The following is a 323995-nucleotide window of genomic DNA, read 5'->3' as shown; positions in this document are numbered from 1 at the left end:
GTCAGATCGCCCCGCCCCATGGCCCCATCAACGACTCCCGCGCGGACCAGTCACATGATCGGCCGGACAAGTCCTAGGGGTTTCCCGTTGAGGACCTGGAGGACTGCGTCGTACGTCTGCGTGACGGTCACCGGTTGTCCTTCCGCGAGGGCGAGTTGAGCAGCAGGCAGGCGTCCCAGGCGCTGAGCGGGTCCTTGTCGTCAGTCACGCTGTGCAGCACGAGCGCGAGGCCGGCGTCGCCTTCCAGGAAGCCGGGGCCCTCGGCCCGCTGCGGCATCGCATGGGTGGCCAGGAGCGTGCGCAGCGATTCGGGGGCAGCGACGAGGTCGGGGTCGGCGGCGTCGCGGGCGGCGTGCCAGAGCGTGTGCACGAAGCCGGCCCAACCGTGGCACAGGCTGGTGTCAGTGATCTGAGCGCGCTGGTTCATGTCGGCTAGGCAGCCGGCCAGGGCGCGCTCCGCTGTAACTCGACGTATCCGGTTGTCGGTGGCGAGGGCGGCGAGTTGGAGCGCACGGGCGATGCCAGGGGTGCCGTAGCACCAGGACGGTCGTAGCGGTGCGGGTTGGCTCGGGCAGCGCGCGGAGACATCGGCCAAGGTGATCCATTGCGGCCACCAGGGGCCGGACGGGGAGGTCTGTTCCCAGTCGTCGAGCCAGGTACAGATCCGTTCGATCGCCGTACGCTGCCCCGGCACCTCAACGCCGGAGAGCAGTGCAAGGGAGAGCAGGGCGAGCGGGCCGGTGATGCCGTGGGCCATACCGAAGTTGCCGTGGCCGTCGGGGTAGGCATCGGTGAGCCGCATGTGCGGGTCGTGCGACGTCCACCAGGCGGGGCGTGGATCGTCCGTGTTGTGCAGGGGCTCGGTCAGTCGCGCCAGGTAGGCGAGTACAGCCTTGAGCTGAGTGCCCTGTGGGTTGCGTGTGAGCCAGTAGGCGCCCAGGCCCGTCAGCCCGTAGACCAGGTCGAACTCGCGCAGTTCGGGTTCGATGCCAGCGCTGATCCGGGCTTGGGCCCGCTGCAGGCGCAGCTTCGTTATGCGGGCGAGGAGCACGTCCATCTCGACCACATACTGCTCGCCGCGCCCGCCGCTGGAATTGAGGACGAATGTCAGGGAGGGCAGCCCGTAGAACAGGCCATCACTGCGGTGCGTGCGGACCTTCTCGGCGGTCGCCGTGGACAGCCACTGCTGGGCGGTCGACCAGTCGGCGAGGCCCTGGTGGGCGCGTTCGATGTGGACGAGGGCCATGCCCGGCAGGCCCTTGGCCAGGGACTGTAGGAGCTTGGAGTTCACCGGAGTGATCGGTCGGGGCGGGGCGCCGAGCGAGTCCGTGATCTTCTGGGCGGCCATGGCGAGCGTGGGCATCATTCTTCCTTTGCTGTGACCGGGCGAGCGGCCCAGAGCTGGGCGGCGGCACGAGCCAGGTGCAGCACTGCGCGTTCGTGGTCCGGTCCGGCGCCGAGCATTCGGACGTAGTGCTTGTGGAGGAGCGAGCGCAGTACCGAGAGCGGGTCGCGCTGACCGGCGAGGTGGTCGTGGTACGAGAGCAGGGCGTGGCGGCGTTGCGCCCAGCGATCCGCGACTTCATCGCCTCCCGGGAGGATCCGCAGCGCCCGGAAGTCGCTTGTCGGATCGGCGAGTTCAAGGACGTGGTCACGAGTCTGCACACCGCTGGCCGAGGGCTGGTGCGGCAACCGCAGAAGCCACGTCATGCCCGCCGCGAGGCTCCCGGTGTAGGCGGAGGCGATGTCGACCAGTGACGCCGCGGCGACCACTTCAGGAGCGGTACTGGTGCGCTCGACGAGCGTGAGTTGGGCGAGCGCGGCTTGGGAGTCTGTAGCGAAGAGGTGCTCGGCGGCGACGAGGGCCAAGCCGTGCCCCCACCGGCCAGTGTCTGGGTGGTACGCCTCCAGCGAGTGGTGCTGAAGCAAGCCGCGCTCGGTCATGTCAGCTGCCCACTGGGCCAGTCGCTTGGCAGCGGCGCCGAAATCCTCGGGCCGTTCCAGCGGCACGTACAGGCCCAGATGCGGGTCGCGTTCGGGCAGGACCAGGTTGCGGTAGCGGTCGAAGAACCAGTGAGGCACTCGCTCGTCGGCATCGAGCAGCCGCGGCAGGTGCCGCGTCAACACTGCGTCGTATCGCTCGGGCCGAAGGTACACATGCGCGTGAAGCCAGCGGGAGGCTCCGGGACGATGCGCGGGCGCCGCCTGTGCCGTGTGGACGCGATGGTCGGTGGGCGGCGTGGCGCGGTGGAATGACATGAGGATGTCGTGTGCACGGCCGCACCAGGCGAGGTCGGATTCGGTCGCGGTCTCGCGCAGCTCGACCTGCCCGGCGCGGTGGAGTGCGGAGTGCAGAAGGGCCTGGTGCAGCGGATCATCCAGATCGAGAGGGAGGCGGTAGTCGCTCTCGCACAGGGCCACCCGGTTGGGGATGCGGACCTTCGCGCGCCACGCTGCGAACTGCCGTTCCCAAGTGCTGCCGGACACATCAGAGGTATTGAGAAGCCAGCGCGCGCAGCTCAGGACGGCGCGCCCCCGGCGCACCTGAGGCAGGTAGGTGAGTCGAGAGGCAGCGCCCCAGTCGAACGCCCCGTAGAAGGCCGTACGCGCAGAGGACACCTCGCTCAGGAAGCGGGCAATCGGGGAGGTGACGTTCCGGGCCTCCAGCGCGTGGAGCACAGCCGGTTCGACCGCTTCGCCCGTGCTGCGCAGGACCAGACTGAGGCGGGCTGGCTCGATGTGGACGGCCAGGTCGTCCACCGTGAGCGTCTCGGCGTCGGCGCGATATTCGTCGAGCGAGATGAGTGACTTGAACACCCGGGCAGTGCGGCCCACGTTGTCGCTGAGGCGGCGCCGCGACGGTGCGCTCACCTGGGCAACTACGGCAGGGGAGCGTTCGGTGGGTGCGTCCAGGTAGGTGCGGGCCATCTCGTCGTGGTCAGGTGCGTCGAGCAGATGCAGAAAGCGTCCGGCCAGGCTCGCGGAGGATGACGGAACCCCTGTGACCACGAGGTCGAAGCGGCCACGGTCCACTGCGGCAGGGGAAGAGGCGTGAAGCCGGAAGCCCAGTTCGATACGGGAGGGCAGCGCCGCCCTGTCGAAATCCTCGGCCGCCAGGCGACTGAGCAGGGCGTCGGTGAGCTGGATCTCGCCGCCGTCTTGAAGGGCGGCGCGCTGCACCAAGTCCAGGATGGTGGCGTCGCGTTTGGTGAACCATGGTGTTCCGGTACGCAGCGGTGAGCCCCGGAAGCCGGCGGGCAGACCGATACCTGCGTCCGACTGGACCAGATCCCTCACGGGAATGACCGCGCCGACGCCATACCGGTCCAGGACGCGATGGTGCCACCGCTTCCAGGCGAGCGTTCCGAACGGTGCGGGGGTGAGTTTCATCAGGGTGTCGGCGGCGTCCTCGGCGCTCTCGGCGACGGCCGGAGGGATGGTCACCTCGGCACCGAGCCGTACGTCGAGCGCCAGGGCGTGTGGCACGTCGACGTTCAGCGCCCGCATGCGGCCGTCGGCAGCAGCCCGTCCCGCGCGGGTGGGGCGTGTGTTGTGCGCGGTCAAGTCGTGCTGGATGCAGCGGAGTTCCTCGACGAGGGCGGCGATGTCGGGGACATGTGTGGCGCCGACCGCGTCGAGTTGGGTGACCAGGTGGCCGAGGGGGTCTGTGGCGGTCATCGGCGGACGCAGGATGGTGAGGAGCGCGCCCTGGGCGATGAGGCCGGCCACGAGGGCGCAGGCCTGCGGCCGCAGGTGCGCCGGACGATGCGCGGTGAGTACGTCGACAAGGTCGGCGAAGACGATGGGCTCGCGAGCGCGTTTCATGGCTGTCGTCACAGCCGAGGTGAGTCGGATCTCGACTTCGTGCGGTACGAACTCCCCTACCGCCACACCGTTGCCGTGCGGGCTGGGGACCACGAGATTGTCGTCGCGGATGAAGGCGGTGTTGCAGGCCGTCACCGGCAGTTGCTCCAACAGCGCGGCATGGGCCTCAAGGAGGATGATGACCGCATGCAGCCAGTCGGCATCGGGGCGGGCGCACACCGAGTCGGTGTCCGACCAGTGAACCGTTGTGCGCTGCGCGACCAGGGTCGGCGCTATGCCGGCGAACAGGCCGTAGGGAGTGGAGCGCTCGCGCCAGCGCAGCAGGTACGCCACGAGCGACAGCAACAGCTTGCGGGCCTGCCGCGGTGCGGGCAGGTGACCGTGGCTGACGCGTTGAAGCTGGCGGGCGAGGTCGGAGCTGGCCATCTCGATGACTTCCCGGGCTCGCCCGCCCTGGTCCCATGCCTGCGCCATCCACGCACACCACGCCTGCACCGGCTCGCCGTCGAGCGGGAGGTCCGGCCATAGGTGCGGGGTGTCGCCTGCCCTATGAGTGGTGGCTCGCAACAGGGCCACCTCATAGTGCCGGTAGTGCCGCGCTCGCGCCGCCATGCCTGCTTCCCTTCGTGCGTTCGCGGTCGCTGAAGAACGCCGCCGGGTAGCGAGGAGACCGATCACCCGCTACCCGGCGGCAATGCGCCCTCACAGGCGCGTCCTGGGGGAATGGCGACCGTCAGGCCGGGTTGCTCACCTCACTGGCGCACGCATTGCCGCACGATGAACCGCAGCCGTCGTCGGTGCTCTTCAACAGCCCGGCCACGGGCGCGCCGGCCTCCACGACCAGACTCACGTCGAGGGCGAATTCATCGACGACACTCGTCGCTGTCTCCTTGGCCATCAGGTTGTGCATCTCGTTGTCTCCTCTCGCTTGGGGGGTGTCTCTGAACCTCAGGTCAGGTCCAGAAGAAGGTGAGGCGGCTGTGCCGCTTGTCGAGCACTGGCTCCCCGGGCGGGAGCTGCTCGTCGGGGGTTTCCTTGGCGAATACGCGGACGTGCAGCGTTCTGTGTTGGTAAGTGCTGTCCCACTCCGTGACTGTGGTGACCAGATTGCCCACCAGGTCCTTGGCATCCGGGCCGTGCCCGATCACGCCGAACTCGACGATGTCGCCGGCGCGGCGTTTGGTCAGGTACGCGAAGGAGCGATCGCGGACTACAGCGGGGGTCGCACGCCGATTGAGGGGGAGGACCATTGTGGTGTCTGCCTGCTCGTCCACGGACAGAATCGCGAATCCGGGCTGTGTCGCGGCGAGCTGCATCTGCAGGGTGCCGAAGGAATCCGTCGGGGCGATCGTCACTCCGGTCCATTCCACGGTCCTCTCGCTCTCCAAGGCGCCGGTCAAGCGGGCGGGATCGGGAACGTCATGCTCGTCGAAGGACAGTCCGATCTCTTCGCCGTGCAGGAGGAAGAGTCGCTTGTCGTGCTGGTCGAGGCCCGTCATGGGCACGAAGCCGCACTCCTCCAGAGACTCACTGACGAGATGCCCGTCTTCCCACTTCAGCGCGATGGAGCGCGTGAAGCCGTTGATCCGCAGCGGGACCACGAGACGTCCCTCGGGCGCGAGTTGGCTCACCAGGCCGGGGGAGACGTCCCAGGCACCAGCAGTGATGACGATGGCGTCCCAGCCCTGTTCAGGCATGTGCTGTCGGGCGCCGAGCGCGCCGTCACCCGTGACGACGTTCACGTTGCCGTAGCCGCCCTGGGTGAGGAATCTGCGAGCCCGGGTGGTGACGAACGGGTCGATGTCGACGGTTGTCACCTCGCCGTCGGGGCCGACGAGTTCCTTCATCAAGGCCGCGTTGTAGCCGCCGGACCCGATCTCCAGAACGCGCATGCCGCTGCCGATGCGGGCCTGCTTGAGCATCACGGCCTGCAGCCATGGGGCGGACACGGAACTGGTCGCCATGCCGTGCTCGTCGCGCTTGGTGACCACGGCGTCTACCGGGTCGTACACCTCGGCGAGGGGGATACCGGGGGCGAACACCTCGCGGGGCACGGCCCGCATCGCGTTCTCGATCTCGTTCGTGAGGACGCCCTGCTCACGCAGGTTCAGCACCATCTTGTCGCGCAGCTCAGCTGCGTTGGGCTCTTCGGTCTCATGCTGTGGCATCTGTAGGGACTTCCTGCCCGGCCGTGCCGGGCGATCGTCTGCGGTTGGGACGGGTTCAGGCGCTCTGATACGTACGCAGGACAACGAGCCAGGCCACGCCGCCGGCCACCACCGGCAACAGCACGATCTGGAACGGACCGAAACCGAGGGTGGACAGGTACTTGACGGGGTGCCGCACGACCCAGCGAAGTCGGGGCAGACGCAGGATCTGCCGCCCGTGGACACGGCGTTGGCGCATCACGACACAGCCCTGGACGGGCGTAACCGGCCGGTACCTATGCGCTCGTCCAGGGCGACGGTGTTCCACGGGCTCGACACCCAGCTCCCTGTCTTGTCCTGCCACGCCGTGAACGCTTCGAGGTCGCTGGGGAAGTGCCAGAGCATGACGTACGTGGGGACGACGATGCCGCGAGCGGTACCGCTCTCCACCATCTCCAGTGCTTTGGTCCGCTCGGGTCGTTGCGTGGCGGGAAGGGCCAAGGGCTGTCCGATGTCGATGAACGTCCCGACTGGCTCCCACTGCATGTCGGACGCGAACCGCCGTACCCCGGTCAGGGCAGCTTCTGTAGCCAGAGCTCTGCTAGGCAGGCAGGCGTAGATCACCACCGGGGATCCTGGTGGAGCCTCCGCCGGCGGGGCTTCGATCACCCGACTAGTCACGGCGTGTCCCTGGCCCTTCGAATACCGGCTGATCGTCATGGATGGGGAAGCAGCACCAGGCGGTTGTTCCGGCGTTGGCAAATCCCCACTCGCCGCCCAAAGAAGCAACCAACGCGGCGACCAAGGGGAGCCCTCGACCGGACTCGGCGAGCAGTGGTGCCTGTCTGGGCGCGGGACTTGCCGAAGGAGACCCGTCGTCGACCTCGATTCGAACCTGACCGGGGCCGGGGCAGTAACTGCGGTACCAAAGTGAAGAGTTGGTGGTGTGGAGCACCGCATTGGTGACGAGCTCGGAGACCACCACCAGGGCGACATCCACCCTGTCTTCCGGCATTCGGCAGAGGTTGCGCAGCCAAGCCCCTCCGATCCGGCGCACGACTCCTACGACCCGCGGGGCGCGCTCGGTGCACATGGCCAGTGGTGATGGGAGCGTCGATACGTCCACGGCGGCGGGCTGGGGACTCACAGCAGCATGAGGGCGATGTTGCCTGGGACCCGCGAGAGTGATCGCGCTCGCGAGGTGCTTCCTGCCGGTGGAGGAGCTCATGTGGGGGTCTCCTGCTCGTCGTATGGCCGCCTGCTGAAGAGAACCGCTGCGAGGAGATGCTGAGGACCTCCGCTCGCTTCTCTCGCTCGGGATCCAGTAGAGCCGCGGTGGGGCTGGGCGCCCACGAATTTTGGAGGGGAGACGGGTCGCCGACACCCGGAAGTTTTGACCCTCCGGCTTCAACGACGATCAGAGCGCGGTTACGTTGAGCAGGTGGCAAACGATGTGCTGAAACGGCGCATGGGTGAACTCGACATGACTCAGGAGGAGTTGGCCGAGAAGCTCAACGACGCCGTCCACTCGCTCACGGGCTCGCACGGTAAGGCGACGGCCCGCACCGTATGGAACCTGCAGAACAGAGTTGAGTGGCCGTACACCAAGATCCGCATGGCATTGGAGATCGTGTTCGGATGCCCGGTCGAAGAACTGGGCTTCACCCCACGGACAGTCAAGTCCGCCGAAACAAAGGACGAAGAGCCCGTGGACCGCCGGAACTTCGGTGCCCTCGCAGCGGGAATTGCTCTCGGGGCTGCTGCTCCGGGTACGCTGCATCGCGTCGGAACGAGTGACGTCATGCGACTGCACCGCAAGTTCGCAGAGATTATCGCCAAGGACCATCGCCAGGGCGGCCGCAAACCCATTGAGCATCAGGCCCTGGGGCTGGCCGGAGAGGCCCTGGGCCTTCTCAATGCCGGTTCCAGCTCCCAACGGGTCAAGAGCCTGATCTACTCGACGGCTGCGTCGTTCACGTCGTCTGCGATGTGGGCGGCCATCGACGGGCGACGTTTCGAGGCCGCGCAGCGCCACTTCGATCGTGCCTCCAGCCTCGCCGGAATGTCTGGTGACCAGGCCATTCAGTTTCGGATCTGGTCCCACGCCGGAACCCTGTACCGACACCTGGCACGCCCTGCCGATGCTCTCGCGGCCAATGACGTCGCGCGCCGCCTGCGCGTCACGCGTGGTGATCCTCTCTTTGCGGCCCTCGGCCACGCCCGGCACGCGGCGATCCACGGAGTCCCCGGCGACACCCGGGCGATCAGACGCTGCATGGACCTCGCTGAAGACGCCTACACGCGATCCAGCGCCTTCGAGCAGGATCGTCCTGTGTGGCTGACCGCCTTCTTTGACCGCGCTGAACTGCATTCTCTGGCCACTGCGGCCTACCTCGCGGCACACGAGTACGAAGATGCGGAAGCCAATGCCCACCAGAGCCTCGCTCTGCTGAGAGCCCCGTTGGCGCGCTCGCGCGCGATCACCACTGCTCGCCTTGCACACGGGCACAGCTGGGGCAGGGCGATCTAGGTCCTGCGGTGCGAACGGCGATGTCCCTGGAAGACGTGGCGACCGTGCACCCGCGCGTTCACGGCATGCTGGACACCTTCGGAAGACAGCTCACCCAAGTTGCCCCGAGCAGCAGCCATGCCCGCCAATGGGCTACGTACGTCAACGAACACCTTGGAGGCCCTCGTGACTGACCTCGTGCACTCGCGTGCCATCGACGACGTGTGGGACATCTTGATCGAGGTCTACGCGGAGGTTCGCGCTGACCAGCTTCACATCCCGCATTACTCCGTTGAGCGCTACGCCGAACGTCTCGCGCGGCACGGCAAGGAGTTCGGATGGGAAGCGGTGGTCGCCTACGAGGACGGCACGCCGGTCGGCTACGGGTATGTCAACAGCCTGGTGCCAGTCGAGGACCGCTGGTGGAAGCGAACGACGCCGGCACCGGAGGAGACGCTCACCGGACTGCCAACCGTCGCAATCAAGGAAATGATGGTGACTCAGCCCTATCGACGCCAGGGCATCGCGCGGAAGATCCATGACGCCCTTCTGTCTGAACGCGAGGAGGTGAACGCCTCGCTGATGGTGTCGCCGGCCAACCAAGACGGTCGCGTTCAGGCTCTCTACGCGTCTTGGGGATACGAGGCCATTGGCAGGTCGCAGTCGACCCCCGACGCGCCACCGCTCACGGTGATGATCCGTCCCGTTGGTGCTCATGAGCAGGTTCGCGCGCAGAGGGCTGCGGTAGACAGCGCAGAGGCAACGGAGTGCTAGGGCGCTTCTGACGGATCAGGCTGGATACGGACGGCCGCAACAGACGGTGCCGGTGAGCGGGGTCTGGTGCGTGCAGCTGCAGGGCGGAGGAGGGCGTCAACGCGAAGGGGGTGCCTCCCGGCCGGGCCTGGCGGAGCCTGGTTCGAGGCTGGGGGAGTTGGCAACCGACGACAACGCCGAGGGGGCCCCTGCTTCTTAAGAGCTTGGGGAAGTGCGTGCCAGGGCCTGCGACTCCAGCAAGATCTGTCAGGAGGGCTCTAGCTCTGCATCGCGGCGAGTTCCCGCACTGTCGCCATGTCGCTGAAGGGCAGCAGCCGTTCGCCGACGGTCTGGTACGGCTCGCTGCCCTTGCCCGCGACCAGGACGATGTCTCCCTTTTCCGCGGCCGACAGCGCGAAGTCGATGGCCCGGCGGCGGTCGGTGACCCGCTCGAACCGAGTCCCGGTCGCCCTGAGTCCGGGTGCGATCTGGTCCAGGATCCGCTCGGGGTCCTCGGTGCGCGGATTGTCGGAGGTGAGGACGCACAGGTCGGAGTGGGTTCCGGCTATCTCCCCCATCCGCGCGCGCTTGGTGACGTCCCGGTCTCCCCCGCAGCCGAAGACGGTGATGACCCGGCCGGGGGCGAAGTCGCGGATGGCGGTGAGCACCTTGTCCAGGGAGTCGGGAGAGTGCGCGTAGTCCACGATCACGGAGGTGCCGCGGGGCGTCTCGAAACGTTCGAAGCGCCCCGGGACCGGCGGCATCCCGTCGAGCGCGGCAGCCAGCCCGTTCAGATCGTGGCCCAGCAGGTGGCAGGCGGCCACCGCGGCCAGCGCGTTGGACACCGAGAAGCGTCCGGGGACGGGGATCGCCACGGGGTACTTGCGTCCGGCGTGGTGGAGCGTGAAGCGCGTGCCGAGCGCGTCCATGCTGAGGTCGGTGGCCCGGAAGTCCGCCTCCGTGTCGAGCGCGTACGTCGTGACAGCGCCGGGCATCATCGCCGGGATCCGGGCTCCCACCGGATCGTCCACGTTGACCACAGCGCGCCGGCACAGCCCCTGGAACAGGCGCAGCTTGGCGTCCCGGTAGTTCTCCATGGTGCCGTGGTCGTCCAGGTGGTCCTGCGTGAGGTTGGTGAAGATGCCGACGTCGAGGAACGCGCGGTCCACCCGGTGGTTCAACAGGCCCATGGACGTGGCCTCCAGGACCACGGTGGTGACCTCGCGGTCGCGCATGCAGGCGAGCAGGTACTGGAAGTCCGGTGACTCCGGGGTGCTCAGCACCGACCTCGGCATCGGGATCAGTTCGTCGCCGATCCGGCTGCCGGCCGTCCCGATGACCCCCACCCGTGCGCCCTCGGCGAGCCGGAGCACGGACTCGACCATGTACGACACCGAGGTCTTCCCGTTGGTGCCGGTGACGGCCACCATGTCCATGTCCCGTCCGGGTTCGCCGTAGTAGCGCGAGGTGACCACCGCGGCCGCCTTACGGGCGTCGGGAACCCGCACCACACACACTCCGGCGGCCGACGCCCGCACGCCCGCCGGGAGTTCGGGCGCCGCCCGGTCGACCAGCACCGCGACCGCGCCGCGCGCCAGGGCGGGGCCGACGAGTTCGGGACCGCCCTCGACGTGGCCCGGCACCGCGATGAACAGGGAGCCGGGCGATACGCGGTGGGCGTCGAAGCACGGGCCCGCGGTGATCCGCGTCTCCGAGTCGCCGAGGAGAACTTCATGGTCGTGCCCGGCCAGCAACTCGCTCAACTTCACAGGGGTCCTCTCGGAGTGCGGCGGGCCCAATGGTCCGGGCCCGCCGCCGAAGGCGACACCGACGGCACGCCGAGGGGTCGCGGGGGTGGTGTTGAGCAGACAGGAACGCGGCCCCGAGGACGGGAACGCGGGAAAGAGGAAGAGGGTGGGTGAGGAGCGGGCCTCGTCGCGCAGGTCAGCCGTGGCCGTGCAGGGCACGGCAGCGAACTCCGGGACCGGCGGCGCACAGCGCGCGAGGTGCCGGTCGAAGGCACTCCCTCACCGCGTATGTGCAACCCATGTTCGGAGTGTACGCCCCACCTGTCCCCTGGGGGTCCGTCCTGGCCCGGCCCCACGTCCGCCGCTCTCCGCCGCTCGCCAGGGTCGTCACCGAAGCCCTCACTCCCGCCGGACTCGGTCACCTCCACGACTCGTACACGCTGCGCGGCATGCCACCGCAGGCACGTACGCGCGCGACCGGCCGTCGCCTGCTTCTCGAAGTCGAGAGCCTGCTCGCGGTGCCGCAAGCACCCTAGGTGTGCCGTTTCTGATGGCTCTTGGACGGTGTCGCGGAGCCGGATGACGACTGCTGCGATGGCCAGGGTGCCGTTGAAGATGTAGTCGCGCTTGTACCAGTCGTACCACTCGACGGCGTTGCCTACGGAGTCGACACATCGCCGTCAGGGGCTGTTCCGCAGCAGCTTCGCGATCTCGTCGTAGCCGTGCCGTTCGGCGTGGGCGAGGGGGGTGACGCCGTCGCGGTCGGCCAGTTCGGGGTCGGCGCCGCCGTCGAGGAGCAGGGAGACGACCTGCTGGTGGTCGCGGCCGCCGTCGCCGAGGATGATCGCCTCCAACAGGGCGGTCCAGCCGAGGTTGTTGACGTGGTCCACGTCGACGTCGGTGCTGCGCAGCACCTCGCGGACGTACGCGGCGTGGCCGTGCTCGCCCGCGGGGATCAGCGACGTACCGCCGTACCGGTTGAGCAGTGCGTAGTCCGGGTCGGCCGGGACGAGGGCGCGGGCCATGGCCACGCTGCCGGTGACGCCGGTCACCAGCCAGGCGCTGTCGTCCTGTTCGTCCTGGGCGTCCGGGTCGGCGCCCGCCGCGACGAGGACCTTCGCCGCCGCCACCTGGTCGGCGAGCGCGGCGAGCAGCAGCGGGGTGCGGCCCTCGTCGTCGCGGACCTCGGTGTCGGCGCCCGCGCGCAGGGCGGCGCGGACCGCGTCGGTGTCGCCCTCGTCCGCGGCGCGCAGCAGCGCGGCGGAGGACTTCGGGGACTCCGGCCGCTCGGCCGTCGCGCTGGACGAACCCTTCGATGGCCGCGTGTCCGACCCGTCGTCGGGCGCCGCGGTGCAGGCCGTCACGAAGGCGAGCGCGCCCACCGCGATCAGGCCGCACAGGCGGGTGTTGAGGCGTCGGGTGTGCATCGCGGTCCTCCGTCGGGTGCAGGTCGGGTGGGCCTGTGTCCCGATCCTGGTCCCCGGCGCGACGGGTCGCCGTCGCCCCGTCGGATACGCGCGGCGGACAAGGGGATGACCCTCGTGTCGTCCGTTCGGTCGATGTGCTGCGGGGCGCGGCGCCGTACTGCGGCTACTCCTGTTTGTAGGCGATCACGGCCGTCGTCACCAGGCAGGGCGACGGCGGCACCATCTCGACGCGCAGGGTGCCCCGCGCCGCGTCGTAGTCGATGCCCTCGGACTCGAACGTGCCCTTGCAGACGCTGCGTTGGGGGATCGCGAAGGCGGTGGCCACGTGACCGGTGACCGGTTGGCCGTCCAGGGGGCGGTCGAGCGTGATGTCGAGGACCTCCTTGGTCGCGGCGTCCGACGAGCAGAGGAGATGGGTGGCGTCGGTGAAGTCGCAGCCCTGGATGTTCGTGACCGGCTTGTCGAGGGATATCCGACCGGCCTGGGGGAGGTTGGCGCCGGGCTCGGGCGCGGCGGCGTTGAGGACCGGCGTGGGGAAGACCTGGAGGCTCTCCCGCGTGCCCCATTCGCCGGACACCAGCCACTGCCCGTCGGGCGACACGGACGCGAACGAGTTGTTGAGCAATTCGCCCTGGTCCAGGGCGTGTTCATAGGTGGTGCGCTTGCCGGCCGCCGTGGTCACCGCGAACATCTTCTTCGTCGCGTTGTCGCCTCCCTGGTACGCGTCGAAGGTGAGGCCGCGCGCCACGTCGGGGTCGCCCACGTGGGTCCAGCCCGCGACGCGCAGGGACAGCGGGACCGAGCCGAGCCCGCGGTACAGGAGCGTCCCGTCGGCACGGGAGGCCACACCTTGGCTGCTGGTCAGCGAGTTCACGTGCGAGGTGCCGGTCTCGGTCCAGGTGGGCGTCGCGTAAGCCGTGCCCGCGCCGAGCGTCAGTGCGCCCAGGGCGGTGGCGAGGGTCAGCGCGGTGCGACTTTTGTGCCGCTTCTCATGCCGGGTCATGGAGATCACACTGCCCCATGTCCGGGGCGCACAGGGGGCGTTCGGGCACGGTGGCGGATTGTCGCCGCGCGCCTGCGGGCAGAGATGTAAAGGGTTGTAAAGGCGTCGTATAGGTGGAGTGGCACAAAGCCCCAGCAATGCCCGGTCATTACCTGGCTGACGTTGTGTCATCACGCTCCGTTGCGGAATGAACTCCTCAGCCGTGTGATGCGTCTTACTCGAAACGAGACCTATGAATTCGCTGGAGATGTGACGTCGGAGAGTCACCATGCGCTTGACTTGGCGAACCTTCAACTAGGAGAGAGCCCATGCGACCGTTCGCACTGAACTATGCCCGTCCCACGCTAGAGGCAGAGGTCAGGGCGCCGTATGTGTACGACGCAACGCAGCAGTTGAACGTGCTGGCCGACGGCGCAGTGGCGGCGCGCGACTACGCAGTGTTGCGGGAGTTCGCGTCCACCACCTCCACCGCAGGCTCGAAAACCCATTTCGACGACTGAACGGCCCTGCGGAAATGACCGTGCTGATCCTGACGAGTGAGCAGGATGTGACGGCCGACATGGCCGTCGTCGAATTAAATGCCAATGGAATACCTGTCCTGCGGCTCGACCCCGCCGAACTGCCGGGCGGCGTCGGCCTGTCGGGCGAGTTCGCGCACGGCGCGTTCCACGGCCATCTCTCCGTCGGTGGCCGGGTTGTCAGTATGGGCGGCCTGCGCTCGATCTGGGTGCGCCGCCCCGGCGTGCCCGCCGCCCACGCGGAAGCCGCGTCGCCCTGGCTCACCGAGGAAGCCTCGCATTCCCTGTACGGAATGCTGAGATGCACCGAGGCGCGCTGGATGAACCACCCCGACTCCGCCCGCCAGGCCCGCCACAAGCCGTGGCAGCTGTGGCTGGCACGCGCCTGCGGACTCCCGGTGCCCGCCACGCTGATCACCACATTCCCGCGTGCCGCCCGTGAGTTCGCCGAGCGCTACCCCGACCTGATCGTGAAGCCGGTCTCCGGCAAGCACCCCGACGACGCCGGGCTCGCCGTGCCGACCACGCGCGTGCGTCCGGGCGAGGACTACCGGGACGTCGCGAACGGGCCGACGCTGCTCCAGCGCCGAGTGCGCAGGGCCGCGGACATCCGCCTGACCTGTGTGGGCGACCAGCTGTTCGCGGCGCGCGCGGCGAGCTCGCGGGACGCCGAGGACGCGCGGCACGGCGACGAGGCGGCCGTGGACGACGTGCGCTTCGACCCCGCCGCGGGCCCCTGGCGCCCGATACCCGTGCCCCGGCGCGTGGCGGACGCGGTGCGGGCCTATCTGACCCGCGCCCAACTGGCGTACGGGGCATTCGACTTCGCCGAGGACGCCGACGGCGTCTGGTGGTTCCTGGAGTGCAACCAGTCCGGCCAGTTCGGCTTCATAGAGATCGAGACGGGGCAGCCCATCGGCCGCGCCGTCGCCCAGTGGCTCGCGGGCGCCCCCTTCGGGCCCATATCCGCGGCCGGTGGGGACGACGAGCGCGCCCTCGGCGCGGAGTGTGGCTGACACGACTCGCCGGTGATCTTTACGTGCGGTGGGCGGCCGGGTAGGAGAGGAGTGGCCGACCTTCCCCAAGCTCTCAACTTCGTTCGAGCAGGGGAGACCCCATTCGCTGCGCCGAGGGAGCCCCACCGTATGACCGACGCCACCGCAGTCACCAGGCAGGGAACCCTGCGCGGCCGCACCGAGGACGGGATCGCCGCCTTCCTCGGAGTGCCGTACGCCGCCGCCCCGTTCGGCCCGCACCGCTTCGCCGCGCCGCAGCCCGCCGAGCCGTGGACCGGGGAGCGCGACGCCACGCGGTACGGGCCGACCGCGCCCAAGGCCCCGTACGCCCCGCCGTTCGACGCGCTCATCCCCGAGACCAGCCAGGACGGGCCCGACTGCCTCAACCTGAACATCTGGACCCCGGAGCCGGGACCCGACGCCCGGCTCCCCGTCATGGTGTGGCTGCACGGCGGCTCCTTCTCCAACGGCTCCGCGAACTCCTCCGGCTACCGCGGCGACGCCTTCGCCCGCGACGGCGTCGTCTTCGTCGGCGTCAACTACCGCCTCGGCGTGGACGGATTCCTGCACCTGCCGGGCGCGCCCGACAACCGGGGCCTGCTCGACATGATCGCCGCGCTGGAGTGGGTGCGCGACAACATCGCGGCGTTCGGCGGGGACCCGGACCGGGTGACCGTGTTCGGCGAGTCGGCGGGCGGGGTGGCGATCGGCCGGCTGCTCGTCGAGCCGCGCGCCCGCGGCCTGTTCCGGCGCGCCATTCTGCAGAGCGGGGCCTGCCACCACTTCGTACGGCCCGACACCGCGCGCCGCATCGGGGAGCGGCTGGCGGAGCGGCTCGGGGTGGCGCACACCGCGGAGGCGTTCGCGGCGGTGCCGCTGCCGGAACTGGTCGCGGCGCAGGGCGCGTTGTCGGACGAGTTCCGGCAGCGGCCCGACCCGGCGGTGTGGGGCGACGCGGCACTGAACGGGATGGTCTTCGAGCCGGTCGCCGACGAGCGCACGCTGCCGGGTCCCGAGCTGGGTGTGGACATCCTCGTCGGCAGCAACCGGGAGGAGAACCGGCTCTACATGGTGCCGACCGGGCGCTTCGGCACCATCAGCGAGGGGCGGGTGAAGCGCGGCGCCGAGGCCTTCGGCGCGGACCTCGCGGGGTACGAGGCGAGCCGTCCGGACGCGAGCCCCGGCGAACTCCTCGACGCCATCGTCACCGACTGGTTCTGGCGGATCCCGGCCGTGCGGCTCGCCGAGTCCGTGCCGGGCTCGCACGTCTACGAGTTCGCCTGGCGGTCCCCGCAGTTCGGCGGGGAGCTCGGCGCCTGCCACGCCCTGGAGCTCGGCTTCGTCTTCGACCGCGTCGACGACCCGGACTACGCGGCGCTCGCGGGCAAGGACGCCCCGGCGGACCTGGCCCGCGCGATGCACGGCGCGTGGGTCGCCTTCGCCACGTCCGGGGACCCGGGCTGGGCCGCGTACGACCCGGCGGGGGAGCGCTCGACCATGGTGTTCGACGCGGGTGCCTGCCGCGTCGAGGCGGACCCGCGGACGGCCGAGCGGGAGCTGTGGGAAGGCGTGCGCTGAGGGCTGGATCCATGCCCGGTACGGCGCGGTAGTGTGCCCCGGTGACGACGCATTCGAACACCCCTGCAGGTTGGTACCAGGACCCCCAGGGGACGCCCCAGACCCTGCGGTGGTGGGACGGCGCCCAGTGGACCGAGCACACGCACGCCGCTCAGGCCCAGGCCCAGGCGCCGGCCGCCGGAGTGCAGCGGCAGGTGCAGCAGCAGGCGGGCGTCCCGGGGGCCGGGCAGGGCGGCGGCACGCTGTTCACCGAGCCGGTCCTCGTGGTGAACCAGAAGGCCAAGCTGATCGAGCTGACGAACGAGTACAGCGTCATGGATCAGCACGGCAACCAGCTGGGCTCCGTCGTCCAGGTCGGCCAGAGCGCCATGAAGAAGGCGCTGCGCTTCGTCGCCAGCGTCGACCAGTTCATGACGCACAGGCTGGAGATCCGGGACGCGTACGGGCAGCCCCACATGGTGCTCACGCGGCCGGCCAAGTTCGTCAAGTCGAAGGTGATCGTGGAGCGCCCGGACGGCACGCCGGTCGGCGAGATCGTCCAGCAGAACGCCATCGGGAAGATCAACTTCGCGATGATCGCGAACGGGCAGCAGGTCGGCGCGATCAAGGCGGAGAACTGGCGGGCCTGGAACTTCGCGATCGTCGACCACGCGGACAACGAGGTCGCGCGCATTACGAAGACGTGGGAGGGGCTCGCCAAGACGATGTTCACGACCGCGGACAACTATGTGCTGCAGGTGCACTATCAGTTGCCGGAGCCGTTGTTGAGCCTTGTCGTGGCGACGGCTCTCACCGTGGATACGGCGTTGAAGCAGGACTCCCGTGGGTTTGGGTGAGCCTCAACGGGGTTGCGGTCACGGGGCTCTGCCCCGGACCCCGCGGGCTCTCGTCCAAGAGCGGGGCTTGATCCGGCTCGACCACCGTCGAATGTGTCAGCAGCACCACTCCGCCCGTCGCCAGGATCGCGCCCACCGCGGCGAGGCTCCAGCCTGCTGCGCCGCCCTGGAGGCGCTCGCCCAGTAGCACCAGGCCGATGACCGACGCCGCCATCGGGTTCGCCAGTGTCACCATCGCGAGGGGTGCGCCGAGGCCGCCCCGGTAGGCCGTTTGTGAGAGCAGGAGGCCGCCTGCCGCGAAGGCCGCGACCAGCAGGGCCACCGCGATCACCCGTACGTCGAGCAGGGGGCCCGTGCGGTCGGTGACCGCCACCGTGACCGTCTGCGTGAGCGCGGACGCGACGCCCGAGGCGACCCCGGAGGCAGTGGCGTGCCGCAGGCCGGGCTTCGCGCCGCGCCGTGAGAGCACGCCGATGAGCGCCGCCGTCACCGCGGCCACGCCGAGCGCCTCGGGCAACGAGAGCGTGTCGTCGGGGGCGGGACCCGACGCCGTCACGAGGAGCGCGCCCAGACCCGCGAGCGTGAGGGCCGTGCCCCGCCACTCGCCGGCCGTGACGTGCCGCCCCGCCACCCGCGCCCCCAGCGGCACCGCCGCGACGAGGGTGAGCGCGCCGAGCGGCTGGACCAGGGTGAGCGGCCCGTACTTGAGCGCGGCGACGTGCAGCAGCGCGGCCGAGGCGTTCAGCCCGACCGACCACCACCAGGTCCTCGTCCCGAGCAGCCGCAGCACGCCCGCCCCCGACCTGGCGGCGAGCCGTTCCTGGGCGACGGCCGCGGCGGCGTAGGCGACGGCGGAGACGAGGGAGAGTGCGACGGCGAGAAGTGTGGCGGTCATCGTGCCGCTCCGGTCGCGAGGGTCGCGGTGGGCTGGGGCGCGTGCGCGGCGGAGGCGGACGTGGAGACCGGCGAGGCGATCACCTCGACCGGTATGTGCGTCGGCGTCGCCGCGGCGAGCACATCGGCGGCCGTGAGCGCGTCGGGCGGCGTACGGAACGCGGCCGGGGCCGGCGTCCACGGCGTCGGCGTGTGCCGGGGCTCCAGGACGTGCGGTGCGGTCGCGGTCGTGGGGGCCGGCACCGGGAACAGGTGGCGCCAGAAGCCGGTCGCGGCGACCGCGCGCGGCAGCCGGATCACCGCGAGCGCGGCGGCAAGCAGCAGCGTCGCCACGATCGTGTCGAGCCAGTAGTGGTTGGCGGTGCCCACGATCACGAGCAGCGTGAACAGCGGGTGCAGCAGCCACAGCCAGCGCCACCGCGAGCGGGTCGCGGCGACCAGGCCGATCGCCACCATCAGGGCCCAGCCGAAGTGCAGCGAGGGCATCGCGGCGAACTGGTTGGCCATGGTGTCCGTGGCGGGCTTCGCGGCGTACACCGAGGGGCCGTAGACCTGCGCGGTGTCGATGAGGTGCGTGGCGGCGAGGAGCCGCGGCGGGGCCAGCGGGAACGCCAGATGCAGGACGAGCGCCGCGGCGGTGAGCGCCGCGAGCACGCGCCGCGTCCACAGGTAGTGGCGCGGGCGGCGCAGGTAGAGGAAGACGAGCAGCGCGATCGTGGCCGGGAAGTGCACGGACGCGTAATAGGTGTTCGCGATGTGCACCAGGGTGTCGCTGCTCAGCAGCACGTCCTGCACCGCGCCCTCGCCGGGCAGGTGCACGGCACGCTCGAAGCTCCACACGTGGTCGGCGTTGTGGAAGGCCTCGGCGGTGTGGCCGTTGGCCAGCTGCCGCCCGAGCTTGTAGACGAGGAAAAGTCCCACGACCAGCAAGCTCTCGCGTATCAGGGGCGGCCGGACGGCGTGCTGCTCCGGTTCCCTCATGTTCCCGTTCATCGATACGCCAGTGTACCGATACGTTGGCGTACCGGTACACTGGCGTATCGATAGGACGGTGTGATCTCATCGACACTGCCGCCGACCGAGGAGTGAGGGCCATGACGACGCGAGAGAAGGCCACCGAGGCCGCACCCACCGCCTCGCGACGCTCGAAGATCAGCCCCGAGCGGGCCCAGGAGTTCTTCGACGTGGTCCTGGATCAGCTGCGGGAGCAGGGGTACGGGGACCTCACGATGGAGGGCGTCGCCGCGCAGGCCTGTTGCAGCAAGTCCACGCTGTACCGGCAGTGGAAGACGAAGCCGCAGCTCGTGGCCGCGGCGCTGCGGGCCGGACGCTGCACGAAGTTCTTCACGGCGGACACGGGTACGCTCGCTGGGGACCTCGTGACCGCCGCGCGCAACGCGGCGTCGCAGGCCAAGCCGGACACCGTGCTCGTGCAGGCCCTCGGGCACGCCGCCCTCCAGGACGACGAGCTGAAGGGCGCCCTGCGCGAGGCGCTGATCGAGCCGGAGCTCGCGTCGATCGACGCGATGGTGAAGCGGGCGGTGGAGCGCGGCGAGATCGCCGAGGACCATCCGGCGCTGCCCTACCTGGCCGCGCAGCTCTTTGGAGTCATGCGCAGCCGACCGATCCTGGAAGGGCGCGACGCCGACGAGGACTATCTGGTCCGCTTCGTCGAGAACGCGCTCATTCCGGGCCTTGGCCTGACCCTGGAGGGTCGGGCCACCTGAAACGGGAGGCCGCCGGTCGCAGGGATGACCGACCGGTGGTCTGCCCGCGCCGCACCGTGGGGACGGGGGCGGCGCGCACCCCCGGCCGGGCGGGTTCCTCCTTGAGCGGAGGGGGACCCGCCCGGCCGCATGTGTGCGGGGACGGTGTTCAGACGTTCTCGCCGGCGTCGCCGTCGCCGGTGACCGAGGCCTTCTTGATGCCCTTGAGGATCTTGTCGATCGCCCCGGCGTCCGGGCCCTTCGCCTTGTCCGCGGCGGTGTGCGGGACGTCGATCCCGGCGCGCAGCACGACGAGCTTGTCGGGGTTGGCGGGCGAGGGGAAGGCGGCCGACTCGACCCACGCGTCGACGCCCGACTTCGTCTCGACGCTCCAGCGGACCCGGTAGCCCTGCTGCCCGGCGACCGTGACCGCCTTCGCGAACAGCTGCTTGTGGCCCGTGATCCCCTGGTAGGTCTTGCCTCCGTAGGACGACTTCGCGTTCTTGGCGATGTCCTCCTTCGCGGCGGCCTTCGCCGTCTTCGCGTCGAGCTTGAGGCGCTTCGCCGACGAGGTGGACGCGCCGCCCTTCACGCAGACGTCGTCCTTCGAGTTGGGGCAGGGGTACGGGCCGACCGTGAGACCGGCGACGCCGGCGCCGTCGGTGCCGGTCCAGTCCTTGATGACCGGGAGCGCGACCCCGTTGCCGACGTCGGTGGCGAATCCCTTGTCGAGCGGCGCCCGCGGGGTGGCCCCCGGCGCGTCCGGGGCCGGGCTCTCGCCCTCGCCGCCGGGGGCATCGGGGTCACCGGGGGTCGTCTCCTTCGGGCTCTGCGACCGGGAGTCCGCCTTGTCGTTCTTGCCCTCACCGCCACCGCCCGACGTGAGCGCGTAGACACCGGTGCCGATCCCCGCGAGCACCACGACCGCGATCCCCGCGGCGATCGCGACCCGGCCCCGGCCGCGCGACTTCGGCGGCAACTGGCCCGGATGGCCCGGATGGTTCGGGTACGCCGGGTTGATCCCGGGTGCGGCCGGATGCTGGGCGAACGGTGCCGGATGCTGCGAAGGCGGCTGCGGCTGCGGCTGCGGCTGCGGCGAAGGGGCGGTGGTGGCGGGGCGGGTCTGGTCGGTCCAGCGTGCGCCGTCCCACCAGCGTTCGGTGCGCGGGCCGTTGGGTATCTGCCCCGGGTCGGGGTACCAGCCTGCGGGAGTCTGCGACGTCATGGACGGAACAGTATGAGGCCCGGCTGAAAAGGGGATGAGAGGGTGCGCCCCGCGGTCGGGATCGTTACCCGGGCGGCCCGCCCTCGTCTCCGCCCTTCGTCTGCCCCCCATCTCCGCCCCCCCATCTCCGACCAAATGTCACCGACTGCCGCGACGCCCCACGAAGTTGAGGTCTCCCGGTCTAGTCTCGTGACCAGTACGTCGATCGCCCCATGTGATCGGCTGCGACCGGACACCGGGACGACACCTGGTACGACAACGGGAGGCTGCGGGATGACCCAGGGACGGCACGCCGAAGCCGCGCCCTCTGGCCCTCACCTGTGGGAGAGAGAGTCCGAACTCGACGTCGCGGCGCGCGCGCTCGACGATCTGTACGGCGACTCCGCGGCCGCGGGCAGCCTCGTCGTCTACAAGGGAGAGGCGGGCATCGGCAAGACCGCCCTGCTCGCCCAGGTGCGTGAGATGGCGGCGGGCCGGGCCACCGTGTGGTCGGCCCGGGGCGGCGAGACCGTCACCTCCGTTCCCTTCAACGTCGTACGCCAGCTCATGCAGCCCGCCCTCGTGGCGCTCTCCGAGGAAGAGGCCCGCGAGTACTTCGGCGACTGGTACGACATCGCGGGCCCCGCCCTCGGTATCGCCGAGCCCACAGGGCGGCAGGCCGACCCGCAGGGCGTGCGCGACGGACTCGTCGCCGCGGCGTCCCGGCTGGCCCGCTTGCACTGGCCGTTGGTGCTGCTCATCGACGACGCGCACTGGGCCGACCTGGAGACCCTGGAGTGGCTCGCCGCGTTCGCCGAGCGCCTCGACGGCCTGCCGGTGTTCGTCGTCGTGGCGCAGCGCGAGGCCGCGGACGGGCGCGCCGCCGCCTGCCTGGACGCGGTGGCCGCCGCCGCCCGCCCCGGCGTCTCCCAGCTGAGCGCCCTCACCCCGGACGCCACCGCGGGCCTGACCCGGGCCACGCTCGGCGGCCACGCCGACGACCCGTTCTGCCGCGAGGTGTGGGCCGTCACGGCCGGAAACCCGTACGAGACCGTCGAGTTGCTCGCCAAGGTGCAGGACAGCGAGCTCCAGCCCGACGAGCGGGCCGCCGTCGAACTGCGGGCGCTCAACCGGTCCGCCCGCGGCCGCGGCCTGGTCACCCGTCTTGAAGGGCTCGGCACCGACGCGACCCGGTTCGCCTGGGCCGCCGCCATCCTCGGCACCCGCATCGAACCGGGCCTCGCCGCCCTGCTCGCCGGCATGAACCCCGAGCAGGCGGGACGCTGCGCCGAGCAGCTGCGCACCGCCCGCATCCTGACCGACACGGGGTCCGCCGGATCGGGGTATGGCGCCACCGACACCCTGGAGTTCGTCCACCCGCTGATCGCGTCCGCCGTGTACGACGCGATCCCGGCGGCCACCCGTACCGCCATGCACGGCCAGGCCGCTTGGGCGGTCACCGCCTCCGGGCACGGCCCCGCCGCGGCCTCCCGGCACCTCCTGGAGGTGCACCCGGACGACGACCCCGAGCTCGTCGAGCAGCTGCGTGCCGCCTCCCGCGAGCACCTCGCCGTCGGTGCCCCCTCGGCGGCCCGGCGCTGCCTGGAGCGCGCCCTCCAGGAACCACCGCTGCCCGAGACCCGGCCCCACGTGCAGTACGAGCTGGGCTGCGCCACGCTGCTCACCTCACCGTCCAACACCGTCGCGCACCTGCGCTCCGCTCTCGACTCGGCCCCCGGGCTCTTCGGCGAGCAGCGCGTCGACGCGGTGTGCCGCCTCGCCCAGGCCCTCGTCCACACCAACCGGCTGGACGACGCGCTCACCGAGATCGACGCCGAGACCGCCCGGTTGGACGAGGGGCCCCACCGGCTGCGCCTGCGGGCCACCCGCCTCTTCTGGGAGTGCATCTACGCCGGCGAGCACGATCCGCAGGCCCGTTCCCGCAGCCTTGCCGAACTCGCCGGCCGGGTCACCGGGCGCGACAACCCCGAGCGCGTGCTGCTGATCCTGCGCGCCTTCGACATGATGAACCGCGGTGAGAACGCCGAGGAGGTCGCGGAGTACTGCGACCGCTCCCTGGTCAACGGACGCCTTGCCCCCGGCCTCGGCTGGACCGACCCCGAGTGGGGCTTCGAGATCCTGATCGCGCTCGGCCTGTCGTACCTCTTCTCCGACCGGCTCGACCGCGCCGAGAGCCTGTTCGCGGAGAGCATGCGGGCCTACGAGACCGCCGGCTGGAGCGGCGGCCACCTCTCCCTCGCGCACGCCTTCGTCGGATACGTCCACCGCAGGCGCGGCCGGCTCAACGACGCGGAGGCGTTCCTGCGCGAGGCGCTGCGCCTGGCCGACCGGGTGGGCCACGGCCTGCCCATGCACTGGTCCGCGGCCGCCATGCTCATCGACACGCTGCTCGCCCGCGGCAAGCCCGACGAAGCGCTCCAGATCGCCGACCGCTACGGATTCGCCGCGCCCTACCCGTCGATGATCCTGCTGCCCGACGCACACTCGGTGCGCGGCCGTCTGCTGCTCGCCGTCGGTCGCACCGAAGAGGGCATCAACGAACTGGAGGCCGGGGGCAAGGTCGCCCTGGCCCGGGGCGGGCACAACACCATCGTCGAGTCGTGGGCCGGCGATCTGGCCCTCGCCCTCGCCGACACCGACCCGCGGCGCGCCGCCGAACTCGTCGCCCAGTCCCGCGTCCAGGCCGAGCGGTTCGGCACGGACACCGCGATCGGTGAGGCGTTGCGGTGCGCTGCCGCGCTGGCCACGGGGCGGGAGCAGCTCACCCTGTACGCGAAGGCGGTCACGTACCTCGAAGCGTCTCCCTGCGCGTACGAACACGCTCGGGCGCGGGTCGAGTACGGGATCGCCGCGCGGTCGCTGTCCGAGCTCAACCGCGGGCTGCAGCTGGCTCGGTCGTGCGGGGCGGACGCGCTGACGGCGCGGGCCCGGGAGGTGCTGGAGACGGGGCGGGGACTGCGCTAGGCCCGACAGGCCCTAGGGGCCCAGGATCCGGTCGAGTTCGGCTTCGAGGCGGTCCTGGACCTCGCGGTCGTACGTCTCCGCGTTCGCGAGCGTCGGTTGCTCGCCGTCGAAGAACCCCGCGGTGGCCTCGCCGCCCAACTCGCCGACGGCCAGGGCCAGTACACCGGCCGCGCCGTCCTCGACGGTGTTCAACGGGCCGACCCCGGCCTCCCGGACCATCGCCGTGTCCATGTACGTCGCCGGGTGGATGACGTTGACGTGGATTCCCGTGCCGGTCAGCTTGCGGGCGAGGGCGAAGGTGTGGGCGGCGAGGGCGAACTTGGCGCGGCAGTACGCCTCGGTGCCGCTGTAGTCGTTGGTGAACTCAAGGTCGTCGAAGTCGAGCGGGGCCTGGCCCAGGGAGCCGCAATTCACCACGCGGGAGGGCGAGTTGGCCTGGAGCGTGGGCAGCAGGGCGCGGGTGAGGGCGACCGGCGCCAGCAGGTCGACGGCGAACCGCAGCTCGTGCCCGTCGGCGCTCAGCTCGCGGCCCGTGCCGGGGGCCCCGGTGCCGACGCCGGCGTTGTTGACGAGGACGTCGAGCTCCGGGTGGGCGGCGGCGACGCGGGCGCCGAGGTCGCGGACCTGCTCCAGGGAGGCGAGGTCGGCGACGAAGCCCTCGGCGCGCCCGCCGGTGGCCCGAAGCTCCTCGACGAGGGCGTCCGTACGTTTCTCGTCCCGGCCGTGCGCGAGCACGACGTGCCCGCCGCGGACGAGCTCGAAGGCGAGGTACCGGCCGAGGCCGGAGGTGGCACCGGTGATCAGGAGTGTGGCCATGCGTCCAGGCTAGGGGGCAGGCGGTGCGGTTGGCGTGGCCCCCCTGGACGTATGCCTGTCGGGGTTACGCCAGGCCCTCCTCGGCGAGCACTCGCTGGGCGACGCCGAACGCGGAGTTGGAGGCGGGTACGCCCACGTACACGGCGCACTGCTGCACCACCGCGCCGATCTCGTCCGGGGTGAGGCCGTTGCGCAGGGCGGCGCTGACGTGCATGCCGAACTCGTCGAGGTGGCCGTGGGCGACGAGCGCGGTCATCGTGATCATGCTGCGCTCGCGGCGGGTGAGCGTCGGGTCGGTCCAGATCTCGCCCCACGCGTAGCGCGAGATGAAGTCCTGGAATCGGGCCGTGAAAGGTGTCTGCCGCGCCTGCGCCCGGTCGACGTGCGCGTCCCCGAGCACCTCGCGGCGCACCTCCATGCCGCGCTTGGCGGCCTGCCCGAGGTGGGTGCGCAGCAGTCCGACGACCGCCGCGGGCCGTTCGGCGGGGGCGAGGTGGGAGGCGCCGGCCAGCTCGACGAGTTCGCTGTCCGGTACGGCGTCGGCGATCTCGCGCAGGTGGGCGGGCGGTGTGGCGGGGTCCTCGCGGCCGGCGACAACGAGGGTGGGCACGGTGATGTCGGGGAGGCGGTCCCTCAGGTCGAACGCGGCGAGGGCGTCGCAGCAGGCGGCGTAGCCCGCGGGGTCGGCGTCCCTGTTGTCCTGCACGAGGCGTTCCACGGTGAACCCGGGAGTGAACCAGCGCGACGGCGCGGTCTCGGCCACGCCCGCCGTGCCCTCCTTGCGGACGAGGGCGGCACGCTCCTCCCAGTTCTTGGCGCCGCCGAAGTGGGCGGAGGAGCAGAGGACGGTGAGGCTGGTGAGGCGTTCCGGGTGGTGCACGGCGAGGTGCAGGCCGACGGCGCCGCCGAGGGAGACGCCGGCGTAGGCGAACCGGTCGATGCCGAGGTCGTCGGCGAGTGTGAGGACGAGGTCGGCGAGGTCTCCGACGGTGGCCCCGGGTTTGATCAGGTCGGCGGGCGATCCGCCGTGACCGGGGAGGTCCCACCGTACGACGCGGTGGGCGCTGGAGAGTTCGGGGGCGACGCCGTCCCACAGGGCGAGGCTCGTCCCGAGGGAGGGCCCGAGGATGAGCGGGGGAGCGGTGGGCGAGCCCTCGGCGTGGTGGTGGAGACGGGGTGCGGTCATGGGTGGGCTCCCGGTGGGTGGGTGGTCGGGGGGCGACTTGGGCTGGCGGGGTGGGGTCGTCGTCGGGTGACGGTTATGCGTGGCTGGGCGCGCAGTTCCCCGCGCCCCTGGGGAGGCGGGTCTGCGGTCGCCGTCGAGGGCAGGTCGTGCGTGGCTGGGCGCGCCCCGCGGCGGAGCCGCTGATGGGCACGGTCCCGCGCCCCTGGGGACGCGGGGTTGGCGTCCCCGTCGGGAGTGGGCGGCTCAGGGGCGCGGGGAACTGCGCGAGCGCAACCGCGGGGTGGCGGGCCATCCGGTTCGGTTCGACCCACCCCACCCGGCCCCAGCCCCCTGCCACGCGCCCGCAGGGATTTCGGGAAGGGGTGGGGTGGGGGACATGTCATTGGCGCGACAGCGCCCGGTCCACCAACACACCCGCCGCGCCCGTGTACCGCGACGGATCGGTCAGCTCGGCCACGTCCACGCCGGTGTCCTTGAGGGCCGGTTCCGCCGCCAGGACATCCGCGAGGGAAACGCCCTCCTCACGGGCCCGCCGCGCGGCGGACGCCAGGAGTTCCTTCGCCGGGCCCCGCCCGAGCACCCCGGCCAGCTCCGCCGAGAGCCGCTCGGAGACGATCGCCCCGCCGGTCGTCGACAGATGCGCGCGCATCACGTCCGCCCGCACCACCAACCCGTCGACCAGCTCGGAGGCATCCCGCGCCGCGCCGCCCACCGCCCGCAACAGCTCTCGCAGCGTGGTCCATTCGGCGTGCCACGCGCCCGCGGGACGTTCGTCCTCCGCGGGCAACGAGGCGTAGAGCGTCGCGGCGAGCGCGGGCGCACGGCGGGCCGCGGCGGCGATGAGCGTGGAGCGGACCGGGTTCGCCTTGTGCGGCATCGCGGAGGAACCGCCGCCCGCGCCCTCGGCCAGCTCGCCGACCTCCGTACGGGAGAGGACGAGCACATCCGCCGCGATCTTGCCGAGCGCACCCGCCGTGAAGGCCAGCGCCCCCGCCAGGTCCGCCACCGGCGTACGCAACACGTGCCACGGCAACTCCGGCTCGGACAGGCCGAGTTCACGCGCGTAGGCCGCCATCAGGGCGACCGGATCCTCCGACCCGTACGCCCCGAACGCGGCCAACGTGCCCGCCGCACCGCCCAGCTGAACCGGCAGCGCCGCGCGCACGCCCCGCAGCCGGTCCCGCGCGTCGAGCACCAGCGAACGCCAGCCGGCCGCCTTGAGGCCGAACGTCGTCGGCACGGCGTGCTGCGTGAGCGTACGGCCGGGCAGTACCGTGTCCCGGTGGTCGGTGGCGATCCGCGCCAACATCCGTTCCGTGTCGGCGAGTTCACCCGCGATCACGTTCAGCGTGCGCGCCGCGACCAGCATCAGCGCCGAGTCCAGGATGTCCTGGCTCGTCGCCCCCCGGTGCACGTACGGACCGTACTGCGAAGACGCTTCCGACACCGCCGCCGTGAGGTCCGCGACCAGCGGGATCACCGGGTTTCCGCCGCCGCGCGCGCGGCGCGCGAGGTCCCGCGCGTCGAAGCGCTCGGCGACGGCCGCCGCGGTGACCGCGTCACCTGCCGCGGCGGGCGCGAGGCCGAGTGCGGACTGCGCCCGTGTGAGGCCCGCCTCCGCGTCCAACAGGGCCTGAAGGAAGGCCTCTTCGGACGTGGTGCGCTCGGTGGGCGCGCCCTCGCTGCCGGGGTCGAACAACGTCACGTGAACTCCAGGAAGACCGTCTCGCCCTCGCCCTGAAGGCGGATGTCGAAACGGTACGTGCCATCAGCCTGCCGCTGTGCGATCAGCGTGTCGCGGCGCTCCGCGTCGACCTGCTGGAGCACGGGGTCCGCGGCGAGCGGCGCGTCATCGGAGGAACCGGCGAAGTAGATCCGCGTGTACAGGTGCACGAGAAGGCCGCGCGCGAACACGCACACGCTCAGGTACGGGGCGCTGTCGCCGCGCGCGCCGGGCCGCAGTGTGCGCACGTACCAGTGGCCGTTGACGTCGGTCTGGATGCGGCCCCAGCCGGTGAACTCCACGCCGTTGCGGCCGAGGTAGCCGCCGGTCGTCGGGTCGCGCCGGATCGAGCCGTCGACCTGCGGCAGATTGCCCTCGGGGTCGGCGCCCCAGATCTCGACGAACGCGTCGGGCAGCGGCTTGCCCGCGCCGTCGTAGATGTAGCCCTGGACCGTGACGGTCTCCGGGTGGCCGACGGGCGCGATGTCGGCGCCGCCGGGGAAGGGGAGCGCGTAGCCGTAGAACGGGCCGACCGTGTGCGAGGGGGTGGGCAGCACCGCGTCCGGGTTGCTGGTGTCGATCTTCGTCATGGTGGTCGCTCAGCGCCCTTCTTCGATCCAGGTGGCGTTCGGGCCGTCGAGCACGATGTCCCACTGGTAGCCCATGGAGAACTCCGGGACCGACTGGTCGTGGTCGTACGTGGCGATCAGGCGCTGGCGCGCGGCGTCGTCCGTCACGGACTGGATGATCGGGTCGTACGGGAACAGCGGGTCGCTCGGGAAGTACATCTGCGTCACGAGCCGCTGCGTGAACGCCGAGCCGAACATCGAGAAGTGGATGTGAGCCGGACGCCAGGCGTTGGTGTGCTGACCCCACGGGTACGGTCCTGGCTGGATCGTCGTGAACCGGTAGTTGCCCTGATCGTCCGTCAGGGTCCGTCCCACACCGGTGAAGTTGGGGTCGAGCGGGGCGTCGTGTTGCTCGCGCTGGTGGGCGTAGCGGCCCGCCGAGTTGGCCTGCCAGACCTCGATGAGCTGGCCGCGGATCGGCCGCCCGGCACGGTCGAGGAGCCGGCCCGCGACGGTGATGCGCTCGCCGATCGGCTCACCGACGTGCTGCTTGGTGAGGTCGTTGTCGAGCTCCGTGATGTCGCGCTCCCCGAAGGCGGGGGAGGCCAGCTCCACCAGCTCCGGGTCCTTGGAGACGTCGATGGTGACCGGCGGCTGCTTGGGGTGGCGCAGGACGGAGGAGCGGTAGGGCGCGTAGTCGCGGCGCGGCTGGTGCTCGACGGGCCCGCCGTCGGCGAGCCGCTTCTCGTACGCGGCGTGCGCGGCGGCCGTCTCCGCGTCGATGTCGTGCTGGGTGAGAGCCATGGGGCGGACCTTCCTAACCTTCTAGCGTTCCAGGACGAGGGCGAGGCCCTGGCCCACGCCGATGCAGAGCGTGGCGACGCCGACGCCGGAGCCCTTGCGGGCGAGCTGGTGGGCGACCGTGCCGGCGAGCCGGGCACCGGACGCGCCGAGCGGGTGGCCGAGTGAGATGGCGCCGCCCTGCGGGTTGAGGACCGCCGGGTCGAACTCGGGCCATTCGGCGACGCAGCCGAGCACCTGCGCGGCGAACGCCTCGTTCAGCTCCAGTGTCGACAGATCGGCAAATCCCTTGCCCGCCTTGGCGAGCGCCCGGTTCGTGGCCTCGACGGGCGCGAGCCCGAAGTAGTGCGGGTCGATCGCGGAGACGCCGGTCGCGGAGATCCGGGCGAGCGGCTCGCGCCCGGTGGCCTTCAGGCCCTCCTCGTCGACGAGGAGCAGCGCGGCGGCGCCGTCGTTCAGCGGCGAGGCGTTGCCCGCCGTGACCGTGCCGCCGTCCTTGCGGAAGGAGGGCTTGAGCTTCGCCATCGCTTCGAGGGTGGTGGTGGCGCGCACGGACTCGTCGGCGTCGACGACGGTCGGGTCGCCCTTGCGCTGCGGGACGGTGACGGACGCGAGCTCGGCGTCGAACAGGCCGTTCTTCTGCGCCGCCGCCGCTTTCTGGTGGCTGGCGAGCGCGAACTCGTCCTGCTGCTCGCGCGTGATGTGGTGCTTGTCGGCGATGAGTTCGGCCGACTCACCCAGCGACACCGTCCACTGCGGCTCCATCCTCGGGTTGACCATGCGCCAGCCCAGTGTGGTGGAGAACAGTTCGGTGCTCGCGGCCGGGAACGGCTTGTCGTTCTTCGGCAGCACGTAGGGCGCGCGGGTCATCGACTCGACGCCACCGGCGACGGCGATGGACGCGTCGCCCACCGCGATGGCGCGGGCCGCCTGGATCACGGCCTCAAGGCCGGAGGCGCACAGCCGGTTCACGGTGACACCCGGCACGGAGGTGGGCAGCCCGGCGAGCAGCCCCGCCATGCGGGCCACGTTGCGGTTCTCCTCGCCCGCGCCGTTGGCGTTGCCGAAGTACACGTCCTCGATCCGGGACGGGTCCAACTGCGGGGTACGGGCGACCAGTTCACGGATCGCGTGTGCGGCGAGGTCGTCCGGGCGGACGGCCGCGAGGGCGCCGTTGTAGCGGCCGATGGGGCTGCGTACGGCATCGACGATGTAGACGTCCTTGACGCGGTTCACTGCACTGCTCACTTGGCTGCCTCCGGGATGCGTACCTTCGCGGCGGTCTTCTCGACGACTTCCTCGGCGGTGACGCCCGGTGCCAACTCGACCAGTTCCAGGCCGTCCTCGGTCACGTCGAGCACGGCGAGGTCGGTGATGATCCGGTCGACGCAGCCCTTGCCGGTGAGCGGCAGCGAGCACTCCTCGACGATCTTCGGGGAGCCGTCCTTCGCGGTGTGCGTCATGGTGACCAGGACGGTACGGGCGCCGTGCACCAGGTCCATGGCGCCGCCGATGCCGGTGATCATCTTGCCGGGCACGGCCCAGTTGGCGAGGTCGCCGTTGGCGGAGACCTGCATGGCGCCGAGCACGGCGACGTCGATGTGGCCGCCGCGGATCATGCCGAAGGAGAGCGCGGAGTCGAAGAACGAGGCGCCCGGCAGGACGGTGACCGTCTCCTTGCCCGCGTTGATCAGGTCGGGGTCGACCGCGTCGTCGGTGGGGTACGGGCCGGTGCCCAGGATCCCGTTCTCGGACTCCAGGATCACCTCCACGTCGCCGCCGAGGTAGTTGGGGATCAGCGTCGGCAGGCCGATGCCGAGGTTCACGTACTGGCCGTCGCGCAGCTCACGCGCGGCGCGGGCGGCCATTTCCTCACGGGTCCAGGACATCAGTTGCTCACCGTCCGCTTCTCGATGCCCTTGTCGGCGGACTGCTCCGGCGTCAGGGCGATGACGCGCTGCACGAAGATGCCCGGCAGGTGCACGGCGTCCGGCTCGATCTCGCCCGGCTCCACCAGCTCCTCCACCTCGGCGATCGTGATCTTTCCGGCCTGCGCGGCGAGGGGATTGAAGTTCCGCGTGGACTTGTTGAAGACCAGGTTGCCGTGCCGGTCGCCCTTGGCGGCCCGCACCAGCGCGAAGTCCGTGCGGATGCCGCGCTCAAGGACGTACTCGACGCCGTCGAACTCCCGCACCTCCTTGGGCGGCGAGGCCTTGGCGACCCCGCCGTTGCCGTCGTAGCGCCAGGGCAGGCCGCCGTCCGCGACCTGGGTGCCGACGCCCGCCGGTGTGTAGAAGGCGGGGATGCCCGCGCCGCCCGAGCGGAGCCGCTCGGCGAGCGTGCCCTGCGGGATCATCTCGACCTCGATCTCGCCGGCCAGGTACTGCCGGGCGAACTCCTTGTTCGCGCCGATGTACGAGCCCGTGACGCGGGCGATCCGCCCGGCGCTCAGCAGGACGGCGAGGCCGGAGTCCATGGCGCCGCAGTTGTTCGACACCACCGACAGGTTCCCTGTGCCCTGCTCGTACAGCGCCTTGATCAACACGTTCGGTACGCCGCTCAAGCCGAACCCGCCGACCGCGAGGGACGAACCGTCCCCCACATCGGCGACGGCCTGTGCGGCCGTGGCGACCACCTTGTCCATCCCTGCCAGCCCCATCTCCGCGAAGTGCTCATGAAGTGCTCAGCGCACTGAGCATTTTCTGGATGGCGCTCACGTTGCCACTGGGTGTGTGAACCGTCAAGAGTCCCGAGGCAAACGCGTGGATGGGCTCGACAAGCGGCCGGGGCGTGCCGGATCCTTGCTCAGTGCACGGCCGTGTTCAGCGGCGCAACGACAGTAGACGGAGGACCGCCATGGCCGCGGTGGATCTGACCACCCATCCCGGGCACCTCGCCCGGCGGCTCCAGCAGGCGCACTATCTGCTGTGGAACACGATGGTCTCCGAGGAGATCACGTCGCCGCAGTTCGCGGTCCTCAACGCGCTGGTGGCCGAGCCGGGTCTGGACCAGCGGACCGTGGGGGAGCGGGTCGGGCTCGACCGCTCCACCATCGCGGAGGTGGTCACCCGGCTGACCCGGCGTGAGCTGGTCGACAAGGTGCGTGACCCGCAGGACGGTCGCCGCTGGTTGTTGCGGCTCACGCCAGGGGGGCTGCGCACGCACAAGAAGCTGGCGGTGCGGACGGCCCGGATGAACCAGATCTTCCTGGCCCCGCTCGACGCCTCCGAGCGGGGGGTGTTCTTCGACCTGATCCAGCGGGTGTGCGACGGGGCGGAGGGCCTTCGGCATCCGGGTGAGGTGGAGGTGGTGGGGGCCTGAGCTTCCTGTTGCGCCCACCCGCGGTTGCGGCCGCGGGGCTCCGCCCCGGACCCCGCGCCTCAATCGCCGGCGGGGCTTGATTGGCTTGGTCTTTCAAGCCCCTGCGGCGATTGAGCAGCGGGGTCCGGGGCAGAGCCCCGTGGCGTAACGCCGGGTGGGCGCTAGCGTTCGGCGAGGATCACCCACACCGGGCCCGGAGCGAACGGAACGCTGAAGGTGGTGCCGTCCGTGGGGGTCGGGCGGCGCCATGTCGCGTCGTGGGCCAGGCCACCCCGGAGGATCACCGCCTCGCCCTCCCCGACCGTCCGCGACAGCGGCGACGCGTTGCCGGACCTGTCGTGGAAGCGGGAGGGCGCCACGTCGACGTACTGGACGACCACCGTCGGGGCGCCGAGCCGCTTGCCGGTCACCGTCGTCGCGGCGCGACCGTCCATGGCCACCAGCCAACGGCCTTGCTCCGCCGACCAGTTGAAGGTGAACCGGGCCGCGGGGAACCGCACCGTGTGCTCCGTCTCGGCCCGCCCACCCTTGGGTGCCCGCTCGGCGAACTCGAACCCGGCCGCCTTCCCCGCGTGCACCCCCGCCGCGGGATCGCCCAGCTTCGCGGGCCGCAGATACAGGTTGTGCGGCGCCGGCCTGTCCGAGCCGCGGAAGAACGCGGCGCCGCCCTTGCCCGGCGGCACCGCCCGCAGCGGCGCCGCGTCGATGGAGGGCCGCAGCGCGCTCTGCGCCCCCGAGTACGCGAGCGTGGGCCGGTCGAACTGGCGCAGCAGCTCAAGATCGGTCTCGCGGGCGCTGCGCACCGGCCCGACCACAGTGGGCAGCCGCGAGCCGAACACCGCCATCAGCCGACTGAGACCGGCCTCGACCTGCTCGACGTACACGAGGTCGGCCTCGTCGAGCCCGGTCTGGGGCCGCGCCGCCCCCACGTTGTCGATCTTCACGGCGAGCAGCGGCGCACGCGCCGACGCCGAACTCCCGCCCCCGGGCAGTCGACTCGCCGTACACGCCGAGGCGAACATCCCGAGAGCCCCGACCACGACCGCACGCCTGCGCATCTCGTCCACGCACTCTGGATACCCACGGGCACGCCCCGCTCACTCCCGTCGCGCGCTCAGCGCAGCACATCCGCCAGGTCGAACTTCACGGGCTCCTCCAGCTGCGCGTACGTACAGCTCTGCGGTGTGCGGTCCGGGCGCCAGCGGCGGAAGCGGGCCGTGTGGCGGAAGCGGGCGCCGTTCTCCATGTGTTCGTAGGCCACCTCGGCCACCAGGTCCGGGCGCAGCGGGATCCAGGAGAGGTCCTTCTTGCCGGTCCAGCGGCTGGTCGCGCCCGGCATCCGCCTGCCCTCGTGCGCCGCCTCTTCGGTCCACGCCGCCCACGGGTGGCCCGCGGCGGAGTCCATGCGCAGCGGCTCCAGCTCGGCGACCAGCTCGGTGCGGCGCTTCATCGTGAACGCCGCGCAGACCCCGACGTGCTGCAAGGCGCCCTCGTCGTCGTACAGGCCGAGGAGGAGGGAGCCGACGACGGGACCGCTCTTGTGGAGGCGGTAGCCGGCGACCACGCAGTCCGCCGTCCGCTCGTGCTTGATCTTGAGCATGGCGCGTTCGTCCTGCCGGTAGCGCAGGGTGAGCGGCTTGGCGACGACGCCGTCGAGGCCCGCGCCCTCGTAACTCTCGAACCAGACCTGGGCGAGCTCCGCGTCGGTGGTGGCCGGGGCCAGGTGCAGCGGGGCCGAGGCGTTCGCGAGGGCCTGTTCCAGGAGGGGTCTGCGGTCGGACAGCGGCAGCTCGACCGTGGACTCGGAGCCGAGCGCCAGGACGTCGAAGGCCACGAAGGAGGCGGGCGTGCGCTCGGCCAGGGTCTTCACCCGCGAGGCCGCCGGGTGGATCCGCTCGGTGAGCGCGTCGAAGTGGAGCCGCCCGTCCCGCGCGATCACGATCTCCCCGTCGAGCACGCAGCGCTCCGGGAGCCGCTCGGCGAGCGCCGCGACCAGCTCGGGAAAGTACCTGGTCAGAGACTTGGTGGTGCGACTCGTGAGCTCGATCTCCGGCCCGTCGCGGAACACGATCGCCCGGAACCCGTCCCACTTCGCCTCGTAGTGCATCCCGGCGGGGATCTTGGCGGCGGACTTGGCGAGCATCGGCTTGACCGGCGGCATCACGGGTAGATCCATGCCCCGATTCTGTCCTCTACGGTGATGTATCGCCCGGTATGCGCGATACGTCCTTTCGGCCTAGCGTGAGCGCATGGGTGGCAAGGGCGCGGCAGTGGAACTGGAAGCGGGCGGCCGGACGGTGCGTCTGTCCAGCCCCGACAAGGTGTTCTTCCCCGACGGCGGGAAGGTGACGTACACCAAGCTCGACCTCGCGAACTACTTCCTCGCGGTCGGCGACGGCATCCTGCGCGCCCTGCGCGACCGCCCCACCACCCTGGAGCGCTACCCCGAGGGGGTGACCGGCGAGTCCTTCTACCAGAAGCGCGCGCCGAAGAACCTGCCCGACTGGATCCCCACCGCCACGATCACCTTCCCCTCGGGGCGGACCGCCGACGAGATGTGTCCCACCGAGGTCGCCGCGGTGATCTGGGCCGCCCAGTACGGCACCCTCACCTTCCACCCCTGGCCGGTGCGCCGCGACGACCCCGACCACCCCGACGAGCTGCGCATCGACCTCGACCCGCAGCCCGGCACCGACTACGCGGACGCGGTGCACGCCGCCCGCGAACTCCGTTCCGTGCTCCACGACTTCGGCGGCCTGCGCGGCTGGCCCAAGACCTCCGGCGGGCGCGGGCTGCACGTCTTCGTGCCCATCGAACCGCGCTGGACGTTCACCGAGGTGCGCCGCGCGGCGATCGCCTGCGGCCGCGAACTGGAGCGGCGGATGCCGGAGTTCGTCACCACGGCGTGGTGGAAGGAGGAGCGGGGCGAGCGCATCTTCGTCGACTACAACCAGACGGCCCGCGACCGCACCATCGCCTCCGCCTACTCGGTGCGCGCCCGCCCGCACGCCCCCGTCTCCGCCCCGCTCTCCTGGGACGAGGTGGGCGACGCGCTGCCCCGCGACTTCGACATCGTCACCATGCCGAAGCGGTACGCCGAACTGGGCGACGTACACGCCGACATGGACAAGGAGAGGTTCTCCCTCGACGCCCTCCTGGAGCTGGCCGACCGCGACGAGAAGGACCGCGGCCTCGGCGACCTGCCGTACCCGCCCGAGTATCCGAAGATGCCGGGCGAGCCCAAGCGGGTGCAGCCGAGCCGGGCCAGACACGAGGACTGACCCGGCTGGGCTCACCGACCTACAAGGAGACTCAGAGCTCCTTCACGCGGATGTCCCGGTACGAGATGACGTCCGTCGTGCTGTGCACCTGGAGTCCGACGTACCCCTCGGAGTAGCGCCGGCCGTCCGTGCCCGGGTCGTCGCCCCGCGGGGGTTCGAAGACCTGGCCGCCGGTGTTGTCGAACTCGTTGATCAGCACACCGTTGCGGTAGATCGAGAAGTGCTGGTCCACCACCTTGATCTCGTAGTCGTTCCACGTGCCCTTCTGGGTGACGCCCGCTCCCGCGAGGCCGACCCGGTCGAAGCCGTAGACCGAACCGGTCTTGTACATGTCCCCATCGGGCTTGTCGAGCACCTGGATCTCGTGCCCGTACTTGATGGCGACCCACTCCGGGTTCGGCTCCTCCGGGTTGTCGTGCACCCAGGGGAAGCGCACGAACACACCGCCGTTGGCGTTGCCCGTGCCCGGCGCGTCGTCACGCCACTGCAACTTCAGCGAGTAGTCCCCGTACTTGCGCTGCGGGAACCACAGCATGCCCATGCCGTCCACGGACGTGCTGCTGGTGATCGAGCCGTCGGCATTGAGCGCGAACTTGCCGCCGCCGACCTGCTCCCACTTCGAGAACTGCTCCTGCGTGCCGTCCAGGATCTTCTTGTAGCCGTCGGTCTGGCCCGGCGTGCCGATCGGGGACTGCCGCGCCGCCTTGTTGATCGTGTTGTACTCGCGCTGGTCGACGACGCCTTCCTTGAGGAGCTTGTCGGTGATCGTCTTCACGTGCTTCACGAACAGCGCGTGCGACGTCCACTCCTTCTCGTCCTCGATCAACTCGCCGATCCTGCACCGGTTGTTGGTGACCCGGTTCGGGATGCCGGTGTCCGTCGTGCCGACGAAGACGGTGGAACGCTCGTCCAGCTCCGGGCAGTTGGGCGCGGGAACGCCGCCGCCCGAGGCCACCGCGAACACGAACGTCTGCGCCGCGGCGGCGTTGCCCGCCTTGTCGCTCGCCCGGTACGCCACGGAGTGGGCGCCCACCCGGTCCACCACCACGGGGGCGGTGTACGCGAGATAGGGCCCGCCGTCGAGTGAGTACTCGACCTTGTCGACGCCCGACATGTCATCGGTCGCCGTCACCGTCAGCTTCGCGTTGTTGATGTACGCGCCGTCGGAGTTCTTGTCCCCTCCGACCGCCAGCGACACCGTCGGAGGCGTCGTGTCCTGGACGGGCGGCGCCACGACCTTGAAGTCGACGGACTTCTCGGCAGCGGCGTTGCCCGCCTTGTCCGCGGCCCGGTAGCGCACCGTGTAGGTGCCCGGGTCGTGGAACATCACCGGGGCGGTGTACGGCTGCCAGGCGCCGTCCGAACCGACCGCGTACTCGATGGTGTTGACCCCGGAGCCGGTGTCCGACGCGGAGACCGTCACCGTGGCCATGCCGACGTACGCACCGTCGTCGTCCTTGTCACCGGTCACCGTCGCCGAGGTCTCCGGCGGCGTCTTGTCGTCCGTCGGCGGAGCGACCACCGTGAAGTCGAGCGACTTCTCGGCGGCGGCGTTGCCCGCCTTGTCGGTCGCCTTGTACTTCACGGTGTGCGCGCCGACCTGGTCGACGACCACCGGCGCCGTGTACGGCGTGTACGCGCCGCCGTCCAGGGCGTACTCGATGTTGTCGACGCCCGAACCCGCGTCGGTCGCGCTGACCGAGACGGACGCGGACCCGACGAACGCGCCGTCGGCGTTGGTCTGCCCCTCGGCCTTCGCCGAGGTCTCCGGCGCGGTCGTGTCATCACCGCCACCACCGTCCGTCACCACCAGGACCCCCGTCATGCTGGTGTGGCCGGGGATCGTGCAGTGGTAGCGGTACTTGCCGGGGGAGAGGGTGACCTCGGCCGTGTGCTTGCCGCCCATGTCGTCGTTCGGATTGGCCAGGATGTTCAGCGGCACGTCGTTGTTGTACTCGGGGTCCGACACGTCGAACGTCAACGTGTGCGGCATCCCGGTGGTGTTGCCGGTCGCCGCGCTGTTCTCGAAGACGATCGTCGCCTTGCCGGCGACAGCCGTCTCCGGCGCCGACGTGTACTTCGTGATGTCGTCGCCGGCCGTCCAGGTCAGCACCTGCTCGGCCGCGGCGGGCTCCGTCTGGCTGTACGCCGGCGTGGTGCCGCTCAGGCCGAGGCACATCAGCAGGGCCGCGAGCAGCGCGGTCAGCATTCTCCGTCTACGCATGGGTCAGCCCTTCCTGGCCAGCTGATCGGCCGCCGGAGTCGCCCCGCCACCGGTGTAAGTGACCTTCCACAGCGCCGACTTGGCGTCGGAGGTGAAGAAGCCACGCCCGTAGTCGAGGACGTACAGCGCACCGTCGGGACCGAACTTCCAGTCCATGAGGTTCTTGATGCCGTCGTTGCCGATCGGAATGATCTTCTTCAACGACTCGGAGTGGACCGGGATCGAACCGTCGCCGTGCGTCTTCGGGTCGGTGAGGACCGCGTTGCGCGGCTGGTCGGAGTCGTAGAAGTCACCGACGAACCACTTGCCGTCCCAGTAGCTCGGCCACTTGTCCGCGTTCGGGACCGACGCGTCGTAGCGGTAGACGGGCCCGTCCATCGCGGCCTGACCGCCGCCCTTGAGCCACGGCAGCAGGTACTTGGCCTCCTCCTTCTTGTACGAGGGCACGCCGTTGGCGTCGCGCGGGTAGTCGGGCGCCCCACCCTGCGGCGAGTACCAGATGTTGTTCCCGGTCACCGGCGGCAGGTTGACGAGGCCGTTGTTGTTCGGCGACTCGTTCTTCGGGTGGTCGCAGTCGTACCAGCCCAGCGGCTTGGTCGGGTCCGGCAGATTGCGGTCGCGGTAGGGCTGCTTATTGCCCATGCAGTAGGGCCAGCCGCGGTTGCTCGCCTTGGTGATGACGGCGAACTGGTCGTACTTGGCCGGGCCCCACGTCGTGGACGGCTCGCCCGCGTCGGGGCCGACCCACCCCGCGTACAGGGTGTCCGTTTTCTTGTCGACCGAGATGCGCGCCGGGTTGCGCACGCCCATCACGTAGATCTCGCCGCGCGTCTTGCCGCCGCCCTCGGCGTCCTCCTTGCCGGTGAAGAGGTTGCCCTCCGGCAGGGTGTACGTCCCGTCGGCCTCCGGGTGGATGCGCAGGATCTTGCCGTTCAGGTTGTTCGTGTTGCCCGCGGTGCGGCGTGCGTCGGCGAACGAGACGCCCTTGTAGTTCGGCTGCGGGTTGTTGCCCGAGTAGCCGTCGCTGAACTGCGAGGAGTTGTTGTCACCGGTGGCGATGTACAGGTTCCCCTTGGAGTCCCAGGCCATCCCGCCACCCGCGTGGCAGCAACTGTGCACCTGCACCGGCCACTTGAGCAGTACCTTCTCGCTGCTCAGGTCCAGCTTGTTCGTGGTGAGGTCGAGCGTGAAGCGCGAGACGCGCCGCTCGGCCAACTGCTTGTCGCGGTCGAGCTGCGAGTGCGGCGTGTAGTGCAGATACACGTACCCGTTCCGCTCGAACCCCGGGTCCAGCTCGATTCCGAGCAGCCCCTCCTCGACCTTGACCAGCTCGTCCCCGCCGCCCTTGTTGCCGAAGACGGTCAACTCCCCTGCGAGAGTCACCTTCTTGGCCTTCGGGTCGTAGACGTGGACCTGCCCCTTGCCCTTGCCGACGTCGGGATTGTTCCAGTCGGTGATGACCGGCTGGGACGAGTCCGCGCCGCCGCGGCCGATGTACAGCACCCGGCCGTCGGGCGCGGTGACCAGCCCGTGCGGCTCGCCGATCTGATCGCTCTGACCCGGCTGATTGGCCTGAGTCAGGCGCTCCGCCTTGTAGTTCGCGTTGATGGCGGCCTTGCAGTCGGCGCGCACGAGACGCGTCGTCCACAGCAGCGCCCCGCGCAGATGGTCGCGGAAGTCCACCTCGTCGTACGAGGAGACGGTGCCGCCCATGCCGGTGTAGAAGGACCGGCCGCCGTCGTAGTCACGGCACCAACTCACCGGGTGGTCGGCGCCGTTCGCACCCTCGCCCGGCTTGTACGTGGTCTCGTTGACCCGCGCGACCGTGTGTACGTCGCCGGACGGGTTCTTCGCCCAGTTCAGCCACTGGTCGGCGCGTTTCCACTGCACCGGCAGGTCCTTCGTCGCCGGGTTCTGCCGGTCGCCGACCTCAACTGTCGCGCGCTGTGCGGCAGTCGGTGACGACGCGGCGGGCCGGGCCCCGATCAGACCGGTGAACCAGTCCGAGTACGGCTCGGCGCGGGCCGCGTCATGGACGCCGGCGAATCCGCCGCCCGCCTCCATGTACGCCTCAAGGCCCGCCTCCTGGTCGGGGTCGAGGACGTCGCCCCCGCCGGTCAGGAAGACGACCGAGTTGAAGCGCCCCAGCTTCGTGGCGTTCGTGAACACGGAGGCGTCGTCCGTCGCCGTGATCGTGAACCGCTGGGCCTCGGGCCCGGACCGGCCGATCTTCTCGATCGCCTCGATGCCCGCGTTGACCGTGGGCGACTCGTCGCCGCCGGCCGCGGACCCGTAGAACACCAGGACCCGCACATTCGCGCCGCCGGGTGGCGACTTGACGGACATCGTTGTCGGAGACGGCTCCGGCGCCGGGCGCGCGCTGGCGACCGGGCCGCTCAGCAGCCCGGCGGCCAGGGTTCCCACGGCGACCCCGGCCGCCCAGACGCGTGCACGTCTGCTTCTGTTCGCTCTGAACTCTCGTACGGGTAACGGACTTTGACGCGACAACCGCCGCATGTGTTCACCCATCCCTCGTCGGACACAGCAACAGCGCGGTGGAAGCTAGACCCCTTTTTGTGGTCCGCCAATAGGTATGACCGGGATGACGCAAACTTTGTCCTTAGTGTGGATAAACGAAGATCGTGTGGCTACGGTGCCCCTCGCGATGTGAAAGTCCTTACGAGGATGGGGAGTTGGCCGTGACAGAGCGCGACGAACCTCGCGACGAATCGACGCAGGCGACTGAACGGGACAGGCGCGCGCTGACCCGGCGCATGATGATCGGCGGCGCCGTGGCGGCCACGGCCGGGGTGACATCGTTGTCCATCGGGGCGTCGGCGGGACCGGCCGCAGGCGCGGACACCCCGGCGCGCACCGCGCCCGCGGGCGGCGAGGTCAGACGCCTCACGCTGTACGCCGAGAAGCTGGCGGACGGTCAGCTCGGCTACGGCTTCGAGAAGGGCAAGGCGTCCATCCCCGGCCCGCTCATCGAGCTCAACGAGGGCGACACCGCGCACATCGAGTTCCACAACCTCACGGACGTCGACGCGAGCCTGCACGTGCACGGCATGGACTACGAGATCTCCAGCGACGGCACGCGGATGAACCGCAGCCACGTCGAACCCGGCGGCACCCGCACCTACACCTGGCGCACGCACGCGCCGGGCCGCAGGCAGGACGGCACGTGGCGGGCCGGAACCGCGGGCTACTGGCACTACCACGACCACGTCGTCGGCACCGACCACGGCACGGGCGGCATCAGGAAGGGCCTGTACGGCCCGGTGATCGTGCGCAGAAAGGGCGACATCCTGCCCGACCCGGGGAAGACCTTCACGATCGTCTTCAACGACATGACGATCAACAACAAGGCCGCCCACGAAGCCCCCAACTTCGAGGCCACGGTGGGCGATCGCGTCGAGATCGTCATGATCACGCACGGCGAGTACTACCACACGTTCCACATGCACGGTCACCGCTGGGCGGACAACCGCACCGGCATGCTCGCGGGTCCCGACGACCCGACCCAGGTCCTCGACAACAAGATCTGCGGCCCGGCGGACTCGTTCGGGTTCCAGATCGTCGCGGGGGAGGGTGTCGGGGCCGGGGCGTGGATGTACCACTGCCACGTCCAGAGCCACTCGGACATGGGGATGGCGGGCCTGTTCCTCGTGAAGAAGGCGGACGGGACGATCCCGTCGTACGACCCGCCGCACCACTGAACACCATGCCGAAGCGGTACGCCGAACTCGGCGACGTACGCGCCGACATGGAGAACGTGCCTACAGTGACGCGGCCCGGTGCGTCACACGACCGCCGAGTACCGTCAACTGCACGGGTACGTCAGGGAGTTCGGTCGCCGGAGCGGCGACCGGATCCACGGCGAACGCCGTGAGGTCCGCCCGGAACCCGACCGCGATCCGCCCCGCGGTCCGCTCCTCGCCGGCGGCGTATGCGGCGTTCACGGTCATCGCCCGCAGCGCCTCCGTACCGGTCAGGGCCTGCTCAAGGCCGTGCGGCGGCTGCGTCAGATCGCGGCTCGGACGCCGGTGCCGGGCGCCGGCCAGCACCTCCAGCGGCGGATACGGCGCGATCGGCCAGTCCGAACCCAGCACCACGCTCGCCCCCGCGTCCCACAGATCCCGGCACCGCCAGGCCCGCCCCGCCCGCTCCTCGCCGAGCCGCCGCGACCAGTTGTCGCTGTGATCGGCCCGCGTGAAGTCGCAGCAGTGCGTGGGCTGCATCGACGCGATCACCCCCAGCTCGGCGAACCGCCGCACCGTGTCGTCCGGCACCGTCTCGATGTGCTCGACACGATGCCGTACGTCGCCGGGGGCCCCGGCCCGCGCCTTCGCCACGGAATCGAGCGCGTGCCGCACCGCCGCGTCCCCGATGGCGTGCGTCGCGGTGGGCACACCGGCGCGGTGCAGCGCGGCGATGACCTCGGTGTACGCGGCCGGGTCCGGCCAGAACGCGTGCGTCGACTCGCCGTGGCAGTCGGGGCGCTCCAGCCACGCGGTGCCGTTGTCGATGGTGCCGTCCATGAACAGCTTCACGCCGTCGACGGACCACAACTGGCCGCCCCGCTCCTGCAGTTGAACCAACCGGCTCACAGCATCGGCGTCCGCTCCCGGCTGACACCACGGCGCGACCCGCAGCCGCACGGCAAGCTCCCCGGCCGCGTCCAACTCCTCGTACAGCTCAAGGCTGTCGCCATTGGCGTCCATGGCGTGCCCGCCGGTGAGCCCGCTCGCGGCCATCTCCCGCAGCGTCCGCGCGAGCCGCTCGCGGCGCTCGGCACGGGTGGGCCGCGGCGCGGCCCGCTCGACCAGTTCGCACGCCGCGTCCTCCAGGAGCAGCCCGGTGGGCCGACCCGCCGAGTCGCAGACGATCTCGGCGGCCTGGTCGAAGGTGCGCGGCCCGTCGATCCCGGCGAGTTCGAGGGCACGGGGGCTCGCCAACATCGAGTGCGCGTCGAAGAGTTGGAGCAGCGCGGGAATCCCGTCGAGCACGGGCGCGAGCGCCGCGGCCGCCACGGCCTGCTCCCCGAACACGTTCGGATCGAGCCCCCAGGCGTGCAGCCACGCGCCGTCCGCGAGCGACTCCTTCGCGCGCCCGAGCTCGGCGCGCACGTCATCGAGGCTCACGCACCGCGACAGGTCGACCCCGGCGGTGAGCTCGGCCCCGGACGCGGGATGCGTGTGCCCGTCGACCAGCCCGGGCGTCACGACGGCGCCCTTGAGGTCGATGACGACGGTCCCGGGCCCGGCGAGCGCGCGTATCTCCCGGTCGTCACCGAGCGCGGTGATGACTCCGTCGGTCGAGGCGAGCGCGCTGTGCGCTCCGGCTCCGCCGCCGACCGGGTCGAGGAACCGGGCGTTGAGGAGGATCAGGTCGGGGTGGTGCATGGTACGGATCTCCTTAAGGATGGTTCGGCCGCCCCGGCCGACGTCGGCATACGGTCCGAGGAATCAAGCCCTGCTGTCGACGCAAGGCGCGGACAATAAAGCCTCGCTCTTGGACGAGAGCCCGCGGGGTCCGGGGCGGAGCCCCGAGGGCGGAGGGCGTCGCAGGCCTATGGGCCCAACGCCCCCTCCCGGAGGCCAAGTTCACGCTCGGCGACCCGAAACGCCATCCGGGCCACCCCGGCCGGCAGGCCCTTGGCATCGCCGACCGGATCCGCCCCCAGCCCGTCCAGCACCACCAGAATCTGCATCGCCACGACCTCCGGATCACCGGTCCGGAACTCCCCGCGTTCCACGCCTTCCGCGATGAGCGCCGTGAGCCGCCCCCGCCACGCGTCGCCCTGCCGCGTGACGCGCACCCGTAGCGAGTCCCGATACCGGCTCAAGTGCCGCGCGTTGATCCACAACTGGCTGATGTCGTCCCACGCGGGCCCGGAGGTCCGCGCGAGAAACCCGGCGAGCCGCTCCACGGCCGGCGTGTCCCCACCCCCCTCGGGGAGAAGCGCGTCGAGCTCTCCCGTGGCCGCGCTCCCGAACGCCTCCGCCACCAGCTCCTCCGCCGAGGGGAAGTAGTGGCTCACAAGGCCCGGACGCACGTCCAGATCCTCGCCGATGCGCCGCAGCGTGATGCACTCCAGACCTTCGGAAAGCGCAATCGAAGCGGCCTTCGCAACGATTTCCGCACGTCTGGCGGCCGGAGATTTTCGGATTCGCTTGCGCTCAACGCTTGACGACATGCCGATCACGTTATTGAGTGTGCGACCAATAAGCAAGCAGGTGGGACGAGACCAGCACCCCGGAGGGCCCCATGGCGTCCACGCTTCCCGACCCGTGTCCAGACACGGACGGCACGGGAGAAAGCACCGCAGACGCGCCGCCCGCCGAAGAGCAGGCGGCGGCCACCCGCATCGAGGCCCACGGCATCGACCACATCCCCGACTCCGAACGCCGCGGCAGGGCCCGCGAGTTGTTCTCGGTCTGGGCCGCGGGCGGCATCAACTACCTGAGCCTGGTGGTCGGCGGCGCCCTGATCCTGATGGGCCTGAACCTGTGGCAGGCCCTCGCCGTGCTGGTCGTCGGCAACCTGTTCTGGATCCTCACCGGCTGGCTCTCCGTCTCGGGCCCGGCGGCCGGCGCGCCCAGTGAGGTCATCACCCGCGCCCTCTTCGGCGTCATCGGCAACCGCGTGAACAACGCGATCGTCGGCTGGGTGATCTCCGTCTGCTACTTCGCCCTGAACCTGTCGGCCGCGGCCGTCGCCGCGTTCTCGCTGGTCGCGAAGGTCGGCATCCCGGTGAACACGGGAGTGAAGGCCGCCGTCATCGTGGTCATCGCGGCGCTCACCCTGGTCATCAGCGTCTATGGCCACGCCCTGATCATGAAGCTGTACCTGCCCATCGCGCTCGTTCTCGCCGCGGCCTTCCTCGTCGTGGCCGTCGTGGTCGTCCGGCACGCCGACTTCGGCTACGTACCCGCACACCACCTCACCGGGATCGACCTGTGGGCCACGGTCCTCGCCGGTGTCACCCTCATCGCCTCGGGCCCGCTGTCGTACACCACCAGCGCGGACTTCTCCCGCTATCTGCCGCGGACGACACCGAAGCGCGCGATCGTCGGCTGGACCGCGCTCGGCGGCTTCCTGCCGGGCGTGCTGGTCTCGGCCCTCGGTGTGCTCGCCGCCACGACCGTCGACATGGCCGACCCGCAGGCGGCCCTGGAGAAGATCCTGCCCGGCTGGTTCGCGCCGGTCTTCCTGCTCGCCCTGGTCCTCGGCACCATCGCCATCAACGCCCTGACCGCGTACAGCGCGGGCCTCGCGCTCCAAGCCGTCGGGTTGCGCATCCGCCGCTCCGTCAGCGTCCTGTTCGACGGTACGGCCGCCGTCGCGCTGACCCTGTACGGGCTCCTCGTCTCGAACTTCCTCGACACCGTGAACAACGTGCTGCAGTTGACCGTCATACTGCTGGGTCCGAGCATGGCGATCTACGCGACCGACATCGTGCTGCGTCGTAATCGCTACGACGGTCCCGCCCTCGCCGACGAGTCGCCCGGCAGCCCGTTCTGGTACCGCGGAGGCGTCAACTGGGCGGGCGCGCTCTCCCTGTTGGCGGGTGCCGCACTGTCCGCCCTCTGTGTGGACACGCTCTACTTCACCGGCCCGATCTCCGCCGCCCTCGGTCACGTGGACCTCGCGCTGCCGGTCGGCATGGTGGTGGCATGCGCCTGCTACACCCTGACGATGCGGCGCTCGGTGGCACTGCGGAACGTGACCGCCCCGTGACGCGATCCACCCGCATCCCGCACAACCGGCCCTGGACAGCGCCTACTCCGGAGTAGAGCATCGGTGCCACCTGTACATGGCATTGATCATCGAGGGAGCCGCGTTGAGCAAGGACCGTACGTACGACTACGTCATCGTCGGGGCCGGATCCGCCGGCTGCGTGCTGGCCGGGCGGCTCTCCGAGGATCCCTCCGTCAAGGTCGCCCTCGTGGAGTCGGGGCCGCGCGACCGCAAGACCGAGATAAGGATCCCGGCCGCGTTCCCGAAGCTGTTCAAGACGCCGTACGACTGGAACTACGCGACGACCAAGCAAACCGCCCTGGACGACCGGGAGTTGTACTGGCCGCGCGGCCACACGCTCGGCGGCTCCTCCGCCATCAACGCCATGATGTGGGTGCGCGGCCACCGCGCCGACTACGACGCCTGGGGCGAGGCCGCCGGGTCCCCGTGGTCCTACGACGAGTTCGTGCGCTACTTCCAGCGCGCCGAGCGGTGGCAGGGTGCGGCGCGCGCGGACGGCGAGGACACGGTATACGGCACGGCGGGGCCGCTGCACATCTCGCCGCCGCGCCACCCGAACCCGACCACGGCCGCGTTCCTCGACGCCTGCCGGGCCCAAGGCCTGTGCGAGCTCGACGAGTTGAACCAGGACGACCACTCCGGCTTCGCCCTGACCCCTCTCAACCAGTACAAGGGCCGCCGCTGGAGCGCCGCCGACGGCTACCTCAAGCCCGCCGCGCGCCGCCCCAACCTCGACGTCTACACCGACGCCCGCGTCACCCGCATCGACTTCGACGGCACCCGCGCCGCCGGCGTCGTCGCCTCCGGGGTGTCCGCCGGTGTCCTGCGCGCCACCCGCGAGGTCATCCTCTGCGCGGGCGCCATCAACTCGCCGCAGCTGCTGCAACAGGCGGGCATCGGCGACCCGGAGACCCTCGCGGAGGCGGGCATCGACACCTTCGTCGCGTCGCCCGACGTCGGCCGGCACCTCCAGGACCACTTGATGTACCCGCTGAACGTCCGCGCCGCGAAGCCCGTCACGCTCACCGGCGCCGACTCGCCCGCCAATATCGCCCGGTTCCTGCTCGGCGGACGCGGACCGCTCACCTCGAACGTCGGCGAGGCCGTCGCCTTCCTCGCCACGAGTCCCGAACTCACCGCACCCGACATCGAGTTGGTCTACGCACCGGTGCCGTTCGTGAACCACGGCCTGGAGGCGCCGACCGAGCACGGCCTCACCGTCGGCGTGATCCTGCTCCAGCCCAAGAGCGAGGGCCGGATCACCCCGGGCGGCCCCGACGGGAAGCCGCGGATCGACCCGGACTACCTGGCCCACGAGGAGGACGTGCGCACGCTCGTCGCCGGTGTGCGCCGCGCCGAGGAGTTGCTCGCCCAGAGCGCGCTGGCCGCGCACCACACCGAGCCGATGGGCGGCTACCCCGGTGTCGTCGACGACGAGGCGCTGACCCGCTCCGTCCGCGCGAACGCCGAGACCCTCTACCACCCGGTCGGCACCTGCCGGATGGGCTCCGACGAGGGCTCGGTCACCGACCCCCGCCTCCGCGTGCGCGGCACCGAGGGCCTGCGCGTCGTGGACGCCTCCGTCATGCCGCGCATCACCCGCGGCCACACGCACGCGCCCACGGTCGCCCTCGCGGAACGGGCGGCGGACCTGATCCGCGAGGACGCCACCAAGTAGCGCTGTTCCTGGGGGGAGTTACGAGCCCACGGTCACCGTGAACCGGCGCGGATTGCCGTCGTGCGCCGCGCCGGACACGTCCGGCTGGCCGTCGGCCTGCACGTCGTCGTACGGGAAGGCGTAGCCGATGGGCGAGTTGGCGTGCAGGATGCGCGACCAGTGGTTGGTCGTGGCGTCCTGGTAGTAGTCGGCGGTCGTCGCACCGTTCGGCTGCGAGGCGTGCGTGAGCATGATGCTGCGGTTGAACCCGGCGGCGAGGCGGGACAGGATGCCCTTCTTGTCGTCGGAGTCGCCCGGGTTGTTGGCGAACGGCCCGTGGTTGCAGGTGAAGACGTCCTTCGAGGCGGGCTTGGTGAAGGTGTGGCCGCCGTTGAAGGTGAGGGTGTCGCCGCTGACCCGGCCCGTGAACACGCCGCGCCCACCCTGTAGGTCGATCTTCAGATCGGTCGAGGCGTACTTCTCCCACACCTTGTCGATGTAGGCGCTCCACACGTCGCGGAACGGCATCTCGTCCGGCTTGTCGAAGTACGGCGCCATGAGGTTCTGCGGGGAGATCGCGCGCAGCACCTTGCCGTCGTCGCCCTTGATGACGAGCTTGTCCCAGGGCTGCCCGTCCTTGGCGGCCTGCGCCGCGAGATCCGCGGCGATCTTGTCGACGGCGCCGTCCGGGAGCGGGGCGACGGTGTGCGTGGCGTCACCCTCCAGCTTCAGCCCGATGGGCAGGGCCGTCACCAGGTCGACGTAGCTGATGTTCGCGTACAACTGGTCGGAGTTGAAGGTGAATTCGCAGAACGACCAGGTCTTGCCGTAGTTCGCGTCCTCCTTCGTGGCGAAGGCCGGCTCGACCAGCGAGGGTCCGGGGTTGAGGAAGAAGTCGAGCGTGTCGTCACGGACGAAGTAGACGCGGGCGCCGTACATCTGAGGCAGCGTCACGACCTTCGGTTCCGAGCCCGCGGCGCCGAGCGGGATGGCGCAGTCGACGGGCAGCGGGGTCTGCGGGGCGCTCGGCGATTCTGGGTGGTAGACGCTGCCGTCGGAGCGCAGCAGCACCCAGTTGCCGGTCCCGTCCTCGTGGCCGGTGACGTACGCGCGCACGGTTCCGCTCAACGACGTGTTCTGCAGGGCGAGTTCGCATGTGGCCGGGGCGGCGCCCGCGGTCCATGAGGGAACCGTGAGTGCTGCGGCGGTGGTGGCGATGCCCGCTCCGGCGCCGGCGAGAAATATTCTGCGCGAGATCACGATGGGCACTCCCTGAATGTGGGGGGTGTGTGGGGGAGCCCCACTGTGGCGAGAGGGGACGGAGTCGTCAATACTTCGTGCAGGGAGCGCTCCCACGTTTTGTTTTCGTTCAACCGTTGAAGGCGGAGCGTTCGGTTCCTTTGGTCTGAACCAGCCCAGGTCAGCGTGGTGCGAGGGCGGTTGTCAGTGCCCGGTGCAAGACTCTGCAGTCCGGAAAAGAAACCCTCGACGAGGAGGGCAAGACCCATGATCACTACGGAGTTCGTGGACGGCGCGCCGAACTGGCTGGACCTCAGCACCCCCGACATGGACGGCGCGAGGACCTTTTACGGCGGTCTCTTCGGCTGGACCTTCCAGTCGGCCGGCCCCCAGGCCGGCGGGTACGGAATGTTCCAGATCGAAGGCAGGACGGTGAGCGGCGCCATGACCGTCACCGCCGAGCAGGGCGAGCCCGGCTGGTCCGTGTACTTCCAGAGCGCGGACGCGGATGCCACGGCGAAGGCGGTCGAGCAGGCGGGCGGCACCGCCGCGCTCCAGCCGATGGACGTCTTCGACCTGGGCCGCATGGGCGTCTTCGCCGACCCCGCGGGCGCCTACTTCGGCATCTGGCAGCCGGGGAAGAACAAGGGGCTCGAGTACATCAAGGACGACGGCGGGCTGAACTGGGTGGAGTTGTACGTCCCGGACGTCGCCGCCGCGAGGCGTTTCTACGGCTCGGTCCTCAACTGGGGCGCGTTCGACGTCGAGTTCCCCGGCGGCAGCTACACGACGGTCAACCCGCCGGGCACGGACGAGAACGCGATGTTCGGCGGTATCGTCCCGCTGGCCGCCGACCCGGTGGAGGCCGAGGCGGGCGCGCACTGGCAGCCGTACTTCCACGTCCCGGACGTGGACGCGACGGCGGACCGCACGCAGGAGCTGGGCGGCACGGTGCGCTCCGAGCCGGTCAACATCCCCGGCGTCGGGCGGATCGCGAAGCTGACGGATCCGTACGGCGCGGCGTTCGCGGTGCTCAAGGGGGACCCGGAGCAGCAGTGACCGTTCGGGCATCCGCGGCGTCCGCGGTGCCCGACTGCCGCCCGTTGATGGAGCGTTGATCAAACGTTTTTCGGCGGGCGGCAGACTGGCCGGCATGTACGCGAACACGACCCTTACGCCTGCCGGCCCCACCTGGCAGGACCAGGCCCTGTGCGCCCAGACCGGTGCCGAGTTCTTCTTCCCCGAGCCGGGAAGCTCCGTCCGCGAGGCCAAGACGATCTGCGGCCTGTGCCCGATCCGGCAGAGCTGCCTGGAGTACGCCCTCACCCACGACGAGCGGTTCGGGGTGTGGGGCGGACTCTCGGAGAAGGAGCGACATCGGCTCAGGCGGACCTGACGCGTCCGGCGGCGCTGCGGGTGCCCCGGTCCGGGGCACCCGCGTGAGGTGCGGTCAGGCGCCGGCCGCGCGCGCCGCCATCCGCGCCTTGCGGGCCGCCAGCTTCTCGTCGAACTTCGAGGCCTCGCCGTCGAGACCGTTCATGAAGAGGCCCAGTTCCTCCTGCGCCTGGAGGCCCTCGGGGCCGAGTCCGTCGATCTCCATGACCTTCAGGTAGCGCAGGACGGGCTGGATCACGTCGTCGTGGTGGATGCGCAGGTTGTAGACCTCGCCGATCGCCATCTGCGCGGCGGCCCGCTCGAAGCCCGGGATGCCGTGTCCCGGCATCCGGAAGTTCACGACGACGTCGCGGACGGCCTGCATCGTCAGGTCGGGCGCGATGTCGAACGCGGCCTTGAGCAGGTTGCGGTAGAAGACCATGTGCAGGTTCTCGTCGGTCGCGATGCGCGCGAGCATGCGGTCGCAGACCGGGTCGCCTGACTGGTGGCCGGTGTTGCGGTGCGAGACGCGGGTGGCCAGCTCCTGGAAGGAGACGTAGGCGACCGAGTGCAGCATCGAGTGCCGGTTGTCCGACTCGAAGCCCTCGCTCATGTGCGACATGCGGAACGATTCGAGCTGGTCGGGGTCGACGGCGCGCGAGGCGAGCAGGTAGTCGCGCATCACGATGCCGTGCCGGCCCTCCTCCGCCGTCCAGCGGTGCACCCACGTGCCCCACGCGCCGTCGCGGCCGAACAGCGAGGCGATCTCGTGGTGGTAGCTGGGGAGGTTGTCCTCGGTCAGCAGGTTGACGATGAGGGCGATGCGGCCGACCTCGGTGACCTTGGACTGCTCCTTGGACCAGGCCTCGCCGTCCTCGAAGAACTCGGGGAAGTTGCGGGCGTCGGACCACGGCACGTAGTCGTGCGGCATCCAGTCCTTGGCGACCTTGAGGTGCCGGTTGAGCTCCTGCTCGACGACTTCTTCCAGCGCGTGGAGCAGGCGGGCGTCGGTCCACGTGGTCGACGAGCCGAGGCGGGGGGAGATGACGGTCACGGGGGCTCCTGGGGGACGGAGGTAATGCGAGCGGAGATACCTACGGTGTCGTAGGTTACGTTGCCGTAGGTTAAGCGGCCCATAAAGATCGTGGTTACGTGTGGAGCTCTCGCAGTCGAACTGAGAGGCAGGTCACACACCCCTCCAGCTTTTCGAACTCGGAAATGTCCACCAGGACCGGCTCGTACCCGAGATCGGCGAGCCGCTCCGCTGACTTCGGCGCGCTCTCCGCCATGAGCAGCCGGTCCTCGCCGAGCAGCACCACATGCGCCCCGGACTCCTCGGGCACCGGCAGGAAGCGCGGGAACAGCGAGGCGTGCTCGACCAGCGGTGGATGACCGATGACGGTGCCGTCGGGCAGTGCGGTCACCGCGGTCTTCAGGTGCAGCACCTTGGACAGGGGGACGGCGACCACGCGCGCGCCGAGCGGCTCGAAGACGGCGCGCAACTGCTGCACGCCCGCCGCGTTGGTGCGCCCGCCACGCCCTACGTAGATCGTGTCACCGATCTTCAGTACGTCGCCGCCGTCGAGAGTGCCCGGCTCCCACACCCAGTTGACGGAGCAGCCGAGCCGCGCCACGGCCTCCTCGACCCCCGGCGTCTCCGGGCGCCGCGACTCGGCGCCGGACCGGGTGATCAGTGCCACGTTCCGGAAGACCACCACCGTGTCCTCCACGAACACCGCGTCCGGGCACAGGTCGACCGGCTCCACCAGGAACGTCTCCCAGCCATGTGCCTCCAGCGCGGCCACGTACCCCTTCCACTGCTCCTGCGCCTTCGCGGCGTCGACCGGGGTCCGCTCGATGTGGGTGACGAGCCCGTCCGCGAGGCGCGGGCCGGGGCGGCGGACGAGGGCCTTCTTGCTGGGCACGGCGGGCTCCATGGCGACGGATGGGCGACGGATGGGCGACGGATGAGCGACGGACAAGGGTGACGGTGCCCACATCATGCACAGGGCGACACGTGTCGCGGAATCCCCTGTTACGCGGCCGTCACTTCCCCCTCACCATGCCTGTCCGCGCCCGCGACCGCCCGCCGCAGGTGTTCCGCCGTGAACGAGCCCTCCGCGTCAAGGAGTTGGGCCGGTGTGCCCTCGAAAAGCACCTCGCCGCCGTGCCGGCCGCCCTCGGGGCCCAGATCGATGATCCAGTCCGCCCGCCGGACCACATCGAGGTTGTGCTCGACGACGACCACGGTGTTGCCCGCGTCGACGAGCCGGTCGAGCAGCGCCACGAGCCCGTCGACGTCCGCCATGTGCAGCCCGGTGGTCGGCTCGTCCAGGACGTACGTCGCCGCGGAGCGGTGCAGCTGCGTGGCCAGCTTGATGCGCTGGCGCTCGCCGCCGGACAGGGTGCTCAGCGGCTGCCCGAGCGTGAGATAGGTGAGGCCGACGTCGCGCAGGGCGCGAAGCCGGCGGCGTACGCCCTTGTCGTCGAGGTCCGCGAAGTAGTCGAGGGCCTGCGCGGCCGTCATGTCGAGCACGTCCGCGACATTGCGGCCGCGCACGGTGCGGCCGAGCACCTCGTCCTTGAAGCGCCGCCCGCCGCAGGCCTCGCACACCGTGGTCACCGGGTCCATGAACGCCAGATCGCTGAGGATCACGCCGCGGCCCTCGCAGCGCTCACAGGCGCCGCCCGAGTTGAAGCTGAACAGGCCCGGCTCCGTGCCCGTCTCGCGCGCGAACACCTTCCGTACGGTGTCCATGATCCCGAGGTACGTCGCCGGGGTGGAGCGCCCGGAGATCCCGATGGACGACTGGTCGACGACCACGGCCTCCGGGTGCGCGGCGCACAGCGCCCCCGAGACGAGGGAGCTCTTGCCGGACCCGGCGACCCCGGTGACGGCGGTGAGCACCCCGGTCGGCACCCGCACGGTGACGTCCTTGAGGTTGTGGACCCGGGCGCCCTCCACCGTCACGTGGCCGGTCGCCGCGCGCGGGCGCTCCTTCACCCCGCCCGTGCGGCGCAGGCACCGGCCCGTGAGCGTGTCCGCGCGCCGCAGCGCGCCCGGCGTGCCCTCGAACACCACGCGCCCGCCGTCGGCGCCGCCCGCCGGGCCCATGTCGACGACGTGATCGGCGACGGCGATGACATCGGGGTCGTGCTCGACGACGAGGACGGTGTTCCCCTTGTCGCGCAGCCGCAGCAGCAGATCGGCCAGGCGTCCCACGTCGCGCGGGTGCAGTCCCACGCTCGGCTCGTCGAAGATGTACGTCATCCCGGTCAGGCTGGAGCCCAGGTGCCGCACGGTCTTCAGGCGCTGGCCCTCCCCGCCGGACAGCGTCGACGTCTCCCGGTCCAGGCTGAGATAGCCGAGACCGATCGCCTCGATGCGCTCCAGGGCGGTGACGGCGGCCTCGGCGATCGGTCCGGCCACGGCGCCCTTGATACGGCGCAGCACCGGGATCAGCTCGCCGATCTCCATGCGGGTGCACTCGGCGATGCCCAGGCCCTCGACGCGGGTGGCGAGCGCGGCGGCGTTCAGGCGCGCCCCGTCGCACGCCGGACAGGTGCCCTCGGTCAGATACCGGCCGACCAGGTCGCGCGTGCGTCCGCTCAGCGTCGACAGGTCCCGGTTGAGGTACAGCCGCTCGAAGCGGTCGGCGAGCCCCTCGAAGTCGATGTCGCGGCGGCCGCCGGTGTTCGCGACGTTCACGGTCCCACCGCGCCCGCGCATCAGGAACTCGCGCTCGGCGGCGGTGAAGTCGCGTACCGGCTTGGCCGTGTCGAGGTCGGTGGTGTTCGTGTAGGTCTGCCCCTGCCAGGTCCCCGCGGCGAAGGGCGGGAAGGCGATCGCGCCGCCCGCGAGGGACTTCGACGGGTCGAGGATGCGCTCGTAGTCGGGGCGCACGGTGCGTCCGAGCCCGTCGCACTCCGGGCACATCCCGCTCGGGTCGTTGAACGAGTAGGCGGTCGCGCCACCCGCGCTCGGCGTCCCGTGCCGCGAGAACAGCACGCGGATCACCGAGTACACGTCGGTCATCGTGCCGACCGTGGACCGGGAGTGCCCGCCGATCGGCCTCTGGTCGACGACGATGGCGGGCGTCAGCTCCTCCAGCGCGTCCGCGTGCGGCTTCTCGTGCTTCGGCAGCCGGTTGCGGACGAACCAGGTGTACGTCTCGTTGAGCTGGCGCTGCGACTCCACGGCGATGGTGTCGAAGACGACGGACGACTTGCCCGACCCGGACACCCCGGTGAAGACGGTGAGCCGCTCCTTGGGGATGCGCAGGGTGACGTCCCGGAGGTTGTTCTCGCGGGCGCCGACGATGTGCAGGTACTTCATGTCGCCGACGCTAGGCGGGATACCCGACACGTTGTGTCGGGTATCCCGAGCCGACCTGACCGGCGCCTGCCCCCGGCCTCTGACCTGCCCTTACTCGGCGCCCACGGCGCCCTCCGTGAGCTCGCCGTCGAGGTGGAGCCAGCGGGTGATGCCGATCGACTCCAGGAAGGGAAGATCGTGGCTCGCCACGATCAGCGCGCCCTCGTACGACTCCAGGGCCGACGTCAGCTGGGCCACGCTCGCGAGGTCCAGGTTGTTCGTCGGCTCGTCCAGCATCAGCAGCTGCGGGGCGGGCTCCGCGAGCATCAGCGCGGCGAGCGTCGCCCGGAACCGTTCGCCTCCGGACAGGGTCCCGGCGGGTTGATCCGCCCGCGCCCCCTTGAACAGGAAGCGGGCGAGCCGCGCCCGCACCCGGTTGTTCGTGGCGTCCGGCGCGAACCGGGCCACGTTCTCGGCGACGCTCAAATCGTCGTTCAGGACGTCCAGACGCTGCGGCAGGAAGCGCAGCGGCACATGCGTCTCCACCTCGCCCGCGACCGGCGCCAGCTCGCCGGCGATGGTGCGCAGGAGCGTCGTCTTGCCGGAGCCGTTGCGGCCGAGCAGCGCGATCCGCTCGGGGCCGCGCAGCTCGAACTCGCCCGCCACGCGCGCCCCGAAGGCCGTCGTGATGTTGTGCAGCGACAGCACGGAGCGGCCCGGCGGCACGGCCGTGTACGGCAGGTCGACGCGGATCTCGTCGTCGTCGCGCACCGCCTCCACGGCCTCGTCGAGACGCTCCTTCGCCTCGGCGAGCTTCTCCTCGTGCAGGATGCGGTGCTTGCCCGCGGAGACCTGGGCCGACCGTTTGCGCAGCTTCATCACCGCCCTCGGCTCCCGCTTGGTGTCGTACATCTTCTGGCCGTACCGCTTGCGCCGTGCCAGCTTGACGTGGGCGTCGGTCAGCTCGTTCTTCTGCTTCTTGAGATCGGACTCGGCGACCCGCACCATCCGCTCCGCGGCCTCCTGCTCGGCGGCGAGCACCTCCTCGTACGCGGTGAAGTTCCCGCCGTACCAGGTGACCTCGCCGTCGCGCAGATCGGCGATCTGGTCGACGCGGTCGAGGAGTTCACGGTCGTGGCTGACCACGATCATGACTCCGGACCAGCCCTCCACGGTGGCGTACAGGCGCTGTCTGGCGCGCAGGTCGAGGTTGTTGGTGGGCTCGTCGAGCAGCAGCACGTCGGGGCGGCGAAGGAGGAGTGCGGCGAGCCGCAGCAGCACGGACTCGCCGCCGGAGACCTCGCCGATCGTGCGGTCCAGGTCGATGTGGCCGAGACCGAGCTCGCCGAGCATGGCCCGCGCCCGCTCCTCGACGTCCCAGTCGTCGCCGACCGCGGTGAAGTGCTCCTCCCGTACGTCGCCGCCCTCGATGGCGTGCAGGGCGGCGCGGGTGCCGGCGATGCCGAGGGCCTGGTCGACCCGGAGCGCCGTGTCGAGGGTGACGTTCTGCGGGAGGTAGCCGACCTCGCCCGACACCCGCACGGTGCCGTCGGCCGGGGTCAGCTCACCGGCGATCAGCTTCAGCAGGGTCGACTTGCCCGACCCGTTGAGGCCGATGAGCCCGGTGCGGCCGGGGCCGAAGGCGACCTGGAGGCCGTCGAAGACGCCGGTGCCGTCGGGCCAGGCGAAGTCGAGGGCGGTGCAGGCGACGGAGGCGGGGGCGGCGTGCGAATAGCTCTGGGGATGTGACATGAGGTGGCCTCGCGGTTGCTCGGTGTGAACGGTGGGATGCAACGCGTTCGAGACACCGCGGGGGCACGGAAGGCCTGCTGCGGGAGGACGGCTCGGGGAATACCGAGGTCGCGCACACGGCGGCACGGACACGCGAGGGCGTGTCATGCGCGGTGTCTCAGGACCTCAGTCGAGCAACGTCCTACTCCTATCGACGGCAACAGAACCGTCAACCAAGATAGAAGCACCTGTGGGGGCCGTCAAAGGATTTAACTGGCGCCGGATCTCATCAGGCACCGGATCTAACAGGCGTCGCGCAGCAGCTCCTCCAGGTCGGCGTCCACGTCCACGTGCGACGCCTCCTCGCCGACCGGCACCAGGTCCGTCGTCTCCGCCAGGAAGCGGCGCAGCTCGCCGGTGCGGATGTGCACGATCGCCGTGCCCTCCGTCGCGTGGAACTCCAGGACCGTGCGGTCGTACCCGTACGGCTTCACGCGCACGTCGCCCGCGCCCGCGGGGCTCGACACCCCGCTGGAGAGCAGGTCACGGGCGAAGGTCCAGCTCACGGCGACGCCTTCGAGGGTCGCCGGGGCCGGGAAGGACATGCGCACGGCGAACGGGTCGCGCACGTCGTAACGCAGAGTCGCCGGAATGTGCGCCATGCGCGGCGCGGCGGCGACGAGACGGGCCTCGACGGCTTGCTCGATGACGGACAACGCCTGCTCCCTTGTGACGGCTGGACGGTGGGACCACTGCACGGCCTCATATGAATAGACGGCGGAATGAGGGAATCCGTGCGCTTGAAGCCGGTCGAAATTCGAGTGACCTCTGTCACCGGATCCAACCCTGGTGTGGGTGTGACCGTCGGCACTACCGGGGCGGCGGGTGCGCCGGGTGCGGCGGATATGTCGATTCCGGCACAAACGTGATCGGCGGGCTGCCCGCACCCTTGTGGCCGACGTTGAAGTGTGCATGATCTACCGCTATGGCTATCGCCGAGGAGAGCGCAGCGATCGGGCTGCAGGGGCTGCGCAAGTCGTTCGGCGAGGTGCGTGCCGTCGACGGAATCGAACTCGACGTCGCCGAGGGCGAGTTCTTCTCGCTGCTCGGGCCCTCCGGGTCCGGTAAGACGACCGTCCTGCGGCTCGTCGCCGGCTTCGAGACACCCTCGGGCGGCACGATCCGGCTCGCGGGCGAGGACGTGACCCGGCGCGCACCCTTCGAGCGCGACGTCACCACCGTCTTCCAGGACTACGCCCTGTTCCCGCACATGAACGTCGAGCAGAACGTCGGCTACGGCCTGAAGGTGCGCGGCGTCCCGCGCCGGGAGCAGGCCGAGCGGGTCCGCGCCGCCCTCGCGTCCGTGCGGCTCGAGGACTTCGGCGGTCGCAGGCCGGGACAGCTCTCCGGCGGCCAGCGCCAGCGTGTCGCCCTGGCACGGGCGCTGGTGGTGCGCCCCCGCGTCCTGCTGCTCGACGAGCCCCTCGGCGCCCTCGACCTGAAGCTGCGCGAACAGATGCAGGTCGAGCTGAAGGAGCTGCAACGCGAGGTCGGCATCACCTTCGTCCTCGTCACCCACGACCAGACCGAGGCCCTCGTCCTCAGCGACCGCGTCGCCGTCATGAACGCGGGACGCGTCGAACAGGTCGGCACACCAAGGGAGTTGTACGAGGGCCCGGCCTCCGCCTTCGTCGCGTCCTTCGTCGGCACCTCCAACACGCTCACCGGATCCGCCGCCGAACTGCTCGTGGGGAAACCAGGGACGTTCGGCGTCAGACCCGAGAAGATCCGGCTCCTCGACCCCGGGGCGGAGCACGATCGCGTCGATCACAGCGAGGTGCGCGGCACCGTGGCCGACGCCGTGTACCTGGGGGACAGCACCCGCGTCGTCGTCGACACCGACGCGGGCGTGCGCTTCGTCGTCGTACGCCAGAACACCGGGCCCGACGACGACGCGGCGGACGCGCCCGCGCCGCCCGGCGCCCGCGTCCTGCTGCGTTGGCACCGGCGGCACAACGTCCCTCTGCACCAGCCCAGTTGACTCACCCCGACGACCAGGGAGTGTTCACGTGCGCGCAACCCGGACCCTGATGGCCGCCACCGCGCTCGGTGGGCTGCTGCTCGCCACCGCCTGTGGCTCCTCCGACGACGGCGGTGGCGGTGGCGGTGGCGCCAAGAGCGCGCCCGGCGGGCAGGGCTTCACCCCGCCGAAGATGTCCGCCCCCAAGTCCCTCGGAAAGACCGAGGGCAAGGTCAACCTGATCGCCTGGGCCGGCTACGCGGAGGACGGCTCCAACGACCCCAAGGTCGACTGGGTCCACCCCTTCGAGAAGCGGACCGGCTGTCAGGTCTCCACGAAGGTCGCCGGGACCTCCGACGAGATGGTCAACCTGATGAAGACGGGCCAGTACGACGCCGTCTCCGCGTCCGGCGACGCCTCGCTGCGCCTGATCGCGTCCGGCGACGCCGCACCGGTCAACACCGACCTCGTGCCCAACTACCGGGATGTTTTCCCGGGGTTGAAGATGCAGCCCTGGAACTCGGTCAAGAAGGTCGCGTACGGCATCCCGCACGGCCGCGGCGCCAACCTCCTGATGTACCGCACGGACAAGGTGAAACCCGCGCCCGACTCCTGGAAGGCCGTCTTCGACGACGCCGGGCGGCACAAGGGCCGCGTCACCGCCTACGACTCGCCGATCTACATCGCCGACGCCGCGCTGTACCTGATGAAGACCAAGCCGGACCTCGGCATCAAGGACCCCTACGCGCTCGACCAGAAGCAGTTCGACGCGGCGGTGAGCCTGCTGAAGAAGCAGAACGCCAACGTCGGCGAGTACTGGAGCGACTACCTCAAGGAGGTCTCCGCGTTCAAGAGCGGCGACTCCGTCGTCGGCACCAGCTGGCAGGTCATCCTGAACACCGCGCAGGGCGAGAAGGCCCCCGTGAAGGCGGTCCTCCCCAAGGAGGGCTCCACCGGCTGGTCCGACACCTGGATGGTGTCCGCGAAGGCCGAACACCCCGACTGCGCGTACAAATGGCTCGACTGGATCGTCTCGCCGAAGGTGAACGCCCAGGTCGCCGAGTACTTCGGCGAGGCCCCCGCCAACGCGAAGGCGTGCGAAGAGACCAGCGACCCCAAGCACTGCGCGACCTATCACGCCGACGACGCCGCGTACTGGAAGAAGGTCCACTTCTGGACGACGCCCATCCCGCAGTGCCTCGACGGCCGCACCGACACCAAGTGCGTGCCGTACGCGAAGTGGGTGCAGGCGTGGACGGAGATCAAGGGGTGACGTGTCACTGACCTCGAAGAGGGTCGCCGGGGTGCTGCACCGCAGCCCCCGGCTCCGGCTCTCCCTGCTGCTCGCCGCGCCCCTGACCTGGCTGATCGTTGCCTACCTCGGCTCGCTCGCGGTCCTGTTCCTCTCCGCGCTGTGGACCACGGACCCGTTCACCTCGGACATCGTGCGGACCTGGACACTGGACAACTTCAAGGCCCTGTTCACGACCGCCGTGTACCGCCAAGTGGCCCTGCGCAGCGTGGGAGTCGCGCTGGGGGTGACGGCACTGTGCGTCGTCATCGCGTTCCCGATCGCGTTCTGCACGGCGCGCGTCGCGAAGCCGCGATGGCGCCCGCTCCTGGTCGTCGCGATCCTCACACCGCTGTGGGCGAGCTACCTCGTCAAGGCGTACGCGTGGCGCGTCATGCTCGCCCAAGGGGGCCTGCTCGACTGGCTGTTGAGGCCCTTCGGCCTCGACGCGCCCGGTTACGGACTCGTCGCGACGGTCCTCGTCCTGACCTACCTCTGGCTCCCGTACATGATCCTGCCGATCCACGCCGGCCTCGAACGGGTCCCCGACAGCATGCTCGACGCCTCCGCCGACCTCGGCGCCCGCACCTGGCGGACCTTCCGCACGGTGCTGTTCCCGCTCGTCCTGCCGTCGGTCGCGGCGGGCTCGGTCTTCACGTTCTCGCTCAGCCTCGGCGACTACATCGCGGTCCAAATCGTGGGCGGGAAGACGCAGTTGATAGGCAACCTCGTCTACGCGAACATCACGCTCGACCTGCCGCTGGCGGCGGCGCTCGGCACCGTGCCGGTCGTGGTCATCGTCCTGTACCTGCTGGCGGTGCGCCGCACGGGCGCGCTCAGCAGCCTCTGAAGGGGGCTAGATGCACCTCTCCCGCCCCGCACGCGTCGCGCTCCGCGTCGGCGCCGTCCTCGGCTTCGCCGTCATCTACGTCCCGCTGCTCCTGGTCGTGGTCAACTCCCTCAACCCGGACCGGAGTTCGGGCTGGCCCCCGCCCGGCCTCACCTTCGACTGGTGGCGCGACGCCTGGCACAGCGCGGGTGCGCGGGACGCGCTGTGGACGTCGCTGAAGGCCGGCGTCGGCGCCACGGCGATCGCCCTCGTCCTCGGCACACTCGTCGCGTTCGCGGTCTCCCGCTACCGGTTCTTCGGCCGCGAGGCGATCTCCTTCGCGGTGGTCCTGCCGATCGCGCTGCCCGGCATCGTCACCGGCGTCGCCCTCAACACGGCCTTCCGCACGGTCCTCGAACCGATCGGCATCGGCCTCGGCCTGTTCACGGTGATCGTCGGCCACGCCACGTTCTGCGTCGTGGTCGTCTTCAACAACGTGGCGGCCCGGCTGCGCCGCTTCGCCGGCTCGTACGAGGAGGCGGCGATGGACCTGGGCGCCGACACCTTCCGCACCTTCCGTGACATCACGTTCCCGCTGATGCGCTCGGCGCTGGCGGCGGGCGGCCTCCTCGCGTTCGCGCTGTCCTTCGACGAGATCGTGGTGACGACGTTCACAGCGGGCGCGGGCGTCCAGACGCTCCCGATCTGGATCTTCTCCAACATGGCCAGGCCGCAGCAGGCCCCCGTGGTCAACGTGGTGGCCGTCGTCCTCGTCCTGCTGTCGGTGATCCCCGTGTACGTGGCGCAGCGGCTGTCGTCGGACACGGCGGCGGGGAGCCGGGTGTGACCAGGGCTTGTAAGGTGACCCTAACTTGACGTCGTATAGGGTTCGGGAAAATCGACCGCCCCGGACCCAGGAGTCGGCTTGCCGCACGCCACGGACACGTATGAGTACCAGGAGCTGCGCTCCCCGGAGCAGTTGCGCGAGATCCTCGGCGAGCCGTGGCCCATCGTGATCGAGAAGGTGCACGGGGAACTCACCGAGAAGGACCGGGGGTTGCTGGCCCGCTCGCCGTTCTGTCTGGTCGCCACATCGGACGCGGACGGCAACTGCGACACCTCGCCGCGCGGCGACGCACCCGGCTTCGCGTACGTCGTCGACGACCGCACGATCGCCCTGCCGGACCGCCCCGGCAACCGCCGGGGCGACAGCTTCCACAACATCCTTCAGAACCCGCACGCGGGCCTGCTCTTCCTGATACCCGGCGCCAAGGACGTCCTGCGCGTCAACGGCAGGGCCCGCATCCTCACCGACGCCCCGTTCTTCGCGGACATGGCGGTGAAGGGCGAGCCGCCGAGCCTGGCCCTGCTCCTGGACATCGACGAGATCTACCTCCACTGCCCGCAGTCCCTGAACCGCGCGGGGCTGTGGCGGCCGGAAACGTGGGAGGGCGGTGCCTGAGCGAGGCCCCGCGCCCGCCTAGACTTGCCCCCGTACGAATACCGGGAGTGCGGCGTGGGACGGGAGAAGGCCAGTGGTGGCAGGGGCTGGACGGTTCGAGGATCCGTCGGCTGACGTGCTCGCCGAGGCGGCCGAGGCGTTCGCCCTGCTCGCCTCGCCGGTGCGGCTGCACATGGTGTGGGCCCTCGCCCAGGGCGAGAGCGATGTGAGCGGGCTCGCCGAGCGGGTGGGCGGCGCGCTGCCCGCCGTCAGCCAGCACCTGACCAAGCTGAAGCTCGCGGGCCTCGTACGGTCCCGGCGCGAGGGCCGGCGGCAGGTGTACTACGTCGACGATCCCGAGGTCGTGAGCGTGGTCCACCTTATGATCGGCCAGCTCGCGGAGCGTGCCGAGCAGGCGAAGGCGCCGGTGCGCCGCCTGCGTGGCGCGGGGGCCTGAAGGCCGGCCCGTGGCCGTTCCCGAACCGGCCGAGCGGACCCGTGCGCTCCCGCAGCCGCGTACCGCCCCCGAAGGCCCGACCGCCCTCCAGACGCTGCGCGCCCTGGGCACGGGACCGCGCGGACTGACCACGGACGAGGCCGAACAGCGCCTGGCCCGGCACGGCGGCAACACCCTGCCCACCGCCCGGCAGCCGTCCTGGCCGCTGCGGATGTGGCGCAGCCTGCGCGACCCCTTCACCACCGTGCTGTTCTGCCTCGGACTCGTCTCCGCGCTCGTCGCCTCCTGGGGCACGGCCTGCGTCATCCTCGCCCTGGTGATCGTCAGCAGCGTGCTGCGCACGCACGGCGAGTACCGCGCCGACCGGGCCGGCGCCGGACTGCGCGAACTGGTCGCGGGCACCGCCAGCGTGCAGCGCAGGGAAGGCGCGGGCGACGAACCACGCGTGCGCGAGATCCCGGTCGACGACCTCGTGCCCGGCGACGTCGTGCGCCTCGCGCCCGGCGCCCTGGTGCCCGCCGACGTACGCCTGTTGAAGGCGCGCGGCCTCACCGTGCACCAGGCCGCCCTGACCGGCGAGTCCGCGCCCGTGCCGAAGGAACCGGCCGATCTGCCGGACGGGGACGGCGAGGGGCACCTGGTGTTCCAGGGCAGCAGCGTCGCCTCCGGCAGCGGCACCGCGGTCGTCGTCGCGACCGGCGCCGACACCCGGTTCGCCGCCGTGCACGGCCCGCGCAGCGACCGGCCCGCGAGCGCGTTCGACCGCAGCGTGCACGGCATCTCCTGGGTGCTGATCCGCTTCATGCTGCTGACCCCGCCGCTGGTGCTGATGGCGAACGCCGCGGTGCGCGGGCGGGGACTTGAGACCCTGCCGTTCGCGGTGGCCGTGGCGGTCGGCCTGACCCCCGAGATGCTGCCGGTCATCGTCACCATCTGCCTGGCCCGCGGCGCCTCCCTCCTGGCCCGCTCGCACGGCGTCATCGTGCGCCGCCTCCCCGCCCTGCACGACCTCGGCGCCGTCGACGTGCTGTGCGTCGACAAGACCGGCACCCTCACCCGCGACCAGCCCGCCGTCGACCCCGACCGCACCGACCCCGAGGCCCTGCACTGGGCGGGCGCCTCCGCCTGGTGGACCCTTCAGACCGCCGAACTCACCGACCCCGACCCGCTCGACGAGGCGCTGCTCGCGGCCACAGGACCCGACGACTGGGACGCGTACGACGGGGTCGACGCGCTGCCCTTCGACCCGGTACGCCGCCTGGCCACCGCCGTCGTCAGGGAGCCCGGCACCCTGGGCGTGCACGTCCTCGCGGTGAAGGGCGCCGTCGCGGAGGTCCTGGAGCGCTGCGCCGTCGAGGAGGACGAGCGGGCCGCACTGCACCAGCGGGCCGGACGGCTCGCGGAAGGCGGCGTCCGCCTGCTGGCCGTGGCCACCGCCCGGCGCCCGGCCCGCGCCCGCGGCTACACCCCGGCCGACGAACGCGGCCTGACCTTCCAGGGCTTCGTCGCCTTCCACGACGCCCCGGCCGACACCGCGCACGACGCGGTACGCGCCCTCGGCGAGCGCCGCGTCACCGTCAAGGTGCTCACCGGCGACCACCCGGCCACCGCCACCCGCGTCTGCCGCGACGTGGGCATCGAGCCCGGCGAGGTCGTCGTCGGAGCCGACATCGAGCACCTCGACGACGAGCGGCTCGGGGAATTGGCCGCCCGCACCACCGTGTTCGCCCGCTGCACCCCCGACCACAAGGCCCGCGTCATCACCGCCCTGCGCGGCCGCGGCCACACCGCCGGATTCCTCGGCGACGGCGTCAACGACCTGCCCGCCCTGCGCGCCGCCGACGTCGGCGTCTGCCCCGCCGGAGGCGTCGACGTGGCCCGCGAGAGCGCGCACGTGGTGCTCGCCGACAAGGACCTCACCGCGCTCGAACACGCCGTCGTGGCGGGCCGGCACTCCAGCGCCAACATCGCCTCGTACCTGCACATCACGCTCTCCTCCAACCTCGGCAACGTGATCGCGATGCTCGCGGCCGGCCTGCTGCTGCCGTTCCTGCCGATGCTGCCGCCGCAGGTCCTCGTCCAGAACCTGTGCTTCGACGCGGCCCAACTCGCGCTCGCCTTCGACCGGCCGCGGACGGCCGCGCTGCGCCGCCCCACGGTGCTGCGACCGCGGCCCTTCCTGCGCTTCATCACCGGGTTCGGCGCACTGGGCGCGCTCGCCGACCTCGCGACGTTCGGCGCGCTCGCCCTGTGCCTGCCAGGCTCCCTCGGCCCCGGCGACCAACAGGGCTTCCACGCGGGCTGGTTCACCGAGAACCTGCTGACCCAGGCCCTCGTGATGCTGTTGCTGCGGACGGGCCGGCAGAGCGCCGAGGGCCGCACGCCGGGCCCCGTCCGCTGGGCGGCGACGGGCCTCGCGGCCGTCGGCATCCTGCTGCCGCTGACTCCGCTCGGCCCGTGGCTCGGCGTCTCGGGCCTGCCGCCGCTCTACTATCCGCTGCTCGCGGCGATCCTCGTGGCGTACGCGCTCGCGCTGGCGCTGCTGCGGCGGCGGGGGGACCGGGCGGAGCGTCCGTGAACAGCCGGGCCGCTCACCCGTAGGACAGGTGGGAGCAGATGTCCTGGTCGGCCGAGCGCGCGGTGTCGGCCACGCCGGAGGGCACCGACGTCGGGGTCGGCGTCGGCGAGGCGGCGCTGCCGGGCCGGTAGTCCGCGCCGAGGACCACGCCGATGCCCGGCGCGGTGCCCGCGGTCAGTTCGGCGGCGGGGAAGAGCCGGGCGACGGCCGATGCGTGGGCCTTCTCGCCGGGGCCGTAGGTGATGGTCGTGGTGGAGCGGGCCCGGTCGGCGGCGTTGCCCGTCGTCGGCACGGTGAAGCCGCGTCCGGTGAGCGCCGCGGCGGCGTCGGCGGCGAGGCCGGGGGTGGCGGTGCCGTTGTAGACGGTGACGGAGACGCCCTCGCCGGAGACCTCCTGGGTGGCGCTCGCGCTGGGGGAGGGACCGGCCTTGGCGCCGCCCTTCGTGCCGCTCGCGTCCTTGCCTTCGAGGGTGCGGTCGTCCTTGAGCGCCGCCCACAGGGCGTCGGCGTCCGGGTGCACGACGGCGACGCGATCGCCCTCGTACTTCCAGGGGATGGTGACGAACTTGGTGTTGTGCAGGTCGACGTTCTTCAGTGACATCGCGAACGCGAGCAGCTTGTCCGCGGATCCCAGGCCGGGGTCGACGGTCATCGACTTCGTGGCGGCGTCGGCGAGCGGCAGCAGCTTGGTCGGGGTGAAGCCGTCGCTCTTGATCTTCTTGATGAGGCTGGAGACGAAGGACTGCTGGCGCTGGATGCGGCCGATGTCGGAGCCGTCGCCGATGCCGTGCCGGATGCGGACGTAGTCGAGCGCCCGTTGCCCGGCGACGGTCTGCTCGCCCTTCTTGAAGAGACGTTTTCCCCGCGTGGGCCGGTTCGGGTTGAGGTCGTTCTGGTAGACGTCGTTCGGCAGGCAGACCTTGACGCCGCCGACCACGTCGGTGAGCTGTGAGAAGCCCTTGAAGTCGACGACGACGGTGTGGTCCACGCGCAGTCCCGTGAGGTGCTCGACGGTGTTCTGGGTGCAGGCCGGATTGCCCTCGGCGGTCTGGCCCGTCGTATAGGCCGCGTTGAACATCACGTCGGTGCGCGTACTGCTCCACGTACCGTCGGGGAGCTTGCACGGCGGGATCGTGACCAGGGTGTCGCGAGGGACGGAGACGCCGACGGCGTGCTTGTGGTCGGCGTAGACGTGCAGCAGGAACGCGGTGTCCGAGCGGCCGATGTCGTGTCGGTCGCCGCCGCCGAGATCACTGTTCCCGCCGGTGCGCGCGTCGGTGCCGATCACCAGCACGTTCTCGCCCTTGGAGGTGTCGGCGTCGGGCCGGTTCCTGGACAGGCCGTCCGAGCCGAACGTGTCGATGTTGCCGTTCAGCTTCAGGTACAGCCACCCGGCGCCCGCCGTGATCAGGACGAGCACGGCAAGGCCCGTCACGAGTGTGATCCGCAGTCGGCTGCGCTTACGCCGTCGCCCCATACCCATGCCCTTGCTGTCGGTCCACCCATTGGTTGTACAGTTGCGCAATGTAGCAAGCGCGGCTGTGGGGGTGGCACGTCCACCCCGGCCGCGGTCCGACCACGGCAAGAGGTGAACGCCATGTTCCGCAACGCATTGGAGCCCTGGCACCTGTTGGTCCTGGGCGTCGTGATCATCGTGCTCTTCGGGTCCAAGAAGCTTCCGGACACCGCACGCTCCCTGGGCAAGTCTTTGCGCATCCTCAAGAGCGAGACGAAGGCCATGAAGGAGAGCGACGAGACCGCGGCACCACTTTAAGCATTGCGCAAGTGTTGGAAATGATGTGGAGGTAGCAGCAGTGGGAGTTTCCCTGGGCAAGGGCGGCAATGTCTCGCTCAGCAAGGAGGCGCCGGGCCTGACCGCGGTAACGGTCGGCCTGGGCTGGGACGTACGCACGACGACGGGCACCGATTACGACCTCGACGCGAGCGCCCTGCTGTGCGACGCGGCCGGGAAGGTGCTCTCGGACCGGCACTTCGTCTTCTACAACAACCTCACCAGCCCGGACGGCTCCGTCGAGCACACCGGGGACAACCTCACCGGTGAGGGCGAGGGCGACGACGAGAGCGTCAAGGTGAATCTCGCCGGGGTGCCCGCCGAGGTCGACAAGATCGTCTTCCCGGTGTCGATCCACGACGCCGAGCCGCGCGGTCAGAGCTTCGGCCAGGTGCGCAACGCGTTCATGCGTGTCGTGAACCAGGCGGGTGGCGCCGAGATCGCCCGCTACGACCTCTCCGAGGACGCCTCCACCGAGACCGCCATGGTCTTCGGCGAGCTGTACCGGCACGGGGCGGAGTGGAAGTTCCGCGCCGTGGGCCAGGGGTACGCCTCCGGCCTGGCCGGCATCGCGCAGGACTTCGGCGTCAACGTCTGAGGCACGCGCGTCCCCGGCGCCGCCCGCCCGCCCCCAGGGCCCGGGCGGGCGGCGCCTCAGCCTCGTACGACACCAACCGACCGGCCGACCAGAAAGCACACCGCATGTCCGTGAACCTGGCCAAGGGCCAGCAGATCAGCCTCAGCAAGGACACCGGCGACGCCCTGACCGTCGTACGCATGGGACTCGGCTGGCAGGCCGCGCCCCGCAAGGGCTTCCTCGCCAAGCTGACCGGCACCCGTGAGATCGACCTCGACGCCTCGGCCGTGCTCTTCTCCGGGAAGAGCTACGTCGACGTCGTCTTCTTCCGCCACCTCGTCAGCGAGGACGGCTCGGTGCGGCACAGCGGCGACAACCTCGTGGGCGGCACCGGGCAGGCCGACGACGAGTCCATCGCCGTCGACCTCCCGCGCGTCCCGAGCGAGGTGGACCAGATCGTCTTCACCGTGAACTCGTTCACCGGGCAGACCTTCGCCGAAGTGGGCAGCGCGTACTGCCGCCTCGTCGACGAGACCACGGGCGCCGAACTCGCCCGCTACACGCTGGAGGGCGGCGGTGGACACACCGCGCAGATCATGGCCAAGGTCCAGCGCGACGGCACCGGCTGGAAGCTGAGAGCGATCGGGGAGCCGGCGGCGGGCCGGACCTTCCAGGACCTGATGCCCGCGATCACCCGCCACCTGTGAGCCTGACGGCGGCCCCGGCCGCCCGCACGGAGGTGCGGGCGGCCAAGGGCCGGGACGCGTTCTACGACAACGCCAAGTACCTCGCGATCGTGCTCGTCGCGATGGGGCACGCGTGGGAGCCGCTGCGCGACGACAGCCGCGCGGCGGCCGCGCTCTACACCACGGTCTACGCGTTCCACATGCCGGCGTTCATCGTGATCTCCGGCTACTTCTCGCGCTCCTTCGACGCGAGCCCCGGGCGGCTGAAGCGGCTGATCACGGGCGTGGCCGTGCCGTACGTGGTGTTCGAGATCGCCTACACCTTCTTCAAACGGACGGCGGGCGACGACCCGGGCTACCCGATCAGCCTGCTCGACCCCTGGTACCTGACCTGGTTCCTGATCGCGCTCTTCGTATGGCGGCTGACCACGCCGCTGTGGAAGGTGATCCGGTGGCCGCTGCCCGTGGCGCTCTCCATCGCGGCGCTCGCCTCGGTCTCGCCCAGCATCGGCGACGACCTGGACCTGCAACGCGTCCTGCAGTTCCTGCCGTTCTTCGTGCTCGGCCTGGTCCTGAAGCCGGAACACTTCCAGCTGGTGCGCCGCAAGGAGGCGCGGATCCTCGCGGTGCCGGTGTTCGCGGCGGCCTTGCTGTTCGCGTACTGGGCGGTGCCGCGGATGAACGCGGCCTGGTTCTACCGCCGGGACAGCGCCCAGGAGTTGGGGGCGCCCGGCTGGACCGGTGTGGCCATGACGCTGGCCATGTTCGGGTGCTCGGCGATCCTCGCCGCGTGCTTCCTCGCGTGGGTGCCGGGGCGCAGGCTCTGGTTCACGGTGCTCGGCGCGGGCACGCTCTACGGCTACCTGCTGCACGGCTTCCTCGCCAAGGGCTCCCGCTTCTGGGACTGGTACGAGGTCGACTGGGTGCACACCCCGTGGGGCGAGATCGTGGTGACGCTCATCGCGGCGGCCGTGATCACCGTGCTGTGCACGCCACCGGTCCAGCGGATGTTCCGGTTCGTGATGGAGCCGAAGATGGAGTGGGCGTTCAAGCGGGATCCGGCGGCGCGGGAGGCTCGTTGAGCCTGTTCCGCGCTCGCCGTGCTCAGCGTTCGGCCGCGACCCGGAACGTGATCCCGGCCGCCCGCAGCCGCTCGATGAGGGCGTCGCCCATGGCCTCGACGGTGGTCACCTGCCCCGCGGTGTCCGGGAGTTCGTCGCGGACGAGGCACATCGCGGACTCGGCGAGCATCTTCGCGGTCTCGGCGTAGCCGGGGTCACCGCCGGACACCTCCGTGTAGACGCGGCGCCCGCCGCCCTCGCCCACGAACCGCACCGAGAACCAGCTCTTGGCGCGGCGCGCCTCGTCGGGCCCTTCGCCCGGCTTCAGCCGCCCGCTCAACCACCGGCGCACCGGCGGCACTTGGGCCGCGGCGAACAGCGTGCTCATGCCCACCACGCCCCCCACCGCGAACGGCAGCGTCTTCACGGCGGCGTAGTGCCGGTAGCGGAAGTCGGGGCCGTAGCGCTCGACGGCCCGCGCCGAGCGCTGCACCACCTGCGGGTCGATCGTCGGCAGCGGCAGGGCCCACGCGCCGATCTCCTTGGCGTAGTGCGGGGTGCCGGTCGGCGCGTACGCCGTGCGATCGATCGGGCGGGGCTCGTGGCGGCGCCGGTCCTGCTGGGCCGCGAGCATCTTCCGGGCCCGCGAGAACTGGTTCAGCGCGGAGGCGAACGTGCCGCCGGAGAGCGTCGCGTTCGACCGTACGAAGCCGTCGACGCGCAGCGGCACGCCCTCCGGCAGCTGCTTGACGGTGTAGTACGCGCCCAGGTCGTGCGGGATGGAGTCGAAGCCGCAGGCGTGCACGATGCGGGCGCCGGTGTCGCGCGCGCGGGCGTCGTGGCGCACGTACATGAGGTCCACGAACTCCGGCTCGCCCGTGAGGTCCACGTAGTCGGTGCCCGCGTTCGCGCACGCGGCGACGAGCCCCTCGCCGTACTCCAGGTACGGGCCCACGGTCGTCGCCACCACGCGCGTGTTGACGGCCAGTTCGCGCAGCGACGACCGCTCGGCGATGTCCACGCGCACCAGCGGGAGCACCGCGCACTCCGGGTTGATCTCGGTCAGCCGCTCGCGCAGCCGCTCCAGCTTCGTGGTGTCACGCCCGGCGATCGCCCACCGCAGTCCCGCGGGCGCGTTGGCCGCGAGGTACTCGGCGGTGAGCACCCCCACGAACCCCGTCGCCCCGAACAACACCACGTCGTACGTCCTGCTTGACTCGTTCATGCCACCCCTCACCCGCGTCGTGCGCCGCTGTCGGTGGCCGAGGCTAGCTTGAACGGAGATCGCGACGGAGCCCCGGGGTATATCAAGCCTCGCCTTGCGAACGAGAGCCCGCGGGGTCCGGGGCGGAGCCCCGTGGCGTAGGACCGGCGCGGCGGTCACGGAAAAATGGCTAAGCGCTTGCTCGCCAAGGGCTTGTGTGGACCGGCCCAGCTTCATAGCATCGTTGGTGTTACATCAGTTGTGTCACAAGCTGGGGGCGTGGCGGTATGGCAGAGGCAGGCACGGAAAGCGAAGGCCGGCACGGTGGGCCGCTCGCCGGGGTGCGCGTGGTGGAGCTGGCCGGGATCGGCCCCGGCCCCTTCGCCGCGATGCTCCTCGCCGACCTCGGGGCCGACGTCGTACGCGTCGACCGGCCTGGCGGCCAGGCGCTCGGGGTTCCCCCGGAGTACGACGTCACGAACCGCAACAAACGCTCCGTGATCGTCGACCTGAAGGCGGCGGACGGCGCCGAGCGGGTGCTGCAACTGGCCGCGCGCGCCGACGTGTTGATCGAGGGGTACCGGCCCGGAGTCGCCGAGCGGCTCGGCGTCGGGCCCGAGGCGTGCCACCGGCGGAACGCGAAGCTGGTCTACGGCCGGATGACCGGCTGGGGGCAGGACGGGCCGCTCGCTCAGCGCGCGGGCCACGACATCGGCTACATCGCGCTGACCGGCGCCCTCGGCATGACCGGCGAACCGGACCGGCCGCCGGTGGCCCCCGCGAACCTGCTCGGCGACTACGCGGGCGGCTCGCTCTACCTCGTCGTCGGCATCCTCGCCGCCCTGCACCACGCCCGGGACACCGGCACCGGGCAGGTCGTCGACGCCGCGATCGTCGACGGCACCGCGCATCTCAGCACGATGATCCACGGGATGCTCGCGGCCGGCGGCTGGCAGGACCGGCGCGCCGCCAACCTCCTCGACGGCGGCGCCCCGTTCTACGGCACGTACGAGACCGCCGACGGCAAGCACATGGCGGTCGGCGCCCTTGAGCAGCGGTTCTACGCGGAATTCGCCGAGCTCCTCGGGCTCGGCGAGGCGGCCGACGCCCGGGGCGACCTCGGGCGCTGGGACGAGCTGCGCGCCGCCGTCGCCGCCCGCTTCAAGGAACGTACGCGGGACGAGTGGGCGGCCGTCTTCGAGGGTTCGGACGCCTGCGTGGCGCCCGTGCTCACCCTCGGCGAGGCCCCGCACCACCCGCACCTCGCCGCCCGCGGCACCTTCGTCGAGCACGGCGGCCTCACCCAGCCGGCGCCCGCGCCCCGCTTCTCCGACACCCCCACCAGCGTCCGCTCGGGCCCCGCCCGGCCGGGCGCCGACACCGAAGACGTCGCGCTCGACTGGGACGTACCGGCCCTGAACGAGCCCACCACGAAAGGCAGTTGATCGCGAGCATGGAACGACGCCTGTTCAGCGCCGAGCACGAGGCGTTCCGCGAGACCGTGCGCACCTTCCTCGCCAAGGAGGTGACGCCGCACTACGAGCAGTGGGAGAAGGACGGCGTCGTCTCCCGCGAGGCCTGGCTCGCCGCCGGGCGCCAGGGCCTGCTCGGGCTCGCCGTGCCCGAGGAGTTCGGGGGTGGCGGCACCGCCGACTTCCGCTACCCCGCCGTGCTCGCCGAGGAGTTCACGCGCGCGGGCGCCTCCGGTCTCGCCGTCGGCCTGCACAACGACATCATCGGCCCGTACCTGACCTCGCTGGGCACCGATGAGCAGAAGCGGCGCTGGCTGCCCGGCTTCTGCGAGGGCTCGATCATCAGCGCCATCGCCATGACCGAGCCCGGCGCCGGATCCGACCTCCAGGGCATCCGCACCACCGCCGAGGACAAGGGCGACCACTGGCTGCTCAACGGGTCGAAGACCTTCATCTCCAACGGGATACTCGCCGACCTCGTCATCGTCGTCGCCAAGACGACGCCCGAAGGCGGTGCGCACGGGCTCTCGCTGCTCGTCGTCGAGCGCGGCATGGAGGGCTTCGAGCGCGGCCGCAACCTCGACAAGATCGGCCAGAAGGCCCAGGACACCGCCGAGATGTTCTTCAACGACGTGCGCGTCCCGAAGGAGAACCTGCTCGGCGAGCTCAACGGCGCGTTCGTCCACCTCATGACGAACCTCGCGCAGGAGCGCATGGGCATCGCCGTCGCCGCGATCGCCGCCTCCGAGCACCTCCTGGAGATCACCACCCAGTACGTGAAGGAGCGCGAGGCCTTCGGCCGGCCGCTCTCCACCAAGCAGCACATCCGCTTCGAGATCGCCGAGATGGCCACCGAGTGCGCCGTCACCCGTACGTTCCTGGACCGCTGCATCGAGGATCACTCGGACGGGCGACTCGACGCCGTGCACGCCTCGATGGCGAAGTGGTGGGCGACCGAGCTGCAGAAGCGGGTCGCCGACCGCTGCCTCCAACTGCACGGCGGATACGGGTACATGACCGAGTACCGCGTCGCGAAGGCGTTCACCGACGGGCGCATCCAGACCATCTACGGCGGCACGACCGAGATCATGAAGGAGATCATCGGGCGTTCGCTGCTCTCCTGACCCCTCAGCCCCCTCTGTAGACCCGGACTGTAGACCCGAACCCCCTGTTCCGCTGCTTCGAAAGGCACCTCCCGTGACCACAGACGCGTACGTATACGACGCGATCCGCACCCCGCGCGGCCGCGGCAAGGCCAACGGCTCCCTGCACGGCACCAAGCCGATCGACCTCGTCGTCGGCCTGATCCACGAGATCCGCGCCCGCTTCCCCGACCTCGACCCGGCCGCCATCGACGACATCGTGCTCGGCGTCGTCGGACCGATCGGCGACCAGGGCTCCGACATCGCGCGCATCGCCGCCATCGCGGCAGGGCTCCCCGACACGGTGGCCGGCGTGCAGGAGAACCGCTTCTGTGCCTCGGGCCTTGAGGCCGTCAACCTGGCGGCGATGAAGGTCCGTTCGGGCTGGGAGGACCTCGTCCTCGCCGGTGGCGTCGAGTCGATGTCGCGGGTGCCGATGGGCTCGGACGGCGGCGCCTGGGCGATGGACCCGATGACCTCCTACGAGACCGGGTTCGTGCCGCAGGGCATCGGCGCCGACCTCATCGCCACGATCGAGGGCTTCTCGCGGCGCGACGTCGACGAGTACGCCGCCATGTCGCAGGAGCGGGCGGCCGCCGCCGTGAAGGACGGCCGGTTCACGCGCTCGATCGTGCCGGTCAAGGACCGCAGCGGACTCACCGTGCTCGACCACGACGAGCACCTGCGCCCCGGCACGACGGCCGATTCGCTCGGCAAGCTGAAGCCGTCGTTCAAGGACATCGGCGACCTCGGCGGCTTCGACGCGGTCGCGCTGCAGAAGTACCACTGGGTCGAGAAGATCGACCACGTGCACCACGCGGGCAACTCCTCCGGCATCGTCGACGGCGCCTCGCTCGTCGCCATCGGCTCCCGCGAGGTCGGCGAGCGCTACGACCTCACCCCGCGCGCCCGCGTCGTCTCCGTCGCGGTCTCCGGCTCCGAGCCGACCATCATGCTCACCGGGCCCGCGCCCGCCGCGCGCAAGGCGCTCGCCAAGGCGGGCCTGACCATCGACGACATCGACCTCGTCGAGATCAACGAGGCGTTCGCGGCGGTCGTGCTGCGCTTCGCGAAGGACATGGGCCTGTCCCTGGACAAGGTCAACGTCAACGGCGGCGCGATCGCGCTCGGCCACCCGCTGGGCGCGACCGGCGCGATGATCCTCGGCACCCTCGTCGACGAACTGGAGCGTCAGGACAAGCGGTACGGCCTGGCCACGCTGTGCGTGGGCGGCGGCATGGGCATCGCCACGATCGTGGAGCGCGTCTCCAACTGAGTGGTTCTGCCCCAAACCCCTTCCCCCGTACGAGACTTCACGGAGACCGAACCATGACGCAGAGCACGACCATCCGCTGGGAGCAGGACGACACCGGCGTCGTCACGCTCGTCCTGGACGACCCCAACCAGTCCGCGAACACCATGAACCAGGCGTTCAAGGACTCCATCGCCGCGATCGCCGACCGCGCCGAGGCCGAGCTGGCCGCGAACCCCGACTCGATCCGCGGGTTCGTCTACACCTCCGCCAAGAAGACCTTCTTCGCGGGCGGTGACCTCAAGGACATGATGAAGGCCGGCCCCGAGGACGCGCGGTCCGTCTTCGAGACCGGCATCGGCATCAAGAACTCGCTGCGCCGCATCGAGACCCTCGGCAAGCCCGTCGTCGCGGCCATCAACGGCGCGGCCCTGGGCGGCGGTTACGAGATCGCGCTGGCCAGCCACCACCGCGTCGCCCTCGACGCGCCCGGCTCGAAGATCGGCCTCCCCGAGGTCACGCTCGGCCTGCTCCCCGCGGGCGGCGGCGTCACCCGCACCGTCCGCCTCATGGGCATCGCCGACGCGCTCCTCAAGGTGCTGCTCCAGGGCACCCAGTACGCCCCGAAGCGCGCCCTGGAGAACGGCCTGATCCACGAAGTGGCCGCCACCCGCGAGGAGATGATCGAGAAGGCGCGGGCCTTCATCGACGCCAACCCGGAGTCGCAGCAGCCCTGGGACAAGCCCGGCTACCGCATCCCCGGCGGCACCCCGGCCAGCCCCAAACTCGCCGCGAACCTGCCCGCCTTCCCCGCCAACCTCAAGAAGCAGCTCAACGGCGCCCCGTACCCGGCGCCGCGCAACATCCTCGCGGCCGCCGTCGAGGGCTCCCAGGTCGACTTCGAGAACGCCCTCGCGATCGAGGCCCGCTACTTCACCGAGCTGGTCACCGGGCAGACCGCGAAGAACATGATCCAGGCGTTCTTCTTCGACCTCCAGGCCGTGAACTCGGGCGCCAACCGCCCCAAGGGCATCGAGCCCCGCAAGGTGCAGAAGGTCGCCGTCCTCGGCGCCGGCATGATGGGCGCCGGCATCGCCTACTCCTGCGCCCGCGCCGGCATCGAGGTGGTCCTGAAGGACGTCTCCGCCGAGGCCGCCGCCAAGGGCAAGGCGTACTCCGAGAAGCTGTGCGCCAAGGCCGTCAAGCGCGGCCGTACGACGCAGGCGAAGGCCGACGCGCTGCTCGCCCGCATCACCCCGGCCTCCGACCCGCAGGCCGTGGCCGGCTGTGACGCCGTCATCGAGGCCGTCTTCGAGGACCCGTCGCTCAAGCACAAGGTGTTCCAGGAGATCCAGGACATCGTCAACCCCGACGCCCTGCTCTGCTCCAACACCTCGACGCTGCCCATCACCGCCCTGTCCGAAGGCGTCGAGCGGCAGGCCGACTTCATCGGACTGCACTTCTTCTCGCCCGTCGACAAGATGCCGCTCGTCGAGATCATCAAGGGCGCGCGCACCGGCGACGAGGCCCTCGCCCGCGCCTTCGACCTCGTCCGGCAGATCAACAAGACGCCCATCGTGGTCAACGACTCGCGCGGCTTCTTCACCTCGCGCGTCATCGGTCACTTCATCAACGAGGGCGTCGCCATGGTCGGCGAGGGCGTCGAGCCCGCGTCGGTCGAGCAGGCCGCCGGGCAGGCCGGCTACCCGGCCAAGGTGCTCTCCCTGATGGACGAGCTGACGCTGACGCTGCCCCGCAAGATCCGCGAGGAGACGAAGGCCGCGATCATCGAGGCCGGCGGCACCTGGGAGACGCACCCCGCCGAGGCCGTCATCGACCGCATGGTCGACGAGTTCGGGCGGCCGGGCCGCAGCGGGGGAGCGGGCTTCTACGAGTACGGCGAGGACGGCAGGCGCGCCGGTCTGTGGACCGGGCTGCGTGAGCACTTCACGAAGCCGGGCACCGAGATCCCGTTCGAGGACATGCAGGAACGCATGCTCTTCTCCGAGTCCCTCGACACGGTGCGCCTCATCGAAGAGGGCGTCCTCACGTCCGTCGCCGACGCCAACATCGGCTCCATCTTCGGCATCGGCTTCCCCGGCTGGACCGGCGGCGTGCTCCAGTACATCAACGGCTACGAGGGCGGCCTGCCCGGATTCGTCGCCCGCTCGCGCGAGCTGGCCGGGCGCTACGGCGACCGGTTCCTGCCGCCCGCGCTGCTGGTGGAGAAGGCCGAGAACGGCGAGACCTTCAAGGACTGAGGCCGGTGGCTACGGGAGGCGGTCCGTGGTGCGGAACGCCTCCCGCAGCTCCTCCTTCAGCGAGCGCTGGAACGCGGTCAACAGCGCCTGAATGACCAGCGGTTGCATATGGGCCGACAGTGACTTCACGTCCTGCTCGGCCCGTTGCGACACCTCGGAGCTGAACAGCCGGGCCAGCTCCTGCGCCGCGCCCCGCGAGTGCTCCACCAGCACCTCGCGCGAGGCCAGGATCGCGTCCAACGACAGGGGTACGTCCAGGAGTTGGACGCCGAGCCGCAGCTGGCCGGTGTCGCAGCGGTACGTGTCGTCGCGCTCCCGCGTCAGCACGTCCATCGCCGCGAGCCGCGCCAGGTTCTCCTCGGTCAGCTCCCGGCCCGCGCGCCGGTCGAGCTCGCTCCGGGTCAGCGTCTCGACGGTGTCGGGGGCCCAACTCGCCACCACCGCGCGGTGGATCGCCAGGTCCTGTGCGCTCAGGTCGGCCGGCAGTTGCTCCAGATAGCGCTCGATCGCGGCCAGCGTCATGCCCTGGTGCTGCAGCTCCTCGATCAGCGCGAGCCGCGCGACGTGGTCGGGTCCGTAGTGCCCCACCCGGCGCGGCCCGATCACCGGCGGCGGCAGCAGGCCGCGCGTGCTGTAGAAGCGGATGGTGCGGACCGTGACGCCCGCGCGGGCCGCCAGCTCGTCGACGGTGAGCGTGGGGGCCTGAGTGTCCGTCGTCATCTTCGCCTCTCGCTGCGATCCGGGTGCAACAGTATTGCTGAGACACCGACGTTGTGAAACCCAAAGAGCACGGTCGACGCCCTATACGCCCCCTCCGGTTCCACGTCCAGAGGCGTCCCGTCATGTGAGAAGCGCCGCTATGTGATCTCCGCCACCGCATCGGGGGCGATCTTTGGGGGAAGGTGCACCTCGGTCCGCACGCCGTCAGGGGTGATGCGGGCCGACGCACGTTCCGGACCCCGGCGACCCCCACGTCTCCGGGCACCACAGAGTGGACACCCCCTCGTGAGCAAGGACGCCCTCAACACGGCCACGGACGCATCCCGCACAGATGCCTCCCAGGCGCCCGCCGACGCGGGCGACGCCGGCTACAGCAAGGCCCTCAAGAGCCGCCACATCAACATGATCGCCATCGGTGGAGCGATCGGCACCGGACTCTTCCTCGGTGCCGGCGGGCGGCTGCACGACGCGGGCCCCGCCCTCGTCTTCGCCTATCTGATCTGCGGGATCTTCGCGTACTTCGTGGTGCGCGCCCTTGGTGAAATGGTCGTCTACCGGCCCTCATCCGGTTCCTTCGTGTCGTACGCGCGTGAGTTCCTCGGTGAGAAGGGCGCCTATGTCGCCGGCTGGATGTACTTCCTGAACTGGTCGATGACGGGCATCGCCGACATCACCGCCGTCGCGCTGTACACGCAGTACTGGAGCGCCTTCACGAGCATTCCGCAGTGGGTGCTCGCGCTGGTCGCGCTCGCGGTGGTGCTGTCCGTGAACCTCGTCTCGGTGAAGTACTTCGGCGAGATGGAGTTCTGGTTCTCGATCATCAAGGTGGCCACCCTGGTGGCCTTCCTCTTCGTGGGCATCTTCCTGGTGGCCACGCAGCACCCGATCGACGGCCACACACCGGGCCTGCACATGATCACGGACAACGGCGGCTGGATGCCCAGCGGCACCATGGCCGTGGTCCTCGTGATGCAAGGTGTCGTCTTCGCGTACGCAGCCCTCGAACTGGTCGGTGTCGCGGCGGGCGAGACCGCCGAGCCGCAGAAGGTCGTCCCGCGCGCGGTGAACTCGATCATGTGGCGCGTCGGCCTGTTCTACTGCGGCTCGGTGCTGCTGCTGGCGCTGCTGCTGCCGTCCACCTCGTACACCTCGGGCGAGAGCCCCTTCGTGACGCTGTTCTCGAAGCTGGGCGTCGGCGGCGTCGGCGACATCATGAACATGGTGGTGCTCACCGCGGCCATGTCCTCGCTGAACTCCGGCCTCTACTCCACGGGCCGCATCCTGCGCTCCATGGCCATGTCGGGCTCCGCGCCGAAGTTCACCGCCAGGATGAACAAGAGCCAGGTGCCGTTCGGCGGCATCCTGCTCACCGCGGGCGTCGGTGTGCTGGGCGTCGGCCTGAACTACCTGCTGCCCGCCGAGGCGTTCGAGATCGTCATCGAGGTCTCCTCGATCGGCATCATCGGCACCTGGGTCATGATCATGGTCGCGCACCTGGCGTTCGTCCGCCGGGCCAAGCAGGGCCTGGTCGAGCGCCCGAAGTTCCGCCTGCCGTGGTCGCCGGTCACCGAGATCGTCACCATCGTCTTCCTGCTCTCCGTGCTCGTCCTCATGTGGAACGACGAGGAGACCGGCCGCAAGACGCTCATGCTGATCCCGGTCGTCGGAGTGCTGCTCTTCATCGGCTGGTTCCGGGTGCGGCGCAACGTCGACCGCATCGCCTCGGACGAGCTGACGAAGGTGGCCGACGGCAACTGAGCCCGCCTCCTTCCTTCACGGGGCCCCGACGCACACGATGCGTTGGGGCCCCGAGCCGTGGGGGTAGGACACAGGCATGTCGCTGGTTCCGTGGGACGTACAAGTCAAGATCGGGCAGTTGGCCGCATTCGTCGCGGCCCTGGCGACGGCATTGATCAGCTCCGCCCGTAGGCGCCACCCCCGCGCCGCGCCGGACCCACCGAAGCCGCCCCCGGCCCGGACCCCGCTCCCGGCCCACGTCGTCCCCTGCCGCTCGGCCCCGGCCACGGCCGCCGTCACGGACCTGTGCACCTGCGTCTCGGAACTGGCCTCGGACCTGGCCAAACGCTACGCGGACGACGACCGCCGCCGCCCCGGCCCGGACGCGCATACTTGATCAGAGACCCACAGACCCACAGACCCCCATGGCTCCGGACGCACCACGAGGAGCGGCATCCCCATGAAGCAGCACGACCCGGACCCGCCACCGCCCCCGCCCGGCGGCATCCTCTGGGAGACGGCAGGTGACATCCGCGCCCTGCTCGCGCTGCCCGCCGCGTTCGTGCTCCAGGTCGCGCACCCCGCCGTCGGCGCGGGCGTCGACGAGCACTCGGTGTTCCGCACCGACCCCTGGGGCCGCGGCGAGCGCTCGCTGACCTCGGTCATGCTCTGGGTCTACGGGGGCGAGGCCGCGGCCGAGGAGGGCCGCAGGCTGCGCCGCCTGCACCGCACCATCCAGGGCGCCGACCCGCACGGCCGCCGCTACCACGCCCTCACCCCGGCCCACTACGCCTGGGTGCACGCCACCGGCTTCCCCGTCTCCCGCTACGCGCGCCGCTACTTCGCCACGCCGTTCACGCCCGAGGAGGATGAGCGGTTCTACGCGGAGTGGCTGATGGTCGGCCGCATCCTCGGCATCCACGACCGGGACATGCCGCAGACGGTCGAGGAGTTCTGGCCGTACTACCGCAAGATGCTGGCGCAGGAGATCGAGCGGAACCCGGTGGTGGACGAGCTGACGGCACGCTCCCGCCCCCTCCCGCCCCCACCGGGCCACCACCCGCTCCTCAACTTCCTGTGGCCCCTCCTGCGCCCGGCCCTGACCCGCACGATGAGCTTCCTGTCGATCGGCCTGCTCCCACCAGAGGCGAGAGAGGCGATCGGCCTCCCCTGGACACCAAAGCAGGAACGCCGCCTGCGCCGCTTCGCGGTATTGGTGCGCTGGCTGGCACCGAAACTCCCAGAACGCCTCCGCTACCTCCCACTGGCACACAAGGCGCGAGCATCGAGCCGTTCAAGCCCCGCCGGCGATTGAGGCGCGGGGCCCGGGGCAGAGCCCCGAGACCGCAACCCCGCCGCAGCGAGTCAACGCTCCGAGTGCACCCCATTCGTGGCAGCAATCCGCTTCCACGACTTCGGCTGCACCACGTCGGCCGAAGCCCGCGCAGCAGACGCCCCCGGCTTCGACGGCTCAAACAACCACGTATCGAACAGCCCGCCCAGCCGCTCCCCGGAAACCCCCTCCGCATACCCGATGAAGTCGGAGACACTCGCGTTGCCGTACGCGTGCTGCTGCGGCCACCCCTTCAGGATCGCGAAGAAGTTCTTCTCGCCGACCTTGTTCCGCAGCGCCTGGATCGCCAGCGCCCCCCGGTCGTACACGGCCGCGTCGAACTGGTTCTCAGGACCGGGGTCACCCGGCTTCACCGTCCAGAACGCGTCGTCCGCCGGGTGCTGCGCGTACGTGTAGTCGGCGAGCTCCTGGGCCGTGCCCTCGCCCTCCTTCTCCGACCACAGCCACTGCGCGTACCGGGCGAAGCCCTCGTTGATCCAGATGTCCTTCCAGCCGCGCACGGAGACGCTGTCCCCGTACCACTGGTGCGCCAACTCGTGCACCACGACCGACACGTTGGACCCGTTGGCGAATTGCTTGGGCGAATAGAAGGGCCGCGTCTGCGTCTCCAGCGCGAAGCTGGACGGCACGTTCGGCACATACCCGCCCAGCGCCTCGAACGGATACTTCCCGTATACCGACTCCAGCCACTCGGCGACCTCGGTCGTCCGCTCCACGCTCGCCTTCGCCGCGCCCTCGTTCGCGCCGAGGTCCTTGCTGTACGCGTTGATGACGGGCAGCCCGTCCGCGGTCTTGTCGGTGGTGATGTCGAACTTGCCCACCGCCAAGGTGGACAGATACGTGGCCTGCGGATGGGCCGAGCGCCAGTTGAACCGCGTCCAGCCGAGCTTCGAACTCTGCGACTGCAACGTGCCGTTGGAGATCGCCTGGGTGCCGTCGGGCACCGCGATCGACACGTCGTACGTGGCCTTGTCGAGCGGGTGGTCGTTGGCGGGGAACCACCAGGCCGCCGCCTCCGGCTCGTTGGCCGCGACACCGCCGTCCGGGGTGCGCTGCCATGAGGTGAAGCCCCAGAGCTTCACGTCGGACGGCTTGCCGGCGTACTTCACGACGACCGTGAACGGCGTGCCCTTCGGCAGCCCGGCCGCCGGGGTCACCTCCAGCTCCTGCACGTCGGACCTGGCGAATTTCGCCTTCTTGCCGTTCACCCGGACCTCGCTCGCCGTGAGCCCGAAGTCGAGGTTGAAGCGGGACAGGTCCTGCGTGGAGGAGGCGAGGATGGTCGCCGTGCCCTCCAACTGGTCCGTCTTCGGCTGGTACTTGAGGCGCAGGTCGTAGTGGGAGACGTCGTAGCCGCCGTTCCCGTACGCCGGGTAGTAGGGATCACCGATGCCCGACGCCCCCGGTTGGAAGTCCGCGGCCGATGCCGGGATCGCCAGCAGCAGAGAGGCCGCGAGTGCGCCGGGGGCGATGAGTCTGCGGTACACGGAAACTCCAAGTCGTCGGGGACGTCAGGCCGTTGCCGACCGCGTACGGATCACGTCCGTGGCCGACACAGCGACCCTATTCAGCACCTCGCGCCCCGGTCATGTCCATGGCCGCTTCAGCCACACGATCGTCATCTGGCCGACATGTGCCTTTCGGTCCCATGGACCTGTCCTCCGCGCCTGCGGCCCTCTGTCGCAAGCCAATTGACCGGTGTACCTTCCGCGCCATGCCGATACCTGTCAGACGCAGCCACCACAGACCGCACCGCTTGAGAGCCCTCGCGGTCACGGTCGTCACCGCCCTGCTGTCCGCACTCATCGGGGCAGGCGCCACCGCGTCGGCCGCCCCCGCCAGGCCGACCGAGTCCAAGCCCGTCTACTCCTACGCCGACGCCGTCCGCGAGTCCGTCTGGGTCGACACCCGGCTCGACGGGGACGACAACGGGAAGACCGACCGGGTCGCCGTCGACATCGTCCGCCCGCGCGAACCCGCCGCCCAGGGCCGCAAGGTCCCCGTGATCATGGACGCCAGCCCGTACTACTCCTGCTGCGGGCGCGGCAACGAGAGCCAGAAGAAGACGTACGACGCCAACGGGAACGTCGTACAGATGCCGCTCTTCTACGACAACTACTTCGTGCCCCGCGGCTACGCGTTCGTCGGCGTCGACCTGCTCGGCACCAACCGCTCCGACGGCTGTGCCGACGTCGGCGGGGCCTACGACATCGGCAGCGCGAAGGCCGTCGTCGACTGGCTCAACGGCCGCGCCAAGGGCTACACCACCCGCACAGGCGGCGAACGCGCCAAGGCGGACTGGACCAACGGCCGCACCGGCATGATCGGCAAGAGCTACGACGGCACCGTCGCCAACGGCGTCGCCGCGACCGGCGTCGAGGGCCTGGAGACCATCGTGCCGATCGGCGGAATCTCCTCCTGGTACGACTACTACTTCCAACAGGGCGCCCCGCTCTACGACTCGGGCCCCGAGTGGCTGTCCGACTACGTCGAGAGCCCGGAGGCACGGGCCCGCTGCGCCGCCGTACAGAAACGACTTGTCGACGAAGCGCCGAGAACCGGTGACTGGACCGGGCTCTGGCAGGAGCGCGACTACGTCAAGGACGCCGACCGCGTGAAGGCCAGCGTCTTCGTCGTGCACGGCATGCAGGACCTGAACGTCCGTGCCAAGCACTTCGGCCAGTGGTGGGACGCCCTCGCCAAGAACGGTGTCGACCGCAAGATCTGGCTCGCGCAGACCGGCCACGTCGACCCCTTCGACTTCCGCCGCGGCGCCTGGGTCGACACCCTGCACCGCTGGTTCGACCACGAACTCCTCGGCTACTCCAACGGAATCGACCGCGAGCCGATGGCCGACATCGAGCGCGCCCCCGACCGCTGGACCACCGACAAGGTGTGGCCGCCGCGCACCACCCAGACCGCCGCGCTGCGTCCCGCCAAGGGCGACAAGGCGGGCGTCGGGGCGCTGGGCCTCAAGACCGGCTCAGGCACCGAGACCTTCACCGACGACCCGGCGCTCGGCGAACTCGACTGGGCCGAGAAGATCCAGCAACCGACCGCGGAGAAGGCCGGGTTCCTCAGCCGCCCGCTGACCAAGGACCTGCGCCTGTCCGGCTCCTCCAAGGTGACGGTCACCGCGACCCCGACGACGTCCAGCGCCCACCTGAGCGCCGTCCTCGTCGACCTCGGCCCCGCCACGATCCGCGACTACGCGGGCGCGGGCGAAGGCATCACGACCGGCACCGACCGCAGTTGCTGGGGGCCGAGCACCACCGGCGACAGCTCCTGCTTCCTGACCACGCCGACCGCGACCACCGACGTCAACTCGACGGTGTTCAGCCGCGGATGGGCCGACCTCGGCACCGCCACGAACCCGGAGCACGGCTCCGCGCTCACGCCCGGCAAGCCCTATAGCCTCACGATCGACCTCGCCGCGAGCGACCACGTCGTACCGAAGGGGCACCGGCTCGCCCTGATCGTGGCCGGCACCGACAAGGACCTGATCGACCCCCCGTCCACCAAGCCGACCCTCTCCCTCGACCTGGCCCGCACCGCGGCCCGCGTCCCCGTCGTCGGTGGCGCAGGCGCCTTCGCGGCCGCCACTTCCGGCTCCGCCACCGCCACTCCGCGATCGCCCGCGGCCGACGGTGTCCGCCCGTACCGCCTCGACCGCCCAGTACCGGGAGGCAGCACCCGATGAGAGCACGTCCCCGCACCCTCGCCCTGGCAGCCGCCGTCGCCGCGCTCGCCGCGCCCCTCGTGGTGGCGGCGCCGGCCGGCGCGCACGGCGGAGCCACCCCGCCCCGCACCGGCTTCGAGGAGACCGACGGCGCCCGCTGGACCACCCAGCCAGAGGAGAAGCAGCTCCTCACCACGGTCGACAAGGCCTCCGACCGCGTCTCCGTCTCCCGCATCGGCGAGACGAAACAGGGCCGCCCGCTGAACCTCGTCCGCATCGGACAGCAGCGCACCGCCAACACCGTCCTGCTGATCTGCTCCCAGCACGGCGACGAACCCTCGGGCCGCGAGGCCTGCCTGACGAAGATCCGCGACCTCGCCTACACCAAGGACAAGGCGACCCAGCGCTTCCTGTCCCGTACGACGCTCCTCGTCGTGCCCACCGCCAACCCCGACGGCAACGCCGCCGACACCCGCGGCAACTCCGACGGCATCGACATCAACCGCGACCACATCGCCCTCAAGACCGCCGAGGCGCGGGCGATGGCCGCCGTCATCCGCGACCGGCGGCCCGACGTCATCTACGACCTGCACGAGTACGGGGCCACCCCCAAGTACTACGACAAGGACCTGTTCGACCTCTGGCCGCGCAACCTCAACACCGACCCCGCCGTGCACGACCAGGCCGAGTCGCTCTCCCTCGACCACGTGCGTCCCGCCGCGGGCGACGCCGGGTACTCCACGGGCACGTACGGCATCTGGACCGACCCGGAGACCGGCGAGCCGGTCAAGCAGACCGCGGGGGACGGGCAGGAGCGGATCCTGCGCAACGTCTCCGGCGTCAAGAACTCCGTCGGGCTGCTCATCGAGAGCCGCGTCGACCCCGGTACCCCCGCGGAGGAGGCCGACCCGGCGCTGGTCAACCAGCGGCGCCGCGACTCCCAACTCGCCGCGCTCGGCGGCCTGTTCCGGTACACGTCCGAGAACCGGGGCGCGATCGAGGCCGCCACCACGGCCGCCCGAGCCAAGGGCTTCACGGACCGCGGGCCGATCTACCTCGGTGGCGCCGACAACGACCCCGCGGAAGCCGCGGAGGTCATCAAGGATCCACCGTGCGGCTACCGGCTGAACGCGACGCAATACGCCGAATTCAAAGACGAATTGGCGCTGCACGGCATCACCGTCCAAAAGTCCGGCGGTGGGGCCTTCGTGCCCCTGCGGCAGTCTCAACGAGCCCTGGTCGCACTGCTCCTCGACGCGCGTGCGGCCTACCACCTGACGGAAGGGGAGCCCGACACACGCTGTTGATCGGGTTACGGGAGTGTCAGGTGTGGTAGGTCGTAGTGGGTGACAAGCCCTCAGAAACCAACCAGCGATACTCCCGTCCCCGAGGAGGGAGCGACCGGCGAGCAGAGCCCCGCCACGGACCGGATCGTGTTCGGCGTCACCGCCGTGCTCACTCTGGCCTTCGTGGTCTGGGGCGCCACCGCCACAGACAGCCTGGAGAGCGTCTCCGACACGCTGCTCAACGGCCTGATGCACAACGGCGGTTGGGCGTTCGTACTCGCCGCGACCGGCTTCGTCGTCTTCGCGCTGTGGCTCGCCATGAGCCGCTACGGGAAGATCCCCCTTGGCAAGGAGGGCGAGGAGCCGGAGTTCCGTACGGTCTCCTGGATCGCGATGATGTTCAGCGCGGGCATGGGCATCGGCCTCATGTTCTACGGAGTGAGCGAGCCGCTCGCGCACTTCACGACGCCCCCGCCGGGCACCGACCCGGCCGACTCCGCCGAAGCCATGGAGACCGCCATGGCGACCACCCTGTTCCACTGGACGCTGCACCCGTGGGCGATCTACGCGGTCGTCGGACTCGCCATCGCCTACAGCACGTTCCGGCGCCGCAGGCGGCAGACCATCTCGTCCGTCTTCGTCCCGCTCATCGGCGAGAAGCACGCGTACGGCGCGTGGGGCCGGGTGATCGACATCATCGCGATCTTCGCGACGCTGTTCGGTTCCGCGGCCTCGCTCGGCCTCGGCGCCCTGCAGATCGGGGCGGGGATCGAGGCGGCCGACTGGATGGACAAGGCCAGCACGGGACTGCTCGTCGTGATCATCGCGGTCCTCACCGTCGCGTTCGTCGCCTCCGCCGTCTCCGGTGTGGAGAAGGGCATCCAGTGGCTGTCGAACATCAACATGGTGCTCGCGCTGCTGCTGGCGGTCTTCCTGTTCATCGCGGGCCCGTCGATCCTCCAGCTCGACATGCTGCCGACGTCCCTCGGCGCGTACTTGGACAACTTCCCGCAGATGATCGGCCGTACCGAGGCGTCGAGCGGTAAGGGCGTCGCCGACTGGCTGAGCAGCTGGACGGTCTTCTACTGGGCGTGGTGGATCTCCTGGTCGCCGTTCGTCGGCATGTTCATCGCGCGCATCAGCAAGGGCCGTACGATCCGTCAGTTCGTCGGCGGCGTCATCCTCGTGCCCTCGACCGTCAGCCTGATCTGGTTCGCGGTCTTCGGCACCACGGCGATGAGCCTGAAGGACGACGGGAAGCTGGCCGGGGCGGACACCCCGGAGACCCAGCTCTTCGGCGTGCTGCAGGAGTACCCGATCGCCACGGTCACGGGCCTGCTCGTGATGATCCTCGTCGGCATCTTCTTCGTGTCGGGAGCGGACGCCGCGTCGATCGTGATGGGCACGCTGTCGCAGAAGGGCGCGCTCGAACCCGGCAAGTTCGTCGTCATCTTCTGGGGCGTCGTCACCGGCGCCGTGGCCGCGATCATGCTGATGATCGGCAATGGTTCCGGCGACGCGCTCACAGGACTGCAGAACCTGACGATCCTTGTGGCGGTGCCGTTCGTCATCGTCATGATCGGTATGTGTTGGGCGCTCCTGCGTGACCTGCGTCGCGACCCGCTCATGGTCCGCGGCGAGATGGGCATCGAGGTCGTCGAGCAGGCGGTCGTCGCCGGCCACGAGAAGTACGGCGGCGAGTTCGAGATCCGCATCGGCCCCGGCAGCAGCCTGGAGACCGAGGGCGACCCGATCGGCAAGCACCACGAGGACTGAGACCGTACGTACGGGTGGGGGCGTGGTCCGACACGGACCACGCCCCCACCCGTTTGCCCGCTCGCCCGTTCACCGGGCCCCGGCTATCCGGCCTCGACCAGCTCGGCCGCCTCCTCGGCGCAGCCCCAGGCCACGGTCACCCCGGCGCCGCCGTGCCCGTAGTTGTGCACCAGCACCCGCCCTGCGCCCCTGACCTCGCGCTCGATGCGCACCGCCGGGCGGGCCGGGCGCAGGCCCACGCGGTGGTCGAGGATCCGCGCACCCGCGATCTCGGGGCGCACCGCGGCGCAGCGCTTCACGATCCCCTCGGCGGTGGCCGGGTCCGGCTCCAGGGACCACGCGTCCTCCTCGGCGGTGCCGCCGAGCAGCAGGCGCCCGGGCTGCGGCAGGAAGTACGTCGTCCCGTCGGAGGCGGGGTCGACGGTGGTGAACCACGTGTCGACGCCGGGGTTCTCCACGATCACCAGCTGCCCGCGCACCGGGCGCACGGACTCGTCCGGCACCAGTTCGCGGGCCGCGAGCCCGGTGCAGTTCACGACGGTCGGCGCGGCGTCGAGAGCCTCGTCGAGGGAGGCGACGGTGCGCGCCTCGACGGTGATGTCCGCCTGCGCCAACAGGCCGCGCAGCCACGCCAGATGGGCCGGCATGTCGATCAGCGGGAGACGCGCCGCGAGGCCCTGCGGGGTGTCACGCAGGCCCGCCACCTCCGCGGCCCACGCGCCGAGCCCGTCCAGACGTGAGTCCCCGTGCACGCCGTCGACCAGGCGCACCCCGGTCTCCTCGGGGCGCGCCGCCCACTCCTCGTACCGCCTGAGCGAGCGCAGCGACCACGCGCCCACCTTCGCTATCGGGTCGATCCGGTACGGCCACCACAGCCCGCCCGCGACCGCCGACGTCGTCCGCTCGGCGACGTCCCGCGACCACACGCGCACCGGGCGCCCGCGCCGCGCGAGTTCCAGGGCGGTGGTCATGCCGATGACCCCGCCGCCGACCACGATCACTTCACTGCCGCTGTCACTGATCATCCCTGGACGCTAACGGAAGCCACCGGAATGAGGCATGCAGCGCTCAGGGCGGGCACAGGTGGGGATACTCACCCCATGGCTGCAGAAGACTGCGCGAGCTTCGGCCTGGCACCGGCGATGCGCGCCGGGGGAGTCCTCGCGGACGGCGACTACCAGGTCCACCGGGACTTCGTGGACTTCATCGTCGACGGCCGCCCGCTGCTCTTCCAGCTCTCGGACCTGGACGCCGTGTCCCCGCTCGCGTCCGACATCCCGCCCGCGATCTTCGCGCACCACGTGAAGCGCCTGCTCCTGGAGGCGGAGGCGCCGCTGCCCGGCGGGCGCTGCGTGATCTACGGGTGCCCGGAGTGCGAGGGGATCGAGTGCGGGGCGGTGACGGCGGTCATCGAGCGGGACGGGGAGGGCGACGAGGGCGACGGGGCTTACGTGTGGCGGGACTTCGCCTGGCAGACCGATGAACGGGTCGACCTGGAGCTGAACGGCTACCACGGCATCGGCCCGTTCCGCTTCCGCGCCGGCGAGTACCGGGCCGTGCTCGGCCGGCTGCTGAGCGGCGAGGGCCCGCTCGTGCCGCCGCGCCGCAAGGTGCTGCTGATCGGAGCCCGCGTCGCCGTCCTCGCCCGGCTCGCGGCGGCGCTGCGCACCATCGGCGTCGGCGCGGACATCACGCAGGACGCGTCCGGTGTACCGCCGGAGGAGCTGCGTACGTACGGGGTGGTGGCCTTCGGCCGGGCGGTGGAGGACGGTCAACGGGCGGCGGTACGCGGGGAGTTCGAGCGGGCCGGGGCCGACGTCGCGTACGTGGACGGCCTCGCGCCGATCGTCCCCCTCCTGGTCGCCCAGATCGAGAGCGCGCTGGACCGCGGCCCGCTGGCGCAGCGCCGGCTGACCCGGCTGGTCGCCGCCGACGGCGAGGCGGGCGTGGAGGTCACCTCCACGTGCCGCGTCCGCATCACGGCGTACCGCCTCGACCGCCTCTACCGCGCGCACACGCACGACGTCTTCGACGCGGTCCTGGAGTCCGGCCGCCACCGGATCTCCCTCGACGACAAGGCGACGAGGGGACAGTCCTTCCTGGTGGCACGCACCACGGGGAGCGTGCTGGTGGCACGGATGGAACGGTGACGGTGCCGGAAGGCCCGCCCCTGCCTTGGGCAATCTGCCGCCTTGGGCGGCAGGGTGGGCAAGGCGGCGCCCGGTGCGGCGCAACGAGAACGGCGGGCGCACTCCCCGGTGCAGGCCGAGCCCCCGGTGCGGCGCAACGAGAACGGCGAGCGCCGACCCCGGCACGGCTCAACCACCCGCCGCCGCGCACCGGCACCCCGACTAGGATCACCCCCCTGATGACTGCAACGCTCGTAGCCAAGAACCTCGCCGCGGGACACGGTGACCGCACCCTCTTCGCCGGTCTCGACCTCGTCGTCGCCCCCGGCGACGTGATCGGACTCGTCGGCGCCAACGGAGCCGGAAAGTCCACGCTCCTGCGCCTCCTCGCCGGCCTCACCACCCCCGAGGAGGGCGACGTACGGCTCTCCCCGCCGACCGCCACCGTCGGCCACCTCCCGCAGGAGCCGGACCGCCGCCCCGGCGAGACGATCCGCGAGTTCCTGGCCCGCCGCACCGGCGTGACCGAGGCGCAGCGCACCATGGACGAGGCCACACAGGGCCTCGTCGACGGCGCGCCCGGCGCCGACGACGCGTACGCCACGAGCCTGGAGCGCTGGCTGCACCTGGGCGGCGCCGACCTGGACGAGCGCGCCGAGGACGTCGCGGAACAGCTCGGCCTGGACGTCGGCCTCGACCAGGCTATGACGTCCCTGTCCGGCGGCCAGGCGGCCCGCGCGGGCCTCGCCTCCCTCCTCCTGTCCCGCTACGACGTCTTCCTCCTCGACGAGCCGACCAACGACCTCGACCTGGAGGGGCTGGACCGCCTGGAGGCCTTCGTACGTGGCCTGCGCGCCGGCACCGTCGTCGTCAGCCACGACCGCGAGTTCCTCACCCGTACCGTCACCAAGGTCCTCGAACTCGACCTCGCCCAGCAGGAGATCAACCTCTACGGAGGCGGATACGCCGCCTACCTGGAGGAACGCGAGGTCGCGCGCCGCCACGCGCGCGACGAGTACGAGGAGTTCGCCGACAAGAAGTCGGCCCTGGAGGGCCGCGCCCAAATGCAGCGCACCTGGATGGACAAGGGCGTCAAGAACGCGCGGCGCAAGGCCACCGACAGCGACAAGCTGGGCCGCAAGTTCCGCAGCGAGGCGAGCGAGAAGCAGGCCGCGAAGGCCCGGCAGACGCAGAAGATGATCGAGCGCCTCGACGTCGTGGACGAGCCCCGCAAGGAGTGGGAGCTGCGCATGGAGATCGCGGCCGCACCCCGCTCGGGCGCGGTCGTGGCCTCGCTGCGGGACGCCGAACTACGGCGCGGGGACTTCTCCTTCGGCCCGGTGACGCTCCAGCTCGACTGGGCGGACCGCGTCGCGATCACCGGCGCGAACGGCTCCGGCAAATCCACTCTGCTCGCTACACTGCTCGGCCGCGTCCCCCTGGACTCCGGCCACGCGACGCTGGGCTCTGGGGTGGTCGTCGGCGAAGTGGACCAGGCCCGCGCCCTGTTCCACGGCCCCGAGAAGCTGCTCGAAGCCTTCGGCGCGGCCGTCCCCGCCATGGAACCGGCCGAAGTCCGCACGCTGCTCGCCAAGTTCGGCCTGAAGGCGCACCACGTGCTGCGCCCCGCGGCGACCCTCTCCCCGGGCGAACGCACCCGCGCGGCCCTCGCCCTCCTCCAGGGCCGAGGCGTCAACCTCCTGGTCCTGGACGAGCCGACGAACCACCTCGACCTCCCGGCGATCGAGCAACTGGAGTCGGCCCTGTCGACCTACGAGGGGACCCTGCTGCTCGTCACCCACGACCGCAGGATGCTGGAGGCGGTCCAAACGACGAGGCGCCTCGAAGTGGCCTCAGGCAAGGTGACCGAGGCCTAGCGGCATCGCTTCTAAGCCTTGATCGGTGCGGCCGACCTGGCGGCCTGCTCGATCTTCGCGCGGTGGGCGGCGCGGGCTTCCTCGTCGATCTGCCGCTCGTGTTCGGCGCGCACCCCGGTCCGGCCGTCGAGGCCCTCGCGCAGGATGTCGGCGTGCCCGGTGTGCCGGATGGACTCGCCGAGGACGTGGACCATGATGGCGAACAGGTTCGTGTTGGGACGGGGCTCCGGCCACCACGGCACGTGGCCGGGGGCGTCGAGGGGAAGCTCGTTGATCGTCGCGTCCGCGTGTTCCCACGTGCGCCGGTAGAACCCGACGATCTGATCGCGGGTCTCGTCCGCGGCCGCCCACTGATCGCTGCCGTCGGAGTCCTGCCACCGGGGCAGCGGTTCAGGCGAAGGACGGTCGAAGACCTCGCCGAAGTACCTGGCCTCGACGGTGGCCACGTGCTTGACCAGGCCGAGGAGGTTGGTCCCGGTCGCCGTCAAAGGCCGACGGGCGTCGTATTCGGACAAGCCGTCGAGTTTCCAGAGCAGCGCCTCGCGGTCCCGCCGCAGTCTCCCGTGCAGGTTGTCCTTCGCGAATTCATCGATCATGCGGAGTGAGACTGCCATGGGCCGCTCGTGGCCTCAAGAAACGACCTCGCGGGGAACTGTGCGCCCAGTAACGAACGGGCGCACAGTTCCCCGCGGACAGCCCCGGAGGGCTACGCCAACCCCGCCTTGCGCAGCGCGTCCGCCATCGCCGAGTTCGCCGGCGGAACCGTGGGACGGCCCTTGCCGCCGCCCTTGCCGCCGCCGGATCCACCAGAGCCACCAGAGCCGCCGGATCCGCCAGAGCCGCCGGAACCACCACGGCCGCTGCCCTGCCGAGTCTGCCGCGGCGGCTTGCGGTCGCCGCCCCGGTCCCCGCGGTCGCCACGGTCACTCCGGGCACCGCGCTCGCCCCGTCCGCCGGTCCCGCCGCCGGGGGCCTTCTCGTCGTCGAGGCGCAGCGTCAGCGAGATCCGCTTGCGCGGCACGTCGATGTCGAGGACCTTCACCTTGACGATGTCGCCGGGCTTGACCACATCCCGCGGGTCCTTGACGAACGTCCGGGACAACGCCGAGACGTGCGCGAGCCCGTCCTGGTGCACACCGATGTCGATGAACGCCCCGAAGGCGGCCACATTGGTGACCACGCCCTCCAGGACCATCCCCGGCTCCAGGTCGCCGATCTTCTCGACGCCCTCCTTGAAGGTGGCCGTCTTGAAGGCGGGCCGCGGGTCGCGCCCCGGCTTCTCCAGCTCCTTCAGGATGTCGGTGACGGTCGGCAGACCGAACGTGTCGTCCACGTAGTCGGCCGGCTTGAGCGAGCGCAGCGCCCCCGCGTCACCGACGAGCGAGGCGACCTCGCCGCCCGTCGCCTTCGCCATCCGGCGCACCACCGGGTACGCCTCCGGGTGCACGGACGACGCGTCCAGCGGGTCGTCGCCGCGGATCCGCAGGAAGCCCGCGCACTGCTCGTACGCCTTCGGGCCGAGCCGCGCGACGTCCTTGAGGCCCTTGCGGTTGGTGAACGGGCCGTTGGAGTCGCGGTGCGTCACGATGTTCTCCGCGAGCCCCGCGCCGATGCCGGACACGCGCGCGAGGAGCGGCGCGGAGGCGGTGTTCACGTCCACCCCGACACCGTTCACACAGTCCTCGACGACCGCGTCGAGCGAACGGGAGAGCTTCACCTCGCTCAGGTCGTGCTGGTACTGGCCGACACCGATCGACTTCGGGTCGATCTTCACCAGTTCGGCGAGCGGGTCCTGGAGGCGGCGCGCGATCGACACGGCGCCGCGCAGCGACACGTCCATGTCGGGCAGCTCCTGCGAGGCGAAGGCCGACGCCGAGTACACGGAGGCGCCCGCCTCGCTCACCATCACCTTGGTGAGCTTCAACTCCGGGTGCTTGGTGATGAGTTCACCGGCGAGCTTGTCGGTCTCGCGGGACGCCGTGCCGTTGCCGATCGCGATCAGGTCGACCGCGTGCTCCTTGGAGAGCTTCGCCAGCTTGGCGATCGCCTCGTCCCAGCGGTTGGCCGGGACGTGCGGGTGGATGACGTCGGTGGCGACGACCTTGCCGGTGTCGTCGACGACCGCGACCTTCACGCCCGTACGGAAACCGGGGTCGAGCCCCAGCGTCGCGCGCGTGCCCGCGGGGGCGGCGAGCAGCAGGTCGCGCAGGTTCGACGCGAACACCTTGACCGCCTCGTCCTCGGCGGCCGTGCGCAACCGGGTGCGCAGGTCGAGGCCGAGGTGCACCAGGATGCGCGTGCGCCAGGCCCAACGGACCGTGTCCTGGAGCCACTTGTCGCCCGGACGGCCCTGGTTGGTGACCCCGAAGCGGCCGGCGATGATCGGCTCGTACGACGAGGAGGCCGTCGCGGCCGGGGCGTCGGCGTCCGCGGCCGGCTCCTCCGGCTCCAGGACGAGCTCCAGCACGTCCTCCTTCTCGCCGCGCAGCATCGCCAGGACACGGTGCGAGGGCAGGTCGGTGAAGGGCTCCGCGAAGTCGAAGTAGTCGGCGAACTTGGCGCCCGCCTCCTCCTTGCCGGACTTCACCTTCGCCGCGAGCCGGCCGCGCCCCCACATGCGCTCGCGCAGCTCGCCGATCAGGTCGGCGTCCTCGGAGAAGCGCTCCGTGAGGATCGCGCGGGCCCCGTCGAGCGCGGCCTGCGCGTCGGCGACGCCCTTCTCGGCGTCCACGAACGCGGCCGCGGCGGCCTGCGGCTCCACCGTCGGGTCGCCGAGCAGCCCCTCCGCCAGCGGTTCGAGCCCCGCCTCGCGCGCGATCTGCGCCTTCGTGCGGCGCTTGGGCTTGAAGGGCAGATAGATGTCCTCCAGGCGCGCCTTGGTGTCGGCGGCGCGGATCCGCGCCTCCAACTCCTCGGTCAGCTTGCCCTGCTCGCGCACCGAGTCGAGGACGGCGGTGCGCCGCTCCTCCAGTTCGCGCAGATACCGCAGCCGCTCTTCCAGGGTGCGCAGCTGGGCATCGTCGAGGGACTCCGTCGCCTCCTTGCGGTAGCGGGCGATGAAGGGCACGGTCGAGCCGCCGTCGAGCAGCTCGACCGCGGACTTCACCTGCCGCTCCCGTACGCCTAGTTCCTCGGCAATCCTGCTCTCGATGGATCCGAACCCGGATCCAGCAGTGGTGCCAACTGTGGGTGTCGCCACGATCCCGTACCGCCTATGTCGAATGAGGTTGCGCCGCAATTGTGGCAGGTGGCACCGACACTAGGGGATCAGGGAGGTCAGGCACGATGCGTACGGCCGGACCGGGAGGCGCCGCCGAACAGCCGCGCGAGCACCCGGAACGGCAAGGTCACGACGGTGGCGATGGCGCCGCCGATCTGGCGCAGAATGTCAGCGATTGCGCGGAACATGCAGGTTTCCTCTCTCGTGTGTCCCGACCGCGAACAAGCGGCCGGAACACCCGAGTACCGCGCAACGCGCCGCTCAGACCTCAGGCAGCCTTGCCGATCAGGTCGGCGGGGAAGGCGCCGTTGCCGAGCGCCGCGCCGATGAACTTCGTCGCCAGCTCGGTGAGCCGGGCGACGCCGGTCTCGCCGAGGTGCGCGTAGGGGGCGCGGTCGAGCGCGTCGGTCCGGTGCTCGATCTCGGCGCGCAGCGTCACGCCCTGCTCGGTGAGCGTCAACTCCTCTTCGGCGGTGAGCAGTCCACGCGCGCGAAGCCGCTCGGCGGCCGCGTCGTACTCGGACCTGTCCCAGCCGCGCGTGGCGAGCAGCCACTTCGGGGCCATGCCCTTGCCGGTCGCGACGTGGCTCACGAGGGCCTCGACCGGGTCGAGTTCGGCGCCGAGCAGCGCCGCGATGTGGCCGTCGCCGCGGTGCTCGCGCAGCAGCGTCGCGGCGTGCCAGTACGCCATGTGCGGCGCCTCCGGCACGTCGAGGTCGGCGTGGGCGGCGTACAGGGGGCGGGCGTGCCGGGTGCACGCCTCGGTGGCGCGCAGGGCGAGCTCGGCGGCCTCGGCCATCTCCTGGGAGGCGAGCGCCTCCTCGCCGAGCAGGCGGCGCAGCGTCGAGTCGACGGCACGCGCGCGTGCGGCGAGCACGGCCTCCGGAGAGGCGGCCTCCCACACGGCCGGTACGTGCCGGGCCACCAGCTCGTGCTTGAAGTTGTAGAAGGTGGCGCTCACGGTCCCGGCTCCGACGGCCCCCATGGGCGCGGAGCGCGCCGCGAGGTAGGCGGCGCCGGAGTCGGCCACGCCTATGGCGGCCAGTTCCTTGCCGAGGTCGGGCGAGAAGTAGTGCGTCGAGTGGAACGGGTTGAGCACGTTGTGACAGTGGCGGGCGGCGCGGAGGCGGGGGTCCGAAGTCATGCGGCTACGTTACCGACCGGTCGGTACGGATGGCAGTACCGGGCGTCCGTCGATGGCAGGAAAGGTGGGGAACTCGTCATTGCGGCCATCAGGCGGGCGCCGAAGAATGAGCCGCATGCCGCCGCGTACCGTCCTGGTCCTCCTCTTCGACCACGTGCAGAGCCTCGATGTCACGGGCCCCGTGGAGGTCTTCTCCGGCGCGGGCGACGCCTACCGGGTGCGCACCGCCTCGCCCGACGGCGCCCCGGTCCGCACGTCGAGCGGCCTGACCCTGACGCCGGACCACGCCCTCGCTGACGCGCCCTCGGCGGACACGCTCCTGGTCCCCGGCGGCGAGGGCACGCGCGACCCGGACCCGCGCCTCGTCGCCTGGCTGCGCGAGCGCGCCCCGCACGCCCGCCGCACCGTCTCGGTGTGCACCGGCGCGTTCCTGCTGGCGCGGGCGGGGCTCCTGGACGGCCGCCGGGCCACCACGCACTGGGCGTTCTGCGACACCCTCGCCCGCCAGTACCCCGAGGTGGCCGTGGACCCCGACCCCGTCTACGTACGGGACGGCCGGCTGGCGACATCGGCGGGGGTGACCGCGGGCATCGACCTCGCGCTCGCCCTGGTCGAGGAGGACCACGGCAGGGATGTGGCGCTGCGGATCGCCCGCGCCCTCGTCGTGTTCCTCCGACGCCCGGGGAACCAGGCCCAGTTCAGCACCCAGCTCGCCGCCCAGACGGCCACCAGGCAGCCGCTCGGTGAGGTGCAGCGGTGGATCGCCGAACACCCCGGGGCCGACCTCTGCGTCGAGGCGCTCGCGGCCCGCGCACGGCTCTCCCCGCGCCACTTCGCGCGCGCCTTCCGCACGGAGACGGGCCTGACGCCCGGCCGGTACGTCGAGCGCGTCCGCGTGGAACACGCCCGTCGCCTCTTGGAGGACACGAAGGGCGGCGTCGAGGAGATCTCCCGGTCGAGCGGTTACGGCACCCCGGAGGCGATGCGCCGCGCCTTCCTCAAGACCCTCGGCACTTCACCGGCCGAGTACCGGCGCCGGTTCCACGCACCACTGGGCTGAACACCGCCCAGCCGACACGTCAGAAAGGCATGACATGCAGATCGCCATCGCCCTCTACGAGCGGTTCACCGCCCTCGACGCCATCGGCCCGTACCAGACCCTCGGCGGCATTCCGGACGCCGACGTCGTCTTCGTGGCCGAGCGGACCGGCCCCGTGCGGGACGACACGGGGCGGCTCGCGCTCGTCGCGGACAAGACCTTCGACGAGGTGGGCTCCCCGGACGTGGTCGTCGTGCCAGGCGGACCCGAGCAGAGCGACCAGACGCGGAACGGGCCGCTCCTGGAGTGGCTGCGCGCCGCGGACACCTCCAGCACCTGGACGACGTCCGTGTGCACGGGCTCCCTCGCGCTCGCCGCCGCGGGCCTGCTCAAGGGGCGCGAGGCCACCTCGCACTGGCTCGCCCTGGAGGAACTGGACCGGCTCGGCGCCCGGTCGACAGGGCGGCGCGTGGTCTTCGACGGCAAGTACGTCACCGCGGCCGGCGTCTCGTCCGGCATCGACATGGGCCTCGCCCTCGCGGGCCGGATCGCGGGGGACGAGACCGCCCAGGCCATCCAGCTGATGACCGAGTACGACCCGCAGCCGCCCTACGACGCCGGCTCCCCGGACAAGGCCCCTGCGCACATCGTGGCGATGTTCCGCCCGGCGACCTAGGCCCCCACGGTCCACTCGAAGCGCGGCGCACGCCGCTCCAGGAACGCGGCGATGCCCTCCGCGCTCTCGCCGCCCGCGCCCGCCTGCTCGGCCCAGTGCGCGTCGCGGTCCGTGCGGCCCGTCACGAACTCCTTGGAGGCGGCCTGCGTCAGCTGCGAGCGGGTGGCGAGGGTGCGGGTGAACTCGGCGACCCGCTTGTCCAGTCCGTCCTCGGACAGCACCTCGTCGACGAGCCCGGTGCGCAGCGCCCGCTCGGAACCGATCAACTCGCCCGAGAACAGCAGGTACTTGGCGGTCGCCGGTCCCACGAGCGCGGCGAGGCGGCGCGTGGAGGAGGCCGGGTAGACGATCCCGAGCTTGGCCGGGGTCACCCCGAACAGCGCGCCGTCGGCGGCGAACCGCAGATCGCAGGCCGCCGCCAACTGGCTGCCGCCGCCCACGCAGTACCCGCGCACCACGGCGAGCGTCGGCTTCGGGAAGGCGGCGAGCGCGTCCTCCGCCGCGACCGCGAGCCCCTGCGCCGCCCCCTCGCGAAGAGTCGATATGTCGGCCCCGGCGCAGAACGTGTCCCCGGCCCCGGTGAGCACGAGCACCCGGACCTCCGGATCGGCCGCGAGCCGGTCGAGGAGCGGCGGCAGGGACGCCCACATGGCGTCGGTCATGGCGTTGCGCTTGGCCGGATGGTCGATCACGACAGTGACGACGCCCTCGGCGACGGCGTGCGTGAGCTGCTGCGGGGACACGGAAGACATGGGTCGGATGCTAGCCCGGCCGTCGGCCCGGTCGGCGTGTCGGACAGCTCGTAGAACAAGCTTAAGAAGGCTTAAGTCGGGCATATTCGGGTCGGGAGTGATCAGGTCTCCGACCTGCGCGGCCATCAACGATCAAATGCCGTCGATACTCGCTGACTTCTGGTCAGTACGGCGGCCCGAAGCAGGTGATTCCCAACACTCGAAGCGTGGTGACAATCGAGCGCAAGGGCGGCGACCTGACAATGAGCGACCACGGGTGGGGATCCCATCCACGTCCTCAGGACAGCGGGGGAGCGCCTCCTGACCGTCCCGCGGACGGGCCGCTCCCGTACGAGGGAGTGTGGCGGTTCACGACGCAGGCGGTCGACGCCTCCGTGCCGCAGGCCCGGCGCGCGGTGCGGGAGTTGCTCACCCGGCAGGGCGTGCCCGCCCCGGACGACCTCGTGCACGGGCTGCTCGTGATCGTCTCCGAACTCGTCACGAACGCGGTGAAGCACGCCGCCGTCGTCTCGCCGATGCTCGCCGTGGAGGTCGCCGTGGGGCCCGAGTGGGTGCGGGTGTCCGTGGAGGACGAACACCCCTACAAACCCACGGCACTCGAGGCCACCAGCGGTCAGACCGGCGGCCGCGGCCTGCTGCTCGTCCGCGAGATCACCGCGGAGGCGGGCGGCGTCTGCGACGTCGCCAGCACCGCGAGCGGGGGCAAGGTGATCTGGGCCGCCCTGCCCCTCAAGCCCGAGACGGTTACCAGCCCGCCGACTGGCCTGTCAGCTCTCTGACCGCGGGCCGCGCCGCGTCGAGGACGGTCATGAACCACGCCGAGAACGGGTCCTTGGCATGCCGCTCGGCCAGCTCGTCGGCCGTCACGAAAGCCGTCTCCCCGACCTCCTCCGGGTCGGGGTCGAGCGACGCCTGCACGAGGCCCACGAAGAGGTGGTTGTACTCCTGCTCCACCAGGCCCGACTCCGGGTCCGGGTGGTTGTAGCGCACCGTGCCGGCCTCGGCCATCAGGGACGGCGAGACGCCGAGCTCCTCGAAGGTGCGGCGCGCGGCCGCCGCGAACGGGGCCTCGCCGGGGTACGGGTGGCCGCAGCAGGTGTTCGACCAGACGCCGGGGGAGTGGTACTTGCCGAGCGCCCGCTGCTGGAGCAGCAGCCGGCCCTGCTCGTCGAAGAGGAACACCGAGAACGCTCTGTGCAGCTGCCCGGGCGGCTGGTGCGCCGCGAGCTTCTCCGCCGTGCCGATCGTCCTGCCGTCCTCGTCGACGAGTTCGAGCAAGATCGCTTCCGCGGTGCCGTTCGACGAGCTGTTCGCCGTGGGGGCAGGTGTGATCGGCATACCTATCCTTCGTTTCGGTCCTCGAACCAAGTCTGCCGTACGGGACGGACAACCCCCGTGCTGTCGGTGTCCCGCAAGTCCCGCCAGACCTCGCGGCCGGGCGGAACAACCGTAGGCGCCGATCAGACGCCGAACGCGGCCGGGTAGGTGATCGTGCCCCGCGGGAGCTGTCCGGAATCGTCGCCTTCATCCAGAACGAGAGCCATCATCGCCTCGTCCGGCACGTCGAAACCGGGCCGGATGCCGTACCCCGAGGCGGGCGTGAAACCGAACCTCGGGTAGTACTCCGGATGCCCGAGGACCAGCACAAGTCGCTCCCCACGCGCGCGTGCCGCCTCCAGCACCGCGCGTACGACGGCCGAACCGGCCCCCGTGCGCTGGTACTCCGGCAGCACCGCACAGGGCGCGAGCGCCGCGGCGGGCGCGCCGTCCACCGTGCAGCGGGTGATCAGCGCGTGCGCGACGACGGTGCCGTCCGGGGCCTCGGCCACGTACGACAGTCCCTCCAACCACGCGTCCTTGTCGGCGCGCAGGGCGTCGACGAGGTCGGCCTCGGCCTCCGTGGGGAAGGCGGCGGCGTTGACGGCGTGCACCGCCGCGCGGTCGGCCCCGGTCTCGGGGCGCGTGCGCCACGTGTGCGTCTTGGTGTCGGTCAACCTGAAAACCTTTGAGTGTGCGAGTGGAAGTGTGTGAGTGAAGGGGTGCCGTTCAGTGGCACAGGCGCGCCTCGTGCTCGGCGTGCCCGGTGGGCTCCAGCTGGAACGTGCAGTGCTCCACGTCGAAGTGGTCGCCGAGACAGCCCTGCAGTTCGTGGAGCATCTTCTCGTGGCCGATCGAGCCGAGCATCTCCGTGCTGACGACGACGTGCGCCGAGAGCACCGGCATCCCCGAGGTGATCGTCCAGGCGTGCAGATCGTGCACGTCCTCGACGCCGGACAGCGCCAGTATGTGGGCCCTGACCTCCGCCATGTCGACGCCCTTGGGCGCCGATTCGAGCAGCACGTTCAGCGTCTCGCGCAGCAGCTTCACCGTACGCGGGACGATCATGAGGCCGATGACGAGCGAGGCGATCGGGTCGGCGGGCTGCCAGCCCGTGGTCAGGATGATCGCGGCGGAGATCAGCACCGCGAGGGAACCGAGCGCGTCGGCGGCCACCTCCAGGAAGGCGCCGCGCACGTTCAGGCTCTCCTGCTGCCCCTTCACCAGGAGGGACAGCGAAATCATGTTCGCCACCAGGCCGATCAGGCCGAAGACGATCGTCTGCCCGCCCGCCGTCTCGGCCGGCTCCATGAACCGCTGGATCGCCTCGTACAGGACATAGCCGCCGACGCCGAGCAGCAGCAGGCAGTTGGCGAGCGCGGCGAGGATCTCGGCGCGCGCGTAGCCGAAGGTGCGCTGGTCGCTCGCCGGGCGGTTGGCGAAGTGGATCGCGATCAGGGCCATCGCGAGGCCGAGCGCGTCCGTCGCCATGTGGGCGGCATCCGCGATCAGCGCGAGCGAGTCGGCGACGATGCCGCCGATGATCTCCACCACCATCACGGTGATCGTGATCGACAGCGCGATCCGCAGCCGCCCGCGGTGGGCGGCCGCGGCCGTCCCGGTCGTCGGTCCGTGACCGTGCCCGTGGTCGTGATCGTGCCCGAGGCCCATCGAAATCCCCCTACGTATCGATCCGGCGCGTTGCCCTGGTCGGGGGCGACGATCACAGTGAACTACGGGTAGGGGGTATCCGCAAACATGGCGCTGAACACCGTTGTCATGTGCCCTGACCTGCGTAAACGATGTGCCGCGTGTACGCAGGTCAGGGCACCGCGGAGATCACTTCCCGGTCGCCTCGGGGTGCCGAAGGCACCAGCCGGCCCAGGCCGACCCGACCATCTCGCGCACGTCGCGCCGCGCGCTCCAGCCGAGCTCCTTCTCGGCGAGCGCGGAGGAGCCGACCGCGCGCGGGGCGTCGCCCGGGCGGCGCGGTTCGACGATCGCGGGGGTGCGGTTCCCCGACACCTCCGCGATCACGTCGATCAGCTCACGCACGGAGGCGCCCTGCCCGGTGCCGATGTTGAGCGTCAGATCCCCGCTTGCGTCGGGCCCGGACAGCCGGCGGGCCGCCGCCAGGTGCGCCTCGGCGAGGTCGGCGACGTGAATGTAGTCACGTACGCAGGTGCCGTCCGGGGTCGGGTAGTCGTCGCCGAAGATCCGCGGGGACTCGCCGCGGGTGAGGCGGTCGAAGACCATCGGGATCACGTTGTAGACGCCGATGTCCGCGAGCTCCGGCGCCGCCGCGCCCGCCACGTTGAAGTAGCGCAGGCAGACCGTCGCCATGCCGTGCGCGTGCCCGGCCGCCCGCACCAGCCACTCGCCCGCGAGCTTCGTCTCGCCGTACGGGTTCACGGGCGCGGTGGCCGTGGACTCGGTGATGAGGCCCACATCCGGATTGCCGTAGACGGCCGCCGACGAGGAGAACACGAAGCGGCGCACCCCGGCCGCCGCGACCGTCTCCAGGAGCGCGGCGAGCCCGCCCACGTTGTCCCGGTAGTACAGCTCCGGCTTCTCCACCGACTCGCCGACCTGCTTGTGCGCGGCGAGATGGACGACGCCCGTCACCTCGTGCTCCGCGCACACCCGGGCCACCAACTCGGTGTCCAGCGCCGAGCCGCGCACCAGCGGGATCGCCTCGGGAAGCCGGGAGGGCACCCCCGAGGTCACGTTGTCGAGGACGACGACCCGCTCGCCCGCCTCCGTCATAGCCAGCGCCACATGGGCCCCGATGTATCCGGCTCCGCCGGTGATCAGCCACGTCATGGCGCACCACCCTAAGACCGAACCGGGCTCGCCCCGGTTCGCGCCACCGGCTACCCCCGGTTACGGACCCGGGCCACCCCTGGTTTGTGGCCCGCGTACTTGATCGTCAATGATGAGCGCGCGGTCGGCCCTGCGCGGACCGCATGAGACAGGGGCCAATCGGTCGGTAAACGGGCAGCGAACGCCCGGTTGCGCCATCCGATAGCCTCTGCCGACATGCCGCCCGGCCGCGCATTCGCGCCGGGCGCTCCACCATGCATGAGCCCGGCGCCCTCTCGCGTCGGCACCCAAGGAGTGAGTTCGTCTGTCGACCGCCATCGTCACCGGTCAGCCGGTTCCCGGATCGTCCCTTGAGGGAGATCTGCGGGCGCTCGGCTTCGACGTGCGGCTCGCCCCGGACACCGCGGACGCCGAAGCGGCGCTCGCGGCCGTCCCCGGCGAGCAGCGGGTCGCGGTCGTGGACGCGGGCTTCGTGGGCCATGTCCACGCCCTGCGCCTCGGCCTCACCGACCCGCGTTTTCCCGCGTCGGCGATCCCCGGTGCGCTCACCGCGCAGCCCGCCGCCCGCCAGGCGCTGACCCGCGCGGTCGCGCGGACCGGCGTCGACCCGGACGTCGTGGCGAAGAGCCTGGAGACGGACGGCGTCGACGTGCACCACCCCGAGCTCGGTGAGCTCGTCGCCGCGGTGCCCGCCGACCCGCAGGCCCGCAACGAGGCCCGGCAGGCCCTCGCCGCCGTCGACGACGAGGCGATCCGGCTGCGTACGGCGGTCAAGGCGCGCGACGGCTTCTTCACCACCTACTGCATCAGCCCGTACTCCCGCTACATCGCGCGCTGGTGCGCACGCCGGGGCCTGACCCCGAACCAGGTCACCACCGCGTCGCTGCTCGTCGCGCTGATCGCCGCGGGCTGCGCGGCGACCGGCACCCGCGCCGGGTTCGTCGCGGCGGGCGTCCTGCTGCTCGCCTCCTTCGTCCTGGACTGCACCGACGGGCAGCTCGCCCGCTACTCGCTGCAGTACTCGACGATGGGCGCCTGGCTGGACGCGACGTTCGACCGGGCCAAGGAGTACGCCTACTACGCGGGCCTCGCGCTCGGCGCCGCGAACGCCAGCGGCGACGACGTATGGGCCCTCGCACTCGGCGCGATGGTGCTTCAGACCGGCCGGCACGTGATCGACTTCTCGTTCAACGAGGCGAATCACGACGCCGAGGCGCTGGGTGAATTGGCGGGGGCCAGCCCCACCGCGTCCCTGTCCGGCAAGCTCGACTCCGTCGGCTGGACCGTCTGGGCCCGCCGCATGGTCGTCCTGCCGATCGGTGAACGCTGGGCGCTGATCGCGCTCTTCACCGCGCTGACCACGCCGCGCATCACCTTCTACATGCTGCTCATCGGCTGCGCGCTCGCCGCCTGCTACACGACCGCGGGCCGCGTCCTGCGCTCGCTGACCCGCAGGGCGCGCCGTACCGACCGGGCCGCCGAGGCGCTCGCTGACCTCGCCGACTCCGGCCCGCTCTCCGAGGTGATCGGCAAGACCCTCAAGGCGAAGGCCGCCCTCGTCATCGGCCCTGTGGTCGCCGCCGTCGGAGCCGTCGTGGTCGTCGCCGTGAGCGCGCTCACGGACTTCGGCAGCGTCTGGCCTGTCGTGGCCGCGGCCGTGTACTGCGTCACGTCGGGCCTCGCCGTCGCCCGTCCCCTCAAGGGCGCCCTCGACTGGCTCGTGCCCCCGATCTTCCGGGCCGGTGAGTACCTCACGATCCTGGTCCTCGCCGCCCGCGCGGACGTACAGGGCGCCCTGCCCGCGGCTTTCGGCCTCGTGGCGGCGGTCGCCTACCATCACTACGACACGGTGTACCGCATTCGCGGCAACGCCGGGGCGCCCCCGCACTGGCTGGTGCGGGCGATCGGCGGGCACGAAGGCCGGACACTGGTGGTCACGGTCCTCGCCGCGCTGCTCATCCCCACAGATTTCGCCATCGCGCTCACGGTGCTCGCCGTGGCCGTGGCACTCGTGGTGCTCGCAGAGAGCATCCGCTTCTGGGTCGCCTCCGCTCAGCGCGGAGCACCCGCCGTACACGATGAAGGAGAACCCGCATGATCGGCCTCGTCCTGGCCGCCGGCGCCGGCAGCCGGCTTCGCCCCTACACCGAGACGCTCCCCAAGGCGCTCGTGCCCGTCGTGGGCGAGGGAACCGAGAACGAGCTCTCCGTACTCGACCTCACGCTGAAGAACTTCGCCGAGATCGGCCTCACCGAGGTCGGCATCATCGTCGGCTACCGCAAGGAGGTCGTCTACGAGCGCCAGGCCGCGCTCGAGGCGAAGTACGGTCTCAAGCTCACGCTCATCGAGAACGACGTGGCCGAGAAGTGGAACAACGCCTACTCCCTGTGGTGCGGCCGTGACGCCATGAAGCACACGGTGATCCTCGCCAACGGCGACACGGTGCACCCGGTCTCCGTCGAGAAGACGCTGCTCGCCGCCCGCGGCGACGGCAAGAAGATCATCCTCGCGCTCGACACGGTCAAGGACCTGGGCGACGAGGAGATGAAGGTCGTCGTGGACCCCGACAAGGGCGTCCAGAAGATCACGAAGCTGATGGACCCGTCCGAGGCCACCGGCGAGTACATCGGCGTCACCCTCATCGAGGGCGAGGCCGCCGACGAGCTGGCCGACGCCCTGAAGGCCACGTACGAGCGTGACCCGCAGCTGTACTACGAGGACGGCTACCAGGAGCTCGTGAACCGCGGCTTCAAGGTCGACGTCGCGCCCATCGGCGACGTTCCGTGGGTCGAGATCGACAACCACGACGACCTGGCCAAGGGGCGGGAGATCGCGTGCCAGTACTGACGAGGCTCATTCCCTCGCCGGTCGTCGTCGACATCCGGCCGGGGGCGCTCGACGACCTGGCCAAGGTCCTCGCCGACCAGAGGATCTCGTCGTCCACGGGGCGCCTGGCCATCGCGATCAGCGGTGGTTCGGGCGCCGCCCTGCGGGCCCGACTGGAGCCCTCGCTGCCCCGCGCCGACTGGTTCGAGGTCGGCGGCGGCACCATCGACGACGCGATCAAGCTCGCTGACGACGTCAAGAAGTCGAACCGCTACGACGCCCTGGTCGGCCTCGGCGGCGGCAAGATCATCGACTGCGCCAAGTTCGCGGCGTCGCGCGTCGGCGTGCCGCTGGTCGCCGTCGCGACGAACCTGTCGCACGACGGCCTGTGCTCGCCCGTCGCGACCCTCGACAACGACGCGGGCCGCGGCTCGTACGGTGTGCCGAACCCGATCGGCGTCGTCATCGACCTCGACATCATCCGCGAGGCCCCGGTCCGTTTCGTACGGTCCGGAATCGGTGACGCCCTCTCCAACATCTCCGCGGTCGCGGACTGGGAGCTGGGCGTTCGCGAGCGCGGCGAGGACATCGACGGCCTGGCCGCCGCCATGGCCCGCCAGGCGGGCGAGGCGGTGCTGCGGCACCCCGGCGGCGTCGGCGACGACGACTTCCTGCAGGTGCTCGCCGAGGGCCTGGTCCTCACCGGTATCGCCATGTCGGTCTCGGGTGACTCGCGGCCGGCCTCCGGTGCCTGCCACGAGATCAACCACGCCTTCGACCTCCTCTACCCCAAGCGCGCCGCCAGCCACGGCGAGCAGTGCGGCCTGGGCGCGGCCTTCGCGATGCACCTGCGCGGTGCCCACGACCAGTCCGCGTACATGGCCGAGGTGCTGCGCCGGCACGGCCTGCCCGTGCTGCCGGAGGAGATCGGCTTCACCGTGGACGAGTTCGTGAAGGTCGTCGAGTTCGCGCCGCAGACCCGTCCGGGCCGCTTCACGATCCTCGAACACCTCGACCTCTCCACCGATCAGATCAGGGACGCCTACGCCGACTATGCAAAAGCCATCGGTAGCTGAACTCCGCCCGGTCGTTCACCCCGCCGGGGTGAAGGACCGCAGGAGCGGTGAGCACTGGATGGGCCGGCTCTACATGCGCGAGGTCTCGCTGCGTGTGGACCGCCACCTGGTGAACACCAAGGTCTCGCCCAACCAGCTGACCTACCTGATGACCGTCTGCGGTGTCCTCGCGGCCCCGGCGCTCCTGGTGCCGGGCATCTGGGGCGCGGTCCTCGGCGTCGTCGCCGTGCAGCTGTACCTGCTGCTCGACTGCGTCGACGGCGAGATCGCGCGCTGGCGCAAGCAGTACTCGCTGGCCGGCGTGTGGATGGACCGGGTCGGTGCGTATCTGACCGACGCCGCCGTCCTCGTCGGCTTCGGGCTGCGCGCCGCCGACCTGTTCGGTACGGGACGGATCGACTGGCTGTGGGCCTTCCTCGGCACGCTCGCCGCGCTCGGCGCCATCATGATCAAGGCCGAGACGGACCTGGTCGGCCTGGCCCGTGCGGCCACCGGCAAGGAGCAGGTCAAGGAGTCCGCGTCCGAGATGCGCTCCTCCGGCATGGCCCTGGCCCGCAGGGCCGCGGCGATGCTGAAGTTCCACCGGCTCATCCTGGGCATCGAGGCGACGCTCCTGATCCTGGTCCTGGCGATCGTGGACCAGATCCGGGGCGACCTGTTCTTCTCGCGCCTGGGTGTGGCCGTCCTGGCGGGCATCGCGGTCCTCCAGACCCTGCTCCACCTCGTGTCCATCCTCGCTTCGAGCAGGCTCAAGTGAGCGGCGGGACACAGCGGTCGAAGGTCGGCGCGGTTGTCATCACCATGGGCAACCGGCCGGCCGAGCTGCGCGCCCTCCTCGACTCGGTCGCCAAGCAGGACGGCGACCCGGTCGAGGTGGTCGTGGTCGGCAACGGCTCCCCGGTCCCGGACGTCCCTGAGGGCGTGCGGACCATCGAGCTGCCCGAGAACCTCGGCATCCCCGGCGGACGCAACGTCGGCATCGAGGCCTTCGGCCCGTCCGGCTCCGACGTCGACATCCTGATGTTCCTGGACGACGACGGGCTGCTGCCGCTGACGGACACGGCCGAGAAGTGCCGCGATGCCTTCGCCGCCGACCCGAAGCTCGGCATCGTCAGCTTCCGCATCGCGGACCCGGACACCGGCGAGACCCAGCGCCGGCACGTGCCCAGGCTGCGCGCGTCCGACCCGATGCACTCCTCGCGCGTGACCACGTTCCTCGGCGGCGCCAACGCCGTCCGTACGCGGGTCATCGCCGAGGCCGGGCCGCTGCCCGCCGAGTTCTTCTACGCCCACGAGGAGACCGACCTCGCCTGGCGTGCCCTCGACGCGGGCTGGATGATCGACTACCGCGCCGACATGGTCCTCCACCACCCCACCACGGCCCCGTCCCGGCACGCGGTCTACCACCGCATGGTGGCCCGCAACCGCGTCTGGCTGGCCCGCCGCAACCTGCCCGCACCGCTGGTGCCCGTGTACCTCGGCGTGTGGCTGCTGCTCACCCTGGCCCGCCGGCCCTCGGGCCCGGCGCTGAGGGCCTGGCTCGGCGGTTTCAAGGAGGGCTGGACGACCCCCTGCGGGCCGAGGCGCCCCATGAAGTGGCGTACGGTGTGGCGGCTGACCCGACTGGGCCGACCCCCTGTCATCTGACAAGCTCGTGCCTGACGGCAGGCCGTGCATTTGAAGACGAAAGTTCCTCTTGTGAGTGAGACAACGCATGACGCCGGTGTCGCGGTGAGCGCGCCCCCGTCGCCCGATGACGGGCTCTCCCGGCGCGAGCTCGCCGCCAAGTACGGCTTGACCGTCAGCGGGGCCCGCCCGGGTCTGTTCGAGTACGCACGGCAGCTGTGGGGCCGGCGCCATTTCATCCTCGCCTTCTCGCAGGCGAAGCTGACCGCCCAGTACAGCCAGGCCAAGCTCGGCCAGGTCTGGCAGGTGGCGACGCCGCTGCTGAACGCCCTCGTCTACTACTTGATCTTCGGCCTGATCCTCGGCGCCGACCGGGGCATGTCGCACGACGTCTACATCCCGTTCCTGGTGACGGGCGTGTTCGTCTTCCACTTCACGCAGAACTCGGTGATGTCGGGCGTCCGCGCGATCTCGGGCAACCTGGGCCTCGTGCGTGCGCTGCACTTCCCGCGCGCTTCGCTGCCCATCTCCTTCGCCCTGCAGCAGCTTCAGCAACTGCTGTTCTCGATGATCGTGCTGTTCGTCGTGGCGTGCGGCTTCGGCAGCTACCCGAGCCTGTCGTGGCTGCTGATCGTCCCGGCCCTCGCGATGCAGTTCCTGTTCAACATGGGCCTGGCACTGATCATGGCGCGGGCCGGCTCGAAGACCCCGGACCTCGCGCAGCTGATGCCGTTCGTCATGCGTACGTGGATGTACGCGTCCGGTGTCATGTTCTCCATCCCGATCATGCTGGAGGGCAAGCCGGCGTGGATCGCGGACGTGCTCCAGTGGAACCCGGCGGCGGTCTACATGGACCTGATGCGCTACGCGCTGATCGACGGCTACGGCGGCGAGAACCTGCCGCCGCACGTGTGGGCCCTGGCGCTGGGCTGGGCCGTGGTCGTCGCGGCGCTCGGCTTCGTCTACTTCTGGAAGGCAGAGGAGCGGTACGGCCGTGGCTGATCTCGACAAACCCACCGACGCGCATGTCCCGACGGTCATCGCCGACGAGCTGCACATCGTGTACCGCGTCAACGGCGCCAAGACCGGCAAGGGCAGCGCCACCTCGGCACTGAGCCGGATCATCAAGCGCGGCGACGAGCGCGGCGTGCGCAAGGTGCACGCCGTCAAGGGCGTCTCCTTCACCTCGTACCGCGGCGAGGCCATCGGCCTCATCGGGTCGAACGGCTCCGGCAAGTCGACCCTGCTGCGCGCCATCGCGGGCCTGCTGCCGGCCGAGAAGGGCAAGGTCTACACGAACGGCCAGCCCTCGCTGCTCGGCGTGAACGCGGCCCTGATGAACGACCTGACGGGCGAGCGCAACGTGATTCTCGGCGGTCTCGCCATGGGCATGTCCCGCGAGGAGATCAAGGAGCGCTACGAGCAGATCGTCGACTTCTCCGGCATCAACGAGAAGGGCGACTTCATCACGCTGCCGATGCGGACGTATTCGTCCGGCATGGCCGCGCGCCTGCGCTTCTCCATCGCGGCCGCCAAGGACCACGACGTGCTGATGATCGACGAGGCGCTGGCCACCGGTGACCGCAAGTTCCAGAAGCGCTCCGAGGCCCGCATCCGCGAGCTGCGCAAGGAGGCCGGCACGGTCTTCCTGGTGAGTCACAACAACAAGTCCATCCGCGACACCTGTGAACGCGTTCTCTGGTTGGAGCGCGGGGAACTGCGTATGGACGGTCCGACGGCCGAGGTACTCAAGGAGTACGAGAAGTTCACGGGTAAGTAACCGCCCGACTCTGGACCACGTCATATGAGGCCCTACCGGCTTCCGTCCGGTGGGGCCTCTGATATGCCTGTAGGTACCAAGTAATTGGCGATCACGGTCAAGGGTGGGTCAACTTCCTTGCCCTGAAGGAATCTTGGCGTCAATCGGTGTGTTGTTGTGATGTGCAGAACACCCCGACGCGAGGGCGGGCGTTGTACAACGTAAGCTGTACCGGCCTCAATCGCGGCATGTGGGGCGATAAGGCGCGACATCCCGACCCCTGCGGGGCTGGGCGGCCGCGCGGGCGGCCGGGCGGCGTGTCCGAAATGAGATGCATTGGGTCCGCAGTGTAGAACGGGAGTTGTGACGGCAATGGCTATGGAAACTCTCCAGCTCCGCGGGGCTTTCGCCGTCCTCGGGGAAGTGGGCCGCGCCCGGTGAGCGAGCACGCCCGAGTGCGCGCCGAGAGCCCTGGAGATTCAGCGAGCCCGGTGAGCGCCACCCTCGACAAGGCCGCCGAGGAGAACTTCCCGGTGGCCCCCTTCTTCCTGCCGCGTGCCTGGCGCGACGACCTGATGGCCGTATACGGGTTCGCGCGCCTCGTCGACGACATCGGCGACGGCGACCTCGCCCCCGGCGGCGCGGACGCCCGCTTCCTGGGCGTGTCACCCGATCGGGCGCACGACCGCCTCGCGATGCTGGACGCCTTCGAGGCCGACCTGCGGCAGGTCTTCGACGGCACGCCCCGCCACCCGCTCCTGGCGGCGCTGCAGCCCACCGTCCGCCGCCGCTCGCTGACCCCCGAACCGTTCCTCGGCCTCATCGCCGCGAACCGCCAGGACCAGCTGGTCACGCGCTACGAGACGTACGACGACCTGCTCGCCTACTGCGAGCTGTCCGCCAACCCCGTGGGCCGTCTCGTCCTGGCCATCACCGGCACCGCGACCCCCGAGCGCATCCGCCTCTCGGACGCGGTCTGCACCGGACTCCAGATCGTCGAGCACCTCCAGGACGTGGCCGAGGACCTGGGCCGCGACCGGATCTACCTGCCGGCCCAAGACCTGAAGAAGTTCCACGTCGACGAGACGGATCTCGCCGCGCCGAGCGCGGGCGCATCGGTGCGCGCGCTGGTCGCGTACGAGGCCGAACGCGCCCTGAAGCTGCTGAATGAAGGCACCCCCCTGGTGGGTAGCGTCCACGGCAGGCTGAAGCTGCTGCTGGCAGGGTTCGTCGCAGGGGGGAAAGCGGCGGTCCACGCGATCTCCGCCGTTTCGTACGACGTGCTTCCGGGACCACCCAAACCCACCAAGGCGCGGTTGCTGCGCGAGGTGGGAGCGACTCTGCGAGGAGAGGGGTGAGCAAGACCGTGGAGTCTGACCAGACCATGTCGGCGCCGGTGCTCGCCGCATACAGCTACTGCGAGACCGTCACCGGGCAACAGGCCCGCAACTTCGCCTACGGTATCCGGCTGCTGCCGACCGCGAAGCGGCGCGCCATGTCGGCCCTGTACGCGTTCTCGCGCCGCGTCGACGACATCGGCGACGGCGGCCTGGAGCCCGACATCAAGGCGCACCGGCTCGACGAGACCAGGGCGCTGCTCGGCCGCGTCCAGGACGGCAAGGTCGAGGAGGACGACACCGACCCGGTGGCCGTCGCCCTCGCCGATGCCGCGAGCCGCTTCCCTGTCCCGCTGGACGCGCTCGACGAACTGATCGACGGTGTCCTGATGGACCTGCGCGGCGAGACCTACGAGACCTGGGAGGACCTGAAGGTCTACTGCCGGTGCGTCGCAGGCGCCATCGGGCGGGTCTCGCTGGGCGTGTTCGGCACGGAACCGGGGGCGCGCGGCGTCGAGCGGGCGCCGGAGCTGGCCGACACGCTCGGGCTCGCGCTGCAACTGACCAACATCCTGCGCGACGTGCGCGAGGACGCCGGGGACGGGCGCACCTATCTGCCCGCCGACGACCTCGCGAAGTTCGGCTGCTCCGCCGGGTTCCACGGCTCCGTGCCCCCGGCCGGCTCGGACTTCGCCGGGCTCGTGCACTTCGAAGTGCGCCGCGCCCGTGCCCTGTTCGCCGAGGGCTACCGGCTGCTGCCCATGCTCGACCGGCGCTCCGGCGCCTGCGTCGCCGCCATGGCCGGCATCTACCGCCGGCTGCTCGACCGCATCGAGCGCGACCCCGAGGCCGTGCTGCGCGGCCGGGTCTCGCTGCCCGGCCACGAGAAGGCGTACGTCGCCGTGCGCGGCCTGTCGGGCCTGGACACCCGCACCGTCGTGCGCGGCGCCACCCGCGGCACCATCAGGAGGCGCGCCTGATGGACATCGCGGGCCAGGGTGACAGGGCGAGAACCAAGCGGCGGGCAACCCTCCGCCGCGGCGCCGCGTCCCTGCATGCAACGGTCGGTCGCGTGTTCGCCACACCCGTCGAAACCGGCCCCACGCGGGCCGTACGCACCACCGTAGGCACCACCCAGGGGGAGGGCGCATGAGCGAGGGGACCACGCCGGACGACGTGCCCGAGGCGGACGACGCCGCGGACCGCGTGCGGCCCACCGCGGTGGTCGTCGGCGGTGGGCTCGCGGGGATCACGTCCGCGCTCGCGCTCGCCGACGGCGGCATGGACGTCACCCTCCTCGAAGGGCGCCCCCGGCTCGGCGGCCTGGCGTTCTCCTTCAAGCGCGGCGACCTCACCGTCGACAACGGCCAGCACGTGTACCTGCGCTGCTGCACCGCCTACCGCTGGTTCCTCGACCGCGTCGACGCCACCTCCCTCGCGCCCCTGCAGGAACGACTCGACGTGCCCGTACTCGACGCCGAGAAGAACCGACTCGGCCGGCTGCGGCGCACCGCGCTGCCCGTGCCGCTGCACCTGGCCAAGAGCCTCGCCACGTACCCGCACCTGTCGCTCGCCGAGCGCGCCAACGTCGGCCGCGCCGCGCTCGCCCTCAAGGGCCTCGACCCCGCCGATCCGGCGCTCGACGAACGGGACTTCGGCTCCTGGCTGGCCGAACACGGTCAGACGCAGCGGGCCATCGAGGCGCTGTGGGACCTCGTCGGCGTCGCGACCCTGAACGCCGTGGCGGGCGAGTCCTCGCTTGGCCTGGCCGCCATGGTCTTCAAGACCGGGCTGCTGTCCGAGCCCGGCGCCGCCGACATCGGGTGGGCCAAGGTGCCCCTCGGTGAACTCCACGACACTCTCGCCCGCAAGGCGCTCGACTCCGCGGGCGTACGCACCGAACTCCGTACACGCGTCACCTCCATCTCCCGTACGGACAACGGCCGTTGGGCCGTCGAGGTTCCCGAGGGGCCGGAAGGTTCCGGCCAGCTCCTCGCCGCCGACACCGTCGTGCTCGCCGTCCCGCAGCGCGAGGCGCACGACCTGCTGCCCGCGGGAGCCCTCGACGACGCCGGCCGGCTGCTCGACATCGGCACCGCGCCGATCCTCAACCTGCACGTCGTCTACGGCCGCAAGGTCCTCAAGCAGCCCTTCTTCACCGCGCTCGGCTCGCCCGTCCAGTGGGTCTTCGACCGCACGGACGCCTCCGGCCTGGCCCGTACGCTGCCGGGCGCCCAGTACCTCGCCGTCTCCCAGTCGGCCGCGCAGGACGAGATCGACGCGCCGGTCGCCACCCTGCGCGAGCGGTACCTGCCGGAGCTGGAGCGGCTGCTGCCCGCCGCGCGCGGTGCCACCGTCCACGACTTCTTCGTCACCCGGGAGCGGACGGCGACCTTCGCGCCGACCCCCGGAGTCGGCGCGCTGCGGCCCACGGCCCGCACCAATGCCCCCGGCCTGTACCTGGCCGGCGCGTGGACCGCCACCGGGTGGCCCGCGACCATGGAAGGCGCTGTCCGCAGCGGCACCAGCGCCGCCGACGCGGCGCTCGCCGCGCTCGGCCGCCCCCGCGGCCATCTGTACCGGGAGGCGGCGTGACCAGCGAACTTCGTACGGTGGAAAAGCCGACAACGGCGAATCCGGCTGTATCCACCCGGGGGACAACCCCCGGACCCCCGGCCGGAGAGCAGGTCGGACGGGGTGTCCCGAGCGGCCATGACCCGGTGAATTTGAGCCAACAAGGAGAGACTGTGCCACCTGTGCCCTCGGCCCCTGAGGCTGCCGACGCGGTGGACGTGACCGCGCTTTTGGAGCGCGGCCGAACCCTGGCCACCCCCGTGCTGAAGGCGGCGGTGGACCGCCTGGCATCCCCGATGGACACCGTCGCCGCCTACCACTTCGGCTGGATCGATGCCGCGGGCAACCCGGCCGACGGTGACGGCGGCAAGGCCGTGCGCCCCGCCCTGGCCGTGCTGTCCGCACAGGCCGCGGGCGCCGCCCCGGAGGTCGGCGTGCCGGGCGCCGTCGCGGTCGAGCTCGTCCACAACTTCTCGCTGCTGCACGACGACCTGATGGACGGCGACGAGCAGCGCCGCCACCGCGACACCGTGTGGAAGGTGCACGGTCCCGCCCAGGCGATCCTCGTCGGCGACGCCCTCTTCGCGCTCGCCAACGAGGTCATCCTGGAGCTGGAGACCGTCGACGCGGGCCGCGCCACACGGCGCCTGACCACCGCGACCCGCGCCCTCATCGACGGCCAGGCGCAGGACATCGGCTTCGAGCACCGCGAGCGCGTCAGCGTCGTGGAGTGCCTGGAGATGGAGGGCAACAAGACGGGCGCCCTGCTCGCCTGCGCCTCCTCCATCGGCGCGGTCCTCGGCGGCGCCGACGACGCGACAGCCGACGCCCTGGAGAAGTACGGCTACCACCTGGGCCTCGCCTTCCAGGCCGTCGACGACCTGCTCGGCATCTGGGGCGACCCCGAGTCGACCGGCAAGCAGACCTGGAGCGACCTGCGCCAGCGCAAGAAGTCCCTGCCGGTCGTCGCCGCGCTCGGCGCCGGTGGACCGGCCTCCGAGCAGCTCGGCGAGCTCCTGGCCGCCGACGCCAAGGACGTCGACTTCGACACCTTCACCGAGGCGGACTTCGCCGCCCGCGCCGCCCTCATCGAGGAGGCCGGCGGGCGCGAGTGGACCGCCGAAGAAGCGCGGCGCCAGTACGCCGTCGCCCTCGAAGCCCTGGACTCCGTCCAGATGCCAGCCACGGTGCGCGCCGAGTTCGTGGCGCTCGCCGACTTCGTCGTCGTACGAAAGAGATGATCACTATCGGCCGCATATGACTCGCAGTCGCCGGCCGGTGTCCCGCCAGGGCCCCGGCCGACGGTTACCCAGCATCAGAACCACTGCATGAAGGGATAGCCATGACAGCGACGACCGACGGAAGCTCCGGCGCCACGGCACCGCAGACGACCTCGGCCACCACTGCCCAACTGACCGACACGACCCCCGGGGCGGCCGGGACCGACGCCGCCGCCGGCCGAGCCATACAGCGCGCCACGGACTTCCTGCTCGCGCGGCAGGACGACCGGGGCTGGTGGAAGGGCGACCTCGACACGAACGTGACGATGGACGCCGAAGACCTGCTGCTGCGCCAGTTCCTCGGCATCAGGGACAAGGCCACCACCGACGCGGCCGCGCTGTTCATCCGCGGCGAGCAGCGCGAGGACGGCACCTGGGCCACCTTCTACGGCGGGCCCGGCGAGCTGTCCACCACCATCGAGGCGTACGTCGCGCTGCGCCTGGCCGGTGACTCCCCGGACGACGCGCACATGGCCAAGGCCTCCGCGTGGGTCCGCGAGCGCGGCGGCATCGCCGCCAGTCGCGTGTTCACCCGGATCTGGCTGGCCCTGTTCGGCTGGTGGAAGTGGGACGACCTCCCCGAACTGCCGCCGGAGCTCATCTACTTCCCCAAGTGGATGCCGCTCAACATCTACGACTTCGGCTGCTGGGCCCGGCAGACGATCGTGCCGCTCACCGTGGTCTCCGCGAAGCGCCCGGTGCGCCCCGCGCCGTTCCCGCTGGACGAGCTGCACACGGATGCCCGCGATCCGAACCCCGCCAAGCCCCTTGCCCCGGTGGCGAGTTGGGACGGAGCGTTCCAGCGGCTCGACAAGATCATGCACGGCTACCACAAGGTGGCCCTGAAGCGGCTGCGCAAGGCCGCGGTCAACTCCGCGGCCCGCTGGATCATCGAGCGCCAGGAGAACGACGGCTGCTGGGGCGGCATCCAGCCGCCCGCCGTCTACTCCGTCATCGCGCTCCACCTGCTCGGCTACGACCTCGAACACCCGGTCCTCAAGGCCGGGTTGGCCTCCCTGGACCGGTTCGCCGTGTGGCGCGAGGACGGGGCCCGGATGATCGAGGCCTGCCAGTCGCCGGTGTGGGACACCTGTCTGGCGACGATCGCGCTCGCCGACGCGGGCCTGCCCGCCGACCACCCGGCGCTCGTCAGGGCCGCCGAGTGGATGATCACCGAGCAGATCGACCGGCCGGGCGACTGGTCCGTGCGCAAGCCCCAACTGGAGCCCGGCGGCTGGGCGTTCGAGTTCGACAACGACAACTACCCCGACATCGACGACACCGCCGAGGTCGTGCTCGCGCTGCGCCGGGTGAACCACCCCGACAAGGCGCGCGTCGAGCGGGCCATCGAGCGCGGTGTGCGTTGGAACCTCGGGATGCAGTCGAAGAACGGCGCGTGGGGCGCCTTCGACGTCGACAACACCAGCCCGTTCCCCAACCGGCTGCCGTTCTGCGACTTCGGCGAGGTCATCGACCCACCGTCCGCCGACGTCACCGGGCACGTCGTCGAGATGCTCGCCATTGAGGGCCACACGCGCGACCCGCGCACCCGGCGCGGCATCGAGTGGCTGCTCGCCGAACAGGAGGACAGCGGCGCCTGGTTCGGCCGCTGGGGCGTCAACTACGTCTACGGCACCGGCTCCGTGGTGCCCGCCCTGATCGCGGCCGGCCTGCCCGCCTCGCACCCCGCGATCAGACGGGCCGTCAGCTGGCTGGAGTCCGTCCAGAACGAGGACGGCGGCTGGGGCGAGGACCTGCGCTCGTACCGCTACGAGGACTGGAAGGGGCACGGCGCCTCGACCGCCTCGCAGACCGGCTGGGCGCTGCTCGCGCTGCTCGCGGCGGGGGAGCGGGAGTCGAAGGCCGTCGAGCGCGGCGTCACGTATCTCGCCGACACCCAGACCGAGGACGGGACCTGGGACGAGCCGTACTTCACCGGTACCGGCTTCCCCTGGGACTTCTCGATCAACTACCACCTGTACCGGCAGGTGTTCCCGCTGACCGCGCTCGGCCGGTACGTCCACGGCGAGCCCTTCAGCGACAAGGGCGCCGCCGCCAAGGGGAGCTGATGACCGCATCGCCGACGGGCCGACCGTCGGACACCGCGCCGCTGCTGGTCGCCTGTGCGCTCGGCATCGAGCACCTCGCGCTGCGCAGCGGCAGCCGGGCCGGGGCCACGAGCCCCGTGACCGTGCTGCGTACGGGCATGGGGCCCAAGGCCGCCGAGCAGGCGGTGACCCGCGCCCTCGGTGACGCCGTGCTGCGCGACGCCGCCGTCGTGGCCACCGGGTTCTGCGCCGGGCTCGCGCCCGGCATGCACCCCGGCGACCTGGTCGTGGCCGAGGAGACCCGCGACGCGCACGGCGCCACGCCGTGCGCGGGCACGGATCTCCTGGTCAAGGAGCTGGTCAGGGCCGTGCCCGGCAGGACCGTGCACACCGGGCCGCTGACCGGCTCGGACCACGTGGTGCGCGGGCACGAGCGCGCCGACCTGCTCGCGACCGGCGCGATCGCCGTCGACATGGAGTCGGCCGCGACCCTGCGGGCGGCCGGTGGCGCCGGGAGGCGTCCGGTTGCCGCCGTCCGGGTGGTCGTGGACGCTCCAGAACATGAACTCGTCAGGATCGGCACGGTTCGCGGTGGACTATCGGCGTTCCGTGTCCTTCGTGCCGTCCTTCCCGCCTTTTTTGAATGGCACCGTTCTTTGCTGCTCCCTCGGAGGTGAGCCCAGATGGCCATGCCGCTTCGTCAATCCATCAAGGTTGCGACGTATCTCGCTGAACAGAAGATCCGCCGGCGGGACAAGTTTCCGCTCATCGTCGAATTGGAACCGCTCTTCGCCTGCAATCTGAAGTGCGAGGGCTGCGGAAAGATCCAGCACCCGGCCGGGGTGCTCAAGCAGCGCATGCCGGTCGCCCAGGCCGTCGGCGCCGTCCTCGAATCGGGCGCCCCGATGGTGTCCATCGCGGGCGGCGAGCCGCTGATGCACCCTCAGATCGATGAGATCGTGCGTCAGTTGGTGGCCAAGAAGAAGTACGTCTTCCTGTGCACCAACGCCATGCTGCTGCGCAAGAAGATGGAGAAGTTCACGCCCTCGCCGTACTTCGCCTTCACGGTGCACATCGACGGCATGCGCGAGCGGCACGACGAGTCCGTCGCCAAGGAAGGTGTCTTCGACGAGGCGGTCGAGGCGATCAAGGAGGCCAAGCAGCGCGGCTTCCGGGTCACCACGAACTCGACCTTCTTCAACACGGACACCCCGCAGAACATCATCGAGGTGCTCAACTACCTCAACGACGACCTCCAGGTCGACGAGATGATGATCTCGCCCGCGTACGCCTACGAGAAGGCGCCCGACCAGGACCACTTCCTGGGCGTCACGCAGACCCGTGAGCTCTTCAAGAAGGCGTTCACGGGCGGCAACCGGCGGCGCTGGCGGCTCAACCACTCGCCCCTGTTCCTCGACTTCCTCGAGGGCAAGGTCGACTTCCCGTGCACCGCGTGGGCCATCCCGAACTACTCGCTCTTCGGCTGGCAGAAGCCCTGCTACCTGATGGCCGACGGGTACGTACCCACGTACAAGGAGCTCATCGAGAAGACCGACTGGGACGCCTACGGCCGCGGCAAGGACCCGCGCTGCGACAACTGCATGGCGCACTGCGGCTACGAGCCGACCGCCGTGCTCGCCACGATGGGATCGCTGAAGGAGTCCATTCGCGCCATGTCCGAGACCGTCGCCGGGAACCGTGGGTGAGCGCGTCATGAATGGAGACCCTGTTTCACTGGGCCTCCCCGAGGTGCCGGTCCGACCCATCGCTGAACGGCGGATCAGCCGTCAGATCCAGGTCGGACCGGTGGCCGTGGGAGGCGGGGCACCCGTTTCCGTACAGTCGATGACGACGACGCGGACGTCCGACATCGGGGCGACGCTTCAGCAGATCGCCGAACTGACCGCCTCCGGCTGCCAGATCGTGCGTGTGGCCTGCCCGACGCAGGACGACGCGGACGCGCTCGCGACCATCGCGCGCAAGTCGCAGATCCCCGTGATCGCGGACATCCACTTCCAGCCGAAGTACGTGTTCGCCGCCATCGACGCGGGGTGCGCGGCGGTGCGCGTGAACCCGGGCAACATCAAGCAGTTCGACGACAAGGTGAAGCAGATCGCGCGGGCGGCATCGGACGCCGGCACACCGATCCGTATCGGGGTCAACGCCGGCTCGCTGGACAAGCGGCTGCTCCAGAAGTACGGGAAGGCGACCCCGGAGGCCCTCGTCGAGTCGGCGCTGTGGGAGGCCTCGCTCTTCGAGGAGCACGGCTTCCGGGACATCAAGATCTCGGTGAAGCACAACGACCCGGTGGTCATGGTCAACGCGTACCGGCAGCTCGCCGCCGCGTGCGACTACCCGCTGCACCTGGGTGTCACCGAGGCAGGACCCGCCTTCCAGGGAACCATCAAGTCCGCTGTCGCCTTCGGGGCGTTGCTGTCCGAGGGCATCGGCGACACCATCCGGGTCTCGCTGTCCGCGCCGCCCGCCGAGGAGTGCAAGGTCGGCATCCAGATCCTGGAGTCGCTGGGCCTGCGCCAGCGCCGCCTGGAGATCGTGTCGTGCCCGTCCTGCGGGCGCGCGCAGGTGGACGTCTACAAGCTCGCCGACGAGGTGACCGCCGGGCTCGACGGCATGGAGGTGCCGCTGCGGGTGGCTGTCATGGGGTGCGTGGTCAACGGCCCCGGCGAGGCCCGCGAGGCGGACCTCGGTGTCGCGTCCGGCAACGGCAAGGGCCAGATCTTCGTCAAGGGCGAGGTCATCAAGACGGTGCCCGAGTCGAAGATCGTCGAGACGCTGATCGAAGAGGCGATGAAGATCGCCGAACAGATGGAGAAGGACGGCGTCGTGTCGGGAGCGCCCGACGTCACCGTGAGCTGAGTTCTTAAGTGCTGAGTTCTTAAGTACGGATGGGAAGGGGGCTCGAGCGTGACGATACTGGAATCCATCCGGGGGCCGCGCGACCTGAAGGCACTGAGCGAGGAGGAGGTCGGCGAACTGGCCCATGAGGTCAGGGAGTTCCTGATCCACGCGGTCGCGAGGACGGGGGGTCACCTCGGGCCGAACCTCGGCGTGGTGGAACTGTCCATCGCGCTGCACCGGGTCTTCGAATCGCCGGTCGACCGCCTCGTGTGGGACACCGGTCACCAGAGCTATGTGCACAAGCTCCTGACGGGCCGCCAGGACTTCTCCAAGCTGCGCGGCAAGGGCGGCCTGTCCGGCTACCCCTCGCGCGAGGAGTCCGAGCACGACATCGTGGAGAACTCGCACGCCTCCACGGCGCTCGGCTGGGCCGACGGCCTCGCCAAGGCACGCCAGGTGCAGGGCGAGCGCGGGCACGTCGTCGCCGTGATCGGGGACGGCGCGCTGACCGGCGGCATGGCCTGGGAGGCGCTGAACAACATCGCGGCCGCCAAGGACCGGCCGCTCATCATCGTCGTCAACGACAACGAGCGCTCGTACGCGCCCACCATCGGCGGCCTCGCCAACCATCTGGCGACGCTGCGCACCACGGACTCGTACGAGAAGGTGCTGGCCTGGGGCAAGGACGTGCTGCTGAAGACCCCCGTGGTCGGGCACACGGTCTACGAGTCGCTGCACGGCGCGAAGAAGGGCTTCAAGGACGCGTTCGCGCCGCAGGGCATGTTCGAGGACCTGGGCCTGAAGTACGTGGGTCCCATCGACGGCCACGACGTGGGCGCCGTCGAATCCGCCCTGCGGCGCGCAAAACGCTTCCACGGCCCCGTACTTGTGCACTGCCTGACCGAGAAGGGCCGCGGCTACGAGCCCGCGCTCGCCGACGAGGCCGACCGCTTCCACACCGTCGGCGTGATGGACCCGCTCACCTGCGAGCCGCTCGCGCCGTCCAACGGGCCTTCCTGGACCTCGGTGTTCGGCGACGAGATCGCGGCCATCGGGCGCGAGCGGGAGGACGTCGTCGCGATCACCGCGGCGATGCTGCACCCGGTGGGGCTCACCAAGTTCGCCCAGGAGTTCCCCGAGCGGGTGTGGGACGTCGGGATCGCCGAACAGCACGCCGCCGTGTCGGCCGCCGGACTCGCAACGGGCGGGCTGCACCCGGTGGTTGCCGTGTACGCGACCTTCCTGAACCGGGCCTTCGACCAGCTGTTGATGGACGTCGCACTGCACAAGTGCGGGGTCACCTTCGTGCTCGACCGGGCCGGGGTCACCGGCGCCGACGGCCCCTCCCACAACGGCATGTGGGACATGTCCGTGCTCCAGGTCGTACCGGGTCTGCGGATCGCCGCGCCGCGCGACGCCGACCAACTCCGGGCGCAGCTGCGGGAAGCGGTCGCCGTCGACGAGGCGCCGACCATGCTGCGGTTCCCCAAGGAGTCGGTGGGCGCGCCGATCGCGGCGGTCGACCGGGTCGGCGGCATCGACGTGCTGCACCGGACGCCGGACGCGCGGGTGCTCCTCGTCTCGGTCGGCGTCATGGCGCCGGTGTGCCTACAGGCCGCGGACCTGCTTGAGGAGCGCGGCATCAACTGCACGGTCGTGGACCCGCGGTGGGTCAAACCCGTCGACCCCGACCTCACGCCGCTGGCCGCCGCGCACGAGCTGGTCGCCGTCGTCGAGGACAACAGCAAGGCGGCGGGCGTCGGTTCGGCGGTCGCGCTCGCCCTCGGCGAGGCCGAAGTCGACGTACCCGTACGGAGGTTCGGCATTCCCGAGCAGTTCCTGGAGCACGCCAAACGCGGCGAGGTGCTCGCCGACATCGGTCTGACACCCGTGGAGATCGCGGGCCGGATCGCGACGAGTCTCGGCTTCAAGGCCGCGCGGCCCGGGCACCCCATGCGGCCCGCGCACCCCGGCCCTGTCGAATCCGGCAAGGAGATCAACACATGAGCAAGGAGTTCGACCTCGGCACGCTGCTCGCCGAGCGCGGCGCCGAACGGTACGAGCTGCACACCAAGTACCTCAACCACCAGCTGCCGAAGATGCTCCACACCATCGGCTTCGACAAGGTCTACGAGCGGGCCGAGGGCGCGCACTTCTGGGACGCGGACGGCAACGACTACCTGGACATGCTCGCCGGATTCGGCGTCATGGGCCTCGGCCGGCACCACCCCGTCGTACGCAAGGCGCTGCACGATGTGTTGGATGCCTCGCTCGCGGACCTCACCCGGTTCGACTGCCAGCCGCTGCCGGGGCTGCTCGCCGAGAAGCTGCTCACCCACAGCCCGCACCTGGACCGGGTGTTCTTCGGCAACAGCGGTACGGAGGCGGTGGAGACGGCGCTGAAGTTCGCGCGCTACGCGACCGGCAAGCCGCGGATCCTGTACTGCGCACACGCCTTCCACGGCCTGACGACCGGAGCGCTGTCGGTGAACGGTGAGGACGGCTTCCGCGACGGCTTCGCGCCGCTGCTGCCCGACACCCCGGTCCCGCTCGGCGATCTCGACGCGCTGGCACGGGAGTTGAAGAAGGGCGACGTCGCCGGGCTCATCGTCGAACCGATCCAGGGCAAGGGCGTGTACGAGGCGCCGCCCGGCTATCTGCGGGCCGCGCAGGAGCTGCTGCGGGGGCACAAGGCGCTGCTGATCGCCGACGAGGTGCAGACGGGACTCGGCCGCACCGGCGACTTCTACGCCTACCAGCACGAGGAGGGCGTCGAACCGGACCTGGTGTGCGTCGCGAAGGCGCTGTCGGGCGGATATGTGCCGGTCGGCGCGACGCTCGGCAAGGACTGGATCTTCAAGAAGGTCTACTCGTCCATGGACCGGGTCCTCGTCCACTCGGCGAGCTTCGGCTCCAACGCGCAGGCGATGGCGGCGGGCCTCGCCGTCCTGTCGGTCATGGAGGACGAGGAGACGGTCGCGAACGCGCGGGCGATGGGCGAGCTGCTCACGTCGAAACTCACCGAACTCATCGACCGCTACGAGCTGTTGAGCGACGTACGCGGCCGCGGCCTGATGGTCGGCATCGAGTTCGGCCGCCCCAAGTCCCTCAAGCTGCGCAGCCGTTGGGCGATGCTGCAGGCCGCACGCAAGGGCCTGTTCGCGCAGATGGTCGTGGTGCCGCTGCTCCAGAAGCACCGGATCCTGACGCAGGTCTCCGGTGACCACCTCGAAGTCATCAAACTGATCCCGCCGCTCGTGGTGAACGAAGCCGACGTCGAGCGGTTCGTCGAGGCGTTCACGGCTGTCATGGACGACGCGCACAGTGGCGGCGGACTGATGTGGGACTTCAGCAAGACGCTGATCAAGCAGGCGGTGGCGAACCGCTGAGGGCGCCCTGGCTCAAGTCGGTGGCTTTTGCCTCTGAGGCAAGAAAGTTGCCGGAGGGGCATGGCTCTGGCTGAATCGACAGCATGAGCCCTGCCCTCTCGCCGGACGAGGCGGACGGTGCGGAGGTCCCGGAATCCCCGGAACTTCCCGCCGTCGCGCCCCAGCTCCGCGAACTGCGCCGCCGCGCCGCCCTCACCCTGGAGGCCGCCGCCGGATCCGCCGGCCTGTCCCCGGCGCACCTCTCCCGCCTGGAGACCGGGCAGCGTCAGCCCTCGCTCCCGATGCTGCTCTCACTCGCCCGTATCTACGGTACGACCGTATCCGAACTCCTCGGCGAGACCCCCGCCGACCGGGACGCGGTCGTGCGCGGCGGCACGATGGAGGCCACCGAGGCCGGGGGCTGGACGTACCGGCAGGCCGGTTCGCCCGGGCGCGGCATGCAGGCGTTGCAGGTCCACGCGCCGTACGGGTCCCAGGGCGATGTCGTACGCGTGCACCCGGGGGAGGAGTGGCTGTACGTCCTGTCGGGCCGCCTGCGGCTGCGGCTCGGGGACACGTCCTACCGGCTCGACCCCGGCGACAGCTCCCACTTCGACTCGCTCACCCCGCACCGCATCGCCGCCCTCGACCGGGGCGGCGTCGACTTCCTGTTCGTCCACACCCTGCTGCAGAGCCCGACGGCCGCGCTGTGCCTCGGCCCGTCGGCCGGACCGGTAAAGGAGACCCGCCATGGCTGACACGGCCGACACGACTGGTGCGACCGGTGGGGCCAGTGGGACCGGTGCGACCGGTTCGAGCCCGGCCCCGGCCCGCCGCGACATAGAGGACAAGCTCCCGCGCGGCATCCTGATCCGGGTCCTCGTGTACGTCTTCGCGGGACACGCGCTGGCGGGGTTCATCTATTTGCTCTTCACGTTGGGCGGGAACCAGTGAGGCGGCACCCCCTACTGCAGTAGCACCTCCACTTTGGCTCCCGGGTATGACGCCAGGCGCCCGGTCGTCCTCGCACACTCCTCTCCGTCAGAACGCGGAAGAGTACGAGAGGGCGGGACAGGGCGATGAGGCTACGCAGGGGCAAGCGGCGGACGACGGAGGACAACCGGCCGGAGGAGCCGGCCGGGACGCCGGGTCTCGCGGTGGAACTGCGCGGTGTGCGGCGGCAGTACGGACGCGGGGCCGGCGCGGTGCACGCCCTCGCGGGCGTCGACCTCGCGCTGCCGCGCGGCACGTTCACGGCCGTGATGGGGCCCTCCGGGTCCGGCAAGTCCACCTTCCTGCAGTGCGCCGCCGGGCTCGACCGGCCGTCGGCGGGATCCGTGCGCCTCGGTGGCACGGAGATCACCGGAATGAGCGAGAACAGCCTCACCGAGCTGCGCCGCAGCCGCCTCGGCTTCGTGTTCCAGGCGTTCAACCTGCTGCCGTCGCTGACCGTGGAGCAGAACGTCCTGCTGCCCATGCGTCTGGCCGGGCGCCGCCAGGACCGCCGCCGGGCGGCCGCGATGCTCGCGCAGGTCGGGCTCGCCGACAAGGCGCGGCGCCGGCCCGGCGAGCTCTCCGGTGGCCAGCAGCAGCGTGTGGCCGTCGCCCGCGCCCTGGTCACGAGCCCCGACGTGGTGTTCGCCGACGAGCCCACCGGTGCCCTCGACACCGGCACCGCCGCCGAGGTCCTCGGCCTGCTCCGCAACGCGGTGGACACCCTCGGCGCCACCGTCGTCATGGTCACCCACGACCCGGTCGCGGCCGCCTGGGCCGACCGTGTGCTGTTCCTCGCCGACGGCGCCTTCGCCGACAGCCTGGAGCGCGGTTCGGCGGAGCGGATCGCGGCGCGGATGGCGACGCTCACCGCCCGTACCGCCCACCCGGGCACGATGGCGGGGGCGGTGGCATGAGGAGCCTCGCCCCGAACGGCCTCGCGCGGGCGGCCGTCCGCTTCAAACCTGCCTCGTTCGTGGGCACCTTCGTCGCGCTGCTGATGTCGGCCCTGATCGTCGCGGCCTGCGGCACGCTGCTGGAGACGGGCGTACGCGCCTCGGTTCCGGCGGAGCGGTACGCGAAGGCGCCGGTCGTGGCGGCGGCCGACCAGTCCGCGCGGGTCGTCGCCGACACCATCGACGGCCCCGAGGAAAGCAAGTACCCGCTCCCGGACACCGCGCGCGTGGACGTGGGGCTCGCGGCGAAGGCGGCCCATGCGCCGGGCGCCGAGGCCGCGGTGGCCGACTTCACCTTCCCCGTGCGGCAGGGGAGCGGCGCGCTCACCGGTCACGGCTGGGGCTCGCACGCCTTCACCGGCTCCGCGCTGTCCGCGGGCGCCGCGCCGCGCACGGGCGAGGTAGCACTCGACGCCGCAGCGGCCCGCACCGCGAAGGCCGGCGTCGGCGACACCGTCGTACTCGAAACGGCGGCGGGACAGGCGGAGTTCCGGGTGTCCGGTCTGGCCAGGGCCGGGTCCGGGGACACCGCGACGGCAGGCACAGCGACCGGCGGCGGGGCCACGGCCTGGTTCGCCGACACCGAGGCCCCCGCGCTGTCCGGGCACCCCGGCAAGGCCGACGCCATCGCCGTACTGGCCAAGGACGGCGCCGACACCGGTGCCCTCGCCACCGCCGTCGATAAGGCGCTCACCGGCTCCGGCGCGCAGGTGCTCACCGGCGACGACCGCGGCGAGGTCGAGGACCACGGCCTGGCGTACGCCAAGGAGACGCTCACCGCGCTCGGCGGCTCCTTCGGCGGGATCGCCACTTTGGTGGCCGTGTTCACCGCGGCAGGCACCGTCGCCCTCTCGGTCGGCCAGCGCACGCGCGAGTTCGCGCTGCTGCGTGCCGTCGGCGCCACCCCGCGGCAGATCCGCCGGGCGGTCGCCGCCGAGGCGCTGCTCGTCGCGCCGCTCGCCGGGGTGCTCGGGTGCCTGCCGGGCATCGGGCTTGCGCACTGGTGGTTCGGGCAGCTGAAGGACCGTGGGGCCGTCCCGCAGGCGGTCGAGCTGCACGTCTCGTGGATCCCGCTGGTCGCCGCCGTCGGGACCGGGCTGCTCACGGCGCTCGGCGCCGGCTGGATCGCCGGGCGCAGGCCCGCGAAGATCAAGCCGGGTCAGGCGCTCGCCGAGGCCTCCGTGGAGCGGCTGCGACCGGGTGTCATCCGGACCGTGCTCGGTCTCGCGGCCCTGGGCGGCGGCTCGGCGCTCGCCGGTGTCGCGGCCTCCACGGGCGGTGCCGACGCGGCGAACGCCTCGCTCGGCGTCGTGATGCTCTTCATGCTGGCCGTCGCCCTGCTCGGCCCGCTGGTGGCCCGGCTGTGCGCGGCGCTCTTCGGCCTGCTGCTGCGCGGGGGCGGCGCCTCGGCCTCGCTGGCGGCCGCCAACTCCCGGACGAACTCCCGTCGGTTGGCCTCCGCGATCACGCCGATCGTGCTGGCGATGGCCTTCGCCTCGACGCTGGTCTTCATGCACACGAGCGAGAGCAAGGTCTCCGCGGACCAGCTGCGCGAGGGCATCACGGCGGACCACGTCGTCACCGACCCGGCAGGCCTGCCCGCGGGCGCCGCCGACCGGGCCGCCCGCGCTCCCGGCGTGAGGGCGGCCGTGAGCCTGCTCGACACGCAGGTGCTCGTACCGGTCGACTCCGGTGGCGAGACCTCGTTGCAGGCAACCGCGACCCAGGGCATCTCGGGCTCCGGGGCCGAGCTCGCCAAGGTGCAGGATCTGGATGTGCGCGGCGGCAGCCTGGACCGCGTGGGCGCGGGCCGCATCGCCATCGACAAGACCCTCGCCACGGCGGCGAAGGTGAAGGTGGGCGACAAGCTGCCGCTCCACCTCCCCGACGGCACGAAGGCCCGTCCGGAGGTCGCCGCGGTCTACGGCCGGGGCCTCGGTCTGGCGGCGGTGACCATGGACCGGGCGTCCCTGGCCGGCCACGTCACATCGGGCTTCGACGGCACGCTGCTGGTGCGCGGCGGCGACGCCGAGCCGCTCACCGCACTCGGCAAGGTCACCGACGCCTCGGGCTACGCCGTCGCGCAGAGCGTGGACAGTGAACTGGGCGCCTGGTCCAACTACATGATGGCCGCGGTCCTGGGCGGCTTCGCCGCCGTCGCCGCGGTCAACACCCTGGTGATGACGGTCCTGGACCGACGTCGCGAACTGACCGTGCTCCGCCTGGTCGGCTCCACGCGCCGCCAGGTGCTGCGGATGCTGCGCTGGGAGAGTCTGCTGGTGTCGGCGGCGGGGCTGGCGCTGGGCACGACCATCGCGCTGATCACGCTGACCCCGATGATGCGCGGCATGACGGGGGAGTCCCCGTACATACCCCCGCTGGTGTACGGCACGTTCGCGGCAGGCGCGGTGTGCCTCGGCCTGCTCGCCGTAACCCTCCCTGCCCGCGCGGCACTTCGCGACAGAGAGGGGTGACGTCGGGCCTCGGCCGAGGCGGTGCTGCCGGGCGTCAGGTGCTGCCGGGCCTCGGCCGAGGAAGCGCTCGGGCGGACGCTAGGGCCCTTCTGACGGGTCAGGCTGGACGCGGACGGCGTCAATGGGCGGTGCAGGCGCGTGCCAGACCCCGCGACTCCGGCAAGATCCGTCAGAAGGGCCCTAGTCGAGGAGGCGCTCGCGCAGTCGCTCGCGCGTCGCCGCGGTGACCTTCAGGCCCTCTTCGAGGTAGCGGTCCGTGCTGCCCCAGTGCTCGTCGATGGTCTCGAGGCCCGCGTTGAGGTACTCGATGCGGGCGTCGAAGAGCGGGCTGAGCAGCTCCATGATCTCGGGGGAGTAGGCGTCCTTCGCGGTGGCGGTGCGGCGCACGTTGTAGCGGCGGTGCTTCTCGTTGGACTTGAGGTAGTCCGCCTCGATGGCGTCGCGCTCCACGCCCACCGCGAGCAGCGTCACCGCGATCGACAGACCCGCGCGGTCCTTGCCCGCCGCGCAGTGCATCAGCGCGGGGAGGCTGTCCTCGGCGAGGGAGTGCAGCACGCGGCTGTGCTCGGCGGTGCGCTCCTTGATCATGGTGCGGTAGGAGTCGACGAGCCGGTTCGCCGCGCGGCCCTCGGAGAGGATCTGGCGCAGCTGGTCGATGTTGCCGTCGCGGACCATGGTCCAGAATTCGGCGCCGTCGGCGGGGTCGTTGAGCGGCAGGTTCAGGTTGCGCACGCCAGGCAGTTCGACGTCCGCGCCTTCCAGCTTCTGGTCCGCGGAGTTGCGGAAGTCGAAGACCGTGTGCAGGCCGAGGGAGGAGAGGAAGGTCGAGTCCTCGGCCGTGGCGTGGGCTAGGTGACCGCTGCGGAACAGTACGCCCTGGCGCACGCGCCGGCCGTCCACGGTGGGCAGGCCGCCGACGTCCCGGAAGTTGCGCACTCCGGTCAGCTCGGGCTCGGTGGACGGTGCGTGCTGCGTCACAGGGGCTCCTCCCAATCGGTGCACCGGCGTTGGGTCGCCGGCGGGCGCGCTCCTGACGATACGACATCGGTTCCACAGGCAACCATCTGTCCGATTCGCACCGTTCTGTGTCAACTGTGCATGAATCGGAGGGGCTTGTGGGCGTGTGCGTGACCGGCTTCATGTTCGTGACGCTGCGTGCCGGGCGGCCCGGATTGCCTCCCCAGTAATCCCCGAAAGTATGGCGTTGGTAAAGCGAAGAATGTCGACGCAGGGTTACACAGGGAAGCCTCAGAAACCCAAGGAATTGCCCCCGTAGATGAATTCGGGGTTTGTCGCCGCCATTGCCGTTCGCCTACGGTCACCAATCAATCCGGTCGGAACGCCTAGTCCTGCCGCCGCCCGGATTCCTTTCGACTACCCGTCACGGCAGGAGCGGGGGACCCACACGCAGTACGCCGCGGAGGGATTTCCCGAAGTGGCTAGGGGTGAAGCCGTGCCCGCACCCCGGGCGCGGCCGGGCATCTCCAGCCCGAACCCGACAGCTCACCTCGTAGGCGACGGAGAGGAAAATCAGCATGCCCGCAAAGGGAAAGCACCGTCTTTCGACCTCCCAGCGCATCGCCCGTGTCGCCGCCGTCGCCTCCGCCGGTGGAGCCGCGCTCGCGCTGCCGCTGATGGGCGCCTCCGGCGCGCAGGCCGCGACGTCCGGCGCTACCGCCGACACCACGACGTACACCGTCAAGGCCGGTGACACGCTCTCGAAGATCGCCAAGGCGCAGGACGTCGGCGGCGGCTGGAAGAAGCTGTACGAGGACAACAAGGACGCCGTCGGCTCCAACGCGGACCACCTCAAGATCGGCGTCAAGCTCGCCGTCGGCGGCGCGGCCGACAGCGACTCCGGCTCCGAGGCCGCGGCCGCCACCGCGCAGGCGAGCGCCAAGACGACCGCCTCCGGCGACTACGCGGCGCCGGTCGACGGCGCCAAGGGCACGGACTACGGCAACTCCGGATCCATGTGGTCCAGCGGCAGCCACACCGGTGCCGACTTCTCGATCCCGACCGGCACCTCCGTGAAGTCCATCGCCGAGGGCACCGTCGTCTCGACCGGCTCGGGCGGCGCGTACGGCAACGAGGTCGTCATCGAGCACGCCGACGGCCACTTCTCCCAGTACGGCCACCTGTCCTCGATCGGCGTCGCCCAGGGCGACACCGTGACGGCCGGCCAGGAGATCGCCAAGTCCGGCGCGACCGGCAACGTCACCGGCCCGCACCTGCACTTCGAGGTCCGCACGACCGCCGACTACGGCTCGGATGTCGACCCGATCGCCTACCTGAGCGAGCACGGCGTGAACGCCTGAGACGTGTCGTAGCGGCTCGTCGACCCGCTCCATTCGGCGCCCGGAGGGAATCCCTCCGGGCGCCGAATCGCGTTCCCCCAGTTATTCCCGAGATCGCGAGTGGGGTATCTCACCAGGCGTCAACCCCTACCTACGATGGCGTAGGTCACTTTTCGCGAGCGAAACTACGTGGGTGGCACACGAATCGAGAGCACTCACGGATTCACTCAACGGCGCGATCCGGTCCTACGCGGCCGTGGGAGACAGCTTCACCGAAGGAGTCGGCGACCCCGGCCCCGACGGAAAGTTCGCGGGCTGGGCCGACCGGCTCGCCGTCCTCCTGGACGACCGTGTCCCCGAGGACACCTTCAGGTACGCGAACCTGGCCGTGCGCGGCAAGCTGCTCGACCAGGTCGTCGCGGACCAGGTCCCCAAGGCGGTCGAGCTCGCCCCCGACCTGGTGACCCTGGTCGCCGGCGGCAACGACATCATCCGCCCCGGCACCGACCCGGACGACGTGGCCGAACGCTTCGAGAAGGCCGTCGTCAAGCTCGCCGACGCGGCCGGCACCGTCATGGTGGCCACCGGCTTCGACACCCGGGACGTGGCCGTGCTCAAGCACCTGCGCGGCAAGATCGCCACGTACAACATGCATGTGCGGGCGATCGCCGACCGCCACGGGTGCCTGATGCTCGACCTGTGGTCCCTCAGGTCCATCCAGGACCGCAGGGCCTGGGACGAGGACCGCCTCCACCTCTCGCCCGAGGGGCACACGCGGGTGGCGCTGCGCGCCGGCCAGGCGCTGGGCATCGACGTGCCGGCCGACCCCGAGCAGGCCTGGCCGCTGCTGCCGCCGCGTGGCACGTTCGAGGTGCGGCGCGACGACATCCACTGGGCGCGGGAGTTCCTGGTGCCGTGGATCGGGCGCCGCCTTCGCGGCGAGTCCTCCGGCGACCGGGTGCAGGCGAAGGGCTTCGTGGACCCGCACGCGGTGAAGGCGCACCTGGAGGCGGCGTCCTGACGCGGTGATCCTCGGCGGTACGGCGGCGCTGACGGCCTTCCGTCAGCGCCCCGTTCCGGTCAACTCGGCGCGCTCGAGCCCCAGTTCGCGGGCGAGCGCCTCATCCACCCACTCCTGCATACGGGCCCGCGACACCGCGGCCGGCCTGGCGCGCCCGTCGCTGTACGCCGTCAGCTGCACGGCGAGCCCGTCCAGCAGCGCCGTGAGCCGCAGCGCCGCCCCCATCGGGTCGGGGCAGGTGAACTCGCCCGCCGCCACGCCCTCGGCGATCACCTCCGCGAGCGCCGCCTTCCACTGCCGGTCGAGGTCCCGCGTGACCTCCCGCAGCGCGGGCTCGCGCAGCGCCGCCGCCCAGCCCTCGATCCACAGCCGCCACCCCTTGGCCTGCCCCGTCGGCGCGTACCAGCGCACCGCGGCACGCAGCCGCTTCAGGGCCGTCGTGCGGCGGCCGAGCAGTCCACGCAGATGGGCCAGGTCGCTCTCGGCGGCGTGCGCGAACGCGGCCGCGACGAGCTTCTCCTTCGTCGAGAAGTGGTACAGCACCAGCGCATTGCTCACGCCGAGCGCCGACGCCACGTCGGCGATGCGCACGGCGGCCACCCCGCGCGCCTCGATCTGTTCGATGGCGGCCCCCAGCAGCTCTTCACGCCGCGCGGCCACGCTCAACCGGACTCTGGTCACGCCGCAAGCCTAGTTGTTCCTGTGCGCCGAACCGTTCACGTGCAGGCCTCTTGACGCCTCGCCGTCGCGCGGGTCACAGTCACGTCACGTTCCACTACTGACTGGCCGTTCAGTCAATAAGTCGGCCGGTCGGGGGTAAGCGCGGCTCGAGCAAGCCCCGCAGTTGTTGTCCGTGCTGTCCGTGCCGCTTTCGTGCCGTCCTCCCCAGGAGCAATCGTGACCCAAGCGCCATCCCTCTCGCCGACCCCGCCCGCCGGGGACGAGCCCGACCTCTCCGAAGGCTGGGGCGAGCAGCGCTCACGGCTGCGCAAGGATCTGCGCAGGCTGGACGTACTGTTCTTCCTCATCTGCACGCTCGTCGGCCTGGACACCATCGGTTCCGTCGCCGCACAAGGCCCGCAGGGTCTGACCTGGATGGTCATCCTGGCCGTCGTCTTCTTCCTCCCCTACGGGCTGCTCGTCGCCGAACTCGGCTCGGCCTTCCCCGTGCAGGGCGGCCCGTACGTATGGACGCGCCTCGCCTTCGGCCGGCTCGTCGCGGGCGTCAACCAGCTCCTGTACTGGATCTCCAACCCGGTCTGGGTCGGCGGCAGCCTGTGCATCATCGCGCTGACCACCTGGGAGGAGTTCTTCACGCCGCTGCCGGGCGTGTGGAAGTACGTCGCCGGGTTCGTGTTCATCTGGGGCGGCGCGCTCGCCGTGGTGCAGTCCGTGCGCATCGGCAAGTGGGTGCCCATCGCGGGCGCCGTCGCGCGCGTGGTGCTGCTCGGCTTCTTCCTCGTGTCCGTCGTCGTGTACGCCGCCGAACATGGCGTGCACGCCCTACCCGCGGGCGAGTTCACGCCTACGTATGCAGGCTTCGTGGCGCTCGTCCCGGTGCTCATCTTCAACTACGTAGGCTTCGAACTGCCCAGCTCCGCCGCCGAGGAGATGAAGAACCCGCGCCGCGACATCCCCCTGTCGATCCTGCGCTCCGGCCTCGCCGCCGTGCTCCTCTACGGAGGCCCCATCCTCGGCATCCTGTTCGTCCTGCCCAGCCAGGAGATCGGCAGCCTGGGCGGCTTCATCGACGCCTGCAAGGCGGTCTTCACCGTCTACGGCGGCTCCATCGCGGCCGACGGCACGGTGACGCTGACCGGGCTCGGCTCCGTGTTCGGCGGGCTCGCCGCGGCGGGCCTGATCATCGGCCTGCTCACCTCCGGTGTCACGTGGGCGATGGGCGCCCACCGCGCGCAGGCCGTGGCGTGCGCGGACGGCGCGGGCCCGGCCTGGCTGGGCCGCATCTCCGAGAAGCACGGCACTCCGGTACGGGTCAACATCCTGTCCGCCGTGCTCGGTTCGATCCTGTTCGTCGTCGCCCTCAACCTCACCGGCGGCGACGGCGAGAAGTACTTCGCGGCAGGCCTCGGCCTGACCATCAGCACGACGTTCATCTCCTACGTCATCACGTTCCCGAGCCTCGCGGTGCTCCGCCGCAAGTACCCCGACCAGGAGCGGCCCTACGCCGTGCCGGGCGGCCGGGTGGGCGCCTGGATCGTGACCGCGCTCTCCACCGGCTTCGTCGCGTTCACCGTGGTCGTGCTCGTCTGGCCCGGCTTCGGAGTGGGCTGGTTCGGCACGGCGGGCAACCCGGCGGACTCGCTGCCCGAGTCCTTCGCAGGCCAGCGACTGCCGTACACGCTCAGCCAGGTGCTGCCGCTGCTGCTGTTCGTCGTGATCGGGTTGGTGTTCTACGCCTGTGGGGCGCGGGCGCGGCGGCGGGCGCGCGACGGTGCGGTTGGCGGTCGTTGAACGCCCGATGGGCCCCACGTGAGGTGGGGCCCATCGGGTCTTGGGCCCCGGGCCCCTGCTCAATCGCCGCAGGGGCTTCCGGTGGCCACCACTGCATGTGCGTCCAGGGCGATCGCGCCGCCAGGGTGTACGAGCAGCGGGTTGACCTCCAGGTCGGTCAGTTCCGGGTGGTCCGCCGCGGCTTGCGCCACCGCGCAGACTGCCGTCACTGCCGCCTCCAGGTGGACGGCCGGGGCGCCGCGCCACCCGGTCAACAGTGGCGCGTGCCGCAGCTCAAGGAGCAGGGCACGCGCGCGTGCCGGGGTGAGCGGGGCCAGGGCCAGCGCCGTGTCCGCGTGCAGCTCGGCGGTGACACCCCCGGCGCCGACCATGACGACCGGTCCGAACGCCGCGTCCTTGCGTACACCGACGATGAGTTCGCGCGCGTACGGAGGCGTGGCCATCGCCTCGACCGCGTACCGGGCCGCCCCCGTGGCCTCCCGCATCCGCGCGAACGCGGTCCGCAGCGCGACCTCGTCCGCGATGTGCAGCGCCACGCCACCTGCCTCGGTCTTGTGGGCGAGCCCCATCGCCTTGAGCACCAGGGGATAGCCCGTGCGGTAGGCCGCCTCCACCGCCGCGTCCGCGTCCGTCACGAACTCGGCCGTGGGGAACGCGACTCCGTAGGACGCCAGCAGGTCACGCACCCGCTCGTAGCCGCCGTCCTCGACCTCGTACGCCGCCGGGGGAGCGGTTCGCTCCTGCGGCAGGCGCGGCGCGGCCGAGGTCAGGCGCACGGCGCCCGCGAGCGCCGTCGCCGCCTGCTCGACGCGCTCGTGCACCGGGACACCGCGCTCCCTGAGGACGGCGAGGGCCGGGGTGTCGCGGGCCATCGTGTGCACGAGAAGCGCCCGCCCCGCGGCGCCGGCGGCGTCGGCGAGGGCGTGCGCGATCTCGCACTCGCGCCCGGCCTGGGCGGGGTTCGCGGTCGCGTAGTCGCCGAAGTAGCCGGTGAGCACGACCGTGTCGGCGTCGCCGCTGTGCAGCAAGGTGGCCGCCACGCGCGCGTAGGCGGCCAGATCCCGCTCGCCGGCCCCGGCCAGGTCGACCGGGTTGGCCCGCCCCGCACTCGGCGGCAGATGCGTGCTCAGGGCGTCGATGGTGTCCGGGGAGAGCGCGGGCACGTCGAAGCCGCACGCGGCGAACGAGTCGGCCGCCAGCGCGCCCTGCCCGCCGCTGTCCCCGATCACGGCGATCCGGTGCGGTGGGGGTGGGGCGGCGCTGGGGTGGTCGGGGGGAGGGGCGGAGGGGGTTTCGTGGCGGTGGGGGTGAGGGCGGGAACGTACGAGAGAGGGGGTGGGGGACATCAAGTGGAGGGCGGTGTCCACGAGTTCGCCCGCGGAGTCCAGGAGGAGGGCGCCGGCGTCGCGGCAGACCGCCGCGACCGTGGCGTGCGGGCTGACGAGGGCGCCGGTGTGGGAGGCGGCCGCGCGGCCCGATGCCGCGCTGCGGCCCACCGTGAGGAGCAGGACCGGCTTTCCCGCCGCGTGGGCGGCCGCGAGGACGTCCGCGAGGCGGCGGCCGTCCCGGAAGTCCTCCACGTACGCCGCGATCGCTCTCGTGGGCCCGTGAGCGATCAGGGACTCCAGGGCGTCGGCGGCGTCGATGTCGCGCTGGTTGCCGAGCGAGACGAAGCGCGAGAAGCCCGCGCCCGCGCGTTCCAGGTGCCGGCCGATCTCCAGGGCGAGATTGCCGCTCTGTGAGACGAGTCCGAGGCCGCCGGTCGGGAAGTCGCCCCAGCTGAGCCGGAGTTGGCTCGTCGTGTCGACAATGCCCATGCAGTTGGGGCCCAGCAGGCGGGCGCCCCGTGAGGTGACCAGGTCCGCGAGGGAGTCCTCCTCGGTGGTGCCCGACGTGATCACCGTGAAGCAGCGGGCGCCCGTGTCGAGGCCCTCCTGGACCACCGGGCGCACCTGGTGGGGCGGGACCGCGACCACCACGTGCTCGGGCGGCGCGTCCAGGGCGGACAAGGCGGGGCGGAACGGTTCACCTGCGAGCTGGCCACCCCTGTGGTTGACCAGGTGGACCGCGCGCCGGGCGCGTCCGGTCAGGGCGCCCGCCGCGAGCCAGTAGCCCCACTTCTCCGGGTTGTCGGACGCGCCGACGACCGCGACGGACGCCGGGTCGTACAGCGCGTCCAGGCTTGTCGACGTCGTCACCTGTACCACCCGAACCTCTCCGCGAGGATCGGCAGGCGGTCGGCGACGATGGCGTGCGCCGCGGCCCTCGGGGTCGTACCGTCGCCCTCCGCGCGCGCGAGCATCTGGTCGATCAGGGAGCGCATGGAGCGCCGCGTGTAGGCGAAGGCCTCGTCCGCGTCCGCGCCGATGTCGCCGAACAGGGTCCACCACCACCAGGCGTTCGTCCCGGAGTTGACGACGACGTCCGGCAGGACCGTGATCCCGCGCCCGGTCAGCAGCTCCTCGGCGTCCGCGAGGACCGGCATGTTGGCCGCCTCGACGATCCAGCGGGCCGTGATCCGCTCCTGGTTCGCGGCGTCGATCGCGTACGAGACCGCGGCCGGGACCAGCACGTCCGCGTCCGCCGACAGCCAGGCGTCGCCCGGCAGTTCACGGTCCTCGGGACGCAGCCGCTCACGGTTCACCGTGCCGTAGGCGTCGCGCGCCGCGAGCAGCGCCTCCACGTCGAGTCCCGCGTCGTTGGCGATGGTGCCCTTCAGGTCGGCCACCGCCACGATCGTGAGCCCCGCGCGCGCGAGGAAGCGGGCCGTGGCTCCGCCCATGGTGCCGAGCCCCTGGAGGGACACACGGGTGCCCTCGTAGGAGCGACCGGCGCGGTCCAGCGCGACCAGGACCGCCTCGGCGACGCCGCAGCCGCCCACCAGCTCGTCGAGACCGATGCCGTCGACGTCCACCGCGAACGCGTCCGCCAGTCGCTGACGGGCCGTCTCCTCGTCGTCCAGGAGCGGGTACACGGCCTGGATGGACGACACGAGACCCGCCTCGGTCGCCGCCTTGTCGACCAGGTCCTGCGTGAGCCCCAGGTCCTCACCCGTCGTCCAGAAGGACTCGATGTACGGACGCATCGCCTTCAGGTAGCGCACCAGGATGCCGTACGCCTCCGGGTCCTGCGGGTCGCAGTCGATGCCCCCCTTGGCGCCGCCCAGCGGGATGTAGCGACCCTCCGGGTTGTAGTGCAGCGCCTCCTTCATCGACATCCCGCGCGCGAGGCCCGCGACCTCCTTCAGGGTGCAGCCGGCCCGCATGCGCAGCCCACCGCTGGAGACGCCGCGCACCAGGCGGTCGATCACCAAGTAGCCGTGGCGGCCGGTGACATGGTCGGTCCAGGTGAGCTCGGTGAGAGGGGCCGTGGAGGCCTCCGCGGCAGTCGGGGCCGTCGGGGGCGTAGCGGTGCCGGCGGGCGTGGGGGCGGTGGTCATGCGGACTCCTCGGGGACGACGATCAGGGTGGGGGCGGGAGTGATCAGGGCGGTGCTCAGCAGCTTCGCGAGTTCCTCGGGGGAGTGGGCCGTCGCGCCGTGTCCTCCGTAGGCGCGGGCGAGCGCGGCCAGGTCCACGCGCGCGTGGTCGACCGCGAGCGGTGCGTCGCCGCGGGCGTTCATCTCGTCGCGGATCTCGCCGTAGCCGGAGTTGTCGAACACCACGACGGCGAGGGGCTGTTGGAGCGCGGCGGCCGTGGCCAGCTCCTGGATCGAGAACTGCAGACCGCCGTCGCCGCTGAGCGCCACCACCTGGCGGTCCGGGCAGGCGGCCTTCGCGCCGATCGCCGCGGGCAGGGCGTAGCCGAGCGTGCCGAAGCCGGTGGGGTGCAGATAGCGGGCGCGTCGGCCCAGGGTGAGGTGCGGCAGGGCGCCGTAGTAGCAGCACTGAGCGCTGTCCGAGGTGACGACGGCGTCCGGGGCGAGGGCGCCGCGGATCGCCTCCAGGTAGGGCAGCCAGTGGGCGTCGCGAGGCCGGGACTCGTCGTCGCGGGCCGCCTTCAGGGCGACGGTTTCGGTGTGGGCGGTGGTGGGGTCCGCGGTGACGGTGTGCCCGGCGGCGACTGCGGTTTCGAGGGCGAGGCCGAGGTCGAGGGCGACGGTGAGCGCGTCGAGCGTGGCGGCCGCGTCACCCACCAGGGGGACGTCCGCCGGGAGACCCGCGTACATCTGCGCCGGATCGAGATCCACACGGATCAACTCCCCCTGAAGAGGCAGGGGTTCGGCGGTCCAGATGTCGGACTCCGCCAGCTCCGTGCCGACGGCCAGGACCACGTCACGGCTCGTGAGCCACTCCTGGACCGCCGGACTGTGCAGGGACACGCCGAGGGAGAGCGGATGGTCCTCGTCGACGAGCGCCTTGCCGTTCGCCGTCGTGACCACCGGCGCCGCCAACTGCTCGGCCAGGGCGAGGCATTGGGCCCCCGCTCCGCGGGCTCCGCCACCCAGGACGAGGGCCGGGCGCTCCGCGCGGGCGAGAAGCGCGGCGGCCTCCTCGATGCGTACGGCGTCGGGGACGCGCGGCGCCGCCGGGGGAGCGGTGCGGACCGGGCCCGCGGGCTCCGTCGCCTCCAGGAGGTCGAGCGGGATCTCGATGTGCGCGGGACGCGGCCGCTCCGAGCGGAACAGCGTGAACGCGCGTGCCACCGCCGCACCGATCTCCGCCACCGACGAGACCCGGTGACTGAAGGCGGCCACGTTCCGCAACGCCTCGCTCTGGCTGCGCATTTCGTGCAGCAGGCCCGTCGACTGGCGCGGGTGGCGCAGCGGCATGCCCGGCGAGATCACCAGCAGCGGCACGCTGTCCGAGTACGCCTGGCCGACGGCCGCCGCGATGTTCAGCAGCGCGGGACCCGTGGTGGTGATCGCCACCCCGGGCGTCCCCGTCACGCGCGCGTACGCGTCCGCCGCGTACCCGGCTCCCTGCTCGTGGCGCGGCGCGATGTGTGCGAGGCCGTAGGCCGTCAGGTGGCGGTAGATCTCCAGGTTGTGGGTGCCGGGGATGCCGAAGGCCTGGGTGATGCCGTGGGCGGCCAGGGCGCGGACGAGGGCCTCGCCGCCGGTGAGGTGGGTGGGGTCTGGTGGTGGGGTGGGACTGTGACGCGTACCTACGGCCGATTCGTGGACAGACGTCACAGTGACCTCGCAATGATCAGGCGCATGATGTCGGAGGTGCCCTCTTCGATCTCCTCCAACTTGGCGTCGCGCATCCACTGTTCGACCGGGTACTCGCGCGAGTAGCCCCAGCCGCCCAGCGTCTGCACGGCCGCCCAGGTGCAGTACGCGGCGGTCTCCGACGCGGTGAGCTTGGCCATGGCCGCCTCCGTGGTGGCGTCCAGGCCCGCGTCCAGGCGGCGGGCCGCGCGCCACGTCATCAGGCGCGACTGCTCGATGCGGGTGCGCATGTCGGCGAGGCGGAACGCGACGGCCTGGTGCTCGATGACGGGCTTGCCGAACTGTTCGCGCGTGCGCGCGTAGTCGCGTGCGTACTCGTAGGCGGCGCGGGCGACACCGGTGGCGGCGGCGCCCAGGACGGCTCGTGAGATGTCGAAGGTGCGCATCAGGCCGTTGAAGCCCTGGCCCTCGTCGCCGAGCCGGTTCTCCTCGGGGACGAACGCGTCGGAGAAGAAGATCTCCCGGCAGACGATGGCGCGCTGGCCCATCTTGCGCATCGGCTCACCGAAGGTGACACCTTCGGTGTCCTTGCGCAGAAGGAAGGCGCTCACGCCGCGCGAGCGCTGGGTCGGGTCCGTCTTGGCGAACACGACGTAGCGGTCGGCCTCGCCCGCGTTCGAGATCCATGCCTTCTGGCCGTTGAGGAGGTAGCCGCCTTCGGTGCGGCGGGCTGTGGTGCGGATCGACGCGGCGTCCGAGCCCGCGCCGGGTTCGGTGGTCGCCAGCGACGTCATCGGGGTGTCGGGGCCGGCGAGCGGGGTGAGCCAGGTGCGCTGCTGCTCCTCGGTGCCGAGGGCGAGCACGGGGTCGGCGAAGAAGCCGTTCGAGCAGAGCAGGTTGCCGATGCCCAGGTCGCCGACGCAGAGCTCCTCTTGCACGAGGACCTGCGTGAACACGTCGGTGAAGCCACCTCCGCCGAACTTCTCGGGGAGCATGAAACCGGTGATGCCGACCTTGGCCGCCTTGCGCCACAGGTCCCAGGGTGTCTCGACGTCGGCCTCGTCGACGGCGCGCGCGCGAGGCCGGATCTCCTCGACCGCGAACGTCCGGGCGAGCTCGATGACGGCGTGCTGTTCGGGAGTGAGCGGGACCAGTTCGGTGGGGAGTTCCGACACGGTGCCTCCAGATGGCTTTACTGAATCGTCGGTCAGTATCCGGAGTCGGCGAGAGTGCTGTCAATCGAACTGGTACTGAATGGTCAGTCAGGGTGGGGGTCAGGGTGGCGGGCGGGTGGCACGGATTCGGGAACCCGGGCACACAACGGGCGCTCAGCGCGTTGTCAGTGGTGCCGCACATAATGGGAAACCTGATCGATCAATGGGAGGCGCCGTGTCACGTTCTCTGACTTCCGGCCTGCGCTCGCTCCAGCCCGATGCCTTTGGCGCCGAGCCCACAGGGGCGCGACTGGACCGGATCCGCCGGTCCCCGAACTTCGTGGACGGGTCCTTCCAGAACCCGGAGGGCGCGCGCACCCGGCCCGACGGCTCGATGGTCGAGTTCGCGAAGAACTACTTCCGTAAGGATGAGCGCGCCCGCCGGGCGCCCACGGGCACCGTGCCTGTGCATGCCACGACCCTCGCCGACCTGGCGAAGCCGCCGGTGAGCGGTCTGCGGATCACATGGATGGGGCACTCCAGCGTCCTCGCCGAGATAGACGGGGTGCGGGTGCTGTTCGACCCGGTGTGGGGCGAGCGCTGTTCACCGTTCGCCTTCGTGGGGCCGAAGCGGTTGCACCCGGCGCCGCTGCCGCTCGCCGCGCTGGGGCCGGTCGACGTGGTGGTGATCTCGCACGATCACTACGACCACCTGGACATGCCCACCATCAAGGCGCTCGCCCACACCGACACCGTGTTCGCCGTGCCGCTCGGCGTCGGCGCGCACCTGGAGCACTGGGGCGTGCCCGCGGACCGGCTGCGCGAGCTGGACTGGCACGAGTCGACGAAGGTCGCCGGGGTGACGCTGACCGCCACCCCCGCCCGCCACTTCTGCGGCCGCGGCCTGCGCAACGCGCAGCACACCCTGTGGGCGTCCTGGGTGGCCACCGGGTCCGAGCACAGCGTCTTCCACAGTGGCGACACCGGGTACTTCGGCGGCTTCAAGGACATCGGCGCCGAGCACGGACCGTTCGACGTGACGATGATCCAGATCGGCGCGTATTCCGAGTACTGGCCCGACATCCACATGACCCCGGAGGAGGGCATGCGTGCCCACCTCGACCTGCAGGGCGGGCCGGCGGCCGGGCCGATGCTGCCGATCCACTGGGGCACGTTCAACCTGGCGCCGCACGCCTGGACCGAGCCCGGCGAGGGCACCGTCACCGCGGCCCGCCGCTCCGCCGCGCGCCTCGCGCTGCCGCGCCCCGGCGAGCCCTTCGAGCCGGACGCCGAGGCGCTGCCCACGGAGCAGTGGTGGCGGCCGGTCGCGGCGGTCCCGCAGGGCGGGTGGCCGGTGGCCGGGCCCGCGGCGGGGGCGGGGGCGGAGGGCACGGAGATCGTGGTAGGCGGGTAGGCGGGTAGGCGGGTAGGCGGGTTGGCGGGTTGGCGGGCGTCGGGTAGCCGGTAGTCGTGTAGGCGGTTTGTTGGTTGCTGGTCGCGGGTGGGTGCCTGACGGGTTCGCCGCTGTGGCTGTGGCTGTGGCTGCGGTTTTCGGGGCCGGTCCGCCGTGGCTTACGCCGTGCGCTGGGCTCGCAGGACCGTGTCCCGGTGGTGGTGTGTGCCGGGCGGGGCCGGGGCGGTGCGCTCGCGGGTCTCGTTGACCTGGATCTTCCAGGCGCTGTCGCTGTCGCTGTCGCCGTCGGCGTCGAGGAGTGCGGCGATGTCGTCCGCCCAGTAGTAGTCGGCGGGGTCGAATTCGGCCGTCGCCTCGGTGTGCTCCTTCAGGTCCGCAAGCGCGTGCGTGGCGAAGAGCAGCGTGCCGCCGGGTGCGACCGCGTCGACGAGCCCGCGCAGCGCCGGCAGGCCCGCGCTGCGCAGCAGCGGGAAGTACTGGACGGTCACCAGGTCGAAGGCGCCCGCGGGCGGCGGCGTGACGGCCAGGTCGGCCTGCGCCCAGGAGACCCGGTCCTCCACGTCGGTGCCGGCCGCGGCCGCGCGCCGCAGGGCGACCTCGGAGACGTCGACCGCCATGACCTGCCAGCCGCGCCGGGCCAGCCAGAGCGCGTCGCCGCCCTCGCCGCAGCCGACGTCGAGCGCCTGGCCGGGCGACATTCCGTCGGCCTCGGTGACCAGCACGCCGTTCGCGTTGCCGCTGAAGAGCTGCTCGCGGCTGCGGTACCGCTCGTCCCACTCCCGGGCGGTGTCGGAGTGAGCGGTCTCGGGCTGAGCGGTGTCGGGCTGAGTGGTGTCGGACTGCGGGCCGGCGTGCTGGGCGGTGTTGTGGTTCATGGCGTGCGGTCCTGTCTCTCGTCGGTTCGACGGTGACCCCGTCGACGCCAAGGTCGCGCCACCGGTGCGTACGGGCAAACTTCTTTGCAGAAAGCGCAAAACGTAGGCACGGTGGACGGATGAGCGACGACGTCGACGGGGTGCTGGCAGGGGTCGGGCCGAGGCTGCGCGAGCTGCGCAAGCGTCGGGGCGCCACCCTGACAGCCCTGTCGGAGGCCACCGGAATCCCGATCAGCACCCTGTCCCGCCTGGAATCGGGGCACCGCAAGCCGGGACTCGAACTCCTGCTGCCGCTGGCCAGGGCGCACCAGGTGTCGATCGACGAGCTGGTCGGCGCCCCGGCCGACCTCGACCCGCGCGTGCACCCGCAGCCGATCACGCGCAACGGCGTGACGATCGTGCCGCTGACCCGCAAGCCCGGCGGCCTTCAGGCGTTCAAGCAGATCCTCCCCGCGGGCCTCACCGACGGCCGCGATCCCGAGCCGCGTTCGCACGAGGGATACCACTGGCTGTACGTCCTCAAGGGGCGGCTGCGTCTCCTGCTCGGCGACCAGGACGTCGTCCTCGCGGAGGGCGAGGCCGCCGAGTTCGACACCCACCTCCCGCACTGGTTCGGCAACGCCGACGAGCGCGCCGTGGAATTCCTCAGCATCCTGGGGCCCCAGGGCGAGCGCATGCACATCAAGGCCCGCTTCCGGCCGGACGAGAGCTAGGTACGACCGAAACCGCCCATGAAGCCGCCCCGCCGAACGTGCGTACGGACACATCGCGCCCAGGTATTCGGTCGCAGGTGCGAAGCCTCATACCAGAGCGGGACCTCGGTCGTCGGAGTTTGTCAACTGCCCCTCGCGTATATGCCGTTGGCGACTACCGTGTGTGCTCGCTGTGCGACGCCCGGTCGCGCTGCCTGCTGCCCCTTCAGCTGCCGAGCCACCCCCTGAACTCAAAGGACTCCTGAACCCCGAACCCCGAACTCAGCACTGAGAGCTGAGAACTCAGGAATCAGGAATCAGGAATCAGGACTCCTGCACTCACAGAACCGAGGACGAGGTCGCCGTATGTCCCAGCTCCGCCAGCCGGCCGCCCGCGCAGACCGCCGCGAAGGCGGTCGGCACGGCAGGCCGGCCGGGCGGGCCGCGCCACAGCCGACCGAGACCCACATACGTTCCCAACTCCTGCGCATCGCCATCCTTCCGCCGCTCGCGGTGGCCCTCGGTGCGAGCGCGGCCGTGCTGTTCGTCCTTCAGCACACGGGAGTGCGGCCCAGCGTGACGCTGTGGGCGGTGCTCGGCGGGGCCTGCCTGGTGACGGTCGCGGGCATCGTGATCGCCGCCATCGCCGCGCGGCGCACCGCGGCCGTCGTACGCGACCGGGTGCTCGCGCTGCGGCAGAGCGCCGCGCACCGACAGTCCGAACTGCGCGACCTGGTCGAGCAGTTGCGCAAGGGCGAGGCGCCGCCACCGCGCCGGGCACCCGCCGTCGGCGCGCCCGGAGGCGACGACTTCGACCGGCTCGCCGTCGACCTCGCGCGCGGCCACGACGTCGCGGTGACCGCCGTCGTCCAGGCCACCCAGCTGTCCAGCCAGGCGGGCAGCCGGCAGAAGGTCGAGGTGTTCGTGAACCTCGCCCGGCGCCTGCAGTCGCTCGTACACCGGGAGATCAGCCTTCTCGACGAGCTGGAGAACCAGGTCGAGGACCCCGACCTGCTCAAGGGCCTCTTCCACGTCGACCACATGGCCACGCGCACCCGTCGGCACGCCGAGAACCTCGCCGTTCTCGGCGGCGCCGTCTCGCGCCGCCAGTGGAGCCACCCCGTGTCCATGACCGAGGTGATGCGCTCCGCGATCGCAGAGGTCGAGCAGTACTCGCGGGTCAAACTCGTGCCGCCGATCGACGGCACCCTGCGCGGGCACGCCGTCGCCGACTGCATCCACCTGCTCGCCGAACTCGTCGAGAACGCCACGGTGTTCTCCGCCCCGCACACCCAGGTCCTGCTCCGCGCCAACCAGGTGACCTCCGGACTCGCCATCGAGGTGGAGGACCGCGGCCTCGGCATGCCGGTCACCGAGCAGAACAAGATGAACACGCTGCTCACCGACCCCGACCAGGTCAACGTGGCCAGCCTCCTCGCGGACGGGCGCATCGGCCTGTTCGTGGTCTCGCAGCTCGCGCGGCGGCACGGCATCACGGTGCGGCTGCAGACCAATATCTACGGGGGAGTGCAGGCGGTCCTCGTACTGCCCCAGGAGCTGCTCGGCGGGGACGGCGACACGGACGGCGCGGGTGTACGCATCCCGCACGTGCGCAAGGCCGCCGCGGCCGCGACCGCGAACAGTGTGCTCGGCAGCGAGGCCGCGCCGTCGGCGAACGGCCACCGGGCGGGCCCGCCGCCACAGTCCAGCCCATCCAGCCCGTCCGGCCCGGGCACCAACGGCACGCGGCCCGCACCGGCCAACCCGTCCGCCCCGGCGCCCCCTTCGCCCGTCCCGCTCCACGGAGCCGTCTCCGTGGTGCCCCGGCAGTCGCACACGGCAACTCCTCCTACGGGTACGCCCCTGGGCACACCTCCCGTCGGCGCGCCGACCGACACACCCGTCACGGCAACGCCTCCCACCGGCACCGGCACCGGTGTCGGCACGCCAACGGGCACGCCCGCCAACGGCACACCACCGGCCCCGCCCCGCCCCGGAACCCACGCCGCCCCCCTCCCGCAGCGCATCGCCGGCGACTCCCGCCCCACCCCCGCCGCCGCCCTCCCCGGCATCCGCCCGGGGGCCCGCGAGGCCGCGGCCCATGCCGAGCCCCCGGCCGCCTGGCCCGAGGGAGTCGTGCGCGGCACCATGGGCCGTCCCCAACTGCCGCGCCGCAGGGCCCAGGAGCACATCGCCCCGCAACTGCGCGGCGGCCCCGCGCCGCGTCATGAGGATGCGGCCCCGTCCGTGCACGACCCCGGCCTCATGGCCGCCTTCCAGCGCGGCATCACGCTCGCCGAGTCGGCCGAACCGAGTGCCTCCGGCGACGAGGGGCCGGACGCTCAGCAGCGGAACCCGGGTCCCGCTCAGCAGCGGCACCCGGGTTCCGACGACCGAGGCGGCGCCCCTGCATGACCACCGTGACGCCGCCCCCGTACCCGCCCCCGCCTCCACCCCCGTACCCACCCCCGTACAGGTACGCGACCACGCGCGCGTACCCACCTGAGAGCCCGCACCGCACCCGCACCCGCCGATCCCCCACCTCCCCGCACCACACCCAGCAGTCCACCAAGGAGTCGATCCCCCATGGCGAGCGATGTGCCGACGGGTCATGTGTCCGATCTCGACTGGCTGATGAGCGGCCTCGTCCAGCGCGTTCCCCACACCAACAGCGCCGTGCTGCTGTCCTCCGACGGCCTCGTCAAGTCCGTGCACGGGCTCGACGCCGACAGCGCCGACCACATGGCGGCCCTCGCCTCGGGCCTCCACTCGCTCGGCCGCAGCGCGGGCATCCGGTTCGCCGACGGCGGCGACGTACGGCAGGTGGTGGTGGAGCTCGACTCGGCGCTGCTGTTCGTGTCGACCGCGGGCTCCGGCACCTGCCTGGCGGTCCTCGCCGGGCGCGACGCCGACGCGGCCGTGCTCGGCTATGAGATGGCCATGCTGGTCAAGAGCGTGCGCCCCTACCTGGTGACCGCACCCCGGCAGCCCTCCGCCGAGCCCACGGCGATGAGGAATTGACCGTGGCGGCCCCGCAGGACGGGCCATGGCTGGACGGCGCCGCGGGCCGGCTCGTGCGTCCGTACACGATCAGCAACGGACGCACCCGGCCGAGCACGTCGATGGATCTGCTGACCCATGTGATGGCCACCGGGGCGACCCCGCTCGGTTACCTGGGTCCGGAACACAGTCAGGCGCTCGACCTGTGTGCGCAGCCCACATCGGTCGCGGAGATCGCCGGCCATCTGAAGCTCCCGGCAGGCGTCACCAAGGTGCTCCTCTCCGACCTCGTCGACTGCCAGGCGATCACCACCAAGCCCCCCACGTTCCACGACAACCCCACTGACCGGTCCCTACTGGAGGCAGTGCTCGATGGACTACGACGCCAGCTCTGACCCTTTCCCCACCGCACTGAAGATCTTGGTCGCGGGCGGGTTCGGGGTCGGCAAGACGACCTACGTAGGGGCCGTCAGCGAGATCGCTCCGCTCAGCACGGAAGAGCTGCTCACCACGGTCAGCGCCGATACCGACGACCTCGACGGCATCGAGAACAAGGTCGAGACGACGGTCGCGATGGACTTCGGGCGGATCACCCTGGATCCCGAACATGTGCTCTATCTGTTCGGCACGCCGGGCCAGGAGCGCTTCTGGTTCATGTGGGACGAGCTGTCCGAGGGCGCCCTCGGAGCGGTCATCCTCGCGGACACGCGCCGCCTGGAGGACTGCTTCGCCGCCGTCGACTTCTTCGAGGAACGCGGCATGGGCTTCATCGTGGCGGTCAACGAGTTCGACGGCTCCTACCGCTACGAGGCCGAGGAGGTCCGCGCCGCCATCGACCTGGACCCGGCGGTGCCCGTCGTGCGCTGCGACGCGCGCATTTCGAGCTCCGGCATCCAGACGCTGCTCACCCTCGTACGACACCTGCTGGCGCACGCACCCGCGACCGCCACGGGGTTCGGGGCCCACACGTGACGTATGACGCCACCAGGAGGCTGCTGCTGACCCCGCAGGACCAGGAGGGCGTCGAGCGGGCCCGCCGGTTGCGCAGGCTCGATCTGGGGCAGCGCGCCGAGCCGGTGTTCGACCGCTTCGCGGACCGGCTCGCCGAGGTGACGGGCGCGCCGTACGCCATGGTCAACTTCATTGACGAGAACCGGCAGTTCTTCGCCGGTCTGCACACTCCCGATGGCGACCATCGGGGCGGCGAACTGGGCGCGGTGGCCGCCTCGGCCGCCAAGTCGACGTCTACGGAAGGTGCAGTGGCGCGCTACATGGCGCGCGATCACGGTTATTGCCCGCATGTAGTCGTGCGGCGCAAAGCACTCGTCCTTGAAGACGTGTGCGACTACCCGCGCTTCGCGGGCAACCCTGTAGTCGACGAAATCGGCATCCGCTCCTACTTGGGCGCGCCTTTGATCGACGAGCGTACGGGGCTCGCGCTCGGCACCGTGTGCGCGGTCGCGACCGAGCCCTGCCCGTGGGGACAGGCGGGGCTCGCGACCATCAAGGGGATGGCGGGTGAACTGATGGAACTGGTGCGGGGGCGGGGCGATCTGCTCGGCCACGGTCCCTAGTCGGCCACGGCCCCTAGGTCGACCTAGGCCCGCACCGCGTGGGCGTCCTTGCGCTGCTTGACGTAGCCGCCCGCGGCCAGCGCGACCACCAGGATCGCGGAGACGAACAGCTGGTCGCGGCCGTCGGCGGTGGTGGCCATCACCACGAAGACGCCCGCGATCGCCGCCAGGGCGAGCCAGGTCAGATACGGGAAGCCCCACATCCTCACGGTGAGCAGCTCGGGCGACTCGCGCTCCAGGCGGCGGCGCATCTTCAGCTGCGCGAGGCAGATGAAGACCCAGCCGACGAGGATGGCGACACCGGTCGTGTTCATCAGCCAGGTGAAGACGGTGTCGGGCCACCAGACGCCGGCGAACACGGCGAAGAAGCCGAAGAGGCAGGACGCGAGCACCGCGGCCACCGGCACGCGGTGGCGCACCCGGCCCAGGAAGCGCGGGCCGAGGCCGCGGGAGACGAGTGAGTAGGCCATGCGGGACGAGCCGTAGATGTTGGCGTTCATCGCCGACAGCAGGGCGACCAGGATGACGGCCTGCATGATGGTCCCGGCGGCCGGGATGCCGAACTCGCCCAGGACGGTGACGTACGGGCCGTCCGCGGCGACGTTCGGGTCGTTCCACGGCACCAGGGCGACGACCAGCGCCATTGACCCTACGTAGAAGAGCGCGATGCGCCACACGGCGGTGCGCACGGCGCGCGCCACGTTCTCGCGCGGCTTGTCGGACTCGGCGGCGGCGATGGACACCGTCTCCAGGCCGCCGTACGCGAAGACGGCGGTGAGCAGTCCTGCGATCAGGCCGGAGGTGCCGGTCGGGAAGAAGCCGCCCCGGCCGGTGAGGTTCGAGGCGCCGGGGGCGTCACCGAAGACGCCGAAGATGCCAAGGACGCCGAGGACGAGGAACGCGCAGATCGCGGTGACCTTCAGGGCCGAGAAGAAGAACTCGAACTCGCCGAAGTTGCGCACGGCGGCCAGGTTGCTCAGGCAGAAGAACACCATGAAGACGGCGACCCACCCGTAGGCGGGCAGGAACGGCACCCAGTTGTGCATGATCTGCCCGGCCGCCGTCGCCTCCGCGGCCACGCCGCAGGTGAGCATCACCCAGTACATCCAGCCGGAGGTCGCCCCCGCCCAGGCGCCGAGTTCACGCTCGGCGTGCACGGAGAACGAGCCGGTGGCCGGCCGCGCGGCGGACATCTCGCCGAGCATCCGCATCAGCAGCATGACCACGAACCCGGCGCCCGCGAAGAGCAGGACGACCGCGGGTCCCGCGGCGGCGATCCCGGCGCCCGACCCTACGAAGAGGCCCGCGCCGATGACGCCGCCGAGGGCGATCATCGAGAGGTGCCGCTGCTTGAGGCCGTGGCCGAGTTCCGTGCCGGTGGAGGCGTCCTCGACGTCGCCCGGCGTGGCGCCGACGTCGGATCCGGCCTGCGGCCGGTCCGTGACGGGGGTCCGTGTCATGGTCGTGCCTGTTCGCTGTCTGAGACGGGTTGAAGTGCGGCGACAGTATGCGAGCAAGCGGGACGCGGTGCGTTGAGTGTCCGTTATTCGGACACACCGTTCGGTGGGCGGATCAACGCGCCTTGGAGCGGGGAGTTCTTCAGCGTGGCCGCTTGAACCACTGGCGCGCCGAGGCCTGCGACAGCAGCACGATCACGACGATGGTCCCCGCGAGCGGCAGGATTCCGCTCGCACTGCGGCTCCGGCCCATGGTGCTGAGGAACAGAAGGATCTGCGCACTCGCCAGGACGATCACCGTGACGCGCGCGCTGTTGCCCGCCGACCCGAAGCGCAGGGCGAAGCCGCCGATCACCAGGACCAGAAGGCTGCTGCCGAGCACCTGCCCGGCGGCCTCCGCGCCCATCAGCGCACCCATGGCGATCGAACCGATGATGCTCAGTCCCACGAGGACGAAGGCGAGCACGCGCGCGACGCGCACGCTCGACGGCATCTCCATCATCGGCGGCACGCCGAGACCCGGCCCGTACCCGTACCCGTACCCGTACCCGTAGCCGGGTGCGTGGCCGGGTGCTTGGCCGTAGCCGGGCGTCTGTGCGTATCCGGGGCCCTGTTGTCCGTACGGGCCGGGGTTCTGGGGCGGTGGCGTGGTCATCGAAACTCCGTTGATAAATGGGCAAGTGGATAAATGGGTGCCGTGAAGCCGCAGAGCATAGCGAAAGCGTGTGCGGGGGCGGGGTGTTGTTCGCGCCGCGCGGTGCTGCGGACGGGCCTGTAGGAAACCTGGGGCGCCGCTTAAGAAAACCTCGATGGACCGAACGCGCCGCGTACGGAAGAGTCTGCGGTGTCGGCGGACCGCATACGGGACGTATCCGGATGACTGCCGCGGCACACCCACACCACCCACTCTCCCTCGCACGCGGGCCGGTTCGCCCTGCCCGCGTGCGCGACGACAGGAGTCGAACCCTTGAAGGCACTGGTCAAGGAGAAGGCCGAACCGGGTCTGTGGCTGACGGACGTCCCCGAGCCCGGCGTCGGCCCCGGGGATGTGCTGATCAAGGTCCTGCGCACCGGGATCTGCGGCACCGATCTGCACATCCGCAGCTGGGACGGCTGGGCGCGGTCGACCATCAGCGCGCCACTGGTCGTGGGCCATGAGTTCGTCGGTGAGGTCGTCGGGACCGGCCGCGACGTGAGTGACATCGCCGTGGGCGACACGGTCAGCGGCGAGGGCCACCTGGTGTGCGGCAAGTGCCGCAACTGCCTTGCCGGGCGCCGCCACTTGTGCCGGGCGACGGTCGGCCTCGGCGTCGGCCGCGACGGCGCGTTCGCCGAGTACGTGGCGCTGCCCGCGTCGAACGTGTGGGTGCACCGCGTCCCCGTCGACCTCGATGTCGCCGCGATCTTCGACCCGTTCGGAAACGCCGTGCACACCGCGCTGTCCTTCCCGCTCGTCGGCGAGGACGTACTGATCACCGGGGCCGGACCCATCGGCCTGATGGCGGCGGCCGTCGCCAAGCACGCCGGCGCCCGCAACGTCGTCATGACCGACGTCAGCGAGGAGCGCCTGGAGCTCGCGCGGAAGGTGGGCGTGAGTCTCGCCCTGAACGTGGCGTCCTCGACCATCGCCGACGGCCAGCGCGAACTCGGCCTGCGCGAGGGCTTCGACGTGGGCCTGGAGATGTCCGGCAACCCCGTCGCGATGCGCGACATGCTCGCGAACATGACCCACGGCGGCAGGATCGCCATGCTCGGCCTGCCGTCCGAGGAGTTCGCCGTCGACTGGGCGCGGATCGTCACCTCGATGATCACCATCAAGGGCATCTACGGCCGCGAGATGTTCGAGACCTGGTACGCGATGTCGGTGCTCCTGGAGGGCGGCCTCGACCTCTCGCCGGTGATAACCGGCCGCTACGCGTACACCGACTTCGACGCGGCGTTCGAGGACGCGGCGAGCGGACGCGGCGGCAAGGTCATCCTGGACTGGACCGCCTGAGCGCGACCGGCCCCGCCCCGAACTCCCCATCTTGAGAAGGACTTTCGTCATGTTCGACAACGCGCGCGCAGACTTCCAGACCACCCTCGACGAGATCGCCGCCGCGGGCCTGCACAAGCCCGAGCGGGTCATCGGCACCCCGCAGTCCGCCACGGTCGACGTCACCGCGGGCGGCCGCCCCGGCGAGGTCCTCAACTTCTGCGCGAACAACTACCTGGGCCTCGCCGACCACCCCGACGTGATCGCGGCGGGCCACGCGGCCCTCGACCGCTGGGGCTACGGCATGGCGTCCGTCCGCTTCATCTGCGGCACGCAGGAGGTCCACAAGGAGCTGGAGGCGCGCCTGTCGGCCTTCCTCGGCCAGGAGGACACGATCCTGTACTCCTCCTGCTTCGACGCCAACGGAGGCGTCTTCGAGACCGTGCTCGGCCCCGAGGACGCGGTGATCTCCGACGCCCTCAACCACGCGTCGATCATCGACGGCATCCGGCTGTCCAAGGCGCAGCGCTTCCGCTACGCCAACCGCGACATGGCCGACCTGGAAGCGCAGTTGAAGGCGGCTTCCGGAGCTCGCAGGAAGCTGATCGTCACGGACGGCGTCTTCTCCATGGACGGCTACGTGGCGCCGCTCGCCGACATCTGCGACCTCGCCGAGCGCTACGACGCCATGGTCATGGTCGACGACTCGCACGCGGTCGGCTTCGTCGGCCCCGGCGGCCGCGGCACTCCCGAGCTGCACGGCGTCATGGACCGCGTCGACATCATCACCGGCACCCTCGGCAAGGCCCTGGGCGGGGCGTCCGGTGGCTACGTAGCGGCGCGCGCCGAGATCGTCGCGCTGCTGCGCCAGCGTTCGCGCCCGTACCTGTTCTCCAACAGCCTCGCCCCGGTGATCGCGGCGGCGTCCCTGAAGGTCCTGGACCTCCTTGAGTCGGCGGGCGACCTGCGCGAGCGCCTCGCGGCGAACACCAAGCTGTTCCGTACGCGGATGACCGAGGAGGGCTTCGACATCCTCCCCGGTGACCACGCGATCGCCCCGGTCATGATCGGCGACGCCTCCGTCGCGGGCCGCATGGCCGAGCTTCTTCTGGAGCGCGGCGTCTACGTGATCGGCTTCTCGTACCCGGTGGTGCCGCAGGGCCAGGCCCGCATCCGCGTCCAGCTGTCGGCGGCGCACTCCACGGAGGACGTGAACCGGGCGGTGGACGCGTTCGTGGCGGCGCGCGCCGAGCTGGGCTGACATCCCTCCCGTACGGGACTGGTACGGGGCTGGCCCGGGACCGGTACGGGACTGGCCCGGGGCTGGTCCCGGACTGGCCGGGACTGGCCGGGATCCCGTACGGACGATTGTCAGACCCGTTTGGGAGAATCGCCCCATGATCGAAGCGCGGCGGCTGCACATCCTCCGTGCGGTGGCCGACCACCGCACCGTCACGGCTGCGGCCGCCGCGCTGTACCTGACCCCGTCGGCGGTCTCGCAGCAGCTCACGGCCCTTGAGCAGGAGACGGGCCACAAACTGGTCGAGCGCGGCGCACGCGGGGTCCGCCTGACGTCGGCCGGCGAGATCCTCCTCACCCACACCAACGCGGTCCTCGCCCAACTGGAGCAGGCCGAGGCCGAACTGGCCGCGTACAGCACCGGCGAGGCGGGAACGGTGACGCTCGCCTCCTTCGCGACGGGCATCGGCCTGGTCGTGGGGCCGGCGCTCGCCCTCCTGTCGAAGGCGGCGCCCGGCATCCGCGTCCGCGTCCGGGACGCCGAGGGCGACGCCAGCCTGCCGATGCTGCTCGACCGGCAGATCGATGTGGCGGTCGCCGTCGACTACCGGGGCGCGCCGGGCGCCGACGACGACCGGATCACGCGCGTGCCGCTGTACACGGAGCCGTTCGACGCGGTCCTGCCGGTCACGCACCGCCTCGCGGCCGCGGAGTGGGTGCCGGTCGCCGACCTCGACAAGGACACGTGGATCGGTCCGTACCCCGGCAACCCCTGCCACGACGTGGTCGTCCTGGCCTGCGAACACGCTGGTTTCTCCCCGCAGTTCGAGCACTCCTCGGACGACTTCCGCGCCGTCGTCGCCCTCGCGTCCGCGGGCGCGGGCGTGGCGCTGGTCCCGCGCTCGGCCCTGCACGGCGTGGACCTGACCCAGGTGGTGGTGCGGCCGATCGACGGGGCGGTGCCGGCCCGGAAGGTCTTCGCGGCGGTGCGGCACGGGGCGGAGGCGCATCCGCTGATCAGGCCGGTCCTTGAGGCGCTGGGGGAGGCGGCGGAGGGCTGAGGGGGAGCCGAGGTTGGGGTGAACCGAGGAGCCCGCTCGCGTAACACCGCTGTTTCATATCCGGGATACCGTGCCGAATATGAGACGCGAAAGTGGCGCGCCGCCGCGCGGCGCCGACGACCCGACGTCGGACCCCGTGGACGCCCGACTCGGTGCCCGACTGGCCGAGCTGCGGGCCGAACGCGGCTGGTCCCTGGGCGAGTTGGCGGAGCGCAGCGGGGTGAGCCGGTCCACCCTGTCGCGGGCCGAGCGCGCCGAGATCAGCCCGACCGCCGCCCTCCTCAATCGCCTCTGCGCGGTCTACGGGCGGACCATGTCGCAGCTCCTGAGCGAGGTCGAGTCGGCACCCGTCCACGTCGTGCGCGTCGCGGACCAGCCCGTCTGGCGTGACGACTCGACCGGCTTCGCGCGCCGCTCCGTTTCCCCGCCACAGGCCGGACTGCGCGGCGAGGTGGTGGAGGGGACCCTTGAGCCCTACGCCGACATCGCCTACGACCGGCCGCCCGTCCCCGGTCTGGAACAGCACATCTGGGTGCTCGACGGCGCCCTCGACCTCACCGTCCAGGGCACGACACACCACCTGGAGACGGGCGACTGCCTGCGCTTCCGCCTCTGGGGCCCGACCCACTTCCACTGCCCGGGCCCCGCACCCGTGCGCTACGCGCTGATGGTGGTGCTCCCATGACATTCACCTGCACGCGTCTTGCGCCCTCGGAATTCCCCTCCTACGTAGATGAGTTGGGGGCCCTCCTGGTCGACGTCGTCCATGGAGGCAGCTCACTCGGCTTCCTCCACGGACTCACGCCCTACGAAGCGGCGACTTGGTGGCGCGACTACGTAGGCCCGTCCGTGGAACGCGGAAGCATGGCCGTGTGGGTGGCGATCGACACCGAGGCGGCGGCCGGAACCCACCGCTGCGTCGGAACGATCTCGCTCGCCTTCACCGAGAAGCCCAACGGCCGCCACCGCGCCGAAGTGGTCAAGCTGATGGTGCACGGCAGCACCCGCGGCACCGGCCTCGGACGCACCCTGCTGGCGACCGCGGAGCGCGCCGCGGCGGAGGCGGGCGTGACGCTCCTGGTCCTCGACACGGAGACCGGCAGCCCGGCCGAGAACTTCTACCGCAAGGCGGGCTGGGACGAGGTCGGTGTCATCCCGGACTACGCGGCCGACCCGGCGGGGGTGCTGCGCCCCACGACCCTGTTCTGCAAGCGCCTCACGCCGATCGAACCGCTCGCGCCGGTCGGCGATCCACAGGAATGAGGCCCTACGGTGCGGGGGAGGTGCAGGCCAGCACGCACACGCATACGCACACGCACCCGCATCGCCCCGCCCCGCCCCGTCCACAGGGCCGTACGGACCGTTCGAGAGGAAGCCGCCAGATGACCGCCACAGACCCGACGTACACGACGAGCGCGCTCAGCACCGGCGACGGCGCCGCCGTGGCCACGTACACCTGGCTGCCCGACGGCGGCAGGCCCCGCGCCTTCGTGCAGATCGCCCACGGCGCGGCCGAACACGGCCAGCGCTACGACCGCTTCGCCCGCCACCTCACCTCCCACGGCTACGCGGTCATCGCCTCCGACCACCGCGGCCACGGCGCCACCGCTCACACCACGGGCGGCTACGGAGTCACGGACGACGGCGACCCCGAGACCGTCGACGCGTGGGTGTCGATCGTCGAGGACCTCAAGGCGATCGGCGACCAGGCGCGCGCCCTCTACCCGAACGTCCCGTTCGTACTGCTGGGCCACAGCCTCGGCTCGCTGCTCGCGCGCGATTACGCGCAGCGGTACGCGGACGACCTGGTGGGCCTGATCCTCTCCGGAACCTTCCGCTCCCTGCCCGGCGCCGACAACGAAGGTGACATCGCGGCCCTGGAGGCCGAGGTCGCGGCGGGCGGCCGCGCCGCATCCTCGCCCTACGTGGGCAATCTCTTCTCCTCCTTCAACGACCCGTACGAGCACCGCACCGGCTTCGAGTGGCTCTCGCGGGACGAGGCGGAGGTCGACAAGTACGTCGCCGACGAACGCTGCGGCTTCGACTTCTCGGCGGGCCTTTCCCTGGACTGGGTCCGCGCGGTGCGCCGCATCAACGACCCGGCGAACCTCGCCCGTATCCCGGCCGACCTGCCGATCCACGTCGCGGTCGGCACGGAGGACCCGTGCAACCAGCGCATGACCCTGGTCCACGAACTCCTTGAGGACTTCCGCTACTTGGGCGTCACCGACCTCACCTGGAGGGGCTACGAGGGAGCCCGCCACGAGATCCTCAACGAGACGAACCGCGACGAGGTGCAGGCGGACCTGGTGGCGTGGCTGGACAAGCGGGTTCCGTGAGCGGCGGTCGGTGAGCGGTCTTCGCGAGCCGTGACGGGGGCCGTCGGGTGAACGGCCGGTCCCGTCAGCCGGGGCATTGTCAGTGGCGTTGGTTACGGTTCGTTGCATGCTGGACGCCGAGGATGTACGCACCGTAGCCCTGTCCCTGCCGGACACGACCGAGAAGGTCGCCTGGAGCATGCCCACGTTCCGGGTCGCGGGGAAGATGTTCGCCACGCTGCCCGAGGACGAGACGTCGATAGCGGTGCGCTGCCCGAAGGAGGAGCGCGACGAACTCGTCCTGTCCGAGCCGGACAAGTTCTGGATCGCCGACCACGAGGCGTCCTTCGCATGGGTCAGGGCCCGCCTCGCGGCCCTGGAGGGCACGGCCGAGCTGCGTGACATCCTCGCCGACTCCTGGCGCCAGGCGGCCCCGACCCGACTCCTGGACGCACACCCCGAGTTGGGCCTTCCACGTGCAGGATGAAATCACGTGAAGCGCCGCACATCCGCATGGCATCATCCGCTCGCGAGGGCGCACCGCGCGCGTGCGGCGCGCCATGGGGACGACGGACGGGGTACGTGGATGGCCGAGCGTGCGCGCGACGGCGAGGGCGACGGGGCCGCGCCCCGGAGCGGCATCTGGACCCGCGACTTCGGCCTCTTCTTCACCGCGAGGGGCGTCGCCAAGCTCGGCGACAGCATGCTGCCGGTGGCGCTCGCGGCGGGCCTGCTGCAGTACGGCTACGGGGCGGGCGCGGTCGGCCTCGCCATGGCCTCCTCGGTGGCCTGCTTCGCAGGCCTGGTCATCTTCGGCGGGGTACTGGCGGACCGTTTCAACACGCGCCTGCTGATGACGGGCGCCGACCTCGCACGCCTGGTCACGCAGTCCCTCGCGGCCGTCATGTTCTTCACCGGCCATGTCGTGCTCTGGGAGATCTGCGTCATCGGCGCGATCAACGGTTCGGCCGCGGCGGTCTTCCAACCCGGCGTCGCCGGCACGGTGCCCCGCCTGGCCTCCGACGTCCAGGCGGCCAACGGCGCGATCCGCGTGGCGGAGTCCGGCGCGCAACTGGCGGGCCCGGCGGTGGCGGGCATGCTGGTCGCGCTGGCCTCACCGGGTCTGGTCTTCGCGGCCCACGCGGGAACGTACGGCCTGAGCGCCCTGTGCCTGCTCCTCCTGCGCTTGCCACCGGTGGTGCGGGACAGCGACAAGACACGTACCCGAGGTGCCTTCCGCTCCGAACTCGTAGAGGGATGGCGGGAGTTCAGATCGCGGAGATGGCTCTGGGGTGTGATCTCGGTCTGGTGCGTGCTGATGATAGGAGCGTGGGGCCCGGCCGTCCCCCTGGTCGCCGTTCAGGTCACCCAGGAGTACGGCTCGAGCGGGTACGGCCTGGTGAACTCGGCGCTCGGCGCGGGCACGGTCATCGGCGGAGTACTCGCCCTGCGCGTGCGCCCGCGCCGGATGCTGCGCGCGGGCGCCCTGGCCCTGTTCGGCTTCGCCCTGTTCCCCGCGACGGCGGGCGCGGGCCTGGGGGTGCCGTGGATGATGGCGGGCTGCGCGGTGGCGGGCGCCGGCATGTCGTTCTGGGGGGTGATGTGGGCGACGAGCGTCCAGACCCAGGTCCCACGCGAGGTCCTCAACCGCATCCATGCCTACGAGGTGGCCGGCTCCATCGCCATGCAGCCGGTGGGCCAGGCGTTGGCGGGCCCGGCGGCGGCCACGTTCGGCACGCAGCAGGTCCTGCTGGCGGGCGGAGTGGTCACGCTGATGGTGGCAACGACGATGATCTCGATCCCGGCCATCAGGGGCCTGGTGAGGGCGGACGCGCTTCCGCAGGCCCCGCACGGGCTCCCCGCTACGCCGGAACTCCGACAGCGCCGCCGCTACGGGAGAGCAGAAACCCACTGATCCGCTCCCGCAGCGCCCCCGCGTCGAGCCCATGCCCGGCGACGTGCTCCTCGACGCTCCCGTACCGCCGCAACTCCCGCCGCCCGACACCGAGCCCGAGCACGCGGTGCGGCAGATCGGCGAGAGCGTCATTGGCGGCGCCGGTGGAGGTCCCGGCGAGATAGGGCTCGACGACCACGACGTCGGCACGGTCACTCGCGCCCACGGCCCGCCGCAGCCCGGCGCCATCAAAGGGCCGAACGGTGGTCCCGTACAGCACACTGACATCAAGCCCCTCGGTGGCGGCAAGCACGTTGTCCAACATGGGCCCAACGGCGACAACGACCCCCTGCCGCCCTTCCCGCACGGTGAGGAACCGCTCCCCATCGACAGGCAGCGCCTCCCGATTCCCCTGTACGGAGAGCCGCACGTACTCCCGCGAATCACTCACGGCCTCGCCACCGGCCCCGACGGCATGCCGCAGCAGGACCTCGGCCTCATCGGGATGCCCTGGCACATGCACACGCCACCCGTCGAGGGTGTCGAGCAAGGCCACGTCACCGGGAGACATGTGCGTGAAGCCCCCGGAAGACACGTCGTACGACGCGCCCGCACTCACCAGCACACCCCCGACCCCCTGATGCCCGAAGTCCAACTTCACCTGCTCAAAAGGCCGTTCAACGAGGAAGCTCGCGAAGGTGTGCAGCACGGGCCGCATCCCGGCGAGCGCGACCCCCGCCCCGGCCCCGACGAGCAACTGCTCCCGGATCCCGACATTGATCACCCGCTCCGGATGCCGCCGAGCGGCCCCGGCAAACGGCGCGGCCCCGATCTCGGCGAGCACGACGGCGACGCGCGGATCCTCATCGAGGATCTGGCTGAGAACAGGGGCGAACCGATCACGCATGGTGTCCACGAGAGCGTTCCTTCCAGAAGGGGGAGTGGTGCCGGGGAGCGGGAGCGGGAGAGGGCGCGAGGGCGCCGGGGAGGGAGGGGAACTCACTCGAACTTGGGCTCGACGCGTGCGACGACGACGTGCGGCCGCCCCGGGTGCGGCGCGGTGAAGGCCTGGTACAGGGCTTCGTGATCCCGCCCGTCGACGGTCACCGTCGACCACCCGGCGGCCTCGAACCGGGCGGCGATGCCCCCGGCCCGGCCGTAAGTGGCGGACAGGTTGTCGACGACGACGGTGTGCAGCCGCTCGAGCCCGATGGCCCCGGCGAAGGCGATGGCCTCGTGGTTGCTGCCCTCGTCGAGCTCGGCGTCCCCGACCAGGGTCCAGACGGCCGGCTCGTCCAGCCCCTGGGCCCGCAGCCCGAGCGCGGTCCCGACGGCGATCGGCAACCCGTGCCCCAGCGACCCGCTCCCGATCTCGACACCCGGCACGAGCACCCGATCGGGATGATGCCCAAGCCGCGACTCGTACGCCCCGAACCCCGTCAGCCACTCCTCGGGCACAAACCCCTTGGCAACGAGCACGGCGTAGTACGCCATGGGCCCGTGCCCCTTCGACAACAGAAACCGATCCCGCCCGACTCCCTCGACACTCTCCGGCCCGACCCGCAGCACGCGGTCGTACAGCACCCACAGCACGTCGAGGGTGGAGGTGGCGGCGGGCCCGTGCTTCTCGTCCCCGGTCATCAGGCTCATGAGCCGAGACAGATCCGCGTAGCGATAGCCGGGGTGGCCGACGGCCTCGGTAGCTCCGACGGTTCCGGTGGCACTGGTGGCGATGTCATCCGCTGTGGTCGTCATGCAGGCAGCCTGCAACCTTAACTTTGCTTGAGGTCAACCCCTGCTCCCGCGACGTGCCGGATCCCGGCCGCGCACCGTAAGTGATTCACGACCACCGCCCCGAGTGCGGTATGGTTTCTCTGCGCGTGAGGCCAGGGGGAAACCCCAGGTCAACGAGCATCGGGACGTGGCGCAGCTTGGTAGCGCACTTGACTGGGGGTCAAGGGGTCGCAGGTTCAAATCCTGTCGTCCCGACAAGTTCGAACGATCGAACGTCGCAGGTGAAGGGCCGTTTTCGAACGGCCCTTTTTCTGTTGCTCCCACGCTCCCAGTGGGAGCGTGGCGAGCGGGAGCGTGCTCCCAGTGTCCCCTTGCCGGTTTGCTCCCACTCGGGCCGATGCGCACATATTCGATTCCTTGCGCGCGTGTTCACATCCGTGCCCGGTTTGTTATCCCTGGCTCCCGTCCTATGGGTGGCTTTCTGGGTATGTGCTTGCGCTCTTCGTGCTGGTGGGGGTCGCTCCCAGCGGGAGTGGGGTCGGGAGCGGGGTCCCCTTGGCTGGAATTTGGGTTATGGGGCCATGCGAAATTTTGACCCCAGTTCCGATTTCGTGCGGGCGGTATGCGGCTTTTCGGTGGTGGCTGTTGGGGGCTGCATTGAGAGGTTGAACGCGGGTGGGAGCGGTTCGGTGGGGTTCATGGGTGTCGCGCGCTCTGGGGAAGAGAGTCATCGCAGCCAAGTTCGCTCCCACCGGGAGCCTCCCCATACCTCGGTCTGATGGTCGACTCCATCTCGAGGCCCACGTGACGAATACGCTCGCGGGCCGGGAGCGCGCGCCTGCCGCCGTCCTGCGTGCCTCGACGAGGGGGTGCCCCTGTTCGCGGCGCGATGGGTATCCGCTGGAGTGGCCGACCACTTCCGGTAGCAACCTGGTCGGCTTCCTCTCTATGCGTTTGCTCGGCGTAGGCGCCCTTCGGCCTGATCATGGACGGCGTCACCGGACTGCGGGGCATCACCGTGCAGGGCTTCCCATCGGGAGTTGTGGAGTGCTGGCCACAGGCTGGCAGCCCATGCGATCTGCTGTTCCTCCTTGGTGAACCGGCGCCCCCGGAGATCTTGGTAGGCGGCCAGGAACGCCGCGGAACTCTCGATCGGGGCCAGGGTTGGCGGCGAGGTGCTGGCGAACGCTCCGCAGGCCGCGCCTGCCAGTGCCGCCTCAGGCTGCCACGCCAGGCTGTCCCAGTCGTGCACGGTCCAGATGCCATCGTCGTGCCAGCGGAGGTTCTGTGCTTCGAAGTCGGCGTGGCCGAGCACACACGGCAGGTCGGCCGCCAGTAGTCGCTTGCGGGCCCGGACGGCGGTCTCGACAACGTGCGCGGGCACGGGGCTTTGGTCTTGCTCGTCGAGGAAGTCGATCCTCGGCCACAGCCCCACATCGTTATGGTCCCAACGCGCCCAGCGTGGGTTCGGTAAGGGCGGCGTGACGGCTACATCGACGAGTTCGGTCATCAGCCAGGCGAACACCTCCGCGTAGCGCACGGCTACGTCCGGCGAGTCGCCGCGCAACAGTTCACCGCCGGGCCGCGACTCCTCGGCGTGTACTGTCAGCGAACCGACGCCGACCACAGGCGTGAGCGGCCGCGCGCACGCAAATCCCCGTTCCGCCAGGCGGCTTTGGGCGGCGACACATGAAGCGGTGCGGCCGTCGTCCTCGCGAGCCTTCACCACGACGTCTCGCCCACCTGCCAGCCGGAGCCCGAACACCGCCGACAGTGACCGACTTTCGAACAGCACTCCGACCGGCTCGTTGCCCAGTTGGTCCACGCACCAACCCGCCAGCCAGCCGGGCAGGTTATCCAGCGTCATAGCCGCGACTGTGCCATGGGTGACTCGCAATGGGGAAGTGACCGGACACGTGACCACGCCCCGGCGATGCGGACGGCCGCGGACCAGCCGTCGGGCGAAGTGCACTTGCCCATTGTCAACGCCTCAAGTGATCTGCGAGGTGTCGTACTGTGCGTGCGGTGCTGCGTACCGTGGCCGGTACATCAGTCGACGCGCCTGGTCGTGAGGAGGAGGGCGAGTGGGCCCGCGGGGAGCAGGAAGCGTCCGTGTTCGGCCGCGTCCAGGGCGCAGTCGAGCGGCCACCAGTCGAGTTTGAAGTCCTGCTCATTCTCGGTGAGTTCCTGTGGCCCGAGGGTCAGGTTCTGGGCGAGGAAGAGATGGATACGGGCGGTTGAGGCCAGCGTCATGGCGTAGTTGCCCAGGGCGGTCCAGGACGATGCGGTGACGCCGGCCTCCTCCTTGAGCTCACGCTTTACGCCGGTGAGTGCGTCCTCGCCGCCCTCGCGTCGTCCTCCGGGGAAGAACAGGAGGTCGCCCCCGTGGTCGGGGAAGGGGGCGCGGAGGATGGCGATTTTGCCGGTGTCGTCGAGGGCTGCGATCACGGAGGCGTCGCGGACGGGGCATCGACCATGGGCGGTGATCGTACCGGTCACGCATGAGTCGGCGAATGCCTGTACCCGGGACGCGTCTCCATGGCGCGTCCCGGCGTTGACGGTGGCCCATGTCAGGGCTTCTCGCCGAGGGCGGCCCGGAACCAGTCCAGTGAGCCGGTCTTGAGTACGGCGTCGGCGAGGCCCTGGCCGGACTGCGTGGTGATCCGGCCGCGGGAGTTGTCGATCCAGCGTTGCATGTTGACGTAGCCCTGGTCGCGGTACTCGATGCCCTGGATCATGCACTCCAGCTTGTCGGCATCCCGGGCACAGACGGCCTCGGGAGAGGCCTTGTCCTCGTACTCGCCGATCAGATCGCGCACGGCGCCAGCCAATCCCGCCGGGAAGCCCTGTACCTGGTCGTCGGCGATGTCGCGAGGGTCGGCCTCGGTGCCGCCGGTGTACTTCTTCCCGAGGTGGTTGACGTCGCCGGTACGGGTCTCGCCGGTGTCGTGCCAGACGGCGAGGAAGGCAGCCTGCGCGGGATCGGCGCCTTCGAGCTTGGCGATGATCGAGGCGATCACGGCGACCCGCCAGGAGTGCTCGGCGACGGACTCAGGGTCCTTGACGCCGCCCATCCACCAGCCGGTGCGTTTGGTGTGCTTGAGCGTTCCTGCCTCGTACAGGAATCGCGCTACCGGAGTCAGGTCGTCGTCAGCCACCGTGGGCTCCTCTCACGCCTCAGCGAGGCGGATCGCGTACCGGATGCTCTCCAGCTCGCGTTGACCGCGTGCGGAGAGCTCACGGCTATCCAACATCACCGGCAGCTTGTCGCGAAGGGCGCGGGAAGCGGCCCCGGATCGCAGGAGGTTGGGGCGGATCTGGAGAAGGGACCACAGGGTGTGGATGTTCAGGTCCACGTATCCGTGCATGGGCGAGAGTCCGCCGACCAGATGCATCAGGAGCTTGTCCCCTGGCCATGGCTGAGGGGATCCGTCGGCGATGAAGTCGTCGCTGAGCTGAGGTGTCGTCATCTCGCCGACCCAATAGGCCCAGTAGGAGAGATTGGCGGACTCGCCGGCATCGTCGTCCAGGAGTACGTGGTCGATGAAGTGGGCCATGCGGTCGCGGTCGCCGTGCCGGGCACCGACGGCGGCGACGGAACGCTCGTTGAGCCACGAGGTGAGCCAGTCGCCCGGCCGCTCGGTGCGCTGCTGGTGGGCGAGCCAGTCCGCACTGTCGGTCGCGTCGTCGTATCCGGAGAGGTAGAGCGCCTGACGGCGCAGAAGGAACTCGCCTTCACCGCGGGCCTTTTCGGCGGTACCCCGCATTACGCCGAAGAAGCGGGTGCGCTCTGACGCTGTCAGTTCGGGCCCGACTGGGGCTGGCCCGCGCCTGGGGCGCGGTGGTGGTGGCAGCGTGCGCACGGGGCCGGGCGGCACGCCGTTCAGTGGCCACGCGAGAACTTCGGCCAGGTCCCGTTGCATCACCATCACGCCGAGCGGGCTCTCGTCGCCGGGATCCTGCTCGTCGAGCACGCTCGCGAGGAGGACGTCGGCCTCCAGGCCTCGCTCGAGTGCCTGCAGTAGCGCGGGTGGCGTGCCCATCTGCATGAGACGCGACCGGGTCGTGAGCATCTGCCCGACTGGCACGGAGGGAAGTGGGCGGCGCCCCGTCTCCCAGCCGGCGATGGTGTCGATGCTGACCCTCAGATGGCCCGCGGCCTCCTCCTGTGTATAGCCAAGTTGCTCGCGGATGACGCGTAAGACGTACCCGCTGATCAGGCCTGTTCGTGCTCGTGAAGCCGAACCCGTACCGCCGGTCAGGGTTCGGTGAAGGCTTGGCCGCATGGAGGCCCTTCCCGGTGCCTTGGACAGCAAGTCACCTGTACCCGCAGTCACTTAGTGGGTGTTCTGCGAGCCGTCGTGGCCGGTTGTCCGGATTGAGGGGTTGGGGTTGAGGGCTTCTGCGGTGTGCTGGAGACGTGGCTGAGCGGCAGCCGTACCCGAGTGATCTGTCGGATGAGGCATGGGAGTTGATCCGGCCGGTCATCACGGCCTGGAAGGGGCAGCACCGCTCGGTCAGTGGTCATGAGGGCCGCTACGAGATGCGGGAGATCGTCAACGCGATCCTGTACCAGGCCCGGGTCGGCTGCCAGTGGCGCTATCTTCCGCACGACTTCCCGCCGTACACCGCGGTGTACTACTACTTCGGGCTGTGGCGCGACGACGGCACCGACCGGACCATCCACGACCTGTTGCGCTGGCAGGTCCGCGAATCGAAGGGCCGGGGCGAGGACCCGTCCGCGGTCGTAATGGACTCCCAGACCGTGCACGTCTCGCTCAACGCGCCGAAGAAGACGGCCGGGCTGGATCCGGGCAAGAAGAGCCGGGGCCGCAAGCGGGGCATCGCCACCGATGTACTCGGTCTGCTCATCGCGGTGATCGTGGTCGCCGCGAGCGTGCATGACAACGCTATCGGGATCACGCTGCTGGACCAGGTGGCCGCCGACAACCCGACGGTGGCCAAGGGCTGGGTCGATGCCGGGTTCAAGAACGCCGTCATCGAGCACGGCAGATCGCTGGGCATCGACGTCGAGGTCGTCTCACGTGATCCGCAGACCAGGGGGTTCGCCCCGGCACCGAAACGGTGGATCGTCGAGCAGACCTTCGGCACCCTCATGCTGCACCGCCGCCTCGCCCGGGACTACGAGACCCTGCCCGCCAGTTCGGCATCCTGGATCCGCTGGTCGATGACCGACATCATGACCCACCGGCTCACCGCCACGACGACCCCCGCCTGGCGGGACCCGCCACCGGCCCGCCTGCCCGGACCGGCATGAACGCGCGGGAGTGAGCATGCAGGAGTTCCTGGAGCAGATCGAGATCCGCGAGGCCGCCGGCCGTGACCTCGCGGACCGGCTCCGCACTCAAATCGCCGAGCTCACCGCCCAACTCGCGGCCGCCGAACAGGCCCTGGAGCGGCTGAGAGTCACCCGGGAGACCATCCTGGACATCGCACCGGACGTTCCCGGCGGCCTCGCTCCGCTGCCCTCGCCCTACCGCCAGATCCTCGCCCTCTTCGAAGACACCGCGGCCGGGCTGCACTCCACCAAGGACGTCTGCCTCGCCCTGGGCACCGGCACCGAGCCCCGGCACGTCGAAGGCACCCGCGCCATACTGAAACGCCTGGTCAACCGCGGCATCCTCACCGAACCCGAGCCCGGCCTCTTCCAGCTGCCACAGCCAGACCCACCCCCGGACTGAGCGCGGCGAAAGCTCGCAGAACACCCACTTAGAGGTCCCCGCTGTCTCCTTCTGGGCCTCTGGTGTCACCACCGGGCGTTATCAACGCTGTGAGTCGCTGGATCAGGTTGTAGGCGTCCCTGGCGGCGAATCCGGTTCGAGTCCGGAATTCTGAATCGCCCAGATGGTGAAGCGTTGCTGTTGCTGCTGAAATGGTCTTGAGAAGTGCGTCTGGTTCGACTGTGAGAGCCTGGGGCGCAGTGGCGGCCGACGTCTTCTCGGCTTTGCGGATCTGGCGTACTTCATCGACGAGCGCGCGCACACCAGCGATCAACTGATCATCATTGATGACGTACGACGCTTGGACGATCTCCTTTATGGTGTGGAAGAAGATGCTTCCCTCGTCGGACGTGAGGTCCAGGGTCGGCCCGTCAAGGACGTCAATTTGCATCGGTGTCAGTTACTCCAAGTCTTCAAAGTACGTGTGCCCCTCCTGAGGAGTGAAGATTGTTCCTCCGTGTGGGCTTCCGGGGTCTTCAATGATGACGGCTCCAGTATCCGGGTCCCAATAGGCTGTTCTTCCGCTATTCAGGCCGTAGCGCGTCTCGACCCCGTCAACGTCCCCTTCCAGGACATCGGAGACGTAATTTGCCAGATCGTCTTGGGGGATGTTCTTGACGTGATGGTCCAGCGCACCATCGCTGAACCTCTCGTTTGCATGCTTCGCGATGCTGTTCGCCTCGGGCAGTGGATCTTCGCACTTGAGGCCCAAGGGGTCGATCCGCATGAGCGGATTGGCGACGTAAGCATGGTGGTTGACGGCCGGTTCCAGGCCAAGAGGGTCAGGGCTGAGGTAGCGAGGAGGCGGCGGGTGCGGTCGGCGCGGTGGAGTAGCGTGCCGGCCGTTTCGCGGGGGCCGTCGGAGTCCTCGGTCGCGGGGGTTGTGGCCGAGGCGATGTTGCCGGTCGCGTCGTAGGCGTACGACTCGCTCCAGTCGGCGGCGTGGACCGCGGTGACCCGGCCGGAGGAGGTGAGGTCGAAGCGGCGGGTGCCGGTGGCCGTGCCGGATTCGGTGATCTCGGTGAGGTAGCCGTCCGCGCGGTAGGTGTAACTGCGGTGCTGGAGTGGGTCGGTGTCCAGGTCGTGGGCGTGCAGGGTTTGGGTGCTGAGGTGGCCGGCGGCGTCGAAGGTCTGAAGGAAGAAGGCGTTGTCGTCGACGGTGCGGGTGATCTCGTTGCCTGCGGGGTCGTAGCCGAAGTCGAGGCGGTGGCCGGTCGAGGTGGAGAGTGTCTTAGGGCTGTTCCCGGCGCCGTAGGTCCAGGTGGAGACGTGGCCGCTCGGGGTGGTGCGGGAGGTGCGGCGACCGAGTGCGTCGTAGCCGTACGTCGTGGTGTGACCGTTGACCGTCTCGGACAGGGCGCGGCCGAGTGGGTCGTGCCTGTACGTGACAGCTGCGTCCGGGTTGGACATCGAGGTCAGATATCCGCCGGGTGCGTAGGTGAACGCGGTGCGGCGGCCATCGTCCGCGACCCGTGCGGTGGCGCGGCCGAAGGCGTCGCGCACGAACATCTCGGTCTCGCCCGCGCCGTTGGTGCGCGAAGCCAGACGGCTCGCCGTGTCGTGGGTGTAGGTGAGGGTGCGACCGTTGAAGTCGGTCTCGGCCTGGAGGCGTCCGGCCGCGTCGTAGGAGTAACTCCATTTCAATCCGGTCGGGTTGGTGACCTGAGTGAGGCGGAGCTCGGTGTCGTACGTGAATGTGAACTCGGCGCCGTCGGCATCGGTGCGCCCGGCCGGCAGGTCGAAGTGTGTGTAGGTGTGGTGGGTGGTGTGGCCTGCCGGGTTGGTGTGCGTGAGGAGGTTGCCCTCGCCGTCCCAGGTCCACGTACCGCGTGTGCCGTCGGGGTGCCGGCGCGACAGGGGTTTGCCTTCGACGGACCAGGTGGTGTGTGTGGTGCAGTCGCGGGCATCGGTGACGCTCACGGGGCGGCCGAACGTGTCGCGGGTGGCGGTCGTGGTGTGACCGTCCGCATCGGTGACCGTGAGGGGCAGGCCTGCCGCGTCGTTGGTGATGTGGCGCGTGTGGCCGAGCGTGTTGGTGACTGCGGTCAGGTGCCCGAGTGTGTCGTACGCGTAGGTGGTGGTCGCGCCCGTCGGGTCGGTGGCCGAGAGTCGATTGCCGTGGACGTCATAGGTGTAGCGCCAGGTGGCGCCGCCCGGCTGGGTGACCTGCACGGGTTGGTGCAGTGCGTTGTAACGGGCCGTCGCGCGGGTGTCGTCGGGCAGCAGCACCCCGGTGAGATTGCCGTCCGCGTCGCGCTCGTAGCGTGTGGTGTGCCCGAGCGGGTCGAACACCGCAGCGAGGTAGCGGCCGTCCGGCGTCCACTCCTGCGACGTCGCGTTGCCCAGCGGGTCGGTGGTCCGCAGCAGCTTGTTGCGCTCGTCGTACTCGTACAGCGTCGCGTGGCCGAGGGAGTCGGTGTAGGTGGTGCGGCGCTGGGCGGGTTCGTAGCGGAAGGCGCCGGACCACATGCCGTCCGGGCCGAGCGTGCGCAGGACGCGGCCGGTGTGGTCGTAGACGTAGGCGAACGTGGTGTCGTTGCGGTCGGTCCAGGACGTGACACGGTCGGCTTCGTCGTAGGTGAAGCGGAGCGCCTGACCGGAGGAGTTGGTGACTCCGGTGAGGTTGCCGAGTGCGTCGTACTCGTACGTGACGATCAGTGTGTCGGCCAGGCGCAGGGCGGTGATGCGCGGCAGCTCGGGGTGCGTTTCGACGGTGACGTGGTAGCCGCCGGAGTGGCGCAGCGCGATCGGGCGGCCGGTCTCGGTGTCGTAGTCCAGGTCGATGCGGCGCCCGGCGCGGTCCTCGATCGCCACCAACGGGTGGCCGGTGTGCGGGTGTTCGGCGAAGTGGAGGGTGCGGCCGGTGTACGGGTCGGTGACGTGGAAGTCACCCTCGTCGTCGCGGTGCAGGGGCCACTGCACGCCGTGCGTGGGGTAGGTGGTCTCGCCGATTTCGGGCAGCAGGTAGGCGAGCAGCATGCCGTCCGCCGCCGCGAACACGACTGTTTCTTCGTCGACTTCGAGGTGCTGGTCGAGGGTGGCGGCCCAGGAACGGCCGAACCAGCCGCCGGCTCCGTAGTTGGACAGGTGGGTGCGGGTGAGGGCGAGCGGGAGGGCGCCAGGGAGGCTGAGGTCAGCTCGTCACGCGAGTGTCCCGCAGGCGCTGGAGATCCGCCGCGGGCATGCCGGGGTCGCCACCTGGGTGTCCGCGCCGGGGGAGGAGCATCTCGCCGCCACCGGCGAGGCGGGCGGACTGTGGCGGATGCGGGGCCGCGCGCCGAACATCACGTTCGGGGTCGGTTTCACCGCGCAGGGGTTCGACAAGGCATCCGGCTACCGGCGCACCGACGCCGGCGCGGACCCGGCGGTCTCCTGGGCGTTCGACGGCATCGAGGCCCGCCCCGGCGACGTGTTCGGCGACGTCGGCCCGGGCCTCGGCGGAGCTGCCGGCGACGAACTGGACCGCGCGGACGTCGCCCTGGGCACTCCGGCCGATGCCTTCGTCCTCGCTTCCTCGACCGGCCACTCGCAAAAGATCGCTCTCGTCCCCGAGGAGATGGACCACGGCTACGCAGCTACGCCCCCTGGCATCCACCCGAAAGTCCGGTCCGACGTCGTGATCTTTCAACGCCCGGGCGGAGGCGCCGTGTTCGCCGTCGGTTCCATTGCCTGGTCGACCGCCATGAGCCACCAAGGCGGCGACAACGACACGGCGCGGCTCACCGGCAACGTTCTCGACCGGTTCCGTGACGCGGACGAACCGTTTCGCGACAGCCCTCCCGTACGCAGCAAGGAGTGACCATGGGCACCAGCGCGCCCCCGGACGTGGAACACCTCGCCAACCGTGCCCGGTTCATCAGGACCGAGACGGTACGGCTCACCCGCATCGCCGGAGCCGGCCACTACAGCGCAGTGTTCTCCTGCGCCGAGATTCTCGCCGCGCTCTACTACTCCGAGCTGCGCATCGATCCGAGCCGACCGGACTGGGCCGACCGCGACCGCTTCGTGATGAGCAAGGGCCACGCGGCCATCGGGCTCTACCCGGTGCTGGCCGACCGCGGCTACTTCTCGCCGTCCGAACTGGACACCTACACGCGTCTCGGCAGTCCCTTCGGCGACCACCCGGACATGAAGAAGATCGACGGCGTCGACTTCTCCTCCGGATCGCTCGGACACGGACTCTCCGTCGGTGTAGGCATGACGCTCTCAGGAAAGCCCGCCGGCCGCGACTACCGCACCTGGTGCCTGCTCGGCGACGGCGAACTGGCCGAGGGCCAGATCTGGGAAGCGGCGATGTCGGCCTCCCACTACGGTCTGGGCAACCTCGTCGCCGTCGTCGACGCCAACCAACTGGGCATCGACGGCTTCGTCAGCGACGTCATGGCCACCGAACCCATCGACCGGCGTTTCGCGGCGTTCGGCTGGGACGTGCACCGCGTCGACGGACACGACCTCCAGGCTCTCCTCGACGTGTTCGCCGCCGTGCCGGCCCGTGGCGGCGACCGCCCGCAAGTGATCGTCGCCGACACGGTCAAGGGCAAGGGCGTTGCACGCATGGAACTGAGCCCTGACTGGCACGTCGGCAACCTGGCCGGCGCCGACTACGACGACGTCATGAAGGAGCTGACCCGTTGACCACGCAAGACCAGTCCGAGATCTTCAACGGCACCGCCTCGGTCGCCTTCAAGGACGCACGTTCCATCGACGGCACGGACACGCGAGCCGTCCCCGCCTTCGTCCTCGGCGAGGAACTGGCAGCGCTCGCCGAGGACGACCCGAGGATCGTCGTGCTCACCGCGGACCTCGGGCGTTCCAACCGAGCCCTGGACTTCGCCGCTCGATGGCCCGACCGCTTCTTCAACGTCGGCATCGCCGAGAAGAACATGATTACTACGGCCGCGGGCATGGCCGCCGCCGGCAACATCCCGTTCGCGGCCACCTTCGGCTCGTTCGCCGCCCTGCTGTGCGCCGAGCAGATCCGCACCGACTGCGCCTACCCGGACCTGCCCGTACGCGTGGTCGGACACCACTCGGGCATGTCCATGGGCTTCTACGGCACGAGCCACCACAGTCTGGAAGACATCGGCATGATGCGCACCATCGCCGACCTCACCGTGGTGAGCGCCACCGACGCCAACCACCTGCGCGCCCTGCTCAGGCTGTCACTCGACCACCCGCACGCGATGTACCTGCGCCTGGGCCGGGGCCGTGACCCCGAGGTCTACGACCGGGTCCCCGAGCTCACGCTCGGCCGGGCACACACCCTCCGGGACGGAAACCACCTGACGATCATTGCCACCGGATCCGAGGTGCACCCCGCACTCGATGCCGCACGACTCCTGGCCGAACGAGGCGTCGAGGCCCGCGTGGTGGACATGTGGACCATCGCGCCCCTCGACCGGGAAGCCGTCCTCGCGGCCGCGCGGGAGACCGGAGCGGTCCTGACCGTCGAGGAGGCCAACATCACCGGCGGTCTCGGCAGCGCCGTCGCGGAGGTACTCGCCGACACCGGCATCAGCACGGCGTTCCGCAGGCACGGCGTACCGGACGAGCACGTTCCTGTCGGACCGCCGGCCGGCCTCTACGCCCACTACCGCCTCGACGCCGATGGGATCGCCGCGGTCGCCGAGGAACTCCTGGAAGGAAGCCCGCGATGACCACCGCGCCCACCACCGTGCTCGGAGACCGGGAACTCGCTCTGCGCGAGCGCGCCCGACACGTCATTCCCGGTGGAATGTACGGCCACATGAACGTGGCCGCGTTCAGCACCGCCCACCCCCAGTTCATGGTCTCCGGCGACGGCTGCCGCGTCACCGACGCCGACGGCCACGAGTACCTCGACCTCATGTGCGGCTGGGGCCCCGTCGTCCTCGGGCACCGGCACCGCGGCGTCAACACGGCGATCCTCGACCAACTGCAACGCGGCGACTGCCTGGACGGCACCAGCCCGCTCGCCGTCGACTACGCCGAACTCCTCGTCGACACCGTCCCCTCGGCGGACTGGGCCATGTTCTGCAAGAACGGAACCGACGCCACCACCACCTGTGTCACCACGGCCCGTGCCGCCACCGGGAAGCGCAAGGTCCTGGTCGCGAACGGCGCCTACCACGGTGCGGTCCCCTGGTGTTCGCTGCGGGGAGCGGGCGTCACCGGTGAGGACCAGGCACACCTGGTCCACTACGAATACAACGACCTGGCCTCCGCCGAACAGGCCGCGGCGGAGGCGGGCGACGACCTGGCCGCCATCCTGGTCTGCCCGATGCGACACGACGTGCGCCGCGACCAGGAACTGGTCGACCCGGCCTTCGCCCGGGGCCTGCGCGCTCTGGCGGACCGCACGGGCGCCGCGCTCATCCTCGACGACGTCCGCTGCGGACACCGCCTCGACCTGCGCGGGAGCTGGGAACCGCTCGGCGTCCGCCCCGACCTGACCGCCTGGTCCAAGGCACTCGCCAACGGACAACCGCTCGGCGCCGTCACCGGCACCGACGCGTTGCGCGACGCCGCCCGCTCGATCTACGTCACCGGATCCTTCTGGTACGCCGCCGTCCCGCTGGCCGCGGGCCTGGCCACCCTCCGCGAACTGCGCAAGGGGCAGGCCCTCCCGGACATGCTGCGCACCGGCACCCGCCTACGTGAAGGCCTCGCCGCGCAGGCGACGGCGCACGGCTACGGAATCCGCCAGACCGGCCCCGTTCAGATGCCGGTGCTGTACTTCGACGGCGACGACGACCTGAGCGTGGGCACCGCATGGGCCGAGGCGGCGGCGAAGCGCGGCGTGTACCTGCACCCCTGGCACAACTGGTTCCTCTCGGCCGCGCACACCGATGCCGACATCGACGAGATCCTGGAACGCACTGACGGCGCCTTCACGGACCTGCGTTGAGCTGGGTGGTGACGAGCTGTCAGGCTGGCTCGGCACGCCCCGAGCCCCACTACTTGCTTGGTCAAGCAGGGTGCGGGACTCGGGGCTCGTCGAAAGCTAGGGGGGATACGTGCATCCTGATTCGCCGTCAGTCGGGCGAACTGCTTGTTCCAGCGCACCTGTTCACGGTGGAGGGCGGGCCGTGACAGGCGTCCGACGTCGGAGTGGCAGGCCGCGATGACCTGCGCGAGGACGAGAGAAGTCTCCGCGTCGCATGCGGGATCACCAGGATGGTTGTGGGGGATGCCGTACCACTCGGCGACAGACTCAAGGGCCGCCCGCCCGCCGGGGCGGAAGGGCTCGGCGTGCCGGTGCAGGACGAGTGGGGCGCAGATCGGTGGCAGACCGCCCGGCAGGCGATCGGACAGGGGAGCGAGGTCGTGTCTGATCAACTCTGTCTCCAGGACGGTCAGTACGAACGAGGCGTTCCAGATCGCAGACGTATACGGGCGCCTGGTCGTCCCGAGGTGCGACAACTCCCATGGCAATACCCTCCTGGCCTGGGAGTTGGATTGCCTCGTGCGTGAGGCGGCCTTGGATGCTGTGCGGCAGCCCCTGCCGCCGCCCGGGGCGGTCGACAGGTTGGAGTGGCGCAGGTTATGAAGGCTGGTGCGGGGCAGTTCGAGTTCGGCGGTGCGCTGGCGCAGCTGGAAAGCGACGACCCCGGAGTGGCAAGGCGGGAAAGGCCCTCCGGATGAGAACTTCCGGCCGGATCCGCCACACAGAAGTATCCTGGTCGCCAGGAACTCAGAACGCCAGACCATCAACCCGCACACGTGCAAGTGTGACCGTTCGGCGAAACCCGCAATGGACAAGTCCCCGGAGCTGAAGAGCACTACTGCTATGACCGTGCAACTAATTCCAGTAGACCCTGATCCGCTACGTCGCCTCTATGGAAGACTTCCGCGGCTCGATGAATTTCGACTCCGCTCGATCAATGTCGACTTGTGGGGGCCGTCACTCAAACTTCGTGTCGACCTCTCAGAGTTTCCTGAAAAGCCCCCTGAGGACTGGGTGGCGAATGGCTGCGATGTGGTGCAGTGTCACATTCGGTTCTCGGCGGTCGAAAAACTCAGCTTGCAAGACTGGACCCCGCCGACGCGAGCCCGTCTCAACGCTGCATCTGCGGAGGTTCCTTGGATGCTTGACGTGTCAGTGCGTGGCGCTGGGGTCTCGCTCGACTTCAGGGGTCACGAATCTGTGGATATTAGTCACATCAGTGCGTTTCGTGTCGAGTCCGATGGATCCGATGAAGTCCCCCACAGGTTCCTGGGGAGGGTCGACACGCGCCTCTTTGCGACTGTTCCTCGCCCTTACGAAAAGATCTTCTATGCGCGCTGACGGTTGGGTCCGGTTCCTCTCCGAACCGTCCGCCATCATGGACCTGTACGACTCCCCGCCAGAACTGAATCGCTGCGGTCTTTACTACGTCCACATCGACGAGCGTGCATGCTCCGTGACGCTGGGATTCGAGACCTCACATCTCCCAGCACGTCCACACCTTGAATGGCAGACCAAGGACTTCAATACCTTCCAGTTCTACTTGCAGTTCGATGCAGCGTCGCAGCTTCGTGTCACAGGGTGGAACGCACCGGCACAGAAGACCGTACTGATGTCCGGTGGTAACGATGGAAGGCTGAGATTTTCTGCGCGTGGACCCGGGTCGCTTCTCGAATTCACGGCTGGTCAGGTAGAGGTCACCCGCACGCATACCTACCTCGCCTCTGCTGCACCCTGACCGCGATGCGCTATGAGGGCGCTGCAACTTCTGGCGAGCGCGTCGAAATCTAAGCCTTGGGTGTGTATTGCCGTGAACAACCGTGAAAACGCTTCGGGATAGTTTCAACGGCGCACTGGAGCTTCCAAGGGGGAGCCGGGAGCGACCGCTGGGGGCAAGGGGTCGCAGGTTCAAATCCTGTCGTCCCGACAGAGACGTCGGCTTGTTTGTGCAGCGGTGTGGGCGGTGGCGTTGTGCCGCAACGGCAAGCGACTTGTCGTCGTGCCCGGAAAGCCTGCCCGGACCGCGATTCGGAGGCTCGGGTGCGGGCCTCGCGCGGTCACGGGCCTTGCCGGTGCTCGGGGCGCGGGCAGAGAATGGCGCGACGCAAGGTGCTCCATGGGGCGGGGCAAGCCCCGCGCCGATGTGACGTAGAGGGCGCGCCCGGGAGGGCGAAGGTCCCGTCCCGTGGGTTGCCTTCGCCTCAAGCCATTGGCCGGCCTTCCCGGCATCGTGGACAGGTCGGTCATCTTGTTCGCCCATGTCCACCAGTTGTGTTGCAGGAGCCGCTTGACCATGGCCTACCGGTTCAATCCTCCGCCCTCCTGGCCCCGACCGCCCGAGGGCTGGACACCTCCTCCTGGCTGGCAGCCGGATCCGGCGTGGCCCATACCGCCGGGATGGCAGCTCTGGGTACCAGAAGGCCCGACGGCACAGCCGAGCGAGCCCGCTCCCCGTGCCCCTCAGCAGTCCCCCTACGGCGACGCGGCCGATTCTGCGACCGGCGGGGGAGGGCTGTTCGGGCGGCGTCGCAAGCAGGCGGAGGCCGAAGCGGTACGCCGTGCCGAGCAGTTGGCGCAGGCAGACAGCCAGATCCGGGCGCTGCAGGAGGACAAACGTCACCTGACCGAGCAACTGGGCCGGGTCATGGGGGCCGACGCCACGCAGATCGCCGCTGAGCAGCAGCGGCTCCAGCGAGTGCACGAGGAGAAGACCCGGGAGATCGAGCGCATCGACGCCCTCTTGGACGCCAAGGTGGAACACGCGGCCGAGCGGGCCGCCCAGTCCCTTGTGGACGTACGCCGACGGGCCGACGCCCTGGCCGGGCAGGCGGCGCAAGCGGAACAGCGGGTGGCGGAGGCGCAGCGGCAGCTTGTGGTCACCGACGAGATGCAGATGCTCCAGGAAGCGGGCATCTACGAATATCGCCATCCCCTGGCGGACGCGGTCGCGTACAAGAACCGTCTGGACTCCCTCAAGGCGCACCACAAGCAGCTGGCCAGGGACAACCGAGCTGCGCTCGCGGCACATGACTGGACGGTCAACGGCTCCGTCGCGCAGGGCCGCAAGATGGTCCGCGACTTCTCGAAGCTGATGTTGCGCGCTTACAACGCGGAGGCGGACAACGCGGTGCGCGGAATGAAGCCGCACCGCCTGAGTTCCCTGATCGATCGGCTGAACAAGACCCGCGACACGATCGCCAGGCTCGGCGCCACGATGCAGATTCGCATCAGCGACGAGTACCACCGGCTCCGGGTCGAGGAGCTGGAGCTCACGGCGGACTACGTCACGAGGAAGGAGATCGAGAAGGAGGAGCAACGCGAACTGCGCGCGCAGCAGCGTGAGGAAGAGCGGTTGCAGCGCGAGTTGGAGCGCGAGCGCCAGCGCCTGGAGAAGGAGCGCAGTCATTACGAGAGCGCGCTGCGTCGGCTGCGTGCGGGAACGGCCGATCCAGCCGCCATGGCCGAACTTGAGGAGAAGCTGGAGGAGCTGGGGAGCCAGCTCGACGCCGTCGACGCGCGCGAGGCCAACATCCGTGCCGGGTACGTCTACGTCATCTCCAACCTCGGTGCGTTCGGCGAGCGCATGGTCAAGATCGGTCTGACGCGGCGCCTGGACCCGATGGACCGGGTCAACGAACTCGGCGACGCCTCCGTCCCCTTCCGGTTCGACGTCCATGCCCTCATCTTCAGCGAGGACGCCGTCGGACTCGAACGCCGTCTGCACCAGGAGTTCGAGTCGCGCCGAGTCAACCGGGTCAACCGACGTCGTGAGTTCTTCTACGTCGCTCCGGTCGAGGTGCGCGATGCTCTCCAGCGGTTCGCCGGAGAGCATCTGCTGGAGTTCCAGGACACGGCCGAGGCCCCGGAGTGGCGGGCGAGTCAGGCCGGTGGCGGAGCGAGCTGACAAGTGGGGGCTGGGCCAGCACATTTCGGCGATCCAGTGGGTGATCGTGGTGCCGCCGCTTCCGCCGCTTCCGCCGCTTCCGCCGCTTCCGCCGCCTTCCGAGTGCGGATCCGACCCCGGTGGTCCTGTCAGACAGCGGGGACTTTGCTTGTAGGAGCCAGGTCGGCCTTGCGGATGGCGAGAGCGAGGGCGCCGAGTCCGCCGCCGGCTGCCGCGGTGAGGAGGGCCAGCCCGGCACCGGTCTGCTGTGCCAGTGCCCCTGCCACCAGGGTCCCAGCGGTGATTCCGAGCTCTTCTCCTGCGACCAACCACATCATCGAGGCGACTGCTGCCTGGCGTGGTGTATGGGCGTCCAGCAGCGCGAACAGGCAGATCGTCAGGGGCGCCAACGCGGCGCCTGCACTGATGAGAAGGATCACCAGGAGAGACGGTGCCGTGGCAGCGGCCAGGGGAGCCAGCGCGAGGGCGAGCCAGGCGAAAGCGGTGAGACAGCCCTTGGTCGGATTGCCCGCGCCGGGGCGGGCGCCGAATCGTGCACCGGCAAGGGCACTACCCAGGGCCAGACAGGCGAACAGCCATCCCGCGTCCGTCGCCGGCCTCAGTCACTCCATCGAGTGTCGATGCCGTTCCTATAGCGGGGGCGACCTCCTTGGCCTTGCAGGCGTCCTCGCTGGCCACCGTCCGGGGCGTGGGAACCCATGCCGCGGACGACGTCACGCTGGTGCTCTACACTCCCTTGAGCCGACGTGAGATGGCGAAATACATGCGCCTCTTGTCCTGAAAGGGGCGTCGCGGGCATGGGGGAGATATATGGCGGTTGGGACGGAAGTCGAGATTCCCGCTGCACTCAACCGCGCTGGCAGCGGTGCCCGTGAGATCGCGGGGTCGGCCCGGACCGTGGGCGCGCATCCGGTGGGCGAGACGCACTCCGCTTCGCGGAACTTCGACGCAGGTAACTGGGAGGGCGGGCTGGGAACGGCTCTGTCCGCCCTGACGGAGACCTGGTCGGCTCAGGTGTCGGCGCTTGTAGCCGACTGCAACAGCCTCGCGGGCCGGTGCACAGAAACTGGCACGTTGTACCAGCGAACCGAGGCCACGAACACGAGAATCATGACTTCCTCACTGCCGAGCGAGCCTTCGCCGTTCGGATAAGCGAGAGGGCGGCCGTAGGGCCAGAAGTCTCACGACACCCTAAGAAGAATCCAGAAGTCATAGGGGATACGCCGAGTTCATGCCGACATACGATCAGCTGTTCCACCTTGACCTCGGCAATCTCAAAGCAGCGGCTGAACGCTGGGAGGAGACCGCCGCCAAGTTCAAGGGGCTGCACACCGCGTACGAGGAGCAGGTGTCCGCCCCGTTCAGGCAGGCCGGCTGGTCCCAGCCCATGGTGACGGCGGCGAAGGCCAGCAATGACGTACGCGCTGCCCAGCAGCAGTTCGAGCGTGCCCACACAGAGGCGAAAGGCATTGCTGGGGTCCTCCTTTCGCTGCACGCCGACCTGAAGAAGGCCAAGGATGACCTTCATCATCTGGCTGATGTCGAAGCCAAGGAACGAAACCTCTACGTCAGCGTCACCGGCGTCGTTACTCCGCGCGATGACCTGTCCCAAGACGCGGGTGCCCCACGACCCGGACGGCCAGGCCGCGATTCGCGAACAGCAGGAAGCCTGTGAGGCGTTCGCCTCCGGCATCAAGCGCGTCCTGAAGCGTGCTGCCGAGGCCGACGAGGTCGCCTGCTGGGCGTTGCGGCGCGATCTTGGAGGTAGCCGAAGCGGCTTCAACGCCAACGTCGTCACCTCTCTCGATGACGCCGGGGCCAAGCGTGCGGCCGAGCGGAAGAAGAGTGGCCATACGAAGAAGGATGGTTGGGTTGCTGACGGCGACTCCGACACCTCTGGGCTCGGCGCCGACGCCTCAGCCAAAGGCCCGGACACAGGTGCGGGCAAGCTCGCTGAGGCCGAGGCCCACGCCGATCTCGGCCGCGCCACATCGGAGGGCTCACTCACCAACGGCTCCATGAAACTCCAGGGAGCGGCCGAAGCCTACGTGGGCGCCAAGGTCTCCGCGGGCGGTGGAATCACGCACGAGGGCATCAAGGGGGAGGCTGGCGCCTTCGTAGGCGGTGAAGCCTCCGCCAACGGCCGGGCAGACGCCGGTCCTGTCGGGGTGTATGGGAGAGCGGAAGCGAAGGCAGGTGCCGAAGCCGGGGCAAGCGCCGGGGTAGGGCTCGATGGCGTGCATGCTGGTGGGGAAGCTTTCGCGGGAGCGAAGGCCGGTGCCGCGGGCGGGGCGGACCTTGGCGGCATCGGGGCAGGAGCGACGGCGGAGGGCTGGGCAGGCGTCGGAGCTGCAGCTGATGCGACCCTGGGCAAGGGCGAAGACGGCAAGTGGCACATCGGTACCACGGTGGGTGTTGCCGTTGGGCTCGGTGGCGAGGTCGGCTTCGAAGCCACTATTGACCCGGGGAAGATCGTTGACACCGCGAGCGACGCCGCGGATGTCGTGGGCGATACGGCTGGGGCGATCGGAGATGCGGTCGGCAGCGTGTTCTGATGAACACTTCCGCCCAGCCCCTGAAGCAGGTATTCCGTCCCCGTGAGGAGGGCCCTCTATGGCCAGCACCCTGCCCGTTCCGATCGAGTTCGAGCTGCCGGACGGATGGCACGCTGCACCACCGGATGACGTTGGTGCAGCGGACGCTGCCTTCGTCGCGCTGTATCCGCACGCGGACAGCGGATTCACCGCGAACATCACGATCGATGGCGAATACCGCCCGGATGAGTCGACGCTGTCGGAGATCGCTCATGAGTCGGTGGAGCGTCTGCGCCAGGCTGCTACGACGGTCGTGGTCACCGGAGACCGTGAGCTGGGTTCTGCGGAGGCACCAGGTTTCACACAGACACTGGCGGTGTCCGCCAACGTTGGCGGAGCCCCTCGCGAACTCCTCCAATCCCAGGTGTACCTGGCCATGCTGGATGATGACGATCCGCGTAAGCGGGCGGTGGTCCGCCTGGTGTTGACGGCTACAGCGTCGCAACACCCCGCTGTTCTCGACGACTTCCGGGACTTCGTGCGCACCGTTCGTCCGGACTCTGCTGCCACTTCGTAGATCAGCCGCGACAGCAGCTGATCTTGCACCGCCAATCCGACGCCTCAAAGGTTGACTTCATGGGACTCTTCGACAAGCTGACCGGAACCAAGCGCCCCGCCGAGGGAGTGGCTCCACGATCCGCCACCGAGGTGCACGAAGCTCTGCTCGGTCTGAACCGCCTCGACGTCCCGTATGTCATCCGGAACGGCCGTGATGAGGGTGCGGATTTGGTCGCGGAGTGGCGTATCACGGACCCGGCCTGGCAGACGTTCTTCGTGCGTACCGAGGTGAGCCGAGTCTTTCAGGTGCGCATGCGGTTGGTGCCGGAGAAGAGTGAAGTGCGTTCCCTCGACCAGCAGTACGAGGTTGCATGGGCCGGCGGTGTCCCCACGCTGGCGCTCTCGGCCGAGAGCCAGCGTGGCCAGGTGCAGACGACTTCGAAGCGCTGGACGCTGGGCGGGGGTGCGGACGGTGGTCTCGAGGCGACTGAGACGTTCAGTTTTGACACTTCCGACTTGAAGGATCCTCTGCAGAAGATTGTGCTGGGCGCGGGTTGGACATGGCGGGGAGTCATCACGGGCAAGCTTTGAGACCGTACTGCTGTCAGTGTTCGCCAACAGTGCTCTGCGTGGCGCAGTGGCGCGCAGTACTCGCAATACTGGCCGACCGCCCGGGGGTGCATCGGAGTGATGCAGGACTCGGTGGTCCGCTGAAGGTGCGTACCGAATCCAGTAGCCAGGAACTTCTGTCGAGAGCGTCGAACTCTCTGGGCTTGGGTGTGTAGTTCCGTGAACGTCCGTGTAGTCGCTGCGGGCAGGTTTCAACGTCGCACTGGAGCTGACATGGGAGAAGGCGGGAGCGCTGGGGGTCAAGGGGTTTGCAGGTTCAAATCCTGTCGTCCCGACAAGTTCGAACGATCGAACGTCGCAGGTGAAGGGCCGTTTTCGAACGGCCCTTTTTCTGTTGCTCCCCACTCGGGCCGATGCACCTATTCGACTCCTTGCGCTCACGTTCACATCCGAGCCCGGTTTGTTACCCCCAGCTCCCCGTCCCATGGGTGGCCAGCGCCCTGATCGACAACGGCACAGACGTCGGCCTGCCGTACGAGGGCGCGGCAACGGACCCGGAAGAGTTCGAGGTGTCTTGAAGGCGAGGGTCCGCCGGGGCGGCCGGGGGGCCCACGCACGGCGCGTCCTCCGCGTGCCGGAGTGTGTGTTCTGGCCCAGGCTGGATACGCGGGGTCGTGGACCAGGCCGCGTTTCGGACGTCGGACGAGGGAGCAGAGCGCCCATGGCAACCGGTGCCTTCCACTCGGCAGTGTCGCTGACCGTGAACGGCAAGGGCTGCGATCTCACGGTCGACCACCGCGCCACATTGCTGGACGCCCTGCGCGAGCGGTTGGATCTGACCGGCGCGAAGAAGGGGTGCGATCACGGTCAGTGCGGCGCCTGCACCGTGCTCGTCAATGGGCGCCGCGCCAACAGCTGCCTGCTGCTGGCCGTGGCCCACGAGGGATGCGACATCACCACGGTCGAAGGTCTGCGTGCCGACGACGGTGGTGATGGCCCAGACGGCGAGGGCGTGGGCGACGACCGTGAAGGTCACCTGCACCCGCTCCAGCGCGCCTTCCTCGCCCGGGACGCCTTCCAATGCGGCTACTGCACGCCCGGCCAGCTCTGCTCGGCCGTCGGTGCCATCGCCGAGGCCGAGGCGGGCCACCCCTCGTACGTGACGGATCCGGGCGCGGAGCCGGGCGATCCCGTCGCGCTGAGCAGGGACGAGATCCGCGAGCGGCTCAGTGGCAATCTGTGCCGCTGCGGCGCTTATCCGCACATCGTCGAGGCCGTCGAGGACGTGACCCGATGAAAGCCTTCCAGTACGTACGGGCCCACAGCGTCGACGAGGCGACCGCGGCCCACGCGAGTCACCCCGGCTCCCGCTACCTGGGCGGTGGCACCAACCTCGTCGACCTGATGAAGCTGGGCGTGGAGACGCCCGGAACGCTGGTCGACGTCAGCGGGCTTCCGCTGGACGCGGTCGAGGAGCTCGCCGATGGATCCGTGCGCGTCGGAGCGACCGTCCGCAACAGCGACCTCGCCGCCCACCCCACGGTGCGCGCCCGCTATCCCGTGCTGTCGCAGGCACTGCTCGCGGGGGCCTCCGGGCAGCTGCGCAACATCGCGACGACCGGCGGCAACCTCCTTCAGCGCACCCGCTGCCCCTACTTCCAGGACCTGGGCAAACCCTGCAACAAACGCGAGCCCGGCACCGGCTGCGGGGCGCGCGACGGCGTCCACCGCGACCACGCGGTCCTGGGGCACTCGCCGCAGTGCATCGCCACCCACCCCTCGGACATGGCGGTCGCGCTCGCCGCACTCGACGCCCAGGTGGAGCTGCATGGCGCGGCAGGTCGGCGCACGGTGCCCGCGGCCGAGTTCCACCGGCTGCCCGGTGACCGTCCGGACCTGGACACAGAGATAGCGCCCGGGGAACTCGTCACCGGCGTTCTGCTCCCGGCCGCCACCGCCGGGCTGCCTTCCGCCTACCGCAAGGCGCGCGACCGCGCCTCGTACGCCTTCGCGCTCGCCTCGGTGGCCGTCGCCCTGAGGGTGGAGGACGCCGTGGTGCGCGAGGTCCGCATCGCGTTCGGCGGCCTGGCGCACCGCCCCTGGCGGGCCCTGCGCGCCGAGCAGGCACTGACGGGCGAGGCCGCGGACGACGAGGCGTTCGAGAGGGCCGTCGACGCGGAACTCGCGGCCGCCGAACCGTTGCGCGACAACGCGTTCAAGGTGCGCCTCGCCCGCAATCTGGCGTGCGACATGCTGCGCCGCCTGACGCCGCCCGCACGTTCCTGACCGACACCCCAGGCAGCCTCACCACCCGTGCTCTCCAGGGAGAAGAATCATGCCGGACACCACCAGCGCTCTCGGGTCGCCTGCCGCGCGCAGGGAAGGCCCGGCCAAGGTGACCGGGGCCGCCCGTTACGCGGCCGAACACACCCCCGAGGGGTGCGCCTACGCCTGGCCGGTGCCGGCCGGTGTGGCACGGGGTGAGGTCACCGCCGTGGATGACACGGCGGCGCGGGCACTGCCCGGTGTCGTCACGGTCCTCACCCACCTCAACGCGCCGCGCCTGGCCGAACCGGACGACCCGACGCTCGGGGTGCTCCAGAACACCCGGGTCCCGCACCGCGGCTGGTACGTCGCCCTCGTCGTCGCCGACAGCCTGGAGACGGCACGCGAAGGAGCCGCCGCCGTCCGTGTCACCTACGCCGAGGAACCCCACGACGTCACCCTGACCGCCGACCACTCCGACGCCTACGTTCCCGAGGACTCCGACGGCACCTCGGGCGAGCACGTACGCGGCGACGCCGACGCCGCGTACGCCCGCGCGGACGCCCGGGTCGACGTCACCTACCGGGTGCCGCCGCTGCACAACCACCCGATGGAACCGCACGCGGCAACCGCCCACTGGGAGGACGGCCGGCTCACCGTGTACGACTCCAGCCAGGGCGCCGGCACGGTGCGCGACGTCCTGGCCGGCCTGTTCGAGCTGTCGAAGGACCAGGTGACGGTCGTCTCCGAACACGTCGGCGGTGGCTTCGGCTCCAAGGGCACACCACGGCCGCACGTGGTGCTCGCCGCCATGGCTTCCCGCGTGACCGGGCGGCCGGTCAAACTCGTCCTGCACCGGCGGGAGTTGGCGGCCGTCGTCGGCCACCGCTCGCCGACCGTGCAACGGGTACGGCTCGCGGCGGAGGCCGACGGCACACTCACCTCCGTGGTTCACGAGGTGACCTCGCACACCTCCCGCATCAAGGAGTTCGTCGAGACGGCGGCCGCCGCCACCCGCGTCATGTACCCCTCGCCGCACGGCCGCACCACCCACCGGGTGGTCCCGCTCGACGTGCCCAGCCCTTCCTGGATGCGCGCACCGGGGGAGACGCCGGGCATGTACGCCCTGGAGTCGGCGATGGACGAACTCGCGGAAACCCTCGGCATCGACCCCGTCGAACTGCGGCTGCGCAACGACACCCAGCGCGAACCCGACAGCTCCCGCCCCTTCAGCAGCCGCCACCTCGCCGAATGCCTGCGCGAGGGAGCCCGCCGCTTCGACTGGTCCGCACGTGACCCGCGCCCCCGCTCGCGCGCCGAGGGACCCGTCATGGTCGGCTCCGGCGTGGCCGCGGCGACGTACCCCGTGATCGTGGCGCCGTCGCGCGCGAGCGCCCACGCCGCTGCGGACGGCAGCTTCGTCGTCCGGGTCAACGCCACCGACATCGGGACCGGCGCGCGTACCGTCCTGGCCCAGGTCGCCGCCGACGCGCTCGGTGTCCCGTTGGACCGCGTGCGCACCGAAGTCGGCAACAGCGACCTCCCCGCCGCCTCACTCGCGGGCGGCTCCTCCGGCACGGCCTCCTGGGGCTGGGCCGTCCACGAGGCCTGTACGCGACTGGCGGCGGACCTCGCCGACCGCAAGGGGCGGATCCCCTCTTCCGGGCTCGTTGCCACGGCCGACACGGCGGGCCGCGCCGACGCCGACAGCGCCTACGCGCGACACGCCTTCGGCGCACACTTCGCCGAGGTCGGTGTCGACACGGTGACCGGCGAGGTCCGCGTGCGGCGCCTGCTCGGTGTCTACGCGGCGGGCCGCATCCTCAACTCCCGTACCGCACGCTCCCAGTTCATCGGCGGGATGACGATGGGCCTGGGGATGGCCCTCACCGAGGGCAGCACGCTTGACCCCGCCTTCGGTGACTTCGTGGAACGCGACCTCGCCGGCTACCACGTACCGGCGCACGCGGACGTGCCCGCGATCGAGGCGCACTGGATCGACGAGGACGACCCCCACCTCAACCCCATGGGCAGCAAGGGCATCGGCGAGATCGGCATCGTCGGAACGGCCGCCGCCATCGGCAACGCCGTGCACCACGCGACCGGCGCCCGGCAGCGTGAACTGCCGATCACGCCGGACCGGGTGCTGGTGGGCGGCGGTTGAGGGCGGCGGCTGAGGGCGGCGGCTGAGGGCCGCTGAGGCGCCTACTCCTCGACCTGCTCCGGGTCGATCGGAATCTCGGGTGCCGTGTTCTCGGCGCGCTTCTCGGCGGTCAACTCCCGTGCCACGGTCCCGCAACAGCGGTTGAACTGGTTCTGCCAGTCGCTCATGAACTGGTCGTAATGGGACTGGCCGACCAGCTTCAGGTCCGACTCGTCGTTGTGCCAGACGCCGTTGCTCGTCCAGTTCGAGGAGCCGACGAACACGACTTTGGCGTTGGACGAGCTCGCGTAACCGCCGCTGACCATCATGTACTTGTCGTGCGTGTAGTGCAGGGCGTTGCCGTTGGCGTCGGTGCCGCGGGAGGTGTCGTGCACCTCGATGTTCGCCCGGTCTTTCAGGTAGTTCTGCACGCTGCCGTCGACCTGGTGGGCGGTGAAGAGTATCCGTATCTTCACGCCGGTCTTCGCCAGGCTCACCAGCTTCTTCGGCAGCTCCAGATAGTTCCGGTCGCCCGGATCCCCGTGGGACGTCCACTGGAACATGGCGATGTTGATCGTGGCCGGCGCCTTGACGTTGTTCAGGAAGTCGACCCAGGTGTCGCTCTTGGAGCGCGCCTTGGGCCACTGGTAGGAGGGCGGGGACAGTGCCGTCCTGGCGTCCGTGCCGCTGGTGGTGTTGTAGTAGTCGGGCACCAGCGGGCCCGGGCCGTTCTGCGCCCCCTTGGCCATCGCGGTGAAGTAGCGGACATAGGAGTTGTACAGGTCGACGTTGCCCTTGACGGTGGCGCCACTGTTCCACGCGGTTCTGGCCTGGGCGGAGGTGGGGTTGGCGCTGCTGACGGTCACCGTCCTGTTCGCGTCGCTCCCGCCGCTGAGCATGTAGTACTTCGCGTGCAGGGCGGAGCCGGAGTAGTGGGTCAGGCAGCCGCCCGGACACAGCGCGGCGAAGCTGGAGGCCCGCGGGTCGTTGCCCAGCTCGGCGACCATCGACTGCCAGATCGCGTTGTCGCTGTGAGAGTCCATCAGCGCCTTGACGATGACGCCGCGTTGGTGGGCGGCTATCAGGGCGTTGGCGAAGTCCGGGCCCGGCTGCGTGCTGCCGATCGAGTACATGGCGACGCGTATGGTCTGCCCGCAACTGGCGCTGTTGATCGATTCGATGATCGGGCCCAAGATGTTCATCTGGGCGTCGGCGTCCTCGGGGTCGCTGAACTGCGGGCCCGGTCTTGAGGTGAACGTCCGAGACTCGCAACTGAGCGGAGACTTGGCGTTCTTGACCGCCGCGTGCGCCGCTGTGGGCGACAGCGCGGTGACGGCCAGCGCGGTGATCAACGTGAGCGTGCGCTTCATGGACGGGCCTTTCGCATGGTTGTTGACGATGACGATGACGATGACGATGACGATGACGATGACGACGAGTCGGGGTGTTGCTGTGCTGATCGAGCAATGAGTGGTCGCCGAGGTGGGCTCGGTGGCCGACGTCGCCGTACGGGTCTGAGCGGCAGCTCGGTATGACGGGACCACCGGTCGTCCGGCCGGGTGAACTACTCATGGCTTCGGGTCAGTTGGCGGCGTTCGCCCCGAATGGCGGGTAGCCGTGGCCGTTGATGTCGCCGTAGGCGCTGACCCGGCCGAAGCCGTCACCCTCCCCGTTGAAATCCGCCTTGTGGTGCGTGACGGAGTCGGCCGCGCCGGCCGTGACCGCCGACGCGGCGAGGAGGCCGCCGGTCAGGGGCGCCGCCGAGGCGTTCGCTGTGGCGACGCGGATGCGCGTCGGAGGCGGGGTGGTAGGGCGTATGTGCGTGGCCATGCGTTGAGCTCCTGCAGGGGACAGAGGCGTCCGGCGGACATCCCGCTTCGACGAGGTGTTGATCCGTTGGCGTTTGCCCGGATTTGTTCCAGACGTGACCCACCGTTCGACAAACAGGAGACTCACAAAGGCGTCCGAGGGTTGCACGAGAAAGCGGGGAAGCGGCCGCGAGGCTGCGCAAGTTGAGCCAGAGGGCGAGCCAGTCGCCCGGGGCGTTCGGTGGGCTTGTGCGTGCCGAAAACTCTGTCCGTCCAGGTCAGGCCGCTGAGCGGTGGTTTTCGTGGAGGGTGCCTCCGAGGCGGTCGCGGATCAGGTATTGGACGCGGGCGCCCGCGTCCTCCAGGTCCATGGCGAGGTTCCTCGCGGCTTGGGTGACCCAGGTGGTGGTGGGGTGGGCGGTGGTGCCGAGTGCGCGGATGCGGCGCTCGGCGGTCGGGGTGACGGTCTCGATGAAATGCGTTGCCAGGAGGACGTCGGCCTGGGAGCGCAGGAGAGCGGTCCAGGTGGTGGTGAGTTCACCATGGATGCGGCGGTAGCCCCAGGGCGGGTTTTCGCTGGCCAGGCGCAGGATCAGCAGGCGGATGGAGCGCACGGTCCGGGGTCGGCCTGGGCGGTGAGGTCGGGAGGCGTTCGCGTGGCGCTGTTTGAGCAGGTCGCGGTGCCAGCGCAGGACTGTGTCGGGTCGTACGTACGAGCAGCCGCAGGTGGCGTAGCGCCTCGCGGGGGAGAAGGTGGAGGAGTGCGGCGAGCAAGGCTCGGTCTGCTGGTGCGAACTGCGTCTGTTTCGGATCGAGTTGGTGTTGCAGGACGGTGATCTGGTGGTGCGGGGCCAGGATCTCGATGTTCTTGTCGCGATCGCTCGCCGGGAGCAGCCGCAGCGTGGCGAAGTCTCGGCACGCACAGCGCTGCGCCCCGCGGCCGCCGAAGCTCTCGTGGAGCCGGTTGTTCCGGGCGTCGCCGAGCAGGCCATGCTGGAGGTGCTGCGGCGCGACGGCCGCGCCACGCTCGCCGAACCGCAGGTCGCCGGCGGCCTGTCCGAGGCCGCCGCGAATCGGCGTCTGGAACGGCTGCGCGCCACCGGCGTCCTGTATCTGGCCGTCGAGTGCGACCACGAGCCCCTCGGACACGGCGTCGAAGCCCTGTGCTGGCTGACCGTCGCTCCCCACGCAGTCGCGCGAGTGGGACGGACCGTCACGGACCACCCCGAAGTACGCTTCGCCGCCGCCGTGCCCGGGCGGACCAACGTCGCCGTCTCCGTGCTCTGCCGCACCACGGACGACCACCTTTGCCCCTTTGCCGGCAGCCCTAACTCTCTGTGCCTCCAGGCGCGTTGGACCGCGCGGCCAGAAGCACCTGGCAGGCCAGCCGGATCTCGGTGTCGGCCTCCGCCCGTGTCGTGTGTTTGTTGAGGGTGGCGACGATGACTCCGTGCCAGCACTTCAGCAGGAGGCGTACGAGCCGTTCGTCCTTGTCCGTCGGGGTGTCCAGGCCGAGCAGGTCGAGAAGCGTCTCCCGGACGCGGTCCTCGATGCGGGCGGCTTCGACGACAGTGGCGCTGTGCGCGGCGTAGTTGCTCTGCATGACGGCGCTTGCGAGCCGGGGCGTGCGCAAGAGGCTGCGCGTGGCGCGCAGCAGGGTTTCGGCGACGGCGTCCACCGGGTCGGCGCGGCGGATGCGCTGACGCGGATCGTGCATGCGGTCGACCTGTTCGCCCATGACCGCGGTGAACAGGTGGGTCTTGGACGGGAAGTAGCGGTAGAGGGTCGCCAGGGCGACGCCCGCGTCCTTGGCCACGTCCTGCATCTGGACCCCGTCCAGGCCGTGCTGGGCTCCGAGGTCGGCGGCGGCCCGCAGGATCCGGTCCCTGCGGGCTCGCTGCCCGGCGGACTGCGGTTGTGCGGCGGCTCTCACGTCGGGGCGTCGGGGCACTGCTGGATCTCTCTGCTCGGTGATGCGGCGGGTTCATGCCTCGTCGGCGTATACGCGGCCCGGCCGTCGAGCGCAAATTATCAGGTGGGGGAGCGCCGTCGGCATCCCTGTGACCGGCGCCGGGAGGGGTGCCGGCAAAGAGGTCGTGCGCGCGCCTTCCGCGACTCTCGCGGCGCTGTTACATTCCAGAAAACAAGAATTCATTTCAGTCTTGAGCTGGAGGCCCCATGTCGGTCGCCGAAGGTGTCCCCGTCGTGGACCTGTCCGTCCGTGCAGAGTCCGCCTGCCGTGAGCTCCCGCCGTCGATGGCCGAGCGCATCACCTTGATCATGGACGCGTTCGACGGAAACGCGGTCCGCAGATCGCTGGAGGACGTGGCCCGCTGCACGCGCCTGCCGCGGTCGACGACCCACCGGATCCTCGACCAACTCGTGCGGCTGCGCTGGCTGGAGCACCACGACTCCAGCTACCGGCTCGGTCGACGGGCCCTGGGACTCGGTGGCGGGGACGGCACCCAGAGCAGGGTGCGGGAGGCCGCCGCCGACCACCTGCACCACCTCCAGATGAGGACCGGCATGGTCGTCCACCTGGCCGTGCTCGACGGCGCGGACGTGCACTACCTCGACAAGGTGGGAGGCCGGTTCGCCACCGTGGTGCCCTCCCGGGTCGGGGGCCGGGCACCCGCGCACTCCACCGCGCTCGGCAAGGCGATGCTGGCCTGGTTGGAACCCGAGGAGGTGGAGGCGCGGGCCGAGGGCACCATCAGCCGCAGGACGGAGCGGACGATCGCCGATCTGAGCACGCTGCATCAGGAACTCCACCGGATTCGCGGGCGCCACGGCCTCGCCTACGAACGCGGGGAGTGCTTCCCGGCGATCTCCTGCGTGGCGGCGGCGATCCGGGGGCCCGAGGGTCCTGTGGCGGCCATGTCCCTGGTCGGAGAGGCGACGACGCCACTGGAGCGGGGCGCGCCCCTGGTGGCGGAGGCGGCGCGCCGGGTGTCCGCCGAACTGTTCCCGCCGACGGCCGGGGCGTCCCGTGCGCGGGAGTGTGCCGACTCCGTCGTGTCCGGCTCCCAGGAGACCTGGTCACCGAGTGCCATGGACCGATTCCTGCTGGCGGGGCAGTACGGGGACTGGCGGTAGCCGACCGGACAGCGTGGCGGCCGGACCTCAGCCCCAGCGGTCCCCCCACCCCCACGGCCCCGTGACGTCCGCGGTCACCGGGCCGTCGACGCCGAACCCGCCCCGGAAGAAGAGCATGGGGAGGCCGTCGGCCACCGGGTCCAGGCCGAGCACCCGGCCGATCACCACGTCGTGGTCGCCCGTGGCCCGCACGTCGTGCACCTCCGCGTGGACCCGGGTGAGGGCGCCGGGCAGGGACGGTGTGCCCCAGCGGGACACCTCCCAGTCGAGCCCCTCGTACTTGCGGCCCCTGCTGGAGCCGAACCGCGCGCAGACATCGGACTGCCCGGCGGCGAGAACATTGACGGTGAAGCGGCCCGACTCCCTGATCAGCGGCCAGGCGCGGCCCCGGTGGTCGGCGCAGAACAGGACGAGGGGCGGGTGCAGCGAGACCGACGCGAAGGACTGGCAGGCGAAGCCGGCGGGCTCGCCGTCCGGTCCGGTCCCGGTGATGACGGTGACCCCGGTGGCGAAGGCGCCGAGGGCCTGCCGCATCCGCACGGGGGTGGGGGCCCACGGGGTGGCGTCGCCCTCGGGGGCCTCGGTCTCGGTCGGGGTCACGGACTGGGCGGTCATCGGTTCACCTCGGCGGGGCGCTGCGACGGAGGTGCCCGGCCGGGCACGGGCCGACCGTAGGACAGCCCGCGACACCGTCGAACCGTGTTCCCGGTGAGTGGAACCCGTCCCTTTCGTGCGCTCGGCCGGGTCCGGACGATGGGCCGTCCGGACCGCATCCCGCTGACCGAGACCGTCCCGAAACGGGCCCTCGCGCGCTGGCTACGGTCCAGGAACCGATCACGGTCCGACCGAGGCAGGGATGATGACGGAACTGAGTCACGACTCCACGCGGCGCGAACTCGCGACCGACGAGGGGGTGTTGCGCTACCACGAGGCCGGCGAAGGACCTCCGCTACTGCTGTTGCACGGTTCGGGCCCCGGAGTCACGGGATGGCGCAACTTCCGTGACAACCTGGCCACGTTCGCCCCGCACTTCCGCTGCCTGGTCCTGGAGTTCCCCGGGTTCGGCGTCAGCGACTCGACCGATGGCCACCCCATGGCCACGGCAGGCACGGCCGTCGAACGCTTCCTCGACGGCCTCGGCCTCGACCAGGTCGACGTCATCGGGAACTCGATGGGCGGCATCGTCGGCACCCGCTTCGCCCTCGCGCACCCGGACCGCGTCCGCCGGCTCGTCACCATCGGCGGCATCGGCCGCAACCTCTACAGCCCCGGCCCCGGCGAGGGCATCAACCTGCTGATGGAGTTCACCGAGAACCCCACCCGCGAAGGTCTGGTGCGCTGGCTGCGCTCCATGGTCCACGACCAGTCCCTGGTCACCGAGGAGTTGATCGAGGAACGCTGGGCGCACGCCACGGACCCGGAGACGCTCGCCGGGGCCCGTCGGATGTACTCCCGGGAGGCCTTCGCCGCGAGCGCCGCCGCGGCGGCCGCTTCCGGTGAGCCGCCGTACTGGGCGATGCTGCATCAGCTGAAGGCGAAGACGCTGCTCACCTGGGGTCGTGACGACCGGGTCAGCGCGGTCGACATGTCCATCGTGCCGATGCGCACCATCCCCGACGGCGAACTGCACGTCTTCCCGAACTGCGGCCACTGGGTGATGATCGAGCAGAAGGCCGCCTGGGAGAGCGCGGTGCTCGCCTTCCTGACCCGCAAGGACGCGTCGTGAGCGCCCGCGTCGAGGCCACCGGGCCGGACGCCCGCGGCGAGGCCGCCGCGTGGGACGAGGAGTACGACTTCGTCGTGGTGGGCAGTGGCGGCGGAGGCATGGCGGCCGCTCTGACCGCAGCCGACGAGGGACTGTCCGTCGTCGTGGTCGAGAAAGGCAAGAAGTACGGCGGCTCGACCGGCATCTCCGGCGGCGGCATCTGGGTCCCCAACAACCCCACCCTGCGCGCCGAGGGCCACGACGACAGCCGCGCGTCGATCCGCGCCTATCTGGACCGACTCACCGAAGGCCGAGTCCCGGAGGCCCGGCTCGACGCCTACGTCGACCACGGCCCGGCCGCGATGGAGCTCCTCGGCAAGAGCCGCTGGATGCGCTTCTTCTGGGTCAAGGGCTACGCCGACTACCACCCCGAGTACGAGGGCGGCCGGCCCCTGGGACGGTCGATCGAGGCACTGCCCTTCGACACCCGCAAGCTCGGCGTGGACGAGAAGTTCCAGCGGCCCAACAGCATGAAGGGGCCGCTCGGAGTCTGGATCACCGCCAAGGACTACCGCGACCTGGCCATGGTCAAGCGCACCTGGCGCGGACGCTGGGCCTCCGTCGTTGCCGCCTGGCGGGTGTCGTCGAACGTGGTGCGCCGCCGCCACATGGCGACCGGCGGCCGGGCCCTGGTGGCCCGCATGCGGATGGCGCTCAAGGACGCCGGCGTGCCGCTGCGGCTGCGTACCCCGATGTCGTCGCTCGTCGTCGACGAGGAGACGAACACGGTCACCGGCATCGTCACCACCCATGAGGGCAAGGACCTCCGGATCAGGGCCAGGCGGGGCGTGCTCCTCGCCACCGGCGGGTTCGACCACAACCAGGAGATGCGGGACCAGTACCTGCCGGACGGTGGGCAGCCGATCCACAGTGCCGGAGCCGTCGAGAACGTCGGCGACGGCATCCTCGCGGGACAGTCCCTGGGCGCGGCCCTCGACTTCATGGACGACGCCTGGTGGATGCCGTCCGTGCACCACCCCGCCGGCGCGACGATCCCGCTGGTCTCCGAGCGGTGCATCCCGCCGTCGGTGATCGTCTCCGGCTCGGGTCACCGCTTCACCAACGAGTCGTCGCCCTACGTGAACTTCGTCCACGACCAGCTCGACGGCAAGCACGTCCCCGCCTGGTTCGTGATGGACGCCAAGGCGCGGGCCCGCTACCCGTTCGCGCAGGTTCTGCCGGGCATGCCCTTCCCGAAGGCGTTCTACGACAACGGCACCATCTACCGCGCGGACACCGTCGCCGAACTCGCCGCCCTGATCGGGGTTCCCGCCAACGCGCTGACCGGGACCGTCGAGCGCTTCAACGACTTCGCCAACGCCGGTCAGGACACCGACTTCGGCCGCGGCGACAGCGCCTACGACCGCTACTACGGCGACCCGACCCTGAAGAACCCCAACCTCGACGTGATCGACAAGGCGCCGTACTACGCCGTCCGTATCGAGGTCGGCGACCTCGGCACCAAGGGCGGCCTGGTCTGCGACGAGCACAGCCGCGTGCTGCGCGAGGACGGATCGGCCATCAGGGGCCTGTACGCCACCGGCAACACCTCGGCGGCCGTGATGGGCGGCGAGTACGCGGGACCCGGCGCCACCATCGGCCCGGCCATCGTCTTCGGCTACCTCGCCGCCCGGCACGCCGCGGCGGCCACGCAGGAGAAGCCACGATGACCCGCGCACCCCTCACCGTGCGCGTCGTCAAGGTCGTCCGGGAGACGGCTGACGCCCACTCGCTCGTCCTCGAACCGGAGAGCGGTGACGCGGAGAAGTTCCGCTACAGGCCCGGCCAGTTCCTCACCCTGCGCGTCCCCTCCGACCGCGACGGGCACGTGGCCCGCTGCTACTCCCTGTGCAGTTCCCCGGAGCGCGACGAGCACCTGAAGGTCACCGTCAAGCGCACGGCGGACGGCTACGCATCGAACTGGATCTGCGACCACGTCACCGAGGGCGACGTCCTTGAAGTGCTGCGCCCCGCAGGCATGTTCACCCCGCACTCGCTGGACGACGACCTCCTCCTGTGCGCCGCGGGCAGCGGCATCACGCCCGTCCTGTCCATCCTCGCCACCTGCCTGCACTCCGGGACCGGATCGGTCACCCTGCTGTACGCCAACCGCGATGAGCAGTCCGTGATCTTTCGTGACGAACTCACCGCGCTGGCACGGGAGTACGAGGGCCGGCTCACCGTCGTCCATTGGCTGGAGTCGGTGCAGGGCCGCCCCACCCCGTCCGGCCTGCGGGCACTCGCCCGCCCGTACACGGACCGCCGGGCCTTCGTCTGCGGGCCAGGACCCTTCATGGACCTGGCCACCGACGCGCTCGCCCGGCTCGGCGTCCCACCGGAGCGGGTGACCGTCGAACGGTTCACCTCGCTGACCGCCGACCCCTTCGCCGTCACCGAACCCGAGCCGAGCACCGAAGAGGACACGGTCGCCTCCGTCGAGGTCCAACTGGACGGCGAGACACGGACGGTGGCCTGGCCCAAGCAGCGCAAGCTCCTCGACGCGCTGCTCGACGCCGGCCTCGACGCCCCCTACTCCTGCCGCGAGGGCAACTGCAGCGCCTGCGCCTGTGTGGTCGTCGAAGGCGAGGCCGTCATGGAGCGCAACGAAGTGCTCGACGCCGAGGACCTCGCCGACGGCCTGCTGCTCGCCTGCCAGGCACTCCCCGTCAGCGACCGGCTGCGCGTCACCTACGACGGCTGACCGGGCGTCGACCCGCCAACACCGCACAACTGGGATGAGGTTGGAACTGTGACCAAGGCGACCGCCGCGATCGTCGGCTCCGGGAACATCGGAACCGACCTGATGTACAAACTCCTGAGGTCCGAGACGATCGAACCGCGCTGGATGATCGGTGTGGACCAGGACAGCCCCGGGCTCAAGCGCGCGACCGAGGAGGGCCTGACCATCGGCGCCGACGGCGTCGACCCACTCCTCGCCCAGACCGAGAAGCCCGACCTGGTCTTCGAGGCCACCTCCGCGTACGTGCACCGGGTCAACGCGCCCCGGTACGCCGAACTCGGCATCCAGGCGGTGGATTTGACACCTGCCGCCCTCGGCCCCGCCGTCGTGCCCGCCGTCAATCTCGGCGAGCACCTCGACGCCCCCAACGTCTCCCTGATCACCTGCGGCGGACAGGCCACGATCCCCCTTGTGCACGCGGTCTCCCGCGTCACCGACGTGGCGTACGCAGAGATCGTGGCCTCGGTCGCCTCCCCGTCGGCGGGCCCCGGCACCCGGGCCAACATCGACGAGTTCACCCGCACCACCGGCCGCGGCATCGAGACCATCGGTGGCGCCGCCCGCGGCAAGGCCATCATCATCCTCAACCCCGCCGAACCGCCGATGCTCATGCAGGACACCGTGTTCTGCGCGATCCCCGACGACGCCGACCAGGACGCGATCACCGCCTCCGTGCACGAGATGGTCAGCAGCGTCGCCTCCTACGTACCCGGCTACCGGCTGCGCGCCGAGCCGCAGTTCGACGATCCCACCCCGGTGAGCGGCGGGCTCGCCCGGGTCGCCGTGTTCCTGGAGGTCGAGGGCGCGGGCGACTTCCTGCCCCCGTACTCCGGGAACCTCGACATCATGACCGCCGCCGCCACGAAGGTCGGCGAGGGCTTCGCCCGGCGGATCGTCTCCCGGCGCACCGCGTCCTGAATCCGAGGAGTCCTCACACCATGCCCTACAGCTCCGATCTGGACATCCGTGTTACCGACTCGTCCCTGCGCGACGGATCGCACGCCAAACAGCACCAGTTCACCGTCGAGCACGTCACCTCTATGGTCGCGGCCCTCGACGACGCGGGCGTGCCCGTGATCGAGGTGACTCACGGCGACGGCCTCGGCGGCTCGTCGTTCAACTACGGCTTCAGCCACACCCCGGAACAGGAACTGATCAAGGCCGCGGTGCGCACCGCGCGCAACGCGAAGATCGCCTTCCTGATGCTGCCCGGCCTCGGCATCCAGGACGACATCCGCGAGGCCGCCGACAACGGCGCCTCCGTGTGCCGCATCGCCACGCACTGCACCGAGGCCGACGTCGCCGTCCAGCACTTCGGGCTCGCCCGTGAACTCGGCCTGGAGACCGTCGGGTTCCTCATGATGTCGCACAGCCGGCCGCCCGAGGTGCTGGCCGCCCAGGCCCGGATCATGGCCGACGCGGGCTGCCAGTGCGTGTACGTGGTCGACTCGGCCGGTGCGCTCGTGATGGAGCAGACCAGCGACCGGATCGCCGCCCTCGTCGCGGAACTCGGCGACGACGCGCAGGTCGGCTTCCACGGCCACGAGAACCTGGGCCTCGGCGTCGCCAACTCGGTGCTCGCGGTGCGGGCGGGCGCGCAGCAGATCGACGGCTCCACCCGCCGCTTCGGCGCGGGCGCGGGCAACACACCGGTCGAGGCGTTCGCCGCGGTCGCCGAGAAGCTCGGTGTCCGCACGGGCATCGACGTACTGAAGATCATCGACGCGGCGGAGGACGTCGTGCGCCCCGTCATGGACGGCGAGTGCCTCCTCGACCGCATGTCGCTGACCATGGGCTACGCGGGCGTCTACTCCAGCTTCCTCAAGCACGCCGACCGGCAGGCAGCGCGGTACGGGGTGTCCGGCGCCGAGATCCTCCTGGAGGCCGGCCGGCGCCAGCTCGTGGGCGGTCAGGAGGACCAGCTCATCGAGATCGCCGCCGGCCTGGCAGCCCGGTCCGCCACCGCCACATCCCCCGCAGCGAAGTGAGAAGTCCCGTGTCCAATCCCGTACTTGACGCCGTCGTCGCCCGCGCCGACGAGATCCGCGCACTCGGCACCGCCAACGAGGCCCTCGGCAGGCTGGACGACCAGGCCGCCAAGCTCCTCAAGGACACCGGCGCGATCCGGATGCTCCAGCCGCGCACCCACGGCGGCCTCGAACTGCACCCCCGCGAGTTCGCCGAGACCATCATGAAGATCGCCTCCTGCGACGGCGCCACCGGCTGGGTCGCCGGTGTGGTCGGCGTGCACCCGTGGGAGATGGCCATGGCCGACCCCCGGGTGCGGCAGGAGGTCTGGGGCGAGGACCAGGACACCTGGATCGCCTCCCCGTACGCTCCGATGGGCCTGCTCAAGCCGTCCGGTGACGGCTATGTCTTCAACGGCCGCTGGCAGTTCTCCTCCGGCACCGACCACTGTGACTGGATCTTCCTCGGCGGTTTCCTCGCCGACGCCGACGGGGAGCGGCTGTCGCCGCCGCGGTCCGTGCACGTGATCCTGCCGCGCGCCGACTACGAGATCGTCGACGACTCGTGGGACGTCGTGGGCCTGCGCGGCACCGGAAGCAAGGACGTGATCGTCCGCGACGCGTTCGTGCCCGCCTACCGCGTCATCGAGTACGACAAGGTCGTCGACGGCAGCCTCGCCAAGGAGTCGGGGCTCGACAACCCCACCTACCACCTGCCGTTCTCCGCGGCCTTCCCGCTCGGCATCACCGCCGCCGTCGTCGGCATGTGCGAGGGCGCCCTGGCCCACCATCTCGCCTACCAGCGCGACCGCGTACAGATCACCGGACGCGCCGTCAAGGACGATCCGTACGTGCTGTACGCGGTCAGCGACGCGGCGGCGGAGATCGCCGCCTCCAGGGCCGCGCTCCTGAGCAACATCTGCGAGCTCTACGACATGGTGGCGGGCGGCGAGGAAGTCACCTTCGAGCGGCGGGCCGTGGGACGGCGCACGCAGGCGGCGGCCGCCTGGCGGGCCGTGCGCGCCGTGGACGAGATCGTCGCCCGCTCCGGCGGCAACGCGATGCGCATGGACAACCCCATCCAGCGGTTCTGGCGCGACGCGCACACCGGCCTCGTGCACGCCATCCACGTACCCGGGTCGGTGTACCACGCGTCGGCCCTGACCGAACTCGGCATCGACCCGCCGCAGGGCCCGATGCGTTCGATGATCTGACCCGTCCCTACGCGACCCGCTCCGACGCAACAGGAGAATTTCCCATGACGCAGATCCGCGGACTCGGCTATCTCCGGGTCCAGAGCCGTGACCTCGCCCGCTGGCGCGAACTGACCGTCGACGCGCTCGGCTTCGCCGAAGGGTCCGGGCCCGAACCCGGCGCCCTGCACCTGCGGATGGACGAGCGCCGGGCCCGGCTCGTCGTCCTGCCGGGCGACAGCGACCGGGTACTGGCCGTCGGCTGGGAGGTCCGCGACCAGTTCGCGCTGGCCTCGGTCGGCCGTGCCGTGGAGGCGTCGGGCACCGCCGTGAAGGAACTCTCCCGCAAGGAGACGGACGAACGCGGCGTGGAGCAGGGCATCGCCTTCGACGACCCGGCCGGGGTGCGGGTGGAGGTGTTCTTCGGCCCGGAGCTCGACCACAGCCCTGTGCTCACGGGCCTGGCACAGCGGTTCGTGACGGGCGCTCAGGGCATGGGCCACGTCGTCCTGCCGACCACGCGCATGGAGGAGACCGAGTCCTTCTACACCGAGGTGCTCGGCTTCCTGCCGCGCGGCTCCGTCAAGATCAGCAAGCAGGATCCGGACGCGCCCCCGCGCCGCGTCCGGTTCATGGGCGTCAACCAGCGCCACCACAGCCTCGCCATCTGCCCCGCGCCGCACGGCGAGGAGCCGGGCCTCGTCCACCTGATGGTCGAGGTGGACACACTGGACGCCGTCGGCCGCGCCCTGGACAACGTGGGACGGCTCGGCTTCTCGGTCTCCTCCACGCTGGGCCGGCACACCAACGACAAGATGGTGTCGTTCTACGTGCGCGCCCCGGGCGGCTGGGACCTGGAGTACGGCTGCGAGGGCATGCTCGTCGACGAGACGCACTACACGGCCGAGGAGATCACCGCCGACAGCTACTGGGGCCACGACTGGTCGGGGTCGCAGCCGCTGGCCGCCTTCACTCCGCCGGGGAAGCAGTCGTGAGCGCCCCGGGGCCGGTGGCACCGGTCCGCGCGGACTCGGTCTCCCGGTTCGACGCCGAAGTCGACGTGCTGGTGGTCGGCTTCGGCTGCGCGGGCGCCGCGGCGGCCTTCGAGGCGGCGGAGGCGGGTGCCGACGTACTGGTCCTGGAGCGCGCGGGCGCGGCGGGCGGTTCCTCGGCGCTCTCCGGGGGCGAGCTGTATCTCGGCGGGGGCACGCCGGTCCAGCAGGCGTGTGGCTTCGAGGACTCGGCGGACGACATGTTCGCCTACCTGACGGCGGCCCTCGGGCCGGGGGCCGACGAGGAGAAGCTGCGGCTGTACTGCGACGGAAGCACCGAGCACTTCCGGTGGTTCACCGAGCGCGGCCTCACCTTCGAGCCGAGCCTGTGGGACGCGCCCACCTGGATGCCCACCTCACGCGACGGGCTGATGTGGCTCGGCGAGAACGCCTGGCCGTACAACGAACTGGCCCGCCCGGCGCCGCGCGGACACCGGCCCGCCACCGAGTCGTACGGCGGCTGGCTGGTGATGGACAAGCTCGCCGCCGCGGCCCGCACAGCGGGTGCCCGGTGCCACACCGACACCCGGGTGGCGGCGCTGATCGTGGACGACGACGGCCGGGTGGTCGGCGTCACCGCGCGGCGCTACGGCGAGGACGTCGCCTACCGGGCGCGCAGGGGAGTGGTGCTGACCACGGGCGGCTTCGTGGACAACGAGGAGATGCTGGCCGACCACGCGCCCCACCTGCTCGGCCACGGCAAGGTCAGCGACGGACTCGACGACGGTGACGGCATCCGCATGGCGGCGGCGGCCGGCGCGGCCACCCGCCGGATGGCGGTCACCCAGGCCGCTCTCACCGCCCTGCCCGCGCTTGCGGTGCGCGGAATGCTGGTCAATGGCCACGGACAGCGATTCATCAACGAGGACGTGTACCCGGGCCTGTTCAGTGTGGCGGCGTTGCGCACCCAGCCGGGACCGTACTGGGTGATCGTCGACGAAGAGGGCTACGAGTCAGTGCCGCCGGCCGAACGCTGGGGTGTCGTGCCGCGGTTCGCCGAGGAGACGCTCGGCGAACTGGAGGCCGTTCTCGGTATGCCCGAAGGGGCGCTGGAATCGACCGTCGCCACGTACAACCGGCACGCGGAGTACGGCGGCGAGGACCCCTACTTCCACAAGGACGCGCGCTGGCTGCGCCCTCTGAAGGGGCCCTTCGCGGCGATCGACCCGAAGCAGGGCTTCAGCGGCGGCGACCAGGGGAAGGGGACGGGCATGTCCGGCTTCACCCTCGGCGGCCTGCACACCGATGTCCACGGAGCGGTCCTGGACCACTCCGGCCGCGTGCTCCCCGGCCTCTTCGCGGCGGGCCGGGCCTCCTCCGGGATCCACGGCGAGGGTTATGTGAGCGGCACCTCGCTTGGCGACGGCACCTTCTTCGGGCGCCGGGCGGGGCGGGCGGCGGCCCGGTAGCCGGTACCGGGCCGCGGCCCGCAGCGAGGGGTGTGCTCGGAAAATGTCGCAGTCATACGTGTAACTGCGACATTTTCCCGAGCAGGTGCCACCTCCGGCGGGCCTTCCCGGGCTTCGCCAACGGTGTTTCAGGGCTCCCGGTCGTCGTCGATCACGGGGAGTGTCCCGCTCAGGGCGGCCTCCCGGATGCTCGCCGTCAGTGCTCCGCAGGCCTGGAAGCCGGGCCGGCCCGCCGGGCGCTCGGCGCAGCGGCGCACTGCCTCCCCGTCCCACTGGACGCTGGTCTGGTGCCAGCTGCTCTTTCGTACCAGCACACCGGCGCCGCACGTCGTGCACGACAGGGGCCTCATCGGTATCCCGTCGGTGAGCCGGGGGTCCGCGGGCGGCATCAGAGCGCCGGGCTCTTCGCCGCGGCGTCCCGGCGGGCGAGGTTCGCGTCGACCTCGCGCTGCCACGCCTCGACGGGCCGCGTGGTGTCGAGCTCGAATTCGAACCGGTCCGTCATCTCCGGGCGCACCTGGTCCACGTCCACGTAGAACTGCTCGTACCAGCGCCGCAGTTGGTAGACCGGCCCGTCCTCCTCGCACAAGAGAGGGTTGTCGATCCGGGTCTTGCTCTTCCAGATCTGGATGTCCTGCTCGAAGCCCAGCTTGATGAACTCGGCCATGCCCCGGGCGAGACGGTCGGCCTCCTCGGCCGCCAGGGTGTCATTGCGCTCGACGATGATCCCGTACTGGAGCACGAACTTGTCGGCGCTGACCGGGTAGTGACAGTTGATCAGGATGCACTTCACGTCGCCGGTCGCGTACTCGTAGGTGAGGTCGTCGATCATGAAGGACGGGCCGTGGTAGGTGGCCTCCGACATGCTGCCGATGGTCTTGGGGCGGCTGCCGTCCTGCTCCTGCGGGCGGGCGTCGGGCCGGCCGGAGCCACGCATGTACTGGGTGGCGGTGTGTCCCTCGAAGACGTTCTTGAAGAACGTCGGGAACGAGTAGTGCACGTAGAAGAAGTGCGCCATGTCGACGACGTTGTCCACGACTTCACGGCAGTTGGCGTCGACCTCGGTCTCGTACCAGACCCAGTCGGTCCACTCGTCGCTGGTGGCGCCCTCGATGCGGGGGATCGCGACGTCGGCGGGCGGCGGATTGCCCTCGGGGTCGTTCCAGACGAAGAGCATGCCGTCCTGGTCGAGCGTCGGCCAGGAGGCGGTGCGGGCCCGCAGCGGGACGCGCTTGGAGTACGGGATCTGGGTGCAGCGGCCGTTGCCGCCCCAGCGCCAGTCATGGAAGGGGCATGCGACCTGGTCGCCCTTGACGGTGCCCTGGGAGAGGTCGCCGCCCATGTGGCGGCAGTAGGCGTCCAGGACGTGGAGCGCCCCGTCACCGCTCTGGAACACGACGAGCTTCTGCCCGAAGGCCCGCACGGAGTGCGGCTTGCCGTCCCTGAACTTCTCGGCGAGACCCAGGCAGTGCCACCCGCGTGCGAAGCGCGTCGGTGCCGCCTCGGCCTCGATGGACCGTACCGCGTCCTGCTCTGACTCGACTGCGCTCACGTTCGACTCATCCCCTTAACCCTGACCACGAGATGTCTGCACGATCGGGACGCTAGGCCGGGCCCCGCCGCCGCACGGCGGCCAGTCCCACTGACCGGAACCGGCCGTCCGGGCACGGAGTGCGCGGCCGGTAGCGTCCGCCGCTCCGTGCTCAGGGAACCCGGAAGGAAGTGGCGTGATGCATCGGTTCGAGGGCGTGCGGGTCCTGCTCACCGGAGGTGGCTCCGGCATCGGCCGTGCCACCGCGGTGCGGCTGGTGGCGGAAGGGGCGGAGGTCTTCGCCGTCGACCTGTCGAAGGAGGGTCTTGAGGCGACGGTGGCGGCCTGTTCCGGGGCTGGACGGATCGTCACGCACCGCGCGGACGTGGGCGACGAGACGGCCGTGGTGGAGGCCGTGGGCGCGGCCGTCGCGGCGCTCGGCGGCATCGACGTCCTCGTGAACGTGGCCGGGATCCACCGCGCCACCCCGATCGACCGGCTGACCGTCGAGGACCTGAACCGGCTCTTCACCGTCAACACGGTGGGCACCGCCCTGTTCTGCCGCGAGGCGCTGCGCCAGCTGCCCGACGGCACGGGCGTGATCGTCAACGTGGCGTCCACCGCGGCCGCGCACGGCAATCCGTACATGACCGCGTACGCGGCGTCCAAGGGCGCCGTCCTCGGCTTCTCGCTGTCCCTGGCCGCCGAGGTGGCACACCGGGGCATCCGGGTCGTGCCCGTCTCGCCCGGCACGGTGCGCACCCCGCTCACCGCGAACCCGCGGGTTCTGCCGGACGACCTCGACACGAGCTATTACGCGCGGATCCGCCCGCCGCTGGGCGCCGCCGAACCGGAGCAGATCGCCGGGGTGATCGCCTTCGCCGCGTCCAGGGACGGGAGTTACCTGACCGGCGCCGAACTCAGGGTCGACGGCGGGTCGCACATCTGAGGGCGGGTACGTGCGGGCGGCGGGCCGCCGACCACTGAGTGGGACTCGACCTTGCCCCGAACGAGAACGAATTCTAATTTTCGGGGGTGGCGCGGCGCTCCCCTCCCGGAGCGACCGTGTCAGCCACGGTCCGCCCGGGCCGCGGCCGGTCGGACTCGCGCGTCCCGGCGTGCGAGCGCCTCACCCCCTACGGAGAACCATGGCCGAGGCCGTCATCGTCGACGCCGCGCGCACGCCGGTCGGCCGGCGCCGCGGCGCCCTGTCCACCCTGCACCCCGCGCGGCTCCTCGGTCATGTGCAGCGCGGGCTCATCGAGCGCTCCGGTCTCGCGCCGGACGTGGTCGAGCAGGTGATCGGCGGGTGTGTCACCCAGGCCGGCGAGCAGTCCAACAACGTCACCCGCAGCGCCTGGCTGTACTCCGGACTGCCGTACACCACCGCCTGCACGTCCATCGACTGCGCCTGCGGGTCGTCGCAGCAGGCCGTGCACCTGACCGCCGGGCTCATCGAGGCCGGTGCGATCGACGTCGGCATCGGCTGTGGTGTGGAGGCGATGAGCCGGGTCTTCCTCGGGCAGGCGCTCACCCCCGGGACCGGTTCGCCGATGCCGGAGGGTGTCGACCTCGACATGCCGGACCAGTTCAGCGCGGCCGAGCGGATCGCCGTCAAGCGCGGCATCACCCGCGCCGAGGCGGACGCCTTCGGCGTCGCCTCGCAGCGCAAGGCCGCGACCGCCTGGGCCGAGGGCCGTTTCGACGGGCAGATCATCGAGATCGACGCGCCCGTCCACGGCCCCGAAGGGCCGACCGGGCAGACCGTGCGGGTCACCCGTGACGAAGGCCTGCGGGACACCACGCTGGAGAAGGTCGCCGAGCTCAAGCCCGTTCTGCCCGACGGTATCCACACCGCCGCCAACTCCTCCCAGATCAGCGACGGCGCCGCCGGCGTCCTGCTGATGAGCCGCGAGAAGGCCGATTCGCTCGGGCTGCGCCCCCGCGCCCGCATCGTCAGCTCCGGAATGGTCGGCTCGGACCCGTACTACCACCTGGACGGGCCGGTGGAGGCAACCACCCACGTGCTGCGCCGGGCCGGGATGAAGCTGAGTGACATCGACCTCGTCGAGATCAACGAGGCCTTCGCCTCGGTGGTGCTGTCCTGGGCGCGGGTCCACGACCCCGACATGGACAAGGTCAATGTCAACGGCGGCGCCATCGCCCTCGGCCACGCCGTCGGCTCCACCGGTGCCCGGCTCATCACCCAGGCCGTGAACGAACTCGAACGCACCGACCGGTCCACCGCCCTGATCACCATGTGCGCCGGCGGCGCGCACTCCACCGCCACCATCATCGAACGCATCTGAGGGGGCGTCATGACCATCGGCCTCACCGAGGAACACCGCGACCTGCGGGACGCCGTCCGCACCTTCACGGACCGGCACATCACACCGGACGCGCTCCGGCGCGCCGTGGACGCGAAGGAAGAGACACTCCCGGCGTACTGGGAGGAGATCGCCGCGCAGGGCCTGCTGGGTCTGCACCTGCCCGAGGAGCACGGCGGATCCGGCTTCGGTCTGCTCGAACTCGCCGTCGTCACAGAGGAGTTGGGTAGGGCCCTGACCCCTGGCCCGTTCCTGCCGAGCACGCTCGCCGCCGCGATCCTGCACCGGGCCGGGCACACCGCCCACCTCGCCGACCTCGCCCACGGCCGACTCGTCGGCGCCGTCGGCCTCGGTGCCGGAACGCTCACCCTGACCCGTGCCACGGACGGCACGGCCCGCGTGGCCGGTGACACCGAACTCGTCGTGGGAGGCCACCTCGCCGACCTCTTCGTCGTCCCGGCCCGGGAGGGTGACCGGTTCACCTGGATCGTGCTGCCGCGCGCCGCCGTCGCGGTGGAGAACCTCGCGAGCCACGACCTCACCCGGCGCTCGTCCCGGCTCGGCGTGCGGGAGGTGACCGTCGCAGCCACGGACATCCTCGCCGTCGACGCGTACCTTCCGTTCGATCTGGCCGCCACCCTGTTCGCCGCCGAGGCCTCGGGCATCGCCGACCGCTGTGTCACCGCCGCAGCCGACTACGCCCGCGTACGGGAGCAGTTCGGGCGGCCCATCGGCCAGTTCCAGGGCGTCAAGCACCGGTGCGCCCGCATGCTCGCCCGCGCCGAACAGGCCAGGGCCTGCGCCTGGGACGCGGCCCGCGCCCACGACCCCGCCGCGGACACCGACCCGCGCGAGGCGGAACTCGCCGCGGCCGTCGCCGCGGCGACCAGCATCGAGGCGGGCTTCACCACGGCCAAGGACTGCATCCAGGTCCTCGGCGGCATCGGCTTCACCTGGGAGCACGACGCCCACCTCGCCCTGCGCCGGGCCCAGACCCTGCGGGTCACCCTCGGGAACACCGCGCACTGGCAGCGCCGGGTCGCCCGACTCACGATGGCCGGCGCCCGCAGGGATCTGTCGGTCGAGCTGCCGCCCGAGGCGGAGCCGGTCCGCGCGGAGATCCGGGCCGAACTCGCCCTGGCGGCAAGCCTGGAAGGCAAGGAACGCGCGACCCGGCTCGCCGACGACGGCTACACCGCGCCCCATCTGCCCGCCCCCTGGGGCAAGGGCGCGGACCCGGTCACGCAGCTCGTCATCGCCGAGGAACTGCGGGACGCGGAACTCACCCCCGTAGACATGATCATCGGTGGCTGGGTGGTGCCGACGCTCATCGAGCACGGGAACGCCGCGCAGAAGGAGCGCTTCCTCGGCCCGAGCCTGCGCGGCGACATCGTCTGGTGCCAGCTGTTCAGCGAACCCGGGGCGGGCTCCGACCTCGCCGCCCTGAGCACCCGCGCCGAGAAGACCGACGGCGGCTGGCGGATCAGCGGACAGAAGGTGTGGACGTCCATGGCCCGCGACGCCCACTGGGGCGTCCTGATCGCCCGCACCGACGCCGACGTGCCGAAGCACAAGGGGCTTTCGTACTTCATCCTCGACATGACGAGCCCCGGCCTCGACATCAGGCCGCTGCGGCAGATCACCGGCGAGGCCGAGTTCAACGAGGTCTTCCTCGACGACGTGTTCGTCCCCGACGAACTGCTCGTCGCACAGCCCGGCGACGGCTGGCGACTCGCCCGCACCACCCTCGCCAACGAGCGTGTCGCCCTCGCCGGCGACACCGTCGGCTCCGGCGCCCAGACCCTCCTGGAGATGGCCGCCGCCACCCCCGGCATCGTCGACGAGACCCGGCTCACCGAACTCGGCGCCGCCCTCTGCGACGGCCAGTCGGGGGCGCTGCTCGGCCTGCGCACGACCCTGCGCTCGGTCGCGGGGGGACAGCCGGGAGCGGAAGCGAGCATCGCCAAGCTCCTCGGCGTCGAACACCAGCAGCAGGTGTGGGAGATGTGCGTGGAGTGGCAGGGCCCCGCCGCGCTGACCGGACAGGGCCGTCGCCACGACCCCACCTGGATGTTCCTCAACTCCCGCTGCATGTCCATCGCGGGCGGCACCACGGAGGTCCAGCTGAACATCATCGGCGAACGCATCCTCGGCCTCCCGCGCGACCCCCAACCAGTGCCGGGAGAGCGCGCCCGCCGCGCCTGATCCCACCCCCCCCCGCTCCCCACCGCCCCAGCCTGAGAAAGGCCGTCCATGCCCATCGACCGGCACAAGGCGCTCACCGCCGAGCCGACCTCACGCACCATCAGCTGGAGCACCCGTGACGTGCTCCTGTACCACCTCAGCCTGGGCGCGGGAGCCGGACCGGGCGCCGACCCCGAGCTCCACCTCACCTACGAACGCGGACTGGCGGTCCTGCCGACCTTCGCGATGGTCGCAGGCACCGGGCCCTCGGCCGGCGACGCCCCCGTGGACGTCGACGCGATGCCCGGCATCGACATCGACCTGCGGTCGATGCTGCACGCCGGACAGGAACTCGCCGTCCACCGGCCACTGCCCGCGTCCGGCACCGCGACCCTCACCTCACGCGTCGCCGACGTCTGGGACAAGGGCAAGGCCGCCCTCGTCGTCCTCGTCTCGGAGGCCACCGACGGCGACGGCGCCGCCCTGTGGACCAGCACCACGCGCATCTGGGCCAGAGGAGAAGGCGGCTTCGGCGGCGAACCGGGCCCCGAGGAGACCACGACCGAACCCGGGCGACCGGCGGACCTGGTCATCGACACCCCCACCACCCCGAGCCAGGCCCTGCTGTACCGCCTCAACGGCGACCTCAACCCCCTGCACGCCGACCCGGAGTTCGCGCGCGCCGTCGGCTTCGACCGGCCGATCCTGCACGGCCTCGCCTCGTACGGAGTGGTCGGCAAGGCCCTGGTCGACGGCCTCCTCGACGGTGACGTGACGCGCCTTGAGGGCCTGTCCGCAAGGTTCGCGGGCATCCTGACGCCCGGCGAGACGATCCGCACCTCGGTGTGGCGCGAGACGGGTGAGGAAGCCGGGACCGAACGGCTGCTGCTCCGGGCCACCTGCCCGGAGCGGGACGACGCCCCGGTGCTCACCCACGCCACCGCGACGGTGCGGGCATGAGCGCCGGTACGCGGGAGACGGCGGGGCCCCCGCTGGTCGCCGCCCCGCACCAGGACGGCGTGGACGCCGCGGTGGCCGCCGCCCGCCGAGTGGTCGAGGCGCTGCTCGCCGCGGGCGACGACACCTCCCTCGACATGGGAGCCGTCGCCGCGCAACTGCACGCCGTCGCGGACACCCTGGAGGAGCACGCCCCCGAGCGGACCCGGCGCCTGGCCCGGATGTGGGAGGGGGAGGGCGTGAACCGGCACGACCCCGTCACCGGGCCCGAGAACGCCCTGGCCCCGCCGCTCACCCTGCACGGCGTCGACGACGGGTCGATCACCGGCACGGTCACCCTCGGCCTGCCGTACCAGGGCCCGCCAGGACACGTCCACGGCGGCATCTCCGCCCTGCTGCTCGACCACACCCTCGGCGTGGCCAACCACTGGGGCGGCCCCTCGGGCATGACAGCCGAGCTGACCCTGCGCTACCGCCGCCCCACCCCGCTGTTCGAACCGCTCACCATCACGGGCCGTCAGGTGTCCGTGGACGGGCGGCGGATCAGGACCGTGGGCGCCATCTCGGCCGGCGGCAAGGAGTGCGTCACGGCCGAGGGCCTGTTCATCACCAAGGAGCTGCCCCGGCCGCAGTGAGCGCACGGCCCGGGCACCGGCTCCGGCCGACATCGACTGAGACCAACTGAGATCAACAACAAGAAGGGGAACCCGATGGGAAGCCTCGACGGCAGGGTCGCGCTCATCACCGGAGCAGGGCAGGGCGTGGGCCGGGGCATCGCCCTCGCGCTCGCGGCCGAGGGCGCCGCGATCGCCGCACTCGGCCGCACCGAGGGTAAATTGATCACGGTCTGCGAGGAGCTGCGCGCCCGCGGAGTCCGGGCGAAGCCCTTCGTCCTCGATGTGCTCGACACCGCACGCATCCCGGAGATGGTCGAGGCCGTCGCCGAACGTCTCGGCGGCATCGACATCCTCGTCAACAACGCCTACAGCGGCTCCTACGGTCCGCTGCTCACGATGAGCGACGCCGACTTCGAGAAGGGCTTCCGCAGCGGCCCGTTCGCCGCGTTCGCCCTCATGAAGGCCTGCCACCCGTACCTGAAGAGGAACGGCGGCGGATCCGTGATCAATCTCGTCACCTCCGCCATGGTCCGCTGGGACCTGCGCACCTATGGCGCCTACGCCGCGGCCAAGGTGGCGCTGCGCTCCCTGACCAGGACCGCCGCGGGCGAGTGGGGCCGCGACGGCATCCGTGTCAACGCCATCGCCCCGCACGCCACTTCACCGGCGTACGCGGGGTGGCAGGCCAAGCACCCCGAGGAGGCCGAGGAGTTCTGCGCCTCCATCCCGCTCGGCTACGTCGGCGACTGCGAACAGGACATCGGCCGTGCCGTCGTCATGCTCTGCGGCCCCGACGCCCGCTACCTCACCGGCGCCACCGTCCCGCTGGACGGCGGGCAGGCCAACTTCGACTGACACAGGGGTAACCGACCGTGCCACACCAGACCATCGCCGACCTGTTGCTCGCCCGTGTCGGGGACGACCACATGGGGCTGCGCACCCGCGAACGCGCCTGGGCCTGGGACGAGGTCGTCCGCGAGAGCGCCGCCCGCGCCGCCTGGGCGCGCGAGCTGCGCGTGGACGGCCCGTTCCACATCGGCGTACTCCTCGACAACGTGCCGGAGTACGTCTTCTGGCTGGGCGCCGCCGCACTGGGCGGGGCGGCCGTCGTCGGCATCAACCCGACGCGCCGCGGCGCCGAGCTGGAACGCGAAGTCCGGCACACCGACTGCCAGTTGATCGTCACCGACCGCGCCGGAATGAAGCTGCTCGACGGCCTCGACGTCGGGGTCGCACGGGACCGTTTCCTCGTGGTCGACGACCCCGGCCACACACACGAGGCCGCCGCGCACGCGGCGGAGCCGGCCCGGGACCCGGACGTCACCGCCACCACACCCATGCTTCTCCTGCTCACCTCGGGCACCACCGGCACCTCCAAGGCGGCCATCTGCTCGCAGGGGCGGCTCGCCGGGCTCGGCGCGGCCAACAGCGCCAAGTACGACATCAGCAGGACCGACATCTGCTACTGCCCGATGCCGCTCTTCCACGGCAACGCGCTCATGGCGCTGTGGGCCCCCGCACTCACCGTCGGCGCCACCGTCGCCCTCACCGACACGTTCTCCGCCTCCGGATTCCTGCCCGACGTCCGGCACTTCTCCGCGACCTTCTTCACGTACGTCGGCAAGGCGATCAGCTACATCCTGGCCCAGCCCGAGTCGCCCCAGGACGGCGACAACGTCCTCACCCATGCCTTCGGCACCGAGGCGTCCCCGGAGGACGCCGCCGCCTTCCGGCGCCGCTTCGGCTGCAAGCTCGTCGAGGGCTACGGATCGAGCGAGGGGGCCGGCATGCTGCGGCGCGCCCCGGACGCCCCGACGGGCGCGCTCGGCGTCCCGGCGCGTGACGGCGTGCGCATCGTCCACCCCGAGCGCCGCACGACGTGCCCCGCCGCCGTGCTGGACGCGCACGGCCGGGTGCTGAACCCCGAGGAGGCCATCGGCGAGATCGTCGACACCGAGGGAGCCGCCCGCTTCGAGGGCTACTACAACAACGAGGCCGCCAACGCCGAACGCGTGCGGCACGGCTGGTACTGGACAGGTGACCTCGGCTACGTCGACGAGTCCGGCTACTTCTACTTCGCGGGCCGCTCCGGCGACTGGATCCGGGTCGACGGTGAGAACACCTCCGCGCTGCTCACCGAGCGCGTCCTGCGCCGCCACCCGCGCGTCCTCGCCGCCGGTGTCTTCGGCGTCCCCGACCCGCGCTCCGGCGACCAGGTGATGGCGGCCGTCGAGATACCGGAGGGGATCCGGTTCGAGGACCTGGACCTGCCGGAGTTCCTCGCCCGCCAGGAGGACCTCGGGACGAAGGGCGCGCCCCGCTACGTCCGGGTGTCGCACGCCCTGCCGACGACCGGCTCCAACAAGCTGCGCAAGAAGGAGATGCAGCTGGAGGGCTGGCGCACCGACGACCCCGTCTACCACTGGGCGGGCCGCGGCGGCCCCACGTACGCCCTGATGAGCGACCTGGACAAGGCGGCCCTGCGCGACACGTTCCACGCGAACGGGCGCGCCCGCTTCCTTCCCTGACGTTCAGACAGTCACGCCCGACCGAGGAGAACCAGATGCATCTGCGCGAGAGCGCCGCGCAGCGCGAGCTGCGCCGTGAACTGAGGGCGTACTTCGCCTCCTTGATGCCCGAGGAGGAACGCCGCCGGGCAGGAGAGGAAGGCGTGGGCGGCAGCCGCTTCCGGGAGATCGTCGTGCGTCTCGGCGCCGACGGCTGGCTCGGCATCGGCTGGCCCACCGAGTACGGAGGACAGGGGCGCTCGGCCGAGGACCAGTACATCTTCTTCGACGAGGTCCAACGAGCAGGACTGCCCTTCCCGTTCGTCACGGTGAACACGGTGGGCCCCACCCTCATGGCGCAGGGATCGGAGGAACACAAGAAGCGCTTCCTGCCCGGAATCCTCGCCGGCGAGATCGTCTTCGCCATCGGCTACACCGAGCCGGAGGCCGGCACCGACCTCGCCTCGCTGAGTACCCGGGCGCGCCGCGACGGCGACTCCTTCGTCGTGGACGGCAGCAAGATCTTCACCAGCGGCGCCAACACGGCCGACTACATCTGGCTCGCCGCCCGCACCGACCCGGACGCCCCCAAGCACAAGGGCATCTCGATCCTGATCGTGCCGACCGACGCCGAAGGATTCTCCTGGAGCCCACTGCCGACCGTGGGCGGCATGGTCGTCACCGCGACCTACTACAGCGGCATCAGGATCCCCGCCGAGGACGTCGTGGGCGAGGTAGACGGCGGCTGGCGGCTCATCACCGCCCAGCTCAACCACGAGCGGATCGGTCTCGCGGCGCTCGGCGGGCGCATGATCCAGCTCAGGGAGCGGGTCCTGGCCTGGGCCAGGGGCAACGGAACCTACGAACTCCCTTGGGTACGCGAGGAGTTCGCCCGCACCCACGCCCGTCTGGAGGCGATGCGGCTGATGAACTGGAAGATGACGGCCGCGGTCGCCAACGGCACGCTGACGGGCGCCGACGCCGGCGCCACGAAGGTGTACGGCACGGAGACGCACATCGACGTGCAGCGCTCACTCACCCAGATCCTCGGCGCCGCCGGACGGATCAGGCCCGAGTCACCGGGCGCCGCCCTCGCGGGACAGGTGGAACAGCTCTCCCGGCAGGGCATCGTGAACACCTTCGGCGGCGGTGTCAACGAGATCCTTCGCGACATGGTCGCCACCCAGGGCCTCGGACTGCCCCGGGCGGGGCGTGGCGCATGACATCCGACGACACTGGTGAACTGCCCGACTACGAAAAGCGCTTGCTGGCCTTCGTCGGAAGGGAACTGGCCGCGCGCACCCCGGGACCCGACCCGGTGAACGAGCCGATGATCAGGCACTGGGCCGCCGCCATGGGTGACACCAACCCCGTCTACACCGATGCGGCGGCGGCGCGGGCCACGGGCCGCGCGGACGTGGTGGCCCCCGCGTCCATGTGCCAGGCATGGACGATGCGCGGCTACGGGACAGTGGCCGCAGCCGCCGACGACGGGCGGCGCGGCTTCGACGAACTCGTCGAGCTGCTCGACGAGGGCGGCTACACCTCGGTGGTCGCGACCGACTCCGACTTCGAGTTCCTGCGCGAACTGGCCCCCGGCGACCGGGTCGCCGTGCGCGAGGTCGTCGAGTCGATCTCGCCTCAGAAGCGCACCGGCCTCGGCACCGGACGGTTCGTGACGACCGTGAAGACGTACACCGACCAGGACGAGAAGACCGTCGCGACGCAGCGCTGGCGCACCCTGCGCTTCCGGCCCACCGGGCCCGAGGCGGCAGACACCGCTGCCACCGCCCCGAAGGCCCCGCGCCCCCGCCCCGCCGTCAACCGGGACAACGCCTTCTGGTTCGAGGGCGCGCGCGAACACCGCCTGCTCATCCAGCGCTGCGCCTCCTGCGCGGCGCTGCGCCACCCGCCGGGACCCTGCTGTCCCGCCTGCGGATCCGTCGAGTGGGACACCGTCGAGTCCGCCGGGCGAGGTGAGGTGTACAGCTTCGTGGTGAACCACCACCCCCGGCATCCCGCTTTCGACTTCCCGCACGTCGTAGCCGTCGTCGCGCTGGAGGAGGGCACCCGGCTCATCGCCAACCTCACCGGCGTCAAGCCCGAGGACGTGACGGTCGGCATGCGGGTGGTCCTCGACTGGCTCGACGCCGACCCCGACCTGACCCTGCCGGTCTTCCGGCCCGCCGACGCGGAGGCCAACTGATGGATTTCTCCCTGGGAGAAGAGCTCGAAGCCGTACGGGACCTGGCACGGGAGATCTTCACCGACCGCACGTCCCCCGAGCGGCTGCGCGCCGTGGAAACCTCACGGAGCCGCGTCGACGAGCGGCTGTGGACGGACCTCGCCGACGCCGGACTGATCGGCGCCGCACTGCCCGAAGGCGTGGGCGGGGCCGGCCTGGGACCGGCGGGACTGTGCGTGCTCCTGGAGGAGCAGGGGCGCAGCGTGGCACCCGTGCCCCTGTGGTCGACCCTGGTGGGTGCGCTCGCCGTCGCCGCGCACGGCGACGCCCGCACCCGCGCCCTGCTGCTGCCGCCGCTGGTCGCGGGCACGGCCCGACTGGCCCTGGCCCTTGAGGAGTTCGGCCCGGCCGACCCGCTGACGCCCCGGACGGTCGCCGCGCCGGCCCCGGCGGACGCCGCGCCCTGGCGGCTGACCGGACACAAGGCCGCCGTGCCCGGCCCGACCGGCGCCTCCCACGTCCTGGTCAGCGCCGACACGGGGGCCGGCACCGGCCTCTTCCTCGTCGCCGCCGACGCCGCCGGGGTGTCCTGGGAGCACGCCGAGACGACCGACCGCGACCTGAGCGGGCACCTCACGCTCGACGCCGCGCCCGCCGAGGCGGTCGGCGCTCCAGGGCAGGGGACGGTCGAGTGGGCCGTGCGGCTCGCGCGCATCGCGCTCGCCGCGCTCCAACTCGGCGTAAATGAAGGGGCGTTGAGTCACGCGGCGGACCACCTGCGGGAGCGCAGGCAGTTCGGCCGCCCGCTCGCCACCTTCCAGGCGGTGCAGCACCAGCTGGCGGACTGCTACATCGACATCGACGCCCTGCGCGTCACCATGTGGCACGCGGTGGACGCCCTGTCCGACAGCGAGGCCACCGAAGGGGAGCAGGAGTCCGCCGCCCTCGTCGCCAACTGGTGGGCCTCGGAAGCGGGTCTGACCACCGTGCACCGGGTGCAGCACCTGCACGGCGGCATCGGCGTCGACACCGACTACCCGGTCCACCGGCACTTCCTGTGGGGGCGGCAGATCTCGTCCACCCTGGGCGGCGCCCGCGCCCAGCTCTCCCGGCTCGGCGACGTCCTGGCGGAACCGGCGGTGGCCTCGTGACGCCGCCGCCCACCCGGACGTACGAGCAGGTGGCCGTCGGCGAGCGGCTGCCCGACCTGGCGATCCCGCTGACCCGCACCCTGATCGTCGCCACGGCCCTCGCGGGCCGCGACTACCAGGACGTCCACCACGATCCCGAACTCGCCCGGCAGCGCGGCTCGAAGGACATCTTCATGAACATCCTGACCAGCAACGGACTGGTCGACCGTTACGTCACCGGCTGGGCGGGTCCGGCGGCCACCGTCACCGCGATCCGGATCCGGCTCGGCGCGCCCAACTACCCGGGGGACACGATGACGCTCAGCGGCGAGGTGCGCGCCCGGCACGACGACGGCCGCGTGGACATCGCCGTGACCGGCGCCAACAGCCTGGGCAACCATGTCACCGGCACCGTCACGGTGCGGCTGCCGAAGGAGGCGGCGCCGCGATGAGCACCCGTCCCCTGTCCGGTGCGGCGGCGATCGCCGGGATCGGTGCGACCGAGTTCTCCAAGAACTCCGGGCGCAGCGAACTCCAGCTCGCCTGCGAGGCGGTGCTCGCCGCGCTCACGGACGCCGGCCTCGCCCCGTCCGACGTCGACGGCCTGGTCACCTTCACCGCGGAGACCAACTCCGAGATCCACCTCGCCCGCAACCTGGGCATGGGGGAGCTGACCTTCTTCTCCCGGATCGGCTACGGCGGCGGCGCGGGCTGCGCCACCGTTCAGCAGGCAGCCATGGCGGTCGCCACCGGGGCCGCCGAGGTCGTCGTCTGCTACCGCGCGTTCAACGAACGCTCCGGCGAGCGCTACGGTCTCGGCCAGGCCGACCGGGCGATGGACACGACCGCCGACCGTGCCGCGTACGCGTGGATGACCCCGTTCGGGCTGAGCACCCCCGCCCAGTGGGTCGCCATGTTCGCCCGCCGCTACCTGCACGAATACGGCGCCACCAGCGAGGACTTCGGGCGAGTGGCCGTCGTTGACCGGGCGCACGCGGCGAACAACCCGGCGGCCTGGTTCCACGGCCGCCCCATCACCCTCGCCGACCACCAGGCCTCACGGTGGATCGCCGAGCCGCTGCGGCTGCTCGACTGCTGCCAGGAGACCGACGGCGGCCAGGCCCTCGTCATCGTCTCCGCCGAGCGGGCCCGTGACCTGCCCCACCCGCCCGCGGTGATCCGTGGCGCGTCCCAGGGTCTGGGCGAGGACCAGCACATGATGACGAGCTACTACCGCCCCTCCATCACCGGCATCCCGGAGCTGGGCCTGACCGGCCGTCAGCTCTACGCGCAGAGCGGTCTGTCCGCCGCCGACATGGATGCCGCGATCCTCTACGACCACTTCACCCCGCTGGTCCTGCCGCAACTGGAGGAACTCGGGTTCTGCGGCCGGGGTGAGGCGAAGGACTTCATCGCCGACGGCCACCTGGAACGAGCCGGCGCACTGCCGACCAACACCCACGGCGGGCAGCTCGGCGAGGCGTACCTGCACGGTATGAACGGCATCGCCGAAGGGGTCAGGCTCGTGCGCGGCACCTCGGTGAACCAGCCGGACGACGTCTCACACGTCGTCGTCACCGCCGGCACCGGCGTGCCCACCAGCGGACTGATCCTCGGCGCGGACCGGTGAACGTCTCCCCGTGGCGCGGCCACGACCTGGGCACCCGCACGGTCGCGTACACCGAACGCGATGCCATCCTCTACGCGTTGGCCGTGGGCGCGCCCGCGACCGCGCTCGACCTGGTCCACGAGGAGCGCCTGCGGGTGCTGCCCACCTTCGCTCTCACGCTCGCCCAGTGGGCCCCGGACGCCCTCGGCGCCCTCGGCGCGCTGGACGCCACCACCGCCGTGCACGGGGCCCAACACCTCGTGGTGCAACGGCCGTTGGACCCGGCAGGCGAGCTGACGACGCGGGCGCGGGTCACCGAGGTGTGGGACAAGGGCTCCGCCGCGGTCTTCGAGGTGGAGGTCAGCGCCGAGAGCTTCGTCGCCACCTGGTCGCTGTTCGCGCCCGGCGCGGGCGGGTTCGGCGGGGAGCGCGGTCCCGCGGCGCCGGCCCGTCCCGAGGGCGGCGCGGCACGCCACGTGAGCGTCGACACCCACGTCCGGCAGGCCGCCCTCTACCGGCTGCTCGGTGACCGCCACGCCATGCACATCGACCCGGCCGCGGCCCGCGCCGCCGGACAGCCCCGGCCCTTCCTGCACGGCCTGTGCGCGCTGGCCGCCACCACCCTGACCCTCGCGCCCGCGCTGGGCGCGCACCCGGCCGACCTGACGGAGCTGCGGGCCCGGTTCGCCGCGCCCGTCTTCCCGGGCGACCGGCTCGACGTGACGGCGCTCACCGACGGCGGCGGCGCGGCCCGCTTCGAGGCGTCGACCGACGGGCGCCGTGCCCTGTCGGGCGGCCGGGTCCGGTTCCACCCCGCCGCGAGCGCCGCCGAGCGGACCTTCCCGAAGGAGAACTCGCATGCTTGACACCGTGAGCCGTGCGGCCGCAGCCAACCTGCTGCGGGCCGCCGAGGACGACCGCAGCCCCATCGCCCCGCTCGTCGACACGTTCCCGGACATCGACGTCGTCGACGCCTACGAGATCCAACTCCTCGGCATTCGCCGCAGGTTGGCCGAGGGCGCGACGGTGCGCGGTCACAAGGTGGGGCTCTCCTCGAAGGTCATGCAGCGCATGATGGGCGTCGACGAACCGGACTACGGCCATCTGCTCGACGACATGGTGGTGACCGGGCCGACCATCGACACCTCCCGCTACTGCTTCCCCCGCATCGAGGTCGAGATCGGCTACGTCCTCGGCAAGTCCCTGCCAGGGGAGGGCTGCACGACCCAGGACGTCCTCGCCGCCACCGACCACATCGTGCCGGCCCTCGAACTCATCGACAGCCGGATCTCCGACTGGCGTATCGGCCTGGCCGACACCATCGCCGACAACGCCTCGTCGGCCGGTGTGATCCTGGGCGACGCGCGGGTGGCGCCGCGCGATCTGAACCCCGCGGACATCGAGGCGGTGCTGTACGAGGACGGTACGGAGATCGCCCGGGGGAACACCAACGCCGTCCTTGGCGACCCCACGGAGGCGGTGGCCTGGCTCGCCCGCAAGGTCGCCTCGTTCGGGGTGCGCCTGGAAGCCGGTCACCTGGTGCTGCCGGGTTCGTGCACGCGCGCGGTCGATGTGGGCCCGGGGAAGGAGTTCCGGGCCGACTTCGCAGGGCTCGGCTCCGTGTGCGCCCGGTTCGCGTAGTCGAGTCCGGTTCCATGGAGTGCGGCCCGCGCCCACTCAGCGGGACAGCCCCGCCGAAAAACTGAAACGAATACTAGTTTCGGACTCGCGGTGATCACCCCGAACGCCGCACTCCACTCACCGACACACAGAGGGAGCCGAAGCATGAGCGCGACACAGACCCTGGCAGGGCGCACGGCGGTCGTCACCGGAGCGGGCGCAGGGCTGGGCCGGGCCGAGGCGCTGGCGCTCGCCGCCCGGGGCGCCAAGGTCGTCGTCAACGACATCGGGCAGGCCGCCGACGACGTGGTGGCCGAGATCCGCGCGCTGGGATCCGAGGCCGTCGCGATCACCGGGGACGTCGGCGACTGGGCCATGGGGGAGCGCCTGGTCCAAGCCGCCGTGGACACCTTCGGCACACTCGACATCCTCGTCAACAACGCGGGCGTGCTGCGCGACCGGATGCTGTTCAACCTCTCCGAGTCCGACTGGGACGACGTGATCCGCATCCACCTCAAGGGCCACGCCGCCGTCTCGCGCGCCGCCGCCATGCACTGGCGGGCGGCGAGCAAGGCCGCGGGCGGCCCCGTCTTCGGACGCGTCGTCAACACTTCTTCCGAAGCCTTCCTGTTCGGCGCCCCCGGCCAGCCCAACTACTCGGCGGCCAAAGCCGGCATCACCGCGCTGACGCTGGCCACCGCCCAGGGCCTGGCCCGCTACGGCGTGCGGGCCAACGCGATCTGCCCGCGCGCCCGCACGGAGATGACCGCCGACTCCTTCGGCACCGGGAACGGCCCCGACGGCGGGCTCGACATCATGGCCCCGGAGCGCGTCGGCACCTTCGTCGCCCACCTGGCCTCGCCGGCCGCGGACGGCATCAACGGTCAGGTGTTCGTCGTCTACGGCGACATGGTCGCCCTGATGGCCCCGCCCACGGTGGAGCACAAGTTCACCGCCGCCGACGGCGTGTTCACCGCCGAGGAACTCGACGCCCAGCTGACCCCGTACTTCGAGGGCCGCGACCCGTACCGCACGTACGCCGCCTACTCCGTGGCCGCGCTCGACACCACCGGCACCCAGCCCGCCGCGCACTGAGTACCGGTCAGTGGGACCGGCAGAGCCGAAGCCGCGCGGCGCGCGCTGTGCTGAGGCACGGCACAGCACCAGAGGAGGCGGTATGCAGGGCACCGGGCAGACGAAGGAACAGCGGTGGGACGCGGAGCACGACGTCGTCGTGGTCGGCTCAGGCGCGGGAGCGATGACGGGGGCGCTGCTGGCCGCCTCGGACGGCTTCGACACGGTCGTCGTCGAGCGGACCGACCTGCTCGGCGGCACGTCCGCGTACTCGGGGGCCGCCTGCTGGCTGCCGGGCACGCAGGTACAGGAACGGGCGGGCGCCGGTGATTCCACCGAGGGCGCCCGCGCCTATCTCCGGGCGATGCTGGGGGACCGGGAACAGGACCGGCAGGAGGCGTTCCTCGCCCACGCGCCGGAGCTGGTCGCCCGGTTGGAGCGCGACCCGGCCATCGCGTTCGAGTGGCGCGCGTTCCCCGACTACTTCGCGGCCCCCGGCAGCCTGCCCGCCGGACGGTCCTTCGTCCCCTGCGACCTGCCCGCCGAACACCTCGGCGACCTGCGGCAGTTGGTGAGGCCCGCCGTCGACCGGGACCGCGGCGCGGGCGGCCACCCGGAAGGGCCGCTGACCGCGGGCCGGGCCCTCATCGGGCGTCTGCTGCTCGCCTTCACCACGACCGGCCGCGGCCACGTCCGCACCGGCCTGCGCGTGACCCGCCTGGTGACGGACGGGGGCCGCGTCGTGGGGGTCGAGGCCGACGGACCGGACGGCACGGTCCGCGTGCGGGCCCGCAATGGAGTGCTGCTCGCTGCGGGCGGCTTCGAGGGCGACGCGGAGCAGCGGGCGCGGCACGGCGTGCCCGGCGCGGCGCACTGGTCGATGGGGCCGCGCGGCACCAACACGGGCGACGCGATCCGCGCGGCCGTCGAGGCCGGTGCCGCCACCGACCTGATGGACGAGGCGTGGTGGTGCCCCGGGCTCGAACTGCCCGACGGGCGCGCCGCGTTCACGCTCGGCCTGCGCGGCGGCCTCGTCGTCGACACGGCCGGCGAGCGGTTCGCCAACGAGTCGCTGCCCTACGACCGGATGGGCCGCGCGCTCGCACAGCGCCCGTCGCCCGCGTACTTCGTCTTCGACGCGCGCTCCGAGGGCCGGGCGCCCGCCATCACCGTCCCCGACTGCCCGGAGCCCGACCAACTGGCCGCCGGTACCTGGGTGCGGGCCGACTCCCTGACCGAACTCGCGGAACTGCTCGGCCTGCCGCCCCTCGCTCTCGAACGCACGGTCCAGCGGTTCAACGCCTTCGCGGCCGAGGGCAAGGACGCGGACTTCGGGCGCGGCGAGGAACCGTACGACCGCTTCTTCGCCGGACATGCGCAGGCCGGGCCCAACCCGTGCCTCGTCCCGCTCGACCGTCCCCCGTACTACGCGGCCCGCATGGTCCTCAGCGACCTCGGCACCAAGGGCGGGCTGCGCACGGACACTTCGGGCCGGGTCCTCGCCGCCACGGGCGCTCCGATCCCCGGCCTCTACGCGGCGGGCAACACCAGCGCCTCGCTCGCCGGGCGGGTCTACCCCGGCCCCGGCATCCCGATCGGGACGGCGATGGTGTTCGCCTCGCTCGCCGCCCGCGCCATGCGGAGCGCCGCACCCGCGTAGGGGGCCGGCCGCACCACGACAAGCAAGCACGACAGGCAGGAAGGAAGCCGATGCTCGACAAGGGTGTGTACGGGCCGTGGGCCGTGGTGGCCGGAGGGTCCGAGGGGGTGGGCGCCTCGTTCGCCCACCAGCTCGCGGACGCCGGTGTCAACCTGGTGCTCATCGCCCGCAAACCCGAACCGCTGGAGCGGACCGCCGACGAGGCGCGGGCCCGCGGTGTCGAGGTGCGTACCCTCGCCCTCGACCTGCTCGCCCCGGACTCCGTGGAGCGGATCCGCGCCGCCACCGACGACCTGGAGGTCGGCCTGCTGGTCTTCAACGCGGGGGCCAACAGTTACGGCCACGAGTTCGTCAGCGGCGACCTGGACCGCGTCCAGGGGGTCCTCGACCTCAACATCACCGCCCAGCTGGCCCTCACCCACCACTTCGGCGCCCGGATGAAGGACCGGGGCAGGGGCGGCATCCTGCTCGTCGGTTCGCTCGCCGGCTACCTCGGACAGGCCACGATCAGCGTCTACTCGGCGGTGAAGGCCTTCGGCCGGGTCTTCGCCGAGGGGTTGTGGCTGGAGCTCCAGCCGCACGGCGTGCACGTCCTGGAACTCGTGCTGGGCGTCACCCGCACCCCCGCCATGGAACGGGCCGGGCTCCGCATGGACCTGCCCGGACTACGGGTCGCCGAACCCGACGACGTCGCCCGTGAAGGGCTCGAACACCTCCCGCACGGCCCGGTCCGGGTGGCGGGCGGCAACGCGTCCACGGCCGAGGCACGCAGTGGATTCCCGCGCGCGGACCTGGTGCGCGGCGCGCACGAGGCGTCGCGCCGGCTGCTGCCTTCCGGAGCCAGCTGATGGGCAACCGGGTTCTGGAATCGGTGCGTTCCCTGCTGCCGGGCATCGAGGAGCGCGCGGTGGCCGCCGACGAGGCACGCCGCATCCCCTCCAGCACGGTCGGTGAGCTCACCGACGCGGGTGTCTTCCGGATGCTCCAGCCCCGCCGCTACGGCGGCCTGGAGGCCGATCCGGTGGACTTCTACGAGGTCGTCCGCACGATCTCCGCCGTGTGCTGTTCGACGGGCTGGGTGGCCTCGGTCCTCGGCGTGCACCCCTGGCAGCTCGCGCTCTTCCCCCGGCAGGCGCAGGAGGAGGTCTGGGGCGAGGACCCGGACACTCTCCTGTCGTCCGCGTACGCACCCGTCGGCCGCCTCACCCCGGTGGACGGCGGCTACAAGCTCGGCGGGCGCTGGAGCTTCTCCTCCGGCTGCGAGCACGCGGGGTGGCTGCTCCTCGGCGCCCTCGTGGTCGGCGCGCAGGGCCGCCCGGTGGACTTCCTGACGGTCCTGGTGCCCCGGTCCGACTGCCGCGTCGAGGACGTGTGGGACGTGGTCGGCCTGCGCGGCACGGCGAGCAACGACATCCTCGTCGAGGACGCCTTCGTGCCCGCGCACCGGGTGATCCGCAACTACGAGCAGGCGCAACTGCGGGGGCCGGGGCAGAAGGTCAACCGGGGCCCGCTGTACCGGCTTCCGTTCGGCACGGTCTTCACCAGCGCCGTGACCGCGCCGGTGATCGGCGCGGTCGGCGGGGGGTACGACTCGTACGTCTCGCTGATGAAGGAGCGGGTCAGGCTCAGCCTGGGCGGCGGGATGTTCGCCGAGGATCCCTTCGCGCAGGTGGCGATCGCCCGCGCGGCCTCCGACATCGACGCATCCGTGCTCCAGATGGACCGGAACCTGCGGGAGATGGCGGTGCTCGCCGCGGCGGACCAGGAGATCCCGATGGAGCTGCGGCTGCGCGCCCGGCGGGACCAGGTGCGGGGCACGGAGCGTGCGGTGTCCGCCATCGACCTGCTGTTCAAGACGGCGGGCGGTCATTCGCTGCGGCGCGGCAACCCCATCGAACGGGCGTGGCGGGACGCCCACGCCGGCAGCGTGCATGTCGCCAACGACGTCGAGCGGGCTCTGGCCATGTACGGCCGCGGTGCCTTCGGCCTGACCGTGGAGGACAACCTGGTCTGATCTCCGGGTATGCGTGAACGTATGCGTGAACAGACCCTGAAGCAGGGGCTGTTCACGCATACCCGGGGATCAGGCGGTGGTCTGCTGCCGCGCCGCGAGGAACCGGGCGGGGACCTCGCCGCCGCCGTGCACGGCCAGATCCGCGCCGTTGACGTAGCCCGCGAGGTCACTGGCGAGGAACAGGCAGGCGCGCGCCACGTCCTCGGGCACCGCCATCCGCCGCATCGGGACGACGCTCGCGACCGCGGCACCGCCGTCCTCGCCGTAGACGGAAGCGGCGCTCTCGGTGCGGGTGAGGCCGGTGGTGATGTGGTTGACCCGCACCAGCGGCGCCCACTCCAGGGCCAACGCCCGGGTCAGGGCGAGCAGTCCGGCCTTCGCCGCGGTGTAGGCGGCCGTGCCCGGCTGGGGGTCGTGGGCGGAGACGCTGCCGATGTTGATGACGAGCCCGCCGCTGTCCTGCTCCCGCATGACCTTGTTGGCCGCCTGCGCGACATAGAACGGGCCGAGAAGGTTCAGCGCGACGATCTTCTCCACGAAGCGGGGAGAGACGGTGGCCGCGTCGGCGTCGGGGGAGCCGCCCGCGTTGTTGACGACGACGTCGAGGCGGCCGAAACGCTCCACGACGGCGGTCACCAGCCGGCCCGTCGCGTCCGCGTCGCGCACGTCGCAAGGGAGGAACACGGCCTCACGGTCGCCCGCGCGCGGCGGTGAGGAGGGAGCGCTGCGCCCGCACACGGCGACCTGAGCGCCCGCGGACAGGAACGCCTGAGCCGTCGCCGCACCGATTCCCTTGGTGCCACCGGTGATCAGGACCACGCGTCCGGAGAAGTCCAGGGGGCTGCCGATGTCCATGCTGTGGATACACCTTTCCGTACGGATCGAGGTTCCGCCTCACACTGTTCCGCGGTCGACCTCATCGAGTGGTGCCGTCCCCCGTACCCCGCTGCGCAGCAGGGCGGGGGACTCCGGGCGGCCGTCGAGGACCCGGTTGGTGCGGGTGGTCACTTGCCAGCCGTCCGGGGACCGGCGCAGCTGCCAGTGGTTCGCGGTGGCCCGGCGGACCACGTAGCGGCCGTCGTCGTGCACGACCATCAGTGAATGAGCCACGGCTACGGCTGTGTCCCCGTCCACCGTGACATGCGCCGGACCCACCACGTGGGCGCAGCCGCCCCGTATCCAGCCCTGGTGCGCGGCGGACTCCACCATGGAGCGGATCTCGCTCCGGCCGCCGAGGTAGAGCTCGTCGATGTCGTACACACCGTCCGGCTCCCACAGGTCGGCGACCTCGGTGGCGGCGCCACTGTCGACGAGCGGTCCGTACGACGCCATGAGGCGGGAGATGTCCCGCTCGTCCTCAAGACGGCGCAGCCTGGCCTCCAGAGCGGCCATCGGGTTGTCGGTCACGGTTCCTCCTTCGAAGGTCAGGGAAGCGGGAGCGCCAACTCGGCCAGTGCCTCTGCCTGTTCGACGTAGTGGGCGGCCGATTCGGCGGCCAGCGACACACTCACCAGCGTCGCCCCCGCCTCCGCGACCCTGCGCAGGGCCGCCTCGGTCCGTGCCCGGTCACCCGACGGGTCCAGTGGCCGACCGGCGCTGAGCACCACCTCGAAGCCCTCGGGCAGTTCGGTGTCGGCGAGCATCGCGCCCAACCGGTCGAGCGGCAGCCCGAACGGAACCCACCCGTCACCGAGCGACACGGCCCGGCGCAGCGAGCGCCCGGTACGTCCCCCGATCCACAGCGGAACGCGCTCCTGCACGGCATGCGGCTCCACCACGAACCCCTCGTAGGCGAAGTGCTCGCCGTGGTACGAGGGTTCGCGCCGCGACAGGCCGGCGCGCAGCGCGGCGATCGCGTCGTCGGCGATCGCCCCGCGCCCCTCGAACTCGGCGCCGAGGAGCGCGAACTCCTCCTGGAGACTGCCCACACCGAGCCCCAGGACCAGCCTGCCGCCCGAGACCCGGTCCAGCGTTCCGTAGCGCTTCGCGATGGCGAGGGGATGGTGGTACCCGAGCACCAGGACCTGGGTGGCGAACCGGATGCGCCGCGTGCGCGCGGCGAGATGGCCGAACGTCGCCAGAGGATCCCAGTACGTGGCTCCGCGCTGCTCCGCGATGTCCGCCGGGACCGCCACATGTTCGGAACAGGTCAGATGGTGGAAGCCGAGACGATCGGCGGCTTCCGCGATCGTCGCGAGTTCCTCGATCCCCGCGCCGCGTTCCCACGGCGAGTGCGCACCCGGCACGGCTGTGACGACGGGGCTCGTGATTCCTAGTCGCATGGACGCCTCTCTGCGCGGCTCGACTGACGGCCATTCATCCCATCGGCCCCGGTCACACCTGGACGGCGCGCCGGAGCACCTTGCCCGTCGCGTTGCGCGGCAGGCCCTCGGTGGTGATCCGCCACTGGCACGGCACCTTGAAGTGGGCCAACTCCCGCTCCGTGTAGGCGCGCAGCCCCTCCTCCGTGACGTCGGCGCCCTGTTCGGTCACCACCACGGCCGCCACCTCCTGCCCGAGGTCCGGGTTCGGGACGCCCAGCACCACGCACTCCCGGACACCCGGGTACGCGGCGACGACGGCCTCGATCTCCGCCGGATACACGTTCTCGCCGCCCCGGATGATCAGGTCGGAGCGGCGGCTGACCAGGCGCAGCCGCCCGTCCGGGTCCAGCCGCCCGAGGTCGCCGGTGCGCAGCCAGCGGTCGGCGCCGATCGCGTCCTCCGTGGCCTGCGCGTCACCCCAGTAACCCAGCATGTTGTACGCGCTGCGCACACACACCTCGCCCTCCTCCCCGGTCGGCAGCACCTGCCCGAGCGGGTCACGGATCTCCAGGCTGACGCCCAGGACGGGGCGGCCGAGCGTCCCGGGGGCCTCGACGAGGTCCTGGGGGCTCGCGGCGGCGATCCCCGTGCAGGATTCGGTCAGGCCGTAACTGTCGACGAGGGAGTCGCGGGCGAAGGGCAGACCGGTGCGCAGCCGCTCCTTGAACTCGACGGAGGACGGGGCCGATGCCAGCGAGAACGAGGTCAGCGACGAGGTGTCGTAGGCGTCGGCCCCACCGTGTTCCAGCATGCGGTGGGCCATCGTGGGCACCGCGCCCCAGTTGGTGACGCGTTCCCGCTCGACCATGGACAGGACGGCGTCCACGTCGAAGGAGCCCTGGTGCAGTGCGACCTTGCTGCCGGTGGCCAGCCGCGGCACCGCGAGATTGTGCAGGCTGGCGATGTGGAACAGCGGCAGGACCAACAGGTAGACGCGGTCCTCGGGGGCCAGCGGGTCGCCGAAACGCTGCATCACCGCGTCGTTGAGCCGGTGGTACTCCACGACGGACAGGAGGTTGCGGTGCGTGTGCACGGCGCCTTTGGGCCGCCCGGAGGTGCCGGACGTGTAGAGGATGACGGCCGGGTCGTCCTCGGCCACATCGGCACGGGGCAGCGGCGCGTCGGGATACCGGCAGGCCAGCTCCTCGATGTGGTCCTCCACGGACAGGAGCGGCACCCCGCGGTCAGCGAGCCGGGCACGCCGCTTGGCGTCCGCGACGATCACCGACGGAGCCGCGTTCTCGACGCCCTGGGCCAGTTCGCGCGGCGACCACCAAGCATTGAAGCCGACGGCGACCGCCCCGATCGACACGGTCGCCCAGAACGTCACGATCCACTCGGGGGAGTTGGCCGCCGCGATGGCGACCCGGTCGCCCTTGCCGACTCCGTAGTCCTCGCGCAGCGCCTGCGCGAGCGAGGCCACCTGGGCGGCGTGCGCGGCGAAGGTGATCCGGCGGTCGGCCGTGACGATGTAGTCGCGTTCGCCGTGGTGCACGGATTCGTGCACCACTTCGTGCAGCGCCCGTCGTCGCCGCGCGAACACGGGCAGCCGGGCTCCCAGCACATCCTCCGGGACGAGTTCGAACGGGCCACCGGGGCCGGTGAGTTCGGCGTATGCGGTGCGGGCGGTGGTGCGCTGGTCCTGGTCGCTCGTCATTGAGGACTCCTCGGGGGGCGTCGGGGGACTCCACTCGGGTCACGGCTCCGCCAGTCTCGGCCCGAAACGCCCGCCCGGACCGTGCCGGTTCCGGTCACTGGGACTCCGGATCCGCGGTGTGAACGGCCCGCCCTCCCGGTGAGTGGGACGCCGTGCCTCGGCGGTGGGCCGTAGCCGTAGCTTTCCGGCACACGTCCCGGCTGCCGCCCTTCCTCGGCCGGGGCCGAACTCGCCCACGGCATCGAACGCGTGGCTCGTATCTCCTGAGCCGGTACCGCCCCTCAGCGACCCGCACGTGCACCGCTCCGTCCCCTTCGACAAAGGAACGCGATGGCACTGAATCTGAATCCGTCCCATGGCGCGGTACCCAAGCGCCACGTGTTCACCGTGCTCGTGCTGATCATCCTCTTCTCGGAGATCGCGACGTTCGAGCTCATCATGGTCTTCCCCGCCCTCCCGGACATGGCGGAGGCGTTCGGGACCCTGCACATCGCCTGGACCGCCTCGATCCTCACGCTTGCCGGGGCGACGGTTCAGCCGCTCGTCGGCAAGGCCGCCGACAAGTGGGGCAAGAAGAACGTCGTCGTCTGGCTCGGCGTCGTCTTCATACTCGGCAGCGTCGTGTGCGCCCTCGCGACGTCGTTCCCGATGATGCTGGTCGGGCGGTCGCTGCAAGGCTGCCTCGTCGGCATCGTCACGCTCTCCTACAGCCTGGTCCGCGACATCATGCCGCGTGACTTCGTGCCGATCGCGCTGGGCACCGTCGTCACCGGAATCGGCATGTCGGCCCTGTTCGGGCCCTTCCTGGCCGGCTGGCTCATCGACGGCTTCGGCTACCACGGAGTCTTCTGGTTCCTCGCCATCTACGTGGCGGTCCTGTTGCCCGTGTACGCGGCACTGGTGCCGGAGAGCGGCGTCCGTGTCGACCGGCCCATGGACTACCTGGGGACAGTGCTGATGGGGCCCGGTATCGCTGTGCTGCTGCTCGGCATCACCCAGGGCACCGAGTGGGGCTGGACCTCCGGTCCCACCCTCACCTGCCTGATCGCCGGTGTCGCGATGCTGGCCGGGTTCGTGTGGTGGGAGCGAGTCTGTCGGCACCCGCTGATCGACATGCGCGTGCTGCTGGGCCGGAAATTCGGTGCCACGGTCCTGGCCGTCGTGTGCGTGTCGTACATGATGAACGCGAACGCGCTGATCGGGCCCACGCTGTTCAGGACCCCGGCGAACGTTCCGGGTATCAGCTACGGCGCCGGGCTGACGGCGCTCGAATACGCGGTGTGGACCTGCCCGTTGGGGATCGTGGCCATGGTCGTCGGCCCGTTCGGCGGCTATCTGTCCAAGAAGGCCGGCGCCCGCAACGTGCTCATCGCCGCCGCGCTGCTGTTCCTCCTGGGGATGTATTTCGGCTCCCAGATGTTCACTGTGCAGTGGCAGGTGGGGCTGATGGCCCTGACCATCGGATGCGGCAACGGTTTCCTGCACTCCTCGAACGCGAACCTGCTCCAGGACGCGCTGCCCGAATCACAGAGCGGTGTGGGCAACTCGATCGGCGGCATGAGCACCCTGCTGACGGCCGCCATCGCCACCGCTGTCACCGGCACGGTCATGTCGCAGCACGTCCTGCGGGTCGACCCGAAGACCCATTCCGTGCTGTACGCGGACAGCGCCCTCACCCATGCTTACGGATGGGCCGCGGCCGTGGGCGCGGTGGGCCTGCTGATCGCCCTGTTCATGAAGCACGGCCGCACACCTGCTCAGGGTGGCCTGGCCGAGCAGGAGGACGTGCCGCTGGTCGACGACGTGGGTGCGACCGAGCCGAAGCCCGTCGGCTGAGTGTCCGCGGAGCGCCGGGGCCTGCGGGCCCCGGCGCTCGTCACCGTCGTGCGGCCAGGAGCAGGGCACACGCCATCCGGAGGTGTTCGTCGGCCTGGCCGGGGGTGATGCTTTCGTTGAGCCTCGACTGCAACACCCCGTACCAGAGCAGGATCAGCAGCCGTAGCCGCGCCAACTGATCCTCGGTGGGCGGTGCGACGCCCCAGGCGCGGACCAGCAGGTCGAGGAACCCCGTGTCGACGCGGGCCAGGTCGGGGACCGTGCCGGCGCGGGCGGCGTTGGACGACTGGATCATCGCGGTCGCGAGCGCCGGGCGGCGCAGCAGGTTGCGGGTGGCGCGGACCAGGGCGTCGAGGACGGCGTCCTCGGGGCGGGCAGGGGCGGCAGGAGTGGGCGGCCGCGCCGCCCCGAACTCCTCGATCTGCTCGGCCATGGCGGCGGTGAACAGGTGTGTCTTCGACGGGAAGTAGCGGTACAGCGTGCCGATCGCCACCCCGGCGGACCGGGCCACCTCCTGCATCTGCACCCCTTCGAGCCCCGTGTCCGCCGCCATGTCGGAGGCGACCCGCAGGATGCTCTGCCGGCGTGCGTGCTGCCGCGGCGAACTCGGTTCCGCACCCGGCCTGGCCGACGCGATTCTGGGCACGCTGCTCCTCCAGGTGGCAGGTTCCACGGACGAACCCGCAGCCTACGGAGCGCGCGGCACCGGATCGTTCCCGTGTCCCACTCACCGGTGGACGCCCGTCGGGAGCCGCCGCCGCGGGCCTACGGTGCGGGACGCCCACAGGGCATCCGTCGACCGAGGGAGAATCCATGCCACGCAATGTCGTCGTCACCGGTTCCGGTTCCGGGATCGGGGCGGCACTCACCGCACTGCTCCGCGCCCAGGGGGACCAGGTGATCGGGGTCGACCTACGAGGCGCGGACATCACGGCCGACCTGTCGTCCCCCCGCGGCCGGACGGAAGCAGCCGAAGCCGCGCGTGAGGCCGCCGACGGAGTGGTGGACGCCGTCGTCACCTGCGCGGGCACCTCCGTCCCCAGCGAGGCGCTGGTGGCGGTCAACTACTTCGGCACCACCGAGTTCGTGACGGCCCTGCGGCCGGCGCTCGCCGCGTCCGAGCGGCCCCGTGTGGTGGTCTTCGCCTCCATCTCCGCCACGCAGCCGGTGGACGAGGACATCGTCGCCGCCTGCCTCGCGGCCGACGAGGCAGCGGCCCTGGCACACGCGAGGAAGGCGATCGGCGACGGCCGGGAACGTCGGCTCTACCCCTCGTCGAAGGCGGCACTCGCGCAGTGGCTGCGGCGCACGGCCGTCGCCCCCGGCTGGGCGGACGCCGGGATCCCGGTGAACGCCGTCGCGCCCGGCATCGTCCTCACACCCATGAGCGCGGACCTGTTCGACGACCCGGAGACGAAGGCCGTCATGGACGCCGCCGTGCCGATGCCCCTGAACGGATACCTGCGGCCCGACGACGTCGCCCGCGCCGCGCTGTTCCTGGCGTCCGAGGACAACAGTCACATCACTGGTCAGGTGCTGTACGTGGACGGCGGCGCGGAGACGACCCTCCGCGGCCCGTCGGTGTTCTGACCCGGCTCCCGGTGAGTGGGATGCCGGGCGGCGGCAGTGATCCGCCGACCGTAGCGTCGCCCCACCTGAAGCGACTGGCACGGGCGCGTCCCCCATGCCGAACCGAGGAGGAACCAGTCATGACCACCAACGGGACACCCGATGGGACACCCGATGTCCTGGCCCCCGCCTCGCTCGGCCCCGTCGAGCTGCGCAACCGCGTCATCAAAGCGGCGACGTACGAAGGGCTCAGCCACCGCTCGCTCGTCACCGAGGACCTCGTCGACTTCCACGTCGGCTACGCCCGCGGCGGCGTCGGCATGACCACCGTCGCGTACTGCGCCGTGGCCAAGGAAGGGCGCACCGACCGGCACCAGATCCACTGGACCGACGAGGCGATGCCGGGGCTGCGCAAGCTCACCGACGCGGTGCACGCGCACGGCTCGGCCGTCTCCGCGCAGATCGGTCACGGTGGGCCCGTCGCCAACCCCAAGGGCAACGGCGCGCCCGCCCTCTCCCCGTCGAAGCACTTCCACGCCACCACGCTGAGCTGGGCCAAGGAGGCGTCCGTCGCGGACATCAAACGCGTCACGGAGGCCCACGCCGAGGCCGCGCGGCGGGCGATCGAGGCGGGCTTCGACGCCGTCGAGGTCCACCTCGGCCACAACTACCTCGCCAGCTCCTTCCTCAGCCCCAAGATCAACCACCGCACCGACACGTACGGCGGCAGCCTGGAGAACCGCGCCCGGTTCGCCCGCGAGATCATGCGGGCCGTCCGGGACGCGGTGGGCGGTCGCATCGCGGTCATCGCGAAGATGAACATGGACGACGGGGTCGCGGGCGGCTTCTGGCTGGACGAGGCGATCCCCGTCACCCAGTGGCTCGAACAGGACGGCACCGTCGACGCGTTGGAGATGACCGCGGGCAGCTCCCTCCTCAACCCGATGTACCTGTTCAAGGGCGACGCGCCGCTCCGCGAGTTCGCCGCGATCATGCCGCAGCCGATCAAGCTCGGCGTGCGGGCCGTCGGCAAGAAGTTCCTGCACAGCTACCCCTACCGGGACACCTATCTGCTGGAGGACGCCCGCCAGATCAGGGCCGCGGTGAAGCTGCCGATGATCCTGCTCGGCGGCATCACCGACAGGGCGGCCATGGACCTCGCCATGCGCGAGGGATTCGAGTTCGTGGCGATGGCCCGCTCCCTGCTGCGCGAACCCGATCTGATCAACCGCATCCAACAGGACGCCGACACACCTTCGTTGTGCATCCACTGCAACAAGTGCATGCCGACCAACTTCACCGGCACCCGGTGCGTCCTGGTCGACCGCGACACCACCCGCCGCGCGACCTGGGGCAAGCCCGAGGGATACGTGGCATAGCGGAGTCATCGAGCGAACGGTGAGGGGAGAGGCGTGACGACGAGGGGAGAGGCGTGACACAGAACGCGGATGCCGTGGCACTCGCCGCGGCGATCAGGAACGGCGAGCGCGAGGCCGGGGACGTCGTCGAGGAGGCCATCACCCGGATCGAGAAGCTCAACCCCCAACTCAACGCGGTGATCCACACCTGCTTCGAGGAGGCTCGCGCGGAGGTGGCGGCAGGTCTGCCCGAGGGGCCGCTGCGCGGCGTGCCCGTCCTGGTGAAGGACCTCAACATGGAGGTGCGCGGCCTGCCCGCGGCCGGCGGCAGCAGACTGTTCGCCGAGTACGTCGCGAGCCGCGACAGCGAGCTGGTCGCCCGGTACCGGCGCGCAGGCATGGTCGTCCTCGGCACCACCAACACCCCCGAACTGGGCCTGAACGCGAGCACGGAGCCCGCGCTGCACGGCCCCACCCGCAATCCGTGGGGCCACGCCCACTCGCCGGGCGGATCCAGCGGTGGCTCGGCCGCGGCCGTCGCGGCGGGGATGGTTACGGTCGCGCACGCCAGCGACGGCGGCGGGTCGATCCGCATCCCCGCCGCAGCTTGCGGCCTTTTCGGCCTCAAGCCCAGCCGAGGTCGCGTCTCCCCGTACCCGAGGCCGACCACCCTCTCGGGCCTTGTCTCGGGGCACCACGCGCTCACCACCACCGTCCGGGACAGCGCCGTGCTGCTGGACATCGCGGCGGGGCCGCTCCCCGGTGACGCCTACGCGGCGCCGACACCTGACGCCTCCTTCGCCGAGCTGGCCGGCCGTGACCCGGGTCCCCTGCGAATCGGCCTGATCACGGCTCTGCCGGACGGCCCCGACGTACATCCCGAGTCGGCCGCGGCCGCGCGGGACGCCGCCCGACTGTGCGCCCAACTCGGCCACGACGTAACGGAGTTGGCCGCTCCCTACCGTCCCGGAGACGTGGCCGCCGCGTCCGCGACGCTGATGGGCGGCGACCTCGTGGCCCAGGTCGACGCACGCCTGGACCAGTTGGACCGCCCCCTCGCGGAAGACGACCTGGAACCCTTCACCCGCCTCCTGTACGAGCACTACCGCACGCTGCCCGCCGCCGACGTCAGCCGTGCGCTCCGCGCGGTCCAGGAGCTCGGCTGGTCGGTGGGTGCCACGTTCCGCACCCACGACGTACTCCTCACGCCGACACTGGCGCGGCCCACCGCCCGCCTGGGCGTCCTCGACACCACCCGCCCCGAGTCGATCTACGAACACGCGGCCGTGTACTCCGCGTTCACGAGCGTCCACAACGTCACGGGGATGCCCGCCATGTCGGTCCCGTTCGGGCACGACACCGAAGGCCTGCCGCTGGGCGTACAGTTCGCCACCGACCTCGGCGGAGAGGGCCGACTGCTCGCCCTGGCCGCCCAGTTGGAGGCGGCGGCACCGTGGCCCGTCACCGCACCTGGTCGGCGTCCTGCGGACGGCTGAGCGCCGTGCCCGATCTCCGCGGGACTTACCGCTGCCCGACCCGCTGCCGCCCCGTCCGCTGGGAGTCGGCCACAATCGAGAAGGCGTAGTCGGTCATACGGCTCTCGTATGTGCGCACCGCGTCCTTCAGCGGCTCGCCAGTACGGGCAGCGGTGGAGAGCGCGCGGGTGAGTTCACTGGCGTCACGGATCGCGGTGTTGGCACCCATGGCCAGAACCGGGCTCATGGCGTGGATCGCGTCACCGATGAGGGTGACCGGGCCGGAATCCCAGGCGGGCACGGGAGCGGCGGTCGAGATCCGCAGGGGGAACAGGGAGTCCGTGTCCCACAGACCCAGTAGCCGATGAACATCCTCGTGCCAGTCCGCGCCCAGCACTCTCAAAGCGACGTCGCGCAGTCCGGCGTGGGTGAGGCCGCGCAGCTGCTCGAAAGAGGGCATCGACGGATGGTCGGCGGGCGCGCCGACCATACAGGCGACATAGTCGCCGACCGGAGACAGCGCCACGGGCGGGGTGTGCGCCAGGCCGGCCCGATCGGGCCGATCGCTGAACTCCACCGGCCCCAGGCCGAGATGTGGGTGTCCCGGGCCGCCGGTCACCACGGTGAAGATGTTCTCGAACACCCAGTCAGGGATGTCTGATCGGCTGTTCCTCTTGAACGGAATCTTGCCGTAGACCAGCCGTAGCCCGGCGTCGTGGACCGGTGCGTCAGGCAACAGGAGTCGACGCACAGCCGAGTTGACGCCGTCCGCACCGACCAGGAGGTCGGCGCTCGCGGTACGCCCATCGGCGAAGCGCGCGGTGACCGTTCCGTCGGCCTCGTACTGGTAGGCCGACAACCGGGCGCCGTAGTGCACGTGGTCGCGCAGCCCGGAGAGCATGACCTGGCGCAGGGTCGGGCGGTTGAACGCACGTGGGCCCGCCGCGTTCCCCGCACCGGAGCCACTGAGCGCCGCCTTGTCCGCCAGGACGCGCAGGTGGCGGTCGCGGACGGACACCCGCGCCGGCGGTGTGCCCGTGGTGGCCAGGCAGAGCTGGAACAGCGTCGGGGGCAGGCAGTGTTCCAGTCCGGCCAGGCCGGGTTCGTCGAGCTGGATGCGGTAGCCCTGAGGGCGGGCGTCCGGGTGGGCGTCGCGTTCGTACAGGGCGACATCGATGCCGTTCGAGCGCAGGCCGTGGGCGAGCGCGAGCCCACCCAGACCGGCGCCGACAATGATCACGCGATACGGATTGAGCACAGTCCTCTGCCTTCGTTCAATGATGACGAAGGAAGCACCGGCGTTCCTAGGGAAGGAACCAACACCGCACGGGGCGCCGCTCAGAAACACCATTCATGAGCGAGTTTTTCGCACATTCCATCTAACGCCAATGACGCTAGCACGGCCACGCTCGGCCCGATGAGCCCGCGCTCGCGTAGGTGCCCGGGCGGTCGGCTCACGCCCGCGATGGGTGCTCCTCGCGGGCGCGTGCGCGCAGCGTGACTTTGTCGACCTTGCCGGCCGCGTTGTGGGGCAGGGTGTCGACGGGCACGAAGGCGCGGGGCCCCTTGAAGTTGGCGAGGCGCTGCCGTGCCCAGCCGGTCAGTTCGGCGGCGTCGATCCGGGTGTCGTCCGCGGCGACGCAGTAGGCGATGCCCACCTCGCCGAGGCGTTCGTGCGGTGTGCCGACGACGGCGATGTCGGTGATGGCGGGGTGGGCGCGCAGGGCTTGTTCGATCTCGGCGGGGTAGGCGTTGAAGCCGCCGACCAGGAACATGTCCTTGAGGCGGTCGGTGATGATGAGGAAGCCGCGTTCGTCGAGGCGTCCGACGTCGCCGGTGTGCAGCCAGCCGTCGGTGTCGAGGGCGGTGGCGGTGGCGTCGGGGTCGTCGAGGTAGCCGCGCATCACCTGGTAGCCGCGGATCAGGACTTCGCCCTCGCCGTCGGCGAAGTGGCCGGCGGAGGTGTCGATGCGGATCTCGGTGCCGGGCATCGGGGGTCCGGCGGTGTGGGCGAGGGTGTGCGCGTCCTCGGTGGGCGGGCAGATGGTGGCGAAGCCGTTGGTCTCGGTGAGTCCGTAGGCGGTGAACACGGTGTGTGCGCCCAGGGTGCGGATCTGTTCGATGAGGCTGGTGGGGATGTTGGAGGCGCCGGTTCCCGCCATGCGCAGTGTCGACAGGTCGTGGGCGGGCCGTTGGGGGTGGTTGAGCAGGGAGAGGAACACCGTCGGTGCGCCGGTGAGGACGGTGACGCGGTCGCGTTCGATCCGCTGAAGGATCCGGGCCGCGTCGAACACCGGCTCCGGCAGTACCGTGGCGCCGGTCAAGAGGCAGGCCACGAAGCCGGCTTTGTAGCCGAACGTGTGGAAGAACGGGTTGACCAGCAGGTACCGGTCGCCGGACTGGAGGGTCACCGTCCGTGCCCAGTCCCGGGAGGCCCGCACGACCTGTCCGTGCTCGCCGATCACGCCCTTGGGGCGGCCCGTGGTGCCCGAGGTGAACAGCAGGTCGCTCGGCGCGTCGGGGGCGACGGCCGCCGATCGTTGGTGGCGTTGGTGGGTGGCGATCGCGTCGCCCGAGGCGAGGAAGGTGGCCCACTCGCCGTCGTCGTGCAGGGCCACCACCCGTTCCAGGGCGGGCAGTTGATGGCCGTGGGCGAGTTCGGCGCGGTAGTCGCGGCCCAGGAAGTCGTGCTCGGTGAGCAGCACGCGGGCGCGTGCCCGGCGCAGGATGTCGGCGGCTTCCGCGGCGCGGTAGCGGGTGTTGACCGGGACGAGGACGCCGCCCGCGGCGTGCGCGCCGAGTGCGGCGATCGCCCAGCGGTCGCTGTTGGACGCCCAGATGCCGACCGATTCGCCCGGCCGCAGTCCCTGCGCCATCAGGGCGCGCGCGGCCTTGTCCACCTGGTCGCGCAGGGTGTGGAACGTCCAGCTGGTGCCGCGGAATGTGAGGGCCTCCGCGTCGCCGTGGGCGTCGGCTGCCCAGTCGGCGAGGTGGGCCAAGGTGTGCGGGCCGCCCATGTGTTGTCGTCCTCCTGGTCGCCGTCGCGGTGCAGAGCATCAGAGGGTCGGAGCGTGGCACGGGGGAGAGTGGCGCAGTGGAATGTTCTCGGTGAGTGGGATGAACGCCGCTCGTTGGGCCCGCCGGCCCTCGCCCGTGCCGCCCGCACCCCGGTGGCCCACGCCACTCCCGCTGCACGGCTCCGATCCCGGGAGAAGCCACCGAGGTGGTCGCCACGCACGCGCGGCCGATCGTCGCCGAGGACGGAAGGTCCGTTACCGACGGGGCGGTCTCCGCGAGCGGCGCCGAGTGTGGCCCACAATGGCCCGTCGAAGCCGACGCCAAGGCCGCGCGCGACGCTCGCGCCGGCCGGCGGAGATGGCCGGCCACCTCCGGACGGATCAGTCGATGTGCTCGGCCGCGAACTCCCTGAGGGCGTCCTGCTTCGCCTCGACGGGGCAGTCCATCGCCAGCCCCTTCATCGCCCACGGTGACACGGTCGTGTTGGTGACACCCGCGGCCGCGAGCTCCGCGTAGCCGTCGGCTCCGTGGCGATCGACGCCTGACGCCTGGATGTCGAACGGCCGGTCGGCGGTGCCGAACTCCGCGCGCAGCGCGTGCAGTCGCTCCATGGTCGTGACCAACTCGTCGAATCCCATCAGCGCCGAGGTCCACCCGTCGCCGATCCGCGCCGCGCGCCGCAGCGCCGCATCCGTGTGGCCGCCGACGATGAGGGGGACCTCGCGCGGCGGAGCAGGACTCATCCGGAGCTTGTCGAAGTCGTAGAACTCGCCGTGGTACTCGACCATGCCCCCGCCGAGGACGAGCCTGATCACCTCGATCATCTCGTCGACCCGCGCACCCCTGCGCCCGTACGGTACCCCGCACCACTCGAACTCCTCGGGCGCCCAGCCGACCCCGACACCCAGCTCGAACCGTCCTTGGGTGAGGTTCGCTACCGTACCGACCTGTCTGGCCAGGAGCAGCGGGTTACGGGAGCCCAGCTTCAGCACGTTCGTCCGGTGGACAAGGGACTCGGTGACAGCGCCCATCGCGGCGGCGGCGATCAGCGGGTCGGCGAACGGAGTCTCCTCGGTCCACATCCGCCGCCCGTCGGATGTATAGGGGTACTTCGCTGCGGCACGCTCGGAGAAGAACACCGAGTCCGGCAGTGCGACGGCATGGAATCCGCACTCCTCGGCGGTCTTCGCCAGCGGCACCAGCTGGTCCAGCGGAATCATGGCCAGCGCGAGAGTGAACCTCATCGCCCCGCACCCCGGACCTTCACGACCTTCGACGTCGGGATCGGGTGTGAGTCGGCCTTGATCCAGCGCAGCGCGAAGGTGCCCTCGCGGTGTCCGTCCGTGTTGATCCAGTTGCCGTGGCCCTGATCCTTCGCAGCCACCACGATGGTCAGGGTGCCGTCGTCGTTGAGCTTGGCCGTGTGGTTGTTGAGGTAGATGTTGGTGCGGTGGAAGTCGAGGGATTCCACCCAGAAGTTCTGCAGCACGAAGTTGAAGTACTCGCAGTCCGGTACCTCGGTCTCGATGACCCAGGCCTCGTCCTCCGCCAGCTTCCAGTACCCGTGGAGGTAGAAGATCGTCGGGTCGCCACCGGCCTTCTGGAAGGATTCCTGGCCCCAGTCGACGATTTCGTTGGCCCGCGGCCTGAACCTGCGGCTCCACTCCAGGAAGGTGTTCGCGGTGCCGCGCACCATGCCGATGGCCGCGGTGAGACGCTCACTCATCTGCTCCGGTGTCAGCGGGGCGAACTCGCCGTCCGGGTCGAGGCATTCGATGGACAGCTCCGCGGGGATCTCGCTCGGGCGGTCCTGGTAGGTCTGCCGCACGGAGATGAGGTTGCTGTCCGGCGCGAGCGGCAGCCAGGCGCCTTCCGCGGGCCTGTCCACGCTCGCGATGAACGAGAACCGGCCGTGCTCGTCGACCTCGACGTCATGGGCGTGCAGATCGCCGGTCTGCAGCATGGTGCCGTCGATGTGGTAACGGTTGACGCGTGATCCGAACGTCAGCAAGGGAATGGTGCCGCGGGTGCCGGTGACCCGATACGTGTGTCGGCCGGAGATGTTGGCACGCAGATAGATGTTGTCGGGGTTGTCCGCCCCGATCTTCGTCCTCATGTTGGGGTTGGGTGCCGACGTCAAACTCGGCCAGCGCGGGTCGGTGTACTCGACGCAGTTGATCGTCGCGTACCTGACCAGGCGGCTCAGGTAGCGGACGCCCTCGGCCTGCGTCAGCGGATCCTGCGGCACGATGTCGTCGTGCAGGATCTTTCCGACGTCGAGCAGGTCGGCGCAGAACTTCTCCCAGACGGCGTTCATGAGCAACTCCTTTGTTGAAACGGGTGGGTGATGCCGAGTCAGGCATGGGCGGCGAAGCGCTCGTCGACCTCGGCCTCGGTCAGGCCGAAGTCCTCCAGGCGGTACCGGTGCTCGGGGCGCCGGTGCGCGCCCAGGCTCTTGCGGTGCGAGGCCTCGATCGCCTCGCGTGCCTGCGCCGTGAACTCCAGGCCGAAGTGGTCGTAGATGCCCCCGACGGTGCCGAGCGGATCGGTGACGAAGTCCTGGTAGTCGACGTCGAGGAACTGCCGGGGGTCGTAGCGGCTTCGGGCCGCCTCGAAGTGCTCGATTCCCCGTGACCACAGGGCGAGTTGGGTGCGTCCGATGGTCTCGCGGTCGTACGCCGCGGACATGTCGTGCTTGCCCTGCTCGGCCAGGCTGCAGGTCGAGGCCATCGCCGTCCTCGGCGGCCGGTGGGTCCGGATGATCAGGGCGTCCGGGTAGACCCGCATGATCTCGTCGATCGCGAAGACATGGCTGGGGTTCTTGAGCACCCAGCGCCTTTCGGGATCGTTCATGCCGATCAGCTGAAGGTTCTTCTTGTGTCTGGCGTAGGTGTCGGTCCAGTCCTGTCCGGCCAGCCACTTCGAGTACGTGGGGAGATACGAGACGCACTCGAAGGCCACCGACCGCATCGACTGCTGCAACAGCTGCCAACACTCCTCGACTTCGTCGGCGTCCATGAAGTGCACCTTCATCAGCTCGGCCTCGTTGCGCCGGCGGGCCGCGAAGTGGGCCTGCGCGCGCTGGAAGTCGGGATGGGCGGGCCAGTCCGCACGGGCGGGCCGAGGCTGCGGAGCCTCGGCGAGCCACGTCTCGATGCCCTGATGGGCGGGGTCGGCGGACAGCAGTCGGTGCAGCGCGGTGCTGCCCGTGCGCATGAGGCCACAGACGAAGACGGGGCGTTCGATCCCGACCTCGGTGTGCTCGGGGTGCCGGGCGAACGCCGCCTCGCTGCGCGCCCTGCCGACCAACGCCTTCGTCATCATGGCGCGGGCGATCGTCACGCCGTGCGGGGTGAGCCGCGAATCGGCGTCGAAGCTGGAGATCAGTACCTCGAGCCCCTCGCGGAAGTCGTCGTCACCGAAGTCGTCGAGGCCGGTCGCCTCGGTCGCGAGAGCGAGGAGTTCGTCGGCGGTGCCGACCGTCGGGGTGTCCTGTGTGGTCATGTCCCTCTCCAGTTCAAGTGGTGGGCATGTTCAGTGGTGGGCGTGCCCGCAGTTGACGTCCAGGCACTGCCCTGTGATCGCCCGTGCGTGTTCCGAGGCGAGGAAGACCGCGGTGTTCGCGATGTCGTCGGGTTCGGGCAGCCGGCGCAGGTCCGCTCCCGCCGCGATCTCGTCGTGGACCACGCTCGGGTCGACGCCGCGCTCGGCCGCCTGGCGTTCGAACCACGTCTTGACCGAGTCGGCCCAGATGTAGCCGGGTGCAACGGAGTTGACGCGCACCCCGCGGGGCCCGAGGTCCACGGACAGGCTCCGGGCGAGGGCCAGCAGGCCCGCCTTCATGATCCGGTAGGCGCCGAAGCCCGGCAGCTGGTTCCGGAGCACCATCGAGTTGATCATCACGACCGAGCCCTGCGCCTCGACGAGCGCGGGCACCAGTTCGCGGGTGAGATTCAGTGCGGCCATCAGGTTGATCTCCAGCCCCTGGCGCACGTCGTCCGGTTCGGCATCGAGGAGGCTGACCTGGGCGGGCTGGACGAACGCGTTGTGGATCACTGAATCGAGCCGGCCGAAAGCGCCGCACGCCTTCTCCGCGAGGTTCTCGACGGACGCGTCGTCGGTGAGGTCGGCTGTCACCACGGCGGCCTCGCCACCGAGGGCGTGGATCTCGTCGGCGACCGCTTCGAGCCGGGACCGGGTGCGGGCCGCGAGCACCACCTGGGCGCCCGCGAGGGCGCTGCGCACGGCGAGGGAGCGGCCGAGGCCAGGACCCACCCCCGACACCAGCACGGTCTTTCCCTCAAGCAGCGGAATCCGTGGCTGCGTCATGCCTGTCTGCGTCATGCCGGCCCCTGCACCGGGTCGACCAGGGCCCGGGGATCGATGACCGCACTGAGCGAGACGATCTTGCACGCGTCGTCGAACTCGAACAGGTCGGTGGCGGCGAAGGCAGGCATGCCTGCTCGCTCCACGCACAGCTGCATAGCGGCGTACTTCCCGGTCACGGTGATCGGTGAGAGCAGGCTGACGGTGAAGTCGACCTGCGCGTTCTCGGTGTCGAACTGCCGGATCTCGTCGAGCCCCCGATAGCTGGTGACACCGAGCGGCTCGTGCTGGACGGCGTCCTCGGCGAACAGTGCGACCAGTTCGTCGACGTCGTGGTTGCCGAGGTGTGTCACGTAGGACTCGATGGCGGAGCAGATTTCGTCCCGGCTGGGCATGGAGGAACCCCTTGTCCTGAGGATGGAACCGCGGTGCGGGTGATGTGCTCAATGCGGGTGATGTGCTCAGTGCGGGTGAGGTGTTCGGTCAGGCGATGGCGCCGCGTGAGCGGAGGAAGCCGACGATCTGGCCGGCCGCCTCCTCCGGGGAGACGGACGTGGTGTCGATCCGTACCTCGGGCGAGCGCGGCGGCTCGTAGGGCGAGTCGATTCCGGTGAAGTGGGGCAGCTCGCCGCGCCGCGCCTTCTGGTAGAGCCCCTTGGGGTCCCGTTCCTCCGCAACGGTGATCGGGGTGTCCACGTGGATCTCACAGAACCGCTCGGGGCCGACCAGCTCCCGGGCCGCGTCCCGCTCCGCACGGAAGGGCGAGATGAACGACGCGATGACGATCAGGCCCGCGTCGGCCATCAGCCGGGCGACCTCGGTGACGCGCCGGATGTTCTCCACCCGGTCGGCATCGGTGAACCCGAGGTCCCGGTTCAGGCCGTGGCGGACGTTGTCGCCGTCCAAGAGATAGGTGTGTGCGCCGAGCGCGTGCAGCCGTCGCTCGACTTCGTTCGCGATCGTCGATTTCCCGGAGCCGGAGAGCCCGGTCAGCCACAGGACCTGGGGGCGATGGCCCATCAGCTGCTCGCGAGCGCGTTCGTCGACGTCGACCACCTGCCAGTGGAGGTTGTCCGAACGCCGCAGCTGGTGCTCGATCATGCCGGCACCCACGGTGGCGTTGGTCAGCCGGTCGATCAGGACGAAGCCGCCGGTGTCCCGGTTGGCCTTGTACGTGTCGTACGGCACCGGGCGGTCGAAGCTGATGTTGCAGACGCCGATCTCGTTGAGAGCGAGGGTGTTCGTCGCCGTCTTCTCCAGGGAGTTGACGTTGATCTTGTATTTGGGCCTGGTGATCCGCGCCTGCACCGTCATGGTGCCGATCTGGCAGAGGTACGGCCGCTCGGGCAGCATCTCGTCCTCGCCCATCCACACCAGGCGCGCCTCGAACTGGTCGGAGACACCGGGCAGGGCATCCGCCACGGCGAGCACGTCACCACGGCTGACGTCGATCTCGTCGGCCAGCGTGACCGTGACGGACCGACCGGCTGTCGCCTCCGTCAGGTCGCCGTCCCTGGTGACGATCCGGGCGACCGATGACTCCCCGCCGCTCGGCAGGACCCGCACCCGGTCACCGGGCCGCAGCACGCCGCTCACGATCTGTCCGGAGAACCCACGGAAGTCCAGGTCCGGCCGGTTCACCCACTGCACCGGCATCCGGAAGGGACGGGCGATCAGCTCGTCGTCGATCTCGACGGTCTCCAGATGTCCCATCAGCGTCGGGCCCTGGTACCAGGGGGTGTTGGGGCTGGTCTCGGTGAGGTTGTCCCCGACGTAGGCCGACATCGGGATGGCCACGACGTCGTCAAGACCGATCTCCTGCGCGAACCCGGTGTAGTCGGTGACTATGCGCTCGAAGACCTCCTGCGAATAGTCCACCAGGTCGAGCTTGTTGACCGCGAGCACCACATGGCGGATGCCGAGCAGTGACACCAGGTAGGAGTGTCGGCGGGTCTGGGTGAGTACGCCCTTGCGGGCGTCGACCAGGATCACCGCGAGGTCCGCGGTGGAGGCCCCGGTGACCATGTTCCGGGTGTACTGCTCGTGGCCGGGGGTGTCGGCGACGACGAACTTGCGGTGCTCGGTGGAGAAGTAGCGGTAGGCGACATCGATCGTGATGCCCTGCTCGCGCTCGGCGGCGAGACCGTCGACCAGCAGCGCGAAGTCGAGGCCCGCGCCCTGGGTGCCCACCTTGCGGGAGTCGGCCTCCAGCGCGGTGAGCTGGTCCTCGAAGACCAGCTTCGACTCGTAGAGCAGCCGGCCGATGAGCGTGGACTTGCCGTCGTCGACGCTGCCGCAGGTGAGGAAGCGGAGCATGCCCTTTTCCGCGTGCCGTTCGAGGTACTGCTCGATGTCGTCGGCGATCAGATCGGCCGAGGGGGCTGAGGGGGCCGAGCGGGTCAAGTGCGGCAAGTGCGGCATCAGAAGTAACCCTCCTGCTTCTTCTTCTCCATCGACGCGCTGCTGTCGTGGTCGATGACCCGTCCCTGGCGCTCGGACGTGGAGGTCAGCAGCATTTCCTGGATGATGTCGGTCAGGGACTCCGCGGTGGACTCGACGGCCCCGGTGAGCGGGTAGCAGCCGAGCGTGCGGAAGCGCACGCTCTTCAGCTCGGGTTCTTCGCCCGGCAGCAGCGGCATCCGTTCGTCGTCGACCATGATCAGCGCCCCGTCGCGTTCGACGACGGGTCGCTGCGCCGCGAAGTAGAGCGGCACGATCGGGATCTGCTCCTGCCGGATGTACTCCCAGACGTCGAGCTCGGTCCAGTTGGACAGCGGGAAGACGCGCAGGCTCTCCCCGGGCGACCTGCGCACGTTGTACATCCGCCACAGCTCGGGGCGCTGCTTCTTCGGGTCCCACCGGTGTTCGGCCGAGCGGATCGAGAAGATGCGCTCCTTGGCCCGCGACTTCTCCTCGTCCCGGCGCGCTCCGCCGAACGCGGCGTCGAACTTGTAGAGGTCGAGGGCCTGTTTGAGCCCCTCCGTCTTCCACATGTCGGTGTGTGTGGCCGACCCGTGAGTGAACGGGTTGATCGACTTCTCTACGCACTCGGGGTTCTTGTGCACGAGTAGGTCCAGGTCCCCGGCGGCCGCGGTCTCGTCACGCAGCGCGTACATCGCACGGAACTTCCACGTGGTGTCGACGTGCAGCAACGGGAACGGCAGCCTGGACGGGAAGAACGCCTTCCGCGCGAGGTGCAGCATCACCGCGCTGTCCTTGCCGACCGAGTAGAGCATCACGGGGTTCTCGCTCCCCGCGACCGCCTCCCGCATGATGTGCATGCTCTCGGCTTCGAGTCGTTCGAGGTGGGTCAGGGTGGGTGTCATCGTCCAAGTACCCCCAGAGCGCGGTCGGCCAGTTCGGGACGGCAGATGAGCAGGTCGGGCAACCAGGGGTTCTCCTGGTTGTAGCGGAGTTCGGATCCGTCGATCCGGGACACGTGCAGTCCGGCGGCGCGCGCGACCGCGACGGGGGCCGCCGAGTCCCACTCGTACTGGCCGCCGGTATGGGCGTACACGTCGGCCTCGCCGCGCACCACGGCCATCGCCTTGGCGCCCGCCGAGCCCATCTCGATCAGTTCGGCGCCGAGCGCCTCGGCCATGGCCGTCACCGGCGCGGGCCGGCGGGTGCGGCTGACGACCACGCGGGGGACCGCGGGCAGCGCGGAGAGAGGCGCGACCGTGTCCGCCGTCGAGAAGGTGACACCCAGTCCGGGCAGCGCGACCGCGCCGGCGACCAGCCGCCCGGCCTCGACGAGCGCGACGTGTACGGCCCAGTCGGAGCGGCCGGGCTCGCCGAACTCGCGTGTGCCGTCCAGCGGGTCGACGATCCACACCCGGTCGGCCGCGAGGCGTGCCGGGTCGTCGGCGCCCTCCTCGGAGAGCACCGCGTCGCCGGGGAACCGTCGGCCGAGCGTGGCGACCAGGAACTCGTGCGAGAGCCGGTCACCAGCCTTGCGTACGTCGGAGGGGTCCGCGCCGATACGTTCCTGATCCGTCCGATGCGCGAGCAGCAGGGCGCCGGCTTCAGCGGCGATGCCCGCCGCCGCCCGCCCGTCGGCAGCGCTGCGCCGAGTGTCCGGGGTGGACTCGGCGAGCGCAGGTGATGAGGCGTCAGGGTTCGTCATGAGGAGGACCGTAGCCCGAGAATGAACATCGTTCAATCCATTCTGAACAATGTTCTTTCTTGGCTGTGTCTCCGCGGATACCGTGAGCACATGAAGGAATCGAGCACGAAGTCCGCCTACGGTGACGCGGAGGCGCGGCGCCGGATGACGCTGGATGCGGCTGCCGCACTGCTGGACGAGGGCGGGTACGCGGCACTCACCATCCGTTCGGTGGCCCAGCGTTCAGGCACCAGCACCGGGCTGATCTATCAGTACTTCGCCGACAAGCAGGAGATCTTCATCGCCCTGCTCATCGAGAGTCAGATCGAGTCCACCGCCTTCGTCGAGGCCCTCCCCAGGGACCAGGGCGTCGCGGCGCTGATCGCCGCGGTGATCCCCCAGTCCGTCCGCCAGTGGGCCCGAGTGGGGCGCCTGACCCCGACGTGGAGCACCGTCGAAGGAGACGCTCGCTACGATCGCGCCTCGGTCGTTGAGCTGCGCGAGACGTCGCGTCGGTACGACGAAGCGCTCCACGCCGCTCTGATCGAGGCTGCCGCCAAGGAGAGCCGCCCCCTCCGCGAGGATCCCGCACTCCTGCGGTTCGTGGTGTCCGGCGTGATCGGTGTCTCCGAAACGCTGGTCAACAACTGGGCCCCGCACCTCGACCCGTCGGACCTCGTCGCATTCGCCGCCGACTCGATCACTCGCGGCATCTCCGCACCGGGTGCGACCGGCCACTCCGTCTGAGGGGGTCTGTTGCACGATCGGGTGACATCTTGACCTGCCCCACGTCTCGGGTTCCGGTTTTGGTGGCTACGGGCGGCCCTTCACGGAAGGCTGGCAGTCATGCCTCGTCCCTATCCTCCGGAGTTCCGGGCGCGGGCCATCGCCCTGGCCCGGGCCGGCAAGCAGGCCAAGCAGACCGCGGTCGAAGGTGAACTGACCGCCCACTTGGGTCACGAGCCGGGCGAGTGGGCCGAGGGCGGCCGGGAGAACTGCCGCAACGACGGCGCGCGAAGACGGTGACAACCGATGTCGGACCGGTCGAGATCGAGGTGCCCCGGGGACCGGGCGGGCAGCTTCGAGCCGCAGTTGGTCAAGAGGCGGCAGAAGCGGCAGAAGCGGCTCATGGCGCGGTTCGGCCGAGCTGCGGCGACTTCAACTGTCGCCTTCCGGTGCCTTCTTCGCTTTGGGGACACGGCCCAGCGTCGGCTTCAGGACCGGTGTATGGCGGGCCAAGAAGTCCCACAGCTGGTCGGCGACGGGCCCGTGCGGCCGGTCGCGCCGGCGCGCTGCCGAGAGTTCCTCGACCACACCGGGAAAGTGCCGTCCGGCGATGGAGATCAGGCTTCCGTTGCGCAGCTCGGTCTCGATCATGAACCGCGGCACGTGCCCCCACGCCATGCCGTGCAAGATCAGTTCCTTCTTCATGAGGTGGTCCGGAACAGAGGTCCGGGGCGCGCCCTCGATCAGGAAATGGCCTTGCTCGGACGGATGCCGCGCCGAGTCCCGGACCACGCATTGGGTGAGGGCCTGCATCCGCTGCGGTGTGATGCCGGTGTCCGGAGGGAAGGGCAGGAAACCGGGCGCTACGACGGGCACCAGCGCGACGCGGCCGAGACCGATCCACTCCATCCGCATGTCGCTCTTGGGGACGCGGTGCACGATGAGGTCGGCTTCGTCCTCCAGCAGCCGCTCCCAGGGGCCGGTGACGGTCTCGAACAGCAGGTGGAGTCGTGTCTGCGGGCGCTGCGCGAAGAAGCTGCCGAGTATCTCAAGGACCGGTGGAAGCGGACACAGGTCCCCGAGCACCACGCGCAGCTCGGCCTCTTCGCCCATCGCCAACTGCGCGGCGTAGGTCTGCAGTTCTTCGGTGTCATGCAGCAGGACGCGCACCTTGCGGTGGAAGGCGTGCCCGGCCTCGGTGAGCTGAACCCGATAGCCCGAGCGATCCAGCAGGTCCAGACCCAGCTGGCGCTCCAGCTTGGCGACCGCTGCGAACACAGAAGGGTGCGAGCGGTGCAGTAGATCGGCGGCGGCCTGGAAGCCGCCGCCGCGCACAACAGCGTTGAAGCACTGCAATTCGTGGAGCGTGAAGTTCGGCATTGTCCAGGGAACCTACAGTGTGCGTTCGATCTTTGTAATAGATGTCTGCAGATGGTGTTCATAGGCTGAGCACATAGCCGCTAGGCCACTGGAGCTGACATGACTTCTCAAACCCGTACCGCCATCACCACCGGAGACGGTGTCCGCATCGCTCACCGTTTCGACGGTGACGAGAACAAGCCCGTGCTGCTGCTCTCGAACTCCATCGGTACCGACCTCCACATGTGGGACGGCCAGGTGCCGGCCCTGACCGAGCACTTCCGGCTGCTGCGCTACGACGCGCGCGGCCACGGCGCCTCCGACGTCCCGAGCGGCCCGTATTCCCTGGACCGGTTGGGACGCGACGTGGTGGAGCTGTTGGACGCCCTGGACCTGCGGCGGGTACACGTGTTGGGTCTGTCTCTGGGGGGAATCGTCGCGCAGTGGCTGGGGATCCATGTTCCCGAGCGCGTCGACCGCCTGGTGCTCTCCAACACCGCCGCGTACCTCGGCCCGGCACATCAGTGGGATCGACCCATCGCCGAACTGCTGGAGGCCCCCGACATGCAGGCCACCGCGGACAGGTTCCTGCACAACTGGTTCCCGCCCCGCATGCTGCGGGGCGACAACGAGGTTGTCGAGGGCTTCCGCCGCACCCTGCTCGCCACGCGGCGCGAGGGCGTGGCCGGCAGCTGGGCTGCGGTGCGCGACTATGACCTGCGCCGCACGGTCACACTCATCCACAACCCGACCCTGGTCATCGCGGGCGAGCATGACACCGTCACATCCGTCGACCACGGCAAGCAACTCGCCGCGACCGTCCCCGGGGCGCGGTTCACCGTCCTGCCCACGGTGCACATGGCAAACGTCGAAGGGCAGGCGGAGTTCCTGGACGCTGTGGTGGCTTTCCTTACAGAAAGATCTTGACGCGTAGCGAGAAGCGGAGGGTGGCGCGGGCGTGACCAGCGTCAGCTTGATCTTTAGCCTCGGACGTCACCCGGCCCGCCTGCTGATCTGCGGTTCTTTCCGGGACAACCGAGGCGGCCGTTCTCCACGCTTCGAGATGTCGAGTAACGAAGTGCGAGAGAACGGCCGCTGAGTACGAATGTCTCTGTCTCCGGGACTGCCGGTGGCGGGTTGGAGGTCTTGTCCCGCTTTCGGGTCGAGTTCTACGACTGTCTGTACGCCCGCGCCGATGTCCTCTTCGAGCTCACCGACGCGGCCCTGTGCAAGGACGGGCCCGTCCAGACCTTGGAGGGCTCACCCGTAATGCCGCACGGACCGTCTTCCCTCGAGGGGTCGAGGCTGTGGAGGGCGACTTCGCAGAGCCGGCGTCGTTGAAGCCCGCGCTGGAGGGGGTGCGTTCGCTGTTTCTTGTGTCGCGTCCGGGCTCGGACGCGACATCCTCGAAGCCGCCCGGCAGGCTGGAATGGAGCACGTCGTGTTGGTGCCGTCCATCACCGTCCAGACCCACCCGCACCTCGGCCCCGCCGACGCGAACCTGGCGTTGGAGCAACTGCTCAAGAAAACCGGCATGGCCTGGACGATCCTGCGGCCGACGTAGTTCGCGTCGAACGCCCTGATGTGGGTTGCGTCCATCCGTGAACCCTGAGCTGCTGATGGTGCGCAACACGGTTTCTCAGGTCACCGGAACGCCGGCTCGCCCGTTCCGGCAGTGGGCCTCGGAGAACGCCGACGCCTTCCGTTGAATCTCCAGGGCCTGAGCACGCCCATCTGTGCCCAGGTGCGCATTTTCAGGAGTACGCCGACACTCGCATCTACGAGGGCGAGGGCCGAGGAATCGGCCAAGGCCGACTGGCGTCTTCCGGTTCCAACTCGACGTCATTTCCGTTCCGGGACAGGCTGTTCGGCAGAACTTCATGAACGCCGACAGAGCGTCAGGCGGAAGAGGTCAGCGCGGCGGGGATCTTGGCGAAGGTCTCCTCGACCAGTTTCATCAAGCCGTCGCGGCCTCCGTGGCCGCCCTGTGCCGTCCAGTGCAGGGAAGCTGTGCGCCAGGCGGCCACGAAGATCTCCACGGTCAGGGGGAGACGCACCTCGTCGGTGTCGGCGCCGGCGGAGCCATTCACTGCCTTGACCAGGGATCGCGTCGTGTCCTGGCAGTAGCCCAGGCTGTGTGTCTGCAGCGCGGGGGCGGTCTCCGACAGCTCGCGGGTGGCCAGGAAGCGACGGTCCCAGTCCGGGTCCATGGCGCTCAAGGTGGTTTCCAGTGCCTGGCGGAGAGCCTCAAGGAGCGGGCCGTCCATCTTCAGGGTGGCCACGTAATCGAGATAGGCCGACCACAAGTCGCTGTCGGCGGCCAGCGCGACGTCTTCCTTGGAACGGTAGTTCCGGAAGAAGGTCCGCTTGGACACCTCTACGGCATCGCACAGGTCATCCAGCGTGGTGGCGTCGTATCCGCGTTCGGTGAACAGGCTGAGCGCGGTCTCGGCCAGAGCCCTGCGAGTGCGCAGCTTCTTCCGTTCGCGCAGCGGCAGGTCGCGCAGGTCATGAGCGGATCGCGATGCCGTCGCAGTACCGAGTCGGGGTGCACCGGCAGTCGCAGATGGCGCAGCACATCCCTCGGAAGCCGTTATAGGAACGCCGCCAGGAACACTCGATCGCTCGGGTCGAACCGCGGCCTGGGCTTGCCGAGTTGGTGCTCCGCCACCGTGATCTGATGACGCAGGGCGAGGATCTCCGTGTCCTTGTCCCGGTCGCTCATCGGTAGCAATCGCAGTGCGGAGAACAGGTTGGTGACGGTCAGGCAGGCCAGAGGAAGCAACACGAAATCATCCTGCCGCACCGTCGATGACGCTTCTGATCTGCATGGATGACACGTTCGGCAGGCGCAGGGGCCGTATCGATGGGGCGATCCTCGGCCGCGCGTTCTCCGTGCAGGAGGTCGCGGCGTTCAAGCGTGGTGACTCTCACAGCAATGTCCGCGCGACTTCTCACCGTAATGTCGAGGGATCGGGGGCTGGGCAGTCCTTGCTCGGCATTTGGATGAGACATCGTCGGATCCCTTGTGAGAATGCCCGGTATAGCGGAGCGAGAGACAGCACTTCCCCCACGCCCCGCGATCGCCGTAATGCAACCCCGAGTTAGCCGAAGGGGTTCGGGGTGGGCGGTAGAGCAGTACTGAGGTGGATCGTGGCGCCATCTGGTGCGTCATGAATCTTCTGCGCGATGGGGCCGCGAATCTGCATGGCGACAGCCCCGTCCTTGACAGACAAATTGTCGAAGTCGTAGGAGCCGCCTCCGACGAAGAATTGAAGCGGGACCAAACGTTCCTCGGGCTTCAGGGCGCCGTTCTCCTTCTGGAAGGCGTACGAGAACGAGTTGACCCCGTTAACGTCGGGATCCGACTGCAGCCACGTCGCCCAGTCCTCAAGGCTGTTACCGATGGGCTCTACATCAGCAGTTTCCGGATCGAACCGAACGACTTCCTCGTCACCGACAATGGCGAACTGGGCTCCGAAAAGGTCCTGCCCGAAGCAGAACAGGTCATCGGCCAGGCCGCCGTAAGTATCCTTCCAGACCTCGCCGGTGTTCCAGGAGAGCATGTCCGGGCCGAGCCCTTCCTCGCCTACGCGGAAAACCTGGACACCACCGTTGAAAAGGAAGAAACCGTTCATCCTGGTGATGATCCCGCCGAGCTCCACGAGGGGACCGTGATCGACACCGAAGTCCAGCTCAACCGCCGGCCCCATCGGCCCGCGGGCGCGGCCCAAGAGCCGCTCAAGTGCACTGTCCCTCATGCGTTCCCGTTCCCCTCTGCTGCCTCATGGCCGATCGGCCGCGTCAGGTAAGACTCTCGCACCTGTTCGTCTACCGCCCGACCCTGTAGGGCTCGAAAAGTCATCGCCGCAGGTCAAGCCGCGTACTGGTACTGGTTGATGACTCCGCCGAGGATATGTGTACGTAGGGGCTTGCAGGGCGTGCCGTGCCCCGCGGGCAGGACTGGTGGAGCTTCGGGGGCTTCAGGTGGCCGTGTCTGCGGGCGCATAACGGCCGGGCCCCCAAGTTGCCGACGCAGCACAGCGGTCTCATGCCTCAGTGCCAGCAGTTCGGCGTCCCTGGCCGTGCTGCGGCGCAGCAGGACGCCCGGCACGGACAGCAATGCGCGGGTGACCCGGTACAGCATCGTGGCGGAGAGCGCGCATCGCGCCGAGGACGCAATGCCCCGTGACACAACCACTGTGCGACAGGACACCGCCAGGTGATGCGCCTCACACGCCTCAACTGTCGCGCGCGTACAACCCTTTCGCTTCATCGCCGATCAAGACTGTGCGGCCGCTGTGGCCGCGCGTGATGTGGGTCCGCCCGTCCACGACCTGCGTCCGCCCGTCGATACTCGATATCGGAGCCTCCTCATGTCCCAGCACTCCCGCAAGAAGTTGACGTCCGGCAAGAAGGTGACCCTGGGCGTCAGTGCACTGGCCGCCTCCGGGCTTGCCGTCGGCCTGCTCGTCACACCGTCCGCGACGGCCGGCGGGACCGACGCGGCTGAGGCGCTGGAGCAGAGCCAGGCCGCGGCTGCCGACGCGTCGGCGGCGAAGGACGCCGCGCCCAAGGCCAGGACCCTCGCCGCGAGCGCTGCCGACGCCACCGTCGTCTCCGGCGTCACCGTCGACGGCGGCAACAGCGCCCGCGTCGGGACGACGAACACGCAGACGATCACCGTGAAGTGGACGGTCAGCGGCGGGTCGAAGCTCTACGGCAGCAACGCGTCGATCTGGCGCGGCACCGACCAGGACAGCGGACTGAAGCAGTTCTTCAACTCCGAGCAGTTCGAGGCGGACACCGACCCCTGCGTCCAGTCCGGCGACGCCAGGTTCAGCTGCACGGCCACCTTCAAGATCGACCCCCAGAGCTACCTGAAGAACGAGGATGCCGGAGCCTGGAAGATCGACCTCTCGGCGGTCACGGAGGCGACCACCGACGTGGACACCGACAACGCCAAGACCTGGTACCTCAAGCGCTGGTCCCGGCTGAGCAACAACGCGGCCCCCGAGCCCGTCGCCAAGGGCAAGACCATCACGATCACCGGCAAGCTGGAGCGCGCCAACTGGGACACCCACAAGTACGCGGGCTACACCCAGCAGACCGTCCGCCTCCAGGAGCGTTCGCTGACCGGCTCGTACGCCACCACCAGCAGCCACATCACCGGCACCGGCAGCCTGGCGGGCGTCGAGAAGCAGACTCGCACCGCCACCACCGACCGCTGCTACCGCTACAAGTTCGAGGGCACCTCCACCACGCCGCCGGTCACCGCCACCGGTGACTGCGTGGACGTGCGCTGAGCCTGGTGACCAGGTGACCTGGTGACCACACCGGGTCAGCGAGGCGACCGACCCATGCTCGTCCCGGTGTTGGCCGGCCCGCGGATCCGGTGGCGCGGTTCGGCCGGCCCCGCTCTCGCCGGGACCCCGGCTGACGCTTTGTGCGACAGCGGGCGTGACTATCGTTTGCCAAGCACAGGGCCGTCGAGGCGTGGCTGGCGTATCAGCTTCAGTAGACCCGGAAGGCGCCGGAAGGCGATCGAGAAGCTGGAGAAGAAGGCCGCGGACTGGGAGCGCATGCAGGAGGCGTCCTACCGGGAGAGCGGCTTCACCATCGAGCCGTCGCGCGGCGAGGGCGGCCTTGACCGGCTGCACCGCCGGTCGCGGTGTCCACGAAGCCGAACTCGGTGCCGCCTGACCGGCGTGCGCCGGGAGGAATGATCGAGCCCCCTACCAGGCCGGTAGGGGGCTCGGTGCAGTGATCAGAGGGAGCCGTTGATGCTGACCTGATGCGGCTGGGCGAGGGCGCCCTGCGCCTGGGTGGCGGCGCCGAGGGCGGTGCCCTGCGCCAGGGCCATCAGGTCGGCGGTGCCGACGGTCTTGCCGTCGATGGTGACACTGCCCTCGGGGCTCAGGCCGCCGGAGACGCTGTCCAGGTCGGCGTCGGAGATCGCGAGGGTCTGAAGCTGGTGAGCGGAGTTCATGGGGAAGTCCTTCGCATGGGGAGTTCATTAGGGGAGTGGCGCGGGCGATCACACCACACAGCGCGCCGGGCAGCCAGTCAATGGCCGGTCCCACCCCGGTAGTTGATTGAGCCGAGCCGGTATTCATGTGGACGCGCGCACGAAATCGGGGCAGTTCCTCCACCCCGCTTGCCACGCAGTGCGCTCACAGGTATTGCTACCGGCGTATCAGGGGCGACAATTCCCCACCAGCGGTACGGGGCTATCCAGAACTTGCGCCCACTCTGTGCAAGTTCTGGGTATCACGAGTACCGGGGTGCCCGTGGGGCGGTGGCTGCCGGTCCTCACGCTGGTCGAGGAGCGGGACGTGATCGATGTCCTGCGCCGTGCCGGCCTGGACGTTGCCGAGCGACTGGTGCTCGGGGATTACGCCGCTGAGGCGGTCGTGTCGGCGAATGTTCAGGCGGACGATGTGTTCCGGATCGAGGGGTTCGGGAAGTGTGCGGACGGGAGCGGCGGCCTGGAGCGTTCGGTGTGTGCGGTGCTTGTTGTAGGGCTGCTCGTATTCCCTCGGTGCGTGGCGCAGGTGCTGGTCCGGCCGTGGAGGGTTCGGCCAACTCGCTTGTGCCGACACCGAGTTGCGCGACGTATTCGCGACGTATCCGCCATACGAGGAGGGCAGTCAGCCCGGGCGTGAGCAGACTCGTCCCACGGCGCTCGGTGCCGGTCGCCTCGTCGGCGTAACGGCGCGCCCGGATGTCCAAGTACTCGTCGGCGATGTCCATGGACCGCCTCCAGTGGAGCCGGGAATGCTCGGATCCCATGTGGACCGAGTCGCGCACGACACCGCACGCCCGGCGCCGCAGACCGTGTCTCGTCGGTCTGGCCGGTGCCGTCCTCGCCCTCCTCGCCGGGGCGCTGCCCGTCTCCGCCGCGCCCGGAGCGGTGCCGCAGGAGACAGCCCCGCGGACCCTGCCCGCCCTCGACGACTGGACCCCGGGCGCGGGCAGTTACACGTACGGCGACCGCACCCGGCTCGTCGCCGACGACGCGGAATCTCGCCGCGTCGCTCGCACGCTCGTCGGTGACCTGCGCGCCGCGGGCCACGGCACCGTGCCCGTCACCGGCGGCGCCGCCCGGACCGGCGACATCGTCATCGACGTCGCCCCCGGCCGCCGGCAGCTCGGAGCCGAGGGGTACGAACTACGGGCCGGCGCCCGGCTGGAGATCACCGGCGCCGCCGAGACCGGCGCGTTCTACGGCACCCGCACCCTCCTCCAGATGCTCGCCCAGGGCGACGCGATACCGGCGGGCCGGACCGTCGACGTACCGCGGTACAAGGAGCGCGGGGTCGGCGTCTGCGCCTGCTACGTGCACATCTCCACCGCCTGGCTGGAGAACCTGGTGCGCGAGATGTCCTACCGCCGGCTGAACCAGCTGCTCCTCGAGATCAAGGTCAAGAGCGACCGCCACCCCGAGGCCAACACCTGGGGCTACTACGACAAGAGCGAGATCCGCAGGATCGTCGCGCTCGGCGCCAAGTACCACGTCACGATCGTCCCCGAGATCAACTCGCCCGGTCACATGGACCCGTGGATCGAGAACCGCCCCGACCTCCAGCTCGTCGACCGGGACGGCAAGGCCCAGCCCTCCCGCCTCGACGTGACGAAGCCCGAGGCGTTCACGTACTACAAGAGCCTGATCGACGAGTACGCCGAGGTCTTCCCGTCCGGCTGGTGGCACATGGGCGCGGACGAGTACATGCTGGGCTCCGACTTCGCGAAGTACCCGCACGTGCTGGAGTACGCCCGGGCCAAGTACGGAGCGGACGCCACGCCGCAGGACGCCTTCATCGACTTCGTCAACCGCGTGCAGGCCTACGCCGCGAGCAGGGGCAAGCGGCTTCGTATCTGGAACGACGGCCTGACCGGCGCCAACACCGTGCCCGTCGCCCCTGGCACCACCGTCGAGCACTGGCTGGACGTCGACGTGAAACCGAGCGCCCTGATCGCGCAGGGCCACCCCGTGATGAACGCCGCCTACTCCCTCTACCTGGTGCGCGGAGGCTTCCACACCGACACCCGCAAGCTGTACGACCAGCGGTGGGACCCGCGCAGTTTCGAGGGCGAAAAGCTCACCTCCGACCGCGGGATCACCGGCGCGAAGATCAGCCTGTGGCCGGACAACGGACGCGGCGAGACCGAGAACGAGGTCGCCCGGGCCACCACCCCGGCCCTCGACCACATCGCCCAGGCCACCTGGGGCGCCGCCCACCCCGACGCCACCTACGACGCGTTCACCGCACGCGCCGCCGCGACCGGCACCGCGCCCGGCGTGCGCGACCTGACCCGCGTCCCGATCGCCGACGGCACGTACACGTTCGCGGACCGCGGCGGCCGTACCGACGCCCGTACCGTCCGGATCGCCCGCACCTCCGACGGCTACGCGACCCTCGCCGACGACGCCGGCGGCGCCTGCCTGGAGACCCGCAGCGGCAAGCTCACACTCAACGTGCCGCTGCAGCCCGGCTCCGCCGCCACGTGGGAGAAGTGCGACCCGAAGAACACGCTCCAGCGTTGGCAGATCGCACGGGCGCCCGGCGGCTACACCCTCACCAACGCCATCACCCGCATGACCCTCGACACCACCGTCGACGGAGGCCTGGCGCAGTACCCGCCGGACCAGGAGACCCCGACGACCTGGACCCTCACCCAGAGCTGACTCGACCGATACGGAAGGAACGGAAGGGCCCGTCCCGTCCCCGCACGACGCTCAGGAGACGTCACCTCATGCTCACCGCGACGTTCTGCGCGACCGCTCAGCGTGAGCCGCGACGCTGCTTCGATGAGTGAGGGTCGGTCACATCCATGATCTCTTCTCACTGTCTCGAACCGTGAGGGCGGGGAGCGGTCAGCGAGGCAGCCACACGTTCACATTCATGGCCCGCCCGGTGGCTGCAAGACCATTGTGGCCGCCCGGCCGGGTCTGCGAGCATCGGCGGGCGATCTTCGAACCGTGGTCGCGCCGGAGGGGATGAGCACACGATGCGCCGAAGAGACATCCTGCGTGGCACCGTCGCCCTGGGGGCGTCCGCGCTCGCGTTGCGTGCCACCTCGGAGGCCGCGGCCCTGTCGACCGAGTCCGTCCCCGGCTCCGGGGGCGGACTCGACTGGCCGCGGTTCGCCCGTGAGGCGCGTCCCTGGACCCGCTGGTGGTGGCTCGGCAGCGCCGTCACCGAGGCGGGGCTCGCGCGCCACCTGGAACAGTTCCAGCAGGTCGGATTCGGCGGCGTCGAGATCCAGCCCATCTACGAGGCCCAGGGCTACGAGGACCACGACCTCGCCTACCTCGGCCAGGGTTGGCTCGCCGCGCTCGACGCCACCACCCGGCATGCCCGGCGACTCGACCTCGGCGTGGACCTCACCACGGGCTCCGGTTGGACCTTCGGCGGGCCGTGGGTCAAGCCTGAACAGAGCGCGGGCAAAGTCCTCGTGGAGCACTGGGAGTTGGGGCACGGCGAGCGGCTCGGCGTCCCCGTGCGCACCACGCAGCCGCCGCACCCCGGCCTCGTCGACGAGGAGAAGCTCGCTCGGCCCGACCTGCGTCCGCCCATGGACCCGCTCCCCGAGCCGCCGCTCGCGGCCCTGGTCGCCCGGGAGGCAGACAGCGGCGACACCGTCGACCTCACCGCGCGTGTGCACCCGGACGGAACCCTCGACTGGACCGCACCGGCCGGGAGTTGGCAGCTCACGGGCGTGTTCAGCGGCCTGGTGCTCAAGCGGGTCGAGCGGGCGGGGCCCGGCGGCAAGGGCCTGATGGTCGACTACTTCGACGGCGCGGCCGTGCGTCATCACCTCGACCACTTCGGCGAAGCCATCGGCTCAGGACGAGGGATACGCGCGCTGTTCCACGACTCGTTCGAGCTGGAGGCGACGGACTGGACACACCGGACCGTCGCGGAGTTCGCCCGGCTGCGCGGCTACGACCTCGTCCCGCACCTGCCCGAGGTGTTCACCGACGCCGGCACACCCGAGGTGCGCTCGCGCGTCCTGTCCGATGTCCGTGAGACGCTGGCCGACTTGTTCCTCGAGCAGTTCGCCGAGCCCTGGGACGCCTGGAGCGCCGAGCGCGGCTGGCTCACCCGCAACCAGGCGCACGGATCGCCCGCCAACCTGCTCGACATTTACGGTGCGGCGGACATCCCGGAGACCGAGTACGCGGGCGCCGAGCTGATCCCGATCCCGGGCCTGCGCCAGGGCGCGGGGACCGCCAACGCGCCCAAGTCCCTTGTGTGGCGCTTCGCTTCGTCGCCGGCCCATGTGCTGGGCAAGCCGCTCGCCTCAGCCGAGACACTCACCTGGCGCGACGAACACTTCCACGTGGCGCTGTCGCAGGCGAAGCCCACCGTGGACCTGCTGTTCGCCGCCGGCATCAACCACCTCGTCTTCCACGGCACGGCGTACTCGCCCGCGGAGACCGAGGGAACCGAGGCGACCGAGGCGGCCGAGGAGTCGGAGCAGTCCGAGGAGTCCCGGGACATCCCCTGGCCCGGCTTCTCCTTCTACGCGGCCGCCGAACTCCAGCCCGCCAACACCCTCTGGGGCGACCTGCCCGAACTCAACGACTACATCACCCGATGCCAGTCGGTGCTGCAGTCCGGCGAGCACGGCAACGACGTCCTCGTCCACTTCCCCCAGCACGATCTGTGGGCCCTGCCCGACGGCGGGGTCGGCGACGGCGCCGAGGACATCGAGCTGTCCCCGGACTACAAGTGGGAGGGCACCGACTGGATGTACGGCCACCCCAGTGGTGTCGGTGACATCGTCGCGGGTCTGGAGGCGCGCGGCTGGCAGTTCGACTGGGTCTCCGACCGGCAGCTCGCCGACTTCCGCGGCTCCGCCGACGGCGTGTCCAACGGCCACAGCCGGTACGCGGTGGTCCTCGTGCCGAACGCGCGGCTCATCCCATTGGAGACCGCCCGCAGGCTCCGTGACCTCGCCGCGGCGGGAGCGACGGTGGTCTTCGTCGGCGGGCTGCCCGAGGACGTGCCGGGGCTCGCCGAACTCGACCGCCGCCGGGCCGAGTTCAAGCAGATCGTCGACGAACTGTGCGAGCGGCACGACCCGAGCCACAGGGGGCGGTTCCGGGTCGGCCGCGGCCACGTCGTCGTCACCGGGCGCGGCGGTGGACTCGACACGGCTCTCGCCGCGGCAGGCGCGGTACGCGAGCCGGTCGCCGACTCGGGGCTACGTGTGCTGCGCCGCCGCCACACCGAAGGCAACCACCTGTTCCTCACCAACGTCACCGCGCAGCGCATCGACGGCTGGTGGCCGCTCGGCTCGCACGCGGCATCCGTCGGGGTCCTCGACCCGCTGCACGACACCCGGGGGCTCGCGGAGACCCGGCGCGACAGGGCGGCGGTCGAGGTGCGGCTGCGGCTCGAACCCGGCGAGTCCCGCATCCTGCGCACCTTCACGACGCGCGCCCTCTCCGCAGCCCCCGCCCCCGCACCGGTGCCCACGGGTCGCGAGCGCGAGCTGACCGGGCCGTGGACGCTGGCGTTCCGCAAGGGCGGCCCCGAGCTGCCGCCGACGAGGACGCTGGACAAACTGGTGTCCTGGACCGAACTGGGCGGCCAGGAGACGGAGTTCTCCGGCTCCGCCCGCTACACCCTCCGTTTCACCGCCACCGATTCGGAGCGTGCGCGCGACTGGCTGCTCGACCTCGGCGACGTACGCGAGAGCGCCCGAGTGCGGTTGAACGGTCGTGACGTGGCCACGGCTTGGGCGCTTCCGTTCCGCGTTCCGTTGGGGCGCGCGCTGCGCGAGGGGGAGAACGTCCTGGAACTCGACGTCACCAACCTCGCGGCGAACCGGGTCCGTGCCCTGGCACGGCGCGGTGAACTGGCTCTTCACCACTACATGCAGTGGCGCTCGGCCCCGCCCCAGGACTGGGACCCGATGCCGTCCGGTCTGCTCGGGCCGGTTCGGCTGGTGGAGGTGGGGCGTTGAGTCGACCGGGCTGGATCCGGACCGGCCGGCCTTGTACGCCGCGGTGGTTGAGGGTGGTGGCGAGCAGACCGCGGACCTGGTCGGTGGGCCCACGGCGCGCCCTTGCGTAGATGATCTTCCTTTGCGCATGCTCGGACCGTCCCCGCCACACCGTCCCCGCCGCGCCGTACCCGCTCGTCCGCTGGAGGCCGCCTTGACCGCACCCGCCACCGCCACCGCCGCTCTCGGTCCCGCCCTGGACGCGCTGCTTGCCGCGCTGCCCGCCGAGGCGGTCACCACGGATCCCGACGTGCTGGCCGCGCACAGCACCGACCACGCGCCGTTCTGCCCCAGTGGCACACCGGCCGCCCTGGTGCGTGCCCGTACCACTGACGAGGTGGCGGCGACGCTGCGCATCGCCCACGAGCACCGCGTACCCGTCGTGCCGCAGGCCGCCCGCACGGGGCTGTCCGGCGGGGCCAACGCGGTCGACGGGTGCATCCTGCTGTCCGTGGAGCGCATGACCCGGATTCTCGACATCGACGTCGTCGACCAGGTTGCGCGGGTCGAAGCAGGTGTCGTCAACGCCGACTTGTCGCGGGCCGTCGCCGAGCACGGCCTGTTCTACCCGCCGGACCCGTCCTCCTGGGAGTCCTCCACGCTCGGCGGCAACGCGGCCACGAACGCGGGCGGTCTGTGCTGTGTGAAGTACGGCGTGACCGGTGACTTCGTGCGCGGGCTCACGGTGGTCCTGGCCGACGGCAGCGTGCTGCACACCGGCCGCAGCACCGCCAAGGGCGTCGCCGGCTACGACCTCACCCACCTCTTCGTAGGATCCGAAGGCACCCTCGGTGTCATCACCGAGGTCACCGTCGGACTGCGGCCCGCCGCCGAACGCCCGCTGACCGCCGTGGCGTTCTTCCCGACCACGTCCGCCGCGTGCGCGGTCGTCCCCGCGTACATGAGCAGCGGTCCGCGGCCCAGCCTCCTGGAGTTCATGGACCGGCCCAGCATCGACGCGGTCAGCGCGTACCGCGACCTCGGTTTCCCGGACGATGCCGGCGCCGTCCTCATCGCCCAGTCCGACCGGGGCGAGGCGGCCCCGGCCGACCTGCGCCGCTTCGCCGACATCGCCGAGACGCACGGCGGCACCACGGTGATCGCCGAGGATGCCGCCGAGGCCGAACTCCTCCTCGCCGGGCGTCGGTTGGTCGGAATCGCCACCGAACGTCTCGGGGCCTATCTGGCCGATGACGTGTGCGTTCCGCGCGGCCGGCTCGCCGAGATGATCGAAGGAGTCGCCGAACTCTCCGAGCGGCACGGCCTGTTGGTCACGTGCGTCGCCCACGCCGGTGACGGCAACGTCCACCCCAACGTCATCTTCGACCGCGACAACGCCGACGAAGTGCGCCGCGCCCACGAGACGTTCGGCGCGATCATGGACCTCGGCCTGCGCCTGGGCGGCACCATCACCGGCGAACACGGCGTGGGCCTCCTCAAGCGCGACTGGCTCGCCAAGGAACTCGGGCCGACCGGTGTGCGCGTCCACCAGGGCATCAAGGCGGCTCTCGATCCGCGCGGGATCCTCAACCCGGGGAAGGTACTTGCTGGTTGAGGGTAAGTCACGGCGCTGCCTTTGAGCCCTGTCGGCGAGGACCGCGTCGTTGGTGAGCCGGGCGGAGGGTGTGCTGCGGCCCTTGCCCATCAAGGTGCCCGAGCTCACGGCATCATCGTCGCCCTTCCCTCCCGCCCCGGGGGCGATCCGCCACCGCTTGAGGTTGACGAACAGTGCCAAGCCGCCCTCGCCGGAACGCACTTCGCGAGGTGGCGACGTCGCCTCGGACGCCGACCCCAACCGACCCCAACCACCCTTGTCCCCACCCATCCATTCCGATACCGTATTTATTAAAGTCGGTTTCCATAAGGGTGATGGGGGCAATGGACACTGCACGGGAGGCCGTTCAGGCGGAGCGGGCGGCGAATCAGGTCGCGTGTCTGGGGGTGTTGGCCGAGGTCGATGAGGCGTGCACGATCGGTGTGATCAGTGAGGCCACCGGCCTGTCGCGGCCAACGGTGCGGGCTGTTCTCGACGACCTCGTCGAGCTCGGGATGGTCGAGGGGGTCAGCACTGCGACGGCAGGGCCCGGCCGGCCGGCCCGTGCCTTCCGGTTCGCGCGTGAGGGTGGCTTTGTCGCCGGGGTCGACCTGGGGCCCCGAGGGGCGCGCGCGATCATCTGTGACCTGTCCGGCCGCCGGGCGGGCTACGGGGAAGCGCCGCCCCGCGAGCACGCCGATCTCGCGTTGATCTCGCGCGCGCTCGATGCCGCGGCCGGTTCGCTCGACCTCGGCCGGTTGCGTGCGGTCGGTATCGCACTGCCCGGTGTCGTCGAGGCGGACGGGCGGCTGCGTGCCAGTCTCGCGATGCCGGACCTGGTCGGTCTGCCGGTCGCGGAGTTGCTGGCGAAGGACCTTGGCCGGCCTGTGGTCGTGGACAACGACATCAAGCTGGCCGGGCTCGCGGAGCAGCGCGCGGGCGCGGGCCGCGGGTACTCCGATGTCGTCTATCTGCAGATCGGTCATCGGCTGTCCGTGTCGATCGTGTTGGACGGTTCGATCCGGCAGGGCAGCCATCGCCTCGCGGGTGAACTCGGTGCGCAGCGCGGCATGCGCTGGACGCGGAACGCGCGGCGAGGGCAGTTGGTCTGGTCGTCGCGCCCGACGAGCGCGCAGGTGCTGAGCGCTGCCGCCGCGGGCGACGCCGACGCACAGGCCGAAGTCGAGGACTTCTGCGCGCAGATCGCCGAGCGGGTCGCGACCGTGCTGCTGGTGGTCGACCCCGAGGTCGTGGTCGTGCGGGGCGGTGCGGCGAAGGACGTCGGAGCGCTGCTGCGGCCACTCGAAGCCGCGATCGAGAAGGAGTTGGTCTCTCCCGAGCGTCCGTCGTTCGTCGCGTCCGGTCTGGGGCGCGAGGCGGTGGTGCTCGGTGCCGTCGGCAACGCGTTCGACCAGTGCAGTTCAGAGATCTACGGAGTCCACGGCTTTCCCAGCCCATGGGCCCGCATCAGACACGACGTGGAGGGGATCACCAAGTGGATCACCAAATGAAGCTCGGAGTCAGTTCGTACTGCTTCCGCCAGCTCATGAGCAGCGGCGAGATGGACCTGATCGGTGTTCTGGACTGGGTCGCGGCCTCGCAGGCCGGGCACATCGAGATCGCCGCGACGGACGGGGCGTACTACCTGGAGAACGAACGCGTCGTGCGTGACACGGCGAAGCACGCCGAGGAAGTCGGCGTACCGATCGTCAATTACCTGGTGAGTGGCGATCTGAGGGAGGGGGAAGGCAAGGAAGTCGACCGGCTGCGGCGGCAGTTGGACGTCGCGCAGCGCTTCGGCGCCGGGATCTTCCGGCACGACGTCGCGCCGTGGGCATGGCGTGAGCGGGACCCGGGGGAGTTCGAGTCGACCTTCCAGAAGGTCGTCGAAGGCTGCCGCGCGGTCGCCGATCATGCGGCGGAGCTCGGCATGGTGTCGACCATCGAGAACCACGGCTTCTTCATGAACGGCAGCGACCGTCTTGCCCGCCTCGTGCATGCCGTGGACCGTCCGAACTTCCGCGTCACGCTCGACCTCGGCAACGGCCTGTGTGTCGGCGAGGTGCCGGGGAAGACCGCCGCCGGCCTGATCGACGTGGCGGCGTCCATCGGCGTGAAGGACTTCCACATTCGCCGCTCCGCGGGGGAGGGCTGGCTGAAGACGCTCGCAGGCGACTACCTCCTCGGCACCGTCTCGGGCCACGGCGACGTCGATCTGCCCGGCCTCCTTGCCCTGGTCGCCACGAAGCCCGACGTGCCGGTGAGCCTGGAATTCGAGGGCATGGAAGCGCCGCTGCCCGCCATCGAGCAATCCCTTGCGAACATTCTTCGACTGACGACGGAAGGCGTGGCCTGAGATGACGACGCGTATCGCAGTGATCGGCCTCGGGGCCATCGCCACCGAGCACCTGAGTGCCTATCAGAAGAACGACCAGGCCGAGCTGGTGGCCGTGTGCGACATCGAACCGGAGCGGGCCAAGGCGCGGGCCGAGCAGTTCGACGTGCCGCGGGCCACGACCGACGTCGCGGAGATTCTTTCCGACCCGGACGTGGACGCCGTGAGTGTCTGCGTGCCGAACACCCTGCATGCCCCCATCGCCGAAGCGGCGCTGCGGGCCGGGAAGAACGTACTGATCGAGAAGCCGATGACGGTCACCGTCGGCGAGGCCGAGTCGTTGGTCCGGGCCGTCGAGGAGACCGGGAAGGCGCTGCAGATCGGCTACGTACGGCGGTTCGCGCCGAACGCGCTGGTGACGAAGCGGTTCCTGGACGCGGGCGAGTTCGGTGACATCTATGCCGCGCGTGCCACGCTGCTGCGGGCCGCCGGGAACCCGGGTGGCTGGTTCGGTGATGTGGAGCTGTCGGGCGGCGGTCCGCTGATCGACCTGGGCGTCCACATCATCGACCTGTGCTGGTACTTGATGGGCACGCCGAAGGCGGTGTCCGCGTCCGGTGTCACGTTCGCGCCGCTGGGTGCGCGGGACAACATTCAGAACCTCAAGAGGTACCGTGCCGCCTCGGCGGTCCGGGCCAACACCGTGGAGGACTACGTCACCGCGCAGATCCGCTTCGAGGACGGCCAGGTGCTCGATGTGGAAACGTCGTACTCGCTGCACGCACGCAACGAGATCAGTGTGCGCATCCACGGTGACAAGGGCGGCGCGGAGATCGAGCCCGAACTGCTGATGCTCACCGAGCGGCACGACACCCTCCTGCATGTGCGGCCGCAGATCGACTCGCTCGGCTTCGACTTCAAGGTCGGGTTCGCGAACCAGATCGACCACTTCCTGCGGATCTGCCGGGGCGAGATTCCGGCCGATGCCACCGCAGAACAGGGCCTGGAGATGGCCCGCATGCTGAGTGCGGTCTACGAGTCGGCGAAGAGCGGCGCCGAGGTGAAGATCGGGCGCTGACCTGGCCGTTTCAGTTGCCCGGGATCGGCCCAATCCCGGGCAACTGGCATGTCGTCGCCGTTCCTTGACCGTCGCTGGAACGGATCGCACGGCCCGCGCCGGCTGCACGGTCTGCAACGCGGATCACGTTTCAGTCGCCACTTCCAAAAGGGTCTAGACCTCATGGTGAGAACGTGATGAGAATCTGCGTGCTCAAGGGCATATCACGGGCAACATCACTTCCCTGCTGTACTGCTGTAAGAGGAGCCACCACCCATGAACCGACGCGTCATCGCAGCCACCGGCACCGCCCTGGCACTCGGGCTCACCGCTACCGCCTGCGGAGGGGGTGGCTCGGAGGCCGACGGCGGGACCGACGGCAAGGGCAAGACGCTCTCCGTCTGGATCATGGAGGGGACCAACCCCGACGCGAAGCCCTTCTTCAAGGAGGCCGCCGCCGCCTTCGAGAAGAAGACCGGCGCCAAGATCAAGGTCGAGTACCAGCAGTGGGCCAGCGCCCAGCGGAAGTTCACCACCGCCATCGAGGGCGGTGCCGACCAGGTGCCCGACGTCGCCGAGGTCGGCACCACCTGGGTTCCCGGCTTTGCCGACAAGGGGGCGCTCGTCGACGTCTCCAAGGAGGTCGACGAGGCCGGCCTGACCGACGACCTCGTCCCCGCCCTCAAGGACGCGGGAACCCTGGGCGGCAAGCAGTACGGCATGCCGTGGTACGCGGGAGTCCGCTCGGTCGTCTACCGCAAGGACATCTTCGAGAAGCACAAGATCAAGCCTCCGACCAACTGGGAGGAGCTCGGCTCGGCCGCCAAGACCCTGAAGAAGGAAGAGCCGAAGATGCTCGCCTTCCCCGTCGCGGGCGGCGCGGAGATGTTCGCCACGCCCTTCATCTGGGGCGCGGGTGGCGAACTCGCGGTGAAGAAGGGCGGCAAGTGGAAGTCGGGCATCAACTCGAAGAAGTCCGTCGAAGGCATCACGGCCTACACCGACCTCGCTCTCAAGGACAAGGTGTCCCCGGCCAAGGTGAACACCTGGACCGAGAAGGAGGTCGGAGACGCCTGGAACAAGGGCGAGGTCGCCATGTCCTTCTCCGGCAACTGGACCCCGAAGGCCTTCACCGCCGCCAACCCCGACCTCAAGGGCAAGCTCGGCGCCATCCCGATCCCCGGTAAGGACGGCGGGATGTCCCCGTCGTTCCTCGGCGGCTCCTACCTCTCCGCGTTCAAGACGGACAAGCAGGCCCTGTCGTGGGAGTTCATCAAGCTCCTCACCACCGGCAAGTTCGCGAAGAAGTGGGCCGAGCAGTCCAGCTACCTGCCGCCCACCAACACTGACCTCGACAAGATGCCCGACAAGGACAACGCGCTGGTCAAGCCGTTCGTCAAGCAGTTCAAGGATGGCGGCGCGAGCGTCCCCAAGGCCAAGTCGTACACCGAGATCCAGGCCACCCAGGTCATCCCGAAGATGGTCCAGTCGATCCTGGCCGGCAAGTCCACGCCGCAGCAGGCGGCCGACAAGGCGGCCAAGGAAATGGACGCCATCTTCGCGCAGAGCGAGTGACACTCACCGTCGAACGGCGCAGGTGACTCCCGCGGTCGGCGAGTGACTGCCACGGCCGAACGGTGAGTCACTGCCACGGCCGAACGGTGGGTCACTCCACGCCGCACCCCTCAAGTCCCCCCACACACCCGACCATTGAGAGCTCCATGAACCGCACGCTCGCCACCGGGACCGTGGAGGCCCCGGAGCGCCAGGGCAGCCGGCCGTCCGTGCCCTCGCCCGAGTCCGAACGCCTGCTGAGGCGTAAGCGCCGGACCACCCTCACCCGGCCCTGGCTGCTGCTCGCCCCCTCCCTCGTCGTCCTCGCGGGACTGCTGCTCTGGCCGATGATTCAGGTCGGCGTCCTGTCGGTGCAGGACTACGAGGTGAAGTTCGGCGGCGGCGTCGCCACCTTCACCGGCTTCGACCACTACGTCGAACTCCTCAGCGGCGATCTGCTCTGGAAGACGGTGCTGCCCAACACCGTGTTCTTCGCGGTGGCCTGTGTCGGCCTGACGGTGGTGCTCGGCACCGCGGTCGCTCTGCTCCTGGGCCGTCTCGGTCCGGTGTGGCGGACCATCTGCTCCACGGCGATCATGGCTGCCTGGGCGATGCCCGCGGTCACCGGTACCTACGTGTGGATCTGGCTCTTCCAGCCGGGCGACGGCCTGTTCAGTGCTCTGGTGGGCGGCTCCGACTCCAGCAACTGGTTCACCGACCGCCTCTCCTTCTACGCCATCGGGACCCTCAACGTGGTCCACCACGGCTTCCCGTTCGTCGCGATCACCGTCTTCGCCGGACTCCTGACCATTCCCAAGGAGCTCTACGAAGCGGCGATGCTGGACGGCGCGAACGCCTGGCAGCGGTTCTGGAAGGTCACCGTGCCCGCCATCAAACCGGTGTTCCTCGTGGTGACGATCCTGTCGACCATCTGGGACTTCAAGGTCTTCACGCAGATCTTCCTGATGCCCGGAGGCCAGGGCCAGAACGAGCAGGTCGAGAACCTCGGCGTCTACTCGTACCTCGAAGCCTTCGCCAAGGAGGACTATGGGACGGGCGCCGCCGCGGCGGTCCTGCTCACCCTCCTCCTTCTCGTGATCACCATCATCTACATCCGCACCCTGTTCAGGCAGGGCGAGGAGGACCTGTGAGCACCACCGACATGCCCGCCACGACGCGGTCCTCCCTCGGTTCCAAGGTCGGTCTGCCGGCAGCCGTCGCCGCACTCCTGATCTTCGCCCTCTTCCCGATCTACTGGATGGTCTCGACGGCCCTGGACCCGAGCGCCCAGAGCCGCGGAGCGGACCTCCTGCCCGGCGGCGTCACCTTCGACCACTTCAGTACGGTCTTCGAACGTGGCAACTTCGGTACCTACTTGGTGAATTCGGCCATCATCGGCCTGGGTACGGTCGTGGTCTCGGCGGCCCTCGCGCTGTTCGCAGCTGTCGCGGTCGCCCGCTTCAAGTTCAAGTTCCGCACATCCGTGCTGGTCATGGTCCTGATCGTGCAGATGGTGCCGCTCGAAGCGCTGGTCATCCCGCTGTTCATCCAGATGCGCGACTACGACATGCTCAACAGCCTCCTCGGCCTCACCATCGTCTACACCGCGCTTTCGCTGCCTTTCGCGATCTGGACCCTGCGAGGCTTCGTGCAGACCGTGCCCAAGGACATCGAAGAGGCGGCGTACATCGACGGCTGCTCCTGGTGGCGGATGTTCCGTTCCGTACTGCTTCCGCTGGTCGCACCCGGGCTGGTCGCCACGTCGATTTTCGCGTTCATCACCGCGTGGAACGAGTTCGTCTTCGCGTACACCTTCATGAAGAGCAGCGACAAGTACACGGCCGCGGTCGGCATCTTCCAGTTCTTCGGTGAGAACACCACCAGCTGGGGCCCGGTCATGGCCAGCTCCACGCTGGTCACGGTGCCGGTCCTGATCTTCTTCGTGGCGGTCCAGCACCGGCTCGCCTCCGGGCTCGCGGCAGGAGCGGTCAAGGGCTGACCCGCCATTACCGCCTTCGGCACCCCGTTGCGGGCTACCGGCTCACGGAGTTGGCTTCGTTGATCGCGCTTCATGATCCGGAAGACGACGTGGGACAGGCGGCGGTTCGTCAATCGGCCCCGGCGTATCCTCCAGCGCACACGGCACCTGAGACACCAGGGAAATCGTCCGAAGTAGCGGGAGACGACGCGCTGATGACAACCACCGAACCTGCCCCACCAGACGACAGGACACAGGATCGTATAGCGGCGACACTCACGTCCCTGCAAAGCGACCTTGCCCGCTCCGAGGGCAAGGCGAGCTTGTTGCTGGCCCTGTCCGTGGCCGTACTCGTTGCGCTCGGCTCGACCGTCAAGGATCTGCATCTGTCGGGGCCGGCCGTCGCGATCGGCGCCCTCGGCGGCGCGGCGCTACTGGCCGCGACGGTGCTGCTCCTGCTCGCGGTACGGCCGGATCTCGGGGGTCCGGGCTGGCCGAGCTGGTCCCGGCTGAACCGCGAGGAGCTCAATGACTGCCTGGCGATGGGCTATCGCGCGGAGCACCTGCGCTACATGGCCGCACTCGCCAGACGGAAGTTCCTGCTGCTGCGGGCCGCGGTCGACTGTCTGCTGGGTGGGGTCGGCCTGCTGGCGGCAGCGGCCGTGGTCACCTGGACGCTGTGAGCGGGGCGCCGGGGCCCCTATCTTTTTGGTCGAGGGAAACCGGGCTGCGTTGGTTCGGGTAGGCGGGCAGCATGGCGACATGGCCGATCTGCTGTGGGACGACGTGAGCTGCTTCTTCGATCCGGACTTGATGGGGTCGCTGCCGGATGTGCGTGTCCCAGGTGCCTCGGTGGAGGACTGGCAGTCGGTTCTCGATCTTGCCGTTGAGAGGGGCTGGAAGTGCCAGTACTCCGAAGGCGAGACGGTGTTTTCGGTGCCTCGCGCGGAGGCCGTGTTGGCACGTCCTGCGGATGCCGAGTGCCCGAACCTGCGGGTCTGGCCGGTTGCCGGTGTGCTGGCGATTTTCCGGTTCTACGCCGACGACGAGATCGACTTCGACGTCAATTTGCGGGAGTTGCAGGGGCAGGAGCGGCTGGATGTCTTCTGCGGCTTCCTCCGTGACATTGGGCGGCACTTGGGTAAGCCGGTGCTGATGGATCCGGAGAGTGACTCGGGCCATCCGGTGCTCGGTTTCGATGTCGAGGCTGATCGAGTAGTCCTCCTCGCGGAACCGTTGGTCAGGTGACCGAGGCCATCGGCTGAGGTTCGTAGAAGGTGCCGTCGCGGAGCGTCGCGTAGAGGACGTCGGCTCGGCGTCTGGCGAGGCAGAGCAGGGCCTGGGTGTGGTGCTTGCCCTGGCCAATCTTCTTGTCGTAGTAGGCCCGGGATGCGGGGTCGCCCAGGGCTGTGAACGCGGAGAGGAAGAAGGCTCGCTTGAGCTACTTGTTTCCCCTGCGGGAGGGTTGATCGCCGCGGATCGAGGAGCCTGAGTTGCGGGTCGCGGGGGCGAGTCCTGCGTAGGCGGCGAGGTGGTCGGCGCTCGGGAAGGTGCCGCCGTCGCCGACTTCGATGACTTCGATCAGGATCCGTGCGCCGGTCCTGACGCCGATGCCCGGCATGGACGTCAGGACCTTCGAAAGAGGGTGGGTCTCCAGCAGTTCCTCGATCCGCCCGGCCAGCAACTTGCGCTGGTCAAGCACGGCGGCCAGCGATCCGGCCAGGCTCGGGACGATCAAAGCGGCTGCCTCGGTTCCCGGAACAGTGACGGTCTGCTCGTCCAGGGCAGCAAGGATCTCCTCGACCAACCGCTCGGCCATCCTCGGCGCCTTCGGTCGTAACAACGTGACGCCTGCGACTACCTCGCCAGCCCCGGCCTGCGTCGGGAAATCCACGATGCTCGCCGTGCACCTGCTCCAGTCCGCGCTCGTCCACGTCAACACCCTGCTGGTCCAGCAGGTCCTGGCCGAACCGGCTTGGGCGAAGAAGCTGTCGGACGAGGACCGGCGCGGCCTGACCGCGCTCTTCTGGTCCAACGTCAACCCGTACGGCACGTTCCGCCTCGACATGGACAAGCGCCTCGACCTGGGACTCACCGTGCCCCGCCCCCGTACGCCGGCGGATGTCGATGACCTCTCACGGACGGCGAAGCGGTGAAGGACTTTCAACACCTCGCCGGCCTCGGATGAACGTGGCCGCGGCGCGGACCCTCGGCCTGATGCGCACCTACGCAGTTCGGGACTGTGCGGCGATCGTCGAGCACCTCGCACGCCTCATGTCCAGGCGTGGGCGGGTCCTGGGGCGCAGTCCCCGCCCACCGCGGGTCAGGCCGCCAACGCTTCGCGGAGTGTTGAAGCCTTGGCTCCGAAGGTGTCGCGGATATCGCTGTCGGCCACGATGAATGGACGCTCGGACATATAGCTCATCTCGGCGAACTCGCGCCACAGGGGATCGGCGAAGGACAGCAGCGTCAGGTCCCGTTCGGTGAGGGGCTCCAACCGCGGTTGGGGCGCTCCGTGGAGTTGGGCGAGTTCAGTCGCGGCCTGGCGCACGGTCGTGGTGATGACCGGGGCGTGCCAGGCACGCCCCCAGGCCCGCTCGTCACTGCTGACCGTCACCAGCGCTGCTGCGACGTCCTCGACGTACGAGAACGAGTGCGCCGCATCGGGGTTGCCGTGGACGAGAGCCAGTTCACCCCCGCGCACTCGGGGCACGACCAGCAGCGTGAACGCCGAGACTGCGCCTGGGCCCAGATACTGGCCGGCTCGCACTTCGGTGGCCCGCAGTCGGCCCTGGTCGTGGGCGTACTTGGCCTGCCGCCACAGCTCGGCCCTCACTCTGCCCTTTCGAGTGTGCGGGGCCATCGGGGTGCGCTCGGTGACCGGCCCGGTGGTCTGCTGGTAGCCGTAGTGGTTGCCGAGCATCACGTAGTCGGCCCCGGCTCGCTCGGTTGCGGCGAGAATCGAGGCGAACAACGGCGGCATGGTCTCCGGCCAGGTCTGGTAGGCCGTCATGGCGGCGTTGAAGACCGTGGTCGCTCCGGCCAGCGCCTCGGCAAGCTCGTCAGTACGGCCTGCATCCAGAGCGATCCGTTCGATGCCGGGGTAGTCAGGACCACTGCCGCTGCGGGTGATGAGGCGGACCCGGTTGCCGCTGTCGGCCAGTTGCCTGGCGGTCGCGACCCCGGTCGCGCCCGCCCCGATGACGACTGATCCACCCATGGTCTTGTCTCCGTTCACCTTCAAAAATGGAACGCTTCCCCAAAGGGGGAAACGCGGTTCACGGAGGGCCCGTCCGCACGCCCAACTCTGCCGTGCGGACGCAGGGTAGATTAGTGGCCCGAAAGCCATGGCCTCCAAGGATCTAGCCATGCGTCGTGTCGCCGTCCTGGCCGTTCCCGCGATCAAGCCCTTCGACCTGTCCATGCCGTCTGCGCTGCTCGGCGCCGCCGAACTCGACGGACGCCCCGGCTATGAGGTGACGGTGTGCACCGCCACGCCCGGCGTGATCGCCGCATCCGGCGGCATCGAGGTGGTGGTCCGGAACGGCCTTCAGACGGTCGCGGCGGCGGACACGGTGATCGTCCCCTCGACCGCCAGCCGACATGACGCCGAGCCGGCCGCACTGGACGCGTTGCGGGAGGCGGCCGCCGGGGGCAAGCGTGTTGCCTCGATCTGCAGCGGTGCCTTCGTCCTCGCCCAGGCCGGGCTCCTCGACGGCCGTGTCGCCACCACCCACTGGGGCCTGGCTGAGGAACTGCAGCGCGCCTTCCCCTCGGTGCGCGTGGATGCCGACCGGCTCTTCGCCCAGGACGGGCCGATCGTCACCGGCGCGGGCTCAGCCGCCGGGATTGACCTGTGCCTGCACCTGATCAGCTCCGACTACGGCGCGGCCGTGGCAAACGCGGCGGCCCGTGCCGCCGTCGTCACCCCGGTCCGCCACGGCGGGCAGGCCCAGTTCGTACAGACCCCACTCCCGGCCGAGACCTATTCCTCCTTGGACGCGGCCCGTATCTGGGCACTGCAGCACCTGGACCAGCCGATCTCCCTCCGCGACCTGGCCGGTCAAGCCAAGGTCAGTGTGCGGACCCTGACCCGCCGTTTCACAGCCGAGACTGGTGTGACCCCGTTCCAATGGCTGCTCCAGCAGCGGCTGCTGCGGGCCCGCGAGCTGCTGGAGACCACAGATCTCACCGTCGACCACGTGGCCAGCCGCAGCGGCCTCGGCTCCGGCGAGTCGCTCCGCCAACACCTGAGCCGCCAGATCGGCATGACCCCAACCGCCTACCGGGGCGCCTTCCGCCGCCCGATTGTGAAGACTGGTCAGTGACCGCGTGACTCAATTCGGACCCGGTGTTTCATAGGTGGTCGCCCGTGGGACGCCAGGCCGTGACCCGCGAAGGGGAGAAGAGAAGGCCCAGGTCATGCGTGGAGGTATCACTGACGTGGGGTCAGGCCCGCGGCTGAGGGCAGTGCCAGGTACGGAAGGCGTCGTCCTCGCTGTACAGCCACGGCCCTGGGGGCCTCCTCCAACGTGACGTCGTACGAAGGCTGTTGAAGGACATCTCAACGGGCGCAGTTGGTGACCCCCGGCCGCCACGGGCACGCGATGCCCGCGAAGCCGCCATTGGCCACGACGTCGACGCCGAGGGTCTCGCCGCCACGCAGGACCTGCCGCTTCCTTACGAGTCCGTCGGCGCCGTCCCTGATCGTCTCGACCAGCCACTGCCCCGAACCGATCGACAGGGGCACCTCGGCGGTGTGTGCGGCGCCTGCGTACACACCGCCGAGGAACCAGCGCTCGCCGCTGCGGCGCGCAAGGACCGCCTCCTTCCCGGGCTTCCCGGAAAGGAGCCGTGTGTCGTCCCAGGCGGCGGGGAGCTGGTCGAAGAACTCGCGTGCGAGCGGCCGCGCGTCGTACGACTCGGGAGTGCCCGCGTACATTTGCAGGCCCGATTCGTAGACGACCGGGAGTCCGGTTTCGGCCGCGTCGGAGTTGGGGCGCAGGCCGACGCGTTGGAAGGCGCCGGGCGTGAAGTCCATCGAGCCGATGACATTGCGGGTGAACGGCAAAGTGGTGAGGTGGGCGGCCGTGTTGGTCCGCTTCTCCTCGCCGGCGACGCCTTCCAGGGTCATGACGTGGGGCCAGGTGCGCTGGATACCCTTCGGGATGGTCGATCCGTGGAAGTCGACCATGAGGTGGTGCTCGGCGGTCGCAGGGAGGATCGTGTCGTACCACTGGAGCATGGACTGCGTTTCGGAGTCCATGAAGTCGATCTTCACGCCCTTGACGCCCCACCGCTCCAGCGTGGGAAGCCACTGGGCGCGCTCCTGTGGTGTGTCGAGGTCTCGATGGTGGATCCAGACGACGATGCCGACGCCCTTGTCGCGGGCGTAGTCGACGAGTTCAGGCATCCAGCTGTTGGTCTGCCAGTCGGGATCCGTGGTCTCCCACTCGCCGGGCTTGTAGTACCAGCCCGCGTCGACGGCCTCGTACGGCCAGCCCCGCTCGGCCGCGTAGTCGACGTAACTCTTCTGCGCCGCCAGGCTCTGCCCGGCCTCGCGGCCTCCGGCGAGCCAGGTCCACAGCACGGAGCCGGGGCGGACCCATGAAGAGTCGGTGACCTTGGAGCCGGGGGCGAGGTCGTCGGTGAAGGTGGAGCGGGTGACGGTGGCGAGGTCTCCGGTGACCATGGCCCGCCAGGGGGTGGCGAGTTGGCCCTCCGCGTCGACCCGGTCGTCGGCGAGCTTGATGCGATACGTGCCCGAGCCCTGGTCGTGGGCGAGCCGGGCGCCCGAATAGGCGCCGGTGAGGTCGGACTCGGCGAGCAGGGTGTAGCCACCGGCGGTCGCGAACAGCGCTTGGTCGGAGTACTCACCGGTGGGCGCGGTCGAGGCGGTGTACTGGGTGAACTGGCCCTCGTTGTCGGCCCGGTAGGTACCGAGCCAGGCGTCGGCGTCCGGCGGCAGGTTGAACGCGGAGGTCTCGCGCAGGACGTCGCCCGATCCGGCGGGCAGGACGTACCGGTAGGCGATCCCGTCCGCGGAGGCACGGACGACGAGGTCGAACCGGTCCCCGGCCGCCGTGCCGAACGACAGCCGGGTCTCCTGCATGCGGACCCTGCGCTCGAGCCGCTTCCCGGACTTCGTCCGGTACCGCTCGTCGATCTGCCGGTCCGTGCGCCCGAGGGAGCGCAGGGACGTGGACAGGTCGGCGCTCTCGGTGACGATGCCCACGGGCGAGGGCTCGATGACCGTACGCCCGCCGCGGGTGACCGCGAGGCTGACGGCTCCGGTGTCCTCGTCCAGGGCGATACGCGCACGGGGCGCGCCCGGTGCCGCCGACACGGTCCAGGCTTCGGCGTCCGATGGCGCTTCGGCCCGCGCGTTCGTCGGCGCGGTGGTGAACAGTGTGGCCACGAGGCCGACGCAGAGCGCGGCGACCAGGGGTCTGAGGGGAACCGCCATGACACTCTCCCTGGGAGATCCGGTCTGTTGGTGCGGCTGTGCCGCCGCACCACCTACGCAGCGCCTACGGCAGCCCCCAGGCCGCGCCCGGCTCGCTGATGGCGACGGGCCCGACCGTGAGGTCGGGACGCTCGCCCGCGTGGACGAGGACTTCGCGGCCCTTGGGCAGGTCGATGGCGAGGGTGCCGTCGCCAAGGTCCTCCGTGTCGGCCGGAGTTCCGTCGTCCAGGAGTACGGTGAGCGACCCGCTCAGGCCGTGGCGAAGCTTGAGCGGCTCGCCCGCCAGGCTCCTGACGCGGATGAACCGCGTGGTCCCCTTCTTGCGCACGGCGCTGACCAGGAAGGCGCCCTGCGTAAGGAAGTTGTGCAACGTGAGGTCTGCCCACGCGCTCGGCACGGCGGGGAAGACCCGGACCACTGAGCCCCAGCTCTGGCAGAACATGTCGTGCAGGGACTGCGAGGCCGACAGCGGGGTCTCGATGACGGGACCCGCCTCCGTGTAGTGCGTGTTGGCCCGGCACGGATAGCTGGTGTCGGGGTCGAAGAACTTCCGCAGATAGGTGAGCGCGGTGTCGCCGTCGCCGGTCGACGCGTAGATCGAGGCGGCCCCGGTGTAGCTGTAGCCGCGGTGCGCACCGGTGATCGCGTGCCAGTGCTCCACCGACTTCGTGATCAGGTCGCGGTCCTCGGCCCGCTCCCAGTTGACCAGGTACAGCGGGTACACGCTGAGCATGTGCGAGTAGTGCCGGTGGGACTGGGCGTACGGTGTGTCGGCGCCGATCATGAAGCCGTCGTCGTTCACCGGATACGGCACCAGCTTGGCGAGCACCTCCTGCCAGCGTGGCATCAACTCGTCGTCGATACCGAGGCGTTCGGCGGACTCGATCAGCGTCTGGCAGCCCCAGCGGATGAGGGCGAGGTCGTAGTTGGTGTCCTGCGGCGGCACCACGGGGTACTCGGGCGACAGCGTGGACGGCAGATGGAGCTTGCCGTCGCTGCCGGGGTCGAGGAAGTGCAGGTAGTAGTTGATCGCCCGGCGCAGCACCGGAAAGACGGTGTCGCGCAGCAGGGACTCGTCCATGGTGTGCCGGTAGGACAGCCAGACGTTGTGCAGCGCCCAGGTGAGGTCCCCGGTCTCGGCCCCCGTACCGGGCTCGCCCACCTCGCGGGTGGCGAACATGTCGGAGCTGCGGCCCACGCCGGAGCTGTCGGAGCGGTACGCGGCGGGGACGTTCGCGATGAACTGTTCCTGGCCCTGCCGCACCGTGGTGGCGAGCGAGTCGAGTTCCAGGTGGTTGGAGCCGTGGATGAGCCAGTACTCCAGCTGCACGTTGAGGTTCCACCACACCCCGGGCCAGGGCGTGGGCTCCAGCCAGGGTCCGGGGGTCGCCATCACAGGGGCGCCGGCACGGCTGGCGCTGGCCACCTTGTAGAGCTGGATCCAGTGGAAGCTCTGCAGCCGCTGGTCGGGGAACGACACGAAGCTCTTCCGGTAGAACGCGTGCCACCAGTCGGCGTGCCGACCCTTGAGGCGGCTGTACGAGGACGCGCGCCGCAGATTGCGCAGCGAGTCGGACTCGGCCGCGGTGTCGGAGGGGAAGCTGTGTCCGACGCTGAGCAGCAGTTCGTCGCCGCTGCGCCGGTACGCCGTGGCGGTCCGGCCGCCACCGGTCAGCGGCTGGAGCACCTGTTCGGTGCCATCGTCGCGCGTCCTGGTGGTCCAGGCGGGGTTGGCGGTGTACCCGGCGGGCGGGTCCTCCTGGATCTTCCGGGGGCTGATGGCCTCCTCGGGGTGGAAGGTCCAGTGGACCTCCTCGCCGCCGTCGGCCGTGGCGCGCAGAGCCAGCACCTCGTCCTGGATGAGGCCGGCGAGGGTGAGTGTGCCCGCGGTGGTGGTGACGGTGCCGGTGAGTTCGGCGTTCCACAGGCTCAGGCGCCAGTCGACGGCGGTGATGGTGCCGACCGGTTCGAGCGTGAGGTGCCCGACGGGCAGCCGGGCCGTGCCCCAGCCGCTGCCGAACTCGGGCCGGTGGTCCTGTACGCGGCCGTGTTGAACGGTGAAACGGACCTGGTTGGCGTCGGGTTCCTGGTAGATCATGCTGCCGAGCAGCCCGTCGCCGAGGAAGGGCCCGTCGTACCAGCGGGTGGGCAGCTTGGTCCACAACAGGTCCTGGCCGCGCAGGAATTCCTCCCATGCGCCGTCGCCGGTCATGGTGTCTCGGAGCTTCCAGGCGTGTCTGTCGCCCCCGCTGGTCGCTGTGTCGTCATCCGCGGAGGGCTCTGCGGCGTGGGCCGTCCCGGACAGTGCCACGGCTGTCGCCCCTCCCAGGGCGGTGCCGAGTACGGCTCTTCGGGGCACGGGTGATCTGTTCACCGAACGCGAGGCCATCCTCGTCCTCCGAATCTGACGGATCGTCGATGGAGCGGTGCGTGCGGGAGCGTAGAAGCGGGTCACATACATGTCAATGGTTCAACATGTCGAACCCTCCGATGGGTTGGAGCCCGGGCACGTGCCGGGTTCCAGTCGGATATGAAGTCGGTTCAGGGTTTGGCCTGCCTGCCTCATGACGGACTGTTGCCGGGCGTGTTCAACGGGCCTAGCATCACAAGCAAATTGAAGTTGGATCAAGTTGATCTATTGAGCGATGCGCGCCGGTTCTCCCGCCGACGCCCGGAGCAGCCCCTCGAACCGCCGTGAGCGGAAGGACTTCCCCCGTGACCTTGGCTCGGACCCTGGCCCACCACTGTCACCGGCGGCCGAACCACCGCGCCGTCACGACCCCGACCGGTACGCGCACCTATGCCCAACTCACCGCCGACGTCGCCCGCATCGCCTCCACCCTGCGGGACGGCCACGTCGCACGCGGATCCCGGATCGCGGTGCTCGCGCGCAATGGGCTGCCGTGCGTGCAACTGGTGTATGCCGCGTCCTGGAGCGGGACACAGCTGGTGTGCGTCAACTGGCGCCTCGGACCGGAGGAGAGCCGGGCCGTCCTCGCCGACAGCGCTCCGGTCCTCGTCTTCGCCGAGCGGGAGTTCGCCCATCTGATCGGCCCGCGGGAGCGCGTCATCTGGCTCGACGGCCCTGGTCACGGGCCGACACCCTTCGAGCAGTGGTACGCAGACGGCGACCCGCACACGCCGCCGAACCCGAACCCGGATCAGGACCCGGATCAAGACCAGGACCAGGACCCGAACCAGGATCCGGATCAGGACCCGGAGTCGGCGGTCCTCCTGCTGTACACCACCGGCACCACGGGTTCGCCCAAGGGCGTCCCCCTGCTCGAACGCAACCTCAGCCACACCTGCGTTCAGGCCACGCGCCGCTGGCGCATGCACCCGGACATGACGTTTCTCGCGTGCCTGCCGATGTTCCATGTGAGCGGCATGAGTTCCGTGGTGTGCAGCGTGCACGTGGGCGGCGAACTCGTCGTACCGTCGGGGACGTCCGTCGCCGAACTGGGCACGGTCATCGAGGAACGCGGCGTCACCCACACCGTCCTCGTGCCGACCATACTGAGTCGCCTCGTGGCCGAAAACGCGGTCGCGGTGCACGACTTCGACTCGCTCGAGGTGGTCATCTACGGCGCCGCGCCGGCGGGCGACACGCTCGTCGAGCAGGCGATGGAGATGCTGCCGCACACCGGTTTCTCGCAGGGCTACGGGCTCACCGAGACCTGCGCCGGTGTCGCCATCGAGCCTCTGAGGCGGTACGGGGACGCAGCGGGGCACCCCGGTTCGGTCGGGGAGGTCCTCGACAACTGCGCGTGCCGCGTCGTCGACCCGCGTACGGGGGAGGACGTGGCGCCCGGCGCCGACGGAGAGATCTGGCTGCGTACCCCGCAGTTGACGCCCGGCTACCTCAACAAGCCCGAGGAGACGGCTGCGGCGATCACGCCCGACGGATGGTTTCGCACCGGGGACATCGGCTGCCTCGACGACGAGGGATTCCTCTATCTCAAGGACCGGCTCAAAGACATGATCATCTCGGGCGGGGAGAACATCTACTCCGTCGAGGTCGAGAACGTGGTGGCGACGCATCCTGCCGTCCTCGAGGCGGCGGTCATCGGCGTGCCCGACCCTGCGTGGGGTGAGACGGTCAAGGCCTTCGTCGTGCTGCGTCGCGGCGAGACGCTCGACAGCGCGACGCTCCGAGCGTGGTTGGAAGGGCGGATCGCCCGGTACAAACGGCCCCGCATCGTCGAGTTCGTGGACCAGCTGCCAAGGACGGGGAGCGGGAAAGTCATGAAGCGCGCCCTCCTCTCCGGGGAGCGGATGGACAGAACTGCACTCAACTCATGAACGTAGAGACGGCTGATGGGCGTCACGGGAGGGGCCCGTTACGGAGCCCCATCGAGTTTCACTGCCCCCGGTGTGCGGTGGGGTGTGCGGCGGGCTCTGCGGTGGTGCGTGCGGTGGTGCGTGCGGTGGTGCCAAGGAGCCGGACGTGGCGGGTGCCGTGCTCGATCACCGCGCTGGTTCGGCTCATGGTCCGCGCCAGAGGTTGGCGAAGGCCGCGTTCTCGATGGCCCGCCTCTGGCGTACGGCCTCCAGCTCCATCACCGCGTCGTGGACGGCGGCCAGTACGGTCGTCACCGCCTCGTCATCGAGGCCGGGCTCATCGCCGGATCGTTCATCGCCGATGCCCACGACCGAGGCGAGCGCGGTCAGGACGGGTTCCTTCTCTTTCCAGCGGTCGGCCGCACGGCGGCGCGCGGGCGTATCGACCAGTTCCACGCGTTCCGAGCCGAAGGGCAACCGGCCGCTTCGCCGCGGCTTCAGCTCACTGTTCGCTTCCAGGGTGGCCTGGTACGCGGCCGAGAGGTCTCGCCCCCGACGCCACAGCCAGTCCTCGATCCGCTCGTAGGGTGCCTGCCGAGTGAGCCTTGCCGCAGCCTCGCCCATGAGCCGATCGTCCAGCGTCGGCTGTCCACCCGGCACGATGAGGTCGCCGTCCACGGCGACCGCTCCCGCACCGATGAGATCGATCAGCTCGGCTCCCGCGAGTGCGAGGGACAGATCGCCCTGTCCCACGGAATGCTTCAGGTCCATGGCGATGATGAACAGGTCCTTCGCCGTGGTCATGAACGGCTCTCCTCGGAGACATCGACAAAGGTGCGTCCCCACCGACCGGGCCCGCGTCCGAGGCGGGCCCGGTCGGTGGGGCGACCGCCACCACCAGTATCGCTCCGCCCGCGCGGCCGAAGCCCTTTTCGTAAGGAGGCGGGAGTTTCCGTCGACGACGTCTGAGCGCCGGGTCTTCGCTGTACTGGTTCTCCGAGCGGCTTCGTCCGCAGTCGATGGCGGCCGTAGCGGGAGCAAGCACTCGATCCACCCGGGGCATTTTCCGCCCTCTGGCTCCGGGGACGCCGAGGCGTCGAGGCGTTGAACTGAGAGCCCGCGTCCTCGGCTTCCTTCTCATCATCGAGACACTCCTCCTCGTCGTCCTCGTGATCGCCGTGCCCGGCCGGGGTGGGACGGATCGGGTGTCTTCGCCGCCCTCGGCATCGCCTTCATGTGCTTCGAGGCCGCCGCCCTGTACCGGGCCGAGGCCAAGCGGCCTGACCGGACCATTCCCCGGGCCAGGTACGGGGAGTCGCGGGCGGCGGCTGTGGCCGGCGCCGACCCGACCGCGATGCTCACTTCTCTGACCAGCATCTTCGCGTCGCAAGTCGCCTTCCGCAACGCGATCAATCGCTACGCCAGGGCGCTGTCGTCCTCTTCGCCGGAAATCCCGGCGGCTACCACCGTTCGGTGGGTCGATCAACTCCTCGTACGGGTGGGGGAGTTGTCCACAGGCGCCGGGCTGTCCACAGATCGTGGCGGCCCGGCGTTCCGCGTCTGACACCGGGCTACTTTCGGGGTGTGCGACGGCGAAGCGCCGAAGCGAAGAAGTGGCCGAGCGGATGACGGGGGAGCGGGTATGGGCAGTGGACTGCCGGTTGTCGGAGTGAGCGTTCTTGTGTACGCGGTGGTGGGCGCCTTCGTGCTGGTCAAGGCCGGGTTGCGGCGGCTCGTACAGGGGCGTGGCCATGCATGACGTGACGGTGATCGTGCCCGCGCACAATGAGGAGTCCGGACTCCCGGCGACCTTGGAGTCGATCGCGGCACAGACGGTGCCGCCGCGCAGGGTGATCGTGGTGGACGACGCGTCCGCCGACGCCACCGGCGAGGTCGCGCGACGGTACGGCGCCGAGGTGCTGCGCCCGCGGAGCAATCTCGGCAGCAAGGCGAAGGCGCAGAACCACGCGCTGCCGCACTGCACTTCGGAGCTTGTCCTCGCGGTGGACGCGGACACGGTGCTCGCGCCCGACTACATCGAGAAGGTCGCGCCGGTCTTCGCCGATCCGCGCGTGACGATCGCGGCGGGCAATGTGCAGACCCGGTTCGCCCGCACGCTGTGGGAGCGGGGCCGGTCGGTGGAGTATCTGCACGGATTCCACTGGCAGCGGCCGATCCAGGCGGGCGCCGGCAGCCCGATGGTGTGCTCGGGGTGCTGCTCGATGTTCCGGCGCAGCGCCCTCGGTGAGTACGGGTTCCCCGAGCGGACCATCGTGGAGGACATGGACTTCACCTGGTCCCAGCAGATCGCGGGGCGGCGCGCGGTGTATGTGGGTGATGCGGTGGCCTGGGCGGCCGACCCGGAGAGCCTGCTGTATCTGCGCAAGCAGGTGTGGAGGTGGATGGCGGGCTTCTGTCAGAACGTGCGGTTGCACACCGGTCAGTTGGCCTTGCGCAAGCCGATGCTCGCGTTGTGGGTGACCCTCGCGCTGATGGAGATTCTGCTGGCCCCGTTGTGGTGGGGTGCGCCCCTGGTGCTCACGTTCGGGTTCGGCCGTCCGGCCCTGGAGACATTCGGCTGGTGGTTCGGGTCCGAAATCGCGCTGACTCTGCCGCCGTTGATCTACGCCGCGCGCAGACGGCGGGTGCCGCTGAGGCAGGTTCTGCTGAATCTTCCGTGCGTCTATCCGACCAAGCTCGTCAATGTCGTCTATGCCTGGAAGGCGGTCGTGGTGGAGCTGGTCCTGGTGCCGCTGGGGCTGTCGCAAGGCCTGGTCGTGTACGAGAAGGGGCGGGCGTCGGCGACCACATGAGTCCGTGGTGCGGCAATCCGTCCGGATACCGCCGGCTCGCCTGCTCGCCCAGCGAGTCAAGATCTCGGACGGGTTCACAAGGAGTCGGTGTGTCTGCTGTCGCGGTCGAGGAGCACGAAGCGGAGCAACTCGATGCGGGCGCCGAGGCCGGCGGTGAGATTGCGTGCCTGCTGGGTCGTCCACCGCGGCTGGGGTGACCCAAGCCGCGGTGGGATGTGCGGTGGTGCCAAGGATCCGGATCCGGCGGGTGCTGTGCTCGCAGGGCGAGGATCTCGGTGTCCTTGTCGCGGTCGCCCATCGGCGGGGCGCGCGATGGCCTGCCGGCCGGGCGGACCCGCACGGCGGCGAATGGCTGCACATCCACCCGCCGCACCCGCCGCACCCGCCGCACCCGCCAACCGGTCAACCCTCCCGGCCAACCCTCCCGGTCAGAACACTAGATCGGTCGGTTCCCGCTGGCGTAGGTCGCCTGGCCATTGCCGAGATGACGCGCATCGGCCCAGTCGTGAGTCATCCCGGTGTCCTTCTCGAACAGGCTGGGGCGGGGGAAGTACTCCTGCAGGAAGTCGGCGAGCAGGTCCGGATCCGTTCCTTCTTGTCCTTCCTGGCCTGGGCTGTCGGGGGCCACGTCGTTGAGACAGAAGGCATGGCAGTGACGCTTGCGCAGGAGCCTCTGCATCTTGAGGGGCGCGTCGGGTGCCGACAAGGCGATGTATTCGTAGCGCAGTGTCGCGGGGATGGCCCGGCCGGTGAGGAACGCATAGTGAGGATGCAGCGAGGTCGGGATCGACAGGTCGTACTCGCTGCGGAACTTGCTGCGTGCGGTGTAGTCGTGTTCCGCGGCGAAGGCTTCCTCAATTTCGTACAGGGTGCTGCGTTGCAGTGCGCACGGCGCGTGCTTCATCTTCTGCGTGATGACCGTGCCGAAACGGGCCTCCAGAAGCGCCCGGTTGTTCCTGCCGGCGACGGAGACGGGCTCGTCCTCGGGCGTCGGCGGGCCGATGGGCAACAGTGCCCGTGAGGGGAAGTAGCGGGCGGTGCCGTTGGCCAGGAAGAAGCCTCCGGGCGAGATGCTCCGTCCCAGGAAGAAGTCGTCGTTGAAATAGAGGAAATGCTCGGAGAGCCCCGGGATGTGGTGCAGCTGGCTTTCGATCGCGTGGGAGTTGAACGTCGGTAGTGCATCGGGGTTCGTGAAGATCTCCCGGTGGTCAACCACTGTCACCTTGGGGTGGTCGGTGTTCAGCCAGGAGGGGATCTGTTGGTCCGTCACGAGGTAGACCCGCCGGATCCATGGCGCGAACCGCTCAAGTGACCTCAGCGAATAGCGGAGTTCGTCCCGGCTCTGGTAACGCTCCGCACAGTCCGCCTGCGGGTGGTAGGGGTCCTTCTCCACTCCGTTGCGCCGCAGCTGCCACGAGGGATCCGAGCCATCCACCCAGGTGTAGACGGCATCGACCGGGAAATGGACGTCCGTCGCAAGCGGCATGGTGAATGCCTTGCGGGTGCGTACCGGTTGAAGCGGTGGCATGTTGTCCGCGCAGGCGAACTCGGTGAAGAGGTGGCCCGGTGCCTCGGTCGTGGTCTCGCAGCGGGGCAGTCGGTCGGTGATGCGGTTGTTCCGCGGCGCGACGAGTTCGTCGCCTTCTTCCCGCCAGAACTCGATGTCGCAGCCGTACGATGTGCCGAGGACGGAGCTGTCGGTCTCGGACGCGTGAAATACGGTGACCCGGATGACCTGCTCCTGCGTCAGCGCTGCCCAGGTCCCTGGCTGCCCCGCGTAGCCAATGGCGGACTGCTCGGCCTGTGCGGAGGCGTAGAGGGGCTCGGTCCGTGCCTCGCGTGCCAATGCGCCCATCACTGCATCCCGCAGCTGCGCAGGCACACCCACCACCGCCGATCTCGACGAATACCCACGCACCGCGAAGTACTCGACACCGGCCGTTTCCAGCACCCGCTCCACCACGCGCAGATTCTCCTCACGCGCGCGGAGGACCGTTGTGCTGTCTCCGCTGCGAGCCGCCCGAAGGCCGCCCTCGGCTTCCACGGAAACGATTCCCGGTGCGGCGAGGAGAGCGGCAGGCAACGGGGGGCCTGCCTGCTCGGGCCGGCCCCCCTCGGGCCGATCGGGCGGCTGCTTGTGCAGGTGTGGCCCGACCGTGCGGCGGGCGCGGCGAGTTGTCAGCAGTGCACGAGCTCTTCGCAGGAGCTGTGGCATGCAGTTGTTCTCTTTCCGGGGCGGGCGGGATGTCAGAAGGCAGGCGCCGGCCGCCGCTGACCGCGCACCAGGTCCTTCAAGGAGCGCTTGCGGGGCGCCGTGGGCAGGGAATAGGGGGCGTTCCACCCCTCGGGGAAGACGGATCCTCCCGGCAACTCCAGGTTGGTGCGCTCATCGCACTCCAGGATCGCCCTGAGCCAGGTACGCATCGCGTGATGGAAGTCGTAGGTGAGCGGCTCGGGCGCCAGCAGCCAGTCACGCCCGTTACTGCTCACATGGGTGCGGTAGTTGTCCGCGTTCCGTCCGATCCACGGACTCTCCGCCTGGATCGGGTAGAGCCCGTACCCGAGTTCGGTGATCGCCTTGAGGCTCTGGGTCAGCGACTCGTGGTCGGAGCTGGGCAGGATCTCCAGGACGATCCACGGGCGATGCTGCTTCATCGTCCGCAGCCCTCCGGCCAGCACCTGCCCCTCCAGCGTTTCCACATCGATCTTGATCAGATGCGGGCGGAGGTCAGGGCGTTCCTGCGTGAAGGCATCCAGTGTGGTGACCGGGACGGTCACCGATTCCGTGTGCCGGCGGTGGCCCGCGTTCAGGGAATGCGAGGACTCCGCTTTCAGCGACAGGTACAGTTCCGCGCTGCCCGGTGTGTCGGACACTGCTGAGCGGACGAGTTCGAATCCCAGGCCGTTGACGTCCCGGATCTTCGCGCAGATCGCCGATGTCTCCGGCGCGGGCTCAAACGCGTGCACCGACAGCCGACGCCCGTATACGGCATCGATGAGGGCGGAATAGAGGCCGATGTGCGCACCGACGTCAAGGACCGCGCTTCCTTCCGGTGCCTGATGGGCCACCGCCATCAACGTCGCCTGCGTCAACGGCTCGTATCCTGCCAGCCCGGATCGACGCAACTGGCGCTGGACAGCCGTCTGCTTGCGGTTCATGAAATTCAACGCACTGGGGTAGGAGCCGACCTGTGCGAGGGCTGACCCGTTACGCGGGAGAGTGACGACAAGAGGCATCGGGCATCGTCCTTTTCTGGTGGTGGAGCGCGCCTCCTTCACAGGAGGCCATGAGGGAACTGCCGGTCTACTCGAGGCTCAAGACGTCGAACGCGCGCTGTCGGCCGCCCGCGCTGCGGATCTTCCGACCGCGCGGGGGACGGAAGGCGCGGAACCCGCCGGTGCCGCCGCTGCTGTGGGGTCGTGCGGACACTCGTAGGGGCTGGCTGTGGGGTAGTAGCTGTCCAGGAACTGCTGAACGACACCGGCGCTTACGTGCTCCTCGCCGTCACAGGTGGTGGTGTCGTTGAGGCAGAAGACGAGGTACGAGCGGTTCAGCAGGCGCCGCAGGCGGGATTCGATGCGCGGCTGGGAGATGTCCACGTAGTCGTAGCGGATGGTGCCCGGCACGGCCCGGCCGGTGTGGAAGGCGTAGTAGTGGTGCAGCGAGTTGGTGATGGCGATGTCGTCGGGGCTGCGGAAAGCGTGTCCCGCGGTGCGCTGGTGGGCGTCGGCGAAGACCCGCTCCACGTCTTCCAGCACGCTGCGCCTCAGCGCGCAGGGAGTGTGCTTCATCTTGCGGGTGATGCTCCTGCCGAACCTGGCCGCCAGCAACTGCCGGTTGGTCACGCCGGCGGCGGACACGGGGACGTCGTCCGTGCCGGTGCTGCCGACGGGAGGCAGCAGCGCCTTGGAGGGGAAGAACCTGCTGAGACCGTTGGCGAGGAAGAAGTCCTGCGGGAGAGCCGGGCGGCCCAGGAACACGTCGTCGTTGAAGTAGAGGAAGTGTTCGGCCAGCCCCTCGATGTGGTGCAACTGGCTCTCGATGGCATGCGAGTTGAACGTGGGCAGCGCGGCGGGGTCGGTGAAGATCTCCCGGTGGTCGACGACGTGGACCTGGGGGTGTTCGGTGTTCAGCCAGCTCGGTACCTGTCGGTCCGTGACGATGAAGATGTTCCGGATCCACGGCGCGTAGAGGTGCAGGGAACGCAGGGAGTAGCGCAGTTCGTCGTGGCTGAGGTAGCGGGCGGCATTGGCTGCCTCCGGATGGTAGGGCTCATCCACGGCTGCGGCTCGTCTGAGCTGCCACTGCGGGTCCGAGCCGTCCACCCAGGTGTAGACGACGTCCACGGGGAAATCGACATCGTCGGGCAGCGGTTCGGCGAACTCCTGCCGGGTGGGCACCTCCGCGGGCTGGGGCCGTGTGTCCGCCGACGCCATCCGGGTGAAGTGCCGCCCCGGTCGCTGTACCCCGGGCTTCCCGCGGCTGATCCGCTCACAGGTGAGGTTGCGCCGCGGCGCCACCAGTTCCGTACCGTCTTCCGAGGGGGACCAGAATTCGACGTCGCAGCCGAACTTCGGGCCCAGCACGAGCTCGGCAGATTCCGAGTCAGCGAAGAAGCAGAAGACCCTGAACACCGACTGTGTCGCGACGCGGCGCCACACGTTCTCGGCGCCGACGGGCCGGCTGGACTGCACTTGCTGCCGCTGGCCGCCTCGGGCCACGGCGAGTTGGAGAGGGATCTGCCCACCAAGTGCGTGCAGCGCCTGTTCGGCCCGCGCCCGGTCTTCGGTGCAGATCCCCACTGTGGAGGCGGTTTCCACCATGCCTCGCACCATGAAGTGATCTACCCCGGCCTCCCGAAGAGCTCCGAGTACGGCATGCAGGTTGTACTCACGGGCCTGTAGCGGGGTGATCTCCTGGCGCTGCATCGCGATGCGCAGGCCGGCCGGAGTCCGGAACGGGACCTGACCGCCCTCGCCGAGCAGCCCCTCTTGTTCGAGCCGGGCAGACAGCCGACGCTGCTCCAGGCTTCGCGCTGCGAGAGCGGGGCGCTCAAGCTGATGTCTAAGCCGCTCCCAATCCTCAACCCCGACCCTGGCCCGCACGGCGCGACGCAGGCGCAGCGGAATCAGTCGGCGGTACGCACGCAACGCTCGTGAGGGAGGTCCGGTGCGCAATTGCACACCGGACGGCGCGCTGGGCTTCGACAGGGCTTCATTTGACATTGCACATCCCTGGACCCGTAGATTCCGGCCGCGATCGCTCCCTCTCGGACAACTTCGGAGAAGCGACGTGGAGAGAGCCTCGACAGGCCTTCAGTCGAAACATTCCAATACCGAAGGAACCGTCGAGCACGGTCAGAGATTGCACATTTTCATTTTCCTTCTTCCGTGCGACACGACAGGCCCTTAGGTTGACGCGACGTTAACAAAAGGGGTCGCCCGGGAGGCCATCTCGACGCCTGCAAGCGGGAGAAACACTCGAATTGAGTAAAAGCCTCCGAAGGGGCGCATGGCCAAGCGCACGAATCCGGGCGGCGGGGGCCGGGTCCGGTGGGGTCGTACGCTGGATCTACGTTGCGACGCCAGGCGTCAGGGGAGGGGCCAGTGAAGATTGTGCTGCCCGGCGGGACCGGTCAGGTGGGTGGTGTACTGCGGCGGGCGCTGACCGCTGCGGGCCACGAGGTGGTCGTTTTGACCAGACACCCCGTACGGGACGGCGAAGTCCAGTGGGACGGCCGGACGCTCGGCCCCTGGACGGAGGCGGTCGACGGCAGTGACGTCGTGATCAACCTCGCGGGCCGTAGTGTCAGTTGCCGCTACACCGACGAGAATCTGCGCGCCATGATGGACTCGCGCGTGGACTCCGCGCGCGTCGTGGGCCAGGCGATCGCCGCCGCCCGGAAGCCGCCCCGCGTCTGGCTCCAGATGAGCACCGCCACCATCTACGCCCACCGTTTCGATGCGCCGAACGACGAGGCGACCGGCGGGATCGGTGGAGCTGAGCCCGGGGTCCCCGACTACTGGGCCTACAGCGTCGAGATCGCGAAGAACTGGGAGCGGGAGCAGGAGCGGGCCGCGACCCCGCAGACGCGCAAGGTGGCCCTGCGGTCGGCGATGGTGATGAGCCCGGATCGCGGTGGCGTCTTCGACTACCTGCTCTGGCTGGCGCGGCTCGGCCTGGGCGGGCCGGTCGCGGGCGGTGCGCAGTACGTGTCCTGGATCCATGACCGTGACTTCGTCCGCGCGGTGGAGTTCCTGATCGGCCGTGACGACATCAGTGGGGCGGTCAATCTCGCGGCTCCCGGCCCGCTGCCGCAGCGGGAGTTCATGCGCGCGCTGCGCGCAGCCTGGGGAATGCCGGTCGGGCTGCCCGCGACGCGGTGGATGGCCGAAGTCGGCGCGCTGGCTCTTCGCTCCGACACCGAACTCCTCCTGAAGAGCCGACGGGTGGTGCCTGGGCGGCTGAGGGATGCCGGGTTCACCTTCGACCACGGCGCCTGGCCGCAGGCGGCGGCCGACCTCGTGGGGCGGACGCGTCGTGAGCGGTTCCGCTTCCGACGTCGCTCGGCAGTGCGTGTCTGACGGCGTCTGAGCCTGAGTTTGTCCGGGATCTGCGCGGCGCGCTTTGGGCCGGTGCCCACAGGCCCCACGACCGGTATGCCGGATTGACACGTGAATCTAACTGCTACTAGCGTTGTTGCAGTTAGATCGGTGGGGCGGCGGTCGCGAAAGGGACATGGTGAGCATCAGCAGCAGAAGTGCGGTCGCGATTCACGCACTCACCATGCTGGGGCGCTGGGATCACTCGTTGACCTCCGCGGAGATCGCGGAGAGCCTGGCCAGTAATCCGGTTCTGGTGCGGCGGATCCTCGGCAGTCTGCGGGATGTCGGCCTGGTCCGGTCCACCGAGGGGCGCAACGGCGGCTGGTCGCTTGCCCGGTCCGCCCGCGAGATCACGCTCTACGACGCGTACGCCGCCGTCGAGGCGGGGCCGATCCTGTCGCGGCACCCGCATCCGCCGAGCGCTGAATGCGAGGTGGGCCGGAACATGCAGAAGCTGCTCGAGGCGGAGTTCCAGGACGCGGAGCGGGCCATGAAGGAACGGCTCGGGCGCACGACCATCGCCCACCTCGTACGGCAAGTGCTGGCCGGCGAGCGCGAGGTCGCACAGCGCGTCACCAACTGACCAAGGGCGGAGGCAGCGTCCTCCGCCCTCTTTTTTACCCTAACTGTAACTATCATGGTGGCGGTAAGTCGCCCGAAGGGCCTCGAATGACTTCCACGTCGACAACGACCGAGCGGACCGGCTCGGGATTCGGCTTACTGGCCTTGCTGATGCCGGCGATCCTCGTGACGGTCACGGCCAGCGACATGGTCAATCTGATGCTTCCGACGATCGGGGCCGAGTTCGGGGCCTCCGAGGCCGAACTCGCCTGGGTCGTCACCGGCTTCCTGTTGATGTTCTCGGTCGGTATTCCTCTCTACGGCCGCATCTCGGACCGGGTGAGCCTGCGTCGCCTCTTCGCCTTCGCGCTCCTCGCCTACGCCGCCGGGAGCCTGATCTGCGCGATCTCCCCGAGTCTTGCCGTGCTCGTGACCGGGCGGATCGTGACGGGCATCGGCGCGGCCGCGATCCCCGTGCTCTCGATCATCGCCGTCACGACGCTGCTGCCGCCGGAGCGGCGCGGTGTCGGCATCGGCGTCGTGTCCGCCGGTGCGGGCGTCGGCACCGCGGCTGGACCGGCGTTGGGCGGCGGCATCGGGGAAGCGCTCGGCTGGCCCGCACTGTTCTGGATCATGCTGGTGGTCTCGCTGCTGCTGCTTCTCCCGGCCATGCGCGTACTCCCGGACGGGACTCCGCAGGGCTCGGGTCGGCTCGACCTCCCCGGCGGCATGCTCCTCGGCCTCGGAGCCGGTCTCGTCCTGTTCGGCATGACCCGGGCGCAGGTCTCCGGGTTCACCGAACTCCTGTCCTCGGGCAGCCTCGTGGTCGCGATCGCGGCGCTCGTGCTCTTCGGGGTGCGCACCGTCCGTGTCGACCAGCCGTTCGTTCCGCCATCACTGTTCACCAGCGGTGTCTACCGGACCGGCATCCTCGTCGCGTTCCTGGCCATGGTCGTCAACCTCGGCGGCCTGGTGTTCGTCCCGCTGATGCTGGTGGAGGTCAACGAACTCACCCCGGGCAAGGGCGCGTTGGTCATGATCCCGGCGGGCGTCGTCACCGCGATCATCTCGCCGTGGATCGGCCGCCTCGCCGACCGCCACAGCGCCCGGCTCCTGGTGCTCACCGGGCTCGGCCTCATGGGGCTGTTCTCCCTGTTCCTGTCGTCGTTCACCGGCGACTCCTCGGTGGTCTTCGCCGGTCTCGGGATCCTCGGGCTCAGCATCGGCTTCATGTTCGTGATGACCACCATCATCGGCGCCGCGGCGAGCGAGCTGCCCCCCGAGCAGGTCGGTGTCGGCCTGGGGATCCTCCAGGGGGCCCAGTTCCTCGGAGCCGGTACCGGCCCCGCCGTGTTCGGCGTGCTGGTGTCCGCGAGGCAGCAGGGCGGCAGTGACGCCGTCAACCCCCTGTACTCCGGTGACGACGGCTCGGCCTACTCCGACGTCTTCCTGGCCATGGCCGCCGTCATCGTCCTCACGCTCATCGTCGCGTCACGGATGCGTCCCACGGCCGGCTCCGAGGCCCGACGCTTCTGAGCGGTGCGGACGACATTTTCGGCAGGGGCACTGTCCGGGAGCTCAGTCGTACTGCCACTGCTTGTTCTCTTGGTCCAGGTCGGGGATGGGGCCCAGGAGGGTCCAACCGGGGCCCAGGGAGCGGGTGGTGCGAAAGCCGCGGACGTCCGCGTACGAATCGGCATCGGTGTCGGCGGGGGCGTGCATGAGGGTGTAGATCGGGGGGTCGTTTCCGTAGAAGCGGAAGAAGACGCGGCCCTTGTCGTGTGACTGGTACAGGATCACGTCGGTGCCCCAGAGGGCTTCGTACGTGGCCTTGTCCTTCGGAGTCGTCGGATCGCACTCCTCGGGACGTCCGGGGTCACGGACGCAGACGCGGTCCTGGATCCAGGTGATCACTTCGGCCTTCGGGTGGGCGGCCGCCAGCTGTCGCATGCGGGCGTCGGCCGCCACGGGCGACGCCCGCACGCCGCAGCCCTGCGGCAACGCGGCTGCTGAGATCGCGTAGCTGAGGAGCGGACAGCGCATCCTCGCGCCCAGGGAAGAACCAAGCGCTGGAATCGCTGAGTTCGGACAGTGCGTCCGACAAGGTCGGACAGTGCAACGCTGCCACGCTCATGACACTCCACCTGGGTAACGATCCGTCTGTATCCCGTCGTCCCGTCTCTGACCTGCCACGACCTTCAGTACCAAGCCTTCCGCAAACCCAGGAAGGGACCACCCCCCACACGGGGGGCGCGTGAAGCACGGGTGGCGTGGTGGTGGTGAGCATGGTGGTTGGCGTGAGCCCCCCTCAGCTGCCGTGTGCGGGTCCGGCTCCCGGAGGGAGACGGACCCGCGTCGTGTCGTCAGCGCCGCAGTGTCAGCAGGCCGGGACGGTAGGGCAGGAGGCCGTAGTCGCCGCCCGAGTTGGGGCTGCGTCCCTGGTAGAGCATCTGGAGGTTGCAGGGGTCGACGGTCATGGTCTGGTCGGGGGTGGTGCGGATCAGTTCGCCGTGGCTGATGTCGTTGGTCCAGGTGGCGCCGCTGTTGGCCTTGCCGGCGAAGGGGTTGCTCTCGGTCGCGGCCTGGGGTGTCCATGAGCCGTTGAGGCTGGTGGCCGTGAACGAGCGGAAGTAGCGGCCCTGCGAGCCGATCGCCTCGACCATCATGAGGTAGCGGTTCTGACCCTGGAGTTTGTAGACCTGTGGGGCTTCGAACAGGTTGTTCGTCGTGTCGCTCATGATCGTCGTGTACGACGAGCCGAAGCTGCCCGGGAAGTTCCCGATCGGCATGCTGGCCCGGTAGATCTTGCCGTTGTCACCGGCGAAGAACAGGTACATGTTCGTCCCGTCTCCGATGAGCGTCTGGTCGATGGGTCCCGTTCCGGAGCCGGAGATGCTTCCGGAGAAGAGCACCTGTGGTGATGACCAGCCGTTCGGGTTGGTGGGGTCGCTCGACGTCCGGTAGGAGAAGGCGGTACCGCCCCACTGGTAGGTGAGCACCCAGATGTTCTTCGGAGCGAAGTAGAAGAGCGTGGGCGCGACGGTGGCGGAAGACATCGTGTTCTGGCCGGCCGAGCCCATGTCCGACCAGTTGGTGAACGGGCTGAAGTTCATCGAGCCCCAGCTCGTCCCCGTGTCGTGCGTCGTCGCGTAGACGAGCTGCTTGCCGTTGTACGGGACGACGGTGAAGTCCTTGAGCGACACCCACCCCGACTTGGGCTGCGCCAGCGCGCCCGTCGACGTCCAGCCGTAGGTCGAGGGGAGTTCGCAGGGGCCGGCGGTGTCGCCGCCGACCTTGACGAGCTTCCACTGCTGGTTGGCCCCGCCCCAGTCGTCGTACTGCACGATGTTCGCGCCGTCGGCGGTGGACCCGCCCTGCACTTCGAGGGCCTTGCTGCTGTGGCGCGCGATGAGCCGCACGTAGCCGTCCGAGCTGTCGGCCAGTCGCCACTGCTGGTTGGTGGCGTTCAGATCGGACCACTGGACGATCGAACCGCCGTTCGCGGTGGACGAGTTGTGGACGTCGAGGACCTTGCCCGAGTGGCGGGACTTGACGCGGTAGTAGCCGCCCCCGGAATCGACGAACTGCCACTGCTGTTGGCTCTGATCGTTTCTGGCCCACTGGGTGATGCGGGCGCCGTCGCCGGTCGCCAAGTTGTAGACGTCCAGGGCTTTGCCGCTGGTGCGGTTGACCAGTACATACGAGGCGTTGGGGTCGATGGTCTCCGCCGCGGCGGCGGGCTGAGTACCGAGGAAGGTGGCCACGAGCAGCAGGGGCGCGAGGATCGCGAGTAAGCGTCTCAGGCGGACCGGGGACGGTTGGCGGAACCACATCAGAGGGACTCCCTTGAGGGCGGGGACACGGCGGGGACATCTCCGAAAAGTTTTCGGAGGATTCCCGGAATCTGTGACGCCAAAAGCTAGGAATGCGGGGCTCCCCGGTCAAGGTCTCCCGCCGATCTGGCCACAAGTAGCGGCTAGTTGAGGTTCCGGAAGGTTTTCGGGGGCGGACCGGAAAATTCTTCTGCGGGGTGTATTGACGATGCACCGCCAACACCTCAATCATCCGTGTCTGCAGCCCCGGTCATCGTTCGAGATTGCGAACCATGACAACCCGCTCCGTGATTTCCACCTTGGAGGCACAGCCATGGGCTCGTACGCCCTTTCCAGACCCGTTGTCCGCCGAAGGCTCCGCGGTCTGCTGTTATCGCTGTTCGTCGGCGTCCTCGGTGCGGCCGCCGCACTCGTCGCGCCGCCGAACGCACACGCCGCCGAGAGCACGCTCGGTGCCGCCGCGGCGCAGAGCGGCCGCTACTTCGGCACCGCCATCGCCTCCGGCAAGCTGGGCGACTCGGCGTACACGACGATCGCGGGCCGGGAGTTCAACTCCGTGACCGCCGAGAACGAGATGAAGATCGACGCCACCGAACCCCAGCGGGGTCAGTTCAACTTCACCGCCGGTGACCGCGTCTACAACTGGGCGGTGCAGAACGGCAAGCAGGTGCGCGGGCACACCCTGGCCTGGCACTCCCAGCAGCCCAGCTGGATGCAGAGCCTCAGCGGCAGCACCCTGCGCCAGGCGATGATCGACCACATCAACGGCGTGATGGGCCACTACAAGGGCAAGATCGCCCAGTGGGACGTCGTGAACGAGGCCTTCGCCGACGGCAGTTCGGGAGCCCGGCGCGACTCCAACCTGCAGCGCACCGGCAACGACTGGATCGAGGCCGCCTTCCGCGCCGCGCGTGCCGCCGACCCGGCCGCCAAGCTCTGCTACAACGACTACAACGTCGAGAACTGGACCTGGGCCAAGACCCAGGCCATGTACGCCATGGTCAAGGACTTCAAGCAGCGCGGCGTGCCCATCGACTGCGTCGGCTTCCAGTCCCACTTCAACAGCGGCAGCCCCTACAACAGCAACTTCCGCACCACCCTGCAGAACTTCGCCGCTCTCGGCGTCGACGTGGCCGTCACCGAACTCGACATCCAGGGCGCCTCGGCCACGACCTACGCCAACGTGACCAACGACTGCCTGGCCGTCCCGCGCTGCCTCGGCATCACCGTCTGGGGCGTGCGCGACACCGACTCCTGGCGATCGGGGGACACGCCGCTGCTGTTCAACGGCGACGGCAGCAAGAAGGCCGCTTACACCGCCGTGCTCAACGCACTCAACGGCGGCTCCTCCACGCCCCCTTCGGATGCCGGAACCATCAAGGGCGTCGGTTCGGGCCGCTGCCTGGACGTGCCCGGCTCCAGCACCACCGACGGCACCCAGCTCCAGCTGTGGGACTGCTCGGGCGGCACCAACCAGCAGTGGACGTACACCGCCGCCGGTGAACTCAGGGTCAACGGCAAGTGCCTGGACGCCGGCGGCACCAGCAACGGCGCCAAGGCCCAGGTCTACAGCTGCTGGGGCGGCGACAACCAGAAGTGGCGTCTGGGCTCCGACGGATCCATCGTGGGCGTCCAGTCCGGCCTCTGCCTCGACGCCGTCGGCAGCGGAACCGCCAACGGCACCCTCGTCCAGCTCTACTCCTGTTCGAACGGCAGCAACCAGCGCTGGACCCGCGCCTGATGCTCCTGGGTCGCCGCCGGAGTGGCGGCGACCCTCGCGCATTTCGCCAGGGACGGCTTACGTCAGGTGGGTGGTCGCGAGGATGGCGGTGAGGCTCTCCGTGAGGTACGACCGCTCAAGCGGACACACGTGACACCAGGCTCATCTCCAGCACTTCGGTACGCGGCGCCGCGCCGCCGATCATGTCGAGGGCGAGACGCGCCGCGACGTGTCCCTCCTCCACGAGGGGCTGCGCGACCGTGGTCAGCGGCGGCGTCGAGGTCGCGGCGATGGCATGGCCGTCGAAACCGACCACGGCGACGTCCTCGGGGACCTGCCGCCCGGCGGCGTGCAGGGCGGCCAGCGAGCCGACGGCGATGCGGTCGGAGCCCGCGAGGACCGCGTCGATGTCGGGGTGCGACTTCAGGAGGCGGGCCGTCGCCGCGAGCCCGGCGGCGGTGTCCCAGCCGGTGTGCACGACGCGCGCCTCGTCGAGGCGGGACCCGAGCACCTCCGCATAGCCGCGCCGGCGGTCGACGGTCGCCGGGTTGTCCGCGGGACCGAGCACGACGGCCACCCGCTCGCGCCCGTCGGCGAGCACCCGCTCCGCGGCGAGGCGGGCCCCGTGCACGTCGTCGGAGTAGACCGTCGAGAAGATCCCGTCGTACGGCGAGTCGTCGAGCTGCCCGCACAGGACCACGGGCAGTCCGGTGCCCGCGAGGGATTCCAGCAGGTCACTGCCCCGGTACGGGGTGAGGTGGACGACCGCGTCGACCGAGCGGCGGCCGAAGCTGCGCAACGCGAGCGCGCGCTCCGACTCGCTGGACGCCTGAATGATCACCGGCAGGAAGCCGCTGCCCGTCAGACCCTCCGCGACGCCGCGCAGCACCCTGCCGTACGTCGGGTCGTCGAAGAGCTCGTCCAGCGGCTCGGTGACCAGGACGCCCACGGTCTCCGCGCGGCCGGTGGCCAGGGCGCGGCCGCGGGCGTTCACCACGAAGCCGGTGCGCTCGATCGCCTCGTGCACGGCGCGCTTCGTCTCGGCCGTGACGAGGTCCGAGTCGTTGACCGCGCGGGAGGCGGTCGCGCGGGAGACGCCCGCCTCGCGGGCGACGTCGGCGATCGTCACGGAGCGCGGGGCGCCGGGCCTGCCTCGGGGCATCGGTGACCTTTCCGCACGGGCCGGGAGCCCGTGACCAGGACGAACGGAGAAGTGCGGTGTTCAGTATTGCCCAGGTGGCTCGCTGTCAGGACGTCGCGGGCGGACGTGCGAGGTGAGATCCAGGTCACGTTTAGCTGCTGTTGTGGCACACGAATGTAACCGGTTACATTCCGGATCATGACTCTCCACCTCACGGACCCGGCCGACCGGGACCGAGCGGACCGGGACCGAGCCGACCGGGAGCCGGCGGACTGGGAGAACCCCGCCCTCACCGGCCGAGGCCGGCTGCCCGCGCGGGCGTACTTCTTCGGCTACGACTCGGCCGGGCTCGCCCGCACCATGGACCGCCGTCGTTCGCGCGGGTTCGTCGACCTCACCGGCGACTGGCGGTTCCGGCTCTTCGACCACCCGGCGCGCGTCCCTGTCACCGCGCTCGCCGAGGAGTCCGAGGACTGGGACACCGTGCGCGTGCCGCACCTGTGGCAGGTCGACGGGTACGGGCGGCTGCAGTACACCGACGAGGGCTTCCCGTTCCCGGTCGACCCGCCGCGGGTGCCCGCCGACGACCCGACCGGCGTGTACCAGCGCACCGTCGTGCTGGCCGGGACACCGGCCGGAGAGCGCACCGTGCTCCGGTTCGACGGAGTCGAGAGCTACGCCGAGATCTACTGGGACGGCGCCTACGTCGGCATGACCAAGGGCTCGCGCCTCAGCGCCGAGTTCGACGTCACCGACGTGGCACACCCCGGCACCAACCACCTCGTCGTCAAGGTGCTCCAGTACTCGGACGGCACGTACCTCGAAGACCAGGACATGTGGTGGGCGTCCGGGATCTTCCGCGACTGCTATCTGCTGAGCCGGCCCGCCGCCCACCTCGCCGACTTCTTCGTGCGCACCCACCGCCTCGCGGACGACCGCGCCGAGGTCACCCTGACCACCGGCGTCGTCGGGCGGCCGGATGTCACCTGGGAGGTGTACGACGGCGAGCGCCTCGTCGCCTCGCGCGCCGTGACGCCGGGCACCGACGCCACGCTGGTCGTCGAGGGCGCGCGGTTCTGGAACCCCGAGGACCCGTACCTGTACGACATGCGCCTGACCGTGCGCGGTGCCGACGGGACCGTCGAGCACGTGCCGCACCGTCTCGGCCTGGCGGAGGTGACCATCGTCGAAGGACGCCTCCTGCTCAACGGCACGCCGTTCACGATGCACGGCGTCAACCGGCACGACCACGACGACCGGCGCGGGCGCGCCGTGGGCATGGCCCGCGTCGAGCGCGACCTGCACCTGATGAAGCAGCACAACATCAACGCGGTGCGCACCGCGCACTACCCGAACGACCCCCGCTTCTATGAACTGTGCGACCGCATAGGTCTGTTCGTCCTCGCGGAGACGGACCTGGAGACGCACGGCTTCGCCAACGTCGGCGACCTGTCCCGGATCACGGACGACGAGGCGTGGCGGACCGCGTACGTCGACCGGATCGAGCGGCACGTGCTCGCGCAGCGCAACCACGCCTCGATCGTCATGTGGTCCCTGGGCAACGAGTCCGGGTACGGGTGCAACATCCCCGCCATGTACGGGCGTTGCAAGGAACTCGACCCCACCCGCCCGGTGCACTACGAGGAGGATCGGGACGCCGAGGTCGTCGATGTCATCTCCACGATGTACTCGCGTGTCTCGCAGATGAACGACATGGGGGAGCACCCGCACCCCAAGCCGCGCATCATCTGCGAGTACGGGCACGCCATGGGCAACGGGCCCGGCGGACTCGCCGAGTACCAGCGGGTGTTCGAGACCTGGGACAGCATCCAGGGGCACTTCCTGTGGGAGTGGTGCGACCACGGACTCGTCGCCACCACCGACGAAGGGCGCGAGTACCACGCGTATGGCGGCGACCACGGGGACTTCCCGAACAACGGCAGCTTCTGCGTCGACGGCCTGGTCTTCCCGTGGCAGGAGCCGAGCCCCGGCCTCGTCGAGTACAAGAACGTCATCTGCCCCGTGCGCGTCGACTACGCGGACGGGGTGTGCACCGTGACGAACGGGCGCTGGTTCACCGACCTGTCCGACGTGCTGGTCGTCCTCGAAACGCTGCACGACGGCCGCGTCGTCGGCTCCCGCACGCTCACCCCGGGCCCCGTACCGCCCGGCAAGGCATGGAGCGAGGTCGTGCACCCGGACGTCGCCGCACGCGGCGAGACACATGTCACCGCCCGCGTCCTGTCCACCTCCGCGCACGAATGGGCGGAGCCCATGAGCGAGTTGGGCCGGTACCAGACGCTCGTCGCCGACCGTCCGCGCCGGACCGAGGGGGCCGCGACTCGCGCGGCCGTGGCCGCCGAAGCCGACGGCACCTCGCTCGTCGTCACCACTCCGGCCGCCGACCGGTACACGGTCGACCTGCTCACCGGCGACCTGTCGTGGCGCAGCCGCGGGCGCGAACTCCTCAAGGAACCGCCCCGTGTCGGCTTCTGGAAGCCCCTCGTCGACAACCACCAGCAGGAGAACGACGAGCTGTGGGCGCCCCGGTTCCTCTCGCACATGCAGACCTCGACGCGTGATGTGTCGTGGCGGGAGGAGGACGGCGCGGTCGTCGTGGAGGTGTCTCAGCGGATCGCGCCACCCACCCTCGACATCGCCATGCGGACCACGCTGACCTGGACCCTCGCCGACGACGGCGTACACCTCGCCGTCGAGGGCGAACCCGTCGGCGACTACCACGACATCGTGCCCCGCATCGGCCTGTCCTTCGCGGTCCCGCGCGAGCTGCGCTCCGTCGACTGGTACGGCCTCGGGCCCGGCGAGAACTACCCGGACTCCCGCGCGGCCGCCACGCTCGGCCGCTGGCACACCACCGTCGACGACATGTTCACCCCGTACGTCGTGCCCCAGGACTGCGCCAACCGCGGCGACGTGCGCTGGGCGGCCCTCACCGACCCGCACGGCGACGGCCTCGCCGTGCGTGCGGCGGAGTCGGGCCCCTTCGCGTTCTCGGCGTGGCCGCACTCCGCGGAGGCGATCGACGCCGCGCGGCACCGCACCGACCTCGTGCCGGAGGACCGCGTGACCGTCAACGTCAACCACCGCGTGCTCGGCCTCGGGTCCAACTCGTGGGGCAGCGAGGTCCTTGACACCTACCGGGTCCGCTTCGAGCCGTTCCGCTTCGAGCTCGACCTGCGCTCCGTGTCCGCGGCCGCACCCCACCACGACGAAGGGATCGCACCGTGAGGATCTTCCGCGACCACGCCCACCTCGAAGAGGTCCTCGGCGGCGTCACCAAGTGGGAGCGGACGCTCCAGGCGCTGCGCGCCGAGGGACGGCCCCTCGGCGTCATGTACTCGGTCGGTGACTCGCTCACGACGATGCGCGAGCACACCGCCGCGCTCGCCACGGACGCCCTCGTCGCCCGACGCCGGTACCTGTACGTGCTGTCGCCCGTGGACGGGGACGCCGAGATCGAGTCGGCGCCCGTGGCCGATCTCGAAGTAGCCGTCCCGTACAGCAACTTGACTGACCGTCAGCAGCTGCGCGGGAAGGGGGAGCGGCACACCGTCCCGCGCGGCGCTGTCCTCGTGGCCGGACCCGACGAGGCGGTCCGCGTCCTGCCCGCGCCCGGGACGACGGCGGTCGTCGCCCACGTGACCGTGGAGGGCGCCACCTTCCACAACAAGTAGCCGCACCTGTCCCACCCCTTGGCATCAACGGAGCATTCAATGACGAATCGCCGGTCGATCGGTGCGGTGATCCTGTTCAGCATGGTCATCGCGGCGGTCTTCAACTTCCGCAACGTGGTCAACAATTACGTCGCCATCGGCACGCTCGCCGCCCCCATCTTCCTGATCGCCACGATCCTCTACTTCGTGCCCTTCACCCTCGTCATCGCCGAGATGGTGAGTCTCAACCGCCGCTCGGAGTCCGGCGTCTACCAGTGGGTGAAGTCCTCGCTCGGCGGCCGCTGGGCGTTCTTCACGGCGTTCTGCTACTGGTTCGTGAACCTCTTCTACTTCATCTCGCTGCTGCCGATCGTGCTCGTGTACGCGGGCTACATGATCCTGGGCCGCGAGTGGGCCATCCAGCCGTGGCTCATCGCCGTACTGTCCGTGGTGATCTTCTTCATCGCTACCTACGTGTCGACGAAGGGCGCCCGCTGGATCGGCAGTGTCACCTCGCTCGGGTCCACCCTGATGATGGTCATGGCGCTGCTGTTCATCGTCGCGGGGGTGGGCGCGCTGCTCGGAGGCATCACCCCGGCCAATGACATGTCGCCCGGCGGGATGCGCCTCGACCCGGGCTCCGGCATCACCGCGTGGGCGTTCCTCGGCACCCTGGCGTGGATCATCCAGGGCGTCGGCGGCGCCGAGTCGATCGGTGGGTACCTGAACGACCTCAAGGGCGGTGTGCGCGCCTTCGTGCGCACGATCGTCGTGGCCGGCATCGCGATCGGCCTGCTCTACTCGGTCGGCACGTGGTTGATGGGCGTCTTCGTGAAGAAGAGCAGCGTCTCGTACAGCAACGGCATCTTCGTGACCATGCAGTCGGCGGCCGGACACTTCGGCCTGTCGGGCGACCTGGTGGTGCGGGGCGTAGGCCTCATCATGCTCGTCGCCACCCTGGGCGGCCTGCTGATCTGGACCTCCGCGCCGGTGAAGATCTTCTTCTCCGAGATCCCCGACAAGGTCTTCGGCAAGCGCGTCGTGGCGCTCAACGACCAGGGAGTGCCCGTCGTCGGCGCCTGGATCCAGTTCGCGGTCGTCGTGCCGCTGCTGTTCATACCGACGCTCGGCGCGGGCAGCTCGATCGACGACCTACTGAAGATCGTCACCAACATGACGGCCGCCACGGCGCTGCTTCCGCCGGCCCTCATCCTGGTCGCCTACCTGGTGCTGCGGGCCCGCTTCGAGGGCGCGGTGCGCGAGTTCCGGTTCGGCTCCCGGGTCGTGGGCCTCGGCATGTCGATCTTCCTGCTCGCGGTGTTCGCGGTCGCCTTCGTGGCCTCCACGTTCCCCGAGGGCCAGGCGCTGTGGCTGACGCTGGCCTACAACGTCGGCGGCGTCGTCGTCTTCCTCGGCGCCTCGCTCCTCTGGTACCAGCGCTACCTGCGCCGGTTGCGCGCGACGTCCCCGGAGGAGGCCGCGGCCGAACTCGCGCCGTCGGCCCCGATCCGTTCCGAGGAGAACGCGCAGGCGCTGCGCGAGGAGGAACCGGAGGGTGTGGGGACCTCGGCGTAGGACGACGCGCGCGCCGCTGGGAGGCCGAATGTCGGCTTCCCAGCGGCGCGTTGTGTATGTGTATGTGCCGGCCCAGGTGACCGCGGGAACGACCTAGGAGTTGCTCCACCCAGCGGTCCTGGAATACGAGTCGAGCAGGTCCACCACGAAGACGAGGGTCGAGCCCGCCGGGATCAACGGCGAGGGCGACTCTTTGCCGTAGCCGAGACGCGGGGGAATGATGATCTCGCGCCGACCGCCGACCTTCATCCCTCTCACGCCGCGGTCCCAGCCCTTGATGACCTTGCCACCGCCCAGGGCGAACTTGAACGGCGCGCCCCGGTCCCAGGAGGCGTCGAACTCCTTCCCGGACGCGAACGTCACCCCGACATAGTGGACCCTGACCACCATGCCGGGCTTGACCTCGGCCCCGTCCCCGACGATCAGGTCCCGGATGGTCAGCTCGGTAGGAGCGTCCCCCTCCGGAACGTCGACCTCGGGCTTCGTCAGTTCACTCATCGCAGCTTCATCACTCTCCGTCGGGGGCCGATGCACGTACCGGCCGGACACCTGGACACCTCATGCAGTAGATGGTCACGCTACCGAGAGTCGCGTGCCGTACAACGTTGAAGAACGTGCGCGTAGAACGCGGGTGCGCGCCTGCCAGGGCAAGACCGAGTTTCTTGATCGTGAGAGTGCTGAGCTGCGGTTGAAGGAGATCCGTGAGCGTCCGAGGCACACTGGCGAGGTTCCGAAGCGGGTGTACGAATGCCCGCAGTGCGGGCGCTGGCACCTCTCCTCGCGCGCGGAGTGGAAGGCGAAGCCGCCGAAGAAGCCGGCGTCCGAGCAGCCGGTTTCGTCGTCGGCCTCGTACCGCAAGCACCGCGCTCGTGCCTTGCTGCGCGGTCGGGAGGCACTCGTGGCAGCGCACATCGCGGAGGCCAGGGAGCAGCACGGAAGAGGCCCGTCATGGCGCTCCTTGAGCGAACGTTTCGACTGGACCGTGGCGGAGCTCGCCGGTGTCCTTGAGTACCTCGCTCAACGCGGGGTGGTCACCTACACCGACGCTGCGTACAGCCTGGGGCTCGGTGCCACGCCGCCGGAGGACCTGCCGCCCACGTTGACCGGGCTGTCCGCGCAAGAACAGCGGGATGCTGTCGCCTGGGTCTCCACGTACGACCGGCGCGTCGGCGGGTCCCCCACCGCTTCTCAGCTGCGGGGTGCCTTCCACTGGAGCGGCGAGGAGTACCTGGGGCACATGAGGAGCCTGGTCGATCTCGGCCTGCTGCGGTACGCCGCCGTGGACGGGACTCTGCGAGTCGGACAGGCCGCCCCTCGCGCATGGACCCAGCGGACGGACGAGTGAGCGGGCGACGGCCTGTCCGCCGAACCGTCGGCACCTCGCCGAAGCGTCCTTCGCCTGAGTATGCGACTGTCCGGCGACTGCCCTCGCCGCAAGGGCGGTTGTACGCCAGTCAGGTAGGCAGAGGCTAGGATCACGGCGTGATGACGGCCTGGTCTCCTTCCGGCGCACTGCGGAGTCGCTCAACTGCGATTCCGCTGCGCCTGCTGGGCCTCGGCGTGCTCCTCTTCGGCCTGCTGTACACGCACGCGGTCAGCCCCGAGAGCACAGTGGGTCACGTCGCGTCGGGCAGCGGGACTTCGACTGCGATCGCCGGCCATACGGCACCCGGGCCGGAGCAACCTGTTGCCATTGCCACGCACGGCCCGGCCGAAGCGCCGGTCGATCATCATGGCGGCGACAGCCACGGGCAGCAGCACGCCCTCGATGAATGTGGTCTTGGCCAGCCGTCGCAGGGTCCCGCACTCGGGCTGCCGTGCCTCACTTCACTGAGTTCGGCAGCGGAGACCGTGGTGCCGCCGCTCGTGCACATCCGCCCATCAGCCGTGCGGGGCTTCGTCGTTCCGATACCGCACGCGGCGGAGTCTCCAGTTCTGCGTATCTAGGTCAGTGCGCCCTTCTCCATCGGTCGACGCCTCGCTGAGGCCTGCCGACGCGGCCCGACGCCGTCGTCGTGCCTCCTCCCGTCGGCCGGTGCCCGGCGTCTGACCCTTCCCTCGCGTGCCCTCCTGCGGGCGGCTCGGGGATGGTTCGACGGCTCGTCGCCACTCCCCACCGAGTGCCGCCCTGACGTGGACGATCCCGGATCAGCCGGAACCGCTCCCGGGCCCGTACGCGGCTTGCCGTACGCGAGTGCGCTCGCGAACTCGACGACCCCCGAGGTCGGCCGCGGTCGATCCGCCGCAGTCGATCCGCCGCGCTGCTCGCCCGACAGGCGTGCCGCGCGAGACGAGCATCCGCGCAGCTTCTACAGCGAAATGAGAGCGAATCAGATGGACTCTCTGGCCACGAGTGATTTCACTCCTGCCGGCTCCAGCCTGCCAGGCCTTGTCGGCAACACACCCGTCCTTCGGGTGGCCCGGCCGTTCACCCCCTCCGACCGCGGCTTCTGGGCCAAGTTGGAGGGCTTCAACCCGGGCGGCATCAAGGACCGCCCGGCGCTGCACATGGTCGAACGGGCCCGCGCCCGCGGTGAGTTGCTCCCGGGCCGCCCGATCGTCGAGTCGACCAGCGGCACCCTGGGACTCGGCCTCGCGCTGGCCGGGATGGTCCACGGGCATCCCGTCACCCTTGTCACCGACCCGGGTCTGGAACCGTCCATGGCCCGTCTCCTCGCCGCGTACGGCGCCAAGGTCGACACGGTGCCCGAAGCGCACCCCACCGGGGGTTGGCAGCAGGCCCGCCGGGACCGGGTCGTCGAACTGCTCGCGCGGGAGCCCGGAGCCTGGTGCCCCGACCAGTACGGAAACCCCGACAACGTCTCCGCCTATACTCCGCTGGGCCTCGAACTCGCCTCCCAGATCGGCCACATCGACGTACTCGTGTGCAGTGTCGGTACCGGAGGCCACTCCGCGGGCATCTCAAGGGCACTGCGCCAGCTGTACCCGGAGATGCGCCTGGTGGGTGTGGACACCGTCGGCTCGACCATCTTCGGGCAGCCCGCCCGACCCAGGCTCATGCGGGGGCTCGGATCCAGCATCTACCCGCGCAACGTCGCGTACGAGAACTTCAGCGAGGTGCACTGGGTGGCGCCGGCCGATTCCGTATGGGCCTGCAGGCAGTTGGCGAGCTCGCACTATGCCACGGGTGGCTGGAGCGTCGGAGCGGTCGCGCTCGTGGCCGGGTGGCTGGCACGTACGCATCCTCGGGACACACGGATCGTCGCGGTCTTCCCCGACGGTCCGCAGCGCTATCTGGAAACCGTCTACGACGACGAGTACTGCGCCGACAGGGGCCTGTTGGGAGTGGTCCCGGCTTCCGAACCGGAGGTGGTGGGCCGCCCCGACGAGAAGGAAGCGACCCGCTGGACCCGCTGCACCGAGATCGCGGATCCGCTCTCCCTGCCCGGCAGGACCGACGAGCTCGAAGGCGGTGACCGGTGAAGGGCACGATCGCGCAGGTGCGCTCCTACGACCGGAGCGTGCAGCTCCTGTTCGCCAACCAGTTCACGATCAACCTCGGCTTCTACATGCTGATGCCGTACCTCGCGCAGCACCTGTCCGGGTCGCTCGGCCTCGCCGGTTGGCTGGTCGGGTTCGTCCTTGGGGTGCGGAACTTCAGCCAGCAGGGCATGTTCCTCATCGGCGGCACGCTTGCCGACCGGTTCGGCTACAAGCCGCTGATCGTCGCCGGATGTGTGCTGCGCACGGTCGGTTTCGCGACGCTCGGTCTGGTCGACTCGGTCGCGGCGTTGATCGCGGCGTCGGCGGCCACCGGCTTCGCGGGCGCCCTGTTCAACCCCGCCGTACGGGCCTACCTCGCGGCGGACGCGGGTGAGCGCAGGGTCGAGGCATTCGCCCTGTTCAACGTCTTCTACCAGGCCGGCATCCTGCTCGGCCCGCTCGTCGGGATGCTGCTCACCGGAGTCGACTTCCGTGTCACCTGCCTGGTTTCGGCGGCGATCTTCGGGCTGTTGAGCGTGGTGCAGGTCCGCGCACTGCCCGCCCGCAGGGGCGACAGTCCCGCAGCAGGCGGTGTCGGTAAGCGGGAGAGTGTGCTGGCACAGTGGCGCGGCGTGATCGCCAACCGGGCGTTCCTGCTCTTCTCCTTCGCGATGATCGGCTCGTACGTCCTCACCTTCCAGGTCTATCTCGCGCTGCCCCTCGAAGTGCGCCGCCTGGGCGGCGACGGCGAGTTCGGCACCGTCGCCGTGGCACTGCTCTTCGCCGCCTCCGGCCTGACCACGATCCTCTGCCAGACCCGGGTGACGGCCTGGTGCAAGGAGCACGTGGAACCCGGCCGCGCCCTGACCTGGGGCCTGTTGATCATGGGAGCGGCGTTCATGCCGCTCCTGGCCGCGACGGCCGTTCCGGTGCCGGGCGAAGGCATCGGGCTGTGGCTGCTCGCCGCCGTACCGCCCACGCTGGCCGCGCTGATGCTGGCCCTGGGCACGATGGTCGCGTACCCCTTCGAGATGGACACCATCGTCCGGCTCTCGGGCGACCGCCTCGTCGCCACCCACTACGGCCTCTACAACACCATCTGCGGAATCGGCATCACCCTCGGCAACCTGCTTACCGGCGTAGCCCTCGACGCCGCCCGAGCCGCCGGAATGTCCGCGCTGCCCTGGCTCGCGCTGCTCGGTCTCGGCCTGGCCTGCTCGGCGTCCCTCTATGGCCTGCACCGGACCGGACGCCTGACAGACCCGGCGCCCGAGCCGCAGCCCGCGACGGCCTGACCGATCCCGTACGTACGCGGTGGGGGTGGGAGGGGGGCACACTGTCGTCTGCACCGGACTGGCTGCACCGGACTGGCTGCACCGGACCGGTCGGCACGGTCCGACGTCGCCCGCAGCACGCGTCCCCCGACCAGGGACCCGCCCGCACTAGGGACCCACCCGCACTAGGGACCCGCCCGCACTATCGCAGCCAAGTAGCAGCGTCCTGCGCCGCCTTGAGCGTGGACTCCAGGGCTGCCCGCGCGTGTGCCTCCATGTCGGTCAGATCTTCGGCGTCGGCGCCCGGCACATCGATCCGCGCGATCAGATCGAGGACCCCGGCGGAACCGCCCAGGCGCTCCAGCGCTTGGTTCTCCGCGAGCTGGGCGTCGAGTCGTTCCACCGCGCGGGCATAGTTCTCAAGGCCGCGCACGCGCGCCGTGACCGCCGCTCGCGCCTGCTCCAGCTCCTCGTACCGGCGGGCAACGACTGCGCGGCCCTCGCGACTGACCGCGGCCCTCCCCGCGAGGGTGGCATCCGCCTCGCCCTCGCCGATCGTGCGCAGGTCCTGGGCGATACGCCACAACTGGGCGGGCAGCTCCACGCGGTTGCGCACACTGTCGATGACGCCGGCGGTGTGCGCCCTGGATTCCAGTACGGACGCGACGGCGACCCGGGCGCGGTCCAGGAGCACGCCGTCCTGGGCCGCGAGGCGCTGCGGCAGGACGTAGCGACCGTGTTGGCGCAGTGCCGCCTTCCACCCTCCGAGATCCTTGCGGCTCTGGGCGTGCCTCACACGGTCGCCGTGGGCACCGGCACTGATTTCGAACACTGCCAACCCGAACGTGACGGTGGCACCGAGCGCCAGAAGGACACCGATCAAGACCGGCAGCCAGAACGACGAACCGAAGCACAGGGAGACCAACCAGCCGAGGCCGGCGGACAGGACCGCCCATCCGCCCGCGCTGCGCACCGAATTGGACAGCGCGACGGCTCGGTTCGGCGGCCGCCAAGCGGGCACCGCGTCGGGCGAAGGGGTGTCGGGCGGGAAGCGGTCCACGGGCAGCATGTCGATCAGGCGCCGGTCGTGCTCGGGTACGGCCGGATCGCACACGCACCGGTTCCCCTCCAAGCGGGGTGCGCCGGCCGACGGGTCATCGGGCATGCGGACATGCTGGCCGGTCGGTAGCGGGCCCGGGAGGGGCCGAACAGGCCACATGTCCCGCCACCCGGGCGGCTTGTGCCGATCCGGCTCGCGCGACGACGCACCTGCCTCAACTGCCGCCCCCTGACCGGAAGACAGGGCACATGTCTCCCCGGCCAGGGGGCAACTCGACGGGCTTCTGGGTGATGCCGATACCGGGAATCAGACCGCGACGAGTTCCTGCTCGCGGTCCGGCGTCTTGGCCTGGGGCTCGACCTCGGGCTTGGGCTTGGGCTTGTTGTTCGGCAGGGAGAGCCGGAAGACCTTGTGCCACGCGGAGTACACCTGCTTGGGCAGCGGCCCGGTGACGTAGTCCAGCTCGTACTTCTCGAACAGCGCGCGCACCTTCACCGCGACCTCGGCGTACCGGTTGCTCGGCAGGTCAGGGAACAGGTGGTGCTCGATCTGGTGCGACAGGTTGCCGCTCATGAAGTGCATGGCCTTGCTGCCGCTGATGTTCGCCGAGCCCATCATCTGGCGCAGGTACCACTGGCCGCGCGTCTCGCCCTTGATCGACCGGCGTTCGAAGACCTGCACACCCTCGGGGAAGTGCCCGCACATGATCACCGAGTGGGTCCACAGGTTGCGGACCAGGTTCGCGGTGAACGTGGCACCGAGCGTGGGGAGGAACGACGGACCCGAAAGCAGCGGGTGGATCACGTAGTCCTTGAGCATCTGCTTGCGGATCTTGCGGCCCACGGCCTTGGCCCGCTCGCGGAACTCCGGGTTCTTGCGGCGGCGCTTGTTCAGGTTCTTGCCGAGTTCCAGGTCGTACGCCGCGATGCCGTACTCGAAGAAGCAGGCGTTGATGAAGTTCCATACCGGCTGGCCCAGGTGGAACGGGTGCCACTTCTGGTCCTCGTCGACGCGCATGATGCCGTAGCCGAGGTCGTTGTCCTTGCCGATGACGTTGGTGTACGTGTGGTGCAGCTCGTTGTGCGAGTGCTTCCACTGGTCGGACGGCGAGACGTGGTCCCACTCCCAGGTGCTGGAGTGGATCTTCGGGTCCCGCATCCAGTCCCACTGGCCGTGCAGGATGTTGTGGCCGATCTCCATGTTGTCCATGATCTTCGCCACGGACAGACCGGCGGTGCCGATCAGCCACGCGGGCGGGAAGATCGAGAACAGCAGCACGCCCCTGCTGACCAGTTCGAGCTTGCGCTGCGCCGAGATGACCTTGCGGATGTACGCGGCGTCCTTCTCGCCGCGGTCGGCGATCACCTCGTCGCGGATCGCGTCCAGCTCACGGCCGAGCTCCTCGATCTGCTCCGAGGTCAGGTGGGCGGTGGGGTCGATGGCGGTCACGGTGCTCCTACCGTTCGATGTCGCAAGGGCCCGCCGCGGCGGACACGCAGGTCTGGATGAGGACGCCCGGCTCGGCCTCGGTGATCTCGCCGGTGCGCAGGTCGCGGACGGCGCCTGCCTTGAGCGGCGTGACGCAGCCGAAGCAGATGCCCATACGGCACCCGGACGGCATCAGCACGCCGGCCTCCTCGCCGATGTCCAGCAACGGCGTGGCGCCGTCCGCGTCGACGGTCTTGCCGGTGGCGCTGAACGTGACCTCACCGCCGTCGCCGGCGACGACGATGCTGGGGCGGAAGCGTTCGGTGTGCAGGCGCTCTGCTACGCCGTGCTCGGTCCAGTGCTCTTCGGCGGCGTCGAGCATGCCCGCGGGCCCGCAGGCCCAGGTCTCGCGCTCGGCCCAGTCGGGCACGAGTTCGTCGAGACGGGCGATGTCGAGCATGCCGTCCGTGTCGGTGTGCACCTCGGTGAGCCGCAGCTTCTTGTCCGCCACCAGGCCGTGCAGTTCATTGCGGAAGATCACGTCCTGCGGCTTCGGCGCGCAGTGGACCATGACGACGTCGTCGAACTCGACGTCGCGCAGCATGCCCATCACGGGCGTGATGCCGCTGCCGGCCGTCAGATAGAGCACCTTGGCGGGCTTGGCCCGCGGCAGTACGAAGTCGCCGGTCGGCTGGTCGAGCTGGATCAGCGTGCCCGGTTTGGCTCTGCGGACCAGGTGGTTGCTGACCTTGCCGTCCGGGATCGCCTTCACGGTGATCGTGACGCGGCCGTCCCGGCGGTTCGTCGGCGAGGTGAGGGAGTAGGCACGCCACAGGCGCACCCCGTCGACGTCGACCCCGATCCGCACGTACTGACCGGCCGTGTGGCCGCGCCAGTCCCGTCCCGGCCTGATCACGATGGTCGCGGCGTCACCCGTCTCGGGGTGCACGGCCTCGATGCGCCCACGCAGGTCGGCGCCCGCACGCAGCGGGCTGACCAGGTCGAGGTAGTCCGACGGCAGCAACGGCGTCGTGACCATCTCCAGCAGATTCCACGCCCTGCTGCGGAGGGCTGTACTCGTCATGGCTCCAGCTTGCTGCGCCTCAAGGCGTAAAGTCCTGACCGCAGGACGTAAATCTGGTCGACTGAATTGTTCGCAGGGAACAAAAACGTGAGCCATGCAATCCGGAGGGCCAGTGAGCTGGCCCTGGACGAGACGACGGTCACCGTACTTCGGGCCGCGCTGAAGACCACCGCCGACGAGATCGTCCAGGCGATCATCGACGAGGTCCCTCCCTACGCCAACGCCCTCTCCGGCCGCATGGGCGGCACCATTCGCCGAGCCGTCCGCACCGCCCTGGGGCACTATCTGGACCTCGCGAGCCAGAACGCGACCGGCGGCGACGCCGGTGACGCTGCCTACGAGCTGGGCCGCGGCGAGGTGCGCGACGGCCGTTCGATGGACGCCCTGCTCAGCGCCTACCGCGTCGGCGCCCGCGTGGCCTGGCGATGCCTGGCAGCGGGCGCGGTACCCGCAGGTCTGCCCGCCGCCGAGGTCGCCAAGTTCGCCGAGCTGACCTTCGCCTACATCGACGAGCTCTCCGCCGCGAGCGCCGCGGGCCACGCCGACGAACTGGCCGCCCGGGGCAGGGCCCACGAGCGCCACCTGGAACACCTGGCCCGCGACCTCCTCGCCGGCGCGAGCCCGGACGTGCTGCTTGCCTCCGTTCAACGGGCCGGGTGGCAGCCCCCGGATTCGCTGACCGCGGTCCTGCTCCCCGCCGCCCAGGCCCGGCCCGCCTACCGCGTGCTCGACCCGAGCACCCTCGTCCTCGACGATCTGCCGGACGCCACCGGTGTGCTGCTCGTCCCCGATGCCGACCGACCACGCCTCTTGCGGCAGCTGGCCGACCGGACCGCCGTGGTCGGCCCGGCCCGGCCATGGACTCGCGCGTCCGCCTCGTACGCACGAGCCGTACGCGCGCGCTCCCTCTCCACTGACATCTCCTCCGATACCTCCTCTACCTCCCCTACCTCCTCTCACATTCGCGACACCGAGGACCACCTGCCCGAGCTGGTGCTGAGCGCGGACGCGGACGCGTTCGCGGACCTGCGCGCCCGAGCCCTCGCACCGTTGCGGACCTTGCCTGCCGCGACCGCACGGCGACTGGAGGAGACGTTGCGGGAGTGGCTGCTGCACCAGGGCAGGCGGGACGAGGTGGCGGCGGCGTTGTTCGTCCATCCCCAGACGGTCCGGTACCGGATGTCGCAGCTGCGGGACCTGTTTCCGGATCTCGCATCGCCACAACGGGTCCTTGAACTGACGCTGGCGGTCGGCCTTCGGGCCGGCCGACCCGGGGGATGATGGGGACGGAACGACGGAACGACGGAACGACGGAACGACGGAACGTGAGGTCAGGAGATTGCATGGCGAAGCGGGTTCACCGCCCCCGTGAGGACGCGGAGTTCAATTTCATCCTCGGGATGAGCCGCGTTCCGGTGCTCGCGTACTTCACCGGGACCTGGCCCAAGGCGATCGAGCCCTGCCGGGTGATGGACCTCGTCGTGGGTGACATCGCCGACGACTGCACGGGCCGCCTCACGGTCGTCCGCGCCGACATCACACGTTGCCCGGCCGCAACCGAGCGATACGGGGTCACCGGAGCCCCGTCCTACGTCCTGCTGAAGGAGGGAGAGGCGGTGGCGCACGGCACGGGGCCCATGACCATCGCCGAGGTACGGGAGTTCCTGGACGGCCACCTCTGAGCGGCCTTACGTGCGGGACGGCATGGTCACCAGGGCGATGCCCGCCAACGCGGCGCACAGCAGGGCCAGTTCGGCCGGGCTCGGGGCGCCTCGGTTGCCGAGTGTCCAGTCCCCGAGCCGTACCAGGAACGGCACGGCCAGTTGCACGGCCGCTGTGAACACGGGCCCGCACCGCAGTATCAGCCGGTGCTGGACCAGATAGGCGGGCGCGTACACGACGCCGCCCAGCAGAGCGATGCCCGCCCACTGACCGGGGGTGGCGCGTGGCGCGGTCAGGGCGAACGGCACGAGGAACACCGTCGCCACGCCGAGCAGCGCGGGCAGGGACACCGCGGGCGGCACGTCGCCGAGCCGCCCGCGGTACACGAACCCGTACCCGGCGAAGGCCAGCGTCCCGGCCAGCGCCAGGCCGAGGCCCAGCGCGTCCGGCCGGCCGCCGCCCGTGCCCAGCGCGTAGCCGGCCGCCGCGGTCGTCGCCAGGGCCGCGCCCGCCGTCTGCCGGAGCGTGGCGCGCTGCCCGAACAGCAGCGCGCCGAGCGCCAGCGACAGGCAGGGCAGCAGCGCGACCACCAGGTTGGTCAGCGAGGTGCCGATCCGCTCGATGGCCGTCAGCGTGCCGAGCGCGTACGCGGCGAAGCCGAGCAGCGCGAGCACGGCCACCAGGGCGATGCTCCCCGGCGTACGGGCAAGGGCGCGCAGGCCCGCCCGGTGCGCGGGCCGCAGCGCCGCGCATCCGGCGAGCACCACGGCGCACACCCCCGTGCGGCCCGCCGCCACGAGCAGCGGGTCGCTGTGCGCCACCAGCGCCCCCGAGAGCAGCCACGTACCGGCGAGCAGGACGACGAGCGCCGTCGACAGCAGCGCGGTCCCCACGCGCGGGCCCAGGTTCATACGGCTCAGCCGACGGTGAGGCGGTAGGCGTGCTCCGCGTCCGGCTGCCCTTCGGCGCTGTGCGCGGTGACGGTGAAGGCGGACGTGCCGGGACGCTTCGGCGTGCCGGTGATGCCGCCGGTGTCCCGGTTCAGGCGCAGCCCCTGCGGCAGGGCGCCCGTCGTGACTTCGTAGCGGACGGTGGCCGGGGTGTTGGTGGTCAGCCGTGCCTCGTACAGCTCGCGGACGTGCGCGGCGGGCAGCGCGGTGCCCGAGAGGGCGGGAGTGGGGACGGCCACGCGCTGCGGCTCGCCGACCGGGGCGCCGCTCGCGTCGAGCTGCTGCAGGGACCACTCCTTGCCGTCGGCGACCGTGCGCAGGTGCCAGTTGGTGGTCCTGTCGCGCAGCAGCGCCTTCTGCGCCTCGGTGAACGCGCCGAGGTTGCGGGCGCTCTCCCACTGCTTGATGGCATCGAGGATCTTCAGGCTCGCGTCGCCACCGCGGTTCAGGTCGGCGTACGAGGCCTGGAAGCCGACGCCCGCGTTGAGTCCCGCGCCACGGGCGAGTTTGCTCTCGATGCTCGTCAGGCCCTCGCTGGACTTGAGGCTGACCCAACCGAGCATCCCTGGAAGGAAGTTGTCCTTGTAGAACTCGTTGTTGATGAAGACCTGGTCCATGCTGGTGACACCGACCTCGCCCCAACTGGCGCGGGTCAGCGCGTCCCAGGTGTTGGACGTCATGCGACTGGTCTCGGTGACGAAGCCGTCCTTGCGGTGGTTCTGTGCGAACGCGCCGTTGATCAGGCGTGCCTGGCCGTACGATCCCCAGCCGGACTCCGAGGCCGACTCCACGCCGTCGTAGGAGTTGGCGCGGATGCCGGTGGCGTTCCAGGCGGTGCCCAGCCGGCCGGCGATCTCGTCGATGACGCCGAGACCGCCGATGGCACCGTTGTAGCTGTTGACGATGACGCGCGAGGCGGTGTCGGCAGTGGCGTGCGCGGCGGCCGTGGAGCCCCACTGGGCGCGGTGCAGACCGGTGAGCTGCCACTCGTCGCCGGCCTTGACGGCGTCGGTGTAGCCGATGAACTCGTCGCCGATCCGCAGGAGTTTGTTGTGCAGCCCTGCCGCGAGCAGTGTGTCGTCGTCGAGGTGGAGGGTGGTGTCGCCGGCGCCGAGCGGGCGGGTCAGGCGGGCCCGGCCGCCGAGGGCGAGACGCGGGTCGGCGGGGGCGGTGACGTAGGCGTCGTCGGTGGAGACGAAGTCGGAGATGGTGTGCACGCCGAGGTGGACACCGTTGTCCTCGGCCAGCTTCACGGCTGCCGCGGCTCCGGCGTCGCTGCCGCCGAGGCTCGCGTTGAACTCGTAGTGGCCGGTGGCCCGCCACGGCCCCACCGCGTTCGGCAGGCTGTAGAGGTAGTTGATGCCGGCGGCCTTGGCGAGGCGGGCGGACTGCGGGATGTTGCCGGTGTTCAGGTCGCTCAGCACCAGGAACGACTGGCTGCTGGCCTGCGCCGTCTTCTGCCACTGGCCGTTCTGCGTCGGGTACGGCAGTCCCTCGCCGGACGCGATGTCGGAGAGGACCGTCGGGGTGAGCGCGGGCGCGGCGCCGAAGAGGGCGATCGCCGATCCGGCGATCTTCCCCCGGCTGCCGGGAAGCGGACCGACGGGGATGCGGTGGCCGCCGACGTTCTGCCGTGTCCGCTCCTTCGTGTAGTCGTACGTGAAGGCGCGCAGCACCGACCCCCAGGGCGTCCTGCCCGCGGCGCTCCACTCCTCGTGCGGGGCGACCTGGAGGCGGGAGGGGTTGTCGGCGACCTCGCTCTCCCAGCCGAAGTCCTGGTACTCCTGGGGCCAGGCGCCCTCGGTGCGGTCGGTCAGCGGGCGAAGGCCGATCGCGAAGTCGTCGTCGTGGACCACACCGGCGGCCTCGCCGACGGTCTGCGTCACGTCCGTGGCGAGCGGGCCCCACAGCAGGGTCTGTACGTCGCCGCGGTCGGGACCCTTGACGCGGACGGCCTCCAGGGTCGTGTACCCGCCCTTCGCGACCGCCTTGACGTCGATGGCCGTACCGGCCTCGGCATTGGTGAAGCGCAGCACGGGCTTCGCGCCGTCGGCCACCGTGACGCGCGTGGGCCGTATCTGCTTGCCGTCCACGACCAGGCTGACCAGGGAGGCCGTCTTCCCGTCGGCGGTGTGGTCGCGGCCGGTGCGGGCGTCGGTGAGGGAGACGACGGTGCCGGCGCGGTCGAGGCCGATGACGAGGTAACCGGCGTTCAGCACGTACGCGGCGTCGGCTGTTCCGTGGGCGGGGTGCACGGCGGTCCGGCCCGACGGCACGGTGGCGCGCCCCGCAGCCGCGCCGGTGGCCTGCACCGGGCCTGCGGCGGTGACGGCGAGGCCCAGGGCGAGCGCGCCCGCGCCGAGGACGGTGAGGCGGGTGTGGTCGCGTCGGTCGTGTCGGGCAAGTCGGTCAAGTCTCATGAGAGGGCTCCCTGTTGCACGGGTCGGTGGCGCGACGCCCGCCGGTCGGTCCGGCCGGGCGATGGTGCAGTCCGGGCAGCGAGGCGTTACAGCCGTACGACCTCGCCCGTCAGCCGGGCCCGTTCCGCCGCGAAGACGACGCGGTGGGTGTCCCGGCTCTCCTCGACGCCGGTGAGGAGCAGTTCGGGGCGGCCCTCGTGGAGCGCCCGAAGGAACGCGGCGACCAGGCCCTCGTCGCCCCCGCCGTGGCCCTCGGCGGCCGAGGCCCCGCCGTTGTCGGTGTCGATGACGGTGCGTTCGTCGGTGACGAAGTCGTGGATGTCGAGGGTGCTGCCGTCGCCGGTGATCTGGCCGCGGCTGCCGAAGATCTTGGTGTGCCGGTTCTCCTGCGGCGTGAACGCGGTCAGGGTGAAGGAGGCGGTGACGCCGCCCGCGTACTCGAGGTTGACCACCTGGTGGTCGACGACGTCGTTGTCGCTGCGGTACACGCACCGCCCGTACGGGCCGTGGGTCAGCGCCTCGACGACGGCCTCCTCGCTCAGCTCGTCGGCGGCGATCCGGGTGAAGTACCGCTTGACGCCGCCCTCGCGCAGCCCGGACTGGTACAGCTTCTGCGCCGCGTACGGGCAACTGCCGGAGGCGGCGAGCGGGCAGGTGACGCAGCGATCGGTGGCGCCGGCCGGCGCGTTCTCGGGGCGGAAGTGGCTGAGCGAGCCGAACGAGGAGACGGCCCGTACCGGCCGCCCCACGACGTGGCTGAGCCAGTCGATGTCGTGGCAGGACTTCGTGAGCAGGGTGAACGACGACTCGTCGGTGCGCCGCCAGTTGCCGCGGACGAAGGAGTGGGCGAAGTGCCAGTAGCCGATCGGCTCCAGGTGCTGGACGGAGACGATCGTGCCGATCCGTCCGGCGTCGAGCAGTTGCTTGAGGCGCACGGTGTAGGGCGTGTAGCGCATCACGTGGCAGACGGTCAGGGTCACGCCCGCCGCCTCGGCGACGGAGGCGATCCGGTCGATGTCCTCCACCGTCGTCGCCATCGGCTTCTCCAGGAGGATGTCGTAGCCGCGCGCGGCGAACGCCTCGGCGGCCGCCAGGTGTTCGGCGTCCTGTACGGCGATGACGACGGCGTCGGCGAGCCGCGGCCCGGCGGCCAGCTCCCGCCAGTCGTCGAACAGGCCGCCTACCGGGACCCGGTGCTCGTCGGCGAGGGCCTGGCGGCGGCGCCGGCGCGGTTCGGCGACGGCGGTGATCCGTACGGGGATGTCACCGGCCGCCGCGAGGCTCGCGTATCCGGTGCCGCGTGCACCCGCGCCGGCGAGGGCGAGGGTGAGGGGGCGGTCGAGCGGACGGCCGTCGTGCCGGCGAAGGTTGCTGAACTCGGCGGTGCTGACGGGTACTTGGGGCATGGTTCGGGTCACGGTCATCCCTTGACGGCACCTCCGGTGAGGCCCTTGACGAAGTGCTTCTGGAGGGCGAGATAGAAGATCAGTACGGGCAGGGCGGCGAGGAACATCAGGCCGAAGACCTGGCCGTAGTCGGACTGGTGCTCGCCGATCGCCCGGTAGACGCCGACGGTCACGGTGGTGCCGCCGGCCGGCCCGAGGATGATCAGCGGGTTGAGGAAGTCGTTCCAGATCCACACGCCGAGGAAGATCAGCACCGAGGCGGTGGCCGGCCGCAGCAGCGGGAAGACCACCTGCCAGAACGTGCGCCAGCGGCCGGCGCCGTCGAGCTGGGCGCTCTCCTCCAGCTCCAGCGGGATGGTGCGGATGAAGCCGGAGAAGACGAAGACGCCGAAGGGGACGTAGTAGCCCACATTGAAGGCGACGATTCCCTGAATGGTCGTCATCATCCCGGTCAGGCGCAGCACTTCGGTGACGGGTACGAGGATCACCTGCGGCGGGATCATCAGCCCGGCGAGCAGCACCAGCAGGCAGGCGCGGGCGAAGCGGTTGCGGGAGCGGGCGAGGTAGTGGCCGAGCAGCGCGGAGACGACGGTCAGCACGACGATCGACAGGAACGTGATGGTGACGGAGTTGATCAGACCGTTCCAGAACAGCCGGTCCGGGCGGTCGAGCGCGGCGGAGAGGTTGTCGAGGGTCGGCGGCCAGGGCAGCGCGGCCGGGCTGCCGTCGATCTCGCCACCGGGCTTGAAGACATTGACGAGCACCAGGTAGAGCGGCAGGAAGAACGCGGCGGTGACGACCAGCGTCACCACGGGACGTGCCCAAGGAGCCCTGCCGGTCGGGGAGTTGGCGGTGTCGGACATCAGAAGTCGACCTCCCGGCGCTGCAGGAACTTCAGGACGAGGCTGGAGACGACGGCGACGATCACTAGCATCAGCAGGGCCATCGCGGAGGCCTCGCCGGTGCGGTTGGCGGTGAAGCCGGTCTGGATCACGTCGAAGGCGAGGGTGGCGGTGGTGCCGGTGCCGGGCCCGCCGCCGGTGAGGACCTGGATGTGGTCGTACGCCTTGAAGCCGGTGATCAGCAGCATGACGGTATTGATCGTGAGGGCGGGCGCGAGCATCGGCCAGGTGACCTTGCGGAACCGCAGCCAGGCCCCGGCCCCGTCGATCTGCGCGGCCTCGTGCAGCTCCTGCGGGACGCTCTGGAGCCCCGCGAGGTAGACGACCGCGCAGAAGCCGAGCATCTGCCAGCTGATGATGAAGCCGACCGAGTACAGGGCGAGACCGGGGTCGGAGAGCCAGCCGGGCGGTGCGGCGACACCCAGGGACCGCAGCAGTGTGTTGACGAGTCCGTCGTCGGTGAGCATGGCCTGCCACACGACGGAGACGACAACCGACGAGAGCACCACTGGTACGAAGAACACGCCCCGCAGCGCCGTGTAGAGGCGCCCGCGCCGATCGAGGAGCACCGCCACGGCGAGTCCGGCCGCGTTGGGCACGACCACGATGATGAGAGTGAGGACCGTGGTGACCTTCAGGGCGGTCAGGAACGTGTCGTCGGTGAGCAGCCGCGTGTAGTTGTCGAGTCCGACGAAGTCGGTGCCGGGTGCGAACTGGTTGGCGTTGGTGAGGCTGTAGCCCAGGCTGAGCAGCACGGGGGCCGCGACGAAGCAGGCGTAGAACAGCAGGCCGGGCGCGCCGAAGCCGAGGAAGTGGCGGATGGCCGGCCAGGGGGAGCGGCGTTCGGGCACCGCCGCGGGGGCCGGTCGCCGTGCGGTCGAACTGCTCCTGGGGACTGGGGACTTGGCGACTGTGCTCACTTGGTGTCGGCCTTCGCCCACTCGTCGTCCAGGTCCTTGGTGACCTCGTCCGCGTCCTTGCGTCCGGCGATGATGTCCTGGGCGAACGCGTAGGACTTGTCGACCATGCCCGGCAGCAGCGCGTCGTCACCGGTCTCCACCAGGAAGGCGTTGACGATCCCGTCGGCCTTCACCGCGTCCTCGTAGACCTTGGCGGTTGCCCGGTACACGGGGCCCATGCCGGCGGGCGGCGTGTAGCCCTTCTCCGCGATGATCGCCCCGTCGGCCTTCACCACGGCGTCCAGGTTCTGCTTGTCCGCATTGAAGGCGAGCGCGAACTTCTTGGCCAGGTCGACGTGTTCGGACTTGGCGCTCACCGACATCCCGCCGCCGGTGTACGAGGGCACGGCGAGCGAGCCGTCGTCGGTCGGGAACGGGAAGACGCCGATGTCGTCCTTCATGGGGCTCTTGTCGGCGGCGGTGGCGAACCAGGTGCCCATCGGATACATGGCGCCCTTGCCGGACAGGAACGCCTTCTCGGTGGACGCGTAGTCCCGCGACAGGCCGCTCTTGTCGACGTACCCCTTGTCGACGAGGCCGGTGAACTTGGCGGTGGCGCTCTTGAACAGGGGGTCGGAGAAATTCACCTTGCCCGCGCGGCGCTGGGCCATCCAGTCGGGCGTCTTCTTGTACACGTCCGTTCCCACGAGCGCGGTCCACAGGTACGAGGCCGCGAACGCGTCCTTGCCACCGCCGCTGACGACGAACGGCTCGACTCCGGACTTCTTCAACTGGGCGGAATCAGAGAGGAGTTCCTTGTAGTCGCGCGGCGGTGCGTCGATGCCGGCCTTCTTGAACTTGGCCTTGCTGTAGTACACGAGCGGGGTCGGCTGCGTGTTGTACGGCAGTTGGTAGATCTTCCCGCCGATGGGGTTGGACCTGGGGAACGTGTAGTTCTTCAACTCGGCTTCGGAGAACGGGGCGAGCTGCCCGGACTCGGCGAACCCGGACGGCGACACGGCGATCATCACGTCCGGGAACTGGCCGGAGGCCAGCAACTGCTTGGCGTAGCCGGTGCGGTCCGCGCTCGGCGCCACCAGCTTCTTGACGTGCACGCCGGGCACCTGCTTCTCGGCGCGGGCGATGGCGGCGTCCCAGTACGCGGCGTCGAGGTTCGGGGTCTCGAAAGTGAGGAACGTGAGGGTCGCCTCGCCGGCCTTGCCGTCGCCGGACGAGGGGCTGCTGCCTGCCGGGCTGCACGCGGCGGCGGCCAGGCCGACTATCAGCAGGGGCACGGTGGTTCGGAGGATACGGTTCACGGCGATGCACGCTCGATTCGGCGGACGGCAGACGATGGGCGTCTTGCGGAACACAGTGAATTATTTTTGCTACCTTCTGAAATAACGCGGCTCGATAGTCCACCCGGGCCACCACCACGTCAAGGGGGTCGTTCACTATCGCTGCGACACCAGGGGGCGATTCGTCGCTGCTCCGGCGCTACAACCAGGCCGCCGTGCTCCGTGCCCTGCACGCCGCGGGGCCGCCGGGTCTGACCCTGACCGAGCTGGTCAGGAGCACCGAAGTGGCCCGCGCCACCGTCGAGAACGCGCTGGCGGGCCTCGTCGAACTGCACCTGGCCGCCGAGGCCGAGCCCGACGAGGACGCTCCGCGCCAGGTCGGCCGCCCCGCCAAGCGCTATCGCTTCCACGCCGCGGCCGGCCGCGTGCTGGGCTTGGACGTCGGTGTCCACAAGGTGCTGGCCGTCGTGGCCGACCTCAGCGGCACCGTGCTCGGAGTACGGCGCACTGCGGTCAGCCCGGAACTCCCTCCCGAACGGCGCCTGGCCGCCGCCCGTGCCCTGGGCCGCAGGGCACTGCGCGGCACGGGCGAGGGACCGGTGCGCGCTGTCGGCGTCGGCACCACCGGCATCGTCACCGCCGACCACACCGTCGCCGTCAGTTCACGGCTGCCGGGCTGGGCGGGCACCGACCTGGCCGCCGATTTCCGAGAGGGCTTCGGCGCACCGGTCGTGGCGGGCAACGACTCGAAGCTCGCGGCGCTCGGCGAGCGGTGGCGCGGCAGCGCCCGGACCATGCGTGATGTGGTCTACGTACATGTGGGGCGCCGGATCTCCACCGGAATCGTGCTCGGCGGCACCGTGCTGCACGGCACGCACGGCGCGGCGGGCGAGATCGGTGAGCTGCCCGGTTCCGACTGGCACCGCGCCCACGAGCGGCTGCTGGCGCGCTGGGGTACGCCCGAGGCCCTGTTCGCGGCGGTGCGGGAGCGGGACAGGTCCGCGGCCCGGGCGTTGGACTCGTTCATCGCGGACCTCGTCCAGGGCATCGCGCCGGTGGTGCTCACCGTGGATCCGGAGGCCGTGGTGATCGGCGGCGGCCTGTCCCGCGCGGGCGATGTGCTGCTCGACCCGCTGCGCGCGCGCCTGTCCGAGGTGACCTTGTTCCCCGTCGCCGTCGTCGGCTCCGAACTCGGCGACGAAGCGGTGGCACACGGTGCGTTGCGGCTCGCCCTGGACACCGTCGAGGCGCAGCTGTTCGGGATGGGGGACTGACGCCCCCGCGGCCGCGCGATCGCAAGGCGCCGGGAAGTCCTGTGCGATCGCGTACGCAGCGTGACTGTCGATCTCCCTGGGTGTAGCCAGTACTGGCGCTGTGGGGCGACGGCTACGTGGAAGGCCGCCCTGACGGCCCCCGCACGTCCATCAGGTAGCGCTGTGTGTGGGCGTGTGCCTGCTGAGCATCGAGTGTTCCTGCGTCCAGGCTCAGAACGTGCCACGGGGTCCGTGCCAGCAGGCGAACAGTCAGGTCGGCCTCGAAGCGGAGATGCGCGGCGGCCGACGAGAAGTCGTGAACGGCCCGAGTACCGGGGGAGCCTGCGAGTTTTCGCACGTACCAGTCTTCCCAGGCGGCGCCTTCTCGCTCGACCGCGCGCCGCAGTGCCGTCTCCGGGTTGTCGTGGACGTAGACCACGGTGACCTTGGCCGGCTCCACGGCCAGGACCAGCTCTTCCATGACGTGGACGAGAGCCTCCTCGTCGTGGCCCCACGCCACAAGGGACGGAATGAAGGGCAGCAGGGCATCCGTCACCAGGTAGTCCGTGCCCGCCGCGAGTGACTCCGCGACGTAGGCGCGAGTGCACTCCACGAGGGTGGCGGGCCGGACGGCGGAAGCCCCACCAGCGAACTCTTCAGCCACGGGCTGGAAGGCCGACCGTGTGAGGATGTCGGCCTCCTCGAAGTGGTCGACCGATGCGCCGACGCCGGTGAGCCACTGGGCCACCGAACGGCACAGGGTCGACTTGCCGACGCCAGGGCTGCTCCCGATGACGGAGATGAGGTGCGTAGTCATGGCGGCAGTTTCGCAGCGGGGCGACACGGGGCGATCCCGTCGGGAATTACGGAGCGGCCCTGTCGGGCATTCTGGAGACACTCGACGCCACCACAACACGCCAACAACGTCAGGAGCGGGGCTGGGCGGCGAGCCACTCCTGGAACGTGGGGCCGGCGAGCTTCGCGTGCGGGCCCGGCAGGAACGCGCCGGAGGCGGCGAGGTCGGCGTCGGGCATGGTGGAGCCGTCCGTCGCGACGACCTTGACGTCGCGTCGGGCGGCCAGCAGGGCGGCGGCCTCGGACAGGGTCTCCCGACGGGGGCCGGCGATCTCGGGTATGGGTGTGCCGGGGGTCTGACGGGCGGACACGTCGGGGTCGGTGGCGAGGTCGACCAGCGCCTCGGCGACGGTGCGGCAGGCCACCAACTGGGCGGGCAGGGCGGGGACATACGCGGTGTCGCCCTGCTGCCAGTCCAGGAGCTGCCCGACCAACTCGTGGAACTGCGCGGCCCGCAGGATGCAAGCGGGCAGCGTGCCTGCCAGGTGGGCTTCTTCGTGCGCCTGCTGGGCGGCGATGAACCCGGCGGTGGCCTTGTCCGCACCGATGATCGACATCGCGATGATCCGCTCGACCCCGGCCCGCTGCCCGGCCCGGTGCAGGTTGTCGGCGGCGGTGCGGAAGAACTCCGCGGCGGCCTCCTTGTCGGAGGCGTGCCAAGAGGCGGCGTCGAGGATGGTGTCGGCGCCGGTGAGGGCCTGTTCGAGGCCGGTGCCGGTGATGATGTCCACGCCGGTGGCGCGGGACATAGGTACGGCCCGGTGGCCGCGTTCGGTCAGGACGTCCATGATGTGGCGGCCCAGACGGCCGGTGGCTCCGGCGACCGCGAAGGTGGTGGCGGTGGGCATGGCGGGTTCCCTAAGAATGTGAGGCGGTCCGGGAGGACCGGGTGTGGCTAATGGCGGGTTGTCTCTTCTCCGGGCGATCTCGTGGTGGACACCCATGGGACGGTGGCGCTCCGGCCCGCGTAACAGCCGTACCGGTGTGACGTGCGCCACCGGTCGGCGGTGTTACGCGGGAGCGCCGCGCGGCGTCACGTGGGTGAGGGAAGCCACCAGTGGGCAGGCAGGAGCACGGCATGGACCAGTTCAGCGGCCGTACGGCGGACGCGGTGGGGGCGACCGGCCGCGCCGGCCGCGAGGCGGATGCGGTCGACACGGCCACCGAGGCGTTCGTCGCGCACCGCAATCTGCTGTTCACCGTCGCCTACGAGATGCTCGGCTCCGCCGCCGACGCCGAGGACGTGCTGCAGGAGACCTGGCTGCGCTGGGCCGGCGTCGACCCGACGACCGTTCGGGAACCGCGCGCCTACCTGGTGCGGATCGCCACCCGCCAGGCGCTGGACCGGATGCGCGCCCTGGGCCGCCGCAAGGAGTCGTATGTCGGGCCGTGGCTGCCCGAGCCGCTGCTGACCGCGCCGGACGTCGCCGACGACGTCGAGCTGGCCGACAGCGTCTCGATGGCGATGCTGCTGGTGCTGGAGACGCTGCAGCCGGTCGAGCGGGCGGTGTTCGTGCTGCGCGAGGTGTTCGCCATGGAGTACGACGAGATCGCCGGGGCCGTGGACCGGAGTCCGGCGGCGGTCCGTCAACTCGCCTACCGCGCACGGGCGCACGTCGCGGCGCGCCGCCCCCGCGGCACCGTCTCACCCGCCCAGACCCGGGCCGCGCTCCAGGCCTTCCAGCGGGCGGTCGAGACAGGTGAGTTGCAGAGCCTGCTGGACATCCTCGCGCCGGACGTCGTGGCGTTGAGCGACGGCGGCGGGATCAGGCACGCGCTGCTGCGGCCGGTGGTGGGCGCGGACCGGGTCGCCCGGCTGCTGGAGACCGGCTGGTGGCAACGCGACGCTCAACGGACCGTCGAAATGGTGCAGATCAACGGCGGCCCCGGGCTGCTGGTCCGGATCGACGGGCGGGTCGACGGCGTGGTGGCGGTGTGCGTCGAGAGCGGGCTGATCACCGGGGCGTACCACGTCCGCAACCCCGAGAAGCTGGAACGGGTGGCGCGGCAGACCACCGTCAGCCGCTGACCCTGTGCGTGCCGTCGTGCCGGCGGATGTTCACGCACCGACACAGCACGCACCGACACAGATCGTCAACTGATCGGCTCTCACGGGGCTGGTCGTCGCGCCGGCCCTGCGTAAGGGTTTCAGGGAGGCGGCAGTGCGGCATTCGCGCACTCCGTCCGCTGCCGCGCCGAGTGCCCAGGCGCATCCACGAGAGAGGGAATCCCACCCATGCGCGCCCTTGTGGTCGATCACGGCGAGGCCAGACCCGTCCGGTTCGCCGATGTCGATGAGCCCGTGCCGTCCAGCGACGAGGCGTTGGTCGAGATACGGCACATCGGTCTCAACTTCGGAGAGCTGAATTACGTGGACCAGTGGCCGGCCGGCGCTGTGCACGGCCACGACGCGGCCGGCGTCGTGGTGCGCGCCGCATCCGACGGCTCGGGGCCGCCCGAAGGTACGCGCGTCGCAGTGGGAATGGCTCCCCACGCGTGGGCGGAGCGGGTGGCCGTCAGCCCCGCCTCGCTCGGCACCGTCCCCGAGGGCGTGGATCTGGCCGACGCCGCCGCGCTGGGGATCGCCGGAGTCACCCCGTTCCGGGTGCTGCGCACGCGTTCCCTACTGGCGCGCAACGTCCTGGTCACCGGCGCCAGCGGGGGCGTGGGGCACTTCGCCGTCCAGTTGGCGGCGCTGGCGGGCGCCCGGGTGACGGCACTCGTGGGTTCGCCGGACCGGGCCGCCGGACTCCGCGAACTCGGCGCCGACAAGGTCCTGACCGACCTGAGCGACCTGGCCGAGACCGAGTACCGGTTCGACCTCGTCCTGGACACGGTCGGTGGCCCGCTGCTGGCCCAGGCGTGGAGTTCCCTCGCCGAGGGCGGCACCATCCACCTCGTCGGTTACTCCTCGGGGCAGGACACCACGTTCCCGTCAGGGGTCCTGTTCGGCTTCGGCGAACCCCGTTCCATCGCCACCTACGGCGACATGACGCCGACCGGCGGGGAGTTGACGGACCTGCTGGGCCTCATGGCCGCCGGGAGGCTCTCGGCACCGGTCGGACTGCGAGGCGACTGGCGGGACGTGGGCGACGCCGTCCAGGCACTGTTCGCGCGGAAGGTGCACGGAAAGATCGTTCTTGACGTGATCTGACCCCGCCGTGATCTGACCCTGTCACGCTCTGACGCCCGTCATGGTCCGACGCCCGTCGACGAGAATGGAACGATGGACGTACTCACGGAGGCCCTGCGCGTATCGGGTGCGCGAGGAGCGCTCGGGGTCGTGCTGAAGGCCGGAGGAACCTGGGGCCTGTGGCTGGACTCCTCTCCGGGAGCCGCACTGCACGTGGTGTCCCGCGGCACGATGTGGCTCCACGTCCCGGGCGCGAAACCCCTGGAGGTGCAGGCAGGAGACGCCGTCCTGTTGTCACCGGGTACCGCCCACGGGATCGCCGGCGGATCCAGTACGACGATGGGTCCCTGCGACCGGAAGGCGACGGACCAGGCCCTCACCGACGGCAGCCCCCTGCACCTGGGCTCGGCGCCGGCGCAGACGGAAGTGCTCGTCCTGCGCTATGAGCAGGACCCGGAGGTGAGCACGCCGGTGCTCACCTCCCTCGTCCGGCCGATGCACGTCACCAGCCGGGAGAACACACAGCTCAGAAAGACCGTCGAGCTTCTCACCGCGGAGCTCGCGCAGCCGCAGATCGGCACCACCGCCGCCGTCAACAGCATCGTCGACCTTCTGCTCATCCAGTTCGTACGCGTCTGGCTGGCCCGCCACCCGGAGAAGCAGTCCGGCTCATGGCTGGGCGCGATGCGCGATCCGGTCGTGCGCGACGCCCTGGCGTGTGTCCACGCCCGACCACAACACCCCTGGACCACCGCGTCCTTGGCGGCCGCGACGGCGGTCTCCCGCACGACGCTGTCCCGGCACTTCCGGTCCGCCCTCGGACAGACGCCGGGCGCGTACGTGACGCAGTGGCGCATGGACCTGGCATCCGTCCGGCTCCGCGACACCGACGAGCCGGTCGAGTCGATCTCCGGCGCGGTCGGCTACGCCTCGCCGCACGCTTTCAGCCGTGCCTTCCGACGTGCCCGAGGCATGCCACCGGGCGAGTACAGGTCCCGACTTCGCAAGTGATCGCAGGCAGGCGATCAGCAGGCAGGCGATCACCGGCAACACTTCGCCCCGGCGAAGCAAGCTCAGCGTTTGTCCATCAGATCGTCGGGCAGGGAAGTCAGCCCAGCCACACCGTCGATGGGCGTACGCGCCGAAGGAGAAACGGTTTATGACACAGGGCGAAACAGCCACCAGGAACCCGGACAAGGGATACGTAGCACTCCTTGGCTGGAGTCTCAACGCAGTGGAAGCCCTGGACCGATTCGATCGGAGATACGTCGTCGTGGCCCCGGAGTGGGCAGAGCAGTACTGCGTCGACCACGACATCCCCTACGTACCGTGGAATTTCGAACGGCTCAACGACCGCTCCATGGAGATCGCCGAGACCCTTCAGAACGAGGGTGTCGACGTCGCGATCCCGCTGTACGAGGAGACGGTCGAATGGGCGGGGGCTATCAACTCCGTTCTGCTCGACAACCCGCGGCTGTACGGCCAGGCGATGCTGCTGCGGGACAAGGCGCTGATGAAGCGCCGCGCGCAACTCGGCGGCATCCGGGTCGGAATCTTCGAGGAGGCCCACGACCGGGACGACGTGACCCGCTTCCTCCGGCGCGTCAACCAGACCCTGCTGAAGCTGGACGGCGACCCGAACGACCCGATCCACCTCAAGGCGTTCGACAAGGCAGGATGCCTCGGGCACCGCGTCATCCGCACCCCGGACGAGGTCGACACGATTCCGGACGAGGAGTTCCCCGTCCTCATGGAATCCCACCTCGACGGCTGGGAGTTCGCGGTCGAGGCGTGGGTGCACAACGGGAAGATCAAGTTCCTCAACATCTCCGAGTACGTGACGCTGGGGTACTCGGTGTTCGTCCCGGCGACCCCGGAACTGGAGCGGTACCGCCCGCAGATCACGGCGCAGATCGAGAAGCTCATCAAGACGTTCGACATCGAGTTCGGCTTCGTGCACCCGGAGTACTTCGTCACCAGTGACGGCGAGATGTACTTCGGCGAAGTCGCCTACCGGCCGCCGGGCTTCAAGGTGTTCGAGCTCCTTGAACGGGCATACGGGTTCAACGCCTACCATGCGCTGGTGCTGGCGTTCGACCCGAAGACGACCGAGGAGGAGATCGACGCCTTCTTCCCGCGCGAGGTCGTCGACGCGTCCGGGGTCGCCGGCTGCTTCGGTGTCTACCCGCGCCGCCGTGTCGTCAGCGAGCTGGAGATCCCGGAGGAGACCGAGGACGACGACTACTACGAGTCGCACGACCTCTCGACACCGCTCGAGGAGACTGTCACCAAGAGGACCGCGTTCGGCACCCACTGGGGTCTGGTGTACTTCTTCGGTGATGACCCCTACCGGATGCGCGAACTGTTGAAAAAGCAGGAAGAGCTCGACTTCTACGTCTGACATCCACGTGGACGCAGGAGGCCAACCCGAGGGAACCCCTTTGAAACCGACCGTCGATGTCAGCGGTGCGGCCACGACGCTGGACAAGCGCGTGGCCGCACTCGACGACGCCACCCAGGCCATGGCCGAAACCCGCGACTTCGGCAAGCACACGAAGCTGCGGCGGCTCCTGGAAGCCTTGCGGAGGGTGCTCATGCAGCCGGGCGGCGCCGCGGCGGTCCAGGCCAGGGCGCAGGCACTTGAGGAAGCCGGCGTCTTCCAGGGGACGGACTGGGCGTCACCGGAGATCCTCATCCCGGCGCTGGTCGGCCCGGGGCTGCACAGCGGAGACGCGGACACCGTCGTCATGGAGGCGACGAGCGAGCTGCGGATGCTCGCCGTCGCCCGCGGCGAGTTCGCGCACCCGACGCTGCCCGCCGAGGACGCCCGTCAGTTCCTCTCCCAGGTGCTGGCGACCAACCTGGAACTGTTGTTCAGCGCGCCCAGCGAGGCAGAGCGGGTCCAGCAGGGCCGGACCGCACAGCTCATCCGGGACCTGTTCCGTCACCTCGCCGACGAGGTCGGTTACGACAGCGTCATGGACAACCTGGTCGACGAGATCTGGCGGATCCTGCGGCAGCGTCCGATCCAGGTCGAGGCGGTGCAGACCCTGATCACCAGGATCGCGGTCTACCGCAACGACCCGGACGTCGCTCTCGGCGTCTCGTCGGGACAGGGCATCGACCGGCTCATCACGGGCCTGTTCGGGACCACCGAGGCGTGCAGGGACGACCCGGGCATCGAGGTCTTCCGTTCCCGTCTTGAGGCGATGGACACCGGCGGCCTGCAGTACGAGGCGACGGGGTTCGCGCGGGCGATGCACGACACCGGCCTGGTGTCGCCGTACCACGCGGAACTGCTCCGCTTCCTTCTGCGCGAGAGCGACTACCTCCTCGGTGAGGCGCTCGGTCTCTCCGACACCGGCCGGAACTGCCTGCTGCGCTACAGCGAACTGGTGCACCGGCTGATCGAGGTCGCCGTCCACCCGCAGACCGCGCAGAGCATCTACGGTCTCGCGCTGCTGCTCGACCGCGGCATCCTCTACGAGCCGCCGGTGGTGCCCGCGCTGTGGCGCCAACTGGCGCTCGAACTCTCCCCGGCCGCGCACGAGCGGCTGACGGCGGCGTTCGGCGAGACACCGGGGCCGCAGGCACGCCTGGTCGCGGGGGTGCTCTCGATGCTGGGCCTGCCGCTCGGTGTCGGCCAGGGTGACAACCCCACCTGTCAGTCGGCCCGCGCGCTGTCCATGTGGGCCTACAACGACCCGGACTACCTGCTGCAGGTGGTGGTCTGGGCCGCCCGCGACGACGAGATCCTCATGCACTTCGAGGGGCAGCCGATCTCGTCGCAGGACAGCGAGACCGGAGTGGCGAGCACGCTGCCGACGGACCTGGACCCCGTATCGCTGCTCGTGGTGCCCCACTTGGACCGGATCTACGCCGAGATGGGGCGGCGCTGCGTCGGGCGGCCGGGGGACCCGCACCGGTGGGTCAACCCCGAGTTCCACGGCTGGTGGACGGCTCGTGGGTTCCACATCAACGTCGACGTCGCGACGGGGAACCTGGTCGACCTCGACGAGTTCCTGCGGCAGTTCCACGCGAGCTACCACCCGACCTACAACGGTGAGCAGCCGCTGATCCACCCGCAGCCGGCCGGCGTCGCCGTCACCGACAGCGCGGCCCGCTACATCGGCTGGCACGCGATCACGATCCTGCGGGTCGCGCCGGACCCCCAGGACGTCATGCGCGTGTACTTCTACAACCCGAACAACGACAGCGGCCAGGACTGGGGCGACGGCGTCGTCGTCTCCACGGCGGGCAACGGCGAGCGGTTCGGCGAGGCCTCACTGCCGTTCGACCAGTTCGCCTCGCGGCTCTACATCTTCCACGCCGACCCGCTCGAACACGGCGAACCGGAGCGGGTGCCCGCCGAGGACGTCGCAGGGATCATCGGCTACATCGAGCGCAGCTGGGGCAACGACCGGCTGCCCGGGGGGACGCTGCAGGCACTCGAAGGACCCGCGAGCCGGGGCTGAGGTCGCGCCATGTCCACTGTTCGAGGGTGATTACCTCACCGTCGAACACGCGGAAATCTATCGCGGCTGGAGTAGACATTGGGCGGTGGTGTGGTTATGGTTTCTCTTGTAGCTGAGATCGAGCGAGCCCGGCAGGGATGTACTGCCGGGCAGCAGTACCGCAGTTGCAGTACCCATAAGTGATTGATCCCAGAGGGAAGAAACGGAGGAGCCGAGCGCCATCAGGATCGCCCGGGCGGAGTCTTGAGCCCGGGTACCGCA

At 70.3% G+C, this 323995-nt stretch carries 278 protein-coding genes, 1 tRNA gene, 8 pseudogenes and 1 riboswitch; of the genes and pseudogenes, 170 read left to right on the top strand and 117 right to left on the bottom strand.

Features of this window, described 5'->3' with window-relative positions:
• Nucleotides 1-127: 127 nt before the first annotated feature.
• The 7 genes from OKJ99_RS19955 to OKJ99_RS43770 all read right to left on the bottom strand — a co-directional run bounded on the left by OKJ99_RS19955 (nt 128) and on the right by OKJ99_RS43770 (nt 7065).
• Entirely contained in the window at nt 128-1363 is a 1236-nt protein-coding gene (locus OKJ99_RS19955; protein ID WP_326018146.1) for a lanthionine synthetase C family protein, read from the bottom strand.
• A complete protein-coding gene (locus OKJ99_RS19950; RefSeq protein ID WP_326018144.1) occupies nt 1363-4437 on the bottom strand; it encodes a lantibiotic dehydratase in 3075 nt (1024 codons plus the stop codon). The genes OKJ99_RS19955 and OKJ99_RS19950 overlap by 1 nt, the downstream gene beginning before the upstream one ends.
• Before the next feature lie 121 nt (nt 4438-4558).
• Nucleotides 4559-4735, bottom strand: a complete 177-nt coding sequence (locus OKJ99_RS19945; protein ID WP_326018142.1) for an FxLD family lanthipeptide — start codon at nt 4733-4735, stop codon at nt 4559-4561.
• 43 nt (nt 4736-4778) lie between these two features.
• Nucleotides 4779-5993, bottom strand: coding sequence for a methyltransferase, FxLD system (gene fxlM, locus OKJ99_RS19940; protein WP_326018140.1), 1215 nt, complete (start codon nt 5991-5993; stop codon nt 4779-4781).
• A gap of 55 nt (nt 5994-6048) precedes the next feature.
• Nucleotides 6049-6231 carry a hypothetical protein gene (locus OKJ99_RS19935; RefSeq protein WP_326018138.1) on the bottom strand — a complete coding sequence of 61 codons (183 nt, stop codon included), beginning with the start codon at nt 6229-6231 and terminating at the stop codon, nt 6049-6051.
• Nucleotides 6231-6518 (bottom strand): hypothetical protein, encoded by a 288-nt coding sequence (locus OKJ99_RS19930; RefSeq protein ID WP_326018137.1) that lies wholly within the window; start codon nt 6516-6518, stop codon nt 6231-6233. Before OKJ99_RS19930 ends, OKJ99_RS19935 begins: the two co-directional genes overlap by 1 nt.
• Nucleotides 6519-6645: 127 nt before the next feature.
• Nucleotides 6646-7065: an ATP-binding protein gene (locus OKJ99_RS43770; RefSeq protein WP_407700724.1), complete on the bottom strand. Its 420-nt coding sequence runs from the start codon at nt 7063-7065 to the stop codon at nt 6646-6648.
• A 348-nt stretch (nt 7066-7413) separates the two neighbouring features.
• On the opposite strand from OKJ99_RS43770, the gene OKJ99_RS19925 reads away from it, so the two are divergent.
• On the top strand, nt 7414-8502 hold the full coding sequence (locus OKJ99_RS19925; RefSeq protein ID WP_326018135.1) for an XRE family transcriptional regulator: 1089 nt from the start codon (nt 7414-7416) through the stop codon (nt 8500-8502).
• A gap of 165 nt (nt 8503-8667) precedes the next feature.
• Nucleotides 8668-9255 carry a GNAT family N-acetyltransferase gene (locus tag OKJ99_RS19920; protein WP_326018133.1) on the top strand — a complete coding sequence of 196 codons (588 nt, stop codon included), beginning with the start codon at nt 8668-8670 and terminating at the stop codon, nt 9253-9255.
• Nucleotides 9256-9512: 257 nt separating this feature from the next.
• Here OKJ99_RS19920 and OKJ99_RS19915 read toward each other — a convergent pair whose 3' ends face one another.
• A complete protein-coding gene (locus OKJ99_RS19915) occupies nt 9513-11003 on the bottom strand; it encodes a UDP-N-acetylmuramoyl-L-alanyl-D-glutamate--2,6-diaminopimelate ligase (protein ID WP_326018173.1) in 1491 nt (496 codons plus the stop codon).
• A gap of 278 nt (nt 11004-11281) precedes the next feature.
• Between OKJ99_RS19915 and OKJ99_RS19910 the strand changes: the two genes are divergently transcribed.
• A complete protein-coding gene (locus tag OKJ99_RS19910) occupies nt 11282-11518 on the top strand; it encodes a hypothetical protein (RefSeq protein ID WP_326018131.1) in 237 nt (78 codons plus the stop codon).
• A gap of 144 nt (nt 11519-11662) precedes the next feature.
• On the opposite strand, the gene OKJ99_RS19905 is transcribed toward OKJ99_RS19910, so the two are convergent.
• Together OKJ99_RS19905 and OKJ99_RS19900 are read right to left on the bottom strand one after the other, a co-directional pair.
• The gene (locus tag OKJ99_RS19905) at nt 11663-12409 is read right to left on the bottom strand and encodes an ankyrin repeat domain-containing protein (RefSeq protein ID WP_326018129.1); all 747 of its coding nucleotides are present in this window, start codon (nt 12407-12409) and stop codon (nt 11663-11665) included.
• A gap of 163 nt (nt 12410-12572) precedes the next feature.
• Nucleotides 12573-13412 carry a hypothetical protein gene (locus OKJ99_RS19900; RefSeq protein ID WP_326018127.1) on the bottom strand — a complete coding sequence of 280 codons (840 nt, stop codon included), beginning with the start codon at nt 13410-13412 and terminating at the stop codon, nt 12573-12575.
• A gap of 308 nt (nt 13413-13720) precedes the next feature.
• Between OKJ99_RS19900 and tgmA the strand changes: the two genes are divergently transcribed.
• The 4 genes from tgmA (at nt 13721) to OKJ99_RS19880 (ending at nt 17360) form a co-directional block, all read left to right on the top strand.
• Nucleotides 13721-13912 (top strand): putative ATP-grasp-modified RiPP, encoded by a 192-nt coding sequence (gene tgmA, locus OKJ99_RS19895; RefSeq protein ID WP_326018125.1) that lies wholly within the window; start codon nt 13721-13723, stop codon nt 13910-13912.
• 14 nt (nt 13913-13926) lie between these two features.
• Nucleotides 13927-14946 carry an ATP-grasp ribosomal peptide maturase gene (gene tgmB, locus OKJ99_RS19890; RefSeq protein ID WP_326018123.1) on the top strand — a complete coding sequence of 340 codons (1020 nt, stop codon included), beginning with the start codon at nt 13927-13929 and terminating at the stop codon, nt 14944-14946.
• Nucleotides 14947-15075: 129 nt separating this feature from the next.
• Nucleotides 15076-16524, top strand: a complete 1449-nt coding sequence (locus tag OKJ99_RS19885; protein WP_326018121.1) for a carboxylesterase/lipase family protein — start codon at nt 15076-15078, stop codon at nt 16522-16524.
• A gap of 41 nt (nt 16525-16565) precedes the next feature.
• Nucleotides 16566-17360, top strand: a complete 795-nt coding sequence (locus tag OKJ99_RS19880) for a phospholipid scramblase-related protein (protein ID WP_326018120.1) — start codon at nt 16566-16568, stop codon at nt 17358-17360.
• On the opposite strand, the gene OKJ99_RS19875 is transcribed toward OKJ99_RS19880, so the two are convergent.
• Nucleotides 17314-18255: a DMT family transporter gene (locus OKJ99_RS19875; protein WP_326018118.1), complete on the bottom strand. Its 942-nt coding sequence runs from the start codon at nt 18253-18255 to the stop codon at nt 17314-17316. The genes OKJ99_RS19880 and OKJ99_RS19875 overlap by 47 nt on opposite strands.
• A gap of 278 nt (nt 18256-18533) precedes the next feature.
• Nucleotides 18534-19235, bottom strand: a pseudogene (locus OKJ99_RS19870) (phosphatase PAP2 family protein); the annotation flags it as partial.
• Nucleotides 19236-19348: 113 nt separating this feature from the next.
• Here OKJ99_RS19870 and OKJ99_RS19865 point away from each other — a divergent pair.
• A complete protein-coding gene (locus OKJ99_RS19865; RefSeq protein ID WP_326018117.1) occupies nt 19349-19981 on the top strand; it encodes a TetR/AcrR family transcriptional regulator in 633 nt (210 codons plus the stop codon).
• A 148-nt stretch (nt 19982-20129) separates the two neighbouring features.
• On the opposite strand, the gene OKJ99_RS19860 is transcribed toward OKJ99_RS19865, so the two are convergent.
• On the bottom strand, nt 20130-21185 hold the full coding sequence (locus OKJ99_RS19860) for a DUF2510 domain-containing protein (RefSeq protein ID WP_326018115.1): 1056 nt from the start codon (nt 21183-21185) through the stop codon (nt 20130-20132).
• 273 nt (nt 21186-21458) lie between these two features.
• On the opposite strand from OKJ99_RS19860, the gene OKJ99_RS19855 reads away from it, so the two are divergent.
• Nucleotides 21459-24149, top strand: a complete 2691-nt coding sequence (locus OKJ99_RS19855; protein WP_326018113.1) for an ATP-binding protein — start codon at nt 21459-21461, stop codon at nt 24147-24149.
• Nucleotides 24150-24161: 12 nt separating this feature from the next.
• On the opposite strand, the gene OKJ99_RS19850 is transcribed toward OKJ99_RS19855, so the two are convergent.
• From OKJ99_RS19850 to OKJ99_RS19815, 8 genes are all read right to left on the bottom strand, one after another.
• The gene (locus OKJ99_RS19850) at nt 24162-24965 is read right to left on the bottom strand and encodes an SDR family NAD(P)-dependent oxidoreductase (RefSeq protein WP_326018111.1); all 804 of its coding nucleotides are present in this window, start codon (nt 24963-24965) and stop codon (nt 24162-24164) included.
• Between the two features lie 64 nt (nt 24966-25029).
• The gene (gene pcaDC, locus OKJ99_RS19845; protein ID WP_326018110.1) at nt 25030-26151 is read right to left on the bottom strand and encodes a bifunctional 3-oxoadipate enol-lactonase/4-carboxymuconolactone decarboxylase PcaDC; all 1122 of its coding nucleotides are present in this window, start codon (nt 26149-26151) and stop codon (nt 25030-25032) included.
• Nucleotides 26152-26530: 379 nt separating this feature from the next.
• A complete protein-coding gene (gene pcaB, locus OKJ99_RS19840; RefSeq protein ID WP_326018109.1) occupies nt 26531-27856 on the bottom strand; it encodes a 3-carboxy-cis,cis-muconate cycloisomerase in 1326 nt (441 codons plus the stop codon).
• Nucleotides 27853-28464 (bottom strand): protocatechuate 3,4-dioxygenase subunit alpha, encoded by a 612-nt coding sequence (gene pcaG, locus OKJ99_RS19835; RefSeq protein ID WP_326018107.1) that lies wholly within the window; start codon nt 28462-28464, stop codon nt 27853-27855. Before pcaG ends, pcaB begins: the two co-directional genes overlap by 4 nt.
• Nucleotides 28465-28473: 9 nt before the next feature.
• A complete protein-coding gene (gene pcaH, locus OKJ99_RS19830; protein WP_326018105.1) occupies nt 28474-29247 on the bottom strand; it encodes a protocatechuate 3,4-dioxygenase subunit beta in 774 nt (257 codons plus the stop codon).
• 21 nt (nt 29248-29268) lie between these two features.
• Nucleotides 29269-30492, bottom strand: coding sequence for a thiolase family protein (locus OKJ99_RS19825; RefSeq protein WP_456115191.1), 1224 nt, complete (start codon nt 30490-30492; stop codon nt 29269-29271).
• The gene (locus tag OKJ99_RS19820; RefSeq protein WP_326018103.1) at nt 30489-31133 is read right to left on the bottom strand and encodes a CoA transferase subunit B; all 645 of its coding nucleotides are present in this window, start codon (nt 31131-31133) and stop codon (nt 30489-30491) included. Before OKJ99_RS19820 ends, OKJ99_RS19825 begins: the two co-directional genes overlap by 4 nt.
• Entirely contained in the window at nt 31133-31888 is a 756-nt protein-coding gene (locus tag OKJ99_RS19815) for a CoA transferase subunit A (protein WP_326018170.1), read from the bottom strand. Before OKJ99_RS19815 ends, OKJ99_RS19820 begins: the two co-directional genes overlap by 1 nt.
• A gap of 212 nt (nt 31889-32100) precedes the next feature.
• On the opposite strand from OKJ99_RS19815, the gene OKJ99_RS19810 reads away from it, so the two are divergent.
• Entirely contained in the window at nt 32101-32565 is a 465-nt protein-coding gene (locus OKJ99_RS19810) for a MarR family winged helix-turn-helix transcriptional regulator (protein WP_326018101.1), read from the top strand.
• A 161-nt stretch (nt 32566-32726) separates the two neighbouring features.
• On the opposite strand, the gene OKJ99_RS19805 is transcribed toward OKJ99_RS19810, so the two are convergent.
• Both OKJ99_RS19805 and OKJ99_RS19800 read right to left on the bottom strand, forming a co-directional pair.
• Complete coding sequence (locus tag OKJ99_RS19805) at nt 32727-33623, bottom strand: DUF3048 domain-containing protein (protein WP_407700723.1); 897 nt, start codon at nt 33621-33623, stop codon at nt 32727-32729.
• A gap of 56 nt (nt 33624-33679) precedes the next feature.
• Nucleotides 33680-34741 carry an ATP-dependent DNA ligase gene (locus OKJ99_RS19800; protein WP_326018099.1) on the bottom strand — a complete coding sequence of 354 codons (1062 nt, stop codon included), beginning with the start codon at nt 34739-34741 and terminating at the stop codon, nt 33680-33682.
• A gap of 73 nt (nt 34742-34814) precedes the next feature.
• Here OKJ99_RS19800 and ligD point away from each other — a divergent pair, with 73 nt between their 5' ends.
• Nucleotides 34815-35846, top strand: coding sequence for a non-homologous end-joining DNA ligase (gene ligD, locus OKJ99_RS19795; protein ID WP_326018097.1), 1032 nt, complete (start codon nt 34815-34817; stop codon nt 35844-35846).
• 31 nt (nt 35847-35877) lie between these two features.
• On the opposite strand, the gene OKJ99_RS19790 is transcribed toward ligD, so the two are convergent.
• Both OKJ99_RS19790 and OKJ99_RS19785 read right to left on the bottom strand, forming a co-directional pair.
• Nucleotides 35878-38070, bottom strand: a complete 2193-nt coding sequence (locus OKJ99_RS19790) for an OmpL47-type beta-barrel domain-containing protein (protein ID WP_326018095.1) — start codon at nt 38068-38070, stop codon at nt 35878-35880.
• Between the two features lie 3 nt (nt 38071-38073).
• Nucleotides 38074-40587 carry a ThuA domain-containing protein gene (locus tag OKJ99_RS19785; protein ID WP_326018093.1) on the bottom strand — a complete coding sequence of 838 codons (2514 nt, stop codon included), beginning with the start codon at nt 40585-40587 and terminating at the stop codon, nt 38074-38076.
• A gap of 257 nt (nt 40588-40844) precedes the next feature.
• Between OKJ99_RS19785 and OKJ99_RS19780 the strand changes: the two genes are divergently transcribed.
• Nucleotides 40845-41789 carry a multicopper oxidase domain-containing protein gene (locus OKJ99_RS19780; RefSeq protein WP_326018166.1) on the top strand — a complete coding sequence of 315 codons (945 nt, stop codon included), beginning with the start codon at nt 40845-40847 and terminating at the stop codon, nt 41787-41789.
• Between the two features lie 60 nt (nt 41790-41849).
• On the opposite strand, the gene OKJ99_RS19775 is transcribed toward OKJ99_RS19780, so the two are convergent.
• A complete protein-coding gene (locus OKJ99_RS19775) occupies nt 41850-43475 on the bottom strand; it encodes an amidohydrolase (protein ID WP_326018092.1) in 1626 nt (541 codons plus the stop codon).
• A gap of 167 nt (nt 43476-43642) precedes the next feature.
• On the bottom strand, nt 43643-44269 hold the full coding sequence (locus OKJ99_RS19770) for a TetR/AcrR family transcriptional regulator (RefSeq protein ID WP_326018164.1): 627 nt from the start codon (nt 44267-44269) through the stop codon (nt 43643-43645).
• Between the two features lie 71 nt (nt 44270-44340).
• Here OKJ99_RS19770 and OKJ99_RS19765 point away from each other — a divergent pair, with 71 nt between their 5' ends.
• Complete coding sequence (locus OKJ99_RS19765) at nt 44341-45813, top strand: purine-cytosine permease family protein (protein WP_326018090.1); 1473 nt, start codon at nt 44341-44343, stop codon at nt 45811-45813.
• Nucleotides 45814-45889: 76 nt separating this feature from the next.
• The gene (locus OKJ99_RS19760) at nt 45890-47512 is read left to right on the top strand and encodes a GMC family oxidoreductase (RefSeq protein ID WP_456115190.1); all 1623 of its coding nucleotides are present in this window, start codon (nt 45890-45892) and stop codon (nt 47510-47512) included.
• An 18-nt stretch (nt 47513-47530) separates the two neighbouring features.
• Here OKJ99_RS19760 and OKJ99_RS19755 read toward each other — a convergent pair whose 3' ends face one another.
• Entirely contained in the window at nt 47531-48751 is a 1221-nt protein-coding gene (locus OKJ99_RS19755; protein ID WP_326018163.1) for a glycoside hydrolase family 64 protein, read from the bottom strand.
• Between the two features lie 246 nt (nt 48752-48997).
• On the opposite strand from OKJ99_RS19755, the gene OKJ99_RS19750 reads away from it, so the two are divergent.
• Both OKJ99_RS19750 and OKJ99_RS19745 read left to right on the top strand, forming a co-directional pair.
• Nucleotides 48998-49789 (top strand): VOC family protein, encoded by a 792-nt coding sequence (locus tag OKJ99_RS19750; protein WP_326018086.1) that lies wholly within the window; start codon nt 48998-49000, stop codon nt 49787-49789.
• A 94-nt stretch (nt 49790-49883) separates the two neighbouring features.
• The gene (locus OKJ99_RS19745; protein ID WP_326018084.1) at nt 49884-50126 is read left to right on the top strand and encodes a WhiB family transcriptional regulator; all 243 of its coding nucleotides are present in this window, start codon (nt 49884-49886) and stop codon (nt 50124-50126) included.
• 54 nt (nt 50127-50180) lie between these two features.
• Here OKJ99_RS19745 and OKJ99_RS19740 read toward each other — a convergent pair whose 3' ends face one another.
• The 5 genes from OKJ99_RS19740 to ssgD form a co-directional block, all read right to left on the bottom strand.
• On the bottom strand, nt 50181-51158 hold the full coding sequence (locus tag OKJ99_RS19740) for an acyl-ACP desaturase (protein WP_326018082.1): 978 nt from the start codon (nt 51156-51158) through the stop codon (nt 50181-50183).
• 94 nt (nt 51159-51252) lie between these two features.
• Nucleotides 51253-52029, bottom strand: coding sequence for a dimethylargininase (gene ddaH, locus OKJ99_RS19735; protein WP_326018080.1), 777 nt, complete (start codon nt 52027-52029; stop codon nt 51253-51255).
• Between the two features lie 110 nt (nt 52030-52139).
• Nucleotides 52140-54440 (bottom strand): excinuclease ABC subunit UvrA, encoded by a 2301-nt coding sequence (locus tag OKJ99_RS19730; RefSeq protein WP_326018078.1) that lies wholly within the window; start codon nt 54438-54440, stop codon nt 52140-52142.
• Nucleotides 54441-54530: 90 nt separating this feature from the next.
• Nucleotides 54531-56171, bottom strand: a complete 1641-nt coding sequence (locus OKJ99_RS19725) for an ABC-F family ATP-binding cassette domain-containing protein (protein ID WP_326018076.1) — start codon at nt 56169-56171, stop codon at nt 54531-54533.
• A gap of 281 nt (nt 56172-56452) precedes the next feature.
• Nucleotides 56453-56812: a spore wall synthesis regulator SsgD gene (gene ssgD, locus OKJ99_RS19720; protein ID WP_326018162.1), complete on the bottom strand. Its 360-nt coding sequence runs from the start codon at nt 56810-56812 to the stop codon at nt 56453-56455.
• 323 nt (nt 56813-57135) lie between these two features.
• Here ssgD and OKJ99_RS19715 point away from each other — a divergent pair, with 323 nt between their 5' ends.
• The 7 genes from OKJ99_RS19715 (at nt 57136) to mgtA (ending at nt 64766) form a co-directional block, all read left to right on the top strand.
• Nucleotides 57136-58191: an ABC transporter ATP-binding protein gene (locus OKJ99_RS19715; protein ID WP_326018074.1), complete on the top strand. Its 1056-nt coding sequence runs from the start codon at nt 57136-57138 to the stop codon at nt 58189-58191.
• Between the two features lie 28 nt (nt 58192-58219).
• Entirely contained in the window at nt 58220-59443 is a 1224-nt protein-coding gene (locus OKJ99_RS19710) for an ABC transporter substrate-binding protein (protein WP_326018073.1), read from the top strand.
• A gap of 1 nt (nt 59444) precedes the next feature.
• Nucleotides 59445-60311, top strand: a complete 867-nt coding sequence (locus tag OKJ99_RS19705; protein ID WP_326018071.1) for an ABC transporter permease — start codon at nt 59445-59447, stop codon at nt 60309-60311.
• A 10-nt stretch (nt 60312-60321) separates the two neighbouring features.
• Nucleotides 60322-61137, top strand: a complete 816-nt coding sequence (locus OKJ99_RS19700) for an ABC transporter permease (RefSeq protein WP_326018069.1) — start codon at nt 60322-60324, stop codon at nt 61135-61137.
• Between the two features lie 78 nt (nt 61138-61215).
• Complete coding sequence (locus OKJ99_RS19695) at nt 61216-61752, top strand: MSMEG_1061 family FMN-dependent PPOX-type flavoprotein (RefSeq protein ID WP_326018067.1); 537 nt, start codon at nt 61216-61218, stop codon at nt 61750-61752.
• 73 nt (nt 61753-61825) lie between these two features.
• Nucleotides 61826-62188 carry an ArsR/SmtB family transcription factor gene (locus OKJ99_RS19690; RefSeq protein ID WP_326018065.1) on the top strand — a complete coding sequence of 121 codons (363 nt, stop codon included), beginning with the start codon at nt 61826-61828 and terminating at the stop codon, nt 62186-62188.
• A gap of 10 nt (nt 62189-62198) precedes the next feature.
• On the top strand, nt 62199-64766 hold the full coding sequence (gene mgtA, locus OKJ99_RS19685) for a magnesium-translocating P-type ATPase (protein WP_326018063.1): 2568 nt from the start codon (nt 62199-62201) through the stop codon (nt 64764-64766).
• 13 nt (nt 64767-64779) lie between these two features.
• Here the strand turns inward: mgtA and OKJ99_RS19680 are convergent, their stop codons facing one another.
• Nucleotides 64780-66249 carry an LCP family protein gene (locus OKJ99_RS19680; protein WP_407700720.1) on the bottom strand — a complete coding sequence of 490 codons (1470 nt, stop codon included), beginning with the start codon at nt 66247-66249 and terminating at the stop codon, nt 64780-64782.
• 114 nt (nt 66250-66363) lie between these two features.
• Between OKJ99_RS19680 and tatA the strand changes: the two are divergent.
• From tatA to OKJ99_RS19660, 4 genes and pseudogenes are all read left to right on the top strand, one after another.
• Nucleotides 66364-66525: pseudogene (tatA, locus tag OKJ99_RS19675) on the top strand (Sec-independent protein translocase subunit TatA); the annotation flags it as partial.
• A 55-nt stretch (nt 66526-66580) separates the two neighbouring features.
• Nucleotides 66581-67156 carry a TerD family protein gene (locus OKJ99_RS19670; protein WP_326018059.1) on the top strand — a complete coding sequence of 192 codons (576 nt, stop codon included), beginning with the start codon at nt 66581-66583 and terminating at the stop codon, nt 67154-67156.
• Between the two features lie 104 nt (nt 67157-67260).
• Nucleotides 67261-67842 (top strand): TerD family protein, encoded by a 582-nt coding sequence (locus tag OKJ99_RS19665; protein WP_326018057.1) that lies wholly within the window; start codon nt 67261-67263, stop codon nt 67840-67842.
• Nucleotides 67839-68903 carry an acyltransferase family protein gene (locus OKJ99_RS19660; RefSeq protein WP_326018055.1) on the top strand — a complete coding sequence of 355 codons (1065 nt, stop codon included), beginning with the start codon at nt 67839-67841 and terminating at the stop codon, nt 68901-68903. The genes OKJ99_RS19665 and OKJ99_RS19660 overlap by 4 nt, the downstream gene beginning before the upstream one ends.
• A gap of 22 nt (nt 68904-68925) precedes the next feature.
• Here the strand turns inward: OKJ99_RS19660 and OKJ99_RS19655 are convergent, their stop codons facing one another.
• Nucleotides 68926-70107, bottom strand: coding sequence for a saccharopine dehydrogenase family protein (locus OKJ99_RS19655; RefSeq protein ID WP_326018053.1), 1182 nt, complete (start codon nt 70105-70107; stop codon nt 68926-68928).
• Nucleotides 70108-70373: 266 nt separating this feature from the next.
• On the opposite strand from OKJ99_RS19655, the gene OKJ99_RS19650 reads away from it, so the two are divergent.
• The 4 genes from OKJ99_RS19650 (at nt 70374) to OKJ99_RS19635 (ending at nt 76213) form a co-directional block, all read left to right on the top strand.
• Nucleotides 70374-71531 carry a CaiB/BaiF CoA transferase family protein gene (locus OKJ99_RS19650; protein ID WP_326018051.1) on the top strand — a complete coding sequence of 386 codons (1158 nt, stop codon included), beginning with the start codon at nt 70374-70376 and terminating at the stop codon, nt 71529-71531.
• Nucleotides 71532-71539: 8 nt separating this feature from the next.
• The gene (locus OKJ99_RS19645) at nt 71540-72682 is read left to right on the top strand and encodes an acyl-CoA dehydrogenase family protein (protein ID WP_326018049.1); all 1143 of its coding nucleotides are present in this window, start codon (nt 71540-71542) and stop codon (nt 72680-72682) included.
• Nucleotides 72683-72755: 73 nt separating this feature from the next.
• Entirely contained in the window at nt 72756-73976 is a 1221-nt protein-coding gene (locus OKJ99_RS19640; protein ID WP_326018047.1) for an acetyl-CoA C-acetyltransferase, read from the top strand.
• A 53-nt stretch (nt 73977-74029) separates the two neighbouring features.
• Nucleotides 74030-76213 carry a 3-hydroxyacyl-CoA dehydrogenase NAD-binding domain-containing protein gene (locus tag OKJ99_RS19635; protein ID WP_326018045.1) on the top strand — a complete coding sequence of 728 codons (2184 nt, stop codon included), beginning with the start codon at nt 74030-74032 and terminating at the stop codon, nt 76211-76213.
• Between the two features lie 9 nt (nt 76214-76222).
• On the opposite strand, the gene OKJ99_RS19630 is transcribed toward OKJ99_RS19635, so the two are convergent.
• Nucleotides 76223-76933 carry a MerR family transcriptional regulator gene (locus OKJ99_RS19630; RefSeq protein ID WP_326018043.1) on the bottom strand — a complete coding sequence of 237 codons (711 nt, stop codon included), beginning with the start codon at nt 76931-76933 and terminating at the stop codon, nt 76223-76225.
• Nucleotides 76934-77218: 285 nt separating this feature from the next.
• On the opposite strand from OKJ99_RS19630, the gene OKJ99_RS19625 reads away from it, so the two are divergent.
• The 3 genes from OKJ99_RS19625 to OKJ99_RS19615 all read left to right on the top strand — a co-directional run bounded on the left by OKJ99_RS19625 (nt 77219) and on the right by OKJ99_RS19615 (nt 79985).
• The gene (locus OKJ99_RS19625) at nt 77219-78691 is read left to right on the top strand and encodes an amino acid permease (RefSeq protein WP_326018041.1); all 1473 of its coding nucleotides are present in this window, start codon (nt 77219-77221) and stop codon (nt 78689-78691) included.
• 76 nt (nt 78692-78767) lie between these two features.
• Nucleotides 78768-79067, top strand: coding sequence for a hypothetical protein (locus OKJ99_RS19620; protein WP_326018039.1), 300 nt, complete (start codon nt 78768-78770; stop codon nt 79065-79067).
• 63 nt (nt 79068-79130) lie between these two features.
• On the top strand, nt 79131-79985 hold the full coding sequence (locus OKJ99_RS19615; protein ID WP_326018037.1) for an oxygenase MpaB family protein: 855 nt from the start codon (nt 79131-79133) through the stop codon (nt 79983-79985).
• A gap of 50 nt (nt 79986-80035) precedes the next feature.
• Here OKJ99_RS19615 and OKJ99_RS19610 read toward each other — a convergent pair whose 3' ends face one another.
• Nucleotides 80036-81511 carry a M1 family metallopeptidase gene (locus tag OKJ99_RS19610; RefSeq protein ID WP_326018035.1) on the bottom strand — a complete coding sequence of 492 codons (1476 nt, stop codon included), beginning with the start codon at nt 81509-81511 and terminating at the stop codon, nt 80036-80038.
• 227 nt (nt 81512-81738) lie between these two features.
• On the opposite strand from OKJ99_RS19610, the gene OKJ99_RS19605 reads away from it, so the two are divergent.
• The 3 genes from OKJ99_RS19605 to OKJ99_RS19595 all read left to right on the top strand — a co-directional run bounded on the left by OKJ99_RS19605 (nt 81739) and on the right by OKJ99_RS19595 (nt 86765).
• Nucleotides 81739-83724 (top strand): Xaa-Pro dipeptidyl-peptidase, encoded by a 1986-nt coding sequence (locus OKJ99_RS19605; RefSeq protein ID WP_326018034.1) that lies wholly within the window; start codon nt 81739-81741, stop codon nt 83722-83724.
• Nucleotides 83721-85010: a M14 family metallopeptidase gene (locus OKJ99_RS19600; protein ID WP_326018032.1), complete on the top strand. Its 1290-nt coding sequence runs from the start codon at nt 83721-83723 to the stop codon at nt 85008-85010. The genes OKJ99_RS19605 and OKJ99_RS19600 overlap by 4 nt, the downstream gene beginning before the upstream one ends.
• Nucleotides 85011-85136: 126 nt before the next feature.
• Nucleotides 85137-86765: a BCCT family transporter gene (locus OKJ99_RS19595; protein ID WP_326018161.1), complete on the top strand. Its 1629-nt coding sequence runs from the start codon at nt 85137-85139 to the stop codon at nt 86763-86765.
• 83 nt (nt 86766-86848) lie between these two features.
• Here OKJ99_RS19595 and OKJ99_RS19590 read toward each other — a convergent pair whose 3' ends face one another.
• Nucleotides 86849-87790 (bottom strand): NAD(P)/FAD-dependent oxidoreductase, encoded by a 942-nt coding sequence (locus OKJ99_RS19590; RefSeq protein ID WP_326018030.1) that lies wholly within the window; start codon nt 87788-87790, stop codon nt 86849-86851.
• Nucleotides 87791-87865: 75 nt separating this feature from the next.
• Here OKJ99_RS19590 and OKJ99_RS19585 point away from each other — a divergent pair, with 75 nt between their 5' ends.
• Both OKJ99_RS19585 and OKJ99_RS19580 read left to right on the top strand, forming a co-directional pair.
• Nucleotides 87866-88915, top strand: a complete 1050-nt coding sequence (locus tag OKJ99_RS19585) for an oxidoreductase (RefSeq protein ID WP_326018029.1) — start codon at nt 87866-87868, stop codon at nt 88913-88915.
• A gap of 218 nt (nt 88916-89133) precedes the next feature.
• Nucleotides 89134-90771, top strand: coding sequence for an ABC-F family ATP-binding cassette domain-containing protein (locus OKJ99_RS19580; protein WP_326018027.1), 1638 nt, complete (start codon nt 89134-89136; stop codon nt 90769-90771).
• An 11-nt stretch (nt 90772-90782) separates the two neighbouring features.
• Here OKJ99_RS19580 and OKJ99_RS19575 read toward each other — a convergent pair whose 3' ends face one another.
• From OKJ99_RS19575 to OKJ99_RS19560, 4 genes are all read right to left on the bottom strand, one after another.
• Nucleotides 90783-91367, bottom strand: coding sequence for a DinB family protein (locus OKJ99_RS19575; RefSeq protein WP_326018160.1), 585 nt, complete (start codon nt 91365-91367; stop codon nt 90783-90785).
• 110 nt (nt 91368-91477) lie between these two features.
• Nucleotides 91478-93970 carry a Tex family protein gene (locus tag OKJ99_RS19570; RefSeq protein ID WP_326018025.1) on the bottom strand — a complete coding sequence of 831 codons (2493 nt, stop codon included), beginning with the start codon at nt 93968-93970 and terminating at the stop codon, nt 91478-91480.
• Nucleotides 93971-94047: 77 nt separating this feature from the next.
• Nucleotides 94048-94179, bottom strand: a complete 132-nt coding sequence (locus tag OKJ99_RS19565; RefSeq protein ID WP_326018023.1) for an LPFR motif small protein — start codon at nt 94177-94179, stop codon at nt 94048-94050.
• Between the two features lie 80 nt (nt 94180-94259).
• Nucleotides 94260-95135: an SCO6745 family protein gene (locus OKJ99_RS19560; RefSeq protein WP_326018021.1), complete on the bottom strand. Its 876-nt coding sequence runs from the start codon at nt 95133-95135 to the stop codon at nt 94260-94262.
• A gap of 115 nt (nt 95136-95250) precedes the next feature.
• Here OKJ99_RS19560 and OKJ99_RS19555 point away from each other — a divergent pair, with 115 nt between their 5' ends.
• Together OKJ99_RS19555 and OKJ99_RS19550 are read left to right on the top strand one after the other, a co-directional pair.
• Complete coding sequence (locus OKJ99_RS19555) at nt 95251-96195, top strand: GlxA family transcriptional regulator (RefSeq protein WP_326018019.1); 945 nt, start codon at nt 95251-95253, stop codon at nt 96193-96195.
• Nucleotides 96196-96229: 34 nt separating this feature from the next.
• A complete protein-coding gene (locus tag OKJ99_RS19550; RefSeq protein ID WP_326018018.1) occupies nt 96230-96850 on the top strand; it encodes a DJ-1/PfpI family protein in 621 nt (206 codons plus the stop codon).
• Here the strand turns inward: OKJ99_RS19550 and OKJ99_RS19545 are convergent.
• Nucleotides 96847-97602, bottom strand: a complete 756-nt coding sequence (locus OKJ99_RS19545) for an enoyl-CoA hydratase/isomerase family protein (protein WP_326018016.1) — start codon at nt 97600-97602, stop codon at nt 96847-96849. The genes OKJ99_RS19550 and OKJ99_RS19545 overlap by 4 nt on opposite strands.
• Nucleotides 97603-97844: 242 nt before the next feature.
• Here OKJ99_RS19545 and OKJ99_RS19540 point away from each other — a divergent pair, with 242 nt between their 5' ends.
• Nucleotides 97845-98381, top strand: a complete 537-nt coding sequence (locus tag OKJ99_RS19540) for an ATP-binding protein (protein WP_326018159.1) — start codon at nt 97845-97847, stop codon at nt 98379-98381.
• Here the strand turns inward: OKJ99_RS19540 and idi are convergent.
• The 4 genes and pseudogenes from idi to galE all read right to left on the bottom strand — a co-directional run bounded on the left by idi (nt 98347) and on the right by galE (nt 101742).
• On the bottom strand, nt 98347-98940 hold the full coding sequence (gene idi, locus OKJ99_RS19535; RefSeq protein ID WP_326018014.1) for an isopentenyl-diphosphate Delta-isomerase: 594 nt from the start codon (nt 98938-98940) through the stop codon (nt 98347-98349). The two genes, OKJ99_RS19540 and idi, sit on opposite strands and share 35 nt — an antisense overlap.
• A gap of 122 nt (nt 98941-99062) precedes the next feature.
• Nucleotides 99063-99572: pseudogene (locus tag OKJ99_RS19530) on the bottom strand (GNAT family N-acetyltransferase); the annotation flags it as partial.
• Between the two features lie 76 nt (nt 99573-99648).
• Nucleotides 99649-100590 (bottom strand): cation diffusion facilitator family transporter, encoded by a 942-nt coding sequence (locus tag OKJ99_RS19525; protein ID WP_326018013.1) that lies wholly within the window; start codon nt 100588-100590, stop codon nt 99649-99651.
• A gap of 168 nt (nt 100591-100758) precedes the next feature.
• The gene (gene galE, locus OKJ99_RS19520) at nt 100759-101742 is read right to left on the bottom strand and encodes a UDP-glucose 4-epimerase GalE (RefSeq protein ID WP_326018011.1); all 984 of its coding nucleotides are present in this window, start codon (nt 101740-101742) and stop codon (nt 100759-100761) included.
• Nucleotides 101743-102046: 304 nt separating this feature from the next.
• Between galE and OKJ99_RS19515 the strand changes: the two genes are divergently transcribed.
• The 21 genes from OKJ99_RS19515 (at nt 102047) to OKJ99_RS19415 (ending at nt 126918) form a co-directional block, all read left to right on the top strand.
• Nucleotides 102047-103840: a DUF5941 domain-containing protein gene (locus tag OKJ99_RS19515; RefSeq protein WP_326018158.1), complete on the top strand. Its 1794-nt coding sequence runs from the start codon at nt 102047-102049 to the stop codon at nt 103838-103840.
• Nucleotides 103837-104589: a phosphocholine cytidylyltransferase family protein gene (locus tag OKJ99_RS19510; protein WP_326018009.1), complete on the top strand. Its 753-nt coding sequence runs from the start codon at nt 103837-103839 to the stop codon at nt 104587-104589. Before OKJ99_RS19515 ends, OKJ99_RS19510 begins: the two co-directional genes overlap by 4 nt.
• A complete protein-coding gene (locus OKJ99_RS19505) occupies nt 104577-105644 on the top strand; it encodes an iron-containing alcohol dehydrogenase family protein (protein WP_326018008.1) in 1068 nt (355 codons plus the stop codon). The genes OKJ99_RS19510 and OKJ99_RS19505 overlap by 13 nt, the downstream gene beginning before the upstream one ends.
• A complete protein-coding gene (locus OKJ99_RS19500) occupies nt 105622-106401 on the top strand; it encodes a CDP-alcohol phosphatidyltransferase family protein (protein ID WP_326018007.1) in 780 nt (259 codons plus the stop codon). Before OKJ99_RS19505 ends, OKJ99_RS19500 begins: the two co-directional genes overlap by 23 nt.
• A gap of 44 nt (nt 106402-106445) precedes the next feature.
• Entirely contained in the window at nt 106446-107291 is an 846-nt protein-coding gene (locus OKJ99_RS19495) for a glycosyltransferase family 2 protein (RefSeq protein WP_326018157.1), read from the top strand.
• Between the two features lie 51 nt (nt 107292-107342).
• Nucleotides 107343-108272 carry an ABC transporter permease gene (locus OKJ99_RS19490; RefSeq protein ID WP_326018005.1) on the top strand — a complete coding sequence of 310 codons (930 nt, stop codon included), beginning with the start codon at nt 107343-107345 and terminating at the stop codon, nt 108270-108272.
• Nucleotides 108265-109050 (top strand): ABC transporter ATP-binding protein, encoded by a 786-nt coding sequence (locus OKJ99_RS19485; RefSeq protein WP_326018003.1) that lies wholly within the window; start codon nt 108265-108267, stop codon nt 109048-109050. The genes OKJ99_RS19490 and OKJ99_RS19485 overlap by 8 nt, the downstream gene beginning before the upstream one ends.
• Before the next feature lie 434 nt (nt 109051-109484).
• A complete protein-coding gene (gene hpnC, locus OKJ99_RS19480; protein ID WP_407700722.1) occupies nt 109485-110387 on the top strand; it encodes a squalene synthase HpnC in 903 nt (300 codons plus the stop codon).
• 26 nt (nt 110388-110413) lie between these two features.
• The gene (hpnD, locus tag OKJ99_RS19475) at nt 110414-111346 is read left to right on the top strand and encodes a presqualene diphosphate synthase HpnD (protein ID WP_326018156.1); all 933 of its coding nucleotides are present in this window, start codon (nt 110414-110416) and stop codon (nt 111344-111346) included.
• 169 nt (nt 111347-111515) lie between these two features.
• Entirely contained in the window at nt 111516-112961 is a 1446-nt protein-coding gene (hpnE, locus tag OKJ99_RS19470; RefSeq protein WP_326017999.1) for a hydroxysqualene dehydroxylase HpnE, read from the top strand.
• 161 nt (nt 112962-113122) lie between these two features.
• Nucleotides 113123-114181 (top strand): polyprenyl synthetase family protein, encoded by a 1059-nt coding sequence (locus tag OKJ99_RS19465; protein ID WP_326018155.1) that lies wholly within the window; start codon nt 113123-113125, stop codon nt 114179-114181.
• 101 nt (nt 114182-114282) lie between these two features.
• A complete protein-coding gene (gene shc, locus OKJ99_RS19460) occupies nt 114283-116289 on the top strand; it encodes a squalene--hopene cyclase (protein WP_326017997.1) in 2007 nt (668 codons plus the stop codon).
• Nucleotides 116289-116945 carry a phosphorylase family protein gene (locus OKJ99_RS19455; RefSeq protein WP_326017995.1) on the top strand — a complete coding sequence of 219 codons (657 nt, stop codon included), beginning with the start codon at nt 116289-116291 and terminating at the stop codon, nt 116943-116945. The genes shc and OKJ99_RS19455 overlap by 1 nt, the downstream gene beginning before the upstream one ends.
• Nucleotides 116946-116951: 6 nt before the next feature.
• On the top strand, nt 116952-117974 hold the full coding sequence (gene hpnH / locus OKJ99_RS19450; protein WP_326017994.1) for an adenosyl-hopene transferase HpnH: 1023 nt from the start codon (nt 116952-116954) through the stop codon (nt 117972-117974).
• 7 nt (nt 117975-117981) lie between these two features.
• Nucleotides 117982-119145 carry a flavodoxin-dependent (E)-4-hydroxy-3-methylbut-2-enyl-diphosphate synthase gene (ispG, locus tag OKJ99_RS19445; protein WP_326017992.1) on the top strand — a complete coding sequence of 388 codons (1164 nt, stop codon included), beginning with the start codon at nt 117982-117984 and terminating at the stop codon, nt 119143-119145.
• A gap of 48 nt (nt 119146-119193) precedes the next feature.
• Entirely contained in the window at nt 119194-121134 is a 1941-nt protein-coding gene (dxs, locus tag OKJ99_RS19440) for a 1-deoxy-D-xylulose-5-phosphate synthase (RefSeq protein ID WP_326017991.1), read from the top strand.
• Nucleotides 121131-122516, top strand: a complete 1386-nt coding sequence (locus OKJ99_RS19435; protein WP_326017989.1) for an aspartate aminotransferase family protein — start codon at nt 121131-121133, stop codon at nt 122514-122516. Before dxs ends, OKJ99_RS19435 begins: the two co-directional genes overlap by 4 nt.
• An 83-nt stretch (nt 122517-122599) precedes the next feature.
• Nucleotides 122600-123253: a helix-turn-helix domain-containing protein gene (locus OKJ99_RS19430; protein WP_326017987.1), complete on the top strand. Its 654-nt coding sequence runs from the start codon at nt 122600-122602 to the stop codon at nt 123251-123253.
• Nucleotides 123246-123449 carry a DUF6126 family protein gene (locus OKJ99_RS19425; protein ID WP_326017986.1) on the top strand — a complete coding sequence of 68 codons (204 nt, stop codon included), beginning with the start codon at nt 123246-123248 and terminating at the stop codon, nt 123447-123449. Before OKJ99_RS19430 ends, OKJ99_RS19425 begins: the two co-directional genes overlap by 8 nt.
• Nucleotides 123450-123574: 125 nt before the next feature.
• Nucleotides 123575-124405 (top strand): ABC transporter ATP-binding protein, encoded by an 831-nt coding sequence (locus OKJ99_RS19420; protein ID WP_326017984.1) that lies wholly within the window; start codon nt 123575-123577, stop codon nt 124403-124405.
• Nucleotides 124402-126918 (top strand): ABC transporter permease, encoded by a 2517-nt coding sequence (locus OKJ99_RS19415; RefSeq protein WP_326017982.1) that lies wholly within the window; start codon nt 124402-124404, stop codon nt 126916-126918. The genes OKJ99_RS19420 and OKJ99_RS19415 overlap by 4 nt, the downstream gene beginning before the upstream one ends.
• Nucleotides 126919-127098: 180 nt before the next feature.
• Here OKJ99_RS19415 and OKJ99_RS19410 read toward each other — a convergent pair whose 3' ends face one another.
• Entirely contained in the window at nt 127099-127896 is a 798-nt protein-coding gene (locus OKJ99_RS19410; protein WP_326017981.1) for a tyrosine-protein phosphatase, read from the bottom strand.
• Between the two features lie 383 nt (nt 127897-128279).
• A riboswitch (cyclic di-AMP (ydaO/yuaA leader) is annotated at nt 128280-128450 on the top strand.
• A 3-nt stretch (nt 128451-128453) separates the two neighbouring features.
• Between OKJ99_RS19410 and OKJ99_RS19405 the strand changes: the two genes are divergently transcribed.
• Entirely contained in the window at nt 128454-129236 is a 783-nt protein-coding gene (locus tag OKJ99_RS19405; protein ID WP_326017979.1) for a M23 family metallopeptidase, read from the top strand.
• Between the two features lie 172 nt (nt 129237-129408).
• Nucleotides 129409-130236 (top strand): SGNH/GDSL hydrolase family protein, encoded by an 828-nt coding sequence (locus OKJ99_RS19400; RefSeq protein ID WP_326017977.1) that lies wholly within the window; start codon nt 129409-129411, stop codon nt 130234-130236.
• A gap of 42 nt (nt 130237-130278) precedes the next feature.
• Here OKJ99_RS19400 and OKJ99_RS19395 read toward each other — a convergent pair whose 3' ends face one another.
• A complete protein-coding gene (locus OKJ99_RS19395; RefSeq protein ID WP_326017976.1) occupies nt 130279-130917 on the bottom strand; it encodes a TetR/AcrR family transcriptional regulator in 639 nt (212 codons plus the stop codon).
• Between the two features lie 216 nt (nt 130918-131133).
• On the opposite strand from OKJ99_RS19395, the gene OKJ99_RS19390 reads away from it, so the two are divergent.
• Entirely contained in the window at nt 131134-132708 is a 1575-nt protein-coding gene (locus OKJ99_RS19390) for an APC family permease (RefSeq protein WP_326017974.1), read from the top strand.
• Between the two features lie 59 nt (nt 132709-132767).
• Here the strand turns inward: OKJ99_RS19390 and OKJ99_RS19385 are convergent, their stop codons facing one another.
• The 4 genes from OKJ99_RS19385 to OKJ99_RS19370 are packed head-to-tail and all read right to left on the bottom strand — an operon-like array spanning nt 132768 to nt 138995.
• Complete coding sequence (locus OKJ99_RS19385; protein WP_326017973.1) at nt 132768-134906, bottom strand: acetate--CoA ligase family protein; 2139 nt, start codon at nt 134904-134906, stop codon at nt 132768-132770.
• Nucleotides 134903-136147, bottom strand: coding sequence for a glutamate dehydrogenase (locus OKJ99_RS19380; protein ID WP_326017971.1), 1245 nt, complete (start codon nt 136145-136147; stop codon nt 134903-134905). The genes OKJ99_RS19385 and OKJ99_RS19380 overlap by 4 nt, the downstream gene beginning before the upstream one ends.
• Nucleotides 136144-137841 carry a thiamine pyrophosphate-dependent enzyme gene (locus OKJ99_RS19375; RefSeq protein ID WP_326017969.1) on the bottom strand — a complete coding sequence of 566 codons (1698 nt, stop codon included), beginning with the start codon at nt 137839-137841 and terminating at the stop codon, nt 136144-136146. The genes OKJ99_RS19380 and OKJ99_RS19375 overlap by 4 nt, the downstream gene beginning before the upstream one ends.
• Nucleotides 137838-138995 (bottom strand): acyl-CoA dehydrogenase family protein, encoded by a 1158-nt coding sequence (locus OKJ99_RS19370; RefSeq protein ID WP_326017967.1) that lies wholly within the window; start codon nt 138993-138995, stop codon nt 137838-137840. Before OKJ99_RS19370 ends, OKJ99_RS19375 begins: the two co-directional genes overlap by 4 nt.
• Before the next feature lie 202 nt (nt 138996-139197).
• Between OKJ99_RS19370 and OKJ99_RS19365 the strand changes: the two genes are divergently transcribed.
• Entirely contained in the window at nt 139198-140388 is a 1191-nt protein-coding gene (locus OKJ99_RS19365; RefSeq protein ID WP_326017966.1) for an MBL fold metallo-hydrolase, read from the top strand.
• 158 nt (nt 140389-140546) lie between these two features.
• Here OKJ99_RS19365 and OKJ99_RS19360 read toward each other — a convergent pair whose 3' ends face one another.
• Nucleotides 140547-141263 (bottom strand): class I SAM-dependent methyltransferase, encoded by a 717-nt coding sequence (locus OKJ99_RS19360; RefSeq protein ID WP_326017965.1) that lies wholly within the window; start codon nt 141261-141263, stop codon nt 140547-140549.
• 119 nt (nt 141264-141382) lie between these two features.
• Between OKJ99_RS19360 and OKJ99_RS19355 the strand changes: the two genes are divergently transcribed.
• The 6 genes from OKJ99_RS19355 (at nt 141383) to OKJ99_RS19330 (ending at nt 146529) form a co-directional block, all read left to right on the top strand.
• Complete coding sequence (locus OKJ99_RS19355; RefSeq protein WP_326017964.1) at nt 141383-141976, top strand: helix-turn-helix domain-containing protein; 594 nt, start codon at nt 141383-141385, stop codon at nt 141974-141976.
• A 345-nt stretch (nt 141977-142321) separates the two neighbouring features.
• A complete protein-coding gene (locus OKJ99_RS19350; RefSeq protein WP_326017962.1) occupies nt 142322-144370 on the top strand; it encodes a sensor histidine kinase in 2049 nt (682 codons plus the stop codon).
• Nucleotides 144371-144541: 171 nt separating this feature from the next.
• Complete coding sequence (locus OKJ99_RS19345) at nt 144542-144976, top strand: roadblock/LC7 domain-containing protein (protein WP_326017960.1); 435 nt, start codon at nt 144542-144544, stop codon at nt 144974-144976.
• Nucleotides 144977-144978: 2 nt separating this feature from the next.
• Nucleotides 144979-145350, top strand: a complete 372-nt coding sequence (locus tag OKJ99_RS19340; protein WP_326017958.1) for a DUF742 domain-containing protein — start codon at nt 144979-144981, stop codon at nt 145348-145350.
• Nucleotides 145328-145927: a GTP-binding protein gene (locus tag OKJ99_RS19335; protein WP_326017956.1), complete on the top strand. Its 600-nt coding sequence runs from the start codon at nt 145328-145330 to the stop codon at nt 145925-145927. Before OKJ99_RS19340 ends, OKJ99_RS19335 begins: the two co-directional genes overlap by 23 nt.
• Nucleotides 145924-146529 carry a GAF domain-containing protein gene (locus tag OKJ99_RS19330; protein WP_326017955.1) on the top strand — a complete coding sequence of 202 codons (606 nt, stop codon included), beginning with the start codon at nt 145924-145926 and terminating at the stop codon, nt 146527-146529. Before OKJ99_RS19335 ends, OKJ99_RS19330 begins: the two co-directional genes overlap by 4 nt.
• 23 nt (nt 146530-146552) lie before the next feature.
• On the opposite strand, the gene OKJ99_RS19325 is transcribed toward OKJ99_RS19330, so the two are convergent.
• Together OKJ99_RS19325 and OKJ99_RS19320 are read right to left on the bottom strand one after the other, a co-directional pair.
• On the bottom strand, nt 146553-147989 hold the full coding sequence (locus OKJ99_RS19325) for an amino acid permease (RefSeq protein WP_326017953.1): 1437 nt from the start codon (nt 147987-147989) through the stop codon (nt 146553-146555).
• A 139-nt stretch (nt 147990-148128) separates the two neighbouring features.
• The gene (locus OKJ99_RS19320; RefSeq protein ID WP_326017951.1) at nt 148129-148641 is read right to left on the bottom strand and encodes a hypothetical protein; all 513 of its coding nucleotides are present in this window, start codon (nt 148639-148641) and stop codon (nt 148129-148131) included.
• Between the two features lie 312 nt (nt 148642-148953).
• On the opposite strand from OKJ99_RS19320, the gene tdh reads away from it, so the two are divergent.
• The 8 genes from tdh (at nt 148954) to OKJ99_RS19280 (ending at nt 156494) form a co-directional block, all read left to right on the top strand.
• Nucleotides 148954-149982 (top strand): L-threonine 3-dehydrogenase, encoded by a 1029-nt coding sequence (gene tdh, locus OKJ99_RS19315; RefSeq protein ID WP_326017949.1) that lies wholly within the window; start codon nt 148954-148956, stop codon nt 149980-149982.
• 49 nt (nt 149983-150031) lie between these two features.
• A complete protein-coding gene (locus OKJ99_RS19310) occupies nt 150032-151222 on the top strand; it encodes a glycine C-acetyltransferase (RefSeq protein WP_326017948.1) in 1191 nt (396 codons plus the stop codon).
• Nucleotides 151223-151358: 136 nt separating this feature from the next.
• Nucleotides 151359-152261: a LysR family transcriptional regulator gene (locus OKJ99_RS19305; protein ID WP_326017946.1), complete on the top strand. Its 903-nt coding sequence runs from the start codon at nt 151359-151361 to the stop codon at nt 152259-152261.
• 79 nt (nt 152262-152340) lie between these two features.
• A complete protein-coding gene (locus tag OKJ99_RS19300) occupies nt 152341-152946 on the top strand; it encodes a helix-turn-helix domain-containing protein (RefSeq protein WP_326017944.1) in 606 nt (201 codons plus the stop codon).
• Nucleotides 152943-153524, top strand: a complete 582-nt coding sequence (locus OKJ99_RS19295; protein ID WP_326017942.1) for a GNAT family N-acetyltransferase — start codon at nt 152943-152945, stop codon at nt 153522-153524. Before OKJ99_RS19300 ends, OKJ99_RS19295 begins: the two co-directional genes overlap by 4 nt.
• Before the next feature lie 119 nt (nt 153525-153643).
• Nucleotides 153644-154600 (top strand): alpha/beta hydrolase, encoded by a 957-nt coding sequence (locus OKJ99_RS19290; RefSeq protein WP_326017940.1) that lies wholly within the window; start codon nt 153644-153646, stop codon nt 154598-154600.
• A gap of 106 nt (nt 154601-154706) precedes the next feature.
• Entirely contained in the window at nt 154707-155066 is a 360-nt protein-coding gene (locus OKJ99_RS19285; RefSeq protein ID WP_326017938.1) for an MmcQ/YjbR family DNA-binding protein, read from the top strand.
• Between the two features lie 99 nt (nt 155067-155165).
• Nucleotides 155166-156494 carry an MFS transporter gene (locus tag OKJ99_RS19280; protein ID WP_326017936.1) on the top strand — a complete coding sequence of 443 codons (1329 nt, stop codon included), beginning with the start codon at nt 155166-155168 and terminating at the stop codon, nt 156492-156494.
• Here OKJ99_RS19280 and OKJ99_RS19275 read toward each other — a convergent pair.
• Nucleotides 156442-157389, bottom strand: coding sequence for a transketolase family protein (locus OKJ99_RS19275; protein WP_326017934.1), 948 nt, complete (start codon nt 157387-157389; stop codon nt 156442-156444). The two genes, OKJ99_RS19280 and OKJ99_RS19275, sit on opposite strands and share 53 nt — an antisense overlap.
• An 83-nt stretch (nt 157390-157472) precedes the next feature.
• Nucleotides 157473-158123 (bottom strand): thiamine pyrophosphate-dependent enzyme, encoded by a 651-nt coding sequence (locus OKJ99_RS19270; RefSeq protein WP_326018154.1) that lies wholly within the window; start codon nt 158121-158123, stop codon nt 157473-157475.
• A gap of 265 nt (nt 158124-158388) precedes the next feature.
• Between OKJ99_RS19270 and OKJ99_RS19265 the strand changes: the two genes are divergently transcribed.
• Nucleotides 158389-158462: transfer RNA gene (locus OKJ99_RS19265), tRNA-Pro, on the top strand.
• A gap of 691 nt (nt 158463-159153) precedes the next feature.
• Here the strand turns inward: OKJ99_RS19265 and OKJ99_RS19260 are convergent.
• The 4 genes from OKJ99_RS19260 to OKJ99_RS19245 all read right to left on the bottom strand — a co-directional run bounded on the left by OKJ99_RS19260 (nt 159154) and on the right by OKJ99_RS19245 (nt 162493).
• Entirely contained in the window at nt 159154-160074 is a 921-nt protein-coding gene (locus OKJ99_RS19260; RefSeq protein ID WP_326017933.1) for an aminoglycoside phosphotransferase/kinase family protein, read from the bottom strand.
• 182 nt (nt 160075-160256) lie between these two features.
• The gene (locus OKJ99_RS19255) at nt 160257-160655 is read right to left on the bottom strand and encodes an NUDIX hydrolase (protein ID WP_326017931.1); all 399 of its coding nucleotides are present in this window, start codon (nt 160653-160655) and stop codon (nt 160257-160259) included.
• A 122-nt stretch (nt 160656-160777) separates the two neighbouring features.
• Complete coding sequence (locus OKJ99_RS19250) at nt 160778-161365, bottom strand: HD domain-containing protein (RefSeq protein WP_326017930.1); 588 nt, start codon at nt 161363-161365, stop codon at nt 160778-160780.
• Nucleotides 161366-161377: 12 nt separating this feature from the next.
• A complete protein-coding gene (locus tag OKJ99_RS19245; protein WP_326017928.1) occupies nt 161378-162493 on the bottom strand; it encodes a helix-turn-helix domain-containing protein in 1116 nt (371 codons plus the stop codon).
• A 134-nt stretch (nt 162494-162627) separates the two neighbouring features.
• Here OKJ99_RS19245 and OKJ99_RS19240 point away from each other — a divergent pair, with 134 nt between their 5' ends.
• On the top strand, nt 162628-163485 hold the full coding sequence (locus tag OKJ99_RS19240) for an IS5 family transposase (protein ID WP_326017926.1): 858 nt from the start codon (nt 162628-162630) through the stop codon (nt 163483-163485).
• Nucleotides 163486-163501: 16 nt separating this feature from the next.
• Nucleotides 163502-163909 carry a hypothetical protein gene (locus OKJ99_RS19235; protein WP_326017924.1) on the top strand — a complete coding sequence of 136 codons (408 nt, stop codon included), beginning with the start codon at nt 163502-163504 and terminating at the stop codon, nt 163907-163909.
• A 28-nt stretch (nt 163910-163937) separates the two neighbouring features.
• Here the strand turns inward: OKJ99_RS19235 and OKJ99_RS19230 are convergent, their stop codons facing one another.
• Both OKJ99_RS19230 and OKJ99_RS43765 read right to left on the bottom strand, forming a co-directional pair.
• A complete protein-coding gene (locus OKJ99_RS19230; protein ID WP_326017922.1) occupies nt 163938-164339 on the bottom strand; it encodes a hypothetical protein in 402 nt (133 codons plus the stop codon).
• A 137-nt stretch (nt 164340-164476) separates the two neighbouring features.
• Nucleotides 164477-167074, bottom strand: a pseudogene (locus tag OKJ99_RS43765) (DUF6531 domain-containing protein); the annotation flags it as partial.
• On the opposite strand from OKJ99_RS43765, the gene OKJ99_RS19215 reads away from it, so the two are divergent.
• The 7 genes from OKJ99_RS19215 to OKJ99_RS19190 all read left to right on the top strand — a co-directional run bounded on the left by OKJ99_RS19215 (nt 167040) and on the right by OKJ99_RS19190 (nt 174777).
• A complete protein-coding gene (locus OKJ99_RS19215; protein WP_326017921.1) occupies nt 167040-167747 on the top strand; it encodes a N,N-dimethylformamidase beta subunit family domain-containing protein in 708 nt (235 codons plus the stop codon). The pseudogene OKJ99_RS43765 and the gene OKJ99_RS19215 overlap by 35 nt on opposite strands.
• A gap of 2 nt (nt 167748-167749) precedes the next feature.
• Nucleotides 167750-168583, top strand: a complete 834-nt coding sequence (locus OKJ99_RS19210; RefSeq protein ID WP_326017919.1) for a transketolase — start codon at nt 167750-167752, stop codon at nt 168581-168583.
• Nucleotides 168580-169605 (top strand): transketolase family protein, encoded by a 1026-nt coding sequence (locus OKJ99_RS19205; RefSeq protein ID WP_326017918.1) that lies wholly within the window; start codon nt 168580-168582, stop codon nt 169603-169605. Before OKJ99_RS19210 ends, OKJ99_RS19205 begins: the two co-directional genes overlap by 4 nt.
• Nucleotides 169602-170834, top strand: a complete 1233-nt coding sequence (locus tag OKJ99_RS19200; RefSeq protein ID WP_326017917.1) for an aminotransferase class III-fold pyridoxal phosphate-dependent enzyme — start codon at nt 169602-169604, stop codon at nt 170832-170834. The genes OKJ99_RS19205 and OKJ99_RS19200 overlap by 4 nt, the downstream gene beginning before the upstream one ends.
• Nucleotides 170835-171680: 846 nt before the next feature.
• Complete coding sequence (locus tag OKJ99_RS43760; protein ID WP_407700719.1) at nt 171681-172214, top strand: Imm50 family immunity protein; 534 nt, start codon at nt 171681-171683, stop codon at nt 172212-172214.
• A 37-nt stretch (nt 172215-172251) separates the two neighbouring features.
• Nucleotides 172252-172611 (top strand): Imm50 family immunity protein, encoded by a 360-nt coding sequence (locus OKJ99_RS19195; protein WP_326017915.1) that lies wholly within the window; start codon nt 172252-172254, stop codon nt 172609-172611.
• Between the two features lie 555 nt (nt 172612-173166).
• Complete coding sequence (locus OKJ99_RS19190) at nt 173167-174777, top strand: DUF4041 domain-containing protein (RefSeq protein WP_326017913.1); 1611 nt, start codon at nt 173167-173169, stop codon at nt 174775-174777.
• A gap of 128 nt (nt 174778-174905) precedes the next feature.
• Here OKJ99_RS19190 and OKJ99_RS19185 read toward each other — a convergent pair whose 3' ends face one another.
• Nucleotides 174906-175196, bottom strand: coding sequence for a hypothetical protein (locus OKJ99_RS19185; RefSeq protein ID WP_326017911.1), 291 nt, complete (start codon nt 175194-175196; stop codon nt 174906-174908).
• A gap of 391 nt (nt 175197-175587) precedes the next feature.
• On the opposite strand from OKJ99_RS19185, the gene OKJ99_RS19180 reads away from it, so the two are divergent.
• The 8 genes from OKJ99_RS19180 (at nt 175588) to OKJ99_RS19145 (ending at nt 182868) form a co-directional block, all read left to right on the top strand.
• The gene (locus OKJ99_RS19180) at nt 175588-175929 is read left to right on the top strand and encodes a type VII secretion target (protein WP_326017909.1); all 342 of its coding nucleotides are present in this window, start codon (nt 175588-175590) and stop codon (nt 175927-175929) included.
• Nucleotides 175930-176008: 79 nt separating this feature from the next.
• Complete coding sequence (locus tag OKJ99_RS19175; RefSeq protein WP_326017908.1) at nt 176009-176452, top strand: hypothetical protein; 444 nt, start codon at nt 176009-176011, stop codon at nt 176450-176452.
• The gene (locus OKJ99_RS19170; RefSeq protein WP_326017906.1) at nt 176376-177332 is read left to right on the top strand and encodes a hypothetical protein; all 957 of its coding nucleotides are present in this window, start codon (nt 176376-176378) and stop codon (nt 177330-177332) included. Before OKJ99_RS19175 ends, OKJ99_RS19170 begins: the two co-directional genes overlap by 77 nt.
• Nucleotides 177333-177390: 58 nt before the next feature.
• A complete protein-coding gene (locus tag OKJ99_RS19165) occupies nt 177391-177888 on the top strand; it encodes a hypothetical protein (protein WP_326017904.1) in 498 nt (165 codons plus the stop codon).
• Between the two features lie 59 nt (nt 177889-177947).
• The gene (locus OKJ99_RS19160) at nt 177948-178460 is read left to right on the top strand and encodes a hypothetical protein (RefSeq protein ID WP_326017902.1); all 513 of its coding nucleotides are present in this window, start codon (nt 177948-177950) and stop codon (nt 178458-178460) included.
• Nucleotides 178461-179160: 700 nt separating this feature from the next.
• The gene (locus tag OKJ99_RS19155; protein WP_326017901.1) at nt 179161-179736 is read left to right on the top strand and encodes a 2Fe-2S iron-sulfur cluster-binding protein; all 576 of its coding nucleotides are present in this window, start codon (nt 179161-179163) and stop codon (nt 179734-179736) included.
• The gene (locus tag OKJ99_RS19150) at nt 179733-180725 is read left to right on the top strand and encodes an FAD binding domain-containing protein (protein ID WP_326017900.1); all 993 of its coding nucleotides are present in this window, start codon (nt 179733-179735) and stop codon (nt 180723-180725) included. Before OKJ99_RS19155 ends, OKJ99_RS19150 begins: the two co-directional genes overlap by 4 nt.
• A gap of 49 nt (nt 180726-180774) precedes the next feature.
• Complete coding sequence (locus tag OKJ99_RS19145) at nt 180775-182868, top strand: xanthine dehydrogenase family protein molybdopterin-binding subunit (RefSeq protein WP_326017898.1); 2094 nt, start codon at nt 180775-180777, stop codon at nt 182866-182868.
• Between the two features lie 41 nt (nt 182869-182909).
• Here OKJ99_RS19145 and OKJ99_RS19140 read toward each other — a convergent pair whose 3' ends face one another.
• The 4 genes and pseudogenes from OKJ99_RS19140 to OKJ99_RS19125 all read right to left on the bottom strand — a co-directional run bounded on the left by OKJ99_RS19140 (nt 182910) and on the right by OKJ99_RS19125 (nt 186606).
• Entirely contained in the window at nt 182910-184391 is a 1482-nt protein-coding gene (locus tag OKJ99_RS19140) for a phospholipase D-like domain-containing protein (protein ID WP_326017897.1), read from the bottom strand.
• A 37-nt stretch (nt 184392-184428) separates the two neighbouring features.
• Nucleotides 184429-184677 (bottom strand): hypothetical protein, encoded by a 249-nt coding sequence (locus OKJ99_RS19135; RefSeq protein ID WP_326017895.1) that lies wholly within the window; start codon nt 184675-184677, stop codon nt 184429-184431.
• 292 nt (nt 184678-184969) lie between these two features.
• Nucleotides 184970-185555, bottom strand: a pseudogene (locus OKJ99_RS19130) (integrase); the annotation flags it as partial.
• A gap of 427 nt (nt 185556-185982) precedes the next feature.
• The gene (locus OKJ99_RS19125) at nt 185983-186606 is read right to left on the bottom strand and encodes a TetR family transcriptional regulator (RefSeq protein WP_326017893.1); all 624 of its coding nucleotides are present in this window, start codon (nt 186604-186606) and stop codon (nt 185983-185985) included.
• A gap of 227 nt (nt 186607-186833) precedes the next feature.
• Here OKJ99_RS19125 and OKJ99_RS19120 point away from each other — a divergent pair, with 227 nt between their 5' ends.
• Nucleotides 186834-187751 (top strand): IclR family transcriptional regulator, encoded by a 918-nt coding sequence (locus OKJ99_RS19120; RefSeq protein WP_326017891.1) that lies wholly within the window; start codon nt 186834-186836, stop codon nt 187749-187751.
• Between the two features lie 27 nt (nt 187752-187778).
• On the opposite strand, the gene OKJ99_RS19115 is transcribed toward OKJ99_RS19120, so the two are convergent.
• Nucleotides 187779-188366: a flavin reductase family protein gene (locus tag OKJ99_RS19115; RefSeq protein ID WP_326017889.1), complete on the bottom strand. Its 588-nt coding sequence runs from the start codon at nt 188364-188366 to the stop codon at nt 187779-187781.
• A 244-nt stretch (nt 188367-188610) separates the two neighbouring features.
• Here OKJ99_RS19115 and OKJ99_RS19110 point away from each other — a divergent pair, with 244 nt between their 5' ends.
• Genes OKJ99_RS19110 through OKJ99_RS19075 form a run of 8 tightly spaced genes read left to right on the top strand, consistent with a single transcriptional unit; the run spans nt 188611 to nt 197877 of the window.
• Nucleotides 188611-189477 carry an alpha/beta fold hydrolase gene (locus tag OKJ99_RS19110; RefSeq protein WP_326017887.1) on the top strand — a complete coding sequence of 289 codons (867 nt, stop codon included), beginning with the start codon at nt 188611-188613 and terminating at the stop codon, nt 189475-189477.
• The gene (locus OKJ99_RS19105) at nt 189474-191186 is read left to right on the top strand and encodes an FAD-binding protein (protein ID WP_326017885.1); all 1713 of its coding nucleotides are present in this window, start codon (nt 189474-189476) and stop codon (nt 191184-191186) included. The genes OKJ99_RS19110 and OKJ99_RS19105 overlap by 4 nt, the downstream gene beginning before the upstream one ends.
• Nucleotides 191183-192217 (top strand): ferredoxin--NADP reductase, encoded by a 1035-nt coding sequence (locus tag OKJ99_RS19100; protein ID WP_326017883.1) that lies wholly within the window; start codon nt 191183-191185, stop codon nt 192215-192217. The genes OKJ99_RS19105 and OKJ99_RS19100 overlap by 4 nt, the downstream gene beginning before the upstream one ends.
• A gap of 48 nt (nt 192218-192265) precedes the next feature.
• Nucleotides 192266-193174: an acetaldehyde dehydrogenase (acetylating) gene (locus OKJ99_RS19095; protein ID WP_326017881.1), complete on the top strand. Its 909-nt coding sequence runs from the start codon at nt 192266-192268 to the stop codon at nt 193172-193174.
• Nucleotides 193175-193194: 20 nt separating this feature from the next.
• Nucleotides 193195-194244 carry a 4-hydroxy-2-oxovalerate aldolase gene (gene dmpG, locus OKJ99_RS19090; protein ID WP_326017879.1) on the top strand — a complete coding sequence of 350 codons (1050 nt, stop codon included), beginning with the start codon at nt 193195-193197 and terminating at the stop codon, nt 194242-194244.
• 8 nt (nt 194245-194252) lie between these two features.
• On the top strand, nt 194253-195437 hold the full coding sequence (locus OKJ99_RS19085; RefSeq protein ID WP_326017877.1) for an acyl-CoA dehydrogenase family protein: 1185 nt from the start codon (nt 194253-194255) through the stop codon (nt 195435-195437).
• Nucleotides 195438-195481: 44 nt separating this feature from the next.
• Complete coding sequence (locus OKJ99_RS19080) at nt 195482-196411, top strand: VOC family protein (protein WP_326017875.1); 930 nt, start codon at nt 195482-195484, stop codon at nt 196409-196411.
• A complete protein-coding gene (locus OKJ99_RS19075) occupies nt 196408-197877 on the top strand; it encodes an FAD-dependent oxidoreductase (protein ID WP_326017873.1) in 1470 nt (489 codons plus the stop codon). The genes OKJ99_RS19080 and OKJ99_RS19075 overlap by 4 nt, the downstream gene beginning before the upstream one ends.
• A gap of 128 nt (nt 197878-198005) precedes the next feature.
• On the opposite strand, the gene OKJ99_RS19070 is transcribed toward OKJ99_RS19075, so the two are convergent.
• Both OKJ99_RS19070 and OKJ99_RS19065 read right to left on the bottom strand, forming a co-directional pair.
• Nucleotides 198006-198227, bottom strand: a complete 222-nt coding sequence (locus tag OKJ99_RS19070) for a ferredoxin (protein ID WP_326017871.1) — start codon at nt 198225-198227, stop codon at nt 198006-198008.
• A 38-nt stretch (nt 198228-198265) separates the two neighbouring features.
• The gene (locus tag OKJ99_RS19065) at nt 198266-199429 is read right to left on the bottom strand and encodes a Rieske 2Fe-2S domain-containing protein (RefSeq protein WP_326017869.1); all 1164 of its coding nucleotides are present in this window, start codon (nt 199427-199429) and stop codon (nt 198266-198268) included.
• 178 nt (nt 199430-199607) lie between these two features.
• Between OKJ99_RS19065 and OKJ99_RS19060 the strand changes: the two genes are divergently transcribed.
• The 18 genes from OKJ99_RS19060 (at nt 199608) to hsaA (ending at nt 219292) form a co-directional block, all read left to right on the top strand.
• Nucleotides 199608-200357 (top strand): SDR family NAD(P)-dependent oxidoreductase, encoded by a 750-nt coding sequence (locus OKJ99_RS19060; protein ID WP_326017867.1) that lies wholly within the window; start codon nt 199608-199610, stop codon nt 200355-200357.
• Nucleotides 200358-200556: 199 nt separating this feature from the next.
• On the top strand, nt 200557-201717 hold the full coding sequence (locus OKJ99_RS19055; protein WP_326017865.1) for a steroid 3-ketoacyl-CoA thiolase: 1161 nt from the start codon (nt 200557-200559) through the stop codon (nt 201715-201717).
• Nucleotides 201718-201726: 9 nt separating this feature from the next.
• Nucleotides 201727-203940, top strand: coding sequence for an acyl-CoA dehydrogenase (locus tag OKJ99_RS19050; RefSeq protein WP_326017863.1), 2214 nt, complete (start codon nt 201727-201729; stop codon nt 203938-203940).
• A 48-nt stretch (nt 203941-203988) separates the two neighbouring features.
• Entirely contained in the window at nt 203989-204879 is an 891-nt protein-coding gene (locus OKJ99_RS19045) for a MaoC/PaaZ C-terminal domain-containing protein (RefSeq protein ID WP_326017861.1), read from the top strand.
• Entirely contained in the window at nt 204876-205511 is a 636-nt protein-coding gene (locus OKJ99_RS19040; protein ID WP_326017859.1) for a PaaI family thioesterase, read from the top strand. Before OKJ99_RS19045 ends, OKJ99_RS19040 begins: the two co-directional genes overlap by 4 nt.
• Before the next feature lie 75 nt (nt 205512-205586).
• Nucleotides 205587-206348 carry an SDR family NAD(P)-dependent oxidoreductase gene (locus tag OKJ99_RS19035; RefSeq protein ID WP_326017857.1) on the top strand — a complete coding sequence of 254 codons (762 nt, stop codon included), beginning with the start codon at nt 205587-205589 and terminating at the stop codon, nt 206346-206348.
• A 17-nt stretch (nt 206349-206365) separates the two neighbouring features.
• Nucleotides 206366-208021 (top strand): AMP-binding protein, encoded by a 1656-nt coding sequence (locus tag OKJ99_RS19030; RefSeq protein WP_326017855.1) that lies wholly within the window; start codon nt 206366-206368, stop codon nt 208019-208021.
• 35 nt (nt 208022-208056) lie between these two features.
• On the top strand, nt 208057-209223 hold the full coding sequence (locus tag OKJ99_RS19025; protein WP_326017853.1) for an acyl-CoA dehydrogenase family protein: 1167 nt from the start codon (nt 208057-208059) through the stop codon (nt 209221-209223).
• Nucleotides 209220-210206, top strand: a complete 987-nt coding sequence (locus tag OKJ99_RS19020; protein ID WP_326017851.1) for a bifunctional MaoC family dehydratase N-terminal/OB-fold nucleic acid binding domain-containing protein — start codon at nt 209220-209222, stop codon at nt 210204-210206. Before OKJ99_RS19025 ends, OKJ99_RS19020 begins: the two co-directional genes overlap by 4 nt.
• Nucleotides 210206-211336: an acyl-CoA dehydrogenase family protein gene (locus tag OKJ99_RS19015; RefSeq protein WP_326017849.1), complete on the top strand. Its 1131-nt coding sequence runs from the start codon at nt 210206-210208 to the stop codon at nt 211334-211336. The genes OKJ99_RS19020 and OKJ99_RS19015 overlap by 1 nt, the downstream gene beginning before the upstream one ends.
• A complete protein-coding gene (locus OKJ99_RS19010) occupies nt 211333-211767 on the top strand; it encodes a MaoC family dehydratase (RefSeq protein WP_326017847.1) in 435 nt (144 codons plus the stop codon). The genes OKJ99_RS19015 and OKJ99_RS19010 overlap by 4 nt, the downstream gene beginning before the upstream one ends.
• Nucleotides 211764-212945 carry a lipid-transfer protein gene (locus tag OKJ99_RS19005; RefSeq protein WP_326017845.1) on the top strand — a complete coding sequence of 394 codons (1182 nt, stop codon included), beginning with the start codon at nt 211764-211766 and terminating at the stop codon, nt 212943-212945. The genes OKJ99_RS19010 and OKJ99_RS19005 overlap by 4 nt, the downstream gene beginning before the upstream one ends.
• The gene (locus OKJ99_RS19000) at nt 212942-213790 is read left to right on the top strand and encodes a MaoC/PaaZ C-terminal domain-containing protein (RefSeq protein WP_326017843.1); all 849 of its coding nucleotides are present in this window, start codon (nt 212942-212944) and stop codon (nt 213788-213790) included. The genes OKJ99_RS19005 and OKJ99_RS19000 overlap by 4 nt, the downstream gene beginning before the upstream one ends.
• Entirely contained in the window at nt 213783-214565 is a 783-nt protein-coding gene (locus OKJ99_RS18995) for a 2-keto-4-pentenoate hydratase (protein ID WP_326017841.1), read from the top strand. Before OKJ99_RS19000 ends, OKJ99_RS18995 begins: the two co-directional genes overlap by 8 nt.
• 144 nt (nt 214566-214709) lie before the next feature.
• A complete protein-coding gene (locus OKJ99_RS18990) occupies nt 214710-215639 on the top strand; it encodes a 3-oxoacyl-ACP reductase (RefSeq protein ID WP_326017839.1) in 930 nt (309 codons plus the stop codon).
• A gap of 82 nt (nt 215640-215721) precedes the next feature.
• A complete protein-coding gene (locus tag OKJ99_RS18985; RefSeq protein ID WP_326017837.1) occupies nt 215722-217278 on the top strand; it encodes an FAD-dependent oxidoreductase in 1557 nt (518 codons plus the stop codon).
• 50 nt (nt 217279-217328) lie between these two features.
• Entirely contained in the window at nt 217329-218126 is a 798-nt protein-coding gene (locus OKJ99_RS18980) for an SDR family NAD(P)-dependent oxidoreductase (RefSeq protein WP_326017835.1), read from the top strand.
• Nucleotides 218126-219292, top strand: a complete 1167-nt coding sequence (gene hsaA / locus OKJ99_RS18975) for a 3-hydroxy-9,10-secoandrosta-1,3,5(10)-triene-9,17-dione monooxygenase oxygenase subunit (RefSeq protein ID WP_326017833.1) — start codon at nt 218126-218128, stop codon at nt 219290-219292. The genes OKJ99_RS18980 and hsaA overlap by 1 nt, the downstream gene beginning before the upstream one ends.
• 69 nt (nt 219293-219361) lie before the next feature.
• Here the strand turns inward: hsaA and OKJ99_RS18970 are convergent, their stop codons facing one another.
• The 4 genes from OKJ99_RS18970 to OKJ99_RS18955 are packed head-to-tail and all read right to left on the bottom strand — an operon-like array spanning nt 219362 to nt 223273.
• Nucleotides 219362-220147 carry an SDR family oxidoreductase gene (locus OKJ99_RS18970; RefSeq protein WP_326017830.1) on the bottom strand — a complete coding sequence of 262 codons (786 nt, stop codon included), beginning with the start codon at nt 220145-220147 and terminating at the stop codon, nt 219362-219364.
• 39 nt (nt 220148-220186) lie between these two features.
• Nucleotides 220187-220699, bottom strand: coding sequence for a nuclear transport factor 2 family protein (locus OKJ99_RS18965; RefSeq protein ID WP_326017828.1), 513 nt, complete (start codon nt 220697-220699; stop codon nt 220187-220189).
• A gap of 17 nt (nt 220700-220716) precedes the next feature.
• Complete coding sequence (locus tag OKJ99_RS18960; RefSeq protein WP_326017826.1) at nt 220717-221574, bottom strand: TIGR03619 family F420-dependent LLM class oxidoreductase; 858 nt, start codon at nt 221572-221574, stop codon at nt 220717-220719.
• A gap of 52 nt (nt 221575-221626) precedes the next feature.
• Nucleotides 221627-223273 (bottom strand): class I adenylate-forming enzyme family protein, encoded by a 1647-nt coding sequence (locus OKJ99_RS18955; protein ID WP_326017824.1) that lies wholly within the window; start codon nt 223271-223273, stop codon nt 221627-221629.
• Between the two features lie 330 nt (nt 223274-223603).
• Here OKJ99_RS18955 and OKJ99_RS18950 point away from each other — a divergent pair, with 330 nt between their 5' ends.
• Nucleotides 223604-225109 (top strand): MFS transporter, encoded by a 1506-nt coding sequence (locus tag OKJ99_RS18950; protein WP_326017822.1) that lies wholly within the window; start codon nt 223604-223606, stop codon nt 225107-225109.
• A 40-nt stretch (nt 225110-225149) separates the two neighbouring features.
• Here the strand turns inward: OKJ99_RS18950 and OKJ99_RS18945 are convergent, their stop codons facing one another.
• Nucleotides 225150-225755 carry a TetR family transcriptional regulator gene (locus tag OKJ99_RS18945; protein WP_326017821.1) on the bottom strand — a complete coding sequence of 202 codons (606 nt, stop codon included), beginning with the start codon at nt 225753-225755 and terminating at the stop codon, nt 225150-225152.
• Nucleotides 225756-225922: 167 nt separating this feature from the next.
• On the opposite strand from OKJ99_RS18945, the gene OKJ99_RS18940 reads away from it, so the two are divergent.
• The 3 genes from OKJ99_RS18940 to OKJ99_RS18930 all read left to right on the top strand — a co-directional run bounded on the left by OKJ99_RS18940 (nt 225923) and on the right by OKJ99_RS18930 (nt 229532).
• The gene (locus tag OKJ99_RS18940) at nt 225923-226699 is read left to right on the top strand and encodes an SDR family oxidoreductase (protein ID WP_326017819.1); all 777 of its coding nucleotides are present in this window, start codon (nt 225923-225925) and stop codon (nt 226697-226699) included.
• Between the two features lie 119 nt (nt 226700-226818).
• Nucleotides 226819-228057 carry an NADH:flavin oxidoreductase gene (locus OKJ99_RS18935; protein ID WP_326017817.1) on the top strand — a complete coding sequence of 413 codons (1239 nt, stop codon included), beginning with the start codon at nt 226819-226821 and terminating at the stop codon, nt 228055-228057.
• Nucleotides 228058-228110: 53 nt separating this feature from the next.
• Nucleotides 228111-229532, top strand: coding sequence for an amidase (locus OKJ99_RS18930; RefSeq protein WP_326017815.1), 1422 nt, complete (start codon nt 228111-228113; stop codon nt 229530-229532).
• 25 nt (nt 229533-229557) lie between these two features.
• On the opposite strand, the gene OKJ99_RS18925 is transcribed toward OKJ99_RS18930, so the two are convergent.
• The 10 genes from OKJ99_RS18925 to OKJ99_RS18880 all read right to left on the bottom strand — a co-directional run bounded on the left by OKJ99_RS18925 (nt 229558) and on the right by OKJ99_RS18880 (nt 240981).
• The gene (locus OKJ99_RS18925; RefSeq protein WP_326017813.1) at nt 229558-230751 is read right to left on the bottom strand and encodes an FAD-dependent oxidoreductase; all 1194 of its coding nucleotides are present in this window, start codon (nt 230749-230751) and stop codon (nt 229558-229560) included.
• 214 nt (nt 230752-230965) lie between these two features.
• Nucleotides 230966-232528, bottom strand: a complete 1563-nt coding sequence (locus OKJ99_RS18920) for a FadD3 family acyl-CoA ligase (protein ID WP_326017811.1) — start codon at nt 232526-232528, stop codon at nt 230966-230968.
• Nucleotides 232529-232909: 381 nt separating this feature from the next.
• On the bottom strand, nt 232910-233773 hold the full coding sequence (locus tag OKJ99_RS18915) for a TIGR03619 family F420-dependent LLM class oxidoreductase (protein ID WP_326017809.1): 864 nt from the start codon (nt 233771-233773) through the stop codon (nt 232910-232912).
• A complete protein-coding gene (locus OKJ99_RS18910) occupies nt 233770-234846 on the bottom strand; it encodes a DUF1214 domain-containing protein (RefSeq protein WP_326017807.1) in 1077 nt (358 codons plus the stop codon). The genes OKJ99_RS18915 and OKJ99_RS18910 overlap by 4 nt, the downstream gene beginning before the upstream one ends.
• Nucleotides 234847-234884: 38 nt before the next feature.
• A complete protein-coding gene (locus OKJ99_RS18905) occupies nt 234885-236033 on the bottom strand; it encodes a sulfotransferase family protein (protein WP_326017805.1) in 1149 nt (382 codons plus the stop codon).
• Nucleotides 236034-236063: 30 nt separating this feature from the next.
• Nucleotides 236064-236873, bottom strand: a complete 810-nt coding sequence (locus OKJ99_RS18900; protein ID WP_326017803.1) for an SDR family oxidoreductase — start codon at nt 236871-236873, stop codon at nt 236064-236066.
• On the bottom strand, nt 236870-237250 hold the full coding sequence (locus OKJ99_RS18895; RefSeq protein ID WP_326017801.1) for a nuclear transport factor 2 family protein: 381 nt from the start codon (nt 237248-237250) through the stop codon (nt 236870-236872). The genes OKJ99_RS18900 and OKJ99_RS18895 overlap by 4 nt, the downstream gene beginning before the upstream one ends.
• A gap of 88 nt (nt 237251-237338) precedes the next feature.
• A complete protein-coding gene (cysN, locus tag OKJ99_RS18890) occupies nt 237339-239276 on the bottom strand; it encodes a sulfate adenylyltransferase subunit CysN (RefSeq protein WP_326017799.1) in 1938 nt (645 codons plus the stop codon).
• Nucleotides 239276-240181, bottom strand: coding sequence for a sulfate adenylyltransferase subunit CysD (gene cysD / locus OKJ99_RS18885; protein WP_326017797.1), 906 nt, complete (start codon nt 240179-240181; stop codon nt 239276-239278). The genes cysN and cysD overlap by 1 nt, the downstream gene beginning before the upstream one ends.
• Nucleotides 240178-240981 carry a 3'(2'),5'-bisphosphate nucleotidase CysQ gene (locus OKJ99_RS18880; protein ID WP_326017795.1) on the bottom strand — a complete coding sequence of 268 codons (804 nt, stop codon included), beginning with the start codon at nt 240979-240981 and terminating at the stop codon, nt 240178-240180. The genes cysD and OKJ99_RS18880 overlap by 4 nt, the downstream gene beginning before the upstream one ends.
• A gap of 90 nt (nt 240982-241071) precedes the next feature.
• Between OKJ99_RS18880 and OKJ99_RS18875 the strand changes: the two genes are divergently transcribed.
• Both OKJ99_RS18875 and OKJ99_RS18870 read left to right on the top strand, forming a co-directional pair.
• The gene (locus OKJ99_RS18875; RefSeq protein WP_326017793.1) at nt 241072-241707 is read left to right on the top strand and encodes a TetR/AcrR family transcriptional regulator; all 636 of its coding nucleotides are present in this window, start codon (nt 241072-241074) and stop codon (nt 241705-241707) included.
• Nucleotides 241708-241806: 99 nt separating this feature from the next.
• A pseudogene (locus OKJ99_RS18870) lies at nt 241807-241929 on the top strand (IS3-like element ISAar24 family transposase); the annotation flags it as partial.
• Between the two features lie 189 nt (nt 241930-242118).
• Here OKJ99_RS18870 and OKJ99_RS18865 read toward each other — a convergent pair.
• On the bottom strand, nt 242119-243066 hold the full coding sequence (locus tag OKJ99_RS18865; RefSeq protein ID WP_326017792.1) for a LysR family transcriptional regulator: 948 nt from the start codon (nt 243064-243066) through the stop codon (nt 242119-242121).
• 99 nt (nt 243067-243165) lie between these two features.
• On the opposite strand from OKJ99_RS18865, the gene pcaD reads away from it, so the two are divergent.
• Both pcaD and OKJ99_RS18855 read left to right on the top strand, forming a co-directional pair.
• Nucleotides 243166-243972 (top strand): 3-oxoadipate enol-lactonase, encoded by an 807-nt coding sequence (pcaD, locus tag OKJ99_RS18860; protein WP_326017790.1) that lies wholly within the window; start codon nt 243166-243168, stop codon nt 243970-243972.
• A gap of 299 nt (nt 243973-244271) precedes the next feature.
• Nucleotides 244272-244606, top strand: a pseudogene (locus OKJ99_RS18855) (SDR family oxidoreductase); the annotation flags it as partial.
• A 337-nt stretch (nt 244607-244943) separates the two neighbouring features.
• Here OKJ99_RS18855 and OKJ99_RS18850 read toward each other — a convergent pair.
• The 3 genes from OKJ99_RS18850 to OKJ99_RS18840 form a co-directional block, all read right to left on the bottom strand.
• Nucleotides 244944-245501 (bottom strand): TetR/AcrR family transcriptional regulator, encoded by a 558-nt coding sequence (locus tag OKJ99_RS18850; protein WP_326018152.1) that lies wholly within the window; start codon nt 245499-245501, stop codon nt 244944-244946.
• Nucleotides 245502-245638: 137 nt separating this feature from the next.
• Nucleotides 245639-245833, bottom strand: a complete 195-nt coding sequence (locus tag OKJ99_RS18845) for a hypothetical protein (RefSeq protein ID WP_326017788.1) — start codon at nt 245831-245833, stop codon at nt 245639-245641.
• 316 nt (nt 245834-246149) lie between these two features.
• Nucleotides 246150-246806, bottom strand: coding sequence for an SMI1/KNR4 family protein (locus OKJ99_RS18840; protein WP_326017787.1), 657 nt, complete (start codon nt 246804-246806; stop codon nt 246150-246152).
• A gap of 615 nt (nt 246807-247421) precedes the next feature.
• Here OKJ99_RS18840 and OKJ99_RS18835 point away from each other — a divergent pair.
• A complete protein-coding gene (locus OKJ99_RS18835) occupies nt 247422-248351 on the top strand; it encodes a calcium-binding protein (protein WP_326017785.1) in 930 nt (309 codons plus the stop codon).
• 461 nt (nt 248352-248812) lie between these two features.
• On the opposite strand, the gene OKJ99_RS18830 is transcribed toward OKJ99_RS18835, so the two are convergent.
• Complete coding sequence (locus OKJ99_RS18830) at nt 248813-249034, bottom strand: hypothetical protein (protein WP_326017783.1); 222 nt, start codon at nt 249032-249034, stop codon at nt 248813-248815.
• Between the two features lie 801 nt (nt 249035-249835).
• Between OKJ99_RS18830 and OKJ99_RS18825 the strand changes: the two genes are divergently transcribed.
• The 11 genes from OKJ99_RS18825 (at nt 249836) to OKJ99_RS18775 (ending at nt 264769) form a co-directional block, all read left to right on the top strand.
• Entirely contained in the window at nt 249836-251734 is a 1899-nt protein-coding gene (locus OKJ99_RS18825; protein ID WP_326018150.1) for a beta-N-acetylhexosaminidase, read from the top strand.
• A gap of 323 nt (nt 251735-252057) precedes the next feature.
• Nucleotides 252058-255024, top strand: a complete 2967-nt coding sequence (locus OKJ99_RS18820) for a glycosyl hydrolase (protein WP_326017781.1) — start codon at nt 252058-252060, stop codon at nt 255022-255024.
• Nucleotides 255025-255217: 193 nt separating this feature from the next.
• Nucleotides 255218-256618, top strand: coding sequence for an FAD-binding oxidoreductase (locus tag OKJ99_RS18815; RefSeq protein WP_326017779.1), 1401 nt, complete (start codon nt 255218-255220; stop codon nt 256616-256618).
• A gap of 323 nt (nt 256619-256941) precedes the next feature.
• A complete protein-coding gene (locus OKJ99_RS18810; protein WP_326017777.1) occupies nt 256942-258108 on the top strand; it encodes an ROK family transcriptional regulator in 1167 nt (388 codons plus the stop codon).
• A complete protein-coding gene (locus OKJ99_RS18805; RefSeq protein WP_326017775.1) occupies nt 258105-258953 on the top strand; it encodes a sugar phosphate isomerase/epimerase family protein in 849 nt (282 codons plus the stop codon). Before OKJ99_RS18810 ends, OKJ99_RS18805 begins: the two co-directional genes overlap by 4 nt.
• Before the next feature lies 1 nt (nt 258954).
• Nucleotides 258955-260010: a Gfo/Idh/MocA family protein gene (locus tag OKJ99_RS18800; RefSeq protein WP_326017773.1), complete on the top strand. Its 1056-nt coding sequence runs from the start codon at nt 258955-258957 to the stop codon at nt 260008-260010.
• A 255-nt stretch (nt 260011-260265) separates the two neighbouring features.
• Nucleotides 260266-261564 carry a sugar ABC transporter substrate-binding protein gene (locus tag OKJ99_RS18795; RefSeq protein ID WP_326017771.1) on the top strand — a complete coding sequence of 433 codons (1299 nt, stop codon included), beginning with the start codon at nt 260266-260268 and terminating at the stop codon, nt 261562-261564.
• Between the two features lie 146 nt (nt 261565-261710).
• Nucleotides 261711-262694, top strand: coding sequence for a carbohydrate ABC transporter permease (locus OKJ99_RS18790; RefSeq protein WP_326017769.1), 984 nt, complete (start codon nt 261711-261713; stop codon nt 262692-262694).
• An 11-nt stretch (nt 262695-262705) separates the two neighbouring features.
• Entirely contained in the window at nt 262706-263542 is an 837-nt protein-coding gene (locus OKJ99_RS18785; RefSeq protein ID WP_326018148.1) for a carbohydrate ABC transporter permease, read from the top strand.
• A 320-nt stretch (nt 263543-263862) separates the two neighbouring features.
• Nucleotides 263863-264204 carry a Pycsar system effector family protein gene (locus tag OKJ99_RS18780; RefSeq protein ID WP_326017767.1) on the top strand — a complete coding sequence of 114 codons (342 nt, stop codon included), beginning with the start codon at nt 263863-263865 and terminating at the stop codon, nt 264202-264204.
• A 79-nt stretch (nt 264205-264283) separates the two neighbouring features.
• Nucleotides 264284-264769 carry a hypothetical protein gene (locus OKJ99_RS18775; RefSeq protein WP_326017765.1) on the top strand — a complete coding sequence of 162 codons (486 nt, stop codon included), beginning with the start codon at nt 264284-264286 and terminating at the stop codon, nt 264767-264769.
• On the opposite strand, the pseudogene OKJ99_RS18770 reads toward OKJ99_RS18775, so the two are convergent.
• Nucleotides 264762-265349 (bottom strand): annotated as a pseudogene (locus OKJ99_RS18770) (transposase); the annotation flags it as partial. The gene OKJ99_RS18775 and the pseudogene OKJ99_RS18770 sit on opposite strands and share 8 nt — an antisense overlap.
• Nucleotides 265350-265416: 67 nt before the next feature.
• Here OKJ99_RS18770 and OKJ99_RS18765 point away from each other — a divergent pair.
• On the top strand, nt 265417-265677 hold the full coding sequence (locus OKJ99_RS18765; protein ID WP_326017763.1) for a Tn3 family transposase: 261 nt from the start codon (nt 265417-265419) through the stop codon (nt 265675-265677).
• 167 nt (nt 265678-265844) lie between these two features.
• Here the strand turns inward: OKJ99_RS18765 and OKJ99_RS18760 are convergent, their stop codons facing one another.
• Nucleotides 265845-266741, bottom strand: coding sequence for an NAD-dependent epimerase/dehydratase family protein (locus tag OKJ99_RS18760; RefSeq protein ID WP_326017761.1), 897 nt, complete (start codon nt 266739-266741; stop codon nt 265845-265847).
• A gap of 148 nt (nt 266742-266889) precedes the next feature.
• Between OKJ99_RS18760 and OKJ99_RS18755 the strand changes: the two genes are divergently transcribed.
• Nucleotides 266890-267849 carry a GlxA family transcriptional regulator gene (locus tag OKJ99_RS18755; RefSeq protein WP_326017759.1) on the top strand — a complete coding sequence of 320 codons (960 nt, stop codon included), beginning with the start codon at nt 266890-266892 and terminating at the stop codon, nt 267847-267849.
• Between the two features lie 236 nt (nt 267850-268085).
• Here the strand turns inward: OKJ99_RS18755 and OKJ99_RS18750 are convergent, their stop codons facing one another.
• Both OKJ99_RS18750 and OKJ99_RS18745 read right to left on the bottom strand, forming a co-directional pair.
• Nucleotides 268086-269987 (bottom strand): glycoside hydrolase family 97 protein, encoded by a 1902-nt coding sequence (locus tag OKJ99_RS18750; RefSeq protein WP_326017757.1) that lies wholly within the window; start codon nt 269985-269987, stop codon nt 268086-268088.
• A gap of 64 nt (nt 269988-270051) precedes the next feature.
• On the bottom strand, nt 270052-272376 hold the full coding sequence (locus tag OKJ99_RS18745; RefSeq protein WP_326017755.1) for a glycosyl hydrolase family 95 catalytic domain-containing protein: 2325 nt from the start codon (nt 272374-272376) through the stop codon (nt 270052-270054).
• 326 nt (nt 272377-272702) lie between these two features.
• Here OKJ99_RS18745 and OKJ99_RS18740 point away from each other — a divergent pair, with 326 nt between their 5' ends.
• Nucleotides 272703-274289, top strand: a complete 1587-nt coding sequence (locus OKJ99_RS18740) for a class I adenylate-forming enzyme family protein (RefSeq protein WP_326017753.1) — start codon at nt 272703-272705, stop codon at nt 274287-274289.
• 58 nt (nt 274290-274347) lie between these two features.
• Here OKJ99_RS18740 and OKJ99_RS18735 read toward each other — a convergent pair whose 3' ends face one another.
• Nucleotides 274348-274476, bottom strand: coding sequence for a hypothetical protein (locus OKJ99_RS18735; protein ID WP_326017751.1), 129 nt, complete (start codon nt 274474-274476; stop codon nt 274348-274350).
• A complete protein-coding gene (locus OKJ99_RS18730) occupies nt 274473-275072 on the bottom strand; it encodes a GOLPH3/VPS74 family protein (RefSeq protein WP_326017749.1) in 600 nt (199 codons plus the stop codon). The genes OKJ99_RS18735 and OKJ99_RS18730 overlap by 4 nt, the downstream gene beginning before the upstream one ends.
• 430 nt (nt 275073-275502) lie before the next feature.
• On the opposite strand from OKJ99_RS18730, the gene OKJ99_RS18725 reads away from it, so the two are divergent.
• Complete coding sequence (locus OKJ99_RS18725; protein WP_326017747.1) at nt 275503-275832, top strand: hypothetical protein; 330 nt, start codon at nt 275503-275505, stop codon at nt 275830-275832.
• 187 nt (nt 275833-276019) lie between these two features.
• Nucleotides 276020-277081: a glycosyltransferase family 2 protein gene (locus tag OKJ99_RS18720; RefSeq protein WP_326017745.1), complete on the top strand. Its 1062-nt coding sequence runs from the start codon at nt 276020-276022 to the stop codon at nt 277079-277081.
• 436 nt (nt 277082-277517) lie between these two features.
• Here the strand turns inward: OKJ99_RS18720 and OKJ99_RS18715 are convergent, their stop codons facing one another.
• The 3 genes from OKJ99_RS18715 to OKJ99_RS18705 form a co-directional block, all read right to left on the bottom strand.
• Nucleotides 277518-279296: a stealth family protein gene (locus OKJ99_RS18715; protein ID WP_326017743.1), complete on the bottom strand. Its 1779-nt coding sequence runs from the start codon at nt 279294-279296 to the stop codon at nt 277518-277520.
• Between the two features lie 32 nt (nt 279297-279328).
• Nucleotides 279329-280240 (bottom strand): FkbM family methyltransferase, encoded by a 912-nt coding sequence (locus OKJ99_RS18710; protein ID WP_326017741.1) that lies wholly within the window; start codon nt 280238-280240, stop codon nt 279329-279331.
• Between the two features lie 156 nt (nt 280241-280396).
• Nucleotides 280397-282307, bottom strand: a complete 1911-nt coding sequence (locus OKJ99_RS18705) for a stealth family protein (protein ID WP_326017739.1) — start codon at nt 282305-282307, stop codon at nt 280397-280399.
• Nucleotides 282308-282688: 381 nt separating this feature from the next.
• Here OKJ99_RS18705 and OKJ99_RS18700 point away from each other — a divergent pair, with 381 nt between their 5' ends.
• The 3 genes from OKJ99_RS18700 (at nt 282689) to OKJ99_RS18690 (ending at nt 285784) form a co-directional block, all read left to right on the top strand.
• On the top strand, nt 282689-283666 hold the full coding sequence (locus OKJ99_RS18700; RefSeq protein ID WP_326017737.1) for an epimerase: 978 nt from the start codon (nt 282689-282691) through the stop codon (nt 283664-283666).
• A gap of 154 nt (nt 283667-283820) precedes the next feature.
• Nucleotides 283821-284270, top strand: coding sequence for an RrF2 family transcriptional regulator (locus OKJ99_RS18695; RefSeq protein ID WP_326017735.1), 450 nt, complete (start codon nt 283821-283823; stop codon nt 284268-284270).
• Between the two features lie 86 nt (nt 284271-284356).
• On the top strand, nt 284357-285784 hold the full coding sequence (locus tag OKJ99_RS18690) for an MFS transporter (RefSeq protein ID WP_326017733.1): 1428 nt from the start codon (nt 284357-284359) through the stop codon (nt 285782-285784).
• Nucleotides 285785-285826: 42 nt separating this feature from the next.
• Here OKJ99_RS18690 and OKJ99_RS18685 read toward each other — a convergent pair whose 3' ends face one another.
• Together OKJ99_RS18685 and OKJ99_RS18680 are read right to left on the bottom strand one after the other, a co-directional pair.
• Nucleotides 285827-286291, bottom strand: coding sequence for a hypothetical protein (locus tag OKJ99_RS18685; RefSeq protein ID WP_326017731.1), 465 nt, complete (start codon nt 286289-286291; stop codon nt 285827-285829).
• Between the two features lie 320 nt (nt 286292-286611).
• Entirely contained in the window at nt 286612-288081 is a 1470-nt protein-coding gene (locus OKJ99_RS18680) for a non-reducing end alpha-L-arabinofuranosidase family hydrolase (RefSeq protein WP_326017729.1), read from the bottom strand.
• 313 nt (nt 288082-288394) lie between these two features.
• On the opposite strand from OKJ99_RS18680, the gene OKJ99_RS18675 reads away from it, so the two are divergent.
• Complete coding sequence (locus tag OKJ99_RS18675; RefSeq protein ID WP_326017727.1) at nt 288395-289822, top strand: endo-1,4-beta-xylanase; 1428 nt, start codon at nt 288395-288397, stop codon at nt 289820-289822.
• A 115-nt stretch (nt 289823-289937) separates the two neighbouring features.
• On the opposite strand, the gene OKJ99_RS18670 is transcribed toward OKJ99_RS18675, so the two are convergent.
• A complete protein-coding gene (locus OKJ99_RS18670; protein WP_326017725.1) occupies nt 289938-290963 on the bottom strand; it encodes a LacI family DNA-binding transcriptional regulator in 1026 nt (341 codons plus the stop codon).
• Nucleotides 290964-291140: 177 nt separating this feature from the next.
• Between OKJ99_RS18670 and OKJ99_RS18665 the strand changes: the two genes are divergently transcribed.
• Genes OKJ99_RS18665 through OKJ99_RS18655 form a run of 3 tightly spaced genes read left to right on the top strand, consistent with a single transcriptional unit; the run spans nt 291141 to nt 296191 of the window.
• The gene (locus OKJ99_RS18665) at nt 291141-294191 is read left to right on the top strand and encodes a glycoside hydrolase family 2 TIM barrel-domain containing protein (protein ID WP_326017723.1); all 3051 of its coding nucleotides are present in this window, start codon (nt 291141-291143) and stop codon (nt 294189-294191) included.
• Nucleotides 294188-294637: a hypothetical protein gene (locus tag OKJ99_RS18660; protein ID WP_326017721.1), complete on the top strand. Its 450-nt coding sequence runs from the start codon at nt 294188-294190 to the stop codon at nt 294635-294637. The genes OKJ99_RS18665 and OKJ99_RS18660 overlap by 4 nt, the downstream gene beginning before the upstream one ends.
• Nucleotides 294638-294676: 39 nt before the next feature.
• On the top strand, nt 294677-296191 hold the full coding sequence (locus tag OKJ99_RS18655; RefSeq protein WP_326017720.1) for an amino acid permease: 1515 nt from the start codon (nt 294677-294679) through the stop codon (nt 296189-296191).
• 93 nt (nt 296192-296284) lie between these two features.
• Here the strand turns inward: OKJ99_RS18655 and OKJ99_RS18650 are convergent, their stop codons facing one another.
• The gene (locus OKJ99_RS18650) at nt 296285-296689 is read right to left on the bottom strand and encodes an FKBP-type peptidyl-prolyl cis-trans isomerase (RefSeq protein WP_326017718.1); all 405 of its coding nucleotides are present in this window, start codon (nt 296687-296689) and stop codon (nt 296285-296287) included.
• A 400-nt stretch (nt 296690-297089) separates the two neighbouring features.
• On the opposite strand from OKJ99_RS18650, the gene OKJ99_RS18645 reads away from it, so the two are divergent.
• The 4 genes from OKJ99_RS18645 (at nt 297090) to OKJ99_RS18630 (ending at nt 300930) form a co-directional block, all read left to right on the top strand.
• Entirely contained in the window at nt 297090-297536 is a 447-nt protein-coding gene (locus OKJ99_RS18645; RefSeq protein ID WP_326017716.1) for a hypothetical protein, read from the top strand.
• A gap of 137 nt (nt 297537-297673) precedes the next feature.
• Nucleotides 297674-298138, top strand: a complete 465-nt coding sequence (locus OKJ99_RS18640) for a hypothetical protein (RefSeq protein WP_326017714.1) — start codon at nt 297674-297676, stop codon at nt 298136-298138.
• Nucleotides 298139-298525: 387 nt separating this feature from the next.
• On the top strand, nt 298526-299635 hold the full coding sequence (locus OKJ99_RS18635; RefSeq protein WP_326017712.1) for a PLP-dependent cysteine synthase family protein: 1110 nt from the start codon (nt 298526-298528) through the stop codon (nt 299633-299635).
• Nucleotides 299632-300930, top strand: a complete 1299-nt coding sequence (locus OKJ99_RS18630; RefSeq protein WP_326017710.1) for an MFS transporter — start codon at nt 299632-299634, stop codon at nt 300928-300930. The genes OKJ99_RS18635 and OKJ99_RS18630 overlap by 4 nt, the downstream gene beginning before the upstream one ends.
• Before the next feature lie 181 nt (nt 300931-301111).
• Here the strand turns inward: OKJ99_RS18630 and OKJ99_RS18625 are convergent, their stop codons facing one another.
• The 3 genes from OKJ99_RS18625 to OKJ99_RS18615 all read right to left on the bottom strand — a co-directional run bounded on the left by OKJ99_RS18625 (nt 301112) and on the right by OKJ99_RS18615 (nt 304481).
• Nucleotides 301112-302074, bottom strand: a complete 963-nt coding sequence (locus OKJ99_RS18625; protein WP_326017708.1) for a hypothetical protein — start codon at nt 302072-302074, stop codon at nt 301112-301114.
• A gap of 201 nt (nt 302075-302275) precedes the next feature.
• The gene (locus OKJ99_RS18620) at nt 302276-303418 is read right to left on the bottom strand and encodes a fatty acid desaturase family protein (protein ID WP_326017706.1); all 1143 of its coding nucleotides are present in this window, start codon (nt 303416-303418) and stop codon (nt 302276-302278) included.
• 7 nt (nt 303419-303425) lie between these two features.
• On the bottom strand, nt 303426-304481 hold the full coding sequence (locus OKJ99_RS18615; protein ID WP_326017704.1) for a ferredoxin reductase: 1056 nt from the start codon (nt 304479-304481) through the stop codon (nt 303426-303428).
• Nucleotides 304482-304568: 87 nt separating this feature from the next.
• Between OKJ99_RS18615 and OKJ99_RS18610 the strand changes: the two genes are divergently transcribed.
• Together OKJ99_RS18610 and OKJ99_RS18605 are read left to right on the top strand one after the other, a co-directional pair.
• Nucleotides 304569-305762: a PucR family transcriptional regulator gene (locus OKJ99_RS18610; RefSeq protein WP_326017703.1), complete on the top strand. Its 1194-nt coding sequence runs from the start codon at nt 304569-304571 to the stop codon at nt 305760-305762.
• Between the two features lie 62 nt (nt 305763-305824).
• Complete coding sequence (locus tag OKJ99_RS18605) at nt 305825-306163, top strand: thioredoxin family protein (protein WP_326017701.1); 339 nt, start codon at nt 305825-305827, stop codon at nt 306161-306163.
• A 6-nt stretch (nt 306164-306169) separates the two neighbouring features.
• On the opposite strand, the gene OKJ99_RS18600 is transcribed toward OKJ99_RS18605, so the two are convergent.
• From OKJ99_RS18600 to OKJ99_RS18575, 6 genes are all read right to left on the bottom strand, one after another.
• Nucleotides 306170-307054 (bottom strand): DMT family transporter, encoded by an 885-nt coding sequence (locus tag OKJ99_RS18600; protein ID WP_326017699.1) that lies wholly within the window; start codon nt 307052-307054, stop codon nt 306170-306172.
• Nucleotides 307055-307059: 5 nt separating this feature from the next.
• Nucleotides 307060-309513, bottom strand: a complete 2454-nt coding sequence (locus tag OKJ99_RS18595) for an Ig domain-containing protein (protein ID WP_326017697.1) — start codon at nt 309511-309513, stop codon at nt 307060-307062.
• An 86-nt stretch (nt 309514-309599) separates the two neighbouring features.
• Nucleotides 309600-310937: a Gfo/Idh/MocA family protein gene (locus OKJ99_RS18590; protein WP_326017695.1), complete on the bottom strand. Its 1338-nt coding sequence runs from the start codon at nt 310935-310937 to the stop codon at nt 309600-309602.
• On the bottom strand, nt 310934-311782 hold the full coding sequence (locus OKJ99_RS18585) for a carbohydrate ABC transporter permease (protein ID WP_326017693.1): 849 nt from the start codon (nt 311780-311782) through the stop codon (nt 310934-310936). The genes OKJ99_RS18590 and OKJ99_RS18585 overlap by 4 nt, the downstream gene beginning before the upstream one ends.
• Entirely contained in the window at nt 311782-312741 is a 960-nt protein-coding gene (locus OKJ99_RS18580; RefSeq protein WP_326017691.1) for a carbohydrate ABC transporter permease, read from the bottom strand. Before OKJ99_RS18580 ends, OKJ99_RS18585 begins: the two co-directional genes overlap by 1 nt.
• Nucleotides 312738-314015 (bottom strand): ABC transporter substrate-binding protein, encoded by a 1278-nt coding sequence (locus OKJ99_RS18575; RefSeq protein WP_326017689.1) that lies wholly within the window; start codon nt 314013-314015, stop codon nt 312738-312740. The genes OKJ99_RS18580 and OKJ99_RS18575 overlap by 4 nt, the downstream gene beginning before the upstream one ends.
• A gap of 218 nt (nt 314016-314233) precedes the next feature.
• Between OKJ99_RS18575 and OKJ99_RS18570 the strand changes: the two genes are divergently transcribed.
• On the top strand, nt 314234-315292 hold the full coding sequence (locus tag OKJ99_RS18570) for an ROK family protein (protein ID WP_326017687.1): 1059 nt from the start codon (nt 314234-314236) through the stop codon (nt 315290-315292).
• Nucleotides 315293-315404: 112 nt separating this feature from the next.
• Here OKJ99_RS18570 and OKJ99_RS18565 read toward each other — a convergent pair whose 3' ends face one another.
• Both OKJ99_RS18565 and OKJ99_RS18560 read right to left on the bottom strand, forming a co-directional pair.
• Nucleotides 315405-316088, bottom strand: coding sequence for a hypothetical protein (locus OKJ99_RS18565; protein WP_326017686.1), 684 nt, complete (start codon nt 316086-316088; stop codon nt 315405-315407).
• Between the two features lie 109 nt (nt 316089-316197).
• Nucleotides 316198-316974, bottom strand: coding sequence for an SDR family oxidoreductase (locus OKJ99_RS18560; RefSeq protein WP_326017684.1), 777 nt, complete (start codon nt 316972-316974; stop codon nt 316198-316200).
• 230 nt (nt 316975-317204) lie between these two features.
• On the opposite strand from OKJ99_RS18560, the gene OKJ99_RS18555 reads away from it, so the two are divergent.
• The 5 genes from OKJ99_RS18555 to OKJ99_RS18535 all read left to right on the top strand — a co-directional run bounded on the left by OKJ99_RS18555 (nt 317205) and on the right by OKJ99_RS18535 (nt 323734).
• Entirely contained in the window at nt 317205-318155 is a 951-nt protein-coding gene (locus OKJ99_RS18555; protein WP_326017683.1) for an RNA polymerase sigma-70 factor, read from the top strand.
• Between the two features lie 207 nt (nt 318156-318362).
• Entirely contained in the window at nt 318363-319280 is a 918-nt protein-coding gene (locus tag OKJ99_RS18550; RefSeq protein WP_326017681.1) for a zinc-binding dehydrogenase, read from the top strand.
• A 72-nt stretch (nt 319281-319352) separates the two neighbouring features.
• Nucleotides 319353-320270 carry an AraC family transcriptional regulator gene (locus OKJ99_RS18545; protein ID WP_326017679.1) on the top strand — a complete coding sequence of 306 codons (918 nt, stop codon included), beginning with the start codon at nt 319353-319355 and terminating at the stop codon, nt 320268-320270.
• Between the two features lie 148 nt (nt 320271-320418).
• On the top strand, nt 320419-321660 hold the full coding sequence (locus tag OKJ99_RS18540) for an ATP-grasp domain-containing protein (RefSeq protein WP_326017677.1): 1242 nt from the start codon (nt 320419-320421) through the stop codon (nt 321658-321660).
• A 40-nt stretch (nt 321661-321700) separates the two neighbouring features.
• Nucleotides 321701-323734, top strand: coding sequence for a hypothetical protein (locus tag OKJ99_RS18535; protein ID WP_326017676.1), 2034 nt, complete (start codon nt 321701-321703; stop codon nt 323732-323734).
• A gap of 57 nt (nt 323735-323791) precedes the next feature.
• Here OKJ99_RS18535 and OKJ99_RS18530 read toward each other — a convergent pair.
• Nucleotides 323792-323995: hypothetical protein (locus OKJ99_RS18530; protein WP_326017675.1), on the bottom strand; the 204-nt coding region annotated here is incomplete at its 5' end.

It is taken from the genome of Streptomyces endophyticus (assembly GCF_035798155.1).
In the GTDB taxonomy this organism is placed as follows: Bacteria; Actinomycetota; Actinomycetes; order Streptomycetales; family Streptomycetaceae; genus Streptomyces; species Streptomyces endophyticus.
Note: the sequence above shows the minus strand (reverse complement) of the source record. Positions and strands in the feature narration are given on the sequence as shown.

Bases quoted from the DNA above. Each gene is read 5' to 3' on its own strand.
- OKJ99_RS19435 (WP_326017989.1), top strand. From the start codon at position 121,131: ATGAGCAAGGAGTTCGACCTCGGCACGCTGCTCGCCGAGCGCGGCGCC.
- hpnH (WP_326017994.1), top strand. From the start codon at position 116,952: ATGGCCATGCCGCTTCGTCAATCCATCAAGGTTGCGACGTATCTCGCT.
- OKJ99_RS19900 (WP_326018127.1), bottom strand. From the start codon at position 13,412: ATGACCCGGCATGAGAAGCGGCACAAAAGTCGCACCGCGCTGACCCTC.
- galE (WP_326018011.1), bottom strand. From the start codon at position 101,742: ATGACGTGGCTGATCACCGGCGGAGCCGGATACATCGGGGCCCATGTG.
- OKJ99_RS19770 (WP_326018164.1), bottom strand. From the start codon at position 44,269: ATGTCGTCAAGCGTTGAGCGCAAGCGAATCCGAAAATCTCCGGCCGCC.
- OKJ99_RS18720 (WP_326017745.1), top strand. From the start codon at position 276,020: ATGCATGACGTGACGGTGATCGTGCCCGCGCACAATGAGGAGTCCGGA.
- pcaH (WP_326018105.1), bottom strand. From the start codon at position 29,247: ATGGCTCTCACCCAGCACGACATCGACGCGGAGACGGCCGCCGCGCAC.
- OKJ99_RS19815 (WP_326018170.1), bottom strand. From the start codon at position 31,888: ATGGACAAGGTGGTCGCCACGGCCGCACAGGCCGTCGCCGATGTGGGG.
- OKJ99_RS19955 (WP_326018146.1), bottom strand. From the start codon at position 1,363: ATGCCCACGCTCGCCATGGCCGCCCAGAAGATCACGGACTCGCTCGGC.
- OKJ99_RS19355 (WP_326017964.1), top strand. From the start codon at position 141,383: ATGAGCGACGACGTCGACGGGGTGCTGGCAGGGGTCGGGCCGAGGCTG.
- OKJ99_RS18730 (WP_326017749.1), bottom strand. From the start codon at position 275,072: ATGACCACGGCGAAGGACCTGTTCATCATCGCCATGGACCTGAAGCAT.
- OKJ99_RS18650 (WP_326017718.1), bottom strand. From the start codon at position 296,689: ATGAGTGAACTGACGAAGCCCGAGGTCGACGTTCCGGAGGGGGACGCT.
- OKJ99_RS18960 (WP_326017826.1), bottom strand. From the start codon at position 221,574: ATGCGACTAGGAATCACGAGCCCCGTCGTCACAGCCGTGCCGGGTGCG.
- OKJ99_RS18670 (WP_326017725.1), bottom strand. From the start codon at position 290,963: ATGCCCCGAGGCAGGCCCGGCGCCCCGCGCTCCGTGACGATCGCCGAC.
- OKJ99_RS18615 (WP_326017704.1), bottom strand. From the start codon at position 304,481: ATGACGAGTACAGCCCTCCGCAGCAGGGCGTGGAATCTGCTGGAGATG.
- OKJ99_RS18990 (WP_326017839.1), top strand. From the start codon at position 214,710: ATGAGCGCGACACAGACCCTGGCAGGGCGCACGGCGGTCGTCACCGGA.
- OKJ99_RS18800 (WP_326017773.1), top strand. From the start codon at position 258,955: ATGACGACGCGTATCGCAGTGATCGGCCTCGGGGCCATCGCCACCGAG.
- fxlM (WP_326018140.1), bottom strand. From the start codon at position 5,993: ATGCCACAGCATGAGACCGAAGAGCCCAACGCAGCTGAGCTGCGCGAC.
- OKJ99_RS19325 (WP_326017953.1), bottom strand. From the start codon at position 147,989: ATGACACGGACCCCCGTCACGGACCGGCCGCAGGCCGGATCCGACGTC.
- OKJ99_RS18675 (WP_326017727.1), top strand. From the start codon at position 288,395: ATGGGCTCGTACGCCCTTTCCAGACCCGTTGTCCGCCGAAGGCTCCGC.
- cysD (WP_326017797.1), bottom strand. From the start codon at position 240,181: ATGACACCCACCCTGACCCACCTCGAACGACTCGAAGCCGAGAGCATG.
- OKJ99_RS43760 (WP_407700719.1), top strand. From the start codon at position 171,681: ATGGACAAGTCCCCGGAGCTGAAGAGCACTACTGCTATGACCGTGCAA.
- OKJ99_RS18760 (WP_326017761.1), bottom strand. From the start codon at position 266,741: ATGGGTGGATCAGTCGTCATCGGGGCGGGCGCGACCGGGGTCGCGACC.
- OKJ99_RS19750 (WP_326018086.1), top strand. From the start codon at position 48,998: ATGATCACTACGGAGTTCGTGGACGGCGCGCCGAACTGGCTGGACCTC.
- OKJ99_RS18605 (WP_326017701.1), top strand. From the start codon at position 305,825: ATGGCGAAGCGGGTTCACCGCCCCCGTGAGGACGCGGAGTTCAATTTC.
- OKJ99_RS19555 (WP_326018019.1), top strand. From the start codon at position 95,251: ATGCCGCCGCGTACCGTCCTGGTCCTCCTCTTCGACCACGTGCAGAGC.
- OKJ99_RS18655 (WP_326017720.1), top strand. From the start codon at position 294,677: ATGACGAATCGCCGGTCGATCGGTGCGGTGATCCTGTTCAGCATGGTC.
- OKJ99_RS18950 (WP_326017822.1), top strand. From the start codon at position 223,604: ATGGCACTGAATCTGAATCCGTCCCATGGCGCGGTACCCAAGCGCCAC.
- OKJ99_RS19050 (WP_326017863.1), top strand. From the start codon at position 201,727: ATGACCATCGGCCTCACCGAGGAACACCGCGACCTGCGGGACGCCGTC.
- OKJ99_RS19715 (WP_326018074.1), top strand. From the start codon at position 57,136: ATGGCTATCGCCGAGGAGAGCGCAGCGATCGGGCTGCAGGGGCTGCGC.
- OKJ99_RS18565 (WP_326017686.1), bottom strand. From the start codon at position 316,088: ATGACTACGCACCTCATCTCCGTCATCGGGAGCAGCCCTGGCGTCGGC.
- OKJ99_RS19425 (WP_326017986.1), top strand. From the start codon at position 123,246: ATGGCTGACACGGCCGACACGACTGGTGCGACCGGTGGGGCCAGTGGG.
- cysN (WP_326017799.1), bottom strand. From the start codon at position 239,276: ATGCCGCACTTGCCGCACTTGACCCGCTCGGCCCCCTCAGCCCCCTCG.
- OKJ99_RS19590 (WP_326018030.1), bottom strand. From the start codon at position 87,790: ATGATCAGTGACAGCGGCAGTGAAGTGATCGTGGTCGGCGGCGGGGTC.
- OKJ99_RS19545 (WP_326018016.1), bottom strand. From the start codon at position 97,602: ATGTCTTCCGTGTCCCCGCAGCAGCTCACGCACGCCGTCGCCGAGGGC.
- OKJ99_RS18810 (WP_326017777.1), top strand. From the start codon at position 256,942: ATGGACACTGCACGGGAGGCCGTTCAGGCGGAGCGGGCGGCGAATCAG.
- OKJ99_RS18820 (WP_326017781.1), top strand. From the start codon at position 252,058: ATGCGCCGAAGAGACATCCTGCGTGGCACCGTCGCCCTGGGGGCGTCC.
- OKJ99_RS18680 (WP_326017729.1), bottom strand. From the start codon at position 288,081: ATGTGGTTCCGCCAACCGTCCCCGGTCCGCCTGAGACGCTTACTCGCG.
- pcaD (WP_326017790.1), top strand. From the start codon at position 243,166: ATGACTTCTCAAACCCGTACCGCCATCACCACCGGAGACGGTGTCCGC.
- OKJ99_RS18550 (WP_326017681.1), top strand. From the start codon at position 318,363: ATGCGCGCCCTTGTGGTCGATCACGGCGAGGCCAGACCCGTCCGGTTC.
- OKJ99_RS19615 (WP_326018037.1), top strand. From the start codon at position 79,131: ATGAAGCAGCACGACCCGGACCCGCCACCGCCCCCGCCCGGCGGCATC.
- OKJ99_RS19420 (WP_326017984.1), top strand. From the start codon at position 123,575: ATGAGGCTACGCAGGGGCAAGCGGCGGACGACGGAGGACAACCGGCCG.
- OKJ99_RS19080 (WP_326017875.1), top strand. From the start codon at position 195,482: ATGACGCAGATCCGCGGACTCGGCTATCTCCGGGTCCAGAGCCGTGAC.
- OKJ99_RS18880 (WP_326017795.1), bottom strand. From the start codon at position 240,981: ATGACGAACCCTGACGCCTCATCACCTGCGCTCGCCGAGTCCACCCCG.
- OKJ99_RS19360 (WP_326017965.1), bottom strand. From the start codon at position 141,263: ATGAACCACAACACCGCCCAGCACGCCGGCCCGCAGTCCGACACCACT.
- OKJ99_RS19500 (WP_326018007.1), top strand. From the start codon at position 105,622: ATGCAAAAGCCATCGGTAGCTGAACTCCGCCCGGTCGTTCACCCCGCC.
- OKJ99_RS18560 (WP_326017684.1), bottom strand. From the start codon at position 316,974: ATGCCCACCGCCACCACCTTCGCGGTCGCCGGAGCCACCGGCCGTCTG.
- OKJ99_RS19035 (WP_326017857.1), top strand. From the start codon at position 205,587: ATGGGAAGCCTCGACGGCAGGGTCGCGCTCATCACCGGAGCAGGGCAG.
- OKJ99_RS19730 (WP_326018078.1), bottom strand. From the start codon at position 54,440: ATGAAGTACCTGCACATCGTCGGCGCCCGCGAGAACAACCTCCGGGAC.
- OKJ99_RS19700 (WP_326018069.1), top strand. From the start codon at position 60,322: ATGCACCTCTCCCGCCCCGCACGCGTCGCGCTCCGCGTCGGCGCCGTC.
- OKJ99_RS19495 (WP_326018157.1), top strand. From the start codon at position 106,446: ATGGGCAACCGGCCGGCCGAGCTGCGCGCCCTCCTCGACTCGGTCGCC.
- tgmB (WP_326018123.1), top strand. From the start codon at position 13,927: ATGACCGTGCTGATCCTGACGAGTGAGCAGGATGTGACGGCCGACATG.
- OKJ99_RS19680 (WP_407700720.1), bottom strand. From the start codon at position 66,249: ATGGGTATGGGGCGACGGCGTAAGCGCAGCCGACTGCGGATCACACTC.
- OKJ99_RS18600 (WP_326017699.1), bottom strand. From the start codon at position 307,054: ATGAACCTGGGCCCGCGCGTGGGGACCGCGCTGCTGTCGACGGCGCTC.
- OKJ99_RS19430 (WP_326017987.1), top strand. From the start codon at position 122,600: ATGAGCCCTGCCCTCTCGCCGGACGAGGCGGACGGTGCGGAGGTCCCG.
- hsaA (WP_326017833.1), top strand. From the start codon at position 218,126: ATGGGCAACCGGGTTCTGGAATCGGTGCGTTCCCTGCTGCCGGGCATC.
- OKJ99_RS19510 (WP_326018009.1), top strand. From the start codon at position 103,837: ATGATCGGCCTCGTCCTGGCCGCCGGCGCCGGCAGCCGGCTTCGCCCC.
- OKJ99_RS19100 (WP_326017883.1), top strand. From the start codon at position 191,183: ATGACCCGCGCACCCCTCACCGTGCGCGTCGTCAAGGTCGTCCGGGAG.
- OKJ99_RS18545 (WP_326017679.1), top strand. From the start codon at position 319,353: ATGGACGTACTCACGGAGGCCCTGCGCGTATCGGGTGCGCGAGGAGCG.
- OKJ99_RS19665 (WP_326018057.1), top strand. From the start codon at position 67,261: ATGTCCGTGAACCTGGCCAAGGGCCAGCAGATCAGCCTCAGCAAGGAC.
- OKJ99_RS18825 (WP_326018150.1), top strand. From the start codon at position 249,836: ATGTGGACCGAGTCGCGCACGACACCGCACGCCCGGCGCCGCAGACCG.
- OKJ99_RS19780 (WP_326018166.1), top strand. From the start codon at position 40,845: ATGATGATCGGCGGCGCCGTGGCGGCCACGGCCGGGGTGACATCGTTG.
- OKJ99_RS19280 (WP_326017936.1), top strand. From the start codon at position 155,166: ATGGCCGAGCGTGCGCGCGACGGCGAGGGCGACGGGGCCGCGCCCCGG.
- dmpG (WP_326017879.1), top strand. From the start codon at position 193,195: ATGCCCTACAGCTCCGATCTGGACATCCGTGTTACCGACTCGTCCCTG.
- OKJ99_RS19165 (WP_326017904.1), top strand. From the start codon at position 177,391: ATGGCCAGCACCCTGCCCGTTCCGATCGAGTTCGAGCTGCCGGACGGA.
- OKJ99_RS19725 (WP_326018076.1), bottom strand. From the start codon at position 56,171: ATGTCACATCCCCAGAGCTATTCGCACGCCGCCCCCGCCTCCGTCGCC.
- OKJ99_RS18695 (WP_326017735.1), top strand. From the start codon at position 283,821: ATGGTGAGCATCAGCAGCAGAAGTGCGGTCGCGATTCACGCACTCACC.
- OKJ99_RS19155 (WP_326017901.1), top strand. From the start codon at position 179,161: ATGGCAACCGGTGCCTTCCACTCGGCAGTGTCGCTGACCGTGAACGGC.
- OKJ99_RS19210 (WP_326017919.1), top strand. From the start codon at position 167,750: ATGGGCACCAGCGCGCCCCCGGACGTGGAACACCTCGCCAACCGTGCC.
- OKJ99_RS19855 (WP_326018113.1), top strand. From the start codon at position 21,459: ATGACCCAGGGACGGCACGCCGAAGCCGCGCCCTCTGGCCCTCACCTG.
- OKJ99_RS18715 (WP_326017743.1), bottom strand. From the start codon at position 279,296: ATGCCACAGCTCCTGCGAAGAGCTCGTGCACTGCTGACAACTCGCCGC.
- shc (WP_326017997.1), top strand. From the start codon at position 114,283: ATGACAGCGACGACCGACGGAAGCTCCGGCGCCACGGCACCGCAGACG.
- OKJ99_RS18970 (WP_326017830.1), bottom strand. From the start codon at position 220,147: ATGGACATCGGCAGCCCCCTGGACTTCTCCGGACGCGTGGTCCTGATC.
- OKJ99_RS19620 (WP_326018039.1), top strand. From the start codon at position 78,768: ATGTCGCTGGTTCCGTGGGACGTACAAGTCAAGATCGGGCAGTTGGCC.
- OKJ99_RS19930 (WP_326018137.1), bottom strand. From the start codon at position 6,518: ATGCAGTGGGAGCCAGTCGGGACGTTCATCGACATCGGACAGCCCTTG.
- OKJ99_RS19380 (WP_326017971.1), bottom strand. From the start codon at position 136,147: ATGACCACCGCCCCCACGCCCGCCGGCACCGCTACGCCCCCGACGGCC.
- OKJ99_RS19345 (WP_326017960.1), top strand. From the start codon at position 144,542: ATGGCGAGCGATGTGCCGACGGGTCATGTGTCCGATCTCGACTGGCTG.
- OKJ99_RS18735 (WP_326017751.1), bottom strand. From the start codon at position 274,476: ATGAGCCGAACCAGCGCGGTGATCGAGCACGGCACCCGCCACGTCCGG.
- OKJ99_RS19180 (WP_326017909.1), top strand. From the start codon at position 175,588: ATGGCGGTTGGGACGGAAGTCGAGATTCCCGCTGCACTCAACCGCGCT.
- OKJ99_RS19005 (WP_326017845.1), top strand. From the start codon at position 211,764: ATGAGCACCCGTCCCCTGTCCGGTGCGGCGGCGATCGCCGGGATCGGT.
- OKJ99_RS18835 (WP_326017785.1), top strand. From the start codon at position 247,422: ATGTCCCAGCACTCCCGCAAGAAGTTGACGTCCGGCAAGAAGGTGACC.
- OKJ99_RS19270 (WP_326018154.1), bottom strand. From the start codon at position 158,123: ATGAGCCTGATGACCGGGGACGAGAAGCACGGGCCCGCCGCCACCTCC.
- OKJ99_RS18540 (WP_326017677.1), top strand. From the start codon at position 320,419: ATGACACAGGGCGAAACAGCCACCAGGAACCCGGACAAGGGATACGTA.
- OKJ99_RS18895 (WP_326017801.1), bottom strand. From the start codon at position 237,250: ATGCCCAGCCGGGACGAAATCTGCTCCGCCATCGAGTCCTACGTGACA.
- OKJ99_RS18935 (WP_326017817.1), top strand. From the start codon at position 226,819: ATGACCACCAACGGGACACCCGATGGGACACCCGATGTCCTGGCCCCC.
- OKJ99_RS18915 (WP_326017809.1), bottom strand. From the start codon at position 233,773: ATGAGGTTCACTCTCGCGCTGGCCATGATTCCGCTGGACCAGCTGGTG.
- OKJ99_RS18705 (WP_326017739.1), bottom strand. From the start codon at position 282,307: ATGTCAAATGAAGCCCTGTCGAAGCCCAGCGCGCCGTCCGGTGTGCAA.
- OKJ99_RS19300 (WP_326017944.1), top strand. From the start codon at position 152,341: ATGAGACGCGAAAGTGGCGCGCCGCCGCGCGGCGCCGACGACCCGACG.
- pcaG (WP_326018107.1), bottom strand. From the start codon at position 28,464: ATGACGAAGATCGACACCAGCAACCCGGACGCGGTGCTGCCCACCCCC.
- pcaDC (WP_326018110.1), bottom strand. From the start codon at position 26,151: ATGACCGCACCCCGTCTCCACCACCACGCCGAGGGCTCGCCCACCGCT.
- OKJ99_RS19580 (WP_326018027.1), top strand. From the start codon at position 89,134: ATGACTGCAACGCTCGTAGCCAAGAACCTCGCCGCGGGACACGGTGAC.
- OKJ99_RS19320 (WP_326017951.1), bottom strand. From the start codon at position 148,641: ATGACCACGCCACCGCCCCAGAACCCCGGCCCGTACGGACAACAGGGC.
- OKJ99_RS19020 (WP_326017851.1), top strand. From the start codon at position 209,220: ATGACATCCGACGACACTGGTGAACTGCCCGACTACGAAAAGCGCTTG.
- OKJ99_RS19560 (WP_326018021.1), bottom strand. From the start codon at position 95,135: ATGACTTCGGACCCCCGCCTCCGCGCCGCCCGCCACTGTCACAACGTG.
- OKJ99_RS19860 (WP_326018115.1), bottom strand. From the start codon at position 21,185: ATGACGTCGCAGACTCCCGCAGGCTGGTACCCCGACCCGGGGCAGATA.
- OKJ99_RS18875 (WP_326017793.1), top strand. From the start codon at position 241,072: ATGAAGGAATCGAGCACGAAGTCCGCCTACGGTGACGCGGAGGCGCGG.
- ssgD (WP_326018162.1), bottom strand. From the start codon at position 56,812: ATGGCGCACATTCCGGCGACTCTGCGTTACGACGTGCGCGACCCGTTC.
- OKJ99_RS18725 (WP_326017747.1), top strand. From the start codon at position 275,503: ATGTGCTTCGAGGCCGCCGCCCTGTACCGGGCCGAGGCCAAGCGGCCT.
- OKJ99_RS18665 (WP_326017723.1), top strand. From the start codon at position 291,141: ATGACTCTCCACCTCACGGACCCGGCCGACCGGGACCGAGCGGACCGG.
- OKJ99_RS19745 (WP_326018084.1), top strand. From the start codon at position 49,884: ATGTACGCGAACACGACCCTTACGCCTGCCGGCCCCACCTGGCAGGAC.
- OKJ99_RS19245 (WP_326017928.1), bottom strand. From the start codon at position 162,493: ATGCGGCCAAGCCTTCACCGAACCCTGACCGGCGGTACGGGTTCGGCT.
- OKJ99_RS19145 (WP_326017898.1), top strand. From the start codon at position 180,775: ATGCCGGACACCACCAGCGCTCTCGGGTCGCCTGCCGCGCGCAGGGAA.
- OKJ99_RS19760 (WP_456115190.1), top strand. From the start codon at position 45,890: ATGGCATTGATCATCGAGGGAGCCGCGTTGAGCAAGGACCGTACGTAC.
- hpnD (WP_326018156.1), top strand. From the start codon at position 110,414: ATGTCGGCGCCGGTGCTCGCCGCATACAGCTACTGCGAGACCGTCACC.
- OKJ99_RS19055 (WP_326017865.1), top strand. From the start codon at position 200,557: ATGGCCGAGGCCGTCATCGTCGACGCCGCGCGCACGCCGGTCGGCCGG.
- OKJ99_RS19850 (WP_326018111.1), bottom strand. From the start codon at position 24,965: ATGGCCACACTCCTGATCACCGGTGCCACCTCCGGCCTCGGCCGGTAC.
- OKJ99_RS18585 (WP_326017693.1), bottom strand. From the start codon at position 311,782: ATGTCCGACACCGCCAACTCCCCGACCGGCAGGGCTCCTTGGGCACGT.
- OKJ99_RS19575 (WP_326018160.1), bottom strand. From the start codon at position 91,367: ATGATCGATGAATTCGCGAAGGACAACCTGCACGGGAGACTGCGGCGG.
- OKJ99_RS43770 (WP_407700724.1), bottom strand. From the start codon at position 7,065: ATGTGCACCGAGCGCGCCCCGCGGGTCGTAGGAGTCGTGCGCCGGATC.
- OKJ99_RS19150 (WP_326017900.1), top strand. From the start codon at position 179,733: ATGAAAGCCTTCCAGTACGTACGGGCCCACAGCGTCGACGAGGCGACC.
- OKJ99_RS19405 (WP_326017979.1), top strand. From the start codon at position 128,454: ATGCCCGCAAAGGGAAAGCACCGTCTTTCGACCTCCCAGCGCATCGCC.
- OKJ99_RS18840 (WP_326017787.1), bottom strand. From the start codon at position 246,806: ATGAGGGACAGTGCACTTGAGCGGCTCTTGGGCCGCGCCCGCGGGCCG.
- OKJ99_RS19950 (WP_326018144.1), bottom strand. From the start codon at position 4,437: ATGGCGGCGCGAGCGCGGCACTACCGGCACTATGAGGTGGCCCTGTTG.
- OKJ99_RS19230 (WP_326017922.1), bottom strand. From the start codon at position 164,339: ATGCAAATTGACGTCCTTGACGGGCCGACCCTGGACCTCACGTCCGAC.
- OKJ99_RS19015 (WP_326017849.1), top strand. From the start codon at position 210,206: ATGGATTTCTCCCTGGGAGAAGAGCTCGAAGCCGTACGGGACCTGGCA.
- OKJ99_RS19415 (WP_326017982.1), top strand. From the start codon at position 124,402: ATGAGGAGCCTCGCCCCGAACGGCCTCGCGCGGGCGGCCGTCCGCTTC.
- OKJ99_RS18690 (WP_326017733.1), top strand. From the start codon at position 284,357: ATGACTTCCACGTCGACAACGACCGAGCGGACCGGCTCGGGATTCGGC.
- OKJ99_RS19525 (WP_326018013.1), bottom strand. From the start codon at position 100,590: ATGGGCCTCGGGCACGATCACGACCACGGGCACGGTCACGGACCGACG.
- OKJ99_RS19810 (WP_326018101.1), top strand. From the start codon at position 32,101: ATGGCCGCGGTGGATCTGACCACCCATCCCGGGCACCTCGCCCGGCGG.
- idi (WP_326018014.1), bottom strand. From the start codon at position 98,940: ATGCCGATCACACCTGCCCCCACGGCGAACAGCTCGTCGAACGGCACC.
- OKJ99_RS18980 (WP_326017835.1), top strand. From the start codon at position 217,329: ATGCTCGACAAGGGTGTGTACGGGCCGTGGGCCGTGGTGGCCGGAGGG.
- OKJ99_RS18635 (WP_326017712.1), top strand. From the start codon at position 298,526: ATGGACTCTCTGGCCACGAGTGATTTCACTCCTGCCGGCTCCAGCCTG.
- OKJ99_RS19025 (WP_326017853.1), top strand. From the start codon at position 208,057: ATGCATCTGCGCGAGAGCGCCGCGCAGCGCGAGCTGCGCCGTGAACTG.
- OKJ99_RS18745 (WP_326017755.1), bottom strand. From the start codon at position 272,376: ATGGCCTCGCGTTCGGTGAACAGATCACCCGTGCCCCGAAGAGCCGTA.
- ligD (WP_326018097.1), top strand. From the start codon at position 34,815: ATGGGTGGCAAGGGCGCGGCAGTGGAACTGGAAGCGGGCGGCCGGACG.
- OKJ99_RS19875 (WP_326018118.1), bottom strand. From the start codon at position 18,255: ATGACCGCCACACTTCTCGCCGTCGCACTCTCCCTCGTCTCCGCCGTC.
- OKJ99_RS18920 (WP_326017811.1), bottom strand. From the start codon at position 232,528: ATGGGCGGCCCGCACACCTTGGCCCACCTCGCCGACTGGGCAGCCGAC.
- OKJ99_RS18995 (WP_326017841.1), top strand. From the start codon at position 213,783: ATGCTTGACACCGTGAGCCGTGCGGCCGCAGCCAACCTGCTGCGGGCC.
- OKJ99_RS19800 (WP_326018099.1), bottom strand. From the start codon at position 34,741: ATGGATCTACCCGTGATGCCGCCGGTCAAGCCGATGCTCGCCAAGTCC.
- OKJ99_RS19650 (WP_326018051.1), top strand. From the start codon at position 70,374: ATGGCAGAGGCAGGCACGGAAAGCGAAGGCCGGCACGGTGGGCCGCTC.
- OKJ99_RS19070 (WP_326017871.1), bottom strand. From the start codon at position 198,227: ATGAGGCCCCTGTCGTGCACGACGTGCGGCGCCGGTGTGCTGGTACGA.
- OKJ99_RS19115 (WP_326017889.1), bottom strand. From the start codon at position 188,366: ATGACCGCCCAGTCCGTGACCCCGACCGAGACCGAGGCCCCCGAGGGC.
- OKJ99_RS19455 (WP_326017995.1), top strand. From the start codon at position 116,289: ATGACCGCATCGCCGACGGGCCGACCGTCGGACACCGCGCCGCTGCTG.
- OKJ99_RS19785 (WP_326018093.1), bottom strand. From the start codon at position 40,587: ATGCGGCGGTTGTCGCGTCAAAGTCCGTTACCCGTACGAGAGTTCAGA.
- OKJ99_RS18750 (WP_326017757.1), bottom strand. From the start codon at position 269,987: ATGGCGGTTCCCCTCAGACCCCTGGTCGCCGCGCTCTGCGTCGGCCTC.
- OKJ99_RS18985 (WP_326017837.1), top strand. From the start codon at position 215,722: ATGCAGGGCACCGGGCAGACGAAGGAACAGCGGTGGGACGCGGAGCAC.
- hpnE (WP_326017999.1), top strand. From the start codon at position 111,516: ATGAGCGAGGGGACCACGCCGGACGACGTGCCCGAGGCGGACGACGCC.
- OKJ99_RS19235 (WP_326017924.1), top strand. From the start codon at position 163,502: ATGCAGGAGTTCCTGGAGCAGATCGAGATCCGCGAGGCCGCCGGCCGT.
- OKJ99_RS18595 (WP_326017697.1), bottom strand. From the start codon at position 309,513: ATGAGACTTGACCGACTTGCCCGACACGACCGACGCGACCACACCCGC.
- OKJ99_RS19765 (WP_326018090.1), top strand. From the start codon at position 44,341: ATGGCGTCCACGCTTCCCGACCCGTGTCCAGACACGGACGGCACGGGA.
- OKJ99_RS18765 (WP_326017763.1), top strand. From the start codon at position 265,417: ATGCTCGCCGTGCACCTGCTCCAGTCCGCGCTCGTCCACGTCAACACC.
- OKJ99_RS19645 (WP_326018049.1), top strand. From the start codon at position 71,540: ATGGAACGACGCCTGTTCAGCGCCGAGCACGAGGCGTTCCGCGAGACC.
- OKJ99_RS18865 (WP_326017792.1), bottom strand. From the start codon at position 243,066: ATGCCGAACTTCACGCTCCACGAATTGCAGTGCTTCAACGCTGTTGTG.
- OKJ99_RS19635 (WP_326018045.1), top strand. From the start codon at position 74,030: ATGACGCAGAGCACGACCATCCGCTGGGAGCAGGACGACACCGGCGTC.
- OKJ99_RS19060 (WP_326017867.1), top strand. From the start codon at position 199,608: ATGCATCGGTTCGAGGGCGTGCGGGTCCTGCTCACCGGAGGTGGCTCC.
- OKJ99_RS19285 (WP_326017938.1), top strand. From the start codon at position 154,707: ATGCTGGACGCCGAGGATGTACGCACCGTAGCCCTGTCCCTGCCGGAC.
- OKJ99_RS19195 (WP_326017915.1), top strand. From the start codon at position 172,252: ATGGACCTGTACGACTCCCCGCCAGAACTGAATCGCTGCGGTCTTTAC.
- OKJ99_RS19820 (WP_326018103.1), bottom strand. From the start codon at position 31,133: ATGTCCTGGACCCGTGAGGAAATGGCCGCCCGCGCCGCGCGTGAGCTG.
- OKJ99_RS18940 (WP_326017819.1), top strand. From the start codon at position 225,923: ATGCCACGCAATGTCGTCGTCACCGGTTCCGGTTCCGGGATCGGGGCG.
- OKJ99_RS19805 (WP_407700723.1), bottom strand. From the start codon at position 33,623: ATGCGCAGGCGTGCGGTCGTGGTCGGGGCTCTCGGGATGTTCGCCTCG.
- tgmA (WP_326018125.1), top strand. From the start codon at position 13,721: ATGCGACCGTTCGCACTGAACTATGCCCGTCCCACGCTAGAGGCAGAG.
- OKJ99_RS19200 (WP_326017917.1), top strand. From the start codon at position 169,602: ATGACCACCGCGCCCACCACCGTGCTCGGAGACCGGGAACTCGCTCTG.
- OKJ99_RS18710 (WP_326017741.1), bottom strand. From the start codon at position 280,240: ATGAACCGCAAGCAGACGGCTGTCCAGCGCCAGTTGCGTCGATCCGGG.
- OKJ99_RS19045 (WP_326017861.1), top strand. From the start codon at position 203,989: ATGCCCATCGACCGGCACAAGGCGCTCACCGCCGAGCCGACCTCACGC.
- OKJ99_RS19910 (WP_326018131.1), top strand. From the start codon at position 11,282: ATGTTCGGAGTGTACGCCCCACCTGTCCCCTGGGGGTCCGTCCTGGCC.
- OKJ99_RS18790 (WP_326017769.1), top strand. From the start codon at position 261,711: ATGAACCGCACGCTCGCCACCGGGACCGTGGAGGCCCCGGAGCGCCAG.
- OKJ99_RS19865 (WP_326018117.1), top strand. From the start codon at position 19,349: ATGACGACGCGAGAGAAGGCCACCGAGGCCGCACCCACCGCCTCGCGA.
- OKJ99_RS18955 (WP_326017824.1), bottom strand. From the start codon at position 223,273: ATGACGAGCGACCAGGACCAGCGCACCACCGCCCGCACCGCATACGCC.
- OKJ99_RS19365 (WP_326017966.1), top strand. From the start codon at position 139,198: ATGGGAGGCGCCGTGTCACGTTCTCTGACTTCCGGCCTGCGCTCGCTC.
- OKJ99_RS19630 (WP_326018043.1), bottom strand. From the start codon at position 76,933: ATGACGACGGACACTCAGGCCCCCACGCTCACCGTCGACGAGCTGGCG.
- OKJ99_RS18910 (WP_326017807.1), bottom strand. From the start codon at position 234,846: ATGAACGCCGTCTGGGAGAAGTTCTGCGCCGACCTGCTCGACGTCGGA.
- OKJ99_RS18555 (WP_326017683.1), top strand. From the start codon at position 317,205: ATGGACCAGTTCAGCGGCCGTACGGCGGACGCGGTGGGGGCGACCGGC.
- OKJ99_RS19175 (WP_326017908.1), top strand. From the start codon at position 176,009: ATGCCGACATACGATCAGCTGTTCCACCTTGACCTCGGCAATCTCAAA.
- OKJ99_RS18830 (WP_326017783.1), bottom strand. From the start codon at position 249,034: ATGAACTCCGCTCACCAGCTTCAGACCCTCGCGATCTCCGACGCCGAC.
- OKJ99_RS19540 (WP_326018159.1), top strand. From the start codon at position 97,845: ATGAGCGACCACGGGTGGGGATCCCATCCACGTCCTCAGGACAGCGGG.
- OKJ99_RS19260 (WP_326017933.1), bottom strand. From the start codon at position 160,074: ATGACGCTGGATAACCTGCCCGGCTGGCTGGCGGGTTGGTGCGTGGAC.
- OKJ99_RS19120 (WP_326017891.1), top strand. From the start codon at position 186,834: ATGTCGGTCGCCGAAGGTGTCCCCGTCGTGGACCTGTCCGTCCGTGCA.
- OKJ99_RS18905 (WP_326017805.1), bottom strand. From the start codon at position 236,033: ATGACCACACAGGACACCCCGACGGTCGGCACCGCCGACGAACTCCTC.
- OKJ99_RS19295 (WP_326017942.1), top strand. From the start codon at position 152,943: ATGACATTCACCTGCACGCGTCTTGCGCCCTCGGAATTCCCCTCCTAC.
- OKJ99_RS19550 (WP_326018018.1), top strand. From the start codon at position 96,230: ATGCAGATCGCCATCGCCCTCTACGAGCGGTTCACCGCCCTCGACGCC.
- OKJ99_RS19565 (WP_326018023.1), bottom strand. From the start codon at position 94,179: ATGTTCCGCGCAATCGCTGACATTCTGCGCCAGATCGGCGGCGCCATC.
- OKJ99_RS19135 (WP_326017895.1), bottom strand. From the start codon at position 184,677: ATGGCCACGCACATACGCCCTACCACCCCGCCTCCGACGCGCATCCGC.
- OKJ99_RS19110 (WP_326017887.1), top strand. From the start codon at position 188,611: ATGACGGAACTGAGTCACGACTCCACGCGGCGCGAACTCGCGACCGAC.
- OKJ99_RS19605 (WP_326018034.1), top strand. From the start codon at position 81,739: ATGCCGATACCTGTCAGACGCAGCCACCACAGACCGCACCGCTTGAGA.
- OKJ99_RS19040 (WP_326017859.1), top strand. From the start codon at position 204,876: ATGAGCGCCGGTACGCGGGAGACGGCGGGGCCCCCGCTGGTCGCCGCC.
- OKJ99_RS18590 (WP_326017695.1), bottom strand. From the start codon at position 310,937: ATGACCGTGACCCGAACCATGCCCCAAGTACCCGTCAGCACCGCCGAG.
- OKJ99_RS18685 (WP_326017731.1), bottom strand. From the start codon at position 286,291: ATGCGCTGTCCGCTCCTCAGCTACGCGATCTCAGCAGCCGCGTTGCCG.
- OKJ99_RS18785 (WP_326018148.1), top strand. From the start codon at position 262,706: ATGCCCGCCACGACGCGGTCCTCCCTCGGTTCCAAGGTCGGTCTGCCG.
- OKJ99_RS19310 (WP_326017948.1), top strand. From the start codon at position 150,032: ATGTTCGACAACGCGCGCGCAGACTTCCAGACCACCCTCGACGAGATC.
- OKJ99_RS19945 (WP_326018142.1), bottom strand. From the start codon at position 4,735: ATGCACAACCTGATGGCCAAGGAGACAGCGACGAGTGTCGTCGATGAA.
- OKJ99_RS19885 (WP_326018121.1), top strand. From the start codon at position 15,076: ATGACCGACGCCACCGCAGTCACCAGGCAGGGAACCCTGCGCGGCCGC.
- OKJ99_RS18900 (WP_326017803.1), bottom strand. From the start codon at position 236,873: ATGACGCAGACAGGCATGACGCAGCCACGGATTCCGCTGCTTGAGGGA.
- OKJ99_RS19190 (WP_326017913.1), top strand. From the start codon at position 173,167: ATGGCCTACCGGTTCAATCCTCCGCCCTCCTGGCCCCGACCGCCCGAG.
- OKJ99_RS18805 (WP_326017775.1), top strand. From the start codon at position 258,105: ATGAAGCTCGGAGTCAGTTCGTACTGCTTCCGCCAGCTCATGAGCAGC.
- OKJ99_RS19935 (WP_326018138.1), bottom strand. From the start codon at position 6,231: ATGCGCCAACGCCGTGTCCACGGGCGGCAGATCCTGCGTCTGCCCCGA.
- OKJ99_RS19350 (WP_326017962.1), top strand. From the start codon at position 142,322: ATGTCCCAGCTCCGCCAGCCGGCCGCCCGCGCAGACCGCCGCGAAGGC.
- OKJ99_RS19170 (WP_326017906.1), top strand. From the start codon at position 176,376: ATGACCTGTCCCAAGACGCGGGTGCCCCACGACCCGGACGGCCAGGCC.
- OKJ99_RS19905 (WP_326018129.1), bottom strand. From the start codon at position 12,409: ATGCACACCCGACGCCTCAACACCCGCCTGTGCGGCCTGATCGCGGTG.
- OKJ99_RS19790 (WP_326018095.1), bottom strand. From the start codon at position 38,070: ATGCGTAGACGGAGAATGCTGACCGCGCTGCTCGCGGCCCTGCTGATG.
- OKJ99_RS19290 (WP_326017940.1), top strand. From the start codon at position 153,644: ATGACCGCCACAGACCCGACGTACACGACGAGCGCGCTCAGCACCGGC.
- OKJ99_RS19305 (WP_326017946.1), top strand. From the start codon at position 151,359: ATGATCGAAGCGCGGCGGCTGCACATCCTCCGTGCGGTGGCCGACCAC.
- OKJ99_RS19655 (WP_326018053.1), bottom strand. From the start codon at position 70,107: ATGAACGAGTCAAGCAGGACGTACGACGTGGTGTTGTTCGGGGCGACG.
- OKJ99_RS18795 (WP_326017771.1), top strand. From the start codon at position 260,266: ATGAACCGACGCGTCATCGCAGCCACCGGCACCGCCCTGGCACTCGGG.
- OKJ99_RS18755 (WP_326017759.1), top strand. From the start codon at position 266,890: ATGCGTCGTGTCGCCGTCCTGGCCGTTCCCGCGATCAAGCCCTTCGAC.
- OKJ99_RS19160 (WP_326017902.1), top strand. From the start codon at position 177,948: ATGGGACTCTTCGACAAGCTGACCGGAACCAAGCGCCCCGCCGAGGGA.
- OKJ99_RS19335 (WP_326017956.1), top strand. From the start codon at position 145,328: ATGGACTACGACGCCAGCTCTGACCCTTTCCCCACCGCACTGAAGATC.
- OKJ99_RS18775 (WP_326017765.1), top strand. From the start codon at position 264,284: ATGGCCGATCTGCTGTGGGACGACGTGAGCTGCTTCTTCGATCCGGAC.
- OKJ99_RS19775 (WP_326018092.1), bottom strand. From the start codon at position 43,475: ATGCACCACCCCGACCTGATCCTCCTCAACGCCCGGTTCCTCGACCCG.
- OKJ99_RS19600 (WP_326018032.1), top strand. From the start codon at position 83,721: ATGAGAGCACGTCCCCGCACCCTCGCCCTGGCAGCCGCCGTCGCCGCG.
- ispG (WP_326017992.1), top strand. From the start codon at position 117,982: ATGAATGGAGACCCTGTTTCACTGGGCCTCCCCGAGGTGCCGGTCCGA.
- OKJ99_RS19585 (WP_326018029.1), top strand. From the start codon at position 87,866: ATGGCTGCAGAAGACTGCGCGAGCTTCGGCCTGGCACCGGCGATGCGC.
- OKJ99_RS18625 (WP_326017708.1), bottom strand. From the start codon at position 302,074: ATGCCCGATGACCCGTCGGCCGGCGCACCCCGCTTGGAGGGGAACCGG.